Raw genomic sequence first — 461,373 nt, 5'->3', positions numbered from 1 at the left:
GCTGTACCAGCAGGGAAATCCCGGCGGCGGTAACCCTGGCGGCCCTCAGCCTCCCTATGACGGCGGCGCTTCAGCCGATGGCAGCAGCGGCCCCGATGGGAATGTGTACGATGCCGATTATAAGGACGTAAACTAAAACGGCCTCTGAGGCATACTCTAAAAGAAAAACCAGATCCAGACGCAGGGGCTTAAAGCGCCCCTGCGTTTTGGGCGAATCAGCCCGATTTTGCACGGCTTTGCCGGAGAAGAGAGATGAGAGAGCTTGGCGGAAAAAAGGGATTATTATGAGGTGTTGGGAGTCCAGAAAGGCGCCTCGGAGGATCAGATCAAGAAAGCGTACCGAACCCTCGCAAAAAAATATCACCCGGATCTGAACCCTGGGGATCAAGAGGCAGAGGTCAAATTCAAGGAGGTCAACGAGGCCTATGAGGTGCTGTCCGACAGTGACAAGCGTGCCAGATACGACCAGTTCGGCCATGCGGGCGTAGACCCCAATTTCGGCGGCGGAGCCGGAGGCGCGGGCCCCTTCCAGGGCGGTTTTGATTTCACGGATATTTTCGATAGCTTCTTTGGGGGCGGCTTCGGCGGAAGCTCCCGCCGGGCCAATCCCAACGCTCCTCGCCGGGGAAGCGATGTGCAGGCCAATGTGGCTATTTCCTTTGAAGAAGCGGCAAAGGGCTGTACGAAAACCATTACCTATCAGCAAATCGAAAACTGTGAGGACTGTCACGGTACCGGCGCGGCGGCGGGAACCTCGCCCAAAACCTGCCCCAACTGTAACGGCACAGGCCAGGTGCGTATCAGCCAGCGCACGCCCTTCGGCGTGGTGCAGTCCGCCCAAACCTGTGACCGCTGCCATGGCTCGGGAAAAATGATCGATACCCCCTGTAAGACCTGCGATGGCAAAGGCAAGGTACGCCGTAAAAAGACGTTGGAGGTCACGGTTCCCGCAGGCATCGATGATGAACAGATCCTGAATGTCAGCGGCAAAGGAAATGCCGGCAGCAACGGCGGCCCTGCCGGAGACCTTCATGTGTATGTTTCCGTGCGGCCTCATCCCGTGTTTGAACGAAAAGGGAACGATGTGTGGTGTGAAATGCCTATCACCTTTACCCAGGCGACCTTGGGCGCCGATGTGGAGGTGCCAACCCTGGACGGGAAGGTCAGCTACCATGTACACGAGGGCACACAGCCCGGCGATGTATTCCGCTTGAAGGGCAAGGGGATCCAGAGCCTTCATTCCCGTATGCGGGGCGACCAGTATGTGCAGATCACGGTGGAGATCCCCAAAAACCTGAACGAAAAGCAAAAAACACTTCTTCGCCAGCTGGATGCTGATACCGGCGATAAGAATTATCAGAAGCGGAAAAGCTTTTTCTCGAAATTCAAGGAAATGTTCGGGGAATAGTTGTTAGAGCTTGAAGCTGGAAATGGGTGCGCTTTTTTCAAATGCGCTCATTTCCAGTTTTTTACGTTTTTTTGAAAAAATTGTCATTCATAAGAGGCGGACTTCGAGTCAGAATACTTAGTGCAAACGCAAAAACGAAAAAACTTTTTTGAAGGAGAGAGAACGATGAAGAGCAATTCTGTTATGGTTCCCGAAGCCAAGGAAGCTATGGAGCGTTTCAAGAACGAGGCCGCTTCTGAAGTAGGCGTTAGCCTGAAGCAGGGCTACAACGGCGATCTGACCTCTCGCCAGGCCGGTTCCATCGGCGGCCAGATGGTGAAGAAAATGATCGAGAGCTACGAGAAGGGCCTGAAGTAAGCTTCACCCGAACAAAAAGTACCCTGCCGGGATTTCCGGCAGGGCACTTTTCTGTAAAAAAGCTTTTTCGCGCTCATGTTCCTTTATAAGCCGCTTTCATCATGGCAATTTCTTTTGCGTAGCCCTCCAGCTCATTGGGCGTTTCCAGATAAAAGGGCAGTTCCCGCAAAGCGGGGTGATTGAGTACAGCCTCCAAAGCCTTCAGGCTGATCTTGCCCTCGCCCAGCTTTTCATGCCGGTCCTTGTGGCTGCCCAAAGGATTCTTGCTGTCGTTCAGATGAACGGCACGCATCCGGGAAAGACCGATCACCCGGTCAAATTCTTCCAGCACACCGTCCAGATCGTTTTCAATATCATATCCGCCGTCAAAAACATGGCAGGTATCCAGGCAGATCCCCAGCTTATCGGAAAGGGCCGTTCTGTCCAGGATCGCCCGCAGCTCTTCAAAGCTCCTTCCCACCTCGCTGCCCTTTCCGGCCATGGTTTCCAAAAGCACGGTGGTTGTCTGTTCTGCCTTCAAAATTTTATTGAGCAGGGAGGAGATCAGCTCGATGCCGCGCTCCGCCCCTTGCTGTACATGGCTTCCGGGGTGAAAATTATACATGCTGCCGGGCAAATGCTCCAGCCGAGCCAAGTCGTCCGCCATGGTGTTTTCGGCAAATTCCCGCAGCCCCTCGTCTGCCGCGCAGGCGTTTAAAGTGTAGGGCGCGTGCGCCAAAATAGGGAAAAGGCCATGCTCCTTCGCAAAGGAGCAGTAGGCGGCCACGTCCTCCAAATCAAGCTCCTTGGCTTTTCCCCCGCGGGGATTTCTGGTGAAAAACTGAAAGGTGTTCGCTCCAATGGAAAGGGCGGTTTTTCCCATAGCAAGAAACCCCTTGGAGCTGGAAAGATGACAGCCGATTTTCAGCATAGCGGTATGATCTCCTTTTTCTTGAAATAATGGCGGTAAATAGCGGCGGGGCGTTTGAGGAATTAGTAATGAGCAATGAGCAATGAGGAAGAGCAAGGGCATATGCGCTGTGACCAACACAGATGTTGCGAACAACGCCCGTTAAATTGGAATTTACCGGTTATCCGCTTACTTCCCACCTGTCATCCTGAGCAGAAAGCAAGGAGAACCTTGCTTTCTTGGCGAAGGATCTCGTCTTTGACCTTTTTCAGGGAATTAAGGACGAGATTCTTCGCCACTTCGTTCCTCAGAATGACAAAGGAGAGAGCTTGTTCTTCTCTAACGACTAACAACTAATAGCTAACGACTAGTCCGCTAAACTACAATTTAGCGGTTACCTGCTCACTTTCCGTCTGTCATTCTGAGCGAAACGAAGAATCTCGTTCTTCGGGACTTTTTGAAGAGCTTTAAGGACGAGATTCTTCGTAAAGAAGCGAAGCTCCTTTTTCTCAGTAATGACAAAAGAGAGCCCTTTTCTAACGACTAACAACTGACAGCTAACGACTAGTTTGCTAACCTATAATTTATCACTCAGTTCCTGCCCTTCATTGCCCATTGCTTATTGCTTATTGTACCTGACCTCTTCCATCTAAGCCCTCTTCTCCAACAACTGGCATATCGTTATTTCTTCCGCTTGGGCAAAGTAAGAGAATAGCTGTCGGAGATCATGGTCATTACCTCCGGGTCCGGAACGGAGCCGTCCAAAAGGATCGTGTTCCAATGGGCCTTGTTCATATGGTAACCTGGCAGCACACCTGCAAAGCGATCTCTCCAGAAGTCAATCCCCGCCGGTTCACATTTTACATTGACCTGCAAGCGCCCCTGGTATTCATATAAAAAGGCAAAGCCTTTCTTATTTCCCCGATGCCGCATGACCGTCCAGTTGGTATCGTCAAAGGGATAGTCCTCGTACACGTTTTCCCCCAAAGACAGGCAGAATTTGATTACCGCCTGCCGATTCGTCAGCGCATTCAAGAAAATCCCTCCGTTTTTACGGTTTATTTCCCTTCCAAAATGTCGGTGGTAATAAAGTCCACACCCCAGGAGATCAGCTTTAAGGCCTCCTCTTTTTGATCCACCGTCCAGCAGTTTACTTTGATTCCCCGCTGATGACAGGCCTTTATTGCTTTCTCACTGAGAACGGGATAATAGATATCCAGATCGAAGCGATCCTTTTCAAGCCGCGTCAGCAGCGTGTCGGAAAATTCCCCCGTCAAAAACTGGCAGGGCTGTAAGGGCTGAAGAGCGCGAACCTTCAACAGGTTTTCATAGAGGAAGGAGATAAAGATCACGTGCTCCAGCCAGCCCATGGCCTTGATTCGGGAGAGGATCGTCTTGATCTCAGGCTCTGTAAAATCGGATTTCAGCTCCAGAACACAGACCTTTTCATAGTTCCGGCAAATGCTGATATATTCCTCCAAAGAGGGAAGGTGTAAATCTGCCCGGCCCTTGCCGCCTTCCTTATCGCAAAGCCGCAGACTGCGAAGGGAAGCGTAGCTGCTTTCCTCCACCTGAATATTGTCGCACCCCACCCGGGCGGTATTGTCATCGTGCAGAAGAATAAAATTTCCGTCTCCCGTTCGATGAATGTCGGTTTCGATGCCAAAATAAGAGCGGTTTCCCGCCGCCACAAAGGCCGCGCAGGTGTTTTCCGTTTCCAGCCCGCTCAAGCCCCGGTGGGCGATCATTTTGGTACTGCCGGTTTCGATTTTAATGGTGTTCATGAAAAAGACTCCTTTGAAGGTTCAAATTGTGTTTTCCGCTTCTTTTTCAGGCAGCAAATATTCTTTGATATCCTTGACGAACTGATTCCCGCATCGGGCAAGCTCACCGAGTACGCGGTCGATCCCCTGTTCTGTTTTGTACCAGTTTTCCTTCGTGATATTGTAGACAGAAACGGGGCAGACCCTTATCAGGATGTCAGGAAAAGCCATTTGGTACAGCATAAGGCATCGCCGGGCATGAAACCCTTTGCAAACGATCAAAGCAGACTTTATTTTAACGCCCTTTTCTTCTATGGCCTGACGGGACAGAAAAGCGTTATCGCGGGTATGTCCCGATTTGTTTTCTTCAATGATCACATCGGCGGGCACGCCGTTTTTCGTAAGCACATCGGTAAAAAATTCACAGTCCGAATGGTAATCTCCGGTGTATCTGTCCGCCTTGGAGCGAACACCGGGCCATTTTTCGGCCTTAACACTGATCCCGCCCGAAGGGATCAGCCATTTCGCGAATCCTTTGTGATAAAGCTCAGCGGCATATTCAGGCTGCTCCGGGTGGGAACCTCCGGGCAAAAAGATCGCGTCAGCCTTCTCCGGCTGATCAGAAACAAAAATATAATTTGAAATATCTGTGATGATACGGCTGCCTTCCTTTTCTGCGCAGCTCTTACTGAGCAGCTCTGCTGAAACGAGATCCGGCATACTTCATTCCTTCTTTTCTTTTCGCCGCTTGCTTTCGAAGCGGCTTTATTGGCGGGAAAGCAGCGCCACCGTCTCCACATGAGCCGTAGCCGGAAACATATCCACCGGGGTGGCTTCCAGCGGCGGATAGCCCAGCTCCGCAAAGCGCTTCAGGTCTCTTGCCAGGGTGGCGGGATCGCAGGAAACATAGACGATCCGCCGGGGGGTAAAGCGGGTCACAGTATCGATCAGCTCTGGGGAACAGCCCTTGCGGGGCGGGTCTAAAATCACCACGTCCGGGCGCTCGCCTCTGCGCTTCAGCTCCGCGGCGGCCTTCGACGCGTCTCCACAGAGGAATTCCGCGTTTTCAATGTGATTCTCCGCCGCGTTCTGCCGGGCGTTTTCAACGGCCTCCGGGATAATTTCCACGCCGATGATCTTTTTTGCCTTTCTTGCCATGGAAAGCCCGATGGTTCCCGCGCCGCAGTACAGATCCAGCACGGTTTCCTTTCCGGTAAGCCCGGCGTATTCGGCGGCCTTTTCATAAAGCCGCTCCGCCTGGGTGCGGTTGACCTGGTAGAAGGAGAGGGGTGAGAGGCGGAAGTGAAGTCCGCAAAGCTCGTCCTGAACGGTGTCGCTTCCCCAAACGGTACGGCATTTCTTTCCCAGGGCCACATTGGTTTTTTCCCTGTTGGAATTGATCACCACACTGCAAAGCCCCGGCACGGCCTCTCTCAACATGGAAACAAGCTCCTGCTCATGGTGAAGTCCGTTGCCGTTTACCACCACGCAGGCCATCAGCTGGCCGGTCTTTTCTCCCTTGCGAAGGTACAGGCGGCGCATTCTCCCGGTATGGGCTTCTTCCCGATAGATCGGGTCGCCGTATTGTTTTTCCCAGTTCCGAAAAGCGGCCATGGCAGCGTTCATTTCCTCCGGCTGCAAGCGGCAGGACGCGCAATCGATCACGCGGTGGGAGTTCACCGCGTAAAAGCCCATGGTCAGGGCGCCGTCCCGATCAGTACCCAAAGGCAGCAGGGCCTTGTTGCGGTAATGATCCCGGCCTTCCGCGCCAAGGATCGGACGCAGCGGCAGCTTCTCCAGTCCGCCGATCCGGGAAAGCGCGTCCTGTACCCGCTCCCATTTGATCCGCTTTTCCGCTTCATAGCTGATATGCCGGTAACAGCAGCCGCCGCACTGGGAAAAAACGGGACAGTCCGGCTCGATTCGGTCAGGAGAAGGGGAGAGCAGCTCCAGAAGCTTGCCGTAAGCGTAGCTTTTCGCCGCCTTTACGATCTTTGCCCGGATCTTGTCTCCGGGTGCCGACAAAGGAACAAAGACCGCCATTCCCTCATGGCGGCCTACTCCCATGCCCTCCGCTGTCATTCCGGTGATGGAGAGCGTAACAGTATCATTTTTTTTCAGAGTTAGAATTTTTTGTTCCACGGTTGGCTCGCTTTCTGCCATAATATAATCAAAATATTCGGTTACCAGCGGCTGAGATTGTGGCGGTGCTTTTCCAGATAGACCTGTTCCACTTCCTCTGGAGAAATAGAGTAGCAGAGCAGAAGGTCGTTCAAATACATCATGGTATCGCAGAATTCCTCCACAAAATGGCGGCGGGTCTCCTGGTTTTCCAGAATGGCGTCATCGCCCTCTTTTTTGATGATGTCCGCCATTTCCCCGGCCTCGATCATGCCCCACAGCAGGGTATCTCTGCCTTTTCGGGGGCTTAGGCCGCCCCACTGCTCCAGATAGCGCGCCTGAAGTTCCTTCTGGATTTCCTGCATCTCTTCAAACCCAAATCTGCTCACGCCTTTCCCTCCTGAAAGCTTTCGTCTATTTCCGGTTCCTTCTGCTTCAAATTCTTTTTTGCCCAAAGCAGGAACGAAATCGTTGTAACGGCGGCGGCCAGGATATCCGCAATAGGCTCCGCCACGAATACGCCGAACAGCTTATTTTCAAAAAACAGCGGAAGCGCGTAGATCAAAGGAATCAGCAGCACGATCTTCCGCAGCAGCGCCAGCAGCAGAGAGGACTTCGCCTGCCCCAGCGCCAGGAAGGACTGCTGAAAGCTCATCTGCGCCCCGAAAGCGAAGCAGCCGAACATAAAAATACGAGTGGCCCATACAGCGGTTTCCGTCAGGGCGGGATCACTGCTGAAGATCCCCACAAACACCTGGGGGAACAGCTGTAAGGCCAGCCAGAATAAGGTGCAGTAGGTCATGGCGCACAAAGCCAGCAAACGCACAGATTTTTTTACACGGGCAAAGTTTTTCGCGCCGTAATTAAAGCTTGTAATGGGCTGAGCACCCTGCGCCAGCCCCTGCAAAGGCAGGTTCACGATCTGCAAAATGCTGGCAAGCACGGTGTAGGCCCCAACGGCGATATCGCCGCCGTATTTTAAGAGGGAAGTGTTCAGCACCACGCTCAAAAGGCTTTCCGTGCTCTGCATGATAAAAGGAGAGACTCCCAGCGCCAGCACAGGAAGCAAGATCTCCCTTCTCAGGGGCAGGCAGCTTTTTTTGATTTTGATCATCGTTTTTTTTCCAAACAGGAAACAGAGCACCCAAACGGCGGAAACCGCTTGAGAAAGTATGGTAGCCAGCGCCGCGCCCTGCACGCCCATTTGAAATACAAAAATGAAGAGGGGATCCAGGGCGATATTCAGCGCCGCGCCGATCACCACTGTAAGCATGCTGGTTTTGGCAAAGCCCTGGGTGGTGATGAACATGTTCATGCCCAGAGCGATCTGTACGAATACCGTACCGCACACATAAATGCGCATGTAGTCGTTAGCGTAGCCGATGGTATTATCACTTGCACCGAATGCCCGAAGGATCGGTTCGGAAAAAGTGAAAAGTACGGTAGTGAGCACCAGTGAGATCAAGAGAAGGGCGGTAAAGCAGTTTCCTAAAATGCGCTCGGCTTTTTCCGGGTTTTTCTCGCCCAGAGCAATGGAAGCTCTGGGTGCTCCGCCCATGGCGATGAGGGAACTGAAAGCCATGATCAGAATGATAATAGGGAAAGTGATCCCCACTCCGGTCAAAGCGGCTGTGCCGATTTCGGGAATGTGGCCGATATAGATACGATCCACAATGTTATAGAGCATATTGACAAGCTGGGCGGTAATGGCGGGAACAGCCAGGGAAAACAGCAGCCTTCCGATACTGCCGTTTCCCAGGTCGGGCTCCCGCCGGGATCTTTTATTCATAACGCCGACTTCCTTTCCCTGTGGATCTGAAAAACGTGTCAAGATTCCTCTTGCTCTGTCTCTTCCTCCGCGGGAGGCTCCTTGACCAGCAGCAGCCGGGCCAGGCGTTGATCCTCTACGGACAGCACGGTAATGCTGAGGCCTTTTATCCGCACATTGGGCTGTTCGTCCTCCTTGGGGATCCGGCCCAGCAGCTCTGTGACCAGCCCGGCAATGGTGTCGTAATCTCCCTCTGGCAGCTCAATGCCGGTCAGGTCGGAAATCTCATCGATGGAGGCAGTGCCGTCCACCGTGAATTCTGTTTCGCTGACCTGCTGGATCTCTTCTTCCTCGTTGTCATACTCGTCCTGAATGTTGCCCACGATGGATTCCACCAGATCCTCCAACGTGATAAGCCCGGCGGTGCCGCCGTATTCATCCACCACAATGGCAATCTGTACCTTGCGCTCTGTCAGTTCGGTAAAGAGCTGACTGCATTTCTTCGTTTCCGGGACAAAATAGGCGGGGCGCATCATATCAGTCAGCTTCACAAAATCCGGCAGATCCTTTCCCACATAGGGGAGAAGATCCTTTACATAGCAAATACCCACTACAGAATCGATATCCTCATGGTACACCGGAACGCGGGAACAGCCGTTTTCCACAGCGGCCTCCACCGCTTCCGAAATGGAGGCGTCGTCAGCCACGGCGATAATGTCCGTGCGGTGGGTCATGGTCTCTTCGGCGGTGGTATCGTTAAAATCAAGGATATTGGCGATCATATCCTTTTCCGTTTCCTCAATAACGCCCTTTTCCTCGCCTTCTCCCACGATCTGCAAAATTTCCTCTTCCGTTACGGCGTCGTCCAGCGTTTTAGGGTCGATCCGGAACAAACGCAGGATTCCATTGGAAATATGCGCGCATAGGATAGGAAAGGGGGTGGCAAGACGGGAAAGGGTATCGATCAGCCCGGCGTGACGCAGGGCAAAACGTTCGGGATTTTTCCGAACGCCCTTTTTCGGCAGCAAATTACCGAAAACTGTGAACAGCAGTAAATAGGAAAGGGCAGCGAGCAGGCAGGCCAGAAGCCCCCGAACAGAATGATCGGAAAGTGCGTGAAGGGCCCGGAGCAGATATGGATACGATCCGGCGCTCCAGAAGGCGATCCCCAAAAGCCCGGCGAACAGAAGCCCGTACTGCACGGGGAAAACGATTCCGGTTCGCGCTTCCAGTACTCTCAGCAGCCTTTTTGATTTTTTATCCCCAGCCTCCGCGTCTTTTTTCAGTTGAGCGGGGGAAAGGGCGTCCAGTGCTGATTCCGCCGCCGCGTAAAACGCGGAGAGAATCAATAGGACGAGAGAAAATAAAATGCATAAAACAGATGAGCCGTCAGGTTCCGAAGGCATTTTTAAAAGTACTCCTTTTTTCATTTTCAGAAAAAGAACACGGCGCCAGACTGACGGCGCTTTCCTGTTCCGTTTCTCAAATAAACATTTTACTAAATATGGTTATGCTTGTCAAATGGTTCTGGCAGGCAGGAAAAAGCAGATGAGAAAGGGCGGCTGATTTTTTTATCCAAAAATTGCGGAAACGTCGTTTTTTTCCTTTACAGACGGCGAAAAGAATGATAAAATAAAGCAGAACGGGTATTGAGAAACTGCCCGTCCACTGATATTCAGACTATCCTAAAAGGAGGAAATAGTTCAATGGCAAGAAAAATGAAAACCATGGATGGCAATAACGCCGCCGCGCATGTTTCCTATGCGTTTACCGACGTTGCCGCCATCTACCCCATCACGCCCTCTTCCGTGATGGCCGACGAAACGGACAAGTATGCCGCCGCGGGCAGAAAGAACCTGTTCGGCAGAGAAGTCCGTGTTACGGAGATGCAGTCTGAGGCCGGCGCCGCCGGCGCAGTGCACGGCTCTTTGGCGGCAGGCGCTCTCACCACCACCTACACCGCTTCTCAGGGCCTGCTGCTGATGATTCCCAACATGTACAAGATGGCCGGTGAGCTGCTGCCCAGCGTGATCCACGTTTCCGCTCGTACCTTGGCAACTCACGCCCTGAACATTTTCGGCGATCATTCCGACGTGTACGCCTGCCGTCAGACAGGCTATGCCATGCTCTGCGCCAACTCTCCCCAGGAGGTCATGGATCTGGGTGCGGTCGCCCATCTTTCCGCCATTAAGGGCAAGGTGCCCTTCCTCCATTTCTTCGATGGCTTCCGTACCTCTCACGAGATCCAGAAGATCGAGGTTTGGGATTATGAGGATCTGGGAGAAATGCTGGATTGGGACGCTGTCAACGAGTTCCGCCGCCACGCTTTGAACCCGGAGCACCCCGTCCTGCGTGGACAGGCCCAGAACGGAGATATCTTCTTCCAGGCAAGAGAAGCCTGCAATAAGCACTACGATGCCGTTCCCGGCGTTGTGGTCGATTACATGAACAAAGTGAATGCCAAGATCGGTACCGATTACAAGCCCTTTAATTACTATGGCGCTCCCGATGCCGATAAGGTCATCATCGCCATGGGTTCCGCCTGCGAGACCATTGAAGAAGTGGTCGATTATATGAATGCGGCAGGGGAGAAGGTAGGCCTTGTAAAGGTTCATCTGTATCGCCCCTTCGTTGCCAAGTATCTGCTGGACGTGCTGCCCGAAACGGTAAAGACCATCTCCGTGCTGGACCGCACCAAGGAGCCCGGCTCCATTGGTGAGCCCCTGTATCTGGATGTTCTGGCCGCCATCAACGGCACCCAGTTCGGCGCCTGCCCCGTGTATACCGGCCGTTATGGCCTGGGCAGCAAGGACACCAAGCCCAGCGATATCATCGCCGTATACCGCAATATGGAGTCCGCTTCTCCCAAGAAGCGCTTCACCATCGGTATTGTGGACGATGTAACTCACCTGTCTCTGGACGTGAAGGAAGATCCCGATACCGCTCCCGCCGGCACCACCTCCTGTAAGTTCTGGGGCCTGGGCTCCGATGGCACCGTGGGTGCCAACAAGAACTCCATCAAGATCATCGGCGACCATACCGATATGTACGCCCAGGGCTATTTTGATTACGATTCCAAGAAGTCCGGCGGTCTGACCATTTCTCACCTGCGTTTCGGCCATACCCCCATCAAGTCCACCTATTATATCAGCAAGGCTGATTTTGTGGCTTGCTCCAATCCTGCGTACCTCGACACCTACGACATGGTGCAGGATCTGAAGAAGGGCGGCAGCTTCCTGCTGAACTGCGCCTGGGACGCCGCCGAGCTGAATGAGCGTCTGCCCGGCAAGGTGAAGAAGTTCATCGCCGACAATGAGATTAATTTCTATACCATCGACGGCTTTAAGATCGGCAAGGAGATTGGCCTGGGCACCCGCATTAACACGGTTCTGCAGTCCGCCTTCTTCAGCATTGCCAAGATCATTCCCGAGGCCGACGCCATTCAGTATATGAAGGACGCCGCCACGAAGTCCTACGGTAAGAAGGGCGAGGCCGTGGTCAAGATGAACCACGATGCCATCGATGCCGGTGCCACCGGCTATGTGAAGGTAGAGGTTCCCGCCGACTGGAAAAACGCCACGGACGATTCCAAGAAGAAGGTCGCCACCGGCAGCCGTCAGGAGCTGGTGGACTATGTGAACAGCGTGGTTTATCCCGTTAACTCCTTCCACGGCAAGGATCTGCCTGTTTCCACCTTTGAGAAGTATGCGGACGGCACCTCTCCCCAGGGCACTGCCGCCTATGAGAAGCGCGGCGTGGCCGTGGACGTTCCCGAGTGGATCGTGGATAACTGCATTCAGTGCAACCAGTGCTCCTATGTGTGCCCCCACGCGGTCATTCGTCCCATCGCTATGACCGATGAAGAGCTGAAGAACGCTCCCGAGGGCACCAAGGCAAAGCCCATGACCGGCGTACCCGGCATGAACTTCGCTATGGTCATTTCCACTCTGGACTGCACAGGCTGCGGCTCCTGCGTGACCACCTGTCCTGCCAAGGAGAAGGCTCTGAAGATGTCTCCCATCGATTCTCAGCGTTCTCAGCAGGCTGTGTTCAATTACGGGATCGACCTGCCCGCCAAGGAAGCGGTTGCCGAGAAGTTCAAGGAGACCTCTGTGAAGGGCAGTCAGTTCAAGCAGCCCCTGCTGGAGTTCTCTGGCGCCTGCGGCGGCTGCGGCGAAACGCCTTATGCCAAGCTGGCTACTCAGCTCTTCGGCGATAAGATGTATATTGCCAACGCCACCGGCTGTTCCTCTATCTGGGGCGGCTCCGCGCCTGCTACGCCCTACACCGTGAACAAGAAGGGTCACGGCCCCGCCTGGCAGAACTCCCTGTTTGAGGATAACGCCGAGTTCGGCCTGGGCATGACCCTGGCGCAGAACGCCGTGCGCGGCCGTCTGCAGGAGCTTACCGAGAATCTGATCGCGGGCGAGAACACCCCTGCCGACGTGAAGGAGACCGGTAAGGCCTGGATCGACACCATGACCGACAGCAAGGCAAACGGCCCCGCTGCCGAGGCATATATTGCCGCTCTGGAGAAGTGCGGCTGTGAGAAAGCTCAGGAGATCCTGAAGGATAAAGATTTCCTGGCCAAGAAGTCCATGTGGATTCTGGGCGGCGACGGCTGGGCCTACGATATCGGCTTCGGCGGTCTGGATCACGCCATCGCCTCCGGCGAGAACATCAACATTCTGGTGTTCGATACCGAAGTGTATTCCAACACCGGCGGCCAGGCCAGCAAGGCCACCCCCACCGGCTCCGTGGCACAGTTTGCCGCTACCGGTAAGGCCACCAAGAAGAAGGATCTTGCCGCCATCGCCATGAGCTACGGCTATGTGTATGTGGCCCAGGTGGCTATGGGCGCCGATATGAACCAGTGCATCAAGGCCTTCTCCGAGGCCGAAAGCTACAACGGGCCCTCTCTGATCCTGGCTTACGCCCCCTGTATCAACCACGGTATCAAGGGAGGCATGGGTATTTCTCAGCTGGAGGAAAAGAAAGCGGTTGCCGCCGGCTACTGGCACAACTTCCGCTTCGATCCCCGCCGTGCCGACGCAGGCGAGAATCCCTTCCAGCTGGACAGCAAGGAGCCTTCCGCTTCCTATCGCGACTTCATCATGGGCGAGGTCCGTTACAACAGCCTGACCCGTTCCTTCCCGGATCGTGCCGAAAAGCTGTTTGCTAATGCTGAAAAGTACGCTGAGGAGAAGTATGCCAAGCTGAAGAAGCTGGCCGAGTAAGCTTCTCTCCAAATAATTCTGTAAAAAAGCCTGTCCGGGTATCCGGGCAGGCTTTTTTGCCGTCAGAAGGAGCGGCGTACTAGGGAACAATGGGGAATGAGTAATTAGTAGTTAGCAATTAGCAATTAGCAATTAGGGGCAAGAGACTGGTTTGCTAAATTGGAATTTAGCGGCGAGGCGCCGCAGCCACTCGTGAAGCGGCTTGGTACGGAAAGCTAGGTTCCGACCCGACCGTTGGCAGGGTGGTAAATTGGAATTTGGCGGTTACTTGTTCACTTTCCAACTGTCATTACTGAACAAAAAGCAAGGGGAACTTGCTTTTTCGGTGAAGAATCTCGTCCTTTGCTCTTTTGCTCTGGAATTAAGGACGAGATTCTTCGTCACTTCGTTCCTCGGAATGACAGAGAAGGGGACTGTTTGGTAAATTGGAATTTAGTGGTTACCCACTCGCTTTCCACCTGTCATTCTGAACGAAGTGAAGAATCTCGTCCTTTAGCCCTTTTCTCTGGAGGTGAAGGGCGAGATTCTTCACCTACGGCTCAGAATGACAGTGAGAGACCTGTGTGCTAAACTATAATTTATCAGTCGCTTGTGATCAGGCTGGGAACTACCCTCCCGCACCAAGCAGGCTCACGACTGCCCACGGCGACTTGCCGCAAACTGTAATTTGCTCCTTTTATCCTTGCCCTTCCCTTGATAATTCTGGAAAAAAAGGCTATAATGAATAAAAAGAAAAGAAGCGAAGGGGAATAGAAAGATGAACGAAAAGGCTCTTTATAAAATTACCTATGGGCTCTATGTGGTTTCCGCCGAGGCGGAGGGAAAAAGCAGCGGCTGCGTGGTGAATACCCTGCAGCAGGTCACTTCAAAGCCGGTGCGGCTTTCTGTGGCGGTCAACAAGGATAACCTGACCTGCGAGCTGATGCGGAAGGCCGGGCGTTTTGCTGCGGTGGCGCTGGACCAGCGGGCCAATCTTGCCTTTATTGGCAGATTTGGGTTCCGTTCCGGCAGGGATCTTGAAAAGTATGAAGGAGCTTCTACCGCAAAAGACGCCGCCGGAATGCCTTACTGCTGGGAAAATGCCTGCGCCCGGTACAGCTGCCGTGTGATCGATACCGTTGACCTGGGAACCCACATGCTCTTTGTGGGCGAAGCGGAGGAAATGGAGGTCCTCAGCGAAAACGAGCCGCTGACCTATGGCTATTACCGCACCGTGATCAAGGGCGGCACGCCAAAAAACGCACCCTCTTACCAGGAAAAATAAGTCGAATGCCAAGAAGAGGGCGTGCCGCGGAAAGAAAACCCGCGGCACGCCCTACTGCTTTCAGCGGGAACAAGAAAATGGTAAATTAGCGTTTAGCGAACTAGTTGTTAGTCGTAAGGTACTAGTTGTTAGAAAAGAGCCCCTCTCTGTCATCCTGAGGAGCGTAGTGACGAAGGATCTCGTCCTTAATCCCCTGAGTAAAAGGGCAAAGGACGAGATTCTTCACTCCGTTCAGAATGACAGAGAGGGAGAGCGCCTTCCTTTTTCTAACAACTAATATGGTAAATTTCAATTTAACGAACGCTGACCTTTCCCTTCATTTCTCATTGCTCATTCCTTCTTCATAGCCTGCAACTGCCAGACAAGCTGTTAAATTTTGCAGCATATCCGGTTCTATTCTTTATGCCTTGACAGGTAGAGGCCTTCCGCCTGCCGCAGCAGATCGTCTTTTTCGTTGGGGCAAGCGCCGTCCAGCACCTGTTCCAGAAGCGCGCGCAAGATTTCTCCCATGCGGGGCCCAGGAGGGATCCCAAGGGCGTTCAGATCGCTGCCGTTTACCGCCAGATCCCGCAGGGTCAGGCATTCTTCCTCTTGAAGGAGCTTTTCGGTAAGCGCCCTTGCAGCCTCGAGAGCCCGGCTTCGCTCCTCATACAGTTTGGGGGCCTGTGCCGCCAGATCGCCGTGCATCAGGGCAAAAAGGGAGAAAAGCTGCTCTTCGCCCAATTCTCCCAGCAGGCGCTTCAGCCGTTTCTCCGAAATTGGCAGCGGTTCCCCGTGGCGGGTGATCAAGGTACAGATCTGTTCTGATTCCCGTTTGGAAAAGCGCAGGCGAAGCAGGCACTGCCGTGCGATCCGCAGGCTTTCCTTTTCATGGCCGTAAAAATGGGCAGTCCCGTCCGGGGAGAAAAATTTTACCGCCGGTTTTCCGCAGTCGTGAAAAAGTGCGGCCCAGCGCAACACAGGCTCTTTTGGAACATCTGCCAATGCGTGCAGGGTGTGCTCCCACACGTCATAGCAGTGGTAGGGTGTTTCCTGGGCACAGCCCTTCATGGAGGCGAGCTCCGGCAGAACGGTAAAAAGCACCTCCGCGTATTCCCGCAAAACAGGAGCGGCCCTGTTTCCCAAAAGCAGCTTGTGTAGTTCCTCCCGAACCCGTTCGTGAGAAATGGCCAGCAAAAGCTCTTTTTTCGATCTTACAGCAGCTGCGGTGGCGGGGTCTATGGCAAGCTCCAGAACAGCGGAAAAGCGCAGGCATCGCAGGATTCGCAGGGCGTCCTCAGAAAAGCGGCGAACGGGATCTCCCACGCAGCGCAGAATTCGCTTTTCCAAATCGAAAAGGCCATGAAACGGATCGATAAGCCCCCTTTCCGGGTGGTATGCCATGGCGTTTATGGTGAAGTCCCGGCGGGAAAGGTCGTCCTCCAGTTTTTTGGAAAATTCCACGGTTTCCGGCCGGCGGTGGTCTGTGTAAACGCCATCAAAGCGGAAGGTCGTGATCTCCACGGGGTGGTTTTCGAGCACAGCCGTTACCGTGCCGTGCTTCAGGCCAGTGTCAATACAGGGAAAGTCTTGAAAACAGGCTGCCGTTTCCCGGGGTAGGGCGCTTGTGGTGATATCCCAGTCCTCAGGCGGCCGCCCCAGCATGGCGTCCCGCACGCAGCCGCCTACGAACCAGGCCTCAAAGCCCTCTTTTTCCAAAAGCTCTATGGCGCGTAACGCATAAGCGGGGGGAATGATTTTTTCAGCAGTGTTCATGTGGCATCAACCTTTCCTGAATCATACAGTAGCACTTTTCCGCTTCCTTTTCAAGGAAATCCCCGCAAAACCCAGCTTTTTCGTTGACATGCCGGAAAAAAGATGATAGAATCCCCAGAGAAGGAAAAATTATCCGATCGAGGGGGGAAAGGTCATGGCTTTATTGGAGCAATGGCGGAAATACGCGGAGGAAAAACAGAACAGCTCGGAGGGCCGGAAATTCTGGAAAGAATATTTTGATACGGAAACAGAGATCTATAAAAAGATCCTGCAAAGCAAGCCCAGAAAAAACACGGTAAAGGGCTATGCGGAGAAATACGGCGTCGATCTGATGACCATGGTGGGCTTTTTAGACGGTATCAACGACAGCCTGAAGGAAAAGAACCCGCTGGAAGAGATCGAGGAAGACAGCGAGGTAAATTTGAATTACGAGAAAGAGCTTCTTTACAAAAATATGGTGGAGGCCAAGGCTGAGTGGCTGTATACTCTGCCCCAGTGGGATGATTTGATCCCGGAGGAGCGCCGGAAAGAGCTTTACAAGGAGCAGAAGCGTTCCAAAACTGTGATAAAGGGAGAGAAGATCGGAAGGAATGATCCGTGTCCCTGCGGAAGCGGAAAGAAATATAAAAAGTGTTGTGGACGAGATCTGTGATTTTCCGCCCGCGGAAAGAAATATAAAAAGTGTTGTGGACGAGATCTGTGATTTTCCGCCCGCGGAAAGAAATATAAAAAGTGCTGTGGCCGGGACCAGTGATTTTCCGCCTGTGCTTATAAAAACAAAAAATTTTAGCCTGCCGTTATAGCGTTTTGCTGATACGGCAGGCTTTTCTCCATTTTGCGGAAAAGCGCGGGCGATTAAACCCTGAAAAAGAGGCAAACAATACCTTTGATAGAAAATTTACGGAGGTATGTCTCATGCAGGGAAAAGTTGAAATTTGCGGTGTGAATACCTCTCGTCTGAAGGTGCTGAAAAGCGATGAGATGAGAGAGCTTTTGATTAGGAGCCACGATGGAGATAAGGAAGCCCGGGAAAAACTGATCTCGGGGAATCTGCGGCTGGTGCTCAGTGTGATCCAGCGGTTTGGGAACCGGGGAGAAAACCCGGACGATCTGTTTCAGGTGGGCTGTATCGGCCTGATCAAGGCCATCGATCATTTTGACGTGAGCCAGGGCGTGCAGTTTTCCACTTATGGCGTTCCCATGATCATCGGTGAGGTGCGCCGGTTTCTGCGGGACAACAATTCTGTGCGGGTCAGCCGTTCCATGCGGGACACCGCCTACAAGGCCATTCAGTGCAAGGAGCGCCTGACCGCTGAAAAGGGCCAGGAGCCCTCGATTGAAGAGATCTCGGAGCAGCTTGGCATGAAGCGGGAGGACGTGGTGGTGGCGCTGGAAGCCATTGTAGAACCGGTTTCTCTCTATGAACCGGTGTTTTCCGACGGCGGTGATACCATCTATATTATGGATCAGGTAGGGGACGGCAGCGATGACGGAGACTGGCTGGAGGAGATCGCCATCAAGCAGGCGATCCACAATTTAAGCGAACGGGAAAGATGCATTCTCTCCATGCGCTTCCTGGACGGTAAGACCCAGATGGAGGTGGCGGGGGAGATCGGCATCTCTCAGGCTCAGGTATCAAGGCTGGAAAAAGGCGCGCTGGGAAAGATCAAATGCGAGATTCGCTGAAAAGGCAGAGAAGGGCGGCAGGAAAACAGGAAAGCAAAAACCGGGCGGAAACCGCCCGGTTTTTTATATCGCAAATTTTGCAAAGGACGCAAAAGCATATTTCTGCACACTTTTGTGCCCTTTGGTTTTGGAAGCATGCCTCAAGACATCCACACAGTGCCCATTTCTTCAAAGCTCCAGCCCTCCTGCTCCTCCCAAGTGGCGCGAACGGGATATCCTACGGCCCCCAGACCGCCCTTCCATTTCCTGACGGAGCAGGAAACGGTATCGCCCTCAATTTTTTCTTCATTGATGGTGAAATGGACCCCATTTTCCCAATAGAGGGCTTCTTCGTCGATATACTCCTGCTCCATCAGCTCCTGTAAGGTCCCCTCCAGGGGCGTGGCGTTGTGCTCCGCGGAAAAGTCAAAGGCAAGCAGCGCCTTTTCTCCGGCGCTGAGAGCACCGATCTCCGCAAGGTCAAAGCCGAAGTATTCCGCGCCGCTGTTTAGCCCCGGGTCTTCCCCATACAAATCCTCCAGAATCTTTTTGTACAGGGAAAAATAGTCCGTTTGCTTCTCCTTCAGCGTTACCGTTTCCGCTTGAATTTGGGCGGGCCAGGTCTCCATGACGTTTCCGTCAAAGCCGATCTCCACCACCATGCCGGGCAAAACGGCGTCGGCGCCCCTGAGCTGCTCCGGCGTACAGGAGAAACAGTAAGCCTCGGGATATGTTTCCGAAAGGCCAACGCCCCGAACGCTGCTGCCGTTTACAGTACAGATTTTCATTTCCATGGTAACAACCGCCGGTTGGGAGCTTTCCTGTTTCAGGGCGGGGTCGCTTACAGCGCTTCCCCCGGCAGCGGGCGGAGGGCTTTCGCTTCCGCAGGCGGAAAGGAGAAGTATGAAAAGCAGAGCAAGAGACAGAGCACGGAAGAGCTTCCTTTGTTTCATGTGTGTGCGCCTTCTTTCCTCCAGATAAATTGCCGGATCAAAAAACATCGTTGCCTTGGGAGATTTTTTGGTGGAAGCCGTTTCCTCCTCCGCTGGCAGGAAAAACCCGACAGCTTTTCAGGTGAGCCCGTCAAAGGTCCAGCTGTCTCCGTCTTTTCTGGCGGTGCAGTGATCATGACTGACGGTCTCCGATTCGCTGCGCCATTTTTTTGCGGAAAAGGAGAAACTTTCGCCTTGGACAGGCTCGTCCCGGATCGTGAAAAGAATGCCTTGTTCAAAGCGATGGGTTTTTTCATCGATCTCACCCCGCTCCGTAAGCTCCTGGAGGGTGGCCAAACAAGCCCCGGCCGGCTGCACCCCCGTTTCCCAGTCCGTGTCGTGGGAGCAGTAAAAGAGATAGACCAGGCCACGCTTTTCCTCTTTGCTCAGGTTGTGGACCTCAGTGAGATCCAGGGCATAGGTGATGCTGAAATCCGGGGAGCCCTGGGGATTCAGCTCTGCTTCTTCGTCATAGAGTGCGTCGAGAATGTCTAAATACAACCCAATAAAATCCTGGCCCGGCTCCAATACCGTGACGCTGATGGCTTCGCCAATCAATCGGCCGGGGTGAGTCTGCTGTATGACGGTTACCCCTGCGATCTCCACAACTGCGCCGGGGGTGAGAGCACCGGCAGTCTCATCTACCGTGGAGCAGTTGAGAAAGTCAAGCTCATTTTCTTCTGCCACCATCAGTCTCCATTGGCCGTCGGGATTTTTTTCGCACTGCACCACGGTTTTTTGCATGCTTTTCACCTCACGGAAGAGGTCTGCTGCGGGATCGCCGTTTTCACAGGCCCACAGGCACATAAGCAAAGCTGCAATAAGGGCTGCGCCCCTCAAAGTCTTCCTGAGTTTCATGGAAGTTCCCCCTTTCACCGGTTCAGGTTCTATTCTTTATACAACGCGGGGGAGAAAAACACTCACCGTATTTCAAAAAATTTTTTACCGGCAGAAATCGTTTAAGTACCGCTCCAGGCAGGAGGTGATGATGGCCTTTGCTTCCTTTGGCCCCTTGACCTCGCTGATCTCCGTGGTTTTTCCAGCCTCCAGCTGCTTATAAACGGAGAAGAAATGCCGCATTTCGTCAAAGATGTGAGCAGGCAGCTCCTTGAGATCCTGATACCCGTTATAGGTGGGATCGTCAAAGGGAATGGCGATGATCTTTTCGTCCTTTTTACCACCGTCGTCCATAATGATCACGCCGATGGGGTAGCACCGCACCAGAGACATGGGGAGAATGTTTTCCGAGCAGAGCACCAGCACGTCCAGCGGGTCGCCGTCGCTGGCATAGGTGCGGGGAATAAAGCCGTAATTTGCCGGGTAATGGGTAGAGGTGTAAAGCACCCGATCCAGCCGGAGCAGGCCGGTGTCCTTATCCAGCTCATACTTGGCCTTTCCGCCCTTGGTGATCTCGATCACAGCGAAAAAGTCATTTTCGTTGATGCGCTTCGGGGAGATATCATGCCAAATGTTCATTTTAGTTCCAACCTTTCCCGGACTCTGAAATTTTCATATAGTATACCACTGAAAAAAGGAAAATGCAATTTTCGTGAAAAGGCGGCATACCATTGGAAAGGCAGACTGTAAGGAAAAAGGGGTGCGTTATGAACTGTAGAATGGGAGAACTGCGAAACAAGGAAGTTATCAATGTAAAGGACGGCGCACGGATCGGCTTTGTTTCCGATGTGGAGCTCGATACCCATACCGCGGCGCTGACGGCAGTGGTGGTATACGGCAGACTCCGCCTGTTCGGACTGCTGGGAAGAGAGCCGGATTTTGTGATCCCCTGGAAGGATATCTCTTTGATCGGTGACGATACCATGCTGGTCAACTACCAAAAGCCGGAGGGGGAGAAGGAAACGGGAAAGCTGAAAAAGCTTTTGGATAAAATCTCTTTTTAAGCCGTGAAAAATTGAAAAAAACCTTGCTTCCGGGGAAATGCTGTGCTATAATATCAAGGCTAAAATACACACGCTCCGCCTCACGGGATCCCCGAAATAAACGGCGGAGCGGAGGAAAAACCAAGGAGGTTTTCAAAAATGGCAGTAGTATCTATGAAGCAGCTTCTGGAGGCCGGCGTTCATTTCGGCCACCAGACCAGAAGATGGAACCCCAAAATGGCGTCCTACATCTTCACCGAACGCAACGGCATCTATATTATCGACCTGCAGAAGACGGTGAAGAAGCTGGAAGAGGCCTACAATTTCGTGCGCGATCTGGCCACTGAGGGCAAGAGTGTGCTGTTTGTCGGCACTAAGAAGCAGGCTCAGGAATCTGTGAAGGAAGAGGCCCTGCGCGCGGAGGCCTACTATGTAAACGCTCGCTGGCTGGGCGGTATGCTCACCAATTTCTCCACCATTCGCAAGCGGATTCAGCGTCTGGCTCAGCTGCGCAAAATGGAAGAGGACGGCACCTTTGAGCTGCTTCCCAAGAAAGAGGTTTCTCAGCTTCAGCTGGAGATCGAAAAGCTGGAAAAATACCTGGGCGGCATTAAGGATATGAAGGAATTCCCCGGCGCTCTGTTCATCGTCGATCCCCGCAAGGAAAGGATCGCCGTGGCGGAAGCCCGCAAGCTGCATATTCCGATCGTCGCCATTGTGGACACCAACTGTGATCCCGATGAGATCGATTATGTGATCCCCGGAAATGACGACGCGATCCGCGCGGTCAAGCTGATCGCCGGCGCCATGGCCAACGCCATCATCGAAGGCCGTGAGGGCCAGATGGGCGCCGCCGCCCGCGACGCGGAGGAGCCTGAAGAAGTGGAAGAGGCTTCCGAGCAGGAGTAAGGGGACAGGCCGTAATATAATAAGAATCTCAAAATCAGGTTTTGGTTCCGGTAAAGCGCGGAGCTGAAGGAAAGGAAGAAATATAGTATGAATTTTACCGCAAAAGACGTTGCCGCTCTTCGTGAGAAGACCGGCTGCGGCATGATGGATTGTAAGAAGGCGCTTACCGCTTCTGAGGGCGATATGGAGAAGGCTATTGATTTCCTGCGGGAAAAGGGCCTTGCCGCCGCTGTAAAGAAGGCCGGGCGCATTGCCGCCGAGGGCGTGGCGTTTGCCACTGTCAGCGACTGCGGCAAGGTGGCCGTGGTGATCGAGGTCAACGCTGAGACCGACTTTGTGGCCAAGAATGCCGAGTTCCAGGCCTTTGTAAAGACCTGCGCCGATACCATTATCCAGCAGAACCCCGCCGATGTGGAAGCCCTGCTGCAGTGCAAGGCCGCCGGCTCTGAGCTTACGGTAGACGCCCTTTTGAAGGAGAAGATCCTCACTATCGGCGAGAATATCAAGGTTCGCCGGTTTGCACGTTATGAGGGGGCCGTTACCTCCTATGTGCACGGCGGAGGCCGTATCGGCGTTATTGTAAAGTTTGATACCACTGAGGAAATTGCCGCCTCTGAGGGCTTTAAGGCCTATGCCCACAACGTGGCAATGCAGATCGCCGCCCTGAATCCCGAGTATCTGGACGAGGCCGCCGTGCCTGCCGATCGCAAGGAGAAGGAGAAGGAGATCCTCACCCAGCAGATCATGGACGAAGGCAAGCCCCAGAACATTGCCGAAAAGATCGTGGCGGGCCGTCTCCAGAAGTTCTTCAAGGAGATCTGCCTGGTTGATCAGCAGTATGTACAGGACAGCAAGCTGACCGTGCAGCAGTACACCGATACCGTTGCCAAGGAGCTGGGCGGCTCCATCAAGATCACCGGCTACACCCGCTTTGAAAAGGGCGAGGGCCTGGAGAAGCGCGAGGATAATTTCGCCGAGGAGATCGCCAGCTTGGTGAAATAAGTTGTTAGAGATTAGTTGTTAGTCGTTAGAAGTGCCGTGCATGAGTTTTCATGCACGGCACTTTTGCGTACAAAGAGAGTGATATCCATTGAACAGCTACCAGTCTGATTCGTAGAAATACACATGATTGGTGATTGGGTTAACTACTTTCATAAAATGGATAAAGGATAGCAAAGAAATTCGGCTATGTCAACAAAAGCCCCCGATCAGCACTTGATCTTTTGTGATTCTTGTACTATATTATTACATATAGATTAGAATGTTTTTATCTTTTGGTTTATGGAAGAAACTCTTTTAGAGGCGGGTGGTTACTATTAAAAAGAAACTTTTTCTTGCAATCACTTTGATAGCGGTCTTGGGGATCGGTATTTCTGCTGCCGTATTTTCTGCTAACGGTGTGGAGAGCGACTTTGTAAAAGAGCTTCGAATTGCCGGACAGACTTATAAAAGAATTTGCAACGAGGATATTTCCTTTGATATAAATACTGCAAATTCCAATGGACAGGCAGTGGTAGGATACTATAAGGAGATTCCTATCACTCGGGATCAGGTCATTTACAAACAGGCAATAAATCGGATTCAGCGAAATCCAGCAGATCCGACCTGGCGAAAACCGGAAAAAACGGAAAAGGAGCTCATTTTTGAAGTAGCACGAGATCTCTATACCTATGAACAGGCCAAAGATTTGGGGCTTTATCCCTCTGAGGAAGAGATGGAAGAAAAGTTTGCTTCGGCATCAGAGTCATTTCAGAGGGATCTGGAAGAAAATTTGGAATTATGCTCACAGATTGAATTTACTCAGGACGAATGGATTGCATGGATGACGCAGCAAAGGATTGAAAACATAGCTAAAAGCCGGTTTATGGCTCAGGTGTTAATCTCCTTGCAAGAAGAGAAACAAATCGAGGATGAGGTTTTGGCAGAGCTGGTCCATGTGCTCGTGGAGAGAGCGGAGGGAACTGATTTGCCATCAACACTCGACAAACTCTTTGACCGCTATGTGACCCTGCAGATAGGGAATCAAATTACTTATGTCAATGAAGAGAGTGATACAGCCTCCTGATAGCCAGGTAAAAGTATAAACCGGAATAGAAGCTGTTATTTTTATGCGGTTCCGCATTTTAATACAGTAAATCACCCCATTTGCCGGAAAGAAGAGAACTTCTTCGGCAGATGGGGTGAATTTTTTGTTTTAGCGTAGCTTTTGCTTTTTGTTGTTTTCTCCGCAGCGTGTACAGCCCTGGCAGCCGCCTCCGCAGCAGGTTTTTCCGTTTTTCTTATCCTTCCAAAGCTTTCGCAGGGAAAGAAACAGGACAAAAGCGATCAAAAGACAGACCAGGATCGTGGATAGAGCTCCGGGCATAGAAAGCCTCCTTCTGTATTTTGAATTTATTGGGCAACGCTGAACAGAACAAAGCTACACAAACAGCAAACCGATATGATAAACCAGGAAGGTGACGCCCCAGGCGACGCAGATTTGGAAGAGGGCCACAAGCCCGGTCCAGCCCCAGCTTTCCGTTTCCTTTTTGATAGTGGCAAGGGTGGCGGCGCAGGGGACATAGAGCAGGGAGAAGGTCATCAGGGCATAGGCGTTCAGGGGGCCGAAGCCCATAGCGCCCAGGCTGCTTAAAATGGCTGACATGCCTGCGGCGGAATTGATATTGGAAATGCCGAAGAGCACGGCACAGGAGGATACCACCACCTCCTTGGCGGAGATTCCCGCGATCAGCGCCACCACGATCTGCCAGAAGCCCAGGCCGATAGGGGCAAAGAAGGGGACGATCCACCGCCCGATCATGGAGCCGAAGGTTTGAGACATATCCTCGGAATACCCGTTGGGGCCGAAATTCAGCAGGAACCACATGAGGATCGAAGCGATAAAGATGGTGGTTCCCGCCTTCGTCAGATAATCCTTCACCTTTTCCCACACATAGATGAAGATGGTTCGGGCGCTGGGGGCCTTGTATTCCGGCAGTTCAATGAGCAGAGAATTTTCTTTTGTGTGCTTTCTGTCAAAAATGTGAAGGAGAAAGGCGCACAAAATGGCTACCAGTAACCCTAAAAGATACATGGAATAGGCCGCCAGCATGGCGTGCCGGGAGAAAAACAGCTGGGAAAACAGAACGTAAATGGGAAGCCGCGCGCTGCAGGACATAAAGGGCGTAATGAGCATGGTTTTATAGCGGTCCCGTTTGTTTTCCAGGGCCCGAGAGGCCATAATGGCGGGAACGGTACAGCCAAAGCCCAGCACCATGGGGATAAAGGAGCGGCCGGAAAGCCCCAGCTTTCCCATAATGCCGTCCATCACATAGGCGACCCGCGCCATGTAGCCGCTGTCCTCCAAAAAGGCCAAAGCCAGAAAAAGGATCAAAATATTGGGCAAAAAGGTGAGGATCCCGCCTACTCCGGCAATAATGCCGTCCACCAGCAGCGAAACAATAAGGGGAGAGACCTGAAGGCCCTCCAGTCCGGCCCGCACGCCGCCGGAAAAGAACTCCAGGCCCGCTTCAAAATAGCCCTTGAGCCAGTCTCCGATGGTGAAGGTAAGGAAGAATACCAGGGCCATGATCAATAGAAAAATCGGCAGCCCCAGCCATTTGTGGGTCAGAATGCTGTCCGCCTTGTCGGTAACGGCAGCTTTTTTCTCCTTGTTTACCAGTACCTCCTGAATGATCTCATCGATAAAATCGTACTTCTGATTGATGATCTCCTTTTCATAGCTTTTGCCGAGAGCCTCCGGGCATTCCACCGGATAATGGGAAGAAATTTCCTTATCGTGCTCCAAAAGCTTCAACGCATGCCAACGATAGTTTTGCAGCTCGGGATATTTTTTTTGCAGCAAAGGGATCAGCAGGTCGATCTTATCCTCGATCTCATCGCTGTAAACCATGGCAAATTCCTTGTGATGCTGGTGCTTGTGGCGCGTTTGCTCTGTCCGGCTTTCCGGCTCATCTGCGCCGTCCCCGTGGTGGTGGATCAGCGGCAGATCATGGCCGTGCTTCTGGTGGTGGGCAGCGGCGTGCATCAGAATATCCAGCCCGGTCTTTCGCCTGGCGGACACGGGGATCACCGGGATCCCCAGCATCTCCGGCAGACGATGCAGGTCGATCTCCATGCCCCGCTTCTCCACAATATCCATCATATTCAGGGCAAGGATCACCGGCTTCCCCAGCTCGATGAGCTGAAGGGTCAGGTAGAGATTCCTCTCCAAAGCGGAAGCGTCCGCCACATCGATGATCACATTGACCTCGTCGCTCAATATGTACTGCCTTGCCACCTGCTCCTCCATGGTGTAGGAGGTCAGGCTGTAGGTGCCTGGCAGGTCTACCAGCCGGTATTCCTGGTCGTGAAAGCGGAAGCTGCCTTCCTTCTTCTCCACGGTGACGCCCGGCCAGTTGGCCACCTTCAGGTTGGCGCCGGTATAGGCGTTGAACAAGGTGGTTTTTCCACAGTTTGGATTTCCCACAAATCCGATAGACAGCTCATGCGCCATGGCCGGTTCCTCCTTTTTCCACAGAAATATGGGAAGAGATCCCATAGCCCACCGCAAAGCGGGTGCCTCTGACCTTTACGATCATCGCGCCCTGCCGCTTCTTTCGCAGAACAAAAATTTCAGAGCCCTCGATCAGCCCCAACGCTTCCAGCCGCCGTTCCAGATCGATCGGCAGGGTAAGACCCTCCACCCGGTAGCTGCTGCCGGGCTTTGCTTCTTGTAAGGTGATCATCGCTTTTTTCCTTTCCTGGCAGGATTGTAAAACAGGGAAATAAAATCATTAGTTGACCTGTTAAAAACTTATCGCAGGAGACGGGAATTGTCAATATCTTTTCGCCTTTTTGCAGAAAAAACTTTCTTTTTAAGGGAAGCTGTGTTATACTGTATTACAAGATTGTTACTTTTATGGCTTTCTCTGCCAGCGATGGCAATTTTTACGGGAAATGAGGCTTTTTATATGAATCGCGCGAAAGGAAGAAAATGGTTTCGGCTGTTGTCGGCAGTTCTGGTATTGTGCCTGCTGCTGCCGGGACAAGCTATGGCGGAAACCATCGATGAGGTAAAGGAAAGGCAGGAGGCTCTTCGTCAGGAAAACGAGTCGCTGGAAGCAAAGCTCGAAACGCTGAAGGACGATGAGGCCAAGGCGCTGGAATATCAGAAAACGCTGGAGGAAAAAATCAGCGTTTTGGAGAGAAAAATCGATACCGCCCGGGAATCCATTCAGGTCATGGATCGGGAAATCGGTGTTTTGGAGAAAAAGCTGGAGGCTTCCCGCAAGGAGCATCAGGCAACCATCGATCTTTTTGCCCAGCGAATCAATACGCTTTACAAATCCGGCACCATCAGCACCCTGGAAATTTTGCTGAATTCCAGCAGCTTCACGGATTTTACCATGAAGGCGGAGCTTTTATCCTGTGTGACAAAGCACGATCAGCAGCTTCTCACAAAAATTGAGGAGTATCTGGAAAAGACAAAGGAAGATCGGGAACGGCTTCAGGAAATGCGGGCGGAGGAAACCACAATAAAGAAGGAGTTGGAGTCTGCCCAGGGTGAGCTGAAGGTTTTGTATGCGGAAAATGAAGAGCTTATTTCCCGTTTGGAGGCGGATCAGGCCCAGGCAAGAAATGCCATCAGCGCCAATGAGGAAGAGGACGCCGAACTGGAAGAGCAGATCCAGGAGATGATCCGCCAGAAAAATGAGGAAGCGGCCTCCAACGGAAACGGTGGAATGCTGGTCAACCCAGATACTCCCGGTATGCACGAGGGTTTTACCCCTCGCTGGCCTCTTCCCGGCGTAGGGTATGACCATGTGATCGGTCATTTTGGGGATATTTATGATTTTGACGACGGCCCCCATATGGGCCTGGATATCTGGGCGGACTACGGTGAGCCCATCGTGGCCACTCAGGCGGGGCAGGTCATTGCCGCGGACTATCACTATTCCTGGGGAAATAATGTACTGATCTGGCACAACAGCACCTTTGCCACTCGGTACGCCCATTGCAGCTCCCTGGCTGTTTCCGTGGGGGAGTATGTGGAACAGGGGCAGATCATCGGCTATGTGGGCTCTACCGGCTTCTCCACCGGAAACCATCTCCATTACGAAGTATATTACGACGGCGTGCGGGTAGACCCCGATCCTTACTTGGGGATATGAAAGAGGAGTTTTCTCTTTTCCTGTTGTGGGCGGCCAGCTGTAAAAAATCAAGGACGTTTCACCTGTCGTTTTGGGGAACAGGGAGATAAATTGGAATTTAGCGGCGAGGTGCCGCAGCCACTCGTGAAGCTGCCGAGTGTAAGAGAACAGCTTCTGGCCCGACCGTTAGTAAGCAGATAAATTGGAATTTGCGGCGTGCCGCAGCACCTGCTCGTGAAGCTGTTGGGTGCAGGAGACTGGTTTCCGACCCGACCGACGGCGAGGTGCGTCATTCTGAGCGAAGCGAAGAATCTCGTCCTTCGGGCCTTTTTGAAGGGCTTTAGGGGCGAGATCCTTCGTCAAGAAAGCTTATAGCTTTCTATGCTCCTCAGAATGACAAAGGAGAGAGCTTGTTCTTCTCTAACGACTAACAACTAATAGCTAACGACTAGTTCGCTAAACTATAATTTATTTGTGAGTCACTCACATTGCTGAACAGGTTCGTGTAAGGAAAAGAAAGGAAATTTGACAGCTCTCTCTTTTTATGATATGCTTTTTGAAAGAATATGCCATGAGAGGCACTTCGTGAAATCAGAATAAAGTAAACTGCCACCGGGTAGGAAATGCAAAAGCATTCGCGGCACATCGTTAGGTCTTGGAAGATGTGCGGGCGAATGCTTTTTTTGGAGGGAAATTTGTTATGCTTTCAAAAATGCGAGTCCGTATTCATAGCTGGGGAAGGGTGGTTCTAAAATCACTGCGGCGCTATTTTTCCAAAGGCGAACTGCTTCTGTGGGCTGTCTCGTCAGGCTTGATCCTGCTTTCCTTTCTGTTTTTTGACCGGGAAAATGTTCTTGTGCTGTGTGCTTCGCTGGTGGGGGCGGTTTCTTTGCTTCTCAATGCCAAGGGCAACCCTGTCGGACAGTTTTGCATGATCCTGTTCAGCCTGCTTTACGGTGTGATTTCCTATACTTTTTCCTATTACGGGGAAATGATCACCTATCTGGGTATGACCGCTCCGATGGCTTTGTTTGCGCTGATTTCCTGGCTGAGGCACCCTTATGAAGGAAACCGGGCTGAGGTAACGGTAAACCGCCTTAAAAAAAGAGAGGTTGGCTTCATGCTTTTTCTGGCGGCTATTGTCACCCTGCTGTTTTATTTCATTCTGCGAAGCTTCAACACGGCCAATCTGCTTCCCAGCACGCTATCGGTCACCACCAGCTTTTTGGCGGTGTATCTGACCTTTCGCCGCAGCGCTTGTTATGCTCTTGCCTATGCGGCCAATGACCTTGTTTTGATCCTTTTGTGGACGCTGGCCGTATTGGAAGACAGCACCTATATTTCCGTGATCGTTTGCTTTTTCCTGTTTTTTGTAAATGACATTTACGGTTTTCTCAGCTGGAGAAAAATGGGAAAGCGGCAGCGGAAGGAATAGAAGGAAAAATAATTTTAGAAAGGCGGTAGTTTTATGTTCCGGGAAATGAGAAGAAAAAACAACTGCTGAGCAGGGAGGAAAGCATACAACTCCTGAAAAATGGTAGTTTCGGTGTGCTAGCTCTGCTGGGAGAGGAAGGCTACCCTTATGCTGTGCCGTTAAGCTATGTGTATCATGACTCCTGCCTTTATTTTCATGGCGCGAAGACAGGCCATAAAGTGGACGCGATCAAGGGCTGTGAGAAAGCATCTTTTTGCGTAGTTTTACAGGACACGGTAATTCCGGAAAAATATACGACCTGTTACAAAAGCGTGATCGTTTTCGGTAAGCTTCATATTCTGGAGGGCGAGGAGACTCTGCGTGCGATACGTCTTCTGGCGGAAAAATATTCTCCAGCGGTTGAGATAGTTGAAAGGGAAAAAGAGATCAAGAAATTTCAAAACACGCTGTGTGTGTTAGAGCTTTCTATTCAGCATATGAGCGGAAAACAAGCAAAAGAGCTGGTAAAAGAGCTGGTAAAAGAGTCCTGAATTTCTTTAAGCAGAGTTCCAAGTGATTTCGGGTACTGACAAAAAACACCTCGGGAAACATTTTCCGAGGTGTTTTTGTGAAGCGGTCAATCCAGGATCATCAATTCCCGCATGTATTTTATGGTGTAGCGAATGCCCTTTTCACCCTTCTCATCAAGCCAGGTGGCGGAGTGGGGCTCTATGGCCAGATAGCCGTCATAGCCGTATTTATAGAGAATGGCGAAGAAGGCCCGCCAGTTGATGGCGTCAATACCCGCCGGGGGATTATCGTACCAATCATTTTTCTCTTCTCCCATATGAGCTTCCAGAGCGGCCCTGGCCTCGGGATAGGCCGTCATCAGGCCGCGCATGGCCCAGTGGTTAATTTCCCGGGAATCGCCCCGCTGGATCACGCCCTTGATGTGGCAGTATTTGAAACGGTCGCCCCAGGCAAGGCCCTCTTCCAGATAAGCGCCGTTCTGCCCGCCGTGAACAAAGCTGTGGGAGGGGTCGTATTTGATGCCCAGTCCCGGCACCTCGTCCAGCACCAGCCTCCATTGCTCCGGGGTGCGAATGTAGTTATCACCCATCACACAGTTGACAATGGCACACTCCATGTTTCGCTCTTTGGCATAAGATACGATCTGGTTCAGCACTTTGATGGCGGCTGTAATATTCTTGTAGTAAGAGAGTTCTTTCACATAGGCCACGCTGCACAGATAATATTTGGCTCCCAGATAGGCGCCAAAATCGATCACGGCTTTTACTTCCTCCCATTCCTCGGGGATCACATTGCCTTCTTTGTCAAGAATGGAGCTTGCCCAGCGCCCTACGGCGCCCACCTCCACACCGGTCTTTTGGCTGGCGGTGCGAATGGCTTCCTTTTCCTTTGTGATTTCCGCCATAGGCTGGCCAAAATAGGCGGTAGGGTTGCAGTCGAACTCCACAAAATCCAGGCCCAGTGATTTGGCATACTCCAGGCTTTCTGCCTTAGGTGGCTGAATGATTCCAAGCTTCATAAATCGAACATTCCTTTCTGCAAAATAAATAGAATAAGAGGTCGTCAGAGCATTTCTTCCATCTGACAAAAGGTGGTCGTCATACCAAGCTTCCGGTATAGGGCAATCGCGTTTTTATTAAAATCCCATACCATCAAAGTCAGCTTTGCGGCATGCCTGTTTCGTGCCTGGCGCTTAGCTTCACCAATCAGCGCAGTGGCAACACCCTGATTCCGAAATTCCGGCGCGACATAAAGCTCCTCAATATGGGCGATCTTTGCCGGCCGGATGGGATATTCGGGGATATCGGGGTTTTCCTTGAAATTGAGCTGACAAAATCCTAGCAGCTTTCCTTCCTTTTCTGCGCCGAAGAGCACGCAATTTGGGTCTGAGAGCATCTTGGAAAATACTTCCGCCGTGGGAATGTATGGCTTTTCCTTAAAAATGTGAGGAAGCGCTTCATGATGAGAATGGCGTAAATCGGCAAAAAACTTTGCGAAAACATTATGATCCTTTTCTGTCAAGACACGTAGATTCATTACACATTGACTCCCGCATTGTTTTCCAGCTTCTTTTCCATATTGATCAAAACAGGGGAGAACCCCAATTTTTTGTATAGCTCCATAGCGCCCTCGTTAAAGGACCAGACCATCAGCGTAAGGTGAGAAACACCTCGCTCCTTTCCAAGGCGTTCCGCCTCTCGATACAGCAGACTGGCAATTCCTCTCCGGCGAAATTCCGGCGCAACATATAAATCGTCAATATGGCCGGTTTTTCGGGGCAGCAGAGGATAGAGCGGATCATCGGGGAGCTCCTTCCACATCACAACGCACATTCCTGCAGGCTTACCGTCCACTTCAGCCAGAAACATACTGCGGTCAGCCTTTTGCAGATCTTCACAAAATACATCTTCCGGCGGCAGTCCGGCTTCCGGGCGAAACAGCTCCGGCATGGCCTTGGCGTGGAGCCGGTGCAGCTCCCGGTAAAACAAGGCGAAGGTGCCGTAATCCCCAGGTTCAAAAGGGCGCAAAATAATTTTGCTCACAGCGCTCTCTCCTTTCCAAATATTTTGAAAACAACACAATTCTATCACAGAAATTTTCTATCCGCAATGAGGTTCTTATGCCGAAAATTTTTTGAGGAAAGGGAAAAGCGGTTTCCAAAAAGGAAACCGCTTAAAACATTATTCCTTCGAGAACTGATCCTTCGGAACGCCGCAGATGGGGCAGACCCAATCCTCCGGCAGGTCCTCAAACTTGGTGCCGGGGGCGATCCCGTTATCGGGGTCTCCCGCTTCCGGATCATAGCGATAGCCGCATACATCGCATACATAAGCTTCCATGAAAAGTACCTCCTGATAAAATGAATGTTTTGTTAGGATAACCGAAAAAATGGAAAGAAATACATTTTTCGGATTTTCCACATTAGAGAGTATCGTACCCGTGGGCCTGTGCCAGCATCATATCTTTTACCTTCATTAGCCGGATCTGGGTGGAACGCTCGTTTTCGTCCAGCTTCATGGTGATATATTTGATATTTCGCTGCAGGTCCGGGATCATTACATGCTCCAGGGCGTTGACCCGGCGGCGGGTCTTTTCGATCTCCGCCGCCATGAGCTGGCAGGATTTTTCGCATTCCGCCAGCTTGAGCATATCGGGAAATATATCCGCGAGAGACTGGATCGCGTCGTCCAGGTCGCTTGAGGTGAAGGCAAAGCCGTAGGAAAACATATCGTTTTCATCGGGGGTGCGCGTTTTGAAGGTGAACTTGGGGATCTCCACGCTCATCACGTTTTCCACACCGCTTTCCAGGCTGACCTTCTGCTTCGGCGCCAGCAGGGCGGTGTTCAGCACCTCGTCCTGCATTCCGGCACGGGCCAGCAGGAAATTTTTATTGGCAGCCTGAATGCCCAGCTCCACACGTTCCCGCAAAGCTTTGTTTTCCCGAACCTTTTCCAGAAACTGCCGCATCAGCTCATCGCGCTTATCCTTCAGCAGCTTGTGGCCCTTGGTAGCCGTGACCAGCTTCTTTTTCAGCCGCGTCAGCTCCATACGGGTGGGATTTACCTGTGTGCCTGCCAAGGGTCATCACACCTTTCCGTAATACTGATCCAGGAATTTATCGTTGATACGCTTCAGCTCGCTTCTGGGCAGAATGGAAAGCAGCTTCCAGCCGATATCCAGCGTTTCCTCAATGTCCCGGTTGGCGGTATAGCCCTGAGAAACATATTCGTTTTCAAAGGCGTCCGCAAACTGAGCGTACTGCTTGTCGATCTCTGTCAAAGCTGCCTCGCCCAAAACCACCATCAGCTCTTTCGCTTCCTTGCCTCTGGCATAGGCGGCAAACAGCTGGTTCATGGTGCTGGCGTGATCGGCCCTGGTCTTTCCTTCGCCGATGCCCTTGTCCTTCAAACGGGACAGGGAGGGGAGCACATCGATGGGCGGCGCCACGTTTTTGCGGTACAGCTCACGGCTCAGAATGATCTGCCCTTCGGTGATATAACCGGTCAGGTCAGGAATGGGGTGGGTCTTGTCGTCTTCCGGCATGGTCAAAATGGGGATCAGGGTAATGGAGCCGTTTTTCCCCTTTTGTCTGCCGGCCCGTTCGTACAGAGAAGCAAGGTCGGTGTACATATAGCCGGGATAGCCCCGGCGCCCGGGCACTTCCTTCCGCGCGGCGGAAATTTCCCGCAGGGCGTCGGCATAGTTTGTGATATCGGTCAGAATGACCAGCACGTGGTAATTCTTTTCAAAAGCCAGATACTCTGCCGCAGTCAAAGCCATGCGAGGTGTGGCGATACGTTCTACCGCCGGGTCGTTTGCCAGGTTCACAAACATTACGGTGCGGTCGATCGCGCCGGTTTCCTGGAAGCTTTGAATAAAGTAGTTGGATTCCTCGAAGGTGATACCCATGGCGGCAAACACCACCACAAAGGGGTCGTTAGTTCCCCGTACCTTGGCCTGCCTGGCGATCTGCGCGGCAAGCTGGGCATGGGGAAGGCCGCTGGCGGAGAAGATGGGAAGCTTCTGGCCGCGAACCAGAGTGTTCAGGCCGTCGATGGCGGAAACGCCTGTCTGAATAAATTCCTGAGGATAGTTTCGGGCAGCCGGGTTCATGGGCAGGCCGTTGATATCGTCCCGGCGGTCGGGCAGGATCTCCGGCCCGCCGTCAATGGGACGGCCCAGGCCGTCAAAAACACGGCCCAGCATATCCTCACTGACCCCCAGTTCCATGCTGCGGCCCAGGAAGCGCACCTTGGAATTGGAAAGATTGATACCGGTGGAATTTTCAAAAAGCTGTACCAGGGCGTTTCCCTCGTTGATTTCCAGCACCTTGCAGCGCCGCTTTTCTCCGTTCCAGAGCTCGATCTCCGCCAGCTCGTCGTAGGTCACGTTCTCCACGTCCCGAACCAGCATCAGAGGACCGGCCACTTCCTGGATCGTTCTGTATTCCTTAGGCATTAGAAGTCCTCCTTTGTCTGCTTCAATTCGTCGAGTTCTTTTTCCAGCTGCGCGGAAACCGCTTCAAAGGTTTCCTTTCGCTTGTCGGGCTGAGTATATTTGAAGCGCCCGATCTGCTCTCTGACCGGCAGGGTGATCAGCTTTTCAATATCCACGCCGCCATTTAACGCTTCCAGAGATTTCTCATAGTATTCCAGAATCAACCGCATCATATCATACTGCTTTTCCAGAGAGGTGTAGGTGTCCACCTCGTCAAAAGCGTTCTGATGGAGGAAGTCCTCGCGGATCGAGCGGGAGGCCTCCAGCTTCAGGCGGTCAGGGGCGGAAAGCGCATCCATACCTACCAGCTGTACGATCTCGTCCAGCTCGGCCTCGTCCTGCAAAAGCCGCATGATCTGGGTGCGCAGCGTGACCCAATCCGGAGATACATGGGAAACGAACCAGGACTCCATGGTATCCAGATACAGAGAGTAGCTGGTCAGCCAGTTGATAGCAGGGAAATGACGCTTGTAGGCAAGAGAGGAATCCAAGCTCCAGAACACCTTGACAATGCGCAGGGTCGCCTGGGAAACGGGCTCGGAAATATCACCGCCGGGAGGGGAAACCGCGCCGATCACAGAAAGGGCTCCTTCCCGGTTTTCGCCGCCCAGGGTAATGACCCGTCCGGCCCGTTCATAGAACTGCGCAAGGCGGCTGCCCAGATAGGCGGGGTATCCCTCTTCACCGGGCATTTCCTCCAGGCGTCCGGACATTTCCCGAAGGGCCTCAGCCCAGCGGGAGGTGGAATCCGCCATCAGTGCCACGGAATAGCCCATATCCCGGAAATATTCGGCAATGGTGATACCGGTGTAAATAGAGGCTTCACGGGCTGCCACAGGCATATCGGAGGTGTTGGCGATAAGCACGGTGCGCTTCATCAGGGAATAGCCGGTTTTCGGATCCACCAGTTCGGGGAATTCGTTTAGCACGTCGGTCATTTCGTTTCCCCGTTCACCGCAGCCGATATAAACCACAATATCGGCCTCGGCCCATTTTGCCAGCTGATGCTGCACCACTGTTTTGCCGCTGCCGAAGGGGCCGGGAACAGCGGCCACGCCGCCCTTGGCAATGGGGAAGAGGGTATCAATAACCCTTTGGCCGGTAATCAGGGGCATGTCCGGAGAAAGCTTTTCCTGATAAGGGCGACCCCGGCGTACCGGCCACTTCTGCATCAGGGTGACGGGAACCTCCTTCCCGTCCGGTGTTTCCACCGTGGCAACGGTTTCCGTAACCGTAAAGCTGCCGGTCCGGATCTCCTTGAGCGTTCCCACGATCCCGGGCGGAACCATGATCTTATGGGAAACGATCTCGGTTTCCTGCACGGTGCCGATGATCGCGCCACCGGTCACAGGATCTCCGGCCTGCATGCAGGGCACAAATTCCCATTTGGTTTCCCTCTTCAGGGAGGGTACCTCCACGCCGCGCTGCAGGTTGTTGCCGGAAACCTTCATAATATCGTCCAGCGGGCGCTGAATTCCATCGTAAATACTGCTGATCAGGCCGGGCCCAAGTTCTACGCTTAATGGTTCTCCAGTGGATTCCACCGGAGCGCCGGGGCCAAGACCGGAGGTCTCCTCGTAGACCTGAATGGAGGCCTCGTCGCCGTGGATCTCGATGATCTCACCGATCAAGCGCTTATCGCTGACGCGTACCACGTCGAACATATTGGCGTCTCGCATCCCCTTGGCGATAACCAGAGGCCCGGCGACTTTTTTAATGGTGCCTTTACTCATGTTTCTCGATCACCCGTTTCAAAATTTAATTGCTTGCTGCTTGGAGCAAGGCTTATTTTTCGTTAAAAATAATATCGGAACCAACGGCCTGTTCTACAGATTTCTTTACCATGCGGATCCCCATGCCGGTATTTCCCCGCACACCGGGGATCGGGATCACGGCGGGCAGGGGAGCTTCCCGATAACGCTCCAGCTCCGGCTCCAGCTCTTTCGCGAGAGCCTCTGTGATATAAATGACGGCATAGTCCCGTTCTGCCAGGCTCCGCAGGGTGCGGGCGCCTGCTTCACTGTCGGAAACAGGGAAAATATCCAGCCCCAACGAGGCAAAGCCGTAAATGCTGTCCCGGTCTCCCAATACTGCTATCCTATACATAGGTGTCTCTCATCCTCTCCCGGATCATGCCCTCGTCCAGCCCGTTGAGCTTGCCGGAAAGAATGATCCGCACGCTGCCGATCTCGCTTCGTCTGGCAAGAACATAGGCGAACAGGGGGCCTACTGTAAAGGGGTTCGATATTTGCTCCCGGATCAAGGCCATGACCCGGTCATCACACCACTTCTCAAAAGCGGAATAAGATTCCTTCATCCGTTCCGCCGCTTCGCTGTAGGGCGTAGCCGCAAGATAAGAGAAAATGTCCTCCGGGTTTTTGCAGGCCGCCGCTGCCAGCTCGTTCAGGTCCAGAGTGGAGCAGGGGGCCAGGGCGGAATCCAGAAACGCCCTGCTTTTTTTAGTCTTACAGGCGCGCATTGCCGTTTTGATATCGGAAACCGCCACCAACAGCTCGGCGTACTGCTCCAAAACCTCATGGCCGGCGGCCTTGCCCTTTTCCCGCACGTCTATCAGGCAGGCCCGGTCCAGAATAACATCGCAAAGCTGACCGTCCTCTGTATGCAGCAGGGTGTGGTAGGCCTGATCGGCCGCTTCCGCCATGGCAGAGGGGAGCGGGGAAAAATCGTTCTCCTTCACGCAGCGGAGCATGATCTCCGGCTCTATGGCGCCGCCGGGTAAAAATACATCGGCCGGTTCCGTATTGGTGACAACGCATTTGATAGCGGCCTTCAAATTATTGTAGTCGATGGGAACAAGCAGTGGGCTGAAGGGGGAGAGATCTTCGGTAAGCTCCCGAATAAAGGCCCAGGTTTTTTCTTCCTCAGCCGCCAGCAAAGCTTCCGCGGATTCCTCCGTGCCGGAACCCCAGCCCTTATCGTGGAGAACGCGAAGACACTCCTCATAGGTTTTACAGGAAAGCAGCTGGTCTATGTCCTGACGGCTCAGCAGGGAAAGCTCCTTGGAGCGTACCCTGGCCACCGCATAGATATAATCATTGCTCATGATTATGGCTTACTTCCTTTCTCTTGGTTTGAATAGAGGGGCGAAACCACCGATCCGCCCTTCTGGCTAAGTTAGCGGGCAGCGGGGAAAAGGATTTTCCTGGCAATGTCTCGCAGCTCACCGTCCGCTTCTTCAAAGATAGCCCGGAAGGTACAGTTGATGTCAATTCCGCCGTATACAAGAAGAAAGCCGTTTTCGATATCGCAGGGTGTCTTGGAAATGGTGATCTCCGCCTGAGGGACAGCCTGTTTCAGCTGTGTCTCAAAGCCTTCCGGCAAACGCTCCAGATCCCGCCGGTTCAGGCGCATTTCTCCCTTGCCTTCTCCGGCGAAGCGGGCGGCAAGCCGCAGCAGCATGGCAAAATACTCGTTGTCCGGAGAAGCCTCCAGAGAGGTCCTGGTATTGTCGATCGTATCGCGGATCATTTGCTGCTTAAAAGCAAGCATGGCGTTGCGGCGTGCGAGCTCGGCGGCGGAAGCGGCCCTCTCCCGTATATCCTGGGCTTTTTTCTCACCGTTTTCCAGAATATCCTGAGTCTTTTTGTCGGCTTCTTCCTTGGCGAAGGCCAGAATGGCGCCGGCCTTCTCCTTGGCGGAGGCCAGCAGTTCGTCTGCCTCCTGCCGGGCATCATTGTTGATTTGACTGAGTATGGTTTCCAGTCCGGTCATGGTATTGCTCCTTCCTCATGTTCTCCGCAATGGCTTGCGGGCAGACAGGGCTTTTTACAGAGCCAGACCGCTGATGCCGAAAATAGCGAGGATAGAGATCAGCAGCGCGAACACGGCGTAGGTCTCGACCATGGCGGGGAAGATCATAGCCTTACCGAACTGATCAGGCTTTTTGGCGACCAGAGCAATACTGGAAACAGAAGCCTTTGCCTGCTGCAGGGCGGAAACCCAGCCCACAATGGCCATGGGCAGGCAGGCGGCCAGATACAGCAGCCCCTTGATCAGGCTGATCTCGGAAGAGCCGCCCATAATACCGATCTGGGTCAGAGTGACAAAGCCGATCAGCAGTCCGTAAATACCCTGGGTGCCAGGCAGAAGCTGCAAAATCAGCACCTTGCCGAATTTGCTGGGATCGTCGGTCACAACGCCCGCGGCGGCCCGGCCGGTCATGCTCACGCCGATGGCGGAGCCGATGCCGCCCATGAAGGTGGCAAGAATAGCGCCCGTCAGGGCAAAAACGATACCCATAGTGTTCCAATCGAATTTCATTTACTTTTCCTCCGTAATTTTGAAATGTTTTGTATTTGCGGTAAACGGCGCAAATTTGCGCCCGTTTCCTTCATAAAATTTGCCGAAGAACTCCACGTACTGCAGCCGGTTGGTATGGACATACGCGCCCAGCAGATTGATGGCCAGGTTCAGCACATGGCCTATTACAAATACGATGATAAAGAAGATCGCGCCAAACACGCCGCCGCCCATCATGCTGCCCAGCTGGTTAAATACCGTGGCGATCACTCCGGTGGCAAGCCCCAGAGCCAGCAAACGGGAATAGGAAAGAATGTCGCTGAGATAGCTGGAAACGCCGTAGAGCCCATACAGCCCTTTCAGAAAGCGCTTGCCGATGCTTTTGGACTCCCTTCCGGCTGTGAGAACGATGCCCACAGCGCCAACGCCGGCAAAAACCGCAGCCAGGGTACTGACAAAGGGGGGCATGGCAAGGCTCAATCCCGCCATATCCTGGAACATCTCCGTGGACACCAGCAGCAGGATCAGGCCGCCTACCAGGAAATACCAGAACACCACATCGTACAGCGCGTCCGCGAATTTTTTGCGTCTTGCCAGCTGATAGAACTGTACGCCAAGCCCGGTAAACAGGTGAATGACGCCCAGCAGGAAAGAGAACATCAACAGCCGCATGGGGTCGTCCAGCGGCGCGAACCACAGGGGCGGGATCGTAAAATCAGAATGAAAAAACGTTTTGGCGATCACGGGAACAGCGTCTCCGAAATATCCGCCGAACATCACACCCCAAAAGGTGGTGGAAATGCCGCAGTAGAAAAACATCTTCAGCGATTTTCTCAGCCCCGGTTCAATATTTCTGAATTTCCAAAGCACAAACCCGCAGCCCAGCACCATCAAAAGGCCGTAAGCCGCATCGGAAAGCATCATGCCAAACAACACATAATAGAAAAGCGACATGATAAAGGAAGGGTCGCATTCATGCTTCCCCGGCAGGCTGTATCCCTCTACCACGCCCTCCACGGGAGCAGCGAGAAAATTATTTTTCAGCTTTACCGGCACGTTTTCGTCCTCATCGGGGGTCTCCAGCTCCACGCAGGCCTGGAATTTGCTTTCCAGCTCCTGCTCCAGCGCGGACGCATCCTCGGCGGGAATATAGCCTGTTACCTGGAACACATGGGGGCTTTGCCACAGCTCTCCCAGAACCCGGTATTTTTCGGCGCGCATCGTATAATAATCCGTGGTAAACAGCATTGCCTGCCGCTTGTCCGAAAAAGAAACGATCTCTTCCTTTGCCGCGTCAATTTCTGTCTGCGCCGTGTGGATCCTTTCCTGCAAGTCCTTTACCCGCTGGGCGGGAGGAAGCTTGGAGGGGGCGGCGGGGTAGGTAAAGCCCATCGCCCGTAAAGCCGCCTCCACCTGCATGCCGTATTTTCCGTGGCAAACCAGAAAAACACAGGTCTGCTGGGGCTGGCTGCTGACGATCTCAGCCTCCAGGGCGGAAACCTCCGGCAGGGCCTTGGCCAGCCGCGCCTTCAGTTCCTCTTCCGTCAACTCCTCCGGAAAGGAGCCGATAAAGACGCTGGAGGAATTGGTGCTGATGGTACGCATGGAAATATCCAGGTTCAGCCAGGGCTCTAAAGCGTCTATCTGTGCGCTGAGACGCAGGATCTCCGCCTCGCTGTCGGTGATCTTTTTACTGAGAGCCGTAATACGGGACGCAATTTTCGTGATGGCGGGAGCCTCCTGCGCGGTAGCGTCATAGTCCGCTACGGAAATGGGCGTTCGGCCGTTCAGCATGGAAAGAAATCCCTTCTCTGGCGGAGAAAAGCTATCCAGAATTGCCACGGCGCCGGTCAGAAGCTGAATGTTTTTTTCAAAGGTGAGCCGGGCGGAATCGGTATCGGTTTTTGAGAAGTATTCTTCGGCCTGCTCCGGCGTGTTCAGTTCCAGTACACCCCGGCGTTGAAGCAGCTCCAAAAGCTTCTTGCGGCTTTTTTTCAACGCGTAAATATTGATGCGCTTCATTTCAAGTACCGCCATATGAGCTACCTCCTTTCAGACTGACCCAGTACGATTTTTTTGATCTCCTCTTCTACCCGGAGCAGAGAAGCAGCGGCGGTTTCTTTCAAGCGCGCCTGTTCTTCCTCTGTCTCTTTGGCAGAACGCGCTTTTTGCTTTTCCGCGTCGGCACGGGCTACGCCGCAGAGCACATCGGCTCTTTTTTTGGCTTCCTTCTCCGCGTCAGCGATCAGCTTCTTTCCCTGTGCCTGAGCGTCCGCCAAAAGCCGTTCACTTTCCTCTTTGGCATGCGCTACCGTCTGATGAGCTGATTTTTCCGCCTCATTGACGGCTTGCATGGTTTCTTTTGCCAAATTCCTTTCACCTCCAGTCTTACCTGTATGATCCGCTGAAAGAACGAAAAACAGGGAATAGGGGCCTGTGTTTCAGGAAAGCGGAGAGACCGCCTTCCCATTCAGGTATAATAAATTATTATATCCCTTTTGGAAAGGAATGTCAAAAGGGAAACCCCTCTTTTTGGTATTTTTCAGACAGTGTCGTTTCTTTGTCTTTTTCTGTATTTTTCTACAGAAAAAAGGGGCGGTAAAAACCGCCCCTTAAAAGTCAGGTGATCAGGAATCAGAACCAGTGCTGGAAGCACTGCTTTCCACGGAAGAATTTTCATCAGAAGCTTCACTGGAAGAAGCGCTGGAGGTTCCGTTCTTATTGTTATCGTTTATCATAGAGCTGAGCTTGACGCTCTTGAGAGCAGCCTCATTGATCTCAATGCCCTCGGTGGACTTACCCTGCTCCAAAACATATTCGGAGAATTCTTTCCCCTTCATACTGGAGATCAGGCTGTTTCTGCCGCTCTCCTCAGCGATCATATCGGAAAAGCCATCGGCAATGGGAAGACGAAAAATTACCAAGTAAGAGGAAGAAGTCTCTACAAAAACGGCCTCGTTATCCTTTACGCTTTCTATGCCGGTACGGATCGATTCGTTCAAATTGGTGATCTGGGTGGGGGAGGGAGCGGAATAGGTAGTTTTGTCGGCGCCGCCCAACTCTTTCTCAGCGTAATCCGTGGCAGCCTCTTCCAGCGTCATATCGCCTTTATTGATATCTCTTACATAGGCTTCCAGCTTGGTTTTGAGCGCGGTTTTTTCCTCATCGGTCAGATCCTGGGAATTCCCGTCGTCGTCCGTGGTAGAAAGGGAAGCGGAGAAATACTGGTAATTGTAATAATTCTCCGTCACATAAGCCTTCAGGTCATCATCGGAAAGCTCCAGCTCGCCGTCCTTGCCGTACATGGCGTACATAAGCTTTTCCTGCCGGGTGTTGTACAGGGTAAAAGCGGTGCGGAAAGATTCTTTCGCAATGCCCATTCCCTCAAAGCCGGTCTTATAATAGGACCAGAAGCTGTCTGTATTGCTGTCGATAGAGGCGATGTCGTCCTCCGTAAGCTCCAGACCCAGCTCGTCAAATTTTTCGTTGACGAAGTAGAAGGATCTCAAATAGCTTTCCGCCCGTTCTCTGATCCAGGTTTCCGCGTCCTTTTCCTCGATAGTGGCCTTCACTACCTCATCGCCGGAGGGCACCTTCGCCATGGCCTCGGAATAAGCGCTGTTCAAATAGTAGATATAGCTGCCAATGGGAAGAGTGGTGTCACCTTTCTTGGCTGCCCAGGTCTTATTTTCGTCATAGCACCCTGCAAGGCTCAGGCACAGAGCCGCGGCCAAAAGGGCGGCAAATGCTTTTTTCAAAGTGTTTCTCATAAAATATCATGCCTTTCAAAAATGTGGAATTTGCAGCAAGCTGCACAGAACGAGAAATATTATATCGCATTTTCCCGAATTTGTCTACAGCAAATAAGGGAAAAAGTTTTAGAAGAAATTTCAGGGTTGCAGATATTTTAGATGCTGGGTGCTGGATGGTGGAGGCGCTGCTTCGCAGCGCAATCAAAAAAAGGGCAAATATCATGGGCAATGAGGAATAAGCAATTAGCAATGAAGGGCAAGGCAGGAGCGGGTAAATTATAGTTTAGCACTTACCCTTGGATCCCCTGAAAGGGAGCAGTCACGGCAAAGCCGTGACTGAGGGGTTCTAGTTTAGGGGAGGCAAGGGCTTCCTGCTGTTTATCAGTAAGGCTTCAATTTACCGCTCTAACGCTTTCTTTAAGTCGCTGACAAATTGCATCTGCTGCTTCTTCAAAAATGCTTTTACAAACGGCTTCATGATCAGCTTTTTGGCGGTGACACATTCCGTGAAGTCAATTTGAGTTTCCTTTCCTTTGGAAGTGAAAGTACCGATCCAATGCCCATTCATATTGCTGTTTTCCATATCAAACTCCCATCGTTTATATGGTTCCACAGCGGTAATGGTAAACTTGGTGGGATATCCTTCCTTTGTGTACTCAATAAATTGATCCTGATTTATGACCTCGGTTTTACTGATATCGCTGCGCCATGTGCTATAGGCATCGACAGCCAGAACAGTTTCCCAAACCTTGTGAATATCGCTGCTGATCATTTCTTTTATATTTGAAATTGCCATTTTTATTTTCCTTTCAAATTCCAATTCAGCGGACGCGGTCCTTCTTCTAAACAACTAACAACTAACTGCCAAGCTCTGAAGCCTCCATGGCGCTGAGGATATCGGAAAGCGCGTCCAGGGGCGTTTGCGTGCCGATTTTTACACTGATATAGGGGCGGCTTCCCGCGCTGAGCATCACTCTGCCGTTCATGGCCCGGATCAGCTTGCCCACCTGCTCCAGGTCGAATTCCTTTTTATAAAGGAACAGGGCGTCTCCCTGCTGCTTGATTTCCGAAAGCCCCAGCTGAGAGGCGGTGTTTCGAAGCAGCGCTACGTCCAGCAGGCCCTTTACGGAAGCGGGCGGCTCTCCAAACCGGTCGATCAGCTCGTCCGTAACGTCCATGGCGTCCTCCGCGTTTCGGATCTCGGCAATGCGCCGGTATACATCCAGCCGCAGGTTGGTGCTGCTGATATAGTCCTCCGGGATATGGGCCTGTATCTGCATATCCACAAGGCAGCCCTCGTCCACCGGGCGAACGGCTTCCTCGCCTTTCATCAGGCTCACCGCTTCTCCCAGCAGCTTGATATACAGGTCATAGCCCACTGTTTCCATATGCCCGTGCTGTTCGCCGCCCAGAATATTTCCCGCGCCGCGAATTTCAAGATCCCGCATGGCGATCTTGAAGCCGGAGCCGAATTCCGTGAATTCCCGTATGGCGGAAAGCCGCTTCTGGGCGATCTCCGTCAGCACCTTATTGGGGGCATAGGTCAGGTAGGCATAGGCCCGGCGGTTGCTGCGCCCGACCCGGCCCCGCAGCTGGTGCAGCTGTGAAAGCCCCATGCGGTCGGCGTTTTCTATGATCAGCGTATTGGCCGAAGGCACGTCCACCCCTGTTTCAATGATGGTGGTACAGACCAGAATATCGATCTCGTGGTCCAAAAGCTGCCGCCAGATCTCTGAAAGCTCTTCCTCGTTCATTTTTCCGTGTCCAACGCCTACCCGGGCCTCGGGAATACTTTGCTGGATCCGGGCGGCCACCCGGGCGATGGAGGCCACATCATTGTGCAGGTAATATACCTGCCCGCCCCGGCGCAGCTCCCTCCGAATAGCGTCATACAGCACGCCGGTGTCGTATTCCAGCACATAGGTCTGTACCGGGTGCCGGTCTAAGGGCGCTTCTTCGATCACCGACATATCCCGAATGCCGGAGAGGGCCATGTTCAGCGTGCGGGGAATGGGGGTGGCGGAAAGGGTGAGCACATCGGCGCATTTGCACAGGGATTTCAGCCGCTCCTTCTGCGCCACGCCGAAGCGCTGCTCTTCATCGATAATGACCAGGCCCAAGTCGTGAAAGGCCACGTCCTTTGATACCAGCCGGTGGGTGCCCACAATGATATCGATGCCGCCTCGCTTTACCTTTTTCAGGATCTCCTCCTGCTGCTTGGGGGTGCGGAAACGGGAAAGCAGCTCCACGTCTACAGGGAAGCCCTCCATCCGCCGTAGAATGGTCTGATAATGCTGCCAGGCCAGAATGGTGGTGGGGACTAATATGGCGCACTGCTTTCCGGCGGCGATGCACTTGAAGGCTGCCCGCAGGGCAACCTCTGTTTTACCGAAGCCCACATCGCCGCAGAGCAGCCGATCCATGGGAACATTCCGTTCCATGTCGTCTTTGATCTCATTGACGCAGCGCAGCTGATCCTCCGTTTCCTCAAACTCGAAATGAGATTCAAAATCAAACTGCCATTCTCCGTCCGGCGGAAAGGCGTAGCCCTCCTGCTGCATGCGCTGGGCGTAAAGCTGGATCAGATCTTTGGCGATATCCTTTACGGCGGCCCGCACCTTCGTTTTCTGCCGCTGCCAATCAGTGCCGCCCAGTCTGCTCAGGCGGACATTTGCGTCCTCCCGGGGGCCAATATATTTGGAAACCATGTCCAGCTGGGTGACGGGAACATACAGGGTGTCGTTTTTCGCGTAGCGCACCTTGATATAGTCCTTGACGATCCCGTTCATTTCCAGCTTGTGGATCCCTTCAAACACGCCGATGCCGTGGGCGGAATGTACTACGTAATCTCCGGGAGAAAGCTCGGAGAGGTTGGAGATCTCCTTGCTGTTTTTTCCCCGTTTTGTCTTTTTGACCTTTGCCGCCATCAGCCTGCCATGGGTGATCAGGGCAAAAGCGCCGCCGGGCAGGTCAAAGCCTGCGGAAAGTGTTCCCTCCGTGACAGTGACGGTTCCCCTGGCGGCAGTGGAGGGGGCTTCCAGATAAGAGACGGGAAGCCCGGCCTGCTTCAGATCCTCCACCAGGGATTTTCCGGCTCTGGCGGTGCCGGCCAGCACCACGCAGGCCCGGCCTTGGGAAAGTAGGGAAGAGAGATCCTCCGCCAAAAGCTGCGTGCCGCCGCCCCAGACAGGAAGCTGACGGGCCGTCATGTTCAAAAGGGTCCTGGTGGGTACCTCATAGCTGCCCCTGGCAAAAAGATCCAGATATAGGGAAGGGATCTTCTGAGAAACAGATAAAGCGTCCTCCCAGGAACCGGTGTAGAGCTCCAGCCCCTTGCAGAGGATCCCCTCCGCCAGATACGCCTTCAGATCCTCCGCCCATTGCCACAAGACGGTGCGCATTCTCTCCTTCAGCTTGTTGCCCTCTGAAAAGAACAGAAGGCTGTCCTCCGGCGAAAAATAGGAAAAAAGGGTACAGGCTTCCGGATAGATGAGAGTGATAAATTTATCGAGGGAGCCCAGGTGCAGCCCGTTTCGCAGCTTTTCCGCCTCGCACTGTAAAATTTCTTTTGCTTTCGGCGCGGCTTTCCCCCGCAGAGAAGAAGCGAGCTTTTCAATTTTAGCGGCCAGCGCAGCCGGATCATCGGGGATCACCTCCACGCAGGGGGCCAGCGTTACCGTGTCCACCGGATCGGTGCGGCGCTGTGTTGCGGTGTCAAAATAGGAGATGGAGTCGATCTCGTCTCCCCAGAACTCCACCCGCACTGGGCTTTGACTGCCGGGAGAAAAAAAGTCCACAATGCCGCCCCGGCGGCTGAACTGGCCTGGGCCCTCGATCTGTTCCTCTCTGACGTAGCCGCAGGCGACCAAGGCGGACAACAGCTCTTCAATTTCAGTTTCCTTGCCCGCTTCCAGGTGAAACAGGCGCTTTTCTAGCTCCTCCGGACCCATGGTATACTGCAGCGCCGCGTCGATACAGGCCACTACGCAGTCGCAGGAGCCGCTCAGGAGCCTTGTCAACGCTTCCAGTCGCAGCCGTTCGTATTCGTGAGAGGTTCCGGCGGCGTCCCGAAAGCCGAAATCTCGGAACGGGAAAAAAACAGGGCTTCTTCCCAGTGCCTGCAAGTCCTCGCAGAAGCGCTGAGCTTCCGCCTCGTCGGCGGCCAAAATCAGGGCCTTTTTCCCGGTTTCCTCGCAAAGCGTGCTGATCACGCAGCATTTATGGATCCCGGAAAGCCCGGTAACGGCTCCGGGGAAAGCGTTTTCCTTTACCGCCCGGGACAGGGCGGCATATTCTGGCCATTGCTTCAGCCCATTGCTGATCAGTTTCATAGGCGATGGCAGTTCCTTTCAAAATTCAGGTATCTATGTTCGGCAGATCATAAAGAAGCTTCGGCTCTCAATTATAAAGGTTCATCGCCCGGTCCAGCTCGCCGTTTAAGATCAGCTCTGCCGCGGCCGCGGCGTTGTCCAGAGCGGGAGACAGCTCCTTCAGCTCCTGAGAGGTGAACCTGGAAAGCACCCAGTCCGCCAGATCATAATCGGGGTGCGGTTTTTGTCCCACTCCCAGCTTGATTCTGGGAAACTGATCAGAGCCGGAGAGATAAATGATATTCTTCATGCCGTTGTGCCCGCCGTCGCTGCCCTTCCTGCGGATCCGCAGCTTCCCGGGGGAAAGGTTGATATCGTCAAACAGGATCAGGACCTGCTCCGGTGTCAGCTTGTAAAAGCTCATGGCCTCCTGTACGGATTGCCCGCTGAGGTTCATAAAGGTAGTGGGCTTTAACAGCAGCACCCGTTTCCCGGAAAGGACGCCTTCCCCGATCAGCCCCTTATATTTGATACGCTTGATCTCAGTGTGAGCTTTCTCCGCAATGCGGTCCAAGGCCATAAAGCCGGCATTGTGCCTGGTGTTTTCATATTGCCTGCCGGGGTTTCCCAGACCGACGATCATAAATTCCACAGAGCCTCCCGAACGGGGACGATTTTTTTTTATAAAATCCAGCATAGCTTTTCCGCCTTCCCAAAACAAGTACGCTTACTCTTCAGAACACAAAGACAGGGCGGGAAGGAGGCTCCTGCCCGCCGGGGTTCTCAAGGAATGGTCTATATGTTATTATGCCAGCAGCGGTTTGTTTTTTCAAGCGGTATTTTGCCGGTTTTTGCGTGGGACGGGCAGAGAAACCGGGGATTCGCGATTTTTGCAAAAAAAATTTGAAAAATTCTTTGAATTCCCTATGGAATTTTTCGGAAGAGTTTGGTATAATTTTCTAAAGATACCGTGCGGACAAGCCGAAGAGCTTTCCGAACGGCATGTTTTGCTGTCACCCGGAGGCCAGTTCATCTGTCCGGTTGAACACTTTTAGGAGGTAGATACCAATGAGCCACAAGTACGTTTACCTGTTCAGCGAAGGCGATGCGTCCATGCGGGAGCTTCTTGGCGGCAAGGGCGCGAACCTTGCGGAAATGACCAAGATCGGCTTGCCCGTTCCCCAGGGCTTCACCATCAGCACCGAGGCCTGCACTCAGTACTATGAGGACGGCCGGAAGATCAACGACGAGATCCAGGCCCAGATCATGGAGTATGTGGGAAAAATGGAGGAGATCACCGGAAAGAAGTTCGGTGATAAGACCAATCCTCTGCTGGTTTCCGTTCGTTCCGGCGCCCGCGCTTCCATGCCCGGCATGATGGACACCATTCTGAACCTGGGCCTCAATGAGGAAGTGGTGCAGGTCATGGCGGAGCAGTCCAACAATCCCCGCTGGGCCTATGACTGCTACAGAAGATTTATCCAGATGTATTCCGATGTGGTTATGGAAGTGGGCAAGAAGTATTTTGAGCAGCTCATCGATGAGATGAAGGAAAAGAAGGGCGTCACTCAGGATACCGAGCTGACCGCCGAGGATCTGAAGGAGCTGGCAAACCAGTTCAAGGCCGAATACAAGAACAAGATCGGTGAGGATTTCCCCACGGATCCCGTAGAGCAGCTGATGGGCGCCGTCAAGGCCGTGTTCCGTTCCTGGGACAACCCCCGCGCCAACGTGTACCGCATGATGAACGAGATCCCCTATTCCTGGGGTACCGCCGTCAACGTGCAGATGATGGCGTTCGGCAACATGGGTGATGACTGCGGCACCGGCGTGGCCTTCACCCGCGATCCCGCCACCGGCGAAAAGAAGCTGATGGGCGAGTTCCTGACCAATGCCCAGGGCGAAGACGTTGTGGCCGGCGTGCGTACTCCTATGCCTATTGCACAGATGGCCGAGAAGTTCCCGGAGGCGTTTGCTCAGTTCCAGGCCGTCTGCAAGACCCTGGAGGATCATTATCACGACATGCAGGATATGGAGTTTACCGTGGAGCACGGCAAGCTGTACATGCTGCAGACCAGAAACGGCAAGCGCACCGCCACCGCCGCCATCAAGATCGCCTGCGATCTGATCGACGAGGGCATGAAGACCGAGGAGGACGCGCTGCTGATGATCGATCCCAAGCAGCTGGACGCTTTGCTGCACCCGCAGTTTGATCCGGCCGCTTTGAAGGCCGCCACTCCCGTGGCCAGCGCTTTGGCCGCTTCTCCCGGAGCCGCCTGCGGCAAGATCGTCTTTACCGCAGAGGACGCCGTGGAGCAGGGCCAGAAGGGGGAGAAGGTCGTTCTGGTTCGCCTGGAGACCTCTCCCGAGGATATTGAGGGCATGCACTACTCTCAGGGTATTCTCACCGTGCGCGGCGGCATGACCAGCCACGCGGCTGTGGTTGCCCGCGGCATGGGCACCTGCTGTGTTTCCGGCTGCGGCGCCATCAAGATGGACGAAGCCAACAAGAAGTTCGAATTGAACGGCCGCACCTATCATGAGGGAGATTACATTTCTCTCGACGGCACCACCGGTAACATTTACGGCGAGGCGATCCCCACCGTGCCCGCTTCCACCACCGGCGGCTATTTCGGCCGGATCATGGAGCTCTCCGACAAGTACCGCCAGCTGGAGGTACGCACCAATGCCGATACCCCCAAGGACGCCCAGCAGGCTGTGACCTTCGGCGCTCAGGGCATTGGCTTGTGCCGTACCGAGCACATGTTCTTTGATCCCGACCGTATCGCCGCGATCCGCGAGATGATCTGCTCCGATACCGTGGAGCAGCGCAAGGCCGCTCTTGCCAAGCTGGAGCCCATGCAGCAGGGAGACTTTGAGAAGCTGTACGAGGCCCTGGAGGGCAAGCATGTCAATATCCGCTTCCTGGATCCGCCTCTGCATGAGTTCGTTCCCACCGAGGAAAAGGATATCGAGGCGCTGGCAAAAACTCAGGGCAAGACCGTGGAGGATATCAAGGCCATCATTTCCTCTCTCCATGAGTTCAATCCCATGATGGGCCATCGTGGCTGCCGTCTGGCCGTCACCTATCCTGAGATCGCGGAAATGCAGACCGAGGCCGTCATCAAGGCCGCCATCAATGTGAACAAGGCTCATCCCGATTGGCACATCGTGCCCGAGATCATGATCCCGCTGGTAGGTGAGGTCAAGGAGCTGAAGTTCGTTAAGAAGACAGTGGTTGAAACCGCCGACCGTATCATCGCCGAGGCCGGTTCCGACCTGAAGTACAAGGTAGGTACCATGATTGAGATCCCCCGCGCCGCTCTTACCGCCGACAAGATCGCGGAAGAGGCCGAGTTCTTCTCCTTCGGCACCAACGACCTGACCCAGATGACCTTCGGCTTCTCCAGAGACGACGCCGGGAAGTTCCTGAGCTCTTATTATGAGAATAAGATCTATGAGAACGATCCCTTTGCCCGTCTGGATCAGGAGGGCGTTGGTCAGCTGGTGAAGCTGGCCAGCGAAAAGGGCAAGGCCGTTCGCCCCGACATCATTCTGGGTATCTGCGGCGAGCACGGCGGCGACCCGACCACCATCGAGTTCTGCCACAACGTAGGCCTGACCTACGTTTCCTGCTCTCCCTTCCGTGTTCCGATCGCCCGCCTGGCTGCCGCTCAGGCCGCGATCAAGAACCCCAGAAAGTAATCCCTAAATAAAAGCTTGAAAAAAGGGCGCGCTGCAGAAAGAAAAACTGCAGCGCGCCCTTTTTAGATTCTGGACGGTGGTGGCGCTGCATAGCAGCGCAGAAAGTTATGGTTTAGCGAACTAGTCGTTAGCTGTTAGTCGTTAGTCGTTAGAGAAGAACAAGTCCTCTCCTTTGTCATCCTGAGGAGCGAAGCGACGAAGGATCTCGCTCTTCATTCCTGGTCAAAGAGCCAAAGGACGAGATCCTTCGCCAAGAAAGCAAGGTTCTCCTTGCTTTCTGCTCAGGATGACAGGCGAGAAGTGAGCGGAGCCAAATTCCAATTTACCACCCTGCCAATGGTCGGGTCGGAAACTAGCTTTCCGTACCAAGCCGCTTCACGAGTGGCCGCGGCGCCTCGCCGCCAAATTCCAATTTACCACCCTGCTAACGGTCGGGTCAGAAACTAGCTTTCCGTACCAAGCCGCTTCACGAGTGGCCGCGGCGCCTCGCCGCCAAATTCCAATTTACCACCCTGCCAACGGTCGGGTCAGAAACTAGCTTTCCGTACCAAGCCGCTTCACGAGTGGCCGCGGCGCCTCGCCGCTAAATTTCAATTTACCGAACTAACTTCCCCGCTGACATTGCTCAGCAATGTCAAATTTTCCGGCAGCCCATGCTTTTTATAAAAAATATATGGTTTGTCCTCTGTCAGATCACGCGGCCTTGCGGTACAATAAAAGCATTACAGTATGCCTTACAGCCTTTGAAAGGCAGGGAAGCAGCGTTTCCCACGGGGCTGGACCGTGATCTGCCGCCGGTTGAGGGAAAGAAGTGGCCGAAATACAGTATATTTGCGGCTTTTTCCGCAAATCCTCTATTTAATGGAAGCCTGCTCCTGATATTGCAAAGGGGTGCAGCCGTACCGTTTATAAAAGCAGCTGCTGAAATGGCTGGAGGAGGAGAAGCCCACCTGGGCCGCGATTTCCTTTACCTGCAGCTCACTGAATTTCAAAAGCTCCGCCGCGGAGAGCAGGCGGTATCGCAAAAGGTACTGGTGGGGAGTACAGCCGTTTTCTTTTTTGAAGATCCGGATGAGATGGGCGCTGGAAATAAAAAGGGTTCCGGCGATATCCTCCACCTTTACCGGCTCGTCATAATGCTGTTCGATATAGGAGATCACATGGGTGGAAAGGGAGACCGACTTCGGCTTTGCGCACAGATCCAGCGCGGCGAGGTGCAGAAGCTCGCTGAGCTTTTGAGAAAGGTAGAGAGAGGTATCGTCCGTGCGCTCCGTACAGAGGGAGAGAAGCTTTTCCATACGGGGGGCATAGTCCCGATCCGTACTGAATCTTTTCAGAAAAGAGCCTCGTCGGGTCACGGCGTCCAAAAAACTGTTGGCGGCGCTTCCGCAGGGGTGAAGCCAGTAAAATTCCCAAAGGCCACCCTTGGGGGTTCCGTAACGGTTTGCGACATTTCGGGGAATAAAGGCGATGGTTCCGGCAGGAAGCTCATAGGGCAGTCCCTCGATCTCCATGAAGCCGCAGCCGCCGGTCGTAATTAAAATCAGATGGTCGTCGTTGCCGTCTGGATGAGAGATCTGGTAATGGTCATTGCACTTGTGCCATCCAACAGAATGCAGAGAAAATAACCCTTCGCTTTGTAAGGTGGGAACAAGGCTCGCCAGCCGAACCTGGCCGAAATCACCATTTTCGTGATACATAGAAAAACTCCTCGATATCAAAAAATTGATTATCTATGTCAAAAAGAGAACACTGTTTTGAAAGGAGGTTGACTTGCTTTTTTTTCGTTGCTAATATGAAGATATCATCCAAACCTATTTGGGAGGAATTACAGCATGTCCATGACAACATGGGAACGTTTTAAGAGAACCTTTGAACACCGTGAAGCAGATCGTATTCCGATCACTGATGATCCCTGGTTTACCACTGTTCGGCGCTGGAATCAGGAGGGAATGCCTCAGAACACCGATTGGACTGAGTATTTCGATATCGATAAGGTAGTTCATATCGATATTGATATCTCTCCCAGATTCCCCAAAAAGATCATTGAGGAAACGGATCGTTATATCATTTCCACCACGCCCTGGGGCGTGACCACAAAGGAATTTAAGAATGCGGAATCCACCCCGGAAAACCTGGACTATAAGGTGGTGGACGCGGATGCCTGGGAAGAAGCTAAAGCCCGCATGACCCTGGACGATGACCGCATTCCCTGGGATCTGCTGAAAAATAATTTCGATAAATGGAGAGAAAAGGGGTACTGGATCCGCGGCAATTTCTGGTTTGGCTTTGACGTGACTCATTCCCATATGATGGGAACAGATACTACCCTGATCGCCATGATGGAAGAGCCGGAATTGGTTCAGGATATGTTTGATACCTATCTGGATCGCTGTGAAAAGCTGTTTACCCGCATTTGGGATGCCGGCTATCACTTCGACCAAATGTGGTGGTGGGACGATATGGGCTATAAGGGAACCACGTTCTTCTCGCCCGCCATGTATCGCAATCTGCTGCAGCCCTATCATACCAGAGGCGTGAAATGGGCCCACGACCACGGTATTTTCGCGGAACTTCATTCCTGCGGCGATGTAATGACCCTGGTTCCTGATATTGTGGCAACTGGAGTAGATGCTTTAAATCCTCTGGAGGTCAAGGCCGGTATGGATTCTCTCCAGCTCAAGAAGGAATTCGGCGATAAGCTGGTTCTCCACGGCGGTATCAATGCACAGCAGTGGCCCAACGCGGAGGCAGTGATTGCGGAAATCAATGAAAAGATTCCCATTCTGAAGCAGAACGGCGGTTATATTTTCTCCTCTGACCACTCTATCCCTGACGATGTGAGCTTGGAGAACATGAAGCGCATTATTGAGACGGTGAAAAAGGTCGGCAGTTATTAAGGAATACTATTTCCCGGTACTGCCCCGGTGTTTTCCGGGTTTGTTACAAATATACACTCTTTTACAGAAAATTTCAAGGAGGACTTTTGTCATGATTTTGAAGGAAATTGCAGAGCTGCTGGAAAGTGGCAAGTCTAAGGCTACAAAAGAGCTGGTACAGAAGGCTATTGACGAGGGTGTAGATCCTCAGGACATTTTGAAAGAAGGCCTGCTGGGCGGTATGAGCTCCATTGGCGAAAAATTTAAGAAGAACGAGGTGTTTGTTCCCGAGGTTCTGATGGCGGCCCGCGCCATGAACCAGAGCATCGAGCTGCTGAAGCCCCTGCTGGCTGAGGCCGGTGTGGAGTCTGTTGGTAAGGTGTGTATCGGCACGGTACAGGGCGACCTGCACGATATCGGTAAAAACCTGGTAAAGATGATGCTGGAGGGCAAGGGCTTTGAGGTGATCGACCTGGGTACCGATGTAGCTCCTGAAACCTTTGTCAATGCCGCAATCGAGAATAACTGCGATATCATCTGCTGCTCCGCTCTTCTGACCACCACCATGCACGTGATGGAAGACGTGGTAAAGGCCGCGGAGGCCGCTGGGATCCATGACCGCGTAAAGATCATGATCGGCGGCGCTCCCGTCAACGAGGAGTTCTGCAAGCAGATCGGCGCCGACGGCTACACGGTAGACGCTGCCAGCGCTGCGGATATGGCCCTTACGTTCGTACAGTAAGCACGGGAGGGGCGCGAATGAATATCAGTAAATTTCTCTGGGACGCCGCAAAGGCGGAGCCCCGGCAAGGGCTGCCGATTCTGTCTTTCCCCGCGGCGCAAAAGTTGGGGGTAGACGTGGAGCAGCTGGTAAAAACCTCTGAGCTTCAGGCAAAGGCCATGGAGGTCATTGCGAAGGAAACAGATATTTTGACGGCCATTGGCCTGATGGATCTTTCCGTAGAAGCGGAAGCCTTCGGAGCGGAAGTAAAATTCTCCAAAAACGAGATCCCCGCTATTGTGGGGCAGCTTGTTTCCGATGAAAAGGAAGCCGAGGCTTTGCAGATCCCCTCTCTGGAGGCCGGGCGCATCGGCGTTTGCGTAGAGGGAATTCGTCAGGCGAAGGAGCGCATCACCGATAAGCCCCTGCTTGCGGGCACCATCGGTCCGTTCTCTCTGGCGGGCCGTCTGATGGATGTGACGGAGATCATGTATATCTGCTATGACGAACCGGAAACGGTGCATATCGTTCTGGAGAAGGCCACGGAGTTTCTGATCCAGTACGGTGCCGCTATGAAGGCGGCGGGGGCGGACGGCATTATGATGGCGGAGCCCCTTGCCGGTATTCTGAATCCCGAAATGGCGGAGGAATTCTCCGTGCCCTATGTCAAGCGCATTATTGACGCTTTGCAGGACGAGAATTTCGGTATTGTCTATCACAACTGCGGCAATGCCGTGCCGAGAATGCTGGATAGTATTTTCTCTCAGAACGCCGTGGCGTATCATTTCGGAAACGCGGTCAAGATGGACGAGATCCTGGCAGCGGCGCCGGCAGACGCTCTGTGCATGGGAAATGTGGATCCCGCTTCTCAGTTCGCGCAGGGTACGCCAGAGTCAATACGTGCCGCCACGAAGGAACTGCTGGAGAAGTGTGGGAAATACAAAAATTTCATTCCTTCTTCCGGCTGCGATATTCCCGCTCATTCCAGTTGGGATACTATCAACGCTTTCTTTGAAGCTTTGAAAGACTGATTTCTCGGAAACCGCATTAGATGAAGCACGTCTTTCATTTGATGCGGTTTTCTTTTTGAAAATTGACCGGAGAATGATTTTATGTTGAATTCTCTAAGGAGTGAGATACGATGGATCTGGAAAAACTGGTTGAAATGATTCTTGCCGAGGGTGCTGCCAAGGCGACTGTGATCCCCGGCAGCAAGATTGTGACCTCCCGTGCCTTCCGGGACGTCTGCGCGGAGAATACCTGCGGAAATTACGGGCGCTGCTGGATGTGTCCTCCGGATACCGGAGATATTGACGAGCTGATCGAAACCGTCAAAAAATACCCTCAAGGGCTGCTGTACCAGACAATTTCTGAACTGGAGGACAGCTTTGATATTGAGGGAATGCAGGAAGCAGGAAATCTTCACGCGAAGATCAGCCGCAAGGTGGAAAAGGCCTTAAAGCCCCTGCTGCCTGAAGGATATCTCCACCTGATCAACGGCGGCTGTCATTATTGTAAAGTCTGCGCCAAAAAAGAGGGGAAGCCCTGTGTTTCCCCTGAAAACGCGATGCCGTCTTTGGAGGGCTACGGCGTCGATGTGTACAATACTACGAAGGATACCGATTTGAAATACATCAATGGGCAGGACACCGTGACCTTTTTCAGCATGATCCTGCTTCCGGAGGAGAACGATGTTTGAACTGACGATTTGGAAAAATGGAAACGCCCATAAAATCCCTTTTGAAAGGGCGGCTCTGTTGGACGATATTTTGGAGAAGGCCGGTTTTTCCCTGCCGCACCCCTGCGGCGGTCACGGCAACTGCGGCAAATGCGCCGTAGAGCTTTCCGGCGCTGTTTCTGAGCCCAATGAGCAGGAAAAAAAAGCAGGGAAGCGGTTATCCTGTCAGGCGGTCATTCTGGGAGATGCTTCCGTGTTCCTGCCCAATGGCGGCAGAGCCATGGATATTGAAACGGAAACGGGCGTACAAAGCGTTTCCCTGCGGCCCATGCCGGGAACCTATGGAGCGGCGGTAGATATCGGTACTACCACCATCGTGCTGAAGGTGTTTGATTTGAAAACAGGCCAGTGCATTGGCACGGCGGCGGCGCTAAATCCGCAAACCTCAGAAGCAGCCGATGTTATGGGCCGTATCGAGGCCGCGATGGGGGGGAAACTTTCTCAGCTGCAGGCTCAGGTCACCGAGTGTGTGGAAGCCTTAATGCGGCAGGCCGTTTCAGAAGAAAAACAGCCGGACGTTTTGGCAATTACAGGCAACACAACCATGCTTTACCTGCTCTGCGGGATCGATCCGGAGAGCCTCTCCCACGCACCCTTCCTGGCGGAAACCCTGTTTGATACAGAAGCGGATTTTTCCGGTCGAAAAGCTTATTTACCGCCCTGCATGAATGCTTTTGTGGGGGCGGACATCACCTGCGCCGTGCTGGCTTCCGGTATGTGTCAGAAAGCGGAAACCTCTCTTCTTTGTGATATTGGAACCAACGGCGAAATTGCCTTGTGGAAAGACGGCGTTTTGTATGTGACCTCCACCGCCGCCGGCCCTGCCTTTGAAGGGGCCGGGATCTCCTGCGGCTGCGGCAGCATCAGCGGGGCTATTGACCGGGTTTGGCTGGAGGAGGGGAAGCTGCGGATCCATACGATCCACGAGGCGAAAGCGGTGGGGATCTGTGGTTCCGGGCTGATCGACGCCATTGCCGCGGGCCTGAAAAACGGAGAGATCGATGAGACCGGCGCCTTGGAGGACGATACCCTTTCCCTGACGGAGGGGGTCGCCATAGAGCAAAAGGATATCCGTTCTGTCCAGCTTGCCAAGGCGGCCATTGCCGCGGGCATTGAAACCCTTCTGGAAACGGCGGGGACAACGGTGGAAGAGATTGGAACGCTGTACATCACCGGCGGTTTCGGCAGCCATTTGAATGTGGAAAGCGCCGTGGAGATCGGTCTGCTTCCCAAGGGGATAGAAGATCGAACCAGAGTTTTGGGAAACGCGGCCCTTGCCGGCGTGTCCCGGGTGCTGCTGGATCAAAGGGAAAAGCAGGAGCTCAGCCGGATCGCCGGGCTTTCCAAACATGTAAACCTTGGCGGCAATGCCGTGTTTAACGAAAAATACGTCAACAACATGTTTTTGGGGAATGATTTTTAAGCACTGCCGTTTTGGAGCCATATGGCAGTAAATTTTGCCTCCGCGTATCTGCTTTTAAGAAAGCTCTCGGTAGACATTTTTTGTCAATAGGACTATACTGGAAGCATAGAAAAAATTCAGAAGTCTCGCCGGATAAAAATCAAAAAAAGCTTGACTGTAAACCTGCTTGATACTGTATTTTGGTATCAGGAAAGTCATTTTGGGGGTGCTTTTTATGACGATCAAAGAAATAGAAGAGCTTTCCGGCATGACCAGAGCAAATATCCGTTTTTACGAGGCGGAGGGACTGCTTTCTCCCGCAAGGGAAGAAAACGGTTATCGGGACTATTCGGAAGAAAATCTTGCGATATTGAAGCGGATCAAGCTTCTCCGAAGCCTGCATATCCCCTTGGAAGAAATCAAGGCAATTCAAAGCGGTGCAGTGAATTTGACAACGGTCTTGAACCGGCAGCTGGCGCAGCTTACCGCGGATCGGGAAAGCTTGGAAAAGGCTTGGGAGATCTGCCGGGAAATGCGGGACGAAGGCGTACTGTATGAAACACTGGACGCCCAGAAATATCTGGATTCCATGGATCAAAACGGCATGCAGGCCGCGCCGGAGCTTCTTTCCGATCAGGCTCCAAGGGCCTGGGTGCCCTGGCGGCGTTTTTTCGCCAGAATGTTCGATCTGGCATTTTATGCCTGCCTTTGGACTATCTTTTTGCTGCTGGTATGTCATATTCAGGCCACAGACCGATCCGGCGCGGAGAATCTTTTGGATTTTGCGGCCGGGCTTCTTCTCATGCTGTTTCTGGAGCCGTTGTTTCTTTCTTTGCTTCGAACAACGCCGGGAAAATGGATCTTCGGCCTTCGGGTGATGGATAACGATGGGCGCAGGCTGACCTACCGCAAGGCGCTGGCCAGAACCTGGGGCGTGCTTGTGAAAACCGGCTTTCAGCTTCCGATTTATTCCTGGATCCGTATGCTGCAATGCTACCGTATCTACGATAAGCTGGGAACGCTCTCCTGGGAATACGATTCCGAGGAAACAGTTCGGGATACGAAAAACTGGCGCTGTTTCGCAATGACGGGCGCTTACCTGCTGCTGTTTTTCGCGCTCTTCCTTTCCGTGCTTCGGGCAGAGCTGCCAAAGCACAGGGGAGAGCTTACCGTTGCGGAATTTTGTGAAAATTACGATCGTTACCTATGGTACTATTACGGCGATACCCGTTACACGCTGGACAGCGCCGGGAACTGGATCGAAGCGCGGGAGCCCGGCGTTTACACAATTACGATAGGGGAAAGCCAGGAAATGCCGCAATTTTCTTTTGTGGAAAAAGAGGGGCGGATCACGGAGGTCACCCTGAAGAGCCGCACTGTAATACCGATCAAGGACGAGAAAAGCCTTTTGTTCTATGCCAATCAAGAGGAGATCATGCTTTCCGCCATGTCCTTTACGCTGGCCCAAGACGGGGTGGATTGGACAAAAAAAGAGCTGAAAGACCTTGCGGAACAGCTGGAAGCCCCCTTTGCTGACTTTTCCCTGGAGCTTTACGGCGTACAGCTTTCCTGCCATTACGCGTTTTCCGGCTGTGCTCAGGAATATGATACCGTCTTTTCCCCAAAGCAGGGAGCGGAAATAGCGGAATGCGAGTTTTTGTTTACTATGAAAAAGACTGATTGAAGCCGTGGTTATTTCTTGAAGAATCTGTGTTTCTTTTGTTTGGAGTGCGGGGATATCGGAAAAGGGTACTAGCCTATTTACAACCGGGTGGCTTGACGTTTATAATAGTTGTAAATTTTGGCAGGGAGTGATCGCCATGACCGAAAAACTGATTGAAACGTCAAAACGCTTTTGGAAAGCGATGGAGCAGTCCGATGTTGCTGTGATGGAGGAGATCGCCCACAAGGATTGCTGTTTTGTGCACATCGGCGTAACATGTGGGCTGGAAGAGGAAATGAGATGCTTTACCGATCAGATTTTCCAGCCTACTGAGATCGTACTGCACAGCCAGGCTCCCAAGCTATGGGGAGACGCCGGTATCGTGATCACCGATTGCGATTACGGTCTGCTGTTAGGCGGTAAACCGACTACCCATCATTTTGCCGTTACGGAGGTCTACACGAAGGACGGCAACGATTGGAAGCTGGTGCAGTTTTCCTTTACCGCGTTGGTGTATTGAGTATGTATAATCCGCAGCTGGAAACCTTTCTTCAGGCGGCAGACGCCGGAAGCTTCAATAAAGCCGCCGAGCAGCTTTTCATCACGCCCACGGCGGTGATCAAGCAGATCAACCTCTTGGAAAGCGCCCTTGACGTGCAGTTATTTCACCGCACTCACCGGGGCCTGCAGCTGACAAAGGCTGGTGTTTCTCTTTACAAGGACGCAAAATATGTGATCCAGTATTGTAAGGACTCTGTCAGCCGGGCAAAAAACGCCATGCAGGGTGATACCGATGTGATCCGCATCGGCTCTTCTCCCATGACTCCCGCCCAGGCACTGGTAGAGCTTTGGCCCGCCATTCACGCCCAAAGCCCGGAAATCAAGTTCCAAATCGTCCCTTTTGACAACACCGAAGAGAATGCCCGGGAGATCCTTAGAAATCTGGGGCAGAATATTGACATAGTGGCAGGAATTTTTGATGAGACCATGCTGAACCTTCGCAGCTGCTCCGGGTTTGAGCTTTCCAGAGAACCTCTGTGCTGCGCTGTATCCATTCACCACCCGCTGGCGCAGAAAACAAAGCTGACGGCGGAGGATCTGCACGGCGAGAACTTCCTGCTCATGCGGCGGAATTGGAGCAAATACGTGGACGAGCTTCGGGACGATCTGTGGAAAAATCACCCGGAGGTGAATATTGTGGATTTCGATTTTTACAATGTAGATGTGTTTAATCGCTGCGAAAACAGCAACGATGTGCTGATGGCCATTCCCATGTGGGCAAACGTTCACCCGCTTTTGAAGGTCATTCCCGTAGAGTGGGAGCATTCCATTCCCTATGGGCTGCTTCATTCACCGGAGCCATCGCCTCTGGTACAAAAATTCCTGGCGGCGATCCGGAAAGCAAAACGGTCATAACCAAAAGGTAATAAGCTGGTAACAAATCGAGACTTCTTTTGAGGTCTCGATTTTGTTATGCTTCCTTCTGAAAAAAAGCAAGGAGATGAATTTTATGAAGCAGTTGGCTGTAACAGCGGTTTCGCTCGTGCTGGCAGCAGTGGCCGCGTTGGCGCATATCGGAGAGGCGATTGTAAGCTTTACGGATATTCCGCCTGCCGCCTGGTATACGCAGGCAGTGGGATATGTGCAGAACGAGGGCCTGATGCTTGGCACCGGAGATCGAAAATTTTCTCCGAACAGCACCATGACGCGGGCAATGCTTATCACGGTTTTGTACAGACACGCGGGAAGCCCGGAGCCTGCCGCCGCATCGGGATTCAACGATGTAGTGAAAAATTCTTATTATGAAAAAGCTGTCAGCTGGGCTGCGGAAACAGGCGTGACCGCCGGTGTAGGGAACGGGAAATTTGGCGTGAACGATCCCGTTACCCGGGAACAGCTTGCCACCTTTTTGTGGCGCAGGGCAGGCTGCCCGGCTGTCGATAACGCGGTTCAGATTTTTCACGACGCGGATCAAATTTCCGAATTTGCCTTTACCGCCATTCATTGGGCAAGAGAACAGCGCATTGCTTCGGGAAAAGGAAACGACCACTTTGATCCCAAGGGAACGGCAACCAGAGCGGAAGCAGCGGTAATGCTGAAAAACTGGTTAATGCCTTCTTCCGGCCCGGCGGACTCACCGGAAGCGGCTGCTCCGGTAGAAGTCACTTTTGGCAGGGAAACGATTCGCGGATTTCAATTTGACAATGTCTATCATTCCGAAACAGAGGGGGAAATCCATTTTGGAATGTATGTGCCGGAACACTATGACGGTACCAAACCCTATGCGCTTTTTGTCACGCTGCCGGGCTATGGGGGACTGTATTTTCAGGGCGTAGGAGCAAACCTGCGCTGGGAGGATTTCGGGGTTGAAGCTCAAAAATACAATTCCGAGATGATCGTCATAGCGCCGCAGCTGCATGATTGGGGGAATACCAGTGCCCGACAGGCCTTGGCATTGATCCATTTCATTTTGGAGCATTATAATATCGACAGAGATCAGGTCTATCTGGAGGGATATTCCGGCGGCGGTGAAACAGGTTCGCTGGTAATGGAGTCAGAACCGGAATTGTTTTCCGCCTTTCTGATGGTAAGCTCTCAGTGGGACGGCGACCTGGCTCCGGTGGCGGCGGCGCGAACTCCCGTGTATCTTGCGACCGGTAGAGAGGATTCCTATTACGGATCTTCTTCGATCCGGCAGGCATATTCCCGGCTGTGCGGGCTGTATCGGGAAATGGGCCTGCAAGAAGCGGAAATTGACCGTTTGGTGGTGCTGGACTTAAAAGAACAGAGCTATTTTGACGAACGCGGCGTTCAGGATCAGCATGCCGGCGGCGGTCTCTTTGCCCATGACGAGGCAATTATGGGTTGGCTGTTTGCGCGGCGGAAGACCGAAACGGACGGGAATACCGTATTTACCGCCGCGGCCGACCCCAAAAACCAGCAGGTGCTTTATTTGTGGGAAGAGGGAAACGCGCCCGCTGTTACAAATTATACAGTAAACAATGGAGGGTACTTTGACGACCCGGAGTTTCGCCCCACCGTTACTACTTTTCCCGTACCGGAGGGCACCCCTGTGAAAGGCGCTGTGCTGATTTGCGCGGGTGGAGCGTTTCAATTCCGCAGCGACCAAATGGAGGGTACGCCGGTGGCCCGGGAGTTGAGCGGGCTGGGGTATCAAAGCTTTGTTGTTGACTACCGTCTGCGGCCCTACACTCAGGAAGAAGGAGCTCTGGACTTGGCCCGCGCTGTAAGGTTTGTCCGAAAAAACGCAAAAATTTATGGGATTGACGAAAAAGACATCGGCGTAATGGGATTTTCCGCCGGAGGAATTCTGGCAGGAGAGATGGTGCTGAATTACAGGGGCAATGTCAGCCCTGCGCAGCTCGATCGAGCCTATCACCCTGACTCTCTGGACGCCGTTTCTGCCGATGCGGGGGCGGTGGGAATGATTTATTCGTTTTATGGCAGGCTGAGTGTAGCTTCTACCGATGTAGAAAAATTTCGGCGATCCAGTTTGCCGCCCACTTATTTTTGCTATGGAACGCGGGATCCTTTTTACGGGCAGTTCGAGGATTGCGTGGAAGCCTTGCGGCAAGCGGAGGTGCAGGTGGAAACAGATGTTTTGCAGGATCGTCCTCATGGCTACGGTTATACGCAGGGGTGGATCCCTGCCTACGCGCAGTGGCTGGAGAGGATTTTTGAGGCAAATTGAGTATAAACCCGGAGGTTATATCCAGTAAACGAACCGGAACTTCCCGTACCTTGAAAAACAGTTTATACTGAGTTCCAGAATCCAAAATAAGGAAAGGAAAATCTACCATGAAAAAGCTTTTATCCATTCTTCTGACAGTTGTATCGCTGTTGAGCTTGTCTATGCCCGCTCTCGCGGCAGCCGATTTTCACGATGTGGCTGATAACGCTTGGTATGCAGGCGATGTGAGCTATTGCAAAAACGCGGGCTTGATCAGTGGCACCTCCAATACGACCTTTTCTCCCAATGCTTCTGCTGACCGGGCTATGCTGGTTACGGTACTGCACCGCCAGGCGGGTGAGCCAGATCCGGTTTCCAAGTCCGGTTTCTCCGATGTGAGGGCAGGGAGCTATTATGAAGCCGCTGTAAATTGGGCAGCGGAAACCGGTGTAGCTTTTGGCGTTACCAATCTACGGTTCGCCCCTCATGCTTCTGTGACCCGGGAACAGGTTGCCGCTTTTTTGTGGCGCAGAGAGGGATCTCCAAATCCTGCAGATACAGCTCCGGCCTTTGCAGATGCCTCTGATATTTCCGCTTATGCTGTTCCGGCTGTAGAATGGGCAAGAGAGCAGGGAGTCATTTCAGGAAAGGGAAATAATCTTTTTGATCCTCAGGGCACAGCGACCCGTGCCGAACTGGCGGCTATGCTGCACCGCTGGCTCAGCAGCTCCGGGCAGAATACGCCCAGTGTTCCCAATGTGCCGGGCGTTCCTAACGAGCCGGAAACTCCCGGTACGCCTGAAGTGCCGGATCAGCCTGCCACAGGCAGCAAAACACTGGTAGTCTACTTTTCCGCCAGCAATAACACGGAGCGAGTAGCAGGCTATATTGCCGATGCGCTAAGCGCCGATACCTTTGAGCTTGTTCCCGAGGCCCCCTATACCTCCGCCGATCTGAGCTGGACAACTCCCGGGAGCCGGGTCAATCGGGAGCATGACAACGAGAATCTGCGCGATATTGCTTTGACCGCCGATACGGTAGAAAACTGGAAGGAATATGATACAATCTTTATCGGCTATCCCATCTGGTGGGGGATCGCCGCCTGGCCGGTGAACAATTTTATCAAAAATAACGATTTTACCGGAAAGACTGTCATTCCCTTCTGCACCTCTTCCAGCTCCGGCCTGGGACAGAGCGGACGGCTGCTTGCCGAAATGGCCGGAACAGGAGACTGGCAGGAAGGACAGCGCTTTTCAAGCGGAGCAAGCGAATCCACTGTAAAAGAATGGGTTGCCGGCTTAACTTAAAATAAGGAGATCCGCATGAACAATTTTATCTTTGAAAATAACACCAAAGTGATTTTTGGGAAAGGATGCGTGAAGGAATATCTGCCCTGCCTCTTAAAGTGTAACTGCGCTGCGGATACGGTTTTGCTGGCCTACGGCGGCGGGGCGATCAAATCAAACGGAATCTATGAAGAGATAAGGGAAGCTCTGGAAAAGTCTGGCAAGCAAATTGTGGAGTTTTCCGGCATCATGTCAAATCCCACCTATCAAAAAGTACAGGAGGGCGCAAGGTTTATTCGGGAAAGCGGCGCTGAATTGATTTTAGCGGTGGGCGGCGGCTCGGTGATCGACTGCTGCAAGGCGGTATCGTTGGCAGCCTCTTATGAGGGGGATATTTGGGAAAATTTCTGGGCTCGCCCCGGTGTGATAGATTTCCCGCTTGTGCCATTGATCGCGGTGGTGACCGCCGCCGGAACGGGCAGCGAAATGAACGGTGGGGCGGTCATTACAAACGAAGCGCTGAACCTGAAAACAGGCAGAGACTATCCCCAGTGCAACCCGAGGGTTTCCCTACTTGATCCCGTCTATACCTACTCAGTGCCGAAACGCCAGATGGTTTCCGGTGGGTTCGATACGCTTTCTCACCTGATGGAGACGTATTTCAGCGCCCCGGATGAGCCAAATGTTTCCGATGATATCATGGAAGCTCTGATGCGTGGCGTGATCCGTGATCTCAGAGCGGCTCTGAAAAATCCGAAGGATTATAACGCCAGAAGCAATTTGATGTGGGAAGCCGCCATGGCGGAAAACCGCATCATCAAGCTGGGAAAGAAATGTGATTTCGAGTGCCACCAGATGGAGCATCAGCTGGGAGCGTATACAAATTGTAACCACGGTGAGGGGCTGGCGGTTTTGCACCCGGTGTATTACCGGCATATCTGCGAAAGCGGCGCGGAGAAATTTGCCCGGTTCGCGGTGCAGATTTGGCAGATCGATCCGGAGGGAAAAACAGAAAAAGAATTAGCGTATGCCGGGGTAGAGCTGCTTGCTGATTTTATCAAAGAGCTCGGATTACCCACCACTTTGCGGGAGTTAGGGATAGATGAATCTACCGACCTGCGCGCGATCGCTGAAAGCTGTACTTGTGTGCCTAATGCCTACCAAGTTATGACCCATGAGGAAATTTTGGGAATTTTCCAGGAAGTCTATTGAAAAAATTTTCTAAAGCTTATCATTCAGAAAGGAAAAACCACAATGAAAAAAGTAATTGCGATGATTTTGGCCATTTCCATGCTCTTTGTTCTTGCCGCTTGCGGCAATCAGTCTGCCGGGAACAGCACGCCTGCTTCCAGCCAGCCGGTCAGTTCTGCCCCGGAAGCAGCTCCAACTCCTGAGCCCACGCCGGCGCCTACTCCTCAGGTAAGCTCCGTTCCTGTTTCTGAAGCAGATCCCACCCCTGCTCCTGCGGCCGATAAGATCCTGGTGGTAACCTACTCCGCCTCCGGACGCAGCGCCAGAGTGGGAGAGATCATAGCAAATACCCTGGGTGCGGACACCTTTGAACTGATCCCGGTGGAGCCCTACTCCGATGCGGATCTGGACTGGACTACCGATGGCAGCCGGGTCAATCTGGAGCATGATGATGAAAGCCTGCGGGATATCGCGCTCACAGCCGATACGGTGGAAAATTGGGACGAGTACGGCACGGTTTTTATCGGCTATCCCATCTGGTGGGGGATCGCCGCCTGGCCTGTGAATAATTTTGTAAAGAACAACGATTTCACCGGAAAGACTGTGATTCCCTTCTGCACCTCCTCTTCTTCCGGGCTTGGGCAGAGCGGCGCGCTGCTTGCCGAAATGGCGGGAACCGGAAATTGGCAGGAAGGACAGCGTTTCCAGAGCAGTGTGGACGAAAGCGAAGTCATTGGCTGGGTCAACAGCCTGGGCTTATAAATCGGAGGAAGCAGAATGAACAGACCTTATGTGGTGTGCCATATGCTGACTTCTCTGGACGGCAAGATCGACGGGACGTATATGAGCGATCCCGCCTGTGCCGCCGCAGGAAAAGCTTATGGAGAGCTGCGGAAAACTTTTGATTGTCAGGCCACCTTATACGGCACTACTACCATGGAAGGCAGCTACTCTGACGGCCTTGCCGGACAGCTTCCATGCGGCGAGACGGATTATGGCAGAGAAGACTTTATCGCTCCTAACAAGATACGCAATTTCATTGTATCACTTGATCCTCAAGGCATTCTTGGCTTCTCTTCCTGCACCATTGAAAAGAAAAGCCGCCCGAAGGCTCATGTGATAGAGGTGCTGACAGAGCAAGTCACTAACGACTATCTGGGCTATTTAAGAGCGCGGGGAATTTCCTATGTGTTTGCCGGGAAGAGCGTTATTGACTGCAAGCTGCTGCTGCAAAAGCTCTATGACCTGTTTGGCATTGAGCGATTAATGGTAGCGGGCGGCGGGATCACTAACTGGTCCTTTGTACAGGAGGAACTGCTGGACGAGCTGAGCATTCTGGTTGCGCCCGTTGCGGACGGCAGTACCGATGCGGTGACTATTTTTGAAAAAGCGGATTTCTTTTCTCCCCGCAGTCCGGCAGTGTTTTCCCTCAGTAAAGTGGAGGTCATTGAAAACAATACGCTCTGGCTTCGATATACGGCTGCAAAATAACCATAGAGAAAGAAAGGCTGGGATCAGTTCGATTCCGCCTAAACGATACACCGGAAAGTCAAATCAGACTTTTCGGTGTATCGCCTAGGTGAACACCTTTTGGTGTTCACTGATAAACCAAAGGGAACTTCCCTTTCAATGAGAGAAAAGATATACTATAAAACAGAGATAAGCATTATTGGAAGAGGAGTAAACAGCATGAATTACATCACCTTAAATAACGGCGTGAAAATTCCTCAAATCGCCTTAGGCGTGTTCCAGATCCCTGAAAACGAGGACACTAAAAAAGCATGCCTGTCCGCGTTTGAGCTGGGTTGTCGCCATATCGACACCGCCCATCACTATTTTAACGAAGCAGGAGTAGGCGCGGCTGTTCGGGAATGCGGCATTCCCAGAGAAGAGCTGTGGATCACCTCTAAAATCTGGCCGGACGAGTACAACGATGAAACCGCCATTGACAAAATGCTTCGGCGTTTTGGGCTGGACTATCTGGACCTGGTGATCCTTCACCAGCAGGTGGGCGACTACATCGCCGGGTATCAAAATCTGGAAAAGGCGTATAAGGCTGGCAAAGTTCGAGCTATCGGCGTTTCCAACATGGAATCCGACCGTTTGGAAAGGCTGTTGGAAGCGGCGGAGATCAAACCCCAGATCATTCAGGTGGAGGGGCACCCCTATTTTCAGCAGGCGGAGCTGAAGGAGCGGGTAAAAGCCTACGGTACTCGCATGGAGCATTGGTTTCCGCTGGGGCACGGCGATGCCAATTTGATCCAGGAGCCGGTTTTTACCGAGCTTGGCAGGAAATACGGCAAAACCAATGTGCAGATCATTCTCCGGTGGCATATTCAGGAGGGAAATATCCCACTGCCCCGGTCTGTCAGTCCGGAGCATCAAAAGCAGAATCTGGATATTTTTGATTTTTCATTGACCGATGGTGAAATGGAACAGATCCGCAAGCTGGATCAGGGTAAGCGGTATTGGACACTGACACTGGATCAGCAGGAAGAAAAATTCCTGGATATTAAATTGGCTGAATAATTTTACGGAGGTTTTTCAAAATGGAATTTGTAACATTGAACAACGGGATCAAAATGCCCATGCTGGGCTACGGTGTGTACCAAGTCACAAATGATGAGTGCGAGCGCTGCGTGCTGGACGCTCTGGACGCGGGCTACCGCTCCATCGACACGGCTCAGGCTTACGGCAATGAGGAAGCAGTGGGCAGAGCCATCAGGAACAGCGGCGTAAAGCGTGACGATATTTTCCTGACTACCAAGGTGTGGGTTTCAAACGGCGGTTATGAGAACGCCAAGAAATCCATTGAGGGCTCTCTCAAAAAGCTGGATACCGAGTACATCGACCTGCTGCTGATCCATCAGCCCTTTAATGATTATTACGGCACCTGGCGCGCTATGGAGGAGGCCTATAAAGAGGGGTGGCTCCGTGCCATTGGCGTGTCTAATTTCTATCCTGACCGTCTGGTAGACCTGTGCAGATTCGTGGAGGTCACTCCTGCCGTCAATCAGGTGGAGACCCATGTGTTCCAGCAGCAGAAGAAAGCCCACGAGTATATGGAAAAGTACGGCGTACAGCACGAAAGCTGGGGGCCCTTTGCCGAGGGCAGAAAGGATTTCTTTACGAATCCCGTTCTGACGGAAATCGGTGCGAAGTATGGCAAGTCCTCCGCCCAGGCCGCCCTGCGGTTCCTGATCCAGAGCAACGTAGTGGTGATCCCGAAATCCACCCACAAGGACAGAATGGCTCAGAACTTCAACGTGTTTGACTTTGCGCTGAGCGAACCCGATATGGAAGCGATCCGCAAGCTGGACGAAGGGGAGAGCCTGTTCTTCTCCCACTATGACCCGGCAACGGTGGAAATGATCACCGGCCTTCACCGCTGATTTTCCGGAAATCGTGTTTCGCCAGACTTCTTATTGCAGTTTCTTTGCCTGATTTTGGCTTCACAACGCAAATTCGGTGATATTTACCTGTTGACGGGAAAATCTCATGCCAGAAATGGATTTTGAATTGCGTTTTAAGCGCGTATGTGATAAAATAGTTGTAAATCCAAAATGAAAATTAATTTCCTTCTGTGAGGAGAGGCTTTTGTGGATACAGCAATCGCATATTTTTGTTTAGCGCTTAGTGTTTTGGGAATTTTTTACTGCCCTTATTGGATCAAGACCGCGCAAAGCGGAAAAGACGCAAGGACAGGCGTGTTCTGCCTGATCGCGTCGATCGTCATGTTTTTTATTGCGTTGTTCGTGATACTATAGACGGCGGCAAATATACTGAAGAAAAAAGACAAGGGAGAAATATCCTTATGAGTAGAAAAAATTTAGGTGTGCAGCCCGCACTGTATCCCCAGCCGGTTTTGATCCTGGGTACCTACGATCAGAATGGTAAGCCAAACGCTATGAATGCCGCCTGGGGCGGCATCTGCGGCGGCAATGAGGTAATGATAGACCTGGGCAGCCATCAGACCACCGACAACATCGCCGTGACAAAGGCTTTTACTGTGGCTTTTGCCGATGTGGAGCATATGGCGGCCTGCGACTATGTGGGAATCGTTTCCGCGAAAAATGAACCGAACAAAATGGAAAAAGCAGGCTTTACCACAACAAAAAGCGCCTTTGTAAACGCCCCTGTTATCAATGAGCTTCCTGTTTGTCTGGAATGCGAGCTCAAAGAGATCATAGACGGCGGCAAGTATATCGGCGTTATCAAAAATGTCAGCGCAGAGGAAAGTGTGCTGGACGAAAACGGCAAGGTGGATCTGAGCAAATTCCACCCCATCATTTTCGATGGAATGCAGGGAGCATACCATGAGTTTGGCAAAAAAGTGGGCAATGCTTTCAAGGACGGCGCGGCGCTGAAATAAGGCCATTTTTCCAGAATCATAAAATTTATTGTGAGTAAACCGTTTGGATCGCCTGCGCGATTTAAGCGGTTTTTTCTTTTTCATATTTTTGGTTGCTTTGCCGGGCATCTCGTGCTATTCTTGGGAAAGGTAGTTTGAAAGGGGATAGGCGTGTGGTAAGAGATATGACAAAGGGCAGCCCGGTGAAGCTGCTTTTGGCTTTTGCGGCTCCACTTTTGTTGGGCAACCTTTTTCAGCAGTTCTATTCTATCGTAGACGCCATGGTGCTGGGACGCGGCGTGGGAGTTAAGGCCCTGGCCGCGGCAGGGGCCACGGGTTCGATCCACTTTTTTGTATTTGGCTTTATCACAGGTTTTACCCATGGATATTCCATTTTGATTTCCCAGAAATTCGGCGCGGGCGACCCGGCCGGGGTACGTAAGGCAGTGGCAAATTCCGCTTATCTGGCAGTTCTGTCCTCTGTGATCGTCACCGCGCTCAGCCTGGTGTTTTCCCGGCTGCTGCTGGAAGCACTTCATACGCCAGAGGATATTTTTGAAGACGCCCTGCTCTATATTCGTATTATTTTTCTAGGTATTTCGGCCACGGTGTTTTACAATGTGCTGGCCGCGATCCTCCGGGCGCTGGGGGACAGCCTTTCGCCTCTGATCATTATAGTGATCAGTTCTGTAATTAACGTAGGACTGGATTTCCTTTTTGTGATGGTATTTCGTGGCGGCGTGGCGGGGGCGGCCTGGGCCACGGTGCTTGCGCAGTTGATTTCCGGCCTGCTGTGTCTGTTTGTCCTGCGGCGTATGGAGCTGATGGCTTTTCAGCCCGGGGAAGCCGCCCCGGATAAAAAGCTGATGAAGGAACTTTTGCGGCTGGGAGTTCCGGTAGGGCTGATGAATTCCGTGACGGCCATCGGGGGAATGCTCCTGCAGGGGATCATCAACGGATTTGGTTATACGGCAGTGGCGGCTTATACGGCTTCTTCCAAGATCGTAGGGCTGGTGGAGCAGCCAGGCAGTATCATCGGCCTGTCGCTTGGCACCTATGTTGGCCAGAATCTGGGAGCGGGCCGCATGGACCGGATCCGGACGGGGGTGCGCCGGGCGATCGTCATGTCCTTCGTCGTCAACGCTCTTCTCAGCTTTGTCCTGATCGTTTTCGGGCGGGAGATGATCATGGCTTTCGTTTCCGGTGTGGAAACAGACGTGATCGAAACGGCCTATCCCTATCTTTTTGTGGCCGGACTCATGGAATGGTCCCTGGGGCTTCTATTTGTCTATCGCTTTTCTCTGCAAAGCATGGGAGATACGGTAATGCCGCTGATTTCCGGCGCTTTGGAGCTTTTTCTCCGCGTTTCCGTGGTGCTGCTGCTTTCCCAGGTATTTCACATGGGTTTTTCTTCCGTCTATATCGCGGATGTTACCGCCTGGTTTGGAGCGGCACTGCTGCTTTGCGTGACCTATTATGTCCGGATCCACAGGGCTGAGGGAGCCACTGGATTATTTAAGAGGGAACAGAGCGATTCTCAGCCGGAGAAATGAGGTGTTCAGATGCTGTGTGCCGCCGCTTATTCGCCTTCCGGCCTTTCCAAAAAGGCAGAAGGCGTCCTTGGCCATGAGCTTGCATGGAGGCTGCTTTTTTATGGAATGGAGCGGGAATACGGGAGAAGCCGTTCTTCTCTGCAAATCGCGCATGGCCCGCACGGAAAGCCGTTTTTTTCAAATTGCTCTGTTAAATTCAGTGTTTCTCACTGTACAGGACTGGCCTGCTGTGTGTTCAGCGAGAAGGAGATCGGTGTAGACGCGGAGCGTGTTCGTCCGTATGACTTGAAGCTGGCCCGGCGGATCTGTACTCCGGCGGAGCTTACTTTTTTGGAGACGGCGCCGGAAAAAGGAACTGCTCTGATGACCCTGTGGACTCTGAAGGAAAGCATGATGAAGGCCACGGGAAAGGGGTTTCGCCTTGGCTTTCGAAACGCGGAATTTCTTTGGGAGCAGGGGAGGCTCCGTCCGGCCCAAAAAGAGCTTCAGTCAGTAAATTTTCAGCCCTTTTCCGATCTTCTGATCTCCGTTTGCGGTTTTGGATCGTTGCCGAAAAAGGTGGAGCTGCTGGAGGCGGAGCCGCTGTTTCAGGAGTTTTGATCCTTGTCATATCCGCGGCTTGTTCCTCATAAGTATTGAGCAGGAAAGGCAACCAGAAGCGGTTGTCACACAGAGAGGAACGGTGGAAGATGGTTTTATCGCTGAAAGCAAACAAAAAACGAATCGCGGCATTTCTCATTCTTGTGGTGGTCGTCGTCGGAGCCTGTTTTTTCCTGCGCGGCGGAAAGGACGAGACAAAGCAGAAGGAATTTCCCGGTGAGACCAATGAAGAACGGCTCGCCTTTTTGCAGAGTTTTGGCTGGCAGGTAGAGGAAACTCCCGCTGAGACCCGCGAGGTGATGATCCCCGCGCAGTTTAACGATGTTTACACCACCTATAATGTAATGCAGAAGGCCCAAGGGTTTGACCTGAAGCCCTATGCGGGAGAGGTCTGCACCCAGTACCGTTATAAAATCAATAACTACCCCAATGAGCCGGAGGTGTATGCCACGCTTTTGGTTTACGGCAAGCTGATCATCGGCGGAGATCTGGCCTGCGCCGAGGTAGACGGCTTTATGCACGGCTTTGCGGCAAACAGCGCCCGGTATGGGGAAACGGCGGAAAACGCTTCCTCAGCGCCTGTGCCGGAAAGCAGCGCTGTCACGAGCCTTCCTGCGGAAAGCGCTTCGGCGGAAAGCAGCCAGTCTATGTCCAGCACAGTCTCTTCGGTATCTTCAGCGGTAGCGGGAGACGCGGAGCTTTCTTCCGCAGCCACCTCCGCTCCGGAATCGGAAGCCCCGGCGGAATCCACTGCGGGAGAGGCCCAGCCAGACGATGGATATCCTACCGATTAAGCTGTCACCTGCCAAAAGGAACACGGTGTGATCCGTGTTCCTTTTTTGCGGATCAAAAATTTTTAGAATGGCGGGCTATCTTTTCCCGGAAGCTTTTGTTATACTAATTAGGCAACCCCGCACAAAAACCGGCCAGAGGCCTTTGCACACGATCTGCTTGCAGATTTTCTGTCATAGCACACAGCTTTCACTTGTCGAATCGCAAGACCATAAATGGTCTGATTGACCGCACTCAATCTGTGCGCTCTGATGAAAAATCTGAAGAGTTAATCTCCGATTAACTCTTGTGCAACTTCTTGCGCACAATCTTTGTACGGTGTTGCCTAAATGCAGCTCCCTATTCCGTGAAAAGTGAGGAATCAGCTATGCCGGAACGCCTGGATAAATTTTTGGCCTCTCAAAACCTGGGCAGCAGAAAAGAGGTTTCCCTTTTGGTGCGCTCCGGGGCGGTAACAGTCAATGGCCTTATCGCCGCAGACTCGGCGCGGAAAATAGATCCTGAAGCCGATAGCATAGCGGTAAACGGCCGGGAAATAAATTACCGGAAATATCTGTATCTCATGATGAATAAACCGGCAGGGGTGCTTTCCGCCACAGAGGACCGCAGGGAAAAGACCGTGCTGGACCTTTTGCCGCCGGAGCTGCGCCGCCGTGGGCTTTTCCCAGCGGGCAGGCTGGATAAGGATACCACCGGGCTGCTTATTATCACTGATGATGGCGAGTTTGCCCACCGAATGCTTGCTCCCAAAAGCCATATCTATAAGCTCTATGAGGCACGAACGCTCCACCCTGTGACCGAGGAAGATGTTTTTGCCTTTCGTTCTGGCGTTACAGAGGGAGGACAAAGCTTCGCTCCGGCCCGGCTGTGGACGGAGAAAAGAGGGGACAGGGAAGCCGCTATGGTGGAAATCCGAGAGGGGAAATTTCATCAGGTCAAGCGCATGTTTCAGGCGGTGGGAAACCAGGTGCTTTCTCTGAAAAGACTCAAGATAGGGGGGCTTTGGCTGGATCAAGCACTACCGGCTGGGGCTGCGCGGCTTTTGGAGAAAGCGGAAATACTGTCAATTTTTGATAGCAAAATGCACGAAAAACAACTTTCGGATTTGGATTTTATAGAAAACCCCTAAACTCAAGGGGGAATCTTTGGGTAAATAATGGATATCTTTCGCCGGATTTGTCTGTTATACTTATACCAATCTAATCAAGGGTTTGTGTCTGTCCCGTTGATGCAGGCCCAGATAACAGGAGGAATTTCTGAATGGCAAGTGTAACCCTGAAAAACGTGTATAAGATTTATGCGGGCGGAGTAACGGCCGTTACCGACTTCAATCTGGAGATTCAGGATAAGGAGTTCATTATCCTTGTTGGCCCCTCCGGCTGTGGTAAGTCCACTACGCTGCGTATGATCGCTGGTCTGGAAGAGATCAGCAAGGGCGAGCTTTACATTGGCGACGCTCTTTCCAATGAGATCGCTCCCAAGGACAGAGATATCGCCATGGTGTTCCAGAACTATGCTCTGTATCCCCACATGACCGTGTATGACAACATGGCGTTTGGCCTGAAGCTGCGCAAAACTCCCAAGGACGAGATCAAGCGCCGCGTGGAAGAGGCCGCCCGTATTTTGGATATCTCCCATCTGCTGGATCGTAAGCCCAAGGCTTTGTCCGGCGGTCAGAGACAGCGTGTGGCTCTGGGCCGCGCGATCGTTCGCGATCCCAAGGTGTTCCTGCTTGACGAGCCCCTTTCCAACCTGGACGCCAAGCTCCGTGCTCAGATGAGAACCGAGATCGCCAAGCTTCACAAGAGACTGGGTACCACCTTTATCTATGTTACCCATGACCAGACCGAGGCTATGACCATGGGCGACCGCATTGTGGTTATGAAGGACGGCTTCATTCAGCAGGTAGATACTCCTCAGAATCTGTACGAGTATCCCATCAATGAGTTTGTTGCCGGCTTTATGGGCTCTCCTCAGATGAACTTTATTGATGCCAAGCTGGGCAAGGACGGCTCCGATTATACCCTGACCTTTGGCGGCTGCACCATTAAGGTTCCCGCGAAGAAGGCGGAAGGCACCCCCATTGCCGATTATGTTGGCAAAGATGTTGTGTTCGGCATTCGCCCTGAGGACGTTCACGATGAGCCCGAGTTCATCGAAAAGGTTGGCGGCGCGCATGTTACCTGCGACGTGGAAGTGACCGAATTGATGGGCGCTGAGACCTATCTGTATCTGAACTGCGAAGGCAATGCCGTTACCGCTCGTGTAGAGCCCACCTCTACCGCCAAGTCCGGTGACAAGGCCGCTATCGCGTTTGACCTGAACAAGATGCACTTGTTTGATAAGGAATCTGAAAAGACCTTCCTGAACTAAAAATTTACACTTGCCTTTCGGGGGTACCGTGCCGCGGTACCCCCGACTTTTTATTTCAGGCAACCCCTAAGGCGTTAGTAGTGAGCTGTGCTGTGCTGCCTGAATAGTCTGCCCGTGAAAAAAGCAGCGGCTCTTTTGATTTTGCCAGCTTTCCGGAATAAATTTTAGGGCGGAATGGGGAGAAAGTTTCTTGTGAATTGGTTCTTTTTTGCAAAAAAATCATCTTCCGCTTTGGAAATTTCAAAAAAAGGTTGAAATTCTTTCTGTGGTTAGGTAAAATAAAGCTGTATATATGTCAGTGACTTTTGAAAGAGCAGGCAGAGAAAAAGCGCAGGAAGGTATTCTTTGATAAGCGAAAGGGGAAGAGCCATGTCTAACAGATTGTTTCAGGGAATTATTCATCAAATGGGAGAAACGATAGATCGTGTGATCGGCGTGATCGATGAATCTTCTGTGATCATTGCGTGCAGTGAGCTGGGAAGGATCGGAGAAGTTTGTGAAAGTGTTACCACAGAGGATCTGGTTTCAGCTGATATATTCCAGGCTGAGGACTTCACATTTAAATCCTTTGGGAGCCGCCCCGGCTCTGAGTATGCCGTTTTTGTGGCCGGTACCGATCCGGAGGCGCAAAAATATGTGCAGATCCTGGCGGTTTCTCTAAACAGCATCAAGCAGTATTACGATGAAAAGTACAACAGGGGAAATTTCATCAAAAATGTGATCCTGGATAATATTTTGCCTGGCGATATTTATCTGAAAAGCCACGAGCTTCATTTCGATTCCGAAGTGAGCAGAGTGTGCATGCTGATCAAAATCACGGATAAGAACGATATCTCCGCTTACGATGTTTTGCAGAATCTTTTCCCGGACAAGAATAAGGATTTCATCATCAATATCAATGAAACCGATATTGCCCTTGTCAAGGAGATCAAGCCCAATATTGATGAGAAGGATATCAATAAGCTGGCAAGCTCTATTGTAGATACCCTTTCCGGTGAGTTTTATACCCACTGCACAGTGGGCATCGGTACGGTGGTAAACAATATCAAGGATCTGGCCCGTTCCTTTAAGGAAGCCCAAGTGGCGCTTGAGGTGGGCAAGGTGTTTGATACGGAAAAGCCCATTGTCAGCTACAACCATTTGGGAATTGCCCGGCTCATTTATCAGCTTCCCACCACGCTTTGCGAGATGTTCCTGAAGGAAGTATTCCGCCGGGGCTCCATTGATTCGCTGGATCACGAAACGTTGTTCACCATTCAGCGGTTCTTTGAGAATAACTTGAATGTATCTGAGACCTCCCGGAAGCTGTTTGTACACCGCAATACGCTGGTATACCGTCTGGAAAAGATCAAGAAGATCACCGGCCTGGATCTTCGGGAGTTTGAAGATGCCATTGTCTTTAAGGTAGCTCTGATGGTAAAGAAGTATTTGTCGAGCAATCCGAATAAGCTTTGAAAAAAGGATATTCTTCCCGAAAATGCACGGTTTCTGACTGCGAAAATTACAAATTGGTTACAAATAATTTCTTTTTTGGAATTAAATAGCAGGCACCCATTGGTATAATACGTTATGCTGATGGGTGCTGTTGTGTGGATATCCACTGGCCGGAAATGTGTGGAAAATTGCATTCTAAGTAAAGAAAAGGCAGGTTTGGAAAATCAGGATCGGCCCGGCGGCGGTTCTCGTCTGTTTGGAGGGATAGTTTTGATTGAATTTCGCAATGTGTCAAAGGTATATAACAACGGTACGGAAGCGCTTCACCGTATCAACCTGATGGTGGATAAGGGAGATTTCGTTTTTATCGTAGGCTCTTCCGGAGCGGGAAAAAGCACTTTTTTGAAGCTGATTACCTGTGAAGAGCGTCCCAGCTCCGGGCAGATCATCGTAGACGGTGTGGATGTTTCCCGGCTGCGTAAGGGAAAAATTCCCTATGTGCGCCGCAAAATGGGTATGGTGTTTCAGGATTTCCGCCTGATCGACCACATGACCGTTTACGATAACGTGGCCTTCGCCATGCGTGTGGTAGGCGCGCCGCCCAAGGCCATTAAAAAGAGAGTTCCCTATATTCTCAGCCTGGTAGGGCTGCAGCACAAGGCGAAGCATTATCCTACAGAGTTGTCCGGCGGGGAACGGCAAAGAGTTGGTCTGGCCCGCGCGCTGGTCAATAACCCGTCTATGATCATTGCGGATGAGCCTACCGGCAATATCGATCCGGCCCTTTCCTTTGAGATCGTGGATCTGCTCAGCGAGATCAACCGCCGGGGCACCACGGTGCTGATGGTCACCCACGAGCATTCGTTGGTCAAGCATTTCCACAAACGGATCATTCAAATACATAGCGGCGAGATCGTAGCTGATACCGCGGCAATGCAGGACAGCTACGCGCCGCCGGAGCGCTACACGGAAGCGGAGCGGGAAACCGCGGCGGACGATGATTATGCCGAATATGATAATGCTGAACCTTATGAGCCGGAAGAGGCTTACGATCAGGACTATGAGGAAGACGGCGGCGAAGTATACGAGGAAGAGTATGACGGCGAATACAGCCAGCCGTATGTTGAGGAAGAGGAAGACGCGGCTTTCCCGGAGGAGCCGGAAGAAATGCCTCAGGAGCCTGATGATTGGGACGATGAGGAGGTGTAATAATGGGACTGCATAATATTGGATACCTGTTTCGGGAAGGGATCAAAAGCCTGTGGAAAAACAGGACGATGAGCATCGCTTCCATAGCGGTTCTGATCTCCTGCCTGCTGCTCACCGGTGTGGCGGGCCTGCTCTCTCTGAATCTTTCCGCTACCATGGAGTCTTTGGAGGGAAATAACACCATCACGGTATATTTGCAGGAGGATCTGCCCTCCCTGACGGCAGTAAAGGTAGGCGAGGATCTAAGGGCGATCGACAATATTTCTGATTGCACCTTTGTGCCGAAGGACGATGCCCTGGCTTCCATGATGCAGAGCATGGGAGGGGACGGTACGCTTTTCAACGGCCTTCAGGGAACTGATAATCCTCTGCCTGATGCTTATACCATTTCCATGATCGATCTGAGCCGGTATGATGAAACCATTTCCGCCATCCAGTCGGTGGAGGGTGTGGACCGAACCTCGGATTATCGGAAAATAGCCTCTCAGCTGAGTAATCTGGACCGCTTGGTGCGCTATTGCAGCATTGCCATTGTAGTGGTGTTGGGCATTGTATCGCTTTTCATTATCTCCAACACGGTAAAAGTTACCTTGTTTTCCCGAAGAATGGAGATTGTCATTATGAAATCGGTAGGGGCCACCAACAGCTTTGTTCGTATCCCCTTTATTGTAGAAGGTCTTATCATCGGCGTGATCTCCGGCACCGTTTCCGCTACAGTGCTGTATTTCGCTTACGATAAGGCTGTAGAGGTGGTATACAGCCTGGCACCTTTCCTGAGCGTGGTGGATATTCACCCCCATGCTGGGCTTTTGTATCTGTCTTACATCGTGGTAGGAATGTTGTTCGGTATGCTGGGCGGTGTGATCTCTATCGGTAAATATCTGAAAAAAGAAGGAGAGGACGCTGTTGTTTAAGCTGGAAAAGCGGCTGAGAAGCTTCCTGTGTATCGGGTGCTCCGCCGCGCTGCTGTGCGCTTCCGTTTTTTCCGCGTCGGCGGAAAGCTTATCGGAGCTGCGGGAAAACCAGAAAAATCTTCAAGCACTGAAAGAGGAAAATGATGCCCGCCTGGAAGAGCTGCGGGACGACACAAGCCGGAAAAAAGTCTATCGGGACACACTTTACGAACAGATCGATACGGTACAGCGGCAGCTGGATCTTTTGCGGAATCAAATCGTGGAGCTGGATAAAAAGATTGCTGCTTCTGAGGATAAAATCGCAGAGAAGCAGGAGAGCATTGATCGAAACACCGATCTGTTGAAGGAGCGGATCAAAGCTCTGTATGTCACTGGAGACGCTTCCACAGTAGCCATTATCCTGAACAGCAGAAATTTGATGGACTTCACGGAGAAAATTCAAATTCTCAAGTCTGTGACCCGCCATGATCAGGAGCTGATCCAGCAGTTGTCTTCTCAACTGGAAGAGATCGAGGAAGAGCTTTCTGAGATCAGAGAAGACAAAGAAGAACTGAGCCGGAAAAAGAAAGAGCTCGACGCCAAGGGCGCGGAGCTTACAAAACTTTATGAGGAAGCGCAGCATGCCGTGGAGGACGCGGAGAACCAAGAAATAAGCGCCCAAGCGGATTCTGAGCTTTTGGGCTCTCAGATGGCCGAAAATGAAGCCGCCATCGCGGAGCTGGAGGAACAGCTTCGGCAGCAGAATTCCAGCACCGGAAATATCGGCGGTTCCGGCTATGTGGGAACCGGCAGCTTTATTTGGCCTATGCCGGGCTACACCTACCTGACCTGCTATTTCGGGGAAGGCGGTCATCGGGGTATCGATATCGCGGGCGGCGATATTTATGGAAAATCTATCGTTGCCGCCGATGGCGGCACGGTGCTGTATGCCGGCTGGAACGACAGCTATGGCTACTGCGTCTTCATCGACCATGGAAATGGCTATGAGACCCGCTACGCCCATATGAGCGCTCTTGGGACCGAAACCGGGGCCGCTGTAGAGCAGGGGCAGATCATCGGCTATGTGGGCAGCACGGGGAATTCCACCGGCCCGCATCTGCACTTTGAGGTGATCTCCGGCGGGAGCCTGACAAATCCGATGGGGTATTTCTAACGTCTTCGAAGGCTTGTGGAGGAATAGAGCTTTTCATTGACAAGCCCGTATGATTTTACTATAATAAATGACAATGCGGCCGCTGAAAGCGGCCCTCAGATAAAGGATGATTTTGTATGGCAGAAAAGCAGTATTTTGTAACAGAGGAGGGCCTTGCCTCCCTGGAGAAGGAACTGGAGCACCTGAAAACCGTGCGCAGAAAGGCCGTTGCGGAGAAGATCAAGGTCGCGCTTTCCTTCGGTGATCTCTCCGAGAACAGCGAGTATGACGAAGCGAAAAACGAGCAAGCCATTATGGAAGCCCGTATCGCCGACCTGGAGGTTATGCTGAAGGGCGCTGTAGTCATCGATGAAAATGAACTGAACAACGAAACGGTGCATATCGGTTCTAAAATCGAAGTGAATATCACTATGCCCGGCGGAAAGAAAATGGAACGGGATTTCAAGATCGTCGGTTCCAACGAGGCGGATCCCAGAAACGGTAAGATTTCCGATGAGTCTGCGGTGGGAAAAGCCCTTTTAGGCGCGAAGGTGGGAAAAACCGTACAGGTGGAAACCCCGGCAGGGATCGCAAAGTATAAAATCGTAACGATCTCACGGTAACATAGCTTCCCCTTGTTAAGTGAAGCTGCAGGTTCTAAAAAAGGAGCAGCACAGCGCGCCGCTCCTTTTTTGAAATCGTCAGGATCAGGAAAGGATGAGGAACATGGCGGAAAATCAAACAAGGAAGACTCAGCCCGCGGAGGAGCAGGACCTAAAGGAAATTTTACGGATCCGCAGGGAAAAGCTGCAAAAGCTCCAGGAAAACGGAAGAGATCCCTACCGGATCACCACCTTTGAGGTAAAGCAGAAGGCTCAGGAGATCCTGGACAAATTTGAAGAGGGCTATGAGGGCAAACAGGTTTCTGTAGCGGGCCGCATTATGAGCCGCCGGGGCATGGGAAAGGTCAGCTTCATGGATCTGCGCGATATTTCCGGCAGGATCCAGATCTACGCGAAGATCGATGTCATGGGGGAAGAGGCCTACAAGGCCATGCAAGCCTCTCTGGATATCGGAGATATTGTGGGCGTTACCGGCGAGGTTTTCCGTACCCAGCGGGGTGAGATCTCGGTAAAGGCTGATACTGTGACGATCCTTTCCAAGGCCCTTTTGCCCCTGCCTGAGAAATATCACGGCTTAAAGGACACGGACGCCAGATACCGCCAGCGCTATCTGGATCTCATCATGAACCCCGAGGTCACGCAAAACTTTGTGATCCGCTCCAAGTTCATCAAGTTTATGCGGAATTATCTGGATGAGCGCGGCTATATCGAGGTGGAAACCCCTGTGCTCAATACCATTTCCGGCGGTGCGGCGGCCCGGCCCTTTATCACCCACCACAACACACTGGATCTGGATATGTACATGCGGATCGCCACTGAACTACCCTTGAAGAGACTGATCATCGGCGGCATGGAGCGCGTGTATGAGATCGGCCGCTGTTTCCGCAACGAGGGAATGGATCCCAAACATAACCCCGAATATACCAGTATCGAGCTTTACGAGGCCTATACCGATTTCCATGGTATGATGGATATCGCCGAGGGCATTGTGTCCGGCGCGGCCAAGGAGATCCTCGGCACCTATGAGGTGGAATGGCTGGGCGAAAAGATCGACCTGACCCCCGGCTGGAAGCGCATGACTATGATCGAAGCGGTCAGGGAATACGTGGGGATCGATTTTGGCTGCATCAGCGACGATGCTGAAGCGGTGGCCGCCGCGAAGGCAAAGGGTGTGGAGCTGGCCGAAACGGCGGACAAGACCTGGGGTAACGCGCTATTCGCGTGCTTTGACCAGAAGGTGGAGGAGCATCTGGTTCAGCCTACCTTCATTACCATGTACCCGGTGGAGGTATCTCCGCTGACCAAGCGCAGCCCTGAGGATCCCCGGCTGACAGAGCGTTTTGAATTCTTTATCTGCCGCAGCGAAATGGGCAATTCCTATTCCGAGCTGAACGATCCCATCGATCAGCGCCAGCGCTTTGAAAAGCAGGCTGAACTCCGGGAGCGGGGCGACGACGAGGCGGAAATGCTGGACGAGGATTTTCTCACCGCCATGGAATACGGTATGCCGCCCACCGGCGGTATGGGCATCGGCGTGGACCGTGTAGTCATGATGCTCACCAATTCCGACAGTATCCGGGACGTGCTGCTGTTCCCAACGATGAAGCCGATCGACTGAGTGAGCTCCTGCAAAGAGACATACAGTGAATGGTAGAGAGCTTCCTTCAATTTACGGAAATTGTACCGAAAAGCGCGGAGTGCTTCTGTGCGCTTTCATAGCTTTTTGGAATCTGCTCCTTACAAAAAGTCTACTGAGAAATCGGGGAGCAGAGAATAAAACGGAGGAGAAAGCATGGCGCTTCCGATGGTGCACCTTGAAACGGCTTATCTTGCCGCAAACGAGCTGAAGCCGTCTGATATGTCTGCCTATTTGCTCGGAGCTATCGCTCCCGACGGCGTGCATATGCGAAGCCCGTACAGCGGTGAGATGAAGCAGGCAAGCCACTACGGGTTACACGGTAAGACCGACCAGAGCGACAGCGAGGTGGCGCGAAATTTGTTAAGCCTTGCGGAAAAGGGCGACTATTTTCTCGGCTACGCGGTGCATCTCTATACCGACCTGCTATGGTACAGACACGTGTATCTGTCCGGCGGCGGCCGCCGTTATCGCAAACCGGACGGTTCGCGCGACAGTGAGCTCTACTACGCCGAAACAGACAAGCTTGATCTTTGGCTGTACGATGTTTCCCCGCACCGCGCCGGGATGTGGAGGCTGCTTGAGCAGGCGCGGGGCAAGGATACAGAGGTGCTTTCCGCGGCGGAAGCCGAAGCATGGCGGGATCGGACACTTCTGTGGTACGAGCGGCACCGAAAGCGAATAGAGCTGCTTCCCCGGCCGCGCAAGCTCACTGAGGAAGAGATCTCCGAATTTTGCAAAATGGCGGCAAAGCGCTGCACAGAGCTGTTTTTGAACGAAAGAAAAACCCTTGCGTGAGAAGCTTTAACGCCATGAGGCAAGGGCGTACAGCCCTCGAAGAACGCCTGCGGGCTGTACGGGAAAATTTTCCTGACCGGGAAGCCTCCTTGCTGAATTTCACGGATTTTCTTTCATTTTATAATAATCCTCAAAAAATCCCTTCGAGAAAAAGCTCGATGGGATTTTTTGATTTTCCTTTAAAACTCCGGGCGGCAAGTTTTTTACCCAAAACCCTCTTGCTGGGGTTTGGGTAAAAAAGCTTAAAAAGAGTAAAAATATCCATGTTTATTGTTAGAAATCTATATTTTGTTATCTATCCCCGCAGTATGCTTTTACGATATACTGAAGACACTACAGATGCGGAAAAGCATCTCATTTTTAGAAAGGACGGTACGAACTATGAAACAAAGTTGTCGTTTTTTGTCGCTCTTTCTGATCCTTACGATGCTGGTCGGAGTATTTGCGGCATGCTCTGCTCCGGCCAATAAGCCGGAAAGCTCTGTGGCGAACCCCGGCAGCGCCGCAAAGACCTCCACAGTGGAGTCTCAGCAGCCCGCTCTGGAAAAACTAAAGGGCACTGTGGATGTGTGGACCTGGGAGCCCCAGGAAAATCAGCAGGCTGTGATCGATGATTTCAATAAAGCGTATCCCGATATCACCGTTGAGTTCACAACGGTTGCTTCAGGGGATATGCCCATGAAGATCCAAACTGCCCTTGCCTCTGATTCCGACCTTCCGGACGTTGTATGGTGTGAGATCTCCAACAGAGGAAAGATGATGGCGCTGGATTGCTGGGAGGATCTGACCCAGGCTCCCTATGATCTGGATAAGAGCCAGATGCTGGACTATCAGATCCCGCTTTCTGAAACTCCCAGCGGAAAGCTGGTGGGAATCGAGGTATCTACCCCTGTGGCCGGTCTTGCGTATAAGAGAGACCTTGCCAAGGAGTATTTGGGTACCGACGATCCCGATGAACTGGCTGAAAAGATCCAAACCTGGGAGGATATGCTGAAGCTTGGGGAAGAGGTTCTTGAGAAATCCAACGGAGAGGTCAAGCTGTTTACCCATGTATCCGGGCCCTTTAACATTCTTATGGGTCAGAATCAGGAACCTTTCATTATAGACAATAAGCTGAACCTGAAGGATTCCCTGGGCGAGGCCTTTGAAATGGGTATCGCAATGCAGAAGGCCGGCGTGGTAGATACTATCGAGGCAGGCACGCCCGCGGAGGACGCCGCCATCTCCGGTTCGAATCACATCTTCTTCGGCTGTCCCACCTGGGCGCCTACCTGGAAATATAAGGTAAAGGATCCCGAAGGAAGCGGCAACTGGGGCCTGATGATCCCTCCTGGAGGCGGATACATGAACGGCGGTACTGTTGTGGCGATTCCCTCCAAGGCGGAAGACAAGGAAGCGGCCTTCGCGTATGTTAACTGGTGCTATTACACCATTGAGGGCGCTGTTTCCAACAGAGATAATCTGGATTATATGAGCGCTTATAAGCCTGTTTATGAAGATGAGGAATTCTACAGTGTGGAGGACGAGTTCTTCGGCGGACAGAATGTTCTGAAAACCTACGCACAGTCCATTATCCCCAGCACTGCGGTTCCCAGAAAGGTGCATCAGTACGACATGGAAGTGAACGACGCTGTTTTGATAGCCATGAAGGCCATTGCGGACAGCAAAGGAGACATTACGGTAGACCAGATATTGGCTGATATCACCAATGAAGTAATCAATAAAGTTCCTGAATTGGCAGCTGAATAGCGTAATTAGGGAAAAGGGAGGAGATATCGGCTGATAATTCTCCCTTTTTCAATTTTTTCGGAAGGCTGTGTGTATTATGAAGACGAAGAGAACCAATAAAGCCTATCCCTATCTTTTTCTTTTACCGTTTTTCGCCATATTCATTTTGTTCAGTTTGTTCCCGATTCTCTATTCCTTTGTGATCAGCCTTACAAAGTGGGACGGGGTAAATCCCAGTGTTTTTGTTGGCCTGGATAATTATATCCGCCTGTTTACCTCAGATCCTCTTTTCTATAAAAGCTTGTGGAACACAGTGATTCTCATTGCTGTTTCCATCCCTCTCCAGTTGGGAGCCGGGCTGTTGGTCGCGGTATTGCTGAAGGATTTTTTTGTGAAAAGCAGAGGATTTTTTCAGTTTGTCAATTACACGCCGAATATCACTACTCCGGTAGCGGTGGGTCTGGTGTTTGCCATTCTTTTTGATACCCGGATCGGAACAGTCAACAAGATGCTGATGTCCCTGGGAATTACGACAGACTATATCGATTGGTTGGGCCAGCCTTTTACAGCCATGGCGGTTGTGGTGATTCTGCTGGTATGGAAATATTTTGGCTATATGATGGTCATGTTTTTGGCGGGGCTTTCCGGGATCTCGGACGACCTGTATGAAGCGGCCAGCATAGACGGTGCCGGCTGGTGGAAAAAGTTTACTAAAATCACGATCCCCATGCTGAAAAATACCTTTGTATTTCTGGTCACCACCAGCATTATCGGCGGGCTTCAGCTGTTCGCTGAGCCTCAGCTTCTTTTCTCGCGGGTCGGCGGAGTGGTAGGCGGCCCGGACAGAAGCTGTCTTACCGCCATCTGGTATATGTATGATACCGCCTTTAAGCGCTTTGATTTCGGGTATGGGGCCGCTATCGCTTACGGCCTGTTCCTAATCATTCTGTTGGTTTCGTCCGGCAACATCAGAAGCATTGTAAAGGAGGAAGAGTACGCCGGTTTCGGAATACTTCAACATTCCTTATCAGGTAAAGGAAACGCCCTATCTGAAGGGAATGGAGGACGTGGAGCAGCGGGTCAGCGATACGGGAAGCTTCCACTATAAGAAGCTGATCGATGATCTGGAGGAAGGCCTGGAGAGGCTGCGGTTTCGCCAGGTGTCCCTGGATCGCCAGGAAAGCGAAAGAAGGCTTTCCGTGGCGGAGGAGTGCTTTGGAGATCTTCTCAAGGTGCGCCATAGAGGCGCTTTTTGGTGGACCCTGGGCATTACGGCCGAGGTGATCAAGCTCATTGGTCTTGAAGATCTGATGATCGATATGTATGAAGATCCGGAAGGACTGCACAAGCTGATGGCCTGGTTCCGCGATGAGCACCTCAATCTGATGGATCAATATGAAAAGCTGGGAATCCTTTCTCTCAACAATGAAGACGATCTGATCGCTTCAGGAGGAATAGGCTATACCGATGAGCTTCCCAAAAATCAGGGAGCAGTGAGTTATCAGGATTTGTGGGGCTTCTCGGAAAGCCAGGAGACCGTGGGGATTTCCCCCCAGATGTTCGCGGAGTTTATCTTTCCCTATCAGCTGCCTATGCTGGAGCGTTTTGGCATCAACTGCTATGGTTGCTGCGAGCCGGTGGAAGCCAGATGGGAATGGATCAAAACGATTCCCAGGCTCAGAAGAGTATCGGTCTCTCCCTGGAGCGACAAAGAAAAAATGTGCGAGCTTCTGGGGAAGAATTATATTTTCAGCAGAAAGCCGAATCCCGCCTATGTTTGCTGCGGCTTTAATGAAGAAGCAATTCAGAAGGAGCTGCGGGAAACGCTTGGAATGGCTTCCAAGCTGAATCTGGAAATCATTCTTAAGGATACACATACCGTTGAAAACCAACCGGAAAGGCTGCGCAGATGGGTGGAGCTCGCCAGAAAAACAGCCGAATAACAAACTCCCCTGTCCGTCGTTTTTCCAAAACGCCGGAACAGGGGTATTTGACTTTTTTTCATGGGAAAACGATACTTTTTACTGGGAAAAGCAGGGGCCAGTGCTGGAACGGAGCGGAGTATGGAGAAAAAGATCAGCGTAATGATCGTGGACGATGAATACATTGTTCGGGAGGATTTGAAAACTCTCGTCGATTGGGAGTACCTTGGGTTTCGCATTGCCTGTGAGGCCATCAACGGCTATCAGGGGGTGGAGTTGTTTCGAAGGTACAGGCCTCAGCTTGTGATCACCGATATTAAAATGCCGGTAATGAACGGTCTGGAAATGGCGGAAAAGATCCTGGGGATCGATCCTGCAGTGTGCTTTATCTTTCTGACCGCCTATGATGAATTCGATTTTGCCAGAAACGCCATGAGTATGGGAATCAACCACTATCTTTTGAAGCATGAGATCGATCCGGAGGGTCTGACGGAGCTTCTGGGAAAGCTCTATGCCAGGATCGGCGGGGCGGGAAGAAATCGCTGGAAACAAATCGAAGAGCAGATCAGAGGCTTGCTTTTAGGCACTTTTTCTCCGGAAGAGGAAAAGGGCATGGAGTTTTCAGACAAAACGCGAGGCACGCTTTCCTTTATCTTGTTTCGAGGAAGGGAAGGCGTAACTTCAGGGGCTTTGCGCGCGGCGGCCTCTCAGCAGACGGATTCTGCCAACACAGGACTGCTTATGGAAGAGAGCGATGTTTTTTCGTTTCTCTTTGAATCCCAGGCGCCCAGCGAGCTGGCCTATTATTCCGGCGTGTCCAGCTTTATCAGTCAAATCAGACGCGGTGTTGGGGAAGAGCTTGATGCAGCGGTAAGCAAGCGGCTGCAGGGTCTGAATTCCGTCCGGAAAATCTACAAGCAGGCCAGAGATTCTCTGGGGATCAGCGTATTCCATAAGGAGGCGGGACAGGTCATATGGTGCGAGGCGTCGCTGGCCTGCCGTGAGATCGACCACGCGGAGCTGTACCAGATGATGACGCAGATCAAAGCGCTGCTTTCCGAAAGAAATTACGACAGGGTATATCTGGTCTGTAAAGAATATGTGCTGGATCGCTGTATCCCGGAAAAAAGGATAGACCAGTTCTGCCTTTTGAAAACTTTTCTGATCGGACTTCTGGAGGAACACAACAGCAGATATCTTTTTCTGGAGCAGTCTCAGGTAGAGCTTTTGAAATGTCCGGAGGATACGGCATACCGTTTTTTGGAAAAGCTGAAGGAGTTTGCCGATTCGGTTGCCCGGGCCGATGAGAAAAATCTCAGCAGAAACGTGAGAAAAGCGGTAACGTTTATTGCAGAAAATTATCAGAAAAGCATTACCCTGGAAGATGCCGCGGAGACCATCGGCGTAAGCGCCATGTATGCCGGTCAGCTTTTCAAAAAGGAAATGGGCTGTTCCTTTAAGCAGTATTTATCAGAGTTTCGCGTGGAAAAGGCAAAAGACCTGCTTCGTTCCGGCAATTACCGGATCTATGAGGTCAGTCAAATGACGGGATATCAAACGCCCCAGTATTTTTGTAATATATTCAAAAAAATTACCGGGATCAGCCCAATGGAATTTGTCGAGCATGAGAACAGGCGGCAGAAGGAGTGAGCGGTTTGAAAATAAGCTTTCGGCATGTGAGAAGCAGAATTGCTGTTTATACCGTTCTCGCGCTGCTGATCACCATGCTTTTGTGCTGGATCACCATGCTTTTCTATTTCTCGAATGTGTTGAGGCAGCAGATGATCGAGGACAATTATAAAAATATTCGGTCGATCGCCGCCAGGATCGACGGAGATTACGAATACGCGGTAAATTACGCACAAACTATAGTTTGCGACGAAACTCTGTGCGCGAATCTGAAGGAATATTACGACAGCCAGGGGTTTCGGAAATTTTCTTATCAGATGAAGATCAATAAAGCAATTTCCAATTACATCGCGTTGGGAAAAAATGTTATTTTTGATCTGTATGTCGTAGATCGGGACAGCTCTTACAGTATCAGCTCTTCCGGCGTTTTTGACGAGGTGATCCGGCAGGATTGGTACCGGGATTTTCTTTTTTCAAAACAGAGGCAGGTAGTAACGGAGATCCATCAGTCGATAAACTATTACCGGACCCATGAAACGATCGAGACCTTCAGCTTTATCATTCCTTTTATCCGGTACGATCGGGATTTTGAGACTCTGGGATATCTGGTAATGGATTTTTCCATGGATAATATGCTGGCGGAAATGTTTCACGGAGAAAACCAATACTTTATTTCAGATGAGCGGCTGTTTTACTCCAACACGGAGGGGATCGGCCTGGAAGAGCTGGATTTTACCGAGGAGGTGTTGTTTCGGAATGGAAAATACTATTTGAAGGCCTTTATGCCGAATCTGGGGAAAAATTTTGTGGGGATCATCGACCAAAGCTATGTCAATGAATCTGTAAACAAGGGCCTCAGGATGATCCTCATTACCTTTTCGCTGGGCAGTCTGCTTGCCCTTGTTTTTGTCATCTATCTTTCAAAAACGATCACCCGCCCTGTTCTAAGGCTTACTGAGGGCATGAAGCGATCGGTGGCGAGCAGGTTTTCCATGCAGCTGGAGGTAACGGGACGGGACGAGCTGGCGGAAATGACGAAAATTTTTAATACCATGCAGCTGGAAATCAAGGATCTGATTCAGCAAAACGAGCAGATCCACCGCCAGGAACGGGAGCTGCAATTCAAGTACTACATGTCCAAGATCAATCCGCATTTCATGTATAATTCCCTGAACTGCGTGATTTATTTGGCCAGAAAGCAGAAGTATAGGGATATTATTTCTTTTATCCGTTCGCTGATCACCATTTTGAAAACGAATGTGGCGGCGGGAGATTTCCCGATCACCATAAAGGAAGAAGAGGAATACCTGCTCCACTATTTCGATATTCTGAAATATCAGTATAACGACAGCGTTACGCTGGCGCTGGATATTCCGGAGGCGTTGGCGGCCCTGCGGATCCGGCCGATGATCCTGTATCCTTTGGTGGAAAACTCCGTATTTCACGGGATCGCCCCTTTGGGCAGGGAAGGCTCGGTTCGGGTGCGGATCCACGAGGAAAACGGAAACATTTGCTTCTGCGTTTCAGACACGGGAATTGGAATGACGGAGGAACGGCTTCAGGAGGTTTTGGCCTATATCGAGGATTCCGCTACTGTAAATTTCTATGGGAATATCGGACTGAAAAACGTCAGCGACAGATTGAAGCTGTTATATCCCTCCTGCTCGGGGCTGAGGATCGTCAGCAAAGAGGGGGAAGGAACTGAAATCACCTTTGTCATAGCCAGGGAAGAACTGCGATAAAAGCCCGCCGGAAGCATTTCGAAGGGTTTTTATATTGTGAAGCTTAAGGGCGTCCGGGGAGGAAAAAACCGGCGTCCTTAAGCTTTGCCTTTACGGTGGCCCGGCAGTTTTCCGACGTTGCCCCAGGGCTTTGAGAGCACGCTTGAAATTACTTGAAAAAACTGGGCCGGTATGATATACTCACTAAGTATCAACCCTGCGGAAGCCACGGAGAAACGCTTCCGCCTTCGGGAAAGAAATAATGAGGGAATGAAACATGGAAACCTTTCGAAAAGCAGCAGCGGCAGGCGTTTCGATCAGTATCGGGGCCACGGTGTATCTGGCGTGTGAAAGCAGGCTTCTCGGCGCGATGCTTTTTACCATAGGCCTGTTTGTGATCTGCGCCTTTGGGCTGAACCTTTTTACCGGGAAGATCGGCTATGTGCTGGAAAACAGGAATCACCCCAACTGTCTTGTGATCTGGCTGGGGAATTTTGTGGGCTGTGCCGCAGCCTCCGGTTTGATCCGCCTCGCGAAGCCCGGTCTCTTTGACACAGCTTCAAAGCTTGTTGCGGCAAAGCTTTCCCTGAGCTGGTACTCTGTTTTGATTTTGGGCTTTTTCTGCGGGATCCTGATGTATTTGGCGGTGGAAAATTACCGGAGCAATCCCAACGATTTCGGAAAGGTCACAGGGCTTTTTCTGTGTGTTTCCGTTTTCATTCTTTGCGGGTTTGAGCACAGTATTGCGGATATGTGCTATTGCGTGTTCGGCATTTCCTCCTGGAAGGAGCTGCCGCAGATCTTTTTGTTTTTAGTGGCGGTGTCCCTGGCGAACAGCCTGGGGTCGCTGACCGTGAGGGCTTTGACGAAGGAGAGAACAGAAAACCGTACAAAATAGATTTTCTGGAAAGAAGGAACAAGCATGGCAAGAGAACGATATTTGATCAACGCCGGGGAAGATACCATTCACACCAATGAGATCAAGCCGGAAACGCCGAAAGAAAAACGCAAGAACTGGTGGTATTATCATAAGGGCCCGCTGATCGCCGGTCTGTTGGTCTTTGCCGCGCTGTTCAGCATTTTCTTTTCCATCTTCTCTAAGGTAAAACCAGATTACACTGTAGGGGTCATGACCTCCTATACCATGCCGGATTCCGGGCGAATGGAGTTGGAGCGCTGTCTCACCGAATATGCGGACGACCGCAACGGAGACGGCAAAGTGGTGGTCAATGTAGTGTGCTATGTTTTTTCCACTTCCATGCCTTCCTCGGCAGATGCCTTACAGCAGCAGCAGGCGGCTGTGGCTCGGTTTGCCGGAGATGTTCTCGCCAACGAAAGTATGATTTTCCTTCACAATGAAGAGGCCTTTGCCTTTATGCAGGAGGATTTTCGTGGCTTTTACCAATATAATGATGGTACCCCCATGCCGGAAACTGCCTCTGATTATGAGAATGCCATGATCCCTTGGAAGGAAATTCCGGCACTGTCTGAGTTTGTCCCCAAAACAGAAGAGGAGGATTCTTTTGACAGCGATATGCTGCGGCAGCTTTTTGAAGATCTGCGGGTCTCTGTTCGGGAGGAAGAGGGAACCTCCATTACCAGAAAAGAAAACGATATGGAGTATTATGAGGATTCCATAGCGTTTTACCAGCGCCTTCTGAAGGGGGAGAAGTCCTCTTCCCCCGGGGAGTAACGCGGTATGACACGGATGGTAACGATTTTTGATTCCAGCCTCAGAGACGGTGCTCAGGGAAGCGGTATTGCCTTTTCTCTGGAGGACAAGCTTGCGGCGGTTCGCGCGCTGGATCGCCTGGGCGTGGCCTATATCGAAGCGGGAAATCCCGGCTCCAACCCAAAGGACAGAGAGTTTTTTCAGCGTGCCGTGAAGCTTTCCCTGCGGCATGCCAGGCTGGTGGCGTTTGGCAGTACCCGAAGAAAAAACACTTCTGTGGAAGCAGATGAAAACCTGCTCTCCCTGCTGGCGGCGGGAACCTCCTGCTGCGCTGTGTTCGGCAAGTGCTGGAAATTTCATGTGGATAAGGTGCTGGAGACCACCCCGGAAGAAAACCTTTTGATGATCGAGGAAAGCTGCCGGTTTCTGAAGGAGCGGGGAAAAGAAGTCATTTTTGACGGCGAGCATTTCTTCGATGGCTGGAAGGACGACCGGGAGTTTGCCCTGGCCGCCTTAAACGCCGCCGTGCGCGGCGGTGCGGACTTGGTATGTCTGTGCGATACCAACGGTGGAACCTTTCCGGAGGACGCCGCCCGGATCACGGCGGAGGTAGCCGCCTTGGTTTCCGTCCCAGTGGCCGTCCACTTTCATGACGATTGCGGACTGGCAGTGGCAAACAGCCTTGCCGCCGTAAAAGCCGGGGCCTCGCAGGTACAGGGTACCATGCTGGGGTTTGGCGAGCGCTGCGGAAACGCCAACCTTTCTACGATCATTCCCGATTTGCAGCTGAAGCTGGGAATTTCCTGTGTACCGCCGGAATGTCTGCCGCTTCTTTTCAGCGGAGCCAGAGAGCTGGCGGCCGCCGCCAACCTGGAGCTTCCGGCGGCGCTTCCCTTTGTGGGGGAAAACGCCTTTTCGCATAAAGCAGGCATGCACGCGGCAGGCGTGCTGAAGGACGCCCGCTCCTTTGAGCACATCGATCCTGTTTCGGTGGGCAACCTCAGAAGGTTCCCCGCCTCGGAGATTTCCGGCAGGGCAGTTATTTTGGAAAAGATCAGACGTGTGCTGCCCGAAAGCCAAATCGAGCCGGAGGGCGTTCGCGGGGTGTTGGAGGAGCTGAAGCGCCTGGAGGCTCAGGGCTATCAGTTTGAGGGGGCCGACGCCTCCTTTGAGCTGCTGGTGCGAAAACAGCTGCGGCCTTACCCGCCCTTCTTCCAGCTGTTGTATTATCACATCTATACCGATTACGGGAAAGAAAGAGACTGCGGCGCCAGCGCCACCGTAAAGGTGCAGGTGGGCGATGCCCTTCAGCTGACGGCGGCGGAGGGAAACGGTCCGGTCAACGCCCTGGACAAGGCCCTGCGTAAAGCCCTGGAGGTGTTTTACCCGGTGCTTTCCCACGGAAAGCTGACGGATTACAAGGTGCGTGTGCTGGACAGCAAAAGCGCCACAGCGGCCAGGGTACAGGTGCTGATCACCTCTACCGATGGGAAGGATACCTTTACCACCGTAGGCGTTTCAGAGGACGTGGTGGCCGCCAGCTGGCAGGCCCTGGAGGACTCTTTGGAATATATGCTGCTCAAGGAAAAGGAACAGGAGGAATAACACAATGGCAATGACAATGACCCAAAAGATTTTGGCGGCTCACGCCGGGCTGGATCACGTGGAAGCGGGCCAGTTGATTGAAACAAAGCTTGATCTGGTGCTGGGGAACGATATTACCTCTCCGGTGGCGATCAATGAATTTGAAAAAGCGGGGGCGTCTTCTGTGTTTGACAGAAGCAAGATTGCCCTGGTGCTGGATCACTTTGCGCCCAACAAGGATATCAAGGCGGCCCAGCAGTGCAAGCAGACCCGCCAGTTTGCCAACAAATACGATATTGTAAATTTCTTCGACGTTGGAGAAATGGGAATCGAGCACGCCCTGCTGCCGGAAAAGGGACTTGTAGGTCCCGGAGACTGCGTGATCGGCGCCGATTCCCACACCTGTACCTACGGGGCGCTGGGTGCGTTTTCCACCGGCGTGGGCTCTACCGATATGGCGGCCGGCCTGATGTCCGGCAAGGCCTGGTTCAAGGTTCCCTCGGCCATTAAGGTAGTGCTGAAGAACAAGCTTCAGGGCTTTTCCAGCGGCAAGGATGTGATTTTGCACCTTATCGGCCTTATCGGCGTAGACGGCGCGCTGTACCAGTCTCTGGAGTTTACCGGAGAAGGCTGCTCCTCTCTTTCCATGGACGAGCGCTTCACCATTGCCAATATGGCCATTGAGGCCGGGGCGAAAAACGGCATTTTCCCGGTGGACGAAAAAACGCTGGAATACTGCAAGGATCGTTACCAGGGCAGTATTGGCATTTATGAGGCAGATCCCGACGCGGAGTATACCCGCACAGTGGAGATCGATCTTGCCGCTCTGCGGCCCACCGTTTCCATGCCCCACCTGCCGGAGAATACGAAAACCATCGATGAAGTAAGCGAGGTAAAGATCGACCAGAGTGTGATCGGCTCCTGCACCAACGGCAGAATAGAAGATATGCGGGCCGCCGCCGCGATCCTGAAGGGCAGAAAAGTGGCAAAGGGCGTGCGCTGCATTGTGATCCCCGCCACGCAGAACATCTATCTGCAATGTATCCGCGAGGGCCTCACGGAGATCTTCATCGAGGCTGGCGCCGTGTTCAGCACGCCCACCTGCGGGCCCTGCCTGGGCGGCTATATGGGCATTCTGGCAGAAGGTGAGAGAGCTGTTTCCACCACCAACCGGAATTTTGTAGGCCGTATGGGCCACCCCGATTCCGAGGTTGTGCTGGCTTCCCCGGCCGTTGCCGCCGCCAGCGCCGTGACCGGGTACCTGATAGACCCGGAGAAGCTGTGATGGCTTCTTCAGCTAGCCTGGAAACAGCCAGATTGCTGCTGCGCAGGCCTGTGGCAGAGGACGCGGCTTCTATCCTGGCGATTTTGCGGCAGCCCTTTGTGCGCAGGTATAACTGTTTGGGAGAGCCGCCTACGGTGGAAAAACTGGCGGAGCGCCTTGTCCGGGATTCCGAAAACCAATTTGTGATCTGCCTGCGGGAGAGCGGCACGGTGATCGGCCATATCGGGCTGGAGGAGGATCCTCTGCGGTATCGGGTAGAATCTGTTTGCCTGGATTATTATCTGGGCGAAGAATACACCCGCCGGGGGTATATGAGCGAAGCTTTGAAAGTGCTGCTCACCTTCCTTTTCGGCGAGGGCGGACTGGAGATCGTCTCTGCCAGAGCTTTTTCCGAAAACGCCGCTTCCCTTGCGCTGCTCCGGAAGCTTGGATTTGTCCGGGAGGGGATCCTCCGCCGGGCAGTGCGGAACTTTGAGGGAAAGGTCTTCGACGATGTGATCTTTTCCCTGCAAAAATCTGAGTTTGCTAGAATAGAGGAAGGGAAGAGGCCTCCAAAGCTGGGCGATACCGTTACCATTAAAATGGATCGTCCTATCGGTACGGAGCACCCCAAGCACCCGGGACTGATCTATCCCATCAATTACGGTTATGTTCCCGGGCTGATCGCCCCGGACGGAGAAGAGCAGGACGCCTATGTGCTGGGGGTGGAAGTCCCATTGAAAGAATTCACAGGCAGGCTGATCGCCATCATTCACCGGTTTGACGATGTGGAGGAAAAATGGGTGCTGGCTCCGGAGGGAATGACCTTTTCCAAAGAGGAAATTGCCGAAGCCGTCCATTTTCAGGAGCAGTATTATCAGAGTGAAATCAGAATGTGAATTTTGTGATGAGCGCCGCGGGTTCATTAGGGGAAAGGGCGGCAGCCCCGTGCTTTTCACAGGTTTGACAACGACGTGAAGCCCTTATAAAAAGTGTGACTGGCTGTTCACAGTGCGGTTAACGTCGCAGGATAGGAGAAGTATAAAGTGAAATTGGTATTTCTGATCGGCGACGCCGCTGTGGGTAAAATGACAGTGGGGCAGGAGCTGATGAAAATCACGACCTGCGGCTGTTTCACAATCACATGATGATCGAGCCGGTGCTCGAGATCTTCGGGGACTATAACAGCGCCGCCATCGACAGGCTCCGTCAGGTGGTTTTTGAAGAGTTTGCAAAGACCGATGCTTACGGTAGGATCTTTACTTATTTGTGGGCCTTCGACCAGAAATCTGACTGGGAGTATATTGAGTGGATCAAGAGCATTTTTGAGCCCTATGGCACGGAATTCTATTATATGGAGCTTGTGGCTTCCCGTGAAGTACGCTTGAAGCGAAACGCCACGGAGAACCGTCTTCTCCACAAAGCGTCAAAAAGGGATATCGAACGGTCAAATCAAAGGCTGATCAGCGATGGCGACAACTACCGCCTGGAAAGCACGGACGGTGAGATCCCCTTTGAAAATTACAGAAAAATAGACAATTCGGAGCTTTCCCCTGAATTTGTCGCGCGGTGGATCAAGGAACAATTTGCTCTGTGATCCCGGATAGAAGAAACAGAGCGGAAAATATCAAGAACAGAAGGAGTAATTGTATGAACGCAAAAGGAACAGTGCACAAGTACGGAGACGATGTCAACACCGATGTGATTATTCCGGCCCGGTACCTGAATACCGCATCTCACAGTGAGCTTGCCGCCCACTGCATGGAGGATATCGACAAGGATTTTGTAAAAAACGTAAAGCCCGGCGATATTGTGGTGGCCCTGAAGAATTTCGGCTGCGGCTCCTCCCGGGAGCACGCGCCCATCGCCCTGAAGGCTTCCGGTGTTTCCTGCGTGATCGCCTCCACCTTTGCCCGCATTTTTTATCGGAATTCCATCAACATCGGCCTGCCGATCCTGGAATGCCCCGAAGCGGCGGAAGCCATTTCTGCCGGAGACGCTGTTTCTGTGGATTTTGATTCCGGCCTCATCACCGATGAGACCACTGGAGCCACCTACCAGGCCCAGCCCTTCCCGCCCTTTATCAAAAACATCATTGCCAGCGGCGGCCTGCTGGAATCGATCACGAAAAAGTAGCAAAAATCCATTTCAATTTTTGGAATGCTGTCCATGGCTTTGCGGGACTTGTAGAAACACGTGAGGCTATAAGGGTGGTAATTTATCAAAGAGAAAGTATTTTTGATAAGCGGCACGGGCCATTCTGAGCGCAGGAAGGTTGTTTTTCAATTCCAGTTTTGCCCGTTTTATACAGTGAAATCATAATGTTGCCGTGGCCTGGAAGAGCTCACCGGAACAATGGTTCAGTTGTTATATGCTCATGGTTTTGTAAATAAAGGCTACGACTGAAAGTCGATTAGTGTAGTTAAGCTGATGAAGTCGCATATGGAAATTTGCAGAGAAGAAACAATAAGCGGAATTTTTGAGAAATGGGATTGCAATTTTTGTAGGAATTCTGTATAATATAGCCAAATAGCTTCGGGCTTTGCGTGAGATTTTTGCAGAATACTTTTACCGGCCCGAAAATAACAGGAAGGAGTGCTTTTCTTATGAAATTGGGTGTACTTACCAATGTGATCGGCGGAACTCCTCTGAAGGAGGCGCTGCCGTACTTTAAGTCTCTGGGCGCGCAGATGATCGAGCTTGGTTGCGGCGGCTATCCCGGAAAAGATCATTGCGATCCCGGCGTTTTGCTGCACGACGAAGCGAAGTTTCAGGAGTTTATGAACACCATCAAGGAATCCGGCCTAGAGGTCAGCGCCCTGAGCTGCCACGCCAACCCCATTCATCCCAACAAGGAGATCGCCAAGCAGTTTGACGATGATCTGCACGATGCTGTGCTCATGGCCGAAAAGATGGGGATCCATCAAATCAACACCTTCTCCGGCTGTCCCGGCGACTGCCCGGAATCCAAGAATCCCAACTGGGTGGTCTGCGCCTGGCCCAACGAGTTTCAGGAGGTTGTGGAGTGGCAGTGGAACGAGGTTCTGATCCCTTACTGGAAAAATTTCGTGGCCTTTGCCAAATCCCATGGCGTCAATAAGATCGCCTTTGAAATGCACCAGGGCTTCTGCGTGTACAATCCCTATACCCTGAAGCGGCTCCGTGACGCCGTAGGCCCGGAGATCGGCGCAAACTTTGACCCCAGTCATCTGTTCTGGCAGGGGATCGACCCCTTGGCCGCCATTCGCGACCTGGGCGGCGAGGCCATCTTCCACGTCCATGCCAAGGACACCAAGATCGATCCCTTTAACGCCCCTATCGACGGCACGTTGGATTATAAGACCTATGGCGATCCGCTGAACCGTACCTGGGTCTTCCGCAGCATCGGCTACGGCCACGATGAGCTGTTCTGGAAGGATTTTGTTTCTCAGCTTCGCTTGGTGGGCTATGATTATGTTTTGTCCATCGAGCACGAGGACATTCTCATGAGCCAGAACGAGGGCCTGGTCAAGGCCTGCGATATCCTGAAGCGTGCCATCACCTTTGAGGATCGCGCCACCGGCCAGCATTGGGTTTGATTTAGAAAAGAAACTAAAGACGGACGTGCTACGGTTTTCCGCAGCACGTCCGTTTTTAGATACTGGATACTGGATTTCTAGATGGTGGTGGCGCTGTCGAGCAGCGCATTATAAAAGAAGAACAGGGGTGGCAGTTTGCTAAATTGGAATTTGGCGGCGAGGCGTCGCGGCCACTCGTGAAGCGGCTTGATACGGAAAGTTAGTTTCCGACCCGACCGTTGGCAGGGTGGTAAATTGGAATTTAGCGGTTACTTGTTCACTTTCCAACTGTCATTACTGAACAAAAAGCAAAGCAAGCTTTGCTTTCTTTGTGAAGAATCTCGTCCTTTGCCCTTTTGCTCTGGAATTAAGGTCGAGATTCTTCGTCACTGCGTTCCTTAGAATGACAGAGAAGGGGACTGTTCGGTAAATTGGAATTTAGCAGGTAAGTTGTTAGTCGTGAGTAGTTAGTTGTTAGAAAGGGGAAAAGGCCTCTCCTTGTCATTACTGAACAAAAAGCAAAGCAAGCTTTGCTTTCTTTGTGAAGAATCTCGTCCTTTACCCTTTTGCTCTGGAATTAAGGACGAGATCCTTCGTCACTTCGTTCCTCAGAATGACAAAAGAAGAGGGCTTGCTCTTCTCTAACGACTAACAACTAACAGCTAACAACTAGTCCGCTAAACTACAATTTAGCACTCTGCAACTTATTGTGTCGTTCTTGCCCTTTATAATTTCTCATTGCGCATTCCTCCTTGTGCGCCGACTAATAGCTGTCCGCGTTCACAAGGGGCTTTCCGCAAATTTGTTTCCCATGAGTATTTTCTCTTTTTTCCGCCAGAATAAGGGAAAAGGAGGGAAAGCAATGGAATCCATTTGGAGCAAAACCACGGAATTGCCGGAGCGCGGTTCCCTGCCAGGAGATATCACGGTGGATACGGCCGTGATCGGCGGCGGTATGGCCGGTGTGCTTACCGCGTATCAGCTTCGTAAAAGGGGAATTGAAGCGGTGGTGCTGGAGGCGAAAAGAGTGGGAAGCGGACAGACGAAAAACACAACGGCAAAAATCACTTCTCAGCATGGCCTGATCTATCACCAGCTTTTGCGGCGTTTCGGGGAGGAACGCGCCCAGGAATACGCCCGGGCCAGCGAAGAGGCAATTACGGAATATGGAGCGCTTACGAAGGCGCTGAAGATCGATTGCCAGTTTCAGCCTGAACCGGCTTACCTGTATACCACTCAGCGCAAGGAGGCTCTGCGGGAAGAATGCTCCGCCGCCCGAAGGCTGGGAATAGATGCGGAGCTCTGTGAGATCGAAGGGCTTCCCATCTCCCATGCGCAGGGGCTGCGGTTTCCTTCCCAGGCACAGTTTCACCCGCTGCGATTTTTAGGGGCGATCTCACAGAGAATTCCGGTTTTTGAAAATACGCCGGTGAGAAGGGTGGAGGGCAGAAAGGTGCGAACAGATCACGGCACCGTTTTCGCCAGGCATATTGTATTTGCCACTCATTTTCCTTTCCGCAATTTTCCCGGCTTCTATTTTGCCCGCATGCATCAGGAGCGCAGCTATGTGCTGTCTCTGGAGGGTGCGCAAGAGCTTTCCGGCATGTATTACGGAATCGATCCCGGCGGCCTTTCCTTTCGAAGCGTTGAAAACAAGGTGCTTTTAGGCGGCGGAGCTCACAGAACCGGAAAAAGCCCGGAGCTTTCCGCTTATGGGTCTCTGCGGCGGGAAGCGGAAAGCTTCTGGCCCGGCTGCCGGGTCGTTTCCGCCTGGTCTGCCCAGGATTGCGTGACGCTGGACGGCGTGCCCTATATCGGCGGCTTTTCCCTGACCCGCCCGGACTGGTATGTGGCAACGGGCTTTGGAAAATGGGGAATGACGGGCTCCATGGTGGCTGCCCGGCAGATCAGCCGGGAGATTGCGGAAGAAAGAAAAAGGGAAAAAAGCATCTTTTCTCCCCGCAGGTTTCTTCCCGCGGCGGCTTTGCCCAATTTGGGGAAGGATCTGCTGGAAAGCGGAAAGGGACTTTTGAAGGAGATCCTTTACCTTCCCGGAAAGGAATTTGACTGGCTCCCGCCAGGGCAGGGTGCGATCATTCGGCATTGCGGAAAAAAACGGGGCGCTTATCGGGACGAATCGGGAAAGATCTATCTGATTTCCGTGCGCTGCCCGCACCTCGGCTGTCAACTGGAATGGAACGGCGATGAAAAAAGCTGGGACTGCCCCTGCCACGGCTCCCGGTTCGATATCCATGGAAATTTGATCGATAACCCGGCGCAGACCGGGCTAAAGCACCGGGAAGAGATTCTGGAAGGCAAACTGTGAATTTGTTTCTAAAAAGCGGAAGCCGATGAAAAAAGAAAGCTGCCCCGGGCTCCGGCTGTTGTACCGGATCTGCGGCAGCTTTGCATTTTTGAAAAAAGGGGGGGAGGCGGGAATTGATCTCCTGCCGGAAAAGCGGTTTCCCGGTTATCCCTTATAACCAAAATTCGGAATCTTCGTCCAGCGTCCGCGCAGATAGTGGGCGCAAAGCTTTGGCTTGCGGTCACGGGTGAAAATGCCTTTCTTGTTGCCCTGTACACGCATAATGCCCTGGCTGGTGGCAAAATCCGCAAAATTCCAAACCTGCTCGCCTACAAAATTTTCCAGCCGGTCTACTACCTCATGGTTCATTTTGTAATATTCTACCTGGTACTCCTCCGTGAACATGACAGGAGTGGTATCGTGGAGGCCGCACACGGTGTCGGCTCCGTACTCGGTAAACAGGAAGGGCTTGCCCACATTGTTCCAGAAAGCCAATTCCTGCTCCATCAAGGCTTTGGCGGAATCCAGATCTCCTCCCGCAATATACCAGCCGTAATAGCGGTTTAGGCAGATCACATCACTGAGGCGGAGGGTGCAGTCTTCCTTGAAATTCTCCATTTGCATCGAAACGATGGTACAGGGCCGGTGCTGCGGGTCGGCGGAATGAGCAAGGTCAAAAAGGGGCTTAAAATATTCATACGCCCCCGGCGCCCCGGAATCCGATTCGTTGGCAAGGCTCCACATGACGACACAGGCATGGTTTTTGTCCCGGGCGATCATATCCCGCACGACCTCCTTATGGTGAGGCAGGGTGCGGATGCCCCCGGCCTCTACAGGATCAAAGGTACCCACGCGTTTCCCGTTCTTAAAATTGGCGCCGCCTCCGAAATTCAAGTGGACGCCTACCGCCGGGGTTTCATCAATTACCACAATTCCTTCCCGGTCGCATAGGCGCATCATCTCCTCGCTGTAAGGATAATGGCTGGTGCGGAAGGAATTGGCGCCCTGCCATTTCATCAGGCTGATATCCTTCACATTCATGGGAACATTCAAGCCGCGCCCTGCCGGAAAGGTGTCCTCGTGCTTTCCATAGCCCTTGAAATAGAAGGGCTGGCCATTGATGAGAAATTTCCCTCCCTGCACCTCTACTGAGCGAATGCCATAGGGAAGGGTGTAGTGATCTTCTCCGAAAAACACATGCACTTCGTACAGGTAAGCGTGAAGCGGCTGCCATAAATGCACCTGATCGACTTGTAAAACGCCCTCTTTTTCCGTCGATTCTGCCACCTTCTTCCCGTTTTCCTCCCAAAGCTCTATTCGAACAGCGCCCTCGCCTACGGCATCCACGGCATATTCCACAAAAGCCGAATTCCCTTCTACCCGGGAGCTCAGGGACAAATCGCGAATATAGGAAAGCGGGGTGGTATAAAGCTTTACCGGGCGGGTAATGCCGCAGTAATTGAAAAAATCAAAGTTGGGCAGGTTCCGGGGCTTGGCGTTCTCGCTGGCTTTTCCCATCATGCCCACGCCGTTTTCACCGCCTACCGGCAGGGTGGAGTGATCGATGCGGTTATCTACCGCAATGGTCAACAGGTTTTCCCCTTCCTGCAAAAACGAATTGATTTCCGCCTCGAACGGCAAAAAGCCGCCTTTATGCTCGCATACCAGCCGGCCATTAAGATAAACCTTTCCGATATGGGTCACCGCCGCCATACGCAGCACGAGACGCTGGTTCCGCAGAAAAGAGGGTACGGAGAAGCGGCGCTGGTAAAACGCCCAGCCGTAATGCTCCTTATGTGTTTCGCCTTCCTTCAGGTCGTTATAGGAAGCGGGTACGGCCATGGCGGTGGAATTCGGCAGCGGCCGCTCAAACCATTTTTCCGAAAAAGCGTGTCCGTTATCCAGCTGAAATTCCCACACGCCGCTTAAATCCATTACCGCCCGTGAGGATGTTTGAACCGGATAGAGCATGAAAACATCTCCTCTGCAAATTGTTAAGTCCATTATATAAAATGGTCCCGGAATTGTCCAGCGCTCCACAGAGGGAAAAAGGCTATACGGAGAAACGATCCCCGGTTTTTGATAGAAAAAAGCGAAGCACCCCGCCGGGCCCTTCGCTTTTGGTGCCGCTAACCGGGACGTCGCAGGTTCGACCCCGGTTTTTGATAGAAAAAAGCGAAGCACCCTGCTGGGCCCTTCGCTTTTGGTGCCGCTAACCGGGGTCGAACCGGTACGGTGTTGCCACCGAGGGATTTTAAGTCCCTTGCGTCTGCCAGTTCCGCCATAGCGGCATTTTGATAACTTTTTTATCTTATCATATTGAGCTGTCAAAATCAAGCAATGAATCGGAAAAAAAGACATGAAAATTTTTCGTAAGCCGTTTACTTTTGCCTGGAAAATATAGTATACTGATTCTAAGATTGGGGAGACCCGAAATATTTTTGAAGGAGCTAACGTTATGTATTATCTCGGAATCGACCTGGGCGGCACCAATATCGCCGTTGGTATTGTCGATGAAAACAATCAGATCATTGCCCGCGCTTCCGCAAAAACTCAGCCGGAAACCGCTGAGCAGGTAGCGGATACCATGGCGGAAACCGCCAAGGCCGCGCTGAAAAGCGCTGGTCTGACCCTGAACGATGTACCCTGGATTGGCGTGGGTTCTCCTGGTACGGTAAACCGGGCCACCGGTATCATTGAATTTGCCAACAACCTGCCCTTCCGCAATACTCCCATGGTACAGATGCTTTCTGACCGTCTGGAGGGGAAAAAGGTCATTATGGAAAACGATGCCAACGCGGCTGCGTATGGCGAATATATGGCGGGCGCTTTGAAGGGCGCCAACGATGCTATCGCCATTACCCTGGGTACCGGCGTTGGCGGCGGCGTCATTATCAATGGGAAAATTTATTCCGGCAGCAACTTTGCCGGTGCGGAGCTGGGCCATACAGTGATCGTGGTAGATGGCCGCCCCTGCACCTGCGGGCGTCATGGCTGCTGGGAGACCTACGCGGCGGCTACCGGCCTGATCAAGACCACCAAGGAATATATGGCGGACGCCCCAAAGGATTCCCCGCTGTGGACTCTTGTAGAGGGGGATATTGACAGGGTAAACGGCCGCACTGCCTTTGACGCCATGCGCAAGGGGGATCCTATTGCCCAGAAGATCGTGGACGAATACATTCATTACTTGAGTGAAGGCATTGTAAATATGATCAATATTTTCCAGCCTGATATTCTCTGCATCGGCGGCGGTATTTCCAATGAGAGAGAGACTCTGCTGGCCCCTGTTCGCGCCTTTGTCGAAAAGCAGCAGTACGCCATGAATTCCGCGAAAAAGACTGTTGTTTGCCGCGCTGAGCTGGGCAATGACGCCGGTATTATCGGTGCGGCCCTGCTGGGCATGGAGGCATAAAGAATGTCAATACAGACGGAACGCTTCGGCAGGCTGCCTGATGGACGGGAAGCACAGTTATTTACTTTGAAAAACAGCAGCGGCATGACTTTGAAGGTCACAAATTACGGCTGCCGTATTGTGAGCCTGCTGGTAAAGGATAGAAACGGCGCACTTGGCGATGTGGTGCTGGGACACCGCGCCTTGGAAGAATATTTCGGCGCCAATTATCAGGGAACCTTTGTAGGGCGCTACGCCAACCGCATCGGCGGCGCGAAATTTTCTCTAAACGGAATGACCTATGCTCTTTCTCAGAACGATGGGAACAATACCCTTCACGGCGGCCCCGGCGGCTACCATCAGGTTTTGTGGAACGCGGAGCTCCGGGAAGGAGAAGAACCAGCCATCGTATTTACGCATACCAGTCCCGATGGGGACGAAGGCTATCCCGGAGAGCTGCGTATGACGGTTACTTATACTTTGACAAAGGAAAATGAGCTGGTTTTAGAATATACCGGTCTTTCCGACCAGGAAACGCCCTTTAATCCCACCAACCATTCCTTTTTCAATTTGTCCGGTGATCCGCAAAAGGAGATTTTCGGCACAAGCCTTACCCTGTACGCGTCCGCCGTTACCCAGGTATCGGACGAGCTGATCCCCACCGGCACGCTGCTGCCGGTAGCGGGCGGGCCCCTGGATTTTACGAAGGGGAAGGAACTGGGAAAGGATATGTTTGCGGACGATCACCTGATCCGGCTTTGCGGCGGTTTCGACCACAATTTCTGTGTGGACGGGGAAAGCCTCCGTAAGCACGGTGAGGCGTATGAGCCGGAAAGCGGCCGGGTGATGGAGGTCTTTTCCGATCTGCCCGGCGTGCAGCTTTACACCTTTAACAAGGTGGAGGGCCTTACCGGAAAGGACGGAAAGCCCATGAAGCCCCATACGGCCTTCTGTTTGGAAACTCAGTTTTATCCGGATTCCGTGAATCACCCGGAATTTCCCTTCCGCTATTTGCAGCCGGGAGTTCCGTTTACCACCAAAACGATTTACCGTTTTTCGGTAAAGTGAAAAAACAAGAGGGAGCCTGCAAGCCTTGCGGACTCCCTTTTCTTTGGAAAGAGGAAGGAGAAGCCATATGAAATGGGAAAAATCCTGCGGAGCGGTAGTGTTTCGGAAGGCGGGAGATACTTTGGAGGTCCTTTTGATCCGGCACAAAAACGGGGGACACTGGGCCTTCCCAAAAGGTCATGTGGAGCACGAGGAAACGGAAGTGGAAACGGCGCGGCGAGAGATTTGGGAAGAAACCGGGCTCAAGGTAGAGCCAGATACCGGCTTTCGGGAAACAGTGACCTTTTCTCCCAAGCCCAATGTGATGAAGGACGTGGTTTATTTCGCCGCGGAGGCCGAGCCGGAAGCTTCTTTGAAGGTTCAGGAGGAAGAGCTTTTGGATATCCGCTGGGAACAGCCGGAGGAGGCTTTACAGCTTGTTACTTATGAAAACGACAAAAGGGTTCTCCGCGCCTTTTTGGAATACCGGAATAAGTGCTAGAGTCTGTTTGGATTTTCCAAAAAAAGCTTGCAAAAATTTGAAAGGTCTGCTATGATTTTTTTATAAAGGGAGTAGCCTGCGCGAATACGCGTTTCCAAAATCGTCAATACGGTCTGAAAGGATCCGGTTTTGTGAATGAAATGGCGAGACTTTACCGGGATAGGTAAAGTCTCACCATTTTGCGTTTCAGGGAAAAATCGGGAAATACTATGGGGCAAAGCTCTCTTTAAGGATCGATCTTGAAAGAATCCATAGGACAAGCCTGCGAAAAGCAGAAAAGGAGAGTGGGTAGAATGGCTGAAATTATCAGCGCTATACTAACCTTGCTGTCAGGGATCGGTGTTTTTTTGATCGCCTGTAATATGATGAGCTCTAATTTGGAGGCTGTGGGCAGCGAACGGCTGAGAAAGCTGTTTTCCAAGGTGTCCGGCAGCCGAATGCTGGGAGTAGGGATCGGAACGGTAGGAACGGCGGCGATCCAAAGCTCCGGCGCTACTACCGTGATGGTGATCGGTTTTGTCAATGCCGGGATCATGACGCTTGCGCAAGCCGCTACAGTGATTTATGGGGCAAATATCGGTACAACCATCACAGGCCAGATCGTGGCGCTGGGGGTATTTGGTTCCAATACAGTTTCCGCTACTGTTGTCTTTTCCGCCATGGCAGGAGTGGGCGCTTTTCTTTCCACTTTTTCCAAGAAAGATACCGTGAAAACGCTGGGCGGTATCATTGCCGGATTTGGCATGCTGTTTGTTGGCCTTTCCATGATGAGCGGTTCCATGGAACGCTTTGCGCAGCTTGATTCGGTCAAGCAGTTCCTTGCCGGGATCGATAACGCCATTTTACTGGTTTTCGTGGGAGCGGTGCTCACCGCCATCATTCAAAGCTCGTCTGTTATGACCTCAGTGGCGATCGTAATGGTGGTAACGGGCCTGATCACGCTGGATCAGGGTATTTTTCTCACCATGGGCTCCAATATCGGTTCCTGTGTTGTGGCGATCCTGGCCGGCATGACCAGCGGAAAGAATGCCAAGCGCACAGCGCTGATCCACCTCGTTTTTAATGTCAGCGGCGTGCTGGTTTTCCTGCTGGTCAGCTTCCTTTTACCTGCGGTCACAGGCGGAGAGATCACCGTGGGAACACTTTTTGAAAAAGCCTTTCCACGGGCTCCGCAAACACAGCTTGCCATGTTCCATACGGTATTTAACCTGATCACGGTTTTGCTCATTTTGCCGCTTACTGACCGGCTGGTGGCCCTGGTCACAAAGCTGCTACCCGATCAAGGGGAACAGGAGGCCGCCGGGGTTCACGAGCCGCATCTTTACTACATCGATGAAAAGATGCTTTCCGCTCCCGCCATTGCCGTGGCGCAATTTAAAAACGAGGTCGTCAACATGGCGGATATTGCCATGCGTAATTTTTCTCTGGCTCTGACGATCATCTGTACCCTGGACTTTTCGGAGATATCCTTATTCCGTAAAAATGAGGAAGAGTTAAATTACCTGAACAAAGAGCTGGTGCGCTTTTTGGTAAGGCTTTCAGATGAAAAGCTGAGCGCCAGGGATCACGCCTATGTTTCCAGAGCGTTCCACTCGGTATCGGACCTGGAGCGTGTGGGCGACTATGCGGAAAATATTGTGGAGTATGCGGAAAGCCTGAAAACACTTCACGAGGCTTTTTCCGAAAAGGCGATCCGGGAGATCAGAATATTGAAGGAAGAGATCGAAGCGTTGTTTCAGCATGTGATGCGAGCCTATGTGGAGGAAGATCTCGGAGAACTGAATCTTGCTGATAAAATTGAAGACCGGGTAGACGATATGACGAATGAAATGGCGCAAAATCATATTCGCCGTCTCAATGAAAGAGTATGCACTCCGGCGGTGGGAGCCCAGTATCTTTCCCTTGCCTCCAATGCGGAGCGGGTGGCGGATCATTTTATCAATATCGCCAATACGATTCGGGAAACGGAGTAGAATATTTTTGAAAATACCGTTTTTGAGCAGAGAGTTTTTCACTCTCTGCTTTTTGTTATTCCGGCTTTTCTTCCGTGTTCTATTTCCCTGCTTGTCTCCATAAATATAAGTGTTCGGAAAAGCAAAGGAGTGAGAAAATGAATACCTTTTGCTATGATAAGCTGGCGTGTCAGATCCCCATATATCATGAATTGCTTTTGGGAGTCCCGCGGGAAATCAAGGGGCAGGCCTTTGATATTCACTTGAAGGCGGAACAGCCTGTGTCCGTCTGCGGAAAGGAAGGCGTATTCTTTCTGCGCCGGTCCGGCGGGGTGACCCGCGCCTTAACGGAGGGCTTGACCTGTGTTTCCCGGGAAGAAATGCAAAAAATCTTTACCGGTATTTGTTCTCAGTCTGTGTTCAGCCACGAGCGGGAGCTCCAGCAAGGTTATGTCCTTACGGCAGAGTCATGCAGAGTAGGGGTATGCGGTACGGCAGTGCTGGAAAACGGAAGGGTCAAAAGCGTGCGTGATGTATCGTCCTTGGTATTTCGTATTTCCAGGGAAATTCCGGGTTGTGGGGACAGGCTGTTTTTGGAGGGAGCGGCGCTTTCCCGGGGGCTTTTGATCACCGGAGAGCCCTCCAGCGGAAAAACCACGCTTCTGCGGGATATTGTGCATTCTCTTTCTGTGGGAAAATTTCAGCAGGCCAGGCGGGTGGCTGTTGTGGACGAGCGTGGAGAGATCGGGGGAGGTTTTGATCTGGGCCCTTGTGCCGATGTGCTGAAAGGATATCCAAAAGCGGAAGCCTTTGATGTGGCAATTCGCATGCTTTCTCCGGAATTCATCGTGTGTGATGAGCTTTCCTCAAACGACCTGGAGGCGGTGCGGCAGTCCATCTTTGCCGGAGTACCGCTGATCGCCTCTGTGCATACTGGGAAAGAGGATAAAAGCAGCAGGCCTTTATATAAAAGTCTGCTGGAAACCGGAGCATTCGGAACAACAGCGTATTTGTCCGGGCGTTCTCAGCCGGGGGAGATCGAGCTTGTAGAAACGGAGTCATCAGAGAGCGCCTCTCACGCAGTTCGGTTTTTCGCTTGAAGAAAGCACCTTTTTGGGGAGAGGAAGCAGCTGTAATGAAATTTCTGGGAGCGATTTTGATCTTTCTGAGCGGTACATGTATAGGGCTTCAACAAGCCCGGGAGCTGAAAAAGAGGGAAGAGAGACTGCTTGACCTGAAACGGACGATCCAATGGTTTCGTGCGGAGATACGCTATACCGCCCGCCCCTTAAGCGAGCTGATCTCAGAGAACGAGGATTCCGACTTTTGCTTGCTGGCAGCGGAGGAACCCGACTTTGTTCGGGATCCGAAGGAGGCCCTGCAAAAAGCCGGAGAAAAGCTTTTGAAGGGGTCCGCGGACCTGGAGCTCTATCGCGGTTTTGTAAAAGGGCTGGGCGAAAGCGACTCGCAGAGCCAAATAGAGCACATGGAGCTTTACACAGAGCTTTTAGAAGCTCACTTACGGCAGGCTGAAGAAGCCAGGGAAAAGAAAAGCAGCTTGTACTGCTGCTTGGGAATGTTTGGCGGGATCACGCTTTGCCTTGTGTTGTTATAGGAAGTGTTTTCACTGGCGAAACGCCGAAGGAAAGGAAGGAAACAGGCTTTGGAAGTGGATTTGATTTTCAAAATAGCCGCTATCGGGATCATTGTAGCGGTACTGAATCAGCTGCTGATTCGCTCCGGAAGGGAGGAACAGGCTATGATGACCACCCTGGCCGGGTTGATTGTGGTTTTAATGATGATCATCAATGAAATAGACGCGCTGTTCCAGGCAATCAAGTCTATTTTCCAGCTGTAACTATGAATATTTTTTCTGTTGGGGTCTTTGCCCTGTGTGTTGTTGTGTTTGGGGCGCTGATCAAAAGAAGCAATAAGGAATACGCTTTGCTGGCGGCTGTAGGAGCCTGTGTGCTGATCTTACTCAGCGCCATCGAGCAGCTGGAACCGGCGTTTGCGCAGATCCAGGGAATTTCCGTTGCGGACGGCTTTCCGGGCGATATTTTACCGATCCTGATAAAAACGGCGGGGATTGCCATCGTGGGCCAGCTGGTTTCCCGAATTTGCAAGGACGCGGGGGAATCCGCCTTATCCTATTCAGTGGAGCTTGCCTCAAAAGCCGCGATCCTTGTGGTTTCCCTGCCGCTTTTCACAAGAATTTTTGAATACTTGGAGGAGATCGTCAGGCTGTGAAGCGCCGCGGCGAATCTCGGAGATGAAAAACATATGAAATCAAAAAGTCTTTTGCCACTGTTTTTTGTTTTGATCTGCTTTCTCTTATGGCTCTCACCCGGAGCAGCGGCCCAGGAAATAGATCAGGAAGAGGAGCTTTTAGAAAAAAGCGGGGCAAATGAGATGTATGAAAGCCTGAATGAGGAGACAAGAGAGCTTCTGTCTCACGCTGGTGTTCAGGGCGCCGGGGAAACAGGGGAAGGGGAAGGCTGGTTTGCAGTGCTGTCCGGGCTGCTGCGGGAAAAGCTTTCCGGGCCCCTTAAGGCGTTGGCAGCGCTTTTAGCCGTGATCGTTCTCTGCAGGCTCGCAAACTGCTTTGATTCCGCGGAGATCGGCAGCGCGGCGGGGTTTGCCGGGGCGCTGGCCTGTGCTGTCATCACGGTAACGCCACTTTTAGAGCTGATGGAAAGCGCCAAGCGGGCGATCGAAGGCGCTTCCGTGTTTTTACTGGCTTCCGTTCCCGTTTACGGCGCTTTAATGGCGGCCTCCGGCAGCGCGGCGGCGGGAACTTCTTACAGCTTCCTGACTCTTGCCGCCGGGAATGTGATCCCTGTTCTTTCCATGACGTTGGTATTTCCACTGCTTCATGGGATCCTGGCCTTTTCCCTGATGGCCTCTGTTTCCCAGGTCAAGCTGGATCGGGTGTTGTCCTCGGTCTATGGGTTTTCCAAATGGCTTCTGGTGCTGGCGGTCACTGTTTTTTCCGGCGTCCTTTCTGTACAGACCGCTTTAAACGCTCAGGTGGACGCGGCCTCCAACAAAGCAATGAAGCTGCTTGCCTCTTCTGCGATCCCCATTGTCGGCGGCGCGTTCGGAGATGCGGTGGCAGCGATCCAGAACAGCGTGCATATTGTGAAATCGGGGGTAGGAGCTTTTGGGATTTTGGCGGCCTTGTGCATTTTCGCTCCGGCGGCATTGGAAGCAGGCGCCTGGATCGGCATCTGTTCCATGGGGCAGATCGCCGGAGATCTTTTTGAAATGCCAAAGCTCAGCTCTTTTTTGGGAATGTGCGCTTCTGTGGCCAGAATGATCCTGGCTGTAATCGCTTCTGTCTGTGCTGTATCCGTAGTAAGCGCTGCCATAGTGCTGTTTGTGAAAGGAAGCTTATGAATACGGTTTTGCAAAATGCGGCGGTGATCTGTATCATTCTGGTTGCCACAGAGCTGGCGTCCAGGCTTTGTGAGAAAGACGCTATGGTAAATTTTGTTAAAGCGCTGACAATTCTGGTTCTTCTTACCTCCTTTCTTGCTTCTCTGTTTTCCGTGGAGCTGGATTTTTCCGTATCCGATCGGAAATCGGAAGAAACCCGGGAGGAGCTTTCCGGCTATGTGCAGGAGCAGACGGAGGCGGCCTTTCAGTCAGAAATGAAGACCTATTTGGAGGGGCTCTTTGCCGTAGCGGGCCTGCAGGCGGAAAAAATTGAGGTGATGACAGATATCGGAGAGGATTCCGGCATAGTATTAAGAAAAGTAAGAGTTGTATTTGCTTACGCTTCCGATTCCCAGCGGGCAATAGCGCTGCTGGAAAACACGCTGGGAAAGGATATTGACCTGGAGGTACAAACAGATGGACGTTGAGAAATGGAAGGGAGCGCTACAGAAGCTGTTCTCAAAAGAGCGGGGAATGAAGGGGCTTATCTTTCTTGGGATCTGTGGGATCGCCTTGATCTACCTTTCCACACTGCTTGGCTCCGGCAAGGAAAAACAGTCTGCCGCGGGAAGCGAAACAGCGGCCTGTACAGCGGCTGAATATGAAAAAAATCTGGAGCGGGAGATCGTGCGGATCGTTGGGGCCATCACAGGGGAAACTGACCCAGCCGTTATGGTAACGCTGAAAAGCGGCAGCAGATACGTGTACGCCATGGAAGAAAAAGGCGCTTCCCGGCAGGAAGCGGAAGGAGAAAGCAGCGCGGAAAGAGAAACCGCCTATGTCATTCTGAAAAACGCGGAGGGCGCTCAGCAGGCCTTGCCTGTTACAGAAATACAGCCAAAAATAAAAGGGGTGGTGATCGTGAGCAGATATGCCGGTGATCCGGAGATCCGAGAAAAGCTGACAGAAGCGGTGAAAACAGCTTTGGATATCTCTTCGGCCAGGATCTGTGTGACCGGCAGCGGATAGAGCTTTCTAAAAACGATGTGAGCAATTCTGTTACCACAAAATTTTGCGGAGGTTTTTACAATGAAGAAATTCGGAAAAAAACAACTGGTTCTGGCATCCATGGTTCTGGCCTTAGGGGCGGCTGTTTACTTAAACTGGCAGTTTGCGGGGGTCAATAAGCTTCCGGTGGGAGACACCTCCAGCACGGTCAGTCAGCTGGGGGCCGCTCAGCTTGTCAACAACACCTATGTGGAAACTGTGTCCGATGATCTGCAGCAGCGTCTTTCTTCCGGCTCTGCCTCTACCACATTTTCAGAGGCACGGCTGAATCGTCAGAATTCCAGAGACAAGGCCATGGAGATGCTGGATGAGGTGCTGGAAAGCGTGGAAGCGGACAGCGACGCGAAAAATGAGGCGGTAGAGCAGGCTTCCGCCATTGCCCAGAACATTCTGAAGGAGACCAATGTGGAAAATCTCCTGCAGGCAAAAGGTTATCAGGAAACGGTAGCCTATTTCAGCGGCGAAGAGTGCAGCGTTGTAGTGGGAGGAGAGATCAAAGCGGAAGATACGCTGATCATTCAGGAGGTCGTAATGGATCAGACCGGGCTGAGTGCCGATAAGATCACGATCGTTCCCGCAAAATAAGAAGCGTGTTTTGCAGTCGCAAAATTTAGAATGATTGGAATATTCTCTGAAAATTTCCATTTTCTCTTGCGAAAGCAAAGCGGAATAGTATATAATAGCTTCATCTATATCGGCTGTGTCAAACAGCCGGTGGTGAAGCTTGAAAACTGCAAGATCCGTTTTGCCCTGTGCAGGCTCACCAGATACTGGTGGGCCTTTTTTGTTTTAGAAAAGGAGATCGCTTCATGAAAAGAAAAGAAGCCAGAGAACAAGCGTTCTGCATTTTGTTTGAGCAGGCGATGAATGGAGAAAGCGTCGATGAAATTCTCCAGGCCGCTTCCGAAGCCAGGGATTTTATCCCCAGCTCCTTTGCGGAGGCGGAGGTGTTCGGCGTAGAGGAAAACCTGGAAAAAATTGATGAGATCATCAGTACGAATATCCGCGGCTGGAATATTCGGCGTATCTCCAAGGTGACGCTCAGTCTGCTGCGCCTGGCGGTATATGAAATTTTGTTCGATCCTTCCATTCCTGAAGGCGTTTCCGTAAACGAGGCGGTGGAGCTTGCCAAAAAGTACGGCGGCAAAGACGACGCCCCTTACATCAACGGCGTGCTGGCTTCTGTGATCAAGGCTTTCCCGGCGGAAAAAGGAGAGGGCTGAGTATGGCTTCTTCCGCACTTACCGTTTCCCAGGTCAATTTCTTTTTGAAATCCCTGCTGGAAAGTGATCATAGGTTACAGGATATTCTGGTGATCGGTGAGATCTCCAATTTTACCGATCACTATCGCTCCGGCCATCTTTACTTTTCTCTGAAGGATGAAAGATCTGTGCTGAAGGCGGTGATGTTCTCCGGTTCTGCCAGGAGGCTGAAATTCCGGCCTGCCGATGGAATGAAGGTCATTGTGCGGGGGCGGGTGTCTGTCTATGAGCCCTCCGGGCAGTACCAGCTTTACGCGGAGGATATGCAGCCGGACGGCGTTGGGGCTCTGAGCATTGCTTTTGAGCAGCTGAAGACCCGCCTGGAGCAGGAGGGTCTGTTCGACGTTGGGCATAAAAGGCCGCTTCCCCGATATCCCCGCCGGATTGGCGTGATCACCTCTCCTACCGGAGCGGCGATCCGGGATATGCTGCAGATCACCGCCCGGCGCTGGCCGGTGGCGGAGATCGTTGCGGCGCCGGTGCTGGTACAGGGAGAGGGTGCGCCCTCTCAACTGATCGCGGCAGTGGAGGAAATGAACCGAAAAAAAGCCTGCGATGTGATCCTTCTGGGACGGGGCGGCGGCTCTCTGGAGGATCTGTGGGCCTTTAACGATGAGGGACTGGCCCGGGCGGTATACGCCTCTGAGATCCCTGTGGTCTCGGCGGTAGGGCACGAGACGGATTTTACGATCTGCGATTTTGTCGCGGATCTGCGGGCTCCCACTCCCAGCGCGGCGGCGGAGCTTGCCACACCGGAGCTGCGGGAAGAGCTGCGGCGCTGCGAGGCGTTTTCCGGGTATTTTCACGAAGAGGCGGCAAAGCTGATCGAATATCTGCGGCAGCACATGGATCTTCTGCTCCAGGATTCTCCTCTGGGAAGCCCAGAGCAGCTGCTGATCCCCCGAAAGGAGCAGCTGGGAAGCTTGTTTGGACGGGTAATAGGCGGCTTTTCTGAAAGAATAGAACAGGATCGGCAAAAGCTTTCTCTGCTGGCGGGAGAGCTGGACGCCTTAAGTCCGCTGAAGGTATTGAGCAGGGGCTATTCCGTGGCGGAGGATCAAAAGGGAAGAGTGCTCCGCAGCGCGGCGGAGCTGGTTCCGGGAGAAGAATTTTCTCTGCGGCTTTCCGATGGAAAAATAGAGGCCAAGGTGCTGAAAAGCGTGGAAGAGCAGGAAGTGAAACAGAGAGGATGATCGAGCGATGGCTGAAAAATTCAATTTTGAAAAGGCAATGGCACGGCTTCAGGAGATCGTGACCAAGCTGGAAAGCGGAGAAGAGGCCCTGGAAAGCTCCATGAAGCTGTTTGAAGAGGGTGCTGAGCTTTCCGCTCTTTGCTACAAAACGCTGGAGCAGGCGGAGCAGAAGGTCACAGAGCTTACAAAGCTGCAGGAGGAGCCGGAGCATGAGGAATGATCGACTGGCGGCATATCAGGAAATGATCGAGGCCGCGCTGGAGGGGTACCTGCCCCTGCCGGAGGCCGCTGATCTGACGGCTCCGGTGAAGGAAGCCATGCGGTACAGCCTGCTCTGCGGCGGGAAGCGGATCCGACCGGTGCTGACGTTAGCTTTCTGCGAGCTCTGCGGCGGAAGCCTAAAAGAGGCCTTGCCCTTTGCCTGCGCGGTGGAAATGGTGCATACCTATTCCTTGATCCACGATGATATGCCCTGCATGGACGATGACGATATGCGCCGGGGAAAACCGGCTAACCACAAGGTGTTCGGCGAGGATATCGCCCTGCTTGCTGGAGACGGCCTGCTGACAAAGGCCTTTGAAACGGCGCTTTCCGCGGAGCAAAAGGAGCCCGCGGCCAAGGCCGCTTTGGTTTTGGCCAAATATGCCGGAGAAGCGGGTATGGTAGGCGGCCAGTGTATCGATCTGAAATCAGAGGGACAAGCCGCCGGGCTGGAGCTGCTGCTTGCCATGGATACGGGAAAGACTGCCGCCTTGATCGAAGCCGCCTGCCGCATGGGTTGTATCGCCGCGGAGGGCGGCGAGCAGGAGCAGGAAGCCGCCGGGCGGTATGCGCTGGGCCTCGGCGTGGCTTTTCAGATCCGGGACGATATTCTGGACCTGCTGGGCGACCCGCAGAAGCTGGGGAAAAATACAGGAATGGACGCGGCGCGTGAGAAACAAAACTATGTTTCTCTTTTGGGCGCTGAAAAAGCACAGCAGCTTGTACAGGAATACACGAAGCAGGCAGTCGACGCATTGGAAGCTTTTTCGGGAGATACCACGTTCCTTCGGGAACTGGTGGAAAGCCTGGAAAACAGGGAAGCCTGATGCGAGTGCTGCGGTTTGAGATCCCGCCTGCCTGTGAGGGAATGACGGTGCGGGATTTTGCCCGAAAGCAGGCGGGCCTTTCCGCCAGATTTCTGACAAAGCAGAAGCAGCTTCCCAGCGGGATCTTAAAAAACGGGTTTCCCTGCCGCACGGTAGACAGGCTTTCCACCGGAGATGTTTTGTCCTTCCCGCTTCCAGAGGAAGTACCCGAATATTTGGAGGTTTCCACTTCTCTTACCGTTCTGTGGGAAACGGAGGATTATCTGGCTGTGGAAAAGCCGCCGGATATGCCTGTGCACCCTTCTCCGGGTCATAACAGGGACAGCCTTTTAAACGCGGTTGCTTATTACTACAGGCAAACGGGACAGCAGCATTTGTTCCGGCCGCTGTATCGGCTGGATAAGGATACCAGCGGAGTCCTTGTGATCGGTAAGCACCGTGCGGCGGTTTCCACTGCTGTGATCGAAAAAAGATATTTTGCGGTATGCGAAGGGGAGCTTTCGGGCTCCGGCACGATCGACCTGCCCATCGGCCTGCGGGAAGGCAGTAAGATCGTTCGGGCCTGCGGCTTCGGCGAGAAGGCTGTTACTCACTGGAAAGCCATTGCCTGTGAGGAAGGACACACTCTGCTTTCTCTGCGTCTGGAAACAGGGCGCACCCACCAGATCCGGGCCCACATGGCCCATTTTGGGCACCCTCTTGCCGGGGACGACCTGTACGGCGGCAGCCGGGAGCGGATCGAGCGGCAGGCGCTGCACTGCGGCTTGGTTTCTGTTTTCAGCAAAGCTCTGGCTGTAAAAGCAGAGATTACCTCAGAGCTTCCGGCAGATTTTTGCACCGCCTTTCCCTGGCTTTTCAGGCTTCGGGAAATTGAGCAAGAGAAAACTTTGTAAAGAAAAGAGGACATTTTCATGCCGGCGTGTTTGACTCATCATCAATTTGCCAAGGTTGTACTGGAGGCTCTTCCCGAAAAGAGCGTGCCGGACTTGTGCGCTTACTATTGGGGAGCCCAAGGGCCTGATTTCCTTTTCTGCCACCGGTACTTTCCCTGGATGAAGGGAAAATCTTTAAAAGCATATGGCAATAAGCTCCATGAAACGCCTCCCTCAAAGACCCTTACCGCCATGCGGGATTTTTTGAAGCGCTGTCGGGAGCCCGGCTACCGCTCCTATGTTTTCGGCTTTCTCTGCCACTATTCTCTGGATTCTACCGCGCACCCCTATATCAACTTTCTGGCGGAACGGCTGCTGGAGGAGAGGCCCTATGAAACGCACACCACCCTTCATGGAGAGATCGAAGCGGCCTTGGACGCCATTGTTCTGCGCAGTGAAACAGGAAAGCTTCCCTCTGAGGCGCCCCTGGGAAAAATGTTCCCCAAAAACGAAGCGGTACAGCGGCGAATCGCCAGGCTGTACCGGGACGTTCTGTTTCAGGTCTATGGGGTTGATATCCGGGAAGAAGAACTGCTGCGGGCTACCAAAGACGCCCATTTTGTGTTTTCCTGTCTGACAGATAGGACAGGCTTAAAGAAGAAGGCCTTTGAGCTCTTGGAAAGCGGGAAACCCCATTATGTGGCCTCCCATATCGTGCCGCTGGTGGAACGGGACGATATCGATTACGCGAATCTCCAAAAGGAAAAATGGCAGGGCAGAGAAGAAGCTTCTCAGCAGAGCTTTTTTGAATTGATGACGGAAGCGAAAGCACTGGCACAACGCCTGATCACAAACTTTGACCAGGGAGATTTTGCCGAGCTGACACAGGAAAAGCCCTTTGGATAAGGGGCGGATGCGTATTTTAGATGCTGGATACTGGATAGTGGTGGCGCCTTCATCGCAATAAAAAAAGGCAAGAACGCTCTTTCTAATACAACTAACCACTAACGAGTAAAAAGAAAAAGAGCCTTGCGGCTCTCTTTTCTCTACAGGTTTTCTTTTAGACGGCACGGGTCACTTTGCCGGAACGCAAGCAACGGGTGCAGGCGTATACACGCTTCGGAGTACCGTCAACAACAGCCTTGACACGCTTAATATTCGGCTTCCAGGTCCTGTTGGAACGTCTGTGAGAGTGGGATACTCTGATGCCGAAGGAAACGTCCTTGCCGCAGAATTCACATTTTGCCATATCTGCACCTCCTTAAAATCAGGCGATTCTAAATTTACAACATTCTGAATTATAGCAGACCCCCCGATAAAATGCAAGTTTTTTTTGAAAAGAATTGTGTTTTTCTTCGGGATAGTTTATAATCCTAAGTACAGGTAAGGAGGATTGCTATGCTTTTTGGTGTGATCAGGAACGTTATTTCCGGCCAGCATGTGGATCTTTGGGCTGCAGCCGCTCAGGTGCTTTCCATTTTTTTCGTTATTTTCTGTATTCTTCCTCTTCATGAATTTGCCCATGGCTGGGTGGCTAATAAGCTGGGTGATCCCACCGCGAAGCTGGAGGGCAGGCTTACCATGAACCCGCTGGCAAGCGTAGAACCCATGGGCGCCTTGGCTCTGCTTCTTTTCGGCTTTGGCTGGGCTAAGCCGGTGCCGGTGGATCCCCGGTATTTCAAAAAGCCCAAGCGTGATATGGCGATCACCGCCCTGGCTGGGCCGCTTTCTAATCTGTTGGCCGCGCTGGTGGGGGCTCTTGTTGTAGTCGCAATGCAAGCGTTTGCCCCTTATAACAATGTGACGATGTTTTTCTTTAATTTGTTTTATTACTATGTGATAGTCAATGTTACCTTGGCGGTGTTCAATTTGATCCCGGTTCCGCCTTTGGACGGTTCCCGAATCATTGCGGCTTTTCTCAGTGATCGGGCTTTGGCATCTTATTACCGTTATCAAAATATTTTTATGATGGTCCTGTTTTTTGCTATGCTCACAGGAGCCTTGTCCGGGCCTCTGTATACAGTGCAAAACTTTTTTGGCAATCTCATTTTCTCCATTGCGCGGTTTCCTTTCCATTTGGCAGGAGTGCTTTAAGCATGGAAAAGCTGCAATATAAGCTGGACGTATTTGAAGGGCCGTTAGATCTGCTGCTGGCTCTCATCGCTAAAAACAAACTCAATATTTACGATATTCCCATTGCGGAGCTTCTGGAGCAGTATTTGGAGCAGATCGACCTGATGCGGGAAGAAAATCTGGATATTGCCAGTGAATTTCTGGAAATGGCGGCCCGCCTGGTGCAGATCAAGGCAGCGTCTCTGCTGCCCCGCCAGGAGGAGGAAGAGGATCCTCGCATGGAACTGACCGGGCAGCTGCTGGAATACCAGCAGTGTAAAAAAGCCGCAGCGGCCCTTTTGGAGCGGGCTTCCTTCGACACTGTGATTCGGGAGGCGGAAAAGCTGCCTGCCGATCTTGCGTATAAGCGAATTCACGAACCCAGGGAGATCGTGCAGGCGCTGATCTCGGCCTGGGGCAAGGGAAAAAGCCTGCTGCCGCCAAAGCCGGAAAGCTTTTCCGCGTTGGTGACCAGAAAAATCGTTTCAGTGGCTTCCCAGGTGGTATTTGTTCTGCGGCAGCTCTGGAAACGAAAGCGCGTCTCCTTTCAGGCGCTGTTTTCGGAAAAGAAGGATCGTTCCGAGCGCGTGGCCGCGTTTCTGGCGGTTCTGGAGCTGGTAAAAAGCCGCCGGATACGCGTGGAAGGAAATGGAGAAGCCTGTGAAGTCCGGCTTCTGGAAAAGGAGGGGAACCGTTGGAACGAGAGGAATTAATGGGGAAAACCGAGGCGATTCTGTTTGCCGGCGGGGAACCGGTGGCCTTGGAGCGGATCGCCCAGGTGCTGGGCGTGCGCACCTATGCCATTGAGGAGATCATAGACGCTCTGCGGGAAAAGTACAATACGCCCCACAGCGGGGTCCATCTTCTGCGGCTGGAAAACACCGCGCAGTTTTGCACGAATCCTGCCTATATCCAGCCGGTGCGGGACGCCTTGGATCTGAAGCGGAACACGCCGCTGTCTCAGGCCGCCATGGAGGTGTTGGCTGTGGTGGCCTATAACCAGCCGGTGACAAAGGCGTTTGTAGAGCAGGTGCGGGGCGTGGATTGCTCCGGCGTTATCGGCAGCCTGATGCAGAAGGAGCTTTTGGAGGAGCGGGGAAGGCTGGAGCTTCCTGGCAGGCCGCTGTTATATGGCACCACAGAAAATTTTTTGCGCTGTTTTCAGCTTTCTTCTCTGGAGGAGCTTCCTCCTCCGCCTTCCGATCAAAAGGAGCCGGAAGAAAAACAGGAGACGATAGAAGCGTTATTTTGATCCTGCCGAAAGGGGCGGTGTACTGTGCTTGCGCTGAAGATCATAGGCGGCGTGCTGCTTTTTCTGTTGGCGTTAACTTTGTTACCGCTCCGTATGGAGCTGGGGTTTCAAACAGAATTTTCCCTGACGCTCCGTTACCTGTTTCTTTCCTTCCGGCTGCTGCCCGGAAAGGAAAAAGAGCCGGAAGAGGAAAAGCAGGAGGAACAGAAAAAAGAAACGGAAAAGAAATTCGACTTGAAAAAAAGCTTAAAGCGCCAGGGCTTTTTCGGATTTTTGGAAACATTGTTTGAATTGGTAGAGGTGACGGTAAATTCTGTAAAAGGAGTGCTTTCTCATTTGAAGCTCAAAACCTTCGACCTCTATTTGTGCCTGGCGGGTGCGGAGGACGCGGCGGAAGCCGCTATACAGTACGGACAGCTTTCCGGTGCGGTTTACTCTGCCTGCGGGCTTTTGTTCGGGTTGACCGGGTGCAAAAGAAAAGCTGTCAGTGTAGACCTGGATTACGAGGCCGAGGAAAACCGGGTGGATTTTTCTGCAAAGTTTTCCATTTTGCCCCTGTTTCTTCTCAAGGAAGGAATTTCCCTGCTGATACACGGTCTGCCGCCGGTGCGGAAGCTTCTCAGCGGCGGTTCCGTTAAAAAACATAACAGAAAGGTGACCGGCAATGAGTGAGAATAAAGTAAACGATCTGATGGACGTAACACTGGATAAGATCAAGCACATGGTGGATGTGAACACTATCATCGGAGACCCCATCACTACGCCGGACGGCACCACGGTGATCCCGATCTCCCGGGTAAGCTATGGCTTCGCTTCCGGCGGCTCCGACCTTCCTTCCAGGGCACAGCCTGCCGCCGGGCTTTTTGCCGGGGGCAGCGGGGCGGGGATCACGATCATTCCCATCGCCTTTCTTGCCGTTTCTCACGGAAATGTACGGGTCATTCAGATCGAGCCGTATATGGGCCCGGTAGACAGGGCCCTGGAGAAGGTTCCTGAAATGGTGGACAAGATCTCCGCTTTGTTCCGAAAGGATAAGCAGGAAGAAGTGCCGGCGGCACAAAAGCCTATTGAGGAAGAGCTTGCGGAAACACCGGCGGCAGAGCTTCCGAAACAGGAAGGCTAACGAATATCAAGCCCCCTCCTTCGCATACTCATGTGCAGAAGGCGGGTGGTACTATGAAAAAGCGATTCCGGCAGGCGGCGGGAACCCTTCTTGCTCTTTTGCTGCTTTTGCCGCTGGGAAAAGCTGAAGCGGAAGAGGCGCAGGCGCCGAAGTCTTTATCTGCCCAGAGCGCTGTGCTGATTTCCGCGGATACGGCGGCGGTGCTCTATGAAAAAAATTCTCAAAATCAACTGTCCATGGCCAGCACCACAAAGATTATGACGGCGCTGCTGACCTTGGAGGAAGCGGAAAGAAGGGGAGATCCCGTCATTGCCATCACCGAGGAAATGGTGGCGGTGGAAGGCTCTTCCATGGGCTTGCAGGCCGGGGACGAGATCACGCTGACAAATTTGGCGGCGGGTATGCTGCTGGCCTCCGGGAACGACGCGGCCAATGCCGCGGCCCTTTCCCTTTCCGGCTCTCAGGAAGAATTTGCCGAAAAAATGAACCGGCGGGCGGAAGCAATCGGCATGAAGAATTCTCATTTTGTCACACCCTCGGGGTTAGATGACGAAGCCCATTTTTCCACTGCCTATGATATGGCATTGCTTGCGAGAGAGGCCCTGAAAAATGAAGCGTTTCGGAAGCTTTGTTCCAGCTCCACTTATCAGGTGACCTTTGTCCAGCCGGAGAAAAAGGTGTCCTATACCAACCATAATAAGCTGCTGCGGTTCTATGAGGGCTGTATCGGGGTAAAAACCGGTTTTACCAAAAAATCCGGCAGATGCCTCGTTTCCGCGGCGGAACGGGACGGCGTTACCTTGATCGCGGTAACGCTGAACGCCCCGGACGATTGGAACGATCACATGGCAATGATGGATTACGGCTTTTCCACCATGAAAAGCGTGTCTTTCGATGGCAGCGGCCTTTCCTTTACGCTTCCCGTGGTAGGCTCGGAACGGCAAGTGGTGCGGGTGCGGGGCGGCAGGGGCGGAAGCGTGTCTCTGCCCGCGAAAGAGGCGGATCAGGTGACCTGCCGTGCGTTTCTTCCCGCTTTTTGTTATGCTCCTTTGCGGGCGGGGGAAGAAGTGGGAAGACTTCAATATTATTTGGGAAATTTGCCGGTATACAGCATTCCTCTTTTTGTGGAGGAAGACGCGGCGGTGCAGGAAAAAAGCCCGGGTTTTGGGAAAGCTTGTTCGGAAGAGCCTGAGCTTGGGATATCAGTGAGGAAAAGGACGTGGCAAAGCAATGGCAAAGGCCGAAAAGAGCAGATTGCAAAAAATACTTGCCTCCTGCGGCGTTGCTTCCCGCAGAAAAGCGGAGGAGCTGATCATTGCCGGAAGAGTTACCGTAAACGGCAGAAGAGCACAGCTGGGAGACAGCGCTTTGCCGGGAAAGGACCGTATCGCGGTAGACGGAGAGCCCATTGCTTTTTCCGAAGAAAAAATTTATCTTGCACTGCACAAGCCCAGGGGTTTTGTTACCACCATGAGCGATGAGAAGGACCGGCGCTGTGTGGCGATGCTGGTAGAGAATGTAGGGCAGCGGGTCTATCCGGTAGGGAGGCTGGATAAGGACTCCGAGGGCCTTCTGCTGATGACCAATGACGGAGAATTCGCAAATTTGGTGGCTCACCCGAAAAAGCACATTGCAAAAACCTACCGCGTTACCGTGCGGCCCGCTGTAACAGAGGAACAGCTTGCCCGGATCGCTGTGGGAATAGAGATCGAAGGGAGAAAAACCGCCCCTGCCAAGGTGCGGGTCTTGGAACAGCAGCAGGGCAGGGTGGTTTTGGAGATCGTGCTGTATGAGGGCAGAAACCGGGAGATCCGGAAAATGTGTGAAGTGCTGGGGCTGGAGGTCGCCCGTTTAAAACGTGTGGCAGTGGGACCTGTCAGGCTTTCCATGCTTCCCCAAGGGAAATACAGAGAGCTGACAAAAGAAGAGATTCGCGGTCTTTTAGCGGAGGCGAAGAAAGAAGGAGGAAGAAAAGAGCATGGTAGAAATTCTCCCCATGCAGGACAGGGAACGGGAAAAAGAGCTTCTGCTGACAGTGGACGAGGCAGGAGAGAACGCTAGGATCCTGACAATGACAGAGCGGGGAGAGCTTCTGGGCTGGGTGGCGGTGGAAATTTCTGACGCCGCGCTTCGCATTTTGAAGCTTTCCGCGGGAAAATATGATTTTTCCCGTCCGCCCCAGGGAGAGGAGGCCTTTATTTTGGATACCCTGGTGCGTTCCGCTGCCTCTTACGGTGAAACCTTTGGGGCCGATCGCATTGAGACGGCATTTCCGGATTTTTACAGCTTTTTGGCTCTTCGCGGTTTCGAGGTTGACGAACATCGTGCCTGTACGCCGATGAGCACGATCGTGAAATATGGATAACAAGGGTGGGCGAAAGCCCGCTTTTTTTCTTAACAATCCTTAAAATCTCAGGAAAATTCTTGCAATGAGTGCGGGAAAATGATAAAATAATTATTCAGTAAAGTGCGACTATTTTAAGCTTGGGAATGATACAAATGCTGAAAAGTATGACCGGATACGGACGCGGCGAGGTTTTGGCCGATGGCAGACACGTGGTTTTTGAGATCAAGTCTGTCAACCATAAGTTTTTTGAATGCAATGCCCGGCTGCCCCGCGGCTGTACCTTTGCGGAGGACAAGCTGAAAGCTCTGATACAAAGTAAGGTTTCCAGAGGAAAGATTGATGTATTCCTTCAGGTGGAAACCGTGGAGGATTCCGGCAGCGAGGTCTTGATCAATCACTCTCTGGCGGAAGCCTATGTTCGGGCCTTGCGGGAGCTGAAGGAACGGTATGTCTTGCCGGACGATGTTTCTCTTTCCCTGCTGGCGAGATACCCCGATCTGCTTTCTGTTCAGAAGGTGCCGGAGGACGAAGAGGCCGTTTGGGCGGCTATTTGCGCCGCCGCCGAACCCGCTCTTGCTTCTTTTCTAAAAATGCGGGAAGCGGAGGGCGCACGGCTGCACCGTGATATTATAGAAAAAGCCGACCGCCTGGAGCGTTTGGTGGGAGAAGTGGAAAAGATCACTCCGGAAACAGTGAATGAGTACCGGGAGCGGTTACAGGCAAAGCTGGAGGAGCTGCTGGGTACAAACCGCTTTGACGAACAGCGGGTGTTGACCGAAGTGGCGCTGCTGGCTGATAAAGTGGCGGTGGATGAGGAAACCGTCCGCCTGCGCAGCCACATTCACCAGCTTCGGCAGCTGGTGAGCTCAGAAGAGCCCGTAGGCAGAAAAATAGATTTTCTGGTGCAGGAAATGAACCGGGAGGCCAATACCATCGGCTCCAAGTCTCAGAATTCAAAAATTGCCTATTTGGTAGTGGACATGAAAGCCGAGATCGAAAAAATTCGAGAACAGATCCAGAATGTGGAATAAAGGAGAACAGTATGCGGCTGATCAATATCGGATTCGGCAATATGGTTTCCGCGGAAAAGCTAGCGGCGGTGGTAAGCCCTGATTCCGCGCCGATCAAGCGTATCGTGCAGGAGGCGAAAGAAGCGGGCAATCTGGTGGACGCCACCTTTGGCCGGCGAACCAAGGCCGTGCTCATCATGGACGGCGGTATGGTGGTGCTTTCCGCGATCCTGCCGGAAACGGTGGCGGGCAGATTTAACGGAAAAGAAGAAGCTTCCTCTGAAGAAAAGGCGGCTGACTAAACATTTTCGATATCGGAGAAGCATTGTATAGGAAAGAAAGGAACGATCCAAAATGGCAGAGAAGGGGTTGCTGGTTGTGATATCCGCTCCCTCCGGCGGCGGAAAAGGCACGATCTTGAAGGAGCTTTTTGCCCAAAATGAAAATTTACGGCTGTCCGTTTCCGCCACCACCCGCGCGCCTCGCCCGGGGGAAGAGCATGGAAAGCAGTATTATTTCCTGTCCCGGGAAGAATTTGAAGCTTTGATCGCCCAGGGAAGAATGCTGGAGCATGCAGAATATGTGGGAAACTATTATGGTACGCCCCGAGACCCTGTGGAGGAATGGCTTTCTCAGGGCAGAGATGTGGTTCTGGAGATCGAGGTGCAGGGCGGTGCGCAGGTCAAAAAGCTGATGCCGGAATGCGTTTCCATTTTTATTCTGCCTCCCTCCATGAAGGTGTTGGGAGAGCGGCTTCGGGGTCGGGGAACGGAAACGGAGGAAACGGTGCAGAAGCGCCTTGCCACTGCCCGGCGGGAGATCCCACAGGCAAGGGAATATGACTATTTGGTGTTCAATGACCGGCTGGAGGATGCGGTGGAAGAGATCCTCGCGATCCTGCGGGCGGAAAAATTAAAATACAGCAGAAATGCAGATTCTATCGAAAGGGTGTTGAACAATGCTGAAACCGTCTGATAACATGATCCGTACCCCTCACAGGAGTTATTACTCCCTGGTGATCGCTGTGGCGAAGAGAGCGCGCCAGATCGCGGAGGCCGCCGAGGAGGAGGGCCAGGTTCTCACTGAGAAGCCGGTAGACCTGGCTGTGCACGATTTTGTGGATAACAAATATAAAATTATCGAGCCGGATTCCTTTGAGGATGAATGATGCTTTGTTCGCGCAGGTGGCGGTAGAAAATACCGTTTACCGGTTTGATAAGCTCTTCACTTATGCGGTTCCTGTATCTTTACAGAAGCGTGTGGTTCCCGGGGTTCGGGTAGAGGTGCCCTTCGGCGCCGGAAACCGGGGGCGGATCGGCGTAGTCTTTTCCCTGACCGAGGAGATTGGCCAGCAGGTAAAAGAGATCAAAGCTGTTTTGGATCGGGAACCCGTTCTTTCCGCCGAGATGCTGGAGCTGGTTTTATGGATGAAAGAGCGGTATTACTGCACCTTGTTCGAAGCGGTCAAGCTGATGATCCCGGCCGGGCTTCAGTTTCGGCTGCGAAACAGCTACGTGCTCAGTCCCGAATTTAAGAATTTTGACCGGGAATGCTACACCCCTGTCCAGTGGCAGCTGATCCTTTTGCTGCGCTCGGCAGGGAAGTCTGTTTTTTCCGAAACCATTTCCGGAAAGCTGGGGATCACAGAGGATTCTCCCGATTTTTCCGCGTTGCTGGAACAGGGGATCGTCTGTAAGGTAAATACGGCGGCCAGTAAGATCAAGGACGCAGTCTCCAAAATGGTACGTCCCATTCCTGAATTTACCGGAAAGCTTACGCCACGGCAGAAGGACGTATATCAAACTCTGCTGGACGTGGGAGAAGCTTCGGAAAAAGAGCTTTGCTACTTCACCGGCGTTTCCTCCTCTGTGGTAAAGGCGCTGACGGATAAGGGTGCCGCGGAGGTTTTTGAATATGAGGTGTATCGCCGTCCCGCGCATTTTGACGAAGCGGAGGAGCAGCCGCGGGCGGTTCAGCTTTCCGCTTCACAGCAGGAAGCCTTTGACGGCCTGCTGGCGGAATACCGAAACCAAAGCGGCAATCGATGCGCTCTGCTTTACGGTGTAACGGGAAGTGGGAAAACCGCTGTTTTTCTAAAACTGATCCAATCGGTTCGCAAGGAGGGAAAAGGCGTCATCGTCATGGTGCCGGAGATCTCTTTGACGGGACAGGCCATCAGCCGGTTCCGTCAGAGCTTTGGCGACAGCGTTGCCGTGTTTCACAGCGGCCTTTCCCTCGGGGAGAGAATGGACGAATGGAAGCGTGTCAGGCGCGGGGAGGCTGAAATCGTGGTTGGTACCCGCTCCGCGGTATTTGCTCCGGTGCAAAAGCTTGGCCTGATCGTGATCGATGAAGAGCAGGAGCACACCTATAAATCGGAATCCAGTCCCCGATATGACGCCAGAGAGGTGGCCCGCTTCCGCTGCTGGAAAAACGGTGCCTTTTGTCTGTTGTCCTCCGCCACTCCTTCGTTGGAGTCCTGTCGCATGGCAAAGGAAGGAAAATACGGATTTTACAGACTTACCGCCCGGTTTGGAGAAGCTCAAATGCCGGAGGTAGAGCTGGTCGATATGAATTTTGACGGAGCGCCCGGAGAAAGCCGGGCCATTGGCGGCAGGCTTTCCCAGGCGCTGATTGAAAATTTCCGGCAGGGCAGACAGTCTATTGTTTTGCTCAACAGAAGAGGCTACCACACCTTTGCCTCCTGTACCTCCTGCCACCAGGTGGTAAGCTGCCCGAATTGCAGTATTTCCCTGACCTATCACAGTGCCAATCACCGTCTGATGTGTCACTATTGCGGCTATTCCGTGCCCTATTCCAGAAAATGTCCTTCCTGCGGCGGCGATACGGTCAGCTTTCACGGCCTTGGAACGCAAAAGGCGGAGGAACAGCTTTGCGAGCTGCTGCCGGAGGCCCGTATTTTGCGGATCGATACCGATTCGGTAACGGCCCGGTTTTCTCTGGAAAAAAAGCTGGATCAATTTGCCCGGGGCGAGTACGATGTAATGGTGGGAACGCAGATGGTAGCAAAGGGTCTTGATTTCGAAAATGTTACGCTGGTTGGCGTGCTTTCCGCCGACCAGTCCCTGTACAGCGATGATTTTCGCAGCAGCGAGCGCACCTTTGATCTTTTGACCCAGGTGGTAGGGCGCGCCGGGCGGGGCAAATATCCGGGAACCGCTTTGATCCAAACCTTTTCCCCGGAAAACCCCGTACTGCGTTTTGCCTGCAAGCAGGATTATTTTGGCTTTTACGAGCAGGAGGCGGCTTTTCGTCAGGCTCTTCTGTATCCCCCTTTTGTGGATCTGCTGGTGATCGGCTTTGTGGGCCAGCAGGAGCAGAAGGTAAAGGAAGCTGCTTCCCTTTTTCTGGAGATGCTTGGAAAGCTTGCTTCGGAAGAATACTCTGAGCTGCCCCTTCGGGTGCTGCGGCCCTCTCCGGCGGCAGTGGCCAGAATGGGCGGAAAGTACCGCTATAAGCTGATCGTGAAGTGCCGCAACACCCGGCGTTTTCGGGAAATGGCAGAGCGGCTTCTGCTGGACTTTGGGGAGCAAAGAGATTTTCAGCAGGTAACAGTTTACGCGGACGCGAACCCATATCACATCATGTGAGGAAGGAAGATCAGGATGGCAATACGAAACATTGTTCAATTTGGAGACAGCGTGCTGGAAAAGGAATGCCGGAAGGTGGAAAAGTTTGATGCCAGGCTCCATCAGCTTTTGGACGATATGAAGGAAACGCTGGCGGACGCCAACGGCGCGGGGCTTGCGGCCCCCCAGGTAGGTGTTTTGCGGGCTGTCTGCGTGGTGGACGTGGGCGAGGGTCCCATTGAGCTGGTGAACCCGGAGATCATAAAAACCTCGGGGGAGCAGACCGGAACAGAGGGCTGCCTTTCCTATCCTGATCACTGGGGGATCGTCACCAGGCCTATGAAGGTCACGGTAAAGGCCCAGGACAGAAACGGAAAGTGGTTCCAGGTAACGGGAGAAGAGCTTTGCGCCAGGGCCTTTTGCCATGAAATAGACCATCTTCACGGAGTGCTGTTCCGTTCCCATGCCACCCGTATGATGACTACCGCCGAGCTGGAGGCGGAGGCTGCCGCAAAGGAGGAAAACCATGAGAACGATCTTCATGGGGACGCCTGATTTTGCCGTTCCCTCTCTTGAAAAGCTATTGGAGAGAAAGGACGAGGTCTGTGCGGTGTTTACCCAGCCGGACAAGCCCAAAGGCAGGGGGCATAAGCTGCAAGCCCCGCCGGTCAAGGAACTCGCTTTAGCGCACGGGCTTCCGGTCTTCCAGCCGGATACTTTGCGCACGGAGGAGGCCCAGGAGCAGATCAGGGCCCTTGCTCCCGATGTGATCGTGGTGGCCGCATATGGTAAGCTTTTGCCAAAATCGGTGCTGGAGGCGCCGAAATTCGGCTGTATCAACATACACGGTTCCCTTCTTCCGAAATACCGGGGCGCCGCGCCGATCCAGTGGACAGTGATCCACGGGGAAAAAACAGCGGGCGTCACTACCATGTATATGGCGGAAGGAATGGATACCGGAGACATGCTGTTAAAGGTGGAAACACCGGTTGGGCCGGAAGAAACTGCCGGTGAACTTTTTGACCGGCTGAAGCTTTTGGGGGCAAAGCTTTTGGGGGATACCCTGGAGCAGCTGGAGTTAGGGACCCTGCGCCGCACTCCGCAGAATGAGGCGGAGGCCACCAAAGCGCCCCTGCTTTCCAAGGAGCTGTCACAGATCGATTGGAGCCGCCCAGCTCAGGAGCTCCACGACCTGATCCGCGGGCTGAACCCCTGGCCCTGTGCTTTTACCGTGCTGGAGGGAAAGCGATTGAAGCTTCTTTCCTCCCGCGTCAGGGAGGAAACGGGAGTACCCGGAACGCCGGTATCCCGAGAAGAAGGTCTTTTGGTGTTCTGCGGGGAAGGCGCTTTGCTGCTGACAGAGCTCCAAACAGAAACCGGAAAGCGAATGAGCGGAAAAGAATATCTTCTGGGGCACCCCTTGAAAGCGGACGCCTGTATGGAGTAATTGTGATAAGGAAGGCTTATGAAACGATCTGCCAGAAGCACGGCGCTGGACGCCCTTCTCCAAATGGAAAAGAACGAGGGATATTCCAATCTTGTGATCGATAAGGCCTTGAAGGCCGCCCAGCTGGACCGGCGGGACGCGGCGCTGGCATCCACCATTTTTTACGGTGTGCTGGAAAAGCAGCTTACCCTGGATTATTTTTTAGAGGACTGTCTGCGTTCCCCGGGAAAAAAGCTGGATCAAACGGTGCGTATGGCCTTACGGTGCGCAGCCTACCAGATCTGCTTTTTAGACCGTATCCCGGATTCCGCCGCGGTCAACGAAACGGTAAATCTGGTCAAGGAGCATGGAAAACCCGGCTTTTCCGGATTGGTCAACGGCGTTCTGCGAACTCTCATTCGCCGGAAGGAAAGCCTTCTCCTGCCGGAGGGAGAAGAAGTATCCGCCTTAAGCCTGCGCTATTCGGTGCCAAAAGAGTTGATTTCTCTTTGGCAGGCTTCCTATGGAAAGGAGATCACCTTAAAGCTTCTGAAAGCTCTGACAGACCGGCCCAAAACCTATGTGCGGGTCAATACGCTGAAGCTTTCGCCGGAAGAGCTGAAGGAAGCCTGGAAGGCGCGGGAGATCCCTTTGGAGCCTCTCGCTTTTCCCCAGGGCTGTGGGATTTTGGAAAACTGCGGTTCTCCGGCTTCCTTGCCGGAGTTTCAGGAGGGCCTGTTTCACGTGCAGGATCTTTCCGCGCAGATGGTCTGCGAAATTGTAGCTCCCCGGCCGGGAGAGAATCTTTGCGATTGCTGCGCGGCGCCCGGCGGAAAAACCTTTACCTTGGCGGAAATGATGGGGGATACAGGCGCCGTAACGGCTTTGGAGCTGTATCGAGGCAGAGTAAGGCTAATCTCCGATGGCGCGAAGCGATTGGGGCTTTCCAGTATTACAGCAAAAATGGCAGATGCCTCCAAACCGATCACCGGGCTTTCTCCCATGGATCGGGTACTGTGCGATGTTCCCTGCTCCGGGTATGGCGTGATCCGCCGGAAACCGGAAATACGGTATAAAAGCCTGGCCTCCATACAGGAACTGCCAAAGCTTCAATATAAAATTCTGCAAAATGCCGCCACGCTTTTGAAGCCGGGCGGAAGGCTGATCTATTCCACCTGCACGCTGAATCCTGCTGAAAACGGGGAAGTAGCGGAAAAATTTTTACGGGAAAATCCGGGCTTTGCGCCCATGAAAATAGAGCTGCCGGAGCTCCGGCGTACCGTCAGGGAGCCCTCTCATCATTTGACAATGCTGCCCTTTTCCGGCGCTTCAGACGGCTTTTTCGCGGCGGCCTTTTTGAAAAAGTGACCGTTGTGCGGAAAAGCACAAAACGGATTCTATCAACAGACAGCTATGGGAGAAGTTTTTTTGGAGAAACTAGATATCAAATCATTTACGCTGCGGGAATTGCGGGAAGAACTTCAAAAACTTGATTTACCGGGATATCGGGCGGGCCAGGTGTACCGATGGCTTCACCGCGGCGTAACAGATTTTTCGCAGATGTCGGATCTGTCCAAGGAACTGCGGGAAAGGCTTGCGGAGCGTTATGAGATCCTCTGGGCCGAGGCGGAACTCAAACGGGTATCAAAGGACGGCACGGTGAAATATCTGTTTCGCTTAAACGATGGGGAATATGTGGAATCCGTGCTGATGAAATACCATCATGGATATTCTATTTGCATTTCTACCCAGGTTGGGTGTAAAATGGGGTGTAGCTTCTGCGCCACGGGGAAAAGTGGCTTTTCCAGAAACCTGAAGGCATCTGAAATCTTGTCTCAGGTACAGGCGGCTTCTTTGGACGCGGGGGAAAGGATCTCCAACATTGTGCTGATGGGTATGGGAGAACCGCTGGATAATTACGAAAATGTTCTCCGTTTTCTGGAACTGGTTTCTTCTCCGGAGGGCATGAACATCGGCATGCGGCATATTTCCCTTTCCACCTGCGGCCTGGTAGATCGGATATACGATTTGGCCGACAGAAAATTACAGCTTACTCTTTCCGTGTCTCTCCACGCTCCCAATGATGAGATCAGAAGCCGTACGATGCCTGTAAACCGCAGGTGGAATGTGGAAGAGCTTTTGAAGGCCTGTAAGTATTATACGGATACCACGGGGCGGAGAATTTCTTTTGAATACGCCATGATCCAGGATGTAAATGATATGGACTGGTGCGCGGCTGAGCTTGCCTCCAGGTTAAAGGGCATTTTGGCCCATGTCAACCTAATCCCCGTAAATGATGTTACGGGAACCGGGTATCAAAAAAGCGGGATCGCCCGCCAAAAGCAATTTATTTCCATTTTAGGCTCCAGAGGTGTTACGGCTACCGTAAGGCGTACTCTGGGTTCTGATATTGAAGCTTCCTGCGGGCAGCTGAGAGGCCAGCGTGAAAAGGGAAAGGAAAAAGCGGACCTGTAGATTTTTACTTGCTGTTTTTTTGTAAAAAGCTGTTCCGCTGAGCAAAGAAAGAAGGGAAATCATATCCATGAGAGTTGATTACAACACGGATACGGGGGCTGTCAGAGATTCCAACCAGGATTCCTGTGAATGCGGCCTGTTTTCTCAGGACAGCGCCTGGGCCATCGTGTGCGACGGTATGGGTGGCGCTAACGGCGGCAATGTTGCCAGCGCCGTGGCGGCAAAAGAGATCAAGGAATTCCTGACCAGCGGATTTGATGAGAACATGAGCCGGGAGAATCTTAAGTCCTTGCTGTTAAACGCGGTAAGCCAGGCAAACCGGGCGGTCTATTCCATGGCGCAGGAGCAGGAAGAACTGCGGGGCATGGGAACCACGGCGGTAGTGCTTTTGGCTACAAAAGGGCTTTTACATGTGGCCCATGTGGGAGACAGCCGCGCTTATCTGAAAAATAAAGACGGTCTCTCTCAGATCACAATGGATCATTCCTACGTGCAGGATCTTGTGAATATCGGACAGATCACTCAGGAGGAAGCAAGAGTACACCCTCAGCGGAATATTATTACCAGAGCTCTTGGCGGCCATGAGATCGTTCTCTGTGATTATTCCTATTTTGATTTTTCTCCCGGAGACACAGCCCTTGCCTGTTCTGACGGTCTCTCAAATTATGTGGAGGAAGCGCTGCTTCTGGAATATATGGAGAAGTATGACAAGGACGGAAAAGCCCTTACAGAGCATTTGACCGAATACGCGGTCAAGAGCGGCGGCGCTGACAATATCACGGTAGCCGTGATCAAAAACGGCTGAGCTCCGGAGAATAGAGAAAGGTTAGGTAACTGTATATGGAAGATAGATTTATCGGGAAACGCCTGGACGGCAGATATGAGATCCACGACCTGATCGGCGTGGGGGGAATGGCCTATGTCTACCGCGCTTACGACAGGGTGGAGGATCGCTGGGTCGCCATTAAGATCCTTAAAGAGGAATTTTCCAACAACAGCGAATTTCTGCGTCGCTTCCGCAACGAATCCAGGGCGATCGCCATGCTTTCTCACCCCAATACCGTAAAAGTGTACGATGTGAGCTTTGGCGACCAGATCCAGTATATCGTCATGGAGTATATCGATGGGATCACGCTGAAGCAGTATATCGAGCAGGAGGGGGCGATCCGCTGGAACGAGGCGGTCCACTTTACCGCTCAGATCCTGGCGGCCTTGGAGCACGCCCACAGCAAGGGAATCATTCATCGGGACATTAAGCCGCAGAATATCATGCTGCTGCAAAACGGCGCCATCAAGGTAGCAGATTTCGGCATTGCCAGATTCCTGCAAAGCGAAACCACCACCATGACGGATAAGGCTATTGGCTCTGTGCATTATATCGCGCCGGAGCAGGCCAGAGGCGATTATATTACCGATAAGGCGGATATTTACTCGGTAGGTGTGATGCTCTATGAAATGCTTACCGGTAAACTTCCCTTTGAAGCGGATAACGCGGTGTCTGTGGCTTTGATGCAGCTTCAGGCAAAGCCAGTAATGCCCAGAGAGTTAAATCCGGCAATTCCCAGAGGCTTGGAGCAGATCACCATGCGGGCCATGGAAAAGAATCCTATGGACCGCTTCCAGTCTGCCGGGGAAATGCTGGACGATTTAGAAGCGTTCCGCCGAAACCCCAACATGGTATTTCATTATGATCTGCAAACCGCGGCTCCCTATGACGCTTCCCGCCGGCTGGATTCTTATGATAATTCCCGTTTTACCCCTTCCTATGAGGATAATTATGAATATGAGGAAGAGCTGGTACGTTCCCGCAGAAGCGCCAAGGGCGCCATGGTGATCAAGGGGATCCTTGCCGCGGTGGTGATCGTAGGCATTATTTTCGGCGGTTTTTATCTGATGAACAACTGGGAAACTCTGCTTTCCGGTGGAGAAGTGGAGCAAGAGGTAGAGGTGCCGCAGTTTGAGGGGAAGATCTATCAGGACATTATTTCCGACCAAACCTTGATCGAAAACTTCACGTTTAAGACGCTGGAGGGCAACGATCCCGATAAACAGCCCGGCGAGGTCTTAAAGCAAACGCCCAAGGCCGGTATCATGGTGAAGAAGGGCCGTGAGATCGAGCTTACCATAAACGGTGAGATCAATAAGGTCACCATTCCGGAGGTGACAAACTACACACAGGCGGACGCGATCGCCCTTTTAAAGCAGTACAATCTCGCTTATAAATCGGAAAATGTAGCCGACGACAATATCGAAGTGGGCAAGGTGGTTTCTACCGACCCGCCCATCGGCACGGAGGTCAGCGAAGGCACGGTGGTAACGCTGCGGGTCAGCAAAGGGCCCGCAAAGAAGAAGGTAGAGGTGCCCGGCGGCCTCAAGGGAGATCTGGTATATAATGTTACCTCTAAGCTGGAGGACGCCGGCTTGGTGGTGGGAACTATCACCAAAGACGATACCAGCACGCAGCCCCAGGATACAGTGATCAGCACCAATCCCGATTCCGGCAGCATGGTTTCAGAAGGGGCCGTTGTAGATATTCTGATCAGTTCCGGCAAGGGCGCCGCGAAGGATCTCAGCTATTCTGTGCCTCTGCCCAGCGGCTTTGACCGGGATATCACCTTAAGCGTGTATCGGAATGGAACTCAGGTGGAAACCAGCACCGTGAACCCTGCCTATTCCGGCACGTATCCCATTACCTTTACGGGTACCTCCGGCACGGAAATTGTGGTAATAGAACTGGACGGGCAGAAATATCTTCAGCTGGAATTTGACTATGACGCGCAGCAGGTCAGGCCGGGAGAAATTTCCGGGTATGTGCCGCCGGATGACGGGGATCCCGATCCGGACGTCAGCGGCTCCGGCGATGTGAACCCTTGAGCGCGCTATGAAGGAATTGACCGGATTTGTCCGAAAGGGGATCGGCGGCTTTTACTATGTAGAAGCTGAAGGTGCTTTATATACCTGTAAGGCCAGAGGAAAATTCCGCAGAGAGAGAATTTCTCCTTATGCGGGAGACAAGGTTCGCATTTCCGTGGAAGAAAACGGGGAGGGGGCCATCGAAGAGATCCTTCCCCGGAAGAATTTCCTGGTGCGTCCGCCTGTGGCCAACCTGGACCGTCTGTTCGTGGTCACCTCTGTCTGCGAGCCCTCTCCCGATCCTTTGATGATCGATAAAACCATCGCCGCGGCGGAAATGCGGGGGATAGAACCGGTTTTGGTTTTTACCAAAACCGACCTGCAGGACGCGTCCTCTTGGGAAAAGCTTTACGCTCCGGTGAGGATCCCCTGTTTTGTGGTATCCTCTGAAACCGGGAAGGGGATCGAAGCCGTGCGGGCGTTGTTGGAGGGAAAGGTCTCCGCTTTTACTGGAAATTCCGGTGTGGGAAAATCCAGCCTTTTAAACGCTTTGTTTCCGGAATTTGCGTTGCAAACCGGCGAGATCAGCCAAAAGCTGGGCCGGGGCAGGCATACCACCCGGGAAGTGGAGCTCTACCAAATTGGGCCGGAAAGCTATGTGGCCGATACGCCCGGCTTTTCTACCTTCGATATTCAGCGCTATCAGCTGACAGACAAGGATCAGCTTGTATTTGGCTTTCGGGAATTTGAGCCTTATCTGGGAAGCTGTCAGTTTGCTTCCTGTTCTCATACCTGTGAAAAGGGATGCGCCGTTCTTCAGGCTGTGGAGGAGGGAAAAATTTCCCGTTCCCGCCATGAGAGCTATGTGAGCATGTATCAAGAGATAAAGGACGTGAAGCAGTGGCAGCAGAAAAACAGGAATGTATGATCATTGGGGCTTCCCCCATCAAAAATGATCGCATTTTTCGAGAATACGCCCCTGAAAATTATTTTGTGATCTGTGCGGACGCGGGATATGAGACCGCCCAGCGGTATCACATTACGCCGGATCTGATCGTAGGGGATTTTGATTCCGCCAGCAAAAAGCCCCAGGAAAGCGTGAAATGCGTTGTTCTGCCGGTGGAGAAGGACGTTACCGATACCATGTTTGCTGTACAGAAGGGCTTTTCCAAGGGCTTTCGCAGTTTTGTGCTGCTGGGCTGTCTGGGAGGTCAGCGGTTTGACCACTCCCTGGCAAATCTTGAAGTGCTGCAATATATTCAGGAGCATGGGGGAAAAGGGGTATTGGCTGAAGAACACACAAAGGTGTTTCTGATCCGGGACGGCAGGCTGCGGATCACAGACAGCAAGGGCGCTACGGTGTCTGTGTTTCCCTATAACGGAAAAAGCTGCAATGTCTCCTATTCCGGCTTGGAATATCCTCTGCATCACGATACGCTGACCTGCGGCGGCCCTGTGATGGGCGTAAGCAACAGCGTGGTAGGGGAGCAGGCGGAAATTCGGGTGCACACCGGCGCCGCGCTGGTGGTGGTGTATCAGCCGTAACACTTTTTTCTTTTTTGTATACTATGGACTGAACGGCAAAATCGGCAGTCAGCGGAGATGTTGTTATGTCCAGGTCAAATTGCAAACAAAACTGTAACTGCTCGTGTTTCAAAAATTACCAGAGCCGGTGCATGTGCGCCATTTGCTTCGGTCTGGGCATGTCGCTCTCCTGCTTCTGCCCTGTGGGCCTTACCCTGTTTCTGGCCGCCGTGATCATGGTGGCCCTGGGGATTTCGCTGCTGCGGCATTAAGGGAGGTAACGGCAATGAAGGTTGTTGTGGTAGAAAAACGCACGGGCTTTTGGGGCTTCTTTTTGAGAAAGCTGTACGGTGTAAAAAAAGTGACGGAGTGATCCGCAAAAAAGAATACTTAGCTTTGAGGGACTCCTTGCAAAAAAAGCAAGGAGCCTCTTTTTTACACTTTTGGCGGACAAGCATGTGGATCTTATTACAGCAATCTCTTTGGTTGCCGAAAAAGTCTTCCGCAGCTTTAACATACTGTAAGACCCTATGATTTATATTTTTCAGGAATATTTTAAGAAAATTTGTTGACAAAGAAATTTTCCAGGCGTATTATCAGGATAAAGGATAAGTCCTTAAGCTGGATTTATTTTACAGGACAAGCTGTAAAACAGTAGGGAGGTAATATGATGGCGACCGAAACTTACAAGGTAGTAGTGTACGGTGCAGATCTGCCGGGAGTGTTTGCCGCGGCAAAGGCCGCCGCTGAGCTTACCTCTGGTGCGGCAAATGGCAAGGTAGCTTTGATTGTTCCCTATCCGAAAACCACCTTCCAGAACCAGGCGGGCGGCTGGACGGAGGATTACCTGTTGGGCGGCATTATGACGGCCGGTGGCTTGAATTATTGGGATGATAGTACATCAAGACCACCGTATAAATTGGATCAGCAAGGTTCTTACTATTATTACAAGAATTCTTTGGGTACGGGTTTTAATCGCATTATGTTGTCCGATAAATGCAAAGCTTCTATGAGCAACGCCAACGTGAAAATCTTCTATGGGCAGGATATTTTCAGTTTTTCGGCCGGGGGATCCCCTTATAAGATCAATTCTGTTACCATTTCGCCTATTCATCGAAACAGCGCAGGAAATGTAGTTTGGACAAACACAGCCACAAAAACAATCTTGAATGCTACTGTGTTTATTGACGCCTCCACAGATGGGAGAATTGCGCGCAAAGCAAATTCCGCCTGTACTGTGGGACGTTACAGTTGGCCAGCCGATTATTTACCGACAGATGAAAGAGCAGCTACAGATTATGTAGGTAGACAGCAGGCGGCTACATTGATGATCAAAATGACTAATATTCACCCAACGATACATGGCGCATCTGGTGAGGGTGGTTTCAAATGCAAGCCAGACACAGAAATCCCTGTAGACTTATGGGCAAGCGCAAAGATTTACGCTGATCCGAATGACCGTATTGTTGCATTCAACAATAAATATAAGGATACCGAAGGGATCATGATCAAACCGGCGAATGCCGCAAGAAATGGTAACGGAACCGACAACGGAGGAAAATTGAGCGATGACTGGTGGGTCAACGGCATCTTGATCTTCAATGTAGACGGACGTTCCCACTATCGCGACGATGCGGCGAATACCACCTTTAAGGTTACCCGGAAATATAATTCTATGACCACTGATCAGGCCTGGATCAAAGCTAAAAACTTTGTGAAACAGCACAAAGCTGAACTGGAAAGAGCTTTCGCTGCATATGATGGTTTTGAGAATGCAAGTATTGTAACAGACCCCTGGGGAGACCCGGTAGTGGGAGATCAGCTGTACATTCGGGAAACGGTACATATGTCCATGGTTTCTTCCAATCGGGCACATGGGACTTATAATACCAATTACCAAATAACGGCTAACGAAGCTTTGGACGCTGGAACTTCGCCAACGACTGGTTGGGATAAAAGTAATTATGCGACCAGAATCGGTCTTGCCTTTTACGGGTGCGATATTCACCCCTATCAGCCCAGTGATTATATGAATAAAGAAGAAACCAAATATATTTGTGGCTTAGAATCCGCAAAAAGTATGTGGAAGTCAGCAGACAATCCAAAGAACCCTATGTATATGCCGTATGAGACCCTGAGAACCAGCTATGTGTCAAATTTGTTGATTCCTGGATATGCGGCCAATATATGTTCCTATTCTTGGGGAGAGGTTCGGATATTTTCCAGTCTTAGCGTACTCGGCGATGCTGCAGGGATTGCGGCTGGATATTGCTGCAATAACAACATGCTGCCCTACGTAGTACAGCAATCTACTACAGCCATAGCGGCGATACAAAACAAGATCGTGGCAGCTCATGGTAAAATCAATAAATAGGAGGCGGCAAAATGAAAAAAACAATTTTCATCTGGTGTATTGTTGTACTGCTTATTGCGATGCTTTCCATGCCAATTTACGCATCTGGCGCTAATTCAACAGAAACATCTGTGACAGATGTCCCGATTGGTCTGCCAACCCAGATAACAGAAGCTCACCCCAAAGATATAAAGATTTCTGTCGGAGATGGGTATCTAACCTTTGGGCCTACAGCTAAGTCGGAGTTTGTTCTGATCGACGGTGAAAATTTGTCGGGCAATGTTGTGATTCCGGAAAAAGTGAATGGAAACGCTGTGACTCTTTCCGGCTGCTCCACATATGTTACCCAGTTTCCAGAAGCAAGGTATTATCCGAGCTTTGTATACAATCCTGACATGGTGTCGCTCACCTTCCCTGCCAGTTTACAAAAATTTGAGTATATCAGTCCCTACGAGAAACCCTTTTTAGGGTGCGATAGTCTGAAAGAAATTATTTTCAGCGGTGATGGGCCTGCATTGTTATGTGACTCAGACAGGGATTATTATGAATCGGGCGTAGAGTTTTTAGATGCTGTTGTTCCCCATTACCTTGGAGGTGCGGAGAATATTGAGCGCCTGGTTTTACCCCAAAAAGTAAAGGATTTTATTCTTCCCGGTTTCACAAGTCTAAAGGAAATTGTGTTGGATTCCTCCAACCCATACTTCACCAAAAGCAGCGATGGTATCATCTACAACAAAGCCAAAACAAAACTTGTAACAGCGGCGGAAAACGGAGCAGAGCGCACGGAAGTCACTTTGCCCGGCACGGTAACGGAAATTGAATGGGGTGGGCTGGGGATTTGTATCAATCTTGAGCGGATTTACGGCGGTAAAAACGTGACGAAAATGAGAAAGGACGAGTTCATCGGCTGCAAAAATCTGAATCCCTTTGAGGACACCTATGGCCATTGGGGAGAGGAAAGCGCCAAGTGGGCGTTCCAGAACCAGGTGTTTTCCGGCACGAGCCCCTTCCGGTTCAGTCCGGAGGGGAAAATGACCCGGGGCATGATGGTTTCGGTGCTATACCGTATGGAGGGAAGTCCCGATCCCGGTTGGGGCAGCCCGTTCCCGGACGTACCGGCGCCCATGTATTACGCGAAGCCCATCAAGTGGGCCTCTGCAAACGGAATTGCCGTGGGGTATTCCGAAAGCCGCTTCGCGCCGGAGGAACGGATCAGCCGGGAGCAGATGGCAAGCATGCTGTACCGCTACGCCCAGCGGAAAAAAGAGCCGATGGACACCTCCGCCCGGGGAGACCTGACCGCCTTTACAGATCAAGGAGAAATCAGCGATTACGCGGAGGAGGCCATGGCCTGGGCCGTGGGAGAGGGCTTCCTCTCCGGCAAGGGAGACGGCAGGCTGGATCCCCAGGGAACGGCCACTCGGGCCGAGGTGGCTTCCATGCTGCAACGGTTTTGGGGAAGGCAGACTTCCGTTGATCAATAAGCAATAAGCCTACCTATTGAAACAGAATAACCGAAAAAGAGGAAACGAGCGGAAGAAAATACCGCTGATTTCCTCTTTTCTTTTGCTGCCTGTTTTTCTCTTTTTTGAAATCTTATAGTAAAAGTCTAATTTCCGCCCTTTCCACATACACATGGGGTAGAAAAGCAAAGGAGAGGATACTGTATGCAGGCAAAAATAAAGACTCAGCCCTATGAATATTTCGATCCCGTATTTGACGGCAGCTTTGAAGCGCCGATTGACACCGAATACAATCTTCCCGATTATTGCCCGGAGATCCAGAAGCTTCTGAAATGTCAGGCCATACCGGAGATCTCCTCCTATATGATCTCAGAGGATACGCTCACCTGCGAGGGCGTTTGCGATATTCGGGTGCTCTATCTGGATTCCAAGGGAGATTGTGTTCGCTGCTGTGATTTTACCAAAGAGTTTTCGGCATCAGTCAAAATCAAGGCCACAGAGGAGAAGGCGGTAGCCTGGGTCCAGGCGGCGGTAGATCATATGACCTGCCGCGCTGTCAGCGCCAGGCGGATCGACCTTCATATCGCCGTTTCCGTAAAAGCCCTTGCCGTGGTACAGAAGCAGGAGCTGATCACCTGTGGGATCGAGGACGATTCCATTGAGAAGCTGAGCACCACTTATCCCGTTTCTCAGGCGGTGAACGCGCTGTGCCATCAGTTCACCATAGAAGATACCCTGTCTCTGAAAAATGGGAAGCCTTCCATAGAAACGATCTTACGCAAGAATATTTTCTGCCGTATTTCGGATCATCGCTGTTCAGAAGGAAAACTGACAGTCAGCGGCTCTGCCGAACTTTCCTTTTTGTATCTCTCTGCGGTGGACGGAAGCTCTATAGAGAAAATGAGCGCCTCCATCGGAATTGAGCAGGAGATCGACTGCAGCGGCGCGGAATCCGGCTGTATCTGCGACCTGAAGGCGGTCATTGGGGAAAGCAGCATTCAGCCCAGAGAGGACGATGTGGGGGAATATACCAGCGTCCACATTGTGGCAAAGGTGTTTTTGGTGGCTTTCCTGTATAAACCCTGTGAAATAGAAATGATCGATGACGCCTATTCTGTTCGGGCTCCTCTGGAGCTGAGGTATGCGCAAAACTCTTTTACGCAGGCACAAAGCGTCCACACGGAGGTTTTGAAGAAAAAATGCGCCCTCAGTGTGCAGGAGGACGAGATCGAAAGAATTTTAGATATCTGGTGCGAGCAGGATTCCGTGCAGTCTGTCTGCGATAAGGGAAAGCTGAACTTCCGGGTGCGCTATACCGTGTGTATGCTTTATCTGGGAAGTGGGGGCAGGGTGCTTTACGCGGAGAAGCCCTTCGATTATAACTGCGCCGCCGAATTGGAGGATTCCCTGAGCAGGAAAAGTGATACCGTTTCTCGCACGGAGATCTGGGAATACCGGATCACCGATAAAAATACGGTAGAGATCTCTGTGGAAACGCCTACCACCACCTTCCTGTACAGCAGGACCTCTATCAAGTATCTCACCGCGGCGGGTGTGGCGGAGGATGCGGAATGCTTTGAGAGAGAGCCGAAGCTTCTGGTGTATTACGCCTCTTCCGGGGAACGGCTGTGGGATATCGCGAAGAGCCATCGTTCCCTGCTGTCGGATATCCGGGCACAGAACGATCTGTACGATGAAACCGTTCCAGAGGATAGGCCCATCATCATTTGCAGCAGATAAAGAGAATACGAAAGGCAGAGAGGTAAGCATATGGAAGGATTCAATGTCTATAAGGATATCCAGGACCGAACCGGCGGCGAGATCTACATCGGGGTAGTAGGGCCGGTCAGAACGGGAAAGTCCACCTTTATCAAGAAGTTTATGGATACGGTGGTGATCCCCAATATCCCGGACGGAATGCAGCGGGACAGAGCCATTGATGAACTGCCTCAGTCCTCCGCGGGGCGCACGATCATGACCACAGAGCCCAAATTCATTCCGGAGCAGGCTGTTTCCGTGCAGCTGGACGGCGACGCCTCTTTCAACGTGCGTATGATAGACTGTGTGGGCTATATCGTCCCCAGCGCCATCGGTTACATAGAGGAAGACCAGCCCCGTATGGTGCGCACGCCATGGTACGAAGAACCGATCCCCTTTAATATGGCGGCGGAGATCGGCACAAAAAAAGTGATCACAGAGCATTCCACCATTGGCCTTGTCATTACCACGGACGGCAGTATCAGCGATATTCCCAGAGAGGAATATGAGGAGTCCGAGGAAAGGGTCATCGCGGAGCTGAACCAGACCAACCGTCCCTATGTGGTGCTTTTGAACTGTGTCGATCCCGGCGCGGCAGAGGCTCAGGCCCTGGCAAATCGGCTTTCGCAAAAATATGAGGTTCCTGTGCTGCCGGTAAACTGTGTGGATATCACAGAGCAGGATATCAAGGGTGTCATTGCGAACCTGCTGTATCAGTTCCCGGTGCGGGAGGTGGAGCTGGATATTCCCGGCTGGGTCACCTCTCTGGAAACGGATCATTGGCTGTTTTCCGGGCTGCTCGATACCTTGCGGAGCACCTGCGGCATCAGCAGAATGCGGGAAGTAAAGGGCATGCTGGAGGATATGAAGAGCTGCGAATTTGTCAAAAGCGTCAATGTGGATACGATCGATCTTGGCAGCGGCAGGGGCCGTGCGGAGCTGATACTGGATCCCTCGCTGTTTTACAGGATTCTCAGCGAAAAGGCCGAGCTGGAGATCAAGAGCGAGTCGGAACTGATGAGCCAGCTCATTGAAATGACTGCGATCAGAAAGCGCTTTCAGAAACTTCAGCAGGCCTATGATGATGTGCTGGAAACCGGATATGGCATCGTGATGCCCGAAGTGGAGGAGCTTACTTTAGAGGAACCGCAGATCCTGAAGCAAAACGGCAAGTATGGGATCCGCCTGAAGGCCACAGCCCCTTCTATTCATATGATGAGAACGCAGATCAATACGGAGATCACACCCATTGTGGGATCGGAGCAGCAGTCGGAAGAACTGGTGCTGTATCTGCTCAAAGAATTTGAGGAAAATCCCGTAAAGATATGGGAATCCAATATTTTCGGCAAGTCTTTGCATTCTCTGGTAAACGAGGGCATGCATAATAAGCTCTACAGGATGCCTACAGATGCCAGAGAAAAGGTGCGGGAAACCATTGAGCGGATCATAAACGACGGCTGCAACGGCCTGTTGTGTATTATACTGTGATGCGGGATCCGGAGCAGCTTCAGGAAATCGAAAATTTAGGAGAAGAGGAAGAAGAATTTTTTCCGAAGGAAAGCCGGCGGAAGGAGGGGGGCAGCGCGCTTCCGATTTTTCAGGCAGCCTTGTGCGTGCTTGCCCTGATCGCCCTGCTGATATTGAAATTTACAGATGCGGAGACCTATAACAAAGTGACAAATTGGTATCAAAGCGAAGCGGCGAGGGAGATCGAGCTGCCGGAGTGGGAAGAAAAGAGGGAAGAACTGAACTCACCTTCCTCAGCAAAGTCTGTCAGCTCGTCACTGCCAACAGATTTGGCAAACGGATCGCTGCAGAAGCTCTGAATGTTTCTCTTTGCTTTTGGCCGCTGCCGTGTAGAAGTAAAATTTTCCTGTTTCGCGCTGCTTGCTTTCTGCTGTCTTTTTGCGGGGGCCTCAAGCAGCGCGTTTTTGTTCCTCGCCGTCGCTTTGCATGAATCCGCTCACTTGGTTGTTTTATTCTTGTTTCAAGCTCCGCCAAGATCTGTTCAACTCTCCGCGCTGGGGTGCCGTGTGATCTTGAATTCTGAGCATCGGCTCCCTTACCGGAAAAATGTCCTGGTGTCCCTGGCAGGGCCGTTTGTGAATCTGTTTTCCTGGGGGATCCTGGCACTTTTTTCTCAGGGTACCCATATATTTGCCATGGCAAGCCTGGCGTTGGGAGTTTTTCACTGCCTCCCGATAGAGCCTTTGGACGGCGGCTTGGCGCTTCGCTCTCTTCTAAGCGGAGTAATGGACGAAAGAAAGGCCGGTAAGGTTACTTTTTTCCTGTCGATCAGCCTGTTGTTTCCACTTTCCGTTTTGGGCTTTTTCATTCTGCTGCATACCAGATACAATTTTTCCCTTTTACTGATGAGCCTGTACCTTATGCTGTATCTGGTACTGAAGCGGGATTATCTGGAGGATTAGCGCGTGTTTCCAGGTTGCAAACAGAAGCAAAACACGATATACTATAGGGCGGCAGAGAAATCAATCTGCCGTCCTTCATTTTGAAATTCAGAAGCAAAGGAACGTGTTGCCATGTATCCCAAAGAAGTAGAAAAATTACTGCTCAAGGTGCAAAAGCCCGGGCGTTATGTAGGCGGAGAAATCAACTCTGTCATAAAGGAAAAGGACAAGGTGGAGGTGCGCTTCGCTTTTTGTTTTCCGGATACCTATGAAATCGGAATGTCCCATCTCGGAATCAAAATTCTGTACGGAGCCATGAATCAGGTACCGTATTTCTGGTGTGAACGTGTTTTTGCCCCATGGGTGGATATGGAAGAAAAAATGCGGGAGGAAAATATTCCGCTCTATGCGCTGGAAAGCGGCGATCCTGTTAAAGATTTTGATTTTATCGGCTTTACCCTGCAATATGAGCTCAGCTATACCAATGTTTTGAACATGCTGAAGCTTGCGGGGATCCCGCTGCGCAGCGCGGACCGGCACGAGCTGTTTCATATTGTGGTGGGCGGAGGCCCCTGCGCCTGCAATCCGGAGCCCTTGGCGGAATTTTTTGATCTCTTCTTTCTGGGAGATGGGGAAGAAGTGGATCTGGAGGTCATGGAGCTTTACCGCCGGTGCAGGAAGGAGAAAAGGTCCAAAGCGGAATTTTTGGAGCTTGCCGCACAGATCGAGGGAGTTTATGTTCCGTCTCTTTACGAGGTAAGCTATTGTGAAGACGGAACGGTTCGGAGCTATACGCCCAAACAAGGCGCTCCCGCCACAGTGAAGAAGCGTGTGATAAACGATATGGATTCCGCCTATTTTCCCGATTCCTTTCCGGTACCCATGATCGATGTGGTGTTTAACCGCATTTCCGAAGAGGTTTTGCGAGGCTGTATTCGTGGCTGCCGCTTTTGTCAGGCCGGGTTCCTTTATCGGCCCTTCCGGGAAAAATCCATCGATACCATCGACGCTCAGTGTAAGGCGCTGTGTGAATCTACCGGGTATGATGAAATTTCCCTTGCCTCGCTGAGCACCAGCGATTACAGCAAGCTAAATGAACTTTTAGACCGCCTTCATCTGTGGACGGAAAACGAAAAAGTCAGCATTTCTTTACCCTCCCTACGGGTAGACGGATTTTCTCCCCAGCTGATGGAGCGTATCAATTCCGTTCGGAAAAGCGGACTTACCTTTGCCCCCGAGGCCGGTTCCCAGCGTATGCGGGATGTGATCAATAAAAACGTGACGGAAGAAGAACTGCTGCATACGGTCAACGTCGCTTTTACGGAGGGCTGGAATCGGATCAAATTATATTTTATGATCGGCCTGCCCACGGAGACCATGGAAGACGTGCTGGCTATTTTGCGGCTGGGCCAGAAGGTGGTGGACGCCTTCTATGAGAATCGGGACAAGCCCAGGGGAAAGGCGGTGGAGGTTTCTTTGAGCGCGGCGGCCTTTGTGCCGAAGCCCTTTACCCCCTTCCAGTGGTTTGGCCAGGATACCATGGAAACGCTTCATGAAAAGCAAAAGGCGCTGAAGGGAAATATTCCGTCCCGGCGGCTCAGCGTAAGCTATCACGGCGCGCAAACCAGCTTTCTGGAAGCGGTGTTTGCCAGAGGGGACAGAAGGCTCTGCACGGTTTTGGAAAAGGCGGCGGAATGGGGCTTCCATTTTGACGGCTGGGACGATTGCTTCGATTTTGACCGCTGGCTGGAGGCTTTTGCCGCCTGCGGGCTGGACCCGGCTTTTTACGCCAATCGCCAGCGGAGCTTTGACGAGGTGTTCCCCTGGGATCATTTGGATTATGGGATCCGGAAAGAATTTTTGATCCGGGAATGCGAAAAAGCGTATCAGGCGCAAACCACGCCTAACTGCCGGGAAGAATGCTCCCATTGCGGCGCGGCATGCTACAAAGGGGGTGTGTGCGTTGAAAAGCGTAAGGATCTGGTTTGAGAAAAAGGGAGCGGCCTGCTACATCTCCCATCTGGATCTCACCAGGTGTATGAGCAGAGCCTTGAAGCTCTCCCGCCTTCCTGTTTGGTATACCGAGGGTTTTAATCCCCGCATTTATATGACCTATGCCATGCCGCTTTCCTTGGGCGTGCAGGGAGAGCGGGAATGTATGGATATCCGTCTGACAGAGGAAAGAGACTGCACAAAAATCATTGCCGCGCTCAATGAAAAGCTGCCGAAGGATATCCGGGCGCTCCACGCGGCGGAGCCAAGGCAGAAGCTGGAAGAAATCGCGTTTGCGGATTATGAGCTCTTTCTGGAAGCCGAAAACGTGGAAGCGCTGAAGGAACGGTTGGACGCACTGTTTTCCAAAAAAGAGATTTTGGTAATAAAGCACGGAAAAAAAGGGGATAAACAAACGGATATCAAGCCTTTTTTTGAGAACCCTGAGATGATACCGCAGAACGATGTGACGCTGAAACTCTCTCTGCGGCTTCCCTGCAGTGTATCGGGTTCTGTCAATCCCGGTTTATTGCTGGAAGCTTTACGGCAATATGAAGGTGTGGAGCCGGAAGCAAGGATCATTCGGAAAAGGCTGCTGACGAAAGAATTTTCTGAGATTCAATAAAAAATTCTTGCTTTTTTTCCAGTGTTATGGTAGACTATATAAGCATTTGAAGTCTGTGGGGTTCCTTTGAGGCTTTCCCATGGGGCTCGAAGCATAGCTCTGCTGTGTGTAGAGGCGGGCAGTCCGCTGCCGGGTTTTGGCATGAATGCCTGAATATATGAAACGGAGGAATATCAAATGGACGCGATCAAGGCAATTTCTCAGGATTCTATGAAAAGTGAGCTTCCCCAGTTTTCCGTGGGCGATACCGTAAAGGTAGACGTCAATATTCGAGAGGGCGAGCGTGAAAGGATCCAGCAGTTTGAAGGCACTGTCATTGCCCGGAAGGGCAGCGGGATCAGCGAGACCTTTACCGTGCGCCGTGTTTCCTACGGCGTGGGCGTGGAAAGGGTTTTCCCTCTTCATTCCCCGAATATCAAGGCGGTTCAGGTAGTGCGCATGGGCCGTGTTCGCAGGGCGAAGCTCTATTATCTGCGTGACCGTGTAGGTAAGGCTGCCAAGGTCAAGGAGCAGATCCGCTAAAAGCAGTATAACAAAGCTTTCAAAAGGGACATCAAATTGTCCCTTTTTTGCTATCACGATTTCTGTGTTGGGAGATAGAACAGATGGATACATCGGCTGTGCCGGAAACCAACAAAAAGAAAACGACCGCTGAAACCGTTTTGGAATGGGCGGAGGAGCTGGTGATCGCTGTGGTGATCATCGCTATGGCTTTTACGTTTTTGTTTCGTGTGATCACGGTAACGGGGACTTCTATGGTTCCCAATTATAACGATGGAGACAGAGTGCTGGTTACAGGCGTTTCCTTTGGCTTAAAGCAGGGAGATGTTGTGGTGATCGGCAACGTGCTGGAAGAGCCCATTATCAAGCGTGTTATCGCCACGGAAGGGCAGACAGTTGATTTTGATTACCAGCTGAAAAGTGTTTTGGTAGATGGCAAAGTGGTGGATGAAACCGCGTTCGGATTGGAAAACGGGATCACCGACCTGCCTTTTACCTCCTTTGAGCTGCTGGAGTTTCCACAGCAGGTGCCCACCGGCTGTATTTTTGTTTTAGGAGATAACCGCTCTGTTTCTGAAGACAGTCGATATCAGGTCGTGGGCATGATAGATACCCGAAATGTATTGGGAAAAGCTTTATTCCGTCTTTTCCCATTTGGAGGCTCTGAACAGGAATAAGCGAAAGGAGCGTTTCTCGGCATGAATGAGACAGACTTGGAACCGCAGGAAACAAAAGAAGCAGAGAAGCCGACGGTTGAGCTTACACCTCGCGAAAAGCTTTTCTGTTCTGTCTTGGAATGGACGGAAACCATCGTGGTGGCCATTATCGTTGTATCTGCCGTTTTTACCTTTCTGGTACGGATCATTACGGTAGATGGATCTTCCATGAAACCCAACTATCACAATGGAGATCGCGTACTGGTTTCGGGGCTTTCCGGGAGCGTTCAGCAGGGAGATGTTGTGATCGTTATCAATGCCCTGGACAAGCCTATTATTAAGAGAGTTGTTGCTACAGCGGGGCAGACCGTAGATTTTGACCCCGCGTTGGGAGAGGTCACCATCGACGGTACGCCTCTTTTTGGAGAAGCCTTTGGAATAGAAAATGGCATTACACTGCTTCCGGCCTATTCAGATGTTTTGGAATTTCCCCAAACAGTTCCCGAGGGCTGTGTTTTCGTTTTGGGAGACAATCGCGGAAACTCCACAGACAGCCGGTTTTCAGAGGTCGGAATGGTGGACACCCGCAATATTTTGGGAAAGGTGATCTTTAATCTTTATCCTTTTTCCCAGGCGGGAGTCGTAAAATAGGGAGGCGCTATGAGCGAGGTGCAGTCCGTTCAGTGGTTTCCGGGGCACATGGCCAAGACACGCCGGAAAATCACCGAGGATTTAAAAAAAGTAGACATCGTGGCGGAAATTTTGGATGCCCGGATCCCGCAAAGCAGTACTAACCCTGTTTTGCGGGATATCATTCAGGCAAAGCCCAGGATCGTTTTGCTCAATAAAAGCGACATGGCCGATCCCGCCAAAACGGCATTGTGGATCGAAAAATATGCTGCTTTGAACATCAAGGCGGTTCCTTTGGACTGTAAAACGGGCAAGGGAATTCCCGCTTTTTATTCCGGAATTCGCGAGGCTCTTCAGGAGCGGATCGCCGCATGGGAGAAAAAGGGCATGACAGGCCGCCCGATCCGTGTGATGATCGTTGGGATCCCAAACGTTGGGAAATCCTCGCTGATCAACCGGCTTGTCGGAGCGCGGGGAAAGGCCGAAGTGCGGGATATGCCCGGTGTGACCCGGCAGAACCACTGGTTTACCGTGGGAAAGGGCTTTGAGCTTTTGGATACGCCCGGTGTGTTGTGGCCTAAATTTGAAGATCCTGTAGTGGGAGAGCATTTGGCCTTTACTGGAGCGGTGAAGGATGAGATCCTGGATCGGGAAGGCCTTGCCTGTCGCCTGTTGGAGCTCTTAATGGAGCTTTATCCAACCGCGATCAATACCCGTTACAAAACAGAGCTGAAGCCCGAGGACGGACTCCCGGGCTATGAGCTTTTGGAGCGCATCGGCAAAAAACGCGGTATGCTGATTTCCGGCGGTGATGTGAATACGGAACGGGCTGCCAACACGGTGCTGGACGAATACCGGGGAGGCCTGTTGGGGCGAATGACCTTGGAGATCCCTGAAAAATAATAGCACTTTTTACGGGGCCGGAGAAGGGAGAACTTACTATGGATTGGTTTGCTTATGAGCGCCGTGCTGTTTTCGCGGGGTATCCTCTGGTCTGCGGGATCGATGAGGCGGGCAGAGGTCCTTTGGCGGGCCCCGTATATGCTGCCGCCGTCATTCTGCCGCTGGAGATTGAAATCGAAGGGTTGGACGATTCCAAAAAGCTCTCCGAAAAAAAGCGGGAACAGTTGTTTGAGGTGATCCGGGAAAGCGCTGTATCCTATGGGATCGGCTCTGCCAGCGCGGAGGAGATTGACCGTATCAATATTCTGCAGGCAACCTTCTTGGCGATGAACCGTGCGTTTGAAGCCATGGCTCAGCCTGCAGGCTGGGCGCTGGTGGACGGCAACAGAATGCCGGCCCTGCCGGTTCCGGGAGAAACGGTGGTCAAGGGGGACGCCCAGTGCGCCAGCATTGCGGCGGCTTCCATTTTAGCGAAGGTCAGCCGTGACAGAGTGCTGCGGGAGCTGGATCTGAAATATCCCCAATACGGCTTTGCAAAGCACAAAGGCTACGGCACAAAGGCCCATTATGAGGCGATCAAGCAGTATGGTATTTTGCCGGAGCACCGAAAGACCTTTCTGAAAAATCTTTCGGAAAAGTGAGGGCTGCCCATGGATCTCGGTACAGGCCGAAAAGGGGAAGCTTTTGCAGAAAAGCTTTTGAAGCGTAAGGGCTTTCGGATTTTAGAAAAGAATTACCATAGCCGGTTTGGGGAAATCGACATCATTGCGGAAAACCGACAATATATTGTATTTGTAGAGGTGAAGACCCGGGAAAAAATGGGCATGGTCACACCCTTTGAGGCGATCACGCCTTCTAAGCGGCGAAAGCTGATCCTGACGGCGAAACAGTATCTTGCGGAACACTCCACAGGTCTTCAGCCCAGGTTTGATGCGGCGGCCGTGTACACGGAAAACGGCAGGATCATTGGAGAAGAGTATTTGGAAAATGCCTTTGACGTGTCTTAAGAAAAATTTTTTCGTATCAGAAGCCGAACTGTCCATAGAAACTCATTTTTGACAGGATAGGAGAGCGTTGCCATGCGTTACTTTGATCTGCATTGTGATACCATGACGGAATGCTGCCGCAGAGATACCCCGCTTCGGGAAAATGAACTGCATGTCAGTCTGCAAAAGGCTTCCGGACTGGCTGGCTTTGTGCAGTGCTATGCTGTTTGGATCCCCGATACGCTTCGAGGAGAGGAAGCCTTTCAGTGGTTTTGCCAGGTGGCGGAGCGCTTTCAGTTGGAGATGGAAAAAAACCGGGATCTTCTGCTTCCCTGCCGGGAGCTCGGAAACCTCGAAAGGGCGGAAACAGAGGGAAAATACGGGGCCATTTTGACCGTGGAGAGCGGCGCTGCCTTGGGTGGAAAACTGGAAAATATTCAGGCATTAAAACGCTTGGGTGTAAAGCTGTGCACCCTGACCTGGAACGGAGAAAACGAATTGGGACGGGGCGTAGGGGCGCCCGGCTCCGGCGGGCTTTCCGCCTTTGGCAGGGCGGCGATCCACGAATTGGAAGCCGCGGGAATCGTGGCCGATCTTTCCCACGCCAGCCCTGAGCTGTTTTGGAATGTGGCGGAGGAGGCGAAAAAGCCTTTGATAGCATCTCATTCCAATGCTTGGCAGGTTTGCAGGCATCGCAGAAATTTGACCGATGAGCAGTTTGCGGCAATCAAGGCTTCCGGTGGACTTGTGGGCTTGAATTTTTACACGGCCTTCCTTCGGGAAGAGCCCGAAAAGGCCTCCATGGAGGATCTGCTTCGCCATGCGGAGCATTTTCTTTCCCTGGGCGGCGAGAATACGCTTTCCCTGGGCGGCGACATGGACGGCTCCGCCTTGCCGGAGGATATGGCGGACGGCCTTTCGGCCATTCCCTGCCTGTACGAGTTGTTTTTGCGCCATTATCCAGAAGCGCTTGTAGAAAAGCTTTTTTATGACAACGCGGCCAATTTTTTTCAAAAGAACGGTCTGCTTTGACAGATTGCCGAAAATAGGGTATATTGAAGCGGCAAGGAAAAAGGAATGTCTAAAATTCTGATAGCGGGTGATGCAGATGCAGTATCAAAGCACAAGGGACGATAAAATACGGCTTCAGGCGTCTCAAGTGATCGCGCGGGGGATCTCCGAAGAAGGAGGTCTTTTCGTGCCGGAAGCCTTGCCGGATCTTCGCGGGGAGCTTTCCAATTTATCTAAGTTAAATTATTCCGCTCTGGCAAAGCGGATCTTTTCCTTCTTTCTGACTGACTTTTCTCAGGAGGAGATTTCAGCCTGTGTGGAAGAGGCTTATTCACCGGAAAAATTTGATGGAGAAGAACCTGTAAAGCTAGTTCCCTTAACAAAGAGCGGTAAAAAAAAGTATCTTTTGGAATTGTGGCATGGTCCTACCTGTGCCTTTAAGGATATGGCGCTGCAAATTTTGCCGCATTTTCTTACAAAGTCCATGGGAAAGGCGCTTCCCGGTAAGGAGGCTGTGATTCTGACGGCTACCTCCGGCGATACAGGTAAGGCCGCGCTGGAGGGCTTTCGGGATGTGCCGGGCACTCGGATCCTCGTGTTTTACCCCGAAAACGGCGTCAGCCAGATGCAGAAGCGCCAAATGGAGACCCAGGAAGGGGAGAATGTAAAAGTCTGCGCCATTAAGGGCAATTTTGACGATGCCCAGAACACCGTGAAACGAGTATTTACCGATCCCGCCATGAAAGCAGAGCTGGCTGCTCACAGCATGGTGTTTTCCAGTGCCAATTCCATCAATTTCGGCAGGCTGCTTCCTCAAATTATTTATTATTTTTATGCTTATTTCTCTCTTTGCCGCACCGGCGCTTTGCGTTTGGGCGAGCCTTTTCATGTGGCCGTTCCCACCGGAAATTTCGGAAATATCTTAGCGGCTTTTTATGCCTTTCAAATGGGTCTGCCGGTGGGGAAATTCATCTGCGCCTCCAACGCCAACCGGGTGCTGACAGATTTCATTCGTACTGGCGTTTACGACAGGAGGCGGGAATTCTTTACCACGATCTCGCCCTCCATGGACATTTTGATCTCCAGCAATCTGGAACGGCTGCTTTTTGCCCTTTCCGGAGAGAACAGCGCCGCCTTGGCTCAATGGATGCGGCAGCTTTCCGAAACCGGCTGCTATCAGGTAACGCCCGAAGTTTTACAGAAAATGCAGGAATTGTTTTTCGGCGGCTATTGTGATGATCAGCAAACCTCCAGTACTATTCGGCGGGTATGGGAAACAGAGGGGTATCTTTGTGATCCTCACACAGCCGTTGCTCTGGAGGTGTACGGTCAGTATCTTGCGGAAACCGGTGACTCGGACACTCCCACTGTGATCGCTTCCACGGCCAGTCCTTTTAAATTCCCGGAAAGCGTATTGGCCGCTTTGGGGAAAACGGTGCCTGAAGATGGCTTTGAGGCAATGGAGGCCCTGCAAAGCGTTTCCGGCGTGAAGCTTCCGGAGCAGCTGAAGGCGTTGCGGGAAAAGCCCATTCGTTTTCAGGAAACGATAGCGCCGGAGCAGGCCGATGAATTTATTCGAGCTTCCGCCGGTAAGGGTGAGTGCTGATATGGCGCTGTTTGTAATTGCCGATCTTCATCTTTCCTTAGGTGCGGATAAGCCCATGGATGTTTTTCCGGGCTGGAATGACTATGTTCAGCGTTTGGAAAAGAACTGGAATTCCCTGATAAAGCCTGAAGATACAGTCGTGATCGCGGGGGATATTTCCTGGGCAATGAATTTGGAGGACGCATTGGAGGACTTTGCTTTTATCCACTCGCTGCCGGGAGAAAAGATCATTATGAAAGGGAACCACGACTACTGGTGGTCTACCCGAAATAAGGCGGACAGCTTTTTTGCGGCCCATGGCTTTACCAGCCTGCGCATTCTTCACAACTGCGCCTATCGGGTAGGAGAAAGAGCCCTGTGCGGTACCAGGGGCTGGCTCTACAATTCCGAATCGGCGGAGGATAGAAAAATCGTCCTGCGGGAATCCGGGCGGCTGCTCGCTTCCATTGAGGAAGGAAAAAAGCTGGGAGGGGAGCTGACCGTCTTTCTCCATTATCCTCCGGTTTACGACACCATGGAATGCCGGGAAATTTTGGATCTTCTGGTGGAGCAGGGGGTCAAGGAGTGCTATTTTGGGCACATTCATGGGCAATATGCCGCCAAAAAGGCTTTGGTAGGAGAATATCGGGGGGTTCGAATGCGGCTGATTTCCGCCGATTTTGTAAATTTTTGCCCAGTTCTTGTTTCACTATGAGCTTTTTTCCAGTAATTGCGAAACATTTCACAATTTCCCTGAATATTTTACGGAAAAGATATAGATTCTTTGAAGTCTATATGCTATAATAGCTCTACATTGTGCGCAAAAGAGCTTCCTGATTGCCGTTGATTTTGAAGCTCATTCGCAAAAGCTTTTTGATAGTTTAAGTCTATTTTGAGAGGAAGAAAGAAAAAACATGGAGCTGAAATCTACCAAAAACATTGAGACAAACAAGTATGAGCTTGCTCTGGAAGTGAGCCCTGAGGAATTTGATGAAGCCATTAATTCCGTCTATAAGCGGGAAAGCAAAAAAATGAATGTTCCCGGCTTCCGCAAGGGACATGCCCCCAGAGCTTTTCTTGAAAAATATTACGGGGAAGAAGTGTTTTTTGAAGCTGCTGTAGATCATCTTTACCGCCCCATGGTGATGGAAGCCGTGGAAAAATCCGAATTGAAGGTCATCAGCATCGGAGAATTCAAGATCGATGAGATCGGCAAGGAAAAGGGGATCAAATGCACGATAACGGTGGTCACAAAGCCGGAGGCTTCCATTGAGGGCTACAAGGGTATTGAAGTGGCAAAAGAGCCGGTGGTCGTTACGGCGGGCGATATCGACGCTGAGATCGAGCGGGTCAGAGAGCGGAATTCCAGGATCGTCACGGTAGAGGATCGCAGCGCGGAAAACGGCGATATCGCGGTGATTGATTTTGACGGCTATGTGGACGAAAAGCAGTTCGACGGTGGCAAGGCGGAAAATTACGAGCTCTCCCTTGGAGCCGGGCAGTTTATCCCCGGCTTTGAAGAGCAGGTCGTCGGCCATAAAACCGGTGAGGAATTCGATGTAAACGTCACCTTCCCGGAGGATTATCACGCGGAAGAACTGAAGGGTAAGGCGGCTGTCTTTAAGATCAAGCTTCATGAGATCAAGAAGAAGGAGCTGCCGGAGGTAGACGATGAGTTCGTAAAGGATGTCAGCGAATTTGACACGCTGGACGAATACCGGAAGGACTTGGAAAAGACTCTTTTGTCCCGCCGGGAAAAAACGGCTGATTCCGATGTGGAAAACCAGCTGGTCGATGCTGTGATCGAAAAGGTAGAGGCAGAGATCCCGGACGAGATGGTGGAAAACGAAGTGGATGAAATGATCAATTCCTTCGCTTACCGGCTGCAGTCTCAGGGCTTGAAGCTGGAAACCTATCTTCAATATACCAATATGTCCGTAGACCAGCTGAGAACAGAATATAAGCCTCAGGCAGATCGCCAGGTGCGGCTGCGGCTGGGATTGGAAAAGATCGCGCAGCTGGAGGAGATCAAGCCCAGCGAGGAAGAGACCGAAGAGGAATATCAGAAGCTTTCCGAGTCCTATGGAATACCTCTGGAAAATGTCAAGAAAATGGTAAGCGCGGAGGATCTGAACGCTGATATCGCCAACCGGAAGGTCATTGAATTCCTGAAGGAGAACGCGGTGATCACGGAAGCGAAGAAGACCGAGGAAAAGAAGCCCGCGAAAAAGAAAGCGCCCGCTAAGAAGAAAACTGAGGCGGCTGCTGACGCCGAAACAGATGAAAAGCCCGTGAAGAAAAGAACCGCCAAAAAGGCCGCAAAGCCGGAAGAGGAAAAATCCGAGGGCTAAAAGCGTTCTCAGAAGAATAAACCTTATTGTTTGCTATCATACTAACGCAGGGCTGATTTAGAAAGGAGTCAACTACTTTGGATATGAGTCTTGTACCTTATGTTGTCGAACAGACCAGCCGCGGTGAGCGTTCCTACGATATTTTCTCCCGCCTGCTCAATGACAGGATCGTCATGCTGAACGGCGAGGTAAACAACGCTTCCGCTACCGTGGTCGTAGCCCAACTGCTTTATCTGGAGGGCCAGGATCCGGAAAAGGATATTTCCCTGTACATCAACAGCCCCGGCGGCGTGATCACCGACGGCATGGCGATTTACGATACGATGCAGTATATCAAGTGCGATGTTTCCACCATTTGCCTTGGTATGGCGGCCAGTATGGGTTCCTTCCTTCTGGCAGCGGGCGCGAAGGGAAAACGCTTTGCTCTGCCGAACAGCGAGATCATGATCCACCAGCCCAGCGGCGGCGCCCAGGGGCAGGCTACTGATATCAGCATTCACGCCGATCATATCCTGCGTGTCAAAAAGAGACTCAACACGCTGCTTTCTGAAAAAACCGGGCAGCCCCTTGAGATCATTGAAAGGGATACCGAGCGGGATAATTTTATGACCGCGCAAGAGGCTTTGGAGTACGGGCTGATCGACAAGGTGATCGAACACCGATAAACTGAGGAGGAACCCGAATGGCGGGCAACAACGAAAACGAAATTTGCTGTTCCTTTTGCGGCAAGCCGCAGCCTTTGGCCGAACGGCTGATTGCCGGCTCCGGCGTTTATATTTGTGATGCGTGCGTCAGGCTTTGTATGTCCATCATTCAGGACGAAGACAGGCTGAAAAAAGGCAGAAGTGATGAGAAAGAGGTAGGGATCCTGCTTCCCAAGCCCCAGGAGATCAAAAAGAAGCTGGATGAGTACGTGGTGGGCCAGGATGACGCCAAAATTGCGCTGTCTGTGGCGGTTTATAATCACTACAAGCGTATTTATTTTTCCAGCGATGAAGTGGAATTGACAAAAAGCAACGTTTTGCTGCTCGGTCCTACCGGCGTGGGCAAAACCTATCTGGCGCAAACTCTGGCAAGGCTTTTAGACGTTCCCTTCGCCATTGCGGACGCCACTACTCTGACAGAAGCCGGTTATGTGGGCGAAGACGTGGAAAACATTCTTCTCCGGCTGATCCAGGCCGCTGATTACGATGTATTCAAGGCGGAGCGGGGGATCATTTATATCGACGAGATCGATAAGATCTCCCGAAAATCCGAGAATCAGTCTATTACAAGGGACGTCAGCGGGGAAGGCGTGCAGCAGGCCTTGCTGAAAATTCTGGAGGGAACCGTTGCGGGGGTACCGCCGAAAGGTGGCAGAAAGCACCCGCAGCAGGAGACCATCAATATTGACACTTCCAATATTCTCTTTATTTGCGGCGGCGCGTTTGACGGCTTGGAGAAAATCGTACAAAAACGTGTAGCTTCTACTTCATTGGGCTTCGGCGGCGAGATCCACGGGAAATCGGAGTTGGACGCCACCAACTGGATGAAGGACGTTACGCCCCATGACCTTGTAAAATATGGCCTTATTCCTGAATTGGTAGGCCGTATCCCGGTGATCACTTCTCTGGACGCGCTGGACGAGGCTTCTCTGGTACGCATTCTTCGAGAGCCGAAAAGTTCTTTGGTGTGCCAGTATAAGAAGCTGTTTGATTTGGATAAGGTCGATCTTGAGTTCACCGATGATGCGTTGGAGGCCATTGCCAAGAAAACTCTGGAGCGCAAAACCGGCGCTCGAGGCTTGAAGGCCATTATGGAGGGCGTGCTGATGCCTACCATGTATCGTGTTCCCAGTGATTATACGGTGGAAAAAGTGACCATCACAAAGGAAATGGTGGAAAACGGCTCACAGCCGGAAATGGTCTATAATAAAGATCGGAAGCCCGTGAAGATCAAAATCGCTCAGTCAAAGCAGAGAAGCCGTAGAGATTCCGTTTCCTGACCTTTACACGGCAAAGGGAAAGTTTATTTTATTTATGAAATCCCCCAAAAAAGAAAAGGCTGTTGCCGGCAGCGCCGGCTGCAGTCTTTCCCTGATTTTAGGAGTACATATATGCAAAATTTTACAGAAGAAAATCTAAAAATAGAAAATAACCTCACATTGCCGATCCTGGCGATTCGGGGACTGGTTTTTTTCCCCGGTATGATGCTGCAATTTGATGTGGCCAGAAAAAAGTCTATTCTAGCCGCTTCGGAAGCAGTGGAAAAGGATCGATTGATTTTCCTTGTTACACAGGTGAATCTTTCTGAAAACGAGCCTTCCGGCGATGATCTTTATAAAACAGGCGTCATTGCCCGGATCAAACAGGTGGTCCACCGCTCGGAGGAAGGGGTAAAGCTTCATGTGGAGGGTCTCTACCGTGGAGAGATCCAGTCGCTTGTCAAGGAAAACCCTTATCTGGTTGGAAATATTCGAAAGTGTCCTATTATTACTTACAAAAAATCTTCCAGATCTGAAGCTTTTATCCGTATCGTCCATGAGAAGTTCGATCAGTATTTGGGCCTGTTTAAGCGTGTTCCGCCCGATGTACTGCTGGGGGTGCTTCAGGAAAAGGACTGCGGCAGGCTGGCGGACTATCTGGCTTCTAATATTTCCATCGATTTTGAGAGAAAACAATATATTTTAGATGAACTTCGTCCCTTGAAACGCATTCAGAAGCTGATCGATCTTCTGACGGAAGAGATCCAGATCCTGAAGGTAGAGGAGGAGATCAATCAAAAGGCTCAGGAGCAAATGGACGAAAACCAGCGGGAATACTTCCTGAAGGAGCAGCTTCGCGCCATTTCCAGCGAGCTGGGGGAAGAGGACAACCCGCAGCAGGAGGCCGATGAGCTGCGGGAAAAAATCCTGGCGATGAAGCTGCCGCAGCTCTGTGAGGAGAAACTGCTGAAGGAATGTGATAAGCTTTGCCGCATGCCTTATGGGTCTCATGAGGCCAGTGTTCTTCGGGTCTATCTTGATACCTGTCTGGAGCTGCCCTGGAGTGCTTCTACCAAAGAACGCCTGGATCTGAAACGCGCGCAGCGCATTTTAGACCGAGATCATTATGGGCTGGAAAAAATCAAGGAACGTTTTCTGGAAATTTTGGCCGTCAAGAGCTTAACACCAAAAAACGCCGGGCAGATCATTTGCCTGGTGGGGCCTCCCGGCGTGGGAAAAACCTCTATTGCCCGTTCCATTGCCGACGCGACAGGAAGAAAATATGTTCGTGTTTCTCTGGGCGGGGTTAGCGATGAGGCTGAGATCATGGGGCACCGCCGTACTTATGTGGGTTCTATGCCGGGGCGCATCATCAATGCCGTGAAGCAGGCAGGGGCAAAAAATCCATTGATCCTGCTGGACGAGATCGACAAGCTCGGTCAGAATTTCAAGGGTGATCCTTCTTCCGCTCTTTTAGAGGTGCTGGACCCGGAGCAAAACAAGGAATTCTGCGATCACTATATCGATATGCCCTTTGACCTGAGCGATGTTTTGTTTATCACCACCGCAAACGACGCTTCCCGAATTCCCGGTCCCCTTTATGACCGTATGGATATTCTGGAATTGGGCAGCTATACCTTGGAAGAAAAATGTAATATCGCCACCCGGCATTTGATCAGAAAACAGCTGGAAAAGCATGGCTTAAAAGCCGTTCAGCTGAAATTTTCCAAGGCTGCTGTAAAAGGGATCATTGAAGGCTATACCAGAGAAGCGGGTGTTCGAAACTTAGAGAGATCATTGGCCTCGATTTGCAGAAAAGTTGCGAGAATGGCGGTTTCTCAGGAAAACTTTCACTCCTATACAGTAAAGCCGGAAAATTTAGAAGGGCTTTTGGGACCGCGGAAATTCCAAAAGGATCTTTTACAGGGAGAAGACACGGTAGGGCTTGTCAACGGACTTGCCTGGACCAGTGTGGGAGGAGAGCTTCTGCCGATCGAGGTAGCGGTCATGGAGGGAACCGGAAAAATACAGCTTACCGGTTCTTTGGGAGATGTGATGAAGGAATCCGCCAATGCGGCAATCACCTGCATTCGCACCAGAGCCAACTCTTTGGGGATCTCTCCGAAATTTTATGAAAAATGCGATATCCATATCCATGCCCCGGAAGGGGCCGTGCCAAAGGATGGGCCTTCCGCGGGTACTGCGATGGCAACAGCGATCACCTCAGCCCTGTGCGGAATACCGGTGCGCCGGGATGTGGCTATGACAGGGGAAATCACTTTACAGGGACGGGTGCTTCCCATAGGCGGCCTTCGGGAAAAGTCAATGGCGGCTTATAAGAACGGAATAAAAACCGTGCTGATCCCGGCGGATAACGTGCCGGATCTGGCGGAAGTAGACGAGGTCGTAAAGAAAAATGTCACGTTTGTTCCTGTCAAACGCATCGATGCTGTTTTGAATGCCGCTTTGACTCGAATGCCCTGTCCGGAGCTTTCTGAAAGCAGCAGGACGCTTTCACCGGAGGCAGGTGTGTCCCGTTCCAGAGCCTCAGAGCTTTATCAGTAGGAGGGGGCCTATGAATTTTCAAAAAGCGGAGTTTGAGCTTTCGGCAGGAAGAAAAGAACAGCTGCCGTGCTCCGATCTGCCGGAGATCGTATTTTCTGGAAGGTCAAATGTAGGGAAATCCTCGCTGATCAATAAGCTGGTAAACAGAAAAGCCCTGGCCCGCACCAGTTCCACCCCCGGAAAAACGGCAACGATCAATTTTTTTCGGATAGATGGCTGCCGTTTTGTCGATCTGCCGGGATATGGCTATGCCAAGGTATCAAAAGGTGAAAAGGAGCGGTGGGCAGAGCTGGTGGAAGGATATTTTGCGCAGGATCGGCAGATCGCGCTGGTGCTTCAGCTGGTGGACATGCGCCGGGATCCCACTGCCGATGATTTCGATATGATACGCTTTCTGCTGGAGACCGGAGTTCCCTTTGCGGTGGTGTGCACAAAAAGCGATAAACTCAATAAAACCGAAGCTTCCGTACAGCTTTCAAGATATCATGAGTTATTTCGGCAAAATGAAATACCGTTTTATCCCTTCTCCGCGGTTTCCGGAGCAGGTACGGAGGAATTGCGCGGTTTGCTTTCAGAAACAGTCTTGGAAACTATGAACGGGGAAATAGAAAAAGGGGTGTTTTGATTTGTTTTCTTCCTGCCTTTCCATCAATGAAGAAGGACATCTTGCCATCAGCGGCTATGATACCGTGGAGCTGGAAAAGCAGTACGGTACTCCGCTTTACGTCATGAGTGAAGAGGAGATCCGCAGCGTATGCAGACGCTACGTTTCTTCTTTTCAGACCTGCTATCAGGGAAACGGAAAGCCGATCTATGCCAGCAAGGCTTTTTGTTGCAAGGAGATATGCCGTATCGTGCTCAGCGAGGGCCTTGATCTGGAGGTCGTGTCCGGCGGGGAGCTGTACACCGCCTTGCAGGCTGGAGTTCCTGCCGAACAGATCCATTTTCAGGGAAATAACAAGACGATTTCCGAGTTGACGCTTGCCGTGGAAAACGGTGTGGGAGATATTGTAGCGGACAGTATTTCAGAGCTTTATAAGCTTCAAAAAATTGCCGGACAGCAGGGGAAAACAGTATCCGTTTCTTTGCGCATCAAGCCTGGTATCGATGCGCATACCCATGAATTTATCCGCACCGGGCAAATCGATTCAAAATTCGGGATCGATCTGAGCAGCGGCGAAGCGCTGGAAGCCGTAAAGCTGGCTTCTCAAATGGATCACATCGTTTTGCGGGGCGTACATTGTCATATCGGCTCCCAGATCTTCGAGAAGCAGCCCTTTGTTCACGCGGCGGAGGTCATGCTGGATTTCCTTGCGAGGGTGAAGAAAGTGCTTGGAGAAGAGCTGGAATTTTTGAATTTGGGCGGCGGCTTTGGAATTCACTATACGGAGCGGGACGATGCGATTCCCTATGAGGAATACATGGAAGCTGTTTCTGAGGCGATCCATCAAAAGTGTGAAGAACATAGCCTTTCCATGCCGAAAATTTACATTGAGCCGGGGCGTTCCATTGTAGGAGAAGCAGGTATCACCCTGTATACGGTGGGCAGCGTTCGGGAGATCCCCGGCGTGAGAAATTATGTGATGATCGATGGGGGCATGTTTGAAAATCCCCGGTACGCGCTGTACCAATCCGATTATACCTGCCTGATCGCCAACAAGGCTTCCCAGCCTGCGGACTATACGGCCACGATCGCCGGAAAATGCTGTGAAAGCGGGGATCTGATCCAGGAGCATACCGCCATTCAAAAACCGGAGGAAGACGATATTTTAGCGGTGCTTTCCACCGGCGCCTATAATTATTCCATGGCCTCCAATTATAACAGAAATCCAAGGCCCGCTTGCGTGATGGTTTCTCAGGGAAGCTCCCGTGTGATCATTCGGGGAGAAACCTATGAGGATCTGCTGCGGGGAGATATTTGATAGCAGTTTACTTTTTAGTTATCTCAGCAAAAGGCCGTTCTTTGTGGATGGCCTTTTCTTTGAGAGATTTCAAAAACACAAACGGGGGTTCAGCGATTTGTGGTGCGCAGGGCTGCCTTATCTTCACTCCCTTTTTATCATCGTTTCCGGAACCAACTCTAAGCGGAAACCACTCTTTCAAAATCTACTTGTAACAGTTTCTTTTGATTGGGCAGCAGAACCTCCAGGGTCTTGATCATATGATATCCAATTTCAAGCATTGCTTTTTCCAAAGCATGTGGTTCCATTTGGCAATGGATTTGTTCCAGCCCGTCAAAGGCAGAAAGATACGGAGAATCAGATACCCAGTTGTTTTCCATGTTGATTTGTATCACACAGGAGGCATAGCGGGGGCAGGTGTGCCGAAGCACTTTTTGAAAGCTTTCGTAGCCAATGTATTCGATCACCAAGTTGGCGATCACCAGCTCCGCTGGAGGAAGCTTGTGGAACTCTTTTGTCAAGTCGATGCACAGGCATTCCAGAATGCCAGCTAAATTCGGATATCTGGAAGCAGTCTCTTTTAGATAAACCGGGTTGATATCCACTCCAAATACCTTTGAGAATTTGTTTCTTTGAACATGCTCAAGTCCGTTTCCTCCCGCAACGCCCAATATGATAGCGCTGGAAACAGGATAAGTACCAAGCTGATCCTTCATCAGTTCGTTCATCGCTTGTAATTGTCGAACGGAGTCAAGCCTCATGTGATTTTCATAGTCAGATAACGGGATTTTCTCCCATGGATTTTCCATTTGTCCGTTCCTTTCAAATTTTACTGGGCTGTCTTTATGGCCCTTCTCCAGCTTGCGGCGTTAATTGTACCATTGCCGGTCTCAAACGTCAATGTACCGGGGAGCGCGTTCTTTGTCAATTTCCCCGGTTTACTTTTTCATTTTTCTGTGGTAAAATGGTAAAGCAAAAAACTTTGGGAGAGGTAGCGTCAAAATGAACGGTAAGCTTCACGACAAAAATATCGATTTTCTATTTCAGGCTGTGCTTTCTCTGGAAACAGTGGAAGAATGTTATCAATTTTTTGACGATCTGTGCACTATGCCGGAGCTGAAGGCCATGTCCCAGCGTTTGGAGGTAGCCAAAATGCTCAGCAGAAAGCAGGTATACAGCGATATTGTGGCGGAAACCGGCGCATCAACAGCCACCATCAGCAGGGTAAACCGCAGCCTGAATTACGGCAGTGATGGATATTCTCTGGTATTTGGGCGGCTGGAGCAGGAGCGTTAGCGCTGCTGTTTTTCTTGCGGCTTTTGAATCGCTGATTTATTGCGCTTTCGGAACGGAAAAAGGCAGGTGACCGATATGACGAGCTCTTACGCAGTTTTTGCCCAATATTATGACGATCTTACGCAAAATGTGGAATACGTGAAATGGGCTGATTATCTCTTAGAATTGCTGAAACGGCTGGGACATCAGCCCGGCCTCACGGTAGATCTGGCTTGCGGTACCGGCACTCTTACATTGGAGCTCTTTCGGCGCGGCGTGGATATCTACGGTGTGGACGCTTCGGTGGAAATGCTTTCCGAAGCGAAAGTAAAATGCGCGGAGGCCGGCGCGGATATTCTGTTTTTGCGGCAGAAACTACAGGCTTTGGATCTATATGGTACTGTCAATACTGCTCTTTGCACACTGGACAGCCTGAACCATTTACACAGCAGGGAAGAGGTGCAAAAAGCCTTTGATAAAGTATCGCTTTTCATGGACCCCGGCGGGTGGTTCCTCTTTGATATGAACACGCCCTATAAACACGAGAAGGTTTTGGGGGATAACATTTTTGTCTATGATACAGATGATGTGTACTGTGTGTGGCAGAATCATTATTCATCACGTGACCACAGGGTAGATATTCAGCTTGATTTTTTTCAGCGGGAAAACGAAATGTATTTTCGCAGCTCGGAAAGCTTTTTTGAATTGGCTTATTCCACAGAGGAAATCATGGAGATGTTAAAAAAGTCCGGTTTTGGTCAGTTTTCTTTTTTTGAGGCCCTGACCTTTGACCCACCCTCAAGCGAAACTCAGCGAATTATTTACGCTGCTCAAAAAATTTCTGAAACGCAGATAGGAACCAACAGATATGGCAGATAAAATTCTTCGTACTATTACTTCAGACGGAAGCCTTATGGCTTCTGCGATCGATTCCACTAAGATCGTATCCACCGCACAGCAGCTTCACGGTTTGACAAAAACCTCCTGTGCCGCTTTGGGGCGTCTCCTGACTGGCGCTTCTTTAATGGGCGCCATGCTGAAGAGCGATAAGGCTTCTCTTACGGTCAAGGTAAATGGGGGAGGCCCCTTGGGAAATCTTGTGGCAATTTCAGACCCTCACGGTAATGTCAGGGGTTATGTGGACTCTCCGAAAGTGGAGCTGCCCTTAAAGCCAAATGGGAAAATAGATGTAGGCGGCGCCGTGGGAAAGAACGGGCGTTTAGCCGTTATGCGTGACTTTGGGGAAAGGGATCCCTATATTGGGCAGGTAGAGCTTGTCAGCGGCGAGATCGCGGAGGATCTCACCCAGTATTATGCGCAAAGCGAGCAGATCCCCACTGTATGCGCTTTGGGTGTTTTAGTAAACCGAAATACGGGGGAGGCCATGCTGTCCGGCGGGCTTTTGATCCAGGTGCTGCCCGGTGCGGAAGCTTCTGCAGTTTCCCGATTGGAAGAAAATGTGGGGAAGCTGGAATCTGTCACCACCATGCTGGCAAAAGGCGTCTCCCTTCCGGATATGTGCAGGCTGGCTTTGGATGGCTTCTCGATGGAGATTTTGGATGAGTATCAGGTACATTACGCCTGCCGCTGCAGTAAGGAGCGGTTTGCGAACGCTCTTTTGACCTTGGGGTCTGAAGAAATTTTATCCTTACCCTTAAACGATGAGGAGCAGGCGGAAGCCGTGTGCCAATATTGTAACCGAAAATACTATTTTTCCCGGTCGGAGCTGGAGCTGCTGGCAGAAAAAGCGCGGGAAAGCAAAAAGAAAAAATAGAGAAAAAAGAGCTTGACAAATAGAAAAGAATCCTGTAGAATGTAAAAGTCGTTGGAAAGCAATTGCTTTCCGTACTATGGGGGCATAGCTCAGCTGGTTAGAGCACCTGCCTTACAAGCAGGGGGTCATAGGTTCGAGTCCTATTGTCCCCACCAAAAAGAAGATTTCCGAAAAGGTTTATGGAGATATTTGGCCCGGTAGTTCAGCTGGTTAGAACGCTAGCCTGTCACGCTAGAGGTCGACGGTTCGAGCCCGTTCCGGGTCGCCAATATGCCTCTGTAGCTCAGTCGGTAGAGCAGAGGACTGAAAATCCTCGTGTCATTGGTTCGATTCCGATCGGAGGCACCAGAAAAAAAGACTTGCTTCGGCAGGTCTTTTTTCTTTTATAAAAATTCACACAGGAGCAGCGGCTTTGTCGTTCAAGAAATTTTGATGGTTTCCCAAATATAGGTTGACAAATCACAGGAAACTGCATATAATATAAAAGCTGTCACCAAAAACGGCAAATATGCGGACGTAGCTCATCTGGTAGAGCGCCACCTTGCCAAGGTGGAGGTAGCGAGTTCGAGCCTCGTCGTCCGCTCCAAAAGAGAAGAGAGTAGAATGCTTTTCTCTTTATCAGACTACGAGGCTCGAACTCGCGGCTTTCATTCAGGGAAATTCCGAAGGAATTTCTGAAAGCTTCGGCAAGCCGAAGCTTTGCCTTGATCGTCCGCTCCAAAAGAGAAGAGAGCAGAATGCTTTTCTCTTTATCAGACTACGAGGCTCGAACTTGCGGCTTTGAATGGTGACATAGCCAAGCGGTAAGGCATGGGTCTGCAAAACCCTGATTCCCCGGTTCAAATCCGGGTGTCACCTCCAAAACAAAGAAAAATCTCCGGCATAACATGCTGGAGATTTTTCTTTGTTTTATTTACAGCATCATATATTTTTGATCTGCTTATAGGAGAAGCGCAAGGGTGTGCTTCGTTTTAAGCGAAAGCCATCGCTCTCTTTCCGGCGCATATAAACGCTTTGCACCAGTCCAAATCCCAAATACAAACAGGCTGCGGAGGAGCCGCCTGCGCTGAAAAAAGGAAGTGTAACGCCCATGGCGGGGAGAAGTGTTAGACACATACCAATATTGGAAATGGATTGCAGGGCAACAAGGCCAAAGAAACCGAAGCAAATATACTTTCCCAAATCGTCCCGGGAAGAATGGGCCACGTGCAGGATCTTCAACAGGAATAGCAGCAGAAGTAAAATGATAAGGGAACAGCCAATAAACCCCAGTTCTTCTCCGGCAACTGAAAAAATGTAGTCACTGTGCTGAAAGGGAACGCTGTTATTTGCCACGCGGCCACCTTCAAACAGGCCTTGTCCTCTAAGGCGCCCGCTACCGATGGAGATCCTGCCTTGATACTGCTGATAGCCGTCATTTAACTGTACGGAAGAGTTTTCCAGATTAAATACGGCAATGAATCGGTTTTTTTGGTAGTCCTTGAGAACAAAGTTCCACAAAAGGGGCAGCGCGATCAATACAAGGCCGCCCAGTATGGCAAAATACCGCAGCTGAATTCCCGCAGAAAGGCTCATTGCCAGGAAAATGAAAAAGAATACGATCGTGGCGCCGGTATCTCCCTGCATTTCACAAAGCAAAAGCGGGACCAGGGCGTGTAGCCCTAGAAATACGATCTGTAAAGGATCCGTGATTTTGCCGCGTTTTTGTACGATATCGAGATGTTTGGCATAGGTCAAAATGAAAGCGATCTTGACCAGTTCTGAAGACTGAAAGGTTCTTCCACCGATACTGATCCATGCCTTCGCCGCAACGCCGCCGCCGCCGGTGACTTCTTCTCCGAAAAGAGCGGTGTAGATCATCAGAAAAATAGAAAAACCCGCGATCAGGTACCAGAAATTGGCAAGCTCTGAATAATCGATCAGCGAAACTACCACAGCGCCGATCACACCCAGGCCAATGGCAAAAAGCTGGGTGCGAAAATAATTGGCCTCTGTGGCCCGTGACACGCTTTTCAGCAGGATCAGGCTGTAAACGGAAATAAGCGCCAGCAGCAGCCACAAAACAATATCGGCGCGCCTGATGTAACTGAATAATCCCTTAAAACCTCGTTTTATCATAAAATGCTCTTTCTTTCCCCATGTGTTTTTCACGCTTCTATCTTTGTTTAGTATACCAGAAGAAAAAGGCTGCGGCAAGTTTTTTTACCCTTAGTCTTTACTATTCCGGCAAGATACTTTATAATTCATATAGAAAGGCAAAAATTCCATAGGCCGGTTCCGGCCGGAAAGGTATGAGAAACACATATGCTGACTGATATCGAAATCGCACAGGGGACAAGCCTGAAGCCTGTTTCAGAGATCGCGGCGGAGCTGGGGATCCGGGAAGAGGAACTGGAGCTTTACGGAAGGTATAAGGCTAAAATCAACGAAACTGCCTTTGCGCGTTTGGCGGAGAAGCCAGACGGAAAGTTGATTCTGGTAACAGCCATCAATCCGACGCCGGCCGGAGAAGGAAAGACCACTACCACGGCGGGCTTGGGCGAAGCCATGGCGAAAATCGGGAAAAAAGCAATCATCGCACTGCGCGAGCCCTCTCTTGGGCCGGTGTTCGGCGTAAAGGGCGGAGCGGCAGGCGGCGGCTATGCTCAGGTTTTGCCCATGGAGGATATCAACCTTCATTTCACAGGCGATATGCACGCGATCACCTCTGCGAATAACCTTTGCTGCGCTATGCTGGATAACCATATGCAGCAGGGAAACGCCCTGGGGATCGATCCCAGAAGGATCCTGATCAAACGCTGTTTGGATATGAACGATAGGGCCCTGCGAAATATTGTGGTGGGTCTTGGCGGAAAAATCAACGGTGTTCCCAGAGAGGACGGCTTTATTATCACGGTGGCTTCCGAAGTGATGGCGATCCTTTGTCTGGCACGGGATATGGAAGATTTGAAAAAGCGACTGGGAAATATTCTCATCGCCTACACATACGGCGGCGAGCCTGTTTACGCCCGGGATATCAAGGCGGAAGGCGCTATGGCGGCTTTGCTGCGGGACGCTGTCAATCCCAATCTGGTACAGACCATTGAAGGCACCCCCGCCATTATGCACGGTGGGCCCTTCGCCAATATTGCTCACGGCTGCAACTCTGTAAGAGCTACTCGGCTGGCGCTGAAGCTGGCGGATTATTGCATTACGGAGGCTGGCTTCGGCTCTGACCTGGGCGCGGAAAAATTCATGGACATCAAGTGCCGCATGGCTAAGCTGAAGCCCTCCTGCGTGGTGGTCGTGGCTACTGTTCGCGCGCTGAAGTATAACGGCGGAGTTTCCAAGGCGGAATTGGCAAATGAGAATGTGGAGGCGCTGAAAAAGGGCTCTGTGAATTTGAAGGCCCATGTGGAAAATATGCAAAAATTCGGCGTGCCCGTAGTGGTGGCGATCAATCGTTTTGGTACGGATACCGATGCTGAGCTTCAGGTCATTGACGATTGCTGCAAAGAGCTGGATGTTTCTTACGCCTTGTCCGAGGTGTTCGGAAAAGGCGGAGAAGGCGGCAGAGAACTGGCGGAAACTATTTGCCGTGTCATTGAGGAAAAGGAGGGGGAAACAAAGTTTGCTCCGATTTATTCCGATGAGCTTCCAGTAGAAGAGAAGATCAAGGCTGTGGCGGAAAAAATTTATGGAGCAGACAGTGTGCTCTTTACAAAGCAGGCGCAGAAATCCCTGCAAGAGATCAAAGCTCTGGGCGGGGATTCCATGCCGGTCTGTATTGCGAAAACCCAGTACTCTCTTTCCGACGATCCTTCTCTGCTGGGCAGACCCAGCGGGTTCCAGATCACGATCCGGGATCTGAAGCTTTCCAGCGGCGCGGGCTTTGTGGTAGCTTACGCGGGAGATATTATGACCATGCCTGGCCTGCCGAAAATTCCCGCCGCAGAAAAGATCGATGTAGACGAAAACGCAGTCATTCACGGCCTGTTTTGATGCGGCAGGAATTTATCACCCATTCTCCCGAGGAAACCAAGGGGCTGGCGGCCCGGCTTGCAAATCGGCTGCGGGGCGGGGAAGTGCTGGCCTTTACCGGAGGAATGGGTATGGGAAAAACTGCTTTTACTTCTGGCCTTGTTTCCGCTTTGGGCGCGGGAGATGTGGTTTCCAGCCCAACCTTTGCCCTTGTCAATGAATATGTGGGCAGGCTGACGGTAGAACATTTTGACATGTACCGCGTCACTGGCTGGGACGACCTGTATTCCACCGGCTTTTTCGATTATTTAGACACCGACTGTGTGCTGGTCATCGAGTGGAGCGAAAATATCGAGGCGGCGTTGCCGGAAAACACTTTATGGATCCATATTCGCCCCGGTACGACAGAAACGACGCGTGTGATCACGCTTGTGGGAGAGGGCTGGAAGGAGGTGCTGTGATATGCTGCTTTTGGCGATAGACTCTTCAGCTGGGCCTGCTTCAGCCGCTGTGCTGGAAGAGGAAAAATTGTTAGGCGAGTATTTTATCAACACAAAGCAAACTCACAGTCAAACGCTGCTTCCCATGGTGAAGAGCCTGCTGAAAGCTCTGGGAAAGAGCTGCGCGGAGCTTGACGCTCTAGCGGTTTCCCGTGGCCCGGGTTCTTTTACAGGCGTGCGTATCGGGATCTCCTGTATAAAGGGGCTTGCTATGCCGAACAACACGCCATGCTGCGGCGTTTCCACCCTGGAGGCCATTGCCATGCCGGGGCGGTATTATGACGGAGCTCTTGTCTGTGCGGTCATGGACGCCAGGTGCGGGCAGGTATATCAGGCGTTGTTTCGGGCGGAAGCGGGGGAGCTTCACCGTCTTACACCGGACAGAGCCTTGTCTGTTGCGGAGCTTTCGGAGGAATACAGAAAATACGGAAGCGATCTGATCCTGTTTGGAGATGGAGCTGCTCTATGCCATGAAGCCTTTCGGGAATGGGGAGCGCGTATCGCGCCGCCGGAGCTGCGGTTTCAGCATGCTTCTTCCGTGGCGCTTGCCGCTATGAAACAGCTTACGAAGGGGAATACGATCGCAGCTCAGGAGTTGGCGCCCGCCTATCTGCGGCTGCCACAGGCGGAACGGGAGCTGAAAAAGAAACAGGAGAAAGGGGAAAACGCACTATGAAGCTTGTGATAGGCTGCGATCACGGCGGCTTTGAATTGAAGGAAGCCGTTCGTGGCTATCTGGAGGAACACCACATCGATTATGAAGATTTCGGCGCCTTCAGCACAGAATCGGTGGATTACGCGCCGATCGCGGCAAAAGTCGCAAAGGCTGTAGCGGCCGGAAAGGCTGATTACGGTGTTTTGATTTGCTCTACTGGGATCGGAATTTCCATTGCGGCTAACAAGGTAAAGGGAATACGGGCGGCGCTGTGTACGAATACCTTTTGCGCTGAAATGACCCGCCGGCACAATAACGCCAATATTCTCTGTATGGGCGGCAAAGTGGTGGACCGGGAGACTGCCTTAAAAATGCTGGAACTTTTTCTTCACACAGAGTTTGAAGGCGGCCGCCACCAAAGGCGGATCGACCAGATCGCGCAGGTCGAAGAAGGAGCGCTGTAGTCAGGGAATAACCGTGCTGAAAGTTTTCGCACGGAAATAATAGGAGGAATCAGACGATGCAGGAAAACAAAAATATTTTCGTTATGGATCACCCGCTGATTCAGCACAAGCTGACCTTTTTGCGAGACAGCTCCACCGGAACCAAGCATTTCCGGGAGCTGGTCAATGAAATTGCCACGCTGATGTGCTATGAGGCTACGCGGGATCTTCCCTTGATGGACGTGGAGATCGAAACGCCCATGCAGAAAACCACTACCAAGGTGATTGCCGGGCGGAAGCTGGCGTTTGTTCCCATTCTTCGCGCTGGCTTGGGCATGGTGGACGGCATGCTGAACCTGGTTCCTTCCGCCAAGGTAGGCCATATCGGCCTGTATCGGGATCACGATACTCTAAAGCCCGTGGAGTATTACAATAAGCTGCCGCAGGATATCGAGGAACGTGACGTGATCGTACTGGATCCCATGCTGGCTACCGGCGGTTCCGCCATAGACGCTATCACCATCGTGAAGCGGAGCAAACCCAAAAGCATTAAATTCCTCTGCATCATTTCCGCTCCCGAAGGCCTGGAAGCACTGACAAAGGCTCATCCTGACGTACACATTTACTGTGCCGCTGTGGATGAGAAGTTGAATGAAAACGGATATATTCTTCCTGGCTTGGGCGACGCCGGAGACCGGATCTTCGGTACCATCTGATTTTCTGAGCTGACTCGAAGCTGTAGATACTGAATTTTAAAGGTATCCGCAGCTTCTTTGTTTATTTTTTCATTTTTCTTTGAAAATTTGGGTAAACGTGATATAATATCCAAAAGAGCATGCGGATATTATAAAATTAAAATTGCCTTGCCCAGTTTGTGCTTCGCATAACGGGCAATCGGTTCATTAGCACCGAAGAATAAATGGTGCTTTTTTGGTTCACAAAAGCACCGGACTTCTCCGGAATGGTTTGAAGCATATGATGTGTGTTGGAAGAAAGCATACCGCCTGCTTTTTGCGGGAATATTTATACAAAGCTTTGCTTCAAAGGAAGGGCAAATAAATATGAGTGAAAATAGAATTTGGCAGGTGGGCAGGGCCGCCGTATTGAGAAGCTATACGGATCCGCGCTTCAAAACCATGAAAGTATCGGTCAACATGCTGCTGCCCCTCAAACAGGAGACGGCCGCGCTGTATGGGATTTTGCCCAGCCTGGTTACCAGGGCAACGAGGGAATACCCGGATTTTGCTTCCTTGAACCGGAAGCTTTCCAAGCTGTACGGCGCTTCTCTTCGTTCCGGGGTTCGGAAAATAGGGGAGTTTCAGTGCTTGACTCTGGCCGCCGATGGGATCTCCAGCCGGTATGCTTTTGGCGGGGACAATATGTTTGCGGAGCTTTCCGGGCTTCTTTTCAGCGCGCTATTTTCCCCGCTTACCGATGCGGCGGGGTTGTTTCCCGAAGAGAATTTTCGCCAGGAACAGCGTCAGCTTTTAGAGCTGAAGGACGCTGAGTTCAGCGATAAGATCACCTATGCGCACCAGCGCTGTGAAGAGCTTCTTTTCGCGGGACAAAGCGCCGGAGTGGACCGTTATGGAAGCAAAGAGGAGATCGCGGGACTGGATCGTGCAAAGCTGACAAAAGCCTGGAATGAGGTTCTTTCTTCCGCAAGGTTTGAGATCTTTGTTTTGGGGGATTGCGAACCGTCTCCCGAGCTGTTTCAGGAAAAATTCTCCCAGGTCGGCATGCCCCATATACTAAGGGCAGCGCCTTTTGTCCGTCCACAGGCTTTAAAAAAGGAAATCGAAACGCAGGCAGTGACGCAGTCAAAACTTTCCATGGGATTTCGTGCGGACGCTTTACCAGAGGAGTCGCCGCTGTTCCAGTTGATGAACGCCGTTTTCGGCGGCACGCCCAGTTCCAAGCTGTTTCAGCATGTTCGGGAGAAGATGGGGCTTTGTTATTACTGTTCCTCTCTTTATGCTGTTTCCGCACGGGCTCTGTTTGTGGAAAGCGGCGTGGAAACGGAAAATCTGGAGCAGGCGGAGGAAGAGATCCTGCAGCAGCTTCGTGAAATGCAGGAAGGGCATATTTCTGAAGAAGAGCTTCTGTCCGCCAAGCTGCGGCTCTGTGATTCCTTCCGTTCTGTGGGAGATTCCCTATCCGCGGTGGAAACCTGGAATTTGGGACAGACCTTTTCGGAAACTCCGGTCACTCCGGAGGAGGCGGTGGAACGAGTCATGGGCTATTCGAAGGAGCAGGTGACGGAGGCCGCCCAAAAGCTGGTTCCCGCTGTGGTATACCGCTTGAAAGGAAGTGAAAACGGCTGATATGGAACTTCAAACAATAACGAGCAAACGGACCGGAGACTGTTATTATAAGCTGAAGCACCCTACCGGGCTGGATATTTTTCTCTATCCCAAGGCGGGAAGCTCCACGACCTATGCTGTTTTAGGTACGAAATACGGCTCTATTGACAACTGCTTTCAGCGTGACGATGAAACCGAGCCGGTGACGGTTCCCGCGGGGATCGCTCATTTTCTGGAGCACAAGCTTTTTGAAAGCGAGGACGGAGACGCGTTTCAGAGATACGCGAAAACCGGGGCCAGCGCCAATGCCGCCACGGAATTTGAATCCACCTGTTATCTGTTTTCCTGTACGGACCGGCTTTACGAATCTCTTGAGATCCTGCTGGATTTTGTGCAGTCCCCCTATTTTACAGAGCAAACCATAAAAAAGGAGCAGGGGATCATTGGGCAGGAGATCAGAATGTATGACGACGACCCCCAGTGGAGGGTTATGTTCAATTATCTTCAGGCCATGTATCACACGCATCCGGTACGGATCGATATTGGAGGCACCATAGAGAGCATTGCGCAGATCACACCGGAGCATCTTTATCGGTGCTATCGCACCTTTTACAATTTGAACAATATGGCGCTGGCTGTTTCCGGAAATTTCCAGGTGGAAAAAGTGCTGGAGGTATGCGACAGCACCTTGAAGCCCTCCGAGCCGATCCAGGTAAAGCGTGTTTTCCAGCCGGAACCGGAAACTGTTGTTTCTCCCTATGTGGAGCAGCGGCTTTCCGTGGCGATGCCCTTGTTTCAGTTTGGCTATAAGGAATCTATCCAGGGTGCTTTAAAGGAACGGGATATTGCCGCTGTGGAGATCCTGCTGGAGATATTGGCCTCCGATGCTTCTCCCTTGTTCCATTCCCTGCTGGAGCGGGGGCTTGTAAACGAATCCAGCTTTGGATACGAATATTTTGAAGGGACAGGCTATGCCACCGTCATGTTCAGCGGGGAATCGAAGGATCCGCAGGCAGTGGCTGACGCCATTTCGGCGGAGTTTCAGCGGCTTTCCGAGGAGGGGATATCGGAAGAAGTATTTGAATATTCCAAGCGTGCCGTTTACGGAGAGATCATCGCGGCCCTGAACAGTACCTCCAGTATCTCCAACGCTTTGATCAGCTTCTCCTTAAAGGGCAGAGAGCTTTTTACCTATATTGATACTCTTGTACAGCTAAAGCTGGAAGAGGTTCAGAAAAAGCTTTCCCTGTTTGAGAAGGAAAAAAGCGTGCTGTCCGTTGTTCGCCCGCTTTAAAAACGGTTTTACAGAAAGGAACTTTAGCGTATGAATCATGTTGTGGACTTTCCCGGGCTCGGGATCACTTTTGTTGTACAGGAGGTTGCCTTTTCTATCGGCAGCTTTCAGGTGCGTTGGTACGGCATTATTATCGCTGTTGGTTTTTTGTTGGCGATTTTATATGCGGCCCGTAGCGCAAAGAAGATGAATATTGATATGAACAGGCTGATAGATGCTGTTTTAGTGGGACTGATCGGCAGTGTTATCTGTGCCCGCCTGTACTATGTCATTTTTTATCCGGGAGATAAATACTGGAAAAACCCCATGGAGATCCTGAAAATACACGAAGGTGGTCTGGCGATTTACGGCGGTATCATCGGCGCGATGCTTTTCGGCGGCATTATGGCAAAGATCCGGAAATTGAAGGTGCCCGCGGTGTTAGATCTGGCGGCTTTGGGCTTTTTGATCGGCCAAGGTGTTGGGCGCTGGGGGAACCTGGTAAACCAGGAGGCCTTCGGAACAGCAACAGACTTGCCTTGGGGTATGTACAGTGATAACACCGCGCTTGTAGTTCCCGGCAGTTCTGTGCACCCCTGTTTTCTCTATGAATCTCTTTTGTGCTTTTTGGGCTTTCTTCTGCTTCACATTTTCACCCGGAAATTCCGCCGCTATGACGGACAGACCTTTCTGCTGTACATAGTGTGGTACGGCGCTTGCCGTTTCTTTATCGAGGGCCTGCGTACGGACAGTCTGATGCTGCATTTTGTAAATCTGCGGGTCTCTCAGGTACTGGCCGCGGTTTGTGTACTGGTGGGCTTGATCCTGCTGTTTGTGTTCCGGCACAAGACCAGCCTGACCGGGTGTGGCAGTTATCGGGTTATGGAGGGAGTGGGAATTGCCGATTCCTCCAATGACTCAGATGGAGAGTTCAGTACGATCTTCGGCGATCTTGCTCCGGAGGAATTCTCCCTGGAAGAAAAGCCGGAAGAGGCTTCTAAAGAAAGTGCAGAGGCTGCCGAGGAAACACACGAAGAAAAGTAACGGGGAAGGAATTCCGCATGGCGATTTTGATCGATGGGAAAAAGGTTTCCGCCGCTGTAAAAGCAGAGGTTTCTGAAGAAGCGGCAAAGCTAAAAACAAAGGGGATCTTCCCCGGACTGGCTGTGGTGCTGGTGGGAGATGATCCCGCGTCCAGAATCTATGTCAATAACAAGAAAAAGGCGTGTGAAGCAACGGGCATTTATTCTGAGGAATATGCTCTGCCCAAAAACACCACACAGGAAGAGCTGCTGGCACTGATCCACAAACTCAATGAAAAACCGGAGATCCACGGCATTTTAGTGCAGTCGCCTCTGCCTGAGGGGTTGGACGAGGCCGCTGTTGTAGAGACAATTTCCCCACAGAAAGATGTGGACGCTTTTCACGCTTATAACGTGGGAAAGCTGATGCAGGGCAGACCGATTTTCCAGCCCTGTACCCCTGCGGGCGTAATCGAGTTGATTCGTTCCACCGGTACCGAGATCGCGGGGAAAAATTGTGTTGTGATCGGGCGCAGTGATATTGTGGGAAAACCAATGGCCATGCTTTTGCTCCATTGCAGCGGCACGGTTACCATCTGCCACAGCGGAACGAAAGATCTGAAGGAGCATTGCTCCCAGGCGGATATTCTGGTGTCCGCGGTGGGAAAGGCCGGGTTTGTCACTGGGGATATGGTAAAGCCCGGCGCGGTGGTGATCGATGTGGGAATGAACCGGGATAACTCCGGAAAACTTTGCGGCGATGTGGATTTTCTCCAGGTGGAGCCGCTGGCCTCTTATCTTACGCCAGTTCCCGGCGGCGTGGGACCTATGACCATCGCAATGCTGATGCGCAATACGATAACTGCTGCCAAGCTCCAAAATGGAATGGCGCTTTGACGGGAGATGTCTTTTTATGGGAAAGCTGTTGGATCAGATCCATGCTCCGCAGGATCTGAATGGGTTTACAGAGGAAGAATTGTCGGCGTTATGTGAGGAAATGCGTCAGGTTATTATCGAAACCGTTTCGGATAACGGTGGGCACTTGGCGTCCAATTTAGGTGTGGTGGAGCTCACCGTGGCGCTGGCACTGGCTTTCGAGCCCCTTCAGGATACCATTATATGGGATGTGGGCCACCAGAGCTACCCCTATAAGCTGCTGACCGGACGATATGAACAGTTTTCCTCTATTCGCCGGGAAGGGGGCTTGTCCGGCTTTCCGTGCACAGAAGAGAGTGAATATGATAAATTTACTACCGGTCACAGCAGCACTTCCATTTCATCAGCCCTGGGGATTTCTGAAGCCAATCATTTGCAGGGACGCGATGGTTACGCAGTAGCGGTGATCGGAGACGGCGCCCTTTCCGGCGGGCTTGCTTATGAGGGCTTGAATAATGCGGGACGCCTTCATCGGAATCTCATCGTCATTTTGAACGACAACAAAATGTCCATCTCCCGCAACGTGGGTTCTATGGCCCGCTATTTGACCTATATCCGCACAAAACCCACCTATATCAAAATAAAGAGCAATCTGGAGAGCACCCTGAAAAAGTTGCCTGTGATCGGCGGAGTTGTTTCCGCGGTTCTCAGGCATATCAAAAAGAATGTAAAGAAGCTTTTTTATAATTCCACTATTTTTGAAGATTTCGGTTTCGCATACTACGGCCCCTTTGACGGCCACAATATCCGGGAGCTTCGAGAAACTCTGGAAAGCGCAAAGCTCATTCAAAAGCCAGTGCTGCTTCATGTGCGCACCTATAAGGGAAAGGGCTATCAGTACGCCGAGCAGGCCCCCAGTATTTATCACGGGCTTTCCGGTTTCGATGTTTCCACAGGATGCACAGGAGAAAAGCCCCAAAGCTTTTCTGATATTTTCGGACAAGCCATATGTCAGTTAGCGGAAGAAAACCCAAAGCTTTGCGCGATCACCGCGGCAATGCAGGACGGAACCGGCCTTTCAGGCTTTCGGGAACGGTTCCCCGAACGCTTTTTTGATGTGGGGATCGCCGAAGAGCATGCCGTTACCTTTGCGGGGGGGCTGGCGGCGGGAGGAATGCTGCCTGTATTTGCGGTATACTCCACTTTTCTGCAGCGTTCTTATGACGAATTGATCCACGATGTGGCTCTTCAAAATTCTAAAGTGATCCTGGCGATCGACCGCGCCGGAGTGGTGGGCGAGGACGGAAAAACCCACCAAGGTCTCTTTGACGCCGCTTATTTGCAGACTGTTCCAAACACTACGGTATATTCTCCCGCCTTTTTTGAAGAGCTTCGCTTACAGCTTTCTTTACTGTCCCGGCAGGGAACGGGCCTTTGTGCCGTTCGGTATCCCAGAGGCCGGGAGCTATATAAGCCAGATTGGTTTCAGGACACCGTCGAAACCTTTCAGGTATATGGCGAGCGCGGGGGCTCTCCTGTATGTATCGTCACCTACGGTCGCATTTTTTCCTTCGCGGCGGAAGCAATGGAACGCCTCAAGACTTCCGGGATCCCGGTGAAGCTAGTCAAGCTGAACCGGATCATTCCCATTGATCCCGCTTCCGTAGAAGCGACACTGCCATGTCGTCAGGTGTTCTTTTTTGAAGAGGGCGTCTGCCGTGGAGGGATCGGAGAGCATTTTTCCTTTTTGCTCAGCCAACACGGCTTCCAGGGCAAGTATTTCCTTCAGGCAATTCAAAATCCGTTTCTTGAGCATGCGCCCATGTTCCGCTGTCTGGAAAAATTGGAGCTGAATACGGAAGGATTCGAAGGTATCGTGCGAAAACAGTATCGCATGGGGGAAGGGGCTGTTATTTCTGAAAAAGAGGCTTGATGTTTTGGTCGTGGAGCAGGGCTTGGCGGAAAGCAGGGAAAAGGCCAAAGCGGTGATCATGTCCGGCCTTGTTTACGCGGACCATCAAAAAGCGGATAAGCCGGGAGACCTGTTTCCCGAGGATATTTCTCTGGAGCTTCGCGGAACAGGCCTGAAATATGTAAGCCGGGGCGGCTTGAAGCTGGAAAAGGCTGTTTCTGAGTTTTCTCTGGAGCTTTCCGGTTTTGTCTGTATGGATATCGGTGCTTCTACCGGCGGCTTTACAGACTGTATGCTGCAAAACGGGGCAAAAAAAGTATATGCGGTAGATGTGGGATATGGACAGCTTGCCTGGCGGCTTCGCACAGACAACAGGGTAGTCAATTTGGAGCGTACTAATGCCCGCTATCTGACAGAAAAGGAAATTCCGGAAAAAATAGACTTTTTTTCCGTCGATGTGTCCTTTATTTCCCTGACTCTGATCCTTCCCGCGCTGCGGCCTTTGCTGGCGGAATCCGGACGCGCTGTGTGCCTGATCAAGCCTCAGTTTGAGGCTGGGCGGGAAAAGGTAGGCAAAAAGGGTGTGGTGCGTGATCGTGAAGTACACCGGGAAGTGATCGAAAAGATCCGGAATTTCGCTTTATCGAATGGATTTTCCGTGTTAGGTCTTACTTTTTCTCCTGTAAAGGGACCGGAAGGAAATATTGAATACCTGATCTATCTTCAGCGGACGGAGACGCCTTTACAGGAAGCTTCTGTGCCCTCTGCCGCGTCAATTGTGGAAAGTTCTCACCTGGCATTGGATCGATAAAACGCCTAAAAGGAGACAGGATCTGTGAAAATTGCGGTAGTGCCAAATTTGACCAAAAAAGAGGCTATGGCCTGTACAGAAGAAACCGTTGCTATTTTGGAATCCCATGGGTGTGAGGTTTTATTAAAATCTGACCTTTTTGATGCCAACGGTGTTTACCGAGAATCCTCAGAGGATTCTTTGCATTCCTGCGATATGTTTATTGCTATTGGCGGAGACGGCACCATTATCCATACGGCGAAGCTTGCCGCAAGCTTTGATAAGCCCATTCTCGGAATCAACGCCGGAACTCTTGGGTTTACCGCAGGGGTGGAAAGAAATGAACTTTCACTGCTTCTCAATTTGCTGAATGGGAAATATCGGGAAGAAAAGCGCCTGATGCTGGAGGTTCAGTTTATCTCCGGGGAAGCTGTCACCTTTCACAGAGCGTTGAACGACGCGGTAGTGGCCGGGGAGCTTTCCACCATTATTGATTATCAAATGGCGTTAGGCGAAAACCGGGGCTATCATTACCGGGCAGACGGCTTCATTGTCGCTACTCCTACCGGCTCCACCGCGTATTCTCTTTCTGCCGGCGGGCCGGTGATACAGCCGGATATGGACTGTTTGGTCTATACCCCCATTTGTCCTCACTCTCTGTTTAATCGAAGCGTTGTTTTCGGGGGAGATACCAGACTGACCGTTTCCATTCCGGAGAATGTGCATCAGCTGTTTCTCATGGTGGACGGAGAAACGCCGATCCCCTTACGGTCCGGGGATCAACTGGTCTTTTCCCGCTCTGAACGCGTTGCCAGGTTTCTGAAGCTGGACCGGAAAGATTTCTATGATATTTTGAATCAAAAAATTATTGAGACTCGATAACAGATCTTGTTGCGACAAAAATCACTGTTGAAAGGAATGAAGGGCCCTATGAAAACCAGAAGGCACGCTAAAATACTGGAACTGATCAAGGAGCATGATATCGACACACAGGACGAGCTTCTCAATTATCTCAGAGAAAGTGGCTTTGACGTAACGCAGGCCACGGTTTCCCGGGATATTAAGGAGCTGCGCCTGGTAAAAACGCTTTCCCGCACGGGAAATTACAAATATTCTACTGGTAACGATACCAGCAGCGACATGTCCTCCAAATTTTATTCACTGTTTTCAGACTCTGTTATTTCCGTAGAGGCAGCCCAGAACCTGCTTGTGATCAAATCTATGAACGGCATGGCCCAGGCGGTTTGTGCGGCAATGGACGCGGCGTATCCGCAGCACTTTGTAGGGACCCTGGCCGGAGACGACACCATCTTTATCGTGTGCCAGGACGAAACGGTTGCCTTGGAAACGCAGGAAGAATTCCGAAAATTGATACACAGGTGATCAAACATGCTCGCACAACTTTTTATCAACAATATCGCGGTCATTGAGAAGGCTTCTATTGACCTGGAAACCGGCTTTACTGTACTTACCGGTGAAACCGGCGCGGGAAAGTCCATTATTATTGACGCGATCCATGCGGTACTGGGAGAACGCACCTCGAAAGAGCTGGTGCGCACCGGCACGGAAACAGCGTCTGTTTCCGCTCTGTTTACCGCGCTGGATCCGGATATACTGAAGGTGCTGGACAGCTTTTCTGTTCCCAGAGAGGAAGGGGATTCCTTGTTGATTCAGCGGGAGATCCGGCTGGAGGGCCGTTCGCTTTGTAAGCTGAACGGTATGCCCGCTACCGTTTCCATGCTCCGGGAATTGGGCCCCCGGCTCATCAGCATTCACGGGCAGCATGAAAGCTATGAGCTTTTGTCCCCGGAGGTCCACATGACTTATCTGGACAGCTTCGGCGGTCTGGAAACGCTTCTTCAGAAATATCAGGAAAGCTATCACGCTTTGCGCCGTATTCAACAAAGGCTGGAGGCTTTTCACACCGATGAGGGGGAAAAGGCCAGAAGGCTGGATCTGCTGCGCTATCAAATTGAGGAACTGGAGAATGCTGCCGTACAGCCCGGAGAGCGGGCGGAACTTATCCAGCAGAGAGATCTTATTCATAACAGTGAGAAAATCGCCTCCGCATTGGAGCGGGTCAAAGGTCTTCTGATCGGAGATGAAAACAGCGATGGCCTGTTGTCCGGCTTATCCCAGGCTGCTTCCGAGCTGGAAAGAGCCTCTCAATATTTGCAGGAAGCGGAAGAACCCGCGCAAAAGCTGCGGGACGCCGGGTATCTTTTGGAAGACGTAGAATCCTCTTTGCAAAGTATGGGGATAGACTTTGATCCCGCACAGCTGGAAGCTATCGAAGACCGTCTGGACCTTCTCTACCGCCTGAGCTTAAAATATGGGGACACGGAAGAAAAAATGCTCGAATTCCTGGAACATTGTAAAAAAGAGCTCCATGAGATCGAGTTTTCCGATGAAGCCAGAGAAGAGCTGGAAGCGGAGTATGAAGCGGAAAAGAAAAGAGCCATCGCTTTGGCAAAAGAGCTGTCTGAAAAAAGAAAGCGGGCTTCCGGCATGTTTGTAGAGATGGTAAAAAAGGAGCTTTCTTTCCTGAATATGCCGGGCATTGAATTTCTCACAGAAACAGAACGGGTTCCACTTTACTCCATGGGCTGCGATAAAATGCAGTTTCTTGTTTCCGCCAATAAGGGAGAGCCGCCGAAGTCCATGTCAAAAATAGCTTCCGGCGGGGAATTGTCCCGCATCATGCTGGCGATCAAAACGGTGCTTTCCGGGAAGGACAAGGTAGATACCTTGATCTTTGACGAGGTGGATACCGGCATCAGCGGCGCGGCCGCCAACAAGGTAGGGCAGAAGCTGAAGCAGGTCTCGAAAAACCGACAGGTGCTGTGTATTACTCACCTGGCGCAGATCGCGGCGCTGGCGGACCATCATCTTCAAATCAGCAAGCATGTGGAGCAGGGAAGGACCTTTACAGGCGTACTTCCCCTGGATTTTGAGGGAAGAAAGCAAGAGCTTGCCCGGATCATCGGCGGTGAAAGCGTTACGGAGCTTCAACTGAAAATGGCGGAGGAAATGCTTCAAAGGGCTTGACATTTGAAAAGACCCGCTTTATAATAGCACTCAATGGCAATGACGGAACAAAGTAGGCGCTGTCCTGATTGGTAAAGAGAGCCCGCGGCCGGTGAAAACGGGACCATGGCAGAGCTGAAGTTACTTTCCCGAGCCGCTTCCCTGAACAAATGAGTAGGGGACAGCCGATTGACAGCCGTTATCCTGTCAGGGCATGAAGTGCCCATTGAGGCCGTGGCTGTAAGGTCACGGTGAACTGAGGTGGTACCGCGGTTTTGATCGCCCTCTGCATGTTTGCAGAGGGCTTTTTCTGTTTTCCGAAAGGAGGCTGTGAGGTGATTCATTTGCAAAAGGTCGGTGCGGAGCATGGAAAAGAACTGTTTGAAATGCGAAAAAGGGCGTTTCTGCCGCTTTTGGAGCGGTATCAGGATTACGACACAAATCCGGCGGCGGAAAGCTGGGAAAAATTTCAGCGCTTCTTCCTGGAGAGCAGCGACAATTACCTGATCTGTCTTGGAGAACTGCCTGTGGGCGCCCTGAGGGTTGTCCAATTGGCGGAAGGCGAATATAGGCTATCTCCCATTTCCGTTTTACCGGAATATCAGGGCAACGGTTATGCCCAACAGGCCGTCAGAGAAATGGAAAAGCTGTATCCCCAGGCAAAAAGCTGGAGCCTGGACACGATCAAGCAGGAGCCCAAGCTGATCCATTTTTATGAGAAGCTGGGGTATTGTCAAACGGGAAAAGAGGATCGGATCAAGGCGGGTATGGATCTGGTTTTTCTGGAAAAACATCTTTAAAGGAGAAAGGACGAAGAAACCATGGAGATTTATGAGGAATTAAAAGCCCGGGGACTGATCGCACAGGTCACCAATGAGGAAGAGATCCGGAAAATGGTCAATGCGGGAAAGGCTGTGTTCTATATCGGATTTGACTGCACCGCGGACAGCCTGACCGCCGGCCACTTTATGGCGCTGACGCTGATGAAGCGTCTGCAGATGGCGGGAAACCGCCCCATTGCCCTGATTGGCGGAGGAACCACCATGATCGGCGATCCCAGCGGACGGACGGATATGCGGAAAATGCTGACCATCGAAGACATTGATCACAATGCCGCCTGCTTCCAGCGCCAGATGGAGAGCTTCATTGAGTTTGGCGACGGAAAGGCCCAGATGATCAACAATGCCGACTGGCTTTTGAAGCTGAACTATGTGGAGCTTCTCCGGGAAGTTGGCGCCTGCTTCTCCGTTAACAATATGCTGCGGGCGGAGTGTTACAAGCAGCGCATGGAAAAGGGCCTTTCCTTCCTGGAGTTCAACTACATGATCATGCAGAGCTATGACTTCTACCATCTGTTCCAGAAGTATGGCTGCAACATGCAGTTCGGTGGCGACGACCAGTGGAGCAATATGTTGGGCGGCACGGAACTGATCCGCCGGAAGCTGGGGAAGGACGCTCATGCTATGACCATTACGCTGCTGACCGACAAGGATGGAAAAAAGATGGGGAAAACCGCTGGAAACGCTGTATGGCTGGATCCCAACAAGACCTCGCCTTTTGAATTCTATCAGTACTGGCGCAACGTGTACGACGCCGATGTGCTCAAATTCCTGAGAGTGCTCACCTTCCTGCCCTTGGAGCAGATCAATGAAATGGATCATTGGGAAGGGGAAAAGCTCAATGAGGCAAAGGAGATCCTTGCCTTTGAACTGACAAAAATGGTTCATGGGGAAGTGGAGGCACAGAAGGCCCAGGAGGGGGCAAGAGCCCTGTTCGGTGCCGGAAGGAACACGGAAAACATGCCCACAACAGAGCTTTCGGAAACCGATTTGGCAGATGGGAAAATCGGAATTTTAGATTTGATGCTGAAGGCTGGGCTGATCCCCTCCAAGGGCGAGGGACGCAGGCTGGTACAGCAGGGCGGTGTGTCTGTCAACGATGAAAAGGTGACAGACATTGCGAAGGAATTCAGTGCCGAGGAGCTTTCCGGAGAGCAGTTTATTTTGAAAAAAGGAAAAAAGGTATTCCACAAGATCATTCTGAAATAAAAGAATGCCTGAACGCACGGATAGAAAAGAGGAAGCCTCCGCCGGTATCGGAAGCTTCCTCTTTTTTGTTTTGTTCTTTCAGGCCATGGCCTTTGTAATGGCGTGATACACGGTATCAAAGTCCGCTTCTGTCACCAGAAGGGAAATTTCCACTTCTGAAGTGGTGATCAACCGAATATCGGCGTCTGTTTCCTGAATGGCGTTAAACACCTTGGCGGCAATGCCGGGTGTGTTTTTCATAATGGGGTCGTATACGGAAATTTTGTGATTCACACTGCTGACGATCACATTGACCTTTGTTTCCTTTTTCAGTGCGGAAACAAAGGAAAGAATATCAATGAGATCCTGATCGGAAATCGTAAAGGAAAGCCCGGTCAAGGCCCCATGAGTAGGAGCCATGGAGATCATATCGATATTGATCTCATAGCGGGAGATCGCATCAAAGATCTTGGCAATGGAATTCGCGTTGGCGGGAAATCCCTGTAAGGTGACAAGGGTAATATTATCAACCGTGCTGATGGTAGTAGAGCTGCTCATATTTCACGTCCTCCTCAAATCAGATCCGACATATCGTAAAGCCCCGGTTTCTGCTGCTTCATAAATACGGCCGCCTGTACCGCGCCGGAGGCAAACAGCTCTTTTGACTGAGCAGAGTGAGAAAGGGTAAGAACCTCATGGAGCCCGGAAAAAATCACCTGGTGCTCTCCCACGATCGTACCGCCACGCACGGAATGAAGGCCAATTTCGCTTTTTTCCCGTTTCTTTCTCTGGGAATGCCGGTCATAGGTATATTTCATCCGATCCTGACGCACCTCGTTGATGGCGTCCGCCAGCATAAGAGCAGTACCGCTGGGAGCGTCCAGCTTCTGGTTATGGTGCATCTCCACGATCTCCACATCGAAGGATTCCCCCAGAACAGCCTCTGCCTTTTTTACCAGTTCAATCAGCAAATTGATGCCGAGAGACATATTGCGGGAATAAAAGATGGGAAGAGCTTTGGAAGCCTCGTGGATCCGCTCCACCTGTTCCCGGTCATAGCCTGTGGTGCACAATACCGCGGCGGTGCCCGGGTGAAGCCTGCAATATTCCAAAATCGGCTCCAGGGCTGTCGGGTGTGAAAAGTCGATCAGCACATCGGCGGGCTCTGTTACCTCAGAGGGGACGGTATAAATGGGAAAGTCGCTGTGCGGGGATTTTGCGACATCTACACCGGCCACAACGCGGCAATCCTCCCGATTTTGGATCGCGGCCTGTACCGCAGCCCCCATTTTTCCGGCACAGCCGCACAAAATCACATCAGTCATATCTGGATTGATTCCTTTCCTTATCACTTCCTGAGCCCTGAAACTATTAGAGCATTCCGTGTTTTTTCAAAAGAGCTTCCAGTTTTTCCGAATTGGCGTTTGTCATAGTCGTTAGCGGCATACGGCAGAAATTTGTACTGATCCGCCCCATGCGGCACAGCGCCTCTTTCACAGGAATGGGATTGACGTCCATAAAAAAGCCGTCCATCAGATCGAGATATTCCGCATTGAGCCTCCGGGCGGTCTCCAGGTCTCCCCGGAGCATGGCGGTGGAAAGCTCGTGCATCTGCCTGGGAAGGGCATTGGAAAAAACAGAAATGATGCCTTTTCCGCCCAGCGCCATAATGGGGAGGGTCTGATTATCTTCTCCGGAATAAACCGTCAGCTCATCTCCGCACAAAGCGAGAGTGCGGGCAACGGAGGCGGTATCTCCGTTTGCCTCCTTTACGGCTGTAATATAAGGATTTTTTGAAAGCTTCTGATAGGTAGCGGGCTGGATATTACACCCGGTACGGATGGGAACGTTATAGAGAATGCAAGGCATCCTTACGCTGTCTGCAATATAGCTGAAGCTTTCCTCCAGTCCTTTTTGAGAGGTCTTATTATAGTAGGGGGTAACAAGCAGCAAACCATCTACCCCCAGCTTTTTGGCCTCCAGCGACAGCTCCACACAAAAGCGGGTATCGTTGCTGCCCGTGCCGGCGATCACGGGAACGCGCCCGCGCACCTTTTCTGTAATAAATGCGATGGTTTTCAAATGCTCTTCCGCCGTCATGGTAGCGGCTTCACCTGTAGTCCCGCAGGCGATGATCGCGTCGATGCCGTTTTCGATCTGGAATTCCACCAGCTGTTCCAGCTCTTCCCAAAGAATATTGCCATTCTGGTCAAAGGGCGTGACCAGCGCGGTTCCGGCGCCGGTAAAAAGCAGTTTTTTCATAAGGCAGGAAACCTCCGAAGTCTATAATCAATCGAAATAGCCCAGCTTGCACAGCAGCTCTGCCATAAGCACACCGCCGCCGGCAGCGCCGCGCAGGGTATTGTGAGAAAGACAGACAAATTTATAATCGTACTGGGTATCGGGCCGGAGACGGCCGATAGAAACCGCCATGCCGCCTTCCAAATCCCGATCCAGCCTGGTCTGAGGGCGGTTTTCTTCTTCAAAATAGTGAAGGAATTGCTTCGGAGCGCTGGGCAGCTCCAATTCCTGGGCAGGCCCCCTGAATTCATTCCATCTGCGAATGATCTCCTCCTTGGAGGCCTTTTGTTCCATGGAGAAGAACACCGCCGCCATATGGCCGTCAGATACCGGCACGCGCAGGCACTGCGAGGTAATAGAGGGCTTCTGCGCATTGACGATCACGCCGTTTTCCACCTTACCCCAGATCTTCATGGGCTCCTGCTCGGATTTTTCTTCCTCGCCGCCGATATAGGGGATCACGTTGTCGATGATCTCCGGCATGGTTTCAAAAGTCTTTCCAGCGCCGGAAATCGCCTGGTACGTGCAGGCCAGCACCTTCGTGATGCCAAGATCCAGCAGAGGGTGGATCGCGGGCACATAGCTCTGCAAAGAGCAGTTGCTTTTTACCGCGATAAAGCCTTTTTTGGTGCCCAAACGCTTCCTCTGTGTTTCAATGACCTGCGCATGGTCGGCATTCAGCTCCGGAACGATCATGGGAACATCCGAATCGCCCCGGTGCTGCTTGTTGTTGGAGATAACAGGGCATTCCTTTTTGGCGTAGGCCTCTTCCAAAGCCCGGATCTCTTCCGATTTCATATTGACAGCACAAAAAACGAAATCCACAAGGGAGACGATTTGATCCATATCCTTTTCCGCATCATAAACGGGAAGCTCGCTCATGGAGGAGGGCAGAGGCGATTTCATAGCCCAGCGCCCCTCTACGGCCTCCCGATATGTTTTTCCGGCTGAATTGGCGCTGGCCGCCAGCGCCGCTACTTGAAACCAGGGGTGATTTTCTAAAATGGTGGCAAAGCGCTGCCCAACCATTCCGGTGCACCCGATAATTCCTACCCGATACTGCTTCATCTTGCAACATCCTTTCTGAAAATTGCTCAAACTGAGATTTGCTTGAAAAAAGAGAATTTACTTTTTCTGACAAACCTTTGGAGAAAAAACAGAAAAACCGGTTGAAAACCGGCTGCCAATCTTTTATAATGAAACTGCTGCTTTTTCGGGAAAGTCCCCAAAAATCAATAGCGCTCCATCGAAAAGATGGCAGCCGCAGGGCTGTTTACCGCTGCAGCCAGGAGCTGCTTGCCGGGCAGACTCCTTCGGCGGATTTCCCTTTCACACAATTTCACAGGTTTCGGCAACCTCTATTCTGATACTTTTGAAAGCCGCGCCTCTATTTCTTTTATCATACCTTAGTTTCTCCCCGTTGTCAATTTTTCGGCCTTACATTCTATGAATTTTTTGGAAAACTGGTGCTAAAGCAAAAGAAAAACGGGTAATCGGCCCCTGAGAAAGGAAAGCTTATGGAAAGCAAGATGAAAACCAGCGATTTTAATTTTGAGCTGCCGGAGGAGCTGATTGCTCAGACACCTGTAGAACCCAGGGACAGCTCGCGTCTGATGTGCCTTGACAAAAGCACTGGGGAGATAGAGCACCATCGGTTTCGGGATATCGTGGATTTTTTAAACCCGGAGGATTGTCTAATCCTAAACGATTCCCGTGTGCTTCCTGCACGTATCTACGGAGTAAAAGACGATACAGGGGCTCATGTGGAATTTCTTTTGTTGGAAAACAAAGAAAATGATATCTGGGAGGTCCTCGCAAAGCCGGGAAAAAGAGCGAAAAAAGGAAGTACCTTCACCTTTGGCGACGGCCTTCTGCGCTGTGAAGTGGTCGATGTTTTGGAGGATGGCGGCAGGCAGATCCACTTTACATACACCGGCGTGTTTTTTCAGCTTTTGGATCAGATCGGCCAAATGCCTTTGCCGCCCTATATCAAAGAAAAGCTGCAGGACAAAGAGCGGTATCAGACTGTTTATTCCCGAGAGATAGGTTCCGCCGCCGCTCCCACGGCAGGCCTGCACTTTACCCCGGAGCTGCTGGAAAAGATCCGTGCAAAAGGAATAAGAATCGGCTTTGTCACCCTTCATGTGGGGCTCGGCACCTTCCGCCCTGTCAGTGCGGAGAAGATCACAGACCACAAAATGCACTCCGAGCATTACTACATGCCGGAAGAAACCGCAAAGCTGATTCGGGAAACCAAGGAAAAGGGCGGCCGCGTTGTAGCAGTGGGCACCACCAGCTGCCGCACCATCGAATCCGTCGCGCAAAAAGAAGGGTGCTTTCGGGAAAGCGAGGGCTGGACCGATATTTTTATCTATCCCGGCTATGAATTCAAGGGCCTGGACGCACTCATTACCAATTTTCATTTGCCGGAAAGCACACTGATCATGCTGGTATCCGCCTTGGCCGGGCGGGAAAACGTACTGAATGCCTACCGGGAAGCCGTAAAGGAAAAATATCGCTTTTTCAGCTTTGGAGATGCAATGCTTATTTCATAACTGCTGCAAAAATAATCATTACAACGTACACGGGAGAGTTACTATTATGTATCGATTACTGAAAACAGAAGGAAACGCCCGGCGCGGGGAATTTCAGACCGTTCACGGAACGGTGCAGACCCCTGCTTTTATGAATGTGGCCACCGCCGGGGCGATCAAGGGGGCGGTTTCCGCTTATGATCTGAAGGAACTGCGCTGCCAGGTACAGCTTTGCAATACCTATCACCTGCACGTGCGCCCAGGCGATACTATTGTAAAGCAGTTGGGCGGGATTCGGAAATTTACCGGCTGGGAAGGCCCCGTGCTGACCGACAGTGGAGGCTTTCAGGTGTTTTCCCTGGCAAAGCTGCGCAATATCACAGAAGAAGGCGTGACCTTTGCCTCTCATATTGACGGCCACAAAATTTTTATGGGGCCGGAAGAAAGCATGCGGATCCAGTCAAATCTTGGCTCCACCATTGCCATGGCTTTTGACGAATGTGTGGAAAATCCCGCGGAATACAGCTATGCAAAAACCTCCTGTGAGCGTACCGCCAGATGGCTGGAGCGTTGTAAACGGGAAATGAACCGGTTAAATGCCCAGGAGGAGGCTGTGAATCCTCAGCAGCTGCTGTTCGGGATCAATCAGGGCTGCACTTATGAGGATCTGCGGGTCGAGCACATGAAGCGCATTGCCGAAATGGACCTGGACGGATACGCCATCGGCGGTCTGGCGGTGGGAGAGCCCACCGAAGAAATGTACCGTGTGATCGAGGCGGTAGAGCCCCATATGCCCCCAAATAAGATCCGATACCTGATGGGCGTGGGAACCCCTGCCAATATTCTGGAGGGCGTGCGAAGAGGCGTTGACCTGTTCGATTGTGTCATGCCCAGCCGCAATGCCCGCCATGGACATGCCTTTACCTGGCAGGGCTGTCGGAATTTGATGAATGCAAAATACGAATTGGACGATTCTCCCCTGGACGAGGCCTGCGGCTGCCCAACTTGCCGCGGCTTCAGCAGAGCCTATGTGCACTATCTGCTGAAGGCCGGAGAAATGCTGGCAATGCGGCTGATGGTAATGCACAATCTCTATTTTTACAATACGCTGCTTCTGCGGATCAGAGAAGCCCTTGACGCGGGAGCGTTTGAGAGCTTTTATCGGGAAAATATCGAGCGCCTGGCAAAACGGATCTGAGGACTTTAAGAAATCTCTGCAATTATGCTTGCAAGTTTTCCCGTTCCTTGTTATAATCAAACTACTTGAATTTCGGAGGTACAAAAAATGGAACATTTGATGAAGCTCAGCGGAACTGAGGCTGCGGCAGGTGGAATGAATCTGATCGTAATGCTGGTGATCTACGGCGCTTTCTTTTTGGTGCTGTATTTGATTTTTTTCCGCCCTCAAAACAAAAAGAAGAAAAAAGAAGCGGAAATGCGGAAAAATGCCCAGGTGGGAGATGAGGTCACCACCATCGGCGGCATTTGCGGACGCATCGTTGCCGTAAAGGATGAAAGCGATTCTGTTGTAATCGAAACCGGCAGCGACAAGTCCAGAATGAGGATCAAGCGCTGGGCGATCGGCAGTGTAGACACTGTTCACGAGGACGATCAGACCTGAGCTATCAAAAAATGATGCTTAAAAGTGCCGGAAGCTTGTAAAGTTCCGGTATTTTTGCTTTTTGTGGGAAAGGAAGTGCACGCGTTGCGAACGCCTCGAATTAACTGCTCAGTACAGTTGTGAAATGCTGTCGGCGGATTGTACTGAGCAAATATCATTAAGGCAACGCCGCACAATTCACGGCTTTCGCCTTAAGTGGCATCTGGCGGGCTAGTTTTTCGCCAGAGAGCCTAAAGCCTACTTGCCGGGCGCCAGCCCGCCTGCGCAGTCTTTAAGCACTCTGACGAAAAACTTTCTACCGTCATATGCCGCTTAGAATTGTGCGGTATTGCCTAAAAAAACCGGAGTGCTGTTTTGTTCGGAAAACTCCGGAGATCGCCTTCAGCCACAGCTGTACTGCCCCTTGGACTGATTTTTATCATAAAAGGAGTTTTACTATGCAGTACAGAAAAGAAATTTTACGAAAAAACAAAGGGCTTGTCTGTTTCTATGTATGCATCGGCCTTGCCTGCTCTCTGCTTGGGAACTTTAAGGCCAGTTACTTTCAGGAGGTAGTAGACGGCCTCGCCGACCGTTCGGTGTCGCTGCTACAGATCCTGTTTTACGGCGCCTTGCTCTGCTCTGTATTTCTGCTGGAGTATCTTGACAATTATCCCGCCAAAAGGCTGGAACACGGATTTTTTCTGGATTTTAAGCTTTTGGCACTGAAAAAGATCAGCCGGATAGACTATTCAGAGTACCAAAGACTGGGCACCGGTAAACTGGTACAGCGCGTTGAAAACGGCGCGGAAGCCGGCAGGAATATTTTATTTCATTTCTGGCTTCAGCTTTTTCCCAGGCTGATCCCCACAGCTTTTTTCAGCCTTTGCTTTATCTGGCGGATCAGCCGTCCCGTTACCTTGGGAATTCTGGCGGGATATGTTATCGTTTTTCTTGTGACCAATCTCCTGTTAAAATCTCTTTATCGAATCAAAGAGAAGATTCTGGTAAACGAAGAGCTTCTGAACCATTTTCTGGTGCGCTGTTTTATGGAAATGCCGGTATTTCGTATGGCCAGACAGTTTTTCAGGGAGTTTCAGAAGGCGGAGGAGACAAAAGAGCAGATCGTTCATGCCAAAACCAAAATGACCATGATCCATGAGGCTTTCTTTACGATTTTCGCCTTGCTTGTGGCCTTTTTGAACGTTGGGGTTCTGCTTTATGCCTGGAGCACCGGAACGCTCTCAGTAGGAGCCGTAGTCGCCTTGCTTTCTCTTCTGGATAACGCCTATACGCCCGTTGCCATTTTCAATGTCCTCTATGTGCAATATAAGCTGGATCGTGCCTCTTTCCGGCGCTACGAGGAATTTCTTTCTGCAAAAGACGATATGCAGCTGACAACAGGCAAGTGTCTTCCGGCCTGTGAAGGGAATATTTCCATTCATGGACTTTCCTTCTCCTATGGAGAACATCAAATTTTTCATGGATTAAATTTGTCCATCAAAAAGGGAGAGAAAGTTGCCCTTGTAGGGGAAAGCGGCTCCGGGAAATCCACCTTGCTCAAACTGCTGTCAGGACTTTTGAAATATAAAGAGGGTAGCATACAAATCGATGGCAAAGATGTAAAGCTGCTTCGCCTTACAGATCTATACGAAAAAATAAGCTATCTCTCGCAAGATTCAACTGTGTTTGACGGTACCCTGCGGGAGAATATCGCTTTTGAGAAAAAAGTTTCGGAGGAAGCTTTGCTGCACGCGATCAAAGAAGTGCGGCTGATGCCTTGGTATCGAACTTTGGAGCACGGCATGGAAACGTCCATCGGAGAAAGGGGAGCCGTTCTTTCCGGGGGAGAGCGCCAGCGAGTGGCGCTGGCCCGCCTGTGGCTGGAGCAGAAGGGGCTTACGATTTTAGATGAAGCCACCTCCGCGTTGGATAACCTGACGGAAAAGGCAATCATTGATAGGATCCTCACGCTGTTAGAGGCTCATACAGTGATTGCTGTTACACACAAATTGGATTCTGCCGCAGCCTTTGACAGGATCATTCTGTTCCAAGAAGGAGAAATCGTAGGGGAGGGAAGCTTTTCCGAGCTTTTGCGGGAAAATCAGTATTTCGCCCAGCTCTATCAGGCCAATCAACAATCTACAGATTAAAAAGAACACATAAACAAACCTCACGGCTCATAGTATGTTCTATACCAGAGTTGTGAGGTTTCTTTTATGAAAAAATGGAAAGCAATGCTGCTGTCTGCGGGAATCATGATAGTTGTCAGCATAATAGTATTGGGGCTGGCCGCGGTGGTTTTGGGAAAAATGAAAGTACTGCCAAGAAACGCCATTCCGATCATAACCACAATTTCCGGATGCGCGGCAGTATTTTTAGGAGGCTTCGCCGCATCGGTTTACGCAAAAGAAAAAGGTGTTTTGCTGGGGGCTGCCAGTGGGCTGCTGTTCTCTTTCTGCATCGCCCTGATTTCAGTCTTAATTTTCAAAAATGATTTTTCCTTGGCCAGTGTAGGAAAGTTGGCGGCCGTTTTGCTCAGTGGTTCCATCGGCGGAATTTTAGGCGTAAATCGAAAAAGCAAGGTGAAATTTTAACCATACGATATAAAACATAGGGAAGAGGAATACACACGGTCTAGCTGTGTGTATTTTTATGCACACAAAATCTAGCGCGGGAGACATAACCCGTTTCGCATAATATACATAAGTTTACATAATTTAGAATACATAATTTTTGAAGGCTGAAAGAAAATACGAAAAAATATTCATCTTTTCTCTTGAAAAATCTTTCAACTTGTATTATAGTATGTACTTGCAGAGAGAAAATTTCCCTTTTTCTCCAGGGTGCTTGTGTTTTTTCTTTTCTTCGGAGTAGATCTTCCAAAATCCGCTTGAAATCTGGAAAAATTCAAGATCAAGAAACCTCAACATGTGCCAGCTTTCGTCTTTGAAACTTCCACATTTTGTGCTTTTGCTTCTCTGGAGGGCACTTTTCATTTTGGTCTTTCTGCTTTTGAGTTCCCGTAATGATCTTTTGGGGTTCGCACGCTGTATAATTTCACTGGTTTCAAATAATTGGTAACCTTGGTTTCAAAAACAGAATTGAATTTTATTCTTTTCAGGCGGCCTTTCAGTATACTTTTTCTTCTTTTCTCATAAGTATGAATTGTATCGTTTTATGTTTCTGTTTGGAAAGGAAGCCGATGCTTTTATGAGAAAAGAAATCTTATCTGTATTTCGAAACCAGAACTTGGAGTGTGCTGCTCTTTGGGACAAGCTTTCCCTGGAGAAGAGAAAATTCTTTTTGCTGTTTTTTCTATCTCTTGTTGGCCTTATTTCCGGCATTGTTTTTTGTTTATGGTCCGCCGAGCCTTCCGGCCGGCAAATTGCTCCTTTGTTTTTTTCTGGAGTACCTGTGCCGGAAACAGGATTTTTTTCCTGCTTTTCCACCGTTTTATTAAATTCCTTTCTTTTTCTGACAGCTGTCTTTCTTCTGGGCTTTACGGCTTTTGGAACATTTGCGATTCCTATCCTGCTTCTTTTTAAGGGTGCTTTTATTGGAATTGCTGTTTCCTCCACTCTTTGGGTGGACGGGCTTTCCGGCTTGGGAAAATACGCGGTTTTCTATACGCCTTGTGCCGCGGCAGCTTTGTTACTTCTTCTCTTTTTGGGAGAGCAGGGGATGGCTTTTTCGAAGCAATTTCGAAAAAGCGGCCTGTCCTTGGAACAGGAAGGGATAAGTTTTCGCTTCTATGGGGCAGAATATATTGGAACTCTTTGCGTTTCAGTGTTGTTTTCTTTTTTCGGCGCCGCCTTGGCGGCCTTAAGTGCGGTGTTTTTTGTATCGTGATTTCAGAAGGAGGGGGAACCAGAACATGAACGATTATTATTCCATGTTCAGTGACTACCTGACAAACCAGAAAGCAAATTCGGCAAACACCCGGGAATCTTATCTCCGGGATGTACTGTCTTTTTTAGAATTTCTTTCGGATCGCGGCTTATCTCCTGTTGAGGCTGATGAAAGCTTGATTCAGGAATATGTGGATCACCTTCATGATCTCAAGCGTTCTCCCACTACCATTTCCCGAAATCTAGCTTCTGTGCGCTGCTTTTATAAATTCTTGATCTTCCGCGGCTTGCTGGATACAAACCCTGCCAAGGGGATCAAGCTGGAAAAAACGGAGAAAAAACTGCCGCAGGTTCTTTCCGGGGAAGATATCGAGCTGCTTCTGGCACAGCCGGATATTACAGAGCCCAAGGGCTGCCGCGATAAGGCCATGCTAGAGCTTTTATATGCCACGGGAATTCGTGTATCCGAACTTATCAACCTGAATATCAAGGATATCAATCTGCGTTCCGGCGTGCTGTATTGCCGTGGCAACAAAGGGATCCGTCCGATTCCGATCTACCCCTCTGCCGTGGTGGCTGTTTCTGATTATATTTATCGTATGCGCAGCCTAATCACCGGTCCGGAAAGCGAGAATGCTCTGTTTGTCAATTTGAACGGCGGCAGGCTTACCCGGCAGGGCTTCTGGAAGATCGTAAAAGGCTATGCCACAGAGGCTGGGATCAGCAAAGAGATCACGCCCCATACGCTGCGTCACTCCTTTGCGCTGCATTTACTGGAAAACGGAGCTTCCGTAAAAGATATCCAAACCATGATGGGGCATGCCGATATTTCATCTACACAGGTTTATGTGCAGCTTTTAGATAATCATGTGAAGCGCGTTTATCAAGATTGCCATCCCAAAGCCAAAATAGGCTAGGGCTTGTTTGAAAATAGAGAGGAAATGACGAATTTTTGACCAGAAATTGCAGTCAATCCTGCGATTGACGGGATTTTTGACGTAGGAAGTCCGTTTATGGGCCAAAAGACGGCGTTTTCGATTTTTCAAACAAACCCTAGGGAGGACAAGCTATATATAAAATTCTTTATACAGTACAGGAGGAACTGCATGGGACTTTTCAATTTTTGGGGAAATTATGATAAACCGGGACCGGGAGTAAGTAAAGACGAGCTTCCAAAAGCCGCCCCGATTCGTTTCTTTGAAATTTTTGGCCGAAAGTTTACGAAGCTTCTTCAGCTGAATATGATCTTTATGCTTCCCGTTTTGGTCGTAGCTGTTCTTATGGGTTGCCTTTATCTTTTCTTTCCTCATGTGGTTTTTCAAATGGCTACTGCAAGCGGTACGCTTGTACTGGATGTGTGGAATTTATACGTAGTACCGCTGCCCCTGCTTTTGCTTTCTCCCTTTGTTGCCGGGCTTACCTTTGTTACCAGAAATTTCGCCAGGGAAGAGCATGCGTTCGTCTGGTCGGACTTTTGGAGCGCGGTCAAAAGCAACTGGAAGTATTTTTTCTTAAACGGCGTTGTGATCTATCTCCTGTATTTCATTTTAAGCTTTGCTCTGATCTATTATTACAATAACGCTGTGCAGAACGTACTTTTGTACGTCCCGTTCTGGCTTTGCATCGTTGTCGCGGTGGTATTCTTATTTGCCCAATATTATATCCCTGTCATGTTTGTCACCTTTGATCTGAAATTTGGGCAGGTATACAAAAACGCGTTTATTTTTGTGCTTGCGGGCTTTGGCAGAAATCTTCTGGTCACCGCGATTTTCGCCCTTCTGATCGTGGGAATTCTGTTTATTCCCGTTATGCCCCTTACGATACTGCTGCTTTTCCTGCTTGTAGTTTTCCTGCTTTTTTCCTTCATCAGCTTTTTGATCAATTTTGCGATCTATCCTGTCATCGATCAATATCTGATCCAGCCTTATCAAAGAAAACTGGCTGAAGAAAAAGCCGGTTCTCAGGAAGGGCGGAGGACTGACCTGAAGGAAACCTTCCCCGAGCTTTTTAAGGCGCCAGCAGAAGAAACACCGGCAGAGGACAAGTATGTCTATGTCAATGGCAAGCTGGTGAAGCAATCCAAGCTGGAAGAACAGCAAAAAGACGGGCTGGAATGATTTTTTACTTGTTTTTTCTGCCGTCTGAAAAATATCGTTCGTCAGAAGTTCTATAAAGAAATAGTAAAAGCTTCGCCTGATTCTTTTAGAAAAGGCGAAGCTCTTTTTTGTTTTGTTTTTTAAGGTCTTACAACTCTTCCGAATCGGCGAAATCATCATCTTCGCCGCTGGAAGGATCAGGTTCATTACTGGCAGAAGTCTTCCTTTTTCCTTTCTTTCCGCTGATTTTTGCCAGCGGATTGGAATTGATGGCAGCCTCCATCTGGTTGCTGGAGGTATGGGTATAGATCTCTGTGGTGCCGAGATTCGCATGCCCTAAAATGTCCTGGAGTACCCGAATATCCACATCTCCATAGCGGTACATCAAGGTGGCGGCGGTATGGCGAAGCTTATGAACGGAATACCCAGGGCCGCCTAAACCGATTTTCGCCAGGTACTTTTTTACAAGAAACTGCACAGTTTTAGGGCTGATACGGTTTTTTCTGCTGCTTAAAAAAAGCGCGTTCCGATCGATCACACCGTCCTTTGGGCGTACCGCCAGATAGGTTTCAATGGAATCCATACAGGCCTGGTTCAAATATACGATCCGCTCTTTATTGCCCTTTCCCAAAATACGCATGGTGGAATTGTTGTGGATCACATCGGAAATATTGATGGAAACCAGCTCGGAAAGCCGCATGCCGCAATTCAGAAAAAGGGTAAGAATACAGCGATCCCGCTCCTGGTCGGGCCCGTCCACCGCGTTCAGAAGTTCGATACTTTGTTCGAGAGAAAGAAAATGGGGAAGGGACTTTTTCTTTTTCGGCGGGGTAAGATTCTCTGTTGGGTTTTCCTCCAGCAGCTTTTCATGAACCGTAAGATACTTGAAAAAAGATTTCAGGGAAGAAGACTTCCGCTGTCGTGTAGAGCTCATGTTGTTACGTTCATCGGCGACAAAGTTCATAAACTCAAAGACGTCGAAGGTTTTTACGGTTTTCAGAAAAGCCACATCGATATCCTTTACAGAAATTTCTTCCAGCGCACAGCCTTCCGCAAGGCCGCGATACTGTTTCATAAATCTGAAGAAAGTGCGCAGATCCATACAGTATTCATTCACCGTTTTTTGGGACAAGCCCTTGATGTTTCTAAGGTACATGGCGTATTCCTGAACAACATACGGCATCTCATCTTTAATGGAAAAGCTCATAAAATCACCTCACTGAAATTGGAAGCAGAATAGAATATGGATGGATAATCGGAAACCGGCTGAACTGTAGCGGCTGACCGTTGAGGCACGGAGTAGCGTCCTGGGCGGCGGGAGTGCATCACCCCGGAGGGCCGCTGTATTTTCTCCCCCCCAATTATACAAAATATCAATTTTGTATAATTGAGAATATTTTTTTGAGCCTCTTTTCTCATAGTCTTCAGGTCTGCTTTAGATCTTATACCTTGGGGTCTACTAAACAATTCGGGACAAATCGTGCCATGAGGAAAGATCGAAACCACTTTTTCCATGTTACTCTGATTGAGAATCCCCCAGACCTTTAGCAAACTGGATTTTCTTGTTTTAAGCTATTGATTTGGCATTGCAAAAATCAGACGCTCTGAGCTCATAATCAATCGAGGTCTGTAGTTCTCCCAACTGATTTTTCCATGAATTCTCATGTATGGCAATTTTTTTGAAGCCCAGCAATTCATAGACATGCTGCGCCCTTGTATTTTTTAGGTTGGTATCTAAAAAAACAAGCTCATAACCTGTACTGAACAGCTTTTCAATCAGCATACTTAATAGTACTCGTCCCAGACCTTTCCCCTGAAAAGCTGAATTGCAGATTTTGATTCCGATCTCGACCTTTTTCCCTTCATAAACATAGAAGCTCATTTCGCCGATTGATGTTCCTTGATATTCAATCATAAGTCGTCTTTTTGTATCATCGCTGTCATTAACGATCTGCTCTTTAATTTCTTCCGCTGTCGTTCCAAGTCCATTGGAAAATCCGGCATGAGCCATAATACTTCCGTCATTCCACCAAGCTGCAAGCTGTTCGCAATCCTTCCCCTCTGCGTTTCTAATGCATAAATCATGATAGATTATTTTCATTTTATTTCCTCGTATATCCGCTGCTGGAAGCTGAAACACCATTTGCCTGATTACAGCAGCGGCATGATCCCGCCCACGTCGGTCAGCACTTCATTTGTCAATTCGATCGTTTCCACCCCATGGCGAGATAAGAACTTTAAGATTCTCTCCCGATCCGGGTGATTCTGCAAAGAGCCGGAAAAAGCAAGCAGCTCCGGCGCCAGCTTGCCGCAGCAGCCGCCGATAAAGCCGTAATCATAGCCGGGCAGCTCAATGAAGCCCGGGCGGATCCGTAAAATCTCAAAGCCTTTCTTTTCCAAAGCCTCTGCCATTCCCGGGTCCGATACCATAGCTGCGGTTTCTGTTACCAAAGCCGCTGAACAGGACGCATAGCCCTGCCTGACCGGCAGCTCCCGCAACCCAGCTTGAAGGGCCTTTTTCCGAAGCTTTTTATCTATGGCACCCATGTTTCCCACCAAAAATCCATTCCAAGCAAAAGCGTTGCACAGAACATCACCTGGATAGCGGCTTTGCGGGAATCCCGCGGTTTCTGTGGCGATAATATCATAAAAAGCAAGCTTTTTCAATAAACTGCTTTCGCGTAAAACGAACAAAGTTTCAAGATCTAGCGGACACGCCTGCATATCTGGATGAAAGGCCGTTGGTTTCGGCAGCCTGCTGTCGAAGCTTGTTTCTATTACTTCTATTTTCAGCTCTCGCAAGCGTTGTCCCAAGACTGGATATTCCCCGGAAATCAGAACAAGCCTCACTGGGCGCTCCGGCAGCCTGGGGCATCGCAGCAGCTTACTCATGCTTCTGTGGCGGCGGTATAAGCGTCCCGGATATTTTTTGCGCCGATCACTTCAATTTCCTGTGTATGCGATAGATTTTTCAGGTTGTGATACGGTATGATGCAGCGTGAAAAGCCCAGCCGCGCGGCTTCCGCAATGCGCAACTCCGCACGGTTGACACTGCGCAGCTCTCCGGCCAGTCCGATTTCTCCAAATACCACAATATCTTCCCGAACGGGGGTGTCTTTTAAGCTGGAAATCAACGCCACGGCTACGGCAAGGTCTACCGAGGGCTCGTCCAGGCGAAGCCCCCCTACCACATTCAGGTAAGCGTCTAAATTGGAAAAATAGTAGCCCGCCCGCTTTTCCAGTACAGCTAAAATTAAGGCCATACGATTATAATCAAAGCCGGTGGCCATACGACGGGGCGTCCCAAAGCCGGAAGTGGTTGCAAGCCCCTGGATCTCCGCCAGGATCGGTCGGGAGCCCTCCATCACAGCGGTAACACAGGTACCGGAAGCATTTTTAGGCCTGCCGGAAAGCATTGCCTGAGAAGGATTCTCCACCTGCTTCAGGCCTTCCTCCCCCATATCAAACACGCCGATCTCATTGGTGGAGCCATAGCGGTTTTTCACAGCCCGCAGAATGCGGTAGGTCATTTGGCGGTCTCCTTCAAAATACAAAACCGCGTCTACAATATGCTCCAGCACCTTGGGCCCGGCAATAGCACCGTCTTTGTTGACATGGCCTACAATGATAATGGGAATATCCAGAGATTTCGCGCAGCGCATCATGGTATTGGTACATTCTCTGACCTGGGTAATGCTGCCCGGTGAAGAACTGAGCTCCGTATGGTTCATGGTCTGGATAGAATCGATCATCACCAGATCCGGCTTTTCGCTTCGGATCTCTTCGGTGATATACTGCACATCTGTCTGCGTTAAAATCATAAGATTGGGGTTGTGAACCCCCAGCCTGGTGGCTCTGAGCTTGATCTGACGGGCGGATTCCTCACCGGAAACATAAAGAATTCGCAGTTCTTTCCCGAGATATTCGCAAATTTGCAGCAGCATGGTGGATTTTCCGATTCCGGGATCACCGCTGATCAGTACCAAAGAGCCCTTTACGATCCCCCCGCCCAATACTCTGTCCAACTCAGATAACCCGGTATGGTAGCGGTGCTCGTCTTCCGTGCTGATCTCGCTGATCGGCAGTGGCCTGGAAAGAGCGCCTACTGAGCGCACGGAAGCGCTTTTAGACGATATCGCGGGCTCCGCCACTGTTTCTACCATGGTGCTCCATGCGCCGCACCCAGGGCACTGGCCCAGCCATTTGGGATATTCATAACCGCATTCCGTACATTGATACACGACCTTGCTTTTTCCTGCCATAGCGATATACCGTGCCTTTCTCTCAAGCTCTGGCATTTAGTATATCATGCTTTTCTCTAATTTGCAAAGCTTGAGGAGGGGTCAGAGGCGGCAAGACTTTCAGCTTCGCTTTTCTGATTTGCCTGCAAATAATCGATCAGACCGTTATAAATTGCCGCAGCCATATCCTTTTGATAGCTTTCCTGGCTCAGTTTTTCAGCTTCGGCAGGGTTGGAAAGAAACCCGCATTCCACTAGCACCGCAGGCACCTGGCAATGGTACAGCAGGTAAATGCTTTTTTCCGCCTGTTTATTTTCCCTGTGGTTTTCCGGCTGCAAGGAAGAAACGATATTTTGGCGGATCGCTTCGGCGAGCACAGCGCTTTCCTCCCGGTTTCCGGAGTAAAAGACCTGAGCGCCATCATATTTGCTTTCCGAAAAATGATTTTGATGAATACTGATAAAGATGCACTCCCCGGCTTCTTCTATCGTTTGCAGCCGGTTTTTCGTATCGGATTTCTTTCGCTCTGAAATGGTGGAAAGGCTTTGATCTCCCACAGAATAATCGCCGGAACGGATCATAATAACCTCGAAATTATTCTGCTTCAGATATTTTTCCAATTCCAAAACAATCGAGAGATTGATATCCTTTTCCAGCTTTTGATTGACCCCCACCGCTCCTCCGTCTTCCCCTCCGTGCCCGGCGTCGAGAACGATGGTTCCTTTTTTCTTGAAAAGCTCCGCATGAAAATGAACGATCCCGAAGGCCTGCATTGTCTGCATGGCAAATAAGGCGATAGAAGCACAAAACAGCAACAAAAACACAAATTTTTTTCCCATACTGCCTTCTCCCTGCTCTTTTTTGAAAAAGATATACGTAAAGAACGGCCGCTTCATTCCTTTTCTGATTTTCGGAGGTACAACAAATCCCTTTCAAAAAGCTTTCAGGCATGCTATAATATCCGCAAAGGGCGTGTGGACATTATGAAATTAAAATCGCCTTGCCCAGTTTGTGCTTTGCACAATGGGCAATCGGCACATGATACCAACGCACCTTCAGTGCTTATGGTATCATATCCGCATGGGTTTTGTTATCAATGCGCAACAGGTGTTTCTCAAAATATTGTGAAGAGAACTGCGCTTGGAAAGGAATGAATTTGGGCTTATGAAAATCAAAGAGCTCCTGGCTCAAAAGAAAGTCACTTTTTCCTGTGAGATCTTTCCCCCGAAAAAGGAAAACGGATTTGACAACGTGCTTCAGGTAGCGGATCGAATTTGTGAAATGGGCGCTGACTTTATCAGCGTGACCTACGGAGCCGGCGGCAGCACCTCCAAAAAGACAGTGGAGGTTGCCGCGCATATCCAAAAAGAAATGAATACGCCGGCGCTTGCACATCTGACCTGCTGCGGCTCTCGCCGGGAAGAGATCAAAAACCGACTTTCAGAAATGAAACAGAATGGAATTGAGAACATTCTTGCTCTGCGTGGAGACAAGCCAAAGGACTTTACAGGAGATGGCGATTATTCCTATGCAGTTGAATTGATTCGGGAGATCCGTTCTCAAGGCGATTTCTGCATTGGCGGGGCCTGCTACCCGGAAGGGCATGTGGAATGCGAGCACAAGGAAAAGGATATTGCGTTTTTGAAGGAAAAAGTGGACGCAGGCTGTGATTTCCTTACAACGCAGATGTTTTTTGACAACAATGTGTACTACAATTTTCTTTACCGCGTATTGGCGGCGGGTATTACAGTTCCGGTGATCCCCGGCATTATGCCGGTCATCAACGCCCGGCAGATCAAGCGCAGCTGTGAGCTGTCCAACACAGTGCTTCCTCCCCGCTTTAAGGCGATTGCTGATAAATTTTCCGAAGACCCCGCGGCTATGGAACAGGCCGGAGTGGCCTATGCCACAGAGCAGATCATTGACCTGATCGCCAATGGGGTGAAATATATTCATCTGTATACCATGAATCGTCCGGAAACCGCGGAAAAGATTTTTCAGAATTTGAGCCATATCCTGACTTCCTCCTGACACTGTGTGAAAGCGTGATTCAAGCTATGAATAAAAAAGAGATCCTGCGGTATTTGGGAGCACAGGAAGGTACGGAGAAGCTGGACGAAAGCATTGCGCGCGCACAGCGGGAGATCGAAGCCGCTGCACGGCTTCGATCGACTTTTCTCCTTTTCCCCATCTGTGCGGAAACAGATTCTGTCACGATCGGCCAAACACAAATTTTCAGCCGAAACCTGTGCCGTCATTTACAGGGCTGTAAAGAAGCCTTTTTGTTTGCGATGACTCTAGGCCCTGAGGTGGATTTTTTGATTCGCCGGTATAGTGTTTCCGAGCTGTCTTTTGTACCTGTTCTGCAGGCCTGTGCCGCCGCCTACACAGAAGAATGCGCCGATCAGGCGCAGCTGGAGTTAGAGCGGCTTGCCGCAGAACGGGGATTGTATCTCAGGCCCAGGTACAGCCCTGGCTACGGAGATTTTTCTCTGGAGTACCAGCGATTTCTTTTCGCGGTTTTGGAGCTCCCCAAAAAAATCGGCGTAAGCCTGACCGACAGCTGCCTGATGGTGCCGTTTAAGTCCATTACTGCGGTGATCGGGCTTTCTCCTGATCCTTCCCTCTGCCATGTGGGAAAATGTATGACCTGTAATTTACCGTCCTGTCCGTTTAGAAAGGAGCCGTGACTATGAACGATCTTCGAGAAAAGCTTGGAAAAGAGCTGCTTTTTTTTGACGGCGCCATGGGCAGCCTTTTGCAGGCCCAGGGGCTGCTGCCGGGAGAGCTGCCGGAGCTGTGGAATTTGCGTTTCCCCGAAAAGATCTGTGAGATCCATACCGCCTATTTGAACGCGGGCGCGGACATTTTGAAATCCAATACCTTTGGTGCTAACTGCTGTAAGCTGGCGGATTCCGGCCACTCTGTACAGGAAGTGATCTTTCAGGGGATCACTTTAGCAAAAAAGGCTGTTTCCAATGTAGGGCACGGCTGGGTGGCGCTGGATATCGGTCCGACCGGAAAGCTGCTGGAGCCTTTGGGCGACTTGGCTTTTGAAGCCGCAGTGGAGATTTTTCAGGAAATGATTTCAGCTGGTACAGAAGCAGGCGCGGACTGCATTCTAATTGAGACCATGGCCGATATTTACGAAGCAAAAGCCGCGCTTCTGGCCGCGAAAGAGAATTCTACTCTGCCCGTATTTGTTACCATGACCTTTGATGAAACCGGAAAATTGCTGACAGGCGGCAATCTTTCCGTAATGGCGGCGGTGCTGGAGGGTCTGGGCGCCGATGCCATTGGGTTAAATTGCGGCTTGGGACCGGAGCAAATGGTAGCTTTCACAAAATCCCTTCGGGCCTTTACCGATCTTCCGATTCTCGTAAATCCCAATGCGGGCCTGCCAAAGGAGGAAAACGGAAAAACAGTTTATGAAATTTCTCCTGAGGAATTTTCCCTGCACATGGAAGCTATTGTACAGGCCGGCGCTCAGGCAGTCGGCGGCTGCTGTGGCACTACTCCCGAACACATTGCAGCCATGGTGCGGCAATGTAAAGGCCTTCCCTGTCAAACGCTTTCCCCCACTTACAGGACGGTGATCACCTCCGGCAGCAGAGCGGTAGAGTTCGGAACGCTACCGGTTCTCATTGGAGAAAGGATCAATCCCACCGGAAAATCCCGGTTTAAACAGGCACTGCGAGAGCACGATATTCCCTATCTTTTACAGGAAGGGATCACCCAGCAGGATGCCGGAGCCCATGTTTTGGACGTGAATGTAGGGCTCCCGGAAATTGACGAGCCCGCGCTCATGTGCGAGGTGGTGCAGGAGCTGCAGGCGGTTTCCCCCCTCCCCTTGCAGCTTGATACTTCCGATCCTGAAACAATGGAACGCGCCATGCGGCTTTATAACGGAAAGCCCTTGGTCAATTCCGTAACGGCAAAGGCCGCCTCTATGGAGGCTATTTTTCCACTGGTAAAAAAATACGGCGGTGTGGTGATCGGGCTTACGATCACAGAGGACGGTATTCCCGAAACAGCGGAAGGTCGTTTGGAAGCGGCTAAAATCATTGTAGATACAGCGACGCAATACGGGATCAGAAAAAAGGATATTGTGATCGACCCGCTTACCATGGCGATCAGCGCTGAGCAGGACGCCGCTTTGGTTACGCTGAAGGCTCTGTGTCTGATCCGGCGTGAGCTTGGAGTATTTACCTCTTTAGGGGTTTCCAATGTTTCATTTGGCTTGCCGCAACGGGAAAATATTACCTCTTCCTTCTTCCTGATGGCGCTGCAAAGCGGACTCAGCGCCGCGATCCTCAATCCAAAATCGGAAATGATGATGCGCGTTTATCGCTCTTACTGCGCTCTGTCCGGTCTGGATAAAAGCTGTATGGGTTATATTGCCGCCTACGCCCAGGCGGAGCAATCCCCTCCCCTATCAGCTCCTTCTCAGGACCCCCAGGAGCTTGGGGCCGCGATCGAAAAAGGGTTGAAGGAGGCCGCGTTTCTGGCGGCGGAAAAAATGATCCGGAACGGCACAGACGGACTGGAGCTCATCAATTCTCACATTGTGCCCGCTCTGGACGCGGTTGGAGAAAAATTTGAGAAGAAGGTTCTTTTTCTGCCTCAGCTTTTAATGAGTGCGGAAGCAGCAAAAGCTGCTTTTGAAGCGATCAAGCGGCAGCTGGGACAAAAAGACTCTGCCCCTCAGAAGAAATCTCAATTTACCGTTGTAATTGCCACGGTAAAGGGTGATGTTCACGATATCGGAAAAAATATTGTGAAGGTACTTTTGGAAAACTATGGGTTCCATGTCATTGACTTGGGGAAAGACGTTTCCTCGGAGGTTGTGCTGGAAGCAGTTTTGCGGGAGCACGCGGAGCTTGTGGGGCTTAGCGCTCTGATGACTACTACCGTGGTAAATATGAAGGAAACGATCACTGTGTTACGGGAAAAAGCGCCTTTTTGCAAAATCATGGTGGGCGGCGCGGTGCTGACCCAGGAATACGCAGACCGCATTGGCGCTGATTTTTACGGAAAAGACGCCATGGCCTCCGTTCGCTATGCCACTGAACTGAAAAACCTTACTGATTCATCTCTCCAGGTTTGAAATATTGAAACAAAAGAGGAGAAAAAGCAGGAACGCACTGCTTTTTCTCCTCTTTTACTTTTTTGGAAAAATCAATCGCCAAAAGCTTTCCGCTGCTTTTCCGCCATGAGCTTTTTGCGGCGCTCTGTCTCTTCGAGATCCAAAGTAAGCTCTCCCTCTTCAGAAATCAGGAGCACAGCTCCCGCTGCCGCTCCGGCCGGAAGCTCCGAACTTTCAATGGCAAAATATTTTTGCTCCCCATCTTCACAGATGGCGTATTTTCCCTCAAAACGATCGATCACAAGTTTTTTTGTCATATTTGTTCTCCTTTTTGCTCTGTGCTGAACTACAGTTCAAATCCGTGCGGCCTGATTATTTTCACTGGTTTCTAAAAACCTGTACCCGGTTTTCCTGAAAGGTAAAGATCACAGTGCCGTCCGTGTCGGTTTGATAGATCTCATCACAAATACCACTCAATCTTTTCAGTACCGATTCCGCCGGAAGGTTGTTCTGATCTCTTCCTACAGAAACAATAGCGTATTCTGGCTCTACCAGTTCCAAAAACTGATCGGTACAGGAGGTTTTGCTTCCATGGTGCGGAACCTTCAAAAGCTTTGAAGAAATCTCTGCGCCGTAAGTTTCGGCCAAATCACGCTCGGCTTCCTCTTCAATATCTCCGCAGAACAAAGCGGTAAAACCCTGATATTCCAAGCGTATGACCAGAGAACTGTTATTGGTATCTTCATACTTCTTTATGGGGCCCAAAACTTGCAGAGTCGCGCTTCCCAAATTGATGGTATCCCCGGCAGAAAGAATTTTTTCCGGAATTCCCTGTTCTAGTAGTATCGCCTGAACTTCTTCATATTTCTTGCTGAAATAAGGAGCTCGAAGAAAGCACTCAGCCTCCACCTCGGAAAGCACCTGGCTCATACCGCCGATATGATCGTTATCGGGATGAGAGGCAATGGCGTACTTTAGAGAAGCTATTCGGTGACGGGCCATATAATCCACGATCACTTCCCCGGAAACAGCGGTGCCGGCATCTAAAAGAGCCGTCTCTCCCTCACATTCAATCAGAATGGCATCTGCTTTGCCGACCTCCAGCACATGGATCGCAAGAGGCGCCTGTGCTGTTCCGCCAAATCCCGAAACTTGAAACAGCTCTCTCCAAAAAGCCCTTCCCTGAGAAGTAAGCGAAAAGACCAGCAGGAACGCAAGCGCCAACAAGCCGCAGCGTTTGAGAAGCGCTTTTCTCTTTTTCCGGTTTTCCAAATCTGCTTCTCCGTTTTGAGAAGCTTTCTTCTTACTCGTCATCAAGCGATTCCGTTTGCGCGGGGTCAGCTTTCTGCATATGCATTTCCGCCCACTGCGCGTAAGTCATAAGCACCTGGCGAGGCTTGGAGCCCTCATGAGGCCCAACAATGCCAAGCTGCTCCATTTCGTCGATCAAGCGGCCCGCTCTGGCATAACCCAAACGGAGCCGCCTTTGCAGCAAAGAGGTAGAGGCTTGCCCGGCCTCTATCACGCATTTGATCGCCTCCTCCATCATGGGGTCGCTGGAGCCGCCGTCGCTGTCTGAGGCGTCTCCCTTTTCCCCTTCGCTTGCCGCGTTTCGCTCAATTTCCTGAATCACGGCTTCATCGTATTCAATGGTTTTCGTCTTTTTCACAAACTCAACAATCGAGGAAATTTCATCATCGCTGACGTAACAGCCCTGTACACGGACGGGCTTATTGGCCCCTACCGGAGAAAACAGCATATCGCCGTTTCCTAAAAGCTTTTCCGCGCCGCCTGCGTCTAAAATGGTACGGGAATCCACAGAATTAGATACGGTAAGCGCGATCCGGCTGGGAATATTGGCCTTAATCAGACCCGTCACCACATCAACGGAAGGACGTTGTGTGGCAACCACCAGATGCATGCCTGCCGCACGGGCCAGCTGAGCCAGCCGACAGATGGAATCTTCCACCTCTTTCGGAGCAGCCATCATCAGATCAGCAAGCTCATCGATAACAATGACGATCTGCGGCATAAAAGGCATGGGCTGCCCGTTTTCATCCTGGAAATTTTGTGATTCCGCCAGAGAATTATAGCCCTTCAGATTACGAACGTTAAATTCCGCGAAAATCTTATAGCGATTCATCATTTCCGATACAGCCCAGCCTAAAGCGCCCGAAGCCTTGCGGGGATCTGTCACAACAGGAACCAGCATATGGGGCATACCGTTATATTCTGTCAGCTCCACCGCCTTTGGATCGATCATCAAAAATCGAACCTCGTCCGGGCTGGCCTTGTAAAGCATGCTGATGATCAGAGAGTTGATGCACACTGATTTACCGGAACCGGTAGTACCCGCAATGAGCAAATGGGGCATTTTAGAAAGATCCGCCACTACAGGCTGTCCGGCAATATCACGGCCCAGCGCCACAGAAAGCTTTCCTTTCGAGGTTTGGAAGGAATTGGATTCGATCAGTTCCCGCATGCGCACCGTATTCCTTGTTTTGTTGGGCACCTCGATTCCCACTGCGGCTTTTCCGGGGATCGGAGCTTCAATACGTACACCGGTGGCAGCCAAATTCAACGCCAGATCATCAGACAAATTTGTGATCTTGCTGATTTTCACACCGGCAGCTGGCTGTATTTCATATCTCGTTACAGAAGGGCCCCGGCAGATATCCAGTATTTTTGTCTGCACGCCGAAGCTTTTCAGGGTATCTACCAGAATTCGTCCGTTCGTTTGCAGTTCTTCCGTTTCCTGCGCCGGATCGGAATAGGGACTGGCAGCGAGCATGGTAACAGGAGGATAACAATATACCGTTTTCATTTGCTCCGCGGCCTGATACAGTGCCTGCTGCTCTGAAGTGGCTTCCCTTCGGTCATTCTCTTCTTTTTTCTTCATGAAATCCTGGGTCAGTTCCTGAACTTCGTCCGGTACGGCGGGTTCTTTGGCAAAGTTCGAAGGCACTTCTGTATGCAGCTGAGAAGCAGTAGATTCTACAAAAGCATCCGTGTTTGCATCGGCCCCTGCCCCAATATCTTCCATTTCAGATTTTTGTGCTACTTCCGCAGCTATGTTTTGCTCTATGACGGGTAAAGCAGCTTCCTCCGCTGCTTTACCTGCTGTTTCGGAAAGGGAATTCGCTATTCCATGGTTCATTTCGTGCAGCGGTAAAGCCGGCGTTTCTACAGGCAAATCAAGAGGCGGATCTTCAAATCCAAATACCTCGCCCAGCTTATCCAGCTTTTCGTTTTTCTCCTTCTTTTTCCGTTTCGGCTCTGCCTTCGGGAAAAGACGGGAAGCCTCTGAAGAAATGGCAGCTGCCGCGGAACGGGGCTCCAGCGGAATATCGATATTTGCGGCCCTGTCCTCTTCCAGGATCAGCCGCTCCTCCTCCCGTCTCTGCCGTGCGTTCTGCAGCCCTTCCGAAACAACGTCCACAGGCTTTTTGATCGTGCGGAACAAGCTGATCAGCGTGGTACCGGTAAGAAGCATTACGGCGACAAAAAGCAGCAAGATCACAATGATTTTTGCGCCTAAGCCGCCTACCGCTTTGATCAGGGGCAAGCCCAGCATTCCACCGACTACACCGCCGCCGATCCCCGAATTCTGATAATACAGGGAAACTATGTAGTCCCACAGCTTCGTACCGGGCGCAGGAAGAGACGCGCTAAAAATATATCCGGTGGCACAAAAAAGAATAATGATAAGCGCTGTCATCCATATTTTTCCGCTGATCGAACCTCTGGGGTTGTCCAGAGCGGTGACAATAGCCACATAAATAATCAACACTGGCCACAGCAGCGCCCAACTTCCAAATATGCCAAGAAAAGCGCCATGAGCCCATTTCCAGAGATTATCTCCAGGGATCAGCACCAAACACGCCAGAAAAATGGAGCAGGCAAACAGCACCACCGCGCGCATCTGGTTGCGCTGGCGTATGGATTCTGCCGTCATTCGGCGGGAAGGGGTACCACGCCCATGCTGACCCTGTGCAGGCTTTCTTTTTGCGGAAGCTGGCGTTCCCTTTTTTGTCGTTGTCTTTTTCTTTCCGGAAGATACCGGTCGTTTTTCCGCCAAAAATCTCCCTCCGTTCCTTCAGCAAAGTTTTTTACGTTACAGGGGGCGTCCGGTAAACAGATTCTGCCCCATCACATGTTCAATAATTCCCAAAATCGTGATCACACCGCCAGCAATCAGTGTGTAGTAAGCAAATATCTCCAGCTTGTTGGTAGTTACGATCCATTTTAACAGCTTAATGGCTAGAAATCCGACGATCATTGCCGTAAGCATTCCTACTATCAGCGGAGCGGCACCAATCTTTGCCCCCGCCGAGCCCAGATCCTTTAAAGACACAAGCGCAGCCGCCGCAATGGAAGGAATTCCCAGTACAAAGGAGTAGTCCAGCGCCGTTTGCTGATTAATGCCCCGAAGCAGCCCCACGGACAAGGTAGAGCCGGAACGGGACAGGCCAGGAAAAATTGCGGCCAGGCACTGGGTAAGTCCGATCAAAAGAGCATCGATGGTATGTATTTTTCTTCTGCCCTTGGCGGCTACTTTTTTTCCCTCCCGGTTGACCACTGCTTTTTCCTGACGCATCCGCTTGTTGGCCACGATTCCCAGAAAGAGCAAAGTGCTGGTGGCGAGAAGCGCCAGGCCTTCGATCACGATCCCCTTGTCGGAAGCAAGCTGCTCAGAAAAATCCTTTACCTTCATTCCGGTACCTGGAATGGGTAAAAACAGGAGGAACAGAGGCAGCAGCCCAATGAATAGCATCATCAACAGCCTGCGGTCCTGGTTCATTTCGCTCCACTTGAATTGCCGGTGAACAATATCTCCGCACAGGGCAAAAAACTCCTTAATCAGCCGCCAAACTAAACCGCGATAAACAAAGATCACCGCGATCAGAGTGCCTAAATGAAGCATGATATCGAACAAAATCCCCGGCAGCTCAATGCCGAACATATGCTGTGAAATGGACAAGTGACCACTGCTGGAAACCGGCAGGAACTCAGTAGCGCCCTGAATGATTCCCTGAATAATAGCGTCTAAAATAGACATACCTTACCTCCTTAAGTACAAAAATCGTGAATGCCTTATGTAGCGGCAAAGCCGCCGGAAGCTTTTACCCTTCCTTTTTCTTCGTCTGTGATGCCTTTGGCTTCTTTTTCTTTTTTTCCCGCTCGATCATACGATTCAGGCAATCCATGGCGTCGGAAAGCGACCCCAGAGAATCGATCAGCCCCTCTTCCACTGCGTCTGGACCATCCAACACAGAGCCCACATCCATCACAAGCTCCTGCGTATTCATGGCAAGCGTGGTAAAACGCTCCTTGGTGATATTGGAATTCTGTGTGACAAAATTTGTAATACGGTCCTGCATTCGCTGAAAATACTCCAGTGTTTGGGGGATTCCCAAAACAAGACCGTTCATTCGTACCGGGTGGATCGTCATAGAAGCGGATTCCGCGATAAAGGAGCGCTTTGCGGCTACCGCCAGAGGAACACCGATAGAATGGCCCCCACCGAGCACCAGGGAAACCGTAGGCTTCTTCATGCCCGCTACCAGCTCCGCCAAAGCAAGGCCAGCCTCCACATCTCCGCCTACCGTATTGAGTAGCATCAGCAGTCCATCGATTTGCGGGTCTTCCTCTACCGCTACGATTTGGGGGATCACATGTTCATATTTTGTGGTCTTATTTTGAGAAGGCAAAATGTAATGCCCCTCGATCTGACCGATAATGGTAAGGCAGTGAACCGTGTGTCCGTTGTTTCGAGTTGTCACAGAGCCGCTTTCCGTGATCTGCTTTTGCTGCTCCGAGCTGAATTCCTGCTCGTTTTCTTGTGTTCCTTCGTCATTGCTCTCGGAATATCGATATTGATTCTTTTTTGCGGATTCTTTTTTCATAGGGCAACCTCCTTTTTACAAGGATAGTTTGCCAGAAATAGAAAGATTCATGCAAAAAGCGAAAGAAACCGCCGCTGAAATCTCTCTCAAGCCGCATGTATTTTTTATTATAGCATTTGTTTTGGGAAGCTTCAAGAAAAAACATGGGGATTCAGAAAAAAACTTCATTGCCTGAAAGCTTCATTCGTGGTATACTTTTATTTATATAATTTTGATTCTACAAGGAGGGAAGCTTTCTGGAGAGTCTGAAAATCACGATTGAGATCATTCTGCCTTTGTTTCTACTGATGGCGGTGGGCTATCTGGTGCGGCTGACAGGGCTCATAAGCGAAACCTCCGCATACCAGACCAACCGGGTTATTTTTGGGGTCTTTCTTCCCGCGCTGGTATTTCAAAATATTTATGCCATTGATCTGGAAGACCTGGAAAATAATTTCGATTCCCGCATTTTATTTTATCTGCTGGCAGGAATTCTTCTCCAATTTCTTATTGCTCTGTGCATTTCTTTTCTGTCGGAAAATGAAAACGCAAAACGCGGCGTTATTTTGCAGGGCATGTTCTGCAGTAATTTTGTGCTATTTGGCATTCCGATCTGCAATGCTTTGTTTGGCAGTGCGGCTTCCGGGCCCGCCTCTGTTCTTGTAGCGGTGATCATTCCTCTCTATTACATTCTCGCGGTGATTTCATTGGAGCTTTTTCAGGGAGGACGCCCCGGCTTTCTCCGTGTTATAAAGGGAATTTTTACAAATCCATTGATCATTGCCTCCGCTCTCGGAATTCTGTGTTTGGCTTTTCGCGTTACTCTGCCCCGTGTGATCGATGTTACGGTTTCCAATTTGGCGTCTATCGCCACTCCTCTTGCCTTTGTGGTTTTAGGCGCTTCCTTCAGCTTTCGAAAGCTGGGAAACAGTATCAAAAGCCTGTGCGTTGCCCTGGGCATGAAGCTGCTCTTTTTTCCCGCTTTGTTTTTAGTGCTGGCCGTTCTGCTGGGCTTTCGAGGCGCGGAGCTTGCTGTACTGCTCGTTGTGTTTGCTTCTCCCGTGGCGGTTTCTTCCTTTACCATGGCGCAGGAAATGGGAGGAGACGAAGCCTTGGCGGGGCAGCTTGTGGTATTCAGTTCACTGCTTGCGGTGGGAACGATGTTCTTATTTATCTTCCTCTTGAAGCAGTTGTCTTTTTTATAAAATCCATTTATGAAATCCATATCATGATAAAAGGAGAAAAAACATGGGAAAAACGATTGCGGAAAAAATTATTCACGACCATCTTGTCAGCGGTGAAATGAATCTTGGCGAGGATATTGGCCTGAGAATCGATCAAACATTAACTCAGGACGCCACCGGCACCATGGCATATCTGGAATTTGAGGCCATGGGCGTTCCCCGGGTCAAAACCGAGCGCAGTGTGGCTTACATCGATCACAACACTTTGCAGAGCGGCTTTGAAAACGCGGACGATCACCGGTATATCCAGTCCATTGCCAAAAAACACGGCATTTATTTTTCCCGGCCCGGTAACGGGATCTGCCACCAGCTTCACCTGGAGCGCTTTGGAGCGCCGGGAAAAACTCTGATCGGCTCCGACAGCCACACCCCCACTGGCGGCGGTATCGGCATGCTGGCCTTTGGCGCAGGCGGTATGGACGTGGCAGTTGCTATGGGCGGCGGTGAATATCATATCACTATGCCGGCCATGGTAAAAATAAATCTCACCGGCACCCTTTCCCCCTGGGTTTCCGCGAAAGATGTGATCCTGGCGGTCCTGCAAAGGCTCAGCGTTAAGGGCGGCGTTGGAAAAATACTAGAATACGGCGGAGAAGGCATTGAGACCCTGACTGTTCCGGAGCGTGCCACCATTACCAACATGGGCACAGAGCTTGGCGCTACCACCTCCATCTTCCCCTCTGATGAGATCACACGGCAGTTTCTGGAGGCCCAGGGCCGCGGAGACTGCTGGATCGAGCTCAAATCTGACGAAGACGCGGTATATGATGAGATCATCGACCTGGATCTTTCCTGCCTTGAGCCTTTGGCGGCCTGCCCTCACAGCCCGGATGCGGTAAAGCCGGTCAGAGAGCTGGCGGGTATGAAGATTGATCAGTGCTGTATCGGCTCCTGTACCAACTCTTCTTATCTCGATATGATGCGGGTGGCCGCTATTCTGAAAGGGAAAACGGTGCACCCGGATGTCAGCCTCACCATTGGCTGCGGTTCCAAGCAGGTTTATCACATGCTAGCCATGAACGGCGCCTTGGCCGATATGATCGCTGCCGGAGCCCGCATTCTGGAATGCGCCTGCGGCCCCTGCATCGGAATGGGACAATCTCCCAAATCCGGCGGTGTCTCCCTGCGCACCTTCAACCGGAATTTTGAGGGACGCAGCGGCACGGCGGACGCTCAGGTCTACCTTGTCAGCCCCGAAACGGCCGCTGCCTCCGCGTTGACAGGAAAATTCACAGATCCCCGCGATCTGGGCGAGGCCTCTCAAATCGTTATGCCGGAGAAATTCCTCATAAACGACAATCTCATCATTCCCCCAGTGCCGGAGGAGCTGATGGAGACCGTGGAGATCGAACGCGGCCCCAATATCAAGCCCTTCCCCACCTCTCAGGAGCTGGAGCCCACAATAGAAAAGAAGGCTGTACTGAAGGTCGGGGATAATATCACAACGGATCATATCATGCCCGCTGGCGCGAAGATCCTGCCCTATCGCTCCAATATCCCCTATCTCTCCAATTTCTGCTTCGGCGTGTGCGACCGGGAATTTCCGGCCCGCTGCAAGGAAAATCAGGGTGGTATTGTGATCGGCGGGCACAACTACGGTCAAGGCTCTTCCCGGGAGCATGCGGCCCTGGTACCGCTGTATCTGGGTATTAAGGCGGTAGTGGCAAAGTCCTATGCCAGGATCCACTGTGCCAATCTTGCAAATGCCGGACTGATTCCTTTACAGTTTGATCGGGAAGCAGATTACGACAGTATTGACCAGATGGACGACTTGAGCTTCCCCAATATCCGCGCCGAACTGGAAAAGGGCTGCACTGTAACCATGAAAGACCTGACAAAGGGCATTGAAATCAAGCTGACCGCCGTATTGACCCCGCGGCAAAGAGAAATGGTTTTAGCCGGAGGCCTCTTAAATTACACAGGAAAAGCGGCTCAAAAAGTAAAATCGTAACTTTTTTGAATTGTGGGGGAACGCCCCGGGAAAGGACGGTAGGTTAATAATGGCTGACCGAAAAAAAATAGAAATGAACACTCCCCTGGTGGAGATGGACGGAGATGAAATGACCAGGATCATCTGGAGCATGATCAAAGAGATTCTGCTTCTCCCCTATCTCGACCTGAACGTGGAATACTATGACCTGGGGCTTCAAAACCGGGATAAAACCAACGACCAGGTAACAGTAGATTCCGCCATGGCGACAAAAAAGTATGGAGTTGCTGTGAAGTGCGCCACGATCACGCCCAATGCCGCCAGAGTGGAGGAATACCATCTCAAGGAGATGTGGAAATCTCCCAATGGCACGATCCGCGCTATTTTGGACGGCACGGTATTCCGCACGCCGATTCTGGTAAAGGGGATCACCCCTTATTTGCCTGGCTGGAAGCAGCCTATCACGATTGCCCGCCATGCCTATGGAGACGTATACAAAAACGTAGAGGCTTCTGTTCCTGCCGGAGCCAGGGCTGAGCTGCTGGTCACTCTGCCGGACGGCTCTGAGAAGAAATATCCGATCCACAATTTTTCAGAAAGCTCCGGAATTATTCAGGGACTGCACAATCTTGACAAAAGCATCGAAAGCTTTGCCCGTTCCTGTTTTAATTTCGCGCTGGATACCAAAAAAGATCTGTGGTTCGCCACCAAGGACACCATTTCTAAAATCTACGATCACAGATTCAAAGATATTTTTCAGGAGATTTTCGAGAAAGAGTATGCTGAAAAATTCCAAAAAGCGGAAATTGAGTATTTCTACACACTGATCGACGATGCTGTTGCCCGGGTGATCCGCAGCAGAGGCGGGTATATTTGGGCCTGCAAGAATTATGACGGAGACGTCATGAGCGATATGGTAGCCACCGCCTTTGGAAGCCTTGCCATGATGACTTCCGTATTGGTTTCTCCTGACGGCGTTTACGAGTATGAAGCCGCTCATGGCACAGTACAGCGCCACTATTACAAGCATTTGCGGGGAGAAGCTACTTCCACAAATTCCGTAGCTACTCTTTTTGCCTGGACAGGCGCTTTGCGTAAGCGTGGAGAGCTGGATCAAAACACGGCGCTTTCGGAGTTTGCCGATAAGCTGGAAAGGGCTACTCTGAACACCCTGGAAAACGGCATTATGACCGGTGATCTGGCGTCCATGTCTACCCTGCCGGAAATTCATCAGGTTTCCACAAAGGAATTTTTGCTTGCTGTCCGGGACAGCCTGGAAAATCTTCTGTAAAATTTTGTTTTAGGAAGTATCAGTATCATGCAGAAAAAAGAAAACATTTCCATGTCCGTTATTCGCCGCCTGCCCAGATACTACAGATTCTTATCAGAACTGGAGAAAAACGATGTAACCCGTATTTCTTCCAAGGAGCTTTCTGAAAAAATGGGACTCACCGCTTCACAGATCCGTCAGGATTTTAACTGCTTCGGCGGCTTCGGGCAGCAGGGCTACGGATATAACGTACCGCAGCTCTGTGTAGAAATCGGGAAAATTCTGGGGCTTCAGAACAAATTCAAGTGTGTTTTAATTGGGGCCGGAAATCTTGGCCGGGCGATCATGGGTCATATGCCCTTTGAGCAGCTTGGCTTTCAACTGATCGGCGCTTTTGATAATTCCCCGAAGGTGATCGGTACCGTGATCAGCGGCTGCCAAATTTCCGACTACCGGAAAATTCGGGAGTTTTATAAGAAAGAGTCCCCTACCATGGCTATTCTTTGCGTTCCCCGTGACGCAGTGGAAGAGATTTCCGATGAGCTGTATGAGATCGGGATCCGCTCTTTCTGGAATTTCAGCCACTATGATATTTCCCTGAAGTATCCCGATGCCATCGTCGAAAACGTGCACATGAACGACAGTATGATGACGCTGTGTTATAAACTCTACACACTTTCTGAATAAAACGCGGCAACAAAAGCACAAAAAATCTCCCGGCAAAGCCGGGAGATTTTTTGTGCTTTTAATAGGTCGTGATCTCTATTTTTTCAATGACCACATCTTCCACAGGAGTGCTGCCATCGGCTCCCACTTCTGTTTTGGAAAGGGCGAGCACGTTGTCGAAGCCCTCAAATACCTGGGCGAACACAGTGTGGCCGATCCCCATGGTAGAATAATAACCGTCCAGATGGGGATTGCCTCCGTGCTCGTTGTAGAGCGTTTTCATCTCCTCCGGTACAAGGTCCATTTTGATCCACCTTCCGTAGGTGGCGGAGAAAGCGTCAGGATCCTCCTGATACAGCTTAAAGCCCTCTTCATAATTTTCCCAATTTACCTGAGTACCGCCGGTAGCGTTGATAAAGAACTGACTTCCGTTGGTGTTGGCGCCGCTGTTTGCCATGGAAACTGATCCGTCAATATTCAGCAGATTTGACTGGAATTCGTCTTCAAAGGATTCGCCCCACACACTTTCTCCCCCGGTGCCGTTGCCATCGGGATCTCCGCCCTGGATCATAAAATTTTCCATGACGCGGTGAAAGGTGAGTCCGTCATAATATCCCTGAATAGCGTGAAGCTTGAAATTGTATACCGCCTTCGGCGCTTCCTCCGGGAAAAAACGAAGCTTAAAGGTTTCACCGGACTTCATGGTCACCACGGCGATTTCCTCTCCTTTTTCAGGCGGATCCAGCTGGTATCCGATTTTCTCATGATTTGAAGAGGCGGTCAGCTGCGTTTTTTCAACAAGCTCCTCCGAATGCTCCAGTACGCTGGCGGCAGGAGAAGCCTTCGCCGCGCAGGCAGTACAAAAAACACAGAGAAACAGCAGTGCGAAAGAAAGTGTTACTTTTTTCATGGGAAACCTCGCTTTCGAAAATTGGCGGTGAAAATCCGCATGGTGGAATTCAGAAAGAATATTTTTATTGTATCTCAAATTTTGGAAACTTGCAAGCCCTCCCCTCTTTTTCTATCGTCATTTTATACCTTCCGGCCTCATATATTCTTTTGTAGTGTAAAGAAGGAAGGACGTTTCCCTCTTAAGAAAGGAATGGTCAACACGATGAAATTTTATCCGGAAGGGCGCCGTATCGATACGTTTGAAAACAGAGCTGCGCTTCAGTCTCCCGCCTCTTTATCGGAAGCCATGCGCGATAAAAAAATATTGGAAGCCCGTGCGGTCATGTGCGACAGCAGCCATAACCTAATCGTGGATTTCAAATTTATGAAAGGGATCATTCCCCGTGAGGAAGGCGCTGTCGGTATTAAAGAGGGCACCGTCAGGGATATTGCCATTATTTCCCGGGTCAACCGGCCCGTTTGCTTTCTGATACAGGATTTTATACGGGAAAGCGACGGAAAAATCACGGCGCTTTTGTCACGCCGGGCCGCGCAGGAAAAATGTCAGGAGGAATACATAACTGCCCTTGTGCCGGGAGATGTGATAGACGCGCGGATCACACACATTGAGCCCTTTGGAGCTTTTGTCGATATTGGCTGCGGCGTGGTTTCTCTGCTTCCCATCGACGCGATTTCAGTTTCTCGCATTGAGCATCCAAGAGAGCGTTTTTCGGTAGGAATGGATATCAAGGCTGTGGTAAAAACAAAGGATCATGGCCGGATCACACTTTCTCATAAGGAGCTGCTGGGAACCTGGGAAGAGAACGCTGCAAAATTTCGGCCCGGTGAAACGGTATCGGGAATTATCCGCAGCATGGAAAGCTACGGTGTTTTCGTGGAGCTTACTCCCAATCTTGCCGGGCTTGCGGAGGTGCGGGAAAATATTTTTCCCGGCCAGCAGGCAAGCGTATTTATCAAGAATATCCTGATCCCCAGAATGAAGATCAAGCTTATCATCATTGATACCTTTGATGGGGATCCCACAAGACCATCTCCTCCGGAGTATTACTTCCACGGCTCTCATATGGACGAATTTGTTTATTCACCGCCGCAAAGTGAAAAGTATATCGCCACGAAATTTGAGGCCTAATAGCAAAACAGGCCGGACGGTATCGTCCGGCCTGTTTTGCTGTGAAAGCTTCTCCTTGCTCACTGTTCCGTAAAAGAAAAGCTTCCATTTTCAAAAGAGCATTGATACTTCTTTCCGGTAACAATAGTGCCTTCCAGCATCTTTTCGGAAATGGTATCTTCGATGCTGCTTTGGATCACACGGCGAAGCGGACGAGCTCCATAAATGGGGTCGTACCCCTTATCGGCTACCGCGGAAACCGCCTCTGGCGTAAATTCTATTGTTATCTCCATTTCCCGCAGCTTATTCTGCAAACTGGAAAGCATTTTCTCAGCAATCTGCAAGGTGTTTTCCTTGTTCAGTTTATGGAACACGATAATATCGTCCACCCGGTTCAGAAATTCCGGCTTGAACAGGTTTTTCAGCTCATTCATCACCAGTTCTTTTGTTTTCTCAAAATCACTGGATTCGCTGGCGCCTGTTTCCGCAAAGCCCAGGTTTTTTTGCTTTTCTGTGATCAGGCGCGCACCCACATTGGAGGTCATGATGATGACCGTGTTTTTGAAATCCACTGTTTTTCCCTGAGAATCGGTGACCCGGCCATCTTCCAGGATCTGCAGCAAGATATTGAACACATCCGGGTGAGCCTTTTCGATCTCATCGAAAAGTACCACAGAATAGGGTTTTCTGCGTACAGCCTCCGTAAGCTGACCACCTTCTTCAAAGCCGACATATCCGGGAGGCGAGCCAACCAGCCGAGAGGCAGTGTGCTTCTCCATATATTCTGACATATCAAAGCGCACCATGGCCTTTTCATCGCCGAACATGGCCTCCGCCAGGGCTTTGGAAAGCTCAGTTTTTCCTACGCCTGTTGGGCCAAGAAAGATAAAGGAGCCGATGGGACGGTTTTTATCCTTCAAGCCCACCCGGCCCCGGCGGATCGCTTTGGCAATGGCGGAAACCGCCTCTTCCTGTCCGATCACACGCTTGTGCAGGGTTTCCTCCAGGCGCAGCAGCCTTTTACTTTCCTCTTCGGTAAGCTGCGATACCGGAACTCCGGTCCACATGGAAACGATATCCGCAATATCATTGGGCGTAACGATGCTGTTATTACGTTCATTTTTTGCTGCCCACTCGTCTTTGGCCCGTTCCAGCTTTTCTTGCATCTCTTTTTGGCGATCTCGCAGAGACGCCGCCTGCTCAAACTCCTGAGAGTTGATGGCCGCGGCCTTTTCTCCCTCAATCTTTTTGATCTCTTTTTCCATATCCTGCAGATTATCGGGCGCTGTAAAGGCACGAAGCCTTACACGGGAAGCTGCCTCATCAATGAGGTCAATTGCCTTATCCGGCAGATACCGGTCTGAAATGTAGCGTGCGGAAAGCCGCACCGCCGCATCGATGGCTTCCTCTGTGATCTGCACCTTGTGGTGCGCTTCATAGCGATCCTTCAGGCCCTTGAGAATAGAAATTGCCTCTTCCTCACTGGGCTCTCCCACGGTAACGGGCTGGAACCGCCGTTCCAGGGCCGCATCTTTTTCAATATGCTTCCGGTATTCGTTGATGGTGGTGGCGCCGATCACCTGGAAATCGCCGCGAGCCAGAGCAGGCTTCAGAATATTCGCGGCGTCAGTGGAGCCCTCCGCGGAACCTGCTCCGATGATCGTGTGCAGCTCATCGATAAACAGGATCACGCGGCCGTCCTTTTTTACCTCGTCAATGGCATTTTTGATCCGTTCCTCAAAATCGCCCCGGTATTTTGTTCCGGCTACCATGCCGGTCAGATCCAAAGAGACCAGGCGTTTGTCCTTTAAGGTTTCAGGTACGTCCCCCGCATGGATCTTGAGGGCCAAGCCTTCCGCAACAGCGGTTTTTCCCACACCGGGCTCGCCGATCAGTACCGGGTTATTCTTTGTGCGCCGGGAAAGGATCTGAACCACCCGCTGGATCTCCTGCTCTCTTCCGATCACAGGGTCGATCTTTCCCTGTGCCGCCAGCTGAGTTAAATCACGTCCAAATTGTTCCAAGGCCTTTCCATTGCCCTGTTCTCCATCCACATTACCCATTGCGGGTTCGCCGGAGGAAAACGCGGTATTGCTCAGCAGAGAGGATAATTCTGCGGTGATACGGGCAGGATCCACGCCAAGGATCCGAAGGAACCTCATTCCATAACAGCTTTCATCTTCAACTACGGCGATCAGCAGGTGCTCCGTACCTACATAGGCGTTATGAAGCCGCGCCCCGGCCATGACAGCAATTTGCAGGATCTGCTTTGTCCTGGGGGTAAAAGCATCGGGAGAAAGGCTTGTAGGCTCGCCCGAACCCACCCTTTCACGAACAAGGTTCTCATAGGCTTCCGCAGTCACTCCCAGCTTATTCAGCACAGTAAAGGCGGCGCCGGTCCCCTCTTTCAAAAGGCCCAGTATCACATGCTCACTGCCGATATAGTCGTGTCCCATTTCCTGGGCGGAAGCAACCGCCAGATTCAAAGCCTGATTGGCCTTTTCTGTAAATCCATTAAAACGATACATAAAGTTCTCAACTCCTTTGACAAAAACTCAGTATATAGTTTCTCGTTCAAACATCTGAAAGCTTGGCGCACACCTGGCGTACCAGTTGAGCGCGAACGATATCACGCCGGGTTTGCTCCAGCGGCTGTTCACCGGAAGAAGCCAATGTGGCCGGCTGCGCCTTTACGGAAAGGCTGTTCAATTCTTCCTGGGTAACGCCGTGAAGCAAACCAATGGATAAGCCCAGCCGGATATAGGAAAGCAGCTCCATAAGCTCTCCGCTGGAAAGTATTTTGGCGCTTTTCAGCACGCCTGCCGCCCGTTGAATCTTATCCTGGATCACAAGATTGGAACCAAGTTCTTCCCTGGCCCTGCGCTCCTGTTCGATCACCTGTGCGGTGATTGCGTTTAGATTGTCGATCGCCTCGGCCTCGCTGAGCCCCAGAGTGATTTGATTGGAAAGCTGGTACATTGCTCCGGTAATCTGGCTTCCTTCCCCATAGCTTCCACGCAAAGCCATACCCAGCTTTGCCAGATTAGAGGAAATACGGGGCATTGCGCCGCTCTCCGTCAAGGCGGGCAGGTGAAGCATTACGGAAGCCCGCATTCCTGTACCCAGGTTTGTGGGACATTGCGTCAGGTATCCAAGCTCCGGATCAAACGCGAAGCGCAGGCTTTCTCCCAGTAGTGTATCCAATCGATCGGCGGATTCGGCAGCCTCCTTGAGAGAAAGTCCTTCCTTCATTACCTGGATCCGAAGATGGTCTTCTTCATTGATCATAATGGAAAAGCTTTCATCTTCGGAAAGAAGCAGCGCTTTTCCCTGGCGGTCAGAAATAAATTCCGGGCTTACAATATGGCGTTCCACCAGGGAAACGGCCTCTTCCTCGGAAAGCGAATCCAAGGGAACAAAAGAAAACTGCTTTGCCGCCGCACTGTTTCCGGAAAGCAGCGCGTCTTTTATTTTATTTTCAATTTCTGCTTTTTCCTGCGCGTTTGCCTTGCCGGGGAAAGGATATTGCTGCAAATTCCGAGCCAGACGCACCCGCGTGCTGTATACGACATCACTGTGGTTTCCCGCCTTTTCGTACCACTTCAGTACCTCAGCCATTGCCTTCCATCTCCTTTATTTCATCTCTCAATACCGCGGCTTTCTCAAACTCCTGTGCTTCGATCGCCTGACGCAGCAGAAGCTTCTTTTCCTCCAAAGAGGCTTGCGGTACCGGCACCATCTGCCCGGTAGAATCGGAAATACGCAGTGCGGAGCTGCCGGGTCTTTTTCCCTTGTGGTGAACAGTTCCATGAATCCTCTGGATCAGGGGCAGCAGCTGGCGGCGAAAGGTTTTATAGCACTCCTCGCAGCCAAGGTTCCCCGTCTTCGCGATTTCGGCGAAGCTGGAACCGCACTTTTTACAGCGCAGCACCGAATTTTCTCCATGGCTTTTCCCAATCAGGCCTCCCAGCATGGGTCCAAATCCCAAATCCCATGTATCAAACAGGTTTCCATATCCCTTTTCTTTGGCGCAATCGCTGCACAAATGATATTGTGTCAGTTGCCCGTTGACGATCGTTTTAATATGGGTCGTTGCTGTTTTCTTTCCACAGACTTGGCAAATCATAAAGCTTTCCTCCTTTTTTGCTAACCAAATATCCAATTATGCCCTTGCGGCAATCAACATGTTTTTATAAATCGAAGCCCGTACATAGTTCCGAAGCTCCCTGGGGACAAGAGCCAAGGCCTTTTCCGAAACGGCGGCCTGGATCAAATCTACCGCCTCTTTACTGAGTATTCCGTTTTGCAGCATGTTTTCCGACATGGCACGAGCTGTTCCCGCGTCCAAGGTATCTCCTACCGCATTGATAATATGCATGATCATATCCGGTTTAGAGATTTGAAGTCTGGTGATTCGAATGTAGCCTCCTCCGCCCCGGCGGCTTTCCACCAAATACCCTTGCTCCGGTGTAAAACGGGAAGCAAGAACGTAATTGATTTGACTGGGAACACAGCCAAGAGAGCCTGCCAATTCATTTCGCTGAATTTCCGCAATACCGTCCGCCTCTTTTAGCAGCTCTAAAATATAGTTTGCCACACTGTCGCTGATACGCACAAAACCACTTCCGTTTCTGTCTTTGACTTTCTTTGACTTTTATTATACCTGATTTTCATGGAAAATCAAGATCAGAAAAAGTCAAACAAGGCGATTTAACAACGCTCAATTCGAAAAATCCTCTTGTTTTCTCCCTTATGCTTCGATTTTCTTTTATTTTTAAGGAAACACCTCATCATTCTAATTGATATAGCGCGGCAAAAATTTTTTCAGCAGAGTGCAGAAAGGCAGCGCAGGCAGCTGATGCCCTGCAATCCGACTTCGCATGCCGGAGATGTCGTTCAAGGCAATATTCGTAAATTATGCGAGGCTGACTTAACTTCTGTAACACTTTTTGGGGTTCGCCATATGATAGGAGTGTAAATGAAAGGAGGCGCTCTTCCATGTGTGGTTGTGGTAACGGAGGTTGCTCTTGGATCATCATCATCATCCTGATCCTTCTCTGCTGCGGTGGCTGCGGCAGCTTCGCCAATAATGGCGGCTGTGGCTGTGGCAACAACGACTGCGGCAATGGCTGCGGCTGCTGCTAAATAGCGTGCGGGCATCTGCCCTATTCGCTTTTTAAGCCAGCAAAAAAGGGGCACTGCTTTTAGCAGTGCCCCTTTCCCTATTCTCTCGTTTTTTCCGATGGCAACACCGCACAAAGATTGTGCGGTGTTGCCATCTATCAAGTGGCCGAAACAGATTCCAGCGCCTCCTGTAAGGCCAGCGCCAGCTGAGCAGGACAGGAGGTGGATTTTGCGCCGCAGCGAATATCCTTGCAACGCTTAATGTACTCCTGTACCTTCATTCCTTGTGCCAGAGCAGCGACCCCCTGGGTATTGCCGCTGCACCCACCGGTAAATTTCACGGACTGAATGATATCGTTTTCTAAAACAATATCGATCTGCTTGGAACAAACGCCCTGGGGAATGTAATGAATCTCCATTTTTATACGCTCTCCTGTGTTAAAAATAAAATATATCATCGATCCAATGCTACTAATCTACCAAACTCTCTTTCCTTTGTCAAGTAAATGCATCTGGAAACAATTAGTCTTCCGCTTCCTTTGTAAGCAAGTAGTCCGCCTGGAATTTTCGGGAAGACAGATTAAATAAAAGAATGGAAAAAACGGCCAAGAGAACAGCAAGACCGATCAGCAGCAGCGCATTGATCTGAAAAATCCCGGTAAACTGGGCCAAATACAACAAAATAAAGGGAAGGATCAAATATCCCATAGTTTGAAGAGACTCTCCTACACTGTACACTCTTGGCAGGACAAGGCTGACAAACGTAACAGAAAACAGCGCCAGCACCGGCATCAGAAAAAGAACTGTGACAAGCCATTCCAAATTGAAGAAATAAGGCGCCGAAAGCAAAAGATCCGCTACTGAGGCAATAATGGAAAAAGCCAAAAAGGAAACCAGAGAAATGACCACGGAAATCAGCGAACAGGTCGTGATCTTAGCGCTGAACACAGATTTGGGATTCATGGAGGTCAAGAACAATGTTTCTAATGTGCCATTTTCCTTTTCTCCGACAAAGGCACAGGAAGCGGAAGCCACCGCACAAACAACGGGAACCATCAAAAACAAAAGCGGACACAGTAGTGTAGTAAAAGCGTCCAGCCAAAATTGGCGGTAACCGTATTCTCCGCTTTTTTCAGAAAGCAGCGTTTGTATGGAATCGGAAAAGGACGTATTTTTCGGTACAGGAAACAAGCTGATCGCCACAAAATAGGTCAGCGGCAAAATCACTACCAAAATGACCGGCAGTACCATCAGCAGAGCCCGAATTCCCTTGCGTTTCCAAATTGCGCCAAGATCTTTTCCGACCAGCACGGACTCAGCGGAAGAAAAAAGCTTACGGGGCTTCTGGTTCGCCCGGGTCGCCTGTCTCGTAGTCCTGCCATTCTCCGTTGCCTGCTTCTGCGGCTGTCTGGTCCGTGAAGCCTTCTGTCGAGATATCGGCTGCTGGTTCCGATGACTCCTCGTACTTGTCGTATTTGTTTCCCTGTTCATCAGCATCACCTATCCTTTGTACTCTGCCAGTTGCATAAGCGGTATAGATCTCTTCCAGTGAGGGCTTGATCAGCTTCGCTTCATACAGTCTTTTCCCGCTGTTCACTGCCTGCGAGATCAATTTCGGCAATTCCTCTTCCGAAGGGATCTCTTTTTTCCATAGACCCTCCGTCAGCCGGAAACCCGCCAAAGGTGTTTCACCTTCTTCAAAACGAAAAGCCGCCCGGTAAGGAACGCCGGAATCCTGACGCAGACTGACCAGATCTCCCTTTGCCAGAAAAGAGCCTTCTCGCAATAAGCCAAATTCGTCTCCAAGGCCTTGGGCATATTTCATATCTTCTGTACAAAGCAGTACGGTAATACCCTCCTGGGAAATCAAATATGTGAGAAGCTCCTGCACGCTGGTCGCTGCCTCCGTATCCAATCCATCTGCGGGCTCATCCAGTAAAAGCACCTGAGGGCGGTGCATCAATGCTCTTGCCAGAGAAGCACGCCGCAGCACATCGGTGGGCAGCGCGTTTGGCTTTTCATCCCGACCCTCCCAAATATCCAAACGATGCAGAAGAAACGAAACGCGATCCAGCGCATCGTTTTGGTCCACCCCGTTGATATCCGCAAAAAAACGCAGATTTTCCGAAAGGGTCATTTCCCGGTAAAGCCGGGAGGTATGCAGCACGGTTCCGGTCACACCATGCAGCTTTTCCGCTTCAAAAGCAGGAGAAAAACCCAATAAAGAGCATTCGCCCGCCGTGGGGCGGCAAAGCCCGGCCAACAGTCGGATCAGCGTGGTTTTTCCTGACTTTTCCTTCCCGACACAGGCGAAAATACTTCCCTGAGAAACCTGGAGATTCAAGCCATGAAGCGCGGAGATACTGCCATATTTTTTAGAAAGCTCATATGCTGAGATTGCTTCCATAAAACACGCCCTCTTTTTTGATAAAAGTTTATCCGCGGCGGATCTCAGAGGTTCCATGCTCCTTCAAATAGGTCGCCTCCAGATCAGCTAAGTGAAGCTTTACCGCAAGCGGGTAACGGTCAAAAGCAGCGCTGCTTGCAAAGCTTCCTCCCTTTACAGCATCATCAAAGCCCCCCATATGCCAGCGGATCGCCATAGCCTCCGCCGGCTTCAAACGAACGAAACGCTCGATCAGATAAACAGATTTTTCACCGTGACCGTAGGGAAACGCGTCTTCGATCGTATAGTATGGCTTTTTCTCCCAGGCGCCGGTCTCGTCATTTTTTACATTGCGGGTGGACACCTTGTAAAACTGCGCCTTACACACGTCGTGCAAAAGCCCGCATAAAGCAAAGCTTTCTTCACTGTCCCCTTCTTCAAAATATTTATCCCTTAGAACCTGATACACATTGACGCTGTGACGAACCAAGCCAAATTCACAGGCGCAATGGTACTTCGTGCTGGCAGGAGCGGAAAAGAAATCTGTGGTGGAAAGCCAGGAAAGCAGCCTGTCTCCCCCTTCTCTGGTCACATGCTCCTGATAAATTTTGCAAAATTCTTCTTGATATAAATTGTCCGCCATTTCTCCGCCTCTTTCCCTATTCTATAAGTTTTTTCTCATGTTGATGAAAAGAAAAAATCCCTTGGTCTGCCGAAAACCTATCTTTTCCATTCAGTATACCACTTGCCAACACTTTTTTCAAACGATATCTCCAAAGAAAAAAGACAGACCGCCAGTCTGCCTTTCAAGACCTCTATACAGAACGGAAGCCCTTGCCGATGATCTCACTGGTATTTGTAATAAACATGAAAGCCTGCGGGTCTATTTCTTTCAGCTTTTGGCGGAGCTTTACTGCCTCGCCGCGCCGGCAAGCGGTGAGGATCACTTTACGCTCTGTGTGAGAATAGGCGCCCTCCGCATTCAGCACAGTAGAGCTGTGGTTCAAAGTGTGAATAATATACTGGCAAACCTCCTCCGGCTTGGAGGTCACAATGGAAAAAAATTTGCACAGGTTGATGCTTTCGATCACAGAATCCACAACAAAAGCTTTCAGAAACAGCCCCAGCAGAGAGAAAAGTCCGGTTTTCATGCCAAAAATGAAGCAGGCAGAAAAGGCGATCAAGCTGTCGCTGACAAACAGGGCCTTTCCAATATCCGTAAGGCCGGTATATTTCTTCAGGATCATCGCAACAATATCTGTTCCGCCGCTGGAGGCGTTACAGTTGAACAATAGAGCTGAACCAACCGCAGGCAGCATAATGGCAAAACAAAGCTCTAAAAGCGGCTGGTCTGTAAAAGGCGCCGTCATGGGATACAGCTTTTCCAAAAGCCAGGTCTCAAAAGAAAACATCAGGCTGCAATAGGTGGTCAAAACTCCGAACTCTCGTCCGATCACTAAAAAACCTACCACGAGCAGAAGAACATTGACGATAGACATGATCGTTGCCGGAGATAAAAAAGGGATCACGTTTCCCAAAATAATGGAAATACCGCTGACTCCCCCTGTTGTAAAATGATTGGGGAATTTGAAAAAATAAACACCTAAAGAGAGAAGAAATACCCCCAGGTTTACAATGCCAAAGGTTTTCAAATTGGGAAGATCGCTCCGTGAAAAAATTTTTTGCTTTTTTGAATTCCTTACCATTTCCGGCACCTCACCGCTGTCTCTGTTTTCGCTACAAAATCAGTGTGCTCTGAAAATCCTCACAGATTCTACCACAGTGTTCCCCGTTTTACAACCATTTTTGCAAAATAAAAAGCCGGTACAGTAAACACCTGTGCCGGCCAAAAATTCTGATCAACGGATCAGCGCCTCCAGGAAATGAACAGCGGCGCCGATATCCTTCTCCGGGTCGTCCCCTACCTCGCGCTCAATGGTGAGGAAGCCCGTGAAACCGATCTCATGCAGGGCTTTCAGATAATTGGGGAAATCCACATCGCCTTCGCCCAAGGGGAGCTCGATGAAAGAGGAATCCTCCAGCATATCGGACTCCACCATGCCATACAGAATCTCAGGGTCACGGTAATGGAGGCGGCGGCCATCCTTGGCGTGAGTATGAACGATATAATCTTTTAAGGTATAAACGGCCTGTACCGGATCGTCTCCGGTAACCATGACAAAATTAGCGGGATCAAGATTTACCGCAACACCAGTGGAATGAAGGCCGTCCAGGAAATTCCGAAGGGTAGCCGCCTTTTCAGGGCCCGTTTCAATAGCGAAATGAGCCTGCAAAGAATCGGCATACTCTGCCAGCTTACCGCAGGCGTCCTGCATAATGGCGTATCGAGGATGAGAAGGATCTTCAGGCACCACGCCGATATGGGTGGTCACCACTTCGGTTTCCAGATCCTTCGCCAGATCGAGGATTCGCTTTGACTGCTCGATCAGGCCGGGATTCAACTCAGGCTTTACAAAGCCCTGCCCCAGATCGCCGCAAAGCGCGGAGATCGTAAGGCCGTGATCCTTTACAGCCTTCAAAAATTCCCGGCGCTTTTCCGGGCTCATCTGCTGGGGCGACATTTCACCTCGTGTGGCATAGACCTGAATTCCCTTTGCGCCTAAAGCCTGCGCCTTATCCAGGGCCTTCGGAAATTCCGCGCGGAAGGAATCCAGCATAACGCCGATAGAAAACGGATACATTTAATAAACTCCTCTCTTATTACAATGCAATTTCTTTGTGCTGCTCGGCGGAATCGTAAATTGCCTGCATCATTTCAGCAGTAACGATCACCGTGTCAATATGGGAAGGCAGTTTTTCTCCGGTTTTGATGCACCGAAGGAAAGCATCGATCTCATTTTGGAAATGATCTCTCATTTGGAACTGGGGCGTGTATTTGACCAGGGCGCCGTCTTCTGTGGTATACACATCAAAATCCTTTCCATAGTGCAAGCGGATCCCGCCCTTATCGCCCATGAAATCAATGTACTGTTCAGATTCCCCGATGTTCTGCGCCCAGGCGCCGTTTACTGTGATCACAGGGCCCTCTGTACGGATCAAAGCTGTTACGGAATCATCTACATCATACACGCCATCGTACTTCGGAGGACCGGCCCACATATCGGTGTACACGTAATTTTTCATATCCTTCCCAAGCTTGCAGAAGGTTTCCCCCGTAACAGTTTTTACCGTGGGATCGCCGCAGCAATACATAACGATATCCAAATAATGCACACCCCAGTCGATCAAAGCGCCGCCTCCGGCAATGGCCTTGGTGGTAAACGCCCCGCCCAACCCGGGAATGGAGCGATGAGCCCGGAAGCTGACATATACATGATGAATGCTGCCCAGCTTTCCCTCCTGAATGTACTGCCTGATGCGGTTTACACTGTCGTTAAAGCGGTTCACCACACCGATATTCAGAACTCTTCCGGATTCGTGCTGAGCCTTTTGCATTTCCAGAGCCTCGGAATACACCCTGGCGGCGGGCTTTTCGCAAAGCACGTTTTTTCCTGCCCGCAAAGCGTCAATAGCAATTTGCGCGTGTACGTTATTGGGGGTACACACAGAAACCGCTTCGATCTCAGGATCCTTCAGTACCTCATGGTAATCGGTCACAGCGGTACCGCAGTTGTAATCCCTTACAGCCTTTTCCGCCCGCTCCGGAATAATGTCGCAAAAATACTTGATCTCCGCCTCCGGATTATTTACATAGGCAGGAATGTGAGCCGCGTTCGCAATGGTTCCGCAGCCAATGATGGCGACCTTCATGATAAAAATCTCCTTTACAGCGCCGCAGTTGGACGCTTACTTCAGTCAGACAGCATAAAATGGAACCGTCCGACTAAGGTGATTATACTCTATCGGCCTTGTATTTGCAAAGTTTATTTTCCAAAAAATACCGCTATATTTTGTGAGCTTTCTTATTGCATATTACACAACAAGCTCCGAAAAACACTTTTAGAGATGTCAAATTAAAACTTTTTCGTTACAAGCATGATTTTTTATGCTATACTTTATAATAAAATCTGAATTTCAGGGAGGAAATTGCCATGAACGAAACCCTTGAGCTGATGATGAACAGGAAATCGATCCGGGCCTTTCAGGAAAAGGAAATTCCGGCGGAGGTCAAGGAAACGATCCTATCGGCGGCGATGCGGGCTCCCACGGCTGGAAACCTGATGCTCTATTCCATTTTGGACGTTACCGAGCAGCCGCTGAAGGATAAGCTTGCCCTTACCTGTGACCACCAGCCCTTTATTGCCACCGCGCCCATGGTATTGATTTTTTTGGCGGATTACCGCCGTTGGTACCGGAAATTTCAGCAAGCCGGCGGCAACCCTCCCGCTCCGAGGCTCAGCGACTTTATGCTTTCCATGAACGACGCCATGATCGCCGCTCACGCCGCCTGTATGGCTGCGGAAAGCCTGGGAGTGGGCTCCTGCTATATCGGAGATATCATCGAGCAATGGGAAACACACCGGGAGATCTTTCAGCTTCCCGAATATGTTGCTCCCGTGTCCATGCTGGTATTCGGATATCCTACCCAGCAGCAGAAGGAGCGTCCTCTGGTTTCCAGGTTTCCAAAAGAAACGATCGTATTTGAAAATCAATATCGCGATCTGTCGGAGGAAGAGCTGAACGATTTCTGCAAAAGCGACCGCGCCAAGCTCATTTGCGAAAACAAGTACACCTCCGAGTTTGCATTGGAAATGGAGCGCTCCGCAAAAGAGATCCTGAAAAACTGGACAGGAAAGCCGAAACAGGATTAAGCGTATTCTGATTTTTTCAAAGCCAGCCGGGCAGGCCCGCAAAAGTTCGGCTGCCTCCCCACATACGAAAGCAGCGCACAGGATAATTTCCGTGCGCTGCTTTCGTATGTGACCAGGCCTGTAAGCCGAGTTCTGTCTTGAACAGTCATCTATCTTGGCCTGCCGTTGCCGACAGGCTCACGCCACCTCCATAGAACGCGCAGGGCTGCGCTTGAAGCAAAAGCTTCTGTTCCTCCACGGTGTTGCTCCGAATAGGGTTTACAGGGCCGTGTGGTCTCCCACACGCCGGTGAGCTCTTACCTCGCCTTTCCACCCTTACCGAAAAATCGGCGGTATTTCTCTGTTGCACTATCCCTGGGGTCGCCCCCGGCGGCCGTTAGCCGTTATTCTTGCCCTGGGGAGCTCGGACTTTCCTCAGATATTCGCTTTCGCGGAATATCCGCGACTGTCCGGCCTGCTCACATGACCTCTATTTTACGGGAACGGCTTCCTGTTTGTCAATAGTTCTTTTCCGAAAGCAGCCGATTCTTTTCGTCCCAAAGCTTTTGGGAAAGATCCACATAGTAATTGTGCGGGTTTTCAAAACGGGTCACTTCTTCCCACAGGGTGTCCACCTGGGCCAGGCAATACGCTTTTACCGCCTTCAGCGCGCGAGGTGTATACAGGCATTCCCCGTTTTTGAAGATCTGATTCATTAGCGGTACGGCATGGAAGTTTTCTACCGTCTTGCGCTTCCAGGTATGCTCGGGGTCGAAAATTGTATACGGCTTTTCATCATCGATGGTTTCTTCGTGCAGTGTGATCACGTCCGCAATGGCTTTATCGGTTTCCCGGTCAAAAAGCCGCCACACATTTTTGAAGCAGGGTGTAGTGATCTTCGCCACGTTTTCGCTGATCTTGATCTTCGGAATCAACGTGCCGTCTTCCTTTTCTACCGCTACCAGCTTATACACGCCGCCAAACACAGGCTCGGAGGAAGAAGTGATCATTCTTTCACCCACGCCGAAGGAATCCACTTTTGCCCCCTGCATCAGCATATCCCGAATAATATATTCGTCCAGAGAATTGGAAGCGCAGATCTGGCAATCCTCAAAGCCGGCGTCGTCCAGCAGCTTCCTGGCCTTCCGGGAAAGGTAAGTGATGTCGCCGCTGTCAATGCGGATCCCCGCCGGACGGAAACCCTGAGGCACCAGCACCTCGTTAAATACCTTGATGGCGTTGGGCACACCGGACTTCAGCACATTATAGGTATCTACCAACAAGACGCAATTACTGGGATAAGCCTGAGCATACGCCCGAAAAGCCTCGTATTCGCTGTCGAAAAGCTGCACCCAGCTATGGGCCATAGTACCCAGAGCCGGCACACCGAACATCTGGTCGCTGATGGTACAGGCGGTTCCTACACAGCCACCGATATAAGCGGCCCTCGCCCCGTACACGGCACCGTCAAAGCCCTGAGCCCGCCGGGAGCCGAATTCCATTACGCCCCTTCCCTGCGCCGCCCGTACAATGCGGTTGGCTTTTGTGGCGATCAGGCTCTGGTGATTGATACACAGCAGCACCATAGTTTCGATAAACTGGGCCTGGATCGCCGGACCCCGCACCGTAACGACAGGTTCTCCCGGGAAAATGGGCGTGCCCTCCGGAATTGCCCACACATCGCAGGAAAATTTAAAATCCTTCAAATACTGTAAAAATTCTTCGCTGAAAATATGCTTGGAGCGCAGAAATTCAATATCTTCCTGAGAAAATTCCAGGTTTTTCAAATATTCCACCAGCTGCTCCACACCCGCCATAATGGCAAATCCACCGTGGTCCGGTACCTTTCTGAAAAACATATCAAAATAGCAAATAGTATCCCGAAACCCATTTGCAAAATAGCCGTTTGCCATGGTGATCTCATAAAAATCCGTCAGCATGGTAAGATTGCTGTCCTTATCGTAAAAGGTCTTATTCACGGTACATCGCCCTGCCCTTCAGTTTGGAGACTTTTTCTTATTATATCAGCTTTCACCGAAAAGTACAGCAATATTTTCTTGTAAGCTTCCTCAAAAGTTTTCCCTTTTCAAAAGCCAATTTCCGGAAATGCTGTTGCTTTTCCACTCTATTTCCTTTATAATGCCTTTATAAGAGAAAAATCCGCAAAACTCTCCCATTTCAGAAAGGAAAGCGATTCGGCATATGAGACTGAGAAATCAGCCTTTAGGCGACAAAAATCTGATCGGCGCCAGAGTGGAAGCCGCCAGAAAAAGCCAGGGAATGAAGCAGAAGGAGCTTCTTGCCCAGCTTCAGGTGCGCGGTGTAGATCTGAACGCCTCCGGCCTTTCCAAACTGGAAGGGCAGATTCGTTCTGTTACAGATTTTGAGCTGTTGGCCCTTTCTGATATTCTGAATGTTTCTGTTTCCTGGCTTTTGACGGGTCTCGAGCGCTGACAACGCGAAAAATAGAAGTTTCTTCGACGCAGTTTTTTAGCTGCGTCGTTTTTCTTTTTCACCAAAAGTCTTATAAAGCAAAAGCCAATGAAAAAAGAGGGAAAAATCGTCCATACTATTTTCAGAAAGCACAAGCGCAAATATGGCTGTTTGGGAAAGGAAAAGGTATGCTTATTTTTCAAAAGGAAGAACTGAAAAGGTTATCTCCCCTACTCCTATTCTGGGTGATCTATACCGCGCTTTTCTTCCTTTGGGCCAAAACCTTTTTCTATACGCTGCCCTTTCTATTTGGTTTATTGATCGCGACCTTTGTGCAGCCGGCTATCAAATTTTTGGAAAAGAAGCTTCACTGGAGCCACACAACAGCCACAGCGGTAACGGTTTTCCTTTTTCTCGCGGCGCTGGGTGCGCTGTTTATTATTCTCGGTGTGATAGCAGTGCAGGAGATCACCGCTTTTCTCATGCAGGCCTCAGAAAATGGATTTGCGGAATTCTCACAGCCCGTATCGGATTTTTTGAACAAAATCGGCGGATATCTGCAAAAATTCGATCTGACCTTCTGGGAGCAAAATAAAGAAATGATTTTAGAGCAGCTGCAAAAGAGCATGGACCTCATTTTAGGCTTTCTAGGTATGGTACTGGGCTTTTTTTCGTCTTTGCCGGCAGTGATCACCATGCTGATCGTCACCGTGGTTTCCGCCTTTTTTATCGCCAGAGATCTGGAGAAGCTAAAGGCCTGGCTGAAAGCTCTGCTCAGCAGTACCTTCGCGTCACACATGAAAACCGCCGCCAAGAGCAACGGCGGCGTTGGTCAAAAATATATTTTTTCCTATCTCTTTCTGTACTTTATCACCTTTTGTGAAACCTATGTGATCCTGAAAATTTTATCACTGTCCTATCCGCTATCCACAGCGTTCTTTACCGCCGTTGCGGATGTTTTGCCGGTTTTGGGGCCGGGCTTTGTTTTTCTTCCCCTGATCCTTTATCAGCTTCTGATCGGGCAATACGCCAAGGCGCTGGGGCTTTTGATCGGCTGGGGGATCATCAGCCTGATCCGCCAAATCATGGAGCCCAAGCTGATCTCTTCTACAGTCAAAATACACCCGCTTGCCATGCTGGCTGCCATATACTTCTCTCTGGCAGGAAAAAATCTGTGGATCCTGTTTTACGTGATGGGACTATGCATGCTGTATTCCATTTTCCGGGAAACCGGGGCGCTGCCCGCCGTGATCAAAGGCACAAAGGAAAAAGGCGATGCCGTCCTTGAAAAATAGAGCTTTCTTCCCAGCTTTCAGGTCCGCTCAAAAAGCAGCTTTTCAGAAGCGGCCAGCTGAACGCAGATGCAGAGCAGCTCCATGGCCTGGGTGAGTTCTTCCTCCGGCGGGAAGGTGGGCGCGATACGGATATTGCTGTCGTTAGGATCCGCGCTGTAAGGGAAGGTGGCGCCCGCGTCCGTCAGGATCACCCCGGCCTCTTTACACAGGGATACCACTCTTTTTGCGCAGCCGTTCATCACGTCAAGATTCACAAAATAGCCGCCATTGGGCTTGCTCCACTTGGCAATTCCTAAATTGCCCAATTCCTTTTCTAAAGCCTGTTCTACCAGATGAAATTTCGGCTCCAGAATCTTCCGGTGTCCCTGCATCAACTCCTGTACACCGCTGATATCATGGAGAAACAAAATGTGACGGAGCTGATTGAGCTTATCCGGTCCGATCGTTTGCGCGGAAATACGCTTCTTGATATCCGCAATATTTTTCGGACTGCCGGCTAAAGCGGAAACACCCGCTCCGGGAAAGGATATTTTTGAGGTAGAAGCAAAGAAAAATACAAAATCTTCGGTCCCCTGCTTCATACATTCTTCATACAGATTCAACAAGGTGTCCGGCGTATCCGTCAAATCATGCACACAATAGGCGTTATCCCAAATAACACGAAAATCCTTTGCCGCGGGACGCAGTGCCGCAAACCGGCGAACTGTTTCATCAGAATAAGTGATCCCTGTGGGATTGGAGTATTTCGGAACACACCAGCACCCCTTTACCGCTTCGTCCTTATTGACCAATTCCTCTAAAATATCCATATCCGGCCCTGTTTTCAGCATGGGCACGGGGATCATTTCGATCCCAAAATATTCAGTTACGGCAAAATGCCGGTCATACCCGGGAACCGGACAAAGAAATTTTACTTTTTTCTGTTTGCACCAAGGTTCACAACCACCGAAGCCATGAGTGTATCCTTGAGAAATGCAATCAAACATCATTTGCAGGCTGGAATTGTTGCCCAAAACGATCTGATCGGCAGGAACCCCCAGCATATCGCTGAAAATAGCGCGCATCTCCGGCAGACCATTCCATACGCCGTAATTACGGCAGTCGTCCCCGTTGGAATTGGCAAATTCGCTCCGGGCGTGTAAGGCCTCCAGCACGCCAAGTGCCAGATCCAGCTGTTTCGCGCAGGGTTTTCCTCTTGCCATATTGAGCTGAAGCCTTTTGCTTTTGAAAGCTTCATACCGGCGGGCCGCCTCTTGATTGATCTTCTGGATCTCTTCCTTCTTCATCGCTGTCAGCTTCATCGAGGCATCTCCTTATCCCTAATTCATTTTGAATCTCGCTGTTGACAAAATCATCATTTTAAGGCATCAAACGTGATACATTTTACTCCATACGCCTTAAAAATGCAAGTCAATTTATGAAATCCTGCAAATTTTACGTTTTGCATGATTCAACGATTTCTTTTCTTCATTTTCTGTGCACCACTCTGAAACCGTGAAAAAAATTGCAGAAAGCCTCTATTTGTGCTATAATGGCGATAGCTGTCCGGGAGAAGTGTCATGCTGTGAAGCCGCTCTCTTTTCCATAGGCACGAAAAGCATCTTACTTCTTTCCAAACGGTTTATCATATCTCTGACTTTCAGAAAGGAAGCACAGAAACAATGGGTGGTTTTTTTGGCGTAGCTTCAAAGGAAGACTGTATGTTTGACCTGTTTTTCGGCACCGACTACCATTCCCATTTGGGAACCAGACGTGCCGGAATGGCTGTCTATGATGAAAAACGGGGGTTTGACCGCGCGATCCATAATATTGAAAACTCTCCGTTTCGTACAAAATTTGATAAAGATGTTTCCGCCATGCAGGGAAAAATAGGCATTGGCTGCATTTCAGATTATGAGCCACAGCCTTTGATTGTGCGTTCTCACCACGGCACCTATGCCATTGTTACCGTTGGCAAAATAAACAACACCGATGAAATTGTGCAAAAGCTCTTTGCCAGCGGCTATTCTCATTTTCTGGAGATGAGCGGCGGCGATGTCAACGCCACGGAGCTTGTGGCCGCGCTGATCAATCAGCGGGACAACCTGATCGAGGGGATCCAATATGCCCAGGAAACTGTCGACGGCTCCATGACCATGTTGCTGTTAACTCCGCAGGGGATCTACGCTGCCCGGGACAAGCTGGGCCGTACCCCGGTAGCGATCGGTAAAAAGGAGCATGCTTATTGTGTCTCCTTTGAAAGCTTTGCCTATTTGAATCTGGGTTATACCGAAGCCAGAGAGTTGGGGCCGGGAGAGATCGCTGTGATCACGCCTGAGGGTGCCACTACCTTGGCGGCTCCGGGAAAAGAGATGAAGATCTGCACCTTTTTGTGGGTCTATTACGGATACCCGTCTTCTTCTTATGAAGGCGTCAGCGTGGAACAGATGCGCTATCAGTGCGGCGCCATGCTGGCAAAGCGCGATACCGTTCAGCCGGATATCGTGGCGGGTGTTCCCGATTCCGGTACAGCCCACGCGGTGGGCTACGCCAATGAATCCGGTATTCCTTTCTCCCGCCCATTGATCAAATATACGCCTACCTGGCCCCGTTCTTTCATGCCTACCGTGCAAAGCGACCGCAATCTCATCGCAAAAATGAAGCTGATTCCTGTCCACGATCTGATTCGCAACCGCAGCCTTCTTCTGATTGACGATTCCATCGTCCGCGGAACACAGCTTCGGGAAACCACCGATTTTCTCTATCAAAGCGGCGCGAAGGAGGTACATGTGCGCCCGGCATGTCCCCCGCTGCTCTATGGCTGCAAATATCTGAACTTCTCCCGCTCCACTTCCCTGACAGAGCTTGCCACCCGTCGCGTCATCCGTGAAATGGAGGGAACGGCGGAGCCCAAGGATATTGAAAAATATACCGACCCTGAAACACCGGAACATCAGACCATGGTAGATTTGATCGGAAAAAAGAGAAATTTCACTTCTCTGCGCTATCACCGGCTGGACGACCTGATGGATTCTGTGGGGATCGACAAATGCAAGCTGTGCACCTACTGCTGGAATGGCAAAGAATAATAACGACAAGAGGAGGCTGTTGCAAAACGCAACAGCCTCCTCTTTGTGCGGCACGATCAACGTGTAGAAACATACCCACGCTCTTCATAGGGCTTATAGAGTTCCATCACATCCTGGAACGATCTGTAATCGCAGCCGTTTTCCGGCGCATACATTCCGGTTCCGTTCAAATACCCGATTCCTGACAAAGCTTGAAAGAAAAAAAGAACTTCCGGTTTCCGGAAGCCCTTTTTCCATTTCCGACGAATAAGATCCAACTACTGATCACTAAAATTCCACCGCACCGGGGGTTCTGGGGAACAACGCCACGTCCCGAATATTTTCGATGCCGGTGAGATACATGACAAGCCGCTCAAAGCCGATGCCAAAGCCGGAATGCTTGGTGCCGCCGTACTTCCGCAGCTCCAGATACCACCAGTAGTCCTCTTCCTTCATGCCCAGCTCGTGAATGCGGTCAAGGAGCACATCGTACCGCTCCTCACGCTGGCTGGCCCCCACAAGCTCTCCAATGCCCGGCACCAGCAGGTCAGTGGCGGCAACCGTTTTTCCATCGTCGTTCAAGCGCATATAGAAGGATTTGATCTCCTTGGGATAATCTGTGACAAATACAGGCTTTCCGAAATGCTTTTCGGTAAGATACCGTTCATGCTCCGTGGCGATATCAGCGCCCCAGGAGACCTTAAATTCAAACTCATCATTGTGCTGCTCCAGAATTTTGATGGCGTCGGTATAGGAGACCCGCACAAAATCGGAATCCGCCACATGGCGCAGCCGCTCGATGAGCCCTTTATCCACAAAGGTATTGCAGAATTCCATGTCCTGCGGACAGGTTTCCATCACATAGTTTATCACATATTTGATAGCTGCCTCGATCACGTCCATATCGTCGTTCAGATCCGCGAAGGCAATCTCCGGCTCGATCTGCCAGAATTCCGCCGCGTGCCGGGTGGTATTGGAATTTTCAGCGCGGAAAGTGGGGCCAAAGGTATAAACCTTTCCAAAGGCCTGTGCCATACACTCCACCTCCAGCTGGCCGGAAACTGTCAGCGAGGTGTGCTTGCCGAAAAAGTCCTGCTTGTAGTCTACAGCGCCGTCTTCCGTGCGGGGCAGGTTCTCCAGATCCAGTGTGGTGATCTGGAACATCTCGCCCGCGCCCTCACAGTCGCTGGCGGTGATGATGGGGGTGTGGCAGTAAACAAAACCGTTCTCCTGGAAAAATTTGTGTATTCCCATGGCGGCGGCGGAACGGACGCGGAATGCCGCGCTATAGAGATTCGTGCGGGGACGCAAATGAGCGATGGTGCGCAGATATTCCACGGAGTGGCGCTTTTTCTGCAGGGGATATTCCGGTGCGGAAGGGCCCTCCACTTCGATTTTTTCCGCATGGATCTCAAAAGGCTGCTTTGCTTCCGGCGTGGCGATCAGCGTACCGGTAACGATCAATGCCGCTCCCACATTTTGAGATGCGATCTCCTTGAAATTGTCGATCTTCTCATCTTCAAAAACCACTTGAACGCCCTTAAAAGAGCTTCCGTCGTTCAAATCGATAAAGCCCAGCGTTTTAGAGTCCCGGATCGAACGGGCCCAGCCACACACAGTCACCGTTTTGCCGGCATACGCGGACAGATCTTTATAAATTGCGGATATTTCCTGACGTTTCATACGTTTTGCCTCTTTTCCTCAAGTTTTACTCTATTCAAAAAATCTGATAGGAATCATTATCTTCATAATAAAGCTCGCTGAGAGCATCGTCAAAGAAAACCTGAAAGGTTTCCTCCATTCCGCTGCACAAATTCATACCGGGCAGATCGTTACGCTCTGCCCAAAAGACCTCCCCTTCCTCCGAAGCTTTCAATTCTCCGGAAAATTCCTCTGCCCGATAAAGGAACACGATATAGCGGAAGCCCTGCTCAGAATACCAATCCTTGATCCCACAGGGCCTAGGCGAAGAGATGGTAAGCCCGGTTTCCTCCCGTACCTCACGGATCACAGAATCTGTAATGGATTCTTCATTTTCCAAATGCCCGCCCGGAAAAGCGATCCCCGGCCAGCCATGGCCCTGCCTGTTTTGTACTAAAACCTTGCTGCCGCTCGTGACCATGCACATCGTAGTCAGCTCGGCTTCTATTTTCCTGGGCATGCCTTTCAACCCCGATTTCGAAAGTAATATAAAGAAAAGGCATCGGAATAACCTCCGACGCCTTCTTCTTGGCGGAGAGGATGCGACTCGAACGCACAATGCCTTGCGGCACACCACATTTCCAATGTGGCTCCTTACCAATTAGAATACCTCTCCATATCCTGACGGCTTATCTATTATAACGAATCCCGCTAAAAAAATCAACCCCATTTTCTAAAAAAATTGCTCCGTGAAAAAATCATGAAAAAAATGGGCTTTTTTTCCAAAAATCCATTTGAATCTCCCAGTATAATTTGGTATAATAACCGCAAAGCACACAATTCTTTTAGAATTTAACACAAGCCTTGCTTTGCCCTTTACAGAGATCAGAGATCATAAACAGACTTCAGGAGGGGATTTTTTGAATAAAAAGAGCGGCGCCAATACCGCGGCGGTCATTGAAATAGGAAGCAACACCGTGCGTATGCGGGTTTCTCAGCTGACAAAGGGGGAGCTTTCTACCCTGGATTCACTGGAATATCCGGTAAGGCTGGGTTACGATGTATTTGAAACGGGAAATATCAGCTTTGAAAGCCTGCGGGAGCTCTCAGCCATTCTGGGAAAATACACCTCTGCTCTGCTAAGCTACCATATTCAAAAGCCCAGGGTTATCTCCTGTACGGCCCTGCGGGACGCACAAAACCGCTCGCTTGCGGTAGACCAACTTCGAGTGCGCAACGCCCTTACTGTGACAGTTTTGGAGGACAGCCAGGAAAAGGCCTATCTCTATTCCGAAATTGCCACAAAGCTGAAAGAAGCGGAATTTTTGCGGCCCGGCAACTCGGTCATTGCCTATGTAGGCTCCGGCAGCATCGGCATTGCGGTATATGACGGTTCTAAAATCAGTTACTTTCAGAATATTTCCATCGGCGCCTTAAAGCTCCATGAAATCCTGCACAAAATGCGAAATTCCTCTCAGGATTTTCACACGGTAGTGGAAGAGTATTTGAATACGATCTTGAACCGTATCGCCGTTTCTGAGTTTTCCATTCGAAATTTGATCCTTACCGGTTCCCAGATCGATCTGGTGGCAAAGCTTTGCGGCGCAAAATACGCAAAAAACGTATTGCAGTTCGGCACAAAACGGCTTTCCGAGCTGTATGACACTCTGAAAACCTTAACGCCTGAAGGGATCGCGCTTCGATACGGAATGAAAGAAAGTGACGCAGCCATTCTTTACACAGCGCTTTCCATCTATCAGGCAATGCTCCGTTTTTGTCCTGATGCGGAAACTATCTGTGCCCCTACCGCCGATATTTCTGAGGCGGTGATCCGGTGCATGCTTTCTCCAAAAGCCGATGGTGAACGCACCGTATATTTCCGAAAAAGCGCCGTAGCCTGCGCGAAAACCATTGCCCGGCAGTTTGGATGCGATCTTTCCCATTCTCAGTATATTCGCGACTGCTCCTGCCTGATTTTCGACAAGTTAAAGCATATTCACGGCCTGGATTCCTCAAAACGTCTGATTTTAGAGCTTGCCTCCATTCTGCACAGCTGCGGCAGCTTTGTCAGTGTACGCCAGCATAACAGATGTACCTTTGATCTGATCCGCGGAATGGATCTTTTCGGGCTGAGCAGGGCCGAGGTTTTGGAGGTCGCCTTTATAAGCGGCAGTATTTCTACAAATCTCGCTACAGAAAGCGATCCGGATTTTTCCAGGCTCAGCAACGAGGAAAAGCTGATTATCTCAAAACTGGCCGCCATGTTCCGAATGGCAAACGCTTTGGATAAATCCCATCGGGGAAAACTGCGGGGGCTGAAGATCTCCATGGAGGAGGATCGGGTTTTGTTTAAGGCCGCCGTGTCCTCGGATATCATGCTGGAACAGTGGGCTTTTTCCGAATCCGCCCAATTTTTCAAGGACGTATTCGGGATCTCCCCTGAGCTTTCCGTAAAATTTGAATTGCTGTAAGAGGTGGTTTTATGGCTGATAAGAAAATACCCTATTATAACAGAGAACTGAGCTGGATGGATTTCAACGCCCGTGTGCTGGAGGAAGCCACCAAAAAAGAGAATCCCCTGATGGAACGCCTGCGGTTTCTGGCGATCACCGGTTCGAATCTGGACGAGTTTTTCATGGTGCGCATTGCCGGGGTAAAAGCCCAGGTAAGCTCCGGCTATAAACAGAAAAACAGCTTTGATCTTACGCCTGAAGAACTGCTTCCAGAGCTGGAAGAGAAAACTCATAAGTTTATGGAAAAGCAGTATTCCTGCCTGCACCGCTCGATCCTGCCCGCGTTGCAGCAGCAGGGAGTTCGCTTTTTGAGCTGTGAGGAAATGAGCGAAGAGCAGCTTCAATATCTTTCTGAGTATTTCAAGCGGGTGCTGTTTCCCGTTCTCACTCCGCTGGCGGTAGACGGTAGCCGCCCCTTCCCCCTTCTTGCCAATAAGTCCTTAAATATCGCCGTCTTTCTGAAAAGCAAGGAGGGAGAAAAATGCTTTGCTATTGTTCAGGTCCCCTCGATCCTTCCCCGTTTCCTGGAGCTTCCCTCCGATGATGGAAGGGCATTTACGCTTTTGGAAGACGTGATCATTTATAAGCTCAACGAGCTGTTTGAGCTGCATGAGATCAAGGCCGCCTGCCCCTTCCGCATTACGCGGGACTCCGATTTGGAGATCGATGAGGAAGCGGAGGATTTCATGAGCGAGGTCAAGAAATCGATCAAGCGCAGAAAGCGCGGCAGGCCCGTCCGCCTGGAGCTGCTGCAGAAGTGCGAGAAAAGCCTTCGCAGCTTTCTCACGGAAATGCTCAAAATCAAAAAGAATGAGATCTACCAGCTGCCCGGCCCGCTGGATCTAACCTTCTTCTCGAAGTTTGCCGGTGTATCCGGTTTTGAAGCTATGTGCTTCAAGCCCATTCGGCCTGTTGCCCCCGCAGATTTTTGGGGATATGACGATCTTTTTGAAGCCATTCGGGAAAAGGACAGAATGGTGCATCACCCATATGAAAGCTTTGATTGCGTGGTTCGATTTGTTGAGCAGGCGGCGCAGGACGAAAATGTGCTTGCCATCAAACAGACCCTTTACCGGGTCAGCGGCAATTCTCCCATTGTAGCGGCGCTGATCAAGGCAGCGGAAAACGGGAAACAGGTCACTGTTCTGGTAGAGCTGAAGGCCCGCTTTGATGAAGAAAACAACATCAACTGGGCCACAAAGCTGGAAAAGGCGGGCTGCCATGTGATCTACGGTCTTCACGGCCTGAAAACTCACTGTAAGATCGCCCTTGTAGTGCGCCAGGAAGATGACGGCATTCGGCGCTATCTGCACCTGGGAACCGGTAATTATAATGATTCTACAGCAAAAATATACACAGACCTGGGACTGTTCACCTGTAACAGCCAATACGGAGCGGATGCCTCTTCCCTGTTCAATGTGATCACAGGCTATTCCCGCCCGCCGGAGTACAGGCATTTTGTGGTGGCGCCTCACGGCATGAGGAATTTCTTTCTTCGCATGATCAAGGCGGAAACCGTCAATGCCCGGCAGGGGCTTCCCTGCGGCATTACCGCCAAGGTAAATTCCCTGGTGGATCCCGAGATCATCGGGCTGCTGTACGAGGCCTCTCAGGCCGGTGTACCGATCCGTTTGGTGGTGCGGGGCATCTGCTGCCTGATCCCGGGGCTGGAGGGGATCAGCGAAAACATCAGCGTGATTAGCATTGTCGGGCAGCTTTTGGAGCATAGCCGCATTTTCCGGTTTGAAAACGCCGGGTTCCCAAAAATTTATCTGGGCAGCGCGGACTGGATGCCCAGAAATCTGGACCGCCGGATCGAACTGGTATTCCCGGTAGAGGACGAGGACCTAAAGCAGCGGGCTTTTGAAATTCTTGATACCTTCTTACAGGACAACACCAACGCCCGGGTCATGGGCTCCAACACCAGCTACCACCATGTCAACCGCCGGGGCAAGCCGGCCTTCAGCAGCCAGCTTACCTTTTATAAGCAGGCGCAGGAGCGTTTATCTCAGCTTCAGCCGGCTCTGGCCGACAGTCCCTTGATCCCCATTCATTCCGGTGAAGAAACAGGCATCTGAAAAAGCGGCCTGTTCCGCGATATATCATTTTATTTCTGGAAGGAGAAATTTCATGAAAAGAGTAGGTATTCTGACCAGCGGCGGAGATTGCCAGGGCTTGAACGCCGCCATTCGCGGCGTTGCGAAAGGTCTCTATGAAGAATTCGGCGACAATGTAGAAATCTACGGGATCAAAGACGGCTATAAGGGCCTGATTTTCGGCGAGTACAAGCTGATGAAGGAATCTGATTTTTCCGGGATCCTCACTCTGGGCGGCACTCTGCTGGGAACCTCCCGGCAGCCCTTTAAGACCATGCGTGTGATCGATGAAACCAGCGTGGACAAGGTAAAATCCATGAAGGACAACTACAAGAAGATGAAGCTGGACTGCCTGGTGATCCTGGGCGGCAACGGCACACAAAAAACAGCCAATCTTCTTCGGGAGGAAGGCCTGAATGTGATCCATCTTCCCAAAACTATCGATAACGATATCTGGGGTACGGACATCACCTTCGGCTTCCACAGCGCTGTGGAGATCGCCACCAATGTGATCGACTGTATCCACACTACCGCCACCTCCCACGGAAGGATCTTTATTGTAGAGGTGATGGGACATAAGGTGGGCTGGCTTACCCTGTCCGCCGGTATTGCTGGCGGCGCCGATGTGATCCTGCTGCCGGAGATCCCCTATGATATCAACAAGATTGCCAAAACCTTGAATAATCGCATTGAGAAGGGCAAGAAATTCTCCATTCTGGCCGTGGCCGAGGGCGCTATTTCCAAGGAAGAAGCCGCCCTTTCCAAGAAAGAGTTCAAAAAAGCCCGGGCTGATTTCAAGCACCCCTCTATTGTTTATCGGATCGCCGAGGAGCTTCAGGAGAAAATCGACAATGAGATCCGCGTTTGCGTTCCCGGCCATTTCCAGCGCGGCGGCAGCCCCTGCGCGTATGATCGTGTGCTGTGCACCCGGCTGGGCGCTACAGCGGCGCGCTTTATTAAAGAAAAACGCTTTGGCGTAATGGTGGGTATGGTGAATGGAAACACGGTTCCTGTTCCCCTTCAGGACGTGGCCGGAAAGCTGAAGGCTGTTCCTGTGGATTGCAGTGAGATCCAGGCCGCCCGTCAGATCGGTATCAGCTTTGGCGATTAAAGGACAGTTTCCCATTAAATCACACTATATTTAGCAAAGGAATATTACTATGAAATTCTCAGTAAGCTTGTACAGCTTTTTTAAATCTATCCGCAGCGGCGCGCTGACCCCCATGCAGTGCATCGCCAAGGCGAAGGAGCTTGGCTTTGACGCCGTTGAGATCGTGGATTTTGTCAATGTGGACTGCACGCCGGAGGAAATGCCTCAGCGGGCGGCGGAAATTCGGGCCGAAGCCGATAAGCATGGCCTTGCGATCTCTTCTGTGGCCATCGGCGCCGATTTCTTAAACGGCAGCGACGGCGACACGGCGAAAGAAGTGACAAGGATCAAATCCTATGTGGATTTTACCGCCGCGCTAGGCGCGTCTAGAATGCGTCACGATGTTACCTCCGGCTTTTCCCCAAAAGACGCCGCCTGCCGCGGCAGTTATGACAGCGCCATTCCCCTTTTGGTGGAACCCATTCGCCAGGTGGCCGAATACGCCGCCTCCAAGGGCGTGATGACCATGACGGAGAACCATGGCTTTTTCTCTCAGGATTCCGACCGTGTGGAAAAGCTATACAATGCTGTAAACCACCCGAATTTCGCCCTGCTCTGCGATATGGGAAATTTCATGTGCGCTGACGAGGATCCTTCTTTAGCGGTAGCCAGAGTAGCTCCCTATACCAAGTATGTCCATGCCAAGGATTTCGTATGGAAGAGCTTTTACGATGCCGATCCCGGCGAGGGCGCTTTCCAGACAAGGGCGGGGAATTATCTTCGCGGCACCATCATCGGCCATGGCAATGTGCCGGTAAAGCAGTGCCTGCGCACCTTAAAGGCTGCCGGATATGACGATACCATCGCCATTGAGTTTGAAGGCATGGAGGATCCTATCGACGCTTTGCGCATTGGCCTTGCCAATTTGAAGCGCTACTGGGAAGAGGTATAAATTTATGCTGCGTTTTGGTACAGTAGGCTCCGGGTGGATCACAGACGAATACATACACGGCGCGAAAGACAGCGGCTTATGGGAGCTTTCCGCCGTATACTCCCGTTCCCGGGAGCGCGGAGAAGAATATGCCGCAAAACACGGCGCGAAATCTGTTTTTACCGATTTGGAGGAATTTGCCTCCTCCCCCGACCTGGACGCTGTATATGTGGCAAGTCCCAACGCCTTTCATTACAGCCAATGCAAGCTGCTTTTGGAGCATGGAAAGCATGTGATCTGCGAAAAGCCGCTGTGTGCTCAGGCATACAAGGTTTGCGAACTGCAAGACATTGCCGAAGAGCGGGGCCTGATCTTTCTGGAGGCTATCATGTATCTCCACCTTCCCCAGAGAAAGATCCTTGAGGAAGCCTTGAGCAGGATCGGCCGGATCACCATGGTCAAGCTGGATTTCTGCCAGCGCTCCTCCAAGCTGGATTCTTACCTTGCCGGGGACCTGCCCAATATTTTCAACCCCCAGCTGGAAACCGGCGCTTTGATGGACCTGGGTGTTTACTGCGTCTACCCTGCCCTGGCCTTATTCGGAAAACCGGAAAGCGTTCATGCCGATTCGGTTTCCACCACCAGCGGCCTGGACGGCGGCGGAATTCTTACCCTGCGCTACCCTGACAAGCTGGTGACGCTCACCTATTCCAAAATGGGACAGGCCGGGGCGAACAGCGATTTTCAGGGAACGGACGGAACCGTCAGTGTAGAATCCATTTCCCGCTTGGCAGGGATCAGCCTGCGGTACAAGGACGGCTCCACGGAGCAGCTGCACGGCGTCAACGACGAAAAATATCAGCTGATGGGCTGGGAAGCGAAGGACTTCTACCGCTATATCATAGAGCCGGAGGCCTCACGGGAAGAATATCTGCGCTGCGCCGCCTTGAGCTTGGAGGTTTCTGAATTTATGGAAGCTGCCAGAAAACAGCTGGAAATCAGCTTTCCCAGCGACATGAGAAAGTAAAATCTTTGCAATTTAATAAGGAATTTGCCGATAGCAAATCTGTAGGGGATCTCTGAAAGTCCATGTTATGCCGGTGAGGTAAAACCGTGTCCGTTCGGGAGGATTTTTGGAGGTTCCCTATCCTCAAATCAGGCAAAAACGGAAGAAATCCCAAGGTACGTGGAACACAAGTATTTGTTGAAACTTCAGTATAAAGATGGTACGATAAAAGAAGAAGTGATTTCTCTGTATTCAGAGGAAAAGTGATCAAAAGACACAACTGGAAATACGTCTCACCGTGAGACGTATTTCCACACATAAAAAGGCAGGCAGGAAATACCAGCACTATTTCCTGCCCGTTCCTTTTGAAAGTGCTCTTCCTTATCCCCCAGCAACTACCCCAAAGGTGATTTTATGAAACGCTTACTTTCCATTCTGCTTGCGTTTTCTCTGTTGGCAGCACAAGCTATTCCTGCATTTGCGGAGAATAACCTATCTCAGAACGAAAGCAGGAAAAATCTTGACCCTTCTGCAACCTATATGAAACAGCAGCGGGAACCGAAAGCTATGCCTTCCATTGGCTCGGTAAGGCTTCCTGTTATTCTGGTGGATTTTGATGGATATCGGATAGAGGACGAAAAGGGCTTCCTGGAAAAGTGCGAGGAATACTTTAACGCGGAATATGACCCTGCGTTGGCAAAGGAATCTCCCTTTGCTCAGGCTGTTCGGGGCGCTTATCAAAAGCTGTCTTATGGTAGATTGGACCTTACCGGGGATATCCTTCCAATCTATCATTCAGAATACCCTGCTAATCACTTTAAGAGCCGGTCAGACGGCACTAATTTAGTAGTCGAAATCCTAAAAAGTTATGTAGAAACAGGTGTTTTGAAAAAAGAAGATTACGACAGTGACCAAGATGGTTTGGTAGATGGTGTAATCGTCAGATTTTATGTGACTTCGGAACTGACGCCGGAGGGAACATCGGTAAACCAAGGTGGTGTTTTCGGAAACCATGTATCAAGTATAGGTCGTTTAGAAGGCTTTTCGTCATGTTCTACCACGGTTATGTTTGAAAAAGACCCTTGGAGTCAGGAAGCAGTGGATATTTGGGGGGCAGAAGAGCGAAGGACAGAATGCCATGAAATTGGTCATATGATGGGGCTGCCTGACCATTACCCAACATCAAGCTATACATGGATCGATTACAGCTTGTCGGAATATATGGGTGGTGGTGACTGCTATCTGAACATCTATGATAAAGTGCTTTTAGGGTGGGTAGATCCTGTTATTCTAACAAATGAAAATGAAGTAACCGAGATGGAATTGTATGCAGCGGAAGATTATTCAGGAATGGAACAAACCAAGGCGGTTGTTCTGATTCCTGATCCCCTAATGTTTCCTTTTGATGAATATTATATTGTCGAATACAGAAATGGGTCTCAAAAATCAATTTATACATCTTCTTTTTATAGTGAGCTCATGTATAACAATTCCGGAATTGTGATCTGGCACTGTAATACTGCCAATGGCGGTCCATACACGGTCTATAAAGATGAAACAAGATACGTTTACCCCGTGTATAAAAGTGGGCGGACAAGGCCTGAAAAATATGAATGTTTCAATTACGATTCTTCAGATCTTTACACTGTTGGCGATATCTTTTCTTCAGATAGTACCCCGGTAAACAGCGACTTTTACGATGATATCTACACAGGTGCGTATTTGAAGGTAGAAAGCATCACGCCGGAAAAGGCTGTGATAAAGGCAGGATTTCGTGATCCGGATATTGTTCCTATTCCGGAATTGGAGATCGTACAAAGCCACACAGCGATTCGGAAGGGGACTTCCTTGGAAGTTGCAATTACAGCTAAATGTAACGGTGAAATTATTCCTGGCTCACCTGACAGTATGCGGAATTTCGTTATAAGCCATAATAATGTGCCGAAAATAATTGCAAACGGAACCTTTAATGAATCATTTTTAAGACTAAAGGGAATGCGCAGAACTTCAGAATCCCTTTTTCTAATAATTCCTGGAAGGGCTTATAGCGATTCTTTAACCGGAGACGGAACCTTCCGCTATATCATTCCAAACGGCGTGATATCCTATCATAACATGTACTCCCGTGAGGTGGTTTCAGATATCATCTATGTAGACAACACTCCGCCGGAGATAGAACTGCAAAGCTCTTCTCCACAAATCATAGAATGTGGAGAATCCTATACCGAGCTCGGAGCAGTAGTAACAGACAACTTAGACCCGGATATCAAAGCGGGAAAGCTGGACGGCAAGCTTGAAATAGACGCTTCCCAGGTAAACACAGCAAAGTGCGGAACGTATACCGTAACCTACACCGCCACCGATCATGCAGGCAATGAAACCACCGTGGAGCGGGAAGTTATTGTGCAGGACACCATAGCGCCGACTGCTACTGTAAGCTATTCCACTACCCAGCCCACCAACGGCGATGTAGTAGCTGCCATTACCCCCTCAGAATCAGTGACAGTGACAAACACTGAGAACGGCAGTTTAAGCTATACCTTCACCGAAAACGGCAGCTTCACCTTTGAATTTGAAGACGAAGCTGGAAACAAGGGCACAGCTGTTGCCACGGTAAGCAATATTGATAAATCCCTGCCTACAGGAACTATGAGCTATGATATCACCGACCCAACCAATCAAGATGTTACCGCTACTTTGACCGTTCCCTCCGGAACAACGATCCTCAATAATGGCGGCAGCAATACCCATGTGTTTGCAGAGAACGGAAGCTTTGAATTCGAGATTCAAAACGCCGCCGGAACAAAAGGCACAGTAGCCGCCTCTGTTACCTGGATCGATAAAGAAGCGCCCACCGCCACCATAACGTATTCCCCCCACAAGCTGACGAACCAGGACGTGATTGCTGCCATTACTCCATCAGAAGAAGTAACGGTAACAAGTGACGGAGGCCTGAGCCACACCTTCCCAGAAAACGGCAGCTTCACCTTCAAGTTTGAAGATGAAGCAGGAAATAAGGGGTCAGCTATCGCCACGGTGGACTGGATCGATAAAGAGCCGCCGGTGATCACCCTGCTGGGAGAGAACCCTCTTACAATTAAGCTGGGGGAAGTATACGAAGAGCCGGGCGCGGAAGTGGCAGATAACCAGGATACGGAGATACAAAGCAAGCTGGAGATCGACGCCTCTAAATTAGATACTGAAACGGCTGGAACCTACACAGTGAGATACAACGCCACTGACAAAGCGGGAAACCTTACGGAGATAACCCGCAGGGTAAGAGTAATTGATCCCAATGTGTCTGCACCGATTCCTCCACCTCCTATACCTTCCGATCTGCCCTTTACCGATGTTACAAAAGGAACCTGGTACTATGAACCAGTAAGTTTTACCTATTCGCATAAGCTGTTCGCGGGAGTATCAGAAACAGAGTTTGCCCCCCATATACCCATGACCCGGGCAATGCTGGCCTCAGTTCTGTACCGCCTGGAAGAGGAGCCGGAGGTTTCCAAACTCTCAGCCTTCGAGGACGTATCGGCCGGAAGGTATTATTCCGAAGCCATCGCCTGGGCGGCGGAGCAGGGAATTGTGGTCGGGTACAGCGAAACCCTGTTCGGCCCGGACGATCCCGTTACCAGAGAGCAGCTGGTCAGCATGCTGTACCGCTATGCGGGAAGCCCGAAAACTACCGGAAATCTGGAAGCCTTCACAGACAGCAAAAAAGCCAGCAAGTACGCAAAACCGGCCCTTTGCTGGGCAGTGGAAACCGGGATTCTCTCCGGGAAGGGAAACGGAATTCTCGATCCCCAAGGGAAAGCCACAAGGGCCGAGGCGGCGTCCATGCTGACACGGTATTGTGGGCTGTAAAAAAAGCTACTAAAGAACGTAAGGCAGACCTGAAATCTCTGGTTCAGGTCTGCCTTTTTCATATTTGAAATGGCGGGGTAAGTGTGAAAATGGGAGGGGTAAATTGTAGTTTAACAAACTAGCCGTTAGTTGTTAGTCGTTAGAAAAGAGCAAGTCCGCACTTTTGGTCATTCTGAGGAACGAAGTGACGAAGAATCTCGCTCTTAATTCCCAGAGAAAAGACAAAAGGACGAGATTCTTCACTTCGTTCAGAATGACAGGAAGAAGGCAGGCGGATAACCAGTAAATTATAGTTTATATGGCACCCCTTGGCTTTCTCGCCTGTCGGCTCGGTCGGGTCAGAGCGGTCTCCACTGGAGACCTTCCCCCCACCGGGATGCGCTCACCCCTGAAAGGGGTGCTGGTCTCCGGTGGAGACCGTCCAGCACCGACCGAAGCGACAGCGTAGAAAGCTGTCACGGCGGCAAAGCCGTGACTGAGGGGTTCCGTGCTGGAAGGCTATAAAAATCAGGTTCTATATGGATTTTTAGCGAGCTGGAACCTCTCCACTGCCTATCGGCGGTCCCAGAAGATTGCAAAGCAACCTTCTTCCCCTATTCAGGGGAGGCAAGGGGTAGTGCTATTCGTTAGTCAGCTAAATTCCAATTTAGCGAACTTTGCCTTTCCTAATTGCTCATTCCTAATTGTTTTCCGCCTCTTCCATCAACCACTCACAGTTAGAAGCCCAGCTCTTCACGATATGACAATATACTCTCGCAGCTTTTTAAATTTCTTTTCTCCGATCCCTTTTACCGCCATAATATCTTCAATTTCGGAAAAGGCGCCCTGCTCCTCCCGGTACTGAACGATACGTTCCGCCAATTTTGGGCCGATGCCAGGCAGCGTTTCCAGCTCTGACTGGCTCGCCGTATTGATATTGATCTTCTTTTCCGCAGAAGCCCCTTGGCTTTCCGGCTCCTGTAAATTCGAGGCATGGGATTCTTCCCGGATATCCAGCGCTTCCCGAAGGATATCTTTCACAGCACCGGCCATCACTTCTTCCGCTGAGGAAGAAGCAGGTTCTGATGCCGTCTGCAAAGAGTCCGACGGCTCAGAGACGACATAGAGATTCACCGGTTGAACCAGGCGAAATTTTACCAAGACCATGACGACCGCAATGAAAAGGAAAAAAAGAATCGTCAGGCCGATATAGGCGGTCTGCTTTTCCGGTTTTTTCTCTTTTTTCTCCGGCATGAGCAGTCTCCCCTTTTCTCCGTGCTGGATCTGCTTCTATATCCTGCGAAGCTTTTGCAAAAACTCTGTAAAATAGGCGGGCAGCGGCGCTTCAAATTCCAGATATTCTTCGCTGCGCGGGTGCACAAAACCAATACGGCCCGCATGCAGGCACTGCCCGTGCAGAGAGGCGATCACCTTTTTAGGCCCATACACCGGATCCCCAGCCACAGGGTGCCCCAAAGCGGCCATATGCACCCGTATCTGATGGGTACGCCCTGTTTCCAGACGGAGCCGAAGCTGTGTAAAGCCTTCATACCGATCCGTCACTTCAAAATGCGTTACCGCGTTCCGAGCCGATGGGGAGCTTGGCAAAACCGCCATCTTTTTTCGTTCCACGGGGTGGCGGCCAATAGGAAGGTCTACTGTGCCCCGCTCCTGCTTTACAGCGCCGTATACGACAGCGCTGTACTCCCTGGTAAAGGAATGGGCCTGGATCTGCCGGGCCAGGCCCACATGGGAAAAATCATTTTTTGCCACGATCAAAAGGCCGCTGGTGTCCTTATCGATACGGTGAACGATGCCGGGCCGTGCCACACCGTTAATGCCGGAAAGAGAATCGCCGCAGTGAAACAGCAGCGCATTTACCAGCGTTCCTTCCTGATTACCCGGGGCGGGGTGAACTACCATGCCCTTCGGCTTATTGACCACCAGCAGGTCTTCGTCCTCATAGACGATCTCAAGGGGGATCTGTTCCGGTTTTACATCGGGCTGTGTCGGCTCGGGAAGCGTTACGATAACCTCATCGCCGGAGGACAGCTTTGCGCTTTTGGTAAGCGGCTTTCCTCCGCAGGTCACACAGCCTGCCTGAATTAAATTTTGAATAGAAGAACGCGTCATTCCCTCCAGCTGCTCTGCCAGCCACTTATCAAGCCGAAGGCCCGCGTTTTCTACCGTAAGGCAAAGCACTTCCCCGCTCATTCCGCATGCTCCGAAGAAACTTTTGCTTCCTCCTGCATTTTCTTCTCCCGCAGGGAGATCAAAAGCACATGAATGACAAACAACACCGCGCCTACCGTAACGCAGCAATCGGCAAAATTAAAAATATAGTCAAAGAAAAGCACGTGGATATAATCTACCACAAAGCCGTAAAGGATCCGATCCAGCAGGTTTCCTATCCCGCCCGCTATCAAAAGCGCGCAGGAAGCATAGCTGAAAAAGGTGTGCTTCTGATAGCGAAACAGCAGCACCAAAATCACCGCTACGGCAATTACAGTGATCAGAATGACCAGCCACATCATGTTCTTAAACAGGCCAAATGCCGCACCTGTATTTTCCACATAGGAAAGCTCCAAAAGCCCATCGATCAAGGATATCGGCTTCATGGGCTTCAAATACCGCAGAACACAGCGTTTTGCGACAATATCTACCGCAAGCAGCAGGCCTGCGGCGATCAGCAGAGCTACTGCACGTAAAAAATGAGAAATATTTTTTCTTTCTTCCAAAGAACAGCCACCCTTTTTTGTTATTTGATTCGTTTTATACGCTAATACTCTAGCACAAGTATCCTATGAAAAAGGGCGCAAATCCTGCAAAATTTGCGCCCGCAAAATCACTTTTTACGCTTTTTCTTCCCCAGGTCTACATCGTCCCCGAATTCCAAATGGCTGAAATGGCTTTCCTTTTCATGCTTCAGCGTTTCAGGGATATTGCTGTAGGTTTTCAGGTCGATCCCCACATCGGAAAGGTCATCGTCCAGAAACTCTTCCTCTTCCTCGGGAGTAAACCGCTGATCTACCGTATAATCTACCCGGTCATGAAGAGTAGGGCGGCTGGTCTCCTCTTTACGGTTTACCGGCGCAGGCTGGGGCTTTCGCTGCGGGGGCTGCTTTACGGAAGCCTCCTGTTCCGCAGGTGCTGGCTGCCGAACGGGCTCCTGCTGCGGACGAGGGGCCTCTTTCGGGATCTGAACCACCTTTTCAGGCTGCGGGGCCGCCTGCTCTGCCACAGGAGTCAGCGCCTGAACCGGTTCTTCCTTTACAGGTTCTCTGTATTCCTCCGAAACAGCGGATACTTCTTCCTCTTCTGCTTTTTCCTTTTGCCGGAAATTCGGAATGTGATTGATACATTCCAGATGCTTTTTATACATTTCCAACAGAGACGCACGGAAGGCGGAAACCTGCCGTTTCATTTCTTCCAGCTCTTCCTTCTTCTCCTCTGTCTGGAGCATGTACTGCCTGGTGGCCTTCTCCGCCTCAGACTTTGCGTCTTCCGTAATTTTTCTGGCGGTATCCTGGGCGTCCTGCAAAATAACGGCGGCCTTATCCTTTGCCTCCTGTACAGAATCCTTTGCCAGTCTTTGCGCGCTGAGCAGCACATCCTTGATCCCATCTTCATCTTCTCGGTAAGATTCCACCTTTTTGGCAAGAATAGCCAGCTTTTCCTGGATCTCGGCATTTTTCGCGGAAAGCTCAGAATTTTGTACAGTAAGCTCCTGCGCGTGCTTTAAGGCGTTATTCCGCTCTGCCTCCAGCTGCTGAAAGGAAGCGGCGACCTCGTCGATAAAGTTGTCCACGTCCTCCGGCTTATAGCCTGAAAAGCCTGCCTTTCCGAAACTTACCTCATTGATCTCTTTTACGGTCAACATTTGGAAGAATCCCCCTTATTTATATTTCCTGCACTGTACGGACAGCCGCCCCTTACCGGTCAAAGGGCCCAAACGATCTATGATAAACCTTCCGTGTTTCCGAACCGACAGTGAGTCCCCTTCCTTCAACTGCTCAGAAACGGAAAGTGCTTCTTTATGGTTACGGGCCACCATTCCGGCTGTGATCAGTCCAGCGGCTTTTTCTCTGCTGACGCGGCACACAAAAGCAACCAGGCAATCCAATCTTTGTGACGCCACTACGCCAGAAAGCGTTTCAAATTCCTTCCGACCGGGAAGCTCGCCTTCCACTCCGGAAAGCACCCGGACGCCAACACGTCCGATTTTTTTCAAATTTTGAAGGAAATAAGCCTCCATTTCCCTGCGAATAAATGCCACACAGCGCCCCTGACCCACAAGGATATCCCCGATCACGTCTCTTTCGACCCCTAAAGCCATAAAGGAACCCAGAAAATCGCGGTGAGAAAGAGCGTCGGCTTCCCGGAACAGGAAGGTCAGGGGAGCAAGCGGGAAAAGCTCTGCCTGCGGCTCCAGATAATCCGGAAACAGACCTAAGAGCCTGCGCTCCGCCTCTTCATGGCCGCCCCAGAAAAGCCAATTTTCCATACGGCTTCTTTTTAAAGCTTCCTCACAGACGGCGATCTCCCCTTCTCCCAAAAATCCCAAAAAGCAGGGGCGTTTTTGAGAAAGGGAAATGCAGTCCTGAAGCTTTGCCAGCAGCAGCGCGTCACTTTCCTTCTGCATCGCTTAGAAATAGATCCCGCTGCTTTCCAGCTCGTCCAGAACGTCGTCTCCCATCACGTCCACATTATAAGGGGTAACGATCACGATATTGGCAGCGATGGGCTTCAGCTTTCCGTTATTGGCGTAAGCTACGCCGCTTAAAAAATCCACAATACGCCTGGAGGCTTCCTTGTCTGTTTTTTCCAGATTCAGCACCACCGTGTGGCGCTTGAGAAGCTCATCGGCAATATTGCGCGCTTCCTCTCCGAAAGAAGTGGGCTTAAATACTACCATTTGAAGCTGAGATTTTGCGCTGAAATTTACCACCTTGTTTTCACGGGGATCTGTACGGGTGGAAAAGGCAGCATAGGAAGAACGCCTGGACTCGCTGTAATCGCCATAGTCCTCGTCTTCCTGTTCCTCCTCATCATAATACTCTTCATACTCATCGTCCGGCGGCCTGATCAGCCTTTGAAATTTATCCCGAAGGTTTGCCATTTCACTATTCACCATCCCTATTGCTCATTCTATCCTTCAGCCTCTCTTTCCAAACAGCGCTGAGCCGACCCGCACCATCGTGGCGCCGCACTCGATCGCCGCCGGAAAATCTGAAGACATTCCCATGGACAGACAATCCATAAATACATTATCCAATTTTTTGGCCGCTATGTCAACATAATATTGTCTCATGGAAGAAAAATACTGAAAAAGGCGGCTGGGATCTCCACAATCCGGCGGGATTGCCATCAGCCCGTGCACGGTAATTCCGGGCAATTCCCGAACCTGATCTACAAGTTCCGGCAAAGCCTCTGGAAAAATACCGCCTTTGCTCTCTTCCCTTCCGATGTTAACTTCGATCAATACGTTCATATGGGTATTTTCCCGCACGCATAGCCGGGAAATTTCCGAAGCCAGCTTCAGGCTGTCTACCGATTGAATACAACTGACCTTGCGCAAAAGGTATTTTATCTTGTTGGTTTGCAGCCTGCCGATAAATTGCAGATCACAGGAAAGGGTGCGCAGCTCCTCATATTTTTCCAAAAATTCCTGTACTCTGTTTTCTCCAATACAGATGATCCCTTGTGCCACGGCATGCCGGATCACCTCCGGCGGGACTGTTTTTGTGGCGGCAAGCAGGGTGATCTCCTGTGGAGAGCGGCCCGCCTTTTCCGCCGCCTTATAGATTTTTTCCGTTACCAGCTTATAATTTTCGTCAAAGTCTTTCAGGCGATCACTGTACCGGCTTTCCATCATATAAATCTGTTCCCTCCACTACAACGTTATCGTAAAGCTGAATGGTGGATTCTGTGACCAGGGCCTCTCTCTCCTCATCGCTCAGCTCCGTTTTGCAGATCGCGTAACCGTTTACTGTTTTATCCGTAAAAATCTGTACAAACTCCAGCTGCCGCCCGTTTTGAACATATACGCCCTTCACATTTTCCTTGACCTTTTCCACCGTATTTCCGTTTTCATCCGTTTCGGTATACGTTACATCGGAAAACCGCAAAGCCCGTTCACTGACCAGCACGCCGGAATACGTATGAACATTGATCTGCACAGTTTCATTGCGCACGGAAGCAATATCGGAATCCATATACGAGCACTCAAAAACCACGGCGGTGTCCCCTGTTTCACTGTCTCTGTTTTTGGCGATCACCACCGCCGGAATGGTCTCCGTGCTGGCCAAAGGAATATCCAAGGATACTTCCTCCACATCTTCAAACCGCCAGATGGCGCTGTCGGAAAATACACAGACAAGATACCAGCTGAAATCCGAACATATTTTTCCTACAGAAGAGCCCAGACCCGTTCCCCGCTCTCTTCCCAGCAGGTCCCGCACGGTATTGGGAGAAATTTCCCGTATTTTTGAAACGTCTACCACATTCTCAAAGCCGTCCGTACTGCTGATAAAATATCCTGCGCCAGGAGACCGGATACTGTCGATTGCTTCCCCAGCGGCGGAGGAGATCTGATTTTTCTCCGCTTCCAGCTCCTGAATCCGCAGCTGATAGTCTTCCGCGCTTTCCTCTCCGGTAATGAGCTGTTTCCGGTTCAATACAGTCTGCAAATTTTCCTTCAGCTCTGAGATCTCGGAAAAATTATGATTTCGGGTCTCAGAAAAAATACTGCCGATGGCGGAATAGATCTGCGTGCTGATCATGGAAGGATTGGCGGCAAAAAAATCCGCCGGCTTGGAAAGAAGCTGCAAATTCGCAATCTCCCGGTCGATCCGGTCGATCTTATTCTGTGCCGCGGCATCGTTTTCACTGGTAAAAATATCGGCGATCACCCCGCCCTGGGATACCCGGGTACCGTCCGCTACCCGGTAGGTCAAAACACCGTTATAGGAATCGGTGATAACTTTTTCGTCCCGAATGGCAAAGCCCCTGGCCTGCAGGGTATCGGAAACCGTTCCGTACATGGCGGTTTCCGTAACGATGCCCTTGTGGTTGGTAAGATATACCTGATAGCCCACATAGATCAGCAGCAAAAAGGTAAGCACCGCCGCGGCAAGGGTCTGCACTTTTTTACTGTTCATAAAGCGGCTCCTCCTTTTCTGAATTTCTCCACCAGACGGATCCCTTCCCGTAAAAGCTCTTCCGGGCCCGCAAAATCGTCCTGACAAAGAAACAGAATCTCCGGCTCCCGGCGAAACCAGGTGATCTGCCGTTTGGCATATCTCCGGCTTTCCCGCTTCATATTTTCCACCGCCTCCGAAAGAGGCATCTTGTGTTCAAAGTAAGGAAACAGTTCCTTATAACCAATAGCCTGTGCCGCTGTTGGCAAAGCGAGCTGACCGGCGCAAAATCGATAAAAGCCTTCCGCCTCCGCCAAAAGTCCTTTTTCCAGCATTTCGTCTACTCGCTTGTCGATTCTGGCGTACAGCTTTTCCCGGTCGCGAAAGGAAACGCACAGCATCAGGGAGCGATAAGGCGAAACGACACTTTGGGAACGCTCTGCCTGCCGGGAAAAGGGCTCTCCCGCAAGCTTACAATATTCCAGCGCCCGGATCACACGCTTTACATTGTGGGGGTGGATCTCTTCGGCGGAGATAGGATCCAGCTCCTGCAATTCCCGATAAAGCGGCTCGATCCCTTCCTGCTCCGCGCGAAGAAACAGCTTCTGCCGCAGGCTTTCGTCCCGGCAATTCTCTTCAAAGGAAAATCCCCTCAGTAGACTTCTGGCATAAAGGCCGGTTCCTCCTACAAGGATCGGCAGGTTTCCTCTGCCGCTGATCTCGCGGATCGTCTTTGCCGCCAAGTTCACATAATCGGAAACACTAAAGGCAGCTTCCCATTCCAAAAAGGAAACCAGATGGTGGGGCGCCAGCGCCAGCTCTTCAGGCGTGGGCTGGGCCGTGCCAATGGGAAGCCCGCGATAAACCTGCATGGAATCACAGGAAACGATCTCTCCGTTAAATTTTTGGGCAAGCCCTATGCCAAAGGACGTTTTTCCGGCAGCGGTCGGACCCACTACTGCTATCACAGAAATTTTGTTTTCCATGGCGGGTTTCACACCCTCCTAACTTCTGCCGAATTGGCGCTCGATTTCCCGGCGCTTCAAAAGAATATAAACAGGCCGCCCATGAGGGCAATAGCGCACCTGCGGATTTTTCTCCAGCTCTTCCGCCAGAGAGATCAGCTCTTCTCTGGTGGTGGTGTCTCCCGCCTTCATGGCGGCTCGGCAGGCAACGTTGTGATACACCCAATCCATGTGCTCTGTGGTAAAGTCTTTTTTGGAGGAGGCCAGATAACCGGCGATCTCCATGATGGAGGCCGCGGCGTCACTGCCATCTAAAAGCAAGGGCACAGACCGGATCAATACCGTTCCCCTGCCAAAATCCTCCACTTCAAAGCCGGCGCTCAAAAGCTCTTCCTGCCGGGCCAGCACCGCGGAATACTCTTCCTTATCGAGCGTTACGGGTACAGGCTCCAATAGCGCCTGTGCCTCTCCGCTCTGTCCCTGCTGCTTCAGTTTTTCGTAAAGCAAACGCTCGTGAGCGGCGTGTTTATCGATAAACATCAGTTCTTCCCTGCTGTACTCCACAAGAATATAGGTGCCGAAAGCCTCCCCTAAAATTCGGGAATGAAATTCGCCCAGCAGCTGCTTCGGTGCTTCCTGCGGTACAGCCGACTTTTCCTTCAGACTGGGCAAAGCCTCCTCCACCGATTCTGAGAAAGATGGTTCTTTTTGGGAAGCAGACAGTAAAATGGAGCTTTCCTCAACCGGCGTGAAAGCAGCTTTCTCCGGTTCCGGCTCAAGAACGCGCTGTGCAAAGGAGTGAAAAGTATCTCTTCCCTGCACGCTGTCCCGCAGTACCGCTGCTTCCCGCATCTTTGGCGGTGCGTTCGTCGGAGTCTGAGGCGCCTCTCCGGGAACCGGCAGCTTCATTTGCTCCTGCCTTTCCAAGACAGGGGCGTAGGGCTGTACGCCGGAACTTTTCAGTTCCATAACCTTCGGCGCGTCCTCCGTGTTTAAGGCAGACTTGACGGCGTGATAGACTGCGTCGAAGATCGGCCGTTCATTGACAAAGCGCACCTCCAGCTTCGCCGGGTGAACATTGACGTCTACAGCTCCAAAGGACAAGGAAAGGTGCAGCACGCAGGCGGGAAACTTTCCCACCATGATCGAGCCCTTACAGGCCTCCTCCAGGGCAGCCATGGCTGTACGGCTGCGGATATAGCGGCCATTGATAAAGAAATTCTGCATGGAGCGGTTGGGTCTGCTTCCGGAAGGCTTGCTGATATATCCTGTGACCTTTACGCGCTCGTATTCATAGTCCACCGGGATCAGAGTGGATAGAAATTCTTTCCCGTAAACGCCGTAAATCGCGGAAGAAAGCTTGTTGTCGCCCGGCGTACGCAGTTCCTCTTTTCCATCCCGGATAAACCGAAAGGAAATTTCCGGGTGGGAAAGGGCCAGCTTATCCATGACGCCTGCCACGGAATTGCCCTCTGTAGCATCCTTTTTCAAAAACTTCATGCGGGCGGGCGTGTTATAAAAGAGATCCCGAATCAAGATCGTGGTACCCTCCGGGCACCCGGCCTCTTCCATCAGGGGCTCTTCCTCCCCGCCGCACATATAGCGAACCCCGGTCTCCGCCTCCGCCGTCTTGGTGAGAAGCTCTACATGGGACACCGCGGAAATAGAGGCAAGTGCCTCTCCCCGGAAGCCTAGGGTCATAATGGAATCCAGATCGTCCTGCCGGGTGATCTTGCTGGTGGCATGGCGCAAAAAAGCCGTGGGTACGTCCTCCAGAGAAATGCCGCAGCCGTTATCTGTGACACGCATGAAGGTGATGCCGCCCCTGCGGATCTCAACGGTGATCACACTGGCGCCCGCGTCCATAGAATTCTCCACCAGCTCCTTGATAACAGAGGAAGGGCGCTCTACCACTTCTCCCGCCGCGATCAGCTCGGCGATCTGTTTTTCCAGCACTCGTATTTTTGGCATCAGGAACCCCCTTTCCAGAGCATTTTCTATGTTAACTCTACTTTTCGTTTTTTTCAGCCAGAAGGATCGACTGCCGCAGGTATCCCTGGTTTTCCTTAAAAAATCCAGAAAAGGTATAACCGCCCTTTTGATACACCTTATGAAAAGCGCTCCAAACCCCAAGGCAGGTAAACTCCATCAGCAGCCACCGGAAAAGCCTTGCCGGAAAGCCGTTTCTGAACCTGCTTAAAGTATAGGACTGAAAAATAGCATGAGGAACCTCATCCTGCAGCATCTGCCCGCAAATGCTTTTCAGCGCCTTGGAATCTGTACAGCGTTCTAACGCGCTGTAGTAGGTAAGCGCTATCATTTCAGCGGTGACCAGTACAATCACCTCACACCGCAGACCGCCTAAGCGGCGCAGACGCCGAAACACACGATCCAGAAAAGAGTGTGGCAGCTCTGCAATTTTATGATAAGCCATATATTGCTTTAAGTAAGAAGAATGCCAATTCTCCTCCCGAATAAACAAATCCATGGCCTTCTCGTAATCGGGCAGATCGTGCTTTTTACAAAAAGAGGATACCGCAGTTCTCAAAAATCTGCCGTCGGAGCCTTCTCCCTTTTGGAACGCGCGGATCGAGGGAAAAATCAATGCCCGCGCCTGTGCGCTCAGTTCCTTTTCCTCTGAGAAATCTATCTTCAGTCTTTCCTGGTCGTTCCGGGTAAAATGAGAAAGCCAATCCCGGTAGGAAAACCTGCACAGATCAGAGCTTAAGAGATCCACCATTATCTCCGTCCCCCTACTTCAGCATATTGTGAAGCTCAAACAATGCGTTCATACACTCAATAGGCGTAAGGGTATTCACGTCCAAAGCACGAAGCTTCTGCAAAACCTCGCTGTCTACGGAATTCATGGTAAGCTGTATCGGTTCCTCGGCAAATCGTTCCGCTGTGCCGGAAGGCCTTCTTGCACCGTCTTCGGCTTCCAGGTCGGACAGAACCTGCTTTGCCCGCTTGATCACCTTATCCGGCACACCGGCCAGCTTCGCCACCTCAATGCCGAAGCTGTCGTCCGCGCCGCCGCGCACGATCCTGCGCAAAAAGGTGATATCGTCCCCCTTCTTTTTTACGGCAATGTTAAAATTCTTAACGCCCGGTAAAAGAGCCTCCATCTCTGTCAGCTCATGGTAATGGGTGGCGAACAGTGTTTTTGCCCCTACCAGTTTTTTATCATGAACATACTCCAAAACCGCCCTGGCGATACTCATGCCGTCAAAGGTGGAGGTGCCCCGGCCGATCTCATCAAAAATGATCAGGCTGTTTGCCGTAGCGTGCTTCAGGATATCAGCTACCTCCGCCATTTCGATCATAAAGGTCGACTGTCCCGCTGAGAGGTCGTCGGAAGCGCCTACGCGGGTAAAAATATGATCCACAATGCCGATCTCAGCAACCGCCGCCGGCACAAAGCACCCGATCTGAGCCATGATAGTGATGATGGCGATCTGCCGCATATAGGTGGATTTTCCCGCCATATTGGGGCCGGTAATGATCGCCACACGGTTGTCGTTCATATCCATATCCACATCATTCGGCACAAAGGGCGCGTCACGAAGCAGGGCCTCTACTACAGGGTGGCGGCTGTCCTTCAAATAGAGCTTTCCGCTGAGATTGATAACCGGGCGGGTATAATCGTTTTTCACGGAAACCGTGGCAAAGGAAGCCAAAACGTCCAAGGCCGCCACCGCCTTTGCGGCAGCCTGTACTCTGGAAAGCTGTGCCGCCACATGACGGCGGAGCTCTTCAAACAGACGGCTCTCCAGCGCCACAGACTTATCGTGCGCCCCCAAAATGCGGTTTTCCAGGTCCTTGAGCTCCTGTGTAATATAACGCTCGCCGTTTGTCAGAGTCTGCTTGCGGATATAATCCTCAGGCACCTGGTTTTTATAGCTGTTGGATACCTCTATGTAATAGCCAAACACGCGGTTATAGCCTGTTTTCAGCTTTGGAATTCCGGTGCGCTCCCGTTCCCTGGCCTCCACAGCGGCTACCAGCTCCGTACCGCCGTTCATATCGCGGCGGATATCGTCCAGCTCCTGATGATATCCCTCCCGAATGATACCGCCCTCCCGAATGGTGAAGGGGGGCTCGTCTACAATGGATTCGTCAATAAGCTGTGCCACGTCCTCCAGGCTGTCGATCTCCTGATCGAGATTTTGTAAGAGCGTGGCTTCACATTGGCTTAAAATTTTCTTCAGGCCAGGCAGCTTTTTCAGCGCCGCGCAAAGGGAGCGAAGCTCCCTGCCGTTTGCGGAGCCGTATACGATCCTTGTCATGATCCTTTCTAAATCATAGATCCCGGTCAGCTGCTCGGAAAGCTCGTCCAAGATCTGAGGCGACTCGAAGAGCTCTTCCACAGCGTTTTGCCGCAAGGTAATTTTTGCGGGGCTCAAAAGAGGCTGCTCCAGCCAAGCCTTGATCAGGCGCTTTCCCATGGCCGTTTTGGTTTTGTCCAGCACCCACAAAAGGGAGCCGCGCTTTTCTTTATTGCGCATGGTTTCCGTCAGCTCCAGGTTGCGCCTGGCGGTGATATCCAATCCCATGGCGGCGGAATCCAGATCCAACTCTACCTCGCTGAGCCGTTCCAGGCCGTTGATTTGCGTTTGCGCCAAATATCCCAACAGAGCGTTCAGGGAAAACACGGTCAAGGGCTTGTCCGATAACAGCAGCTCCGCCATGCTTCGATTCCCGAATTGCCGGGAAACCTTTTCCTCCGCGGCAGGAAGATCCCGGTACAGGGAAAGCTCCATACATTCCACAGAAGCGTGCAGCCTGTCCCGAATGAAATCCCGCAGCTCTGTGAGATCGGCCGCCTGGGGATCCAACAAAATCTCGCTGGGCCGGTAGCGGGCAAGCCGGTTTAACAGCAGATGAGACAGCGCTGAAGCGTCGGAAGCAGTGATCTGGTCAGCGTAAAGCTCCCCGGTGGAAACATCAGCAAAGCAGAGCCCGATCCCCCCTTCCCGATAGCAGAGCGAACAGATGTAATTGTTCTTCGTTTCGTCCAGCATACTGTTTTCCAGCACGGTGCCGGGCGTGATCACGCGGATCACATCGCGTTTGACCAGGCCCTTGACCAGCTTCGGGTCCTCCATCTGCTCGCAGATGGCTACCTTATAGCCCTTTTCCACCAGCCTGGCAATATAGGATTCCGCACTGTGAAAGGGCACGCCGCACATGGGCGCGCGTTCCTCCTGGCCGCACTCCCGTCCGGTCAGAGTAAGCTCCAGCTCCTGGGAAACCGTTTTGGCGTCGTTAAAGAACATTTCATAAAAATCTCCAAGGCGAAAGAAGAGTATCGTATTCGGATACTTTTCCTTCATCTCGAAATATTGCTTCATCATGGGAGAAAAATCCGCCATGGCTTTCCCAGGCCCCTTCCCTTTCCGATTTCCCGGTAAAATTTTGATCAGTGACAGCCGGCGCAGGAAGAGCAATCGCCGCCGCAGGAGGCCGCATCATAATCGCAGGTATCCGGATTCTCACCGTCCGCACAAAGACCGATGATCGCGGTAACACGCTGTAAAAGAGCGTCAAATTCATTTTTGGCAGCATTGTAGCGCGTCATATTTTCGTTTTCCATAATCTGTGCGTAAACAGCCCGGAATTCCTCGTTCAGGCGCTTCAGAGTGTCTTCGTTTCTATCGTCCTTCTGGGCTTCGTTGTTAATGGCCATGCGCTTCAAATTAAACTCGCCGATCAGCTCCTGCAAGGCTTCGTCCTCATCACAGGTCTGCTGAGCGGAACGCATGGCAATATAGCTTTCCTCCGCCTGAAGCTGCCTGCCCAGTTCTCTTGTCAGTTCAATGATATCCATGTTTTGTTTTCCTTTCTGCTTTTTAGAATTTATCTATCCTGGTTTTTCCAGAATATAAAATACCCTTTAACTGTAAGCCCTTTGCCTCTGTGACCTCCGTATCGGCATAGTTTCCGATCAGGCTGTCCCCTCCCGGAAACAGCACAATGAGCCCTCCTGCCGTTCTGCCGGAAAGCAGGCCTGTCTTTTCGTCTCTGCCTTCCACTAAGACCCGCTCTTTTCCGCCAACCATTTTTTGACCCTTGCGGGAAGCAATTTTTTCCTGTACCTGAAGCAACTCGGCAAACCACTCCGTTTTTTCCTTATGGGAAACAGGGTCCGGCATATCGGCAGCCTTTGTCCCCTTTCTGGGAGAATAGATGAACGTAAACAAATTTGTAAATTCCACTTCTTCGATCAGCGACAGGGTATCTCGAAATTCCTCGTAGGTCTCTCCGGGAAAGCCCACGATCACATCGGAGGTAAAGCTGATATCCGGCATAACGCTTTTTGCGTACCGGATCAAGGCAAGATACTGCTCCCTGTTATACCTGCGGTTCATTTCCTTTAACACCCTGTCGTTTCCGGATTGGAAAGGCAGGTGAATACAATGCGGAATATGGCGGCTTTCCGCCATCACATCAAACAACTCTTTGGAAGCGTCTTTCGGGTGAGAGGTCATAAAGCGGATCCGGAAATCCCCCTGAATTTTGTCAAGGCTTCTGAGAAGCTCCGCAAAATCCACAGGCTCCTCCAATCCTTTTCCGTAAGAATTCACATTTTGGCCCAGCAGAGTGATCTCCTTGTAGCCTGCCCGAACAAGCGATTCACATTCCCGAACGATTTCCTCCGGCTTGCGGCTTTTCTCCCTTCCGCGGACATAGGGAACAATACAATAAGAGCAAAAATTATCACAGCCTGTCATCACCGTGACCCAGGCCTGCCAGGTTTTATCCCGTCGAACGGGCAATCCCTCCAGCACTTCGCTTTCTTCGCCGCTGCGAAAAAACACGCGCTGAGAGCCGGAAGCCGCCTTCGCCATCATTTCCGGCAGGCGGTGGATCCCATGAGTGCCAAATACGATATCCACAAAGGGAAAACTCTTTTTCAGCCGCTCTGCGACATGCTCCTGCTCCGTCATGCAGCCGCACACGGCAATCATCACGGAGGGGTGACGGCGCTTTATGTTTTTCAGCGCTCCCACATTGCCAAACACCCGATCCTCCGCATGCTCCCGCACCGCACAGGTATTGAACAGGATAAAATCGGCATACTCCAGATCTTCTGTGAAAGAAAACCCCATTTCCGCCAAGATACCTTTGATCTTTTCCCCGTCCGCCACGTTCTGCTGACAGCCATAGGTGCGGATATAGGCTACGGGAACATCTCTCATAGCCCTCGCCTTCAGCGCGGCGGCAGCATCCTCCAAAAAAGGAAGAGACTTCAAAGTACAATTTTCCATAAGCGGCTCCCCCCTTTTTCCATACATTCCGGTGCCACAAAATTCTGAAACCATACGGTAAAAATTCAAGTTACAGTATAGCACCTTTCAGGGAAAACTGCAAGAAAAAGAGAAAAAGCCGGCGCCTTCTCTTCGCCAGCTTTTTTCAAAACTCTATTTACAAAACCACTTTCACGCCGCCAAATTGCCGCACAAAAAGCACGTGGCAGCTCCCCGGGCCGAACACCTGCTCCATGGTGCCTTGATATTCGTCCAGCTTTTCCAAGGGAACAAACGCCTGGATCGTTCCGGCGAAACCGCCGCCATGCACCCGGTAAGCACCGTCCGCGCCCAGCAGAAATTCACTGACGGCCAGTGCCAGAGAAATTCCCTGCTCTCTGGGAGCGACCACGGCAAATACATTTTGCAGCCTCTGATAAGAGGACTGCCCCGAGGTATGTATCATCTTCTTGAAGGCCTCAAAGCTCCCGGCCTCCAGAGCGTCCGCTTCTTCTACCGCCAGCCGGTCGTCATCGAAAAAGTGCATGGCGCGCAAAATGGCCCGATCCCCCACGGCCCGGCGCAGCTCCCGCAGGCTGCCGTAAAACTCCCGTTCGTCTACTTCTCTCAGAAATTCCTTTCCGAAATAAGCGGCCACCTCCTTCATTTCCTTCGGGATCGCGGCATATTCTGCGGTGAGGTCGGCGTGGTTCCCGCCGGTATCCACCACGCAAAGGGCGTGGCCGCAGGAGCTGAAATCAAAATTCACCTGGCGGATCACGGGCTTTGTGGGTTCCTGAAAGTCAATAGAGGTAAAACCCGCAACCGAGCTTGCCATTTGATCCAGCAAACCGGAGGGCTTTCCAAAATAGACATTTTCCGCATACTGCGCGATAATGGCCGCCGTTACAGAATCAATCCTCCCCTCGTTAAACAGAAGATTGATCACGGTCACCACAAGGATCTCAAAGGCGGCCGAGCTGGACAGGCCGGAGCCCTTCAGCACGCGGGTCATAGTATAACAGTCAAAGCCTCCTACCTGATATCCCAGCTCCAAGCATTTTGCGCAGATGCCGCGGATCAAGGACTGAGAGCCGCTGGCCTCCTCCCGGGCGGACAGATCGGACAAGGACACCTCGTCCAGCTTGTCGTATTCAGCTGATTTCAGCCGGATCACACCGTTTTCCGTTTTCCGCGCCAGGCCGACGATATCCAAATTTACAGCAGCGGTAAGCACATGGCCGTGATTGTGATCGGTGTGATTCCCGCCGATCTCCGTTCTGCCGGGCGCGCTGAACCATTCCGCACCCTCCGCCTTGCCAAAGGTTTTCTCAAACCCCGCCTTGATCGCCGTATAGCGGGCTTTCTGGGCCTCCGCTTCTTTCCCATAGAGCTGCTGATAGCCTACTTCCATGATACGCACCTTTCCTTTCCGCCGTTTATTTCTCCAGCATGGTCAAAAGCTCTTCCTCTGTGATCACGGGAATGCCGAGAGCAGTTGCCTTTTCCAGCTTGCTTCCGGCTTCCTCTCCTGCCAAAACATACCCTGTTTTTTTCGATACGGAGGAGCTTACCTTGCCGCCGTGCTTTTCGATCAATTCCGTCGCTTCCTTCCGCCCCATGCCCGGTAAAGTACCGGTCAGAACAAAGGTGATCCCCGCCAGCGCCGTTCCCTTGTTTTCCTGTCTGGCCTCCATGTTGAGCCCCAGCTTCTCGAGACGGGAAACCAGTGCCTGGGCGGATTCCCGTGAGAAAAATTCCACAATTTCCTTCGCCATGATCCCGCCGAAGCCATCGATCTGAGAAATCGCCTCTTCGTCAGCTTCGCGAATTTGCTCCATGCTGGGAAAAGCATTGCACAAAAGCTGGGCTGCTTTTGCACCGATATGGGGAATTCCCAGCGCAAAAATCAACCGGTAAAGATCGTTTCCCTTTGATTTTTCCAAAGCGCTCACAAGATTTTCCGCGCTCTTCTTTCCAAAACGCTCCAAACTCTCCAGCTGCTCCGCTTCCAACGTATAGAGATCGGCAGGAGAAGCAATGAGCCCGGCCTGCAAAAGCTGATCCAAGACCGCAGGGCCCAGGCCGTCGATATCCATGGCGTCCCGGGAAGCAAAGTGGATCAAATGCCGCAAAAGCTGAGCGGGACATTGCGGATTGACGCAGCGGGTAGCAGCCTCCCCTTCTGTGCGAAGCACCGGCTCCCCACAGGACGGACAGTTCTCCGGCAACTGAAAAGGCTCGGAAGCTTCGGGGTTCGCCACTACCAATACCACCTCGGGAATGATCTCTCCCGCTTTTCGCAGGATCACCCTGGAGCCGATGCGAACATCCTTTTCCGTAATAAAGTCCTGATTGTGCAAAGTAGCGCGGCTTACAGTAGTTCCCGCCAGCGTTACCGGTTCAAACCGCCCGGTAGGGGTAAGAACGCCGGTGCGGCCCACATTGATCTCAATATCCAAAAGCGTTGTTTCCTTTTCCTCCGGCGGATATTTGAAAGCTTCCGCCCACCGAGGAAATTTTGCCGTGCTGCCCAGTTCCTCCCGCTGGGAAAAATCGTTCACCTTTACAACAGCGCCATCGATGGGGAAATCAAACTCTCCCCGCTTTTCTCCAATCTCGCGAATAAAGGCGAGAATTTCCTCCATATCGCCGGAGCAGCAGGTCAAGGGCGGTACCGTAAAGCCCAGCTCCTTCAGCCGTTTCAGGGACTGGTCATGATAAGACAGGATTTCCCCCTGGATCTGCTGAACGTTGAACACGAAAATATCCAGCTCCCGCCCTGCCGTAACCTTCGGGTCCTTTTGCCGCAGAGATCCGGCGGCGGCGTTTCTGGGGTTCTTGAAGGGCTTTTCCTCCAAAAGCTCCTGGCGCTCGCAGAGCCGCTCAAAGCTGGCATCGGACATATACACCTCGCCCCGCACCTCCAAAAAAGGAACGGGCTCCTTCAATTTTTTCGGCACGGTGCGGATTGTTCTGATATTTTCCGTTACGTCCTCCCCTGTTACGCCATCGCCGCGGGTAGAACCGCGGACAAAAATTCCGTCCCGGTATTCCAGAGCAACGGACAGGCCGTCAAATTTCGGTTCCACAACATATTGGGGATTTGGGATATCCCCCCGTACCCGATTGTCAAAGGCACGCAGTTCCTCCTCGGAAAAGGCATCGTGCAGGCTTTCCAGAGGCACCTCGTGCACCACAGGAGCAAAGGTATTATAGCCCGCTCCCCCCACCTTCTGCGTGGGGGAATCGGGCGTGACAAACTCCGGAAATTCCGCCTCCAGATCCTCCAGCTGCCGGTAGAGCATATCGTATTCGCGGTCGCTGATCTCGGGGTCGTCCTCCGTATAATACTTTTTACTGTGATAGCGGATCTGTTCTCTCAGCTTTTCCAGTTCTACAGCAGCTTCTTTTCTTTCCATCGCGGTCCCTTTCCTTCCGTTCCTGAATGATATTTGGGGCACATTTACCCAAGTGCGGCAAAATATTTCTACGCAAGCACGCTTTACTTTCCTGTCAGCGCCACATTGGGTACTTCTCCTACTACAACAGTCTCCGCCAAAACCGTTTCCGTATGCTCCTCCACCAGCGCTTCAAACCGTTGCGACTGAGAATAGGCCCTGGCCGTCACCGCCATGGTGATGCGGTGACAGCTTTGGTTGACCCCCGCTGAACGGAATTCCGTTTGAAAAGATATATCGGCGGAGGTTTCCAGCTTCAGCTTTACCGGAACCTTGGGGCCGCGCCCGTTGAATACACCGATCTCTGTCAAGCTTCCCACAGGGATCCATGCGGTCACAGTGCCGTTCAAAGACTTCTCCAATCGGGACAGTACACCCGCCTTCAAGGCATTCAGCGCAGTCGTATTGGCGCTGACAGCAGAAATTTCTCCGCTCCCGGCCCGATCGATTGCTACAAGAACATTCTTCTCCGCCTGCAGCTCTTCATTCACCGCCTGACTCATTTGAGAAAGAAGATAACTTCTGGCCGCCGTTTCCGTAAGCTCCTGCGAAACGGAGAAAAGACCGATCTCCGCTACTGTTTCTCCGGAAAACAGCAGCAGCAAAACCGCAATCAAAAGCTTTTTTACCAGCTTTCTTCTCCCAGCCGGAGAACGATAACGAGCCGGAAAATACCGATTCCATATGTATCGCACAAAACCACCCCACTGTTTTATACTACACAGCAAGGATGATTTTTGTGCGCCATTTCTAACCGGGTTCCAGCCCCTTCAGGCGACGAAGCGTTTCTGCTACAGGCAGCCCGACAATATTCGAATAATCTCCGCAGATAGATCGTACCAGCGTTACACCCTTTCCCTCAATCCCATAGGAGCCGGCCCGGCCGCGAGATTCGCCCATGGCGACATACTCCGCAATTTCTTCCTCTGTTAACCGGTAAAAGGTGACCTGGGTTACGCTGTGAAACACCTCTTTCTGTTTCCCGGAAAGCAGGCATACGCCGGTAAAGATCTCATGCGTCCTCCCGGAAAGCCTGCGGAGCATGGATCTCGCGGCCTCATCGTTTTCCGGCTTTCCCAAAATCAGCCCATCGATGCTCACAACGGAATCCGCCGAGATCACCGTGCTTTCCGGGCGCAGCTGAAACACCGCCTCGCCTTTCCGTTGTGCCAAGCACTCCACCGTTTGCGCAGGGGTGTACCCCGGCGGCACCGTTTCCTCCACGCCGGAAACGAATACCTCAAATTCCACCCCCGCCCGCTCCAAAAGCATTTTCCGGCTGGGAGAGGCCGAAGCGAGGATCAAGTGCTTATTCGCCGTCAAATCCATTGGGATTCATCCTTTGCCAGCGCCAGGAATCGGCGCACATATCGTCAAGAGTCTTTTCTGCCTTCCAGCCCAGCTCCTCCCAGGCCTTGGTGCAGTCCGCATAGCACGCCGGGATATCGCCGGGCCGTCTGCTATCGATCACATAGGGGATCTCTTTGCCGACAGCCCTGGAAAAGGCCTCTATCATTTCCAGCACAGAATAGCCCTTGCCCGTTCCCAAATTGTATACCTTCAGCCCACAGGCTCCTTTTTCAAAAAGCTTCAGGGCCGCCGCATGGCCTTTCGCCAAATCCACCACGTGAATATAATCTCTCACGCCTGTGCCGTCCGGCGTAGGATAGTCATTGCCGAACACATGCACCTTTTCCCGCTTACCAACGGCGGTTTGGGTGATATAGGGAACCAGATTATTGGGGATCCCGTTGGGATCCTCTCCAATTTTTCCGCTTTCATGGGCGCCTACCGGGTTAAAATAGCGAAGCAGAATAGGATTGAATTCCGGATCGGCATGGGCGCAGTCTGTAAGGATCCGTTCGATCATCAGCTTTGTGGCGCCGTAAGGATTCGTGGTGGAAAGAGGAAAATCCTCCCGGATCGGCACAGAGGCCGGATCTCCGTATACCGTGGCGGAGGAACTGAACACAAAATTGTGAACGCTGAATTCCCGCATGGCCTGCAGCAGAGAAAGCGTGGACTCCAAATTGTTTTGATAATACCGCAGCGGGATAGCTACCGATTCCCCCACCGCCTTCAGTCCGGCAAAGTGGATCACAGCGTCGATCTTTTCCTTTTGGAACACTTCCCGCATTTTCTGAAGGTCGCAAACATCATATTCATAGAACGTCACTTGCTTTCCGCTGAGCTCTTCGATCCGCTCTACCGCCACGCACTTGCTGTTGCACAGGTTATCTACGATCACTACATCGTACCCCTGCTCCAGCAAAACAATGGAGGTATGGCTGCCGATATACCCGGCGCCGCCGGTCACTAAAATTTTCACCGTGAAATCATCCTTTCCCATCGCTGCGTCATATCTTGTTTTTCCCGTACACGTACCTTTCCGATACAACCCCATTATAAGAAATCCCTCAGGAAAACACAAGAGATTCAGACCAGGAAGGCAAAATATTATTGAAACAGCGCAAGATAAGAAAGGTTTTCGATATACAAAGGTTTTTGACTGGGTAAGCAAAATGCTGTTACTCATGCGAAATACTATTCGGTTGTTGGCACAATCAACACCTTAAAGAAATGCCAAAACTTTCTATAACTTTAGAAAGTTTGGATTTTAGGAACTTTCTTAAAACTTTTTCATTATTCACTCTAACCTCTAACTTCCCAAAAATCGACCCATCCTCTTAGTGAAAAGCGAAGATTGAATAGTGAAAAAGTAAAAATCGACAAGCCTCTAAAAGCGGCTTGTCGATTTTTGGCGGAGAAGGAGGGATTTGAACCCTCGCGCCAGTTTCCCGACCTACTCCCTTAGCAGGGGAGCCCCTTCACCACTTGGGTACTTCTCCATGGTGAAATTTATCTTTTAGCTTATGTAACTGAATAAACAGGTGGCGGAGAGGAAGAGATTCGAACTCTTGGTCCCTTGCGGGATCACTAGTTTTCAAGACTAGCTCCTTAAACCACTCGGACACCTCTCCATATCCAGTGCGGGTATTATACTACCACAATCTCCCTGCAAATGTCAATCCTTTTTCGGTATTTTTTCGCCGGGAGATCAAAACTCCGTTTTCTTGCAGATCTCGCACAGGGCCATGGCCGGCAGCGCGAGGCCGCACCACAAGAGAGAATACGGCAAACAGATCTGCCCCATCACATTCATAGGCATATCGGAATAGTCCCATACATTGCAGCCCATCAGATCATTGAAAATGAGGCCTGTAGCCATCTCCACGCCTGTAATGATAGCGGAACCAGTCACACAGCGAAAGGAAAGCCTTCTTCCTCTCATTTTTTCACAGCATACCTTATTGATCAAATATAAGCACAGGCCGCCTGCCAGCGCCATGGAATAATGGGTTCTTCCCCGCCAGATCATTTCCAAGGTGGGATAGGCGCAACTTCCCGTCAAAAAAATCAAGCCTTCTTTACTCACAAGCTACCTCCGCCGAAAATGGTGAAAGTAGTATTGCCCGACAGAAAAGCAATTAACCGTCAAAGAGTTCTTTACCGGAAAATCCCAGCAAAGCTTACTGTGTGTCTGACAACCTGATTTCCCGCTCTAAAACATCGGCAAAGCTTTGAATTTCTTTCCCAAGGCCGCCGCACCAGCGCCGCCACTGGGTCTCCTCATGAAACAAATAAGGATTTTTCCGCAGCAGCAAGGCTTTACGCAATACTTCCGGGTTCGGGCAAAACTGATTTTCCAGCGCCCATTCGCCCGCCGCTGTTTTCGCGATCACTGTTCCGCTGCGAAGCGTGTAAAGACAGCGCGCAATGTCAAAAAGCCACCCGCAGGAATACAGGGTTTCCCCTGTTTCTGAAGCATGCTCCCGAATACCGTGATAATGAGCTACCACTCCCTTTCGCAGCTTCTCAAAGGTCGGCAGCTTTCCCTGACCGCGCCGGTCTGTTCCGCAAAGCGGTATGCCGTTTTGCAAAAGCTCGTACAGCGAAAAGCAGTCCAAGGTAAATTCGGAACGAATGCGCTGGCCGCTGGTTCCCCAATACACAGCTCTGGAAGGCTCTTCCTTCCAAAAGGCCTCTTCCCACAAAATACCGCCTTCAAAGGTGCGGTAAACCGGATCTTTCCGGCTGCTTTGAAGTTTTTGCCGCAGCTCCAAAAGGGTTCCTGCTTCCTGCTCAGCAAGCGGCTGTTCTGTCAGGCAGAGAAAATCAATGTCGCTCCAGCCGGGCTTATAGTCGTTCAGCGCAACAGAGCCAAAGAGATAGCAGGATACGGGATAAGCAAGGATCGATCGAATCTCTTCACACAGGCGATCACATTTTTCTCGCAGCGTCTGTTCCATGGGTTTTTCTCCTTCCGATAATGAGATACTTTGTTTTAGTATATCAAAATTCAGAAGCTTCTGCAAGAACAAGCGGCGCTCAAAATCAGCATAAAATGGCATAAACATACCAGATTCTGGCAGGAAATCACGCAATAAAAAAGCTATCATTGTCATAGAATCAGGTTCTGATACAGAAAAGAAAGGGTGTGCTCACATGGAAAGCAAAAAGCCGGTAAAGGTCGCAATGATCGGCGTTGGCGCCATCAGCGGTATTTACCTGCAAAACATCACGAATACCTTTCGGGAAGTAGAGCTTACAGGTTTGTGCGATCTCATCCCGGAGCGGGCGGAAAAGGGTGCCGCTTATGTAACAGGCGAGATCGAAAAGGGTGCGCAGGCGCCCCGGCCAAAAATCTACCGGGATATGTTTGAAGCCTTTAACGACCCTGAGGTGGAGGTCATACTGAATCTTACCAGGCCCTATGAGCATTTTGAGGTAACGAAGCAGGCCCTGCTTCACGGGAAGCATGTCTACTCTGAAAAGCCTTTGGGCGTGGATATGGAGGAAGCGAACGAGCTGATCTCCCTGGCCGAGGAGCACGGACTGCTGTTAGGCGGTGCACCGGATACCTTTATGGGTGCCGGGGTCCAAACCGCCCGCAGGCTTATAGAGGACGGTATGATCGGTGAGCTTGTGGGAGCCAGCTGCGCCATGGTATGCCACGGACACGAGACCTGGCACCCGGATCCTGAGTTTTACTACAAACGGGGCGGCGGCCCCATGCTGGATATGGGCCCATATTACATTACCGCCCTGGTTCAGCTTTTGGGAGAAGCAAAAGGCGTAATGGGAATGACAAAAAAGTCCTTTCCCCAGCGGCTGATCACTTCGGAACCCCACCGCGGAGAAATCATTGATGTGGACGTAGATACTTATCTTGCGGGAATGATCGAATTTTCCAGTGGGGCAATCGCCCAGGTGTTCACCACCTTCGATGTTCATTACACCGCCCAGGCCCGGTTTGAGGTATACGGCACCAAAGGCAGCCTAATGGTGCCCGATCCCAACACCTTCGGCGGGCCGGTGCTGCTTCTGCGCCCGGAAGACGCTGCCGCGGCCCCCAAAACCGATCCGGGACTGGCCCGGCATGGCGTGCCGGATTTTTACGCAGGCTGGAAGGAAATGCCTCTGCTTTATGACTATGCGGAAAACAGCCGGGGCCTGGGGCTTGCGGATCTGTGCAAAGCGCTGCGCACTGGGCGGGAGCACCGGGCAAATTACCAGCAGCAGCGCCACGTGCTGGAGCTCATGACAGACTTCTCCCGTTCCTGTGAGGCAAAAGCCTATCTTCCCCTGCAAACGCACTATTCCCCCTCGGCACTGATGAAAAACAATCCCATGCACGGCATTTTAGACGATTGATTTTACGAAGCGGCTATAGTATACTATAAATCACTCAGAAAAGGATGAAAAATAATGAAAGCAGCATACACAGGCTGGACCTGGATCCATGGCGATGAAGAAACCGCCAAAAAGCAGTTGGAGCAATCCTTCCGGGAATGCAAATTTTTGGGCTACGATACCGTGGAAAATTTTGCGTTTATCCGCGATTATTACAAGAATGACCCCAGCGAGCTGAAAAAGCTGGCGGCCTCCTGCGGCGTGGAGCTGGTAAACCTTTACGGCCATTTTTCTCTGGACGTGGAAGCTTCCTTAAAAACCGCCATGGAGCAGGTGGATTTTCTGGCGGAGATCGGCGGTACCTGGTATAACTGCCAGCACGGCGGCTTTGGTGAGGCGCCCTTTGAACGGCCCACTGATCCCGCGATGCTCGATCTCATTTGTGAGATCGCAAACAGGCTGGGAGCCTATGCAAAGGAAAAGGGCGTTACCGTATGCTTCCACCCCCACTACGGCACCTGCGTGTTCAGTCAAAGTGATATTGATTATTTTGCCACCCATACCGATCCCGCTTTTGTTTCCTTCTGCTTTGATACCGCCCATACCACTCTGGCTGGTATGGACCCCGCGGCGCTGATCCGCCAATACGGCAGCCGTGTTGCCTACATGCATTTGAAGGACGTGGATACTTATGCTCTTTCCAAGGCGGAGGGACAGGCAAAGATGGCCTCCTTCCGAGCTCTGGGCCACGGCACTGTGGATTTTCCCGCTGTGAAGGCCGCGCTGGAGGAAGTGGGTTATGACGGTGTGCTCTGTGTTGAGCTTGATCGCCCTGAGGTCTGCAATTTCCATTCCGCTGAAGTATCCCGCATTTATTTAAGAGACGTTTTAAGAATATAAACCCGGCACAATATGGCCCGGGAAAGGAGAAAAGCCTATGGAGCACCATGCGTTTTTTGAAAACCGCACAGAGCGTTTCCATGCGGTCTCCTGCCCGGGCTTTTCCTTTCCTCCCCATCTTCACCCACAGCTGGAGCTGCTTTTTGCAAGGGAAGGCACGGCGGGAATTACCGTTGGAGATCACAGCGCCGTATTGCCAAGGGGAAGCCTTGTGGTGATCTTCCCAAACCAGATCCACAGCTACCAAAGCACGGAGGAAGGCGCTGTGATCACCATGCTGATTGCCGACCCTTCCTATGCGGGCGGTCATTTGGATTCTTTGCTGCGCTTCTACCCCACTGTTCCTTTTTTGGAAGCGGTGCACCCCAACATTCTTTTTGCCATAGACGAGCTTTTGAAGGAACAGGAAAAGCCAAAACCGGACGAGGCCGTTTACGCGCCGCTGATCCAGCTGATCCTGGCCCGTGCTTTACCGGAGCTGGAGTTGCGGCAAAAACGCGGCGACCACCACCAAAATCTGATCTGGCAGATCGCGAGCTATGTAAATGAGCATTACCAGGAGCCTCTCACTTTGGCGATGCTGGCCAAAGGCGTGGGGATCAGCCCCGGAAGGCTTTCTCATGTATTTTCCGAAAAGATCGGGCAAAGCTTTCCCGCGTATCTGGCCCATATCCGTCTTTCCCATGCGCAGGCGCTGTTGCAGGGAACCGAGCTCTCTATTACGGAAATCGGAGAAGAAGCCGGCTTTGAAAGCCAGCGCACCTTCTTTCGGGTTTTCCGCCGCTATCATGGCACAACCCCCATGGAATACCGAACTCAGAGCCGAGCGGGAGAAAAAAGTGAAAAGTGAGGAGGATTTTTCTTGTCTGATGTTACCTTGCTGCGCCAGGCCGAAGCTCTGATAGAAGGAGAGCGAAGGCTGATCCCCAATCTCGCAAACCTTTCCGCCCTGTTATGGGAAAGACTGGAAACTATCAACTGGGTCGGCTTCTACCTGATGGAAGAGGGAAAGCTTTTGCTGGGGCCTTTTCAGGGAAAGCCTGCCTGCATTCACATCCCTCTGGGAAAGGGCGTCTGCGGTACTGCCGCGGCGGAAAGAAAAACACTTCTGGTGCCGGAGGTGCATGAATTTTCCGGCCACATTGCCTGTGACAGCGCCAGCCGCTCCGAACTGGTGGTTCCCTTGCTGGAGCCTTCTAAAAAGGTTTTAGGGGTCCTGGACATCGACAGCCCTCTCCCCTCCCGTTTTACGGAAGAAGACGCCAGAGCTATGGAGAAGCTGGCTGATTTCATCGTTTCGGCTTGCGATTGGAGTAGTGGCTTACAATGAAGAAATTTTTTCGCTCTCTGTTTGCCGGTTTTCCGATTATTTTGCTTTTGTGGGCGTTTCCTATGCAGGCCTCAGCTAACGCCGCGGAGCCACCCTGTTTTACGGTGGTTGTCAACAACGCGCCAAAAGAGTTGAAGCTCTCTGTAGAGTATGCGGACGGGAACGACTGTGAGCTTCTGGAGCTGGGCCCACAAGACAGCCGCGTCTGGGAACGCTACTACAGATTTTTCTTGATACACAACGAAGCTTCAGAACTCAATTTACAAAAAATGCGGCTTCGTGTGGAGTTTGAAAGCACAAGCTTTACTTGCGCTTTTCCTCAGGAATGCACCCGACTTTACAATGGCCTGATCATCCTAAACTTGAAACAGCGCACTCTAAGTACGAAAGCCTCTGCTTTACGCACTTTTCTTCTGGTATCACTTCGTATTTTGCTGACTCTTCTCATTGAAGGACTGGTATTTTTTCTGTTTGGTTACCGAAAAAAAGGCAGTTGGCTTTTGTTTGTTCTTACAAATTTGGTCACACAATTGGGCCTTAATTTTCTTATTCTCGTCGGTGCTTCCTCTGCGGACCCCTCTTCCCATTCTTTCCTGATTTTCTTCTTACTTGTCAGTGAAGTGTTGATTTTTCTGACTGAACTTCTTGTTTTTACGATCAGATTGCGGGAACGCTCTAAAGGGCGTGCCGCACTTTGTGCTTTGGCCGCCAATACCGCCAGCTTGCTTTTGGGCAGTCTATGCCTGATGTATCTTCCATTCTAGGCCGAAAAACTCTCTCCAGCGCAAGCAGCACTCCCGAATACATGCGGCAGGGAAAATTTCATAGAATTTATTTCTGATTTTCAGTCGTTTTCTTTTGCCTGATAGCAACACCCCTTGAAGTAGATAACACACTACTTCAAGGGGTGCCTATTGTTTAGCGTTCAGCAATTTCAGTTTTTTGGCATTCAGTATGATCACTCTGATTTTTCAGCAGGATATCTCTATATCCCGCGGTAATGTTTTTATACCAACGGGAAAAAGAGTGGAACAAAAACCATAATACCAAGATAGCCTACTAAAGAAAGGAGCCAACCATATTTTAGATAGTCAGAAAACTCGTATCCAGCTACCTGCGTCATGGTAATCTGGGCAGCAGCCAGAGGCGTACAACAGGCAATACTGGCTGCTAAAGTGATGCCTACACAGAATGGCATATAAGAAAAACCGTACTGTTCACACAGAGAAAACGCCACTGGAAGCACAATAATAAGCGCGGTAGAATTTGTAATAAACTGACTGATCAACAGGGTCAACAAAGTCAGCACCGCAAAGATCAGTAATGGCGAGGCTACTTTTCCCAAAGCTAAAGATGCTGTCTGTTCAATCAACTCTCCAGACCCTGCCACGGTCAACCCCTCGGCAAGGCCCAGACAAGTAGCCAGAAACACCACCGACTCCCAATGCAGCTTTTTAACGATATCTCTCATGTGGCAGCAACCGGTAAGAACACACAGCATAGCGGCACACATAGCGGTTTCCGCAGTGGGCAACAGAGAAAACGCATAAGAAATTATCATCAAGATAATGATGACAAACATGATCGTCAGTTTTTTCTTGTTCACACCGTTTTCCTGCGCCTTGCTGTGCTCATTCTCGTCAAGACCCATATTCACTTCCGGACGCTGGCCCCATACTCTCTTACTGTTCCGATATCCCCAAGTAAGGGCAAAAATCAGAAATAATGCGAACAGGCACAGTCCCGGCCCTGTCAGTGTCCACATACCCATTTCTTTTCCTACCATCTGGCTCATCAGTCCATTAGCCGTAAGCTGAGGGGTACAGCCCACAAGAGTACTGGCTCCGCCAAACATGATGGCACAAGAAATGGGCAGGGTCAAATTACGCCGTTTCATGCTCTCTGAACTAGTACAGACGCTGTCGATAATAGGAATATAGGCGGAAAGGATAGCGGTATTGGCCAGAAACATGGAAGCCAACCCTGTCACTACACAGCTTACCGCAAGAAAGATCCATTCATTTCCTCTGGACCAGCGAATAATGGCTTTCCCTATGACTTGAGCGGCGCCGGTCTGAAACATGGCAATACCCACAATCATAGTGCTGGCCATCAGCAGCACTATGCTGCTGGAAAAGCCGGAAAATACTTCCTGAAAGCTGGCTACCCGCGTCAGTACCATAAGCAGGCACCCCAAGCAGCCTGTGACCGCCAAAGGAAGCCGCTCGGTAAGGAAAAGAACAACACATATTCCTAAGATGATAAGACCCAAAACATCTGGTTGCATTTCATGACCCCACAAAAAGGAACCATGTCTGCCTTCCTCCGACAAGAAAAGAATCTGCCGGGGCGAAAACAGGCATGGTCAAATTCGCCTTTTAGAAAGTAAGAATGTGGAAACGAAGCTTAAACGATAGTCCAGCCGCCGTCTACCAGCAAAAGCTGTCCGGTAACATAGCTGGAAGCATCGGAAGCCAAATACAGCATGGCTCCGTTTAACTCACCGGGATTACCACGCCGGCCCATGGGACAGTTGTTCTTAATGGAGTTTTCGTATTTATCGTCAGCCACCTTATCGGACATCTCACTGGCAAAGTAGCCGGGGCCCAGAGTGTTAACGGTAATGCCGCTCTTAGCCCATTCCGCAGCCAGAGCCTTCGTCATCATATATACGGCACCCTTTGCGGTGGAATAGCCGGAACGGGGCACCCCATTCATAGTAACCTGACAATGGAAAGAACCAATATTGATAATCTTGCCATAGTTTTGCTTCAGCATGACCTTCCCCACCTCACGGGCAAAGTAGAACACGCCGTTTACGTTTGTATTGATCACACGCTCCCATATCTCGTCGGTAGTGTCCACAACAGGAGTGGCAAAACCGGCAGCCGCATTATTGATCAGAATATCAATGCGTCCGAATTCTTTTTCAGCCGTTTCTACAGCATTTTTGATTTGCTGTGTGTCCGTAACATCACAAGGCACCACTACACATTTTACGCCGTAAGCTTCTACTTCCTTCTTCACTTCTTCCAGCTTTTCCACGCGGCGGGCCACAATAGCAACGTTGGCCCCCTGCTCTGCCAAACAGATCGCAAACTGTCTTCCCAGTCCGGAAGAAGCACCGGTGACGATTGCGTTTTTGCCGCTAACATCCAAATAATTTTTCATCTTGGCACACTCCTTCTAAAAAACTGATGCAATGATAAAACGAAAAGTTCGTAATATGATCTTTGCGGATATCCAGCCATTTATCCCGGCGTATAGCCCATTGCTTCGATTTGCTTTTTGCTGCTGTGATTGGAAAGGAAATACAGAACGGCCACCAATACCATCAATGCCGCAAAAATAATCCAGGCTATGAGATAGCTGCCGGTAATATCAAAAATAAAGGAAGCTATTGTAGGGCCAATGATCTGTCCTACATTACCGGCCATGTTCATCCATCCGCTCATAACGCCATACTCTTTATCTCCGAAGTTGTATGTAATGATCAGGAAAGGAATAACAGAAGGAACAGCTCCGCCAATCATATATAGCGGAATCATTACAGTTGAGAAAGTCATATTAGTCGCAGCCAACGCCAAACAGACAAACACCCCCGCATAGAACAGCGGCGCAATCACTGAGGTGCGCTTGATATGCAGTACATCTGTCAATACGCCCAGCAAGAATTTGCCTAACACCAAAGTACCCAGAGCGCCCGCATAAATTACGGCGGCGTTATCCCCGTTACCGGTCAAGTCAGTAAAGTACGCTTTGCAGTGATACGAAAATGCCGAAGCACCGATCATGGTAACAAGACCGGCGATCCACATTAGCCACCACCGGGTAGTTTTCAAAGCCTGCTTACCAGTAATACCGGCTTTTTGTGCCGGAACCTCATTCCCTGCCGCTTCTTTTTCGCCCAGTACCGGATCGCCGATACGAGTTTCAAAGCCCTTATCGCTGGGCATGCTGACCACCAAAAGAGCAATAGGGATCATCAGGGCATTAATGCCAGCCATCGCCAGATAACCAGTACGCCAACCAGTGGAGGTGATAATGCCGTTAATAATATTGATCCACACCAAAGCACCCGCACCGCTGCCAAGCATAGCAATGGACATAGCCGTTCCCTTGATTTTGGGACCAAACCAGTTACTTACCATAATCGTAGCAGGCAAATTGGTAGCACCGGCCCAACCAATACCTTGGAGAGCCGCCAAAACATAAAGCTGCCACAAAGAAGTAACACGAGACATCAGCACATAACAAATACTGGTTAAAGCTACACAAGCGACCAGTACCCATTTTACCGGATACTTTTTATAAATTTTTCCAATCACGATGGAACAAAGCAGCATCGTCAGGGTCATAAGCGTATTTGTCTGAGTATACGCAGTACGTGTGATACCTAATTCTTCTGTGACTGGAGTTAAGAACAGCGGCGCACAGTTCACCTTAATAACATAACAGATGAACATAGGCATAAACGCACATATCAGCATAATCCAGCCGTAATAGAACCTGCCATCGACCTTAAAAATGTTTTTTTTCAAGGTAAACATCCCTCTCGAAAAATTTTGATAACTGATGGAACAAGATAAATCGGTTCTTAACTTTTTATCACCTCCTCAAATTTTTTATAAAAGCAGCGTTAATTTGGAAAACGCCACTTTTCATTGCTTATGATAGCTTCGCTTCTCACACAGAAAAGCGATCAGTAATACCAAGAGAGAAAAAACAAAAGTGGCTACATTTTGAAATGTTTTTGCCTGATACAAAAATACACTTCTTACAGCTGCGCTTTCCTCACTCAGTTCTCTTATCAGTCAATACTGTGCCCGCACGTTTTTTACGGCATGCATCATAAATGCATGCCGTAAATTCCGTTTCTATAATAAAACTACTTACCGCTCAAATACTCGTCAATAGACTTGGCGGCCAGCTTGCCGGCGCCCATGGCGGAAATTACGGTAGCGGCCCCGGTTACGGCGTCGCCGCCGGCATATACGCCCTCGCGGCTGGTCAGACCGGTATCCTCATTGATAATAATGCCGCCCCACTTCTGGGTCTCCAGACCCTTGGTGGTAGACTTGATCAGCGGGTTGGGAGAGGTGCCGATGGACATAACAACGGTATCCACGTCCAGGACAAACTCGCTGCCCTCTACGGGAATGGGACGGCGACGGCCCTTTTCATCAGGCTCACCCAGCTCCATCTTGATACACTTCATGCCGGTTACGAAGCCATTTTTAGGATCACGCCGGTCATCGGGATTTTCATAGCCCAGGATCTCTACCGGGTTATTGAGTACGCGGAAATCGATGCCCTCTTCCATGGCATGCTCCACCTCTTCCTTACGGGCGGGGAGCTCCTCCAGAGAACGGCGATATACGATATAAACCTTTTCAGCACCCAAACGAAGCGCAGTTCTGGCAGCGTCCATGGCCACATTTCCGCCGCCTACCACGGCAACTTTGCCGCCCTTCATAATGGGGGTAACAGGATCGTCCAGATAGGACTTCATCAAATTGCTGCGGGTCAGGAATTCGTTGGCGGAATACACTCCCTTTAAGGACTCGCCGGGGATATTCATAAAATTGGGCAGACCGGCGCCGGAGCCGATAAATACGGCTTCATACCCCTGCTCAAACAGCTCATCGACCGTCAGCGTCTTGCCGATGACGATATTGGTCTCCATGTCCACGCCCATCGCCACCAGGTTATCCACTTCCTGCTGCACAATGGCCTTGGGCAGACGGAACTCCGGAATACCGTAAACCAGTACGCCGCCGGCGGTATGTAAGGCTTCAAACACAGTGACTTTATAGCCCTTCTTGGCAAGATCACCCGCACAGGTCAGGCCGGAGGGACCGGAGCCTACAATAGCCACCTTGTGGCCGTTGGAAGGAACAGGCTGGGGCTTTTCTGTAGCGTGGGCATTGTGCCAATCTGCCACAAAGCGCTCCAAACGGCCAATGCCGACAGGCTCGCCTTTAATGCCACGAACACACTTGCTTTCGCACTGGGTCTCCTGGGGGCATACGCGGCCGCAAACGGCAGGCAAACTGGAAGTGATATTGATGATCTGATAAGCGCCCTCAAAATCCCCTTCCTTGATCTTCGCGATAAATTCAGGAATATGAATATTGACGGGGCAGCCGGTTACGCAAGGCATATTTTTGCAGTTTAAGCACCGCATGGCCTCATCAATGGCAACCTCTTCAGAATAGCCTGTAGCGACCTCCTGGAAGTTATGCGCACGAACCGCCGCCTCCTGAGTGGGCATGGGGTTCTTCTTCGGGTTCATATTGGCTGGCATTTCTAGCATCTTCCTTTCCTTGGGCTGGGAGCTTTTCGGCACATTTCGCCTCCCCCCCTACAGCCCAAATGCTGTTTTCAGTTTTTATTTCTTAAAGAGATTGCAGGTTTCCTCGTAGGCATGCCGCTCAAAATCGTGATACATGGCACCTCTGGACATGGCCTCGTCAAAATCTACCTCGTAGCCGTTGAAATCGGGACCGTCTACACAGGCGAATTTCGTTACCTTCTTGCCATCCTGGTTCAGGGTCAGGCGGCAGCCGCCGCACATGCCGGTGCCATCGATCATAATGGGGTTCATAGACACTGTGCAGGGAATTCCGGTAGGCTTTGTAGCGGCCACAACAAATTTCATCATGATCAGCGGCCCAATGGTGATCACCTGATCAAAGGTTTCCCCAGCGCCGAACATTTCGTTCAGAGGAACGCACACATTGCCTTCTCTGCCGTAGGAGCCGTCGTCCGTCATGACAAACAGGCGGCTGGAAGCGGCGCGGAACTCGTCCTCCAAAATGAGCAGGTCCTTGGAGCGGAAGCCGATCACAGAGGTCACGTCACAGCCCAGCTCGTGCAGCTTCTGCGCGATGGGCAGGGCAATAGCACAGCCCACGCCACCGCCGACGATGCAGACCTTTTTCAGGCCCTCGGTATGGGTGGCGACGCCCAGCGGGCCGACAAAGTCATGCAGAGAATCGCCCTCTTCCAAGTGATTCAGCTTTTCCGTGGTAGCGCCGACGATCTGGAAAATGATCGTAACAGTGCCCTTCTCACGGTCGTAGCCGGCCACGGTAAGAGGAATACGCTCCCCCGCTTCATCCACACGCAGGATGATAAACTGGCCGGGCTCCGCTTTGGCAGCAACGAAGGGAGCTTCGATCTCCATCTTTGTCACTGTGGGATTTAATTCTTTTTTGCTTACGATTTTGTACATAGCACTTACTCCTTATCAGGAACTTGATTGTAAAATATTATACCGCAGTTTTTACTCAGGGTCAAACGGTAATTCACAAAAAACAAAAAAATATCAAATTTTTTTCTGATACAGAGAAATTCTTTACAGAAATCCTATTTTTCCTATCATTGCAAAACCGCCGGGGCATTGCCCCGGCGGCCATACTATTAACTGTTTTTAGAAATCAACTTCCGTATCGTAATAGCAGCACTTCAGCAGCTCCTCCATCTCCTTCTGGCTGGGCTGGCGGGGATTGGAGCCGGTACAGGCATCTCCAATGGCGTTCTTGGCGATCTCAGGCAGCCTCTCCAAGAACACTTCTTCCGGCACAAAGCCATTTTCAGCAGGATAGCTGTCTGCTCCGTAATTTTTGATGCAGTGCGGGATCTTCAGATCGTCATTCATGCCGCGAAGGTATCTGATCAGCAGCGTTACCTTTTCTTCTTCGCTGGAGCCGCCCAGGCCCATGGAATCGGCGATCTCGCCATAGCGCTTTTTCGCTTCGGGATCTTTGGCGTTAAAGGCAATGACCTTCGGCAGATACATGGCGTTGGCAGCGCCGTGAATAATGTGAGCGCCATAGTCGGCAAAGGCGGCGCCGGTTTTGTGCGCCATGGAATGAACGATACCCAGCAGCGCGTTGGAGAAAGCCATACCGGCCAGGCACTGGGCATTGTGCATACTGTCACGCTTTGCCATATCACCATGATAGGAATCCACCAGATCCTTCTGGATCATTTTAATGGAATGAAGCGCCAGAGGATCTGTATAATCACAATGGGCGGTAGAAACATAGGCCTCAATAGAATGCGTCATGGCGTCCATACCGGTATGGGCAACCAGCTTTTGCGGCATGGTTTCCGCCAGATCAGGATCGACAATGGCTACATCGGGTGTGATCTCAAAATCTGCAATGGGGTACTTGATCCCTTTCTGATAATCGGTGATAATGGAGAAGGCCGTCACCTCAGTAGCTGTACCGGAGGTGGAAGAAACAGCGCAGAAATGAGCTTTTTTCCGAAGCTTCGGCAGCCCAAATACCTTGCACATATCTTCAAAAGTCACCTCAGGATACTCATATTTGATCCACATGGCTTTTGCCGCGTCAATGGGAGAGCCGCCGCCCATGGCAATGATCCAGTCCGGCTGGAACTTCAGCATGGCATTGGCCCCCTTCATGACAGTCTCCACAGAAGGATCGGCCTCAATTCCCTCAAAAAGCTCGACCTCCATGCCGGCTTCCTTTAAGTAAGAAACAGCTTTATCCAAAAAGCCAAAGCGCTTCATAGAACCGCCGCCAACGCAGATGATCGCACGCTTGCCTTCCAACGTTTTCAGGGCTTCTAAAGCGCCCTTTCCATGATACAGATCTCTGGGTAGTGTAAACCGTGCCATACTACAGCTCTCCTTTGTAAAATATTTTTTCAGCAGCTTCTGCTGAGCAAAACTTTATAATGCAAGTATAACGTTTTCCATTCCGAAAGTGAAATATGAATCTCTATATAGCAGGAGCGTTTCTTCCTCAAAAACACCACTTTTTCACTTTTCTTTTCTTATCCACTTTTCGCCGGTCAAGCGAATATCAAAAAAGCTCTTCTTATGAATTTTAGAATCTCGTTAAATTCATAACGAGCTCAGTGTTTGTCAACAATTTAACATTCTTAAGTTTTTCGTTTTAATATTCCTTTCAAAAATTAATTTTTGAAGAATGGGAAAATTCGATTTTAAAAGCAGTCCACAAAATGATGAAAACTGCCATATCAATTTTGATATGGCAGTTTTCATCATCAGTTTTATAGTTCAAGATTTTGGCAGTTTTCTGCCGCGAAGCGCTTGTACAAACTTTCGGGCGGTATCCGTAAAACGGTATTTTTCAGAATAAAGCAGCGCTTCCTGAAAACGTTCCTTCCGGAAAGCACAGCCGCGTTGAACAAGGCCGTACCTATCCAAGATTTCTTTTTGCACCGGCGCTGTCCACATATAGGAATATCCCGCCTGCTGGAGAATAGAAAACTGTTCCCCGCTGTCACAGAAAAGACTTTTCCCCGATAAATCAGTCTTTTTTTTCTCCGTGTTTGCCTTTTCCAGAAAAGGCAAACACGGATCCTCGCAGAAAATTTCCAAATAGCCTTTCAGATCATTGGAAGAGATTTCCTGTTTTTTGGCCAAAGGGTGACGATAGGAAAAAAGAAGCACCTGCCGGTACTCCCAAAGCGGCTCACTTTTTATCTGCCGCTCCTTCAAAAAATCTGCCAGCCTTTTCTCCGCAGAGCAGGGATAGCGTATTACGCCTAAATGACATTCAGCCTCAACCAGCATACGAATCGCTTCAAAGGTGCTCGTTCCCTGGAGCTTTATTTCCAGTGCGTTTTCCTTTTCCAAGCTTTCCAAAAAGCTGGAAAGCCCTGCCGGAATAGCGCTTCCCCTGGGAATTGCGATTTTTAAGCACCTCTTCCCTTTTCCGGAAAACAGGAGCTCCATTTCCTCCAGCTGCTCCAAAATGGACTCTGCGTATTCCAAGAAAACTTCCCCCTTCGCAGTGGGGATCACGCCCTTGCTGCTTCTTTTGAAGATAGGAAATCCCAGGTCATCTTCCACTTCTTTAATAATGCGGCTTAAATTTGGCTGGGCCATATACAAATTTTCCGAGGCCTGTGTAATAGAGCCGGTGCGTTCCACCTCTACCATGTATCTGAAAAATTGGGTATTCATCTACTTTAGCCACCCTCTTTTCTGTCCCGCAAATTTCACGGGAACCACGCTGCTTCTCAAACAGCGCGGTATTGCTCCTGAAGCCAGGTTTGTACCTCGGACAGTCCCTGTTCACTGAGGGAAAAAGAAGCCTCCTGCCGTTCCTTGGCCCTTTCAAAGCAAACATCTGTTGTCCATGTATAGGCGATCAGCTTCTCATTTTCCCGGTCCGGATACACGAGATACCGAAGCAGCGCGCCTGTTTTAGGGTCTTTTGTTTTGCTGCCGGTAAAAGTATTGCCTTCTGTAAAAAAAGTCAATTTTTGCAGATCCATCACTTCTGTTTCCATAAAAGCACGCCGCCCCTCACAGTAAAATATACTTAAGGCAACCCCGCGCAAAGATTGTGCGCAAGAAGTTGCGCAAGAGTTAATTTCCGATTAACTCTCCAGATTTTTCGTCAGAGTGCACAGATTGAGTGCAGTCAATCTCGCGATTGACAAGCGAAAGCTGTACGCTATGACGGAAAATATGCAAGCAAATTGTGTACAAAGGCCTCCGGCCGGTCTTTGTGCGGGGTTGCCTTAAATTATATACTAAAGTAAAACATCCTGCAACAAAAATATCAACCGCATACTGTCTTTTCCGTTCGCATAGTTTTGGATAAAGCATTCTGGAAAGGGGTTGCGGTATGGTAATTCACACAGTCAGACCGGGAGATACCGTATGGAGGCTGGCCCGTCAATACGGCGTATCCGCCAGCCGAATCATCAGCGATAACGGCATCAGAAATCCTCAGCAGCTGCCCATAGGACAGGCACTGATCATTCTCATTCCGGAGCTCACATACACCGTACAGCCGGGCGACACCCTGGGAACCATCGCGGCGCGGTTTTCCGTGCCGGAAATCGTACTGCTCCAAAATAACCCCGAATTGATCTTTTCTTCTTATCTCATGGCAGGTCAGACCATTGTGATCCATTTTCAGGAGCCAAAGCGCCGGGAGGTATTCATCAACGGCTACGCCTATCCCTATATCCGCCGGGATATCTTGCTGCGCTCCCTGCCCTATCTCACCTATCTCACGATTTTTGGCTACGGCTTCACCGAAACAGGAGAGCTGATCCCTATTGACGACCAGGCCATGATCAACCTTGCCTATGAATACCGGGCAGCCCCTGTGATGCTGCTTTCCTCCATCACAGAGAACGGCAATTTCAGCGAGCAGAGAGCCAGCCTGCTGTTTCGGGATATTCCCTTACAGGATAAGCTGCTGGATCAGATCGTGGCGGTCATGAAGGAAAAGGGTTATCTGGGGCTGGATATCGATTTTGAGTTTGTCAACCCGGAGGATGCGGGGAATTTCCAAAACTTCCTGCGCCGCTCCATAGAGCGAATGCACGCGGAGGGCTTTTTTGTCAACGTGGACTTGGCCCCCAAATCCTCAGCCGGACAGGCGGGGCTCCTGTACGAATCTCACGATTACGCCGCCATCGGCGCGCTGGCCGATACAGTGCTGCTGATGACCTACGAATGGGGCTATACTTATGGACCGCCCATGGCGGTAGCGCCCTTAAACCAGGTGAGAAGAGTCATCGAATACGGTGTTTCCGCGATCCCTGCGGAAAAGATCCTGATGGGACTGCCGAATTACGGCTATGACTGGATTCTTCCTTTTGAACGGGGGATCACAAGGGCTACTGCCATCGGCAATGAATACGCGGTAGAGATCGCTCAAAGAAACAACGTACCGATCCAATTTGATAACACCGCCTATTCCCCCACCTTTGAATATTTCGGGAACGCAAACCGAAATCATGTGGTTTGGTTTGAAGATGCGCGAAGCGTTGAGGGAAAATTCAACCTGATGGACGAATTTTCCCTGCGCGGCGGCGGATATTGGAACGTGATGCGGCCCTTTGCGCAAAATTGGGCTTTTTTAAGCGCCAGATACTCCATCGGAAAAATCGTTTGACCGCTGCCGCACCGTGCTGGAAAGCTTTGTTTTGGAAAGCCTGCCGTGAAGGTAATCTCTTCCCAAAACGGAATTGTGATTCTGCACGGTATCCACCAAAAACCACAGCAGCACTGCCAAACTCAGCCCGATCTGTAAAAAAGCGCCGAACAGCACGGAGCCGAGCAAATCAGAAATCAAATCAGAAATCAGAGAAAATGCCACGGCGGCCGCCCAGAGGAACCCATACCGCAGCGTCAGCTTTCCCAGCGAGGGAGCATGACCGCTCTCGTCTACCACACAGAGCTTTGTCAACCGTTTTCCCAGGCTTTTCCCTTTCCAAAGCCATTGCAGCAAAATGAAATACAAAAGGTAGGAAACCGCAAACGCATAGCTCTCCAAAAAAACAAATGCCAGCCCTATTCCCACCGGCCAGGAAAGCAGGAAAACAAACAGCAGATCCACACAAAAGGAAAGAAGCCTTCTGGGAAAGGTGACACGCATTCCCTTTTGGTAAGAACGCTCGTCTATTTTCTCCCGGTCCGGCAGGATCTTCAAAAATATGCCTGTAATAAAGTATCCAAGCATGCCGCCCAGGGTATTGCAGAGCAGATCATCCACGTCAAAAAGCCGGTAAGGGCGCGGATAGATTCCATAGAGTCCCGAAAGCTGTGTCAGCTCAAAAAACAAGCTGACACAGAAGCACGCGACCGCCGTGCCCAGCGCTTTTCTGCGAAAATAGTAGCGCAGATAAAATCCCAGCGGGAACAACAAAGCGATATTAAACACAAATTGCAGCGTAAAATTGCTGGTAAGCGCCGGAAACCATGTAGAAGGGGCCGTCAGCAAAAAGTCTGTTTCCCGGGAAAGCTCCCGAAAAAAGCTGAAGGGCAAAAGCTGTGTTGTAGGGGAAGTCAGCTTCGCCACTTCGGCTTTATCCGGCAAAGGCAGGATCACCAGAAAATAGGCGCACATCAGGTACAGTACAAAAGAGTACACCAGGAAAACACGCGGAAAGGTAATGCTCCCGAATTTCCGGTAATGGTGGATCAGAAAGGGCATTGTAATCAACAGTGCGGCCAGTGGAAAAAGCACCAGCGCCTGAAAGATCACCTCAGTATAACCGCTCATTTTTCTCCTCGCTGTTTCGTTGGTATAAGTAGGCGTTTTTTCGCTTTCCTACACGCTTCAGCACGCCCATTGAAAACAACACATTGACTGCCACAGACGCTTTTTTTCCTGAAAATCGGGACGCCTTCGCGTATTCCTTCACAGTAAACTCCTCTGCCAGGTTTTCCGGAAGTAAAGCCAGATAATCTGCCGGCGCGCGCAGCCAGACCTCTCCCAGCAGATCCACAGGCAGCCGTTCAAAACGGGTGGAGCCCCGCTTTCGGTCCTTGCTCCACCCATTTTTCAGCCGGTATTCCTCCAACTCTAAAAGCACCGCGCAAAAGCTGAGTCCCTGCCGCCCCAGCCAAGGCTTGAGCTTATAGAGCTCCGGCAGAATATCCGCCGCGCTGCCTTTCTTGGGGCTTTTTCGCTTTGGGGACGCCGTTCCGTCCTCTTCCAGCCAGGAAAGCCATTTTATTGCCGGAACAGGATAGATCACCGTAACGGGCGCTTCCGGCAGGAAAACCTCCAGTTTTCCCCGCAGGCGATCAAAGCCACGGGTTTGGATCTCGAAGATCCCCTTTTCATTCCGAATGTCGGCAACATAGGAGCCCACTCTGATTTCATGGTGCTCTTCCCTGGGATCGAAATAATGCTTCAGCACCGCGTGAAGGGTCTTTTCTCCCAGGGTACCGATCCCGCGGTTTTGCCGCCCCTCTTCCATTACTTTATGACAGGCCAGCAAAAAAGCTGTTTTATCCATTTTGAGGCCCGCTTTCTTTCTCCGGATCCAGATGAAACAGTCGGGCGAAATTATCGTAGAGGATCATCCGGTTTTCTTCCTCGGTCAGCTCCAGCGCAAAAAAGCGCTCCAGCTCTTTCACGGGATCCCACATGGGAAAATCTGTTCCGAACATGGTGTGTTCCACACCAAAATGCGCAATGCTTTCACAGGCCTGTTCTCTCGTAAGGGCAAAAAGAGAGCTGGAGGTATCTACAAACACGTTTGTTCCCTTTAACGCTCTGCGGGCTTCCTCCCACTCCGTATAGCCGCCGAAATGCGCGGCGATACAGGTAAGCCCCGGCAGCTTCTCCAGCACGTTCATCAGCCTGCGCGGAGAAGAAAAGTCCGTGCGGTTATCTCCCATATGAAACAGGATAGGAAGCTCACGCCGATCTGCTTCCCTGTAAAAGGGCAGCATTTTTTCATCGTCAAGAAAGAATTTCTGAAAATCCGGGTGCAGCTTGATGCCCTTCAGGCCCCGCCGCTGAATATCATCCAGCTCCGCACCGATATCCCCTATCTCCTGGTGCCAAGCGGCAAGTCCGGTAAACTGCGGATATTCCCCGCACTTTTTTTCAATGAATTCATTGATGGACCGTACCTGCTCCACCTTCGTGGCCACAGAGCAAACCAGAAAACGATCGATCCCGGCGGCGCCGCCCCGCTCTGCCAGCACGTGGGGCAAGCCTACGTTCAGCATATCCACATGATAAAAATCGCCCACGGAGGCTGTGGCCTTTTCCGCGATCTTTCCGGGATAAATATGGGCGTGAGTATCCGCGGCACGGTAAGAAATTCCATGATACGTAACGGGCACGCCTATCCCTCCTTTCCGGTCACTTCCCGCTGTGCCTTGGAAAAAACACAGCCGCAATAATTCTGCCGATACAAAGAGTATTCCCTGGAAAGTTCAATGGAACGCTTATAGCCCTCTTTCTTTTTGAAATCGGCTGGCAGATGCGCCACGCCGAACTCCGCTCCGACCTCTTCTCCGATCCGGTTTAGGAGCTCCGCGTTTTTCAACGGACTGATGGAAAGCGTTGTGGTAAAGTAATCAAAACCTTGGGTTTTTGCCTCCTGTGCCGCCCGCCGCAAGCGAAGCCGAAAACAGCGCTCGCAGCGCTCCCCGCCCTCCGGTGCCTGCTCTAAGCCCCGGGCCGCTTCTAAAAAGGCTTCACCCTCATACGCGCAGGGCAGCAGCGTTACAGAGCCCTCCAGAGGCATAGCGGAAAGCAGCCGTTCCAACTCGGTTTTTCGTTTCTCATATTCGGCTTTTGGGCTGATATTGGGGTTATAATAGAGAACAGAAATAGAAAAATAACGAGAAAGGTATTCCAGCACATAGCTGGAACAAGGCGCACAGCATGCATGAAGCAGTAATGACGGGCGCTTACCGCTTTGCCCGATCTCCCGGAGAAGCGTTTCCAGCTCTTTCCCATAGTTTCTTTTCCCTTGGCTCACGGCGTCTGCTCCTTTCTCAGCAAAAACTGCTTTATTTTAGCACAAATTCCTGTAAATTGCAAGCAAAAGCCCTTCCCGACCGGTTGACAGGAAAACGCGAACAAGATATCATAGAGCTTAGAAAATAAGCTTTGGGAAAGGTACTTTTATGAATCTCACCTTCCTGCTCTCCAACCCCTTGATCAATGTCAGCGTCGCGGCCTGGCTCAGCGCGCAGCTGATCAAAACACTGCTTGACGCGTTAAAGCACAAGCAGTTTGACCGCCGCCGTCTGGCGGGAGCCGGCGGAATGCCAAGCTCGCACTCCGCCGTTACCTGCTCCGTACTTTTAACAGCCTACTATCATTATGGCTTTGACTCCCCCATTTTTGCCCTTGCTTTTGTTTTGGCCCTCATCGTGATGTACGACGCCACCGGCGTGCGCTGGGCCGCCGGGCTCCACGCCAAGGCCATCAACCATATTGTGGCGTATTTAGAAAAGAACGATGGCGAGATGGATAAAAAGGCATTGCAGGATATGATCCCCCGCTTAAACGAATCCTTGGGCCACCGGCAAATCGAGGTCGCCTGCGGCGCGCTGCTGGGCTTCGGCATTGCCGTGATTGCTTATTTCTTTTTATAGAATACCCCCAATTTTATTGTCAAGTTTCGTCTGAAAAGCTCCTTGCAAAAAAAGCAGGGAGCTCCTTTTTTTCTGCTTCAAGCAACCAAGCTCTGTGAATTCCATTTTGCAACCAGCTTTGTTTGCTGAAGAGACTGCTTTTTTTAGAGAATATCATAGCAAGACCTTATAATTTATATTTTTCAGGAATATTTTAAGAAGTTTTGTTGACAAAGAGATTTTTCAGGCGTATTATCAGGGTAAAGAATAAGTCCTTAAGCTGGATTTATCTTACAGGACAAGCTGTAAAACAGCAGGGAGGTAATATGATGGCGACCGAAACTTACAAGGTAGTAGTGTACGGTGCAGATCTGCCGGGAGTGTTTGCTGCGGCAAAGGCCGCCGCTGAGCTTACCTCCAGTGCGGCAAACGGCAAGGTAGCCTTGATTGTTCCCTATCCGAAAACCACCTTTCAGAACCAGTCAGGCGGCTGGACGGAGGATTACCTGCTGGGTGGCATTATGACGGCCGGTGGGTTGAATTATTGGGATGATCGCGGATATCAAAGCACAACAGCCGCGAGTGCAAGTAGCGCGATTCAGCAGGGTTCGTACTTCTATTACAGAACCTCTTTGGGAGATGGCTTTAACCGCATTATGCTGTCAGATAAATGCCAAAACCTCCATGAACAACGCCAATGTAAAAGTTTTCTATGGGCAGGATATTTTCAGCTTTTCCGCTGGAGGCTCTCCCTACAAGATTAATTCTGTCACAATTTCCCCCATTCATCGAGACAGTACGGGAAATGTAGCTTGGACGAACACGGTCACAAAAACGACCTTGAACGCAACTGTGTTTATTGATGCCTCCACAGATGGGAGAATTGCGCGCAAAGCAAATTCCGCCTGTACTGTGGGACGTTACAGTTGGCCAGCCGATTATTTACCGACAGATGAAAGAGCGGCTACAGATTATGTAGGTAGACAGCAGGCGGCTACATTGATGATCAAAATGACTAATATTCACCCAACGATACATGGCGCATCTGGTGAGGGTGGTTTCAAATGCAAGCCAAACACAGAAATCCCTGTAGACTTATGGTCAAGTTCAAAAATTTATGCTGACCCAAATGACCGTATTGTTGCGTTTAACAATAAATACAAGGATACCGAAGGGATCATGATTAAGCCAGTAAATGCCGCAAGAAATGGCAATGGGACTGCCAGTGGTGGGAAATTGAGCGATGACTGGTGGGTCAACGGCATCTTGGTTTTTAATGTTGACGGACGTTCCCACTATCGCGACGATGCGGCAAACACCACCTTCAAGGTAACTCGTAAGTACAATTCCATGACCACCGACGAGGCATGGATCAAGGCAAAGAATTTTGTGAAACATCACAAGGCAGAATTGGAAAGAGCTTTCGCCGCATATGATGGTTTTGAGAATGTAAGTATTGTAACAGACCCCTGGGGAGACCCGGTAGTGGGAGATCAGTTGTACATTCGGGAAACGGTACATATGTCCATGGTTTCTTCCAATCGGGCACACGGAACTTATAATACTAATTACCAAATAACAGCTAACGAGGCTTTGGACGCAGGAACTTCGCCAACGACTGGCTTGGATAAAGGAAATTATGCCACAAGAATCGGTCTTGCTAAGTACGGTTGTGATATTCACCCCTATCAGCCCAGTGATTACATGAATAAAGAAGGAACCAAATATATTTGCGGCTTGGAATCTGCAAAAAGAATGTGGAACAAATATGCGGACAATCCGAAAAATCCATTATATGTTCCTTATGAGGTTCTGAGGACTAGCTATGTATCGAATCTGTTAATTCCTGGATATGCTGCAGGGGTCTGTTCCTATTCCTGGGGCGAGGTACGTGTTTTCTCCAATCTTAGTGTGTTAGGGGACGCTGCGGGAATCGCTGCGGGATATTGCTGTAATAACAGCATGCTGCCCTATGTAGTGCAGCAATCCACAACCGCCATAGCGGCGATACAAAACAAGATCGTGGCGGCACACGGCAGAATTAACAAATAAAGAAAACGGAGGGAAATTCCTATGAAAAAGCTTTTTTGCGTCTTATGTGCAATAACCCTGCTGCTTGCAATGTTTCCCTTGTCCGCCAGAGCGGCAGAAGATTTTTCAGAGTATGACTATTTAGGAAAGCCTGAGAATTGGCCGTATGCTCCCTATTATGGGAGAGGATTTCAATATCCCATAGGTGGAGGGTTGCTGTTTTGTGCAGATCGTGGAGATCACATTGAGATTTATGAGGCCCGTGGGCTGAAAGGCGATGTCATTATCCCGGAAACGATCCAGGGCAAACCTGTGGGCACTCTTTTCTTTGAAAATTATCCCAGCGTGGAAGGCTCACATTTTTTCTGCTTTGAATTGTGCGACGAACTCACGTCGTTAACACTGCCTGCCTCTCTAAAAGAATTGGATGTGTACCCGGATAATATTATTTATTCAATTTTTGGTGGCAAAAATCTGAAAGAATTGATTTTTCTGGGAGACGGGCCAGAATTACTTCCCTCCGGCTGTATCAGTTGCTTTGGAAACTTGGAGCGCGTTGTTCTTCCCAAAAAGGTTCGGGAAATGGAAGGCTTTTTTTCAGGAGTAGACCCGTATTCTGTTCAGGAAGGTTCCAATCTCCTGCAGGAAATTGTATTAAATCCTTCCAATCCCAGCTTTGCGAAAGATCAGCAGGGCATCATTTATAATAAATCACTGACAAAGCTGATTACCGCAGCAGAAGGAAGTGCAGGGCGTACAGAGCTTACTTTACCTCATACTGTAACAGAGATTGCTGAAAATGGTTTGAGTCCGAATCAAGAACTTGAGCGAATCTACGGCGGTGAAAACGTGACGAGAATGAGAAAGGACGAGCTCATCGGCTGCAAAAATCTGAATCCCTTTGAGGACACCTATGGCCATTGGGGAGAGGAAAGCGCCAAGTGGGCGTTCCAGAATCAGGTGTTTTCCGGTACAAGGCCTTTCCGGTTCAGTCCGGAGGGGAAAATGACCCGGGGCATGATGGTTTCGGTGCTGTACCGTATGGAGGGAAGCCCCGATCCCGGTTGGGGCAGCCCGTTCCCGGACGTACCGGCGCCCATGTACTACGCGAAGCCCATCAAGTGGGCCTCTGCAAACGGGATCGCCGTGGGGTATTCCGAAAGTCGCTTCGCGCCGGAGGAACAGATCAGTCGGGAGCAGATGGCAAGCATGCTGTACCGCTATGCCCAGCGGAAAAAGGAGCCGATGGATATCTCCGCCCGGGGAGGCCTGACCACCTTTACAGATCACAGAAAAATCAGCGATTACGCGGAGGAGGCCATGGCCTGGGCCGTGGGAGAGGGCTTCCTCTCCGGCAAGGGAGACGGCAGGCTGGATCCCCAGGGGACAGCCACCCGGGCCGAGGTGGCTTCCATGCTGCAACGGTTTTGGGGAAAGCAGACTCCGATCGATGAGTAAGTAAGCTTAAAATTGAGTAGAGTTTGAGAAAGGGAGCGGCTTATTTTGCCGTTCCCTTTCTCTTTCACTCTTAGAACCTGTATTCACAACCTGCAAACGCCGTCTGAGCGGCCTTTTTCGTGTTGCTCGTCGTTAAATTTGCTTGCCATACGGCAGTATGCCTGCCCAAATTTGCCTAGAGCAACACGAAAAATTCTCGCTCATCCGGCGTCTTCGGTTATGAATACAGGTTCTTAAAGCTCTTCTCTGTTCCCGCTCATCATTCGGTGAAGCTGCAAAAGACTGCACAGGCCTTCCTTTTGCCAGCGGCAGCCGCCGCAAACTGCCTGAAAGTCTTGTTCTGTCAGCAGAGAAAGACGGCTTTTTGCCTGTGCCCAGGTCAATTCCTCACCGGGCGAGAGACGCAAGACCCGCAGCGCCGCAAGGTCCCTTTTTTCCACGTCCTCGGTACTTAGGACGCAGCCGCCTTCCGCTGTTCTGTTGGGGCAGGCGGCGCAAACCTCGTCCGCGCCGATGAAAACAGAAAGCCTTTCCCCATTTTGCATCGCCCGGATAAGCTCCGTCATTTTCTGCGTAAAGCTTTCACTGTAGCCGTGCCCGGAAAACAGGGCCGTACAAAGCAGATGATGTCCCCGCAGCTTCATTCGCCCACCAGCCTTGCCTTTTTCAGGCTGTACTTCACCGCCTCCGCCGCCAGATAAGCCGCCGCTGCGGAAACCACGTCCTTCAAAAGATAAGGAGCGGAAGCCAGCAAAAAGGCCTGCCAGGGAGAAATTGCGGAGAGCAGAGCAAATTGAACCGCGCCGCACAAATGACATACGCCAAGGCCGGCGATCCCCAGAGCGATCGCCGAAGCCCGATGCTTCCGGTGGGTCCCCAGTCCGGCAAGAAAAGCCATAAACAGAAAGCCCCACAAATAGCCGCCGGCAAGGCCCGCAAATGCTCCTACGCCGCCGCTGAAGCCGGCGAAGACAGGCACCCCCACGGCACCTATGGCAAGATAGACGACAACGGACAAAAGCCCCAGCCTGGGGCCCAGCACAAAACCGCACAGAGCAACAGCAAAGGTCTGCAGCGTTACCGGTATTCCAGAGGGCAGCGGAAAAGAGATTTGGGAAAGCACCGCAAGCATTGCGGCGAATACTCCTGTCATCACAATTTTCCGAACTTTATTTTGAACTTCCATTTTCATAGCTCATTCCTTTCCTCTCTCCCGCTCTTCTCGCAGGCTCTCCAAAAAATCTTTATCGATAGCCACTTCCCCAGCCGTGAAGGCTGCCTGCTCCCCGTTTTCCAAAGAAACAAGGAGCCGGGCTTCCTCATCGATTCCCCGTACCGTGCCGGAAAGCTCTTTCTTTCCGCAGATAAAACGGATCTTTTTCCCTGTGAGCAAAGACCGATTTCTGTATTCCGATAAAAAGGGCCGCTTCTCCAGGTTTTGATAAAATCCGAAAAAGCTGTTCAGGATCTCCGCGGCCAGGGCGGCCCTGATCCCGGGCGGCGGCGCCTCCGTTTCCTGATAAACGGCCCCGGCTATTTCCTTCAGTTCCCCCGGAAAGCCGCCCTCGGGCTCCTGAAGGTTTACACCGATCCCCAGCACCGCATAGTGCAAGCCATTGGTTTCAAAATCGATGGAGGCTTCCGTCAGAATGCCGCAGATCTTATAACCGTTCAAATACACATCGTTGACCCATTTGATCATTGCTCTGCGGCCCGTTACCCTTTCCACCGCCTCGGCTACTGCCACCGCCGCCGCAGTGGTGATGGAAAGGGATTCCTCGGCGGAAAACCGGGGCCGCAGCAGAATGCTCATGTAAAGCCCTGTTCCCCGGGGAGAAGCAAAGGAGCGACCCAGCCTTCCCTTTCCCGCTGTTTGCCGTTCGGCGATCAGTACGTGACCTTCTTTTTCCCCCTGCTCCGCAAGCTCCTTCAAAACCGTATTAGTGGAGGTGACCTCTTCCCGTATGTCCACAGTAACACATTGCGCCGCTCCGGATAAACGGCGGCATACATTTTCCGCAAGAAGCGCATCACTTTCTGAAATCAGCTCATAGCCGAGATTTGTGCGGGCCCGTATTTCATATCCGGCCGCCTGCAGCTTCTTCACAGCCTTCCACACGGCATTGCGGCTGACCTTCAGTCTCTTCGCCATTTCTTCTCCCGATAAGGGGCCGCCGCTTTCTTTGAGCAGCGCTAAAACCATGCCGGAAAAATCCAAGCTTTCCCCTCCCTTTGTTTTTGCTTTCCTCTTTCTTTTTTCAAAGAATAGCACAGCGAAAGCATATTGTCAACCTAATATTTTATAATCGGTGACAATGAGGACAAAATAACAACGGGATCTCTCCCGTTGTTATTTTAAAGCTGATTCCTTTTTCTCTGAAAATCGGGCACTCCAAAATTTATTCTTAAGCTCCCGGCTTAAAGCTGTCCTTCAACTTGACGGAACGGTTGAACACCAGATGACCCGGAGCGCTGTCCCGGTTATCCATACAGAAATACCCCTGCCTCATAAACTGGAAGCTTTCTCCCGGCTTTGCGTCCTTCAAAGAGCTTTCCAGCTTGCAGCCGGAAAGAACGGTGAGGGAATCTCCATTCAAATACTCCAGGAAATTCCCATCATCAGGGTTTTCCACAGTAAACAGGTTGTCATACAGACGCACCTCGGCATCCAGGGCGGTAGCGGCGTCTACCCAATGCAAAGTGGCTCCCTTCACCTTTCTGCCGTCCGCCGGATCTCCGCCGCGGCTTTCGGGATCATATTCCGCCCGAACTTCTACAACATTTCCCTGATCGTCTGTTTCAAACCCGACGCATTTGATCAGATACGCGCCCTTCAAACGGCATTCCGGCCCTTCCGGATACAGCCGCTTATACTTGGGAACAGGCTCCTTGAGAAAATCCTCTCTTTCGATCCAGATCTCTCTGGAGAAGGAGACCTCTCTGGTTCCCTCCTCCGGCTTGTTCGGATTGTTTTCCACAGCCAGGTTCTCGCTTTCTCCTTTCGGGTAATTGACAATGATCAGCTTCACAGGATCCAGTACTGCCATGACCCTGCGAGCGTTCCAGTTCAGATCCTCCCGCAGGCAATGCTCCAAAAAGGCATATTCCACGGTGGAATTCACTTTGGAAACGCCGTTTCTCTCACTGAAATTCCGAATGGAGACAGGAGTATAGCCCCGGCGGCGCAAGCCGCAGATAGTGGGCATACGGGGATCGTCCCAGCCACTTACATAGCCGCCCTCCACCAGTGCTCTCAGCTTTCGCTTGCTCATGACCGTGTTGTTGATCCCCAGCCGGGCAAACTCGATCTGACGGGGCTTTGAGGGCAGGGTCACATTCTGGATCACCCAGTCATAGAAGGGCCGGTGATCCTCAAATTCCAGAGAACACAGAGAATGGGTAATGCACTCCATCGCGTCCTCAAAGGGGTGGGCGTAATCGTACATGGGATAAATGCACCACTTGTCCCCGGTACGGTGATGACGGGAATGGTTGATGCGGTAGATCACCGGGTCGCGCATGTTGAAGTTGCCGGAGGCAAGGTCGATTTTGGCCCGAAGGGTCATTTTGCCGTCCTCAAACTCCCCTGCCCGCATTCGGCGGAACAGGTCGAGGCTTTCCTCCCGGGGGCGGTCCCGATAAGGGCTTCTGGCGGGAGTGGTCAAATCGCCGCGCATTTCCTTCATTTCCTCGGGGGTCAGCTCACACACATAGGCAAGGCCCTTTTCGATCAGCTCCTCCGCCCCCTTGTACATATCTTCAAAATAATCGGAGGCATAATAGAAGCGATCCTCCCAATCGTAGCCCAGCCAGTGGATATCCTCTTTGATGGCATCCACATATTCCACATCTTCCTTGGTGGGGTTCGTATCATCCATGCGGAGATTGCAGATACCGCCGAAGCGCTGTGCCGTGCCGAAATCCACATAAATCGCCTTGGCGTGGCCAATGTGCAGGTAGCCGTTGGGCTCCGGAGGGAACCGGGTATGGACCTTCATTCCCTCTGTACGCCCGCCGGAGCTCATATCTTCTTTTACAAAATCGTCGATGAAGTTTGTAGAAGCCACTTCATGGATCGCTTTTTCTTCGCTCATTGTTTTCCCTCTTTTCTTACAGGAGAATTCCCCTAAAACTTTTCAAGTCCCGCTTTCAGTCTGCGCAGGGCTTCTTCCTTTCCCAAAAGGGTCAGGATCTCCATGGCGCCGCCCGGTGTGACAAGGGTGCCTGCCGACGCGATCCGCACCGGCCACAGCAGCGTGCCGTTTTTCACTTCCAGACGCTCCGCCAGGCCGATCAGGCATTCGTGGATCGCGGTAAGCTCCCAATTCGGAAGCTGCTCCAGCACCTCGATGGCCTCCCGGAGCATCTGCGGGGAATTTTCCGAATCTGTTTTGCTTTTTTTATTGGTGAAGAACTCTACCGGGTATTCCGGCAGTTCCTTGAAAAAGGACAAAAGCGCAGGAATCTCCCGGAATTTTGTAATGCGGGCCTGCAAAATGGAGTGGAGAACTTCCCAGGGCTTCTCCTGCTCCCCGAACACCTCCCGGTAGTAGGGCATCGCATGAGAAAGGAATTCCTCCTCGTCCATAGCCTTTATATATTCGCCGTTGAACCAGGCAAGCTTATCATAATCAAATACCGCCGGAGATTTGCTGATTCCCTCCACAGAAAAGCTCTTTGTCAGCTCTTCCAGAGAAAAGATCTCCTGGTTATCCTTGGGGCACCACCCCAGCAGGGCAATATAATTTGTGATCACGGCGGGAAGATAGCCCTCCTCTACCAGCCCTTCAAAACTGGTGGAGCCATGGCGCTTGGAAAGCTTCGACACACTGCCGTCCTCGTTTCTGCCCATGATCAGGGGCAGATGGATATAGGTGGGGATCTCCCAGCCGAAGGCCTCATACAGCAGATTGTATTTGGGAGTGGAGGTCAGATACTCGCTTCCCCGCACCACATGGGTGATGTGCATCAGGTGATCGTCGATCACGTTGGCGAAATTATAGGTGGGATAGCCGTCCGCCTTTAAGAGGATCTGATCCTCGATCTCTTTGTTTTCAATGGTGATCTCCCCGAACACGGCGTCCTGAAAGGTGGTGGAGCCGGTAAGCGGCACCTTCTGGCGGATCACGTGGGGCGTGCCCGCGTCCAAAAGGCGCTGTACCTCTTCCTTCGGCAGCTCCCGGCAGTGCCTGTCATAGCCGCCGAGGCCGTTTTCATCGTGAAGAGACTCCAGCCGCTCCTTGGAGCAGAAGCAGTAGTAAGCTTTCCCCTCTTTTACCAGCTGCTCCGCGTAAGGACGGTACAACTCTTTTCGCTGGCTTTGAACATAAGGGCCGAATTCACCGCCGATATCCGGGCCCTCATCGTGCAGAAGACCCACCTGCTTCAAAGTGTTATAGATCACGTCCTCCGCGCCTTCCACCAGGCGCTCCCGGTCCGTATCCTCGATCCGCAAAACGAATTGCCCGCCCTGAGACTTTGCCACCAGATATTCATACAAAGCCGTGCGTAAATTCCCCACATGCATAAAACCCGTGGGGCTGGGCGCAAATCTTGTCCGAACTGAAGCCATAGGTTTTCCCTCTTTCGCAAAAAATCATATTCTATTATATAGCAAACCTGTTTCTTTTCGCAATAGAAATCTGTATTTTCTCCGCTTCGTTCGGCAAATTTGTGTTTTTTCCCTGCCAAAGACTTAGAAAAACGTGGTAAAATAGGCTTGTAATTCTCAAGAGATCCCCTGCTGTTTCAAATATTCCACATACTCCTCCAGACAGAGATCCAAGCGCGTCATTTCCCGAGCGTGCTTCTTTCCCACGTACCGATAATGCCAGCTTTCCCGGTCGATACCGGTGATTTCCGTCTTACTTTTTTGATACCGCTGCACAAAGCCGTATTCCACAGCGTGAACGGAAAGCCACCGGTAGGCCTTGCTCTCTTCAAAATTGTCGCTTACATCATTTAGATCAACGGCCAGGCCGGTGTGGTGCTCGCTGTAGCCGGGATGGGCCACGGTACGCAATGCGTCCTTTTCCGCCTCCTCCCGATTTAAACCGCTCTTCAAATTTTCACGGATCGCCCGCTCCAAAACGATCTCCTGCTGCCCCACACTGCGGTAGCCCGACACCACCCAAAACCACACATCGTCTTCGGCAGCTGCCTGAAACATTTCGGAAAGCGCCTGGTAGGCCCGCAGGTCCACCTGCTCATCATCGATCATTTTGGGGGTGACGGTCCAGTCCTCCGGCAGCGGGATCTGATCGTTTACCAGCACAAGCAGCGGGTCGGACAGCTGCGTGTATTCCTCCGGCTCTTGCTGAACGCCCGCCGCCGTCTGCGCGGCTTCCCGGGTATCGAGAACTCCCAGATAATTGATAAAAAGGCTGAGAAAAACCGAAAAAAGAATCACCGCGCCGGAAGCGAATTCTATTTTAGGAGCCCTTTGACCTGTTCTTTTCATTTCCTTCTCCCCCTTTTTCTTCTCTCTGCCTATTCTAACCAAACTCCGCATATTCATCATAAACGAAAGCTTTCAGGCAACACCGCACAAAGACCGGCCAGAGGCCTTTGTACACAATTTGCTTGCATATTTTCGTCATAATGCACATCTTTCGCTTGCCAATCGCAAGATTGCCTGCACTCAATCTGTGCACTCTGACGAAAAATCTGACTGTGAAACTTGCGCACAATCTTTGTGCGGTGTCGCCTCAAGTTTTTATCAAGCCATTCTCAGCGGCACAAAGGAGGAACTTACCCATGAAAAAAATTTTTGTCTGTGGAAACCGGGAAACCTATCGAAATTATGCGGAAACCTTACAATTCTGTGGAGCCATGGGAATCTTTTCGGAAAACACCCAATATGCCGGAGATTGCGACGCGCTTTTACTTCCGGGAGGAGCGGACATTGACCCCGCCCTTTACGGCGCTGAAAATCTGGGAAGCAGGGGAATCGACAGGGAAAGGGATCTGAAGGAGCTGCGGCTGGTAAAGGATTTTTGCAAAACGGAGCGCCCGATCCTGGGGATCTGCAAGGGGCTGCAAATTCTCAATGTAGCCTTCGGCGGCAGCCTCATTCAAGAGCTCCCCACAGCCAGCGCTCACAGGTGGGAGGAGGCCACAGGAGACAAGGTGCACTCCGTAACAGCCTCCCCAAATGGATTTCTTTTCCCCCTGTACGGGGAATGCTTTTCGGTGAACAGCGCGCACCACCAGGCCGCAGACCGGCCTGCTTCCGGGTTTTCCATTGCCGCTCGGGCCGCGGACGGCGTGATAGAAGCCCTGGAATACCCTGCCAAAAAGATTTACGCCGTACAGTGGCACCCAGAGCGAATGGCTTTTCGGAAGGCAAGAAAGGACACGGCAGACGGGCGCCGCCTGTTCGATTTTTTCCTTTCTCTATGCTGAAATACCGTTTTCCTGTGGACCGGACCGCAAAAAAGAATTGCCTGTTCCGGCAAAATTCTCCCTTGACAACAAGTGGGGCTGATGGTATAATTTTCAGCGTTGGTTATGCGCGAGTGCTGGAACTGGCAGACAGGCACGTTTGAGGTGCGTGTGTCTACGACGTACGGGTTCAAGTCCCGTCTCGCGCACCAAAAGCCGGAGGCTTTTCCCAATAGGGGAAAAGCCCCCGGCTTTTTTGTAAAAATATTTCAAAAATCGGTGGTGCTTTTATGGACAAGCTTTTACTGGTGGACGGCAGCAATCTGCTGTTTCAAATGTTTTTCGGTATGCCCGCGCGGATCGTAGGCAAAAACAGCAAGCCGATCCAGGGTGTGCTTGGCTTTGTGGGGGCGCTACTGAAAATTATTAAAATGACAGAGCCGACCCACATCGCCGTGCTGCTTGACGGAGAGCATGAAAACGGCCGCTCTCTGCTCGATCCCGCATACAAGTCAAACAGAGCCGATTACGGTGAACTGCCGGAGGAGGAGAACCCCTTTTCCCAGCTGCCTGCCGTTTATGCCGCTCTGGATTATCTCGGGATCAAATGCTCGGAAGCCGATTCCTGCGAAGCGGACGACGTGATCGCCGGATACGCGCTTACCTGCGGAAAATATTGTGAGGTCGTAATTTCCTCTTTTGACAGCGATTTCTTTCAGCTGATCTCCCCCAGGGTATCGGTGCTTCGCTACCGGGGAAAAGACACCGTGCTCTGCACGCCGAAATGGTTTGAGGAAAAGTTCGGGATCACGCCCGCGCAGTATGCGGATTTCAAAGCGCTTACCGGGGACAGTGCCGACGCCATTAAGGGCGCGGAACAGGTGGGCCCAAAGACAGCCGCCGCTCTGCTTCGGGAATTTGGAACCCTTCAAGACCTTCTGCAAAACGCGGAAGCTGTGAAAAAGCCTTCTGTAAGGGAATCGATCCGCAAAAACGCTGACAGGCTGAGGATCAATTACAGGCTTATCAAGCTTACCAACGCCGCTCCCCTGCCCTTTTCTTTGGACGAGCTCGCGTATCGCCCTTCCGAAATCACCACCACTGAGGTACTGCGGGGGATCGGGCTGAAGTAAAAGCTTCTTTCAAACCCCTTTCAGGCCTTGGGAGCAATGGTAAACCGCCAGGGAAAATCCACCGCTTCCTCCGCGTAATCGATTCCGATCCGTTTGCTGACTTGTATCTCAAGCTTCTGCTTATCTGCGGAACAATCAGGAAGCCCCGCTTCCGAAAGCCTGCCGCATACCTCAAGCTCCGGAGAACCGAAAGGCAGGGCGTTTAGGCTTCTGTCGATTTTCAGCCCGGCGCAGAGCTTTCCGGGGCCGTTTAAGAAGTTTTTCCGCTGATAGGCCGTAAGCTCCTCCGCATCGCGGCCAAAGCGATTTTTGGCGATCTCGTTCAGGCCGTACCTTGGCTCCACGGCCCGGATCAGTACCGCTGCGGGTTCCCCTTCCGGCTCCGTGACAAGGTTCAGGCAGCAATGCATGCCGTAGATCAAATAGACATATACGGTTCCCGGCGGGGCAAAGAGTACCTTTGTTCGCTCCGTTTTGCGGTACTGGTAAGCGTGGCAGGCCTTATCCATTCGCCCGATATAAGCTTCCGTTTCCGTGATCCGGGCCGCTAAAACCACTTCGCCGTACCGCCGGACCAAATACTTTCCAAGCAGCGATCTGGCAACCTTCACCGTATCGCCGGCAAAAAATTCCTGGGTAAGAGCCATAGTTACGTTCCCTCCCTCTTCTTCTTTTTATTATAACTTTTTTTACCCCTCTTGTCATTTCCTTTTCCCGGCAAATTGACAGGCGATGCGCGGAATGGTAAGATACCTATAGCGAAAGCTTTATATGACCTTTTACTTTTTGAGAGGAGCTGCGATGTATGGAACTGCAAAAAAGAAAAGATATTCCGGCAGAGCTTACCTGGGATCTTTCCGCTATTTATGAAACCGAGGAAGCCTGGGCTGCTGATGTGGAAAAGATGGAAGCCCTTACCGCAAAATTGGAACGGGACTATCGGGGAAAGCTAAACACGCCGGAAGCTATCAACGCCTGTTTGGATATCCTTCGGGAGCTGTATGAGATTTTGATTCCAGCCAGCACTTACCGGGACCTGGCGGCCTCGGTGGATTACAGTGACGCCGCGCTTCAGGAGCAAAATGAAAAAATGTCTCAACTGGTTTCCCAAACGCTCAGCCGCCTGAGCTTTATCAACAGCGAGATCATCGAACAGGACGAAGAGGTTTTGCGGGAAGCCATTGCCTCCGGCGGCGGAAACAGCGGCTATCTCAGCGACCTGCTCCGGCAAAAGCCTCACCAGCTTCAGCCGGAAACAGAGCGGGTGCTCACTGCCCTTTCCCCCTCCTTCAACACGCCCTATCAGGTGTACAACATGGCGAAGCTGGCGGATATGCGCTTCCCCACTTTTTCCGCCGGAGGCCAGGAATTTCCCTTGGGCTATTCCCTTTATGAGGACGATTATGAGTACGACCCCCGCACCGAGGTGCGCCGGAACGCTTTTACCGCTTTTTACGGCAAGCTGCGGGAATACGAAAACGTCACCGCGGCGGCTTACCAGAGCCAGGTACAGACAGAAAAGACTATGGCCACTCTGCGCGGCTTTTCCTCTGTTTATGACAGCTTGCTGTTCGACCAAAAGGTCTCAAGGGAACTGTATGACCGACAGATCGATCTCATTATGGAAAAGCTGGCCCCGCACATGCGGAAATACGCCAAGCTGCTTCAAAAGATCCACGGCCTCGATTCCATGACTTACGCCGACCTGAAGCTGGCGGTGGACCCGGAATACGACCCGAAGGTGACCATCGAGGAATCCAGGGAATACATCGAGAAGGGCCTTTCCATCATGGGCGAAGAATATCAGGAAATGATCCGCACCGCCTATCGGGAACGGTGGGTGGATTTTGCCCAAAACCAGGGAAAATCCACCGGAGGCTTCTGTGCCAGCCCCTATGGCAGCCATTCCTTTATCCTTCTGACCTGGCATGACAGAATGTCCGATGTGTTTACCCTGGCCCATGAGCTGGGGCATGCCGGGCATTTTAAGAGCTGCAACGCCGCACAGTCTGTATTTGACACGGAGGTATCCACCTATTTTGTGGAGGCGCCCTCCACCATGAACGAACTGCTGATGGCTCATTACATGCTGAAAACCAACCCTGATAAGCGCTTCCGCCGGTGGGTATTGAGCTGTATGATCGGCAACACCTACTACCACAATTTCGTCACCCATCTGCTGGAGGCCGCTTATCAGCGGGAGGTCTACCGTATCATCGACAACGGCGGCAGCGTACAGGCGGAAACCCTGAACCGTATCATGCGGGAAACCCTTACGAAATTCTGGGGGGACGCGGTGGAGCTGCCCGAGGGCGCAGAGCTCACCTGGATGCGCCAGCCCCATTACTACATGGGCCTGTACTCCTATACCTACAGCGCTGGGCTGACCGCTGCCACCCAGGCGTGCAAGCGGATCGAAGCCGAAGGCCAGCCCGCGGTAGAGGACTGGAAAAGGGTCCTTGCCGCCGGAAGCACCAAAACCCCGCTGGAGCTTGCCAAAATGGCAGGCGTGGATATTTCCACAGACGCACCCCTGCTGGACACTATTGAAACCATCGGCGGCATAATCGAAGAGATCTGCCAGCTGACGGAGGAGCTGGGTTAACTGACTCTTTTTTCCGTGTAAAAAATGAAGCAGCTGCTGCAAAATTTAACGTTTTGCAGCAGCTGCTTTGCTTTTTTGATGCTGGACGGTGGATACAATGAGCAATTAGGAATGAGAAATGAGCAATTATAAGGGCAAGGGCAAAATAGTAAATTATAGGGAGTCTCTAAAAACTCAGGAAAATGCACTTGTAAAGTCTGAAAAGGCCGATTTTTCTAAATCGTTTCATCGGAACAATGAGTTTTTAGAGGTTACCTATAGTTTGCACACAGTTCCCCACTGTCATTCTGAGGAACGAAGTGACGAAGAATCTCGCCCTTTATTTCCCCGCAAAAGGATAAAGGACGAGATTCTTCGCCGAGAAAGCAAGGTTTCCTTGCTTTCTGTTCAGTAATGACAGGCGGAAGGTGAACGGGTAACCGCTAAATTCCAATTTATTGAACTCCGTTCATGTCCTTAAATGCTCATTGCTAATTGCACACTGCACTCCTTACTTCTGCTACATATAGCAGAAGTACACCGTAGTACCCAAAACGGAATCGTGGTAGCTTTGGTAAACACCGCTTCCGGTGATGATGGAATTTTGGCCCACCACATTGGCCGGGCAGATGCTGCCGTGCTCCAGCAGATATTTGGCATTTGCTATCGTTCTGGAGTCCGGCTTTTTATTGATGGAACCGTCCCAGGTGGGCGAATACTGACCAGGCTGATAGATGACCTCCCGAATGGTGTTGGGATAATAGGAGCTTGCCACCCGGTTTAATACCACGCTGCCCACCATGCGCTGTACCCAATCGGGGATCCAGGTACAGCCCACCTCGGCATAGATCACCCGGGAAAGCAGATCCAGATCCTCCTGGGTATATTTCGGCCTGGCGTCAGCCGCCATGGCCTCCTTGATCTGCGCCGCCGTGGTGTAGCTGCTGAAATAAGATGTCTTTTTCTGAGAAAGCTTCAAAGAATCGATCTTCAGATTTCGCTGCTTCTCATAGATTGCGCCCACCTGCAGTGCATAAGCGCTGCCATCGTTCAACGCCCGCTGCATTGCCTGCATATAATCCGTATTCGGATCATACCCGGTCACGCTGATATAATCGCTGAGCCCGGCGGCGGAGGCGGGGATCCCTCCTACCAGAAAAACGGTCATTACAAGAGCCGCTGTCAGAAACAGTGATAAAATTCGTTTCATTGCGTTTTTTCTCCTTTCCAAAGAAGCTTGGTTTTGAATCAATGTCGTGCAATTCACGGCAAAACTCCATAGCGCTGATTTTACTTTGCGCTGAAAAACGGGAAAATATACCAGCACAGCTTCTTTTTGGTAAAAATTCATTTTCCTTATGCTTCTTTTTGTTCTGACCGCCCTCTATTTTATGTCACCCTGGTTTTGAATTTTGTCAAAGCCAGCCTTAATTTTCAGAGAAAAAATCGCAAAAAAAGAGAACACCCTGTCTCTCAAAAAGAGAAACAGAGTGTTCTTTGAGAAAAAAGAGGATTTATGCGTTCAAATTATCCAGCAGGGTTTGGAGCATTTCGGGCTGTACGGTATCGCCCGCGAACATCATTACACCCCGCAGAGGCATGGAATTCATCATGGCCTTCATGCCTTCGTCATCAAAGAGATCGCCGGCGTCCGGTCCACCGCCAGGCATCATGGCCTGCATCATCTGCCCCATTACCTGGGCTCCCTTGGGGTCCGCCATAATATCGCCCATGGTGCTGTTGATGGTAAACACCTTCTTGATCCGCGCGGTGGATTCCACAGTGACCGTGCCGGAAAGCTGGATATCCCGGCTGGATTTTCCGATATGAATGGTAAACTCACCGGTTTCCACGCGCCAATCGGCAAGCTCGGTATCATAGAAGGCAAAGGAACGCTTCTCCAGCGTAAAGCTCACGGTTTTTTCCTCACCGGGGGCAAGCTCTACCTTTTCAAAGCCCTTGAGCTCTTTTACGGGACGGATCACGCTGCTTTCGTTATCCTGAACATAGAGCTGCACGATCTCCTTGCCCGCTCTTTTCCCCACATTTTTCACCTTGACGGAAACCTGAAGCGTATCGGTATCCTTCAAAGAGGTTTTATCAAAGGTCAGATCGCTGTAAGCAAATTCCGTATAGCTCAGGCCGTGCCCGAAGGGGAACAACACCGGAAGGTTCTTCTTGTCGTAGTAGCGATAGCCTACAAAAATCCCTTCCCGGTATTCGGTACGGTCGCCCTCGCCGAAATAGTACAGATAGGAAGGGTTATCTTCCAGGCGGAGCGGGAAGGTCTCTGCCAGCTTACCGCTGGGGTTTACATCGCCGAACAAAATATCCACCGTGGCGCTGCCTACCGCCTCGCCGCCCAGATAGGCGTACAGCACGGCCTTTACGTCATTGATCCAGGGCATCTCGATGGGAGCGCCGCAATGGACCACGACCACTGTGTTCTTTTGGACCTTTACGACCTCCTCCACAAGCTTTTCCTGACAGGCGGGGATCTTCAGATCCTTCCGGTCAAAGCCCTCGGACTCCATGGAATCTGTAATGCCGATAAACAGCACAGCGCAGTCCGCCTCCCTCGCGGCCGTTACCGCCTCGGCAATCAACGCGTCATCGGGCTTTTGGGTATCCGTGGGATAGCCCTGGGCATAGGTCACAGACAGGCCCTGGGCCGCTTCCAGCGCGCCCACCACCTGATAGCTGTTCACGTGAGAGCTGCCGCCGCCCTGGAACCTGGGCAGCTCCGCAAATTTTCCGAGGAAGGCAACCTTCTTCTCCTTGGAAAGTGGCAAGATATTCCCCTCGTTTTTCAGCAGCACCATGGATTCCGCCGCCATTTGGCGGGCCTTTTCGTGGTCCCGCTCATACTGGAATTTCACACTGGGGTCCCGGTTTTCCAGATACTGATAGACAAACTTCAGTATGCGCTCCGCGGCAGTATCCACATCTTTTTCCGCAAGAGTGCCGTTTTTTACCGCCTCAATGATCTTTCGCGTATTTGTCGTACCGGGGCCGGGCATTTCCAGATCAAGCCCGGCGGCAACGCCCCTAGGCCGCTCGTTGACGGCGCCCCAATCGCTCATCACGGCTCCCTCAAAGCCCCACTCGTCCCGGAGGATCTCAGTAAGTAACCGATGGTTTTCGGAAGCGTAGGTGCCGTTCAGCTTATTGTAGGAGCACATAAAGGTCCAGGGTTGGGCCTCCTTCGCCGCTTTTTCAAAGGCGGGAAGATACAACTCCCGCAGGGTGCGCTCATCTACCACGCTGTCGCTGGTCAAACGGCGGTGCTCCTGAGAATTGGCGGCGAAATGCTTAATGCTGGTACCCACATGCTTGCTCTGTACGCCCTTGATATACGCGACGGCCATTTCCCCCGCCACATAGGGATCCTCGGAGAAATATTCAAAATTTCTTCCGCACAAGGGAGAGCGCTTGATATTCACGGCAGGCCCCAGCAAAACAGCCACGTCCTCCGCCTGACACTCTTCTCCCAAATATTCGCCGGATTCCCGGATCAAAGCCCGGTCAAAGGAAGAGGCGATGCAGGAGCCCGTGGGGTAGCTGATAGCCTTTACACTGGCGTTTAAGCCCAAGTGATCCGTATCCCCCGCCTGCTTCCGCAGGCCGCAGGGGCCGTCCGTCACCATGACCGCCGGGATCCCCAGGCGCTCCATGCCCCGGGTATGCCAAAAATCGGAACCGGAACAAAGCGAGGCTTTTTCTTCCAATGTCATTTCAGAAATGAGCTTTTTCAAATCCATCTGCTTCACTCTCCAATCAAAGATAGCGTTTAGATTTATTTTACTATTTTACGGAGATGAAGTCAATGTTTTTAGTTGTTTTATCACAAAAGGAAATTCACGACCGCGCCTGCCAAATGACACAGGGTAAACAGCACGGAAAACACCATGGCAAAGAGATTTTTCCTGTTCCAGGCGAATGTAAAAAAAGCCGCGCAGGGAAACAGGCACAGCGACAGAATAAGCGCCGGGCTTGTATTCCCGCTGTAATAGAGCACCCAGCTGAAAAAATAGCAGCCGCAGAAGGCCGCGGCCAGCCAAAAGGATTTTTTTCGGGAAAAGGGGGCTTCCGCAGAGCTATTCTTAAAGGCGCACAGGGAAACCGCCAAAAGCACCTGAAAACAGGAGGTCGCCAGATCCCAGCCGGGCGTATGGGATTCCGCCCGCAGGATATCTCTGGGAGCGGGAACGGAAAACCAAAGTATGTTGGGCAGCATGATCAAAAGAAACAGGCCAAGCCCCCAGGGGTCAAATCCAAATCGAAGGCCGATTTTTCGTGTCATTGTCATTCTTCCTTTCTCACGCAGGCAAGGAGTATACTTCCTGCAAAATCCGCAAAAGAAGAGAGGAGCGAAAACGCCTCTGCTCTGTCATTCTGCCAGCTCCTTGACCATGATGAAATCGTCCATCACATAGCCGGAGCCGATGTCTGTTTTCACCTTTTCCACCGTGCGGAAACCGTAATGCTCGTACACCTGCACGGCATGGGTATTGCCTTTGTTCACCGTCAGCCGTATTTTGGAAAGCCCCTCTTTCCTGGTTTCGTCTTCCACCAGGGCAAAGGCGGCCCTTACCGCCCCCTGGCCCCGGAACTCCGGCAGGAGGTAGACCTTGCTGAGAAACATCTCCTCCCTGCCCTCATACCGGGGAGAAAAGCCCACAAAGCCGGCGTTTTCCCCGCCGCATACCAGCAGATAATAGCGGTAATTCAGCGTGCTCATCTGCTCCTTTACCGCATGGGGAGACTGAAACTTTTCCAGCATATATTCCACCTGGCCCTTGGGGACCAGGGAATCATAGGTCAAATGCCAGACCCTTTCCGCAATCTTACACAGCGCTTCAATCTCTTCTTCCGACGCCATGGGCTTTAACCGCACTTCCATTTAATTTACCTCCCTTTCCCTGGTGGAACGCTCGCAGTAATTGCCCAAAAAGGAAAATCTGGGCAGCTCATCGTGAAGGGCGCAGATCAGGTTCAGCGCCTCTGTTTCATGGATGTTTCCGGTAAAGTCCAGGTAAAAGTCATAGGTAAAGGCCTTATCGGGAATGGGCTGGGACTCGATCTTCGTCATATTCAGGCCGCACAAAGCAAACCGCGCCAGCACCGTGTGCAGTGCGCCGGGCGTATGGGGCAGGGAAAAACAAAGACTGATCTTCTCCGCGTTCTCCGGGAAAATCGGTTCTTTGGAAATGATCACGAACCGCGTGGTATTGTCCTTTTCGTCCTGCACATTTTCCTCCAGAATGGAAAGCCTGTACTGCCGGGCCGCTTCCCTGGAGCAAAGGGCGGCAACGCCCTTTGGCTTTTGCTCCGCCACATATTTGGCCGCCGCCGCGGTATTGGAATATTCCACCGCCTTTAAGCCATGGCTTTCCAGATACTCGGCACACTGGGAAAGGGCCTGAGGGTGAGACACCACAGCGGTGACCGGCGTTTCTCTGTCGGCGGCGGCAAGGCAGTGCTCCACCCTTACCGCTTCTGCCCCTACAATGAAAAAGCGATACCGCAGGATCAGATCGTACACGCCGGTAACGGAGCCCGCGGCGGAATTTTCCACCGGCAGCACGCCAAACTGCGCCCGCCCCGCTTTTACGTCTTCAAATACCTGTTTCCAGGTAGGGGCGAAGGAAATGGGGGCCTCCCCAAAAAAGGACAGCGCCGCCTGATGGGAATAAGCTCCCTCCACGCCCTGGCACACTACCATTTCCGGGCGCTCCGGCATAACGCGGGAGGCTTCCCGCTCCAGCACGCGAAGCTCCTCCCCGCCGGAAAGCAGCTTGTGCTGCCGCATTCGGCTGATCGACATGATCGAGCGGTACAGCGCCTCCGCTTCAGCGCCGTAGTCCCCTCCCTTCTCCCGAACGCCCGCCAGAATTTCCTGCTCCCGTCCGGCATTGAGCACCGGCGCGCCCGCTTCCCGCTTCAGCGCCGCCACCTTTTCCGAGCATTGCATTCGCTTCAAAAACAGCGGCAAAAGCTTTCTATCTATCTCGTCTATTTCTTTTCGTACCTCCGCAAGCTTTTCCTGATATTCAGTGATCTCCATGCTTTCCTCCCGAAATGCCCCACAATGAATTTTGCTCTTCCCGAAGCTTCTCTTCCTTTGCCTCCTGATAAACCGATAAAAATAACTCATATACCGGCAAAAGGCTGATAAAAGACACGGTCAACAGCTTCGGCAGGCGGGGGCCGAAGAGCTCCTGCCCAAAATAATTGTCCCAGCCAACGCTGACCTGCTTGCGGTTATACCAGGGATCGATCACCGGTCCAAAGGAGCCCTTTGGGCGCTTGTATTCCTCTCCCCACAGGCGAAAGCCTTCGGGCAAACCCACCACCAGCCGCTCAAAGGCTTTCGGATCCCGGCCGATCCTCTGCCGGAACAGCTCGCCCTGCCTGGCGTTTCTTTCCCAAAAGCCAACTCCGTGCGAGGTGCCCTCTCGGTTCAGTTCAAACCAAAACACAGGGCCTTGATCGGAGGCGTTCTTCTCCTGAAGGGAAAACCAGAGATTATCCTGATAGGGCCCCCGTCCAAACAGCCGCCGGGCGTCCCGGTAAATGCGGGAAATGTGAAGCCGCAGATCCCTTTTTGGCAGCTTTTCCTTCAAAAGTCTCTCGGTTTCCCGTGCCAGCGCCTGAAAAGGCTTATTCAGCACGGCGGTAAATTCTTCCTTATGCGCCTGAAACCAGGGCCGCTGGTTGTTCAGGGTAAGCTCCCAAAGGAAGTCGATACTTTTGGGACTCAGCATTTCCATGAGGATCTCCTTTCTTTCCCTTTTGATAGAACGGCGGAAACCGGGGCCAACAGGCAGGTTTTCCGCCGGCTTTCCAAGCGTTACAGCATTCCGCTTCGGGCCAGCAGCTCCAGGGAGGCGATACAGGCCGCCGCTTCCACAACAGGAGCGGCTCTGGGTACGATACAGGGATCATGCCTGCCTTCGACAACAAGCTTTGCGTTTTCCCGGGCTTGCAGATCGATGGTATCCTGTTCTCTGCCAATGGAGGGCGTGGGCTTAAAGGCCGTTTGGAAAATCAAAGGCATGCCGCTGGTAATGCCGCCTAAAATACCGCCGGAATAGTTGGTACGGGTTTTTACATTGCCCTCCGCATCATAATGGAAGGCATCGTTGTTTTCGCTGCCTCTGAGGTAGGCCGCCGAAAAACCAGCTCCGAATTCTACGCCTTTTACCGCAGGAATTCCAAACAGGATCGAAGCGAATAAATTTTCCGTCCCGCCGAACATGGGTTCTCCCGCTCCTACTGGAAGCCCCAGCACGGCGCATTCCACAATGCCGCCCACACTGTCTTTTTCCAGCCTGGCCTTTTCAATCTCCTCCCGCATGACAAGCTTTGCCGCCGGGTCGATCACCGGAAAATATTCTTTGTTCAGCTTGTTCAACAGCTCCGATGCTGTATTCACCGGATCAAAGGGCGCGTCCCCGATTGGGCAGCGACCTACCGAAACCACATGGGAACCGGTCACAACCCCTTTTCTCAATAAGATCTGCCTTGCCACCGCCCCGGCGAACACCAGAGGCGCCGTGAGCCTACCGGAAAAATGCCCGCCGCCCCGCACATCGTTATGACCGCCGTATTTGACGGCGGCGGTATAATCCGCATGGCCGGGCCGGGGCTTGACACGCAGCGCTTCATAGTCTCGGGAGCGCTGGCTGGTATTTTCGATCACAGCGGTCAAGGGCGCGCCAGTGGTCGTACCGTTTAACAGCCCGCACAGCACCTTGGGCATATCTCCTTCCTTCCGGGTGGTGGCTGTCGTGTCCTGCCCGGGAGCACGCCGTGCCATCTGTGCCAAAACCGCTTCCGAATCGATCCGCTCTCCGGCCGGCAGGCCGTCGATCGTTACGCCGATGGCCGCGGTATGGCTGCCGCCAAAAATGGAGATTCGTATCTTTTCACCCCACATGGAAGACATTGGCAGTTCCTCCTAACGCTTTGAAATCTTTAAAAAAGCCCGGATAGGTTTTTTGAATGCTGTGTTCATCGGTCACAAAAAGCGGTCCATTACACCGCAAGGCCGCAGCGGCCAGCGCCATAACGACACGGTGGTCGTTTTTCCCCTCCGCCGTGCCTCCTCGAAGCGACGGCACGCCCTGAATAGAAAGGCCGTCTTCCGTTTCCCGAACATTTCCGCCCAGGCTGTTGATCGCTTCGCGCATGGCCGCCAGGCGGTCGCTTTCCTTCAGGCGAAGACGCTCCGCGTGAATAATTCTGGTTTCTCCTTCGGAAAGCGCCCCGCACACTGCCAGAGCCGGAACCAGATCGTTGATTTGAGAGGCATCGATCACTGTTCCGCGCAGACCGCCGAAAGGCCGGCCGGCCGTTGGGTTCCACGCAGCAAGCACCTCTCCTTCCCAGCGGGTAGAAAGGCCGAAGGCTTCAAAGCAGGAAACACACGCCTTATCACCCTGGGCGGAATTTCGATCCAATCCGTGAAGGCGAACGGTTTCCCCGCCCGGAGACAAGGCCGCCATGGAAAGGAAAAACGCAGCCTGAGACCAATCGCCTTCTACCCTGTACTCTGTGGCCCGATACGTCTGGCCGCCGGGCACCTTCCAGCCTCGCTCTGTTTTCAGGCATTCTATTCCAAAGGCCCTTAGAACGGCCAGGGTAAGCGTTACATAGCCCTCCGATTCCAGGGGAGTGGTGAGAATGATCTCGCTTTCCCCTTCCAGCAAAGGCAAAGCAAACAACAAGCCGCTGATAAACTGGGAGCTGATATTTCCCGGCACCTCAAAAACACCGGGCAGCAGCTTTCCGGAAAGCTTCAGGGGAAGATTCTTTCCCGCCCCTTCGTCACAGGGAGAATATGCTGTTCCGTGCTTGGGGAAAAGCTCTCGATAAACGGACATGGGCCGTTCCGGAAGCCTGCCACTGCCGGTAAAAAGCCACTCTCCGCCTAAAGCTGCCGCCACAGGCGTAAGAAACCGCAGGGTGTTGCCGGATTCCAAGCAATGGACGTCTTCTCCTTTTCCCGGGTGTGGCGCGGCCTCTCCAAACAAAACGGCGTTCTGGTCCTCCCGGTAAACCGCTTTTGCTCCCAGCGCACAAACCGCACCCAGCATTGCCTCCATATCCTTACTTGTATCAATGGGAAAGATCCTGCCCGCCCTGCCGGAAAGGGCGGCACAGAGCAGGGCGCGGTGAGCGGCGCTTTTGCTGGGCGGAAGAAAAACATCTCCGCCGGAAAAGCTTTTTCCGTATTCTACCATGAAGCACACACTTCCCTTCCGGCCGGTTCAGCCTACCTCCCGCTTGATCTTTGCGGCGGTACGCAGCAGCTCTTTGAGCTGTTCTTCATCTTCTTCGGCGATGGCGTTTTGAAACGCCCCGATATTTTTGACGAGCTCCTCCAGCTCCAGCAGCAGCTCCTCCCGGTTGTCCAGGAAAAGACGGCTCCACAGCGCGTCGTTGATATTGGCCACCCTGGAAACGTCCCGGTAGCTTCCTGCGGAGAAACCCTTGTGCTCCCGGCACCGGGGACTCATCACATAGGAGCAGGCCAGTACATGGGGCAGCTGAGAGGTAAAGGCGATCACCCTGTCGTGCTGCTCCGGCGTGGTCATTACCACCTGGCCGAAACCCATCTTCTCCGCCAGGGAAGCAACCTCCCCCACCGCCCATTTCGGCGCGCCGCAGGGGGCGATCAGATAAGAGGCCCCCAGAAAGATCCCGGCGTCGCTGGCGGAAAAGCCGCTGAGCTCTTTCCCCGCCATGGGGTGGCCCGCCACAAACACATAGCGCCCTGTTCCCCGCAGCTTCTCCATACCGGAGCAGATCTCTCCCTTGATGCCGCAGGCATCGGTGAGAATGCAATTTTCCTTCAGCTCTGGGCCGTGCTGTTTCGCGAATTCCAAAGCACTTTCCGGATAGACGCAGAGATAAACGAGATCCGCCGTGCGCAGATCCTCCGGCCCAGCCTTGCCGTCAATGGCTCCACAGGAGCAGGCGTCCAGCAGGGCTTCCTCGCAAAGGTCCATTCCCAGCACGGTATGCTCCGTATTGAGCTTCAGGGCTTTGGCAACAGAGCCGCCGATCAGGCCCAGCCCCACGATCACGATTTTTTTACTCATAATCCCTGTACCAGGCCGGAAACCTTTGTAACCTTCTTTGCCAGCGCGTCAAACTGGACGGGCGTAATGGACTGCGCGCCGTCGCACAGGGCGTGGCTGGGGTCATTGTGTACCTCGATGATCAACCCGTCCGCGCCGACAGCCGCCGCCGCTATGGCCAGGGGCTCAATGAGCCAGTTGATGCCGGAGGCGTGGCTGGGGTCTACGATCACCGGCAGGTGAGAAAGACGCTTCAGTACGGGAATGGCAGAAATATCCAGGGTGTTCCGGGTGATGGTCTCATAGGTTCTGATGCCCCGCTCGCAGAGAATGACCTGCTCGTTTCCCTCTGCCATAATATATTCGGCGCTCATCAGCAACTCCTCGATGGTGCTGGCAAGCCCCCGCTTAAGCAGAATGGGTTTATCAAGCTTTCCCAGCTGCTTCAAAAGCTCAAAATTCTGCATATTCCTAGCCCCTACCTGGATCACGTCCACGTCCTCGAATAGGGGCAAATGCTCAATGCTCATGATCTCCGTCACAATGGGTAAGCCTGTCTTTTTCTTGGCTTCGGACAGCAACCTCAGCCCCTCGTCCTTCATCCCCTGAAAGGAATAGGGCGAGGTGCGGGGCTTAAACGCGCCGCCGCGCAGGAAGGAAGCTCCGGAGGCTTTCACGCTTTCCGCCACAGAGCAAATCTGCTCCTCGCTTTCCACGGAACAGGGCCCGGCAATAAGAGCCAGGCCTCCCCCGCCGATCCTTGCGCCGCCGGGCAGGGTGACGGCCGTATCGTCCGGGTGGAATTTCCGGTTTGCCTTTTTATAGGGCTCCTGCACCCGCTTTACGCTCTCCACAAAATTCTGAGCCTGGATGTACTCGCTGTCGATCACGGTGGTGTCGCCGATAAGACCCAGCACCGTGCTCTGGGTGCCGATCCAAGTATTTACCTGAACGTCATATTGTGAAGTGAGTTTTTTGACGAAGGAATCTACCAGCTCCTGTTTTTGATTGGGCTTTAATACAATGATCATCGTGTTGTCTTCCTTTCACAAAGCATTTTTGTATGTAACAGAAAAACAGCGGGGCCACAACGCGGCTCCGCCAGGGTACATGTATTCCCGCTTTCGGCCCGTTACAGAGAACGCCGAGCCCGCAAAAAAACACAGCCGCTAAAATTTTTTCCAGCACAAAAAGCCCGCAGGGTAAATCGCGGGCGATAATAGCGGCTAAATCGCTTTGTCATAAGAGGGCTGCTCATAAAAACGCTCCTCTGCCGGGAATTTTCTTCATGATAAAACAGAAGGCCCGATTTGTCAAGGCTTTTCTGCTTTTCCGCCTTCCTTTTTCAGGGATTCGCGCCCGATCGCCGCCACTTTTTTCGCAACGATCCAAAAAGGCGCGGAAGCCTTCAGCGTGAGGTCAGAGGCGGCGCGGTAAAGAGGCAGGCGCTCACGGTAAAGGCCTGCGATCACTTCCTCCCGGTTGGGCTTTTGCAGCAGAGGGCGTTTTGTATCGTTTTCCAAACGCTTTTGCAGAATATCCAGCGGTACGTCCAGCAAAACGATCGTGCCGCTATTTTGATGAAAGGCCTCCACATTTTGCGAGAACAGCACCGTCCCTCCGCCGCAGGCGATCACAGCCTTTCCCTTTTCCGAAAGCTCCGCCGCAGCCTCTGTTTCCAGGCGGCGGAACTCTGTTTCCCCCTGCCGTTCAAAGATCTCCGCCACGGTGAGCCCGGTTTTTTCTTCAATGTAGAGATCCAAGTCGTAAAAATCCCACTTCAACAGTTTGGCCGCCCGCTTGCCCACCGTGGTTTTGCCGCAGCCCATAAAGCCGCATAAAATGATGCTGCCGCTCATGCTATTTCCCTCCGAATATCCGTTCCATTTCCTCTCGCGCGTCATGAATCAACTGGTGCAGATCGTTGTTTTGAAATTCCGTATCATACCATATTTTATGGGAATAAGCGGCCTGGCACACCAGCATGCCCATACCTCCCAAAACCTTTATTCCCTGCTTTTCCGCCAGCCTTAAAAGCTCTGTTTCCGCCGGGTTAAACACCGCGTCAAACACTGCGGCACACCGACTGACCACCGCCTCGCTGACCGGGCTCATTCCGGTTTTGGGGTACATGCCCACGCTGGTGGTATTGATCAAAAGATCGTACCGCTTTGTATCGAGCTCCAGCTCCTCATAAGACTCTACCGTGATGAGGAACTCCCGGTCACCCCTTGCCCGGGCATAATCCGCAAGCTTTTCCGCAAGCTCCATCGCCTTCTCATAGGAGTCAGCCCGGTGCGCGAGCGTAACGTGAAAATTCGGGCGCTCCGCCGCCTGAAAGGCAATGGCTTTCGCGGCGCCGCCGTTACCTAAGATCAAAAGTTCTCCCTGAAGGCTCATGGAATGGATCTTGAGAGAAACCGCCGCCCCCGGCCCATCGGTGGTAAAACCGTAAAGCTTTCCTTCCACTACTTTGACTGTGTTGACGGACCCGCAGAGCCGGGCCCGGTCGTCAATGCCGTCCAGATAAGGGATAATAGCGCTCTTATGGGGAATGGTGACATTGAAGCAATCCAGGGCCCTGAGCTCCGGCAGGGCGGCAGAGAGCTCCGGTACGTCCAGCACCCGGTACTCCATAGGAATGCCGGAAAGCTCAAAAAGCCTGCGCTGGATAAAGGGAGACATGGTGTGTCCGATAGGGTGTCCGATCACTGCAGCATTTTGCGTTCTGGTCATAAAACCAGCACCTCTTTTCCCGAGAATTCCAATTTTTTTACAATTCATGGTTGACAAAGCACATGGGAGTCAATAAAATGTAGGTAACAGGTACAGCCCTGAAAGAAAAAACCTGTATTTAGGGATTGTACCATACCAGAGCCGGTTTTGTCCATTCATGCTCTTAAAATAACACATATTTGGACACACCGCGGAATCTTGAGTTTTCAGAAAATATTTAGGAGGCACGTAACATGGTACTGGAAAAAATTAAAGCGATTTTGAGCGAGCAGTTTGACGCGGACGAGGACTCCATTACGGCGGAAACTACCCTGGCTGACGATTTGGGCGCGGATTCTCTCGATGTAGTTGATCTGCTCATGTCCATCGAGGACGAATTTGAAGTGGAAATTCCCGATGAGGAAGTAGAAAACATTAAGACTGTAGGCGCTCTTGTGGAATATATTGAGAGCCACGCCAACGTTTAACTCTAAAAATAGGCAAACAGCTGAAGGCCGCGTTGCAGAAAGAAAACTGCAACGCGGACTTTTTTAGATTCTGGACTCCAGAGAAATTCCCAAGGAAAGGATCAAAGAACGAGATTCTTCACTAAGAAAGCAAGGCTTATCTTGCTTTTTGTTCAGTAATGACAGCTGGAGAGTAGGCGGATAACCGCCAAATTCCAATTCAGAAAATTTTGTTTTTCATCGCTCATTGATCGCGTTGTGCACTCCCCCTTCCCCAAGTTTTTCTTGCAAAAAGCGGTTTCTCCCTATATAATTGTGTCGAGTCATAGTTTGCTATGGAAAATTTGCCGAAAGGATCTGTTTTTATTATGGCACAGCAAAAGAAAATGGTGGAGGATATCACCTCCATGGACGAAAATTTTGCCCAATGGTACACGGATATCGTAAAAAAGGCGGAGCTGATGGATTACTCCAGTGTCAAGGGCTGCATGGTGATTGAGCCTTACGGCTATGCCATCTGGGAAAATATCCAGAAGGACATGGACGAACGCTTCAAAAAGTTGGGGGTACAAAATGTATACATGCCTCTGCTCATTCCGGAAAGCCTGCTGCAAAAGGAAAAAGATCACATTGAAGGCTTTGCCCCGGAATGTGCTGTGGTCACCCACGGCGGCGGCGAGGAGCTGACGGAAAAGCTGTTTATTCGCCCCACCAGCGAGGTGCTGTTCTGTGAGCACTACCAGAAGGTGATCCATTCCTACCGGGATCTGCCGAAGCTCTACAACCAGTGGTGCTCCGTGCTTCGGTGGGAAAAGACTACCCGCCCCTTCCTCAGAGGCATGGAATTTCTGTGGCAGGAAGGCCATACCATGCACGAAACCGCCGAGGAAGCAGAGGCGTTCACCCTGAAAATGCTTCGGGTCTATGAGGACGTATACCGGGAAACCCTGGCGATCCCTCCTGTGGTGGGAAGAAAAACCGAAAAAGAGAAATTTGCCGGTGCGGAAGCCACTTATACCCTGGAGCCCATGATGCACAACGGCGTTGCTTTACAGGGCGGCACCACCCATTATTTCGGAGACGGGTTTGCAAAGGCTTTTGATATCACCTTTACCGGCAGGGACAACACCCTGCAGCACCCCTTCCAGACCTCCTGGGGCATGAGCACACGCCTGATCGGCGCTGTCATTATGGTTCACGGTGATGATAACGGCTTGGTACTGCCCCCGAAGGTGGCTCCCATTCAGGTGGCGATCGTTCCCATTGCCCAGCACAAGCCCGGTGTGTTGGAAAAGGCCGGGGAGCTCTATGAAAAGCTGAAAAAACAGTTCCGGGTCAAGCTGGACGACAGCGACAATTCCCCCGGCTGGAAATTTGCCCAGTATGAGATGCAGGGGGTTCCGCTGCGGCTGGAGATCGGCCCGAAGGATATGGAGCAGAACCAGTGCGTTCTGGTACGCCGGGATACCGGAGAAAAACAGTTTGTTTCTCTGGATCGGCTGGAGGAGGCGGTCGAAACCTCTTTGACTGCTCTGCATGACGCTTTGTACCAACGCGCTTTGGAAAACCTGGCTTCCAAAACCTTTACCGCCGGAAATTATGAGGAATTTCTCACGATCGCGAAAAACAAGCCCGGCTTTATCAAGGCCATGTGGTGCGGAGATCCCGCCTGTGAAGATAAGATCAAGGAAGATACCGGCGGTGTAAAATCCCGCTGTATTCCTTTCGAAGAGGAGCACATTTCCGATGTGTGCGCCTGCTGCGGCAAGCCTGCCAAGCACATGGTATATTGGGGCAGGCAATACTGAGAAGCTTTTTCTTTCCGAGGCGCCTCCGAAAAAGCTCTATCAAGAGCGTCTTAGCCCGAAATATCTGTTCGTTGCCTGAACAAATATACTGATTCCCGGAAAAATTTTTGCTGAATTTTAGAAAATCTCACAGAACACCCCTTTACTTTTCCAATATCTCATAGTAGAATGTAAAGGATAACTTACATACAGTACTGTATGTACATATTTAGGAGGAGATCCAAATGGCAAAATTAAAAATCGGCTTCATTGGCTGCGGCGGCATTGCCAATCAGAAGCACTTCCCCGGCATGGCTCAGCAGACTGAGCATGTTGATCTGTGCGCTTTCTGCGACCTGATCCCGGAAAGAGCTGAAAAGGCCGCCAAAGAGTACGGCACCCCCGACGCGAAGGTCTACACCGACTATCATGAGCTGCTGGCTGACCCCGCCATCGACGCGGTTCACGTACTGACCCCCAACATCGCTCACTGCGAGATCACCATCGCCGCTCTGGAAGCCGGCAAGCATGTGCTCTGCGAAAAGCCCATGGCCGCTACCACCGCTGATGCCAAGAAAATGCTGGAGGCCCGTGACCGCACCGGAAAGATGCTGACCATCGGCTATCAGTACCGTCACTTTCCCGCCAACCAGGTGGCGAAGAAGGTCGTAGACGACGGCTGGCTGGGCGATATCTATTATGCGGAGGCTTCTTACCTGCGTTATCGCGGCGTTCCCACCTGGGGCGTGTTCACCGATAAGTCCAAGCAGGGCGGCGGCCCCCTGATCGATATCGGAACCCATACTCTGGACTTCACCCTGTTTCTGATGAACAACTACGATGTGGAATATGTTGTAGGCACCTCCTTTGAGAAGCTGGGCCGTATTCTGGATCCCGATCATCAGGGCCAGTACAACTGGATGGGCAAGCAGGACGCCTGGAACAATGAGACCTATGACGTGGAGGATTCCGCAGTGGGCCACATTAAGATGAAGAACGGCGCTGTCATCAACCTGCGTGCTTCCTGGGCCATCAACATGGCAAAGGAAACCGGTGCCAACGGCGAGGCCTATACCACGCTGGCCGGCACCAAGGGCGGCCTGGACACCAAGGAAGACCGCGTTCGTCTGAATCATGTGGTTGCCGGTTATCCCACCATCTCTTGGGTAGGCGACAAGGTTGCCGGTTATATCCCCGGCTTCAGCCAGGGTCCCGCTCCCGTTTCCAAGGAGCATGAGATCTGGGTCAAGGCTTTGATGAGCGGCAAGAAGGAAGATCTGTTCGTCACTGCCGATCAGGCTTTCGTTGTCACAAAGATCCTGGATTCCATCTATTATTCCTCCAAGCACAACAAGCCCGTTTACTTTGATGCTGAGGGTATGCCGATTTTTGACTGATTTTATCAGCGTTACGATCAAATAGCATTGATCCACAGTTTTGTGCCTTTGTCGTCGGGAGACTGGCGGGAAAGGCACAAATTCCATAACAAGAAAGGAATGTTTCCTTATGGCAAAAATAAATTTACAGCAGTATTCCTTCGGGTTTGACTGCCCCCTCTCCCCTCTGGAGAAAATTAAGACCACCGCGGAAATGGGCTATGCGGGTGTGGAATTTGCCCGCGAGTATGCCGGTCTGCCGGTAGAAGACGTAAAGAAGGCCTTGGACGATGCCGGTATCACCGCTGATTCCGCTCATGTTGCCTTTGATTTCATGGAAGAGGATATTCCCTACCTCGCAAAGCTGGGCGTGAAATTTGTGGCCTGCCCCATGACTGCCTTTAACTCTGCCGAGGAAGCCAAGGAAGTGGCCGAAGATCTCAATAAGTTCGGAAAGTTTGCCAAGCCCTACGGCATTACCATCGGCTATCATAACCACACCCAGGAATTTAATACCGATCAGGGCAAATACCTCTTCGACTGGGTGATGGAGAATACCGATCCCGAAACGGTGGCTTTTGAGATCGACTGCGGCTGGGCCTCTGCCGCCGGAATTGACCCGGTAGACTATATTCAGAAGCATGCGGGCCGCATTGCCGCGATCCATATTAAGGAAAACGGCGCTGTTATCGGCCCCGATCCGGCGGATTCCCGCCATGAAAAGAAGGAATGGCCCAAGTTTGAGCTGGACGAAAACGGAAAGCCCATCTTCCCCCCGGAATTCCTGAAGATGATGGAAGAGCGTGACAAGCTGAATGTGCCCACCGGCACCGGCATTGTGGACTGGAAGGCCGTAAAGGCAGCTGCCGACGCTCAGCGCCAGGGCGTGCTCTACGTGGTGGAGCGTGAAGCCAACTATGGCGGCAAGGACCGCATTTCCTGCCTGAAGGAAGACATTGCCTGGCTGAAGGCGAATCTGTAAAACGAAATTTTAAAAAAGGAAGGCTCCCGAAAAATTCGGGAGCCTTCCTTTTTTACTTTTGACTTGATAAAGACAAGATATCCAACAGCCTACGGTACAAGTCTAAACACCCTGCCATTTCGGCCGATTCACAGCAAAGCCTGCACAACCTCCTTTAAAGTATCTGTCTCGCCGACATTTCCCGGGAAAATAACATATGGCATCTGTGGAAATTTGCTTTCTTCGCCTGTTTGCCACACAGGTATCCCCGGCCGAAGTTGCCCCAGTACATTTGCCCGCTTAACTCTTAATGCTTTTGTTCCAATATCACTTGAGGTGATCCCGCCTTTCGCTACAACGAAGCTCGGCGTTTCCTGCAAATTTCCTATGACTGATTGTACTGCGTCAGATATTTTCACAGATCGCATCAGTGCCTTTTCTTTCGTATCACTCTCAACGATCAGCAAATCACGCTTTGTATACACCACCGCCGTTTTTCCCGTTTTAACCGCTTTATCGATTTGTGATGCTGTGCTCTCTATTTCCAGCCGAAGAGCTTCTTCCCCCATCAAAACAATATCAGAGTTAAAAGGGATCTCCTCTAATCCTGATAAACCCAGCAATGCCTCCAGTTGTCTATTCGTTTTTTGTGTGTGGGAGCCAACTACAACGATTCCGCCATTCCTGTTTTTGGATAGAAGCATTTCATTCCGGGTCAAAAGCGGCCGGCTCTGTATGCCCCCTATTTCCTTTACCAACGACGCCGCTGTTCGAAACAAGAAGTGCTTTCCGCATTTCATCGCACGATATAAAGCAATGCAGAATACTTTTATATCATTGTAGTCGATTGCGTTTACAACCACTTTGTGAAAGCTTTTGACATTCATAAGCTGTTCTGTGATTCCATCAAGATCCCGTGCACGCAAGCTGCTCAAAGAAACGCAGGTAACGGAGCCAGCCGGGAACTCGCCGTTATTTTTCTCCTCAATAAATTCACACAGGTCAGAGGAAGAGTACCCAAAGGTCTTGTCCCTGGCAAATTCAGTTTTTCCCACAGGGATCATGTCGTCTCCGTACCTCACATAGTGAATATTGTCAATGGTGAATCTCCCGCCCTCTTTGAAAAAAGGACAAAAAATTTCACCATCCACACAGTAGTTTTCCCGTTTTTCGATCCCTTCCTTCAGAAGTCTTGTCTCCAGAGGATAATGACCGCGCAGAGTTGAGTCGCCGCGGCTTATCACAAGATAATCCATTTTCATTTCTTTGGCAACTGAAGTAATATTTTTGATAATTTCCCGATGCGCTTCGGTGGTTTGCTCAACAGTAAAGCTTCGGGAATTAGTCAAAATGAAAAACAGCTTATTCTTTTCCCTAAAGCCGGCACGAATACTTTCTCTATCCCAGCCTGTATATACAGAAACATTATGTACTGTTTGCACACCTGTTGGATCGTCATCCAGCACGATGAGCTTTCGGTTACTTTCCGTAATTTCCTGCTTTAGCAGCTCATCCAGCGTCTGGGAATCAGGCGCTGGATGTTGTGTCAGGATCTCGGCGCTTATCTCATGTTCTTTACACATCAATTTATCCTCATACCGATCATTGTGATAGCAATATCTCTTTTATCCGCTCAAAACCGCATTCGCCGCTGGTCAAAACCGGCACCCCAAACTCTTTTTCGCAATCGGGAAATGATAATTTGAAAACCGACATGGACAGCTGTGCCAATACCACTACGTCAAAGTCAAATTTCTTTTTACTGGCCCGGATCGCATTCGCAATAATTTCATTGTGAGCTTTGATATTTCCACTGGCGATCTCTTCAAAAGCTGATTCTTCCGTTACGCCGTAAATGACAGGTTTTTTCTGAAGCCTTTGAGCGGTTTCCTGTAGTAAAATTCTTGTATTATCCACAGTAGGGCCATGTGTTGCAATTACCAAAATGCTATTTCCGGTCAAAAGAGCCTGCTCCATCAGCGGGATATCGATCTGCACAACGGGGATCCCGTATTTCTCCACTCGCTTTGCAACGACAGGATAGGCGCGATTCATTGTAGAACAGGTGCAGATCAGTGCATCGACCCTATACAGATCGCAGAGCTGCTCCGCTTCATCAGCCATAGCCTGTATATTTTTTTCCGGCGGACAGGCTTCCCCATTTTTGTGAGCCAACATAAAATTATATTGCATCCCGTCATTTCCTACATTTAAACGCATCACCTCAGGCAGGATCTTATGGCTGAAATAATTTGACCATACGCTGACCCAGCTGGAGCCATTGACGATCCCCAAGCGCTTTCCGGCTAATTTTGAATTTGTTCCTGTTGGGCCGCATAAGGAAGGTAGTGTAAACACTTTGGCATATTCTTCAAAGAGCAGGAGCTCTTTTTCGTCATAATTGTAGTTTTTCATATCATCATCCTCATATAGAATCATTTTTCTCCCGCTAACCCTTTACCGCTCCGGCAGTCATACCCGCAACGATATATCGCTGCCCAAATATCAACAGAATGATCATGGGGATCGTCCCTAAGCAGGCTGCCGCCATAAGCGAAACCACATCTGAACCGAATTCCTGAACAAACATCTGCAGCGCAACCGTCATAGTGATCAGCTTTTGATCTTTTACAAAAATACTTGACATGAGGTACTCCTGCCAACAGCTGATAAAAGTAAAAATTGCTACAGAAGATATTCCGGGAAGAATGATCGGCAGAATAATTTTATAAAAAGCCTTAAATTGTGACGCTCCTTCCACCATTGCTGATTCTTCAAGGCTGAAGGAAACGCTGTCGATATATCCTTTTGTCATCCAAACGGAAAATGGCATCGTCATTGAGGTATAGGCCAAAAAAAGCGAGAAATGCGTATCTGTAATAGACAGGTTCTTAAATATGATGAAAAGAGGGATCAATGTTAAACCGCCCGGAATCATATACAGGAGCAGCATTAAATTTGAAAACCCACGAAAGAATATCCCCTTAAACCTGGAAAACGCATACCCACAACAACCCGCGACCACAACTTGTATGACAACTACTATACTGCAAACTTTAATGCTGTTTAACAGACTTCTGAAAAACAAATTGTCTCTGGCAGATAAGACATATTCAAAGCTTTCAAAAGACAGCCTGGAAGGCAGAATATTTGCTGAAAGCGATTCCGCACGGGGCTTGAAGGCATTCAGCAGCATAGTGACAAAGGGAAGCAAAACGATGAGCAAAACAGCCAACAAGCACAAATAGAAAAGGCCCTGCAGAAGAATCGGAGCACTGTTTATGTTATTGCCGGCATTAAATGTTTGCGATCTTTTTTTCATTTTTCTTCCCCCCTATTCTGCTTCGTTCCTATTCATGATCATTCTTGCGACCACGATCAAAATCATTAAGAACGCCATCATGGTCAACGTGATCGTTGCGCCATAACTCAAGTCATTTCTGACAAAGGCGGTCAGATATGAATGGATCGACACTGTCATTGTGCTTTTGATCGGCCCGCCGGCGGTTAGCAGATAAACCTGTTCAAAGTTATTAAAGGTCCAGATAAACCTTAGCATAATGGCAATAAAGGAAATATTTTTCATCAGAGGCAGCGTTATATAAAACAAAGCCTGTCTCTTACTGGCGCCATCAATTGCCGCCGCTTCGTACATCTCCTCAGATATCACCTGTAAGCCGGCTAAAAGGGTCAGGACCATAAACGGAAACCCCTTCCAAAGCCCCATGATAATCACACTGAACTTTGCCCAGCCCGGAGTGGCAAAGAACATGATTGGGTTGTCTGTTACGCCAAACCTTATCAGAACGGAGTTTACGATCCCGCTCGTGCTTAATGTATTGGAGAACGCACAAGCCGCCACCACAGTGGGCAAAACCCATGGGATCAATACGAATGACCGAAACAGGCTCCTGCCCCTAAAAGTTCTGTTGACCAGCAGCGCAAGAGAAAGACCGATGATATAACATCCAAACACTACAACCGCAGTATACAAAAAGGTGAACCCCAGGATCCCCAAAAAATCTTTATCCTGCGTAAAAAGCTTTATAAAATTATCAATTCCAATAAAATCCTTTTTCGATGTCAAATTATAAATCGACGCATTTTGAAATGCCAATGCGATCCCATGAAACAGCGGGTATACATTTATCAGCAGAACAAAAGCTATTCCAGGCAAAACGAGCAAATATCCAAGCAGGTTTTTCCGGATTTTGCTTTTCAACCCATTCAAATTAAATTCCTCCTTCACCGGCTTGATAGTCCGTTCAATATTGGGAGAATTCCATGCTATAATGAAAAACGCATACTGGTTTTAATGATTATGTTGTGCCCCAAAAGATTTTAGAAAACATTACTTTGCTTCCATAATGGCTTCGATTTCTTCTTTTGCTTTTGCCGCAACATTATCAACGCTGGTTTCAGTCAAAAGCAACTCCTGGAACGCATTGGTAATTACCAAGTCGCCCATGATGGTCTGATACTGTGGGAAGAGCTCGGAATTCGGATATCCATTTCCTACGCTATTGGGAACTATTTTTTCAATGATTTCCTGATTTGAGCCAGTTCCAATCACTGCCGGATCCTCCATAAAGGACTTCCGAGCGGGGATCTTCCCCAGCTTTCCATCAGTAAACAAAGGAAGTTCATTTTCGCTCCACCATTTGATCGCTTCCAAGGTTGCTTCCTTATTTTCTGTCTTGTTGTATCCCATGATAGAATTTGCGGGGTTGATTGTCAGTGAAGTAATACGTGGCAGGATCGCCAGTTTATCAGCCATGTCCGCCGCCTGCTGCTGTGCCTGCACTTTGATATCTCCCGTACCCCAAATTACACCTGCGTTTCCCTGTAAAAACTGTGTTTTCGCATCGTCTGCAGACCAGCCGGCAACATCCTGCGGAATCAAGCCGTTTTCCATAAGATCCTTTATATAGGAAAAGGCCTGCTTGCTTTCAGCGGAATCAACGATGACCTTCCCATCCTCTACCATTCCACCGCCAAATTCAAATGCTATTGACTGCCAAAAAGACAGCGCTTCATATCCGCCTTTTCCATCTAAAACAAATGGATTCTTTACGCCGGATCCCTGCAGCTTCTGCAGAGCTGCTTTAAACTCGTCCAAGTTGGCAGGCAGTTCTGTAATACCTGCCTGCTCAAAAAGCTCAGTGTTATACCACATCATTCTGGGATCAAACTGCCACGGAATGCCTATCTGTTTTCCGTCATACCGAATGAGAGAAAGCGCAATTGGATCAATATCGTCAAGTGTGCCTTCCCGCTCCCAAGCTTCAATAATAGGATCAAGCGTCAAAATTTCACCCATGGTCGCAAACAGATGCTGCATGGAGCCGCCGCCTGTGCTCATATCAGGACCGGCATCACTTGCGATTGCGGTAGTAAAATTCTGTAGATAACCATCCCAGGGGATCGCCTGATATTCAAGAACAATATCAGAATGCTCTTCATTAAATTGTTCAACCAGTTTCTCTGCCGCATTCAAGTAATCGTCCTGACCCCATGCCAGATCCCAAAAAACGACCTTTGCTTTTTCCACGGAGGTCTCAGAAGAAACCTTACCGGAAGCGGTTGATTTGCTGGACTCAGGCTTTTTACTTGAATTCTGCTGCGCATTACTGCAAGCAGTGAAGCAGCTCAAACATAAGCATATAGCTACTAAAGCTGAAACTACTTTTTTCATAAAAATGCTCCTCTCTGGTATCACGAAAACCATGTATGCGTTTTTCATTACAGCATGAAACCATTTCCGTTCCTTATGTCTGACCGGTATCTGCTTTATCACTTTATGGAATATCACCTGCTTCCTTTGCCAAAGCTTGAATATAACGGCATACCTCTTGATGGAAAGAAGAGAAATCCGGCTCGGGTATTCCATTTTGCGGTGTCGAAGAATGCGGGATCGGATTTTGAAACATATCGTGATGATAGATATGGTATCCGCCTAATGCACGAATATTTTTTATCTGTTGAATGTGCTGCCAGGGCTGTGTGCCTCCCGGGATCCCCCCATGCTCTACAATTCCGCATCTTGCCGGTTCATCATCTATGACCGGCTTATGATACCGGTTCAACAAAAATCCGATCTCTTCCGCCGCCTTATCCCAGAAATTCTCATGCTCGGATCTGCATGTGTGGGGGGTCAAAACATCCAATAATCGGTTTTGCTCTTCATCGCCTAAAACTCCGGCAAATCCCGGCGAGCTGGTACAGATCCTGTCTGGATCTACCGATTTTGCAATATTCAAGTACCTCACGGTCTCAAACGAGCATTCATTCCAGATTTGAAGAATGATATTACGGTAAGGCCTTAGCATTTCGGTCAGGTTTCTGATCGATTTCTCCTGAACTGGAATTATTTCATAGGGAAAGTAATTTTCATCCCGAATGTAAAATCTCTCATGAGCAAATGCACAAATTTCCAAAATCATGTCCAACCGGTCGGCGCATAAAATCATCTGCTTTAGTCTTTGCGCATAGGATGGCTTTATCTCTCCGTGCATGGTAAACAAGGAAGTCTTCTCCGGTACAACATCCACAAAATGGATATCGGGAGTTTTAAAATCCCACTGGCACCATATTCTCAACGTATTAATGCCGTATTCTTTGAATTTTCGAAGATATACCGCCATCATTTCCTCCGATTCACAGAAGCGCTCGTTAAAAATGGCGTTAAAGAAGCTATATCCTCTCAAATCAAAAGCCTTGCCATCCAAGAAGAATTCCGTTCCGGATATGGATAAGTTTTTTGTTAAAGAATTCATTTCTTTAATCCCCCTTTTTCTGAATCAAGAGCTTTGCCTGCAGATACATTGCCTCAGGAGTCAAGCCTTGATGAACCAGCAGGGAAGAAAGCGTATCGCTTCCAACCACTTCATCTCTTACCCCTATGCAGCAAACACGAACCGGATATTCTCTACACATCAGCTCTTGGATCGCCGATCCGAAGCCGCCTGAAATTTTGGCGTTTTCAATTGTCAGAAGACAACCTGTACGACGGGCGCATTTCAAAAGCAACTCTTCGTCAAGCGGATGAACTGAGGCCATGTGAACTACTTGCGCCGAATATCCATCGGTGGATAACAATTCCGCAGCTTTTAATGCAATGCCTGTCATCATTCCTGTGGAAACCAGTGTGATATCCGAGCCTTCTCTCAATAAATCCCCTTTACCCCATTCAAATTGATAGGTACTGTCAAATAAAACAGGCATATTGGCTTTTGCAAGACGGAGATAAGCGGGCCCCGGTTCCGCTGCCATTTTTTTCATTACAGCCCGCAATTCACAATTATCACCCGGCACTGCTATTTTAAGGTTCGGCATAGTCCGCAGGATAGCGATATCCTCACATTCGTTATGGGACGGCCCACATTCACCTGCGGTCAATCCAGAATACGCACCTACCGCCTTGACAGAGGAATTGTGCAAACAAGCATGCATGTAAAATGAATCAAGAGCTTTTCGGATCACAAACGCAGCAAATGTTGTTGGAAAAGCAACATAGCCAAGATGCGCCAACCCGGCTGCTATCCCCATCATATTTGCCTCTGCAATGCCGCACTGAATAAAACGCTTTGGATAGGCATCGGCAAATAGCGATGTCATGGTAGATGTTTTCAAATCGGCATCCAGCACGATAACATTTTGACGCTCTTTCCCCAGATCTACTAACGCTTTTCCATAAGCGGTTCGCAAATCTTCCTGATAAAAATTCATTCTTTCGTTCCCTCCACAATAAATTGCAATCCCTGCTCAGGTTGCTTCCGGCTTTTCTTCAGCGGCACGTATTCTGTGTTATGAAACGCGGACATCTCCTGTACAAACTCATTTGCCTTACTCCAGGAAGGGCCATGGGTATGCCATTTGTAGTTGAATTCGCATTCTTGAACGCCCTTTCCTTTTACCGTATGGGCAACAATACAAATCGGTTTTCCTTCTCCCCTATATTTGGCGCAATGCAATGTGTTATTCAGCGATTTTACATCGTGGCCGTCTGTCTCAAGCACCTGCCAGCCAAACGAAAGAAATTTTTCTTTCAAACGCATTTCACCCAACTCTTCGTACAGAAACCCCTTTGCCATAACCTTGTTATAATCGACTATGGCAACCAAATTATCCAAATGAGCTTTTGAGGCAAACATCGCGGCTTCCCATATTTGCCCTTCAGAGAGTTCGCCGTCTCCTAAAATGCAATAAACCCTTTGAGAATATCTTTCCTGCAATTTTAGTGCTTGTGCAATTCCGGAGCCAAAAGAAAGACCCAGCCCCAAAGAGCCTCCGCTGCTTTCCACACCAGGAGTATCCTTCCCGCTCAAATGTCCCTCCAAGCCTGACAGCTGAGCATATGACTCAATTCTTTCTTCATGGAAAAATCCCCTCAAAGCCAATGCCGCGTATAACGCGGGTGAAACATGAGCTTTGGAAAGAACTACATAATCTCTCAGGGAAAAATCAGGGTCTTTTTCATCGAAGTTTCCGATCTTCCAATACAAAACAGCCAGAATTTCCGCTAAAGAATAGCTGCCTCCAATATGTCCCCATTGCCCGCTGACAATCGCCTGAGTCGCCAGCTTTCTTATTTCATAGGCCCTCTCTTCTAATTCCAGTATCTCCTCTGACGACAGCTCTTTCATTTTTGCTCTCCTCCTTGTTAAAATGCAGCAGTACAAACGAAATTCTAAAAATGTTAACGTTAACATTTTGCCGCGCAAAAAAGCTGCTGAGATAATACAATTATGTAGAATCTCTAATGATCAGTTCAGTTGGGAGGATCACTCCACCACTGATCTCTTTACCATTCAGGATATCGATCATTCTTTTCCCTGCTACCGCTCCCATTAAACGGCGAGGCTTGGAAACCGTGGTGAGCGAAGGATATGTGTATTCGGAAAAAACCTGATTATCAAAGCCGGCAACCGCAATATCCGAAGGAATTTTCAGCCCCAGCTCCCCTATCGCCTTTATTGCGCCCAAGGCCATAAGATCCGTAGAAGAAAAAATGGCAGTAATCTCCGGCCTCTGCGCCAATTTGGTTTTTGTTTGTTCGTATGCCTTATAGTATTCAAAATCACCAAAGATCTCGTACTCCGGGTCAAATTCGATCCTGTGTTCTCTGAGCGCCTTTAAATAGCCTCTTTTTCTCGTTTGGCCAGATTCAACGGCTGACCTTCCATTCAGAAAACAAATGTGCGTATGACCACGCTCAATAAGATGACTGACGATCTGATATGCCCCGCCCTCATCGTCAGCGACCACATGTCCTATATCGGGAGAAGGGCCTTCCTGATTGATAAAGATCACGGGCATATCCGTTTTCGATATCTTAGTTTCTTTTTGATTTATTCCCAAAATGAATATTCCATCCAGGCGGTTGATAACCTTTCTGTTATTCGCCCCCTTGAACAACACGCTGAGCGTATATCCATAACGCTGAATTTCGCTTACAATGCCTTCCAGAATGGTGGAAAAGAACTCCATGGGAAATGTGGAAATATCATATTGAACTAAAAGACCTAATTCATAGCTTCTGCCACTGATCATCGTTTGCGCTGCTTGATTCGGCACAAAGCCCTTTTCCTGTATGACATCCAGAATCCGCTGCTTTGTTGCCGGAGCGACCCTGGAGCTATTATTAATCACTCTGGAAACAGTAGTATGAGAGACCCCGGCCAGCTTTGCAATATCCTTTATCGTCACATAATCACGCTCTCTAATCTATGTTAACGTTAACACCCTGTAATTAAAATACACCCGCCTGAGTCTTTTGTCAATACATTTTGTGAAAATTCCCAATAAAAAAATTTTAAGCAGCCTTCCCTGGTTACGAAGTATGTGTTTCCTTTTTCACATGAACTTTCATAACGATCTCAAAAATAAACTTTCTAAAAGCTTTTTTCCGGTTCCAGTACGAAAAATATTTTTTCGCACTGCTTCGATTTCCGGGCGCTTCATTTCTCCCTCAAAGATATTGACGAGAAAATCCGCCTCTACCAGCGCCTGATAATCCCTGCCGTCAATTTTACTGTAGGTATGATGATGGCCAACAAGATAGCACACTCTTTCCATGATCTCCGCGGAATACCCCAGCTTTTCCAGCATTTCTTTTGCTACGGCCGGGCCTTCCCGTTCCTGGTATTCTCCGGCGGCGCTGCCGTATTTCTCCAGGCTGGGCTTAATGCCGATATCGTGAACGATGGCCGCGATCTCGGTAAGCCGCTGCTCCGTTTGGGAAAAGCCCTCCCCCTCTCCAATGGCCTTCGCAAACGCGTACACCTTTAGAAAGTGGTTGACCCTCGGCACATTGCCGCTTTCGTATTCTGCCATGGCAAGCAGTAACGGCGTATGGTTCATTTTGCTTTTCCTCCCAGCTTGATCCAGTAGCGTCGGTAGACCCCTCCTTCCTCTTCCAGCTTGTTTTCCAGAACACCGCCACAGGCCTCAATCACAGCGGCAGAGGCCCGGTTTTCCTCCACACAGGTAACCAGAACACGCTCCATGCCCCGTTCTTCCGCCTTTTCCAGGCACAGGGCCAGCATACAGGGGGCATAGTGTTTTCTCCGGCAGGAAGGGCGGATGCCGTAACCAATATTGCCTCCGGTGCGAAGCAGAGGCTCTGTCAGCCGGTGCCGCAGATCGATCCCGCCCAGAAGCTCCCCTGCCTCATTGGTCAGGAACCATGTATGGGCGGTCACAAGCTCCGGACTTGCCTGGTAAACACGCCCGGCAATATTGTGCTCCAGCCACTGCTTCGGACTTTTTCCCTCCTTTGGGGCCAGCGCGCCGGGAACGATCCGCTCCTCTCCCCACTCGGCCTGGTAATCCGCAATTTTCTCCAGTGTGGTTTCCTCCGGCAGGATCAGAAAAAGCCCCCGTTTTTTTGCCTGAAGCAGGTAATACTCCGCAGCAGTCATGGAATAGCAGCAAAGATCCAGCACCGTACCGTCATAGCGGCGGCTCGCCTGACGAAGGAGGCCCTCATAATAGAAGCCGGATTTCTCGATCACCCGCCGGGAGCGTTTGTTAAAGGGATAGTGAGTCACAGAAAACAACTTCGCGTGGCAATTCTGAAAAGCATAGTCAATGGCGGCGCTGACCGCCTCTGTCATCAGGCCTCTTCCCCAAAACGCCTGGGAAAGAACATAGCCCAGGCTGAAGGCGCCCTCTACCTGAGGGCGGCGGCCGTCCTCCTCGATCCCCAGGGAGCCGATGACCTTTCCGTTCTCCTTCTCTTCTATGGCAAAAAGCACGCCGGGCTTTTCCGGAGCGGTAAACATTTTGATGATCTCCCGGCTTTCCTCTATGCTGTCGTGAGGCTTCCAGCCCGCATTGGGGCCCACCTCCGGATTTTTCGCGTATTCATACAGATCCTCAGCGTCTTCCATCTGCCAAGGACGCAGGATCAGCCGTGCCGTTTCGATTCGCTCCATACGGTTCATTCCTTTCTCTCCAGCAATTCGCCCAGGATCTTTTCCCGATTCTGGATAAACATTTTTGTGATCTGATAGCTGTCCGTTTCTTCATAGGTACAGGCGTGAACCGGCCCCCGGTCAAAGGTCAGAAGCTCTGCCCCTGGCAAGGCCAGCAAAATGGGAGAATGGCTTACAATAAAAAACTGAGAGCCCTCCTGAACGCAGCGGTTAATCTCCAGCAGCAGGGTCAGCTGCCGCTGGGGCGACAGGGCCGCCTCCGGCTCATCGAAAAAATAGACGCCCTCCGGGCGCAAATAATCCTGAGCCAAGGCCAGAAAGCTTTCTCCATGGGATTTTTCATGGTAGCCCCTGGAGGGGATAGGCGTAAGACCGCTTCTGGCGTAAACCTCTTCCTGGGTCGCCACATTGTAAAAGCTTTCCGCCCGAAGAAAATAGCCGTGAGTCGCCCGCCGGTGGCCCTTTCCCAGGCGGATCGCCTCCGCAAGGGGCGAATGGGAATCCCGAGTGGAAAAGCTGTAATTTCTGGTTCCCCCCTCGGGGTTGAAACCGTAAGCAATGGCCATGGCCTCCAGCAGGGTGGATTTTCCGCTTCCGTTTTCTCCTACAAAAAAGGTGACGGGCCTCTGAAAGCTGAGGCACTCCACGCCATGGAACGCCTCAATATTTTGCAAATAGCCGGATGCGGAAAGCTGCTCCCACTCGATCCTTGCCTGATGGATAAAAAGGCTGTTCATGTCTGTTTATCTTCCTTTCAGCGCCATGGCCACCCAGCCGCGTTCCTCTTTCCGCTCTATGACGGTAAACGCTCCAGCCAGCGCGTCCAGCACGTCCTGCTCCCGGGAATCGATAATGCCGCTGACAATGTATACACTGTCCTTTTCCAGGAAATTCGGCGCGTCCTTGCTGAGTTGGATCACAATATCCGCCACGATATTGGCCGCCACCACCCGATATTTCTGAGGAACCGCGGGATTTCCCGCCACCTTTTCCGTAAGGTTTCCGCAAATACCCGTAAAGCGTTCCTCTACCCCATTGGTCTTGGCATTTTCCACCGCCGTTTTTACAGCAAGAGGATCGATATCCACGCCCACAGCGCTTTTTGCGCCCAAAAGCAGCGCCGCCACAGACAAAATGCCACTGCCGCAGCCCATATCCAGAAAATCACAGCCCGGGGTAATATAATTTTCCAAAAGCTCCAGGCAGAGCCGGGTGGTTTCATGGGTGCCGGTGCCAAAGGCAAGCCCCGGCTCCAGATCCAGCACAGTGCGGCCCATGGAATCAAATTCTTCCTCCCACACAGGACGGATCAGCAGCTTTTTTCCTACCGGAATGGGCTTAAAATACTTTTTCCAGTTATTGATCCAATCCTCCTTCACACAGGAAGCACAAGTGATCTCATGAGGAACTTTTTCCGCCTGATACCGTTCCTCCAAAAAAGAAACAGCCTCGGCGGGATTTTCTTCAGGACTGATATACACATGGATCACAGCCTTGCTCCTGTCTTTTTTGAGGAGCTCCTCATCGATCAGATCGATATGGGCGATCTCCAAGGCCTCGGCTTCTAAATTGGAGTAGTCCTCAATATAAATACCGTAGGGTACTACCATGTTCGCGATATCGCCCGCCAGCTCCACCTGATTTGCGGGGATCTCTATTTTTACTTCCGTCCAGTTTTCATTCATAGGGTTCTTCTCCCTTTCTCAAAAAGCCTTTTTCCGGCATTTATTGCTATGATACCATAAGCACCGAAGGTGCGTTGGTATCATGTGTCCATCGCCCGTCTGAGCGAAGCGAAGAACCGGGCGGGACAATTAAAATCCTATAATATCCGCGTCCTTTGCGAATATTATACCGAATTCCCCCCGGGTTTTCAAGCTAAGTGACGCAAAACAGGAGGATACAGTCCATGACAAAACAGAAATTCTTTCTTCAGGGCGCGATCCTCACCGCGGTATCGCTGTTTCTTCGCATTACCAACATGGGATACCGCTCTTATCTCTCCCAAAAGATCGGGTCGGAAGGTATGGGGCTGTACCAGCTGATTTTTTCTATTTTTATGCTTACCGTGACCCTTTCCACCTCCGGAATCAGCCTTGCCGTGACCCGCATGGTATCCGCCGCCATCGCCTCCGGACGCCGGGAGACCATACGCTCCACTGTGGCCAGGTGCTTTGCCTTCTGCTTGTCGATCAGCTCTGTGATCTCGCTTTGCCTGTTCTTTTTATCGGACTTTGCCGCCCTCACCTTTCTGGGAGACCGCCAAGCCGCCCCCTGCCTGCGCATTTTGGGAGTGGGCCTTCCCTTCATGTCCATGTGCACCTGTATGAAGGGATATTTTTTGGCGGTAGATGAGTCTCTTTCCACAGCCGCCTCCGATACGCTGGAGCAGATCTTGACGATCCTTGCCACAGTATATCTTTTCTGGCATTTTGCCCCGCAAAGCATTGAAACCGCCTGCTTTGCTGCCATGACAGCCTCCACCCTGGGAGAAGCCGTTTCCTTTTTAGTCAGCTGGTCTGCCTACCGGCACAGCCTGAAAAAGAACACACCGAAGGAAAAGAAAAAGAGCCGGGGCGTTTTGAAGGGGCTTTCCCATATTGCCCTGCCCTGCACCCTGAGCTCTGCGGCGAAAAGTCTCTTAAATACCGGGGAAAATCTTTTGATCCCCCGCGAGCTGCGGAAATTCGGACTGAGCTATTCCCACTCTCTTTCCCAATACGGGCTTTTGCAGGGCATGGCCATGCCTATGTTGTACTTTCCCTCCTCCTTCCTTACCTCCTTCGCTTCCCTTTTGATCCCTAAGATCGCCAAGGAAAGAGAGCAGGGCCACCGCCGGGAGGTGGCATATATCACCGGAAAGTCCATTCGCTCCGCCCTGGCTTTCGGCATGTTCTTTGCCGCTGTTTTTATCGCCTTCGGAGATGGCTGGGGCAACGCCTTTTATCACAGTGACGCCGCCGGGGAATATCTGCGGGTACTGGCCCCCATTGTGCCTTTGATCTATTTGGACGTGGTGGTCGACAGCCTCCTGAAGGGAATGGACGAACAATTCAATTCTATGAAATATAATTTCTCCGATTCCCTGATCCGTGTGATCCTGATCCTCTGCTTTCTGCGCTTTTTCGGCATGGAAAGCTATGTGTGCATTTTGTTTTTCAGCACCATCTTCAACGCGGCGCTGAGCTTGCATCGGCTGCTGAAGGTGACAAACGTGTGTCTCTCCCTGGGCTGGCATGTGCTGCTCCCGCTGCTGTGCGCGGTGCTTTCCGTTTCCTTGGGGAGCTATCTGCTGCGCGGCATAACGCTCTCCAATCTCTTTTTTCAGATCGGTTTGGAAACCTTGGTGTGCGGTCTCTTTTTCGGGGCGGGCTACTATGCGCTCTGCCGTGTTTCCGATGGCAAGGCTATACGGAAAAAAGGCAAATCCTCTTTGAGAGAAGACTTGCCCTGAAACACTCAAAACTGAAATTTTTACTAAAAATCCGCTGAACTCAGGATTTGTAGAGCTTTGCCAAGCCCTTGGCCTTTTCACGGAATTGCTCCACCAATTTTTTGGGGGCTGTCAGGCGGATCTCCGGGCCGTGGGAAAAAAGCCAGAGAAAAAGCTCCGGGCCCGCCTCAGCCTTTAAAGCCGCGCGTACCCTTCCTTTCCCAGCCGCTTCCACGGTAAAATCTGAACCGAACCGCTCTGTTACCGCTGCAAGCTGGTCTAAAGGAAACTCCAGGACAAGCTTTTCTGCTTTTTTCTCCTGCTTCGCCGCTTCAGGCGGCTCCGGAAAAAGCTCCCGTTCCTCCGGAAGAAGCGCCAGGCCCTCCAGCTTTTCCAAAGGAAGACGTACAACAGCCCCTTCTTCCGTAAAGGCCAACAGCTCACAGCGGCCACGCTCCACAAGGAGCCTCCAGGGGCTGACAGCAACAGGCCGGGAACTGCTTTTTGCAGCATATTCCGGTTTTCCCTGAGAGGTCAGCTGCCATTTCCAAGGGGTAAAACACACCTTTCTGTTTTCTGAAATGGCGCGGCAAAGGAGCTGTACCGCCGCGGGAACATCTTTTTCAACAGGCTTGTCCACAGTAAATATCTTCTGCCGTAAGGCCTCCGCCTGATAAGCGCTGCACAGAGTCTCCAGCCTGGATCGAAGCGCCTCCGCCTGCTTGCTTGAAAGAAAGGGCGAGACACAGATAGAACCGGCAATCAACTGAAGCTCTTCCAGGGTAAAGGTGCGATCTTCCAAAAAATACTGATACGTTTTTCTCTTTCTGGTTCCGATCTTCAGCCCGGTGCTGCGAAGGGTCTCAATATCATCATAAATGCTTTTTCGCTCTGCGGAAATCCCCATGTTTTCCAGCTTTTGCAGCAGCTCCTGCAGGGTCAGGGTATGCTCCGGATCGGTCTCTGAGAGCAATATTTGACGCAGGCAGAGCAGCTTTTTCTTTTTCTCTGAAACATTTGGCACAAGCGCTCCTCCTTTTTCGCCTGAATCCTGCTCTATCACTCCGGCTTCGGCGCTTTCCTAGCCGGTCTGCCCTTCCGGGCCGGAGCTGACTATTACTGTGATCGTGGAACCATAGTCCAGGGAATCCCCTTCCACATGATCTTTATAGCGGATCACATAACCCGGCTCCACATCTTCGCTGGCTTCTTCCTCCTGCACCGGAGTAAAGCCGTTTTTAATGAGGAGCTGCTGCAGATCGGCAAAGCTGATCCCCTTGATAGAAGGCAGCGTTCTGGTGGGGCTGCCCTTGCTTACCGTTACCAACACGGTATCTCCCCGTGCTATGGTTTCCCCTTTGAAGGGGCTCTGGCTGATAATGTTGCCTTCCTCCACCGTCTCACTGAAAATGCGGTCAGAAACCTTCAGCTTAAACTGGTAGTCGCCGCTTCCCACCTGTTTGACCCACTCGTCATAACTTTCGTTTACCAGATTGGGAACGACCACGGCTTCCTCGGAAGCACTGCCGCCATCAAAGACCTTTTGGATATCACCGATGGACAGCCCCGCGTCCCCCAGCCACATAGAGGCCACAATGACCAACGCGATCAGCGTAACTACACAAGAGCCGATCAGCCATACGGCGGGCGGAAGGCCTTTATTCTGCGGCAGATCCATATCAATGGGCGGCAGCCGGCGGATCGCCTCTGTTTGATCCACCTCGTTCACAATGGCGGGCGCTGCGGAAAGCTCGGTTTTGAACCGCTCAAAGCTGGCCGTGCGCACATTGGGCTTTACCTGCAGGGCGTTGGCAATGGCCGTAACGGCAAAAGGAGGCAAAGCCTTCAGCACCTCCTTGGAAATCATAAGCCGCTGGTCATGTAAGCGCTTCGGAGCCTCCTGAGGCAGCTGCCCTGTCAGGGCAAACAGCATGGAAGCGGCCAGACCATAAACATCGCTGGCTTCTCCGCAAACAGCTTTCTCGCTGTACTGTTCGATAGCGGAGCAGCCGGGAAAAAGTTCTTCTGCCAAGGGAGAGTCTGCCTGCCGGATCGAAGCAATGGAAAAGCCCGTGATAAAAAGCACGCCGCTTTTTGTGACCCGCAGCGTATCAGGGGACACACCCAAATGAGAGATCCCCAAAGAATTCATCAGGCCCAGTGCGGTCAGCACCGGCATAAACATGCGGTTCGTCTCATTCCAGCTGAGGCTTCCTCCCGCGTTTTCCACATAACGCCGCAGGGAAGGGGCGGGTATGTATTCGTAAACGGCATAGGCCGTATAGTTCTCTTCAAAAATATCCAGCACGGAAGCAACTACCGTAAGCTCCCGCAGCCTGCTGACGCCTTTGGAAAGCTGGATAAAATCCTGCAAATGGCGCTCAAACTCCACTTCACACCCTGCTATGGGGATCACATTCTGATCCTCCGCATGCCGGGAAGCTAACGATGCGGGAAAAAACTCCCGGATCTCCACCACACGCTTTGTGGTGCGATCCAGAGCCGCATAAGTAACGCCTTCCCCATTGATCGCCTTGACACGCCCGATCACATACCGGGAGGCAAGCACCGTATGGTGCCGAAGCCCGCCTTGGACTTGAGCTTTTCCATTGTCCCATCCGCACACGGGACAAATTTCGCCCTCCTCCGGGCGGTAACCGGCAAAGCAATTCATGCACAGCTTGCTTTCCATCTCGTCCTCCACTTTTCCCGTGAAGCCGCCTCAGGTGGGGCTTCTCTAACCAAACAAAAACCTTTTTTAGGGCATAGCCCTGACTTCTGGCATATATTTTATCATAAAAAGCCCCAAAAAACAAGAAAAATGATTCCATATCCCCACAAAAAGGGAATGGCGGTACGGAGAACCGTACCGCCAGGGAAATTTCAGTATCTAAATCAGGCTTTATTAATAGAACCGAAGAGTTCCATTTTTTCCTTGACTGTGGCCTTGATCGCCTCAAAGCCGGGAGCCAGCAGCTTGCGGGGGTCGAAGCCCTTGCCCTGCCGGTCCTTTCCCTCTTCAATGTACTTCCGGGTAGCGGCCGCAAAGGAAAGCTGGCACTCCGTATTGACATTTACCTTGGAAACACCCAGAGAAATGGCCTTTTTCACCATTTCCTCAGGAATTCCGGTGCCGCCGTGCAGCACCAGAGGCATGGTTCCGGTCTTTTCCTGGATCTTAGCGAGAACATCAAAGTTCAGGCCCTGCCAGTTTTCGGGATAAACACCGTGAATATTGCCGATACCCGCGGCCAGCATATCCACGCCCAACCCGGCAATGCTCTTGCACTCATCGGGATCGGCAACTTCGCCGCCGCCTACCACGCCGTCCTCTTCACCGCCGATAGCGCCTACCTCAGCCTCCACGGAGATGCCGCGCTCTCCCGCGACGCGAATGACTTCCTTCGTCTTCTCGATATTTTCTTCGATCCCGTAATGGGAGCCGTCAAACATGACGGAGGAGAACCCAGCGTCCATGGCCTTGAAGGCGCCCTCGTAAGAACCGTGATCCAGATGCAGGGCCACGGGAACGGTAATACCCAGGGTGTTGATCATGGCCTTTACCATAGCGGCAACGGTTTCAAAGCCGCACATGTACTTGCCCGCGCCCTCAGAAACACCCAGGATCACAGGAGAATTGTTCTCCTGCGCGGTGAGAAGGATCGCTTTCGTCCATTCCAGGTTGTTGATGTTGAACTGGCCGACGGCGTATTTGCCGGCCTTTGCCTTGGTGAGCATGTCTTTTGCGGAAACCAACATTTTAAAATTCCTCCCAGATAAAGAGATTTTCAACTGCTTTTATTATAGCGAAATCCGCTGGAAAAATCAACCGCTAATTCGTCCCATGCGGAAAGACTCCTGCTGGAAAATCAATTCCGTTCTTTGCGCTGGAGCAAAACCGCTCCGATAATGATCGCACCCTTAAAGGCGGAGCTGAGATAGGGGTCTACCCCGATCAAATTCAACAGATTATTCATCACCGCCACAATCAGCGTGCCGAACACCGTACCGATAATAGAGCCCCTGCCGCCAGACATGCTGGTGCCGCCCACCACCACCGCGGCAATGGCGTCCATTTCATAGCCGCTGCCGCCGCTGGCGTAATCCAGAGAGCCCACACGGGAAAGCTGCAAAATGGAAGCAACGCCCACCAAAAGTCCCATTACGGCATACACCCGGCGCTTTACGCTTTTCACATTGACGCCGGAAAGACTGGTGGTGCGCTCGTTGGAGCCCACCGCAAATACATGGCGGCCGAAAGCAGTGTGCCTGGAAACAACGAACATGGCGACCACGACCAGCGCCCAGTACAGAATGGGCATGATCCGCTGCCCACCGATAGAGGCCTGGGAAATAGCCAGAAATTCGCTGGGAAGGGCCACGCTTTTCCCCTTCATGGAATACTGGGTCACGCTGCGGAAGATCTGCATGGCGCCCAAGGTAGCAATAAAGGGTGGCAGCTTCCCGTAAGAGATCAAAAGGCCGTTGCACTCGCCCAGCGCCAGCGCGAATAAGACTGTAAGCACCACCGCCGCCAAAATGGCGGGCACGCCGGTCAGGCCGAGCTTCCCCAGCAGGCCTACCGTACCGGTGTCCAGCAGCACCAGGCAGAAAGCCCCGGTGGCCGCGTAAAGAGAGCCTACGGAAAGATCGATGCCGCCGGAAATGATGACAAAGGCCATGCCCAGCGAAATGATACCGATCCCCGCGTTATTGCGCAGAATATTGACCCAGTTGGAAAACCACTTTCCCAGCCAGTCCGCCGGAGAAGAAAAGCTGGAATTTACAGTGATCGCGATCGTTTGCAGAATCACCATTACCACCAGGGCCATGCCCGTACTGAACAGCGGATTCGTCCGCCAAAGCCGCGCGAACCGCACAAAAGGATTTTGTTTTGCCTGTTCTGTCTTTTCCACTTACACTGCCTCCCCTGTTCTCATTTCGCCGCCTGTAGCCAGACGCATGATCTCCTGCTCTGTCATTTCCTCACCGTGCAGCTCACCCTGCACCCTGCCGTGGTACATTACCAGGGTACGGTCGCACAGGCGAATGATCTCCTGGGCTTCGCTGGAAAGCACGATGACCGCCACTCCCTGGGCCGCCAGCTCCAGAATGATATCGTAGATATCCTCTTTGGCGCCTACGTCCACGCCCTGAGTAGGATTATCAAAAATAAGCACCTTGGGGTCTGCTCCCAGCCATTTTGCCAGCACTACCTTTTGCTGGTTTCCGCCGGAAAGGCTGCCGATCGGATTTTTTTCGCTGTCCATTTTGATCCGCAGACCATCGGCCCGGATCGCAAAGTCGTTGTGAAGCTTTTTCCAATCCAACAGAAACGCTTTTTTATTTCTGGGCCAGATGACGATGGAGCCGTTCTCCAGAATGTTCATATCGGCAATAATGCCATTTTCCTTCCGGTTCCGGGGAACATAGCCGATCCCCAGCGACATGGCTTTTCTGGTAGAATGGATCTGCGCCGCTTCGCCGGAAACTCTAATCTCGCCGCTGTATTTTCCGCCGCAGCCGAAAATGGTCTGAAAAAGCTCGCTTCTTCCGTCTCCCAAAAGGCCGGTAAAGCCCAAAACCTCACCGGAGCGCACGGAAAAGCTGATTTCCTGGAAGCTGCCTTCCCGGGAAAGGACAGAAGCGCCGAGAACCTCCTGCCCCAGCTCCCGCTGGGTCCTGAGGGATTCGGTGCGTACCTCGTGTCCCACCATGTGCCGGGCAAGCTCATCCACACTGGTATCCGCCGTCTGCCCCTCGGCAACCACCACGCCGTCCCGCAGAACAGTATAGCGAGTACAGATCTCCATGACCTCCTTCAGCTTATGGGAAATGAACACAATAGCGACCCCCTGCTTTTGCAGGGTGCGCATCATATCGAATACCCGCTGGATCTCCGGATCTGTCAGCGAGGTGGTGGGCTCATCCATAATGATAATAGAGGCCTCCATCAAAAGCGCCCGGGCGATCTCCACGATCTGCTTATAGGAAGCGTCCAGCTCCCGCACCATTGTGCGGGGATCCAGCTGAATATCCATCCGTTCAAAAATAGCAGAGCATTTCTCACACATGGCCTTCGCGTCCAGCCAGCCTGCTTTCTTTTTCAACTCTCTGCCAATGAACATATTTTCATATACGGCAAGATCGTTTACCAGGTTTAATTCCTGATGGATAAAGGCAATGCCCGCCGCCAGAGATTCCGCCGGGCTGCGAAACTGTACCTGCTTTCCGTCCAGAAAGATCATACCGGAATCAGCAGGCAGAACGCCGCCGAGAATATTCATCAGGGTAGATTTTCCCGCGCCGTTTTCCCCCAGCAGCGCTGAAATTTCTCCCCTCTTCATGGAGAAATCGATCTGCTTCAAAACATCGTTTGCCCCGAAGGATTTGGAGATCCCCCTCATTTCCAGGGTCATACTATGGATACCTCCCCTTTTTGAAAAAGGCTATGACGCTTCCGCCATAGCCCTTTTCGCTTCTTTCCGGAATTTCACTTTTTAGTAGGGAGAGCTCTCGTCCAGATACTCGCCGCAGTTTTCCTTATCCACCACGGTAGTGGGAATGATCTTTACTTCCTCTACTTTTTCACCCTTCAGAAGAGCAAGAGCGTTATCTACGGCGTCCTGCACCATGATGGGGCTGTAGAGAGCGGACTGAATGTTGATATCGGCATTTTCTGCGTCGGCCATCATCTTGAAATACTCCTGGCACCCGCCGCCGCCGGTAATCACTTTGACGTCGGTACGGCCCGCTTCCTTCAAAGCGTTCAGAACGCCGATGGAAGTCTCATCATCCATGGAGAACACGGCGTCGATCTGATCGTGCTTCGCGAGGATATCGGAGAAATCCTTCTGGCCGTCGTCACGGGTAAACTTTGTGGCATAGGTCTCCACCGTCATATCAGGAGCGATCTCCGCGATCTTCTCCTCAAAGCCCTTCTGGCGCAGTTCGGAAACAGAGCCGGAGGAGGGCACGTTCAGCATGATCACGGTGCCGGTGGTGCCGATCTTATCCACAATGTACTGAGCGCTCTGGCGGCCCATGTCCTCGTTATCGCCGGAAACGCGATACACGCCATTACATTTGATCTCGATATCGAAGTTCACGACCGGGATCCCTTCATCGATCAAAGTCTGAATGGGGCTCTCCATGCCTTCCCACTGGGGGAACGCCACCACAGCCTGTACCCCCCAGGTTCTGAGGTCGTCGATCTGGCTGGTCATTTCTTCAGCGTTGTTGCTGGTGAGCAGCTTGTACTCGATCTCGCCCTTGCCGGCAAGCTCGTCACAGCGCTGCTGGGCATAATAGGCAACGCCCGCCACCCAGCCGTGGGTCACAGCCGGAGCCAGCACGCCGATTTTGTACTTTTCGCCGGTGGCGGCAGTGCTGCCGGTAGAAGCGGTGGAGCCTGTGGAACCATCAGGATCCGCAGAAGAATTGCCGCCGTTGCCGCAGCCGGCAAAACAGGCGCACAGCAGCGCCAATGCCAAAATCAGAGAAAAAACTTTCTTCATGGTAATTTCCTCCTAGAGCTTTCGCTCTAACATATTCGCAGTATGCCAAATACTGGCTTCCGCTTTCCGTATTATAGCAAAGGCTTCCGAACATTTCAAGTATAATCCATGATTTTTTCCATAAAAGGGAAAGCCTGCTCCCTTTCATTTAAGAAAGCAGAATTTTCACATTTTCGTCAATGGGCGTCTCCGGAAAATCCTTTTATGAAATTTTTCGCCGCCTCCCGGAACGAAGATCCCCTGCTCTTCCCCGGAAAAGGGAATCAATCCGCCTTCTCCTTTATCCGGTGATAATCGGAAATAACGTTTTCCAGCGTAATGGTTTTCAAGCTGTCGCATAAATCGTTTCGAATTTTCTGATAAGAACAGTTGAGCACATTGTGAATATTCCTCCCTACAGGACAGAGGGCGGATGGCAGCGGATGAACACCGATCAGCTTTGAAGAAAAATCCGGCTCGATCGCCATGCAGATGCGATAGATGGTTATTTCATCGGCAGGACAATTCAGCGCGGCGCCGCCGGTTCCGGCTTTAACTGATATTATCCCTTCCTTTTTCAAAGCGCTTATGATCGTTCGGACCGTCACAGAGTTGATTCCTGTAGAGCGTGACAAAAGTCCGCTGGTAACTTTATGAATGTTCCCGTATTCATAGATAAAAACAAGGCAATGAATTGCGATAGAGCACTTGGTAGTGATATGCATGGAGCTTCTCCTCCTTAAAAGCTTAGAACAGTATATCCCATACTATACCACAGGTTTTTTTAGACGTAAACGTTGACATTACACCTCGGCACTGCTACAATGATGTAAATCTAAAAATTACAGGAGCGTGTAACTATGAAGCTTTATCAAATTGATTTCAGCCCGACCGGAGGAACCGTCAGGGTGGCGGACGTAATAAGCAAGGCGCTGGAAATGCCTGTCAGTAAAATCGATCTGTCTGAAGCAGCGACAGATTTTTCCGCAGTCAGCTTGGAGAAAGAGGATCTGGCGGTGATCGCGGTTCCTTCCTATGGAGGACGTGTTCCGGCGACGGCGACCCAACGGATCGAAAAAATCAACGGCAACCACGCGGCCTGCGTGATCGTCTGCGTATACGGCAACCGGGCCTATGAGGATACCCTGGTCGAGCTGAACGATATCGCGGAAAAAAGCGGCTTCCGGGTCATTGCCGCCATCGCCGCTGTCGCGGAGCATTCTATTCTGCGTCAATACGCTTCGGGAAGACCGGATTCGGAGGATGAGGCTGAGCTGCGCCGCTTTTGTGATCGTATTCTGGAAAAGCTTCGTGAAAAAACATCAGATTTCTCCGCGCCGCAAATTCCCGGAAGCCGCCCCTATAAGCAGACGGGTCAGGGTGGCTTGATCCCAAAAGCAAACAGCAAGTGTACCGGCTGCGGTCTCTGTGCCGAGAAGTGTCCCACGCAGGCCATCAGCAGAAACGATCTGAAGCTTGCTGACAGCAAAAAATGCATCTCCTGTATGCGATGCGTCGCATTGTGCCCCCAGGGAGCCCGCAGCGTTAACAAAGTTATGGTTTCCGCCGCCGCATTGGCGATCAAGAAGGCCTGCTCAACAAAAAAGCGGAATGAATTATACCTCTGAACAGCATACTATTAAGATAACGCACGGCTTTTCCGGCGCTCGATCTTTTCCTGTTATTTGTCGGAAAATAAAGTATAGTAATTTAGTATATTTTTCTTGACAAGCACCTGACCAAGGTGCTACAGTATAGAAAAATTAAAAATTTGGGCTTTCGGGCCTTCGGGCGTGTTTTGAAGCGCTTTCTGCTTCTGGAAAGGAAGGGTATTCTATGACAAAGGAAAAATTCTCCGTTACCGGCATGAGCTGTTCCGCCTGCTCCGCCCATGTGGAAAAAAGCGTTTCCGCACTGACGGGCGTACAGGAGGTCACGGTAAACCTGCTGACCAACAGCATGCAGGTGGAATACGATGAAACCTCTGTTTCGGAAAAAGACATTGTAAAGGCTGTCAAAAAGGGTGGTTACGGCGCCGCGCCGGACAAGGCGGAAGGAATGCGCGCAGCCGCCGCGGAAGAAGCCCTGCCGGAAAGTGCAGCGGCGTTAAAGCAAATGAAGTTTCGCTTTCTGTTTTCCCTGTGCTTTTTGATCCCTCTCATGTATCTTTCCATGCACCATATGTTTTGGGAATGGCTTGGGCTTCCTGTCCCCTCTCTTATCACACGATACTTCCACGGTACGGAAAACGCCGTGACCTTCGCGCTGACTCAGCTGCTTCTGCTGCTCCCCATCGTATTCGCCAACCAGAAATACTACCGGAACGGGTTTCCCTCTCTGTTCCGGGGCCACCCCAACATGGACAGCCTGATCGCCATCGGCTCCGGCGCTGCCATTCTTTACGGCATTTTCGCTCTGTACCGCATTGGTTTCGGCCTGGGTCATGGGGATCTCGCCACGGTGGAGCACTACTCCATGGATCTTTATTTTGAATCTGCGGGTACGATCCTCACCCTGATCACACTGGGAAAATATCTGGAAACAAAATCAAAGGGGCGCACCGGTGAGGCCATTACAAAGCTCATCGGACTGACCCCGAAAACCGCTCTGGTCGTGCGGGACGGCGAGGAAGTGGAGGTACCTGTGGGCGAGATCCTGGTAGGCGACTGCATCGCTATAAAGCCGGGAGCTTCCATTCCGGTGGACGGCGTGATCACCGAAGGCTCTACCAGCATCGATGAATCCGCTATTACGGGAGAAAGCATTCCTGTGGAGAAAAAGGAAGGAGACTCTGTGATCTCTGCTACCGTCAATAAAACCGGATATTTCCGCTTTCAGGCTACGAAGGTGGGAGAAGATACCACTATCTCCCAAATCGTCCGGCTGGTGGAGGAAGCCAGCGCCAGCAAAGCGCCTATCGCCAGGCTGGCGGATAAGATCTCCGGCATTTTTGTGCCCACGGTGATCGCCATTGCCCTGATCGCCTCCGTGGTTTGGCTGCTTTTGGGCGCTACGGCGGAATTTGCCCTTTCCATCGGCATTTCCGTGCTGGTGATCTCCTGTCCCTGCGCATTGGGGCTGGCTACCCCCGTGGCCATTATGGTGGGTACGGGAAAAGGAGCGGAAAACGGCATTTTGATCAAATCCGGCGAGGCGCTGGAAACCGCCCACAGCATTGACACGGTGGTGTTGGACAAAACCGGGACCATTACACAGGGAACTCCCAAAATCACGGACGTGATCCCCCTGGCGGCAAGCGCCGAAAAGCTCCTGGCCGTAGCCTACAGCTTGGAAAAGCAAAGCGAGCACCCGCTGGCTGAAGCTGTAGTTGCTTATGCGGAGGAGCAGGGGTGCTCCCCGCTGCCAAGCGATGAATTTCAGGCGGTATTCGGACGGGGCATTTCCGCCAGTATAGAAGGAAAAAAATATTTTGCGGGAAATCTCGCCTATCTGGAAGAGCTGGGAATTGCCCGAGCGGAGGAACACAAGGAGCTTTGGGAAACCGTGGCGCGGCTTGCCGATGAAGGAAAAACACCGCTGCTTTTCGCGGACAAAAAAGATGTTTTAGGGCTCCTTGCCGCCGCCGATGTGATAAAGCCCACCAGCGAGGAAGCGATCAAGGCGTTCCGGGAGCTGGGCGTTCAGACTGTAATGCTCACCGGAGACAACGCCCGCACAGCGGAGGCGATCCGGAAAAAGCTGAACATTCCGGAGGTGATCTCTGAGGTGCTGCCCCAGGACAAGGAACGAAAGATCGCCGAGTTCCAGAGCCGGGGAAAAAAGGTGGCCATGATCGGTGATGGGGTCAACGACGCCCCCGCCCTGACCCGGGCCGATGTGGGCATTGCCATCGGTGCGGGCTCTGATATCGCCATTGAAAGCGCCGATATCGTATTGGTAAAAAGTGATCTGCTGGACGCCGTAACGGCGATCCGCCTGAGCCGGGCCGTAATGCGGAACATCAAGGAAAACCTGTTCTGGGCTTTCTTCTATAATTCCATCGGCATTCCGCTGGCGGCAGGAGCGCTTTTCTTCCTGGGCCTGCGGCTGAACCCCATGTTCGGCGCCGCCGCCATGAGCCTTTCCAGCGTGTGCGTAGTCTCCAATGCCCTGCGCCTGAAATTTTTCAAGCCCACAAAGCGGCGCGCCTGAAAAAACAGGTAAACTGGAATTTGTAGGGCTAACGAACAGCAGAAACTTCTTGCCTCCCCTGAAAGGGGAGGGGGACCACCGTCAGGTGGTGGAGAGGTTCCAGCTCGCTGGAAATCCGCATAAAACCAGTGATTTCCTTTTCTTCTGTCGGAACCTCTCAGTCACGGCAAAGCCGTGACAGCTCCCCTTTCAGGGGAGCCAAGGGTAACTGCTAAATTATAATTTACCAACGAACTGCCACCTTCACAAAGAATGACAAGTAATATAATAAAAACACCTGAAAACAAGGAGCGCTGCTAAGACATCCCTTTGCAGCGCTCCTTGTTTTCGCACTATTATCCCTTCCTGCCAAAATAGCGGTTTACCTGTTTTTGATAGCTTTCATACTGCTCACCAAAGGCTTCCCTTAAAAAATCCTCCTCCACATTTACAATTTGCAGGTGCAGCATAAGAATTGCAAAAAGTGTGGGTACCAGCAGCCCCCAGTGAAAAAACAAAAGCAGCAGGCCGATATAAAGAAGATCGAAGCCAAGGAAAGCGGGGTTACGGCTCCAAGCGTAAATACCGGAGGTGACCAATTTTGTTTGAGCCTCTTCCGGTACGCCGGCGCGCCAGCTGTCCCCCATGGTCACCACCGAAAGGGCAAACACCACCACACCCAGGAAACCGAGCACAACGCCTGTGATCCTGGCCCATACGGGGAGCACGCACACATTCAGGCAAAGCATGACTGCCTCCACCGGTACTACCAGATACGTGGAAAGCTTTGTCAGAAGCTCAACTGTTCTGACAACCCCCTGTTTTCCCTTTCCCAGCTGGTCGGTATCGATCCCCCGCTTTCGCTGTGACAGCATTTTCCAAAAATAGCAGCCGTAAAACAGCGTAAGCAGGCATAGGCCGATGATCTGAAAAACCATGCTTCTGCATCCCCCAATCTGATCGATTGAGTTAAATGATAACCAGTTTCCCCGGATAAAGCAAGAAAATAATTTTTTGCACAGGGTCTTCTCAAAAACGGTCAACAGGGTTACAATGAAAGCACCTTGACCGAAGCGGTCTATCACAGGAGGCAGTATGAATCCGAAATTTTTTGAGCTTTCCCCGGAAAAGCAGCAGAGGATCCTCAACGCGGGGTTCCGGGTTTTTTCGGAAAACAGCTATCGAAAAAGCCCGGTGCGAGAGGTGGCGGAAGCTGCCGGGATCAGCAAATCGCTGCTATTTCACTATTTTCATAACAAAAAGGAGCTTTATCTGTTCCTGTGGGAAAAGGGCGCTGAGATCACCATGGAGGCCTTACAGGAGTCCCGCTGCTACGAGCCCACCGATCTTTTTGAAATGATGGAGCGGGGCATGCGGGCAAAATTAAAGATCATGGAGCAATACCCCCACATTGCCGTCTTTACGGTGAAGGCCTTCTATGAAAAGGAGCCTGAGCTTCGGGAAGAAATACAGAAAAGCTACCGTAGGCTGTTTGACGGCAAGGCGACCGCTGCCCTGGCGGCGCTGGACCCCCGGGATTTTGTTCCTGGGCTGGACCTGCAGATGATGTACCGGGAAATGTACTGGGCGTCTTAAGGCTACCTTTGGGAAATGCTGCAGCGGGGCGGTCTGGACCCGAAACAGATGGAGCGGGATTTTCAAGGGCTTTTGGCGTTTTGGAAAAGCATTTATCAAAGCCGGGAGAAAAAAGCGGAGAAAGAAGGGAAAAAGTATGAATGCTATTGAAATGAACGATCTGACAAAATATTACGGGAAAACCCGTGGGATCGAAAACCTAAGCCTACGTGTTCCCAAAGGTGATTTTTTCGGCTTTATCGGCCCCAACGGCGCCGGGAAAAGCACCGTGATCCGAACGCTGCTGGGCCTGATCTCCCCTACCGGCGGCTCCGCCGCGATTTTCGGAAAACCCATAGAAGCCTACAAAACTCAGCTGCTGGGGGAAATCGGCTACCTGCCTTCCGAAACCATGTTCTACAGCAGTATGCGGGTAAGAGATGTTCTGAAGCTCTCGGGGGAGCTTCGAAAAAAGGACTGCGCTTCGGAGGCGAAGCGGCTTTGTGAACGGTTGAAGCTGGATCCCGCCCGGCGAGTGCGGGAGCTTTCTCTGGGCAACCGAAAAAAAGTGGGGATCGTCTGTGCCCTGCAGCACCGGCCCACCCTCTATATTTTAGACGAGCCCACCAGCGGCCTGGACCCCTTGATCCAGCGGGAATTTTACCGGCTTTTGCAGGAGCGCGCGGAAGAAGGCGCCACCGTGTTTTTATCCTCCCACGTTCTTTCTGAGATCCAGCGCTACTGCCGCCACGCCGCCGTGATCCGGGAAGGCAGGCTTCTTGCCTGCGACAGCGTGGAACGACTGGGTCATACCGGGGCTAAGCGTGTGACCCTGCGCGGCGTTACAAAAGCGCCTGCCCTGGAACAGATCAGGGATATCAGGGTATGGGAAAGCTCTGTCAGCTTTCTGTACAGCGGCGAACCGAACCAGCTGCTGAAAGAATTATCCGCCCTCCCCCTTTCTGACCTTACGATCACAGAGCCGGATCTGGAGGAGATATTTCTTCACTATTATACCATAAGCGCCATGGGCGCGTTGGTATAATGTGTCCATCGCTCGTCTGAGCGAAGCGAAGAACTGAGCGGGACAATTTAATTTGTATAATATCCGCACGCTCTTTGCGGATATTATACCATAAGCGCCATGGGCGCGTTGGTATAATGTGTCCATGGCTCGTCTGAGCGAAGCGAAGAACTGAGCGGGACAATTTAATTTGTATAATATCCGCACGCTCTTTGCGGATATTATACCATAAGCGCCATGGGCGCGTTGGTATAATGTGTCCATCGCTCGTCTGAGCGAAGCGAAGAACTGAGCGGGACAATTTAATTTGTATAATATCCGCACGCTCTTTGCGGATATTATACCATAAGCGCCATGGGCGCATTGGTATAATGTGTCCATGGCTCGTCTGAGCGAAGCGAAGAACTGAGCGGGACAATTTAATTGGTATAATGTGCCGATTGCCCGTTGTCGAAGCACAAACTGGGCAAGGCAAATTTTAATCTTATCCTATCCGCACGACCTTTGCGGATAGGATACAAAGGAGGAGCCTGCGCATGACCATTCTGAAGCATGAATTGAAGGAAGGCCGAATTTCCCTGCTGATTTGGGCGGCCGCCATTTCTTTTCTTCTCGGAGTCTGCATTTTAATCTATCCCGAAATGGAAAAACAGATGGGTGAGATCAGCGCCATGTTTGCCGATATGGGAGGTTTTTCCCAGGCCTTTGGCATGGATCGGGTCAATTTCGGGGAATTTTCCGGCTTTTTCGCGGTGGAATGCGGCAACGTACTGGGGCTGGGCGGCGCCCTTTTCGCGGCGCTGCTGGGGATCTCCGCTTTCGCCAAGGAAGAAAAGGAGCACACGGCGGAATTCCTGTTATCCCACCCCGTTTCCCGCACCGCCGTAGCAGCCGGAAAGCTGGGCGCGATCCTTGTACAGCTTTTCCTGCTTACTCTGGCGTCCATGCTGGTCACCCTGCTGTGCATGGTCATGATCCGGGAAACAATACCCTTCTCCACCCTGGCCCTGCTGTTTTCCTCGTATTTCTTCATGCAGCTGGAAACCGCGACGATCACCTTTGGGATCTCCGCCTTTCTGCGCCGGGGCGGCATGGGGATCGGCCTGGGGCTTGCGGCTTTGTTTTACTTTGTAAACCTGCTTTCTAACCTGTTGGAGGAAACGAAATTTCTAAAATATTTCACCCCCTTCGGCTACGCGGAGGGAGCGGATATCCTGACAGAGCATTCGATCCCGCTGAATTATTTCGCGGTGGGTATGGTCTTTTCCCTGGCCGGGATCCTTCTGGCCTTTTGGCAGTACCGAAGAAAGGATATCAGCTGAACAAAGGGCGGCGCTGGCACTCGTGAAGCTGCTTGGTGCAAACGAACAGCTTCCGGCCCGATCACAACCAGGCAGACAAATTGGAATTTAGCGGCGAGAGAAAGCCTACCCTTACTTGTAGAGGGAAAACAGACTGCTGCGCAGTCTACGGGGACCACCGATAGGTGGTGGAAAGGATAGTCACACGCAGAAAGTAGGATAAAACCGCCAGCTTCAATCCCCTCAGTCACGGCTTTGCCGTGACTGCTCCCCTTATAAATAAGTGGAGCCTAAGGGCGATAAACTATAATTTAATAAATATCTACTTGCTTGCCTCTTATTCTAGCCCGATCCCCAAAAAAGAAGTGATCTTGCCATAAGGGTATTCCCCCTCGATCAGACCAAACTCTGGATCGTAATAGAGACCGTGATGCAGCAGCGTCCAGTGGGTGTATCCGGCGTTTGTATGTACGGTCAGGATCGAAACCTCCGCGGGGATCGGGTTTTTCTTGGAGATCCGCATGTTTCGCTCTCGGTGCTTTATGCCGTAAAAATCTAAAATCTCCATGAGCTGCCCAATGCTGGTGGGGCCAGCGGTTTTCATATCCCGGATCACCTCGTCCACCGATTTTTCCGTGAGCATAGCGATACAGGCCTGCCCACAGGTTTCCGGCGTGGGCTGCATAATAAGCTCCATTTTATTTTCTCCTCTGTAAAACAGATTTTATCTTGCGATAGAAAAGAAAGCAAGCTATACTGAAAGGAAACCATAGAAAGGCGGAATCTGCTTGAAAAGCTTTCCAAAAAGGATCTATGACTTGGTTTCACAAATTCCGGCGGGCAAAGTGGCGACCTATGGCCAGCTTGCCGCCATGGCCGGCAGCCCAAGAGCCGCCAGGATCGTGGGAGCCGCCATGTACCGGGCTCCTGCCGGGCTTCCCTGCCACCGGGTCCTCTATAGTGACGGCAGGCTGTGTTGTGACCGAGCCTTCGGCGGAAAGGAATTTCAGCGCGATATGCTGGAGCGCGAGGGTATCTCCTTCCTTTCAGACAGCAGAGTGGATCTGAAACAGCACCTTTGGGACGGTGAAGGCGGCTTGCGGATAGAGTAATTTCCCTATTCTCTGGCCAAGCTGTTTATCAGCTCCGTTACCCTTTCCAGAGTTCCGTCCAGAAAATTCATTGCTACCGGGCGGTGGGCCACCCCGGAGATCAGCGAAAGATGAAATTCGTGAAGCAGAGAATCGATCAAGAACATTTTTTGCGGATAGCCTTCCGCCGCGCTCCAATCTCTGAGAAAGGCCTCAAACACTTTGGCCGCCGCGCCGGTAGGCATATTGTTTCTGCGATAGCTTCGGCGGTATTCCCTATAGGAATACTGATAACCGCACCGGCACTCTCTGAAATCGTCATCTCCCGACAGCTCAGCCTGACAGTGGTGACATCGGATCGCATATCTTTCCATACGCTCCATATCTTCTTTTCCGTACTTGCAGCGAAGATACAGAGTTAAACCGATTTCATCGGCAAGCTCTGTGTCCTGAATCCCCTTGGCGTCCAGCAAATAAAGCCTTCTAAGCTTTTGGGGCTTCAGCTTTTCCGGCCAATGAAACACATTATATTTCTGCGGAACGATCCGGTCCCGCAACGCCGCTTTCTCTTCGCGCTCCCGTTCGATCCGCCTTTTGTTTCTTTCCGCCTGCCTTATGTTTTTTTTCGCAATTTTACGCACAAGCGTCTCTCCGTTTTCAGCATAAAGGCTGTCAACATATTCCAACAGCAGGCGATAGCTTTTCCGATCCTTTACTTTGATTTCTCCTACCAGAAAGGCATCCTGATCTATTATGATCCCGGTGATCAAATACACGCCGGATCTGCCAACGCGATACGTCCAGCCATTCTTTTCCGACCAAACCGGAATACCGAACCTCAAATCAAAATGCTCCTGAAGGTATTCGGCAAAGCCGCGAAACAGCTCTGAGATATCGCTGCCCCAAAACGCCTCCAGCTCTGCCATCTCCGGAATATGATTTTTTGGAAAGCACTCCCGAAAGCTGTTCATCACAGAAGCTCTCCTTCCCGCTTATTTGGAAAGGCTGGGCTTTTTGACTTTTCAGGGTTTTCTTTCCCTGAAGGATTACAGCATGTTTTTCGATACCGCACTTCCCCATCGTCCCTGTAGATTTCCCGATAGCCCAGCTTTTTGTAAAAACTGTTGGTGCGCCGGTTCCATACCGGTGTTTCCAGGCTCCAGCTGGCGACCTCCGGATAGCTTCGCTCCAGTTCTTCCATCAATTTTTTCCCATAACCTTTTCGAAAAAATACCGGGTCGATAAAGATCCTGCCGACATACATAGAGGACTTTATCGCTTTGATCCCCAAAAACAATGGCGCCGCCCAAGAGCCTGTCCCCTTCTACCGCCGCAAGTAAATGGCCCTCTTCCAGCATTCGCTTGTGCCAGGCGCAGGAATCATACCCGGAAGGTCCGCCCGGCCCTGCCGCGCCTACGCTCACATCACTGTCAAAGGCAGCTTTTGAGATTTCTGTTAAAAGAGGAATTTGTCTTTCTTCCGCCGGAATCAATTTCATTGTGAAATCTCCTTTGCCTTCTTTCTGACGGGGATCAGCAGATCAAGCTGGTCTATTTTCAGTCCTTCGTAAGGCGTTTCCTGGATATGGTCGTGAAAATTGAGATGCTCTTCCAGGGAGCCGAACATCACCTCCGGGTCTCCGTTCCCCGAATACTCATACTCGCCGTTTGTGCGCACCCACTCGTCCAGCCAGGCCCATTCGTGGAAATTTCCCATCTGGATCATGTGGGCCGCATAGGTGCCTCCGGCAAAGTGCTTTTTCTGTAAGGGCGGCTCTACCTCCAGCTCCTCCGGGATCGTCACCCAAAATTCGTACCCGTAAAGACCGCTCTCATCCGTGGGGTTCGGATGGTTAAACCCATACATTCTGAGGCCGGGCAGCTTTTCCCACACCCGGTTTTCCCGAATAAAATCAGCAATCATAGCGCCTGCCTTATCCTCCGGCTCCTTTCCGATCACATGAGCGGAAGCTACCGTCGCGGCAGGCAGGTGCACGATGCGCACATCCTTCATGGTGTTTCTGGTTTGTTCAGCCATAGTAAGCTCCTCCTGCATGATTTGTTTTCTTTCGCTTTGCAGCTGCGTTGTGGAAAGGGAAAGGGAATTTGTCAGTTCCAGCAGTCTTCCATCGGACAGCAAAACTTCTCCGGCCGGAAGCTGCGCCCGGGATTTCAGCACGATGAGAAATTGAGACAGAACCTCCCGCACGGCGGTGAGAGCCTTCGCCTCCTCGTCCAGGGAGGCCAGATTTCGCTCCAATACGGCAATGGCGGCGGAAGCCCCCGGATCCTCCAGGATCTGCCCGATCTCCTTTAAGGAGATTCGCAGCTTTCGCAGCACAAGAATCTGCCGAAGACGGGCTATTTCTCCTTCGCTGTACACACGATAGGCATAGCCCTCCTTCCTCACGCTGGAAAGCAGCCCGGTCTTTTCATAATGGCGAAGCATGCGGGCGGATACGCCGTATTCTTTCGATACCTCGGTCACTGTCAGTAATTCTTCCTTCATAGCGCTCCCCTTTCCCAGCCGAACAGCGAATTTTTTGCTGCCCGGCTCTGACTGTTTTTAGTATAAAGTGCGACATCGTGTTCGAGTCAAGAGAAAAAAAGAAAAATTTTTTGAAAAAACCCGGAGGCAAAAAACCTCCGGGCAAAGTATTACAGGGAGAAAAGGCCTTCCCGCAGCATTTCCTGGGCAGCCAGCAAAATGCCAAGCTGACCGCTGTGATAATTTAAGCCGCCCTGCATCCACACCGCATAGGGTTCCCGCAGGGGAGCGTCGGCGGAAAGTTCAATGGAAGAACCAAGGGTAAAGGCACCGGCGGCCATGATCACATCGCTGTCATAGCCCGGCATGGGGCTGGGCTCCGGCACCACGAAGGAATCTACCGGCGCGCCCTTCTGCACCCCCCGGCAAAAGGCAATCAGGGCTTCTCTGGCACCAAGCTTTACCACCTGTACAATATCTCCCCGCTTTTCTTCCGGCCCGGGAGACACGCCATATCCCAGCTCGGAGAAAAGCCCGGCGGCGTATACGGCCGTTTTTACGGCTTCGCCTGCCACATGGGGAGCGTGAAAAGCGCCCAGAAAAAGCTCCCGGCTTTGCCCCAGCGTACAGCCCAACTCCCGGCCTGTGCCGGGTGTGGTCAGGCGGTAGGCGCAAAGCTCTACCAACTCTTTTTTGCCGGCAAGATAGCCTCCGGTAGGGGCGATCCCGCCGCCGGGATTCTTAATGAGCGAGCCCGCCATAAGATCCGCGCCATAAGAAGCGGGCTCTTCCCGCTGGGTAAATTCGCCGTAGCAATTATCCACCATAATGATGCAGCCCGGCGCTTTCCGTCTGACAAGCTCCGCCATTTTTCCGATCTCCTCCACCGTGAGAGAGGGCCGCAGGCTGTAGCCCCTGGAACGCTGGATATAGACCATTTTATAGGAGGAAGAGACCGCGCTTTCTATGGCGGCATAGTCCGGCGTGCCGTCCAGCAAAAGTTCTACCTGTTCATAGGAAATTCCAAACTCCTTGAGAGAGCCCGGCTCTTCCCTGCCGTTCATGCCGATCACGCCCTGAATGGTATCATAGGGAGTTCCGGTCAAACAGAGCATTTTATCGCCGGGACGAAGGAGGCCGAAGAGCGCCACCGTCAGGGTATGGGTGCCGCTGACAAAATTCCAGCGCACCAAGGCGTCTTCCGCTCCCAGCGCATCGGCATATACCTGATCCAGCACCTCGCGGCCGCGATCTCCGTACCCATAGCCGGTACTGCCGGCAAAATGGCTTTCGCTGACGCCAGCCCGCTGAAAAGCGGCCAGCATCTTCTGCTGGTTATACCGCTGTATTTTCTCAATTTCCTTCAGGCGGGAAGCAATCTTTTCTTCCACCCGGCCTGACAGCTCCTGAAGTTTTTGATCGATATCAAAATAAGGATAGATCAATTTTGTTCTCTCCCTTCTAGCCAGCCGGCGCGAATTTGAACCCGCTGAAAACGGGCGATATATTGCCGCTTTTCAGTTTATCGTCCTAGGTGGGCGTCAGCCCACCGTCGTCCTCTGCGCTGAAAATCGACAACATCTCACCAGTTTTCAGTTCGAAGAAGTTTTGCCGGAGTGGATTTTTGTCCGACCTAGGCAAAAGCGGAGTGAATCCTTTCGGATTCACGAGCATTTTAACAACGGGCGGGCGAAAATACGCCCGGCAAAACCGTGGTTCAAATTCGCGCCGGCTGGCTACCGCTGGGTCACTTTTGGGAGTAGACCCAGGTGTCTGTTTTCACATACCCAAGTTTTTTATAAAATTCCTGGTTCTTTTCCTTTTCCCGAAACACATACAGTGTTTTTCCGGGAAAGCAGCTTTCCACTCTGCGAACCAGGCCGGAGCCGATCCCTTGACGGCGGAACCCGGGAGCCACAGCCAGCGCAGATAAAACAGCAGCTTCCTTACTGATGGAGGATACCAGTGCGCAGCCGGAGAGCTCGCTGCCAGAATATTCCGTCAGAACCAAAGCCGCCTTATGCCGCAGCTTGTGAGAAAGATCCAAATAAAAGGGCTCAAATTCCTCCAGCATACCGGTTTCCTCCAACAGCCCAAAAATCTCCCGGATATTCACGACATAGGGATCGAAAAAGGCCTCTTCCCCAGGTTTAGTCTGTTTTTTCAGAACATCACCGGAATCGGAAACGGGCAGAGAGAGTGCCTCCGCATTGCGCACGGCGCATAAGATTGCCTGTGGACCCACTGCCCGCAGGAATTCTTTCGTTTCCTCCACATGCAGCACAGTGCCGGAGATCACCATCAGGCCGTCAGATTGGCAGAACACCGTGTCTGACTCTGTATCTACCCAAAAGCAGGAAAAGCCCTTATCAAAGCCATAGGCTAAAGCGATCCCGGCGATCTTACAGCCGAAGGGGGTTTTCTCACAGAGGCGCAGCAGCTGCTTTTGTTCTTTTTCCTGTTCCACCAATGAAAGCATGATTTTTCCTTTCCCAAATCAGACAGCGTGCGCCGCACACCAATCCGTCACATAAAGAAACCGCCCCAAAACGGGGCAGTTCTTTTCAAAAACAAATCAAAATTTAGTAAACCGAACAGCTTCCAAAACGCAGGTGCTTAGCCTACGAAATACATCACAATATTTACCACTAAAACAAACACAAAGAACCCAATGGCGATCACCTTTGTCCAGCGGGACAAAAACGCGTCGACAGAACGGGCTTTATTCTTGGAAAGGAAGGTATCGGCGCCGCCGGTAACTACACCCACATTCTTCTGGCTGCCCTCCTGAAGCAGGACAACAATGATAATGGCCAGGGAAAACACCAGCAATACGATGCCAAAAACGATTTCAAGTGCGGTCATTTATAATTCCTCCTGAAATAAACTTCAAAACAGTGCTTATAACTATACCATATTTTCTCAGGCTTTGCAAGAGCAGAACCGACCTTTTCTAAAAAAATTTCTGTTTTCCGCGTATATGCAAAATTCTTCCGGCAACAATACTAGCAAGCAACCAAGCTGCGTTTGCATGTCCGAACCCAACGGAACTATCGTCCATCAGGACCGGGGCCTATGGCCTTGTGTAATATTTCCAAGGGGCCGGGCCTCGGTTGCTCGCCCTTTGGCGCTGACCGGACATAAACCGGGCTTCAGCCAAAGGGCCAGTTTTTTGCCTTTTTTCAGAACCGGTCGTATCGCCTTTTTTCCACGCCGCGCTTTATTTCCACAGCGGAGAAGGATATACGCCCTGCTCCGTCAGAGCACGGATCCCAGCCACTACCTGCTCCTTATCCTCTTTATAGGTCACGCCATACCATTTATCGGCAGAGGAAAGTACGCTCACTTCCGCGGAGCAGGAGCCCAGCAGATTTCCAACGGTAAACGGCAGAAGGAATTCCGATTTCAGAGGATTCTTCGGCACGTCTTCCCGGAAAAACCGGAGAAAATCCTGTTCCAGCCTGGCAGTAAATCCGGCGGGGAACCCAAACAGATTCATGGAAACAATGGTATTCTCCGGCAGCGTCACCCAAGTATTGCCCTCGTCCTCCGTATAGGCGATATCCTTTTCTCGCTTTGCGATGCGAAGGCGCTCTACAATGCCGGTAAGCTTTCCGTTCTCCACCTCGCACACGCCCCGGGAAACAGTGCCGTGCTCCGTCACGGTATTCTTGAGATAATAGCCCACCATGGCGCAATCCAGCGGTTCTCCAGCTTTTGCGTTTTTCAGGTAATGATAGATCTTTTCAAAGGCCTCCCGGCCATAGAAATCGTCGGAATTGATCACCGCGTAAGGAGAATCCTTCAGGGTACGGGCCGCCACCAGCGTGGCATGAGAGGTTCCCCAGGGTTTCACACGGCCATCGGGAATGGAAAAGCCCGCGGGGATATCCTCCAGCATTTGAAACACATAGCTTATTTCCATAAATTTCCCCACATTGGGAAATACGGTTTCCTCAAAAGCGGGAAGCAACTCTTCCTTGATAACGAACAATGCTCTTTGAAAACCGGCCTTTCGCGCGTCATACAGAGAATAATCGATAATTTTTTCCCCAAAAGCGCCAATGGGGTCGATCTGCTTTAAGCCGCCGTAACGGCTTCCCATTCCTGCTGCCAAAATTACCAATACCGGTTCGCCCATACTACTATCACATTCCTTTCGCTGATAAGGGTTATTTGAGCATAAAGCTTCTGCTAAAAATTCACATCGCCATTAGGCGCGCCTTCCTCCCAGCCATCGTCCCCGCCTGTATCCTCGGGAACAGAGACCTCCGGTGTACTGTTCCATTCCTCTCCCCCGGAGCTGCTGACAATATCTGAGCTTCCCTCTCCGCCAGAGCTTTCCAGGCCGCCGGAAGAATCGATCCAGCTGCTGGTATCATTTCCGGAAGAAGCACTGCTGCTCTCCGGGTTGCTGCTGACATCGTCTCCGCTTGGAAAGCTGGAAATCAAGCCATCGTTGGAATTCGGGTCAGAATCACCGGATTCAGCCGGATAGTCCAGGTTGCTGACCCCCAGAACATGCTCGTCTAATACGACATCACTTGGAGAAGCATCCTCTTCATAAATAAAACGGTTGATATGGCGGGCCGCTTCCTCCAGGCTATACATATATACCCAGCCGCCTCTTGAATTATAGCCGCCCCGGGCATTTTCGTCTTCGCCGGGTATTGTGATGCTCTCCATGGTGAAATCGGTGAACATGATGGGGATCATACCCATGATATCCGTAAAATCCAGGCTGGTTTTGCACATGGGCATCAGCTTTCGGATCATTTCAGGGTACTCGAGCTTGCTTTTGCCCCGCACGCTTTGGATCAGCGCCTTCAGCACATTCTGCTGACGGACACTGCGGACATCATCGCTGTCAAGATACCGAATACGACCATAGGCCACCGCCTGGTTACCGTTTAAATGATAGGTGCCGCTTTCAAATTCACTGGCATCGGCATAGGCAAAATCTCTGGTGCCATAAATATTTTTCAGATAATCCGTATTGACGATCTTCGGAAAATTATCTTCATTGTAGTCTTCGTCCCACTGGCTGTTTTCCTTTTCCTCGGCAACCTCCCGGCTGAGCGCATAGAGATTTTCGTTGATTGCCTGCGCCTCCGCGCCGGAAATCTCAATATCCACACCACCTACGGCATCTACGATTTTCGCCATCTGCGCAAAATCCACCGTGACGAAATCTTCAATATTCAGGTCAAAATTGCGGTTCAGCGTTTGAACGGCAAGCTCTGAGCCGCCGTAATAGTACGCATGGGTGATCTTATCGTCCATATAATAGCTGCCGCCATTGTCATCTTTTAACTGCATGGACACGTTGGAATCCCGCAACACGGAGATCATTTTGATTTTTCCATGCTTGTTATCCACAGAAACAATCATGATGGCGTCGGAACGCACCTGGGTTTCATTGGGCCTGGCGTCCACGCCGAACAAAGCGATATTCTTAATGCTGGTATCCATCTGCACTTCAGAACGAATTCCCAGCTCTCCTTTATTTTTGCTGATCGTCTCTACCGTCAGGTCCTTCAGAAGATATCCAAACACATAATAAATCACACCGCCCGCCAAAACAAGCAACACGGCAAGCGTGATCAGGATTGCTTTTTTCGCTTTGCTTCCCTTTTTCTTCTGCCGTTCCAGCTCCTTGAGATCCTCTTTTTTCCGGTGGGAAGAGGAATAGCTGGAAACATCCTCAAACTGCTGAAGTCCGCCTTGGCGGGGTTCCTCGTAATAGTAATTATCCTGCAAAGGCTCCCTGCGGCGGCGCGCGCCGTTTTGAGCGCCGCCTTTAGAACCGCTTTTTTTAGAAGACGCCATATGCGCCGGGCCGGGCCGTCCATTCCTGTTACTCATGAAAGAGACCTCCTGTCAGTCTGTCATTCCCCCGCGGAGCTTTCCGCGGTATTCCCATACGTTTCCCAATACGGTGAACTTTCTTCAAAAATAAAGCTGCTGATACGCTGTGCGGCCGGAGCTACATCATAAATCAAATAGTAGATCTCGTCCTCAGCCCTGCCATCAAAAAGATCTGTTTCATACCGGATATCCGGTACTCTGATGGACTCTATCGAAAAATTACCAGTGAGGATCGGGGTAAGCGCTACGATATCTCCCAAGCCCAGCGAGGTCTCACAATGAGGCATCATTTCCCGGATCAGGCCCGGATAATCTGTAATTCCCATATTCAAAAGACGGCCGATCAAAAGCTGAAACACCTTTTGCTGCCGCTCTACACGGGCATAATCATTGCCGATCTCACGGATACGGCCATAGGCCACCGCCTGATTGCCATTGAGATGGAACGCGCCGCCTGTGTAGCTGCCGCCATCGATATTCAGCTCACCATTGGTATCCAAAAAATAATCTTCCCGGAGGATCACGGGATATTGCCGGTTTTCATAGGTGCCTTCTTCCCGGTCCTCTTCTATTTGATCCAGTACCTCCTGGCTCAGGGACCACAGGTTGCGGTTGATTTCCCGAACCTCCTCAGCGGTGATCTCAATATCGATGCCGCCGAAAGCGTCTACGATTTCGGCCATATGGGCAAAATTGATCGTGACATAGTTTTCAATTCCCAACCCGAAATTCTGGTTTAAGGTGCGTATGGCCAACTCCGGCCCGCCGTAAGAATAAGCCGCGTTGATTTTCGTATCCCAATTCATATATTCCCCTTTCAGGGTCTCCCCTTCAATGGGAACCTTGGTGTCTCGAAGAATCGACGTCATCTTCAGCTTCCTGTGTTTATTATCCACCGTAAAAATCATAATAACATCGGACTGCCCGGAAAAATCATCATTGCGGGAATCCACACCGAACAGAGCAATATTGGTAATGCTCTCGTCCATAATGGCAGTGGGAGAAATCCCAAGCTTTTCCGGATCTTTTGTGATGGTTGTGGTAGTAAGCCCCTCTAAAAGCACCGTGGCTGTGTAAATCATCACACTGCCGAGTAAAAGCAGCAGTGCGCAGCCCGCTGCTATTACGATTTTTAAGACAATGGGCCTCCGATGCTTTTTTCCCTGTCTGCCTGGCTCTTTCGCAGAGGAATAGCTGGAAAGATCTTCAAACTCGTGCTCGCCTTTCCGAGTTCTTTGAGCCATGGCGCCACCCCTATTCCTTTCTGTAAAACATGGTTCTCCCTATTGAAAACCGCATCATACCGGATCCAGCCGAAGCCAAGTTCAAAATAAGTATCTTCCAAATCACAAAGTTAGCTGCCTTCCCTAGCTATCATTATACCCTTTTTTACGATTTTCGTCAATCTGCAAGATCCTTTGCCTTCTTTTTGCGAAAAATGAACAGCTTGCTCAACGCATAGTTAACCACAATAATAATGACGTTTGCCAGGAGCTTCATCCACTTGTCCTCTATGTGAAGGAGATCTACTCCCACATACATGCAGCCTAAATCTAAAAAGAACGAGGCGGCACGGCATCCGAAAAATTTTGCCATTTCCAGAGCAATTCCACCGACACCGGAGACCTTGCTTTCAAACACCCAGATACGGTTCGTGAGATAGGCGAACAGAATCGCCGCAAGCTGCGCAAACGCAGTAGACCAAAGGTACGGCACACCGCAGAGATCCACCAAAAGCGTATACAGCCCCCAATTGACCAAGGTGGTCAAGCCCCCGAAAAAAACATAGAGAACGAGCTCTTTATATTTCAAAAACAAAGCTTTCAACTTCTGAACCAGCCTTTCCAAAACAAGATCATAAAACCACTTTTCCCTTTGTCCACGGAAAAAGCATGCCGCTTTTCAAGAAATCATGAGCTTTAGTATACCGCAAAAGTATCAAAAATTCAAGACAAAGAAAAAGCCCCGCTAAAGCGGGGGATCTGAAAACTGTCCAAACGCTATTGGGTAAAAAAGCTTACAGCAGCGGCTGACCGCCGGTGGAAGCCTTTTCTGATTCCATCATTTGCCGAAGCCTTTGATAAGGAGATTTTCTGCGGAAAAATTCATAAACGGAACATGCCTTATCTGCCAGAGAGACCAGTACGGATTCCCGATAGCGAGGCGGACGGCGGGTCAAGGGGAACATATGCTTTACAATGATATCCTCTTCTATCCGGGTAAGCGCAAGCTTCTGCCCCGCGTTTTCCAGGGCAATGGCAGGGTGCCGGGACCAATGGCCTTTATGGGCCGGATCGCCGTCTTGCGCGTCATAGAAAAAATAATCGTGAAGAAGCGCGCCTCTCACCAGCTCTTCAAAATGAAAGGTGAGCCTGGTAAACAGAGCAAAGCGATAGCTGTAATAGGCCACCGCTATACAATGAAGCAGCCGGGAGGTAGAACCGTGCTGGGGATATTGGGCGATCCGCCCTAAGTCGGAAACCGCCAGAAGCTTTCGATAATAGTTCTGAAAAAGATAATGATCCAAAACAAGCTTTTCAGAATTTCTTTTCATAAAATATACAGATTCCTTTCTGTAAGAGCCAGCGCTTATATTCGCTGAAGCCGCCAAAGTTCAACACTGGCTCCGCCGCTGTTTTCACTCATACCTCCGATTCGGAAAAAGGCACGCCATGTGCGGCTTTGCTTTCAGTATATCAATTTCTATGCAGAACCGCAAGAAAATTCCCACGGTAATTTGTGGAAAAGCCGACTTTGCAAAAAAAGAGCTTTCAGGAAAATTCCTGAAAGCTCTTTTACTTACTGCTTATGATTGCTTACACATCTTTTGGTTGCTTACATATCTATAAGTATATTCTGTTTTTTTGTGAAAAAGAACTTATTTCTGAATACTTAGTACATTGGTTTTCTTTCCATTTCCGGCACATCGATGTTATTTCTTTCTGCCCGCCTGTATTTGCCGAACCGGCCTTGCTTTTCCAAAGCATGAAAATGCGGTGACTAAAGGGATAACCCGCGCCTGTAATGAGGACCAAAGTTCTGCGTTGGTTTCAGAAATTCGAGCCTTCTTTCCTTATCGATTTATCCGTAAGCCTTGAGCCCACGGACATTTTTCTGCTGTGACTCTGAACTCTCCATTGGACTCAGCCGCCTTTCCCACAATCATTTCACCGTTTGCACTTTACTACCATCCGGATACGTTTCCATACTTTCTTGTTTCTTGTTTTCCGTACCACATGATCTGTTCTGCTCCCCACCGTTTTCATCCGAGGCGTTCCCGACATTACTGTTTTTCGCTCGAGATTTTGCACTTTTCGGCTACTTCCGGTTTTGCAAAGGTGATTGTGTTCTTTACTCCTGTAAACCTTTTCTTTTGTTTACAACTATATTATAGCGAGCGAGTTTCATCTTGTCAATAGATTTTTTCAAAAAAATAAAAAATTTTTATAGATAGTTACAGCGCCCTTTTCCAGCTTTTATTCCGTTTCAGGATCAAGAGCTACCTTGTGTATCACTGTGTTTTTCGGGCAGACTAGAAAAGCCATGTTCCACAAGAGCAATTTCTTTTCCTTGACTTTCCCACCCTTTTTCAGTACAATATTTTTATCGGGAAGGCGCAGTAAGGCCTTCGGAAAGGAGTGCGCATCAAGTATGGATCATGAATATGAAGCCGATCTTTTGACCTTGATCGATGACGAAGGCCAGGAGCATGAATTTGAGATCATTGACGAATTGGAAACCGACGACGGCCATTTTATGGCTTTGGTTCCCACCCAGCAGGAGCCTGAGGATATTTCTTCCGACGCTGGCACCTATTATATCTTCGAGGTCGTAGAAGAGGACGGCGAGGAGCAGCTTCAGGAAGTAGAGGACGATGAGCTGCTTGACAAGCTGGCGGAAATTTTTGAAACTCGTTTTAACGAAGCTTTCTACGAAGATTCCGAAGAATAACAGAGCGGCACGCTTGCCTGCCTGATTCGCGGACTGTGCACAAATAACCCTACACTCAAATCTCAGGGAGCCTCGCTCCGTGTGCGGATTGCAGACCTCCCGGCCCGGCTTTGACCGGTGCTGGAAGAAGGGAGCGTGAACCACATGGGAGGGCACCCACCTGCTTTTTTGTAGCAGGTTATTGAGACGCACATTACGGTCAGGCGGGTATCCTGAAAAATGAAGAAGGGCGCTTTGCGGGAAGAAAAACTGCAAAGCGCTCTTTTTTAGATGCTAGACACGGGATTCTAGATGCTAGCTGATGGCGGCGCCTTCTGCGCAATAGTAACAATGAGAATGAAGAATGAGCAATTAACAAGAAAAAGCAAGATTGAGGCAATAAATTATAGTTTATCGCACACCCTTGGCTTTCTCACCTGTCGGCTCGGTCGGTTCAGTGATATGGACAAGACCACAAAACCATGCGGAGCTGCTGACAATATTTCAGGCCAGATACTTGACATGACGGCGATTGTAGCGTAGACTGTTAAGTAGATTAACAGGAGGCAGATATGGAAAATACATCAACAGATAAGTTGTGCGAGTTATTTCTTCAAACAATTAACCAATACAAGGTTTTAGAAAAGAAAACTCACACCTATGACATTGACCCACAAATTCATCTGTCAGAAATCCATACCATTGTTGCGGTCGGAGCACATGAGGTCATCAATGTGACGGGGCTTGCCCAGTTACAGGGTACTTCCAAGAGCGCGGTATCGCAGGCCATAAGCAAGCTGGTCAAAAAAGGTTTTGTTGAAAAAAGGACTTCACCCGATACAGACAATGAAGTTGTCCTGTTGCTTACTGAAAAGGGAAAACAGGTTTACAGTATGCACGAGAGCCAACATAATTGGCTGAAGTCCCAGCTTGCAGCTGTTTTTGAAAAGTATCCACCAAACACGATTTCTGTTCTTTCTGAACTTGCCGTTGACATTCAAGCAATTTGGGCGCAGTTTTTGGAAAAATAACTGCGCCAGCATTAGTATTTTATTTTGCAATATCTGTTAAGCAGCTTAACAGAAGGAGGGGCATTTATGAGTTATGAAATAATAAATTCCATTCCTCAATTCAATTTTCAAATCAACAGGATTTTAACCTATGGCGATTTGGCTTGTCACCGAGAAGAGGTTATTAGCTATGTTTCCCAGGTCAGAATATTTAAGGAATGGCATACTGTATGGCAGAAAATCGCTACAAGAAGCGAACAGGAAAGGCGTTATCTCCATGCGGCTTACTACTATCGCATGGCGGAATTTTTCTTAAAATCCGATACGCCCGAAAAAGACATTGCTTACAAAAAATGTGTTGAAAATTTCTACAAGGCGTTTGATTTTGAATTGCATTTGAAGTATGAAAAGCACCGTGTTCCATTTAAGGGGAAAGCCCTCCACTGTTTGAAGTTTTCACCACCAAACGCGATTGGAACTGTTCTTGTATGCGGTGGCTATGATTCGTTCATTGAGGAATTTGTACTTCAAGTCTCTGAATTTGTGAAACAACGCTATGAGATTATTCTTTTTGAAGGGCCAGGACAAGGTAAATCCCTTCAAGAAAATTTATATTTCAGCTATGACTTTGAAAAAGTGGCCTCCACCGTTTTGGATTACTTTGGTATACAGCAATGTGCTATGGTCGGAATTTCATGGGGCGGTTATTTCGCCCTGCGCAGTGCGGCTTATGACAAAAGAATTACAGCAGCGGCCGCTTATGATGTGATGGACAACGGGCTGGAAGTTATGACAAACATTTTTCCAGAACCAATCCGAAGCGCGATCCGGCTCTCACACAAGTATCGCTGGCAAGGTGTACTGAACAAACTTGTAAACATTATCAGAAAGAAAAGCATTTTAGCAGACTGGGCCATTTCTCAAGGACTGCATATTACCGGAACCAAAACGCCCTATGAATTTTTTCAAAGCATCTCTTTCCATAACCTTGCATCGGCTACAGAATTGCTCACACAAGATATATTGCTTCTGGCCGGAGCGGAAGATCACTACATACCCCGAAATCAATATTATCGGTTAAAATCATCCATCCATAACGCAAAAAGTTTAACGTGCAGGCTTTTTACAAAGGCCGAAGGCGGTGAGCAGCACTGTCAAATCGGAAATCATCAGTTAGCCATAAACGCAATTTCTGATTGGCTGGCTTGCTATTTCGTGCAATAGCAAAAGTTAAAAAGACCTCGCACCAGCGTCCCACCGGGACGCGCTCACCCCTGAAAGGGGAGCTGTCAGCCGCAGGCTGACTGAGGGGTTCCGACAGTATAGTAGAAAAGGCAGGTTTTATGCTGGCTTCTAGCGAGCTGAAACCTCTCCACCACCTGACGGTGGTCCCAGAAGGTTGCAAAGCAACCTTCTTCCCCTATTCAGGGGAGGCAAGGTGTTAGTACTATTCGCTAGTCCGCTAAATTCCAATTTACCGAACAGTCCCCTTCTCTGTCATTCTGAGGAACGCAGAAAGCTATAGCTTTCTTGACGAAGAATCTCGACCTTAATTCCAGAGCAAAAGGGCAAAGGACGAGATTCTTCACCGAAAAGCCAAGTTCCCTTGCTTTTTGTTCAGTAATGACAGTTGGAAAGTGAACAAGTAACCGCCAAATTCCAATTTAGCAGGTGTTGGTTACAACCGGGCACTACTTACATCGCTTGTGCCCTCGCCCTTCATTGCTCATTCTTATTGCTCATTGCTAATTTCTAATTTCTCATTCCTTCCCTGCATTTTTCCTCCTTTGCGGCTGCTGTTTTTGGGAAAAGCGGTAATTTTTTGCGTTTATCCGGTCAAAGTGAAATGTTTCTCTTGACAGAGCCCGCGGAAAATGATACTAATAGTAGTATTGACGGCACGGATCCTGTGCCGGGCTACAGTTTTGAAATGTGGGAGGTTTTATCGATGATAGACGGAAAAGTAGCGGTGGCCGTGGTAGGCTGCGGCGGAATGGGCGGCGGCCACGCGGTGGCCATCTCCACCGGAAGCGGTCAGGCTCTTTGGATGACCGACGGCTCCAAGGGCCGGGAGCTTGAGCCCGGAGATACCGATCTGACGAAGAAAATGGTTTTGGCGGGCACCTTTGACGTGAAAGAGGAACGCCAGCAATGGGCGAAAAATCAAGGCTTTCACACCTATGAAAGCTTTGAGGAGATCCTGGCAGACGAAACGGTAGACGCCGTTTTGGTGGCTACCCCCAACGACAGCCACAAGGAGCTTTCTATCCGAGCCATGCGGGCGGGAAAGCACGTGCTGTGTGAAAAGCCTGTGATGATGAACAGCAGCGATCTGGAGGACGTCATGGCGGTTTCCACAGAAACCGGAAAAGTATTCTATCCCCGGCAAAACCGCCGCTGGGATAAGGACTACCTTGTCATGAAAAAGGTTTATGATGAAAAGCTGATCGGCAATGTTTTTCATATTGAGTCCCGCTATCAGGGTTCCCGCGGGATCCCCGGCGACTGGCGCGGCATTAAGGAAAAGGGCGGCGGCATGATGTTTGACTGGGGCGTACATCTGCTGGATCGCCTGGTTCTCATGGTGCCGGAAAAGATCAAAAAGGTCTACGCCAAAATGACCCACGTGACAAATGACGAGGTAGACGACGGCTTTTTCATGAACATGGTGTTTGAAAGCGGCATTACCGCAACGGTGGAGGTTGGCACCTGCAACTTTATCACCCTGCCCAACTGGTACATGACGGGTGATCAGGGTACCGCCGTGATCGCAGACTATAAGGACGAGGGCCGCATGGTGGTGCTGCGCAGCTGGGAGGATAAGGACGCCACTCCCATTCTCATGGGCGAGGGCCTGTCAAAAACCATGGCGCCCAGAAACGCGGACTCTGTGACTGAGCTTCCCCTTCCCTATACGTCCTATGACCGCAACGAGCTGTATTCCAATTTCTGCGATGTGGTACAGGGCAAAGCGGAACCGGTGATCAAAAATGAAGAGGCCCTGCGGGTCCTCCGCCTGATGGAAGCCGCGCTGGAATCCGATGAAAAGGGCGTTGTGATCGATTTTGAATAAATCTTAGAAACAGATGCAAAAAAGGCGAAGCTTTGAAAGCTTCGCCTTTTAGTTTTTCTGCCGAGTCATATTCCCAGCAACAGCTTGGCAATATTAAAATAAATGACCAATGCTACCGCATCTACAATAGTGGTGATAAAGGGGCTTGCCATCACGGCGGGGTCAAAGCCTAAACGCTTTGCCAGAATAGGCAGGGTACTTCCCACCAGGTTCGCCACCAGCATCACGGCAAGCAAGGTGAGGCACACCACGGCGGCCACCAGCAGCGTAACACGGTCAAACACCAGCAGCTTGACAAAATTCACCGCCGCCAGAGTAGCGCCGCACAGCAGAGCAACGCTGGCTTCTTTCAAGATAATGCGGGGGACGTCGGAATACCGGATCTCCCCCAGGGAAAGCCCGCGAATAATGGTGATAGAGGATTGGCTGCCGGAATTACCGCCGGTGTCCATCAGCATGGGAATAAAATTTGTCAGGATCACGGTGGCTGCCAGGGCGCTTTCATAAGAAGCAATGATCGCACTGGTAAAGGTGGCGGAAATGGTCAGGATCAGCAGCCAGGGAACACGCTGCTTCCAAGTGGCGAACACGCCTGTTTTGATATACGGCTTTTCCGAAGGCGTGATAGCCGCCATTTTTTCAATATCCTCGGTGGCTTCCTCCTGCAAAACATCAATGGCGTCATCTACCGTGACGATGCCCACCAGCCGCTCCTCATTATCTACCACGGGGATCGCCAGAAAGTCATATTTGCTCAGCTCTCGGGCCACTTCCTCCTGGTCGGTGTGGGTGGAAACAAACTTGATATTGGTTTCCATGATATTGCGAATCGTCTCTGTTTTTGGGGAAAGCAATAGATCCTTGACTGTGACAATGCCCTCCAGCTTGCGGCGGCTGTCTGTCACATAACAGGTATAAATAGTCTCCTTCTCCACGCCTGTGGCCCGAATACGCTCGAAGGCCTGCTCCACCGTCATACTGCGCTTCAGATCCACATATTCCATGGTCATAATGCTGCCGGCGCTGTCCTTTGGATAATTCAGCACCTGGTTTATCATTTTGCGGGTATCCACGTCTACGTGGCGCAGGATTTTTTTTATGACGTTGGCAGGCATTTCCTCGATCATATCCACCGTGTCATCCAAAAACAACTGATCCATCATTTCTTCCAGCTCTTTGTCGCTGAAGCCACGGATCAAAAGTTCCTGGGTTTCGCCCTCCATGTAGGCAAAAACGTCCGCCGCCAGTTCTTTCGGCAGTAAGCGAAACAGAAGCGGCAGCTTCGCTTCCGGCATTTCTTCCAGCAATGCGGCCGCGTCCGCCGGGATCATATTCTTCACCAGCAGGGCCGCTTCCGAATACTTTTTGTTGTTCAAAAGCTCCAAAACCTTGTCGTTCATGGCGCACACCTCCCTTTTTATAATTCGGAGGCAGCACAAAGCCGGGGCACAGGACACTTTTTCTATACTTAGTGCTCAGTGCTTATTAGAAAAATCGGGCGCAATGCCGCGCCCGTACCAAAATGCACGGCATAACGGGACTTCCGATCCATTTTGCTCTCCCGGCTTTCTGCCGCCGCTACTTCGTGGAACGCTCACATTGCTCCCTCCTTTTTACCATTGTATTTTCAGGGCTTGTTTCCTGTCTTTACAATGTACCCTTTTCCATGAGATTTGTCAAGAAAAAAGCTCCCGGAAAAGCGAAAAACCTTTCCAAGAGCTTTTTTAGAAGGTTTCTTTACCGCCGGCTGCCCAGGAAAAACAGCGCCACGGTACCGGGGCCGGAATGTGCGCCGATCACCGGGCCGATAAAATTGATTTTGATATCCACAGTCCCCATTTTCTCCCGGACTTGCTCTGCCACATACTGCGCGTCCTCCAAGCAGTCTCCATGGCTGATAAAAATTGTCTGCTCCTTGGGCTCAATAGCGGTTTCCTCCATCTTTTTCACCAGCGCGTCCAAAGACTGCTTTCTGCCCCGCACCTTGGACACAGCGATTAAATGGCCCTCGTCGTCTACATGGAGAACCGGTTTGATCCCCAGCATGGTGCCTACCAGAGCGGTGGCGGCAGACACCCGGCCTCCCCGCTTCAAATGGTTCAAATCGTCCACCGTAAACCAGTGGCAAAGGCGAAGCACATTTTCCTTGAGCCAGGCAAGCACCTCGTCAATATCTTTTCCGGCCTTTTGCAGCATGGCCGCGTGATAGACCAAAAGACCCTCGCCCATAGAAGCGCATAACGTATCAAACACCTCGATACGGCGATCGGAATATTTTTCCTGAAGCTCCTGTTTGGCGATCATTGCACTCTGACAAGTGCCGGAAAGCCCGGAGGAAAAGGCCAGATACAGGATATCCTTCCCCTCCTCCAGCACTGGGGTAAACTGCTGCAAAAATTCCTCTGTGTTGATTTGCGCGGTGGTAGAGGTCTCGCCGCCGCGAAGCTTTTCATAAAAAGTGTGCTCGTTCATTTCTCCCCCGCCGGGAATATTGTGCAGGGTCTTTCCCTCCATGATATAGCACAAAGGGATCACATGGATCCCCAGCTCGTTTATCATTTCCGGGGAAAGGTCTGTCGTGGAATCGGTGATGATCTGATACTCCGCCATAAAGGGCCCTCCTGATTTTATACCTCAGCCACAGAGCATATGCCTACCGGTACGCGTTTTATCCTTACAAATTTGTAAGGAGCTTTTCCTTATCATACAATAGAACAGCAAAAAAGTATAGAGCTTTTTCCGTGCTTTCTACTATTTTCTGCCGCTGTCCAGGTAGCTTTGCAGGATCACGGTGGCGGCAACGGCGTCTACCACGGCCTTCCGCTTCTTTCCCCGAACATTGGTTTCGTTGAGATAGCCATGGGCGGTGACCGTGGTGCCTCGCTCGTCCCAAAGCCTGACGGGAAGCGCCGCCGCTTTCTCCAGCAAAGCGGCTGTTTCCCTGGCGCTTTGGGCGCTTTCCCCCTCTGTGCCGTCCATATTTCTCGGCAGGCCCACTACCAGAAGCTCCGCCCCTGTCTCTTTCGCGGCGGCACAGACCTTTTCAACCAAGCGCTCCCTGTTGTGCTCTTCCACCACCCGCAGCGGAGAAGCCAGTATTTCTCCCTTATCACACACGGCAAGGCCGGTTCTGGCTTTGCCGAGATCCACTCCCAAAATGATCACGTGAGTTTCTCCTTTAAGCCTTTTATTCCTTACTGCCTTTCTGTCCAAACAGCTGCTGGCGCACGATCCTCATCACAAGTACTTTTCCAGACAGCATTGTTCGTAAACCTTTTTTCCCAGTAAGGTAATCGCTTGCGCAGGACAAAAATTGACGCACCGATAGCACATGGTACATTTGCCGTTTTGTACCATGCGGCCTTCCCTGATAGAAATATTTTTCATAGGGCAAATTGATATACACCTTCCGCACCGAACACATTTGTTTGTATCGATTTTCAATTTATCGGAATACTCTTTTGTTTTGCCACGAAAATATATTCTTTGTCCGAATAGTCCTGTCAAATGTTTCAATAGACCAATCCCATCCTGGGGAGGGCGCCCGTTTCTTATTTTCCACGCGGCTTTTTGAATTTTCTCTTCCGCCGCGCGCACCAATTTTCGATTTTGCTCCAATGTTCTTTTCAATGCTCTTTCATCGCCGATACTGTCAGGCATTTTCAGGTGAAGTCCTCCCGTTATAAACGCGCCATACCCGGCCAACAAACGGGCGAGCAGCCCTGCTCCGTCTCCGCTGAACAGCCCCATCGTCGCGATAACAAAAACTCTTTTCCCCTTCCAAATGGACGAATTGTCAACGACAAAATCCCGCAGGATCTTCGGGAGATTGCTGAATTGGACTGGATAGCCTATAACGATTTCATTATGCGCGCAAATTTCCCGCACAGTATTCTCTGCTTCGATGGAAAAGTTCTTCCCCGCCAGCTCGAATTCTCGCACAAACGTTTCTACACAATGCTTTGTATTTCCGGTTCCACTGAAATAGACGCCTATCACTTTGACCGCCCTCTCTAAACTTTGATGATTCTCTTATTACACAGCCGCTTGGCGATCAGACTTGCCGGTAAAAGCATTGAAGCAGACAAGGAGTACTTTTTATACCGCTTCCGTATGAAACTCGTATTTCGTGGGCGCTCTTCGCAGCTCCGGGGGCAAATGGGAAAGGTCGTTGACCTGCTTCCAGGAAAGCTTTCCCGCTTCGTTCGCTTCCAGGATACTTACTCCCGTATTGCTGAAAATGGCTCCGCCGCGGATCCCTTCGATCCCGCCGGTACGCACCCGGGCGTCAAGGCTTCGAATCACGCCGCCGTGAGTGGAAATTGCCACTGTTTTTCCGAGATTCTCCGCAACGATCTTATCGATGGCGGCGTTGATTCGCGCATATGCCTGCTTCATCGTTTCGCCGCCGGGAAACTCGCAGAGATCCGGGGTTTTATCCCAGTTTTTTGCCACCTCCGGGAACCTTTCGCCGATCTCCGAAAGAAGGAGGTTTTCCATTTCTCCCACGTCCAGCTCGATGAGCTCCTCACGCTTCTGAACGGTCAGCTCATGAAACCGGGCGATGGCCTGGGCCGTGCGGTACGCCCTGTTCAGCGGGCTGGAATAGACGGCATCCAGCCGCACATTGCGAAAGCGCAGGGAAAGCAGCTCCAGCTGCTGTTCCCCCTTGGGACTGACCGGCGCGTTGAAGCGGCCCTGGAAGCGGTGCTCCACATTTCCCATGGATTCACAGTGCCGCACGATATAAAGCGTTGTCACCATGGGCGCACCCCTCCCGTCAGCTCAGAAAGGGACTTGATCTTGTTCTCTTCCAGATACCGGAAAAGGCCCTCCCAGATCTTTAAGGGCGCATAGGGGTCGGTAAACAGCGCTGTGCCGATCTGCAGGGCAGTTGCCCCGGCCAGGAGCATTTCCACAGCGTCCTGCCAGGTGGAAATGCCGCCCAGGCCCACAATGGGAATCTTCACCTTTTGAGCGGTCTGCCACACCATGCGCAGGGCAACGGGCAGCAGCGCCGGGCCGGAAAGGCCGCCGGTGTTGTTGTGGAGAATGGGCCTTCTGGTGTGGATATCGATCCGCATGCCGGTGAGGGTGTTGATCAGCGAAACGGCGTCCGCTCCGGCATGCTCCGCCGCCACTGCCATTTCGGAAATATCCGTCACATTGGGTGAGAGCTTGACCATCAGGGGCTTTTTGCAGTGTTTTTTCACCTGTGAAGTGATACCGTACACGCCCTCGCAGGTGGTGCCGAACTGCACGCCCCCCTGCTTTACATTGGGGCAGGAAATGTTCAGCTCGATCATGTCAACCGGCGTGTCGTTCAGCTTTTCCACCGTTTCACAGTAATCCTCCGGGGCGTTTCCCGCCACATTGGCAATGATCCTTGTGCCCTGATGGGCAAGCCAGGGCAGATCGTGCTGGATAAAGTGATCCACACCGGGATTTTGCAGACCCACAGCGTTTAACATACCGCCGGGGGTTTCCGTCACTCTGGGCGGCGGATTGCCCGGGCGCTCCCGGATCGTGGTTCCCTTACAGGAAATACCGCCCAAAACGGACAGCGGGTAAAACTCGTGATATTCCCGGCCGAAGCCAAAGGTGCCGGAAGCGGCAATGAGAGGATTCGAAAAATCCACCCCCGCCACGGAAACGCACATTTGGGGGGAAATCTTCCGGGGGCTTGCTTCCAGCAGGACCCCTTCCCCATCCTTTACGCAGATCACGGAGCCTCCGGTCTTCTGCCGGTAATCCAGGGCCTTTTGGGGATCTTCTTTATTGCAGTGGGGCATGAGCTGCACTTGGGTAAGCCCCAGGCCGGTCAGGTCGGTAAGTCCCATGAAATTGAGCTGGGGGTGATAGAGGTCGATCAGCTTGATCGTAGGCCCCAAAACCAGAGCGCCGGCGCTCCAGCCGATGAGCAGCCTGTTTTCCGCCACAGCCTGCAAGGCTTCTTCCCCATGATGCTCCCGAATGGAATGAAGCAGATAATAGGGGTTTCCGCCCATCAGGCACACCACATCGTAGGAAAAGAGCTTTTCTGCAGGGTCCTTGTCAAAATCGAACAGCTCCACGGAGAGCCCCAAAAACTCCAGCTCTTTTACATTGCGGGGCACATGATAGTTTTTTTCCTTATATTCCGGATCGGCGGTAACCACCAGGGCTGCCTTTTTTCCGTTTTTAGCCTGCTTTTTGGCTTCCCGCAGCAGCTCCTGGCTGGTAAGCCCGTTGGAACACAATAAAATCATGCTTTCCCTCCTTACAGCACCACCCGGCGGCTGTCAAACACCGGGCCGTCCTTGCACACATGGCCGAAATACTGATTTCCCGCCTCGTCCAGCAGAGGCACTGCGCAACCCAAACAGGCGCCGATCCCGCAGGCCATGCGTTCCTCCAGAGAAAGATAACAGGGCACATTCTTTTGCTCCGCCAGCGCCCGTACTGCTTTCAGCATGGGAGCCGGGCCGCAGGCAAACACGACTTCAAACCGCTCCTGTTCGGCAAGCTCCGTCACCAGGCCATGAAAGCCATAGCTGCCGTCGTCTGTGGCGATCAGGGCTTTTGCCCCCGCTTCCTGAAAATCCCGCTCCAGGATCACGACGCTTTGGGTGCGAAAGCCCAGCACGGCCACGGCATTTTCCCGCAGCTCCGCGGCGCAGCCCAAAAGGGGCGGCACACCGATGCCGCCGCCCACCAGCAGGGTGCGCTTTCCCTTATCAACGGGAAATCCGTTTCCCAGGGGGGCGAGAATTTCCAGTTCATCTCCCCCTCGAAACTCCGCCAGCTCCGCCGTGCCCTGCCCCCTGATTTGGAACACAAAGCGGAGGGTACCCGCTTCCCGGTCGATCCCGCAGATGGAGATGGGGCGGCGCAGGGTATGGCCGGGCAGGCGTATCTGGGCAAACTGGCCAGATACCGCTTTTTCGGCAAGCTCCGGGCATTCCAAAACAAAATCGTACACGTCAGCAGTGAGCTTGTCCGCTTTTACCAGTTTACAGCGCTTGGAATCGTACTTCATGAGCCTTTCCCCTTTTTACTTCAATTCGATCCAGAAAATTTTCATCGTATCGTTTTCCTCGGGTACAAAGATCTCCCGCTGGAATACGCCGCCATTTGCCAGGATTGTTCTTTCGCTGCCGGGGTTGTGGATGTTGCAGGAAATCATCACCCAGGTAAGCCCGCGCTCTCTGGCCTTTTCCAGACACTGCCGGAGCATTTCCTTGGCATAGCCCTTCCGGCGTTCACAGGGGCGGACACTGTAGCCGATATGGCCGCCAAACATGGACAAAACCGGATGGTCAATGTGGTGGCGCAGGTCGATCATGCCGATGAGCTTATTGTCGCTTTCCCGCACGGCAAGGTACTGTGTATCAGGAATATGGTCCCTGGGACAAGTCTCAGGGGTGCTCAGTTTTTCCACCTTTGCAAGCCATTCTTCAAAGCTCTCAAATTTGTGTAAACCGCAGCAGCCGTCCAATTCATCGCCGGCTTCCAGAAACTCCCGGCGGTATGCCATGATCTGTCCGGCATATTCAGCAGTGGGGATTTTCAAAACTATTTCATGCATCGCAGGTTCCTCTTCCCTTACGGAAGCCGGATCGTCCCGACCCGCTTCACGATCTCATCTCTCATGCGAATTGCTTCTCTCCTGGCCGCCTGGGCGTATTCTTCCGGGACGCAGTTTTCCTTCTGCCAGGCGCACAGGATGCCCCGGGAGGAATTGACGATGGCGCCCAGGCCGTTTTTGTCAAAAGCGGGGGCGACATCATCTGCCCCGCCGCCCTGGGCTCCATAGCCCGGTACCAGGAAGAAGGTGTGGGGCAGCGCCGCTCTCAGTTCTCCCAGCTGGGCGGGGTAGGTGGCCCCTACTACGGCCCCCACGCCGGAATATCCGTATTTTCCGGGCAGCTCCTTTCCCCAGGCTTCACACATATCGCCCATGGCGCGGTAAATGGTAATGCCATTTGACAGCTCTCTATCCTGCAATTCTCCGGAAGAGGGGTTGGAGGTTTTGACCAGCACAAAGATCCCCTTATCCCCAGCCTTGCAGACCTCCAGAAGAGGCTTGATCCCATCGGAGCCAAGATAGCCGTTGACGGTGAGCAGATCCGCGCCGAAAGCTTCCACATTCTCCCCCTCCACCTCGGTAACGCCCAGGTGAGCGGCGGCATAGGCCTGCATGGTGGCCCCGATATCGTTGCGCTTGCCATCGGTAATGACCACCATACCCTTGGACTTTGCATACTGAATGGTTTCGTACAGCGCTTTTACTCCCTGCCAGCCGTACATTTCATAGTAGGCCGCCTGGGGCTTTACCGCCGGAACAATATCGCACAGGGCGTTGATCAGGCCCTTGTTAAAGGAAAGCAGGGCGTCCGCCGCGCCCTCCAGCGTTTTTCCGTACTTTTGATAGCTTTTTTCCCGAAGGTACTCCGGAATATAAGCAAGCTTCGGGTCGAGCCCCGCCACGGTGGGATTCTGCGTTTCCACGATTTTTTCCAGCAGACGATCCATTGCCATAAAAAGCTCTCCTATCTGATATCAAATACTTTTCTGCCCCGGAAAAGGGTAAGAACCACCTTTCCTTTCAGGCTCATTCCCTTAAAGGGGGTATTCCGGCTTTTGCCGTGGAGGGCAAATTCATCTACCCGCCAGCTTCGCTCCGGATCAAAGAGCACCAGATCCGCGTTTTCTCCCGGCTTCAGCGTTCCTGCCGGAATTCCCAGAATCCGGGCGGGGCTGGCGCTCATTTTCTCGATCACCTCACGAACGGTCAGCACGCCCTCCAGTGCGGTAAGAGCCGCCGCCAAAGAGGTTTCCATGCCGATGGAGCCGTTGGGCGCTGTGAGAAAATCCGCCTTTTCCTCCGGCGTATGAGGAGCGTGATCTGTGGCAATGGCGTCTATGGTGCCGTCCTTCAAGCCCTCCAGCAGCGCCTGACGGTCCGCTTCACTCCGCAGGGGCGGGTTCATGCGGTAATCGGCGTCCCGCTTTCGCAAAGCCTCCTCTGTGAGAAGCAGATAATGGGGACAGGTCTCCGCCGTGACCTTCACTCCCCTGGCCTTTGCTTCCCGGATCAGCGCCACAGAGCCCCTTGTGCTCACATGGCAGATGTGAATGGGGGCGTCTACAGAGGCCGCCGCCGCAAGCTCTCTGGCGGTGCCGCAGTCCTCCGCGGCGTTGGGGATTCCCTTCACGCCTAAAAAGCGGGAAACCTCCCCTTCGTTCAATAAACCGCCCTCCGCCAAATACTGATCCTCGCAGTGGGCGGTGACGATCATTCCCAGCTCCGGCGCGCGCTTCAGTGCTTCCAGCAGGCAGGCGGTATTTTTTACCGGCCGGCCGTCGTCGCTGAGTGCGATGGCTCCGGCCCTTCGCAGCGCCGCCAGATCCGTGGGCCTTTCCCCCCGCAGCCCCTCTGTGATACAGGCGGCGGTATAAACGGCAGCGTCCGCCTCCTTCGCCTTGCTTAAAAGCGCCTCCACCCTTTCCGGGGAATCCATGGACGGGGCGGTGTTGGGCATGGCCAACAGGCTGGTGACTCCCCCGGCGGCGGCGGCGCGGCAGCCGGAAAATACGTCCTCCTTCTGGGTCTGTCCGGGATCCCGCAGATGCACGTGGAGATCCACCAGACCGGGGGCGGCCACCAGGCCGTCACAGTCCAGAATTTCCTCCGCCTCCGCTCCGCGGGAAAAAAGGTCTTCTCCGATTTCACGGATCTTTCCGTCCGAAATCAGAATATCGCCTGTTCCATCCATGTTCTGGGAGGGATCTATGATTCTGGCTCGCTTCAGCAGCAGCTTCATGTTCTGCTTCCTCCTTCCTTACTCCAGCAAAAGCTTCTCAGCATGCCATTTTGTCAGAGATAAAAGCTCTCTGCCGTAGTACTCCGGCAACAGGATCGGATCGGTATCCGCCACCAAGCTATAGGGCGTAAGCCCGGCGCTTTCCGCCAGATTTAAGGCACGGTACATGTGAAAGCCCTGGGTCACCAGAGCGAACTCTGTACCCAAGCCCTCCCGTTCCGCGATCTCCCGGGAAAAATTCAGGTTCTGCCGGGTGTTGCGAGACTGATCCTCCATATAAATACGCTCTTCTTCGATGCCCAGCCGCAGCAGGGCGTTTTTTTCCGTAAGGGCCTCCGGGCAGGGCTCGTCCCCACCCTGGCCGCCGGTGACGATACAGCTTGCGCCGGGGTTTTCCAGCAGGTAGCCCACCGCTCGATCCACCCGGTTTGTCAGAGTAACGCCCATTCGCTCCGCGCTGTACACCTGCGCACCCAAAACGATCACATTGGTTCCGGCAGGCGGCGTGCGATACTGGGCAGAGATCATCAGCCCCGTTAAATACCCGGCCCAAAGCAGGCCCAGACAGTAAAAAGCAGATACCAGGCGAACGATTGCCTTTTGCCAGCCGCCCCGCTCCGCCAAGCGGCGGTAAAAATGGAGGATCAGAAAACCAAGCAGACAGACGCACAGGCCAAACACCGCACCCAAGTCAAAGCCGCCGTGCAGCAGCGGCAGCAAAAACCACGCACAGCCTAAGAGGCACAAAATTTTTCCGATCCATTTTACCACTGTTCGAGATCGCTTCATAACCGCTTTTTCCTTCCCGTTTTACTGAATACACCTTATCCGATTTTCCTTTTCCATATTTGGCATATAGTATAACATATTTTCAAACACTCGGTAACCCTTTTTCCGAAAAAAAGGGGAAAACGTTCAAAACAAAAAATATCTCAACGGCTTCCGAACAAAAAAGGAACACCCGGGAAATACCGAGTGTTCTTTTTTCTATTATAATGCATTGTTTACAGCTTACTTACCACGCTTTATATAGGTGGTATGCAGCAGCTCGTGGGCCTTGTGGCCGCCGGGGCCGTCAGTCAGGAACTCCTCATAGCACTTCTGCACCACGGGGTTATCGTGGCTCTTGCGCAGGGGCATGGCACGATCCTGATCGTACAAGGCCTTGGCGCGCAGCGCCTTGATATCCGTATCGGCGCGGACGGAAGCAGGCTGAATGGGCTGGCCGCCGCCGTTAACACAGCCGCCGGGACAGCACATCACTTCGATAAACTGATAATCCGCTTCCCCGGAGCGCACCTTTTGCAGCAGGACGTCCGCATTGGCAAGGCCGCTGACAACAGCCACCTTCACGTCCATACCGGCCACCTTGTAAACAGCCTCCTTGAAGCCTTCGGTGCCGCGGATCTCCTGATATTCGATCTCCTCCACGCGTCTGCCCTCCAGCAGGTCGGCGGCTGTACGCAGGGCGGCCTCCATCACGCCGCCGGTAGCACCGAAGATCACTGCCGCGCCGGTGGAAACGCCCATCGCCTCGTCAAACTTCTCTTCGGGCAGCCGCTGGAAATTCAGCTGGGCGCGCTTGATCAGCCGGGCAAGCTCCCGGGTGGTCAAGCTGATATCCACATCGGGAACGCCGGCGGCGTTCTCATCGTTGCGCATGATCTCAAACTTCTTCGCCGTACAGGGCATCACGGAAACAGACACGATGTCCTTGGGATCGATCCCCTCCTTCTGCGCGTACCAGGTTTTGATCAGCGCTCCGGTCATATTCTGGGGAGACTTACAGGTGGAGAGATTGTCAATCAGGTCGGGATAATAATGCTCGCAGAACTTGACCCAGCCGGGAGAGCAGGAGGTGATGATCGGCAGCTTTCCGCCGTTTTTCACCCGGGAAATAAATTCGTTTGCTTCCTCCATGATGGTCATGTCCGCGCCGAAATCGGTATCGAATACCTTGTCAAAGCCCAGGCGGCGCAGGGCGGCCACCATTTTCCCCTCCACGTTGGTACCGATGGGAAGGCCGAATTCCTCACCCAAAGCCGCGCGAACGGCCGGGGCGGTCTGCGCCACCACGGTCTTGGTGGGATCGCTGATCGCGTCCAGCACTTCTTGAATACTGTCTTTTTCCGTCAGCGCGCCGGTGGGACAGCTGACAATGCACTGGCCGCAGGCCACGCAGGAGGCATAGCTCAAGGGCTGCTCAAAGGCACAGCCGATCTGAGTATCGAAGCCCCGGTTATTGGCTCCGATCACGGAAACATGCTGATTCTGACAGGCGGCCACACAGCGGCGGCAAAGCACGCATTTGGCGTTGTTGCGCTCCAGATACAAGGTGGAGGTATCCTTATCCCCCGCGGGCATTGCCCCGGCGAAGCGATCCTCCTCCTCAATGCCCATATCGTTACAAAGCTTCTGCAGCTCGCAGTTTCCGCTGCGCTCACAGGTAAGACATTTTTTCTCGTGAACGGAAAGCAGCAGTTCCAGCGTCATACGGCGGGATTCCTGCACCTTGGGAGTGTTGGTGAACACCTCCATACCGTCGTTCACAGGGTACACGCAGGCTGCCACCAGAGAGCGCGCCCCCTTCACCTCTACCATACACATACGGCAGGCGCCGATCTGGTTTACGTCCTTCAGATAGCAAAGGGTAGGAATATCAATACCGGCGGATCGGGCGGCTTCCAGGATCGTGGACCCGGCGGGCACTTCATAGTCTATCCCATTGATTTTAACGGTTACCATTTCCATGCTCTTCTCACTCCTCTCTTATTTCTTCACCACAGCGCCGAATTTGCACTTTTCCATACACACGCCGCACTTGATGCACTTGCCGGTATCAATCGTATGGGCTTCCTTCAGCGCGCCGCTGATCGCGCCCACAGGACAGTTCCGGGCACAAATCGTGCAGCCCTTGCACTTGTCGGGATCGATCGTATAATTGGTCAGGGCCTTACAGGCCCCGGCGGGACAGCGGTGCTCCAGCACATGGGCCTCATACTCGTCCCGGTAATATTTCAGCGTGGAAAGCACGGGGTTCGGGGCGGTTTGGCCCAGGCCGCAGAGGGAATTTTCCTTGATGTAGTAGCAGAGCTCTTCCATCTTATCCAGATCCTCCAGAGTGCCGTTGCCGGAGGTGATCTTATTGAGGATCTCCAAAAGCCGCTTGGTGCCCACGCGGCAGGGGGTGCATTTGCCGCAGGATTCGTCCACGGTAAATTCCAGGAAGAACTTGGCGATATCCACCATACAGGTGGTTTCGTCCATAACGATCAGACCGCCGGAGCCCATCATGGAGCCGATGGCGATCAGGTTATCGTAATCGATGGGCGTATCGATGAGCTTTGCCGGAATACAGCCGCCGGAGGGGCCGCCGGTCTGAGCGGCCTTAAAGGTATGGCCGCCGGGAACGCCGCCGCCGATATCCTCTACCACCTCCCGCAGGGTGGTACCCATGGGAACTTCCACCAGGCCGGTGTTGGTGATTTTACCGCCCAGGGCGAACACCTTGGTGCCGGGGGATTTTTCCGTGCCGATGGAGCGGAACCAATCGGCCCCCTTCAAAATGATCTGAGGAATATTGGCATAGGTTTCCACGTTGTTGAGCACCGTGGGCTTTCCAAACAGGCCCTTGAGCGCCGGGAAAGGCGGGCGTACCCGGGGCTCGCCTCGCTTGCCCTCAATGGAGGTCATCAAAGCGGTCTCCTCACCGCAGACAAAAGCGCCCGCACCCAGGCGAATGCCGATATCAAAATCAAAGCCGGAATTGAAAATGTTTTTTCCCAGAAGGCCGCGCTCTCTGGCCTGATCAATGGCGATCTGCAGCCGCTTTACGGCGATGGGATATTCGGCGCGGATATAGATATAGCCCTGGGTGGCGCCGATGGCATAGCCCGCTATGGCCATGGCCTCCAGCACGCTGTGGGGATCCCCCTCCAGCACGGAACGGTCCATGAACGCGCCGGGATCGCCCTCGTCGGCGTTACAGCAGGCGTATTTCTGATCCGCTTCGTTGGCGGCGGCAAATTTCCATTTCAGGCCCGTGGGGAAGCCTGCTCCGCCCCGTCCCCGCAAGCCGGAAGCCAGCATGGTGTCGATCACGTCCTGAGGGGTCATTTCCGTCAGAACCTTACCCAGTGCGGCGTAACCGTCTCTGGCTATGTACTCTTCAATATTCTCAGGATCTATCACACCGCAGTTGCGCAGGGCGACACGGTGCTGCTTGGAATAAAACCTGGTCTCGTTTAAGGACTTGATAGTCCCGTCCTCCTGAACGGTCTCCTGATACAGCAGACGCTTTACAATGCGGCCCTTCAGAAGATGCTCGGAAACAATTTCGGGAATGTCCTCAGGGGTAATGCGGCTGTAAAAAGCGCCCTCCGGATAAACGATCATAATCGGCCCCAGAGCGCACAGGCCAAAGCAGCCGGTGCGGATCACATTGACCTCCTGCTCCAGGCCCTGGGCCTTGATCTCAGCCTTCAGTGTTTCAATGATCTGCTCGCTGTTGGAGGAGGTACAGCCTGTTCCTCCGCAGACCAGTACGTTTGAACGATACATTGCTTTCCCTCCTTATTTCGCGCCAATGGCGTATTCCACAACAGCCTGACCACCGATCAAATGCTCTTTTACCACCCGTACGGCCTTTTCCGGGGTCATATTGCCGTAAACAGTCTTTTTTCCGTCCGGGGTGGCGACCTCCACCGTGGGCTCATAAGAACACAGGCCCATACAGCCGGTCTGCGTAATGACGAGATCGGTAAGCCCCTCCCGGGCGGCTTCCTCCACAAAGGCCATGAGAACCGGCTTGGCCCCCGCGGCGATCCCGCAGGTCGCCATGCCCACCAAAACCCTTGTTTGGGACTCGCCGTTTTCCCGAATAGCCAAAGAGCCCTTCACCTGATCCTTTACAGCCTGAAGCTCCGCTAACGATTTCATGCGAACGATCCTTCCTTTCGTTTTCGATTTTTGTAAACGCTTCCCGAACACAGCTTTCAAAAATATTCCAGTCCCTTTTCCAATACCGGCTTCTCCCGCTCCGCGCAAAGCGTTTTCGTCTGCTTTTCCAGCCATTTTTTAATTTCCGGGGCCGCTGCCGGTGTTTTACGGGAGAGCCCCGGAAGTGTTTTTTCACAGAGACAGAAGGCCGTTTCCTTCCCCGCCGCTGTTCTGCGCTTTCTGGAAAACACAAGCTCTATCCCGGGATTACAGACGAGCAAAAGCATTACCGTGCCGTTGATATCGCCAAGGGGAGCCATATCAATGCTGGCGGTGTGAAACACAGCCGTAACGCTTGTTCCCTTTTGCGGCTCAGATCCTACAAAAAGCTCGCCGCCTGTTCGCCTTGCCGCTTCCCGAAAAAGAGGAAGCCCCAGCCCCGCTTTTTTGGGGCCGGTGGTGTAAAAAGGATGCACTGCCTGCTGTGCCTGCTCCCCTGTCATTCCCTTTCCGTTATCTGAAATACGGATCGTCAAAAGCTCACGGGGCAGATCCTCCTCCAGTTCAAGAAGGACCTTATCCGCCCCGGCGGAAAGCGAGTTTTGAACGATATCCATCACATGGAGAGCCAATTCGCGCACAGGCCTACTCCATGTATTTTGCCAGGATCCCGTCTACCTCTTCCGGTGTCAGGCGGCCGTACACATCTTCATTCACCGTCATAACAGGAGCCAGGCCGCAGGCGCCGATACAACGGCAGGCTGTCAGAGAAAACGCGCCGTCCTCCGTGCACTCCTCCGGCTGTATGCCCAGCTTCTGGGTGAGCTTATCCAGCACCTTGTCCGCGCCCTTTACATAGCAGGCGGTCCCCAGGCAAATGGAAATGTGGTTGCGGCCCTTGGGGGTCAGCGAAAACTGAGAATAGAAGGTGGACACGCCGTACACCTCTTCCAGGGATACCCCCAGCCCATCGGCGATCTTTTTCTGAACCTCCATTGGCAGATAGCCGTAAATATCCTGTGCCTGGTGCAAAGCGGGCATCACCGCGCCCGCCTGGCCCTTGAGCCCTTCGAGCACAGCATTAAGCTTTTTCGCCTGCTCTGGAGTATCGTGAAACGGCAGAGAACTGATACGTTTTTGCATTGCTTTTCCTCCCATGCTTTTTTGAATGGTAAAGCGGCGCTGTTTCAATAAGCTTACAGCGCTCAACAATATGCACATTCTACCGGACAGATCTGAATTTATAATTCTTCAAAAGAATCATTCTGGTCAGATTGACAATTTTTTGTCTTTTTTCTTCTATTTTCTGGTAATAGATACAAAAATATTGATATTTCAGGTCCAATTACCTTGTTTCACAGAGCTCTTCTTTTTCACTGGATTCCGTTTCTGAAAGCGCTTCATAAATCCTGATCGCTGCTTCATATAAATTTTCTCTGCAGGAATACACCGAGAGCTCTCTTTCATCAGCTTGCCGGGCGGCGTCCGCGTCCAGCTCCGCGCTTCCCGCAAGGACGATCGCCGAGAAACCGGAAAGTACCGCAACTGCCACAGCGGTTTCTGTTCCCATCACCGTCAGCCATATCTGCCCCTGACTGCCGTGAGATAACACCCAGCTCAACAGATCTCCTGCCGAGCAGCCTGTTACCTCTTCAAATATGCCTTTTTCTCCCGCGATCAGCTTCCAACCCAGATTTTCCGCTAATTCTTTCACTGTCATATCGATCTGACCCCTTCTATGTTTATTCCAAAGGCTCCACCGAACATGCCGCCTCTTTCCCGCATACCTTACGAAGAAACAATTCTTTGCATAGCCATTTCCCTTGAGAACAGGATAGTGTGCCTGCGGCCCTATTCCGCCAAAAGGCTCTTACCGATCCTTATACATTATACATAAAAACTGTCTCTCTTTCCAACCCAATTTCTTCTTGCCTTTTTGAAAAAGGCAAGGTATAATGGATAAAATCACTTTATCAATTTAACTCAGTAAAATTCAATACAGGAGGTTTTAGCCTATGTCCCGTGTATACAATTTTTCCGCAGGCCCTTCCATGCTGCCGGAGGCAGTTCTGAAAAAAGCCGCCGCTGAAATGATGGATTACAACGGAAGCGGACAAAGCGTGATGGAAATGTCTCACCGTTCCAAGGTCTATGACGAAATTTTTCAAGCCGCAAAGGCTCTTCTCCGGAAGGTGATGAACATTCCGGAAAATTATCAGATCCTGTTTTTGCAGGGTGGAGCCTCTTCACAGTTTGCCATGGTTCCCCTGAACCTGATGACCGGCTCTAAAAAAGCGGACTATGTCCTTTCCGGTCAGTTTTCCACCAAAGCCTATCAGGAAGCCTCCCGCTATGGAGACTGCAAGGCGGTAGCCTCCTCCAAGGAGGAGAATTTTTCCCGCATTCCCGCCTTAGACCCGAAGGAATTCCGCCCGGACGCGGATTATTTCCACATTTGCATGAACAACACCATCTACGGCACCGTATGGAAGGAACTGCCCGATACCGGCAACGTGCCTCTGGTGGCGGATATTTCCTCCTGCATTCTGAGCCGCCCCATCGATGTTTCCAAATTCGGCCTGCTCTATGCCGGGGCGCAGAAAAATGTGGCTCCCGCCGGCCTTACCATTGTGATCATTCGGGAAGATCTGATCGGCGAGCCTATGGAGGGCACCCCCACCATGTTCCAGTATGGCGTGATGGCAAAAAACGATTCCATGTACAACACCCCGCCCTGCTGGCCCATCTACATCTGCAAGCTGGTGCTGGAATGGCTGGAAAACGAGGTCGGCGGCCTTGCAGCTATGGAAAAGCGAAACATGGAAAAAGCCAAATTACTTTATGATTTTCTGGATTCCTCCAAGCTTTTTAAGGGCTGCGCGGAACAGGGCAGCCGCTCCCTGATGAACGTGACCTTCGTTACGGGGGACGCCGAGCTGGACGCCAGATTCGTAAAGGAGAGCACGGAAGCTGGCTTTGTAAACCTGAAGGGCCACCGCAGCGTCGGCGGCATGCGGGCTTCTATTTATAACGCCATGCCGAGGGAGGGCGTTGCGAAGCTGGTGGAATTCATGAAGGAATTTGAAGGAAGGGTGATCTGACATGTATCAAATCCAGTGCTTAAATAAAATCAGTCCCCTGGGGCTGAACCGTTTCGGAGACGACTACGCGATCTCCACAGAGGAACAATCGCCGGACGGGATTCTGGTGCGCTCCGCTTCCATGCATGACATGCCCTTTGGAGAAAAGCTGCTGTCCATCGCCAGAGCCGGAGCGGGCGTCAACAATATTCCGGTAGACGCCTGTACCGAGAAGGGAATCGTGGTTTTCAATACTCCCGGAGCCAACGCCAACGCGGTAAAAGAACTGGTGCTCTGCGCGCTGTTTCTCACCTCCAGAAAGATCACGGCCTCTACAGACTGGGTCAAGACCCTGAAGGGAAAGGGAGATGAGGTGGGAAAGCTGGTAGAAAAAGGAAAAAGCGCCTTTGCCGGGCCTGAGATCCAGGGCAAAACTCTGGGTGTGGTAGGCCTGGGCGCCATCGGCATTCTGGTGGCAAACGCCGCGGAGCAGCTGGGCATGACCGTATACGGCTATGACCCCTTCCTCTCGGTGGATTCTGCCTGGCGGCTTTCCAGCGCGGTACGGCACTCCCCCACCTTTGAAGATATCTGTGAAAGCTGCGACTATATCACGCTTCATCTGCCCCTGACGCCGGAAACCCGCGGAATGATCGGAGAAAAATCCATTGCCAAAATGAAGGACGGCGCAAGGCTTCTGAATTTTGCCAGGGGTGAGCTGGTGGATTCCGCCGCTCTCTTGAAGGCGCTGGAAAGTGGAAAGCTTTCCGCCTACGCAACAGATTTCCCGGACGACAGTCTGATCGGCGCTGAAAATGTGGTGGCTCTTCCCCACCTGGGCGCTTCCACCCCGGAAAGTGAGGAGAACTGCGCGATCATGGCGGCGGAGCAGCTCAGAGAGTATCTGGAAACCGGTAATATCCGCAATTCTGTGAACTTCCCCGCACTTTCCATGCCTCGGGATCCGAACACGATACGAATCTGTCTGATCCACAAAAATATTCCCAATACCATCGCCGTGCTGGCTTCCGCCTGCGGCAAGGCAGGTATCAACATTGAAAACATGCAGAGCAAATCAAAAGGCGAGTACGCCTATACCATTCTGGACGTTTCAGGACAGCTATCCCCGGAGGCTGTGGAAAGCTTAAAAACTCTGGAGCCCATTATCCGATGCAGAGTGATCGATTGAGTTATGGAATCTATCTTCCCAAAAATATGAAAAAAGGACGCCTCGTGATCGGCACGGGGCGTCCTTTTTTCATGCTATCCTTTTTTATCCCCAAAGAGGAGAAATCATTCCTCAGGCTTTTCTTCGGAAGCCTGTTCCGCCGGGGCGGGAGTTTCCACAGCGGGCTGTTCCTGTACTGCGGGAGCGGGCTCCTGCACTGTTACGGCAGGCTGCTCTGGAACAACAGGAGCAACGGGAGCCGCCGGCTGGGCATACTCGCCGGGTACTGCCTCCTGAATGGGCTGCACCGGTACATAAGCAGGCTGAATCGGGGGGTACATTAGAATAGTCATCTGCTGGCGCTGACGGCCCAGGCAAACCGCGATCAGGATAGAGCAGACAGCGGAGGCCAGGGTGGAAAGGCCGCTCATGGGTGCGCTGAACAGCGAGATCAATCCGGAAATGCCGGAACAAACGCCTACAATGTACAGCATAGCGATTAAAAACCGGGAAATCCTGTTCTCAGGCATACCGGTAGAGGCACAGGCCTTGATCCTGCCGATGGTTCTGATCACGCTCACATAATACAGAATACAGAGCACCAGAACCGCCAGGCAAAGGAGGAACACAAACACCACTCCCGCCGTTACACCGGCGGCGTAACCGGAATCATAGCCGTAGCCGTAAAGATCATAGCTGTAGGAAAAATAAGCGTTGCCGCCTACCAGCACCATGATCAAGGCAAACAGGATCAAAGCGGCCAAAATGCAAAAGCACACCAGAAAAATAATGGAGATCACCTTGCAGATCGTGAGGCCCGTTGTGGAAATATTTCCGGTTCTTCTGTCCCGGCAGGTGGCAAAAAAAAGCCACATGCCCACCGCAATCAGAATGGTGGGAACAGAGAACAGCAGCGTCATGCCTACAGAGGCGCCGTTTAGTGCGCTCACCATAGGATACAGCACGGAATAGTCGATATCCGCATTATAAAGCGCATACAGCAGATAGTCAGAAATGCCGCTATTCCCCATGATACTGGTGAAAACCGAGATCAGAGTAGCGACAGAATAGAGAACCGCCGCTGTGAGAAACAGCGGGGAAGAACCGATGGTCTTGAGAACATTCACCGCAGGATTGCTGGACAGCGGCGTGTTTGCAGAGCAAGAACACACCGTGCCGTAGGGAATTTCCCGACCGCATTTGGGACACTGCATAAATAATACACCTCGCAAAAAAATTGAGTTTTTCTTATTCTTCCGGCTTTTCCTCAGGAGAAGCCGAAGTTACCATAGGAACAGGAAAGCCTGCGGGGGTGTGATTCTCCACAGGAACAGCCGACGGCTGGATCACAGCCTGCTGCATGGGATACCCCTGCGCCGGCATTACCGATTGGGGCGCATAGAGCGGCTGCACCGGCAGATACATCAAAACCGTCATATGCTTTCGATATTTTCCAAGGCAGACGGCAATCAAAATTTCCGCCGCCGCACCTGTCAGCAGAGACAATCCCAAAGTCAGGGACAGCAACATGCCCATCAGGCTGTACAGTGCCATAAATCCGCCGATAAGATAGAGCATCACAATGAGATACATGGGGATCCGGTTATCCGGAACACCGAAGCTGGCGGTGGCCTTCATGCGGTTGATGACCTTGATTACACATATGCTGAAAAGAACCGGCAGAGAAAAAAAGGCGATAATAAAAATCAAAAGAACCACAAACATCACCACCACAAGGGCTGTGACCGACCCATGATCCATGGAAGGCGCTGGCTGGCCGTTGAAGAAAACCCCTTGGGAGGCTCCGGCGGAAAGAAACATGGCCGCAATTATGAAAATCACATAAATGGCAAACACTATACATTCGAATACAAGCTGAATTATTTCCATCACCTTACACACCGTAAGCCCGGCTGTGGAAAGATTCCCCGTTTTCCGGTTTCGGCAGGCGGCATAATGCATCCACATACCAATCAGGAAAACAATGGACGGTATGGAAAAAACAACAGTGACTCCAAATAAAGCGCTTAAGGAAGCGTCTGCCCCCCTCTGCTGAAAATAGAGATTCGGATCGGATTGGGCCGCAGACTCAGTAATCGTCTTCACCAGGCTCACCCCTCCGCCGGTCAGGGCAGTCACAACCGACAGGAGCGGCGTAAGAGTGTACAGGATCACCGCAGAAAGAAACAAGGGAGACGCCCCGCTGGCCTTGAGCGCGTTCACCGCAGGATTGTTGGAAAAGGCCGGAGTCACATAAGTGCAGGAACACGCAGAGCCATCAGGGATCGGCCTTCCGCACTTGGGACAAATCATAAAATACCCTCCAACAAAAATAATCTTTGTATCGCTATATATATATTACAGTAAAAAGCCGGAAAATGCAATACTGTTCTGAAAAGCTTGTTTCATTTTGCCTTCTGCCTTCCAAATTTTTCCCTTTTTGTAGACTTTTCCCGAAAAAGATGCTATATTATGTAAAGTACAGCTTCGCTTGACAAGGGGAGCTAAAAACGGAGGAACATGATTTCATGAAAAAGAAGAAAAGATTTTTATCCGCGCTTCTTGCGGCGGCACTGGTTTGCACGGCCTGCCCCCAGTCTGCTCAGGCTGTTACCTTTCAGGACGTTCCGGCAAACGCCTGGTACCGAAGCTATGTATATGATCTGGTGGAAAAAGGCGTGATCCACGGCACCAGCGCCACGGAATTTTCTCCCGGAAAAAAGCTGACCCGTGCCGCTTTTGCCACGATGCTGGCGCAGGCGGCACTGTCTGAGGGTGATCTCAGACAGTATGAATTTCAGGGGAGCTTTCAGGACGTGACCCCCAAGCACTGGGCGTACCGCTATATCAACTGGGCGGCGGAGGCCGGTATCGTCAGCGGCTATGAAAACAAGACCTTCCGGCCCGACAAGCCCGTATCCCGCCAGGAAATGGCGGTGATGACCGTTAATTTCGCCAAAGCCACCGGGCGGCAGATGAACGCGATAAAGGAAGTCTTTGCTTTTACTGACAGCGGTTCTATTGCCCGGTTCGCAGCCTCCAGCGTGCGCATTTGCCAGCAGGCGGGCGTAATGGTGGGCGACAAGGTAGGCACCTTTCGGCCAAACGATACCGCCACCAGAGCGGAAGCCGCCACCATGTATTCCAATTTTCTGAAAAACTGCCAGATCGGAACTTATAAGGTGGTGCGAAAAAGAGTCTTTACCACGCCGGTGCGGGCTGTAGAATTCTCTTCTTCAGATTATACTCCTCAGCTTATCATGGGGCATGACCGTGTGACCGGCGCGGAGTCCCCCACCTCCATTGTAAACCGCACCGAAGCAAAAATTGCCGTAAACGCCGCCTTCTTTGATATGAGCTCCTATATTCCTCTGGGCACACTGGTAAAGGACGGCCAGGTATTGACAGTGGCGGACCGATACGCCCCGGCAAGATCGGCCCTGGTCGTAGATTCCTCCGGCCACTTTTCCATTCAGAATTTTACTACCAATCACACCGTTACCCTGCATAAGGCAGATGAAACCGACAGCGTGCTGTACGGCGTATCCGTCAACAGAAGTCCCAGCAGCGCTACCGACGCTACCCGGATCCTCTTTACCCGTGCCTGGGGCAAAAGCCTTGGCTTCCCCGCCAAGGACGCTGTAACGCTGGCAGAGGACGGCACCATTTTGGATATTGCCAAGGACACAGATGTGCAGATCCCGGAAACCGGTTATGTGCTGGCCCAGCGCTCCCGCCGGAAATACGAGGGAGATTTCTTTGATTCTTGCGCTCTGGGAGCCGTTCTGGATATTGAACGCGTTTTCGAGGGCGCCGGCAGCCAGGATATTCAGATTTCCATTGGTGCGGGGCCCCGGATCGTAAAAGATAAAGCCGTTTACGGGGGCCTGAGCACTTATCAGGCCGAGGGCTATACTGACCCCGGCATCACCACCTATGAAGCTCTGCGCGTATGCTTTGGGATCAAGGCGGACGGCAGTCTTGTGATCTGTACCGCTTACGCCACCCTGGCGCAGATGTCGAAGATCATGGTAAGCTTCGGCTGTACGGACGCCATCAATTTTGACGGCGGCGGCTCTGCCAACCTCTATGTAGATGGCCAATGGCTTCGTGGCCCTCAGGACAGGCCCTTAAACAGTACTTTGATTTTCAAATAAGCCTTAAAAAAGAGAGCGGAAAATTCCGCTCTCTTTTTTTCTTTATAAAATAATGCTTCTCAGTGATAAACCGCCGCAATATTCAGGTCTTGATCCAGTACCAGCAGGTCGGCGCGTTTTCCCGCTTCAATGCTGCCGATCTCATGCTCCATGCCGATGGAGCGCGCCGGGATCAGGGTGGCCGCCTTGACCGCCTGTTCAAAGGGAATTCCAAAGCTTACAAGGTTTTTGACCTCCTGGTGCAGGTTGGTCACAGAGCCGGCAATGGTACCGTCCGCCAGCGTGGCTTTTCCATTCTTCACCGTGACCAGCTGGCCGCCCAGATCGAAGGGCTCTCCCTCTGGCAAACCGTTGGCCCGCATGGAATCGCTGATCACCAGCACCCGGTCCCCCAATTCCCGGAAGGCGGTTCGCACTACCGCCGGGTGAATATGGATGCCGTCGCAGATCAGCTCCGCCAGCACTCTTTCATCATCGAACACCGCTCCCACTACGCCGGGGTCCCGGTGGCTCAGACCGGACATGGCGTTGAACAGGTGGGTGGCATGGGTAACGCCGCAGTCGAAGGAGTGCTTTGCCTCGTCATAATTTGCCGTGGTGTGGGCGATAGACACCGCGCACAGTTCCTTCGCCTGCTCCGCAAATTCATAACCGCCGGGCTGCTCCGGAGCCAGGGCGATCAGCTTTACCGTTTTGCCGCTCAATTCATAGAAATGGCGGAACAGCTCAAGATCCGGAGCTACAATGGCCTCTTCCCGCTGAGCGCCCTTTTTTTCTCTGGAAATAAAGGGACCCTCCATGTTGATTCCGATGACCCGGGCACCATCCTCCACCGGGGTTTCCATACATTCCTTCGCGGCAAGCAGCGCACCCTCGATCACCTCACGGTCTGTGGTCATGGTGGTGGGACAGAAGGAGGTAACGCCCTTCTGCAAAAGAAACCGGGCCATGGTAGTAATGGCTTCCCGGGTCCCGTCACAGGTATCGGCCCCGCCGCAGCCGTGAATGTGCACGTCCACAAAGCCGGGGATCACCGTGTAGCCTTCGCAGTCCACCGCCATATCCCTGGCGGTATAGGAAAGCTTTTTTCCCACCTGTTTGATTTTTCCGTTTTCCAGCTCCAAATCGCCCCGCACCAGGCAAAAATCCCGATCCAGATATTTGGCGTTGATTAAAAACATAGCTCACTTCTCCTTTTTTCAGAGGGCCGTTTCTGAAACAATGTCCCTACCCCGTTCCTTTTCTTTTTAAGGCAACACCGCACAAGGATTGTGCGCAAGTTGCGCAGTCAGATTTTTCGTCAGAGTGCATAGATTGAGTGCAGTCAATCTCGTGATTGACAAACGAAAACTGTGCGTTATGACGAAAAATCTGCAAGCAAATCGTTGTACAAAGGCCTCTGGCCGGTCTTTGTGCGGTGTTGGCCTTAACATCTGATAAAAGCCTACAACACGGCGTTCAAAATCACCATCAGCGTTACGCCCGGGATCCCCAAAAGTCCAGAAGCCGCTATGCTCAGGCGGCTCACCGGCAGCGCCACTCCGGTATAGGGAGAAGACAGATTCAAAAGCGCCAGCGCCGCAAAACCTAAAATCGCCGAGATCAAAAAATTTTTCATGGGCAGACAGTCCTTTCTCTATTTCACAGAACCATTTCTAAAGTTGTCCCTGTGCCATAACTATATGAAAAAGCCTGTCTGCTTATGCTTTAAGGCAATACCGCTTAAGGCGAGAGCCGGGAATTGAGCGGTGCTGCCTTAAGCTTCCTGGGGCACAAAATCGACGCGGCCTGTGGCGACGTCCGCACCCGCTACAATGATCCCCAGCTCCTCCCCCATCATCAGCACCCTGCCGGAGCGCAGATCCCGGTGGGCGATCTCGCCGTCAAATTCAAAATCGGCGTTTTCAAAATCATTGAGGCTGACAAAGCCTTCGGCAAAATTGGGGAGCTTTACAAAAACGCCCTTGGGCGTTACGCCGCTGACAATACCCACATACCGCTCGCCCAAATGAGCGCGCATATATTCCGCGGTGTAGCAATCCTCCGCGGCACGCTCGCCGGTTACCGCCCGAATTTCGTTTTTGGAGGACTCCGCCGCAGATTCCTGGGCAAAGCCCCGATAGCGCTTTCTGATCTCTTCCTTCTCTTTTCCCGCCGCCAGGTCGCTTAAGATACGGTGAATAGAGGTATCGGGATACCGGCGGATCGGAGAGGTAAAATGGCTGTATTCTCCCAGCGCCAGGCCGAAATGCCCCAGCTCCCGGTCGGCGTACCGGGCCTTTTCCATGGTACGCAAAATCCGCTGGTTCACTAAGGCTTCTCTGGGGCCGCCCTTTACCCTTCCCAGCACAGCGGAAAAGTCCTTGGCGGTGGGAGTTCCCTTTTTGATCTCACCGCAGGCGATCCCCAGCCTGTCCAGCAGCTCATACAGCTCTTCCACCCGATCCGGCCGGGGCTTTTCGTGGATCCGGTACAGAAAGGGGATCTCCGCGTCCAGCGCCGCTTTTGCGGCGGCGATATTGGCAGAAACCATCATCTGCTCCACCAGCTCTTCCGCCTGCCCGGTGGTTCGGGGCAGAAGATCAATACACACGCCGTTTTCGTCCAGCACAAACTTGATCTCATCGCTGGAAAGGTCCATTTGCCCTCTGGCGGCGCCATTGCGCTTCAAAAGCTCCGCCAGCTCCTTTGCCGCCTCCAGGCTTTCTCTGACGGGAGCGTATTTTTGCAGAAGCTCCGGAGAAGCCGTACCGGCAAAGATTTCGTTTACCTCCGAATACACACCCCGTACCTTGGATTCTATGACCGTTTTGCGGAAAAGATAGTCAGTCATATTCCCTTCCGCATCAAAATCCATCAAAGCGGAAAAGGCAAGCTTGTCCGTTCCCGCCGTCAGAGAGCATACCCCGTTGGAAAGGGACTCCGGCAGCATGGGGATCACCCGATCCGCAAAATAGACCGAGGTACCTCTCCGGAAAGCCTCCTGATCAATGGCGCTTCCCGCCTTTACATAGTGGGAAACATCGGCAATATGAACTCCCAGCGTATACCCGTCCCGGGTTTTCTGTACGGAGATCGCGTCGTCCAGATCCTTGGCGTCGGCGCTGTCTATGGTAAAAATCAGCTCGTCCCGCAGATCCAAGCGGCTGTCCAGGTCTTTCTGGGTCACTGTCATCCGAGATATGGCTTCTGCCTCCCGCAGGGCCTCCTCCGGAAACTCCGTGGGGATCCCGCAGCGCTCAATGATGGCGTCGGCACATACACGGGCTCGGTTTCCACTGCCGAATACAGACTTCACCTCCGCTGTGCGCCATTCTCCCCTGCCGTCACATTTCGGCTGGAGCAGCACTTTATCGCCGTCCTTCGCACCGTGAAGGTGCATGGGGGAAATCTCCATATCGTATCGAACAGCGCCGTCCGGTGTGGCCCTGGCTCCGTTTTCATCGATGTGTACCGTACCCGTGACGGCATCTGTGCCTCGGGCCAGCACACGCTTCACCTTTCCGCTTGGCCCCTTTTCCCCTTTGCGCAGCTCGGTCAAAAGGATCTCGTCTCCCACAAAAGCGCCCTGTAGAGCGCTGCCGGGAATAAAAATATCCTCCGTACCAAGCTTGGGCCTGGCAAAGCCAAACCGTTCCGAAAGGGAAACCAGCACCGCTTCCACATCTCCGGTGTGAGGGATCAGCTTGACCCAGTGATCCTTATCGACGCTGATTTCTCTATTTTCCTTTAAGCTGCGAAGCGCCTCGTAAAAATCCTCTTTATTTCGGATCCCGGCTTCCCGCATCAGGGACTTGGAGGGTACGCCGTTCCCGCCGCAGCGCTTCAATGCCGCTACGATCAGCTTTTCCTCCACGGTGACGGCGGCACTGGGCAGCTCGTAGGGCTCTTCACTGTGGAAGCGGCCCCTACCGCCCCGGTTTCCAAAAGAACGGGGGGACTGTCCGTATCCCCCGCGCCGTGATCCTTGATTTTCTGTTTTGATTCTTCTTTTTTCCATCATTCTGTTAAAATCCTTTCCCGCAGGGCACAAGCCCTGCCTGAGAGCAAACAATATGTGCTCTCTCTTATCCGGTCTTTTTGCTCTTTACTCGGAAAGCCCGTTGACAAGCTCTTTGAAATGCCTGCCCCGCACCTCAAAATTGGGGTACAGGTCAAAGGCCGCGGACGCCGGGGACAGGGAAACGATATCCCCCTTTTTTCCCAGCCTTCGGGCCGCCGCCACTGCTTCCTCCATGGTTTTTACACGCACAATAACGGGCTCTCCTTCCCGGTATGCGGCAGAATTGCGCACGGCCTCTTCAATTTTGGGGCCGGTGTCTCCCATGACGATCAGGACCTTTACCTTATCACAGATCACGGGACCCAGAGGATCGTAGGGAATGTGCTTGTCGTATCCCCCGCAGATGAGAATGATCTTCCGGGAATAGAGAGACAAGGTTCCCGAGATCGTGCGGGTAGGCGAGCTGGCGATGGAATCGTTATAATACCTAACGCCATCAAATTCCCGCACCAGCTCCGCCCGATGCTCCACGCCGCCGAAGCTTTTCGCCACCTGAACCATATTCTCCGGGGAAACATCGCCCCAGGCGGCGGCAATGGCAGCCATATAGTTTTCCACATTATGCCAGCCGGGAAGCTTGATCTCTGATACGAGCATCAGTTTTTCCCCATTTACAAAAATGGACTCCCCATCGCACCACACGCCTCGCCGGGGCTGACTCTTCCGGCTGAAGAACCAGGTATCTCCCCTGGTTTCTTCCGAGAAGGCCGCGGTAATATCGTTATCCTTGTTCAGTACCGTGCGGGAAAAAGCGCTTTGATGCAGAAAAATATTTTTCTTCGCATCGATATACTCCCGCATATCCTTGTGCATATCCAAATGGTTGGGCGAAAGGTTCGTCACCACGGCCACCTGGGGACTTCTCCGCATGGAGATCAGCTGAAAGCTGGAAAGCTCCGCCACGGCGCAGTCGGTTTCTTTGATCGATCCGATTTCTGGCAGCAGGGGCTTTCCGATATTGCCGCCCAAATGGACGGTTTTTCCCTGGGCCTTCAAAAACTCTGAAAGGATCGTGGTGGTGGTGGTTTTTCCATCGCTGCCTGTCACCGCGTAGAGCTTACAGGGACAGAGCTCGAAAAACAGCTCCATTTCACTGGTAACGGCGGAACCCCGGCTTCTGGCTTCGATGAGCTCCGGCAGAAAGTATTTCATGCCGGGGGTGCGGAAGATCACGTCCTCCGTCAGGTCCTTCAAATATCCTTCCCCCAGGATCAGCTTTACGCCCTGGGCCTGAAGCTTTTCTCCGGTTTCCCCCAGCTCCGTAAGGGTTCGCTTATCTCTGGAGGAAACCACCGCTCCCTTTTTTTGAAAAAGATCGATCAGGGGCAGATGACTGCGCCCGATGCCGCAAAAGGTGACGGACTTTCCTGAAATGTTTCGGAAAAACTGTTCCTGATTCAATGCTGAAGCACTTCCAATCCGCTAAATTTCCGAGGCTGCCGGATCGCTGTCCTCTGTGTAGCTGTTATAGAGCTGGTAGTAGATGCCCTTTTTCTCCATAAGCTCCTGATGGGTTCCCTTTTCTTCGATTCCCCGATCGGTAAGCACCAGAATAACCGTGGCGTTCTTAATGGTGGTGAGCCTGTGGGCAATGGTAAAGGTAGTGCGCCCTTTCGCAAGCTTTTCCAGAGAAGCCTGCACGATTTTTTCGCTTTCGTTATCCAAAGCGCTGGTAGCTTCGTCCAAAATCAGGATCGGCGGGTTTTTCAAAAACGCCCTGGCGATACTGATGCGCTGCTTCTGCCCGCCGGAAAGCTTTACGCCCCTCTCCCCCACATAGGTATCATATCCATTTTGCAGCCCGCTAATAAATTCGTGGGCTCCGGCCCGTTTGGCGGCCTCCACCACTTCCTCCCGGGAAGCGCCTGGCTTTCCGTACTCGATATTTTGATACACCGTGCCGGAAAAAAGATACACATCCTGCTGCACAAAGCCGATCTGAGAGCGCAGGGATTTCAGCGTGACTTCTCGCACGTCCTGGCCGTCCACCAGAATTCTGCCGCCGGTCACATCGTAAAACCGGGGGATCAAATTGCAAAGGGTGGTTTTTCCACCGCCGGAGGGCCCCACCAGCGCCACGTTTTCCCCGGCGCTTACGTGAAGATTGATCTCCGACAGCACTTCCTTGCCGTCGTCCGTATAGCTGAAGCTCACGTCCTCAAAGGTCACATCACCCTTTTGGATCGTCAGAGGAACAGCCCCTTCTTCATCAAAAATATCCACATCGGCGTCCATGATCTGGAAAAAGCGCTCGATACCGGTCATGCCCCGCTGGAACTGCTCGGCAAACTGCACCAGCTGCCGGATCGAGCTGATCAGCGTTCCCACATACATCATATAAGCAATGAGATCGGCGGGCTGGATCTGCCCGTTTATCATAAAGACAGCGCCCACCACCAGCACCAGAAGATTCATGATGCCGTCAAATAAGCGGTTGGACGCTTCAAAGCCGCCCATATACAGGTAGCTTTTTTTCTTGATATCCAGAAAGGCGCCGTTGCCCTGTTCAAACTTTTCGGTTTCCAGGCCTTCGTTGGCGAAGGATTTCACCACCCGCACGCCCAAAAGACTATCCTCCACCTGAGCATTGATTTCGCCGATCTGTCTGCGCTGGCGGCGAAACTGCTCTCTAAGCTTCAGGTTGAAGTAGGCGGCCGCCAGCAACATAAAGGGCACCACGGAAAAAACGATCAGGGTCAGCCATACATTGACGCCGCAGAGAATAATAAAGGAACCGATGATCTTGATCCCGGCAATGAAAACTTCCTCCGGGCCGTGATGGGCAAATTCCGTTACATCGAAAAGATCGGAGGTGATACGGGACATGATCTGCCCCACCTTGGTGTTGTCAAAATAGTGGAAGGAAAGCTTTTGCAGATGGGCAAACAGGTCGGAACGCATTTGGGTTTCGATCTTGGAGCCCATAATATGCCCCACGGAGGCCCGAAAAAAATCGGCGGCGGCGTCCACGATCCGCAAAAACAGATAGAGCGCGCCGATCTTCAGGATCACGGAAAGGGTCAGGGATGCGAGATCGTTGATGCCCGCGTTTGTCACATACCGCACCAAAAGAGGCAGCACCAGCTCGCATACCGTGGTAAGCGAGGCACAGAACAGGTCAAAGATCAAAATGGGAAGATATTTTTTGAAATATGGCAGGAAACGGCGCATCTGCCCTTTTTTCCCGGCTTTTTTCTGTTGTTCCACAGAGAGATCCACTCCTCTTTTTCATTTCCATATACAGTAAAATTATGCCACAGATCGATAGAAGAATCAACCTTTTCTTTTTCCTTCTGAAAAAACTTTTTCTTGTGGAAAGCGGGAAAATCTTTTATACTAAACAAACGGCAGAAAGGAGCCTTTCTATGAACATTGTGATTTTGGACGGCGGCACCACAAATCCCGGCGATCTCAGCTGGGCTCCGCTGGAAGCTCTGGGAAAGCTTACTGTTTATGACCATACGCCGCCGGAGCTTGTGCTCTCCAGAAGCCGGGAGGCGGACGCCCTGGTCCTGAACCGCCCCGCTTTAGACCGCGATATGCTTGCGCGGCTGCCCCGGCTGCGCTTTCTCGGTATGCTGGCTACGGGCTATAACGCCATCGACACCGAAGCGGCAAGAGCGCTGGGGATCACCGTCTGCAACGTGCCGGACTACTGCGCCCCGCTGGTCGCTCAGCACGCCATTTCCCTTTTGCTCTGTCTGTGCGAAAATGTGCACAACTACAGCAAGGCGGTAAAGGAAGGACGCTGGCAGGAGGCCGTTTCCATGAATTACGGCGATTTTCCGCTTACAGAGCTTTCCGGAAAAACCCTGGGGATCGTGGGCTTTGGCAGCATTGGGCGCAGGGTGGCGGATATTGGCCATGCTTTTGGCATGGAGGTATTGGTTCACAGCCGCGCCGAGAAAGAGCTTCCAAAGCCTTTTCGCAGGGCAGCGCTGCCCGAGCTTTTTGAGTGCAGCGACGCGGTATCACTTCACTGCCCGCTGACGCCGGAAACCAAAGGGCTAGCGGGAGAGGCGCTTCTTTCCCGCATGAAGTCCACTGCCTTTCTCATCAACACCGCCCGGGGAGGGATCGTGGACAGCCGCGCGCTGGCAAGGGCCTTAAACAGCGGAATGCTGGCAGGCGCGGGACTGGACGTGCTGGAGCGGGAGCCGCCGGAGCCGGATGATCCCCTGCTCTCCGCAAAAAACTGCGTGATCACGCCCCATATCGCCTGGGCCTCCCGGGAAGCAAGGGCCCGGCTGATCCGGGCCGTGGCTGAAAACCTGGAAGCCTTTCAGAAAGGAAACCCACAAAACGTTGTCAATTAGAGGCTTAAAAAATTGATATAGGATTTACGCGCCGCGTTTGGTAAATTGAAATTTGCAGCGTTGGTTACAACGCTTGTGCCGCTGCACCCGCTCGTGAAGCCGCTTGATGCAAATAGACAGTTCCCGGCCCGACCGCAAGCAAGCAGGCAAATTGGAATTTGCAGTGAGCCGCATACTTTCCTTCTGCCATCCTGAACGAAGTGAAGGATCTCGTCCTTTGACTCTTTGCCAGGAACAAAGGGCGAGATTCTTCGTCTCTTCGTTCCTCAGAATAACAGTGAGAGAGGCTTTCTCTTCTCTAACAACTAATAACTAACATCTAAAAAGAAAGAAGGCCGGGAAATCCGGCCTTCTTTCTTCTTTTGGGGAGGAGTTGTATTGAAAAGTGCGGCTTATGCCGCAACACTCGAAAGCTTTATTATGGCTTTATTATAGCCCTCTTCCTCCGGAAAGTCAATGAAATCGCGGAGAATCTACCTTTTTCATAATTCTCCGCCCTCTGAAAAAGCAAATTTATAAAATTAGTGCAAGAAACCGCTCTATTCCGGGGCTTTTCCCATTTTCAGGGTCGCTTTTCCAATAAAAACAGGGGCATGCCCTGCCGGACACCCCCCGTTTTCTTATCGATCTGTTTTGCCGCTTTCCCCCAGAGCATTTTTACAGTAGCTCTCCAACTGCTCTTTGGTGGTCATCGCCACGCCGCTCTGAGTCAGCTGCTCCTGCAATAAGACCGGAAGAGAATTGAAATACTCTCTGGCGTTTTGATCCATCTTTTCCAGATCCTTTTTCTGCATAGCCGCCGCATCCTTTCTTTTATGAAATAGAAATTCTATCAGCAGTATTCCAGAAAAAGCATCGTCTATACGCACCGCAAACGGTGTTTTTACTCCACGGTAAATTCCGTCCACTCCGCATGGTCATAAACCATCACGTCATTGGGCTTTCTCATGCCGAGCCTTTCGTAGAAGGGAACGGCATTTTCATTGGCGCAGGTATACATGATGATATTTTTTTCGCCGCCCGCAAGCTCCAGGGCCTTTTGAACCAAGGCCTTTCCAATGCCCTGACCGGTACAACTCCGAATAACGCCCAGGTCTGTGAGAAAAAGCCAATAGGCAAAATCCGTAATACACAGGCAAACGCCTAACAGCTTCCGTTCCGCGTTTCTGGCGGTCAGACTGATGGAGGCCTTCTTTACCAGAGTGGAGATACGTTCTTCAAAGCGCTCCTTCGGGTATTGAGAGCCCAGGTCTGTTTCTCTCAAAAAGCCGATATATTCCGCCGGGGTGAGCCGTTCCTCCTGAATGGTATAGCTCATCTCCGCTTCAGCCCTTTACCTTCGCCGCGAATTCCTCTCCGAAGGCCTTGCACTGAGCAAGCTCCTCCTCGCTGGGCTTAAAGCGCAGGCGCAGGCCGTCTGAAACCTTCATTTTCAGCTGCTGGAGGCGCTGGGTCAGGTTGGGGACCGCCTCGCCCGTCCAGCCGTAGGAACCAAAGGCCGCCGCCTGCTTGCCGCCGTGAATAGTGGGCAGAAGCGTGGTAGAGAGATCGTAAATGGGCTTTAAAGCGTCTCCCAGAATGGTGGGAGAGCCCAAAAGAATGCCGTCCGCATAGAGCAGATCGGCAGCCAGGGAGGAACGATCGTCCGTTACCAGATCATAGGTATGCACAGCCACTCCCTGGGCCTTTATGGCCTCGCCGATCACCTTTGCCATCTGGCCGGTGTAGCCGTAAGCGCTGACATAGGCGATCACCACGGTTTTTCCCTGGTTGGGGTTTTCCACCCTGCTCCACTCCCGGTAGGTTTTCATCAGCTCCGGAATGCCGGTATCGAGAACGGGGCCGTGACCGGGGCAGATCATATCGATCTCCATGCTCTCCACGCGGTCCAGCGCTTTATTCATAAAACTCTTAAAGGGGCCGAGAATATTGTCAAAATAATACTTTGCGGCACGCTGATAGCCCTCTTCATTCTCCACCTTGCTGCGGAGGATTCCCTCGCAGCAGTAATGGGAACCGAAGGAATCGCAGGTAAAGAGGACTTTATCCTCCGGAAGGTAGGTATACATGGTATCCGGCCAATGGAGATTGGGAACCACCAGAAACCGCAGGGTCTTGCCGCCCAGATCGAGCTCTTCCCCATCCTTGACCGCCCGGGACTTAAAAGGCTTGTTCATGATCTGAGAAAGGAAATTCAGCGCTCCCGTGGTGCCGATGACCTCAATTTCCGGGTTCAGCTCCAGAAGCTTCTCGGCGCTTCCGGCATGATCCGGCTCCGTATGGTCCACAATGAGATAATCGATCTTGTCGATCTCGGTAACAGCCTTTACCTTTTCCAGATATTCCTCACAGAATTTTGCCTTGGCCGTTTCGATAAGGGCGGTTTTTTCCGTTCCCTTTACCACATAGGAATTATAAGTAGTGCCAAATTCCGTTTCCATGATGATATCGAACACCCGCAGATCCCGGTCCAGAATGCCTGTCCAGGTAATGCCCTGCTTCAGTTCCATACGTCTTCATCCTTTCCTGATCTATCCTGATTTTTTCGCAGGAAATTCCTGCCATTTCTTACAGACTCTTATTTTATATCATTTCCCTTTTTCTGTCCAGTATGAAGTTTTCAGAGCGCATAATGTTAATTTTCTAACACAATTCTGTCGAAAATCTTTCAGATTCCTCCGCTCTCTTGCGAAAGCGCCTGCTTCCTGCTACAATGAGGTGCATGTGTAAAAACCAGAAAAGCTCTTGCTTTTCGCGGAAAAGAGGATGAAAAAAGATGCTTTCTATCAGTGGAGTAACAAAGAAATATGGAAAAAACGTGGCAAACGACAATATCAGCTTTGCCGTGGGAGATGGGCAGATCGGTATTTTGCTGGGGCCCAACGGCGCCGGGAAATCCACCATTATCAAATGTATCACCGGACTGCTGCGGTTTACAGGGCGCATTGAGATAAACGGCTTTGAAAACACCTCCCTGGACGCCAAACGCCAGTTGGGCTATATTCCCGAAATGCCCGCAGTGTACGATCTGCTCACTGTTTCGGAGCATTTGGAGTTTATTCGCCGGGCCTACCGTGTGGAGGACGAGGCCTACACCCAGCAGCTTTTAGAGCGGCTGGAGCTGTGGGACAAAAAAGATAAGCTGGGCAAGGAGCTTTCCAAGGGCATGCAGCAGAAGCTTTCCATCTGCTGCGCGCTGTGCCACAAGCCCAGTGTGGTCATATTCGACGAGCCCCTGGTGGGACTGGACCCTCATGCCATTAAGGAATTGAAAACTATTTTCCGGGAACTGAAGGCCGGCGGCGCTTCTGTTTTGATCAGCACCCATATGATCGACAGCGTAGAGGACTACTGGGACGTGGCGAACATTATGATGAACGGGCGCTTTGCCGCCACCAAAATAAACGGCCAGGACGATGGAAAAACCCTGGAGGAGCTGTTCTTTGAGATCACAGAGGGCGCTTCGGAGGGAGGCGCCGCAAAATGAAAAGCCCCCTTGTGTATCTGACCCTTACCAAGTTCAAAAACCAGGTCAAAAGCATTTTCAAAAGTCCCTCGAAGCTGATTTACGGCGTGTTTCTTATCGCGGTCTTCGTGTTGGTGGCCTTTACAAAAAATGAAACCGTCGGAACAGAGCCCCGGGCGCTTTCTGAGCTGGTGGCGATCCTCTCCCTTTTTTATACCGTTATGTTCCTGATGGTGTTTGTAAACGGCAGCGCCAGCAACACTCCCATGTTTACTCTTTCTGACGTAACGCTGCTGTTTCCCGCCCCCCTGCGCCCAAACCGGGTGCTGTTTTACGGGCTGTTCCGGCAGCTGGGGGTCTCTTTGCTGCTGGGCTTTTTTCTGCTGTTCCAGTATTCCTGGCTAAACACCTTGTATGGCATCTCTTACGGCAGCCTGCTGCTCATTATTGCCGGGTACGCCTTGACGCTTTTCCTTGCTCAGCTTTCCGCCATGGCGGTATACACCCGTACCAGCGGCAAGGAAAACGCCGGGCGCACGGTGCGCTTCTGTGTTTACGGAGCCGCGGCTCTTTATGCCCTGGCCGCGGTTTTCACCTGCCGGGAGCCCCTTGCCGCCCTGCTGAACGGCGGCAAGGACTACACGGCCGCCTTAAAGGCCGGAGCGGATTTCTTTTCCACCCTGCCGGGCCTGCTGTTCCCCGTTTCCGGCTGGGCGGCGGGCATCGCCGGGGGGCATTATGACCGGCGACTTCTCGCTTTGCCTGCTCCTTCTGCTTCTGACCTTTGTGTTTACCGCTGTCCTGGTGCTTTTGATCGTAAAGAGCAAAAATAATTACTATGAGGACGTACTGCAAACCGCCGAAACCGCCCAATCCGCCATTACGGCCCAAAAGGAGGGGCAGTTAAACGAGGTGGTTCCTAAAAAGGTACGTATGGGAAAGCTGGGCCTGGGAAAGGGCTGGGGCGCAAGCGCCATTTATCAGAAGCATGCCGTGGAAAACCGGCGTTCCGGTATTTTCTTTCTTTCCAACCTTTCCCTGATTTTTGTGATCTGCATCATCGCGGCTTCCTTCTTTATGCGGGAATTTGAGGAAGGCGCGATTCTCAGCGTATTTGCTATGGGCACCTACATGCAGATCTTTTCCACCGCTTTGGGGCGGTTTAACCGGGAACTGATGAAGCCTTATCTATACCTGATCCCGGAGCCTCCGCTGAAAAAGCTTCTCTATGCCATCAAGGAAAGCCTTTGGAATGATACGCTGGAGGCTGTCATCATTTTTGTACCGGTTGCCTTTATCATCGGCGCTTCTCCCTTGGACACCGTTTTCTGTATTGCGGCGAGAATTTCCTTCTCCCTGCTATTTACCGCCGGAAACGTACTGGTAGAGCGGGTATTCGGTACCGTGAGCTCCAAGGTGCTCATTATGTTCTTCTATGTTCTCGCGCTGTTGTTGATGGCGGCTCCCGGCATCATACTCGGCGCGGTGCTGATGACCCTAGCTCCGCTCCCCGGCTTTATGGGCCTGTTCCTGGGGATCATCGTGCTCAATATACCGGTCTCGCTTTTGGTGCTCTACCTTTGCAGAAACCTGCTGCAATACGCGGAACTGAATAATCGCTGAGGAGCTTTCCTAAAAAGCAAAGCAGCCATTGCAAAATTTGAAGTTTTGCAATGGCTGCTTTGCTTTTTAGATGCTAGAGGGTAGATGCTAGACGGTGGTGGCGCTGCTGTGCAGCGCAATAAAGGAAGAACAAGCCTTCCTCTTAGTCATTCCTCGTCAGTCCCTATAAAAAGATCAAAGGACGAGATCCTTCGCGGCAGCAAAGCTTGCTTTGCTTTTGCTCAGGATAACAGGGAGAAAGTTCAGGATAGCAGAAAGGAAGCTCAAGATAACAGGTAAAAGTGCAGGTGGTCGGAAAAAGGCGGCTGCCCTTTCTAACAACTAACTACTTACGACTAACAACTAATTGGCTTCAGCCAATTTTCTGAGGCAGGCTTTTTTGAAAACGCATCAGGATCGCCGCTGTTTGGCAGCGAAGAGCGGTGGCCGAAGGGGAAAGCATGGCGGCGGAGGTTCCCTCGATGAGGCCCTCTGCGTTGGCCCATTTCATGGCAATTCGGGCATAGGGCTCTATTTGAGTGGCGTCCCGGTAGCGGGAAAGGTCGGCGGAGGCGTCGGTATCCAGATCCATGGCGGCGCAATAGTGATAGAGGAGCACCGCCATATCCTGGCGGGACAGCCTTTTCCCCGGGCGGAAGGTGCCATCTGCGTAACCTGCCACAATGTCCTTTTCCCTCGCCCAGGAAATTGCTTTAGCATAGTATTGCTCCGGCCGCACATCGGAAAACTCCATTTCCTGGGAAAGCGGCTCCGGCTTTCCGGCTATTCTCCACAAGATAGCAACAAACTGGCCCCGTGTGGTAATTCCCTGAGGCTCGAACACTTTTTCCTCCACGCCGCTCATGAGACCAGTGTCCTTCATGTACTGCACTGCTTCGGCGTACCAGTCCGTATCCCATACGTCTCGGAAATCTGCCACATTCTTTGCGGGAGATTCCAGCTTGATCAAAATAAAGGACGCGCCCTCTCCCGGTACCATAGGGCCGATATGGTTTCTTCCCGAAGCACTATGCCAAACCTTGTTCTCATTGGGTCTGGAGCCCCAGAAAATCATCAAGTGATTATCAGGATCGCCATCGGTAAAACGATCTGTCCAAAAACGCAAAATAAGATCTCCCTTTTCGCACCTGCCCCCTGCCAGAAGAGCTTCACGGCTTTCATAGGCATAGGCCACCAGGCCGCCATTTTCGATCAGGGACATATAGTTGCTTGCGGCAGAAAGCAGCGCATATTTTCTAGGACTTCCCCAGGAATTATATCTTCCCTTGCGAATATCTTCCATAGCCTTGGAAGTATTCAGCCCGCACTTTCGCAGAACATATCCGGGAAAACCGGCACAATTCATACCGGAAGAACCGTTATAAGAAATATCTCCCCTGGGAGACTGCCAATCTCCGCCCACATAGGGAGTTCCCAGATAATAGCTGTCATTTTCATGAGCTGTCAGCTCTGCCACTACCTTTTTCCTGGTCACCCCGTATTTGCTTAAATAATTTGTGCCACCGGCGCACCTGGCCTGCACGGTAGCAAAAGGCACCTTTGTGGTAAAAGCTGTTTCTATGTTTTCACAGTTCTCCACTGCCCGTACCTTTAGCGGGAACAACAAAAGCAGAAAAGAAAGAAAAACAGCAAACCTTTTCCTCATTTTGACCACTCCTGAAACATCTTTTTCAAATTAAGCTGCATCTTTTCTCCCTCATACATCAGAGAGCGATAAAAAGCATGAGCTCCCTTCCGAGTTTCTCCGGAGGAAAGGCGTATTCCCGCCGCCCCTGTTTCCCTCGCCCAGACTTCCGCCGCTTCCAGCAGCGCTTTTCCGATCCCCATACGGCGGCAGGAGGAGCTGACGGCGATCCCCATGATATTTTTCATGTGGGGTGCGTACAGCACGTCGTAATCGCAGAGGTGAACATAGCCCACCACCTCCGCACCGCGCTGGGCCACCAGAATTCGATTTCTGCCGTCTGCCAAAAGGCGTTCCAGCTTTTCCCGCTGCTGCTTTTCCGGATAATCATAGCCCATTTCCTTCCGGTTCAGGACAGCCAGCGCTTTACTGTCCTCAGGAACGGCATCGCGAATGATAAGCTCCATCAAAATATCTCCCTTTCGCGGTGCTCAGAAAGCTCGCTATTTTCCCAGCGCTTTTTTCACAACCGCCTCTATGTGCTCCGCGCTGAGACCAAATTCCTTCAGCAGATCTACCGCAGGGCCGGAATGACCGAACACATCGTTTACACCCATCTTTGTAACAGGCGTGGGACAAACTTCGGAAAGGAAGGAGCAGACTGCCTCTCCCAAGCCTCCGATCACGCTGTGCTCTTCTATGGTGATGATCCGCCCGGTTTCTTTGGCTGCTTTCAGGATCAGCTCTGTATCCAGGGGCTTAATAGTGTGGATATCCAGCACACGAGCGCTGATCCCCTGGGATTTCAGACTGTCGGCAGCTTTCAGGGCCTCCCCTACCATTAAGCCGGTAGCGGCCAGGGTAAGGTCTGTTCCCTCCCGCAGGGTGATGCCCTTTCCGATCTCAAACCGATAGTCCTCGTTATTGTGGATGCTTTCCACCGCCAAACGCCCTAGCCGCAGATAGACCGGGCCCATATGCTCTGCCGCCGCTTTTACGGCAGCCTGCATTTCATAGTGATCCGCGGGATTCAGCACCACCATACCGGGGATCGAGCGCATCAGGGCAATATCTTCACAGCATTGATGGGTAGCGCCGTCCTCTCCCACCGAAATACCGGCATGAGAGCCTACGATCTTCACATTCAGGTGGGGATAGCCCACAGAATTTCTCACCTGCTCAAAGGCCCGCCCGGCGGAGAACATGGCAAAGCTTGCCGCAAAGGGGATCTTCCCGCAGGTGGCAAGCCCAGCGGCAATACCGATCATGTTGCACTCGGCAATGCCGCAGTCGATAAACCGGTCAGGATATTTTTTTTTGAAGATCCCGGTTTTTGTGGCCTCCGCCAGGTCAGCGTCCAGCACCACGATATCGGGGTTGGTTTCCGCCAAGGCGGTTACAGCTTCTCCAAAGCTTTCTCTCGTTGCTTTTTTTACGATCTCACGCATGCTGCAGCACCTCCAGACTTGCTTCCAGTTCCTTTTTGGCCGTCTCATATTCTTCCGCGTTGGGCGCTTTTCCATGCCAGCCCGACTGATTTTCCATAAAGGAAACGCCTTTTCCCTTTACAGTTTTCGCGATGATGGCAAAGGGCTTCCCCTTGCAGGCCTTCGCGGCGGAGAAGGCTTTTTCGATTTCCTGAAAATCGTTGCCGTCGATATTCAGGACCTCAAAGCCGAAGGCCTTAAATTTCTCGTCCAAAGGCTCGGGGCCACCCACCTGAGAGATGGGGCCGTCGATCTGCAGACCGTTATAGTCTACAATAACGCACAGGTTATCCAGCTTTTTGTGGCCGGCAAACATGGCCGCTTCCCATACCTGGCCCTCTTCGCTTTCGCCGTCTCCCAGCAGTGTGTAGACCCGGTAATCCTTTTGATCCAGCTTTCCGGCCATGGCCATGCCCACAGCACAGGAAATGCCCTGGCCCAGACTGCCGGAGCTCATATCCACACCGGGAGTCCCCTTCATATCCGGGTGGCCCTGAAGCATTGCCCCGATGTGGCGCAGCTTTTGCAGCTCACTTTCCGCAAAATAGCCCCGCTGGGCCAGCACAGAGTACAGACCGGGGGCACAGTGGCCCTTGGAAAGCACAAATCTGTCTCTGTTTTCGTCCTTCGGGGTTTGAGGATCGATCCGCATTTCCTTGAAATAAAGATACGTAAAAAGCTCCGCTGAGGAAAGAGAGCCGCCAGGGTGTCCAGACTTTGCGTGGTACACGCCCTCTAAAATTCCCAAACGAACCTTTGCCGCGGTGATATGCAGCGCTTTCAGCTCCTGTGCTTCCACTTCCGCACCAGTCCTTTCCAAATCCGTTTTTCATGTGTCAAACAAAAAAATTATAGCCTATTTCCCGAAAGAAAGCAATCCCAAGTTTTGCAGTTTTCGGCGCTGAAAATCGCAGCCGATCGAAAAGGAAAAATCACTTATCCCCGCCGTATAATGGCGATGGAAAAGAACAAAAATAGGATTGTAATTTTTGTATTTTCGCGCCATGCGTAAACGAATGGCAACAGAAAGGAAGGAACACTATGAACCAGGAAACAAACGGCAGGATCGGCAATTTACCCGCAAACATCAACATTATGAACCCCGTTCCCAACAAGGACGCCAAAAGCATCGCCCGGCTGGTGCGCAAAAACGGAAAGATCTCCGGTTATGAGCTTTCAGACGGCACCGTGCTCTCCAAGCGGGACGGCGTGTCTCTCGCAAAACAGGGCGGGATCCGCGGGGTGGCCATTGCCAGCCGGAACGGCAGCGAATACCTGCGCTCCCTGCCGGACGGCGATGAGAGCAATAATTTAGGCGATCTCCCCTCCACCTCCGCTGAGAACGTGACGCGATAACCATTTTTCATAAGCAGGAAACGATCAAAAGAGCCGCGGAGCTTTCCATTTTCGGATAGTGCCGCGGCTCTTTCTTTTATTTTTTTCTCACAAACGCCTTTTTCGGCATTTTACAGATGGGGCATACCCAGTCTTCCGGCAATTCTTCAAAGCCGTAATGAGGGTCGCTGTACACATATCCGCACACCGAGCAGACAAAGCTTTCTCCGCTGCTTTTGTCGAAGGTGCTCTCCGGCGGCAGATATGTAGGCGATCTCAGAGGGGCGGCCCCTCCCAGCTGCTCTACATAGTACCCATAGCTCATCGGCGTACCCGCCGCCTCATCGCTTCCCGCGATAATTTCGGCGATGTAAAGCCTTTGCTCGGCGATTTCCAGCTTTTCCTTTACCTGGCACAAAAACCAGCAGCAGGTATTTTCCTTGATGACCGGCACACCCTCCGCCAGTACCTTGTGCCGGATATTTTCCAGCTTATCCGCTTTCTTTCCCGAAACATATCCCAGCGCCCCGATCACCGTGGCAGGCGTATTCTCGGAAAGCACAGAAATAGTAAAGATGCCGTTTTTCTCAATGCATTCGGCGCTGTAGTTTGCCTTATTCAGGCTGACCGCCACAAATGGCGCCACGGAGGAGGTGGCCTTGGAGACCTGCATCACGGAATTGACGATACAGGCGTTTTGCCTTTTGCCGTCCTTCACGCCTAAAGCACACAGGCTGTGCGGAAGATTTCTGAGAACTGAGGATTTCATTTTGACCACTTTCCTTTCCGGGATAAAAAGCTGCTTTTCCAAGGAAGCGCTGCCCTTTTGCCGTGTTTTTCAATATCACATTACTTTGGAACGCTCCTGGGTACTCTTGGAACGCAAATACGAGCTCTAACTATCATACAAGCTTTTTGCCCTGTTTATTCTTTTTTACGGCTTTTTTATTTTTTCCCAATACGTCTGAAAGCTCTGCTCATTCTTATTATTGCCGTACTTGTAATAGGAAGTACCCAGCAAAATATCCGGCAAATACTGCTGTGGCAGCCAATGGTTGGGAAACACATGGGGGTACTGGTAAAACTGCCCCTTCTGCTCCACCTCGGCGCTGTCGTAGTGCTTATTTTGCAGGGTGCGGGGAATCGGGCCTATTTTGCCCGCCTGCACATCGGCCATGGCCTTGCCAATGGCTTCCGCGCCGGAATTGGATTTCGGTGCGGTGCTTACCAGGATCACCGCGTCTCCCAGCGGGATCCCGGCCTCCGGCAGCCCCACCATCATGGCGGCGTCCACAGCGGCTTTTACAACGGGAATGATCTGCGGCCAGGCAAGGCCCACGTCCTCACAGGCGCAAACCATCAGGCGGCGGCAGGCAGAGGGCAGATCCCCGGCCTCCAGAAGCCTCGCGAGATAATGCAGGGCCGCGTCCGGGTCTGAGCCCCGCATGGATTTCTGAAAGGCCGATAAAATATCGTAATGCTCGTCCCCGCCCTTATCGTACCGAAGGGCGCTTTTCTGGGTAAGCTCTCTGGCGCTTTCCAGAGTAACGGAAATTTCCGCTTCCCCCGTATCGCAGGCAAGGGTACAAAGCTCCGCCGCGTTCATGGCCTTGCGCACATCGCCACCGCAGGCAAAGGAAATATGCTTGCACACCCCGTCTTCCAGCAAAAGCTCCCGCTCCTGCTCTTTGGAAATCAGCGAAAACGCCCTCTCTACAGCCTTTTCGACCTCTTCCCGCTCCACGGGCTTGAATTCAAACACGGTAGAGCGGCTTAAAATGGCGTTATAAACGTAAAAATAAGGGTTTTCCGTGGTGGAGGCGATCAGAGTGATACTGCCGTTTTCAATGAATTCCAGTAGGGTCTGCTGCTGCTTTTTATTGAAGTATTGGATCTCGTCAAGGTACAGCAGGATCCCATTCATGCTTTCAAAGGTGCCGATTCGGGCAACCGCTTCCTTGATATCCGCCGTGGAGGCCGTGGTACCGTTGAGCTTTACCAGAAGCATGTCCGTATTTTTGGCGATGATGGAAGCTACCGTGGTTTTCCCCACCCCGGAGGGGCCGTAAAACACCATGTTGGGGACCTGACCGGATTCGATGATCTTTCGCAAAGCTCTGCCAGGGCCGAGTATGTGCTTCTGACCCACCACATCGTCCAGAGAAGCCGGACGGATCCTGTCCGCAAGAGGCGCAGGCATGAAAAATCACCCTTCCAAAATAGTCAAAGCATTTGAGTTCTCATCAGCCTTCCGACTCAGCTTCCTCCAGCAGGCCGAAAAGCCCATACAGCGAGAGCATTTCCTGATACAGCATTTTATTTCCCATCAGTTGCCGGTAGGTAGCTGATTTTGTTTTATTCTCCCGCTTCAGGCGCTCCATTTGCCCGGTCGTTTCCGCCTGCCTTTTCAGGATAAAGGCAAGCATTTCCTCAAAGGCCTTTTCTCTGTTCATTGATCTTCCGCTTACTGATACAGCGGGTATTTGCCGCAGATGGCCTCTACCCTGCCCCGCAGCTGCAGCACATTGGCTTCAAAATTCTCTTCCATGGCAAGGGCGATGCAGGCGGCGATCTCGTCCATATCCGCTTCCTTTAAGCCCCTGGTGGTAACGGCGGGCGTACCCAGCCGAACGCCGCTGGTGGTAAAGGGACTGCGCTTCTCGCCGGGAACCGTATTCTTGTTGGCGGTGATATATACCTCGTCCAACCGGCGCTCCAGCTCCTTGCCGGTCAGCTCGCTCTCAGAAAGATCGATGAGCATCAGATGGTTATCCGTACCGCCGGAAACCAGGCGCACGCCGCGCTTCAACAGGCCCTCCGCCAGCGCGGCGGCGTTCTTTACCACCTGCTGCCCATAGGCCTTGAATTCCGGCTGCAGCGCTTCGCCCAGGCACACGGCTTTTCCGGCGATCACGTGCATCAGAGGACCGCCCTGGGTGCCGGGGAAAATGGCCTTGTCGATCTGCTTCGCGTACTGCCCCCGGCAAAGGATCAAGCCGCCCCGGGGGCCTCTGAGGGTCTTGTGAGTGGTGGTGGTCACCACATCGGCATAGGGCACGGGATTCTGATGACAGCCCGCCGCCACCAGCCCGGCAATATGGGCCATATCCACCATGAGATACGCGCCGCAGGCATCGCAGATCTCACGGAACTTCTGAAAATCGATGGCCCTGGGGTAAGCGCTGGCTCCTGCCACGATCAGCTTCGGCTTTTCCGCCATAGCCTGGGCCATGAGCTTTTCATAGTCGATCCGCCCGGTTTCGGCGTCCACTCCATAGGGAACAAAGCGATAGAGCGCCCCGGACATATTGACGGGAGAACCGTGAGTCAGATGGCCCCCCTCCGCCAGATTCATACCCAGCACCGTATCGCCGGGCTGCAGCAGCGCAAAATAGACCGCCAGATTGGCCTGAGCCCCGGAATGAGGTTGTACATTGGCATGCTCCGCGCCGAACAGCCGGCAGGCGCGTTCTCTGGCCAGCTCTTCTACCAGATCCACACACTGGCAGCCGCCGTAATACCGCTTTCCGGGATAGCCCTCGGCGTATTTATTGGTCAGCACGCTGCCCATTGCGGCCATCACCGCAGGAGAAACGATATTCTCCGAGGCGATCAACTCCAAATTTCTGCGCTGGCGGGCCAGCTCCTGGCCCATGGCTTCCCCCACCGCCCGATCTTTTTCCGTGACAAACCCGATGGAATCCATCAAATCCTGAAACATACCGCTCATCCTTTCCCTGCGGGCACGGCTTCGCGCCGCATCTTACATATTGTATGCCTTTTCTTCTTCACCTACTACAACTAGAAATTTATTATACCCGAAAATTCTCGCCCTGACAACAGAAAAGGAAAAAATACTCTTTTCTTTTTTTCCGGCGGGGTGTAGAATAGTGTCAATACAGGGAAAAAGGAAGGATATTCTATGACAAAAAAAGAACTGGCCCTTTTGGCGGTAGAGGCGCTGAAACGGGAATATCCCGACGCCATATGCTCGCTGGAATACCGGGATCCCTTGCAGCTTTTGATCTCTACCCGGCTTTCCGCCCAATGCACGGACGCCAGAGTAAACCTGGTGACTCCCGCGCTTTTCGCACGTTTTCCCACGCTGGAGGCTTTTTGCGAAGGAACCGAGGAAGAGATCGGTGAGCTCATTCGTTCCTGCGGGTTTTATAAAATCAAATCCAAAGATATTTTGGCCGCCTGCAAAATGATCCGGGACGAGTTTGACGGGAAGGTGCCGGACACCATTGAGGAGCTAACCCGGCTTCCCGGCGTGGGCAGGAAAACCGCCAACCTGGTGGTAGGCGACATTTACGGAAAGCCCGCCGTGGTCACGGACACCCACTGCATTCGCATCGCGGGCAGGCTGGGGCTGACCAAAAACACCGTTCCCGTCAAGGTGGAGGACGATCTCAGGGCGGTGCTGCCGCCGGAGGAATCCAACGATTTCTGCCACCGGCTGGTGCTGCACGGGCGGGCGGTCTGCACCGCCAGAAAGGCCCTGTGTGAGAACTGCTGCATGAAGGAATTCTGCAAAAAGGCAGGGATCAATGCCGACGGCACAAAGAAGGCTTCTTCTAAGAAATAATTTTTTAACAAGGAGATGCCAAGAATAGCGGCTGGAGCGTAAGCGCTCGCGATTCGCCGGAATTTTCCCTATCTCCCACGCCGGAAAGCCGTTTGATAGAGGGAATGCGCGTGGACGGCCTGCCGGTGACAAAAACCCGCGCGCGGCTTTCCACCCTGATGTGCAGGCCTGTATCATAACAGCGCCGAACTATTTGTGCTTTTCTGTTGACAGGAGCAGGAAAAGAATCTATTATTTTGTTGGAAAAAGCAAAAAGCAAACGCAGAATCTAATATTCAGGAGGCACCGATCATGAAGTATGATTTTGAAACCCTTGTTGACCGTACAGATTCCGGCTCCGGTAAATGGGATGGCATGAAGGAGAAAAAGCCTGATCTTTCTCCCGGGATCGTTCCCTTTTCCGTGGCGGATATGGAATTTAAGAACGCACCGGAGATCAAGGAAGGCCTGAAGGAGTATATGGATACCCATATTCTCGGCTATACCGGGCCTACCGGGAAGTATTATGACGCCGTATGCGCTTGGATGAAGCAGGAGCACGGCTGGAAGATCGACCCGGAGCACATCGTTTGTACCCTGGGTGTGGTTCCCGCCCTGTTTACGCTGGTAAAAGCCTTTTGCGAACCCGGTGACGGCGTGATCGTTATGCCCCCTGTGTACTATCCCTTCTACATGGCGGCGGAAAACCACAACTGCCGGATCAAGCGTTGCCCTTTACGCTATGAAAATCATGCTTATACCATCGATTTTGAGCTGCTGGAAAAAATTGCCGCGGAACCGGACAGTAAAATGCTGATTTTCTGCAGCCCCCATAATCCAGTTGGGCGCGTGTGGACAAAGGAAGAATTGAAGCAGGTAGGTGAGATCTGCCTGAAGTACGGCATAAAGATCGTCAGTGATGAGATTCATTCCGACCTGATCATGCCCGGCCACACTCACACCGTATTTTCCCAGGCTGGGGATTTCGGCGATGAGGTGATCGTCTGCACCGCTCCCAGCAAGACCTTTAACCTGGCCGCTATGCAGACCTCAAATATTATCATTCCGAAAAAAGAGGACCGGGAGAAATTCCAGGAGATCCAGGGGCACTCCGGCCCCGGCGCGCTGGGCTTTGAGGCCTGCCGCATCGCCTATACCCAGTGCAGGCCCTGGCTGACGGAATGTCTTTCCACCATCTGGAGCAATTACCAGTTTGCCAAAGCTTTTCTCGAAGAGCACCTGCCGCAGATCAAGGTCATCGACTTACAGGGCACTTACCTCATGTGGCTGGACTGCACCGCTTTAGGCAAAACAAAGGAAGAGCTGGAAAATTTGATGGTACAGAAGGCCGAGCTGTTCCTGGACGAGGGCTATATGTTCGGCGAGGAAGGCGCGGGCTTCGAGCGCATCAACATCGCCTGTCCCCAGTGGGTCTTGAAGGCCGCCCTGGGGCGCCTGGAAAAAGCGATAAAGGAAGGCTGATTTTTCTACATACTGCAAAACCGCCTGGGTTGCTCCTGCCCAAGCGGTTTTGCGCGTGTCTAAAATTCTTTTCGCCCCGCTCAAAATCTATTTGGAAAAATCCATGATTTTTCCAAATAGATTCTAATTGAAACGCGAGAGAGGGACCCTGATGGTCCCCTCTCACACTCTTCCCCCCTTCCGTTCCTTATACCTGGAGGGTTTACCGACAGTCTGAAAACCGCTTGGGCAGGAACAGCCCAAGCGGTTTTTTCTATACACAGCAAAAAGCACTTTCTAACAACTAATTTCTAACGACTAACTACTAAATTCCCAGCGCCGCCTTTGCCAGTTTATCCGCTTCCTCATTCCAGCGGTCGCCGGAATGGCCCTTCACCTTGACAAAGCTGAGCCTGATCCGCTGCCGGGCTTTCTGGCAAAAGGCGGCATAGGCTTGGGTACCGGGCTTATTAGCCTTCCATTCTCCGGTAGCCCATTTTGCCACACCTTCATAATCGTGAAAGATCTCTAGTGCCGGGAGCCCCAGTTCCAAACAGCGGCGGATCACCGTGACGGCCCCCATGATCTCCCCTGCCACATTGTGCATTTCGGCCAGGTCTGCCCTGTTGTATTTCCGGGAAAAATCTTCCCGCTGTTGTTCGTAAAAAAGCACGGCGCCGCAGGAAAATTCCTTTGTGGCTGCCAAGTAGCTGCCATCTACATAGGCTGTGGCCACCCCTTCCCGGTAAGGAGGCAGCGCATTCTCCTCCTTCTCAGCAGCCGGTTTTTTCTTATGCTTCAAGGAAGTCTCTTCCCTGAGAAACGCCTCTGCTTCTTCCAAAGTGGAAAAGCCCTTGTAACGCGCCCCGGAAACACCCACTACCTGCGCTTTGCAATCCTCCCAGGTCAGGTACACGCCACTGAGTCCGTCTTTTCCGTTTTTTACCGCGTAATATTTTTTTGCCATACCGTTTTCTCTATTCCCCGCTTTCAGCTTTTCGGTATATGCTTCGTATTATAAGGTACCTGCAGTGGGAAATCAAGCAAAAAAGGCGTTGATTTGTTGAAATCGGTTGACATCGGCACCGGCAAAGCGTTATAGTAAGGTAACTATCAATTTTTGCAAGTCTCAGTCCATAGAGGGAGAGATCGCCTTGTCTCTATTCAAAAAACTGAACCTACTTTTTCCGGCCCTGTGCCTGCTTTTATCTTTCCTGCTTCTATCTCTTTCCGGCTGCGGCACGGAAGAAGCCTCAAAAATGTCCTCCTCAGGAAACACCGAAAGCCAGGTTTCCAGCAATATCGAAAGTGCTGCCTCCTCCGCCGTAAAGAGCACGCCGAGCCTTGTTCCCACGGAAGAAAGCGCGGCGGAGTCCGCCGCCACACCGTCTCTTCCCGTGGCTTCCCTTAGAAACGGTGCTTCCTTTTACGCCAAGCCTTCCCCGGAAGAGCCTTTTTCCTATTTAGAGCCCGGAATCCTGATCTCTTTTTCGGAAACCAAGGATCCGCTCTGGTGCTCTTGCACACTGGAAAACGGCAGCACCGGATATCTATATGCGGAAGCTCTGTACCGGATCCATGAAGACGGTACCGCCTCCTCAAAAAACCTGTTTCAGGAAACCTCGGAGCGAAAGCTTGCGGAGCTTCGGGAACGGCTGCCGGAGGGGAAATACTGGAATCACATGTGGCAGGATATTCCCTACGGCGAGGAAACGCCCTTCCTGATTTCCGACACCCCCTGCGAGCACAGCGTTTACGGGGAGCTGTACTGCAATTTTTACAATGGAAAAACGGAAGAGCTTTTTTACAACAACACATTGTGCCAGTGTCTGGGCTTTGCCAGCCTGCTCAGCGACCAGCTTTTCGGAAGAGACGCTTCTCTGCATGTGTTTTACGATATCGACCTTTTGCGGGTCGGGGACCATATCCGGCTTCACGAGTATGAGCATTCCATGACTGTGGTGGAAAAATCGGAAGACGGCGTTACCGTTGCGGAGGTCAATGAAAATTACGAGGACTGCCTGATCTCCTGGACCCGCCAGATCTCTTACTACGAGCTGGAGGAGCTCGCCTGGGATTCCGAATATATCTCCCGGTATCCTTTCTACCCGGACGGAGAGGGCGGTTTTATTCCCTGGGAGGAATAAAATCTTGTACCAATAGATTCGTGTACAGAATTTCCAAGGAACTTCCTTTTTTCTAAAATACTCTGCCGCAGCCAGTTTCAGGCTGCGGTTTTTCTTTATTTCCCAATTTTTACGCTTTCTTTCTCAGAGAAAGCTTCTTTTCGCCGAAAATGTAAATTTTTCAAATTTTTGTTGATATATAGTGCGGCATGCGCTATAATAGTACAGTATATTGATATCTCTGTTGGAGGTTTCCCCTTCTATGAAAAATAAAAAGCCGCTTTTTGTCACCCTTATCTGTATTGCAGCTTTAGCGCTGGTCGCAGCCGGGATCTGGTTTTTCTGGCTGAAGGATTACCTGAGCGCCGCCAATGCTACGCCTGTTTATGTGAACCCCGTTTCCTCCATTATCGGCTTGAATACCGGCTCTACCCCCAGATATTCCGGAATCGTGGAGCCACAAAAGACTTATAAGATCAATAAGGACGAAAGCAAAACCGTGGCGGAGGTAGTGGTCAATGTGGGCGATGAGGTCCACGCGGGAGATGTGCTGTTCCGTTACGATACCGAGGAAATGCAGTTTGCCCTGGAACAGGCCAAGCTCGACCAGGAGGGCATCGCCAACCAGATCAGTTCTCTCAAGACCCAGCTTACCACCTTGAACAAGGAAAAGAAAAACGCCAGCAAGGATGACCAATACTCTTATACTGTTCAGATCCAGTCTGTAGAAGCGCAGATTAAGGTACAGGAATACGAAAGCTCCAAAAAGAAAAGCGAGATCGATAAATTGCAGGAATCTCTGAATAACGCCGATGTGGTCTCTGAGGTGGAGGGCATTGTCAAGGAGGTCAACAGCAGTTCCCGCACGGATCCTTCCGGGCAGGCTGCGGCCTTCATCAGCGTCCTTTCCTCCGGGGAATACCGTATTAAGGGCACAGTTTCCGAACTGAACTTTGCTTCCATTTTTGAAGGACAAGCCGTTACCGTTCACAGCCGGCTGGATCCCAACCAGGTCTGGAAGGGCACGGTGGAATCCATTGATCAGGAGGCAACTTCCGACCAAAATAATTCCTTTGGCTATTATTACGACGGTATGGGCGGCGGTGAAAAAAGCTCAAAATACAATTTCTATGTGCTGCTGGAAAATTTAGACGGCCTGATCTTAGGCCAGCACGTATACATAGAACCGGATCTTGGAGAGGATACGAAAAAGGAAGGTCTGTGGCTTCCTGCTATGTATATCGCCCACGATGATGAAGGCAGCTTTGTCTGGGCCAAAAATGACAAGGACAAGCTGGAGAAGCGCGTGGTTCTTTTGGGAGATTACGATTCCGGAAACGATCTGTATGAGATCAAAAGCGGCGTTACCAAGGTGGATTCCATTGCCTATCCCAATGAAAATCTGAAGCCCGGTATGCCTACTACCATGGACGCTTCCCTGCAGGGCGCCTATATGACCGGTGAAGAGGGTTCCACAGGAGAGATGCAGGGCGGAACAGACAACAGTCTGAATAATGTGATCGATGGAAACGGCGGCTTCTCCGATGGTATGGAGGGCGCTGTGCCTATGCCTGAAGACGATATTTCGCCTGAACCGGAAGGCGATACTTTTGGTGAGGATGCAAGCTTCTCCGGCAAGGAGGGCATTGTGGCATGATTTTGGAGCTGCGGAACATCTGCAAAACCTATGTACAGGGCAAGCTGGATGTACCTGTGCTGAGAAACGTTTCCCTTTCCGTTCAGGAAGGGGAATATCTTGCCATTATGGGACCTTCCGGTTCCGGAAAAACCACTTTAATGAATCTGATCGGCTGTCTGGACACCCCCACCTCCGGCGAATACCTGCTGGAGGGACAGGATCTGTCCGGAGAGACCGATTTGAAGCTTTCCCAGGTACGTCTGCGCAGTATCGGCTTTGTTTTTCAAAGCTTCTACCTGCTTTCCAGGCAGTCCGCCGTAGAAAATGTGGCGCTGCCGCTTCTTTATGCCGGCGTTCGGAGAAAGGAGCGCCTGGAGCTGGCCCGAAAGGCTCTGGAGCGGGTGGGCTTGGGAGACCGTACAGAATTTAAGCCCACTCAGCTTTCCGGCGGCCAGTGCCAAAGAGTGGCTATTGCCAGAGCTATTGTAAACAACCCGAAAATTCTGCTGGCGGACGAACCTACCGGAGCGCTGGATACCAAAGCTGGCGAACAGATCATGGAGATCTTTCAGCGGCTCAATGAAGAGGGCGTGACCATTGTGATGATCACCCACGAGCCGCAGATTGCCGCCCATGCTCAGCGCACCCTGCATATTCGGGACGGCCGCTTGACGGACGCCGCCGGAAATTTCCTCTCCCCCGCAGAGCCAGAGCCTGTAGAAGAGGCCGAGCCCCGGGAGCAGCTCCCTGCCAGAGAGCAGATCTCCCTGCCGCTTTCTTCCAGAGAAGCTCCTTTGGAGGTGGCTGTATCAGAAAACAGCCCGGCAATGGAGGAACTTTCGAGACCCTGCCAGGAGGAAGCTGTTTCGGAGCTGCCGGAAACCGGCAGTGAGGCTTTCCCGCTTTCTGAGGAGGCTCCTGTCATTTTGCCTGAGGTGCAGACTTTTACAGCGGCGGAGCCTGCTGTACCGGTTGAGCCGCAGGAGCCCGTTTCTTCTGAAAGAGCGGCAGAGCCCCAGGAAGAACTGCGGCAGGACGATCAGGCCGCAGTTCCCGATGACCCCACTGCCGATACCTTTTTGGATACCGAGATCGCCGCATTATTAGACGCGGAGGTTTCCTTCGCCACAGGTGATGATTTTCTGCAAAAAGCGGGGATCCCGTCCGCTGTGGAAGAAGCTGATCCGGCTTCTCAGGCGGCGGATGCTTTCGAGGCTCCCTCAGAAACGGAAAGTCCTGCCCTGGTGGCTCGCTCCACAAAGACTGGCGCGCCCGACCAGATCTCCTTTGATATCTGGGCCGAGCCGGAAGCAATCGCTGAAGAAGAGGAAAGTCCCTCCGAGCCGGAGCCTACAGAACAGCTGGGATTTTCTGATCTTTCCGCTTCCTCCGCAAATGAGGAAACAGCAGCAGAAGCCCTTTCTTCAGAAGCGCCCGAAGAGCCGGAAGCCGAATCGGAGCTTCCCTTTGATACCGCTTTTGACGCGGTAGATTCTTACTCCCCTCAGGAGCAGGAAGTTTCTCAGGGCATGTTTGGCGTTCCCTTAAAAACCGATGTGGATCTATCCGATCTTTGGGGACGGCAAAGCTCAAATACCGCGGATACGGAAAACACAGCTTCCAAAGAACCTGACCCTGTGGAAGAAGCCGCTCCGCGCAAGCTCATCGAGATCGAAGATATCCGTGTGGACTTTGGCGACGACGAATCATAAAGAAAGAATCGTAAAAAACAGAGAAAACATCATTATTTCGTGACAGAAAGGAGGAGGATCATGGCTGCGAAAAAGCGTAAAAAGGTTGATAAGCGGCTGATTGCCGTAAGCATTTCCACCGTGGTCATCGCGCTTTTGATCATTGGGCTGTGGCTGTTCCTCCAATATCGAAACGACAGCAAATTCGTAGAGGTCATTCCCGTTTCTCAGGTAGCAGATTCCTATTGGGGGGACCAAAGCTCTTCCTCCGGCCAGATCATTAGTGATTACATTCAGGAGCTGTATCCCGCTTCCGATAAAATTATCAGCGAGATCTTTGTACAGGAGGGACAGGAGGTTCATATCGGAGACCCGCTTCTGCAATACGATAAGACCCAACTGGAGCTGGACGTGGAGCTGAAGGAGGTCGCCGTCAAGCAGGCTGATTTAAACGTGACAAACGCGCAAAAGCAGCTGAAGAAGCTGCAAAACACGAAGCCTTCTTCTACACCGCGCCCCACTACGCGTCCTTCTTCCCGGCCGACCACACGGCCTTCCGCCAAACCCTCCAGCTCCCCTACCCCCACACCGGTACCTCCGGCTGACGTAACGCTTTACAGCCAGCTTGACCTGAATTCCGTTCCCTATGAGGGCAGCGGCACTTCGGAAGATCCTTATATCTTTCTCTGTACCAAGGATTGTGTGATGACGCCCGAATTTTTACGGTGGCTGCTGGGAGACCCGGGGATTCAGCCCGAACCCTCCTCCACTCCCGATGGGGATCTTGACGGAGACGGAGATACCGGGGAAACCGATCCTCCGGAGGACGGAGAAGAACCTACTCCCGCCCCGACGCAAAAACCCTCCAGCCAGCTTGTTTCTCCCTTTGCCGCTGTTTTTGAGGTGCGCGATGGGAATTCCAATTACGGGCAGTTGATTTCCGCCTTTAAGCTGGACGGCACACAGCTTTCCGCAAACTTCCAGCTTGCGAACACCATTCCCGGCTATAACACGATCGATTCTATCGGGACCATATTCGGCGCTACTCCTAAGCCCAATGCGGATAACTACAACGATATGGGCTATACCTCCGCTGAACTGAGCCAGCTGATTACCGAGAAGAAACAGGAGATCCAAAACCTGCAGCATGTGAAAAAGCAGGCGCAGCTGGATCTGAAGCGGGCAAATCTTCAGTTGAAAAATTCCACCGTTCTCAGCACGGTAGACGGTGTTGTTCGCTCTCTTCTTGACCTGGAAACCGCCACTGCCGAGGGGAAGCCCTTTCTGGTGGTTTCCGGCGACAGCACGTATTATGTTTCCGGCGCGCTTTCGGAAAATGTACTGGGCATCGTGCAGGTGGGAGACCAAGTCACTGTAATGGATTATATGACCGGGAACAGCTACGCCGCTGAGATCGTCAGCATTGCGGATTATCCGCTGGAAGCAGATTCCGGCCTGTACTATTACGGTTCCGGCAACCCCAACAGCTCCACCTATGAGTTTACCGCCGTGCTGGAGCAGGGCGATGGGCTGATAAACGGACAAAATGTGGATATCACTTTGAACATTCAGGAGGAAAGCAGCGCGGACGCGCTCTATATTCAAAATGCTTATATCCGGGAGGACGCCGCCGGCTCTTACGTGATGAAGGCCGGGATTGACAACCGTTTGCTCAAGCAATATGTGCAGACAGGGCGCTCTCTTTACGGCTATGCTTTGGAGATCAAATCCGGCTTGACCATTGACGACTATATCGCGTTCCCCTATGGGCCCGATGTGGAAGAGGGCGTTAAGGTTCGGCTGCAGGGCTCTGAGGACGGGCCGATCACAGACGGCGCCTCTTCGATCCCTTCACTGGATATGGGCGATACACCCGACACGGCAATCCCTGTGGGAGGGGAGCTTTCCTCTGCCCCATCTCCTGAGGACGGCGAAGATGTTTCCAACGCCTCTTCCTACGAGCCTGACTCAGATGAGTTTCCTGTTGACGACGCGTATCCTATTCCCGAAAGCGAGGAGGGTGTAGAATGATTGAAAATATCCGCCTTTCCTTTCAGGGGATCTGGTCTCACAAAATGAGGTCTTTCCTTACAATGCTGGGAATTATTATCGGCATCGCCTCCATTATCTCCATCATTTCCACCATCAAGGGAACCAACGAGCAGATCAAGCAAAACCTGATCGGCGCGGGAAATAATGTGGTGCGCATTCAGCTGTACCGGCAGGATTATGATTATGCCTACGATATCGGAAACGAAGGAATTCCGGAGGGGATCCCGCAGGTCACCGATGATGTACAGGAATCCATAGAAGCTCTTCCAAACGTAGAGGCCGCCGCTGCTTATAACAGGCGCACCAGCTACAACAATTCCTTTTATTTCGGCAGCACCGAGCTTTCCGGCTGCGAGGTCTACGGGATCGATGCCTCTTATTTTCCCACCTGCGGCTATACCGTAAAACGCGGCAGATCCTTTGTTCCCCGGGATTTTCGGGATTTCCGGGCTGTGGCGGTAATTGACAGCAATACGGCAAAAACGCTGTTTCAGGGAGAGGAGCCCATCGGCCAGGCCATTGAATACAATTCCATCGCTTTGGTGATCGTAGGCGTAGTGGAGCCGGATCTTTCCTTTGAGCCCGTGATCAATTCCATTGAAGATTATTATACATACATGCAGAATTCCTCTTCCGGGAAGGTATTTATTCCCAACAGCATCTGGCCTTCGCTGTTTGCCTATGACGAGCCCCAGGAGGTAGCTGTGCGGGCCTCCAACACGGAAGCCATGTCTGCCGTGGGAAAAAGCGTGACCGAGCTTCTGAACACTCAGTGCACCAATGAAAATATCGTTTACAAGGCTGAGGACGTATTGGAGCGGGCAAAGGAATTGCAAGATCTGAGCAACGCCACCAATCAGCAGTTGATCTGGATCGCCATGATCTCTCTGCTGGTAGGCGGTATCGGCGTGATGAACATCATGCTGGTTTCCGTAACGGAACGCACCAGAGAAATTGGCCTGAAGAAAGCCATCGGCGCGAAAAAGAGCCGTATCCTGTGGCAGTTTTTGACAGAGGCCGCCGTTCTCACAAGCCTGGGCGGAATTCTGGGCGTGGGCGCTGGAATCGGCTTGGCGGAGCTGATCTCCAACCTGACCAAAACCCCGGTGGCCATCAGCATTCCCTTCATCTTCCTAGCGGTGCTCTTCTCTATGGCGATCGGCATTCTCTTCGGCCTGCTGCCCTCCATTAAAGCGGCCAACCTGAACCCCATTGACGCACTGCGCCATGAATGATTTTGCTCTTTATTCCGATTCTTTCGTATTCTTGGTATCTGTGCTGCGGGAAAGGTTGGTTCTCTATGCTGGATCGGTCGATCCCCTTTTACAACATCATATTGAAATGCTCTGCGTATAAACCCTTTGCGATCACTCTTCCAAAGGGTTTCCTTTTCAAGCATTTTGAGCCGGGTGATGAAATAGCCTGGGCTGCGCTGGAGCATGAGATCGGCGATTTTTCTTCCCCGGAGGAAGCGCTTGCGTATTTTCAGAAAGCCTACGGCGCTTCTCCCGAGGAGCTGCGCCGCAGGGCCGTTGTGCTGGCAAACGATACCGGAACCAAGGGCTTCTGCATTGCCTGGCGGGATTTTCATCAGGGCGTTCCCGTTGCCTCCCTTCACTGGCTGGTGGTCTCCCCCGCCTGGGAAGGAAAAGGGCTGGGGCGCGCTTTGGTACAAAAAACGCTGGAGCTTTATGAGAAGCTAGGGGAATTCCCCGTCTATCTCCACACTCAGCCCTGGAGCTATCGCGCCTTGATGCTTTATCTTCACCTGGGCTTCCGGCTACAAAAGGAAGATACCTTTTCCGCCTATGAAAATCAGTACTGGGAAGCAGTCGGCGCCCTGGAGGAGATTTTATCCCCGGAGCGTTTTCAAGAGCTTTTGGAGGCTTCTGAATGAAAGGCCTTTTTACAGATCTTAACAGCTTGGTCCTTTATGAAACCGGAGGCGCGCGTGATGAATGATCTGCTTCAAAACATTGCCTTGCTTCACACAACGGAGCTGGGCGCGGAACGTATCAGACGAAACCTGGAGCTTTCCACAGAAGATATTGTTTCCTGGTGCGCCGAACAGATCCTGCAAAAGGACGCAAAGCTGGAAAGGATTGGAAAAAACTGGTATATTACCGTAGAGCGTTGCAGGATCACAGTAAACGCCCACAGCTATACGATCATTACCGCCCATAAGCTTTAGAACTTGCAGCTTCTCACCTGACAGGGATAACCACGCTCCCAAAGGCTATAAAGAGTGCGCTGGCAGTGCTTTTGTCCTTGCCGGGCACCGGTACAAGCTCTTAGAGTCCGTTTTCAGATAGAGAAAGGAGATCGGAATCAGTGAAAAGGCTTCGTCTCATTGCCTGTGACCTGGACCGCACCTTACTGCGGGAGGACAAAACCCTTTCCCCCTATACCCTCTCTGTTTTAGAGCGCTGCCGGGCTTTGGGGATTCTTTTCGTTCCCGCCACAGCCAGGCCGCCCCGAACGCTGGAGGGTCTGATCCCGAGCCTTACTTATGACGGCGCGCTGTGCCACAACGGCGGGGTGGCGCTGTTCGGAGGAAAAATCATGTGGGAGCAGGGGATCGCGTCGGATTTGGCCGCAAGGCTGCTCCTGCAATTTCAGGAAGAGTTTCCGGGCACCACCATTTCCGCTGAAATGGGCGGCGAGCTGTATGCGAATTTCCCCGCTGAAACTATTTGGAAGGACATTGCCTACCACCGCTCTGATTTTTCCAATTTGCCGGGCTGCCCTGCGGAAAAGCTGATCCTTGGACTGACTGCTCCGGAACAGGTTCAGCGGGTGGAAGCACTTTTACCTCCGGAATTATATGCTCAAGTGGCGGAAAACACGATCCTCACCATCCAGCCGAGGGGAGTGAATAAGGGCGCGGGTCTTTTTGCCCTCTGTGAAAAGCTTTCCATTTCCCCGGAGGAAACCGTCAGCTTTGGAGACGATTGGAACGATATCCCCCTGCTTCAGACAAGCGGCACCGGCGTTGCGGTGGAAAACGCCCTGCCGGAGGTGAAGGCCATTGCAAATGAGGTCTGCGCAAGCAATGAAGCAGACGGCCCCGCCCATTGGCTGGAGGAGCGGCTTTTTCCCGGTGAGTGAAAAATCTTTTGGAAAGTGCATGGCTTTTTACTTCTAAAATTATAGTTTAGCGGCGAGGCACCGCGGCCGCTCGTGTCCCTACTTGGTGCGGGAGTTTGGTTTCCGACCCGACCGAAAGTAAATCGACAAATTATAGTTTATCACCCTTAGGCTCCCCTTGCGCGAGTAAGGGGTGCTGGTCTCCGGTGGAGACCGTTCAGCACTGGCCGGAGCGAAGCGGAGAAAGCTGTCAGCCGAAGGCTGGCTGAGGGGATTAAAACTGGCGGTTTTATCCCACCTTCTGCGTGTGACTATCCCTTCCACCGTTCTCGCCTGTCGGCTCGGTTGCTGTGCCCCGGTGGGGCACGTCCAGCAACGACCGAGTTGACAAACGAGAATGGGTCAGAGCGGTTGCTGTGCCCCAGTGGGGCACGTTCAGCAATGTCTGAAGCGACAGCTGAGTTCTCCACTGGAGACCTTCCCCCCACCGGGACGCGCTCACCGTTCGGCGGTCCCCGCAGACTGCGAAGCAGTCTGTTTCCCCTCTATAAATAAGGAGAGGCAAAGGGCTGCTAAATTATAGTTTAGCACATACTCTTGGCTCCCCTAAAAGGGGTGCTGGTCTCCGGTGGAGACCGTTCAGCACCGACCGGAGCGAAGCGGAGAAAGCTGTCACGGCAAAGCGGTGACTGAGGGGTTCTGCCCGGGTAGCTGGTAAAACACAGGATTCATGCGAATTTTCACTGAGCTCCCCCCCTCCGACGGCCTTACGGCCGCCACCTCCCCTTTCAGGGGTGAGCGCGTCCCGGTGGGACGCTGGTGCGAACCGTTCTCAGCTGTCGCTTCGGTCGTTGCTGGGCGTGCCCCACCGGGGCACAGCAACCGAGCCGATAGGCGAGAAAGGCAAGGGTTTTGCTATTCGTTAGCCCTACAAATTCCAATTTACCGAACAGTCCCCTTCTCTGTCATTCTGAGGAACACAGAAAACTATAGCTTTCTTGACGAAGAATCTCGACCTTAATTCCAGAGCAAAAGGACAAAGGACGAGATTCTTCACTTCGTTCAGAATGACAGGTGGGAAGCCTTTTCCCTTTCTAGTAACTAACGACTAACACGCCAAATTACAATTTACCGAACAGTTCCCCACTGTCATTCTGAGGAACACAGAAAACTATAGCTTTCTTGACGAAGAATCTCGACCTTAATTCCAGAGCAAAAGGACAAAGGACGAGATTCTTCACTTCGTTCAGAATGACAAGGGGAAGCCTTTTCCCTTTCTAGTAACTAACGACTAACACGCCAAATTCCAATTTACCGAACAGTTCCCCACTGTCATTCTGAGGAACATAGTGACGAAGAATCTCGACCTTTATTCCGGGAAAAGGGCAAAGGACGAGATTCTTCACTTCGTTCAGAATGACAGAAGGGAAACAGGAGAATAACCGCCAAATTCCAATTTATCAGCTTACTTATGGTCGGGTCAGAAACTGTTCTTTCGCACTTAGCAGTTTCACGAGTGCCTGCGGCGGCTCGCCGCGCCCTTAAATTGCTCATTCCTCATTGCCAATTTCTAATTGTCTTGCGCTTTGCCATTCTCCGGAAACAGCAGGCCTGCTTTTCCGTTTTTCATGATCAGCTGCCAGCCTTTGCCTTCTGAGATCAGGCTGACGGGCTCGCCCTTTGTGAGCTCCAGTTGTACGTTTGTGGCGTCGCTGACGCGCAGACCCTTTTCATCTTCATAGAAAAACTCGTTGGGAACGTCCAGAATTGCGCCGTTCTTTTTGGCGCGACAGCGGGAAACAGACTCTCCCCGCTTCAGAAGCTCCACAAAATTTTCCGGCCAGGTGACCGCTACGCCCGGCTTTGCCTTCTGGGAGCAGGGGGCCGGTATTGGGGGATAGGGATCAGCGCTGAGGCTTTGCCACTTCCCCGTTTCGTTATCCAGAATCACGCCGTTCAGCTGACCGAAGCTCTTCAGCGTGTTTCCGCCGTCTATGGAAAGAACGTTGCAGGCTTCCTGATAAAGGGGCTCGTTGCTCAGGCAGTCTGTTCGGAAATTGGCCACGGGCCAGTGCCCTACCAGCAGCAGCTTTTGGAAGGAATGGGTTACGACCTCATAGAAGCGGGGCACTGCCAGCACGTATTCCAGCTCCTGGCTTTCCAGCTCTTCGTCAGAAAGCCCGGCATGGGCAAAAAGGAATTTATCCGTTTCCAAAACATGGGGCAGGCCTCGCAGAAAATTCAGTTCCCGGAAAAAGGCCTGCTCCGCCCGCTCTCGAAGCGCGTGAGTTTCCGCTGCGGTTTTCGGAAAAGGCAGCCCCAGCTCCATCGCCATTTCTCCCAGCACAGTGCGTTCCCGGAAATGAGAAGCGTGCTGCAAAAGCTCCTCATCGTAGCCCTCCAGGGTAAAAAGCTCGTTATTCCCCATGAGGATAAACACGTTTTTCTCCCTGGAAAGCTCCATGGCAAAACGGACGGTATCAAGATTCTGGGTGCCCTTTTGCACAAGATCACCCAGGAGCACAAGCGAATCCTCACCAGGCTGGTACTGGAGTTTTTCCAGCAGCTCCTGAAAAAGCTTCAATCCGCCGTGAATATCGCTGACCACCAAAATTCTTTTTGTAGGAATGGAAGCCCGCACCACGCGGACAGGGTGTTCAAATTTCATTTTACCGCCTCTTTTCAAGCTCACTGTTTTCCGGTTCCGTGGCAGCGGGGACATTTGATTTGGCCGTTGCTGCACTTGTAGCATTTTTCCTTTACGGTTTCCCGCTTGACGCCTCCGCCGAAATTGGGAGATTCCACAACCTTTTCCTTGTAGCCCTTTCCATCGCAATTTCCGCAGGAAACAGTTTTTTCTCCGTGACATTTCGTGCACTTGATCTCAGTTTTATTTCCCTTCCAGGCAGAATCATCATCGTCATTTCCGCTTCCGCCGCCTGAACCGTTCTCGTCTTCACTCCGCCGCTGTATGGTTTGCGTTGTACGGTCGCCGTTATCCACGTATTCCAGGCCTTCGCCGTAAGTGACATGAAATTCCGTGTCCGGCGTATAATAGGCCCACAGGTAGACGGAAACCGCTTTCTGCTTTCGCACGTCAAACGAGCTGACACTGCCTGTGCCGGTGAAATCGAATACCCAGCAAGCCTTCATTTCGGACTCTCCCTGCTCAGAGTCCCGCAGAGAGAAGCCGCGCAACACCAAAAGCTGCACATACTCAGAAAGCAGTTCAAAGTCAGAGGCGGAAAGGGAATAGCTGTTTAGCGAATACCCATTGTAATCGTGGCCCTTCAAATACCGTGTCGCGCCGCCGCTATAGGCTTCGGGATCCGGCAGAGCCAGCTCCGAAGCAAGGGGCGGCTCAGAGCTTTCCGGTTTCCCTTCCCGATCGGAGGAAGCCTGATAGCTGTCGGGCCTGGGAAACAGTCTCTTCCCTATTGCCTCCTCCGGTGGCGATGACCGCCACCACCAGAAGGACCGCGGCCACACAGCAGCAAAGCAGAAGAAGCTTTTTCTTTGAGCCAGGCAGCCGCCTCAACGGCTTGGAGGAGCCGCTTTGCTTCAATTTCTTCCCGCAATGTTGGCAGAACTGCGCATTGTCATCGATCTGTTTCCCACAAAATTTGCAGTACATAAGCCCTCATCTTTCCCATACAATTTCCCCAAGCCGCATTTTCCGTAGCATAACTATTGTTATTTTACCACAAAACGAAAACAAGAGCAACAAAAGTCTACTTTCTGCTTTACCGCCTTGCCTCGGTAAAGGTAAGGCAAATCCCGCACAATTCTGTGTTCCGGACAGCCATGCTGTAAGGTGACGCGCAGAAAAGGCCCCGCAGATTTCTGCGGGGCCCTTCGGTATACCTTTTTGTGAAAAACAGCTTAGATCTCAGCGAAGTACTTGATGGTGCGGACCATCTGGCTGGTGTAGCTGTTCTCGTTGTCGTACCAGGAAACCACCTGAACCTCATACAGGTCGTCGGCGATCTTGGCGACCATGGTCTGGGTTGCGTCAAACAGAGAGCCATAGGTCATGCCGATAACGTCGGAGGAAACAATGGGATCCTCGTTGTAGCCATAGGAAGCGGAGGAAGCAGCCTTCATGGCGGCGTTGATGCCTTCCTTGGTAACGTTGCTGCCCTTGACCACAGCGGTCAGAATGGTGGTGGAGCCGGTGGGTACCGGTACACGCTGGGCGGAGCCGATCAGCTTGCCGTTCAGCTCGGGGATCACCAGACCGATGGCCTTGGCGGCGCCGGTGGAGTTGGGAACGATGTTGGCGGCGCCGGCGCGGGCACGACGGAGATCACCCTTGCGATGGGGGCCGTCCAGGATCATCTGGTCGCCGGTGTAGGCGTGAATGGTGCTCATGATGCCGCTCTGAATGGGGGCATAGTCGTTCAGGGCCTTGGCCATGGGAGCCAGGCAGTTGGTGGTGCAGGAAGCGGCGGAAATGATGGTGTCATCCTTCGTCAGGGTGTTTTCATTTACACTGAACACGATGGTGGGAAGATCGTTGCCCGCGGGAGCGGAAATGACGACCTTCTTCGCGCCGGCGTCGATATGAGCCTGGCTCTTTTCCTTGGAACAGTAGAAGCCCGTGCACTCCAGCACAACGTCTACGCCGATCTGGCCCCAGGGCAGATCCTTTGCGTCCTTTTCCGCATAGATCTTGAGGGTTTTGCCGTCCACGGTAATGGTGCCGGCCTCGTCGTCGGCGGAAACGGAATGAAGCCCCTCGCCGATCCTGCCGCAGTAACCGCCCTGGGCGGTATCATACTTCAGCAGATGAGCAAGCATGGAGGGCTTGGTCAGATCGTTGATAGCCACGATCTCATAGCCCTCTGCACCGAACATCTGACGGAAGGCCAGGCGGCCGATACGGCCAAAACCATTGATTGCAACTTTTACGGACATTGGGAAAACCTCCTAAAAATGTGATAAGAGCATTTTGATATTCTTATTTTACTGTATTTTTCTGGAATTTACAAGGCCCTGACAGAAAAATATCACTTTTTTCTGCCGGGGCCTTTCACAGCACTGCTTAATTGAGATTTTTTATCAGTTCGGCCGGAAGCGCCGGGAGGCCGAACGGCGGGCAGGGGGCTCTTCTCCCCCCTCCTTGGGCGCGGTGGTTTTGCGAATACTGTATTTTCGAAATGTCATTAGGAACACCAGCAAAAACAGGGAAACACCCAGGCTGGAAAGCTGGATCATCGCAGGGATCTCCCCGGAATAGCTTTTGCCCAGCAGCAGCAAAGCCAAGTTTGAAAAAGCATAGGTCACGGTAAGCACTACCGCGAAGATGCCGGCTACAAATACCCGCTTCGCGGCAGATTCCTCTTCCACCCCGGCAAAAAGCTTACACAGGTAGAAAAGTGAAAGCAGCACGCTGGCGCCGCCTGCCACAGCGAAGAAATTCTCCACAAAGGAAGAGGACTTCGCATAGAACATGTATACCAAAATCAGATAGGCAATGCCCCAAAGCACCGCTACCAAATAGAGCAAAGGAGCTTTTTCCAAAGCATTTTTTCCCTGAAAGAAGCCTACCGAAACAAAAAGCTGCACTATGCCAAACAGGAAGCAGGTTACCAAAAAGGCCACATGGATCACGCCACGCTCGGCGGAATCGTAAGCGGAAGCGCCGGTTTGCAGATATCCGATATAATCCACTGTTTGCAGCAGTGCGGAAACAATGAGCGCCGCGCCGGAAAGCACAGCCGTGATCCCCAGCATATTATTTTTCCGGGGCACGTAAGGCCCGAAATACCGCCGGGACTGAAAGCACATGGCCGCCGCCAGCAGAGAGGTGAACAGTACAAAGATCAAGCTGCACCAAGCCATGACCCCGCCATCGGTATAAAAGCCCGTTTCATAATCGAAATAGTAGAGCATTTGAATCACGCGCAGGAGCACACCGCCGCCAAAGCCCACACAGGTCACCTTCAGCGCGTTGCCCACATTCATAAAAGACAGTTCTTTCCGGTTCTTTTCCATGATCTTGCCTTTCTCTGAGTTTCCAACATTTGAGATCCAGCATTCAGTATAGCACAGTTACAAGGGATTTCCAAGAAAAAACAAAAAATTTCCCTTCCCTTTGACTGAAACGGGCTGATCATCTCTGATCCAGGGGGACATATCCCTGGGCTACCGGCAGGGCCCGGTAAGCCGGGCGCATAATCCGCCCGCCGGTGGTCAGCTCCTCGATCCGGTGGGCACACCAGCCGGCAATGCGGGACACGGCAAACATGGGCGTGAAAAGGTCCTCCGGGATCCCCAGCATTTCATAGACCAGGCCGGAATAGAAATCCACATTGGCGCTGATGACCTTTTGATTTCCGGTAACCCGCTGATAGGCGGCCGGAGAAAGCTTTTCCACCAGCTCGTAAAGCGCCAGCTTTTTTTCAAAGCCCTTTTTCGCCGCCAGCTCCCCCGCCTTTCTCTTCAAGATCACGGCGCGGGGATCGGAAAGCGTATAGATGGCGTGGCCCACACCATAGATCAGGCCGCTGCCGTCCGCCGCCTCTCCCCGAAGGATCTTTTCCAGATAATCGGTGACTTCTCCTTCGTCCTGCCAATCCTTCACGTTCTCCATGATATCGTCCATCATCATACGCACCTTGTGGTTGGCGCCGCCGTGCTTATAGCCCTTCAGAGAGCCGATAGCCGCGCCGATGGCAGAATAGATATCCGTACCAGCGGAGGTCAGCACCCTGGTGGTAAAGGTGGAATTGTTGCCGCCGCCGTGCTCCGCGTGAAGCACCATGCACAGGTCTAGGAGCCTTGCCTCTTCCTGAGTGAACTCCTTGTCCGGGCGCAGAGCGTTCAGGATTGCCTCTGCCGTACACTGCCCCGGCTCATAGGGGTGAAAAAACATGGTCTCATGATCATAATAACGTCGCTTTGCCTGATAGGCATAAGACATGATGGAGGGCAGCCGGGCAATGAGAGAAATACTTTGCCGCATATTGTTTTCCAGAGACAAGTCTTCCGGATCGTCGTCATATGAATATAAGGTAAGCACCGATCTGGAAAGCTTGTTCATCAGATTCTGAGAGGGCGTTTTCAAAATAGTGTCCTCCAGAAAATATTCCGGTAGCTCCCTGTTATCGTACAAAAGCCCGCACATGCGGTCAAACTGGCGGCGATCGGGCAGCTTGCCGAAGATCAGCAGCCAGGCCACCTCCTCAAAGCCGAAGCGGCCCTCCTGCTCACTGCCCTCCACAAGCTTTTCAATATCGATGCCCCGGTAGGTAAGGCGGCCCTTATCCGGTACCTTATCGCCATCGTCGATCAGATAGCCGTGCACATTGCACACATGGGTCAGCCCCGCCATGACGCCTGTGCCGTCGGGGTTTCGCAGGCCGCGCTTGACCCGGTTCGATTCATATTCCTCTTTGGTGATCCTGTTGTTCTGCCGGTACTCCTCGCAGAGCTCCTGGATCGTGGTGCTGGTTTCGCTTTCGCTGTTCAGCCTTTGCACACGCACCGCTCCTTTCCCGTAAAGCTATTGTCTGATTGTACAGCGGCAAGCGCCGGAAGTCAACTGATAAGAATTATAAAAGGCAAAGAAATTCATTTTTCGGCGTTTTTATACTAAATCCGCCTGAAAAATCCAAGTTTTTGAAAGATTAGCTGAAAAAATATGTAAAAGGAGATTGGATCGTTATGCGGACACAAAAAAAGAAAAGCGGACTGAAGCAGGTGATTTTTGTCTTTTTTATCATCTACGCCGCCATCACCCTGCTGCCCGCGGGAGTGTACGCGCTGGGTAAAATAAAAAGCGTAAAAGCTTCTTCCCCCGATCAAGCGGCAGCCTCCCCCGCCCCGGAGGTAAGCTCTTCCGTTTCCGAACCGAAGCTTCCCGGATTTCTGGACCAGGGCGTTCCCGGACAAGGCAAAACTCCTGAAGAGCTTTCGGAGAAGGACGTTTTTTCCCTGTACGACCATGCCACCGGGAAGACCCTTTCTGTTCCGGCCTCCAGGCTGATCCCCGCCGCCATTGCCTGTGAAATGGATCTTTCCGCCCCCAAGGAGGCGTTGAAGGCCCAGGCGGTGGCCTGCTATACCCTGTTTTCCCGGAAACGGGCGGCCGGAGAGCTGATAGAATGCGACAGCAGCCGCTGGCAGGTATGGGCTTCGGAGGAGGCCATGCAAACCCGCTGGGGAGAGGACTATGAAAGCAATCTGGGCGTTTTGAAGGAAGCCGCGGCCGAAGTGGCCGGAGAGCTTCTGCAATGGGAGGAGCAGCCTATTTTGGCAGCCTATTTTGCCATCTCCTCCGGCAGCACCGAAACCTCTGAAAACGTGTGGGGCGGCAGCCTGCCCTATCTTCAGGCGGTGGCCAGCCCGGGAGATCAGCTCAGCAGCGGCTACCGCAGTACGGTTTCCCTGACTTTTCAGGAATTCAGGGACGCCGCTTCCGCCTATTTTACGGAAGAACCCCCCGTGTTTTCCGGGCCGGAAAACAGCTGGCTGACGGAGGTCACCTACACGCCTTCCGGCTATGTAAGCTCCGCCGTTTTAGGGGGAAAGCCAGTAACCGGCACAGAGCTGCGGGGCGCTTTCTCACTGCGAAGCGCCTGTTTTCAGGTAGAACAAACGGAGGAGGGCTTCCGCTTTACGGTACGGGGCTGGGGGCATGGCGTGGGCATGAGCCAGGCCGGAGCCATCTTTCTGGCAAAGCGGGGCGAAAGCTACCGGGACATTCTTTCCTATTACTATCCTGGAACCAGCCTCATCTCTCAGGAGGCAGATGTACCTGAAGCTGAGGATACGGAATGACGATCCCTTCCCGGTCAAATGCCTCCTTTACCGCTTCCTGCATGGCATAGTAAAGATTCCAGTACTCCTCCTGCCGGCACCAGAGCTTTGCCACCAGGGTAACGGAGCTGTCCTTCAGCTCCCCTACCGCAATAATGGGGACAGGCTCTTTTAAGACCCGCGGGTCCTGAAGAGCGGTTTCTGCCAGTACCTCCTTGGCCTGCCGCAGATCCGCCCGGTAGGAGACCGCATAGCTCAAGTCCAGCCTGCGGGTGCCGTTGCTGGTATAATTTACCACCACGCCGCCGGTGATCTGCGAATTCGGCACGATCACCTCTTTGTTGTCGAAGGTAGAAAGAACGGTATACAGGATCTCAATGCGCTTGACGGTCCCCTCATAATTTCCGAAGGCCAGGTAATCTCCCATTTTGAAGGGCTTTGTGAAAATGATCTGCATACCGCTGACCAGGTTGGAAAGGCTGCCCTGCAGTGCAAAGCTGGCGGTGAGGCCCGCCGCGCCCAGCGCCGCGATCAGGGAAGTGATATTCACCCCCAGCTGCGCTATGGCGCTGATAAAAGCCACCACCAGCACAAGGGCTTTGACAAGGGAACCTGTGAAGCTTATTACCAAGGGCTCCAGCTTCCCTTTTCCCATTGCCTTTTTTACCAGCCGGGAGACAAGCTTCGCCAGAAACCAGCCAGCAAAAAAAATCACCGCTGCCAGCAGCAGGTTTCCGGCAAAGCCGCCAAGCCAGCGCAAAACAGAATCCAATACTTCCTTCCAGGACATTTTCATACTTTTCCCCGCTTTTTTATCAAGCTTTTTCTTGTTCCAGTATAACCGCTTTCTCCGAAAAAGTCATGAAAAAAATGTTTTTTCCCGAAAAAGATAAATTTTTCAAGGATATTTTGCCCTTTTACCTTTGCAAGCACAAAAAATATTGCTATAATAAAGCAGAAAGCTCGACCCTGCCCTTCTCTAACAACTAACGACTAAACTCTCGGAGGCCTTCATGGATATTACAACAGCCACAAGCGCCATGCGCTCCAGCCTGCTGACGCGGGACGTATACGCCGTCTGCTTTCCGGAACGGGACGATTTGGAAAGCCTGCACGGGGAGCTTGCCGCGGCCCGAAAAAAGTTCTTCACCCGTGGCAAAAAGGCTGTAAGGGCGGGAAAGAACGAAGTGATCAAGGGCTTTGACGGAAAGCTTTCCGGAAAGCTTCGCCGCCATGGCCTCTATTGGAAAAAAACCGCCGGAAAAATCATTTTGGAAGAAGCCTTTGACCAGCGAAACGGCTACGCGGTGGTTCGCCGGGACTTTCGGGGGATCATTCAAAGCCGGATCTATTTTGATAAAAACCATTTGTGGATCAAATCGGAATATTACGATCCCTGGGACACTGCCGCGGCCCAGGTAATTTTTAAGCCCAGCGATTCCTTTGACGTGGTGGAGCGCTTTGACCGGGAAACAGAGCATCGGCGGTATCGTTCTACAGAGCTGCACCCTCTGCCCTACCTTTCCGGTACGGCGGAGCAGAGCATTTTAAACGCCAGGTTTGGCGAGCCGGGCCTGATCGTTTCCACGGCGGAGGGAGAATTCTGCTACTGCGCAAAAAAGGAAGCCCAGGCCAGAAAGCGGGCTTTGGAGGAGATCAAGGACGGCACCATTGTTCTGATGCCCGCCTGGGAGGTAAAGGATGGTTCTCTTGCCGGAGAAGCCGGTGAGGAGGAAACCGCCCTTACCTTTACGAGCCTGGAGGAATACGCCAAGGTAGAGCCGGGGCAGGAAACGGAACAGAAGTCGCCTGCTCTGCCGGGCCCCGCTCTTTCCTCTGACAGCGAGGAGTTCACCACGGTTCCCGAGGTAGAGGAGCAAAAAGCGCCGGAGAGCTCCCGGGAAGAACGGATCCTGGCGGCCGCCAGAAAAGCGGCAGGGCTTCCGGAAGCGCCTCAGGAGCAGCCGGCTTCTCAGGAAAACGCGGTTGAACCGGAAAGCGGCCGCGCCTCCGGCGGCGCATATTACGGGACAGTGCAAAACGGAAAGCTCACAGTGGCGGAACAGGCCGGGCAAAAAACCGGAGCAGCGGTCTATCACGGCGAATACCAAAACGGAAAGCGGGAGGGCTTCGGCTCTCACTATTACAAGGACGGCAGCCTTTGCTATGCCGGATTCTGGAAGGAGGACAAGCGGGATGGCCTGGGCGTTTCCTTCCGGGAGGGAGACCATGCCCTGCACATCGCAAAATGGGAAAACGGGAAGCCGGGCAATTTGGTCTCTCTGTTTGACAAGGACGGAAACCTTCGCTACGGCGGCTATATGACAGATGGGAAAAAACAGGGTGCCGGCGTTTCCTTCCCCCAGCCGGACGGCACTATTTTTGTGGGGAAATGGGAAAACGGCGAATTTACCGGGCTGGGCTCTTCCTTCGACAAAGAGGGAAATCTTGTTTACTACGGCGCCTGGAAAAACGGCATGCGAAACGGACATGGCACGGAATTTGACAGCAGCGGCGGGATCGTATTTGACGGGGAATGGCAGGACGGAAAATATTACAACGGCATTTTGTACCAGAAGCGAAAAGAAACCACAGAGGAGCTTCCTTTTCCGGAGGAATCCTGACGCTTTTGTTCCGTTATTTTTCTCTACAGAAAAGGGCCTCTGATCGAGGCCCTTTTCACAAAAAGAAAGCGTTTTACTTCAGCATCTTTTCCACATCGCCAATGAGATTTCCCACCGTGTGGATGGCTTTTCCGGCGTTACGCTTCATGACCCGCGCCTTTTTCCGGCCTCCTGACATGGCCTTAGTCCCGATGGCCGCCACCGTTACGCCTGCCAAAACACCCATGCCGATGCCTTTTGCCACGTTCATCACCTGCTTTGCCATTGCACAAAACCTCCATAATACTAAGATATATCTGAGCAGTCTGAGAGCTGCCTTCCCTTCCATGATGCCCTTCTCCTCCTTTTTTATGCGAAAATCCAAGGAAACGCCAATCACCAAAAAAACCGACCCATGTCCTTTGGCCCTTTCTAAACAACTAACTACTAACATCTAACAACTATTCTCCGAAAGGTGTGTTCCTTTTGCCAAATCTAAACATTGTTCTGGTAGAGCCGGAAATCCCGCAAAACACGGGGAACATTGCCCGCACCTGCGCCGTTACCGGAGCGCGGCTTCATCTTGTGGGCCCCATGGGCTTTATCCCGGAGGATAAAAAGCTGCGCCACGCAGGGCTGGATTACTGGAGCTTTCTCACACTTTTTACTTATGATAGCTTGTCCGAGTTTTTTGAAAAAAATACCGGCGCTTTTTACTTTTTTACCACCAAGGCCGAAAAGCGCTATACCGATATTTCCTATCCAGACAACTGCTACCTGTTTTTCGGGAAGGAATCCGCCGGGCTGCCGGAGAGGCTTTTGTTTGAGCACCCGGAAAGCTGTGTGCGTATCCCCATGCTGGACGGCATGAGAAGCCTGAACCTTTCCAATTCTGTGGCCATCGGCGTTTTTGAAGCGCTGCGCCAATGGGATTTTCCCACCCTATCCTGTAAGGGAGAGCTGCGGGACTTTGACTGGGCGGCGGCAAAGCAGAAAAAGCCCTATTCTGAATTTCTTTGAGCTTTTGGAGCACCAATTTTCTTTTTTTCATACTTTCTTAAAATTTTCTGCCTATACTTCTTATCAGGATCGCATTTGACTATTTCAGCGCATTGGAAAGGGGAATTTCTCTTGCCTCATTTTATCGAATTTGACGGCGTGTGCAAATACTACACCATGGGAGAAAACAGGATCGCGGCAGCGGATCACATCAGTTTCTTTGTAGACAAAGGCGAGTTCTGCGTGATCGTGGGCCCCTCCGGCGCGGGAAAAACCACTGTGCTCAACATGCTGGGCGGTATGGATACCTGCGATGAGGGAACGATCCTGCTGGACGGAGAAAAAATCAGCGCCTATACGCCCCGGCAGCTCACCACCTACCGCCGGTACGATGTGGGCTTTGTCTTTCAGTTTTATAACCTGGTACAGAATTTAACGGCCCTGGAAAATGTGGAGCTGGCAAGCGAGATCTGCCGCGACCCGCTGGACGCCACCAAAACCCTGGAGGGCGTCGGCCTGGGAGATCGGCTGGGGAATTTTCCCGCCCAGCTTTCCGGCGGCGAGCAGCAGCGTGTTTCCATTGCCAGGGCGCTGGCGAAGAACCCGAAGATCCTGCTTTGCGACGAGCCTACCGGCGCGCTGGATTACAAGACCGGCAAGGCCGTACTGGGCCTTTTGCAGGACACCTGCCGAAGCACCGGGCGTACTGTGCTGGTCATTACCCACAACAGCGCTCTCACCGCCATGGCGGACCGTGTGATCCGTATAAACAGCGGACAGGTGCTCTCCAACGAAAAGAACCTCCACCCTGTCCCGGTGGAAGAGATCGAATGGTGACCGCTTGCCTTTGAACCCCATTTTCGGAAAGGAAGCTCCGGCATGAACCCTTCTTACAGAAAAAATATTCTGCGCACTGTGAAAAGTTCGCTTTCCCGCTTTCTGGCTATTTTTGCCATTGTGGCGCTGGGGGTTGGCTTTCTGGCCGGGCTTTTGGCCGCGCCGGGCGATATGCGCCTTTCCGCCGACAGCTATTATGACGATACTGCCATGTACGACCTGCGGGTGGTTTCCACATTGGGTCTGACGGAGCAGGACCTGGAGCTTGTCAGGCAGACGGAGGGCGTGGAATCGGTGCTGCCGGTTTATGATGAGGATCTGGTGCTTCTCACGCCCGACGGGGACTCCCACACAGCCCGGGTACACACTCTTCCCGGGGAAAGTGAGCCCGGCATAAACAACCTGATTTTACAAACCGGACGCATGCCGGAAAAGGCCGGAGAGTGCGTTGTGATAGAAACCAAGACCCTGGGCGGAAAGCAAAACTGGATCGGACAGACGCTGACTCCCGAAAAAGACGAAAAGACGGAAGAAAGCGACGAAGAAAACCAGGGACTTACCTCTCCTCTCACTGTAGTGGGCACCGCCAAAAGTCCCCTGTATCTTTCCATGGAGCAGGAGCACACCACCGTGGGCACCGGTACGCTGGGACTGATCGTATACACTTTACCCGAAACGGTGAGCCGGGAGGTCTATACCGGCTTTTATCTCACTTTGTCCGGCGCTAAAGAGCTCGGTTCCTTTGACAGCGAGTATGAAGAAAAAACCGATACGGTAAAAGAGGCGTTGGAAACCCTGGGCGAGGAGCGCGCCGAGCTTCGCTATCGGGAAATTGTGGACGAGGCGGAAGAAAAGCTTTCCGATGCCCGCCACGAATATGAAGAGAAAAAGGCGGAAGTGGAACAGGAGTTGGCGGACGCTGAAAAGGAACTGGCAGACGGCGAGCGGGAGCTGGAGGAAAACGCTCAAAAACTGACGGACGCCAAGGCGGAGCTGGACCGGGGCCAGCAGGAATTAAACGACCAGCGGGCCGCTTACCGCACACAGACCGCTTCCGCCCAGGCCCAGCTTGACGAGGGCTATGCAAAGCTTCGGGAATATCAGGCCCAGCTGGACAAGGGAAAAGCACAAATAGACGCTGCCCGAGCTCCTCTGGACGAAAGCGCAAAGCAGCTGGCGGAAGGGAAAAAGCAGCTGGACGCCGCCAAGGAGCAGCTGGATCAAAGAGAGGCGGAACTTTTCGGGCTGGAGACCGGAAAGGCAGCCTTCTGGCAGGCAGCAGGTGTGCTCGGCCTGCCTTCCGAGGACACCTCGGACAGAGCAACGCTGGCCGCTTTGGCCCAAATGGAAATTTTGTATCCCGACGCGGCTCAGCAGTTCGCTCCGTTAAAGGCCGGACTGGAGGAGCTGGCCACCCAGGGTACCGATACCGCCGGGGCCCGGGAGGCTCTGGAAGCTGGAAAAGCAGAATATGAGGAAAAGCTGGAGGAGCTGATCGCCTCCCAGGAGAAGCTGGACGCCGCTTATCGGGAGTTGGCCGTGCAAAGCAAGCCCCTGGAGGAGCAGCAAAATCAATTAAATACACAAAAGGCAGAGCTTGACCGCAATACGGCGGCACTGCGCCAGGCGCAGATCACGGCCCAGGGAGAGTTTGCCGCCGCGGAGCGGGAGCTGGCCAATGGCCGTGAAGAGTATGAGGATGGTCTTTCTCAGCTGGAGGACGCCCGCCAGAAGCTCAAGGACGGGCGGCAGGAATATGAAGACGGAAAAGCGGAGGCCGAAGAAAAGCTGGCGGACGCGGAGGAACAGATCAAGGACGCGGAAAGCAAGGTTCGCGAGCTGGAGGAAGGAAAGTGGTATCTTTTCACCAGAGACGACAATGCGGGCTATTCCAGCTATGATTCCAACGCGGATAAAATAGGCGCTATCGCCGCCGTGTTCCCCGCTTTCTTTTTCCTGGTGGCCGCCCTGGTGGCCCTGACCACCATGACCCGCATGGTGGAGGAGGAGCGGCAGCAGATCGGCGCCATGAAAGCCCTTGGCTATTCCTCAGGAAAGATCGCGGTAAAATATCTGCTCTATGCCGCCTGCGCCAGCGTCGCGGGCAGCGTTTTCGGCCTGGCCGTAGGCTTCCGGCTGTTCCCCTATATCATCATAAACGCCTATAATATCATGTACGATATTCCCAAGGCTCTCACTCCCTTTAACCTCCCCTATGCCCTGTTTTCTTCTCTGACCGCCGTGGCCTGCACGCTGGCCGCCACGCTCAGCGCCTGCCGGGCAGAGCTGAAAACCGTTCCCGCCCAGCTGATGCTGCCAAAAGCGCCGAAAGCAGGCAAACGGGTCTTTCTGGAATACATTACGCCTCTTTGGAAACGGCTGAAATTTACCCAAAAGGTGGCCGCCCGCAACCTGATCCGCTATAAAAAACGTTTCTTTATGACGGTGATCGGGATCGCGGGCTGCACCGCCCTGCTGATGACGGGCTTCGGTGTAAACGATTCTGTTTCCCATATTGTATCCTTACAGTACGATGAGCTGAACCAGTATCAGCTGATGATCGGCCTGAAGGACGAAAGCGCACTGGAGGGGCGTGAGCTGAAACAGCTTTTGAGCAATGAGCAGGAGATCCTGGGTTCCCTTCCGGTCATGCAGAATAACGGGACTGTTGTACCGAAAAAGAACGACCCGGCAGACGATGTGACCATTTTCGTTCCTTCCGATGTTCCCGCCCTTTCCGATTACTTTGCGTTCCGTCATCGCACTGACAGCCTGCCGGTGACCTTTGAGGAAAATTCCGTGATCATCACGGAGAAGCTGGCGGAACGCCAGCACCTGAAGGTCGGCGATCCCATTACTTTGAGAAATCAGGACGACAAAGAGGCCTCTCTCACCATCACGGATATTTGTGAAAATTACGCCCTGCATTATCTCTACCTCTCCCCTGCCGCTTATGAAAAAGCCTTTGGAGAGCCTGTGGAAAACAATATGATCCTGTGCAAGCTGCCGGAGGACACCACCCACGAAGAGGAGGAGGCCCTTTCCACAAAGCTGTTAAACTGCCGGGACGTGGCCGCGGCGCGGTTTACCACAGAGCTTTCCGGAAGCTTTCAGAACAGCATTCAGGGCATCAATTCCATTATTGCCGTGATCATTATTTCCGCCGGGGCTCTGGCCTTTGTGGTGCTCTATAACCTGACCAATATCAATATCAGCGAGCGGGTAAAGGAAATTGCCACCATCAAGGTGCTGGGCTTTTACGATCGGGAGGTTTCCGCCTATATCTATCGGGAAAATGTTGTGCTCACCGTGATCGGTACAGCGGTTGGCCTGGTTCTGGGCATTTTCCTGCATCAGTTCGTCATTCGCACGGCGGAGATCGACATGGTGATGTTCGGCAGAACGGTATATCCTCTAAGCTATGTATGGTCCGCCCTGCTCACCATCCTGTTCAGCGTGCTGGTAAACCTGGTCATGCACAGGAAACTCAAAAAGATCAGCATGGTGGAAAGCATGAAGGCGCCGGAATAAGTAATTAGTTGTTAGATGTTAGCAGGGATCGGAATACTCAAAATAGGCCTGCAGGAGGGTTTCCTAATGGACGCGAATCATGGCATAGCTGTCAGGGATATTGAAAGCAGAGATTATCTGCCCGCAGCAAAGGTCTGGCGTACTGCGCTTGGCGACCCAAGGGTAACCGATGAATCTTTTGCCCAAATCCGTGAGATGATGAAACATGACAGCTGCTACCGGACTTTTGTTGCCGAAACAAACGGCAATGTCGTGGGTCTGGTCACGACCGTTGAAGTTTTAGCGTTCAACTTACCCAACGGCTACATTCAAGTGAATGGACTTGCTGTTTTGCCTGAGTTTCAACACTGCGGCATAGGAAAAACGCTGATGGAACGTGTTGAGGAATTGGCAAGAGAGCGAAATATTTCCCTGATTGGAATTACATCCGATTTTCAGCGGACAGGCGCACACGAGTTCTATGAACATTTGGGATATCAAAAAATATCCTTTTGGCTTCGTAAGAGAATATAAGAACTTGTACCAATAGAATAAAATGCACAGCTTTCCGGCAGATTTTATCGGGAGCTGCGTTGTGAAAACTTGAAAACCGCAAGATTTCCTGCGTTTTCACGCCTTGTTCCCGGTAAAATCCGCTCGAAAATCTGCACATGTATCCTATCGGTACAAGTTCTAAGAAAAAAGCGGTTTGCCGCCAAGCTCACCAAGCGAGGTTATCCATATGAAAAAATACATAATCATTTCCGGGGTGCCCAGGGCGGGAAAAAGCAAGCTCTCCGCACAGGTCTCCAGGCGCTTCGGCTATCAGCACATCAACGTGGATTCCATCATTGCCGGGTTTGAGGCCTGTTTCCCCGACACCGGGGTCAACACCTACCAGGGCCTTTCCTCTCTGGAAACCTTACAGGTTATCAGCAAAAAAATGGCCCCCTTCCTCCAGGCCATGATCGACAGCGGCGAATATGACGAGCAGGAGTACGGCGTGGTTTTCGATATGTATCAGCTGCTGCCGGAGGATTATGTAAACTGCATTGACTCCAAGCGCTGCGGGATCCTGTATCTCGTCACCGGCGACGTAACACCGGAGGAGCGGTTTCAGATCCAGAAGGAGTTTGACACGCCCCAGGATTATTCCTACTATCTCTCCGACGAAGAGCGAATGGAGGGCTGCCACTATCTGGTGGAGCAAAGCATTTTGATCCGGGAGCAATGTGAAAAGTACGGCCTGCCCTGCTATGAGACTTCCCGGAACCGGGAACAGGTAATGGAGGAGCTGCTTTCCTCCCTGGTCTCCCGGTGACCCTTTTTCTCGCCCTCAACAGCCGTTTCGGAAAACGGAACCGGTGGTAAAAGGAAAATAATTCAAAAAACGCGGCGCTTTTCCCAAAGTTTGGCTTGAAAAGCGCCGCAAATTGTTATACAATTATCAGTAGGTCAATCCACTGTTTCGCAAACTCAATTTTTTATAAAAGGAGTGCAGACAACATGAACTACCTGAACAAGAAAACCGTCGAGGATATCGACGTCAGCGGCAAGCGCGTGCTGGTTCGCTGCGACTTCAATGTTCCCATGAAGGACGGCGCGATCACCGATACCAAGCGTATCGTAGGCGCGCTGCCTACTGTGAAGTACCTTGCCGATCACGGCGCGAAGGTGATCCTTTGCTCTCACATGGGCCGCCCCCACAATATCCTCAACGATACGGTGAAGCTGGATAAGAAGGAAAAGAAAAAGATTGAGGCGCTGCCTGAAAGCGAGCAGGCGGAAGCCACCGCCAAGGCTCTGGAGGCCGCCAAGGACGATGTGAAGAAGTTCTCTCTGGCCCCTGTTGCCGTAGAGCTGGGAAAACTGCTGGGCAAAAACGTGGTCATGGCCGCTGACTGCATCGGCCCCGACGCCAAGGCAAAGGCCGCCGCCCTGAAGGACGGCGAGGTAATGATTCTGGAAAATATCCGCTTCCACGCCGAAGAGACAAAAAACGATCCCGATTTCGCCAAGGAGCTCGCCTCTATGGCTGAGATCTATGTCAACGACGCGTTCGGCACCGCCCACCGCGCTCACGCCTCCACCGAAGGCGTTTCCCACTATCTGCCCGCCGTGTGCGGCTACCTGATCCAGAAGGAGATCACTGTGATGGGCGGCGCGCTCACTGAGCCGAAGCGCCCCTTTGTGGCCATTCTGGGCGGCGCGAAGGTTTCCGATAAGATCGGCGTGATCGACAACCTGATCAGCAAGGTGGATACCCTGATCATCGGCGGCGGCATGGCCTACACCTTCTTAAAGTCCATGGGCCACCCCATCGGCACCTCCATTTGCGAGGAAGACAAGCTGGAGCTTGCCAAGGAGACTATGGCAAATGCGGAAAAGAACGGCGTAAAATTCCTGCTGCCTGTGGATAACAAGGTGGGCAAGGAATACGATCCCAATACCGAAAGCCAGGAGGTTCCTTCCGACAATATTCCCGAAGGCTGGATGGGCCTGGATATCGGCCCCAAGACCATTGAGCTGTTCACCGAGGCCATTAAGGGCGCGGGCACTGTGGTGTGGAATGGCCCCATGGGCGTTTCCGAATGGGAAAACTTTGCTGCCGGCACCGTCGGTGTGGCAAAGGCGGTAGCGGAAAGCGGCGCGATCTCTATCATCGGCGGCGGTGATTCCGCGGCCGCTGTGGAAAAGCTGGGCTTTGCCGACAAGATGACCCATATCTCCACCGGCGGCGGAGCTTCTCTGGAGTTCCTGGAGGGCCTGGAGCTGCCCGGCATTGCCTGCCTGAACGAGAAGTAAGAAAAAGGGCGGTAAAACCGCCCTTTTTAGTTATTTAGTATTTAGTAATTAGACTTTGGAAAGGATCGATACAACATGAACAAAGCATTGAGAAAGGCTGTTATTGCCGGAAACTGGAAAATGAACAAGACCCCCGCCGAGGCAAGAGAGTTGATTTCCGCCATTGCCCCCCTGGTAAAGGACGCCGGGTGCGAGGTGATCGCCTGCACTCCCTTTGTGGATCTCACCGCCGCCCAGGAGGCCGCTGAGGGCACCAACATTCAGATCGGCGCGGAAAACTGCCATTGGGAAAAGAGCGGCGCCTTTACCGGTGAGATCTCTGCCGATATGCTCAGATCTATGGGAATTCAAATCGTGATCATCGGCCACAGCGAGCGCCGCCAATACTTTGGCGAAACCGATGCGACTGTTCAGAAGCGCGTGCGGGCCGCTTTGGACGCGGGCCTTACCGTGATCCTCTGCGTAGGCGAGACCCTGGAGCAGCGGGAACAGGGCATCACTGCTGAGCTTTGCGCCATGCAGACAAAGATCGCTCTGGGCGGTGTTTCCGCGGAAGAGCTGAAACGCGTCATTATCGCCTATGAGCCTGTATGGGCCATTGGCACCGGCAGAACCGCTACCGCCGAACAGGCTAACGAGGTTTGCCACACCATTCGCGAGGTGATCGCCGAGCTGTACGGAAAGGCTTCCGCCGATGGCATTACCATTCAGTACGGCGGTTCTATGAACGCGGGTAACGCTGCGGAGCTTCTTGCCCAGCCTGACGTAGACGGCGGGCTCATTGGCGGCGCTTCCTTAAAGCCCAATGATTTTGCCGCTATTGTGGAAGCAGCCACCAAGGGCTAAGTATTCCTGCTCTTTTGAATTTCGTTCTGTGGTCAAAGAAAGGACGCGCATCTATGAAAAAACCTCTTGTTTTGATGATATTGGACGGCTTCGGCATCGCGCCTGATGAGGGCAACGCCATTGTGGCCGCCAAAACTCCGAATTTGGATCAGATTTTGAAGGAAAACCCGGTCACGCAGATCGGCGCTTCCGGTATGGACGTTGGCTTGCCCGACGGCCAGATGGGAAACAGTGAAGTAGGCCACACCAATATCGGTGCGGGCCGCATTGTGTACCAGGAGCTGACCCGTATTACAAAATCCGCCCAGGACGGCGATATGGACAAAAACGAGGCGCTGGTTCATGCCATGACCTCAGCCAGGGAAAACGGCAAGGCACTGCATTTCATGGGGTTGCTGTCCGATGGCGGTGTACACAGCCATAACAGCCATCTTTACGCCCTGCTGGAAATGGCAAAGCGTATGGAGCTTACAAAGGTCTACGTTCACTGCTTTCTGGACGGCCGTGACGTCCCCCCCAGCAGCGGCAAGGCCTATGTGGAGGAGCTTCAGGAAAAGCTTCAGGAAATCGGCGTTGGCAAGGTCGCCACTGTAATGGGCCGTTACTATGCCATGGATCGCGATAACCGCTGGGAGCGTGTGGAAAAGGCTTATGCCGCCATGGTATATGGCGAGGGCGAGCATGCCCCCTGCCCTGTTTGCGCTGTGCAGAATTCCTATGACAAGGAAGTTACCGATGAATTTGTAGTGCCGGTGGTATGCGACGGGGCCGCCCCCATCTCTGAGGGTGATTCCGTGATCTTCTACAATTTCCGTCCCGACCGGGCCAGGGAGATCACCCGCACGCTAGTAGACCCGGATTTTTCCGGTTTCCAGCGCAAAAAGGGCTTCTTCCCCCTCACCTATGTGTGCATGACCCAGTACGACGCCACCATGCCCAATGTGGAGGTGGCCTACAAACCGGAGTCTCTGGAAAACACCTTCGGCGAGTATCTTTCCAAAAACGGGTTGACTCAGCTTCGCATTGCCGAGACCGAGAAATACGCCCATGTTACCTTCTTCTTTAACGGCGGCGTGGAAAAACAGTACCCCGGAGAGGATCGTATTCTGGTAAAATCCCCAGCCGTTGCCACCTATGATCTCCAGCCGGAGATGAGCGCCTATGAGGTGACGGATAAAATGGTGGAGGCTGTAAGATCCGGCAAATACGACGCGCTGATCCTGAATTTCGCCAACTGCGACATGGTAGGCCATACCGGCGTGTTTGAGGCAGCCGTCAAGGCAGTGGAGGCTGTGGACACCTGTGTGGGCCGGGTGGTAGAGGCTGTGAAGGAAATGGGCGGCTGCGTGCTGCTTACCGCCGACCACGGCAACGCTGATAAAATGGTAGACGCCGATGGCACACCCTTTACCGCTCACACCACGAACCCTGTTCCCTTCTGCGTGATCAATCACCCCTGTGAGCTGCGCAAGGGCGGCGTTCTGGCGGATATCGCCCCTACGATGCTGAAGGTGCTGGGGCTGCCCCAGCCCAAAGAAATGACCGGGGAAAGCATTATCAAATAAAAAGCGCCCCTTATCTCGCCATTTCTTCAGGAACTACCGGGGAAAAGCATTGTAAAATAGACGGGAAATCAAAAAAGCAGTACCCCGGTTCAATGGAGCCAGGGTACCGCTTTTTCCTTTTCTATTCTTTTAGACACTTAGGGCATATAAATGCCGCCGTTGGGAGAAACATACTGTCCGGTCATGTACTTATCCTTGATGAGGAATTCCATGGCGTTGGCGATATCCTCCACGTCGCCGATTTTCCCCATGGGAATGGACTGGGCCAGAGCGGCTACCTCATCCTGGTTTACGCCGCGAAGCATATCTGTCCAGATCATGCCGGGGCAGATGCAGTTAAAGCGGATATTCTGCTTGCCGAATTCCATTGCCAAGGCACGGGTCATACCGATCAGGCCCGCCTTGGAGGCGCAGTAATCCGCCTGATTGGCAACGCCCATCAGGCCGCCGATGGAGGAAGTATTTACCACACAGCCCTCATTCGCCTTTACCATGTAGGGCACCACAAAATGGCACATATGGAAAGCGCTGATCAGGTTGGTTTCCAGCACGGACATATACTTTTCACGGGGAAGCTCGCAGAAGGCGGCATTATTGGTAATACCGGCATTGTTTACCAGCACGTCGATTTTCTCTCCAAAGGCTTCCACTGCGGCTTTAACCAGCCTTTCGCAGTCCTCGTATTTGGAAACGTCAGCCTGAACGGCCAGGCCTTCTACACCGTAGTCCGCTTTCAGCTTGGCGATCACGTTTTCCGTGAGGGCCTTGGAGCTGTCGGAACGATAGTTGACGACTACATTGTAGCCCATTTCCCCCAGCTTGAGGGTCATGGCCTCTCCAATACCACGGGAGCCGCCGGTGATGATAGCAGTTTTCATTGGAACCTCTCCTTTGATCAAATTTCTTCAAGCCGCGGCCGCAGCTTTTAAGTTTGATAATATTGTAACATAGTCGATTGCGTTTGTCCCGTTGCACTTTTTGAAAACTGTCAACGCGAGAGGAGTTTTTTCGCCATGCCAACCGAAAGTGTTCGCATTCGTCTTGCCGAAGGGCTTTTCGCTTTGCTGAAACGAAAAACCCTAAAGCACATCAGCGTTCGGGATATCACCACGGAATGCGGCTTGACCAGGCAGGTCTTTTACCGGTATTTCCATACCCGGGACGATCTGCTGCGATGGATCTACGGGCAGGATTTTGCCGCTGTGTTTCAGGACCTGAAACACGTTGCCTGGGAGGAAATGATAGACCGGATGACCCTTGCGCTTCAAGCGCACCGGGAGTTCTATTACCGGCTGACCCGCTGTGCGGATGACAACACACTGTACCGCATTATGAGGGATTATACAGAAGGCCTGTACCGGCGTGTTATTCTCTTCCGCACAGGAAAAGCTCCCGAGCCCTTCACCGATTTCCTTTTGCGGCTGTATACCAGCGGCGGAATTGAAATGTCTATAGAATGGGTGCGCTCCGGCATGGAAAAGCCGCCCCTGGAGCTGAGAAGCTGGCTGCTGGCAGGAATGCCCGAGCCCCTGCGGGAACAGCTGACCGGCTTTTCCTTCCCCGCTTCTCTGATCTATGACCCGGAGCTGCTTGGCGGCGAGCCGCCGCGGGCAACCGGGAAACTGCTTGGTGCAGAAGGGTAATTTCTGACCGACCATAAGTAAGCTGTTAAATTGGAATTTAGCGGTTATCCAATCATCTCCCTCCTGTCATTCTGAGCGAAGCGAAGAATCTCGTCCTTCTCCCTTTTCCCGGAATCAAGGACGAGATTCTTCGTCACTTCGTTCCTCAGAATGACAGTGGGAAACTATTCTATAAATTGGAATTTAGCGGTTATCTGCACACCACCCTCTTGTCATTCCGAGCGAAGCGAAGAATCTCGTCCTTCTCCCTTTTCCCGGAATCAAGGACGAGATTCTTCGTCACTTCGTTCCTCAGAATGACAGTGGGAAACTATTCTATAAATTGGAATTTAGCGGTTATCTGCACACCACCCTCTTGTCATTCCGAGCGAAGCGAAGAATCTCGTCCTTCTCCCTTTTCCCGGAATCAAGGACGAGATTCTTCGTCACTTCGTTCCTCAGAATGACAATAGTGATAGCGGAATCAGGACGCTAAACTATAATTTAGCAGTTATCCGCTGGGGTTCCTTCTGTCATTGCTAACTGCTAACTGCTAATTGCCCTCTGCCGTCCAGCCTCTAAAGCGCGCTTGCTACTCTGTGGAAATGGAGCTTGCGGCGATATCATCGATGGATTGGTCTTCCGGAAACGGTGTGGGGCTTGGAGCAGCCTCAGATTCTGAACCCATCCCGTTATCTTCTTCAGCGGGCTTTCCCGGGTCGTAAAATACGGGTCGTTCCCACAAAAGCTCCGCCTGGGTGCCGATCAATTCCATGTTGGCATGGATATCTCCTGGGTTCTCTTCGATTTTGGAGCCAGCCAGAGCTTCGCCGGTTTTCAGGTTTCGCAGGATCACGCAGTAGCCGTCGGGATCCAGATCCCAGGAAAGCGGATCTATTCCCGGGGCAAAGAGTGAGATCTCATATTGGCGTACAGTACGGGAGCCCAGAATGTCCTCTTCCTTTGAAATCACATCGATCCAGCCATGCTTTCCTTCATTGCGGTAAACGCCGTCACCCAGCTCTATGCTGTCTTCCTGGCGATAAAGCGGAAGCTCTTCGATCAGTTCTCCGTACAGGTACGTTTCCAGCTGCAAGGGCAGATCCAGATCCAGATCGCTTAAAACGCCTAAAGACAGGCACTTTGCTTCAGAAAAGTCTTCGGAAAAATTTGCAATGGCCCGTTCCCATCCCAGGGGCAGCACATGGTCATGGAACCGAAAGCCGGCTTCCCAAACCTCCGCATAATACGGCAGCTGTACAAAATCAACCCCTGAGCCCCGCCAGGCGGTAGAACCTGTGATCTCCCCCGATTCCAAATCGATGCAGAACTCCGCCAGCACGGCGGCGCCCAGCATGCTGCCGTCTACATAGACCGAAAGATACTCGGGCTCCTGCGTGTACACCGTGACAAACACCTGCCGCGTTCCTTCAGGAACCGCTTCAAAACCGATCTTTTGTCCCATGATATCGCCAAGCTCTCCGCCCTCTCCGTAAATGTCCACGGAAAAAACCTCCAGCAGCCCGTCGTCTGCCGGGCGCGCGGTAACATAGGGCGAAATCGCACTGTTCATTGTGGGATAGCTGATATTGACGGAAAATTCCGATTCTGTGCTGGTGTAGTCCCGCAGCGCGACATTGTTCATCACCATGGGCGCGTCGTTGTCAAAATTGTTGTAGCAATACTCTGAGGAAGCCGATATTGGGCAGGAAGCTGCCTGTGAAATGCTGATATCCGGCTCGTCAAGGGCAGTGCGTTCCTTTCCCGCTGTTACACCCAGCAGCTGGTTGATGGTCAGAATCCCCTCATTACTGACTTCTCCGTTGAGAACCGAAATTACAGAGCCCCGAAACGCTGTTTCACCAGGGATCCGTTCAAACACCGGGTCACGGTACAAAAGGGCGGAATGGCCTTCTATGGCAACTTCTATTCCGCTTTCTCCATTCAGAGCGGTGAAAAGCTGATCTGTTGCCGGACAGCTTTCTTCTGTAAAATCCAGGCGCACTGTTTGAAAAAGATAGTTTTCCTTTCGCACGGCGGATTCCACGGTGATCGTATAGGGCGTTTTCGCGGGAAGCTCCGAAAGGCTTGCGGGCGGCTCCGCCGTAGGAGCAGGCCTCAGGCTGCCGTTGATGGTTTGAAACAATCCGCCGAAGCCGGGCAGGCTTTCCGCAATTTCCGGGGAGGACACATTGAGAAGGGCCAGACACACCAGGCAGAAAACGGCAAAGGCCGCGGCACACTGGAAGACTGTTTTGGGCCAGCTTCTTCGGAAGGGTACCGGCTCGAAATATTCCAGCCCTTCGGAGAGCTCCATTCCCTCCGGCGGCACAGAGCTCACGCCCTTTTTCTTTTCTGTCTCTTTTTTATAATGGGCAGGCCCCCGGGAAATCCTCCGCCTTTGTGCCTCAGCGCGCGCCGTGGCCTGAAGTGTTTCCCGTTCCGGAAGCGCCGCCAGGATCTGATCAAACCGCAGATCCGCCTGAACCGTCAGCCTGGGGTACGGCAGCTCCCGTTCCAGGCGCTTTTTCAGTTCTCTGTTCTTGTTACCTTTCATAGCGCACCTCTGTTTCGTATTGCCGGCGGAACCGCTTCCGGCTCCTGGTCAAGCGCATTCGTACCGCTTCGGGAGAAAGCGAAAGTGCACTTGCGATCTCCCGCACGGGCATATCTTCAAAGTAGAACAGCTGCAGCACCAGACGATCCTCCGGAGCCATTCGGTCCAGAGCGTCCTGTACGTCCAGGGAGGTATCCCGCTCAAAGGAGCGGCCTTCTTCCTCCATGCTTTCCACAGGGAATTCCCTGCTCTTTCCCCGCAGAGTGCCAAAGCAGCGGTTTATCAGAATCCTGGTCATCCAGGTTTTGAACGCTCCGGGGTCCCGCAGGGTATCCAGCTTCTCCCATAAAATCAAAATCGTATCCTGTATGGCGTCCATGGCGTCGTCTTCGTTGCGGACCACGGCCATGGCGGTGGCGTACATGGTTTGACGGAAGGAATCGACCAGCGCCACAAACGCCTGTTTATCTCCTTTTGCGGCAGCCTTCACCAAAGCCGCCGTTTTCCTCTGTTCAGAAATGGCCCTCACCCCTTTTCCTTTTCCCTTATGCTATAGAGAAAACAGCCGCGCAAAATGTAACAGGAAAATAAAATATTTTTGAGGCCGTTGCTTTTTCTTTTGAGAATACCTCTTTAATATTAAAATATACCTCGAATTTTCCCCTTTCGCAAGGGCGAAAACAGGGGCTAGATACTGGCAGGAATGAGCAACGAACGACAAAGACAGGCGGTAAATTATAGTTTAGCGAACTAGTCGTTAGTTGTTAGCCGTTAGAGAAGGACAAGCCCCCCTCTTTTGTCATTCTGAGGAACGAAGTGACGAAGAATCTCGCCCTTCATTACCTGAGTAAAGAGCTGAAGGACGAGATTCTTCACCGAGAAAGCGCTCGGCGCTTTTTGTTCAGTAATGACAGGTGGGAAGTGAGCACCTCGCCATTGGTCGGGTTTGAAACCGATTTCCCGTACCAAGCCGCTTCACAAGTGCCTGCGGCGGCTCGCCGCTAAATTCCAATTTACCAAACAATGTTTTTGCCCTTAATTGCTCACTGCTCATTTCCAATTCCCCATCGCCCTTTTCCTTCCCGGCTCAAAATTTATTTTCTATATTTCTCTGTAAGAAATAAATTCTTTTTTCCTCTGTGTATACTCGAATTCAGAGAATTCCGCTTTTTTCGCAGGTTTGATTTTTGGGAAAGGAGAGCGCCTTGTGAAACGATTTTTCGCATTGTTGTTTGCGGCGGCACTATTGCTTTCGCTTGCCGGCTGCAGCGGCAAGGAGGACATGGACTTTACCGCTGTTTTGCCGCAGAACGTAATTTCTCTTGATCCGCAAACCGCTTCCGGCCCCTCTTCTTCTCTTGTGATCGGTTCAATTTTTGAGGGGCTCTGCCGAATCGGAAGGGACAGCGAGATCTTACCCGGTGTGGCGGAGCGGTGGGATCACAACCGGGATCATACGGAATTTACCTTTCACCTTCGTTCCGCGAAATGGAGCGATGGTTCGCCCGTTACAGCAGAGGATTTTCTTTTTGGCATTCTGCGGGCTCTGCACCCTGAAAAGGGAGCTGCCGCTCCCGATGATCTCTTTCCCATAAAAAACGCCCGGGCGGTCAGCGCCGGAGAGCTGGAGGAAAGCGCGCTGGGCGTCTTTGTCAAAAATGACCGCACGCTTGTCTTTCAGCTGGAAAGCGGATATCCCGATTTTCCGGCCCTCACCGCCGGGAACCACTACATGCCTTGCAAGCAGGAATTTTTTGAGGAGTGCGCCGGGCATTACGGTTTTTCCCCGGAATATCTCCTCACCAACGGTCCCTTTACCTTTCCCCATATCTATGCCTGGAATACCGATTACAACGAAAAAGGCATCAGCCTGGAGCGGGCCGATACCTATCGCGGCGACCGCAAGGTGATCCCCGCTTCCCTCACCTATCTGATCGATTATGAAAGTGTGATCGATACCGATCCCACCGCCGCTTTGCTGGCGGGAAAGGCTGACATTCTGGAACTTTCGGAAAGCGAGGCACAAAAAGCGGAGGAGCAGGGCTGTACGGTGCTGGCCCTGGACGACGCCGTGCTGGGACTGCTGCTGAATCCCCAGTCCGATTCCTTAAGCTATATGCGAACACGGGAGGTTTTTCTGAAAACGCTGGATCGGGAAGCGCTGCTGGCTCCTTACAGCACCGACCCTTCTCAGGAAGCCCCAGGCATGATGCCGGGCTGCGTGCTCTGGGAGGAAAAAGCGTATTATACCGAAGGAGAAACCCGCTATCTTCCCCAGGACGACAGCATTATAGAGGCGATCCCCTCTCTCCTGGAGCTTTTGAAGCTGGAAAAGCTTCCCAACATCACCGTGCTGTGCCCTGACGATGAAGCCTCCATCACGCTGACAAACGGTTTTTTGGCCTCCTGGAACAGCAAGCTCGGCAGTTCCTTTAACATTCTTCCCCTGCCGGAAAGCGAACTGAAAAGCCGGGTTTCCCAGGGCGATTACGAGGCGGCCCTTTACCCTCTTCGTGCCGGAGGCGTTACGCCCTACCATGTTTTGAAGGCCTTTGACAGCACCGCTTCCCCCCTGCTTCTGAAAAGCGAGGAATACGATTCTGCCCTGCGCTCCATGAGCTTCAGCCTAGAGGGCTTTCAGGCCATGGAGCTTACGCTTCAGGAGCAGATGGTGTTCTATCCCCTGCTGCAAAAGAAGACCTATTACGCCCTCTCTCCTAAAGCGGAACGGATCACGGTTACCGCGGATCAGCGGATCGATTTTTGCTCCGCCAGAAAGAGGAAATAGAGAAAAGGGTTGGAAAAGCCAGGGGCGCACCGAATGGTGCGCCCCTATATTTTAGCCGTTTGATTTTAAGAAAACACAGAATTGTTTTTTGCATTATACGGCACGTTTCTTTATTTTCAGAAGAAAAAAAACCATACAGATCCCCGCCAAAATATGACCGATCCCTGAAACCCCGGAAATGGCAGCGTCCATTCCCCTGCTCAATTCCATTTCCAAAACCTGAGATAAGCCTCTCAAGAGAAACCCAAGCCCGGTGATATTCAAGCCAAGCTGATAAACGATCAAAAGCTTGCCGGTATTCCTATCAGAAAAAGAAAAAACTTTTTCAATCAACAGCAACACCAGAAAAAAGAACATGCCGAGAACGAAATAGTGTGTGTGCAGAAAGGACAAGCTGGTTTGTCCGGAAAAATGGTTAAGCTTGGTAAATTCCCGGTAAAACACCCCAAAGATCATCGCAACGACCGCGTAAAGCACGGCAAGGCTCGCATAACGCTTTGTCACAAAACACACTCCTTTTACCGAATGTATTGCAGCCTAATAGTCTTCTGACTGCACCTTCAAGACAAGTGTTTAAACAAAAAACAGAGCAAACCACATTTGGCGGTCTGCTCTATTTTGGTCCGAGTGGCGAGACTTGAACTCACGGCCTCTTGACCCCCAGTCAAGCGCGCTACCAACTGCGCCACACCCGGACAACGTACATTATTATAGCGGATATCTTTGAAAAAAGCAAGCTTTTTTTTCTTTTTTATCAGACAGATTTTTCTGTTACCTTCCTGGCTGGCCGGTCGGCAGAAAGCGCTTTTCCTTTGCGCACCAAGCCTGAAGGCTTGGTTTTCCTGCCTATTCCCCATTTATGTTTCCGAAATCCCGCAGAAATCCCTCAATATTTTTTACAGTTCTCGGAGAGAGGAAATGCTCGATCTTTTCCACCTCTTCCAGCTCGTTTTCCGTGCCGTTGATGCGGCAAAGCAGGCTATTTACCAGCTCGTGGCGGCGAATGAGGTAGCTTCCCATGCGTTTTCCCATTTCCGTCAGGGTGATACAGCCGTATTTGGGAAATTCTATCAGTTCCTGGGCCCGGAGATTTCCGGCCATTTTGGAGGCGGAGGGCGGCTTTACGTGAAGCGCCTGCGCCAGGTCGGAGATCCTTACAAGATGGCTTTGCTCTGACAGGCGGCAGATCATTTCCAGATAATCCTCCATAGAGGAGGTGAGCAGACCGTGCTCCAGCAGCGTATATCCCTTCATTGTGTAAAAGCCATCCTGCGACATAGGCTCTCTCCCTTCCTGCTTTTCCGCTTTCCGGCAAGGCCTGTTTCACCCTTTTTGCCGCTGTGGAATATAGTAGTGGTGAGAAACTTTCCTTCTCCTAACTTTTATTCAGGAGTGAGTCATCATATGAATCAGAATTTCCAGCTAAACGATTTAAGACCGGGGCAAACGGCTTCCGTCAGCAGCCTGTCTGTGGAAGGAACCATGCGCCGCCGGCTGCAGGATATGGGGTTGATTGAAGGCACCAGGGTGGAGTGTATCGGAGTAAGCCCTTTGGGAGATCCGGCCGCCTATTTGATCCGCGGAGCGGTGGTCGCTCTGCGGAAAAAGGACGCAGGCGGCATTGGCATTGAAGGCTCCAGTATTTCCCGCTCCCGGGAAACCTCCCCTTCCTTCAGCCGCCGCAAGGGAGATCGCCCCGCCGCGCACACTGTTCCCCTGGGGACAGTCCGGGATTAGGAGGCAGCTATGGGGCTTTCCAAGGAATCTACCGGCGCGGGGGCGGCCGGGGAGCAGCTGGTGATCCGCAAACAGGCGGAAACCGATAAAGTGGTCGCCCTTGCCGGAAATCCCAATGTGGGAAAAAGCACGGTGTTTAATGAATTGACGGGAATGCACCAGCACACGGGAAACTGGCCCGGAAAAACCGTGACAAACGCCCAGGGCACCTGCACCGTACACGGACAGGGCTATGTGCTGGTAGACCTGCCCGGCTGCTATTCTCTGCTGGCCCACTCGGCGGAGGAGGAAGCCGCCAGAGACTTTTTCTGCTTTGGCGAAGCGGACGCGGCCATTGTAGTTTGCGACGCCACCTGCCTGGAACGAAACCTGAATCTGGTGCTTCAGACCCTGGAGATCACAAAGCGCACGGTGGTCTGCCTGAACCTGATGGACGAGGCAAAGCGCAAAGGCGTCACCGTGGATCTACAGAAGCTTTCCTCGCTTCTGGGGGTTCCCGTGGTGGGTGCGGCAGCCCGCAGCGGAAAGGGCTTAGACCAGCTGATGCGCCGGGTAAAGGCTGTTTCTGAAGCGAAGGAAGCTGAGCTTCCTTCCGCGCCGCCTGTGACGTATCCGGACTTTCTGGAAGAGGCCATCAAAAAGCTGCTGCCTTCGGTAAAACGGTTTTGTGGGGGAAAAATTGAGGCGCGGTGGCTGGCCCTGCGGCTGCTGGAGCACAATGATGAAGCTCTCGCGCAGTCTCTGAAGAAGCACCTGGGCTCTTCCCCCTGGGACGACCCGGATATTGCCGCCGTTCTGAAAGAG

The 461,373-nt window shown here is 51.6% G+C and carries 424 protein-coding genes, 11 tRNA genes, 2 other RNA genes, 6 pseudogenes, 1 riboswitch and 1 other annotated feature (2 of these 445 running past the window's edge); of the genes and pseudogenes, 235 read left to right on the top strand and 208 right to left on the bottom strand.

The annotated features are described in order from the left end of the window. The 3 genes from dnaK to U8T64_RS08775 form a co-directional block, all read left to right on the top strand. Positions 1–136, top strand: the final stretch of a protein-coding gene (gene dnaK / locus U8T64_RS08785; RefSeq protein ID WP_322182908.1) for a molecular chaperone DnaK. It extends 1,715 nt beyond the left edge of the window; only the last 136 of its 1,851 coding nucleotides appear in the window; its start codon lies beyond the left edge, outside the window; the stop codon is at positions 134–136. 126 nt (positions 137–262) lie between these two features. Next, positions 263–1,408 carry a molecular chaperone DnaJ gene (dnaJ, locus tag U8T64_RS08780; RefSeq protein ID WP_322182906.1) on the top strand — a complete coding sequence of 382 codons (1,146 nt, stop codon included), beginning with the start codon at positions 263–265 and terminating at the stop codon, positions 1,406–1,408. Positions 1,409–1,573: 165 nt separating this feature from the next. Next, positions 1,574–1,765 carry an alpha/beta-type small acid-soluble spore protein gene (locus U8T64_RS08775; RefSeq protein ID WP_322182905.1) on the top strand — a complete coding sequence of 64 codons (192 nt, stop codon included), beginning with the start codon at positions 1,574–1,576 and terminating at the stop codon, positions 1,763–1,765. 73 nt (positions 1,766–1,838) lie between these two features. Here the strand turns inward: U8T64_RS08775 and U8T64_RS08770 are convergent, their stop codons facing one another. The 8 genes from U8T64_RS08770 to U8T64_RS08735 all read right to left on the bottom strand — a co-directional run bounded on the left by U8T64_RS08770 (position 1,839) and on the right by U8T64_RS08735 (position 9,712). Next, the gene (locus U8T64_RS08770) at positions 1,839–2,675 is read right to left on the bottom strand and encodes a deoxyribonuclease IV (protein ID WP_322182904.1); all 837 of its coding nucleotides are present in this window, start codon (positions 2,673–2,675) and stop codon (positions 1,839–1,841) included. 660 nt (positions 2,676–3,335) lie between these two features. Beyond that, the gene (locus tag U8T64_RS08765) at positions 3,336–3,689 is read right to left on the bottom strand and encodes an MmcQ/YjbR family DNA-binding protein (protein ID WP_367575411.1); all 354 of its coding nucleotides are present in this window, start codon (positions 3,687–3,689) and stop codon (positions 3,336–3,338) included. A gap of 23 nt (positions 3,690–3,712) precedes the next feature. Further along, positions 3,713–4,438, bottom strand: a complete 726-nt coding sequence (locus U8T64_RS08760; protein ID WP_322182903.1) for a glycerophosphodiester phosphodiesterase — start codon at positions 4,436–4,438, stop codon at positions 3,713–3,715. Positions 4,439–4,459: 21 nt separating this feature from the next. After that, on the bottom strand, positions 4,460–5,137 hold the full coding sequence (locus tag U8T64_RS08755) for a YdcF family protein (RefSeq protein WP_322182902.1): 678 nt from the start codon (positions 5,135–5,137) through the stop codon (positions 4,460–4,462). Between the two features lie 45 nt (positions 5,138–5,182). Then, complete coding sequence (gene rlmD, locus U8T64_RS08750) at positions 5,183–6,559, bottom strand: 23S rRNA (uracil(1939)-C(5))-methyltransferase RlmD (protein ID WP_322182901.1); 1,377 nt, start codon at positions 6,557–6,559, stop codon at positions 5,183–5,185. 41 nt (positions 6,560–6,600) lie between these two features. Next, positions 6,601–6,927, bottom strand: a complete 327-nt coding sequence (locus tag U8T64_RS08745; protein ID WP_322182900.1) for a nucleoside triphosphate pyrophosphohydrolase family protein — start codon at positions 6,925–6,927, stop codon at positions 6,601–6,603. Then, complete coding sequence (locus tag U8T64_RS08740) at positions 6,924–8,327, bottom strand: MATE family efflux transporter (protein ID WP_322182899.1); 1,404 nt, start codon at positions 8,325–8,327, stop codon at positions 6,924–6,926. Before U8T64_RS08740 ends, U8T64_RS08745 begins: the two co-directional genes overlap by 4 nt. Before the next feature lie 38 nt (positions 8,328–8,365). Further along, entirely contained in the window at positions 8,366–9,712 is a 1,347-nt protein-coding gene (locus U8T64_RS08735; protein ID WP_322182898.1) for a hemolysin family protein, read from the bottom strand. A gap of 300 nt (positions 9,713–10,012) precedes the next feature. Here U8T64_RS08735 and nifJ point away from each other — a divergent pair, with 300 nt between their 5' ends. Both nifJ and U8T64_RS08725 read left to right on the top strand, forming a co-directional pair. Continuing rightward, on the top strand, positions 10,013–13,543 hold the full coding sequence (nifJ, locus tag U8T64_RS08730; RefSeq protein WP_322182897.1) for a pyruvate:ferredoxin (flavodoxin) oxidoreductase: 3,531 nt from the start codon (positions 10,013–10,015) through the stop codon (positions 13,541–13,543). A gap of 757 nt (positions 13,544–14,300) precedes the next feature. Continuing rightward, positions 14,301–14,807 (top strand): flavin reductase family protein, encoded by a 507-nt coding sequence (locus tag U8T64_RS08725; RefSeq protein ID WP_322182895.1) that lies wholly within the window; start codon positions 14,301–14,303, stop codon positions 14,805–14,807. A 393-nt stretch (positions 14,808–15,200) separates the two neighbouring features. Here U8T64_RS08725 and U8T64_RS08720 read toward each other — a convergent pair whose 3' ends face one another. Next, entirely contained in the window at positions 15,201–16,562 is a 1,362-nt protein-coding gene (locus tag U8T64_RS08720) for a CCA tRNA nucleotidyltransferase (protein ID WP_322182893.1), read from the bottom strand. A gap of 154 nt (positions 16,563–16,716) precedes the next feature. On the opposite strand from U8T64_RS08720, the gene U8T64_RS08715 reads away from it, so the two are divergent. Further along, positions 16,717–17,214 (top strand): SEC-C metal-binding domain-containing protein, encoded by a 498-nt coding sequence (locus U8T64_RS08715; protein WP_322182891.1) that lies wholly within the window; start codon positions 16,717–16,719, stop codon positions 17,212–17,214. Positions 17,215–17,477: 263 nt separating this feature from the next. Next, a complete protein-coding gene (gene sigG, locus U8T64_RS08710; RefSeq protein WP_322182889.1) occupies positions 17,478–18,248 on the top strand; it encodes an RNA polymerase sporulation sigma factor SigG in 771 nt (256 codons plus the stop codon). 140 nt (positions 18,249–18,388) lie between these two features. Here the strand turns inward: sigG and U8T64_RS08705 are convergent, their stop codons facing one another. The 3 genes from U8T64_RS08705 to U8T64_RS08695 all read right to left on the bottom strand — a co-directional run bounded on the left by U8T64_RS08705 (position 18,389) and on the right by U8T64_RS08695 (position 20,695). Then, positions 18,389–19,180: a hypothetical protein gene (locus U8T64_RS08705; protein WP_322182887.1), complete on the bottom strand. Its 792-nt coding sequence runs from the start codon at positions 19,178–19,180 to the stop codon at positions 18,389–18,391. Between the two features lie 117 nt (positions 19,181–19,297). Then, on the bottom strand, positions 19,298–20,077 hold the full coding sequence (locus U8T64_RS08700; protein WP_322182885.1) for a hypothetical protein: 780 nt from the start codon (positions 20,075–20,077) through the stop codon (positions 19,298–19,300). Positions 20,078–20,161: 84 nt separating this feature from the next. Next, positions 20,162–20,695, bottom strand: a complete 534-nt coding sequence (locus U8T64_RS08695) for an inorganic diphosphatase (protein WP_322182883.1) — start codon at positions 20,693–20,695, stop codon at positions 20,162–20,164. A 128-nt stretch (positions 20,696–20,823) separates the two neighbouring features. Here U8T64_RS08695 and U8T64_RS08690 point away from each other — a divergent pair, with 128 nt between their 5' ends. From U8T64_RS08690 to U8T64_RS08675, 4 genes are all read left to right on the top strand, one after another. Then, positions 20,824–21,120: a YlmC/YmxH family sporulation protein gene (locus U8T64_RS08690; protein ID WP_322182882.1), complete on the top strand. Its 297-nt coding sequence runs from the start codon at positions 20,824–20,826 to the stop codon at positions 21,118–21,120. Positions 21,121–21,258: 138 nt separating this feature from the next. Continuing rightward, positions 21,259–22,008 carry a 30S ribosomal protein S2 gene (rpsB, locus tag U8T64_RS08685; RefSeq protein ID WP_322182880.1) on the top strand — a complete coding sequence of 250 codons (750 nt, stop codon included), beginning with the start codon at positions 21,259–21,261 and terminating at the stop codon, positions 22,006–22,008. 87 nt (positions 22,009–22,095) lie between these two features. Further along, the gene (gene tsf, locus U8T64_RS08680; protein WP_322182878.1) at positions 22,096–23,010 is read left to right on the top strand and encodes a translation elongation factor Ts; all 915 of its coding nucleotides are present in this window, start codon (positions 22,096–22,098) and stop codon (positions 23,008–23,010) included. A gap of 304 nt (positions 23,011–23,314) precedes the next feature. Continuing rightward, entirely contained in the window at positions 23,315–24,073 is a 759-nt protein-coding gene (locus U8T64_RS08675) for a hypothetical protein (RefSeq protein WP_322182875.1), read from the top strand. Positions 24,074–24,202: 129 nt separating this feature from the next. Here the strand turns inward: U8T64_RS08675 and U8T64_RS08670 are convergent, their stop codons facing one another. From U8T64_RS08670 to U8T64_RS08660, 3 genes are read right to left on the bottom strand one after another with little or no spacing between them, the layout of a single operon-like run. Beyond that, positions 24,203–24,373 (bottom strand): FeoB-associated Cys-rich membrane protein, encoded by a 171-nt coding sequence (locus U8T64_RS08670; protein ID WP_322182873.1) that lies wholly within the window; start codon positions 24,371–24,373, stop codon positions 24,203–24,205. A gap of 54 nt (positions 24,374–24,427) precedes the next feature. After that, positions 24,428–26,503 carry a ferrous iron transport protein B gene (gene feoB, locus U8T64_RS08665; protein WP_322182871.1) on the bottom strand — a complete coding sequence of 692 codons (2,076 nt, stop codon included), beginning with the start codon at positions 26,501–26,503 and terminating at the stop codon, positions 24,428–24,430. Further along, positions 26,493–26,735, bottom strand: coding sequence for a FeoA family protein (locus U8T64_RS08660; RefSeq protein WP_322182869.1), 243 nt, complete (start codon positions 26,733–26,735; stop codon positions 26,493–26,495). The genes feoB (U8T64_RS08665) and U8T64_RS08660 overlap by 11 nt, the downstream gene beginning before the upstream one ends. 225 nt (positions 26,736–26,960) lie before the next feature. Here U8T64_RS08660 and U8T64_RS08655 point away from each other — a divergent pair, with 225 nt between their 5' ends. The 3 genes and pseudogenes from U8T64_RS08655 to U8T64_RS08645 all read left to right on the top strand — a co-directional run bounded on the left by U8T64_RS08655 (position 26,961) and on the right by U8T64_RS08645 (position 30,104). Beyond that, the gene (locus tag U8T64_RS08655) at positions 26,961–28,160 is read left to right on the top strand and encodes a murein hydrolase activator EnvC family protein (protein ID WP_322182867.1); all 1,200 of its coding nucleotides are present in this window, start codon (positions 26,961–26,963) and stop codon (positions 28,158–28,160) included. Positions 28,161–28,839: 679 nt separating this feature from the next. Continuing rightward, positions 28,840–29,574 carry a nicotinamide riboside transporter PnuC gene (gene pnuC / locus U8T64_RS08650; RefSeq protein ID WP_322182865.1) on the top strand — a complete coding sequence of 245 codons (735 nt, stop codon included), beginning with the start codon at positions 28,840–28,842 and terminating at the stop codon, positions 29,572–29,574. A gap of 33 nt (positions 29,575–29,607) precedes the next feature. After that, positions 29,608–30,104, top strand: a pseudogene (locus U8T64_RS08645) (pyridoxamine 5'-phosphate oxidase family protein). An 86-nt stretch (positions 30,105–30,190) separates the two neighbouring features. Here U8T64_RS08645 and U8T64_RS08640 read toward each other — a convergent pair. The 17 genes from U8T64_RS08640 to pth form a co-directional block, all read right to left on the bottom strand. Beyond that, positions 30,191–31,102 carry a sugar phosphate isomerase/epimerase family protein gene (locus tag U8T64_RS08640; RefSeq protein WP_322182863.1) on the bottom strand — a complete coding sequence of 304 codons (912 nt, stop codon included), beginning with the start codon at positions 31,100–31,102 and terminating at the stop codon, positions 30,191–30,193. A gap of 44 nt (positions 31,103–31,146) precedes the next feature. After that, positions 31,147–31,605, bottom strand: a complete 459-nt coding sequence (locus U8T64_RS08635; protein ID WP_322182861.1) for a GNAT family N-acetyltransferase — start codon at positions 31,603–31,605, stop codon at positions 31,147–31,149. A gap of 14 nt (positions 31,606–31,619) precedes the next feature. Further along, entirely contained in the window at positions 31,620–32,126 is a 507-nt protein-coding gene (locus U8T64_RS08630) for a GNAT family N-acetyltransferase (protein WP_322182859.1), read from the bottom strand. 138 nt (positions 32,127–32,264) lie between these two features. Continuing rightward, complete coding sequence (gene rd / locus U8T64_RS08625) at positions 32,265–32,423, bottom strand: rubredoxin (RefSeq protein ID WP_322182857.1); 159 nt, start codon at positions 32,421–32,423, stop codon at positions 32,265–32,267. An 82-nt stretch (positions 32,424–32,505) separates the two neighbouring features. After that, on the bottom strand, positions 32,506–33,162 hold the full coding sequence (locus tag U8T64_RS08620) for a V-type ATP synthase subunit D (protein WP_322182856.1): 657 nt from the start codon (positions 33,160–33,162) through the stop codon (positions 32,506–32,508). Between the two features lie 6 nt (positions 33,163–33,168). Beyond that, complete coding sequence (locus U8T64_RS08615; RefSeq protein ID WP_322182854.1) at positions 33,169–34,542, bottom strand: V-type ATP synthase subunit B; 1,374 nt, start codon at positions 34,540–34,542, stop codon at positions 33,169–33,171. Beyond that, positions 34,542–36,314, bottom strand: a complete 1,773-nt coding sequence (locus U8T64_RS08610; protein WP_322182852.1) for a V-type ATP synthase subunit A — start codon at positions 36,312–36,314, stop codon at positions 34,542–34,544. The genes U8T64_RS08615 and U8T64_RS08610 overlap by 1 nt, the downstream gene beginning before the upstream one ends. 52 nt (positions 36,315–36,366) lie before the next feature. Next, complete coding sequence (locus tag U8T64_RS08605) at positions 36,367–36,687, bottom strand: V-type ATP synthase subunit F (protein WP_322182850.1); 321 nt, start codon at positions 36,685–36,687, stop codon at positions 36,367–36,369. Then, positions 36,680–37,645, bottom strand: a complete 966-nt coding sequence (locus U8T64_RS08600) for a V-type ATPase subunit (protein ID WP_322182849.1) — start codon at positions 37,643–37,645, stop codon at positions 36,680–36,682. Before U8T64_RS08600 ends, U8T64_RS08605 begins: the two co-directional genes overlap by 8 nt. A 71-nt stretch (positions 37,646–37,716) precedes the next feature. Further along, positions 37,717–38,313, bottom strand: a complete 597-nt coding sequence (locus tag U8T64_RS08595; protein ID WP_322182847.1) for a V-type ATP synthase subunit E — start codon at positions 38,311–38,313, stop codon at positions 37,717–37,719. 54 nt (positions 38,314–38,367) lie between these two features. Next, a complete protein-coding gene (locus tag U8T64_RS08590) occupies positions 38,368–38,862 on the bottom strand; it encodes a V-type ATP synthase subunit K (RefSeq protein ID WP_322182845.1) in 495 nt (164 codons plus the stop codon). Further along, positions 38,863–40,878 (bottom strand): V-type ATP synthase subunit I, encoded by a 2,016-nt coding sequence (locus U8T64_RS08585; protein WP_322182843.1) that lies wholly within the window; start codon positions 40,876–40,878, stop codon positions 38,863–38,865. Positions 40,879–40,883: 5 nt separating this feature from the next. Next, the gene (locus tag U8T64_RS08580; protein ID WP_322182842.1) at positions 40,884–41,210 is read right to left on the bottom strand and encodes a hypothetical protein; all 327 of its coding nucleotides are present in this window, start codon (positions 41,208–41,210) and stop codon (positions 40,884–40,886) included. A 258-nt stretch (positions 41,211–41,468) separates the two neighbouring features. Further along, positions 41,469–42,611, bottom strand: a complete 1,143-nt coding sequence (locus U8T64_RS08575) for a hypothetical protein (protein WP_322182840.1) — start codon at positions 42,609–42,611, stop codon at positions 41,469–41,471. 379 nt (positions 42,612–42,990) lie between these two features. Then, positions 42,991–43,389 (bottom strand): SRPBCC family protein, encoded by a 399-nt coding sequence (locus U8T64_RS08570; RefSeq protein WP_322182839.1) that lies wholly within the window; start codon positions 43,387–43,389, stop codon positions 42,991–42,993. A gap of 61 nt (positions 43,390–43,450) precedes the next feature. Then, a complete protein-coding gene (gene mfd, locus U8T64_RS08565) occupies positions 43,451–46,924 on the bottom strand; it encodes a transcription-repair coupling factor (RefSeq protein WP_322182838.1) in 3,474 nt (1,157 codons plus the stop codon). Positions 46,925–46,991: 67 nt separating this feature from the next. Then, the gene (gene pth, locus U8T64_RS08560) at positions 46,992–47,600 is read right to left on the bottom strand and encodes an aminoacyl-tRNA hydrolase (RefSeq protein WP_322182836.1); all 609 of its coding nucleotides are present in this window, start codon (positions 47,598–47,600) and stop codon (positions 46,992–46,994) included. Between the two features lie 371 nt (positions 47,601–47,971). Here pth and ppdK point away from each other — a divergent pair, with 371 nt between their 5' ends. Beyond that, complete coding sequence (gene ppdK, locus U8T64_RS08555; protein ID WP_322182835.1) at positions 47,972–50,608, top strand: pyruvate, phosphate dikinase; 2,637 nt, start codon at positions 47,972–47,974, stop codon at positions 50,606–50,608. A gap of 854 nt (positions 50,609–51,462) precedes the next feature. Here ppdK and U8T64_RS08550 read toward each other — a convergent pair. Then, on the bottom strand, positions 51,463–52,308 hold the full coding sequence (locus U8T64_RS08550; RefSeq protein ID WP_322182833.1) for an AraC family transcriptional regulator: 846 nt from the start codon (positions 52,306–52,308) through the stop codon (positions 51,463–51,465). Between the two features lie 135 nt (positions 52,309–52,443). Here U8T64_RS08550 and U8T64_RS08545 point away from each other — a divergent pair, with 135 nt between their 5' ends. The 44 genes and pseudogenes from U8T64_RS08545 (at position 52,444) to U8T64_RS08330 (ending at position 100,154) form a co-directional block, all read left to right on the top strand. After that, the gene (locus U8T64_RS08545; protein WP_322182831.1) at positions 52,444–53,508 is read left to right on the top strand and encodes a uroporphyrinogen decarboxylase family protein; all 1,065 of its coding nucleotides are present in this window, start codon (positions 52,444–52,446) and stop codon (positions 53,506–53,508) included. Positions 53,509–53,599: 91 nt separating this feature from the next. Further along, complete coding sequence (locus U8T64_RS08540; RefSeq protein ID WP_322182830.1) at positions 53,600–54,229, top strand: corrinoid protein; 630 nt, start codon at positions 53,600–53,602, stop codon at positions 54,227–54,229. A 17-nt stretch (positions 54,230–54,246) separates the two neighbouring features. Continuing rightward, the gene (locus U8T64_RS08535; RefSeq protein WP_322182828.1) at positions 54,247–55,239 is read left to right on the top strand and encodes a uroporphyrinogen decarboxylase family protein; all 993 of its coding nucleotides are present in this window, start codon (positions 54,247–54,249) and stop codon (positions 55,237–55,239) included. A gap of 110 nt (positions 55,240–55,349) precedes the next feature. Beyond that, positions 55,350–55,907 carry a DUF2284 domain-containing protein gene (locus tag U8T64_RS08530; RefSeq protein ID WP_322182826.1) on the top strand — a complete coding sequence of 186 codons (558 nt, stop codon included), beginning with the start codon at positions 55,350–55,352 and terminating at the stop codon, positions 55,905–55,907. Beyond that, a complete protein-coding gene (locus U8T64_RS08525; RefSeq protein ID WP_322182824.1) occupies positions 55,900–57,369 on the top strand; it encodes an ASKHA domain-containing protein in 1,470 nt (489 codons plus the stop codon). The genes U8T64_RS08530 and U8T64_RS08525 overlap by 8 nt, the downstream gene beginning before the upstream one ends. 214 nt (positions 57,370–57,583) lie before the next feature. Then, positions 57,584–59,032 (top strand): MerR family transcriptional regulator, encoded by a 1,449-nt coding sequence (locus tag U8T64_RS08520; protein ID WP_322182822.1) that lies wholly within the window; start codon positions 57,584–57,586, stop codon positions 59,030–59,032. Positions 59,033–59,168: 136 nt separating this feature from the next. Beyond that, positions 59,169–59,531: a nuclear transport factor 2 family protein gene (locus tag U8T64_RS08515; protein ID WP_322182821.1), complete on the top strand. Its 363-nt coding sequence runs from the start codon at positions 59,169–59,171 to the stop codon at positions 59,529–59,531. Between the two features lie 2 nt (positions 59,532–59,533). Beyond that, complete coding sequence (locus U8T64_RS08510; protein ID WP_322183048.1) at positions 59,534–60,427, top strand: LysR family transcriptional regulator; 894 nt, start codon at positions 59,534–59,536, stop codon at positions 60,425–60,427. A gap of 94 nt (positions 60,428–60,521) precedes the next feature. Then, positions 60,522–62,723, top strand: a complete 2,202-nt coding sequence (locus U8T64_RS08505) for an S-layer homology domain-containing protein (RefSeq protein ID WP_322182819.1) — start codon at positions 60,522–60,524, stop codon at positions 62,721–62,723. Positions 62,724–62,830: 107 nt separating this feature from the next. Next, complete coding sequence (locus U8T64_RS08500; RefSeq protein WP_322182817.1) at positions 62,831–64,009, top strand: flavodoxin; 1,179 nt, start codon at positions 62,831–62,833, stop codon at positions 64,007–64,009. Positions 64,010–64,024: 15 nt separating this feature from the next. Then, positions 64,025–65,200 (top strand): iron-containing alcohol dehydrogenase, encoded by a 1,176-nt coding sequence (locus U8T64_RS08495; RefSeq protein WP_322182816.1) that lies wholly within the window; start codon positions 64,025–64,027, stop codon positions 65,198–65,200. 42 nt (positions 65,201–65,242) lie between these two features. After that, positions 65,243–65,941 carry a flavodoxin gene (locus U8T64_RS08490; protein ID WP_322182814.1) on the top strand — a complete coding sequence of 233 codons (699 nt, stop codon included), beginning with the start codon at positions 65,243–65,245 and terminating at the stop codon, positions 65,939–65,941. 15 nt (positions 65,942–65,956) lie between these two features. After that, positions 65,957–66,670, top strand: coding sequence for a dihydrofolate reductase family protein (locus U8T64_RS08485; protein ID WP_322182812.1), 714 nt, complete (start codon positions 65,957–65,959; stop codon positions 66,668–66,670). Positions 66,671–66,868: 198 nt separating this feature from the next. Next, positions 66,869–67,708, top strand: coding sequence for an aldo/keto reductase (locus U8T64_RS08480; protein ID WP_322182810.1), 840 nt, complete (start codon positions 66,869–66,871; stop codon positions 67,706–67,708). A gap of 20 nt (positions 67,709–67,728) precedes the next feature. Then, positions 67,729–68,571 (top strand): aldo/keto reductase, encoded by an 843-nt coding sequence (locus U8T64_RS08475; RefSeq protein WP_322182808.1) that lies wholly within the window; start codon positions 67,729–67,731, stop codon positions 68,569–68,571. A gap of 422 nt (positions 68,572–68,993) precedes the next feature. Continuing rightward, positions 68,994–69,551, top strand: a complete 558-nt coding sequence (locus U8T64_RS08470; protein ID WP_322182806.1) for a flavin reductase family protein — start codon at positions 68,994–68,996, stop codon at positions 69,549–69,551. A gap of 152 nt (positions 69,552–69,703) precedes the next feature. Beyond that, positions 69,704–71,083 carry an MATE family efflux transporter gene (locus U8T64_RS08465; protein ID WP_322182804.1) on the top strand — a complete coding sequence of 460 codons (1,380 nt, stop codon included), beginning with the start codon at positions 69,704–69,706 and terminating at the stop codon, positions 71,081–71,083. 9 nt (positions 71,084–71,092) lie between these two features. Beyond that, positions 71,093–71,683 (top strand): 4'-phosphopantetheinyl transferase family protein, encoded by a 591-nt coding sequence (locus U8T64_RS08460; RefSeq protein WP_322182803.1) that lies wholly within the window; start codon positions 71,093–71,095, stop codon positions 71,681–71,683. An 89-nt stretch (positions 71,684–71,772) separates the two neighbouring features. Further along, entirely contained in the window at positions 71,773–72,477 is a 705-nt protein-coding gene (locus tag U8T64_RS08455) for a DUF4830 domain-containing protein (protein WP_322182801.1), read from the top strand. A gap of 365 nt (positions 72,478–72,842) precedes the next feature. After that, the gene (locus U8T64_RS08450) at positions 72,843–73,604 is read left to right on the top strand and encodes a pseudouridine synthase (RefSeq protein WP_322182799.1); all 762 of its coding nucleotides are present in this window, start codon (positions 72,843–72,845) and stop codon (positions 73,602–73,604) included. 131 nt (positions 73,605–73,735) lie between these two features. Next, a complete protein-coding gene (locus tag U8T64_RS08445; RefSeq protein ID WP_322182797.1) occupies positions 73,736–74,848 on the top strand; it encodes an ABC transporter ATP-binding protein in 1,113 nt (370 codons plus the stop codon). A gap of 369 nt (positions 74,849–75,217) precedes the next feature. Continuing rightward, a complete protein-coding gene (locus U8T64_RS08440) occupies positions 75,218–76,303 on the top strand; it encodes a helix-turn-helix domain-containing protein (RefSeq protein ID WP_322182795.1) in 1,086 nt (361 codons plus the stop codon). A gap of 249 nt (positions 76,304–76,552) precedes the next feature. Further along, positions 76,553–77,206, top strand: a pseudogene (gene ftsE, locus U8T64_RS08435) (cell division ATP-binding protein FtsE); the annotation flags it as partial. 287 nt (positions 77,207–77,493) lie between these two features. Beyond that, entirely contained in the window at positions 77,494–78,405 is a 912-nt protein-coding gene (gene ftsX, locus U8T64_RS08430) for a permease-like cell division protein FtsX (RefSeq protein ID WP_322182793.1), read from the top strand. After that, positions 78,398–79,558 carry a murein hydrolase activator EnvC family protein gene (locus tag U8T64_RS08425; RefSeq protein ID WP_322182791.1) on the top strand — a complete coding sequence of 387 codons (1,161 nt, stop codon included), beginning with the start codon at positions 78,398–78,400 and terminating at the stop codon, positions 79,556–79,558. The genes ftsX and U8T64_RS08425 overlap by 8 nt, the downstream gene beginning before the upstream one ends. Before the next feature lie 116 nt (positions 79,559–79,674). Beyond that, positions 79,675–80,160 carry a transcription elongation factor GreA gene (gene greA, locus U8T64_RS08420; RefSeq protein WP_322182789.1) on the top strand — a complete coding sequence of 162 codons (486 nt, stop codon included), beginning with the start codon at positions 79,675–79,677 and terminating at the stop codon, positions 80,158–80,160. A 103-nt stretch (positions 80,161–80,263) separates the two neighbouring features. Then, on the top strand, positions 80,264–81,778 hold the full coding sequence (gene lysS / locus U8T64_RS08415) for a lysine--tRNA ligase (protein WP_322182788.1): 1,515 nt from the start codon (positions 80,264–80,266) through the stop codon (positions 81,776–81,778). 174 nt (positions 81,779–81,952) lie between these two features. After that, the gene (locus U8T64_RS08410; protein WP_322182786.1) at positions 81,953–82,594 is read left to right on the top strand and encodes a hypothetical protein; all 642 of its coding nucleotides are present in this window, start codon (positions 81,953–81,955) and stop codon (positions 82,592–82,594) included. After that, positions 82,591–82,830 carry a hypothetical protein gene (locus U8T64_RS08405; protein ID WP_322182784.1) on the top strand — a complete coding sequence of 80 codons (240 nt, stop codon included), beginning with the start codon at positions 82,591–82,593 and terminating at the stop codon, positions 82,828–82,830. Before U8T64_RS08410 ends, U8T64_RS08405 begins: the two co-directional genes overlap by 4 nt. Positions 82,831–82,975: 145 nt before the next feature. After that, complete coding sequence (locus tag U8T64_RS08400) at positions 82,976–84,343, top strand: ABC transporter substrate-binding protein (protein ID WP_322182781.1); 1,368 nt, start codon at positions 82,976–82,978, stop codon at positions 84,341–84,343. 76 nt (positions 84,344–84,419) lie between these two features. Beyond that, positions 84,420–85,430, top strand: a complete 1,011-nt coding sequence (locus U8T64_RS08395) for a carbohydrate ABC transporter permease (protein WP_322182779.1) — start codon at positions 84,420–84,422, stop codon at positions 85,428–85,430. Next, positions 85,381–86,265 carry a uroporphyrinogen decarboxylase/cobalamine-independent methonine synthase family protein gene (locus U8T64_RS08390; protein ID WP_322182777.1) on the top strand — a complete coding sequence of 295 codons (885 nt, stop codon included), beginning with the start codon at positions 85,381–85,383 and terminating at the stop codon, positions 86,263–86,265. The genes U8T64_RS08395 and U8T64_RS08390 overlap by 50 nt, the downstream gene beginning before the upstream one ends. 120 nt (positions 86,266–86,385) lie before the next feature. Next, complete coding sequence (locus tag U8T64_RS08385) at positions 86,386–87,894, top strand: response regulator transcription factor (protein WP_322182775.1); 1,509 nt, start codon at positions 86,386–86,388, stop codon at positions 87,892–87,894. A gap of 5 nt (positions 87,895–87,899) precedes the next feature. Next, on the top strand, positions 87,900–89,615 hold the full coding sequence (locus U8T64_RS08380; protein WP_322182774.1) for a sensor histidine kinase: 1,716 nt from the start codon (positions 87,900–87,902) through the stop codon (positions 89,613–89,615). A gap of 256 nt (positions 89,616–89,871) precedes the next feature. Continuing rightward, positions 89,872–90,492, top strand: coding sequence for a formate/nitrite transporter family protein (locus tag U8T64_RS08375; RefSeq protein WP_322182772.1), 621 nt, complete (start codon positions 89,872–89,874; stop codon positions 90,490–90,492). Positions 90,493–90,516: 24 nt separating this feature from the next. After that, positions 90,517–91,287 carry a hypothetical protein gene (locus U8T64_RS08370; RefSeq protein ID WP_322182770.1) on the top strand — a complete coding sequence of 257 codons (771 nt, stop codon included), beginning with the start codon at positions 90,517–90,519 and terminating at the stop codon, positions 91,285–91,287. A gap of 6 nt (positions 91,288–91,293) precedes the next feature. Then, entirely contained in the window at positions 91,294–92,871 is a 1,578-nt protein-coding gene (gene cimA / locus U8T64_RS08365) for a citramalate synthase (protein ID WP_322182769.1), read from the top strand. A 4-nt stretch (positions 92,872–92,875) separates the two neighbouring features. Next, positions 92,876–94,135 carry a 3-isopropylmalate dehydratase large subunit gene (gene leuC, locus U8T64_RS08360; RefSeq protein WP_322182767.1) on the top strand — a complete coding sequence of 420 codons (1,260 nt, stop codon included), beginning with the start codon at positions 92,876–92,878 and terminating at the stop codon, positions 94,133–94,135. Beyond that, positions 94,135–95,013 carry a GNAT family N-acetyltransferase gene (locus U8T64_RS08355; RefSeq protein ID WP_322182765.1) on the top strand — a complete coding sequence of 293 codons (879 nt, stop codon included), beginning with the start codon at positions 94,135–94,137 and terminating at the stop codon, positions 95,011–95,013. The genes leuC and U8T64_RS08355 overlap by 1 nt, the downstream gene beginning before the upstream one ends. A gap of 245 nt (positions 95,014–95,258) precedes the next feature. After that, positions 95,259–95,711, top strand: a complete 453-nt coding sequence (locus U8T64_RS08350) for a shikimate kinase (protein ID WP_322182763.1) — start codon at positions 95,259–95,261, stop codon at positions 95,709–95,711. Positions 95,712–95,764: 53 nt separating this feature from the next. Then, positions 95,765–96,250 (top strand): 3-isopropylmalate dehydratase small subunit, encoded by a 486-nt coding sequence (leuD, locus tag U8T64_RS08345; protein ID WP_322182761.1) that lies wholly within the window; start codon positions 95,765–95,767, stop codon positions 96,248–96,250. A 470-nt stretch (positions 96,251–96,720) separates the two neighbouring features. Beyond that, a complete protein-coding gene (locus U8T64_RS08340; protein WP_322182759.1) occupies positions 96,721–97,692 on the top strand; it encodes a sugar phosphate isomerase/epimerase family protein in 972 nt (323 codons plus the stop codon). An 841-nt stretch (positions 97,693–98,533) separates the two neighbouring features. Further along, positions 98,534–99,997 (top strand): FAD-dependent oxidoreductase, encoded by a 1,464-nt coding sequence (locus U8T64_RS08335; RefSeq protein WP_322182757.1) that lies wholly within the window; start codon positions 98,534–98,536, stop codon positions 99,995–99,997. Positions 99,998–100,022: 25 nt separating this feature from the next. Continuing rightward, positions 100,023–100,154 carry a hypothetical protein gene (locus U8T64_RS08330; protein ID WP_322182755.1) on the top strand — a complete coding sequence of 44 codons (132 nt, stop codon included), beginning with the start codon at positions 100,023–100,025 and terminating at the stop codon, positions 100,152–100,154. Here the strand turns inward: U8T64_RS08330 and uidA are convergent. Both uidA and U8T64_RS08320 read right to left on the bottom strand, forming a co-directional pair. Beyond that, positions 100,142–101,947 carry a beta-glucuronidase gene (gene uidA / locus U8T64_RS08325; protein ID WP_322182754.1) on the bottom strand — a complete coding sequence of 602 codons (1,806 nt, stop codon included), beginning with the start codon at positions 101,945–101,947 and terminating at the stop codon, positions 100,142–100,144. The genes U8T64_RS08330 and uidA overlap by 13 nt on opposite strands. Positions 101,948–102,180: 233 nt before the next feature. Continuing rightward, positions 102,181–102,267 (bottom strand) — tRNA-Leu (locus U8T64_RS08320). A gap of 167 nt (positions 102,268–102,434) precedes the next feature. Between U8T64_RS08320 and U8T64_RS08315 the strand changes: the two genes are divergently transcribed. The 18 genes from U8T64_RS08315 to U8T64_RS08230 all read left to right on the top strand — a co-directional run bounded on the left by U8T64_RS08315 (position 102,435) and on the right by U8T64_RS08230 (position 116,638). Continuing rightward, positions 102,435–103,391: an ROK family protein gene (locus tag U8T64_RS08315; RefSeq protein ID WP_322182753.1), complete on the top strand. Its 957-nt coding sequence runs from the start codon at positions 102,435–102,437 to the stop codon at positions 103,389–103,391. 3 nt (positions 103,392–103,394) lie between these two features. Further along, entirely contained in the window at positions 103,395–104,438 is a 1,044-nt protein-coding gene (locus U8T64_RS08310; protein WP_322182751.1) for an aldose epimerase family protein, read from the top strand. A gap of 67 nt (positions 104,439–104,505) precedes the next feature. After that, complete coding sequence (locus U8T64_RS08305; protein WP_322182749.1) at positions 104,506–104,919, top strand: bis(5'-nucleosyl)-tetraphosphatase; 414 nt, start codon at positions 104,506–104,508, stop codon at positions 104,917–104,919. A gap of 293 nt (positions 104,920–105,212) precedes the next feature. After that, positions 105,213–106,892, top strand: coding sequence for a Na/Pi cotransporter family protein (locus U8T64_RS08300; protein ID WP_322182747.1), 1,680 nt, complete (start codon positions 105,213–105,215; stop codon positions 106,890–106,892). A 137-nt stretch (positions 106,893–107,029) separates the two neighbouring features. After that, positions 107,030–107,971, top strand: coding sequence for a stage III sporulation protein AA (locus tag U8T64_RS08295; protein ID WP_322182745.1), 942 nt, complete (start codon positions 107,030–107,032; stop codon positions 107,969–107,971). Positions 107,972–108,006: 35 nt separating this feature from the next. Beyond that, positions 108,007–108,486: a stage III sporulation protein SpoIIIAB gene (locus tag U8T64_RS08290; protein ID WP_322182744.1), complete on the top strand. Its 480-nt coding sequence runs from the start codon at positions 108,007–108,009 to the stop codon at positions 108,484–108,486. 48 nt (positions 108,487–108,534) lie between these two features. Continuing rightward, positions 108,535–108,729 carry a stage III sporulation protein AC gene (gene spoIIIAC / locus U8T64_RS08285; protein ID WP_322182743.1) on the top strand — a complete coding sequence of 65 codons (195 nt, stop codon included), beginning with the start codon at positions 108,535–108,537 and terminating at the stop codon, positions 108,727–108,729. 2 nt (positions 108,730–108,731) lie between these two features. Then, on the top strand, positions 108,732–109,121 hold the full coding sequence (locus tag U8T64_RS08280; RefSeq protein ID WP_322182741.1) for a SpoIIIAC/SpoIIIAD family protein: 390 nt from the start codon (positions 108,732–108,734) through the stop codon (positions 109,119–109,121). A 33-nt stretch (positions 109,122–109,154) separates the two neighbouring features. After that, the gene (locus tag U8T64_RS08275) at positions 109,155–110,270 is read left to right on the top strand and encodes a stage III sporulation protein AE (protein WP_322182739.1); all 1,116 of its coding nucleotides are present in this window, start codon (positions 109,155–109,157) and stop codon (positions 110,268–110,270) included. Further along, positions 110,267–110,737 carry a hypothetical protein gene (locus U8T64_RS08270; RefSeq protein WP_322182737.1) on the top strand — a complete coding sequence of 157 codons (471 nt, stop codon included), beginning with the start codon at positions 110,267–110,269 and terminating at the stop codon, positions 110,735–110,737. The genes U8T64_RS08275 and U8T64_RS08270 overlap by 4 nt, the downstream gene beginning before the upstream one ends. Then, positions 110,727–111,278, top strand: coding sequence for a SpoIIIAG-related protein (locus U8T64_RS08265; protein ID WP_322182735.1), 552 nt, complete (start codon positions 110,727–110,729; stop codon positions 111,276–111,278). Before U8T64_RS08270 ends, U8T64_RS08265 begins: the two co-directional genes overlap by 11 nt. A gap of 60 nt (positions 111,279–111,338) precedes the next feature. After that, positions 111,339–111,902, top strand: coding sequence for a SpoIIIAH-like family protein (locus U8T64_RS08260; protein ID WP_322182733.1), 564 nt, complete (start codon positions 111,339–111,341; stop codon positions 111,900–111,902). A gap of 224 nt (positions 111,903–112,126) precedes the next feature. Continuing rightward, the gene (nusB, locus tag U8T64_RS08255) at positions 112,127–112,540 is read left to right on the top strand and encodes a transcription antitermination factor NusB (protein ID WP_322182731.1); all 414 of its coding nucleotides are present in this window, start codon (positions 112,127–112,129) and stop codon (positions 112,538–112,540) included. 2 nt (positions 112,541–112,542) lie between these two features. Continuing rightward, positions 112,543–113,772 (top strand): exodeoxyribonuclease VII large subunit, encoded by a 1,230-nt coding sequence (xseA, locus tag U8T64_RS08250; RefSeq protein ID WP_322182729.1) that lies wholly within the window; start codon positions 112,543–112,545, stop codon positions 113,770–113,772. Positions 113,773–113,779: 7 nt separating this feature from the next. Then, positions 113,780–113,992, top strand: coding sequence for an exodeoxyribonuclease VII small subunit (xseB, locus tag U8T64_RS08245; protein WP_322182727.1), 213 nt, complete (start codon positions 113,780–113,782; stop codon positions 113,990–113,992). Continuing rightward, positions 113,982–114,860, top strand: a complete 879-nt coding sequence (locus U8T64_RS08240) for a polyprenyl synthetase family protein (protein WP_322182726.1) — start codon at positions 113,982–113,984, stop codon at positions 114,858–114,860. The genes xseB and U8T64_RS08240 overlap by 11 nt, the downstream gene beginning before the upstream one ends. Next, entirely contained in the window at positions 114,860–115,753 is an 894-nt protein-coding gene (locus U8T64_RS08235; protein WP_322182724.1) for an RluA family pseudouridine synthase, read from the top strand. The genes U8T64_RS08240 and U8T64_RS08235 overlap by 1 nt, the downstream gene beginning before the upstream one ends. 18 nt (positions 115,754–115,771) lie before the next feature. Continuing rightward, positions 115,772–116,638 carry a zinc dependent phospholipase C family protein gene (locus U8T64_RS08230; RefSeq protein ID WP_322182722.1) on the top strand — a complete coding sequence of 289 codons (867 nt, stop codon included), beginning with the start codon at positions 115,772–115,774 and terminating at the stop codon, positions 116,636–116,638. Positions 116,639–116,792: 154 nt separating this feature from the next. On the opposite strand, the gene rpmB is transcribed toward U8T64_RS08230, so the two are convergent. Further along, positions 116,793–116,981, bottom strand: coding sequence for a 50S ribosomal protein L28 (gene rpmB / locus U8T64_RS08225; protein WP_322182720.1), 189 nt, complete (start codon positions 116,979–116,981; stop codon positions 116,793–116,795). Positions 116,982–117,130: 149 nt separating this feature from the next. On the opposite strand from rpmB, the gene U8T64_RS08220 reads away from it, so the two are divergent. From U8T64_RS08220 to lysA, 44 genes and pseudogenes are all read left to right on the top strand, one after another. After that, the gene (locus tag U8T64_RS08220; RefSeq protein ID WP_322182718.1) at positions 117,131–117,826 is read left to right on the top strand and encodes a site-2 protease family protein; all 696 of its coding nucleotides are present in this window, start codon (positions 117,131–117,133) and stop codon (positions 117,824–117,826) included. A 2-nt stretch (positions 117,827–117,828) separates the two neighbouring features. Then, positions 117,829–118,557 (top strand): segregation and condensation protein A, encoded by a 729-nt coding sequence (locus U8T64_RS08215; protein ID WP_322182716.1) that lies wholly within the window; start codon positions 117,829–117,831, stop codon positions 118,555–118,557. Beyond that, positions 118,539–119,096, top strand: a complete 558-nt coding sequence (gene scpB, locus U8T64_RS08210; RefSeq protein WP_322182715.1) for an SMC-Scp complex subunit ScpB — start codon at positions 118,539–118,541, stop codon at positions 119,094–119,096. Before U8T64_RS08215 ends, scpB begins: the two co-directional genes overlap by 19 nt. Positions 119,097–119,120: 24 nt before the next feature. Next, a complete protein-coding gene (locus tag U8T64_RS08205) occupies positions 119,121–119,768 on the top strand; it encodes a hypothetical protein (RefSeq protein WP_322182713.1) in 648 nt (215 codons plus the stop codon). Beyond that, on the top strand, positions 119,761–120,219 hold the full coding sequence (gene ytfJ, locus U8T64_RS08200; protein WP_322182711.1) for a GerW family sporulation protein: 459 nt from the start codon (positions 119,761–119,763) through the stop codon (positions 120,217–120,219). The genes U8T64_RS08205 and ytfJ overlap by 8 nt, the downstream gene beginning before the upstream one ends. Positions 120,220–120,272: 53 nt before the next feature. After that, positions 120,273–121,343: pseudogene (locus U8T64_RS08195) on the top strand (D-alanyl-D-alanine carboxypeptidase family protein); the annotation flags it as partial. A gap of 106 nt (positions 121,344–121,449) precedes the next feature. Continuing rightward, complete coding sequence (locus tag U8T64_RS08190) at positions 121,450–122,280, top strand: pseudouridine synthase (RefSeq protein WP_322182709.1); 831 nt, start codon at positions 121,450–121,452, stop codon at positions 122,278–122,280. Continuing rightward, positions 122,198–122,584: a hypothetical protein gene (locus U8T64_RS08185; protein ID WP_322182707.1), complete on the top strand. Its 387-nt coding sequence runs from the start codon at positions 122,198–122,200 to the stop codon at positions 122,582–122,584. Before U8T64_RS08190 ends, U8T64_RS08185 begins: the two co-directional genes overlap by 83 nt. 134 nt (positions 122,585–122,718) lie before the next feature. Continuing rightward, the gene (locus U8T64_RS08180; RefSeq protein WP_322182705.1) at positions 122,719–123,597 is read left to right on the top strand and encodes a YicC/YloC family endoribonuclease; all 879 of its coding nucleotides are present in this window, start codon (positions 122,719–122,721) and stop codon (positions 123,595–123,597) included. 11 nt (positions 123,598–123,608) lie between these two features. After that, positions 123,609–123,878: a DUF370 domain-containing protein gene (locus tag U8T64_RS08175; protein ID WP_322182703.1), complete on the top strand. Its 270-nt coding sequence runs from the start codon at positions 123,609–123,611 to the stop codon at positions 123,876–123,878. Positions 123,879–123,930: 52 nt separating this feature from the next. Next, positions 123,931–124,551: a guanylate kinase gene (gmk, locus tag U8T64_RS08170; protein WP_322182701.1), complete on the top strand. Its 621-nt coding sequence runs from the start codon at positions 123,931–123,933 to the stop codon at positions 124,549–124,551. Further along, positions 124,535–124,744 carry a DNA-directed RNA polymerase subunit omega gene (locus U8T64_RS08165; protein ID WP_322182699.1) on the top strand — a complete coding sequence of 70 codons (210 nt, stop codon included), beginning with the start codon at positions 124,535–124,537 and terminating at the stop codon, positions 124,742–124,744. Before gmk ends, U8T64_RS08165 begins: the two co-directional genes overlap by 17 nt. Then, the gene (gene priA, locus U8T64_RS08160) at positions 124,737–127,187 is read left to right on the top strand and encodes a replication restart helicase PriA (protein ID WP_322182697.1); all 2,451 of its coding nucleotides are present in this window, start codon (positions 124,737–124,739) and stop codon (positions 127,185–127,187) included. Before U8T64_RS08165 ends, priA begins: the two co-directional genes overlap by 8 nt. A gap of 15 nt (positions 127,188–127,202) precedes the next feature. Continuing rightward, positions 127,203–127,721 (top strand): peptide deformylase, encoded by a 519-nt coding sequence (gene def, locus U8T64_RS08155; RefSeq protein ID WP_322182695.1) that lies wholly within the window; start codon positions 127,203–127,205, stop codon positions 127,719–127,721. Further along, entirely contained in the window at positions 127,693–128,613 is a 921-nt protein-coding gene (gene fmt, locus U8T64_RS08150) for a methionyl-tRNA formyltransferase (protein WP_322182694.1), read from the top strand. Before def ends, fmt begins: the two co-directional genes overlap by 29 nt. 18 nt (positions 128,614–128,631) lie before the next feature. After that, on the top strand, positions 128,632–129,960 hold the full coding sequence (rsmB, locus tag U8T64_RS08145; RefSeq protein ID WP_322182692.1) for a 16S rRNA (cytosine(967)-C(5))-methyltransferase RsmB: 1,329 nt from the start codon (positions 128,632–128,634) through the stop codon (positions 129,958–129,960). A gap of 60 nt (positions 129,961–130,020) precedes the next feature. After that, positions 130,021–131,067: a dual-specificity RNA methyltransferase RlmN gene (gene rlmN / locus U8T64_RS08140; protein WP_322182690.1), complete on the top strand. Its 1,047-nt coding sequence runs from the start codon at positions 130,021–130,023 to the stop codon at positions 131,065–131,067. Positions 131,068–131,134: 67 nt separating this feature from the next. Continuing rightward, positions 131,135–131,872: a Stp1/IreP family PP2C-type Ser/Thr phosphatase gene (locus tag U8T64_RS08135; RefSeq protein ID WP_322182688.1), complete on the top strand. Its 738-nt coding sequence runs from the start codon at positions 131,135–131,137 to the stop codon at positions 131,870–131,872. Between the two features lie 35 nt (positions 131,873–131,907). Continuing rightward, on the top strand, positions 131,908–133,941 hold the full coding sequence (gene pknB, locus U8T64_RS08130) for a Stk1 family PASTA domain-containing Ser/Thr kinase (protein WP_322182686.1): 2,034 nt from the start codon (positions 131,908–131,910) through the stop codon (positions 133,939–133,941). A gap of 7 nt (positions 133,942–133,948) precedes the next feature. Beyond that, positions 133,949–134,848 (top strand): ribosome small subunit-dependent GTPase A, encoded by a 900-nt coding sequence (gene rsgA / locus U8T64_RS08125; protein ID WP_322182684.1) that lies wholly within the window; start codon positions 133,949–133,951, stop codon positions 134,846–134,848. Beyond that, positions 134,821–135,465, top strand: a complete 645-nt coding sequence (locus tag U8T64_RS08120; RefSeq protein WP_322182682.1) for a thiamine diphosphokinase — start codon at positions 134,821–134,823, stop codon at positions 135,463–135,465. The genes rsgA and U8T64_RS08120 overlap by 28 nt, the downstream gene beginning before the upstream one ends. A gap of 646 nt (positions 135,466–136,111) precedes the next feature. Beyond that, positions 136,112–137,818, top strand: a complete 1,707-nt coding sequence (locus U8T64_RS08115) for an FAD-dependent oxidoreductase (RefSeq protein WP_322182680.1) — start codon at positions 136,112–136,114, stop codon at positions 137,816–137,818. A 659-nt stretch (positions 137,819–138,477) separates the two neighbouring features. Then, a complete protein-coding gene (locus U8T64_RS08110; protein ID WP_322182678.1) occupies positions 138,478–139,281 on the top strand; it encodes an S-layer homology domain-containing protein in 804 nt (267 codons plus the stop codon). Positions 139,282–139,464: 183 nt separating this feature from the next. Then, on the top strand, positions 139,465–141,000 hold the full coding sequence (locus tag U8T64_RS08105; RefSeq protein ID WP_322182676.1) for a DUF3794 domain-containing protein: 1,536 nt from the start codon (positions 139,465–139,467) through the stop codon (positions 140,998–141,000). A 30-nt stretch (positions 141,001–141,030) separates the two neighbouring features. After that, complete coding sequence (gene spoIVA / locus U8T64_RS08100; RefSeq protein ID WP_322182675.1) at positions 141,031–142,506, top strand: stage IV sporulation protein A; 1,476 nt, start codon at positions 141,031–141,033, stop codon at positions 142,504–142,506. Then, entirely contained in the window at positions 142,491–142,844 is a 354-nt protein-coding gene (locus U8T64_RS08095) for a hypothetical protein (RefSeq protein ID WP_322182674.1), read from the top strand. Before spoIVA ends, U8T64_RS08095 begins: the two co-directional genes overlap by 16 nt. A gap of 276 nt (positions 142,845–143,120) precedes the next feature. Then, positions 143,121–143,447, top strand: a complete 327-nt coding sequence (locus U8T64_RS08090) for a zinc metalloprotease (RefSeq protein WP_322182672.1) — start codon at positions 143,121–143,123, stop codon at positions 143,445–143,447. Positions 143,448–143,558: 111 nt separating this feature from the next. Next, positions 143,559–145,415, top strand: coding sequence for a TIGR03960 family B12-binding radical SAM protein (locus tag U8T64_RS08085; protein ID WP_322182670.1), 1,857 nt, complete (start codon positions 143,559–143,561; stop codon positions 145,413–145,415). Beyond that, entirely contained in the window at positions 145,390–146,043 is a 654-nt protein-coding gene (locus U8T64_RS08080; RefSeq protein WP_322182668.1) for a TIGR03936 family radical SAM-associated protein, read from the top strand. Before U8T64_RS08085 ends, U8T64_RS08080 begins: the two co-directional genes overlap by 26 nt. Positions 146,044–146,220: 177 nt before the next feature. After that, the gene (rplS, locus tag U8T64_RS08075) at positions 146,221–146,565 is read left to right on the top strand and encodes a 50S ribosomal protein L19 (RefSeq protein ID WP_322182666.1); all 345 of its coding nucleotides are present in this window, start codon (positions 146,221–146,223) and stop codon (positions 146,563–146,565) included. Positions 146,566–146,648: 83 nt separating this feature from the next. Then, a complete protein-coding gene (gene lepB / locus U8T64_RS08070) occupies positions 146,649–147,221 on the top strand; it encodes a signal peptidase I (RefSeq protein ID WP_322182664.1) in 573 nt (190 codons plus the stop codon). Between the two features lie 21 nt (positions 147,222–147,242). Further along, complete coding sequence (gene lepB, locus U8T64_RS08065) at positions 147,243–147,851, top strand: signal peptidase I (RefSeq protein ID WP_322182662.1); 609 nt, start codon at positions 147,243–147,245, stop codon at positions 147,849–147,851. A 9-nt stretch (positions 147,852–147,860) separates the two neighbouring features. After that, a complete protein-coding gene (gene ylqF, locus U8T64_RS08060; protein ID WP_322182661.1) occupies positions 147,861–148,733 on the top strand; it encodes a ribosome biogenesis GTPase YlqF in 873 nt (290 codons plus the stop codon). A 38-nt stretch (positions 148,734–148,771) separates the two neighbouring features. Further along, complete coding sequence (rnhB, locus tag U8T64_RS08055; RefSeq protein WP_322182659.1) at positions 148,772–149,374, top strand: ribonuclease HII; 603 nt, start codon at positions 148,772–148,774, stop codon at positions 149,372–149,374. Positions 149,375–149,383: 9 nt separating this feature from the next. Next, positions 149,384–149,740: a YraN family protein gene (locus U8T64_RS08050; protein WP_322182658.1), complete on the top strand. Its 357-nt coding sequence runs from the start codon at positions 149,384–149,386 to the stop codon at positions 149,738–149,740. Positions 149,741–149,812: 72 nt separating this feature from the next. Beyond that, positions 149,813–150,751, top strand: a complete 939-nt coding sequence (locus U8T64_RS08045) for a dipeptidase (RefSeq protein WP_322182656.1) — start codon at positions 149,813–149,815, stop codon at positions 150,749–150,751. Between the two features lie 76 nt (positions 150,752–150,827). Next, the gene (gene thrC / locus U8T64_RS08040) at positions 150,828–152,336 is read left to right on the top strand and encodes a threonine synthase (RefSeq protein ID WP_322182654.1); all 1,509 of its coding nucleotides are present in this window, start codon (positions 150,828–150,830) and stop codon (positions 152,334–152,336) included. 1 nt (position 152,337) lies between these two features. Beyond that, positions 152,338–153,030: a metallophosphoesterase gene (locus U8T64_RS08035; RefSeq protein ID WP_322182653.1), complete on the top strand. Its 693-nt coding sequence runs from the start codon at positions 152,338–152,340 to the stop codon at positions 153,028–153,030. A 199-nt stretch (positions 153,031–153,229) separates the two neighbouring features. Beyond that, the gene (gene tig, locus U8T64_RS08030; protein ID WP_322182651.1) at positions 153,230–154,666 is read left to right on the top strand and encodes a trigger factor; all 1,437 of its coding nucleotides are present in this window, start codon (positions 153,230–153,232) and stop codon (positions 154,664–154,666) included. 83 nt (positions 154,667–154,749) lie between these two features. Further along, the gene (gene clpP / locus U8T64_RS08025; RefSeq protein ID WP_322183046.1) at positions 154,750–155,331 is read left to right on the top strand and encodes an ATP-dependent Clp endopeptidase proteolytic subunit ClpP; all 582 of its coding nucleotides are present in this window, start codon (positions 154,750–154,752) and stop codon (positions 155,329–155,331) included. Between the two features lie 17 nt (positions 155,332–155,348). Beyond that, the gene (gene clpX, locus U8T64_RS08020; RefSeq protein ID WP_322182649.1) at positions 155,349–156,650 is read left to right on the top strand and encodes an ATP-dependent Clp protease ATP-binding subunit ClpX; all 1,302 of its coding nucleotides are present in this window, start codon (positions 155,349–155,351) and stop codon (positions 156,648–156,650) included. 111 nt (positions 156,651–156,761) lie between these two features. After that, positions 156,762–159,194 carry an endopeptidase La gene (gene lon / locus U8T64_RS08015; RefSeq protein WP_322182647.1) on the top strand — a complete coding sequence of 811 codons (2,433 nt, stop codon included), beginning with the start codon at positions 156,762–156,764 and terminating at the stop codon, positions 159,192–159,194. 10 nt (positions 159,195–159,204) lie between these two features. Continuing rightward, a complete protein-coding gene (yihA, locus tag U8T64_RS08010; protein ID WP_322182645.1) occupies positions 159,205–159,819 on the top strand; it encodes a ribosome biogenesis GTP-binding protein YihA/YsxC in 615 nt (204 codons plus the stop codon). A 1-nt stretch (position 159,820) separates the two neighbouring features. Next, entirely contained in the window at positions 159,821–161,116 is a 1,296-nt protein-coding gene (gene lysA / locus U8T64_RS08005; protein WP_322182643.1) for a diaminopimelate decarboxylase, read from the top strand. Between the two features lie 158 nt (positions 161,117–161,274). Here lysA and U8T64_RS08000 read toward each other — a convergent pair whose 3' ends face one another. Further along, positions 161,275–161,904, bottom strand: coding sequence for a class I SAM-dependent methyltransferase (locus U8T64_RS08000; protein ID WP_322182641.1), 630 nt, complete (start codon positions 161,902–161,904; stop codon positions 161,275–161,277). Positions 161,905–162,097: 193 nt separating this feature from the next. Between U8T64_RS08000 and U8T64_RS07995 the strand changes: the two genes are divergently transcribed. The 8 genes from U8T64_RS07995 (at position 162,098) to U8T64_RS07960 (ending at position 165,005) form a co-directional block, all read left to right on the top strand. After that, a complete protein-coding gene (locus U8T64_RS07995; protein ID WP_322182640.1) occupies positions 162,098–162,391 on the top strand; it encodes a YerC/YecD family TrpR-related protein in 294 nt (97 codons plus the stop codon). Between the two features lie 75 nt (positions 162,392–162,466). After that, positions 162,467–163,249 carry a class I SAM-dependent DNA methyltransferase gene (locus tag U8T64_RS07990; RefSeq protein ID WP_322182638.1) on the top strand — a complete coding sequence of 261 codons (783 nt, stop codon included), beginning with the start codon at positions 162,467–162,469 and terminating at the stop codon, positions 163,247–163,249. Next, the gene (gene hslO / locus U8T64_RS07985; protein WP_322182636.1) at positions 163,239–164,144 is read left to right on the top strand and encodes an Hsp33 family molecular chaperone HslO; all 906 of its coding nucleotides are present in this window, start codon (positions 163,239–163,241) and stop codon (positions 164,142–164,144) included. Before U8T64_RS07990 ends, hslO begins: the two co-directional genes overlap by 11 nt. Before the next feature lie 78 nt (positions 164,145–164,222). Continuing rightward, a tRNA-Val gene (locus U8T64_RS07980) sits at positions 164,223–164,299 on the top strand. 36 nt (positions 164,300–164,335) lie between these two features. Beyond that, a tRNA-Asp gene (locus U8T64_RS07975) sits at positions 164,336–164,412 on the top strand. A gap of 4 nt (positions 164,413–164,416) precedes the next feature. Beyond that, positions 164,417–164,492: transfer RNA gene (locus U8T64_RS07970), tRNA-Phe, on the top strand. Between the two features lie 162 nt (positions 164,493–164,654). After that, positions 164,655–164,730, top strand: a tRNA-Gly gene (locus U8T64_RS07965). Between the two features lie 200 nt (positions 164,731–164,930). Further along, positions 164,931–165,005: transfer RNA gene (locus U8T64_RS07960), tRNA-Cys, on the top strand. Between the two features lie 60 nt (positions 165,006–165,065). On the opposite strand, the gene U8T64_RS07955 is transcribed toward U8T64_RS07960, so the two are convergent. Further along, entirely contained in the window at positions 165,066–166,262 is a 1,197-nt protein-coding gene (locus tag U8T64_RS07955) for an FtsW/RodA/SpoVE family cell cycle protein (protein WP_322182634.1), read from the bottom strand. A gap of 186 nt (positions 166,263–166,448) precedes the next feature. Here U8T64_RS07955 and U8T64_RS07950 point away from each other — a divergent pair, with 186 nt between their 5' ends. The 16 genes from U8T64_RS07950 (at position 166,449) to tyrS (ending at position 182,953) form a co-directional block, all read left to right on the top strand. Beyond that, positions 166,449–168,125 (top strand): formate--tetrahydrofolate ligase, encoded by a 1,677-nt coding sequence (locus U8T64_RS07950; RefSeq protein WP_322182633.1) that lies wholly within the window; start codon positions 166,449–166,451, stop codon positions 168,123–168,125. After that, a complete protein-coding gene (gene tsaE / locus U8T64_RS07945; RefSeq protein ID WP_322182631.1) occupies positions 168,125–168,565 on the top strand; it encodes a tRNA (adenosine(37)-N6)-threonylcarbamoyltransferase complex ATPase subunit type 1 TsaE in 441 nt (146 codons plus the stop codon). The genes U8T64_RS07950 and tsaE overlap by 1 nt, the downstream gene beginning before the upstream one ends. Before the next feature lies 1 nt (position 168,566). Further along, entirely contained in the window at positions 168,567–169,280 is a 714-nt protein-coding gene (tsaB, locus tag U8T64_RS07940; protein WP_322182629.1) for a tRNA (adenosine(37)-N6)-threonylcarbamoyltransferase complex dimerization subunit type 1 TsaB, read from the top strand. Further along, positions 169,277–169,723, top strand: a complete 447-nt coding sequence (gene rpiB / locus U8T64_RS07935) for a ribose 5-phosphate isomerase B (protein WP_322182627.1) — start codon at positions 169,277–169,279, stop codon at positions 169,721–169,723. Before tsaB ends, rpiB begins: the two co-directional genes overlap by 4 nt. A gap of 56 nt (positions 169,724–169,779) precedes the next feature. After that, positions 169,780–170,418 (top strand): uracil phosphoribosyltransferase, encoded by a 639-nt coding sequence (upp, locus tag U8T64_RS07930; RefSeq protein WP_322182626.1) that lies wholly within the window; start codon positions 169,780–169,782, stop codon positions 170,416–170,418. A 345-nt stretch (positions 170,419–170,763) separates the two neighbouring features. Continuing rightward, positions 170,764–172,026, top strand: coding sequence for a M16 family metallopeptidase (locus U8T64_RS07925; protein ID WP_322182625.1), 1,263 nt, complete (start codon positions 170,764–170,766; stop codon positions 172,024–172,026). A gap of 1 nt (position 172,027) precedes the next feature. Next, the gene (gene yfmH / locus U8T64_RS07920; protein WP_322182623.1) at positions 172,028–173,299 is read left to right on the top strand and encodes an EF-P 5-aminopentanol modification-associated protein YfmH; all 1,272 of its coding nucleotides are present in this window, start codon (positions 172,028–172,030) and stop codon (positions 173,297–173,299) included. Between the two features lie 30 nt (positions 173,300–173,329). Beyond that, on the top strand, positions 173,330–174,322 hold the full coding sequence (gene lgt, locus U8T64_RS07915; protein ID WP_322182621.1) for a prolipoprotein diacylglyceryl transferase: 993 nt from the start codon (positions 173,330–173,332) through the stop codon (positions 174,320–174,322). Positions 174,323–174,339: 17 nt separating this feature from the next. Beyond that, positions 174,340–175,197 carry a bifunctional methylenetetrahydrofolate dehydrogenase/methenyltetrahydrofolate cyclohydrolase FolD gene (folD, locus tag U8T64_RS07910; RefSeq protein ID WP_322182619.1) on the top strand — a complete coding sequence of 286 codons (858 nt, stop codon included), beginning with the start codon at positions 174,340–174,342 and terminating at the stop codon, positions 175,195–175,197. A gap of 16 nt (positions 175,198–175,213) precedes the next feature. Beyond that, positions 175,214–177,109 carry a 1-deoxy-D-xylulose-5-phosphate synthase gene (gene dxs / locus U8T64_RS07905; protein WP_322182617.1) on the top strand — a complete coding sequence of 632 codons (1,896 nt, stop codon included), beginning with the start codon at positions 175,214–175,216 and terminating at the stop codon, positions 177,107–177,109. Beyond that, positions 177,093–177,899, top strand: coding sequence for a TlyA family RNA methyltransferase (locus U8T64_RS07900; RefSeq protein WP_322183044.1), 807 nt, complete (start codon positions 177,093–177,095; stop codon positions 177,897–177,899). Before dxs ends, U8T64_RS07900 begins: the two co-directional genes overlap by 17 nt. Positions 177,900–177,923: 24 nt before the next feature. Further along, positions 177,924–178,760 carry an NAD(+)/NADH kinase gene (locus U8T64_RS07895; protein ID WP_322182615.1) on the top strand — a complete coding sequence of 279 codons (837 nt, stop codon included), beginning with the start codon at positions 177,924–177,926 and terminating at the stop codon, positions 178,758–178,760. A 48-nt stretch (positions 178,761–178,808) separates the two neighbouring features. Further along, positions 178,809–179,261, top strand: a complete 453-nt coding sequence (gene argR, locus U8T64_RS07890) for an arginine repressor (RefSeq protein ID WP_322182614.1) — start codon at positions 178,809–178,811, stop codon at positions 179,259–179,261. A gap of 6 nt (positions 179,262–179,267) precedes the next feature. Next, entirely contained in the window at positions 179,268–180,926 is a 1,659-nt protein-coding gene (gene recN / locus U8T64_RS07885) for a DNA repair protein RecN (RefSeq protein ID WP_322182612.1), read from the top strand. Between the two features lie 30 nt (positions 180,927–180,956). Continuing rightward, positions 180,957–181,195: a binding site (T-box leader), on the top strand. A gap of 45 nt (positions 181,196–181,240) precedes the next feature. Next, positions 181,241–181,705 carry a GNAT family N-acetyltransferase gene (locus U8T64_RS07880; RefSeq protein WP_322182610.1) on the top strand — a complete coding sequence of 155 codons (465 nt, stop codon included), beginning with the start codon at positions 181,241–181,243 and terminating at the stop codon, positions 181,703–181,705. A 21-nt stretch (positions 181,706–181,726) separates the two neighbouring features. Next, entirely contained in the window at positions 181,727–182,953 is a 1,227-nt protein-coding gene (gene tyrS / locus U8T64_RS07875; protein WP_322182608.1) for a tyrosine--tRNA ligase, read from the top strand. Positions 182,954–183,031: 78 nt separating this feature from the next. Here tyrS and U8T64_RS07870 read toward each other — a convergent pair whose 3' ends face one another. Genes U8T64_RS07870 through asd form a run of 4 tightly spaced genes read right to left on the bottom strand, consistent with a single transcriptional unit; the run spans position 183,032 to position 186,301 of the window. Continuing rightward, on the bottom strand, positions 183,032–183,490 hold the full coding sequence (locus U8T64_RS07870; protein WP_322182606.1) for an ACT domain-containing protein: 459 nt from the start codon (positions 183,488–183,490) through the stop codon (positions 183,032–183,034). Between the two features lie 14 nt (positions 183,491–183,504). Further along, a complete protein-coding gene (gene dapB, locus U8T64_RS07865; RefSeq protein ID WP_322182604.1) occupies positions 183,505–184,257 on the bottom strand; it encodes a 4-hydroxy-tetrahydrodipicolinate reductase in 753 nt (250 codons plus the stop codon). A 46-nt stretch (positions 184,258–184,303) separates the two neighbouring features. Beyond that, a complete protein-coding gene (dapA, locus tag U8T64_RS07860; protein ID WP_322182602.1) occupies positions 184,304–185,194 on the bottom strand; it encodes a 4-hydroxy-tetrahydrodipicolinate synthase in 891 nt (296 codons plus the stop codon). A 27-nt stretch (positions 185,195–185,221) separates the two neighbouring features. Then, positions 185,222–186,301 carry an aspartate-semialdehyde dehydrogenase gene (gene asd, locus U8T64_RS07855; protein ID WP_322182600.1) on the bottom strand — a complete coding sequence of 360 codons (1,080 nt, stop codon included), beginning with the start codon at positions 186,299–186,301 and terminating at the stop codon, positions 185,222–185,224. Between the two features lie 160 nt (positions 186,302–186,461). Further along, positions 186,462–186,631, bottom strand: a riboswitch (Lysine riboswitch). A 131-nt stretch (positions 186,632–186,762) separates the two neighbouring features. Between asd and queA the strand changes: the two genes are divergently transcribed. From queA to U8T64_RS07815, 8 genes are all read left to right on the top strand, one after another. After that, positions 186,763–187,788, top strand: a complete 1,026-nt coding sequence (gene queA / locus U8T64_RS07850; RefSeq protein ID WP_322183042.1) for a tRNA preQ1(34) S-adenosylmethionine ribosyltransferase-isomerase QueA — start codon at positions 186,763–186,765, stop codon at positions 187,786–187,788. A 46-nt stretch (positions 187,789–187,834) separates the two neighbouring features. Continuing rightward, positions 187,835–188,965: a tRNA guanosine(34) transglycosylase Tgt gene (gene tgt / locus U8T64_RS07845; protein WP_322182598.1), complete on the top strand. Its 1,131-nt coding sequence runs from the start codon at positions 187,835–187,837 to the stop codon at positions 188,963–188,965. Between the two features lie 87 nt (positions 188,966–189,052). After that, on the top strand, positions 189,053–189,388 hold the full coding sequence (gene yajC / locus U8T64_RS07840) for a preprotein translocase subunit YajC (protein ID WP_322182596.1): 336 nt from the start codon (positions 189,053–189,055) through the stop codon (positions 189,386–189,388). A gap of 437 nt (positions 189,389–189,825) precedes the next feature. Beyond that, the gene (locus U8T64_RS07835; protein WP_322182594.1) at positions 189,826–191,520 is read left to right on the top strand and encodes an ABC transporter ATP-binding protein; all 1,695 of its coding nucleotides are present in this window, start codon (positions 189,826–189,828) and stop codon (positions 191,518–191,520) included. A 66-nt stretch (positions 191,521–191,586) separates the two neighbouring features. Further along, positions 191,587–191,964, top strand: coding sequence for a TIGR04086 family membrane protein (locus tag U8T64_RS07830; RefSeq protein WP_322182592.1), 378 nt, complete (start codon positions 191,587–191,589; stop codon positions 191,962–191,964). A 616-nt stretch (positions 191,965–192,580) separates the two neighbouring features. After that, entirely contained in the window at positions 192,581–193,219 is a 639-nt protein-coding gene (locus U8T64_RS07825; RefSeq protein WP_322182590.1) for a stage II sporulation protein M, read from the top strand. Between the two features lie 25 nt (positions 193,220–193,244). Then, positions 193,245–194,135 (top strand): site-specific tyrosine recombinase, encoded by an 891-nt coding sequence (locus tag U8T64_RS07820; RefSeq protein ID WP_322182588.1) that lies wholly within the window; start codon positions 193,245–193,247, stop codon positions 194,133–194,135. Between the two features lie 405 nt (positions 194,136–194,540). Further along, positions 194,541–195,335, top strand: a complete 795-nt coding sequence (locus U8T64_RS07815; RefSeq protein WP_367575409.1) for a DUF624 domain-containing protein — start codon at positions 194,541–194,543, stop codon at positions 195,333–195,335. Positions 195,336–195,462: 127 nt separating this feature from the next. On the opposite strand, the gene U8T64_RS07810 is transcribed toward U8T64_RS07815, so the two are convergent. The 5 genes from U8T64_RS07810 to U8T64_RS07790 form a co-directional block, all read right to left on the bottom strand. Next, the gene (locus U8T64_RS07810) at positions 195,463–196,521 is read right to left on the bottom strand and encodes a tyrosine recombinase XerC (protein ID WP_322182586.1); all 1,059 of its coding nucleotides are present in this window, start codon (positions 196,519–196,521) and stop codon (positions 195,463–195,465) included. Positions 196,522–196,881: 360 nt separating this feature from the next. After that, positions 196,882–197,415, bottom strand: a complete 534-nt coding sequence (locus tag U8T64_RS07805; RefSeq protein WP_322182584.1) for a GNAT family N-acetyltransferase — start codon at positions 197,413–197,415, stop codon at positions 196,882–196,884. A 50-nt stretch (positions 197,416–197,465) separates the two neighbouring features. Beyond that, positions 197,466–198,206 (bottom strand): DUF6873 family GME fold protein, encoded by a 741-nt coding sequence (locus U8T64_RS07800; RefSeq protein ID WP_367575408.1) that lies wholly within the window; start codon positions 198,204–198,206, stop codon positions 197,466–197,468. Beyond that, complete coding sequence (radA, locus tag U8T64_RS07795) at positions 198,203–199,576, bottom strand: DNA repair protein RadA (protein WP_322182580.1); 1,374 nt, start codon at positions 199,574–199,576, stop codon at positions 198,203–198,205. Before radA ends, U8T64_RS07800 begins: the two co-directional genes overlap by 4 nt. A gap of 56 nt (positions 199,577–199,632) precedes the next feature. Further along, complete coding sequence (locus tag U8T64_RS07790) at positions 199,633–200,394, bottom strand: N-acetylmuramoyl-L-alanine amidase (protein WP_322182578.1); 762 nt, start codon at positions 200,392–200,394, stop codon at positions 199,633–199,635. Between the two features lie 325 nt (positions 200,395–200,719). On the opposite strand from U8T64_RS07790, the gene metF reads away from it, so the two are divergent. From metF to U8T64_RS07775, 3 genes are read left to right on the top strand one after another with little or no spacing between them, the layout of a single operon-like run. Further along, on the top strand, positions 200,720–201,586 hold the full coding sequence (gene metF, locus U8T64_RS07785) for a methylenetetrahydrofolate reductase [NAD(P)H] (RefSeq protein WP_322182576.1): 867 nt from the start codon (positions 200,720–200,722) through the stop codon (positions 201,584–201,586). A gap of 26 nt (positions 201,587–201,612) precedes the next feature. Continuing rightward, positions 201,613–202,245: a vitamin B12 dependent-methionine synthase activation domain-containing protein gene (locus U8T64_RS07780; RefSeq protein ID WP_322182574.1), complete on the top strand. Its 633-nt coding sequence runs from the start codon at positions 201,613–201,615 to the stop codon at positions 202,243–202,245. Between the two features lie 2 nt (positions 202,246–202,247). After that, positions 202,248–204,662 (top strand): homocysteine S-methyltransferase family protein, encoded by a 2,415-nt coding sequence (locus tag U8T64_RS07775; RefSeq protein WP_322182572.1) that lies wholly within the window; start codon positions 202,248–202,250, stop codon positions 204,660–204,662. A gap of 71 nt (positions 204,663–204,733) precedes the next feature. On the opposite strand, the gene U8T64_RS07770 is transcribed toward U8T64_RS07775, so the two are convergent. The 5 genes from U8T64_RS07770 to U8T64_RS07750 all read right to left on the bottom strand — a co-directional run bounded on the left by U8T64_RS07770 (position 204,734) and on the right by U8T64_RS07750 (position 210,547). Continuing rightward, entirely contained in the window at positions 204,734–204,958 is a 225-nt protein-coding gene (locus U8T64_RS07770) for a DUF3006 domain-containing protein (RefSeq protein WP_322182570.1), read from the bottom strand. Positions 204,959–205,019: 61 nt separating this feature from the next. Continuing rightward, positions 205,020–205,955 (bottom strand): ComEC/Rec2 family competence protein, encoded by a 936-nt coding sequence (locus U8T64_RS07765; protein ID WP_322182568.1) that lies wholly within the window; start codon positions 205,953–205,955, stop codon positions 205,020–205,022. Continuing rightward, on the bottom strand, positions 205,945–208,719 hold the full coding sequence (locus U8T64_RS07760) for an FtsK/SpoIIIE family DNA translocase (RefSeq protein WP_322182566.1): 2,775 nt from the start codon (positions 208,717–208,719) through the stop codon (positions 205,945–205,947). Before U8T64_RS07760 ends, U8T64_RS07765 begins: the two co-directional genes overlap by 11 nt. Before the next feature lie 36 nt (positions 208,720–208,755). Beyond that, positions 208,756–209,700, bottom strand: a complete 945-nt coding sequence (locus tag U8T64_RS07755; RefSeq protein WP_322182564.1) for an undecaprenyl-diphosphate phosphatase — start codon at positions 209,698–209,700, stop codon at positions 208,756–208,758. A 64-nt stretch (positions 209,701–209,764) separates the two neighbouring features. Beyond that, positions 209,765–210,547, bottom strand: a complete 783-nt coding sequence (locus tag U8T64_RS07750; RefSeq protein ID WP_322182562.1) for a ClpP family protease — start codon at positions 210,545–210,547, stop codon at positions 209,765–209,767. A gap of 28 nt (positions 210,548–210,575) precedes the next feature. Here U8T64_RS07750 and U8T64_RS07745 point away from each other — a divergent pair, with 28 nt between their 5' ends. The 5 genes from U8T64_RS07745 (at position 210,576) to U8T64_RS07725 (ending at position 215,657) form a co-directional block, all read left to right on the top strand. Continuing rightward, complete coding sequence (locus U8T64_RS07745) at positions 210,576–210,722, top strand: hypothetical protein (protein WP_322182561.1); 147 nt, start codon at positions 210,576–210,578, stop codon at positions 210,720–210,722. A 61-nt stretch (positions 210,723–210,783) separates the two neighbouring features. Then, entirely contained in the window at positions 210,784–211,731 is a 948-nt protein-coding gene (locus U8T64_RS07740; protein WP_322183040.1) for an AEC family transporter, read from the top strand. 43 nt (positions 211,732–211,774) lie between these two features. Continuing rightward, complete coding sequence (locus U8T64_RS07735; protein ID WP_322182559.1) at positions 211,775–213,721, top strand: aconitate hydratase; 1,947 nt, start codon at positions 211,775–211,777, stop codon at positions 213,719–213,721. Between the two features lie 49 nt (positions 213,722–213,770). After that, complete coding sequence (locus U8T64_RS07730; RefSeq protein WP_322182557.1) at positions 213,771–214,991, top strand: NADP-dependent isocitrate dehydrogenase; 1,221 nt, start codon at positions 213,771–213,773, stop codon at positions 214,989–214,991. A 27-nt stretch (positions 214,992–215,018) separates the two neighbouring features. Further along, positions 215,019–215,657, top strand: coding sequence for a redox-sensing transcriptional repressor Rex (locus U8T64_RS07725; protein WP_322182555.1), 639 nt, complete (start codon positions 215,019–215,021; stop codon positions 215,655–215,657). A gap of 58 nt (positions 215,658–215,715) precedes the next feature. Here U8T64_RS07725 and U8T64_RS07720 read toward each other — a convergent pair whose 3' ends face one another. Beyond that, on the bottom strand, positions 215,716–216,546 hold the full coding sequence (locus U8T64_RS07720) for a peptidylprolyl isomerase (RefSeq protein ID WP_322182553.1): 831 nt from the start codon (positions 216,544–216,546) through the stop codon (positions 215,716–215,718). 204 nt (positions 216,547–216,750) lie between these two features. Here U8T64_RS07720 and U8T64_RS07715 point away from each other — a divergent pair, with 204 nt between their 5' ends. Next, positions 216,751–217,677 carry a S1 RNA-binding domain-containing protein gene (locus U8T64_RS07715; RefSeq protein ID WP_322182550.1) on the top strand — a complete coding sequence of 309 codons (927 nt, stop codon included), beginning with the start codon at positions 216,751–216,753 and terminating at the stop codon, positions 217,675–217,677. Between the two features lie 59 nt (positions 217,678–217,736). Here U8T64_RS07715 and U8T64_RS07710 read toward each other — a convergent pair whose 3' ends face one another. The 4 genes from U8T64_RS07710 to U8T64_RS07695 are packed head-to-tail and all read right to left on the bottom strand — an operon-like array spanning position 217,737 to position 222,271. Then, a complete protein-coding gene (locus U8T64_RS07710) occupies positions 217,737–220,184 on the bottom strand; it encodes an ATP-dependent Clp protease ATP-binding subunit (RefSeq protein ID WP_322182548.1) in 2,448 nt (815 codons plus the stop codon). Positions 220,185–220,230: 46 nt separating this feature from the next. Then, positions 220,231–221,274, bottom strand: coding sequence for a protein arginine kinase (locus tag U8T64_RS07705; RefSeq protein WP_322182546.1), 1,044 nt, complete (start codon positions 221,272–221,274; stop codon positions 220,231–220,233). Further along, positions 221,267–221,782: a UvrB/UvrC motif-containing protein gene (locus tag U8T64_RS07700; RefSeq protein WP_322182544.1), complete on the bottom strand. Its 516-nt coding sequence runs from the start codon at positions 221,780–221,782 to the stop codon at positions 221,267–221,269. The genes U8T64_RS07705 and U8T64_RS07700 overlap by 8 nt, the downstream gene beginning before the upstream one ends. A gap of 36 nt (positions 221,783–221,818) precedes the next feature. Further along, positions 221,819–222,271: a CtsR family transcriptional regulator gene (locus tag U8T64_RS07695; RefSeq protein ID WP_322182542.1), complete on the bottom strand. Its 453-nt coding sequence runs from the start codon at positions 222,269–222,271 to the stop codon at positions 221,819–221,821. Between the two features lie 383 nt (positions 222,272–222,654). On the opposite strand from U8T64_RS07695, the gene U8T64_RS07690 reads away from it, so the two are divergent. After that, complete coding sequence (locus U8T64_RS07690) at positions 222,655–222,801, top strand: hypothetical protein (RefSeq protein WP_322182540.1); 147 nt, start codon at positions 222,655–222,657, stop codon at positions 222,799–222,801. A gap of 137 nt (positions 222,802–222,938) precedes the next feature. Here the strand turns inward: U8T64_RS07690 and U8T64_RS07685 are convergent, their stop codons facing one another. The 7 genes from U8T64_RS07685 to U8T64_RS07655 form a co-directional block, all read right to left on the bottom strand. Further along, positions 222,939–223,199 (bottom strand): TIGR03905 family TSCPD domain-containing protein, encoded by a 261-nt coding sequence (locus U8T64_RS07685; protein ID WP_322182538.1) that lies wholly within the window; start codon positions 223,197–223,199, stop codon positions 222,939–222,941. 103 nt (positions 223,200–223,302) lie between these two features. After that, a complete protein-coding gene (locus tag U8T64_RS07680; RefSeq protein ID WP_322182536.1) occupies positions 223,303–224,091 on the bottom strand; it encodes an ABC transporter permease family protein in 789 nt (262 codons plus the stop codon). 22 nt (positions 224,092–224,113) lie between these two features. After that, complete coding sequence (locus tag U8T64_RS07675) at positions 224,114–225,187, bottom strand: ABC transporter ATP-binding protein (protein WP_322182534.1); 1,074 nt, start codon at positions 225,185–225,187, stop codon at positions 224,114–224,116. Positions 225,188–225,215: 28 nt separating this feature from the next. Then, positions 225,216–225,809 (bottom strand): hydrolase, encoded by a 594-nt coding sequence (locus U8T64_RS07670; protein ID WP_322182531.1) that lies wholly within the window; start codon positions 225,807–225,809, stop codon positions 225,216–225,218. Between the two features lie 172 nt (positions 225,810–225,981). After that, positions 225,982–226,872 (bottom strand): YitT family protein, encoded by an 891-nt coding sequence (locus U8T64_RS07665; RefSeq protein ID WP_322182528.1) that lies wholly within the window; start codon positions 226,870–226,872, stop codon positions 225,982–225,984. Positions 226,873–227,025: 153 nt separating this feature from the next. Further along, on the bottom strand, positions 227,026–227,868 hold the full coding sequence (locus tag U8T64_RS07660; protein ID WP_322182525.1) for a sugar phosphate isomerase/epimerase family protein: 843 nt from the start codon (positions 227,866–227,868) through the stop codon (positions 227,026–227,028). A 19-nt stretch (positions 227,869–227,887) separates the two neighbouring features. After that, positions 227,888–228,937: a Gfo/Idh/MocA family protein gene (locus U8T64_RS07655; protein WP_322182523.1), complete on the bottom strand. Its 1,050-nt coding sequence runs from the start codon at positions 228,935–228,937 to the stop codon at positions 227,888–227,890. Positions 228,938–229,218: 281 nt separating this feature from the next. Here U8T64_RS07655 and U8T64_RS07650 point away from each other — a divergent pair, with 281 nt between their 5' ends. Further along, on the top strand, positions 229,219–229,938 hold the full coding sequence (locus tag U8T64_RS07650; protein ID WP_322182521.1) for a nitroreductase family protein: 720 nt from the start codon (positions 229,219–229,221) through the stop codon (positions 229,936–229,938). Between the two features lie 105 nt (positions 229,939–230,043). On the opposite strand, the gene rnpB is transcribed toward U8T64_RS07650, so the two are convergent. Both rnpB and U8T64_RS07640 read right to left on the bottom strand, forming a co-directional pair. Continuing rightward, positions 230,044–230,399: RNase P RNA component class A (gene rnpB, locus U8T64_RS07645), an RNA gene on the bottom strand. Positions 230,400–230,435: 36 nt separating this feature from the next. Next, a complete protein-coding gene (locus U8T64_RS07640) occupies positions 230,436–231,857 on the bottom strand; it encodes a nicotinate phosphoribosyltransferase (protein ID WP_437126000.1) in 1,422 nt (473 codons plus the stop codon). A gap of 262 nt (positions 231,858–232,119) precedes the next feature. On the opposite strand from U8T64_RS07640, the gene U8T64_RS07635 reads away from it, so the two are divergent. Together U8T64_RS07635 and U8T64_RS07630 are read left to right on the top strand one after the other, a co-directional pair. Then, positions 232,120–232,371, top strand: coding sequence for a helix-turn-helix domain-containing protein (locus tag U8T64_RS07635; protein WP_322182517.1), 252 nt, complete (start codon positions 232,120–232,122; stop codon positions 232,369–232,371). Positions 232,372–232,538: 167 nt separating this feature from the next. Beyond that, positions 232,539–233,645: an AI-2E family transporter gene (locus U8T64_RS07630; protein ID WP_322182515.1), complete on the top strand. Its 1,107-nt coding sequence runs from the start codon at positions 232,539–232,541 to the stop codon at positions 233,643–233,645. A 17-nt stretch (positions 233,646–233,662) separates the two neighbouring features. On the opposite strand, the gene U8T64_RS07625 is transcribed toward U8T64_RS07630, so the two are convergent. Then, positions 233,663–234,946 (bottom strand): aspartate aminotransferase type Ic, encoded by a 1,284-nt coding sequence (locus U8T64_RS07625; RefSeq protein WP_322182513.1) that lies wholly within the window; start codon positions 234,944–234,946, stop codon positions 233,663–233,665. Positions 234,947–235,306: 360 nt separating this feature from the next. On the opposite strand from U8T64_RS07625, the gene U8T64_RS07620 reads away from it, so the two are divergent. After that, entirely contained in the window at positions 235,307–236,713 is a 1,407-nt protein-coding gene (locus tag U8T64_RS07620) for an amidophosphoribosyltransferase (RefSeq protein ID WP_322182511.1), read from the top strand. A 267-nt stretch (positions 236,714–236,980) separates the two neighbouring features. Here U8T64_RS07620 and asnS read toward each other — a convergent pair whose 3' ends face one another. The 3 genes from asnS to U8T64_RS07605 form a co-directional block, all read right to left on the bottom strand. Beyond that, positions 236,981–238,375 carry an asparagine--tRNA ligase gene (asnS, locus tag U8T64_RS07615; protein ID WP_322182509.1) on the bottom strand — a complete coding sequence of 465 codons (1,395 nt, stop codon included), beginning with the start codon at positions 238,373–238,375 and terminating at the stop codon, positions 236,981–236,983. A gap of 34 nt (positions 238,376–238,409) precedes the next feature. Then, entirely contained in the window at positions 238,410–238,853 is a 444-nt protein-coding gene (locus U8T64_RS07610; RefSeq protein ID WP_322182507.1) for an 8-oxo-dGTP diphosphatase, read from the bottom strand. A gap of 69 nt (positions 238,854–238,922) precedes the next feature. Further along, positions 238,923–239,009: transfer RNA gene (locus U8T64_RS07605), tRNA-Ser, on the bottom strand. Positions 239,010–239,253: 244 nt separating this feature from the next. On the opposite strand from U8T64_RS07605, the gene U8T64_RS07600 reads away from it, so the two are divergent. The 6 genes from U8T64_RS07600 (at position 239,254) to U8T64_RS07575 (ending at position 249,836) form a co-directional block, all read left to right on the top strand. After that, entirely contained in the window at positions 239,254–240,804 is a 1,551-nt protein-coding gene (locus U8T64_RS07600) for a Ppx/GppA phosphatase family protein (RefSeq protein WP_322182505.1), read from the top strand. 11 nt (positions 240,805–240,815) lie between these two features. Then, entirely contained in the window at positions 240,816–242,924 is a 2,109-nt protein-coding gene (locus U8T64_RS07595) for an RNA degradosome polyphosphate kinase (protein ID WP_322182504.1), read from the top strand. A 52-nt stretch (positions 242,925–242,976) separates the two neighbouring features. After that, positions 242,977–244,053 (top strand): 6-phosphofructokinase, encoded by a 1,077-nt coding sequence (locus U8T64_RS07590; RefSeq protein WP_322182502.1) that lies wholly within the window; start codon positions 242,977–242,979, stop codon positions 244,051–244,053. Positions 244,054–244,102: 49 nt separating this feature from the next. After that, entirely contained in the window at positions 244,103–244,984 is an 882-nt protein-coding gene (locus tag U8T64_RS07585; protein ID WP_322182500.1) for a sugar phosphate isomerase/epimerase family protein, read from the top strand. A gap of 4 nt (positions 244,985–244,988) precedes the next feature. Further along, positions 244,989–245,990, top strand: coding sequence for a Gfo/Idh/MocA family protein (locus tag U8T64_RS07580; protein ID WP_322182499.1), 1,002 nt, complete (start codon positions 244,989–244,991; stop codon positions 245,988–245,990). Positions 245,991–246,383: 393 nt separating this feature from the next. Next, positions 246,384–249,836 carry an immunoglobulin-like domain-containing protein gene (locus U8T64_RS07575; protein ID WP_322182497.1) on the top strand — a complete coding sequence of 1,151 codons (3,453 nt, stop codon included), beginning with the start codon at positions 246,384–246,386 and terminating at the stop codon, positions 249,834–249,836. Positions 249,837–250,568: 732 nt separating this feature from the next. On the opposite strand, the gene U8T64_RS07570 is transcribed toward U8T64_RS07575, so the two are convergent. From U8T64_RS07570 to U8T64_RS07460, 23 genes are all read right to left on the bottom strand, one after another. Then, entirely contained in the window at positions 250,569–251,069 is a 501-nt protein-coding gene (locus U8T64_RS07570; protein ID WP_322182495.1) for a ComEA family DNA-binding protein, read from the bottom strand. A 36-nt stretch (positions 251,070–251,105) separates the two neighbouring features. Beyond that, a complete protein-coding gene (locus U8T64_RS07565; RefSeq protein ID WP_322182493.1) occupies positions 251,106–252,029 on the bottom strand; it encodes an RluA family pseudouridine synthase in 924 nt (307 codons plus the stop codon). Continuing rightward, positions 252,026–252,553 (bottom strand): signal peptidase II, encoded by a 528-nt coding sequence (gene lspA / locus U8T64_RS07560; RefSeq protein ID WP_322182491.1) that lies wholly within the window; start codon positions 252,551–252,553, stop codon positions 252,026–252,028. Before lspA ends, U8T64_RS07565 begins: the two co-directional genes overlap by 4 nt. A gap of 107 nt (positions 252,554–252,660) precedes the next feature. Beyond that, positions 252,661–253,695, bottom strand: a complete 1,035-nt coding sequence (locus U8T64_RS07555) for a DivIVA domain-containing protein (RefSeq protein ID WP_322182489.1) — start codon at positions 253,693–253,695, stop codon at positions 252,661–252,663. 15 nt (positions 253,696–253,710) lie between these two features. Continuing rightward, on the bottom strand, positions 253,711–254,457 hold the full coding sequence (locus U8T64_RS07550; RefSeq protein ID WP_322182487.1) for a YlmH/Sll1252 family protein: 747 nt from the start codon (positions 254,455–254,457) through the stop codon (positions 253,711–253,713). Between the two features lie 3 nt (positions 254,458–254,460). Next, positions 254,461–254,934 (bottom strand): cell division protein SepF, encoded by a 474-nt coding sequence (locus U8T64_RS07545; RefSeq protein WP_322182484.1) that lies wholly within the window; start codon positions 254,932–254,934, stop codon positions 254,461–254,463. A 36-nt stretch (positions 254,935–254,970) separates the two neighbouring features. Further along, on the bottom strand, positions 254,971–255,690 hold the full coding sequence (locus tag U8T64_RS07540) for a YggS family pyridoxal phosphate-dependent enzyme (protein WP_322182482.1): 720 nt from the start codon (positions 255,688–255,690) through the stop codon (positions 254,971–254,973). Next, the gene (locus U8T64_RS07535) at positions 255,668–256,975 is read right to left on the bottom strand and encodes a biotin/lipoyl attachment domain-containing protein (RefSeq protein ID WP_322182480.1); all 1,308 of its coding nucleotides are present in this window, start codon (positions 256,973–256,975) and stop codon (positions 255,668–255,670) included. Before U8T64_RS07535 ends, U8T64_RS07540 begins: the two co-directional genes overlap by 23 nt. Next, positions 256,972–257,940 (bottom strand): tRNA (adenosine(37)-N6)-dimethylallyltransferase MiaA, encoded by a 969-nt coding sequence (miaA, locus tag U8T64_RS07530; RefSeq protein ID WP_322182478.1) that lies wholly within the window; start codon positions 257,938–257,940, stop codon positions 256,972–256,974. Before miaA ends, U8T64_RS07535 begins: the two co-directional genes overlap by 4 nt. Positions 257,941–257,958: 18 nt before the next feature. Next, the gene (gene mutL / locus U8T64_RS07525) at positions 257,959–259,890 is read right to left on the bottom strand and encodes a DNA mismatch repair endonuclease MutL (protein ID WP_322182476.1); all 1,932 of its coding nucleotides are present in this window, start codon (positions 259,888–259,890) and stop codon (positions 257,959–257,961) included. A gap of 37 nt (positions 259,891–259,927) precedes the next feature. Then, on the bottom strand, positions 259,928–260,659 hold the full coding sequence (locus tag U8T64_RS07520; RefSeq protein ID WP_322182474.1) for a hypothetical protein: 732 nt from the start codon (positions 260,657–260,659) through the stop codon (positions 259,928–259,930). 13 nt (positions 260,660–260,672) lie between these two features. After that, positions 260,673–263,291 carry a DNA mismatch repair protein MutS gene (mutS, locus tag U8T64_RS07515; RefSeq protein ID WP_322182472.1) on the bottom strand — a complete coding sequence of 873 codons (2,619 nt, stop codon included), beginning with the start codon at positions 263,289–263,291 and terminating at the stop codon, positions 260,673–260,675. A gap of 47 nt (positions 263,292–263,338) precedes the next feature. Next, positions 263,339–263,746 (bottom strand): YlbF/YmcA family competence regulator, encoded by a 408-nt coding sequence (locus U8T64_RS07510; RefSeq protein WP_322182470.1) that lies wholly within the window; start codon positions 263,744–263,746, stop codon positions 263,339–263,341. Between the two features lie 22 nt (positions 263,747–263,768). After that, on the bottom strand, positions 263,769–265,187 hold the full coding sequence (miaB, locus tag U8T64_RS07505) for a tRNA (N6-isopentenyl adenosine(37)-C2)-methylthiotransferase MiaB (protein WP_322182468.1): 1,419 nt from the start codon (positions 265,185–265,187) through the stop codon (positions 263,769–263,771). Positions 265,188–265,344: 157 nt separating this feature from the next. Next, positions 265,345–266,580 carry a galactokinase gene (locus U8T64_RS07500; protein WP_322182466.1) on the bottom strand — a complete coding sequence of 412 codons (1,236 nt, stop codon included), beginning with the start codon at positions 266,578–266,580 and terminating at the stop codon, positions 265,345–265,347. Between the two features lie 25 nt (positions 266,581–266,605). Continuing rightward, on the bottom strand, positions 266,606–268,588 hold the full coding sequence (ligA, locus tag U8T64_RS07495; RefSeq protein WP_322182464.1) for an NAD-dependent DNA ligase LigA: 1,983 nt from the start codon (positions 268,586–268,588) through the stop codon (positions 266,606–266,608). Between the two features lie 83 nt (positions 268,589–268,671). After that, on the bottom strand, positions 268,672–269,244 hold the full coding sequence (locus U8T64_RS07490; RefSeq protein WP_322182462.1) for a sporulation protein YunB: 573 nt from the start codon (positions 269,242–269,244) through the stop codon (positions 268,672–268,674). Between the two features lie 133 nt (positions 269,245–269,377). Continuing rightward, positions 269,378–269,956, bottom strand: coding sequence for a Maf family protein (locus U8T64_RS07485; RefSeq protein ID WP_322182460.1), 579 nt, complete (start codon positions 269,954–269,956; stop codon positions 269,378–269,380). Further along, positions 269,937–270,956 carry a UDP-glucose 4-epimerase GalE gene (gene galE, locus U8T64_RS07480; protein WP_322182458.1) on the bottom strand — a complete coding sequence of 340 codons (1,020 nt, stop codon included), beginning with the start codon at positions 270,954–270,956 and terminating at the stop codon, positions 269,937–269,939. Before galE ends, U8T64_RS07485 begins: the two co-directional genes overlap by 20 nt. Before the next feature lie 430 nt (positions 270,957–271,386). Next, positions 271,387–271,476: transfer RNA gene (locus U8T64_RS07475), tRNA-Ser, on the bottom strand. Between the two features lie 43 nt (positions 271,477–271,519). After that, positions 271,520–271,608, bottom strand: a tRNA-Ser gene (locus U8T64_RS07470). A 77-nt stretch (positions 271,609–271,685) separates the two neighbouring features. Beyond that, positions 271,686–272,039 carry a putative ABC transporter permease gene (locus U8T64_RS07465; protein ID WP_322182457.1) on the bottom strand — a complete coding sequence of 118 codons (354 nt, stop codon included), beginning with the start codon at positions 272,037–272,039 and terminating at the stop codon, positions 271,686–271,688. 118 nt (positions 272,040–272,157) lie between these two features. Then, on the bottom strand, positions 272,158–272,937 hold the full coding sequence (locus U8T64_RS07460) for a nucleotidyltransferase domain-containing protein (RefSeq protein WP_322182455.1): 780 nt from the start codon (positions 272,935–272,937) through the stop codon (positions 272,158–272,160). A 196-nt stretch (positions 272,938–273,133) separates the two neighbouring features. Here U8T64_RS07460 and U8T64_RS07455 point away from each other — a divergent pair, with 196 nt between their 5' ends. Genes U8T64_RS07455 through U8T64_RS07435 form a run of 5 tightly spaced genes read left to right on the top strand, consistent with a single transcriptional unit; the run spans position 273,134 to position 277,315 of the window. After that, the gene (locus U8T64_RS07455; protein ID WP_322182453.1) at positions 273,134–274,342 is read left to right on the top strand and encodes a Gfo/Idh/MocA family protein; all 1,209 of its coding nucleotides are present in this window, start codon (positions 273,134–273,136) and stop codon (positions 274,340–274,342) included. 54 nt (positions 274,343–274,396) lie between these two features. Continuing rightward, on the top strand, positions 274,397–275,221 hold the full coding sequence (locus U8T64_RS07450; RefSeq protein ID WP_322182451.1) for a sugar phosphate isomerase/epimerase family protein: 825 nt from the start codon (positions 274,397–274,399) through the stop codon (positions 275,219–275,221). A gap of 37 nt (positions 275,222–275,258) precedes the next feature. Then, positions 275,259–276,071, top strand: coding sequence for a helix-turn-helix transcriptional regulator (locus tag U8T64_RS07445; protein WP_322182449.1), 813 nt, complete (start codon positions 275,259–275,261; stop codon positions 276,069–276,071). Between the two features lie 12 nt (positions 276,072–276,083). After that, the gene (locus U8T64_RS07440) at positions 276,084–276,551 is read left to right on the top strand and encodes a GAF domain-containing protein (RefSeq protein WP_322182447.1); all 468 of its coding nucleotides are present in this window, start codon (positions 276,084–276,086) and stop codon (positions 276,549–276,551) included. Next, entirely contained in the window at positions 276,548–277,315 is a 768-nt protein-coding gene (locus U8T64_RS07435; protein WP_322182445.1) for a hypothetical protein, read from the top strand. Before U8T64_RS07440 ends, U8T64_RS07435 begins: the two co-directional genes overlap by 4 nt. Before the next feature lie 242 nt (positions 277,316–277,557). Here U8T64_RS07435 and U8T64_RS07430 read toward each other — a convergent pair whose 3' ends face one another. The 8 genes from U8T64_RS07430 to U8T64_RS07395 all read right to left on the bottom strand — a co-directional run bounded on the left by U8T64_RS07430 (position 277,558) and on the right by U8T64_RS07395 (position 286,850). Next, positions 277,558–278,838 (bottom strand): SLC13 family permease, encoded by a 1,281-nt coding sequence (locus U8T64_RS07430; protein ID WP_322182443.1) that lies wholly within the window; start codon positions 278,836–278,838, stop codon positions 277,558–277,560. A 119-nt stretch (positions 278,839–278,957) separates the two neighbouring features. After that, positions 278,958–279,722 (bottom strand): SDR family oxidoreductase, encoded by a 765-nt coding sequence (locus U8T64_RS07425; protein ID WP_322182441.1) that lies wholly within the window; start codon positions 279,720–279,722, stop codon positions 278,958–278,960. An 80-nt stretch (positions 279,723–279,802) separates the two neighbouring features. Beyond that, on the bottom strand, positions 279,803–281,092 hold the full coding sequence (locus U8T64_RS07420; RefSeq protein WP_322182440.1) for an MFS transporter: 1,290 nt from the start codon (positions 281,090–281,092) through the stop codon (positions 279,803–279,805). 347 nt (positions 281,093–281,439) lie between these two features. After that, the gene (gltA, locus tag U8T64_RS07415) at positions 281,440–282,858 is read right to left on the bottom strand and encodes an NADPH-dependent glutamate synthase (RefSeq protein ID WP_322182438.1); all 1,419 of its coding nucleotides are present in this window, start codon (positions 282,856–282,858) and stop codon (positions 281,440–281,442) included. A gap of 84 nt (positions 282,859–282,942) precedes the next feature. Continuing rightward, positions 282,943–283,788, bottom strand: a complete 846-nt coding sequence (locus U8T64_RS07410; protein ID WP_322182436.1) for a sulfide/dihydroorotate dehydrogenase-like FAD/NAD-binding protein — start codon at positions 283,786–283,788, stop codon at positions 282,943–282,945. Positions 283,789–283,986: 198 nt separating this feature from the next. Then, positions 283,987–285,204 carry an iron-containing alcohol dehydrogenase gene (locus U8T64_RS07405; RefSeq protein ID WP_322182434.1) on the bottom strand — a complete coding sequence of 406 codons (1,218 nt, stop codon included), beginning with the start codon at positions 285,202–285,204 and terminating at the stop codon, positions 283,987–283,989. A 405-nt stretch (positions 285,205–285,609) separates the two neighbouring features. After that, positions 285,610–286,521: a LysR family transcriptional regulator gene (locus tag U8T64_RS07400; RefSeq protein ID WP_322182432.1), complete on the bottom strand. Its 912-nt coding sequence runs from the start codon at positions 286,519–286,521 to the stop codon at positions 285,610–285,612. Positions 286,522–286,577: 56 nt separating this feature from the next. Beyond that, positions 286,578–286,850, bottom strand: a complete 273-nt coding sequence (locus tag U8T64_RS07395; protein WP_322182430.1) for a hypothetical protein — start codon at positions 286,848–286,850, stop codon at positions 286,578–286,580. A 341-nt stretch (positions 286,851–287,191) separates the two neighbouring features. On the opposite strand from U8T64_RS07395, the gene U8T64_RS07390 reads away from it, so the two are divergent. Beyond that, positions 287,192–288,475 carry a LysM peptidoglycan-binding domain-containing protein gene (locus tag U8T64_RS07390; RefSeq protein WP_322182428.1) on the top strand — a complete coding sequence of 428 codons (1,284 nt, stop codon included), beginning with the start codon at positions 287,192–287,194 and terminating at the stop codon, positions 288,473–288,475. Here the strand turns inward: U8T64_RS07390 and U8T64_RS07385 are convergent. Genes U8T64_RS07385 through U8T64_RS07370 form a run of 4 tightly spaced genes read right to left on the bottom strand, consistent with a single transcriptional unit; the run spans position 288,440 to position 291,809 of the window. Further along, complete coding sequence (locus U8T64_RS07385) at positions 288,440–289,585, bottom strand: VanZ family protein (RefSeq protein ID WP_322182426.1); 1,146 nt, start codon at positions 289,583–289,585, stop codon at positions 288,440–288,442. The two genes, U8T64_RS07390 and U8T64_RS07385, sit on opposite strands and share 36 nt — an antisense overlap. Beyond that, on the bottom strand, positions 289,569–290,327 hold the full coding sequence (locus U8T64_RS07380; RefSeq protein WP_322182424.1) for a DUF8091 domain-containing protein: 759 nt from the start codon (positions 290,325–290,327) through the stop codon (positions 289,569–289,571). The genes U8T64_RS07385 and U8T64_RS07380 overlap by 17 nt, the downstream gene beginning before the upstream one ends. Continuing rightward, positions 290,320–291,165 (bottom strand): amidohydrolase family protein, encoded by an 846-nt coding sequence (locus tag U8T64_RS07375; RefSeq protein WP_322182422.1) that lies wholly within the window; start codon positions 291,163–291,165, stop codon positions 290,320–290,322. Before U8T64_RS07375 ends, U8T64_RS07380 begins: the two co-directional genes overlap by 8 nt. A 2-nt stretch (positions 291,166–291,167) precedes the next feature. After that, positions 291,168–291,809, bottom strand: a complete 642-nt coding sequence (locus U8T64_RS07370) for an epoxyqueuosine reductase QueH (RefSeq protein WP_322182421.1) — start codon at positions 291,807–291,809, stop codon at positions 291,168–291,170. Between the two features lie 148 nt (positions 291,810–291,957). Here U8T64_RS07370 and U8T64_RS07365 point away from each other — a divergent pair, with 148 nt between their 5' ends. The 4 genes from U8T64_RS07365 (at position 291,958) to U8T64_RS07350 (ending at position 295,899) form a co-directional block, all read left to right on the top strand. Next, on the top strand, positions 291,958–292,431 hold the full coding sequence (locus U8T64_RS07365) for a divergent PAP2 family protein (RefSeq protein ID WP_322182419.1): 474 nt from the start codon (positions 291,958–291,960) through the stop codon (positions 292,429–292,431). Between the two features lie 305 nt (positions 292,432–292,736). After that, on the top strand, positions 292,737–293,174 hold the full coding sequence (locus U8T64_RS07360; protein ID WP_322182417.1) for a hypothetical protein: 438 nt from the start codon (positions 292,737–292,739) through the stop codon (positions 293,172–293,174). Beyond that, positions 293,095–294,462 (top strand): FAD-dependent oxidoreductase, encoded by a 1,368-nt coding sequence (locus U8T64_RS07355; protein WP_322182415.1) that lies wholly within the window; start codon positions 293,095–293,097, stop codon positions 294,460–294,462. Before U8T64_RS07360 ends, U8T64_RS07355 begins: the two co-directional genes overlap by 80 nt. A gap of 561 nt (positions 294,463–295,023) precedes the next feature. After that, a complete protein-coding gene (locus U8T64_RS07350) occupies positions 295,024–295,899 on the top strand; it encodes an S-layer homology domain-containing protein (RefSeq protein ID WP_322182413.1) in 876 nt (291 codons plus the stop codon). Positions 295,900–296,132: 233 nt separating this feature from the next. Here U8T64_RS07350 and U8T64_RS07345 read toward each other — a convergent pair whose 3' ends face one another. The 6 genes from U8T64_RS07345 to U8T64_RS07320 all read right to left on the bottom strand — a co-directional run bounded on the left by U8T64_RS07345 (position 296,133) and on the right by U8T64_RS07320 (position 302,359). Then, entirely contained in the window at positions 296,133–296,543 is a 411-nt protein-coding gene (locus U8T64_RS07345; protein WP_322182411.1) for a DUF1284 domain-containing protein, read from the bottom strand. Further along, entirely contained in the window at positions 296,540–297,091 is a 552-nt protein-coding gene (locus U8T64_RS07340) for a biotin transporter BioY (protein ID WP_322182409.1), read from the bottom strand. The genes U8T64_RS07345 and U8T64_RS07340 overlap by 4 nt, the downstream gene beginning before the upstream one ends. A 3-nt stretch (positions 297,092–297,094) precedes the next feature. Further along, positions 297,095–298,117, bottom strand: a complete 1,023-nt coding sequence (locus U8T64_RS07335) for a biotin--[acetyl-CoA-carboxylase] ligase (RefSeq protein ID WP_322182407.1) — start codon at positions 298,115–298,117, stop codon at positions 297,095–297,097. A 187-nt stretch (positions 298,118–298,304) separates the two neighbouring features. Then, a complete protein-coding gene (locus U8T64_RS07330) occupies positions 298,305–299,993 on the bottom strand; it encodes a glutamine--tRNA ligase/YqeY domain fusion protein (protein WP_322182405.1) in 1,689 nt (562 codons plus the stop codon). 32 nt (positions 299,994–300,025) lie between these two features. Further along, on the bottom strand, positions 300,026–301,471 hold the full coding sequence (gene gltX, locus U8T64_RS07325) for a glutamate--tRNA ligase (RefSeq protein ID WP_322182403.1): 1,446 nt from the start codon (positions 301,469–301,471) through the stop codon (positions 300,026–300,028). Between the two features lie 156 nt (positions 301,472–301,627). After that, the gene (locus U8T64_RS07320; RefSeq protein ID WP_322182401.1) at positions 301,628–302,359 is read right to left on the bottom strand and encodes a M15 family metallopeptidase; all 732 of its coding nucleotides are present in this window, start codon (positions 302,357–302,359) and stop codon (positions 301,628–301,630) included. Between the two features lie 296 nt (positions 302,360–302,655). Between U8T64_RS07320 and U8T64_RS07315 the strand changes: the two genes are divergently transcribed. The 3 genes from U8T64_RS07315 to U8T64_RS07305 all read left to right on the top strand — a co-directional run bounded on the left by U8T64_RS07315 (position 302,656) and on the right by U8T64_RS07305 (position 304,415). Next, positions 302,656–303,303 carry a gamma-glutamyl-gamma-aminobutyrate hydrolase family protein gene (locus tag U8T64_RS07315; RefSeq protein ID WP_322182400.1) on the top strand — a complete coding sequence of 216 codons (648 nt, stop codon included), beginning with the start codon at positions 302,656–302,658 and terminating at the stop codon, positions 303,301–303,303. Positions 303,304–303,410: 107 nt separating this feature from the next. Next, positions 303,411–303,494, top strand: a tRNA-Leu gene (locus U8T64_RS07310). A 78-nt stretch (positions 303,495–303,572) separates the two neighbouring features. Next, complete coding sequence (locus tag U8T64_RS07305) at positions 303,573–304,415, top strand: 5'-3' exonuclease (RefSeq protein WP_322182398.1); 843 nt, start codon at positions 303,573–303,575, stop codon at positions 304,413–304,415. Between the two features lie 20 nt (positions 304,416–304,435). Here U8T64_RS07305 and U8T64_RS07300 read toward each other — a convergent pair whose 3' ends face one another. Further along, a complete protein-coding gene (locus U8T64_RS07300) occupies positions 304,436–305,062 on the bottom strand; it encodes a DNA-3-methyladenine glycosylase (protein ID WP_322182397.1) in 627 nt (208 codons plus the stop codon). Between the two features lie 158 nt (positions 305,063–305,220). Between U8T64_RS07300 and pepF the strand changes: the two genes are divergently transcribed. Further along, the gene (gene pepF, locus U8T64_RS07295) at positions 305,221–307,020 is read left to right on the top strand and encodes an oligoendopeptidase F (protein WP_322182395.1); all 1,800 of its coding nucleotides are present in this window, start codon (positions 305,221–305,223) and stop codon (positions 307,018–307,020) included. A gap of 499 nt (positions 307,021–307,519) precedes the next feature. On the opposite strand, the gene U8T64_RS07290 is transcribed toward pepF, so the two are convergent. The 12 genes from U8T64_RS07290 to aroE form a co-directional block, all read right to left on the bottom strand. Continuing rightward, positions 307,520–308,209 carry a cell wall hydrolase gene (locus U8T64_RS07290; RefSeq protein ID WP_322182394.1) on the bottom strand — a complete coding sequence of 230 codons (690 nt, stop codon included), beginning with the start codon at positions 308,207–308,209 and terminating at the stop codon, positions 307,520–307,522. 304 nt (positions 308,210–308,513) lie between these two features. Then, positions 308,514–310,760, bottom strand: a complete 2,247-nt coding sequence (locus tag U8T64_RS07285) for a glycoside hydrolase family 3 C-terminal domain-containing protein (RefSeq protein ID WP_322182393.1) — start codon at positions 310,758–310,760, stop codon at positions 308,514–308,516. 83 nt (positions 310,761–310,843) lie between these two features. Continuing rightward, on the bottom strand, positions 310,844–311,302 hold the full coding sequence (locus U8T64_RS07280) for a hypothetical protein (RefSeq protein WP_322182392.1): 459 nt from the start codon (positions 311,300–311,302) through the stop codon (positions 310,844–310,846). Between the two features lie 87 nt (positions 311,303–311,389). Continuing rightward, a complete protein-coding gene (locus U8T64_RS07275) occupies positions 311,390–311,902 on the bottom strand; it encodes a GNAT family N-acetyltransferase (RefSeq protein WP_322182391.1) in 513 nt (170 codons plus the stop codon). Beyond that, a complete protein-coding gene (gene pheA / locus U8T64_RS07270) occupies positions 311,903–313,066 on the bottom strand; it encodes a prephenate dehydratase (RefSeq protein ID WP_322182390.1) in 1,164 nt (387 codons plus the stop codon). Next, positions 313,053–313,772: a DUF2461 domain-containing protein gene (locus U8T64_RS07265; protein WP_322182389.1), complete on the bottom strand. Its 720-nt coding sequence runs from the start codon at positions 313,770–313,772 to the stop codon at positions 313,053–313,055. Before U8T64_RS07265 ends, pheA begins: the two co-directional genes overlap by 14 nt. 80 nt (positions 313,773–313,852) lie before the next feature. Beyond that, positions 313,853–314,950, bottom strand: a complete 1,098-nt coding sequence (aroC, locus tag U8T64_RS07260; RefSeq protein WP_322182388.1) for a chorismate synthase — start codon at positions 314,948–314,950, stop codon at positions 313,853–313,855. Continuing rightward, positions 314,931–316,247, bottom strand: a complete 1,317-nt coding sequence (gene aroA, locus U8T64_RS07255; protein WP_322182387.1) for a 3-phosphoshikimate 1-carboxyvinyltransferase — start codon at positions 316,245–316,247, stop codon at positions 314,931–314,933. Before aroA ends, aroC begins: the two co-directional genes overlap by 20 nt. Before the next feature lie 27 nt (positions 316,248–316,274). Next, on the bottom strand, positions 316,275–317,108 hold the full coding sequence (locus tag U8T64_RS07250; RefSeq protein ID WP_322182386.1) for a prephenate dehydrogenase: 834 nt from the start codon (positions 317,106–317,108) through the stop codon (positions 316,275–316,277). After that, entirely contained in the window at positions 317,105–318,118 is a 1,014-nt protein-coding gene (aroF, locus tag U8T64_RS07245; RefSeq protein ID WP_322182385.1) for a 3-deoxy-7-phosphoheptulonate synthase, read from the bottom strand. The genes U8T64_RS07250 and aroF overlap by 4 nt, the downstream gene beginning before the upstream one ends. Before the next feature lie 282 nt (positions 318,119–318,400). Beyond that, complete coding sequence (locus tag U8T64_RS07240; RefSeq protein WP_322182384.1) at positions 318,401–318,946, bottom strand: shikimate kinase; 546 nt, start codon at positions 318,944–318,946, stop codon at positions 318,401–318,403. Between the two features lies 1 nt (position 318,947). After that, a complete protein-coding gene (gene aroE, locus U8T64_RS07235; protein WP_322182382.1) occupies positions 318,948–319,823 on the bottom strand; it encodes a shikimate dehydrogenase in 876 nt (291 codons plus the stop codon). 233 nt (positions 319,824–320,056) lie between these two features. Between aroE and acpP the strand changes: the two genes are divergently transcribed. From acpP to U8T64_RS07215, 4 genes are all read left to right on the top strand, one after another. After that, a complete protein-coding gene (acpP, locus tag U8T64_RS07230; protein ID WP_322182381.1) occupies positions 320,057–320,290 on the top strand; it encodes an acyl carrier protein in 234 nt (77 codons plus the stop codon). A 347-nt stretch (positions 320,291–320,637) separates the two neighbouring features. Then, entirely contained in the window at positions 320,638–322,077 is a 1,440-nt protein-coding gene (proS, locus tag U8T64_RS07225) for a proline--tRNA ligase (RefSeq protein WP_322182380.1), read from the top strand. Between the two features lie 224 nt (positions 322,078–322,301). Then, positions 322,302–323,453, top strand: coding sequence for a Gfo/Idh/MocA family protein (locus U8T64_RS07220; RefSeq protein ID WP_322182379.1), 1,152 nt, complete (start codon positions 322,302–322,304; stop codon positions 323,451–323,453). 109 nt (positions 323,454–323,562) lie between these two features. After that, positions 323,563–324,414, top strand: coding sequence for a sugar phosphate isomerase/epimerase family protein (locus U8T64_RS07215; protein WP_322182378.1), 852 nt, complete (start codon positions 323,563–323,565; stop codon positions 324,412–324,414). Between the two features lie 128 nt (positions 324,415–324,542). Here the strand turns inward: U8T64_RS07215 and U8T64_RS07210 are convergent, their stop codons facing one another. From U8T64_RS07210 to prmA, 13 genes are all read right to left on the bottom strand, one after another. Next, positions 324,543–325,976, bottom strand: coding sequence for a four-carbon acid sugar kinase family protein (locus U8T64_RS07210; protein ID WP_322182377.1), 1,434 nt, complete (start codon positions 325,974–325,976; stop codon positions 324,543–324,545). A 19-nt stretch (positions 325,977–325,995) separates the two neighbouring features. Next, positions 325,996–326,808: an aspartate/glutamate racemase family protein gene (locus U8T64_RS07205; RefSeq protein ID WP_322182376.1), complete on the bottom strand. Its 813-nt coding sequence runs from the start codon at positions 326,806–326,808 to the stop codon at positions 325,996–325,998. Between the two features lie 34 nt (positions 326,809–326,842). Then, positions 326,843–327,715, bottom strand: a complete 873-nt coding sequence (locus tag U8T64_RS07200) for a carbohydrate ABC transporter permease (RefSeq protein WP_322182375.1) — start codon at positions 327,713–327,715, stop codon at positions 326,843–326,845. 12 nt (positions 327,716–327,727) lie between these two features. Further along, a complete protein-coding gene (locus U8T64_RS07195) occupies positions 327,728–328,624 on the bottom strand; it encodes a carbohydrate ABC transporter permease (protein WP_322182374.1) in 897 nt (298 codons plus the stop codon). Positions 328,625–328,744: 120 nt separating this feature from the next. Then, positions 328,745–330,088, bottom strand: a complete 1,344-nt coding sequence (locus U8T64_RS07190; RefSeq protein WP_322182372.1) for an ABC transporter substrate-binding protein — start codon at positions 330,086–330,088, stop codon at positions 328,745–328,747. A 103-nt stretch (positions 330,089–330,191) separates the two neighbouring features. Next, entirely contained in the window at positions 330,192–331,169 is a 978-nt protein-coding gene (locus U8T64_RS07185) for a hypothetical protein (RefSeq protein ID WP_322182371.1), read from the bottom strand. A 4-nt stretch (positions 331,170–331,173) separates the two neighbouring features. Further along, the gene (locus U8T64_RS07180) at positions 331,174–332,121 is read right to left on the bottom strand and encodes a transketolase family protein (protein ID WP_322182369.1); all 948 of its coding nucleotides are present in this window, start codon (positions 332,119–332,121) and stop codon (positions 331,174–331,176) included. After that, positions 332,118–333,038, bottom strand: a complete 921-nt coding sequence (locus U8T64_RS07175) for a transketolase (protein ID WP_322182368.1) — start codon at positions 333,036–333,038, stop codon at positions 332,118–332,120. The genes U8T64_RS07180 and U8T64_RS07175 overlap by 4 nt, the downstream gene beginning before the upstream one ends. Before the next feature lie 100 nt (positions 333,039–333,138). Next, positions 333,139–334,101, bottom strand: a complete 963-nt coding sequence (locus U8T64_RS07170) for a LacI family DNA-binding transcriptional regulator (RefSeq protein ID WP_322182367.1) — start codon at positions 334,099–334,101, stop codon at positions 333,139–333,141. A 159-nt stretch (positions 334,102–334,260) separates the two neighbouring features. Then, positions 334,261–334,755: an HD domain-containing protein gene (locus U8T64_RS07165; protein WP_322182366.1), complete on the bottom strand. Its 495-nt coding sequence runs from the start codon at positions 334,753–334,755 to the stop codon at positions 334,261–334,263. Further along, entirely contained in the window at positions 334,752–335,831 is a 1,080-nt protein-coding gene (locus U8T64_RS07160; RefSeq protein WP_322182365.1) for a GNAT family N-acetyltransferase, read from the bottom strand. The genes U8T64_RS07165 and U8T64_RS07160 overlap by 4 nt, the downstream gene beginning before the upstream one ends. Before the next feature lie 5 nt (positions 335,832–335,836). Further along, positions 335,837–336,568, bottom strand: coding sequence for an AAA family ATPase (locus tag U8T64_RS07155; protein WP_322182364.1), 732 nt, complete (start codon positions 336,566–336,568; stop codon positions 335,837–335,839). 6 nt (positions 336,569–336,574) lie between these two features. Further along, complete coding sequence (prmA, locus tag U8T64_RS07150; protein WP_322182363.1) at positions 336,575–337,516, bottom strand: 50S ribosomal protein L11 methyltransferase; 942 nt, start codon at positions 337,514–337,516, stop codon at positions 336,575–336,577. Between the two features lie 224 nt (positions 337,517–337,740). On the opposite strand from prmA, the gene U8T64_RS07145 reads away from it, so the two are divergent. Then, the gene (locus tag U8T64_RS07145) at positions 337,741–339,285 is read left to right on the top strand and encodes an oligosaccharide flippase family protein (protein WP_322182362.1); all 1,545 of its coding nucleotides are present in this window, start codon (positions 337,741–337,743) and stop codon (positions 339,283–339,285) included. A 40-nt stretch (positions 339,286–339,325) separates the two neighbouring features. Here U8T64_RS07145 and U8T64_RS07140 read toward each other — a convergent pair whose 3' ends face one another. The 7 genes from U8T64_RS07140 to U8T64_RS07110 form a co-directional block, all read right to left on the bottom strand. Further along, on the bottom strand, positions 339,326–340,288 hold the full coding sequence (locus U8T64_RS07140) for a helix-turn-helix transcriptional regulator (protein ID WP_322182361.1): 963 nt from the start codon (positions 340,286–340,288) through the stop codon (positions 339,326–339,328). A gap of 57 nt (positions 340,289–340,345) precedes the next feature. After that, positions 340,346–341,956, bottom strand: coding sequence for a PASTA domain-containing protein (locus U8T64_RS07135; protein ID WP_322182360.1), 1,611 nt, complete (start codon positions 341,954–341,956; stop codon positions 340,346–340,348). A 203-nt stretch (positions 341,957–342,159) separates the two neighbouring features. Beyond that, entirely contained in the window at positions 342,160–343,023 is an 864-nt protein-coding gene (gene fba / locus U8T64_RS07130; protein ID WP_322182359.1) for a class II fructose-1,6-bisphosphate aldolase, read from the bottom strand. 110 nt (positions 343,024–343,133) lie between these two features. Beyond that, complete coding sequence (locus U8T64_RS07125) at positions 343,134–344,180, bottom strand: ABC transporter permease (RefSeq protein ID WP_322182357.1); 1,047 nt, start codon at positions 344,178–344,180, stop codon at positions 343,134–343,136. Further along, positions 344,181–345,683, bottom strand: a complete 1,503-nt coding sequence (locus U8T64_RS07120) for a sugar ABC transporter ATP-binding protein (protein ID WP_322182356.1) — start codon at positions 345,681–345,683, stop codon at positions 344,181–344,183. Positions 345,684–345,764: 81 nt separating this feature from the next. Continuing rightward, positions 345,765–346,781 (bottom strand): ABC transporter substrate-binding protein, encoded by a 1,017-nt coding sequence (locus U8T64_RS07115; RefSeq protein WP_322182355.1) that lies wholly within the window; start codon positions 346,779–346,781, stop codon positions 345,765–345,767. Positions 346,782–347,044: 263 nt separating this feature from the next. Further along, complete coding sequence (locus U8T64_RS07110) at positions 347,045–347,485, bottom strand: RrF2 family transcriptional regulator (RefSeq protein WP_322182354.1); 441 nt, start codon at positions 347,483–347,485, stop codon at positions 347,045–347,047. A 135-nt stretch (positions 347,486–347,620) separates the two neighbouring features. On the opposite strand from U8T64_RS07110, the gene U8T64_RS07105 reads away from it, so the two are divergent. Next, complete coding sequence (locus U8T64_RS07105; protein WP_322182353.1) at positions 347,621–348,388, top strand: EFR1 family ferrodoxin; 768 nt, start codon at positions 347,621–347,623, stop codon at positions 348,386–348,388. A 208-nt stretch (positions 348,389–348,596) separates the two neighbouring features. Further along, positions 348,597–350,912 carry a heavy metal translocating P-type ATPase gene (locus U8T64_RS07100; protein WP_322182351.1) on the top strand — a complete coding sequence of 772 codons (2,316 nt, stop codon included), beginning with the start codon at positions 348,597–348,599 and terminating at the stop codon, positions 350,910–350,912. A gap of 335 nt (positions 350,913–351,247) precedes the next feature. On the opposite strand, the gene U8T64_RS07095 is transcribed toward U8T64_RS07100, so the two are convergent. Next, the gene (locus tag U8T64_RS07095) at positions 351,248–351,829 is read right to left on the bottom strand and encodes a methyltransferase family protein (RefSeq protein WP_322182349.1); all 582 of its coding nucleotides are present in this window, start codon (positions 351,827–351,829) and stop codon (positions 351,248–351,250) included. A gap of 157 nt (positions 351,830–351,986) precedes the next feature. Here U8T64_RS07095 and U8T64_RS07090 point away from each other — a divergent pair, with 157 nt between their 5' ends. The 3 genes from U8T64_RS07090 to U8T64_RS07080 all read left to right on the top strand — a co-directional run bounded on the left by U8T64_RS07090 (position 351,987) and on the right by U8T64_RS07080 (position 354,812). Then, entirely contained in the window at positions 351,987–352,487 is a 501-nt protein-coding gene (locus U8T64_RS07090; protein WP_322182347.1) for a TetR/AcrR family transcriptional regulator, read from the top strand. 136 nt (positions 352,488–352,623) lie between these two features. After that, positions 352,624–353,511, top strand: coding sequence for an ABC transporter ATP-binding protein (locus U8T64_RS07085; RefSeq protein ID WP_322182346.1), 888 nt, complete (start codon positions 352,624–352,626; stop codon positions 353,509–353,511). 515 nt (positions 353,512–354,026) lie between these two features. After that, entirely contained in the window at positions 354,027–354,812 is a 786-nt protein-coding gene (locus U8T64_RS07080; protein ID WP_322182344.1) for a DUF2705 family protein, read from the top strand. A 316-nt stretch (positions 354,813–355,128) separates the two neighbouring features. Here the strand turns inward: U8T64_RS07080 and U8T64_RS07075 are convergent, their stop codons facing one another. Beyond that, on the bottom strand, positions 355,129–355,488 hold the full coding sequence (locus U8T64_RS07075; RefSeq protein WP_322182342.1) for a hypothetical protein: 360 nt from the start codon (positions 355,486–355,488) through the stop codon (positions 355,129–355,131). 91 nt (positions 355,489–355,579) lie between these two features. Between U8T64_RS07075 and U8T64_RS07070 the strand changes: the two genes are divergently transcribed. Next, complete coding sequence (locus U8T64_RS07070) at positions 355,580–355,903, top strand: MGMT family protein (protein ID WP_322182340.1); 324 nt, start codon at positions 355,580–355,582, stop codon at positions 355,901–355,903. A gap of 5 nt (positions 355,904–355,908) precedes the next feature. On the opposite strand, the gene U8T64_RS07065 is transcribed toward U8T64_RS07070, so the two are convergent. The 11 genes from U8T64_RS07065 to U8T64_RS07015 all read right to left on the bottom strand — a co-directional run bounded on the left by U8T64_RS07065 (position 355,909) and on the right by U8T64_RS07015 (position 366,792). Then, a complete protein-coding gene (locus U8T64_RS07065; RefSeq protein WP_322182338.1) occupies positions 355,909–356,856 on the bottom strand; it encodes a hypothetical protein in 948 nt (315 codons plus the stop codon). Further along, the gene (locus U8T64_RS07060) at positions 356,853–357,146 is read right to left on the bottom strand and encodes a GNAT family N-acetyltransferase (protein WP_322183038.1); all 294 of its coding nucleotides are present in this window, start codon (positions 357,144–357,146) and stop codon (positions 356,853–356,855) included. The genes U8T64_RS07065 and U8T64_RS07060 overlap by 4 nt, the downstream gene beginning before the upstream one ends. A gap of 231 nt (positions 357,147–357,377) precedes the next feature. Further along, on the bottom strand, positions 357,378–358,391 hold the full coding sequence (locus U8T64_RS07055; RefSeq protein ID WP_322182336.1) for an effector binding domain-containing protein: 1,014 nt from the start codon (positions 358,389–358,391) through the stop codon (positions 357,378–357,380). 149 nt (positions 358,392–358,540) lie between these two features. Then, positions 358,541–359,812: a methionine gamma-lyase family protein gene (locus U8T64_RS07050; protein WP_437125999.1), complete on the bottom strand. Its 1,272-nt coding sequence runs from the start codon at positions 359,810–359,812 to the stop codon at positions 358,541–358,543. A 305-nt stretch (positions 359,813–360,117) separates the two neighbouring features. Continuing rightward, positions 360,118–360,849, bottom strand: coding sequence for a GNAT family N-acetyltransferase (locus U8T64_RS07045; protein ID WP_322182332.1), 732 nt, complete (start codon positions 360,847–360,849; stop codon positions 360,118–360,120). Between the two features lie 137 nt (positions 360,850–360,986). Next, a complete protein-coding gene (gene secG, locus U8T64_RS07040; RefSeq protein ID WP_322182329.1) occupies positions 360,987–361,235 on the bottom strand; it encodes a preprotein translocase subunit SecG in 249 nt (82 codons plus the stop codon). A gap of 355 nt (positions 361,236–361,590) precedes the next feature. Continuing rightward, complete coding sequence (locus U8T64_RS07035) at positions 361,591–362,511, bottom strand: sugar phosphate nucleotidyltransferase (protein ID WP_322182327.1); 921 nt, start codon at positions 362,509–362,511, stop codon at positions 361,591–361,593. A gap of 53 nt (positions 362,512–362,564) precedes the next feature. Continuing rightward, a complete protein-coding gene (locus tag U8T64_RS07030) occupies positions 362,565–364,235 on the bottom strand; it encodes an LCP family protein (protein WP_322182325.1) in 1,671 nt (556 codons plus the stop codon). Between the two features lie 23 nt (positions 364,236–364,258). Further along, positions 364,259–365,482 carry an LCP family protein gene (locus U8T64_RS07025; protein WP_322182323.1) on the bottom strand — a complete coding sequence of 408 codons (1,224 nt, stop codon included), beginning with the start codon at positions 365,480–365,482 and terminating at the stop codon, positions 364,259–364,261. Between the two features lie 157 nt (positions 365,483–365,639). Continuing rightward, a complete protein-coding gene (locus tag U8T64_RS07020) occupies positions 365,640–366,065 on the bottom strand; it encodes a GtrA family protein (protein ID WP_322182321.1) in 426 nt (141 codons plus the stop codon). A gap of 190 nt (positions 366,066–366,255) precedes the next feature. Further along, positions 366,256–366,792 carry an HD domain-containing protein gene (locus U8T64_RS07015; RefSeq protein WP_322182319.1) on the bottom strand — a complete coding sequence of 179 codons (537 nt, stop codon included), beginning with the start codon at positions 366,790–366,792 and terminating at the stop codon, positions 366,256–366,258. Positions 366,793–367,889: 1,097 nt separating this feature from the next. On the opposite strand from U8T64_RS07015, the gene U8T64_RS07010 reads away from it, so the two are divergent. The 5 genes from U8T64_RS07010 to U8T64_RS06990 all read left to right on the top strand — a co-directional run bounded on the left by U8T64_RS07010 (position 367,890) and on the right by U8T64_RS06990 (position 372,251). Then, a complete protein-coding gene (locus tag U8T64_RS07010) occupies positions 367,890–368,189 on the top strand; it encodes a DUF1292 domain-containing protein (RefSeq protein WP_322182317.1) in 300 nt (99 codons plus the stop codon). 11 nt (positions 368,190–368,200) lie between these two features. After that, positions 368,201–368,403, top strand: a non-coding RNA gene (gene ssrS / locus U8T64_RS07005) — 6S RNA. A gap of 337 nt (positions 368,404–368,740) precedes the next feature. Next, the gene (locus U8T64_RS07000) at positions 368,741–369,199 is read left to right on the top strand and encodes a MarR family winged helix-turn-helix transcriptional regulator (protein WP_322182314.1); all 459 of its coding nucleotides are present in this window, start codon (positions 368,741–368,743) and stop codon (positions 369,197–369,199) included. Between the two features lie 66 nt (positions 369,200–369,265). Further along, entirely contained in the window at positions 369,266–370,402 is a 1,137-nt protein-coding gene (locus tag U8T64_RS06995) for an alpha/beta fold hydrolase (protein WP_322182312.1), read from the top strand. A 724-nt stretch (positions 370,403–371,126) separates the two neighbouring features. Further along, positions 371,127–372,251, top strand: a complete 1,125-nt coding sequence (locus U8T64_RS06990) for a Gfo/Idh/MocA family protein (RefSeq protein ID WP_322182310.1) — start codon at positions 371,127–371,129, stop codon at positions 372,249–372,251. Between the two features lie 65 nt (positions 372,252–372,316). Here the strand turns inward: U8T64_RS06990 and mgtE are convergent, their stop codons facing one another. The 18 genes and pseudogenes from mgtE to U8T64_RS06900 form a co-directional block, all read right to left on the bottom strand. Beyond that, positions 372,317–373,651 (bottom strand): magnesium transporter, encoded by a 1,335-nt coding sequence (gene mgtE, locus U8T64_RS06985; RefSeq protein WP_322182308.1) that lies wholly within the window; start codon positions 373,649–373,651, stop codon positions 372,317–372,319. A 337-nt stretch (positions 373,652–373,988) separates the two neighbouring features. Continuing rightward, entirely contained in the window at positions 373,989–374,861 is an 873-nt protein-coding gene (locus U8T64_RS06980; protein ID WP_322182306.1) for a DegV family protein, read from the bottom strand. Between the two features lie 141 nt (positions 374,862–375,002). After that, positions 375,003–375,416: a Holliday junction resolvase RuvX gene (ruvX, locus tag U8T64_RS06975; RefSeq protein WP_322182303.1), complete on the bottom strand. Its 414-nt coding sequence runs from the start codon at positions 375,414–375,416 to the stop codon at positions 375,003–375,005. 72 nt (positions 375,417–375,488) lie between these two features. Further along, positions 375,489–376,250 (bottom strand): EFR1 family ferrodoxin, encoded by a 762-nt coding sequence (locus tag U8T64_RS06970; RefSeq protein WP_322182301.1) that lies wholly within the window; start codon positions 376,248–376,250, stop codon positions 375,489–375,491. A 99-nt stretch (positions 376,251–376,349) separates the two neighbouring features. Then, positions 376,350–377,015: a histidine phosphatase family protein gene (locus U8T64_RS06965; RefSeq protein ID WP_322182299.1), complete on the bottom strand. Its 666-nt coding sequence runs from the start codon at positions 377,013–377,015 to the stop codon at positions 376,350–376,352. Then, the gene (locus tag U8T64_RS06960) at positions 377,009–377,911 is read right to left on the bottom strand and encodes a dihydroorotate dehydrogenase (protein WP_322183036.1); all 903 of its coding nucleotides are present in this window, start codon (positions 377,909–377,911) and stop codon (positions 377,009–377,011) included. Before U8T64_RS06960 ends, U8T64_RS06965 begins: the two co-directional genes overlap by 7 nt. A 42-nt stretch (positions 377,912–377,953) precedes the next feature. Then, positions 377,954–378,499: pseudogene (locus U8T64_RS06955) on the bottom strand (Type 1 glutamine amidotransferase-like domain-containing protein); the annotation flags it as partial. An 11-nt stretch (positions 378,500–378,510) separates the two neighbouring features. Next, on the bottom strand, positions 378,511–379,269 hold the full coding sequence (locus tag U8T64_RS06950; protein ID WP_322182297.1) for a dihydroorotate dehydrogenase electron transfer subunit: 759 nt from the start codon (positions 379,267–379,269) through the stop codon (positions 378,511–378,513). A 15-nt stretch (positions 379,270–379,284) separates the two neighbouring features. Further along, entirely contained in the window at positions 379,285–379,818 is a 534-nt protein-coding gene (locus U8T64_RS06945; RefSeq protein WP_322182295.1) for a GNAT family N-acetyltransferase, read from the bottom strand. Between the two features lie 17 nt (positions 379,819–379,835). Next, complete coding sequence (pyrF, locus tag U8T64_RS06940; protein ID WP_322182293.1) at positions 379,836–380,771, bottom strand: orotidine-5'-phosphate decarboxylase; 936 nt, start codon at positions 380,769–380,771, stop codon at positions 379,836–379,838. Positions 380,772–380,782: 11 nt separating this feature from the next. Beyond that, the gene (locus U8T64_RS06935) at positions 380,783–382,057 is read right to left on the bottom strand and encodes a dihydroorotase (protein WP_322182291.1); all 1,275 of its coding nucleotides are present in this window, start codon (positions 382,055–382,057) and stop codon (positions 380,783–380,785) included. A gap of 18 nt (positions 382,058–382,075) precedes the next feature. Continuing rightward, positions 382,076–382,846 carry a YdcF family protein gene (locus U8T64_RS06930; RefSeq protein ID WP_322182289.1) on the bottom strand — a complete coding sequence of 257 codons (771 nt, stop codon included), beginning with the start codon at positions 382,844–382,846 and terminating at the stop codon, positions 382,076–382,078. Positions 382,847–383,068: 222 nt separating this feature from the next. Continuing rightward, positions 383,069–384,808, bottom strand: a complete 1,740-nt coding sequence (locus U8T64_RS06925) for an NADH-dependent [FeFe] hydrogenase, group A6 (protein WP_322182287.1) — start codon at positions 384,806–384,808, stop codon at positions 383,069–383,071. A gap of 18 nt (positions 384,809–384,826) precedes the next feature. Further along, entirely contained in the window at positions 384,827–386,617 is a 1,791-nt protein-coding gene (nuoF, locus tag U8T64_RS06920; RefSeq protein ID WP_322182285.1) for an NADH-quinone oxidoreductase subunit NuoF, read from the bottom strand. A 12-nt stretch (positions 386,618–386,629) separates the two neighbouring features. Then, positions 386,630–386,995: a (2Fe-2S) ferredoxin domain-containing protein gene (locus tag U8T64_RS06915; RefSeq protein ID WP_322182283.1), complete on the bottom strand. Its 366-nt coding sequence runs from the start codon at positions 386,993–386,995 to the stop codon at positions 386,630–386,632. A 56-nt stretch (positions 386,996–387,051) separates the two neighbouring features. Beyond that, complete coding sequence (locus U8T64_RS06910; protein ID WP_322182281.1) at positions 387,052–387,636, bottom strand: ATP-binding protein; 585 nt, start codon at positions 387,634–387,636, stop codon at positions 387,052–387,054. Between the two features lie 4 nt (positions 387,637–387,640). Further along, a complete protein-coding gene (locus tag U8T64_RS06905; RefSeq protein WP_322182279.1) occupies positions 387,641–388,138 on the bottom strand; it encodes an NADH-quinone oxidoreductase subunit NuoE family protein in 498 nt (165 codons plus the stop codon). Positions 388,139–388,340: 202 nt separating this feature from the next. Beyond that, entirely contained in the window at positions 388,341–388,715 is a 375-nt protein-coding gene (locus U8T64_RS06900; RefSeq protein ID WP_322182277.1) for a hypothetical protein, read from the bottom strand. Positions 388,716–389,010: 295 nt separating this feature from the next. Between U8T64_RS06900 and serC the strand changes: the two genes are divergently transcribed. Both serC and U8T64_RS06890 read left to right on the top strand, forming a co-directional pair. Further along, positions 389,011–390,096, top strand: a complete 1,086-nt coding sequence (gene serC / locus U8T64_RS06895) for a 3-phosphoserine/phosphohydroxythreonine transaminase (RefSeq protein WP_322182275.1) — start codon at positions 389,011–389,013, stop codon at positions 390,094–390,096. Position 390,097: 1 nt separating this feature from the next. Continuing rightward, a complete protein-coding gene (locus U8T64_RS06890; protein WP_322182273.1) occupies positions 390,098–391,264 on the top strand; it encodes a 3-phosphoglycerate dehydrogenase family protein in 1,167 nt (388 codons plus the stop codon). Between the two features lie 104 nt (positions 391,265–391,368). On the opposite strand, the gene U8T64_RS06885 is transcribed toward U8T64_RS06890, so the two are convergent. Together U8T64_RS06885 and U8T64_RS06880 are read right to left on the bottom strand one after the other, a co-directional pair. After that, entirely contained in the window at positions 391,369–392,457 is a 1,089-nt protein-coding gene (locus U8T64_RS06885; protein WP_322182271.1) for a hypothetical protein, read from the bottom strand. 34 nt (positions 392,458–392,491) lie between these two features. Further along, entirely contained in the window at positions 392,492–393,556 is a 1,065-nt protein-coding gene (locus U8T64_RS06880; protein WP_322182269.1) for a hypothetical protein, read from the bottom strand. A 215-nt stretch (positions 393,557–393,771) separates the two neighbouring features. Here U8T64_RS06880 and U8T64_RS06875 point away from each other — a divergent pair, with 215 nt between their 5' ends. Next, entirely contained in the window at positions 393,772–395,400 is a 1,629-nt protein-coding gene (locus tag U8T64_RS06875) for an S-layer homology domain-containing protein (RefSeq protein WP_322182267.1), read from the top strand. A gap of 59 nt (positions 395,401–395,459) precedes the next feature. Here U8T64_RS06875 and nagA read toward each other — a convergent pair whose 3' ends face one another. The 5 genes from nagA to U8T64_RS06850 all read right to left on the bottom strand — a co-directional run bounded on the left by nagA (position 395,460) and on the right by U8T64_RS06850 (position 402,634). Next, the gene (gene nagA, locus U8T64_RS06870; protein ID WP_322182265.1) at positions 395,460–396,581 is read right to left on the bottom strand and encodes an N-acetylglucosamine-6-phosphate deacetylase; all 1,122 of its coding nucleotides are present in this window, start codon (positions 396,579–396,581) and stop codon (positions 395,460–395,462) included. 263 nt (positions 396,582–396,844) lie between these two features. Beyond that, the gene (locus U8T64_RS06865; RefSeq protein ID WP_322182263.1) at positions 396,845–397,018 is read right to left on the bottom strand and encodes a pro-sigmaK processing inhibitor BofA family protein; all 174 of its coding nucleotides are present in this window, start codon (positions 397,016–397,018) and stop codon (positions 396,845–396,847) included. Positions 397,019–397,156: 138 nt separating this feature from the next. Further along, the gene (rnr, locus tag U8T64_RS06860; protein WP_322182261.1) at positions 397,157–399,403 is read right to left on the bottom strand and encodes a ribonuclease R; all 2,247 of its coding nucleotides are present in this window, start codon (positions 399,401–399,403) and stop codon (positions 397,157–397,159) included. An 84-nt stretch (positions 399,404–399,487) separates the two neighbouring features. Continuing rightward, entirely contained in the window at positions 399,488–400,864 is a 1,377-nt protein-coding gene (gene murD, locus U8T64_RS06855) for a UDP-N-acetylmuramoyl-L-alanine--D-glutamate ligase (RefSeq protein ID WP_322182259.1), read from the bottom strand. Positions 400,865–400,885: 21 nt separating this feature from the next. Beyond that, complete coding sequence (locus tag U8T64_RS06850) at positions 400,886–402,634, bottom strand: ABC transporter ATP-binding protein (protein ID WP_322183035.1); 1,749 nt, start codon at positions 402,632–402,634, stop codon at positions 400,886–400,888. A 194-nt stretch (positions 402,635–402,828) separates the two neighbouring features. Between U8T64_RS06850 and U8T64_RS06845 the strand changes: the two genes are divergently transcribed. Then, positions 402,829–403,779 carry a D-2-hydroxyacid dehydrogenase gene (locus U8T64_RS06845; protein WP_322182257.1) on the top strand — a complete coding sequence of 317 codons (951 nt, stop codon included), beginning with the start codon at positions 402,829–402,831 and terminating at the stop codon, positions 403,777–403,779. 620 nt (positions 403,780–404,399) lie between these two features. Here the strand turns inward: U8T64_RS06845 and U8T64_RS06840 are convergent. From U8T64_RS06840 to U8T64_RS06830, 3 genes are all read right to left on the bottom strand, one after another. Continuing rightward, positions 404,400–404,573 carry a hypothetical protein gene (locus U8T64_RS06840; protein ID WP_322182255.1) on the bottom strand — a complete coding sequence of 58 codons (174 nt, stop codon included), beginning with the start codon at positions 404,571–404,573 and terminating at the stop codon, positions 404,400–404,402. Positions 404,574–404,662: 89 nt separating this feature from the next. Further along, complete coding sequence (locus U8T64_RS06835) at positions 404,663–405,097, bottom strand: GNAT family N-acetyltransferase (protein ID WP_322182253.1); 435 nt, start codon at positions 405,095–405,097, stop codon at positions 404,663–404,665. Positions 405,098–405,104: 7 nt separating this feature from the next. Further along, complete coding sequence (locus tag U8T64_RS06830; RefSeq protein ID WP_322182251.1) at positions 405,105–406,289, bottom strand: FprA family A-type flavoprotein; 1,185 nt, start codon at positions 406,287–406,289, stop codon at positions 405,105–405,107. Positions 406,290–406,555: 266 nt separating this feature from the next. On the opposite strand from U8T64_RS06830, the gene U8T64_RS06825 reads away from it, so the two are divergent. The 3 genes from U8T64_RS06825 to U8T64_RS06815 are packed head-to-tail and all read left to right on the top strand — an operon-like array spanning position 406,556 to position 408,868. Next, positions 406,556–407,266: an ABC transporter ATP-binding protein gene (locus U8T64_RS06825; RefSeq protein WP_322182249.1), complete on the top strand. Its 711-nt coding sequence runs from the start codon at positions 406,556–406,558 to the stop codon at positions 407,264–407,266. After that, complete coding sequence (locus tag U8T64_RS06820; RefSeq protein ID WP_322182247.1) at positions 407,263–408,078, top strand: putative ABC exporter domain-containing protein; 816 nt, start codon at positions 407,263–407,265, stop codon at positions 408,076–408,078. The genes U8T64_RS06825 and U8T64_RS06820 overlap by 4 nt, the downstream gene beginning before the upstream one ends. Beyond that, positions 407,984–408,868: a putative ABC exporter domain-containing protein gene (locus U8T64_RS06815; RefSeq protein WP_322182245.1), complete on the top strand. Its 885-nt coding sequence runs from the start codon at positions 407,984–407,986 to the stop codon at positions 408,866–408,868. The genes U8T64_RS06820 and U8T64_RS06815 overlap by 95 nt, the downstream gene beginning before the upstream one ends. A gap of 352 nt (positions 408,869–409,220) precedes the next feature. Here U8T64_RS06815 and U8T64_RS06810 read toward each other — a convergent pair whose 3' ends face one another. The 4 genes from U8T64_RS06810 to U8T64_RS06795 form a co-directional block, all read right to left on the bottom strand. Then, complete coding sequence (locus U8T64_RS06810; RefSeq protein WP_322182243.1) at positions 409,221–410,447, bottom strand: S-layer homology domain-containing protein; 1,227 nt, start codon at positions 410,445–410,447, stop codon at positions 409,221–409,223. Between the two features lie 62 nt (positions 410,448–410,509). Further along, a complete protein-coding gene (locus tag U8T64_RS06805; protein WP_322182241.1) occupies positions 410,510–410,959 on the bottom strand; it encodes a GNAT family N-acetyltransferase in 450 nt (149 codons plus the stop codon). 36 nt (positions 410,960–410,995) lie between these two features. Further along, a complete protein-coding gene (locus U8T64_RS06800) occupies positions 410,996–411,940 on the bottom strand; it encodes a transketolase family protein (RefSeq protein WP_322182239.1) in 945 nt (314 codons plus the stop codon). Then, positions 411,933–412,778 carry a transketolase gene (locus U8T64_RS06795; protein WP_322182237.1) on the bottom strand — a complete coding sequence of 282 codons (846 nt, stop codon included), beginning with the start codon at positions 412,776–412,778 and terminating at the stop codon, positions 411,933–411,935. Before U8T64_RS06795 ends, U8T64_RS06800 begins: the two co-directional genes overlap by 8 nt. A gap of 242 nt (positions 412,779–413,020) precedes the next feature. Here U8T64_RS06795 and U8T64_RS06790 point away from each other — a divergent pair, with 242 nt between their 5' ends. After that, positions 413,021–413,335: a DUF3892 domain-containing protein gene (locus U8T64_RS06790; RefSeq protein WP_322182235.1), complete on the top strand. Its 315-nt coding sequence runs from the start codon at positions 413,021–413,023 to the stop codon at positions 413,333–413,335. 76 nt (positions 413,336–413,411) lie between these two features. Here the strand turns inward: U8T64_RS06790 and U8T64_RS06785 are convergent, their stop codons facing one another. From U8T64_RS06785 to glyA, 4 genes are all read right to left on the bottom strand, one after another. After that, the gene (locus U8T64_RS06785) at positions 413,412–414,083 is read right to left on the bottom strand and encodes a flavin reductase (protein WP_322182233.1); all 672 of its coding nucleotides are present in this window, start codon (positions 414,081–414,083) and stop codon (positions 413,412–413,414) included. 165 nt (positions 414,084–414,248) lie between these two features. Further along, positions 414,249–415,514, bottom strand: coding sequence for a replication-associated recombination protein A (locus U8T64_RS06780; protein WP_322182231.1), 1,266 nt, complete (start codon positions 415,512–415,514; stop codon positions 414,249–414,251). 43 nt (positions 415,515–415,557) lie between these two features. Further along, a complete protein-coding gene (locus tag U8T64_RS06775; RefSeq protein WP_322182229.1) occupies positions 415,558–415,767 on the bottom strand; it encodes a hypothetical protein in 210 nt (69 codons plus the stop codon). An 11-nt stretch (positions 415,768–415,778) separates the two neighbouring features. Further along, positions 415,779–417,035 carry a serine hydroxymethyltransferase gene (glyA, locus tag U8T64_RS06770; protein WP_322182227.1) on the bottom strand — a complete coding sequence of 419 codons (1,257 nt, stop codon included), beginning with the start codon at positions 417,033–417,035 and terminating at the stop codon, positions 415,779–415,781. A gap of 201 nt (positions 417,036–417,236) precedes the next feature. On the opposite strand from glyA, the gene nth reads away from it, so the two are divergent. Both nth and U8T64_RS06760 read left to right on the top strand, forming a co-directional pair. Further along, the gene (nth, locus tag U8T64_RS06765) at positions 417,237–417,902 is read left to right on the top strand and encodes an endonuclease III (RefSeq protein ID WP_322182225.1); all 666 of its coding nucleotides are present in this window, start codon (positions 417,237–417,239) and stop codon (positions 417,900–417,902) included. Between the two features lie 291 nt (positions 417,903–418,193). Next, positions 418,194–419,363: a MalY/PatB family protein gene (locus U8T64_RS06760; RefSeq protein WP_322182223.1), complete on the top strand. Its 1,170-nt coding sequence runs from the start codon at positions 418,194–418,196 to the stop codon at positions 419,361–419,363. A gap of 304 nt (positions 419,364–419,667) precedes the next feature. On the opposite strand, the gene U8T64_RS06755 is transcribed toward U8T64_RS06760, so the two are convergent. Then, entirely contained in the window at positions 419,668–420,309 is a 642-nt protein-coding gene (locus tag U8T64_RS06755) for a ribonuclease H1 domain-containing protein (protein WP_322182221.1), read from the bottom strand. A gap of 292 nt (positions 420,310–420,601) precedes the next feature. On the opposite strand from U8T64_RS06755, the gene U8T64_RS06750 reads away from it, so the two are divergent. From U8T64_RS06750 to U8T64_RS06715, 8 genes and pseudogenes are all read left to right on the top strand, one after another. Next, entirely contained in the window at positions 420,602–421,489 is an 888-nt protein-coding gene (locus tag U8T64_RS06750) for a hypothetical protein (protein WP_322182219.1), read from the top strand. A 241-nt stretch (positions 421,490–421,730) separates the two neighbouring features. Next, complete coding sequence (locus tag U8T64_RS06745; protein ID WP_322182217.1) at positions 421,731–423,125, top strand: efflux RND transporter periplasmic adaptor subunit; 1,395 nt, start codon at positions 421,731–421,733, stop codon at positions 423,123–423,125. Next, a pseudogene (locus U8T64_RS13945) lies at positions 423,122–423,784 on the top strand (ABC transporter ATP-binding protein); the annotation flags it as partial. The gene U8T64_RS06745 and the pseudogene U8T64_RS13945, both read left to right, overlap by 4 nt. Positions 423,785–424,879: 1,095 nt before the next feature. Further along, positions 424,880–426,829, top strand: a complete 1,950-nt coding sequence (locus tag U8T64_RS06735; protein ID WP_322182216.1) for a biotin/lipoyl-binding protein — start codon at positions 424,880–424,882, stop codon at positions 426,827–426,829. After that, a complete protein-coding gene (locus U8T64_RS06730; protein ID WP_322182214.1) occupies positions 426,826–428,085 on the top strand; it encodes an ABC transporter permease in 1,260 nt (419 codons plus the stop codon). The genes U8T64_RS06735 and U8T64_RS06730 overlap by 4 nt, the downstream gene beginning before the upstream one ends. A gap of 65 nt (positions 428,086–428,150) precedes the next feature. Further along, on the top strand, positions 428,151–428,747 hold the full coding sequence (locus U8T64_RS06725; protein ID WP_322182212.1) for a GNAT family N-acetyltransferase: 597 nt from the start codon (positions 428,151–428,153) through the stop codon (positions 428,745–428,747). A gap of 57 nt (positions 428,748–428,804) precedes the next feature. Then, the gene (locus tag U8T64_RS06720; RefSeq protein WP_437125997.1) at positions 428,805–429,041 is read left to right on the top strand and encodes a DUF3781 domain-containing protein; all 237 of its coding nucleotides are present in this window, start codon (positions 428,805–428,807) and stop codon (positions 429,039–429,041) included. Between the two features lie 140 nt (positions 429,042–429,181). After that, positions 429,182–429,958 (top strand): HAD-IIB family hydrolase, encoded by a 777-nt coding sequence (locus tag U8T64_RS06715; RefSeq protein WP_322182208.1) that lies wholly within the window; start codon positions 429,182–429,184, stop codon positions 429,956–429,958. Between the two features lie 1,549 nt (positions 429,959–431,507). Here the strand turns inward: U8T64_RS06715 and U8T64_RS06710 are convergent. The 6 genes and pseudogenes from U8T64_RS06710 to U8T64_RS06690 form a co-directional block, all read right to left on the bottom strand. Beyond that, the gene (locus U8T64_RS06710) at positions 431,508–432,605 is read right to left on the bottom strand and encodes a metallophosphoesterase (RefSeq protein ID WP_322182206.1); all 1,098 of its coding nucleotides are present in this window, start codon (positions 432,603–432,605) and stop codon (positions 431,508–431,510) included. Between the two features lie 20 nt (positions 432,606–432,625). Further along, positions 432,626–433,426 carry a hypothetical protein gene (locus U8T64_RS06705; protein WP_322182204.1) on the bottom strand — a complete coding sequence of 267 codons (801 nt, stop codon included), beginning with the start codon at positions 433,424–433,426 and terminating at the stop codon, positions 432,626–432,628. 79 nt (positions 433,427–433,505) lie between these two features. Continuing rightward, positions 433,506–433,571, bottom strand: a pseudogene (locus tag U8T64_RS13895) (zinc-ribbon domain-containing protein); the annotation flags it as partial. Positions 433,572–433,819: 248 nt separating this feature from the next. Beyond that, a complete protein-coding gene (gene gap, locus U8T64_RS06700; RefSeq protein ID WP_322182203.1) occupies positions 433,820–434,854 on the bottom strand; it encodes a type I glyceraldehyde-3-phosphate dehydrogenase in 1,035 nt (344 codons plus the stop codon). 144 nt (positions 434,855–434,998) lie between these two features. Next, positions 434,999–435,934 carry a hypothetical protein gene (locus U8T64_RS06695; RefSeq protein WP_322182201.1) on the bottom strand — a complete coding sequence of 312 codons (936 nt, stop codon included), beginning with the start codon at positions 435,932–435,934 and terminating at the stop codon, positions 434,999–435,001. A 118-nt stretch (positions 435,935–436,052) separates the two neighbouring features. After that, the gene (locus tag U8T64_RS06690) at positions 436,053–437,420 is read right to left on the bottom strand and encodes a citrate synthase (RefSeq protein WP_322182199.1); all 1,368 of its coding nucleotides are present in this window, start codon (positions 437,418–437,420) and stop codon (positions 436,053–436,055) included. A 185-nt stretch (positions 437,421–437,605) separates the two neighbouring features. On the opposite strand from U8T64_RS06690, the gene U8T64_RS06685 reads away from it, so the two are divergent. Further along, on the top strand, positions 437,606–438,721 hold the full coding sequence (locus tag U8T64_RS06685) for a SpoIID/LytB domain-containing protein (RefSeq protein WP_322182197.1): 1,116 nt from the start codon (positions 437,606–437,608) through the stop codon (positions 438,719–438,721). Here U8T64_RS06685 and U8T64_RS06680 read toward each other — a convergent pair. Beyond that, complete coding sequence (locus U8T64_RS06680) at positions 438,675–439,496, bottom strand: mechanosensitive ion channel family protein (protein ID WP_322182194.1); 822 nt, start codon at positions 439,494–439,496, stop codon at positions 438,675–438,677. The two genes, U8T64_RS06685 and U8T64_RS06680, sit on opposite strands and share 47 nt — an antisense overlap. A gap of 217 nt (positions 439,497–439,713) precedes the next feature. On the opposite strand from U8T64_RS06680, the gene U8T64_RS06675 reads away from it, so the two are divergent. Continuing rightward, positions 439,714–441,324, top strand: coding sequence for an MORN repeat-containing protein (locus tag U8T64_RS06675; protein ID WP_322182193.1), 1,611 nt, complete (start codon positions 439,714–439,716; stop codon positions 441,322–441,324). 73 nt (positions 441,325–441,397) lie between these two features. Here the strand turns inward: U8T64_RS06675 and U8T64_RS06670 are convergent, their stop codons facing one another. Next, positions 441,398–441,589, bottom strand: a complete 192-nt coding sequence (locus tag U8T64_RS06670; RefSeq protein ID WP_322182191.1) for a hypothetical protein — start codon at positions 441,587–441,589, stop codon at positions 441,398–441,400. Between the two features lie 200 nt (positions 441,590–441,789). On the opposite strand from U8T64_RS06670, the gene U8T64_RS06665 reads away from it, so the two are divergent. From U8T64_RS06665 to gpmI, 8 genes are all read left to right on the top strand, one after another. Next, positions 441,790–442,323, top strand: coding sequence for a tRNA (cytidine(34)-2'-O)-methyltransferase (locus U8T64_RS06665; protein WP_322182189.1), 534 nt, complete (start codon positions 441,790–441,792; stop codon positions 442,321–442,323). 111 nt (positions 442,324–442,434) lie between these two features. Beyond that, a complete protein-coding gene (locus tag U8T64_RS06660) occupies positions 442,435–443,139 on the top strand; it encodes an ABC transporter ATP-binding protein (RefSeq protein ID WP_322182187.1) in 705 nt (234 codons plus the stop codon). Between the two features lie 42 nt (positions 443,140–443,181). Next, positions 443,182–446,670: an FtsX-like permease family protein gene (locus U8T64_RS06655; RefSeq protein ID WP_322182185.1), complete on the top strand. Its 3,489-nt coding sequence runs from the start codon at positions 443,182–443,184 to the stop codon at positions 446,668–446,670. Positions 446,671–446,736: 66 nt separating this feature from the next. Beyond that, a complete protein-coding gene (locus U8T64_RS06650; protein WP_322182183.1) occupies positions 446,737–447,183 on the top strand; it encodes a GNAT family N-acetyltransferase in 447 nt (148 codons plus the stop codon). Positions 447,184–447,391: 208 nt separating this feature from the next. After that, positions 447,392–447,970 (top strand): nucleoside/nucleotide kinase family protein, encoded by a 579-nt coding sequence (locus U8T64_RS06645; protein ID WP_322182182.1) that lies wholly within the window; start codon positions 447,392–447,394, stop codon positions 447,968–447,970. A gap of 185 nt (positions 447,971–448,155) precedes the next feature. Continuing rightward, positions 448,156–449,454, top strand: a complete 1,299-nt coding sequence (locus U8T64_RS06640; RefSeq protein ID WP_322182180.1) for a phosphoglycerate kinase — start codon at positions 448,156–448,158, stop codon at positions 449,452–449,454. Between the two features lie 75 nt (positions 449,455–449,529). Then, positions 449,530–450,300, top strand: coding sequence for a triose-phosphate isomerase (gene tpiA, locus U8T64_RS06635; protein WP_322182178.1), 771 nt, complete (start codon positions 449,530–449,532; stop codon positions 450,298–450,300). Between the two features lie 53 nt (positions 450,301–450,353). Further along, positions 450,354–451,865: a 2,3-bisphosphoglycerate-independent phosphoglycerate mutase gene (gene gpmI / locus U8T64_RS06630; protein WP_322182176.1), complete on the top strand. Its 1,512-nt coding sequence runs from the start codon at positions 450,354–450,356 to the stop codon at positions 451,863–451,865. A gap of 137 nt (positions 451,866–452,002) precedes the next feature. On the opposite strand, the gene U8T64_RS06625 is transcribed toward gpmI, so the two are convergent. Continuing rightward, on the bottom strand, positions 452,003–452,743 hold the full coding sequence (locus tag U8T64_RS06625; protein ID WP_322182174.1) for an SDR family NAD(P)-dependent oxidoreductase: 741 nt from the start codon (positions 452,741–452,743) through the stop codon (positions 452,003–452,005). Between the two features lie 135 nt (positions 452,744–452,878). On the opposite strand from U8T64_RS06625, the gene U8T64_RS06620 reads away from it, so the two are divergent. Further along, positions 452,879–453,508 (top strand): TetR/AcrR family transcriptional regulator, encoded by a 630-nt coding sequence (locus U8T64_RS06620; RefSeq protein WP_322182173.1) that lies wholly within the window; start codon positions 452,879–452,881, stop codon positions 453,506–453,508. Between the two features lie 571 nt (positions 453,509–454,079). Here the strand turns inward: U8T64_RS06620 and U8T64_RS06615 are convergent. After that, positions 454,080–456,044, bottom strand: coding sequence for a hypothetical protein (locus U8T64_RS06615; protein ID WP_322182171.1), 1,965 nt, complete (start codon positions 456,042–456,044; stop codon positions 454,080–454,082). After that, on the bottom strand, positions 456,034–456,573 hold the full coding sequence (locus U8T64_RS06610) for an RNA polymerase sigma factor (RefSeq protein WP_322182169.1): 540 nt from the start codon (positions 456,571–456,573) through the stop codon (positions 456,034–456,036). The genes U8T64_RS06615 and U8T64_RS06610 overlap by 11 nt, the downstream gene beginning before the upstream one ends. A 678-nt stretch (positions 456,574–457,251) precedes the next feature. Here U8T64_RS06610 and U8T64_RS06605 point away from each other — a divergent pair. Continuing rightward, positions 457,252–458,832: an ABC transporter substrate-binding protein gene (locus tag U8T64_RS06605; RefSeq protein WP_322182167.1), complete on the top strand. Its 1,581-nt coding sequence runs from the start codon at positions 457,252–457,254 to the stop codon at positions 458,830–458,832. Positions 458,833–458,925: 93 nt separating this feature from the next. Here the strand turns inward: U8T64_RS06605 and U8T64_RS06600 are convergent, their stop codons facing one another. The 3 genes from U8T64_RS06600 to U8T64_RS06590 form a co-directional block, all read right to left on the bottom strand. Then, the gene (locus U8T64_RS06600; RefSeq protein WP_322182166.1) at positions 458,926–459,336 is read right to left on the bottom strand and encodes a DUF2871 domain-containing protein; all 411 of its coding nucleotides are present in this window, start codon (positions 459,334–459,336) and stop codon (positions 458,926–458,928) included. 115 nt (positions 459,337–459,451) lie between these two features. Beyond that, positions 459,452–459,527: transfer RNA gene (locus tag U8T64_RS06595), tRNA-Pro, on the bottom strand. A 151-nt stretch (positions 459,528–459,678) separates the two neighbouring features. After that, positions 459,679–460,110 (bottom strand): metal-dependent transcriptional regulator, encoded by a 432-nt coding sequence (locus tag U8T64_RS06590; RefSeq protein WP_322182164.1) that lies wholly within the window; start codon positions 460,108–460,110, stop codon positions 459,679–459,681. A gap of 126 nt (positions 460,111–460,236) precedes the next feature. On the opposite strand from U8T64_RS06590, the gene U8T64_RS06585 reads away from it, so the two are divergent. Together U8T64_RS06585 and feoB (U8T64_RS06580) are read left to right on the top strand one after the other, a co-directional pair. Beyond that, positions 460,237–460,569 carry a FeoA family protein gene (locus U8T64_RS06585; protein ID WP_322182162.1) on the top strand — a complete coding sequence of 111 codons (333 nt, stop codon included), beginning with the start codon at positions 460,237–460,239 and terminating at the stop codon, positions 460,567–460,569. Positions 460,570–460,578: 9 nt separating this feature from the next. Next, positions 460,579–461,373, top strand: partial view of a ferrous iron transport protein B gene (feoB, locus tag U8T64_RS06580; RefSeq protein ID WP_322182160.1) — the 5' end (the start) only. Its footprint extends 1,362 nt past the window's final position; 795 of the gene's 2,157 nt are visible here — the first part of the coding sequence; its start codon is at positions 460,579–460,581; its stop codon lies off the right edge, out of view.

The sequence above is a fragment of the Neglectibacter caecimuris genome, from assembly GCF_034335015.1.
GTDB classification, from domain to species: domain Bacteria; phylum Bacillota; class Clostridia; order Oscillospirales; family Acutalibacteraceae; genus Acutalibacter; species Acutalibacter caecimuris_A.
The sequence above is the reverse complement of the archived record's forward strand: the minus strand, read 5'-3'. Positions and strand labels throughout refer to the sequence as shown.

Excerpts from the sequence above, each read along its gene's own strand:
- U8T64_RS08050 (WP_322182658.1), top strand. The coding sequence starts at position 149,384 with ATGGATCTCGGTACAGGCCGAAAAGGGGAAGCTTTTGCAGAAAAGCTT.
- U8T64_RS07670 (WP_322182531.1), bottom strand. The coding sequence starts at position 225,809 with ATGGCGGACAATTTATATCAAGAAGAATTTTGCAAAATTTATCAGGAG.
- U8T64_RS07205 (WP_322182376.1), bottom strand. The coding sequence starts at position 326,808 with ATGAAAAACTACAATTATGACGAAAAAGAGCTCCTGCTCTTTGAAGAA.
- U8T64_RS06805 (WP_322182241.1), bottom strand. The coding sequence starts at position 410,959 with ATGGAGCTTATCATTCGCGATGCCGTTCCTGAGGACAGTAAAGCGCTG.
- ppdK (WP_322182835.1), top strand. The coding sequence starts at position 47,972 with ATGAGCCACAAGTACGTTTACCTGTTCAGCGAAGGCGATGCGTCCATG.
- U8T64_RS08495 (WP_322182816.1), top strand. The coding sequence starts at position 64,025 with ATGAACAATTTTATCTTTGAAAATAACACCAAAGTGATTTTTGGGAAA.
- U8T64_RS06590 (WP_322182164.1), bottom strand. The coding sequence starts at position 460,110 with ATGTCGCAGGATGGCTTTTACACAATGAAGGGATATACGCTGCTGGAG.
- ftsX (WP_322182793.1), top strand. The coding sequence starts at position 77,494 with ATGGGACTGCATAATATTGGATACCTGTTTCGGGAAGGGATCAAAAGC.
- dapA (WP_322182602.1), bottom strand. The coding sequence starts at position 185,194 with ATGAAAAAACTGCTTTTTACCGGCGCCGGAACCGCGCTGGTCACGCCC.
- U8T64_RS06965 (WP_322182299.1), bottom strand. The coding sequence starts at position 377,015 with ATGGTGACAACGCTTTATATCGTGCGGCACTGTGAATCCATGGGAAAT.
- def (WP_322182695.1), top strand. The coding sequence starts at position 127,203 with ATGGCAATACGAAACATTGTTCAATTTGGAGACAGCGTGCTGGAAAAG.
- U8T64_RS06775 (WP_322182229.1), bottom strand. The coding sequence starts at position 415,767 with ATGAACAGAGAAAAGGCCTTTGAGGAAATGCTTGCCTTTATCCTGAAA.
- pepF (WP_322182395.1), top strand. The coding sequence starts at position 305,221 with ATGGAACTGCAAAAAAGAAAAGATATTCCGGCAGAGCTTACCTGGGAT.
- U8T64_RS08315 (WP_322182753.1), top strand. The coding sequence starts at position 102,435 with ATGTATTATCTCGGAATCGACCTGGGCGGCACCAATATCGCCGTTGGT.
- U8T64_RS07220 (WP_322182379.1), top strand. The coding sequence starts at position 322,302 with ATGGCAAAATTAAAAATCGGCTTCATTGGCTGCGGCGGCATTGCCAAT.
- U8T64_RS07060 (WP_322183038.1), bottom strand. The coding sequence starts at position 357,146 with ATGTATGTCGGCAGGATCTTTATCGACCCGGTATTTTTTCGAAAAGGT.
- yihA (WP_322182645.1), top strand. The coding sequence starts at position 159,205 with ATGAATTTTCAAAAAGCGGAGTTTGAGCTTTCGGCAGGAAGAAAAGAA.
- queA (WP_322183042.1), top strand. The coding sequence starts at position 186,763 with ATGAAAACCAGCGATTTTAATTTTGAGCTGCCGGAGGAGCTGATTGCT.
- rpmB (WP_322182720.1), bottom strand. The coding sequence starts at position 116,981 with ATGGCAAAATGTGAATTCTGCGGCAAGGACGTTTCCTTCGGCATCAGA.
- rd (WP_322182857.1), bottom strand. The coding sequence starts at position 32,423 with ATGGAAGCTTATGTATGCGATGTATGCGGCTATCGCTATGATCCGGAA.
- U8T64_RS07275 (WP_322182391.1), bottom strand. The coding sequence starts at position 311,902 with ATGGAAGTGCGGTTAAAGCCCATGGCGTCGGAAGAAGAGATTGAAGCG.
- U8T64_RS07155 (WP_322182364.1), bottom strand. The coding sequence starts at position 336,568 with ATGAACAGCCTTTTTATCCATCAGGCAAGGATCGAGTGGGAGCAGCTT.
- ligA (WP_322182464.1), bottom strand. The coding sequence starts at position 268,588 with ATGGAAAGAAAAGAAGCTGCTGTAGAACTGGAAAAGCTGAGAGAACAG.
- U8T64_RS07750 (WP_322182562.1), bottom strand. The coding sequence starts at position 210,547 with ATGAAAAAAGAATCCGCAAAAAAGAATCAATATCGATATTCCGAGAGC.
- U8T64_RS06695 (WP_322182201.1), bottom strand. The coding sequence starts at position 435,934 with ATGGAAAAGAACCGGAAAGAACTGTCTTTTATGAATGTGGGCAACGCG.
- U8T64_RS07520 (WP_322182474.1), bottom strand. The coding sequence starts at position 260,659 with ATGGTGGATCTCTTAAGCTCTGATCTGTGCAGGTTTTCCTACCGGGAT.
- U8T64_RS07280 (WP_322182392.1), bottom strand. The coding sequence starts at position 311,302 with ATGACACGAAAAATCGGCCTTCGATTTGGATTTGACCCCTGGGGGCTT.
- U8T64_RS07510 (WP_322182470.1), bottom strand. The coding sequence starts at position 263,746 with ATGGATATCATTGAACTGACAAGAGAACTGGGCAGGCAGCTTCAGGCG.
- U8T64_RS08400 (WP_322182781.1), top strand. The coding sequence starts at position 82,976 with ATGAAACAAAGTTGTCGTTTTTTGTCGCTCTTTCTGATCCTTACGATG.
- U8T64_RS08740 (WP_322182899.1), bottom strand. The coding sequence starts at position 8,327 with ATGAATAAAAGATCCCGGCGGGAGCCCGACCTGGGAAACGGCAGTATC.
- U8T64_RS08610 (WP_322182852.1), bottom strand. The coding sequence starts at position 36,314 with ATGAGTAAAGGCACCATTAAAAAAGTCGCCGGGCCTCTGGTTATCGCC.
- U8T64_RS06840 (WP_322182255.1), bottom strand. The coding sequence starts at position 404,573 with ATGCAGAAAAAGGATCTGGAAAAGATGGATCAAAACGCCAGAGAGTAT.
- feoB (WP_322182871.1), bottom strand. The coding sequence starts at position 26,503 with ATGGCGCATGAGCTGTCTATCGGATTTGTGGGAAATCCAAACTGTGGA.
- greA (WP_322182789.1), top strand. The coding sequence starts at position 79,675 with ATGGCAGAAAAGCAGTATTTTGTAACAGAGGAGGGCCTTGCCTCCCTG.
- U8T64_RS06760 (WP_322182223.1), top strand. The coding sequence starts at position 418,194 with ATGAAGTATGATTTTGAAACCCTTGTTGACCGTACAGATTCCGGCTCC.
- U8T64_RS07345 (WP_322182411.1), bottom strand. The coding sequence starts at position 296,543 with ATGAAGCTGCGGGGACATCATCTGCTTTGTACGGCCCTGTTTTCCGGG.
- U8T64_RS07185 (WP_322182371.1), bottom strand. The coding sequence starts at position 331,169 with ATGAATTCTTTAACAAAAAACTTATCCATATCCGGAACGGAATTCTTC.
- U8T64_RS07630 (WP_322182515.1), top strand. The coding sequence starts at position 232,539 with ATGCTTATTTTTCAAAAGGAAGAACTGAAAAGGTTATCTCCCCTACTC.
- U8T64_RS06950 (WP_322182297.1), bottom strand. The coding sequence starts at position 379,269 with ATGAAGTACGATTCCAAGCGCTGTAAACTGGTAAAAGCGGACAAGCTC.
- U8T64_RS08545 (WP_322182831.1), top strand. The coding sequence starts at position 52,444 with ATGTCCATGACAACATGGGAACGTTTTAAGAGAACCTTTGAACACCGT.
- proS (WP_322182380.1), top strand. The coding sequence starts at position 320,638 with ATGGCACAGCAAAAGAAAATGGTGGAGGATATCACCTCCATGGACGAA.
- U8T64_RS06615 (WP_322182171.1), bottom strand. The coding sequence starts at position 456,044 with ATGAAAGGTAACAAGAACAGAGAACTGAAAAAGCGCCTGGAACGGGAG.
- U8T64_RS08330 (WP_322182755.1), top strand. The coding sequence starts at position 100,023 with ATGAAAAAAGAAAGCTGCCCCGGGCTCCGGCTGTTGTACCGGATCTGC.
- U8T64_RS07395 (WP_322182430.1), bottom strand. The coding sequence starts at position 286,850 with ATGGAAACAGAAGTGATGGATCTGCAAAAATTGACTTTTTTTACAGAA.
- U8T64_RS08275 (WP_322182739.1), top strand. The coding sequence starts at position 109,155 with ATGAAATCAAAAAGTCTTTTGCCACTGTTTTTTGTTTTGATCTGCTTT.
- U8T64_RS06735 (WP_322182216.1), top strand. The coding sequence starts at position 424,880 with ATGGCTGCGAAAAAGCGTAAAAAGGTTGATAAGCGGCTGATTGCCGTA.
- U8T64_RS07330 (WP_322182405.1), bottom strand. The coding sequence starts at position 299,993 with ATGAGCGAAGAAAAAGCGATCCATGAAGTGGCTTCTACAAACTTCATC.
- U8T64_RS06935 (WP_322182291.1), bottom strand. The coding sequence starts at position 382,057 with ATGAAGCTGCTGCTGAAGCGAGCCAGAATCATAGATCCCTCCCAGAAC.
- U8T64_RS07055 (WP_322182336.1), bottom strand. The coding sequence starts at position 358,391 with ATGAAGGAAGAATTACTGACAGTGACCGAGGTATCGAAAGAATACGGC.
- U8T64_RS06730 (WP_322182214.1), top strand. The coding sequence starts at position 426,826 with ATGATTGAAAATATCCGCCTTTCCTTTCAGGGGATCTGGTCTCACAAA.
- U8T64_RS07215 (WP_322182378.1), top strand. The coding sequence starts at position 323,563 with ATGGCAAAAATAAATTTACAGCAGTATTCCTTCGGGTTTGACTGCCCC.
- tsaB (WP_322182629.1), top strand. The coding sequence starts at position 168,567 with ATGCTGCTTTTGGCGATAGACTCTTCAGCTGGGCCTGCTTCAGCCGCT.
- U8T64_RS08350 (WP_322182763.1), top strand. The coding sequence starts at position 95,259 with ATGATGATCGAGCCGGTGCTCGAGATCTTCGGGGACTATAACAGCGCC.
- U8T64_RS08515 (WP_322182821.1), top strand. The coding sequence starts at position 59,169 with ATGACCGAAAAACTGATTGAAACGTCAAAACGCTTTTGGAAAGCGATG.
- rnr (WP_322182261.1), bottom strand. The coding sequence starts at position 399,403 with ATGATGGAAAAAAGAAGAATCAAAACAGAAAATCAAGGATCACGGCGC.
- gltA (WP_322182438.1), bottom strand. The coding sequence starts at position 282,858 with ATGCCAGCCAATATGAACCCGAAGAAGAACCCCATGCCCACTCAGGAG.
- U8T64_RS08720 (WP_322182893.1), bottom strand. The coding sequence starts at position 16,562 with ATGAACACTGCTGAAAAAATCATTCCCCCCGCTTATGCGTTACGCGCC.
- rpiB (WP_322182627.1), top strand. The coding sequence starts at position 169,277 with ATGAAGCTTGTGATAGGCTGCGATCACGGCGGCTTTGAATTGAAGGAA.
- U8T64_RS08600 (WP_322182849.1), bottom strand. The coding sequence starts at position 37,645 with ATGAGCAATGATTATATCTATGCGGTGGCCAGGGTACGCTCCAAGGAG.
- serC (WP_322182275.1), top strand. The coding sequence starts at position 389,011 with ATGTCCCGTGTATACAATTTTTCCGCAGGCCCTTCCATGCTGCCGGAG.
- U8T64_RS07105 (WP_322182353.1), top strand. The coding sequence starts at position 347,621 with ATGAAGCTTTATCAAATTGATTTCAGCCCGACCGGAGGAACCGTCAGG.
- tsaE (WP_322182631.1), top strand. The coding sequence starts at position 168,125 with ATGCGGCAGGAATTTATCACCCATTCTCCCGAGGAAACCAAGGGGCTG.
- U8T64_RS08595 (WP_322182847.1), bottom strand. The coding sequence starts at position 38,313 with ATGACCGGACTGGAAACCATACTCAGTCAAATCAACAATGATGCCCGG.
- U8T64_RS08695 (WP_322182883.1), bottom strand. The coding sequence starts at position 20,695 with ATGAACATTTGGCATGATATCTCCCCGAAGCGCATCAACGAAAATGAC.
- U8T64_RS08540 (WP_322182830.1), top strand. The coding sequence starts at position 53,600 with ATGATTTTGAAGGAAATTGCAGAGCTGCTGGAAAGTGGCAAGTCTAAG.
- U8T64_RS06960 (WP_322183036.1), bottom strand. The coding sequence starts at position 377,911 with ATGTGCGTTTCCGTGGCGGGGGTGGATTTTTCGAATCCTCTCATTGCC.
- U8T64_RS07290 (WP_322182394.1), bottom strand. The coding sequence starts at position 308,209 with ATGAAACGAATTTTATCACTGTTTCTGACAGCGGCTCTTGTAATGACC.
- fba (WP_322182359.1), bottom strand. The coding sequence starts at position 343,023 with ATGTTGGTTTCCGCAAAAGACATGCTCACCAAGGCAAAGGCCGGCAAA.
- U8T64_RS07990 (WP_322182638.1), top strand. The coding sequence starts at position 162,467 with ATGACGAGCTCTTACGCAGTTTTTGCCCAATATTATGACGATCTTACG.
- U8T64_RS07655 (WP_322182523.1), bottom strand. The coding sequence starts at position 228,937 with ATGAAGGTCGCCATCATTGGCTGCGGAACCATTGCGAACGCGGCTCAC.
- U8T64_RS08570 (WP_322182839.1), bottom strand. The coding sequence starts at position 43,389 with ATGGCAATTTCAAATATAAAAGAAATGATCAGCAGCGATATTCACAAG.
- leuD (WP_322182761.1), top strand. The coding sequence starts at position 95,765 with ATGAACGCAAAAGGAACAGTGCACAAGTACGGAGACGATGTCAACACC.
- upp (WP_322182626.1), top strand. The coding sequence starts at position 169,780 with ATGCAGGAAAACAAAAATATTTTCGTTATGGATCACCCGCTGATTCAG.
- U8T64_RS06875 (WP_322182267.1), top strand. The coding sequence starts at position 393,772 with ATGAAAAAGAAGAAAAGATTTTTATCCGCGCTTCTTGCGGCGGCACTG.
- U8T64_RS07620 (WP_322182511.1), top strand. The coding sequence starts at position 235,307 with ATGGGTGGTTTTTTTGGCGTAGCTTCAAAGGAAGACTGTATGTTTGAC.
- U8T64_RS07790 (WP_322182578.1), bottom strand. The coding sequence starts at position 200,394 with ATGGGAAAAAAATTTGTGTTTTTGTTGCTGTTTTGTGCTTCTATCGCC.
- U8T64_RS07710 (WP_322182548.1), bottom strand. The coding sequence starts at position 220,184 with ATGTATCGTTTTAATGGATTTACAGAAAAGGCCAATCAGGCTTTGAAT.
- spoIVA (WP_322182675.1), top strand. The coding sequence starts at position 141,031 with ATGGAAGGATTCAATGTCTATAAGGATATCCAGGACCGAACCGGCGGC.
- U8T64_RS08655 (WP_322182867.1), top strand. The coding sequence starts at position 26,961 with ATGAATCGCGCGAAAGGAAGAAAATGGTTTCGGCTGTTGTCGGCAGTT.
- U8T64_RS08035 (WP_322182653.1), top strand. The coding sequence starts at position 152,338 with ATGGCGCTGTTTGTAATTGCCGATCTTCATCTTTCCTTAGGTGCGGAT.
- U8T64_RS06880 (WP_322182269.1), bottom strand. The coding sequence starts at position 393,556 with ATGATTTGTCCCAAGTGCGGAAGGCCGATCCCTGATGGCTCTGCGTGT.
- U8T64_RS06905 (WP_322182279.1), bottom strand. The coding sequence starts at position 388,138 with ATGCAAAAACGTATCAGTTCTCTGCCGTTTCACGATACTCCAGAGCAG.
- U8T64_RS08470 (WP_322182806.1), top strand. The coding sequence starts at position 68,994 with ATGAGTAGAAAAAATTTAGGTGTGCAGCCCGCACTGTATCCCCAGCCG.
- U8T64_RS07175 (WP_322182368.1), bottom strand. The coding sequence starts at position 333,038 with ATGAAAGAGCTGTCGTCAGAGGAGATACTGGAATTAGAAGAGAGGGCC.
- cimA (WP_322182769.1), top strand. The coding sequence starts at position 91,294 with ATGACACGGATGGTAACGATTTTTGATTCCAGCCTCAGAGACGGTGCT.
- lgt (WP_322182621.1), top strand. The coding sequence starts at position 173,330 with ATGAATCATGTTGTGGACTTTCCCGGGCTCGGGATCACTTTTGTTGTA.
- U8T64_RS08280 (WP_322182741.1), top strand. The coding sequence starts at position 108,732 with ATGAATATTTTTTCTGTTGGGGTCTTTGCCCTGTGTGTTGTTGTGTTT.
- U8T64_RS08000 (WP_322182641.1), bottom strand. The coding sequence starts at position 161,904 with ATGGAAAATCCATGGGAGAAAATCCCGTTATCTGACTATGAAAATCAC.
- U8T64_RS07035 (WP_322182327.1), bottom strand. The coding sequence starts at position 362,511 with ATGGGCGAACCGGTATTGGTAATTTTGGCAGCAGGAATGGGAAGCCGT.
- mutL (WP_322182476.1), bottom strand. The coding sequence starts at position 259,890 with ATGCCAAAAATACGAGTGCTGGAAAAACAGATCGCCGAGCTGATCGCG.
- U8T64_RS07735 (WP_322182559.1), top strand. The coding sequence starts at position 211,775 with ATGGGAAAAACGATTGCGGAAAAAATTATTCACGACCATCTTGTCAGC.
- U8T64_RS08490 (WP_322182814.1), top strand. The coding sequence starts at position 65,243 with ATGAAAAAAGTAATTGCGATGATTTTGGCCATTTCCATGCTCTTTGTT.
- U8T64_RS07870 (WP_322182606.1), bottom strand. The coding sequence starts at position 183,490 with ATGAGCAGCTCTACTACCATCAGCACGGTTGATAATATTACCCTTGTC.
- U8T64_RS08290 (WP_322182744.1), top strand. The coding sequence starts at position 108,007 with ATGAAATTTCTGGGAGCGATTTTGATCTTTCTGAGCGGTACATGTATA.
- lepB (WP_322182662.1), top strand. The coding sequence starts at position 147,243 with ATGAATGAGACAGACTTGGAACCGCAGGAAACAAAAGAAGCAGAGAAG.
- U8T64_RS08305 (WP_322182749.1), top strand. The coding sequence starts at position 104,506 with ATGAAATGGGAAAAATCCTGCGGAGCGGTAGTGTTTCGGAAGGCGGGA.
- tpiA (WP_322182178.1), top strand. The coding sequence starts at position 449,530 with ATGAACAAAGCATTGAGAAAGGCTGTTATTGCCGGAAACTGGAAAATG.
- aroC (WP_322182388.1), bottom strand. The coding sequence starts at position 314,950 with ATGTCTTCCATGTGGGGTGAAAAGATACGAATCTCCATTTTTGGCGGC.
- U8T64_RS07355 (WP_322182415.1), top strand. The coding sequence starts at position 293,095 with ATGAACAACGCCAATGTAAAAGTTTTCTATGGGCAGGATATTTTCAGC.
- U8T64_RS07190 (WP_322182372.1), bottom strand. The coding sequence starts at position 330,088 with ATGAAAAAAGTAGTTTCAGCTTTAGTAGCTATATGCTTATGTTTGAGC.
- U8T64_RS07675 (WP_322182534.1), bottom strand. The coding sequence starts at position 225,187 with ATGGAAGCAATCTCAGCATATGAGCTTTCTAAAAAATATGGCAGTATC.
- U8T64_RS07665 (WP_322182528.1), bottom strand. The coding sequence starts at position 226,872 with ATGGTAAGGAATTCAAAAAAGCAAAAAATTTTTTCACGGAGCGATCTT.
- U8T64_RS07165 (WP_322182366.1), bottom strand. The coding sequence starts at position 334,755 with ATGAACCATACGCCGTTACTGCTTGCCATGGCAGAATACGAAAGCGGC.
- U8T64_RS08475 (WP_322182808.1), top strand. The coding sequence starts at position 67,729 with ATGGAATTTGTAACATTGAACAACGGGATCAAAATGCCCATGCTGGGC.
- nifJ (WP_322182897.1), top strand. The coding sequence starts at position 10,013 with ATGGCAAGAAAAATGAAAACCATGGATGGCAATAACGCCGCCGCGCAT.
- U8T64_RS07550 (WP_322182487.1), bottom strand. The coding sequence starts at position 254,457 with ATGCAGAAGGAAAGTGACGCGCTGCTGCTGGCAAAGCTTCAGGACTGC.
- tsf (WP_322182878.1), top strand. The coding sequence starts at position 22,096 with ATGAATTTTACCGCAAAAGACGTTGCCGCTCTTCGTGAGAAGACCGGC.
- U8T64_RS06790 (WP_322182235.1), top strand. The coding sequence starts at position 413,021 with ATGAACCAGGAAACAAACGGCAGGATCGGCAATTTACCCGCAAACATC.
- metF (WP_322182576.1), top strand. The coding sequence starts at position 200,720 with ATGAAAATCAAAGAGCTCCTGGCTCAAAAGAAAGTCACTTTTTCCTGT.
- U8T64_RS07700 (WP_322182544.1), bottom strand. The coding sequence starts at position 221,782 with ATGATTTGCCAAGTCTGTGGAAAGAAAACAGCAACGACCCATATTAAA.
- U8T64_RS07430 (WP_322182443.1), bottom strand. The coding sequence starts at position 278,838 with ATGCAACCAGATGTTTTGGGTCTTATCATCTTAGGAATATGTGTTGTT.
- U8T64_RS06620 (WP_322182173.1), top strand. The coding sequence starts at position 452,879 with ATGCCAACCGAAAGTGTTCGCATTCGTCTTGCCGAAGGGCTTTTCGCT.
- U8T64_RS07775 (WP_322182572.1), top strand. The coding sequence starts at position 202,248 with ATGAACGATCTTCGAGAAAAGCTTGGAAAAGAGCTGCTTTTTTTTGAC.
- recN (WP_322182612.1), top strand. The coding sequence starts at position 179,268 with ATGCTCGCACAACTTTTTATCAACAATATCGCGGTCATTGAGAAGGCT.
- U8T64_RS08240 (WP_322182726.1), top strand. The coding sequence starts at position 113,982 with ATGAGGAATGATCGACTGGCGGCATATCAGGAAATGATCGAGGCCGCG.
- U8T64_RS08190 (WP_322182709.1), top strand. The coding sequence starts at position 121,450 with ATGGCAAAGGCCGAAAAGAGCAGATTGCAAAAAATACTTGCCTCCTGC.
- U8T64_RS07090 (WP_322182347.1), top strand. The coding sequence starts at position 351,987 with ATGAATCCGAAATTTTTTGAGCTTTCCCCGGAAAAGCAGCAGAGGATC.
- nuoF (WP_322182285.1), bottom strand. The coding sequence starts at position 386,617 with ATGTATCGTTCAAACGTACTGGTCTGCGGAGGAACAGGCTGTACCTCC.
- U8T64_RS07320 (WP_322182401.1), bottom strand. The coding sequence starts at position 302,359 with ATGAAAAGAACAGGTCAAAGGGCTCCTAAAATAGAATTCGCTTCCGGC.
- U8T64_RS07425 (WP_322182441.1), bottom strand. The coding sequence starts at position 279,722 with ATGAAAAATTATTTGGATGTTAGCGGCAAAAACGCAATCGTCACCGGT.
- fmt (WP_322182694.1), top strand. The coding sequence starts at position 127,693 with ATGAGAACGATCTTCATGGGGACGCCTGATTTTGCCGTTCCCTCTCTT.
- gpmI (WP_322182176.1), top strand. The coding sequence starts at position 450,354 with ATGAAAAAACCTCTTGTTTTGATGATATTGGACGGCTTCGGCATCGCG.
- U8T64_RS08605 (WP_322182850.1), bottom strand. The coding sequence starts at position 36,687 with ATGTATAGGATAGCAGTATTGGGAGACCGGGACAGCATTTACGGCTTT.
- U8T64_RS07410 (WP_322182436.1), bottom strand. The coding sequence starts at position 283,788 with ATGTACAAAATCGTAAGCAAAAAAGAATTAAATCCCACAGTGACAAAG.
- U8T64_RS07300 (WP_322182397.1), bottom strand. The coding sequence starts at position 305,062 with ATGGCTCTTACCCAGGAATTTTTTGCCGGCGATACGGTGAAGGTTGCC.
- U8T64_RS06980 (WP_322182306.1), bottom strand. The coding sequence starts at position 374,861 with ATGGCGGAGTATCAGATCATCACCGATTCCACGACAGACCTTTCCCCG.
- U8T64_RS06890 (WP_322182273.1), top strand. The coding sequence starts at position 390,098 with ATGTATCAAATCCAGTGCTTAAATAAAATCAGTCCCCTGGGGCTGAAC.
- U8T64_RS07815 (WP_367575409.1), top strand. The coding sequence starts at position 194,541 with ATGGCTACTGCAAGCGGTACGCTTGTACTGGATGTGTGGAATTTATAC.
- U8T64_RS06865 (WP_322182263.1), bottom strand. The coding sequence starts at position 397,018 with ATGAAAAATTTTTTGATCTCGGCGATTTTAGGTTTTGCGGCGCTGGCG.
- clpP (WP_322183046.1), top strand. The coding sequence starts at position 154,750 with ATGAGTCTTGTACCTTATGTTGTCGAACAGACCAGCCGCGGTGAGCGT.
- U8T64_RS08660 (WP_322182869.1), bottom strand. The coding sequence starts at position 26,735 with ATGATCACCTTACAAGAAGCAAAGCCCGGCAGCAGCTACCGGGTGGAG.
- U8T64_RS08270 (WP_322182737.1), top strand. The coding sequence starts at position 110,267 with ATGAATACGGTTTTGCAAAATGCGGCGGTGATCTGTATCATTCTGGTT.
- U8T64_RS07715 (WP_322182550.1), top strand. The coding sequence starts at position 216,751 with ATGAAATTTTATCCGGAAGGGCGCCGTATCGATACGTTTGAAAACAGA.
- rpsB (WP_322182880.1), top strand. The coding sequence starts at position 21,259 with ATGGCAGTAGTATCTATGAAGCAGCTTCTGGAGGCCGGCGTTCATTTC.
- U8T64_RS07095 (WP_322182349.1), bottom strand. The coding sequence starts at position 351,829 with ATGGTTTTTCAGATCATCGGCCTATGCCTGCTTACGCTGTTTTACGGC.
- mfd (WP_322182838.1), bottom strand. The coding sequence starts at position 46,924 with ATGAAACTGATCAGCAATGGGCTGAAGCAATGGCCAGAATATGCCGCC.
- asnS (WP_322182509.1), bottom strand. The coding sequence starts at position 238,375 with ATGAAACGTCAGGAAATATCCGCAATTTATAAAGATCTGTCCGCGTAT.
- U8T64_RS08500 (WP_322182817.1), top strand. The coding sequence starts at position 62,831 with ATGAAAAAGCTTTTATCCATTCTTCTGACAGTTGTATCGCTGTTGAGC.
- U8T64_RS08335 (WP_322182757.1), top strand. The coding sequence starts at position 98,534 with ATGGAATCCATTTGGAGCAAAACCACGGAATTGCCGGAGCGCGGTTCC.
- U8T64_RS07210 (WP_322182377.1), bottom strand. The coding sequence starts at position 325,976 with ATGTGTAAAGAACATGAGATAAGCGCCGAGATCCTGACACAACATCCA.
- U8T64_RS07100 (WP_322182351.1), top strand. The coding sequence starts at position 348,597 with ATGACAAAGGAAAAATTCTCCGTTACCGGCATGAGCTGTTCCGCCTGC.
- U8T64_RS06785 (WP_322182233.1), bottom strand. The coding sequence starts at position 414,083 with ATGAAATCCTCAGTTCTCAGAAATCTTCCGCACAGCCTGTGTGCTTTA.
- U8T64_RS08310 (WP_322182751.1), top strand. The coding sequence starts at position 103,395 with ATGTCAATACAGACGGAACGCTTCGGCAGGCTGCCTGATGGACGGGAA.
- U8T64_RS08410 (WP_322182786.1), top strand. The coding sequence starts at position 81,953 with ATGGCGCTTCCGATGGTGCACCTTGAAACGGCTTATCTTGCCGCAAAC.
- U8T64_RS08370 (WP_322182770.1), top strand. The coding sequence starts at position 90,517 with ATGGCAAGAGAACGATATTTGATCAACGCCGGGGAAGATACCATTCAC.
- U8T64_RS08260 (WP_322182733.1), top strand. The coding sequence starts at position 111,339 with ATGAAGAAATTCGGAAAAAAACAACTGGTTCTGGCATCCATGGTTCTG.
- U8T64_RS08590 (WP_322182845.1), bottom strand. The coding sequence starts at position 38,862 with ATGAAATTCGATTGGAACACTATGGGTATCGTTTTTGCCCTGACGGGC.
- U8T64_RS07610 (WP_322182507.1), bottom strand. The coding sequence starts at position 238,853 with ATGCCCAGGAAAATAGAAGCCGAGCTGACTACGATGTGCATGGTCACG.
- U8T64_RS07755 (WP_322182564.1), bottom strand. The coding sequence starts at position 209,700 with ATGTCTATTTTAGACGCTATTATTCAGGGAATCATTCAGGGCGCTACT.
- U8T64_RS06645 (WP_322182182.1), top strand. The coding sequence starts at position 447,392 with ATGAAAAAATACATAATCATTTCCGGGGTGCCCAGGGCGGGAAAAAGC.
- U8T64_RS06655 (WP_322182185.1), top strand. The coding sequence starts at position 443,182 with ATGAACCCTTCTTACAGAAAAAATATTCTGCGCACTGTGAAAAGTTCG.
- U8T64_RS07445 (WP_322182449.1), top strand. The coding sequence starts at position 275,259 with ATGGAGCACCATGCGTTTTTTGAAAACCGCACAGAGCGTTTCCATGCG.
- U8T64_RS06725 (WP_322182212.1), top strand. The coding sequence starts at position 428,151 with ATGCTGGATCGGTCGATCCCCTTTTACAACATCATATTGAAATGCTCT.
- U8T64_RS07765 (WP_322182568.1), bottom strand. The coding sequence starts at position 205,955 with ATGACGAGTAAGAAGAAAGCTTCTCAAAACGGAGAAGCAGATTTGGAA.
- U8T64_RS07800 (WP_367575408.1), bottom strand. The coding sequence starts at position 198,206 with ATGAGTAAGCTGCTGCGATGCCCCAGGCTGCCGGAGCGCCCAGTGAGG.
- U8T64_RS06945 (WP_322182295.1), bottom strand. The coding sequence starts at position 379,818 with ATGCATGAAATAGTTTTGAAAATCCCCACTGCTGAATATGCCGGACAG.
- hslO (WP_322182636.1), top strand. The coding sequence starts at position 163,239 with ATGGCAGATAAAATTCTTCGTACTATTACTTCAGACGGAAGCCTTATG.
- U8T64_RS07390 (WP_322182428.1), top strand. The coding sequence starts at position 287,192 with ATGGTAATTCACACAGTCAGACCGGGAGATACCGTATGGAGGCTGGCC.
- U8T64_RS07540 (WP_322182482.1), bottom strand. The coding sequence starts at position 255,690 with ATGATGGAAAGCCGGTACAGTGATCGCCTGAAAGACTTTGACGAAAAT.
- U8T64_RS08575 (WP_322182840.1), bottom strand. The coding sequence starts at position 42,611 with ATGAGAAACACTTTGAAAAAAGCATTTGCCGCCCTTTTGGCCGCGGCT.
- U8T64_RS07555 (WP_322182489.1), bottom strand. The coding sequence starts at position 253,695 with ATGTTGACCGTAAAAGAGATCAATGAGGTAAGTTTCGGAAAGGCAGGC.
- U8T64_RS08445 (WP_322182797.1), top strand. The coding sequence starts at position 73,736 with ATGGCAAGTGTAACCCTGAAAAACGTGTATAAGATTTATGCGGGCGGA.
- leuC (WP_322182767.1), top strand. The coding sequence starts at position 92,876 with ATGGCAATGACAATGACCCAAAAGATTTTGGCGGCTCACGCCGGGCTG.
- U8T64_RS07825 (WP_322182590.1), top strand. The coding sequence starts at position 192,581 with ATGAGAAAAGAAATCTTATCTGTATTTCGAAACCAGAACTTGGAGTGT.
- sigG (WP_322182889.1), top strand. The coding sequence starts at position 17,478 with ATGCAGGGAAAAGTTGAAATTTGCGGTGTGAATACCTCTCGTCTGAAG.
- priA (WP_322182697.1), top strand. The coding sequence starts at position 124,737 with ATGAATGATGCTTTGTTCGCGCAGGTGGCGGTAGAAAATACCGTTTAC.
- U8T64_RS08175 (WP_322182703.1), top strand. The coding sequence starts at position 123,609 with ATGCGGCTGATCAATATCGGATTCGGCAATATGGTTTCCGCGGAAAAG.
- U8T64_RS08045 (WP_322182656.1), top strand. The coding sequence starts at position 149,813 with ATGCGTTACTTTGATCTGCATTGTGATACCATGACGGAATGCTGCCGC.
- U8T64_RS08535 (WP_322182828.1), top strand. The coding sequence starts at position 54,247 with ATGAATATCAGTAAATTTCTCTGGGACGCCGCAAAGGCGGAGCCCCGG.
- U8T64_RS08395 (WP_322182779.1), top strand. The coding sequence starts at position 84,420 with ATGAAGACGAAGAGAACCAATAAAGCCTATCCCTATCTTTTTCTTTTA.
- U8T64_RS07080 (WP_322182344.1), top strand. The coding sequence starts at position 354,027 with ATGACCATTCTGAAGCATGAATTGAAGGAAGGCCGAATTTCCCTGCTG.
- U8T64_RS06755 (WP_322182221.1), bottom strand. The coding sequence starts at position 420,309 with ATGGCAAAAAAATATTACGCGGTAAAAAACGGAAAAGACGGACTCAGT.
- U8T64_RS08775 (WP_322182905.1), top strand. The coding sequence starts at position 1,574 with ATGAAGAGCAATTCTGTTATGGTTCCCGAAGCCAAGGAAGCTATGGAG.
- U8T64_RS07575 (WP_322182497.1), top strand. The coding sequence starts at position 246,384 with ATGAAACGCTTACTTTCCATTCTGCTTGCGTTTTCTCTGTTGGCAGCA.
- U8T64_RS08520 (WP_322182822.1), top strand. The coding sequence starts at position 57,584 with ATGACGATCAAAGAAATAGAAGAGCTTTCCGGCATGACCAGAGCAAAT.
- U8T64_RS07450 (WP_322182451.1), top strand. The coding sequence starts at position 274,397 with ATGAAAGCAGCATACACAGGCTGGACCTGGATCCATGGCGATGAAGAA.
- asd (WP_322182600.1), bottom strand. The coding sequence starts at position 186,301 with ATGAAGCAGTATCGGGTAGGAATTATCGGGTGCACCGGAATGGTTGGG.
- U8T64_RS07240 (WP_322182384.1), bottom strand. The coding sequence starts at position 318,946 with ATGAGCGGCAGCATCATTTTATGCGGCTTTATGGGCTGCGGCAAAACC.
- nusB (WP_322182731.1), top strand. The coding sequence starts at position 112,127 with ATGAAAAGAAAAGAAGCCAGAGAACAAGCGTTCTGCATTTTGTTTGAG.
- U8T64_RS07635 (WP_322182517.1), top strand. The coding sequence starts at position 232,120 with ATGAGACTGAGAAATCAGCCTTTAGGCGACAAAAATCTGATCGGCGCC.
- rsgA (WP_322182684.1), top strand. The coding sequence starts at position 133,949 with ATGAAGGAATTGACCGGATTTGTCCGAAAGGGGATCGGCGGCTTTTAC.
- U8T64_RS06815 (WP_322182245.1), top strand. The coding sequence starts at position 407,984 with ATGACCGGCGACTTCTCGCTTTGCCTGCTCCTTCTGCTTCTGACCTTT.
- glyA (WP_322182227.1), bottom strand. The coding sequence starts at position 417,035 with ATGTTTCAGGATTTGATGGATTCCATCGGGTTTGTCACGGAAAAAGAT.
- U8T64_RS06990 (WP_322182310.1), top strand. The coding sequence starts at position 371,127 with ATGATAGACGGAAAAGTAGCGGTGGCCGTGGTAGGCTGCGGCGGAATG.
- nagA (WP_322182265.1), bottom strand. The coding sequence starts at position 396,581 with ATGTTTTTAATCAACGCCAAATATCTGGATCGGGATTTTTGCCTGGTG.
- xseA (WP_322182729.1), top strand. The coding sequence starts at position 112,543 with ATGGCTTCTTCCGCACTTACCGTTTCCCAGGTCAATTTCTTTTTGAAA.
- aroF (WP_322182385.1), bottom strand. The coding sequence starts at position 318,118 with ATGATCATTGTATTAAAGCCCAATCAAAAACAGGAGCTGGTAGATTCC.
- U8T64_RS08235 (WP_322182724.1), top strand. The coding sequence starts at position 114,860 with ATGCGAGTGCTGCGGTTTGAGATCCCGCCTGCCTGTGAGGGAATGACG.
- U8T64_RS07950 (WP_322182633.1), top strand. The coding sequence starts at position 166,449 with ATGCTGACTGATATCGAAATCGCACAGGGGACAAGCCTGAAGCCTGTT.
- U8T64_RS07200 (WP_322182375.1), bottom strand. The coding sequence starts at position 327,715 with ATGAAAAAAAGATCGCAAACATTTAATGCCGGCAATAACATAAACAGT.
- U8T64_RS08755 (WP_322182902.1), bottom strand. The coding sequence starts at position 5,137 with ATGCCGGATCTCGTTTCAGCAGAGCTGCTCAGTAAGAGCTGCGCAGAA.
- U8T64_RS07120 (WP_322182356.1), bottom strand. The coding sequence starts at position 345,683 with ATGACCCTGGAAATGAGGGGGATCTCCAAATCCTTCGGGGCAAACGAT.
- U8T64_RS06915 (WP_322182283.1), bottom strand. The coding sequence starts at position 386,995 with ATGAAATCGTTAGCGGAGCTTCAGGCTGTAAAGGATCAGGTGAAGGGC.
- U8T64_RS08690 (WP_322182882.1), top strand. The coding sequence starts at position 20,824 with ATGAACTGTAGAATGGGAGAACTGCGAAACAAGGAAGTTATCAATGTA.
- U8T64_RS07770 (WP_322182570.1), bottom strand. The coding sequence starts at position 204,958 with ATGACAAAAAAACTTGTGATCGATCGTTTTGAGGGAAAATACGCCATC.
- tig (WP_322182651.1), top strand. The coding sequence starts at position 153,230 with ATGGAGCTGAAATCTACCAAAAACATTGAGACAAACAAGTATGAGCTT.
- U8T64_RS08135 (WP_322182688.1), top strand. The coding sequence starts at position 131,135 with ATGAGAGTTGATTACAACACGGATACGGGGGCTGTCAGAGATTCCAAC.
- U8T64_RS07625 (WP_322182513.1), bottom strand. The coding sequence starts at position 234,946 with ATGAAGCTGACAGCGATGAAGAAGGAAGAGATCCAGAAGATCAATCAA.
- U8T64_RS06800 (WP_322182239.1), bottom strand. The coding sequence starts at position 411,940 with ATGCGTGAGATCGTAAAAAAAGCAACGAGAGAAAGCTTTGGAGAAGCT.
- U8T64_RS08440 (WP_322182795.1), top strand. The coding sequence starts at position 75,218 with ATGTCTAACAGATTGTTTCAGGGAATTATTCATCAAATGGGAGAAACG.
- U8T64_RS07820 (WP_322182588.1), top strand. The coding sequence starts at position 193,245 with ATGAACGATTATTATTCCATGTTCAGTGACTACCTGACAAACCAGAAA.
- U8T64_RS07925 (WP_322182625.1), top strand. The coding sequence starts at position 170,764 with ATGAGTGAAAATAGAATTTGGCAGGTGGGCAGGGCCGCCGTATTGAGA.
- U8T64_RS06670 (WP_322182191.1), bottom strand. The coding sequence starts at position 441,589 with ATGGCAAAGCAGGTGATGAACGTGGCAAAAGGCATCGGCATGGGTGTT.
- U8T64_RS07360 (WP_322182417.1), top strand. The coding sequence starts at position 292,737 with ATGATGGCGACCGAAACTTACAAGGTAGTAGTGTACGGTGCAGATCTG.
- U8T64_RS07435 (WP_322182445.1), top strand. The coding sequence starts at position 276,548 with ATGAAGAAATTTTTTCGCTCTCTGTTTGCCGGTTTTCCGATTATTTTG.
- U8T64_RS07640 (WP_437126000.1), bottom strand. The coding sequence starts at position 231,857 with ATGCTGACGGATTTTTATGAGATCACCATGGCAAACGGCTATTTTGCA.
- U8T64_RS06850 (WP_322183035.1), bottom strand. The coding sequence starts at position 402,634 with ATGCGCCGTTTCCTGCCATATTTCAAAAAATATCTTCCCATTTTGATC.
- U8T64_RS08585 (WP_322182843.1), bottom strand. The coding sequence starts at position 40,878 with ATGGCGGTACTTGAAATGAAGCGCATCAATATTTACGCGTTGAAAAAA.
- U8T64_RS07340 (WP_322182409.1), bottom strand. The coding sequence starts at position 297,091 with ATGAAAATGGAAGTTCAAAATAAAGTTCGGAAAATTGTGATGACAGGA.
- U8T64_RS08525 (WP_322182824.1), top strand. The coding sequence starts at position 55,900 with ATGTTTGAACTGACGATTTGGAAAAATGGAAACGCCCATAAAATCCCT.
- mgtE (WP_322182308.1), bottom strand. The coding sequence starts at position 373,651 with ATGAACGACAAGGTTTTGGAGCTTTTGAACAACAAAAAGTATTCGGAA.
- aroE (WP_322182382.1), bottom strand. The coding sequence starts at position 319,823 with ATGACCAGAACGCAAAATGCTGCAGTGATCGGACACCCTATCGGACAC.
- gap (WP_322182203.1), bottom strand. The coding sequence starts at position 434,854 with ATGTCCGTAAAAGTTGCAATCAATGGTTTTGGCCGTATCGGCCGCCTG.
- U8T64_RS06925 (WP_322182287.1), bottom strand. The coding sequence starts at position 384,808 with ATGGAAATGGTAACCGTTAAAATCAATGGGATAGACTATGAAGTGCCC.
- U8T64_RS07720 (WP_322182553.1), bottom strand. The coding sequence starts at position 216,546 with ATGAAAAAAGTAACACTTTCTTTCGCACTGCTGTTTCTCTGTGTTTTT.
- U8T64_RS08735 (WP_322182898.1), bottom strand. The coding sequence starts at position 9,712 with ATGCCTTCGGAACCTGACGGCTCATCTGTTTTATGCATTTTATTTTCT.
- lon (WP_322182647.1), top strand. The coding sequence starts at position 156,762 with ATGCAAAATTTTACAGAAGAAAATCTAAAAATAGAAAATAACCTCACA.
- U8T64_RS07265 (WP_322182389.1), bottom strand. The coding sequence starts at position 313,772 with ATGGAAATGCTGAGTCCCAAAAGTATCGACTTCCTTTGGGAGCTTACC.
- U8T64_RS06720 (WP_437125997.1), top strand. The coding sequence starts at position 428,805 with ATGAATGATCTGCTTCAAAACATTGCCTTGCTTCACACAACGGAGCTG.
- U8T64_RS07045 (WP_322182332.1), bottom strand. The coding sequence starts at position 360,849 with ATGCTTTCATTGGTGGAACAGGAAAAAGAACAAAAGCAGCTGCTGCGC.
- U8T64_RS08355 (WP_322182765.1), top strand. The coding sequence starts at position 94,135 with ATGGCTTCTTCAGCTAGCCTGGAAACAGCCAGATTGCTGCTGCGCAGG.
- U8T64_RS08700 (WP_322182885.1), bottom strand. The coding sequence starts at position 20,077 with ATGAAACTCAGGAAGACTTTGAGGGGCGCAGCCCTTATTGCAGCTTTG.
- U8T64_RS08640 (WP_322182863.1), bottom strand. The coding sequence starts at position 31,102 with ATGAAGCTTGGAATCATTCAGCCACCTAAGGCAGAAAGCCTGGAGTAT.
- U8T64_RS08670 (WP_322182873.1), bottom strand. The coding sequence starts at position 24,373 with ATGCCCGGAGCTCTATCCACGATCCTGGTCTGTCTTTTGATCGCTTTT.
- U8T64_RS08550 (WP_322182833.1), bottom strand. The coding sequence starts at position 52,308 with ATGTATCACGAAAATGGTGATTTCGGCCAGGTTCGGCTGGCGAGCCTT.
- U8T64_RS08615 (WP_322182854.1), bottom strand. The coding sequence starts at position 34,542 with ATGCCTAAGGAATACAGAACGATCCAGGAAGTGGCCGGTCCTCTGATG.
- U8T64_RS07285 (WP_322182393.1), bottom strand. The coding sequence starts at position 310,760 with ATGGATTTGAAAAAGCTCATTTCTGAAATGACATTGGAAGAAAAAGCC.
- gmk (WP_322182701.1), top strand. The coding sequence starts at position 123,931 with ATGGCAGAGAAGGGGTTGCTGGTTGTGATATCCGCTCCCTCCGGCGGC.
- U8T64_RS07485 (WP_322182460.1), bottom strand. The coding sequence starts at position 269,956 with ATGGATTTGACGGCGAATAAGCACTTGATCCTCGCTTCGGCCTCTCCC.
- U8T64_RS07030 (WP_322182325.1), bottom strand. The coding sequence starts at position 364,235 with ATGAGTAACAGGAATGGACGGCCCGGCCCGGCGCATATGGCGTCTTCT.
- xseB (WP_322182727.1), top strand. The coding sequence starts at position 113,780 with ATGGCTGAAAAATTCAATTTTGAAAAGGCAATGGCACGGCTTCAGGAG.
- U8T64_RS07780 (WP_322182574.1), top strand. The coding sequence starts at position 201,613 with ATGAATAAAAAAGAGATCCTGCGGTATTTGGGAGCACAGGAAGGTACG.
- U8T64_RS08105 (WP_322182676.1), top strand. The coding sequence starts at position 139,465 with ATGCAGGCAAAAATAAAGACTCAGCCCTATGAATATTTCGATCCCGTA.
- U8T64_RS07805 (WP_322182584.1), bottom strand. The coding sequence starts at position 197,415 with ATGAAAATAATCTATCATGATTTATGCATTAGAAACGCAGAGGGGAAG.
- U8T64_RS07025 (WP_322182323.1), bottom strand. The coding sequence starts at position 365,482 with ATGGCTCAAAGAACTCGGAAAGGCGAGCACGAGTTTGAAGATCTTTCC.
- U8T64_RS06835 (WP_322182253.1), bottom strand. The coding sequence starts at position 405,097 with ATGAGCTATACCATTCAGGAGGAACGGCTCACCCCGGCGGAATATATC.
- U8T64_RS07460 (WP_322182455.1), bottom strand. The coding sequence starts at position 272,937 with ATGGAACAGACGCTGCGAGAAAAATGTGATCGCCTGTGTGAAGAGATT.
- U8T64_RS07145 (WP_322182362.1), top strand. The coding sequence starts at position 337,741 with ATGACAAAACAGAAATTCTTTCTTCAGGGCGCGATCCTCACCGCGGTA.
- U8T64_RS07010 (WP_322182317.1), top strand. The coding sequence starts at position 367,890 with ATGGATCATGAATATGAAGCCGATCTTTTGACCTTGATCGATGACGAA.
- U8T64_RS06745 (WP_322182217.1), top strand. The coding sequence starts at position 421,731 with ATGAAAAATAAAAAGCCGCTTTTTGTCACCCTTATCTGTATTGCAGCT.
- U8T64_RS08725 (WP_322182895.1), top strand. The coding sequence starts at position 14,301 with ATGAACGAAAAGGCTCTTTATAAAATTACCTATGGGCTCTATGTGGTT.
- gltX (WP_322182403.1), bottom strand. The coding sequence starts at position 301,471 with ATGGCTTCAGTTCGGACAAGATTTGCGCCCAGCCCCACGGGTTTTATG.
- U8T64_RS07590 (WP_322182502.1), top strand. The coding sequence starts at position 242,977 with ATGAAAAGAGTAGGTATTCTGACCAGCGGCGGAGATTGCCAGGGCTTG.
- U8T64_RS06680 (WP_322182194.1), bottom strand. The coding sequence starts at position 439,496 with ATGAAAATGTCCTGGAAGGAAGTATTGGATTCTGTTTTGCGCTGGCTT.
- rsmB (WP_322182692.1), top strand. The coding sequence starts at position 128,632 with ATGAAACGATCTGCCAGAAGCACGGCGCTGGACGCCCTTCTCCAAATG.
- U8T64_RS06885 (WP_322182271.1), bottom strand. The coding sequence starts at position 392,457 with ATGCAGTGTCCCAAATGCGGTCGGGAAATTCCCTACGGCACGGTGTGT.
- U8T64_RS07110 (WP_322182354.1), bottom strand. The coding sequence starts at position 347,485 with ATGCATATCACTACCAAGTGCTCTATCGCAATTCATTGCCTTGTTTTT.
- U8T64_RS06900 (WP_322182277.1), bottom strand. The coding sequence starts at position 388,715 with ATGACAGTGAAAGAATTAGCGGAAAATCTGGGTTGGAAGCTGATCGCG.
- radA (WP_322182580.1), bottom strand. The coding sequence starts at position 199,576 with ATGGCAGGAAAAAGCAAGGTCGTGTATCAATGTACGGAATGCGGTTAT.
- U8T64_RS08085 (WP_322182670.1), top strand. The coding sequence starts at position 143,559 with ATGTATCCCAAAGAAGTAGAAAAATTACTGCTCAAGGTGCAAAAGCCC.
- U8T64_RS07350 (WP_322182413.1), top strand. The coding sequence starts at position 295,024 with ATGGAAGGCTTTTTTTCAGGAGTAGACCCGTATTCTGTTCAGGAAGGT.
- U8T64_RS07085 (WP_322182346.1), top strand. The coding sequence starts at position 352,624 with ATGAATGCTATTGAAATGAACGATCTGACAAAATATTACGGGAAAACC.
- yajC (WP_322182596.1), top strand. The coding sequence starts at position 189,053 with ATGGAACATTTGATGAAGCTCAGCGGAACTGAGGCTGCGGCAGGTGGA.
- U8T64_RS08385 (WP_322182775.1), top strand. The coding sequence starts at position 86,386 with ATGGAGAAAAAGATCAGCGTAATGATCGTGGACGATGAATACATTGTT.
- tyrS (WP_322182608.1), top strand. The coding sequence starts at position 181,727 with ATGGAGATTTATGAGGAATTAAAAGCCCGGGGACTGATCGCACAGGTC.
- U8T64_RS08760 (WP_322182903.1), bottom strand. The coding sequence starts at position 4,438 with ATGAACACCATTAAAATCGAAACCGGCAGTACCAAAATGATCGCCCAC.
- U8T64_RS07595 (WP_322182504.1), top strand. The coding sequence starts at position 240,816 with ATGGCTGATAAGAAAATACCCTATTATAACAGAGAACTGAGCTGGATG.
- U8T64_RS07810 (WP_322182586.1), bottom strand. The coding sequence starts at position 196,521 with ATGAGCTTTTCCATTAAAGATGAGATGCCGTATGTTGTTCAGGAATAC.
- U8T64_RS07835 (WP_322182594.1), top strand. The coding sequence starts at position 189,826 with ATGCAGTACAGAAAAGAAATTTTACGAAAAAACAAAGGGCTTGTCTGT.
- U8T64_RS08455 (WP_322182801.1), top strand. The coding sequence starts at position 71,773 with ATGGTTTTATCGCTGAAAGCAAACAAAAAACGAATCGCGGCATTTCTC.
- mutS (WP_322182472.1), bottom strand. The coding sequence starts at position 263,291 with ATGGCGGATTTTTCTCCCATGATGAAGCAATATTTCGAGATGAAGGAA.
- thrC (WP_322182654.1), top strand. The coding sequence starts at position 150,828 with ATGCAGTATCAAAGCACAAGGGACGATAAAATACGGCTTCAGGCGTCT.
- U8T64_RS06845 (WP_322182257.1), top strand. The coding sequence starts at position 402,829 with ATGAACATTGTGATTTTGGACGGCGGCACCACAAATCCCGGCGATCTC.
- U8T64_RS06625 (WP_322182174.1), bottom strand. The coding sequence starts at position 452,743 with ATGAAAACTGCTATCATCACCGGCGGCTCCCGTGGTATTGGAGAGGCC.
- lepB (WP_322182664.1), top strand. The coding sequence starts at position 146,649 with ATGGATACATCGGCTGTGCCGGAAACCAACAAAAAGAAAACGACCGCT.
- U8T64_RS08480 (WP_322182810.1), top strand. The coding sequence starts at position 66,869 with ATGAATTACATCACCTTAAATAACGGCGTGAAAATTCCTCAAATCGCC.
- U8T64_RS07365 (WP_322182419.1), top strand. The coding sequence starts at position 291,958 with ATGAATCTCACCTTCCTGCTCTCCAACCCCTTGATCAATGTCAGCGTC.
- U8T64_RS07405 (WP_322182434.1), bottom strand. The coding sequence starts at position 285,204 with ATGGCACGGTTTACACTACCCAGAGATCTGTATCATGGAAAGGGCGCT.
- U8T64_RS07725 (WP_322182555.1), top strand. The coding sequence starts at position 215,019 with ATGCAGAAAAAAGAAAACATTTCCATGTCCGTTATTCGCCGCCTGCCC.
- U8T64_RS08530 (WP_322182826.1), top strand. The coding sequence starts at position 55,350 with ATGGATCTGGAAAAACTGGTTGAAATGATTCTTGCCGAGGGTGCTGCC.
- U8T64_RS07830 (WP_322182592.1), top strand. The coding sequence starts at position 191,587 with ATGAAAAAATGGAAAGCAATGCTGCTGTCTGCGGGAATCATGATAGTT.
- U8T64_RS07160 (WP_322182365.1), bottom strand. The coding sequence starts at position 335,831 with ATGGAGCGAATCGAAACGGCACGGCTGATCCTGCGTCCTTGGCAGATG.
- U8T64_RS07730 (WP_322182557.1), top strand. The coding sequence starts at position 213,771 with ATGGCTGACCGAAAAAAAATAGAAATGAACACTCCCCTGGTGGAGATG.
- U8T64_RS06930 (WP_322182289.1), bottom strand. The coding sequence starts at position 382,846 with ATGAAGCGATCTCGAACAGTGGTAAAATGGATCGGAAAAATTTTGTGC.
- U8T64_RS07455 (WP_322182453.1), top strand. The coding sequence starts at position 273,134 with ATGGAAAGCAAAAAGCCGGTAAAGGTCGCAATGATCGGCGTTGGCGCC.
- U8T64_RS07565 (WP_322182493.1), bottom strand. The coding sequence starts at position 252,029 with ATGAGCGGGGAAGTGCTTTGCCTTACGGTAGAAAACGCGGGCCTTCGG.
- prmA (WP_322182363.1), bottom strand. The coding sequence starts at position 337,516 with ATGAATGAAAACTGGACGGAAGTAAAAATAGAGATCCCCGCAAATCAG.
- U8T64_RS06640 (WP_322182180.1), top strand. The coding sequence starts at position 448,156 with ATGAACTACCTGAACAAGAAAACCGTCGAGGATATCGACGTCAGCGGC.
- argR (WP_322182614.1), top strand. The coding sequence starts at position 178,809 with ATGAAAACCAGAAGGCACGCTAAAATACTGGAACTGATCAAGGAGCAT.
- pnuC (WP_322182865.1), top strand. The coding sequence starts at position 28,840 with ATGCTTTCAAAAATGCGAGTCCGTATTCATAGCTGGGGAAGGGTGGTT.
- U8T64_RS08220 (WP_322182718.1), top strand. The coding sequence starts at position 117,131 with ATGCTTTTTGGTGTGATCAGGAACGTTATTTCCGGCCAGCATGTGGAT.
- U8T64_RS08460 (WP_322182803.1), top strand. The coding sequence starts at position 71,093 with ATGCTGTGTGCCGCCGCTTATTCGCCTTCCGGCCTTTCCAAAAAGGCA.
- lysS (WP_322182788.1), top strand. The coding sequence starts at position 80,264 with ATGGCGGAAAATCAAACAAGGAAGACTCAGCCCGCGGAGGAGCAGGAC.
- dapB (WP_322182604.1), bottom strand. The coding sequence starts at position 184,257 with ATGACTGATGTGATTTTGTGCGGCTGTGCCGGAAAAATGGGGGCTGCG.
- U8T64_RS07690 (WP_322182540.1), top strand. The coding sequence starts at position 222,655 with ATGTGTGGTTGTGGTAACGGAGGTTGCTCTTGGATCATCATCATCATC.
- U8T64_RS07305 (WP_322182398.1), top strand. The coding sequence starts at position 303,573 with ATGGACAAGCTTTTACTGGTGGACGGCAGCAATCTGCTGTTTCAAATG.
- nth (WP_322182225.1), top strand. The coding sequence starts at position 417,237 with ATGACAAAAAAAGAACTGGCCCTTTTGGCGGTAGAGGCGCTGAAACGG.
- U8T64_RS08300 (WP_322182747.1), top strand. The coding sequence starts at position 105,213 with ATGGCTGAAATTATCAGCGCTATACTAACCTTGCTGTCAGGGATCGGT.
- pheA (WP_322182390.1), bottom strand. The coding sequence starts at position 313,066 with ATGGAGATCACTGAATATCAGGAAAAGCTTGCGGAGGTACGAAAAGAA.
- U8T64_RS07535 (WP_322182480.1), bottom strand. The coding sequence starts at position 256,975 with ATGAACAGTAAAAAAGTGCAGACCCTTGCCGCGGCGGTGCTTACCTTT.
- rnhB (WP_322182659.1), top strand. The coding sequence starts at position 148,772 with ATGGATTGGTTTGCTTATGAGCGCCGTGCTGTTTTCGCGGGGTATCCT.
- secG (WP_322182329.1), bottom strand. The coding sequence starts at position 361,235 with ATGACCGCACTTGAAATCGTTTTTGGCATCGTATTGCTGGTGTTTTCC.
- U8T64_RS07000 (WP_322182314.1), top strand. The coding sequence starts at position 368,741 with ATGGAAAATACATCAACAGATAAGTTGTGCGAGTTATTTCTTCAAACA.
- pth (WP_322182836.1), bottom strand. The coding sequence starts at position 47,600 with ATGCTGGATTTTATAAAAAAAAATCGTCCCCGTTCGGGAGGCTCTGTG.
- U8T64_RS08115 (WP_322182680.1), top strand. The coding sequence starts at position 136,112 with ATGATGGCGACCGAAACTTACAAGGTAGTAGTGTACGGTGCAGATCTG.
- rplS (WP_322182666.1), top strand. The coding sequence starts at position 146,221 with ATGGACGCGATCAAGGCAATTTCTCAGGATTCTATGAAAAGTGAGCTT.
- U8T64_RS08230 (WP_322182722.1), top strand. The coding sequence starts at position 115,772 with ATGCCGGCGTGTTTGACTCATCATCAATTTGCCAAGGTTGTACTGGAG.
- U8T64_RS06820 (WP_322182247.1), top strand. The coding sequence starts at position 407,263 with ATGAAAAGCCCCCTTGTGTATCTGACCCTTACCAAGTTCAAAAACCAG.
- U8T64_RS07135 (WP_322182360.1), bottom strand. The coding sequence starts at position 341,956 with ATGGAAAGCAAGCTGTGCATGAATTGCTTTGCCGGTTACCGCCCGGAG.
- U8T64_RS08185 (WP_322182707.1), top strand. The coding sequence starts at position 122,198 with ATGGTAGAAATTCTCCCCATGCAGGACAGGGAACGGGAAAAAGAGCTT.
- U8T64_RS08165 (WP_322182699.1), top strand. The coding sequence starts at position 124,535 with ATGCTGAAACCGTCTGATAACATGATCCGTACCCCTCACAGGAGTTAT.
- clpX (WP_322182649.1), top strand. The coding sequence starts at position 155,349 with ATGGCGGGCAACAACGAAAACGAAATTTGCTGTTCCTTTTGCGGCAAG.
- U8T64_RS06585 (WP_322182162.1), top strand. The coding sequence starts at position 460,237 with ATGAATCAGAATTTCCAGCTAAACGATTTAAGACCGGGGCAAACGGCT.
- U8T64_RS07545 (WP_322182484.1), bottom strand. The coding sequence starts at position 254,934 with ATGGCAAACCTTCGGGATAAATTTCAAAGGCTGATCAGGCCGCCGGAC.
- pyrF (WP_322182293.1), bottom strand. The coding sequence starts at position 380,771 with ATGGCAATGGATCGTCTGCTGGAAAAAATCGTGGAAACGCAGAATCCC.
- U8T64_RS08705 (WP_322182887.1), bottom strand. The coding sequence starts at position 19,180 with ATGAAACAAAGGAAGCTCTTCCGTGCTCTGTCTCTTGCTCTGCTTTTC.
- U8T64_RS07500 (WP_322182466.1), bottom strand. The coding sequence starts at position 266,580 with ATGGAAGTAGGCTATCAGCAGCTCTATGGGAAAGAAGCGGAGGCCCAG.
- miaA (WP_322182478.1), bottom strand. The coding sequence starts at position 257,940 with ATGGAAAACAAAATTTCTGTGATAGCAGTAGTGGGTCCGACCGCTGCC.
- uidA (WP_322182754.1), bottom strand. The coding sequence starts at position 101,947 with ATGCTCTATCCGGTTCAAACATCCTCACGGGCGGTAATGGATTTAAGC.
- U8T64_RS07585 (WP_322182500.1), top strand. The coding sequence starts at position 244,103 with ATGAAATTCTCAGTAAGCTTGTACAGCTTTTTTAAATCTATCCGCAGC.
- U8T64_RS07250 (WP_322182386.1), bottom strand. The coding sequence starts at position 317,108 with ATGAGTAAAAAAATCGTGATCGTGGGGCTGGGCCTGATCGGCGGCTCT.
- U8T64_RS07685 (WP_322182538.1), bottom strand. The coding sequence starts at position 223,199 with ATGGAGATTCATTACATTCCCCAGGGCGTTTGTTCCAAGCAGATCGAT.
- U8T64_RS07380 (WP_322182424.1), bottom strand. The coding sequence starts at position 290,327 with ATGGATAAAACAGCTTTTTTGCTGGCCTGTCATAAAGTAATGGAAGAG.
- U8T64_RS08715 (WP_322182891.1), top strand. The coding sequence starts at position 16,717 with ATGGCTTTATTGGAGCAATGGCGGAAATACGCGGAGGAAAAACAGAAC.
- U8T64_RS06995 (WP_322182312.1), top strand. The coding sequence starts at position 369,266 with ATGAGTTATGAAATAATAAATTCCATTCCTCAATTCAATTTTCAAATC.
- U8T64_RS07115 (WP_322182355.1), bottom strand. The coding sequence starts at position 346,781 with ATGAAGAAAGTTTTTTCTCTGATTTTGGCATTGGCGCTGCTGTGCGCC.
- U8T64_RS08770 (WP_322182904.1), bottom strand. The coding sequence starts at position 2,675 with ATGCTGAAAATCGGCTGTCATCTTTCCAGCTCCAAGGGGTTTCTTGCT.
- U8T64_RS06650 (WP_322182183.1), top strand. The coding sequence starts at position 446,737 with ATGGACGCGAATCATGGCATAGCTGTCAGGGATATTGAAAGCAGAGAT.
- U8T64_RS08375 (WP_322182772.1), top strand. The coding sequence starts at position 89,872 with ATGGAAACCTTTCGAAAAGCAGCAGCGGCAGGCGTTTCGATCAGTATC.
- U8T64_RS08510 (WP_322183048.1), top strand. The coding sequence starts at position 59,534 with ATGTATAATCCGCAGCTGGAAACCTTTCTTCAGGCGGCAGACGCCGGA.
- U8T64_RS08180 (WP_322182705.1), top strand. The coding sequence starts at position 122,719 with ATGCTGAAAAGTATGACCGGATACGGACGCGGCGAGGTTTTGGCCGAT.
- miaB (WP_322182468.1), bottom strand. The coding sequence starts at position 265,187 with ATGGAAAATTGTACTTTGAAGTCTCTTCCTTTTTTGGAGGATGCTGCC.
- U8T64_RS07315 (WP_322182400.1), top strand. The coding sequence starts at position 302,656 with ATGAAAAAAATTTTTGTCTGTGGAAACCGGGAAACCTATCGAAATTAT.
- U8T64_RS06710 (WP_322182206.1), bottom strand. The coding sequence starts at position 432,605 with ATGAAATTTGAACACCCTGTCCGCGTGGTGCGGGCTTCCATTCCTACA.
- ytfJ (WP_322182711.1), top strand. The coding sequence starts at position 119,761 with ATGAGTGAGAATAAAGTAAACGATCTGATGGACGTAACACTGGATAAG.
- U8T64_RS08215 (WP_322182716.1), top strand. The coding sequence starts at position 117,829 with ATGGAAAAGCTGCAATATAAGCTGGACGTATTTGAAGGGCCGTTAGAT.
- U8T64_RS06825 (WP_322182249.1), top strand. The coding sequence starts at position 406,556 with ATGCTTTCTATCAGTGGAGTAACAAAGAAATATGGAAAAAACGTGGCA.
- yfmH (WP_322182623.1), top strand. The coding sequence starts at position 172,028 with ATGGAACTTCAAACAATAACGAGCAAACGGACCGGAGACTGTTATTAT.
- U8T64_RS07955 (WP_322182634.1), bottom strand. The coding sequence starts at position 166,262 with ATGATAAAACGAGGTTTTAAGGGATTATTCAGTTACATCAGGCGCGCC.
- U8T64_RS07650 (WP_322182521.1), top strand. The coding sequence starts at position 229,219 with ATGAACGAAACCCTTGAGCTGATGATGAACAGGAAATCGATCCGGGCC.
- U8T64_RS06750 (WP_322182219.1), top strand. The coding sequence starts at position 420,602 with ATGTCCTCCTCAGGAAACACCGAAAGCCAGGTTTCCAGCAATATCGAA.
- pknB (WP_322182686.1), top strand. The coding sequence starts at position 131,908 with ATGGAAGATAGATTTATCGGGAAACGCCTGGACGGCAGATATGAGATC.
- U8T64_RS08295 (WP_322182745.1), top strand. The coding sequence starts at position 107,030 with ATGAATACCTTTTGCTATGATAAGCTGGCGTGTCAGATCCCCATATAT.
- folD (WP_322182619.1), top strand. The coding sequence starts at position 174,340 with ATGGCGATTTTGATCGATGGGAAAAAGGTTTCCGCCGCTGTAAAAGCA.
- U8T64_RS08485 (WP_322182812.1), top strand. The coding sequence starts at position 65,957 with ATGAACAGACCTTATGTGGTGTGCCATATGCTGACTTCTCTGGACGGC.
- U8T64_RS08450 (WP_322182799.1), top strand. The coding sequence starts at position 72,843 with ATGCCGGAACGCCTGGATAAATTTTTGGCCTCTCAAAACCTGGGCAGC.
- U8T64_RS07995 (WP_322182640.1), top strand. The coding sequence starts at position 162,098 with ATGAACGGTAAGCTTCACGACAAAAATATCGATTTTCTATTTCAGGCT.
- U8T64_RS08505 (WP_322182819.1), top strand. The coding sequence starts at position 60,522 with ATGAAGCAGTTGGCTGTAACAGCGGTTTCGCTCGTGCTGGCAGCAGTG.
- U8T64_RS06780 (WP_322182231.1), bottom strand. The coding sequence starts at position 415,514 with ATGCCTGCGCCTCTTGCGGACAGGATCCGTCCGGCTTCTCTGGACGAT.
- U8T64_RS07580 (WP_322182499.1), top strand. The coding sequence starts at position 244,989 with ATGCTGCGTTTTGGTACAGTAGGCTCCGGGTGGATCACAGACGAATAC.
- tgt (WP_322182598.1), top strand. The coding sequence starts at position 187,835 with ATGTATCGATTACTGAAAACAGAAGGAAACGCCCGGCGCGGGGAATTT.
- U8T64_RS07570 (WP_322182495.1), bottom strand. The coding sequence starts at position 251,069 with ATGCCGGAGAAAAAAGAGAAAAAACCGGAAAAGCAGACCGCCTATATC.
- U8T64_RS07180 (WP_322182369.1), bottom strand. The coding sequence starts at position 332,121 with ATGAATTTTTATCAGGAAGATTTGCGAACCGCTTATGGAAAAGCGTTA.
- U8T64_RS08340 (WP_322182759.1), top strand. The coding sequence starts at position 96,721 with ATGAAATTGGGTGTACTTACCAATGTGATCGGCGGAACTCCTCTGAAG.
- U8T64_RS07400 (WP_322182432.1), bottom strand. The coding sequence starts at position 286,521 with ATGAATACCCAATTTTTCAGATACATGGTAGAGGTGGAACGCACCGGC.
- U8T64_RS07385 (WP_322182426.1), bottom strand. The coding sequence starts at position 289,585 with ATGAGCGGTTATACTGAGGTGATCTTTCAGGCGCTGGTGCTTTTTCCA.
- U8T64_RS07075 (WP_322182342.1), bottom strand. The coding sequence starts at position 355,488 with ATGGAGCTTATTATGCAGCCCACGCCGGAAACCTGTGGGCAGGCCTGT.
- U8T64_RS07660 (WP_322182525.1), bottom strand. The coding sequence starts at position 227,868 with ATGTATCCGTTTTCTATCGGCGTTATGCTGGATTCCTTCCGCGCGGAA.
- dxs (WP_322182617.1), top strand. The coding sequence starts at position 175,214 with ATGGGAAAGCTGTTGGATCAGATCCATGCTCCGCAGGATCTGAATGGG.
- U8T64_RS07015 (WP_322182319.1), bottom strand. The coding sequence starts at position 366,792 with ATGAAAAGAAATTCTGAAAAGCTTGTTTTGGATCATTATCTTTTTCAG.
- ylqF (WP_322182661.1), top strand. The coding sequence starts at position 147,861 with ATGAGCGAGGTGCAGTCCGTTCAGTGGTTTCCGGGGCACATGGCCAAG.
- U8T64_RS06675 (WP_322182193.1), top strand. The coding sequence starts at position 439,714 with ATGGATATTACAACAGCCACAAGCGCCATGCGCTCCAGCCTGCTGACG.
- acpP (WP_322182381.1), top strand. The coding sequence starts at position 320,057 with ATGGTACTGGAAAAAATTAAAGCGATTTTGAGCGAGCAGTTTGACGCG.
- U8T64_RS08390 (WP_322182777.1), top strand. The coding sequence starts at position 85,381 with ATGGAGGACGTGGAGCAGCGGGTCAGCGATACGGGAAGCTTCCACTAT.
- U8T64_RS06830 (WP_322182251.1), bottom strand. The coding sequence starts at position 406,289 with ATGGAACTGAAGCAGGGCATTACCTGGACAGGCATTCTGGACCGGGAT.
- U8T64_RS08265 (WP_322182735.1), top strand. The coding sequence starts at position 110,727 with ATGGACGTTGAGAAATGGAAGGGAGCGCTACAGAAGCTGTTCTCAAAA.
- U8T64_RS07705 (WP_322182546.1), bottom strand. The coding sequence starts at position 221,274 with ATGGCTGAGGTACTGAAGTGGTACGAAAAGGCGGGAAACCACAGTGAT.
- U8T64_RS06685 (WP_322182197.1), top strand. The coding sequence starts at position 437,606 with ATGCGGACACAAAAAAAGAAAAGCGGACTGAAGCAGGTGATTTTTGTC.
- aroA (WP_322182387.1), bottom strand. The coding sequence starts at position 316,247 with ATGGTAGAATACGGAAAAAGCTTTTCCGGCGGAGATGTTTTTCTTCCG.